Source organism: Bradyrhizobium sp. USDA 4532, assembly GCF_024171315.1.
Classification (GTDB): domain Bacteria; phylum Pseudomonadota; class Alphaproteobacteria; order Rhizobiales; family Xanthobacteraceae; genus Bradyrhizobium; species Bradyrhizobium australafricanum.
In genome coordinates, this window is the sequence record NZ_JALJZN010000001.1 from 2,419,378 (window position 1) to 2,880,750 (window position 461,373).

405 protein-coding genes, 2 pseudogenes and 1 riboswitch (1 of these 408 only partly in view) are annotated in these 461,373 nt (G+C 63.7%); of the genes and pseudogenes, 147 read left to right on the plus strand and 260 right to left on the minus strand.

Annotation, left to right across the window (positions count from 1 at the left end; translation table 11 throughout):
* Nucleotides 1-65: 65 nt before the first annotated feature.
* From J2R76_RS11800 to J2R76_RS11850, 11 genes are all read right to left on the minus strand, one after another.
* A complete protein-coding gene (locus tag J2R76_RS11800) occupies nucleotides 66-296 on the minus strand; it encodes a hypothetical protein (RefSeq protein ID WP_168856871.1) in 231 nt (76 codons plus the stop codon).
* A gap of 233 nt (nucleotides 297-529) precedes the next feature.
* The gene (locus J2R76_RS11805; RefSeq protein WP_076826336.1) at nucleotides 530-823 is read right to left on the minus strand and encodes an HdeA/HdeB family chaperone; all 294 of its coding nucleotides are present in this window, start codon (nucleotides 821-823) and stop codon (nucleotides 530-532) included.
* 23 nt (nucleotides 824-846) lie between these two features.
* The gene (locus tag J2R76_RS11810) at nucleotides 847-1,143 is read right to left on the minus strand and encodes an HdeA/HdeB family chaperone (RefSeq protein WP_168856810.1); all 297 of its coding nucleotides are present in this window, start codon (nucleotides 1,141-1,143) and stop codon (nucleotides 847-849) included.
* 53 nt (nucleotides 1,144-1,196) lie between these two features.
* Nucleotides 1,197-1,625, minus strand: coding sequence for a universal stress protein (locus J2R76_RS11815; RefSeq protein ID WP_168856811.1), 429 nt, complete (start codon nucleotides 1,623-1,625; stop codon nucleotides 1,197-1,199).
* A 187-nt stretch (nucleotides 1,626-1,812) separates the two neighbouring features.
* Nucleotides 1,813-2,235: a hypothetical protein gene (locus J2R76_RS11820; RefSeq protein ID WP_233475530.1), complete on the minus strand. Its 423-nt coding sequence runs from the start codon at nucleotides 2,233-2,235 to the stop codon at nucleotides 1,813-1,815.
* Nucleotides 2,236-2,264: 29 nt separating this feature from the next.
* On the minus strand, nucleotides 2,265-3,197 hold the full coding sequence (locus J2R76_RS11825) for a DUF2950 domain-containing protein (protein WP_375166490.1): 933 nt from the start codon (nucleotides 3,195-3,197) through the stop codon (nucleotides 2,265-2,267).
* Complete coding sequence (locus J2R76_RS11830; protein WP_168856812.1) at nucleotides 3,194-4,924, minus strand: DUF3300 domain-containing protein; 1,731 nt, start codon at nucleotides 4,922-4,924, stop codon at nucleotides 3,194-3,196. Before J2R76_RS11830 ends, J2R76_RS11825 begins: the two co-directional genes overlap by 4 nt.
* A 99-nt stretch (nucleotides 4,925-5,023) precedes the next feature.
* The gene (locus J2R76_RS11835; protein ID WP_210262741.1) at nucleotides 5,024-6,334 is read right to left on the minus strand and encodes a TAXI family TRAP transporter solute-binding subunit; all 1,311 of its coding nucleotides are present in this window, start codon (nucleotides 6,332-6,334) and stop codon (nucleotides 5,024-5,026) included.
* Nucleotides 6,335-6,437: 103 nt separating this feature from the next.
* Nucleotides 6,438-6,851, minus strand: coding sequence for a hypothetical protein (locus tag J2R76_RS11840; RefSeq protein WP_253623986.1), 414 nt, complete (start codon nucleotides 6,849-6,851; stop codon nucleotides 6,438-6,440).
* 24 nt (nucleotides 6,852-6,875) lie between these two features.
* A complete protein-coding gene (locus J2R76_RS11845; protein WP_253623987.1) occupies nucleotides 6,876-8,108 on the minus strand; it encodes an HlyD family secretion protein in 1,233 nt (410 codons plus the stop codon).
* Complete coding sequence (locus J2R76_RS11850) at nucleotides 8,101-8,538, minus strand: hypothetical protein (protein WP_194295332.1); 438 nt, start codon at nucleotides 8,536-8,538, stop codon at nucleotides 8,101-8,103. The genes J2R76_RS11845 and J2R76_RS11850 overlap by 8 nt, the downstream gene beginning before the upstream one ends.
* A gap of 155 nt (nucleotides 8,539-8,693) precedes the next feature.
* Between J2R76_RS11850 and J2R76_RS11855 the strand changes: the two genes are divergently transcribed.
* Nucleotides 8,694-9,149 carry a hypothetical protein gene (locus tag J2R76_RS11855; protein WP_057017151.1) on the plus strand — a complete coding sequence of 152 codons (456 nt, stop codon included), beginning with the start codon at nucleotides 8,694-8,696 and terminating at the stop codon, nucleotides 9,147-9,149.
* A gap of 22 nt (nucleotides 9,150-9,171) precedes the next feature.
* On the plus strand, nucleotides 9,172-9,972 hold the full coding sequence (gene ppk2, locus J2R76_RS11860) for a polyphosphate kinase 2 (protein ID WP_057017150.1): 801 nt from the start codon (nucleotides 9,172-9,174) through the stop codon (nucleotides 9,970-9,972).
* A 42-nt stretch (nucleotides 9,973-10,014) separates the two neighbouring features.
* Here the strand turns inward: ppk2 and J2R76_RS11865 are convergent, their stop codons facing one another.
* The 3 genes from J2R76_RS11865 to J2R76_RS11875 all read right to left on the minus strand — a co-directional run bounded on the left by J2R76_RS11865 (nucleotide 10,015) and on the right by J2R76_RS11875 (nucleotide 15,171).
* On the minus strand, nucleotides 10,015-10,449 hold the full coding sequence (locus J2R76_RS11865; RefSeq protein WP_057017289.1) for a hypothetical protein: 435 nt from the start codon (nucleotides 10,447-10,449) through the stop codon (nucleotides 10,015-10,017).
* A gap of 91 nt (nucleotides 10,450-10,540) precedes the next feature.
* On the minus strand, nucleotides 10,541-13,291 hold the full coding sequence (locus J2R76_RS11870; protein ID WP_253623988.1) for a decarboxylase: 2,751 nt from the start codon (nucleotides 13,289-13,291) through the stop codon (nucleotides 10,541-10,543).
* A 185-nt stretch (nucleotides 13,292-13,476) separates the two neighbouring features.
* The gene (locus tag J2R76_RS11875; protein WP_168856814.1) at nucleotides 13,477-15,171 is read right to left on the minus strand and encodes a SulP family inorganic anion transporter; all 1,695 of its coding nucleotides are present in this window, start codon (nucleotides 15,169-15,171) and stop codon (nucleotides 13,477-13,479) included.
* Nucleotides 15,172-15,333: 162 nt separating this feature from the next.
* Here J2R76_RS11875 and J2R76_RS11880 point away from each other — a divergent pair, with 162 nt between their 5' ends.
* The gene (locus J2R76_RS11880) at nucleotides 15,334-16,221 is read left to right on the plus strand and encodes a S9 family peptidase (RefSeq protein WP_168856815.1); all 888 of its coding nucleotides are present in this window, start codon (nucleotides 15,334-15,336) and stop codon (nucleotides 16,219-16,221) included.
* A gap of 165 nt (nucleotides 16,222-16,386) precedes the next feature.
* Nucleotides 16,387-16,830, plus strand: a complete 444-nt coding sequence (locus J2R76_RS11885) for an invasion associated locus B family protein (RefSeq protein WP_309143534.1) — start codon at nucleotides 16,387-16,389, stop codon at nucleotides 16,828-16,830.
* A 16-nt stretch (nucleotides 16,831-16,846) separates the two neighbouring features.
* Here J2R76_RS11885 and J2R76_RS11890 read toward each other — a convergent pair whose 3' ends face one another.
* The 3 genes from J2R76_RS11890 to J2R76_RS11900 all read right to left on the minus strand — a co-directional run bounded on the left by J2R76_RS11890 (nucleotide 16,847) and on the right by J2R76_RS11900 (nucleotide 19,935).
* Complete coding sequence (locus J2R76_RS11890) at nucleotides 16,847-17,266, minus strand: response regulator (protein ID WP_309143535.1); 420 nt, start codon at nucleotides 17,264-17,266, stop codon at nucleotides 16,847-16,849.
* A gap of 124 nt (nucleotides 17,267-17,390) precedes the next feature.
* Entirely contained in the window at nucleotides 17,391-18,023 is a 633-nt protein-coding gene (locus J2R76_RS11895; RefSeq protein ID WP_168856818.1) for a response regulator transcription factor, read from the minus strand.
* 118 nt (nucleotides 18,024-18,141) lie between these two features.
* The gene (locus J2R76_RS11900) at nucleotides 18,142-19,935 is read right to left on the minus strand and encodes an ABC transporter substrate binding protein (RefSeq protein WP_253623989.1); all 1,794 of its coding nucleotides are present in this window, start codon (nucleotides 19,933-19,935) and stop codon (nucleotides 18,142-18,144) included.
* Between the two features lie 302 nt (nucleotides 19,936-20,237).
* Here J2R76_RS11900 and J2R76_RS11905 point away from each other — a divergent pair, with 302 nt between their 5' ends.
* Complete coding sequence (locus J2R76_RS11905; RefSeq protein ID WP_057017143.1) at nucleotides 20,238-20,906, plus strand: helix-turn-helix domain-containing protein; 669 nt, start codon at nucleotides 20,238-20,240, stop codon at nucleotides 20,904-20,906.
* A gap of 6 nt (nucleotides 20,907-20,912) precedes the next feature.
* On the opposite strand, the gene J2R76_RS11910 is transcribed toward J2R76_RS11905, so the two are convergent.
* Nucleotides 20,913-21,350 (minus strand): potassium channel family protein, encoded by a 438-nt coding sequence (locus J2R76_RS11910; protein ID WP_038385267.1) that lies wholly within the window; start codon nucleotides 21,348-21,350, stop codon nucleotides 20,913-20,915.
* The gene (locus J2R76_RS11915) at nucleotides 21,350-22,429 is read right to left on the minus strand and encodes an AI-2E family transporter (RefSeq protein WP_076826310.1); all 1,080 of its coding nucleotides are present in this window, start codon (nucleotides 22,427-22,429) and stop codon (nucleotides 21,350-21,352) included. The genes J2R76_RS11910 and J2R76_RS11915 overlap by 1 nt, the downstream gene beginning before the upstream one ends.
* Nucleotides 22,430-22,832: 403 nt before the next feature.
* Here J2R76_RS11915 and J2R76_RS11920 point away from each other — a divergent pair, with 403 nt between their 5' ends.
* Entirely contained in the window at nucleotides 22,833-23,252 is a 420-nt protein-coding gene (locus J2R76_RS11920; protein ID WP_057017141.1) for a hypothetical protein, read from the plus strand.
* Nucleotides 23,253-23,288: 36 nt separating this feature from the next.
* On the opposite strand, the gene J2R76_RS11925 is transcribed toward J2R76_RS11920, so the two are convergent.
* Nucleotides 23,289-23,606 carry a hypothetical protein gene (locus J2R76_RS11925; RefSeq protein WP_253623990.1) on the minus strand — a complete coding sequence of 106 codons (318 nt, stop codon included), beginning with the start codon at nucleotides 23,604-23,606 and terminating at the stop codon, nucleotides 23,289-23,291.
* 440 nt (nucleotides 23,607-24,046) lie between these two features.
* On the minus strand, nucleotides 24,047-24,691 hold the full coding sequence (locus J2R76_RS11930) for an ATP-dependent Clp protease proteolytic subunit (RefSeq protein WP_168856823.1): 645 nt from the start codon (nucleotides 24,689-24,691) through the stop codon (nucleotides 24,047-24,049).
* Nucleotides 24,692-25,308: 617 nt separating this feature from the next.
* On the opposite strand from J2R76_RS11930, the gene J2R76_RS40610 reads away from it, so the two are divergent.
* Entirely contained in the window at nucleotides 25,309-25,431 is a 123-nt protein-coding gene (locus tag J2R76_RS40610; RefSeq protein ID WP_256520575.1) for a hypothetical protein, read from the plus strand.
* 29 nt (nucleotides 25,432-25,460) lie between these two features.
* Here the strand turns inward: J2R76_RS40610 and J2R76_RS11935 are convergent, their stop codons facing one another.
* From J2R76_RS11935 to J2R76_RS11980, 10 genes are all read right to left on the minus strand, one after another.
* Entirely contained in the window at nucleotides 25,461-26,453 is a 993-nt protein-coding gene (locus tag J2R76_RS11935; RefSeq protein WP_253623991.1) for a formate dehydrogenase subunit gamma, read from the minus strand.
* A 41-nt stretch (nucleotides 26,454-26,494) separates the two neighbouring features.
* Nucleotides 26,495-27,091, minus strand: coding sequence for a formate dehydrogenase FDH3 subunit beta (gene fdh3B, locus J2R76_RS11940; protein ID WP_011088224.1), 597 nt, complete (start codon nucleotides 27,089-27,091; stop codon nucleotides 26,495-26,497).
* A gap of 13 nt (nucleotides 27,092-27,104) precedes the next feature.
* On the minus strand, nucleotides 27,105-30,047 hold the full coding sequence (locus tag J2R76_RS11945) for a formate dehydrogenase subunit alpha (RefSeq protein WP_253623992.1): 2,943 nt from the start codon (nucleotides 30,045-30,047) through the stop codon (nucleotides 27,105-27,107).
* A 2-nt stretch (nucleotides 30,048-30,049) separates the two neighbouring features.
* Nucleotides 30,050-30,268: a twin-arginine translocation signal domain-containing protein gene (locus tag J2R76_RS11950; protein WP_028345027.1), complete on the minus strand. Its 219-nt coding sequence runs from the start codon at nucleotides 30,266-30,268 to the stop codon at nucleotides 30,050-30,052.
* A gap of 29 nt (nucleotides 30,269-30,297) precedes the next feature.
* Nucleotides 30,298-31,077: a Cro/CI family transcriptional regulator gene (locus J2R76_RS11955; protein WP_253623993.1), complete on the minus strand. Its 780-nt coding sequence runs from the start codon at nucleotides 31,075-31,077 to the stop codon at nucleotides 30,298-30,300.
* Nucleotides 31,078-31,206: 129 nt separating this feature from the next.
* Nucleotides 31,207-31,824 (minus strand): DUF3306 domain-containing protein, encoded by a 618-nt coding sequence (locus tag J2R76_RS11960; protein WP_253623994.1) that lies wholly within the window; start codon nucleotides 31,822-31,824, stop codon nucleotides 31,207-31,209.
* A complete protein-coding gene (locus J2R76_RS11965) occupies nucleotides 31,821-32,336 on the minus strand; it encodes a DUF3305 domain-containing protein (RefSeq protein WP_253623995.1) in 516 nt (171 codons plus the stop codon). Before J2R76_RS11965 ends, J2R76_RS11960 begins: the two co-directional genes overlap by 4 nt.
* Nucleotides 32,333-33,340 carry a DUF6352 family protein gene (locus tag J2R76_RS11970; protein ID WP_253623996.1) on the minus strand — a complete coding sequence of 336 codons (1,008 nt, stop codon included), beginning with the start codon at nucleotides 33,338-33,340 and terminating at the stop codon, nucleotides 32,333-32,335. The genes J2R76_RS11965 and J2R76_RS11970 overlap by 4 nt, the downstream gene beginning before the upstream one ends.
* Nucleotides 33,337-33,876: a DUF6505 family protein gene (locus J2R76_RS11975; RefSeq protein ID WP_253623997.1), complete on the minus strand. Its 540-nt coding sequence runs from the start codon at nucleotides 33,874-33,876 to the stop codon at nucleotides 33,337-33,339. The genes J2R76_RS11970 and J2R76_RS11975 overlap by 4 nt, the downstream gene beginning before the upstream one ends.
* Nucleotides 33,873-34,628, minus strand: a complete 756-nt coding sequence (locus tag J2R76_RS11980) for a biotin/lipoate--protein ligase family protein (protein WP_229189510.1) — start codon at nucleotides 34,626-34,628, stop codon at nucleotides 33,873-33,875. Before J2R76_RS11980 ends, J2R76_RS11975 begins: the two co-directional genes overlap by 4 nt.
* A gap of 152 nt (nucleotides 34,629-34,780) precedes the next feature.
* Here J2R76_RS11980 and J2R76_RS11985 point away from each other — a divergent pair, with 152 nt between their 5' ends.
* Nucleotides 34,781-36,751, plus strand: coding sequence for a 4Fe-4S binding protein (locus tag J2R76_RS11985; protein ID WP_253626000.1), 1,971 nt, complete (start codon nucleotides 34,781-34,783; stop codon nucleotides 36,749-36,751).
* Between the two features lie 16 nt (nucleotides 36,752-36,767).
* Nucleotides 36,768-37,049 carry a hypothetical protein gene (locus tag J2R76_RS11990; RefSeq protein ID WP_057017130.1) on the plus strand — a complete coding sequence of 94 codons (282 nt, stop codon included), beginning with the start codon at nucleotides 36,768-36,770 and terminating at the stop codon, nucleotides 37,047-37,049.
* A 64-nt stretch (nucleotides 37,050-37,113) separates the two neighbouring features.
* On the opposite strand, the gene J2R76_RS11995 is transcribed toward J2R76_RS11990, so the two are convergent.
* Entirely contained in the window at nucleotides 37,114-38,406 is a 1,293-nt protein-coding gene (locus J2R76_RS11995; protein ID WP_057017129.1) for a c-type cytochrome, read from the minus strand.
* Nucleotides 38,407-38,523: 117 nt separating this feature from the next.
* Here J2R76_RS11995 and J2R76_RS12000 point away from each other — a divergent pair, with 117 nt between their 5' ends.
* Nucleotides 38,524-38,925: a hypothetical protein gene (locus J2R76_RS12000; RefSeq protein WP_225646077.1), complete on the plus strand. Its 402-nt coding sequence runs from the start codon at nucleotides 38,524-38,526 to the stop codon at nucleotides 38,923-38,925.
* Between the two features lie 128 nt (nucleotides 38,926-39,053).
* Here J2R76_RS12000 and J2R76_RS12005 read toward each other — a convergent pair whose 3' ends face one another.
* From J2R76_RS12005 to J2R76_RS12045, 9 genes are all read right to left on the minus strand, one after another.
* Nucleotides 39,054-39,248 carry a hypothetical protein gene (locus J2R76_RS12005; protein ID WP_057017127.1) on the minus strand — a complete coding sequence of 65 codons (195 nt, stop codon included), beginning with the start codon at nucleotides 39,246-39,248 and terminating at the stop codon, nucleotides 39,054-39,056.
* Between the two features lie 137 nt (nucleotides 39,249-39,385).
* A complete protein-coding gene (locus J2R76_RS12010; protein WP_057017126.1) occupies nucleotides 39,386-40,690 on the minus strand; it encodes an acyl-CoA dehydrogenase family protein in 1,305 nt (434 codons plus the stop codon).
* Nucleotides 40,691-40,701: 11 nt separating this feature from the next.
* The gene (locus J2R76_RS12015) at nucleotides 40,702-42,378 is read right to left on the minus strand and encodes an AMP-binding protein (protein WP_168856833.1); all 1,677 of its coding nucleotides are present in this window, start codon (nucleotides 42,376-42,378) and stop codon (nucleotides 40,702-40,704) included.
* A 111-nt stretch (nucleotides 42,379-42,489) separates the two neighbouring features.
* Complete coding sequence (locus J2R76_RS12020) at nucleotides 42,490-43,245, minus strand: GntR family transcriptional regulator (RefSeq protein WP_028345041.1); 756 nt, start codon at nucleotides 43,243-43,245, stop codon at nucleotides 42,490-42,492.
* A 49-nt stretch (nucleotides 43,246-43,294) separates the two neighbouring features.
* Nucleotides 43,295-44,836: a sugar ABC transporter ATP-binding protein gene (locus J2R76_RS12025; protein WP_253626001.1), complete on the minus strand. Its 1,542-nt coding sequence runs from the start codon at nucleotides 44,834-44,836 to the stop codon at nucleotides 43,295-43,297.
* Nucleotides 44,833-45,951, minus strand: a complete 1,119-nt coding sequence (locus J2R76_RS12030) for an SMP-30/gluconolactonase/LRE family protein (protein WP_057017124.1) — start codon at nucleotides 45,949-45,951, stop codon at nucleotides 44,833-44,835. The genes J2R76_RS12025 and J2R76_RS12030 overlap by 4 nt, the downstream gene beginning before the upstream one ends.
* A 3-nt stretch (nucleotides 45,952-45,954) precedes the next feature.
* Entirely contained in the window at nucleotides 45,955-48,066 is a 2,112-nt protein-coding gene (locus J2R76_RS12035) for an SMP-30/gluconolactonase/LRE family protein (RefSeq protein WP_253623998.1), read from the minus strand.
* A 115-nt stretch (nucleotides 48,067-48,181) separates the two neighbouring features.
* Complete coding sequence (locus J2R76_RS12040; RefSeq protein ID WP_028334112.1) at nucleotides 48,182-49,204, minus strand: sugar ABC transporter substrate-binding protein; 1,023 nt, start codon at nucleotides 49,202-49,204, stop codon at nucleotides 48,182-48,184.
* Nucleotides 49,205-49,263: 59 nt separating this feature from the next.
* A complete protein-coding gene (locus tag J2R76_RS12045; RefSeq protein ID WP_057017121.1) occupies nucleotides 49,264-50,250 on the minus strand; it encodes an ABC transporter permease in 987 nt (328 codons plus the stop codon).
* Between the two features lie 473 nt (nucleotides 50,251-50,723).
* Between J2R76_RS12045 and J2R76_RS12050 the strand changes: the two genes are divergently transcribed.
* The gene (locus tag J2R76_RS12050; protein WP_253623999.1) at nucleotides 50,724-51,353 is read left to right on the plus strand and encodes an alpha-ketoglutarate-dependent dioxygenase AlkB; all 630 of its coding nucleotides are present in this window, start codon (nucleotides 50,724-50,726) and stop codon (nucleotides 51,351-51,353) included.
* A 216-nt stretch (nucleotides 51,354-51,569) separates the two neighbouring features.
* Here the strand turns inward: J2R76_RS12050 and J2R76_RS12055 are convergent, their stop codons facing one another.
* Nucleotides 51,570-51,842 carry a DUF2312 domain-containing protein gene (locus tag J2R76_RS12055; protein ID WP_016842183.1) on the minus strand — a complete coding sequence of 91 codons (273 nt, stop codon included), beginning with the start codon at nucleotides 51,840-51,842 and terminating at the stop codon, nucleotides 51,570-51,572.
* Nucleotides 51,843-51,951: 109 nt separating this feature from the next.
* The gene (locus J2R76_RS12060; protein ID WP_225646071.1) at nucleotides 51,952-52,563 is read right to left on the minus strand and encodes an exopolysaccharide biosynthesis protein; all 612 of its coding nucleotides are present in this window, start codon (nucleotides 52,561-52,563) and stop codon (nucleotides 51,952-51,954) included.
* Between the two features lie 66 nt (nucleotides 52,564-52,629).
* Here J2R76_RS12060 and J2R76_RS12065 point away from each other — a divergent pair, with 66 nt between their 5' ends.
* Together J2R76_RS12065 and J2R76_RS12070 are read left to right on the plus strand one after the other, a co-directional pair.
* Nucleotides 52,630-53,160 carry a hypothetical protein gene (locus J2R76_RS12065; RefSeq protein WP_253624000.1) on the plus strand — a complete coding sequence of 177 codons (531 nt, stop codon included), beginning with the start codon at nucleotides 52,630-52,632 and terminating at the stop codon, nucleotides 53,158-53,160.
* Nucleotides 53,161-53,168: 8 nt separating this feature from the next.
* On the plus strand, nucleotides 53,169-53,531 hold the full coding sequence (locus J2R76_RS12070) for a hypothetical protein (protein WP_253624001.1): 363 nt from the start codon (nucleotides 53,169-53,171) through the stop codon (nucleotides 53,529-53,531).
* A 103-nt stretch (nucleotides 53,532-53,634) separates the two neighbouring features.
* Here the strand turns inward: J2R76_RS12070 and J2R76_RS12075 are convergent, their stop codons facing one another.
* Entirely contained in the window at nucleotides 53,635-54,555 is a 921-nt protein-coding gene (locus J2R76_RS12075) for a LysR substrate-binding domain-containing protein (RefSeq protein ID WP_092084505.1), read from the minus strand.
* A gap of 100 nt (nucleotides 54,556-54,655) precedes the next feature.
* On the opposite strand from J2R76_RS12075, the gene J2R76_RS12080 reads away from it, so the two are divergent.
* The 21 genes from J2R76_RS12080 (at nucleotide 54,656) to J2R76_RS12180 (ending at nucleotide 78,739) form a co-directional block, all read left to right on the plus strand.
* Nucleotides 54,656-55,426: an ABC transporter ATP-binding protein gene (locus tag J2R76_RS12080; RefSeq protein ID WP_253624002.1), complete on the plus strand. Its 771-nt coding sequence runs from the start codon at nucleotides 54,656-54,658 to the stop codon at nucleotides 55,424-55,426.
* The gene (locus tag J2R76_RS12085; protein WP_253624003.1) at nucleotides 55,423-56,145 is read left to right on the plus strand and encodes an ABC transporter ATP-binding protein; all 723 of its coding nucleotides are present in this window, start codon (nucleotides 55,423-55,425) and stop codon (nucleotides 56,143-56,145) included. Before J2R76_RS12080 ends, J2R76_RS12085 begins: the two co-directional genes overlap by 4 nt.
* Nucleotide 56,146: 1 nt before the next feature.
* A complete protein-coding gene (locus J2R76_RS12090) occupies nucleotides 56,147-57,061 on the plus strand; it encodes a branched-chain amino acid ABC transporter permease (RefSeq protein WP_057017115.1) in 915 nt (304 codons plus the stop codon).
* 3 nt (nucleotides 57,062-57,064) lie between these two features.
* Nucleotides 57,065-58,138, plus strand: coding sequence for a branched-chain amino acid ABC transporter permease (locus J2R76_RS12095; RefSeq protein WP_253624004.1), 1,074 nt, complete (start codon nucleotides 57,065-57,067; stop codon nucleotides 58,136-58,138).
* A gap of 31 nt (nucleotides 58,139-58,169) precedes the next feature.
* The gene (locus tag J2R76_RS12100) at nucleotides 58,170-59,357 is read left to right on the plus strand and encodes an ABC transporter substrate-binding protein (RefSeq protein WP_253624005.1); all 1,188 of its coding nucleotides are present in this window, start codon (nucleotides 58,170-58,172) and stop codon (nucleotides 59,355-59,357) included.
* 89 nt (nucleotides 59,358-59,446) lie between these two features.
* Nucleotides 59,447-60,175: a 5-oxoprolinase subunit PxpA gene (gene pxpA / locus J2R76_RS12105; RefSeq protein ID WP_028345053.1), complete on the plus strand. Its 729-nt coding sequence runs from the start codon at nucleotides 59,447-59,449 to the stop codon at nucleotides 60,173-60,175.
* 40 nt (nucleotides 60,176-60,215) lie between these two features.
* The gene (locus J2R76_RS12110; protein ID WP_018270951.1) at nucleotides 60,216-60,458 is read left to right on the plus strand and encodes an acetyl-CoA carboxylase; all 243 of its coding nucleotides are present in this window, start codon (nucleotides 60,216-60,218) and stop codon (nucleotides 60,456-60,458) included.
* A gap of 16 nt (nucleotides 60,459-60,474) precedes the next feature.
* Entirely contained in the window at nucleotides 60,475-61,875 is a 1,401-nt protein-coding gene (locus J2R76_RS12115) for an acetyl-CoA carboxylase biotin carboxylase subunit (protein WP_253624006.1), read from the plus strand.
* A gap of 42 nt (nucleotides 61,876-61,917) precedes the next feature.
* Nucleotides 61,918-62,793, plus strand: coding sequence for an allophanate hydrolase subunit 1 (locus tag J2R76_RS12120; protein WP_225646064.1), 876 nt, complete (start codon nucleotides 61,918-61,920; stop codon nucleotides 62,791-62,793).
* On the plus strand, nucleotides 62,783-63,760 hold the full coding sequence (locus J2R76_RS12125) for a biotin-dependent carboxyltransferase family protein (RefSeq protein WP_229189496.1): 978 nt from the start codon (nucleotides 62,783-62,785) through the stop codon (nucleotides 63,758-63,760). Before J2R76_RS12120 ends, J2R76_RS12125 begins: the two co-directional genes overlap by 11 nt.
* A gap of 218 nt (nucleotides 63,761-63,978) precedes the next feature.
* Nucleotides 63,979-64,944 carry a LysR family transcriptional regulator gene (locus J2R76_RS12130; protein WP_076826275.1) on the plus strand — a complete coding sequence of 322 codons (966 nt, stop codon included), beginning with the start codon at nucleotides 63,979-63,981 and terminating at the stop codon, nucleotides 64,942-64,944.
* A 105-nt stretch (nucleotides 64,945-65,049) separates the two neighbouring features.
* Nucleotides 65,050-66,009: a helix-turn-helix domain-containing protein gene (locus J2R76_RS12135; protein WP_057017110.1), complete on the plus strand. Its 960-nt coding sequence runs from the start codon at nucleotides 65,050-65,052 to the stop codon at nucleotides 66,007-66,009.
* A gap of 165 nt (nucleotides 66,010-66,174) precedes the next feature.
* Nucleotides 66,175-68,202: a hydantoinase/oxoprolinase family protein gene (locus tag J2R76_RS12140; RefSeq protein ID WP_253587231.1), complete on the plus strand. Its 2,028-nt coding sequence runs from the start codon at nucleotides 66,175-66,177 to the stop codon at nucleotides 68,200-68,202.
* A gap of 3 nt (nucleotides 68,203-68,205) precedes the next feature.
* Nucleotides 68,206-70,167 carry a hydantoinase B/oxoprolinase family protein gene (locus J2R76_RS12145; protein ID WP_253624007.1) on the plus strand — a complete coding sequence of 654 codons (1,962 nt, stop codon included), beginning with the start codon at nucleotides 68,206-68,208 and terminating at the stop codon, nucleotides 70,165-70,167.
* Nucleotides 70,168-70,270: 103 nt separating this feature from the next.
* Nucleotides 70,271-71,371: a TMAO reductase system periplasmic protein TorT gene (gene torT, locus J2R76_RS12150; RefSeq protein ID WP_253624008.1), complete on the plus strand. Its 1,101-nt coding sequence runs from the start codon at nucleotides 70,271-70,273 to the stop codon at nucleotides 71,369-71,371.
* A gap of 72 nt (nucleotides 71,372-71,443) precedes the next feature.
* Entirely contained in the window at nucleotides 71,444-72,982 is a 1,539-nt protein-coding gene (locus tag J2R76_RS12155; protein WP_076826268.1) for a sugar ABC transporter ATP-binding protein, read from the plus strand.
* A complete protein-coding gene (locus tag J2R76_RS12160) occupies nucleotides 72,979-73,995 on the plus strand; it encodes an ABC transporter permease (protein ID WP_057017105.1) in 1,017 nt (338 codons plus the stop codon). The genes J2R76_RS12155 and J2R76_RS12160 overlap by 4 nt, the downstream gene beginning before the upstream one ends.
* Complete coding sequence (locus tag J2R76_RS12165) at nucleotides 73,988-75,001, plus strand: ABC transporter permease (protein ID WP_253624009.1); 1,014 nt, start codon at nucleotides 73,988-73,990, stop codon at nucleotides 74,999-75,001. The genes J2R76_RS12160 and J2R76_RS12165 overlap by 8 nt, the downstream gene beginning before the upstream one ends.
* Nucleotides 74,998-75,888, plus strand: a complete 891-nt coding sequence (locus J2R76_RS12170) for a xanthine dehydrogenase family protein subunit M (protein ID WP_253624010.1) — start codon at nucleotides 74,998-75,000, stop codon at nucleotides 75,886-75,888. Before J2R76_RS12165 ends, J2R76_RS12170 begins: the two co-directional genes overlap by 4 nt.
* A gap of 16 nt (nucleotides 75,889-75,904) precedes the next feature.
* A complete protein-coding gene (locus tag J2R76_RS12175; protein WP_253626002.1) occupies nucleotides 75,905-76,363 on the plus strand; it encodes a (2Fe-2S)-binding protein in 459 nt (152 codons plus the stop codon).
* A gap of 15 nt (nucleotides 76,364-76,378) precedes the next feature.
* Entirely contained in the window at nucleotides 76,379-78,739 is a 2,361-nt protein-coding gene (locus J2R76_RS12180) for a xanthine dehydrogenase family protein molybdopterin-binding subunit (RefSeq protein WP_253624011.1), read from the plus strand.
* Between the two features lie 142 nt (nucleotides 78,740-78,881).
* Here J2R76_RS12180 and J2R76_RS12185 read toward each other — a convergent pair whose 3' ends face one another.
* The 4 genes from J2R76_RS12185 to J2R76_RS12200 form a co-directional block, all read right to left on the minus strand.
* Nucleotides 78,882-79,769 (minus strand): 2-hydroxy-3-oxopropionate reductase, encoded by an 888-nt coding sequence (locus J2R76_RS12185; RefSeq protein ID WP_253624012.1) that lies wholly within the window; start codon nucleotides 79,767-79,769, stop codon nucleotides 78,882-78,884.
* A gap of 125 nt (nucleotides 79,770-79,894) precedes the next feature.
* Entirely contained in the window at nucleotides 79,895-80,680 is a 786-nt protein-coding gene (hyi, locus tag J2R76_RS12190) for a hydroxypyruvate isomerase (RefSeq protein ID WP_141341031.1), read from the minus strand.
* Nucleotides 80,681-80,716: 36 nt separating this feature from the next.
* Complete coding sequence (gcl, locus tag J2R76_RS12195; RefSeq protein ID WP_168856846.1) at nucleotides 80,717-82,504, minus strand: glyoxylate carboligase; 1,788 nt, start codon at nucleotides 82,502-82,504, stop codon at nucleotides 80,717-80,719.
* Nucleotides 82,505-82,685: 181 nt separating this feature from the next.
* Nucleotides 82,686-83,534 (minus strand): IclR family transcriptional regulator, encoded by an 849-nt coding sequence (locus J2R76_RS12200; protein WP_168856847.1) that lies wholly within the window; start codon nucleotides 83,532-83,534, stop codon nucleotides 82,686-82,688.
* Between the two features lie 238 nt (nucleotides 83,535-83,772).
* On the opposite strand from J2R76_RS12200, the gene J2R76_RS12205 reads away from it, so the two are divergent.
* The 6 genes from J2R76_RS12205 to pyk all read left to right on the plus strand — a co-directional run bounded on the left by J2R76_RS12205 (nucleotide 83,773) and on the right by pyk (nucleotide 90,248).
* Nucleotides 83,773-84,186, plus strand: coding sequence for a CBS domain-containing protein (locus tag J2R76_RS12205; protein WP_057017285.1), 414 nt, complete (start codon nucleotides 83,773-83,775; stop codon nucleotides 84,184-84,186).
* An 85-nt stretch (nucleotides 84,187-84,271) separates the two neighbouring features.
* Nucleotides 84,272-85,291, plus strand: coding sequence for a 2-dehydropantoate 2-reductase (locus J2R76_RS12210; RefSeq protein WP_253624013.1), 1,020 nt, complete (start codon nucleotides 84,272-84,274; stop codon nucleotides 85,289-85,291).
* 5 nt (nucleotides 85,292-85,296) lie between these two features.
* A complete protein-coding gene (locus tag J2R76_RS12215; protein WP_253624014.1) occupies nucleotides 85,297-86,079 on the plus strand; it encodes a fumarylacetoacetate hydrolase family protein in 783 nt (260 codons plus the stop codon).
* Between the two features lie 65 nt (nucleotides 86,080-86,144).
* Nucleotides 86,145-87,503 (plus strand): oxalate/formate MFS antiporter, encoded by a 1,359-nt coding sequence (gene oxlT / locus J2R76_RS12220; RefSeq protein WP_229190205.1) that lies wholly within the window; start codon nucleotides 86,145-86,147, stop codon nucleotides 87,501-87,503.
* 30 nt (nucleotides 87,504-87,533) lie between these two features.
* A complete protein-coding gene (locus tag J2R76_RS12225; RefSeq protein ID WP_253624015.1) occupies nucleotides 87,534-88,829 on the plus strand; it encodes a glycerate kinase in 1,296 nt (431 codons plus the stop codon).
* 3 nt (nucleotides 88,830-88,832) lie between these two features.
* Nucleotides 88,833-90,248, plus strand: coding sequence for a pyruvate kinase (gene pyk / locus J2R76_RS12230; RefSeq protein ID WP_253624016.1), 1,416 nt, complete (start codon nucleotides 88,833-88,835; stop codon nucleotides 90,246-90,248).
* Nucleotides 90,249-90,329: 81 nt separating this feature from the next.
* Here the strand turns inward: pyk and J2R76_RS12235 are convergent, their stop codons facing one another.
* The gene (locus J2R76_RS12235) at nucleotides 90,330-90,539 is read right to left on the minus strand and encodes a hypothetical protein (RefSeq protein ID WP_057017092.1); all 210 of its coding nucleotides are present in this window, start codon (nucleotides 90,537-90,539) and stop codon (nucleotides 90,330-90,332) included.
* Between the two features lie 114 nt (nucleotides 90,540-90,653).
* On the minus strand, nucleotides 90,654-91,901 hold the full coding sequence (gene dinB, locus J2R76_RS12240; protein WP_057017284.1) for a DNA polymerase IV: 1,248 nt from the start codon (nucleotides 91,899-91,901) through the stop codon (nucleotides 90,654-90,656).
* 255 nt (nucleotides 91,902-92,156) lie between these two features.
* Between dinB and J2R76_RS12245 the strand changes: the two genes are divergently transcribed.
* From J2R76_RS12245 to J2R76_RS12275, 7 genes are all read left to right on the plus strand, one after another.
* Nucleotides 92,157-92,576 (plus strand): hypothetical protein, encoded by a 420-nt coding sequence (locus J2R76_RS12245; protein ID WP_253624017.1) that lies wholly within the window; start codon nucleotides 92,157-92,159, stop codon nucleotides 92,574-92,576.
* Nucleotides 92,577-92,901: 325 nt separating this feature from the next.
* A complete protein-coding gene (locus J2R76_RS12250; protein WP_253624018.1) occupies nucleotides 92,902-93,942 on the plus strand; it encodes a hypothetical protein in 1,041 nt (346 codons plus the stop codon).
* Between the two features lie 426 nt (nucleotides 93,943-94,368).
* Nucleotides 94,369-94,935 (plus strand): hypothetical protein, encoded by a 567-nt coding sequence (locus tag J2R76_RS12255; RefSeq protein WP_253624019.1) that lies wholly within the window; start codon nucleotides 94,369-94,371, stop codon nucleotides 94,933-94,935.
* A complete protein-coding gene (locus tag J2R76_RS12260; protein WP_253624020.1) occupies nucleotides 94,919-95,203 on the plus strand; it encodes a DUF5681 domain-containing protein in 285 nt (94 codons plus the stop codon). Before J2R76_RS12255 ends, J2R76_RS12260 begins: the two co-directional genes overlap by 17 nt.
* A gap of 19 nt (nucleotides 95,204-95,222) precedes the next feature.
* The gene (locus J2R76_RS12265; RefSeq protein WP_253624021.1) at nucleotides 95,223-95,405 is read left to right on the plus strand and encodes a hypothetical protein; all 183 of its coding nucleotides are present in this window, start codon (nucleotides 95,223-95,225) and stop codon (nucleotides 95,403-95,405) included.
* A gap of 23 nt (nucleotides 95,406-95,428) precedes the next feature.
* Nucleotides 95,429-95,878, plus strand: coding sequence for a hypothetical protein (locus tag J2R76_RS12270; RefSeq protein WP_253624022.1), 450 nt, complete (start codon nucleotides 95,429-95,431; stop codon nucleotides 95,876-95,878).
* Nucleotides 95,879-95,953: 75 nt separating this feature from the next.
* Complete coding sequence (locus J2R76_RS12275; RefSeq protein ID WP_253624023.1) at nucleotides 95,954-97,282, plus strand: DNA methyltransferase; 1,329 nt, start codon at nucleotides 95,954-95,956, stop codon at nucleotides 97,280-97,282.
* A 156-nt stretch (nucleotides 97,283-97,438) separates the two neighbouring features.
* Here the strand turns inward: J2R76_RS12275 and J2R76_RS12280 are convergent, their stop codons facing one another.
* Both J2R76_RS12280 and J2R76_RS12285 read right to left on the minus strand, forming a co-directional pair.
* Nucleotides 97,439-98,515 (minus strand): hypothetical protein, encoded by a 1,077-nt coding sequence (locus tag J2R76_RS12280; RefSeq protein WP_253624024.1) that lies wholly within the window; start codon nucleotides 98,513-98,515, stop codon nucleotides 97,439-97,441.
* Nucleotides 98,516-98,749: 234 nt separating this feature from the next.
* Nucleotides 98,750-99,811 carry a restriction endonuclease gene (locus J2R76_RS12285; RefSeq protein ID WP_253624025.1) on the minus strand — a complete coding sequence of 354 codons (1,062 nt, stop codon included), beginning with the start codon at nucleotides 99,809-99,811 and terminating at the stop codon, nucleotides 98,750-98,752.
* Nucleotides 99,812-99,959: 148 nt separating this feature from the next.
* Between J2R76_RS12285 and J2R76_RS12290 the strand changes: the two genes are divergently transcribed.
* On the plus strand, nucleotides 99,960-100,205 hold the full coding sequence (locus J2R76_RS12290) for a helix-turn-helix domain-containing protein (protein ID WP_253624026.1): 246 nt from the start codon (nucleotides 99,960-99,962) through the stop codon (nucleotides 100,203-100,205).
* Nucleotides 100,206-100,385: 180 nt separating this feature from the next.
* Here J2R76_RS12290 and J2R76_RS12295 read toward each other — a convergent pair whose 3' ends face one another.
* Nucleotides 100,386-100,766, minus strand: coding sequence for a hypothetical protein (locus J2R76_RS12295; RefSeq protein WP_253624027.1), 381 nt, complete (start codon nucleotides 100,764-100,766; stop codon nucleotides 100,386-100,388).
* Nucleotides 100,767-101,819: 1,053 nt separating this feature from the next.
* Here J2R76_RS12295 and J2R76_RS12300 point away from each other — a divergent pair.
* From J2R76_RS12300 to J2R76_RS12325, 6 genes are all read left to right on the plus strand, one after another.
* Nucleotides 101,820-102,086 carry a hypothetical protein gene (locus J2R76_RS12300; RefSeq protein ID WP_253624028.1) on the plus strand — a complete coding sequence of 89 codons (267 nt, stop codon included), beginning with the start codon at nucleotides 101,820-101,822 and terminating at the stop codon, nucleotides 102,084-102,086.
* Between the two features lie 391 nt (nucleotides 102,087-102,477).
* Nucleotides 102,478-102,876, plus strand: a complete 399-nt coding sequence (locus J2R76_RS12305) for a hypothetical protein (protein ID WP_253624029.1) — start codon at nucleotides 102,478-102,480, stop codon at nucleotides 102,874-102,876.
* Between the two features lie 33 nt (nucleotides 102,877-102,909).
* Nucleotides 102,910-103,404, plus strand: a complete 495-nt coding sequence (locus J2R76_RS12310; RefSeq protein WP_253624030.1) for a hypothetical protein — start codon at nucleotides 102,910-102,912, stop codon at nucleotides 103,402-103,404.
* Between the two features lie 567 nt (nucleotides 103,405-103,971).
* Nucleotides 103,972-104,379 (plus strand): MAPEG family protein, encoded by a 408-nt coding sequence (locus tag J2R76_RS12315; RefSeq protein ID WP_253624031.1) that lies wholly within the window; start codon nucleotides 103,972-103,974, stop codon nucleotides 104,377-104,379.
* Nucleotides 104,380-105,637: 1,258 nt separating this feature from the next.
* Nucleotides 105,638-106,045, plus strand: coding sequence for a septal ring lytic transglycosylase RlpA family protein (locus J2R76_RS40615; RefSeq protein ID WP_256520592.1), 408 nt, complete (start codon nucleotides 105,638-105,640; stop codon nucleotides 106,043-106,045).
* A gap of 168 nt (nucleotides 106,046-106,213) precedes the next feature.
* Complete coding sequence (locus J2R76_RS12325; RefSeq protein ID WP_253624032.1) at nucleotides 106,214-106,471, plus strand: hypothetical protein; 258 nt, start codon at nucleotides 106,214-106,216, stop codon at nucleotides 106,469-106,471.
* Between the two features lie 381 nt (nucleotides 106,472-106,852).
* On the opposite strand, the gene J2R76_RS12330 is transcribed toward J2R76_RS12325, so the two are convergent.
* Nucleotides 106,853-107,074 carry a DUF3480 domain-containing protein gene (locus J2R76_RS12330; protein ID WP_253624033.1) on the minus strand — a complete coding sequence of 74 codons (222 nt, stop codon included), beginning with the start codon at nucleotides 107,072-107,074 and terminating at the stop codon, nucleotides 106,853-106,855.
* A gap of 855 nt (nucleotides 107,075-107,929) precedes the next feature.
* Between J2R76_RS12330 and J2R76_RS12335 the strand changes: the two genes are divergently transcribed.
* The 4 genes from J2R76_RS12335 (at nucleotide 107,930) to J2R76_RS12350 (ending at nucleotide 111,128) form a co-directional block, all read left to right on the plus strand.
* Nucleotides 107,930-108,784, plus strand: coding sequence for a YqaJ viral recombinase family protein (locus J2R76_RS12335; protein ID WP_253626004.1), 855 nt, complete (start codon nucleotides 107,930-107,932; stop codon nucleotides 108,782-108,784).
* Nucleotides 108,768-109,958, plus strand: coding sequence for an ERF family protein (locus J2R76_RS12340; protein WP_253624034.1), 1,191 nt, complete (start codon nucleotides 108,768-108,770; stop codon nucleotides 109,956-109,958). The genes J2R76_RS12335 and J2R76_RS12340 overlap by 17 nt, the downstream gene beginning before the upstream one ends.
* Nucleotides 109,955-110,509 (plus strand): hypothetical protein, encoded by a 555-nt coding sequence (locus J2R76_RS12345; protein ID WP_253624035.1) that lies wholly within the window; start codon nucleotides 109,955-109,957, stop codon nucleotides 110,507-110,509. Before J2R76_RS12340 ends, J2R76_RS12345 begins: the two co-directional genes overlap by 4 nt.
* Before the next feature lie 283 nt (nucleotides 110,510-110,792).
* Nucleotides 110,793-111,128 (plus strand): DUF5658 family protein, encoded by a 336-nt coding sequence (locus tag J2R76_RS12350; protein WP_253624036.1) that lies wholly within the window; start codon nucleotides 110,793-110,795, stop codon nucleotides 111,126-111,128.
* 272 nt (nucleotides 111,129-111,400) lie between these two features.
* Here J2R76_RS12350 and J2R76_RS12355 read toward each other — a convergent pair whose 3' ends face one another.
* From J2R76_RS12355 to J2R76_RS12470, 24 genes and pseudogenes are all read right to left on the minus strand, one after another.
* The gene (locus J2R76_RS12355; RefSeq protein ID WP_253624037.1) at nucleotides 111,401-112,585 is read right to left on the minus strand and encodes a glycosyltransferase family 87 protein; all 1,185 of its coding nucleotides are present in this window, start codon (nucleotides 112,583-112,585) and stop codon (nucleotides 111,401-111,403) included.
* A gap of 941 nt (nucleotides 112,586-113,526) precedes the next feature.
* A complete protein-coding gene (locus tag J2R76_RS12360; protein ID WP_253624038.1) occupies nucleotides 113,527-113,682 on the minus strand; it encodes a hypothetical protein in 156 nt (51 codons plus the stop codon).
* Nucleotides 113,679-114,902, minus strand: coding sequence for an IS701 family transposase (locus tag J2R76_RS12365; protein WP_253624039.1), 1,224 nt, complete (start codon nucleotides 114,900-114,902; stop codon nucleotides 113,679-113,681). The genes J2R76_RS12360 and J2R76_RS12365 overlap by 4 nt, the downstream gene beginning before the upstream one ends.
* 62 nt (nucleotides 114,903-114,964) lie before the next feature.
* Nucleotides 114,965-115,626, minus strand: a pseudogene (locus J2R76_RS12370) (IS5 family transposase).
* A gap of 19 nt (nucleotides 115,627-115,645) precedes the next feature.
* Nucleotides 115,646-117,217 (minus strand): IS66 family transposase, encoded by a 1,572-nt coding sequence (locus J2R76_RS12375; protein WP_141343446.1) that lies wholly within the window; start codon nucleotides 117,215-117,217, stop codon nucleotides 115,646-115,648.
* Nucleotides 117,218-117,269: 52 nt separating this feature from the next.
* A complete protein-coding gene (gene tnpB / locus J2R76_RS12380; RefSeq protein ID WP_076834308.1) occupies nucleotides 117,270-117,623 on the minus strand; it encodes an IS66 family insertion sequence element accessory protein TnpB in 354 nt (117 codons plus the stop codon).
* Entirely contained in the window at nucleotides 117,604-118,077 is a 474-nt protein-coding gene (locus tag J2R76_RS12385; protein ID WP_253625971.1) for a transposase, read from the minus strand. Before J2R76_RS12385 ends, tnpB begins: the two co-directional genes overlap by 20 nt.
* 81 nt (nucleotides 118,078-118,158) lie before the next feature.
* Nucleotides 118,159-118,317, minus strand: a pseudogene (locus J2R76_RS12390) (transposase); the annotation flags it as partial.
* Between the two features lie 61 nt (nucleotides 118,318-118,378).
* A complete protein-coding gene (locus tag J2R76_RS12395) occupies nucleotides 118,379-118,918 on the minus strand; it encodes a hypothetical protein (RefSeq protein ID WP_253624040.1) in 540 nt (179 codons plus the stop codon).
* Nucleotides 118,919-119,054: 136 nt separating this feature from the next.
* A complete protein-coding gene (locus J2R76_RS12400; protein ID WP_253624041.1) occupies nucleotides 119,055-119,495 on the minus strand; it encodes a tetratricopeptide repeat protein in 441 nt (146 codons plus the stop codon).
* A 267-nt stretch (nucleotides 119,496-119,762) separates the two neighbouring features.
* Entirely contained in the window at nucleotides 119,763-120,164 is a 402-nt protein-coding gene (locus J2R76_RS12405; protein ID WP_253624042.1) for a hypothetical protein, read from the minus strand.
* A 12-nt stretch (nucleotides 120,165-120,176) separates the two neighbouring features.
* On the minus strand, nucleotides 120,177-121,814 hold the full coding sequence (locus J2R76_RS12410; protein ID WP_253624043.1) for a type II and III secretion system protein family protein: 1,638 nt from the start codon (nucleotides 121,812-121,814) through the stop codon (nucleotides 120,177-120,179).
* A 391-nt stretch (nucleotides 121,815-122,205) separates the two neighbouring features.
* Complete coding sequence (locus J2R76_RS12415) at nucleotides 122,206-122,361, minus strand: hypothetical protein (protein WP_253624038.1); 156 nt, start codon at nucleotides 122,359-122,361, stop codon at nucleotides 122,206-122,208.
* Entirely contained in the window at nucleotides 122,358-123,581 is a 1,224-nt protein-coding gene (locus tag J2R76_RS12420; protein WP_253624039.1) for an IS701 family transposase, read from the minus strand. The genes J2R76_RS12415 and J2R76_RS12420 overlap by 4 nt, the downstream gene beginning before the upstream one ends.
* A gap of 334 nt (nucleotides 123,582-123,915) precedes the next feature.
* Nucleotides 123,916-124,338, minus strand: coding sequence for a TadE/TadG family type IV pilus assembly protein (locus J2R76_RS12425; RefSeq protein WP_253624044.1), 423 nt, complete (start codon nucleotides 124,336-124,338; stop codon nucleotides 123,916-123,918).
* Complete coding sequence (locus J2R76_RS12430) at nucleotides 124,335-125,657, minus strand: pilus assembly protein TadG-related protein (RefSeq protein WP_253624045.1); 1,323 nt, start codon at nucleotides 125,655-125,657, stop codon at nucleotides 124,335-124,337. Before J2R76_RS12430 ends, J2R76_RS12425 begins: the two co-directional genes overlap by 4 nt.
* Before the next feature lie 8 nt (nucleotides 125,658-125,665).
* Nucleotides 125,666-126,097: a hypothetical protein gene (locus tag J2R76_RS12435; RefSeq protein WP_253624046.1), complete on the minus strand. Its 432-nt coding sequence runs from the start codon at nucleotides 126,095-126,097 to the stop codon at nucleotides 125,666-125,668.
* A gap of 69 nt (nucleotides 126,098-126,166) precedes the next feature.
* Entirely contained in the window at nucleotides 126,167-127,063 is an 897-nt protein-coding gene (locus tag J2R76_RS12440; RefSeq protein WP_253624047.1) for a type II secretion system F family protein, read from the minus strand.
* Nucleotides 127,060-127,902, minus strand: a complete 843-nt coding sequence (locus J2R76_RS12445; protein ID WP_253624048.1) for a type II secretion system F family protein — start codon at nucleotides 127,900-127,902, stop codon at nucleotides 127,060-127,062. The genes J2R76_RS12440 and J2R76_RS12445 overlap by 4 nt, the downstream gene beginning before the upstream one ends.
* A gap of 86 nt (nucleotides 127,903-127,988) precedes the next feature.
* Nucleotides 127,989-129,398 (minus strand): CpaF family protein, encoded by a 1,410-nt coding sequence (locus tag J2R76_RS12450; protein WP_253624049.1) that lies wholly within the window; start codon nucleotides 129,396-129,398, stop codon nucleotides 127,989-127,991.
* Nucleotides 129,395-130,597: an AAA family ATPase gene (locus J2R76_RS12455; RefSeq protein ID WP_253624050.1), complete on the minus strand. Its 1,203-nt coding sequence runs from the start codon at nucleotides 130,595-130,597 to the stop codon at nucleotides 129,395-129,397. The genes J2R76_RS12450 and J2R76_RS12455 overlap by 4 nt, the downstream gene beginning before the upstream one ends.
* Nucleotides 130,597-131,526: a Flp pilus assembly protein CpaB gene (gene cpaB, locus J2R76_RS12460; protein WP_253624051.1), complete on the minus strand. Its 930-nt coding sequence runs from the start codon at nucleotides 131,524-131,526 to the stop codon at nucleotides 130,597-130,599. Before cpaB ends, J2R76_RS12455 begins: the two co-directional genes overlap by 1 nt.
* A gap of 31 nt (nucleotides 131,527-131,557) precedes the next feature.
* Nucleotides 131,558-132,064 carry a prepilin peptidase gene (locus J2R76_RS12465; RefSeq protein WP_253624052.1) on the minus strand — a complete coding sequence of 169 codons (507 nt, stop codon included), beginning with the start codon at nucleotides 132,062-132,064 and terminating at the stop codon, nucleotides 131,558-131,560.
* A gap of 408 nt (nucleotides 132,065-132,472) precedes the next feature.
* On the minus strand, nucleotides 132,473-132,679 hold the full coding sequence (locus J2R76_RS12470; protein ID WP_253624053.1) for a hypothetical protein: 207 nt from the start codon (nucleotides 132,677-132,679) through the stop codon (nucleotides 132,473-132,475).
* A gap of 496 nt (nucleotides 132,680-133,175) precedes the next feature.
* Here J2R76_RS12470 and J2R76_RS12475 point away from each other — a divergent pair, with 496 nt between their 5' ends.
* On the plus strand, nucleotides 133,176-134,474 hold the full coding sequence (locus J2R76_RS12475; protein ID WP_253624054.1) for an acyltransferase: 1,299 nt from the start codon (nucleotides 133,176-133,178) through the stop codon (nucleotides 134,472-134,474).
* A gap of 222 nt (nucleotides 134,475-134,696) precedes the next feature.
* The gene (locus J2R76_RS12480; protein WP_253624055.1) at nucleotides 134,697-136,151 is read left to right on the plus strand and encodes a glycosyltransferase family 87 protein; all 1,455 of its coding nucleotides are present in this window, start codon (nucleotides 134,697-134,699) and stop codon (nucleotides 136,149-136,151) included.
* Between the two features lie 17 nt (nucleotides 136,152-136,168).
* On the opposite strand, the gene J2R76_RS12485 is transcribed toward J2R76_RS12480, so the two are convergent.
* A complete protein-coding gene (locus tag J2R76_RS12485) occupies nucleotides 136,169-137,662 on the minus strand; it encodes a hypothetical protein (protein ID WP_253624056.1) in 1,494 nt (497 codons plus the stop codon).
* A gap of 356 nt (nucleotides 137,663-138,018) precedes the next feature.
* On the opposite strand from J2R76_RS12485, the gene J2R76_RS12490 reads away from it, so the two are divergent.
* Nucleotides 138,019-139,095, plus strand: a complete 1,077-nt coding sequence (locus J2R76_RS12490; protein WP_253624057.1) for a hypothetical protein — start codon at nucleotides 138,019-138,021, stop codon at nucleotides 139,093-139,095.
* 685 nt (nucleotides 139,096-139,780) lie between these two features.
* Here the strand turns inward: J2R76_RS12490 and J2R76_RS12495 are convergent.
* The 10 genes from J2R76_RS12495 to J2R76_RS12540 form a co-directional block, all read right to left on the minus strand.
* Nucleotides 139,781-141,151, minus strand: coding sequence for an HlyD family type I secretion periplasmic adaptor subunit (locus J2R76_RS12495; protein ID WP_253624058.1), 1,371 nt, complete (start codon nucleotides 141,149-141,151; stop codon nucleotides 139,781-139,783).
* Nucleotides 141,152-141,159: 8 nt separating this feature from the next.
* Nucleotides 141,160-142,872 carry a type I secretion system permease/ATPase gene (locus tag J2R76_RS12500; RefSeq protein ID WP_253624059.1) on the minus strand — a complete coding sequence of 571 codons (1,713 nt, stop codon included), beginning with the start codon at nucleotides 142,870-142,872 and terminating at the stop codon, nucleotides 141,160-141,162.
* Nucleotides 142,873-143,084: 212 nt separating this feature from the next.
* Complete coding sequence (locus J2R76_RS12505; protein WP_309143536.1) at nucleotides 143,085-150,365, minus strand: VCBS domain-containing protein; 7,281 nt, start codon at nucleotides 150,363-150,365, stop codon at nucleotides 143,085-143,087.
* Between the two features lie 96 nt (nucleotides 150,366-150,461).
* Entirely contained in the window at nucleotides 150,462-150,701 is a 240-nt protein-coding gene (locus J2R76_RS12510; protein WP_253624061.1) for a hypothetical protein, read from the minus strand.
* Nucleotides 150,702-151,757: 1,056 nt separating this feature from the next.
* Complete coding sequence (locus J2R76_RS12515; protein WP_253624062.1) at nucleotides 151,758-154,544, minus strand: DUF11 domain-containing protein; 2,787 nt, start codon at nucleotides 154,542-154,544, stop codon at nucleotides 151,758-151,760.
* 1,483 nt (nucleotides 154,545-156,027) lie between these two features.
* On the minus strand, nucleotides 156,028-156,492 hold the full coding sequence (locus tag J2R76_RS12520) for a nuclear transport factor 2 family protein (protein WP_141343335.1): 465 nt from the start codon (nucleotides 156,490-156,492) through the stop codon (nucleotides 156,028-156,030).
* Between the two features lie 242 nt (nucleotides 156,493-156,734).
* Nucleotides 156,735-157,079: a hypothetical protein gene (locus tag J2R76_RS12525; RefSeq protein WP_141343480.1), complete on the minus strand. Its 345-nt coding sequence runs from the start codon at nucleotides 157,077-157,079 to the stop codon at nucleotides 156,735-156,737.
* On the minus strand, nucleotides 157,079-158,170 hold the full coding sequence (locus J2R76_RS12530) for an IS5 family transposase (RefSeq protein WP_069276043.1): 1,092 nt from the start codon (nucleotides 158,168-158,170) through the stop codon (nucleotides 157,079-157,081). Before J2R76_RS12530 ends, J2R76_RS12525 begins: the two co-directional genes overlap by 1 nt.
* Before the next feature lie 260 nt (nucleotides 158,171-158,430).
* Nucleotides 158,431-158,922 (minus strand): hypothetical protein, encoded by a 492-nt coding sequence (locus J2R76_RS12535; protein ID WP_141343128.1) that lies wholly within the window; start codon nucleotides 158,920-158,922, stop codon nucleotides 158,431-158,433.
* Nucleotides 158,923-159,197: 275 nt separating this feature from the next.
* On the minus strand, nucleotides 159,198-159,851 hold the full coding sequence (locus J2R76_RS12540; RefSeq protein ID WP_141343129.1) for a hypothetical protein: 654 nt from the start codon (nucleotides 159,849-159,851) through the stop codon (nucleotides 159,198-159,200).
* A gap of 756 nt (nucleotides 159,852-160,607) precedes the next feature.
* On the opposite strand from J2R76_RS12540, the gene J2R76_RS12545 reads away from it, so the two are divergent.
* The 6 genes from J2R76_RS12545 to J2R76_RS12570 all read left to right on the plus strand — a co-directional run bounded on the left by J2R76_RS12545 (nucleotide 160,608) and on the right by J2R76_RS12570 (nucleotide 168,628).
* Nucleotides 160,608-161,144: an NYN domain-containing protein gene (locus J2R76_RS12545; RefSeq protein ID WP_141343130.1), complete on the plus strand. Its 537-nt coding sequence runs from the start codon at nucleotides 160,608-160,610 to the stop codon at nucleotides 161,142-161,144.
* Nucleotides 161,145-161,289: 145 nt separating this feature from the next.
* The gene (locus J2R76_RS12550; protein WP_253624063.1) at nucleotides 161,290-161,661 is read left to right on the plus strand and encodes a hypothetical protein; all 372 of its coding nucleotides are present in this window, start codon (nucleotides 161,290-161,292) and stop codon (nucleotides 161,659-161,661) included.
* Between the two features lie 348 nt (nucleotides 161,662-162,009).
* Entirely contained in the window at nucleotides 162,010-163,710 is a 1,701-nt protein-coding gene (locus J2R76_RS12555; RefSeq protein ID WP_141343132.1) for a TolC family outer membrane protein, read from the plus strand.
* A gap of 297 nt (nucleotides 163,711-164,007) precedes the next feature.
* A complete protein-coding gene (locus J2R76_RS12560) occupies nucleotides 164,008-166,134 on the plus strand; it encodes a type I secretion system permease/ATPase (protein WP_375166492.1) in 2,127 nt (708 codons plus the stop codon).
* 12 nt (nucleotides 166,135-166,146) lie between these two features.
* Entirely contained in the window at nucleotides 166,147-167,397 is a 1,251-nt protein-coding gene (locus tag J2R76_RS12565; protein WP_253624064.1) for an HlyD family type I secretion periplasmic adaptor subunit, read from the plus strand.
* Nucleotides 167,398-167,617: 220 nt separating this feature from the next.
* A complete protein-coding gene (locus J2R76_RS12570; RefSeq protein WP_141343133.1) occupies nucleotides 167,618-168,628 on the plus strand; it encodes a transglutaminase-like cysteine peptidase in 1,011 nt (336 codons plus the stop codon).
* Nucleotides 168,629-168,731: 103 nt separating this feature from the next.
* On the opposite strand, the gene J2R76_RS12575 is transcribed toward J2R76_RS12570, so the two are convergent.
* On the minus strand, nucleotides 168,732-179,075 hold the full coding sequence (locus J2R76_RS12575) for a DUF5801 repeats-in-toxin domain-containing protein (protein ID WP_253624065.1): 10,344 nt from the start codon (nucleotides 179,073-179,075) through the stop codon (nucleotides 168,732-168,734).
* Nucleotides 179,076-179,249: 174 nt separating this feature from the next.
* On the opposite strand from J2R76_RS12575, the gene J2R76_RS12580 reads away from it, so the two are divergent.
* On the plus strand, nucleotides 179,250-179,753 hold the full coding sequence (locus J2R76_RS12580; protein ID WP_253609349.1) for a hypothetical protein: 504 nt from the start codon (nucleotides 179,250-179,252) through the stop codon (nucleotides 179,751-179,753).
* Between the two features lie 44 nt (nucleotides 179,754-179,797).
* Here the strand turns inward: J2R76_RS12580 and J2R76_RS12585 are convergent, their stop codons facing one another.
* The gene (locus J2R76_RS12585; protein ID WP_253624066.1) at nucleotides 179,798-180,352 is read right to left on the minus strand and encodes a DUF3617 family protein; all 555 of its coding nucleotides are present in this window, start codon (nucleotides 180,350-180,352) and stop codon (nucleotides 179,798-179,800) included.
* A 265-nt stretch (nucleotides 180,353-180,617) separates the two neighbouring features.
* Nucleotides 180,618-181,202, minus strand: coding sequence for a DUF3617 family protein (locus J2R76_RS12590; protein WP_158074169.1), 585 nt, complete (start codon nucleotides 181,200-181,202; stop codon nucleotides 180,618-180,620).
* 329 nt (nucleotides 181,203-181,531) lie between these two features.
* Between J2R76_RS12590 and J2R76_RS12595 the strand changes: the two genes are divergently transcribed.
* The gene (locus tag J2R76_RS12595; protein ID WP_016845748.1) at nucleotides 181,532-181,906 is read left to right on the plus strand and encodes a hypothetical protein; all 375 of its coding nucleotides are present in this window, start codon (nucleotides 181,532-181,534) and stop codon (nucleotides 181,904-181,906) included.
* Between the two features lie 62 nt (nucleotides 181,907-181,968).
* On the opposite strand, the gene J2R76_RS12600 is transcribed toward J2R76_RS12595, so the two are convergent.
* A complete protein-coding gene (locus tag J2R76_RS12600) occupies nucleotides 181,969-182,232 on the minus strand; it encodes a hypothetical protein (protein ID WP_076826182.1) in 264 nt (87 codons plus the stop codon).
* A gap of 193 nt (nucleotides 182,233-182,425) precedes the next feature.
* On the opposite strand from J2R76_RS12600, the gene J2R76_RS12605 reads away from it, so the two are divergent.
* Entirely contained in the window at nucleotides 182,426-183,742 is a 1,317-nt protein-coding gene (locus tag J2R76_RS12605; RefSeq protein ID WP_253624067.1) for an ISNCY family transposase, read from the plus strand.
* Nucleotides 183,743-183,883: 141 nt separating this feature from the next.
* Here the strand turns inward: J2R76_RS12605 and J2R76_RS12610 are convergent, their stop codons facing one another.
* Genes J2R76_RS12610 through J2R76_RS12625 form a run of 4 tightly spaced genes read right to left on the minus strand, consistent with a single transcriptional unit; the run spans nucleotide 183,884 to nucleotide 188,374 of the window.
* A complete protein-coding gene (locus J2R76_RS12610; protein WP_253624068.1) occupies nucleotides 183,884-184,654 on the minus strand; it encodes an SDR family NAD(P)-dependent oxidoreductase in 771 nt (256 codons plus the stop codon).
* A 53-nt stretch (nucleotides 184,655-184,707) separates the two neighbouring features.
* Complete coding sequence (locus tag J2R76_RS12615) at nucleotides 184,708-185,505, minus strand: SDR family oxidoreductase (RefSeq protein WP_253624069.1); 798 nt, start codon at nucleotides 185,503-185,505, stop codon at nucleotides 184,708-184,710.
* Nucleotides 185,505-186,893, minus strand: a complete 1,389-nt coding sequence (locus J2R76_RS12620; protein ID WP_253624070.1) for a transaminase — start codon at nucleotides 186,891-186,893, stop codon at nucleotides 185,505-185,507. The genes J2R76_RS12615 and J2R76_RS12620 overlap by 1 nt, the downstream gene beginning before the upstream one ends.
* Nucleotides 186,890-188,374 carry an aldehyde dehydrogenase gene (locus tag J2R76_RS12625; protein WP_253624071.1) on the minus strand — a complete coding sequence of 495 codons (1,485 nt, stop codon included), beginning with the start codon at nucleotides 188,372-188,374 and terminating at the stop codon, nucleotides 186,890-186,892. Before J2R76_RS12625 ends, J2R76_RS12620 begins: the two co-directional genes overlap by 4 nt.
* Before the next feature lie 217 nt (nucleotides 188,375-188,591).
* Between J2R76_RS12625 and J2R76_RS12630 the strand changes: the two genes are divergently transcribed.
* The 3 genes from J2R76_RS12630 (at nucleotide 188,592) to J2R76_RS12640 (ending at nucleotide 191,988) form a co-directional block, all read left to right on the plus strand.
* Nucleotides 188,592-189,854 carry a Tm-1-like ATP-binding domain-containing protein gene (locus J2R76_RS12630; protein WP_253624072.1) on the plus strand — a complete coding sequence of 421 codons (1,263 nt, stop codon included), beginning with the start codon at nucleotides 188,592-188,594 and terminating at the stop codon, nucleotides 189,852-189,854.
* Nucleotides 189,851-190,516 carry an HAD family hydrolase gene (locus J2R76_RS12635; protein ID WP_253624073.1) on the plus strand — a complete coding sequence of 222 codons (666 nt, stop codon included), beginning with the start codon at nucleotides 189,851-189,853 and terminating at the stop codon, nucleotides 190,514-190,516. The genes J2R76_RS12630 and J2R76_RS12635 overlap by 4 nt, the downstream gene beginning before the upstream one ends.
* Before the next feature lie 119 nt (nucleotides 190,517-190,635).
* Nucleotides 190,636-191,988: an aminotransferase class III-fold pyridoxal phosphate-dependent enzyme gene (locus J2R76_RS12640; protein WP_141339925.1), complete on the plus strand. Its 1,353-nt coding sequence runs from the start codon at nucleotides 190,636-190,638 to the stop codon at nucleotides 191,986-191,988.
* On the opposite strand, the gene J2R76_RS12645 is transcribed toward J2R76_RS12640, so the two are convergent.
* From J2R76_RS12645 to J2R76_RS12690, 10 genes are all read right to left on the minus strand, one after another.
* The gene (locus J2R76_RS12645) at nucleotides 191,974-192,291 is read right to left on the minus strand and encodes a hypothetical protein (protein ID WP_141339924.1); all 318 of its coding nucleotides are present in this window, start codon (nucleotides 192,289-192,291) and stop codon (nucleotides 191,974-191,976) included. The two genes, J2R76_RS12640 and J2R76_RS12645, sit on opposite strands and share 15 nt — an antisense overlap.
* Entirely contained in the window at nucleotides 192,288-194,300 is a 2,013-nt protein-coding gene (locus J2R76_RS12650) for a tyramine oxidase (RefSeq protein ID WP_253624074.1), read from the minus strand. Before J2R76_RS12650 ends, J2R76_RS12645 begins: the two co-directional genes overlap by 4 nt.
* A gap of 68 nt (nucleotides 194,301-194,368) precedes the next feature.
* Nucleotides 194,369-195,367, minus strand: a complete 999-nt coding sequence (locus J2R76_RS12655) for a branched-chain amino acid ABC transporter permease (RefSeq protein WP_253624075.1) — start codon at nucleotides 195,365-195,367, stop codon at nucleotides 194,369-194,371.
* A gap of 26 nt (nucleotides 195,368-195,393) precedes the next feature.
* On the minus strand, nucleotides 195,394-196,260 hold the full coding sequence (locus tag J2R76_RS12660) for a branched-chain amino acid ABC transporter permease (protein WP_057017060.1): 867 nt from the start codon (nucleotides 196,258-196,260) through the stop codon (nucleotides 195,394-195,396).
* A gap of 16 nt (nucleotides 196,261-196,276) precedes the next feature.
* Complete coding sequence (locus J2R76_RS12665; protein ID WP_028331396.1) at nucleotides 196,277-196,975, minus strand: ABC transporter ATP-binding protein; 699 nt, start codon at nucleotides 196,973-196,975, stop codon at nucleotides 196,277-196,279.
* On the minus strand, nucleotides 196,962-197,693 hold the full coding sequence (locus J2R76_RS12670) for an ABC transporter ATP-binding protein (protein WP_253624076.1): 732 nt from the start codon (nucleotides 197,691-197,693) through the stop codon (nucleotides 196,962-196,964). The genes J2R76_RS12665 and J2R76_RS12670 overlap by 14 nt, the downstream gene beginning before the upstream one ends.
* A gap of 1 nt (nucleotide 197,694) precedes the next feature.
* Complete coding sequence (locus J2R76_RS12675) at nucleotides 197,695-199,008, minus strand: ABC transporter substrate-binding protein (protein WP_253624077.1); 1,314 nt, start codon at nucleotides 199,006-199,008, stop codon at nucleotides 197,695-197,697.
* A 42-nt stretch (nucleotides 199,009-199,050) separates the two neighbouring features.
* Complete coding sequence (locus J2R76_RS12680) at nucleotides 199,051-200,139, minus strand: GTP-binding protein (RefSeq protein ID WP_168858932.1); 1,089 nt, start codon at nucleotides 200,137-200,139, stop codon at nucleotides 199,051-199,053.
* The gene (locus tag J2R76_RS12685) at nucleotides 200,139-201,806 is read right to left on the minus strand and encodes an amidohydrolase (protein WP_253624078.1); all 1,668 of its coding nucleotides are present in this window, start codon (nucleotides 201,804-201,806) and stop codon (nucleotides 200,139-200,141) included. Before J2R76_RS12685 ends, J2R76_RS12680 begins: the two co-directional genes overlap by 1 nt.
* A 330-nt stretch (nucleotides 201,807-202,136) precedes the next feature.
* Nucleotides 202,137-203,714 carry a gamma-glutamyltransferase family protein gene (locus J2R76_RS12690; RefSeq protein WP_253624079.1) on the minus strand — a complete coding sequence of 526 codons (1,578 nt, stop codon included), beginning with the start codon at nucleotides 203,712-203,714 and terminating at the stop codon, nucleotides 202,137-202,139.
* Nucleotides 203,715-204,209: 495 nt separating this feature from the next.
* On the opposite strand from J2R76_RS12690, the gene J2R76_RS12695 reads away from it, so the two are divergent.
* The gene (locus J2R76_RS12695) at nucleotides 204,210-205,136 is read left to right on the plus strand and encodes a D-alanyl-D-alanine carboxypeptidase family protein (protein WP_253624080.1); all 927 of its coding nucleotides are present in this window, start codon (nucleotides 204,210-204,212) and stop codon (nucleotides 205,134-205,136) included.
* A 994-nt stretch (nucleotides 205,137-206,130) separates the two neighbouring features.
* Here J2R76_RS12695 and J2R76_RS12700 read toward each other — a convergent pair.
* Nucleotides 206,131-206,823: a LuxR C-terminal-related transcriptional regulator gene (locus tag J2R76_RS12700; protein WP_253624081.1), complete on the minus strand. Its 693-nt coding sequence runs from the start codon at nucleotides 206,821-206,823 to the stop codon at nucleotides 206,131-206,133.
* Nucleotides 206,824-207,057: 234 nt separating this feature from the next.
* On the opposite strand from J2R76_RS12700, the gene J2R76_RS12705 reads away from it, so the two are divergent.
* Entirely contained in the window at nucleotides 207,058-208,260 is a 1,203-nt protein-coding gene (locus J2R76_RS12705; RefSeq protein ID WP_253624082.1) for a serine hydrolase, read from the plus strand.
* Between the two features lie 22 nt (nucleotides 208,261-208,282).
* Complete coding sequence (locus J2R76_RS12710; protein WP_253624083.1) at nucleotides 208,283-209,872, plus strand: ABC transporter substrate-binding protein; 1,590 nt, start codon at nucleotides 208,283-208,285, stop codon at nucleotides 209,870-209,872.
* 6 nt (nucleotides 209,873-209,878) lie between these two features.
* On the opposite strand, the gene J2R76_RS12715 is transcribed toward J2R76_RS12710, so the two are convergent.
* The 9 genes from J2R76_RS12715 to J2R76_RS12755 form a co-directional block, all read right to left on the minus strand.
* Complete coding sequence (locus J2R76_RS12715; protein WP_253624084.1) at nucleotides 209,879-211,282, minus strand: amidase; 1,404 nt, start codon at nucleotides 211,280-211,282, stop codon at nucleotides 209,879-209,881.
* Between the two features lie 86 nt (nucleotides 211,283-211,368).
* Nucleotides 211,369-212,130: an SDR family NAD(P)-dependent oxidoreductase gene (locus tag J2R76_RS12720; protein WP_253624085.1), complete on the minus strand. Its 762-nt coding sequence runs from the start codon at nucleotides 212,128-212,130 to the stop codon at nucleotides 211,369-211,371.
* Nucleotides 212,131-212,193: 63 nt separating this feature from the next.
* Complete coding sequence (locus J2R76_RS12725; RefSeq protein ID WP_016845725.1) at nucleotides 212,194-212,904, minus strand: ABC transporter ATP-binding protein; 711 nt, start codon at nucleotides 212,902-212,904, stop codon at nucleotides 212,194-212,196.
* Complete coding sequence (locus J2R76_RS12730) at nucleotides 212,894-213,613, minus strand: ATP-binding cassette domain-containing protein (RefSeq protein ID WP_018270850.1); 720 nt, start codon at nucleotides 213,611-213,613, stop codon at nucleotides 212,894-212,896. Before J2R76_RS12730 ends, J2R76_RS12725 begins: the two co-directional genes overlap by 11 nt.
* A 3-nt stretch (nucleotides 213,614-213,616) precedes the next feature.
* Nucleotides 213,617-214,690 carry a branched-chain amino acid ABC transporter permease gene (locus J2R76_RS12735; RefSeq protein WP_057015931.1) on the minus strand — a complete coding sequence of 358 codons (1,074 nt, stop codon included), beginning with the start codon at nucleotides 214,688-214,690 and terminating at the stop codon, nucleotides 213,617-213,619.
* 13 nt (nucleotides 214,691-214,703) lie between these two features.
* On the minus strand, nucleotides 214,704-215,570 hold the full coding sequence (locus J2R76_RS12740) for a branched-chain amino acid ABC transporter permease (protein WP_016845722.1): 867 nt from the start codon (nucleotides 215,568-215,570) through the stop codon (nucleotides 214,704-214,706).
* A gap of 93 nt (nucleotides 215,571-215,663) precedes the next feature.
* A complete protein-coding gene (locus J2R76_RS12745; protein WP_253624086.1) occupies nucleotides 215,664-216,878 on the minus strand; it encodes an urea ABC transporter substrate-binding protein in 1,215 nt (404 codons plus the stop codon).
* 59 nt (nucleotides 216,879-216,937) lie between these two features.
* Nucleotides 216,938-217,933, minus strand: coding sequence for an acetamidase/formamidase family protein (locus tag J2R76_RS12750; protein WP_253624087.1), 996 nt, complete (start codon nucleotides 217,931-217,933; stop codon nucleotides 216,938-216,940).
* 17 nt (nucleotides 217,934-217,950) lie between these two features.
* The gene (locus tag J2R76_RS12755) at nucleotides 217,951-219,351 is read right to left on the minus strand and encodes an amidase (RefSeq protein WP_253624088.1); all 1,401 of its coding nucleotides are present in this window, start codon (nucleotides 219,349-219,351) and stop codon (nucleotides 217,951-217,953) included.
* A gap of 423 nt (nucleotides 219,352-219,774) precedes the next feature.
* Here J2R76_RS12755 and J2R76_RS12760 point away from each other — a divergent pair, with 423 nt between their 5' ends.
* Nucleotides 219,775-220,938, plus strand: a complete 1,164-nt coding sequence (locus J2R76_RS12760) for a transporter substrate-binding domain-containing protein (protein ID WP_057015928.1) — start codon at nucleotides 219,775-219,777, stop codon at nucleotides 220,936-220,938.
* Nucleotides 220,935-221,522, plus strand: coding sequence for an ANTAR domain-containing response regulator (locus J2R76_RS12765; RefSeq protein ID WP_057015927.1), 588 nt, complete (start codon nucleotides 220,935-220,937; stop codon nucleotides 221,520-221,522). Before J2R76_RS12760 ends, J2R76_RS12765 begins: the two co-directional genes overlap by 4 nt.
* A gap of 10 nt (nucleotides 221,523-221,532) precedes the next feature.
* Here the strand turns inward: J2R76_RS12765 and J2R76_RS40795 are convergent, their stop codons facing one another.
* From J2R76_RS40795 to hutI, 15 genes are all read right to left on the minus strand, one after another.
* Nucleotides 221,533-223,821: a VWA domain-containing protein gene (locus tag J2R76_RS40795; protein WP_253624089.1), complete on the minus strand. Its 2,289-nt coding sequence runs from the start codon at nucleotides 223,819-223,821 to the stop codon at nucleotides 221,533-221,535.
* 14 nt (nucleotides 223,822-223,835) lie between these two features.
* A complete protein-coding gene (locus J2R76_RS12775) occupies nucleotides 223,836-224,663 on the minus strand; it encodes a CbbQ/NirQ/NorQ/GpvN family protein (RefSeq protein WP_051002629.1) in 828 nt (275 codons plus the stop codon).
* Between the two features lie 34 nt (nucleotides 224,664-224,697).
* Nucleotides 224,698-225,717, minus strand: coding sequence for an alpha/beta fold hydrolase (locus tag J2R76_RS12780; protein ID WP_057015925.1), 1,020 nt, complete (start codon nucleotides 225,715-225,717; stop codon nucleotides 224,698-224,700).
* Between the two features lie 34 nt (nucleotides 225,718-225,751).
* Nucleotides 225,752-227,086, minus strand: a complete 1,335-nt coding sequence (locus J2R76_RS12785) for a cytosine permease (protein ID WP_225647403.1) — start codon at nucleotides 227,084-227,086, stop codon at nucleotides 225,752-225,754.
* Nucleotides 227,087-227,180: 94 nt separating this feature from the next.
* Nucleotides 227,181-228,218, minus strand: a complete 1,038-nt coding sequence (locus J2R76_RS12790) for an aliphatic amidase (RefSeq protein ID WP_028331418.1) — start codon at nucleotides 228,216-228,218, stop codon at nucleotides 227,181-227,183.
* A gap of 33 nt (nucleotides 228,219-228,251) precedes the next feature.
* Complete coding sequence (urtE, locus tag J2R76_RS12795; protein WP_057015923.1) at nucleotides 228,252-228,944, minus strand: urea ABC transporter ATP-binding subunit UrtE; 693 nt, start codon at nucleotides 228,942-228,944, stop codon at nucleotides 228,252-228,254.
* A complete protein-coding gene (urtD, locus tag J2R76_RS12800) occupies nucleotides 228,937-229,689 on the minus strand; it encodes an urea ABC transporter ATP-binding protein UrtD (RefSeq protein ID WP_253624090.1) in 753 nt (250 codons plus the stop codon). The genes urtE (J2R76_RS12795) and urtD (J2R76_RS12800) overlap by 8 nt, the downstream gene beginning before the upstream one ends.
* Nucleotides 229,686-230,825, minus strand: a complete 1,140-nt coding sequence (gene urtC / locus J2R76_RS12805) for an urea ABC transporter permease subunit UrtC (RefSeq protein WP_253624091.1) — start codon at nucleotides 230,823-230,825, stop codon at nucleotides 229,686-229,688. Before urtC (J2R76_RS12805) ends, urtD (J2R76_RS12800) begins: the two co-directional genes overlap by 4 nt.
* Nucleotides 230,826-230,841: 16 nt before the next feature.
* Nucleotides 230,842-231,711 (minus strand): urea ABC transporter permease subunit UrtB, encoded by an 870-nt coding sequence (gene urtB, locus J2R76_RS12810; protein ID WP_057015920.1) that lies wholly within the window; start codon nucleotides 231,709-231,711, stop codon nucleotides 230,842-230,844.
* 129 nt (nucleotides 231,712-231,840) lie between these two features.
* Nucleotides 231,841-233,091, minus strand: a complete 1,251-nt coding sequence (locus J2R76_RS12815; protein WP_057015919.1) for a transporter substrate-binding domain-containing protein — start codon at nucleotides 233,089-233,091, stop codon at nucleotides 231,841-231,843.
* Nucleotides 233,092-233,218: 127 nt separating this feature from the next.
* Entirely contained in the window at nucleotides 233,219-233,860 is a 642-nt protein-coding gene (locus tag J2R76_RS12820) for an ANTAR domain-containing response regulator (RefSeq protein ID WP_253624092.1), read from the minus strand.
* The gene (locus J2R76_RS12825; protein WP_028331424.1) at nucleotides 233,857-235,011 is read right to left on the minus strand and encodes a transporter substrate-binding domain-containing protein; all 1,155 of its coding nucleotides are present in this window, start codon (nucleotides 235,009-235,011) and stop codon (nucleotides 233,857-233,859) included. The genes J2R76_RS12820 and J2R76_RS12825 overlap by 4 nt, the downstream gene beginning before the upstream one ends.
* 363 nt (nucleotides 235,012-235,374) lie before the next feature.
* Nucleotides 235,375-237,042, minus strand: coding sequence for a urocanate hydratase (hutU, locus tag J2R76_RS12830; RefSeq protein ID WP_253624093.1), 1,668 nt, complete (start codon nucleotides 237,040-237,042; stop codon nucleotides 235,375-235,377).
* Between the two features lie 27 nt (nucleotides 237,043-237,069).
* Nucleotides 237,070-238,629, minus strand: a complete 1,560-nt coding sequence (gene hutH / locus J2R76_RS12835) for a histidine ammonia-lyase (RefSeq protein WP_253624094.1) — start codon at nucleotides 238,627-238,629, stop codon at nucleotides 237,070-237,072.
* The gene (gene hutI / locus J2R76_RS12840; protein ID WP_253624095.1) at nucleotides 238,626-239,840 is read right to left on the minus strand and encodes an imidazolonepropionase; all 1,215 of its coding nucleotides are present in this window, start codon (nucleotides 239,838-239,840) and stop codon (nucleotides 238,626-238,628) included. The genes hutH and hutI overlap by 4 nt, the downstream gene beginning before the upstream one ends.
* Nucleotides 239,841-239,925: 85 nt before the next feature.
* Here hutI and J2R76_RS12845 point away from each other — a divergent pair, with 85 nt between their 5' ends.
* The 5 genes from J2R76_RS12845 to J2R76_RS12865 all read left to right on the plus strand — a co-directional run bounded on the left by J2R76_RS12845 (nucleotide 239,926) and on the right by J2R76_RS12865 (nucleotide 244,730).
* Nucleotides 239,926-241,284, plus strand: coding sequence for a formimidoylglutamate deiminase (locus J2R76_RS12845; RefSeq protein ID WP_253624096.1), 1,359 nt, complete (start codon nucleotides 239,926-239,928; stop codon nucleotides 241,282-241,284).
* Complete coding sequence (gene hutC, locus J2R76_RS12850; protein ID WP_253624097.1) at nucleotides 241,281-242,024, plus strand: histidine utilization repressor; 744 nt, start codon at nucleotides 241,281-241,283, stop codon at nucleotides 242,022-242,024. Before J2R76_RS12845 ends, hutC begins: the two co-directional genes overlap by 4 nt.
* A 127-nt stretch (nucleotides 242,025-242,151) precedes the next feature.
* Entirely contained in the window at nucleotides 242,152-243,096 is a 945-nt protein-coding gene (locus J2R76_RS12855; protein ID WP_253624098.1) for an ABC transporter substrate-binding protein, read from the plus strand.
* 78 nt (nucleotides 243,097-243,174) lie between these two features.
* Nucleotides 243,175-243,948 carry an ABC transporter permease gene (locus J2R76_RS12860; RefSeq protein WP_057015911.1) on the plus strand — a complete coding sequence of 258 codons (774 nt, stop codon included), beginning with the start codon at nucleotides 243,175-243,177 and terminating at the stop codon, nucleotides 243,946-243,948.
* Nucleotides 243,945-244,730, plus strand: coding sequence for an ABC transporter ATP-binding protein (locus tag J2R76_RS12865; protein WP_168857084.1), 786 nt, complete (start codon nucleotides 243,945-243,947; stop codon nucleotides 244,728-244,730). Before J2R76_RS12860 ends, J2R76_RS12865 begins: the two co-directional genes overlap by 4 nt.
* Before the next feature lie 144 nt (nucleotides 244,731-244,874).
* Here the strand turns inward: J2R76_RS12865 and J2R76_RS12870 are convergent, their stop codons facing one another.
* The 7 genes from J2R76_RS12870 to urtA form a co-directional block, all read right to left on the minus strand.
* Nucleotides 244,875-245,222 carry a zinc ribbon domain-containing protein gene (locus J2R76_RS12870; RefSeq protein WP_225161589.1) on the minus strand — a complete coding sequence of 116 codons (348 nt, stop codon included), beginning with the start codon at nucleotides 245,220-245,222 and terminating at the stop codon, nucleotides 244,875-244,877.
* Nucleotides 245,223-245,323: 101 nt separating this feature from the next.
* Nucleotides 245,324-246,553: a formamidase gene (gene fmdA, locus J2R76_RS12875; RefSeq protein ID WP_050386953.1), complete on the minus strand. Its 1,230-nt coding sequence runs from the start codon at nucleotides 246,551-246,553 to the stop codon at nucleotides 245,324-245,326.
* 28 nt (nucleotides 246,554-246,581) lie between these two features.
* Entirely contained in the window at nucleotides 246,582-247,271 is a 690-nt protein-coding gene (gene urtE, locus J2R76_RS12880; RefSeq protein ID WP_050400072.1) for an urea ABC transporter ATP-binding subunit UrtE, read from the minus strand.
* A 12-nt stretch (nucleotides 247,272-247,283) separates the two neighbouring features.
* The gene (urtD, locus tag J2R76_RS12885; protein ID WP_057015909.1) at nucleotides 247,284-248,039 is read right to left on the minus strand and encodes an urea ABC transporter ATP-binding protein UrtD; all 756 of its coding nucleotides are present in this window, start codon (nucleotides 248,037-248,039) and stop codon (nucleotides 247,284-247,286) included.
* 12 nt (nucleotides 248,040-248,051) lie between these two features.
* Nucleotides 248,052-249,188, minus strand: a complete 1,137-nt coding sequence (urtC, locus tag J2R76_RS12890; protein ID WP_253624099.1) for an urea ABC transporter permease subunit UrtC — start codon at nucleotides 249,186-249,188, stop codon at nucleotides 248,052-248,054.
* Between the two features lie 17 nt (nucleotides 249,189-249,205).
* Nucleotides 249,206-250,132 carry an urea ABC transporter permease subunit UrtB gene (urtB, locus tag J2R76_RS12895; RefSeq protein ID WP_057015942.1) on the minus strand — a complete coding sequence of 309 codons (927 nt, stop codon included), beginning with the start codon at nucleotides 250,130-250,132 and terminating at the stop codon, nucleotides 249,206-249,208.
* Nucleotides 250,133-250,303: 171 nt separating this feature from the next.
* The gene (gene urtA / locus J2R76_RS12900; RefSeq protein ID WP_057015907.1) at nucleotides 250,304-251,566 is read right to left on the minus strand and encodes an urea ABC transporter substrate-binding protein; all 1,263 of its coding nucleotides are present in this window, start codon (nucleotides 251,564-251,566) and stop codon (nucleotides 250,304-250,306) included.
* A gap of 169 nt (nucleotides 251,567-251,735) precedes the next feature.
* On the opposite strand from urtA, the gene J2R76_RS12905 reads away from it, so the two are divergent.
* Nucleotides 251,736-255,104, plus strand: coding sequence for a hybrid sensor histidine kinase/response regulator (locus J2R76_RS12905; RefSeq protein ID WP_076833515.1), 3,369 nt, complete (start codon nucleotides 251,736-251,738; stop codon nucleotides 255,102-255,104).
* On the plus strand, nucleotides 255,094-256,020 hold the full coding sequence (locus J2R76_RS12910; protein ID WP_076833513.1) for a response regulator transcription factor: 927 nt from the start codon (nucleotides 255,094-255,096) through the stop codon (nucleotides 256,018-256,020). Before J2R76_RS12905 ends, J2R76_RS12910 begins: the two co-directional genes overlap by 11 nt.
* 52 nt (nucleotides 256,021-256,072) lie before the next feature.
* Here the strand turns inward: J2R76_RS12910 and J2R76_RS12915 are convergent, their stop codons facing one another.
* Complete coding sequence (locus J2R76_RS12915) at nucleotides 256,073-257,068, minus strand: AraC family transcriptional regulator (protein WP_253624100.1); 996 nt, start codon at nucleotides 257,066-257,068, stop codon at nucleotides 256,073-256,075.
* 130 nt (nucleotides 257,069-257,198) lie between these two features.
* On the opposite strand from J2R76_RS12915, the gene J2R76_RS12920 reads away from it, so the two are divergent.
* Both J2R76_RS12920 and J2R76_RS12925 read left to right on the plus strand, forming a co-directional pair.
* Nucleotides 257,199-257,735 (plus strand): carboxymuconolactone decarboxylase family protein, encoded by a 537-nt coding sequence (locus tag J2R76_RS12920; protein ID WP_253624101.1) that lies wholly within the window; start codon nucleotides 257,199-257,201, stop codon nucleotides 257,733-257,735.
* A gap of 37 nt (nucleotides 257,736-257,772) precedes the next feature.
* Nucleotides 257,773-258,279: a YkgB family protein gene (locus tag J2R76_RS12925; RefSeq protein WP_076833509.1), complete on the plus strand. Its 507-nt coding sequence runs from the start codon at nucleotides 257,773-257,775 to the stop codon at nucleotides 258,277-258,279.
* Between the two features lie 569 nt (nucleotides 258,280-258,848).
* Here the strand turns inward: J2R76_RS12925 and cobF are convergent.
* From cobF to cbiE, 6 genes are read right to left on the minus strand one after another with little or no spacing between them, the layout of a single operon-like run.
* Entirely contained in the window at nucleotides 258,849-259,598 is a 750-nt protein-coding gene (gene cobF, locus J2R76_RS12930) for a precorrin-6A synthase (deacetylating) (protein WP_076833507.1), read from the minus strand.
* A 7-nt stretch (nucleotides 259,599-259,605) separates the two neighbouring features.
* Entirely contained in the window at nucleotides 259,606-260,334 is a 729-nt protein-coding gene (gene cobA / locus J2R76_RS12935) for a uroporphyrinogen-III C-methyltransferase (RefSeq protein ID WP_076833505.1), read from the minus strand.
* Complete coding sequence (locus tag J2R76_RS12940) at nucleotides 260,331-261,641, minus strand: cobyrinate a,c-diamide synthase (protein WP_076833503.1); 1,311 nt, start codon at nucleotides 261,639-261,641, stop codon at nucleotides 260,331-260,333. Before J2R76_RS12940 ends, cobA begins: the two co-directional genes overlap by 4 nt.
* Nucleotides 261,638-262,435: a precorrin-4 C(11)-methyltransferase gene (cobM, locus tag J2R76_RS12945; protein WP_076833501.1), complete on the minus strand. Its 798-nt coding sequence runs from the start codon at nucleotides 262,433-262,435 to the stop codon at nucleotides 261,638-261,640. Before cobM ends, J2R76_RS12940 begins: the two co-directional genes overlap by 4 nt.
* Nucleotides 262,432-262,800 (minus strand): cobalamin biosynthesis protein, encoded by a 369-nt coding sequence (locus J2R76_RS12950; RefSeq protein ID WP_253624102.1) that lies wholly within the window; start codon nucleotides 262,798-262,800, stop codon nucleotides 262,432-262,434. The genes cobM and J2R76_RS12950 overlap by 4 nt, the downstream gene beginning before the upstream one ends.
* Nucleotides 262,797-263,978, minus strand: a complete 1,182-nt coding sequence (gene cbiE / locus J2R76_RS12955; RefSeq protein WP_076833500.1) for a precorrin-6y C5,15-methyltransferase (decarboxylating) subunit CbiE — start codon at nucleotides 263,976-263,978, stop codon at nucleotides 262,797-262,799. The genes J2R76_RS12950 and cbiE overlap by 4 nt, the downstream gene beginning before the upstream one ends.
* On the opposite strand from cbiE, the gene J2R76_RS12960 reads away from it, so the two are divergent.
* Nucleotides 263,977-264,726, plus strand: a complete 750-nt coding sequence (locus tag J2R76_RS12960) for a cobalt-precorrin-6A reductase (RefSeq protein ID WP_076833498.1) — start codon at nucleotides 263,977-263,979, stop codon at nucleotides 264,724-264,726. The two genes, cbiE and J2R76_RS12960, sit on opposite strands and share 2 nt — an antisense overlap.
* Here J2R76_RS12960 and cobJ read toward each other — a convergent pair.
* The 7 genes from cobJ to J2R76_RS12995 are packed head-to-tail and all read right to left on the minus strand — an operon-like array spanning nucleotide 264,702 to nucleotide 272,609.
* The gene (cobJ, locus tag J2R76_RS12965; protein WP_076833496.1) at nucleotides 264,702-265,436 is read right to left on the minus strand and encodes a precorrin-3B C(17)-methyltransferase; all 735 of its coding nucleotides are present in this window, start codon (nucleotides 265,434-265,436) and stop codon (nucleotides 264,702-264,704) included. The two genes, J2R76_RS12960 and cobJ, sit on opposite strands and share 25 nt — an antisense overlap.
* On the minus strand, nucleotides 265,433-266,164 hold the full coding sequence (locus J2R76_RS12970; protein ID WP_076833495.1) for a precorrin-2 C(20)-methyltransferase: 732 nt from the start codon (nucleotides 266,162-266,164) through the stop codon (nucleotides 265,433-265,435). The genes cobJ and J2R76_RS12970 overlap by 4 nt, the downstream gene beginning before the upstream one ends.
* A gap of 2 nt (nucleotides 266,165-266,166) precedes the next feature.
* Nucleotides 266,167-266,796 (minus strand): precorrin-8X methylmutase, encoded by a 630-nt coding sequence (locus J2R76_RS12975; RefSeq protein ID WP_076833493.1) that lies wholly within the window; start codon nucleotides 266,794-266,796, stop codon nucleotides 266,167-266,169.
* Entirely contained in the window at nucleotides 266,796-267,959 is a 1,164-nt protein-coding gene (gene cobG / locus J2R76_RS12980) for a precorrin-3B synthase (RefSeq protein WP_076833492.1), read from the minus strand. The genes J2R76_RS12975 and cobG overlap by 1 nt, the downstream gene beginning before the upstream one ends.
* Nucleotides 267,956-271,204, minus strand: a complete 3,249-nt coding sequence (cobN, locus tag J2R76_RS12985) for a cobaltochelatase subunit CobN (protein WP_076833490.1) — start codon at nucleotides 271,202-271,204, stop codon at nucleotides 267,956-267,958. Before cobN ends, cobG begins: the two co-directional genes overlap by 4 nt.
* Nucleotides 271,204-272,238 (minus strand): cobalamin biosynthesis protein CobW, encoded by a 1,035-nt coding sequence (cobW, locus tag J2R76_RS12990; protein WP_076833488.1) that lies wholly within the window; start codon nucleotides 272,236-272,238, stop codon nucleotides 271,204-271,206. The genes cobN and cobW overlap by 1 nt, the downstream gene beginning before the upstream one ends.
* Nucleotides 272,235-272,609 carry a DUF1636 domain-containing protein gene (locus tag J2R76_RS12995; RefSeq protein ID WP_076833487.1) on the minus strand — a complete coding sequence of 125 codons (375 nt, stop codon included), beginning with the start codon at nucleotides 272,607-272,609 and terminating at the stop codon, nucleotides 272,235-272,237. Before J2R76_RS12995 ends, cobW begins: the two co-directional genes overlap by 4 nt.
* Nucleotides 272,610-272,702: 93 nt before the next feature.
* A riboswitch (cobalamin riboswitch) is annotated at nucleotides 272,703-272,915 on the minus strand.
* A gap of 36 nt (nucleotides 272,916-272,951) precedes the next feature.
* Between J2R76_RS12995 and cobO the strand changes: the two genes are divergently transcribed.
* Together cobO and J2R76_RS13005 are read left to right on the plus strand one after the other, a co-directional pair.
* On the plus strand, nucleotides 272,952-273,605 hold the full coding sequence (cobO, locus tag J2R76_RS13000) for a cob(I)yrinic acid a,c-diamide adenosyltransferase (RefSeq protein WP_076833485.1): 654 nt from the start codon (nucleotides 272,952-272,954) through the stop codon (nucleotides 273,603-273,605).
* A gap of 11 nt (nucleotides 273,606-273,616) precedes the next feature.
* Complete coding sequence (locus tag J2R76_RS13005; protein WP_076833483.1) at nucleotides 273,617-275,065, plus strand: cobyric acid synthase; 1,449 nt, start codon at nucleotides 273,617-273,619, stop codon at nucleotides 275,063-275,065.
* Here J2R76_RS13005 and cobD read toward each other — a convergent pair.
* Together cobD and cbiB are read right to left on the minus strand one after the other, a co-directional pair.
* Complete coding sequence (cobD, locus tag J2R76_RS13010) at nucleotides 275,062-276,027, minus strand: threonine-phosphate decarboxylase CobD (protein ID WP_076833481.1); 966 nt, start codon at nucleotides 276,025-276,027, stop codon at nucleotides 275,062-275,064. The genes J2R76_RS13005 and cobD overlap by 4 nt on opposite strands.
* Nucleotides 276,028-276,038: 11 nt before the next feature.
* Complete coding sequence (gene cbiB / locus J2R76_RS13015) at nucleotides 276,039-276,980, minus strand: adenosylcobinamide-phosphate synthase CbiB (protein WP_076833479.1); 942 nt, start codon at nucleotides 276,978-276,980, stop codon at nucleotides 276,039-276,041.
* Nucleotides 276,981-277,129: 149 nt separating this feature from the next.
* Between cbiB and cobU the strand changes: the two genes are divergently transcribed.
* From cobU to J2R76_RS13040, 5 genes are read left to right on the plus strand one after another with little or no spacing between them, the layout of a single operon-like run.
* Nucleotides 277,130-277,633 (plus strand): bifunctional adenosylcobinamide kinase/adenosylcobinamide-phosphate guanylyltransferase, encoded by a 504-nt coding sequence (gene cobU, locus J2R76_RS13020; RefSeq protein WP_076833478.1) that lies wholly within the window; start codon nucleotides 277,130-277,132, stop codon nucleotides 277,631-277,633.
* A 32-nt stretch (nucleotides 277,634-277,665) separates the two neighbouring features.
* Complete coding sequence (gene bluB / locus J2R76_RS13025; RefSeq protein WP_057015939.1) at nucleotides 277,666-278,298, plus strand: 5,6-dimethylbenzimidazole synthase; 633 nt, start codon at nucleotides 277,666-277,668, stop codon at nucleotides 278,296-278,298.
* Nucleotides 278,276-278,620, plus strand: a complete 345-nt coding sequence (locus J2R76_RS13030; protein ID WP_076833476.1) for a hypothetical protein — start codon at nucleotides 278,276-278,278, stop codon at nucleotides 278,618-278,620. Before bluB ends, J2R76_RS13030 begins: the two co-directional genes overlap by 23 nt.
* Nucleotides 278,617-278,829: a CbtB domain-containing protein gene (locus J2R76_RS13035; RefSeq protein WP_057015885.1), complete on the plus strand. Its 213-nt coding sequence runs from the start codon at nucleotides 278,617-278,619 to the stop codon at nucleotides 278,827-278,829. The genes J2R76_RS13030 and J2R76_RS13035 overlap by 4 nt, the downstream gene beginning before the upstream one ends.
* A gap of 10 nt (nucleotides 278,830-278,839) precedes the next feature.
* Nucleotides 278,840-279,586 (plus strand): CbtA family protein, encoded by a 747-nt coding sequence (locus J2R76_RS13040; protein ID WP_076833475.1) that lies wholly within the window; start codon nucleotides 278,840-278,842, stop codon nucleotides 279,584-279,586.
* On the opposite strand, the gene J2R76_RS13045 is transcribed toward J2R76_RS13040, so the two are convergent.
* Nucleotides 279,569-280,396 (minus strand): dienelactone hydrolase family protein, encoded by an 828-nt coding sequence (locus J2R76_RS13045; protein ID WP_076833473.1) that lies wholly within the window; start codon nucleotides 280,394-280,396, stop codon nucleotides 279,569-279,571. The genes J2R76_RS13040 and J2R76_RS13045 overlap by 18 nt on opposite strands.
* 104 nt (nucleotides 280,397-280,500) lie before the next feature.
* Here J2R76_RS13045 and J2R76_RS13050 point away from each other — a divergent pair, with 104 nt between their 5' ends.
* Entirely contained in the window at nucleotides 280,501-281,427 is a 927-nt protein-coding gene (locus J2R76_RS13050; protein WP_076833471.1) for a GlxA family transcriptional regulator, read from the plus strand.
* Here the strand turns inward: J2R76_RS13050 and J2R76_RS40800 are convergent.
* Nucleotides 281,416-281,760: a DUF4336 domain-containing protein gene (locus tag J2R76_RS40800; protein WP_076833469.1), complete on the minus strand. Its 345-nt coding sequence runs from the start codon at nucleotides 281,758-281,760 to the stop codon at nucleotides 281,416-281,418. The two genes, J2R76_RS13050 and J2R76_RS40800, sit on opposite strands and share 12 nt — an antisense overlap.
* A gap of 223 nt (nucleotides 281,761-281,983) precedes the next feature.
* Between J2R76_RS40800 and J2R76_RS13060 the strand changes: the two genes are divergently transcribed.
* Nucleotides 281,984-283,351, plus strand: coding sequence for a glycosyltransferase family 87 protein (locus tag J2R76_RS13060; protein ID WP_158074235.1), 1,368 nt, complete (start codon nucleotides 281,984-281,986; stop codon nucleotides 283,349-283,351).
* A gap of 314 nt (nucleotides 283,352-283,665) precedes the next feature.
* Here the strand turns inward: J2R76_RS13060 and J2R76_RS13065 are convergent, their stop codons facing one another.
* The 12 genes from J2R76_RS13065 to J2R76_RS13120 all read right to left on the minus strand — a co-directional run bounded on the left by J2R76_RS13065 (nucleotide 283,666) and on the right by J2R76_RS13120 (nucleotide 297,912).
* Nucleotides 283,666-284,499: an inositol monophosphatase gene (locus J2R76_RS13065; RefSeq protein WP_309143537.1), complete on the minus strand. Its 834-nt coding sequence runs from the start codon at nucleotides 284,497-284,499 to the stop codon at nucleotides 283,666-283,668.
* 57 nt (nucleotides 284,500-284,556) lie between these two features.
* Nucleotides 284,557-285,747 (minus strand): multiple monosaccharide ABC transporter permease, encoded by a 1,191-nt coding sequence (gene mmsB / locus J2R76_RS13070; RefSeq protein ID WP_076833463.1) that lies wholly within the window; start codon nucleotides 285,745-285,747, stop codon nucleotides 284,557-284,559.
* Nucleotides 285,744-287,324, minus strand: a complete 1,581-nt coding sequence (mmsA, locus tag J2R76_RS13075) for a multiple monosaccharide ABC transporter ATP-binding protein (RefSeq protein WP_076833461.1) — start codon at nucleotides 287,322-287,324, stop codon at nucleotides 285,744-285,746. The genes mmsB and mmsA overlap by 4 nt, the downstream gene beginning before the upstream one ends.
* A gap of 169 nt (nucleotides 287,325-287,493) precedes the next feature.
* Nucleotides 287,494-288,567, minus strand: a complete 1,074-nt coding sequence (gene chvE / locus J2R76_RS13080; RefSeq protein ID WP_057015877.1) for a multiple monosaccharide ABC transporter substrate-binding protein — start codon at nucleotides 288,565-288,567, stop codon at nucleotides 287,494-287,496.
* A gap of 615 nt (nucleotides 288,568-289,182) precedes the next feature.
* Entirely contained in the window at nucleotides 289,183-289,899 is a 717-nt protein-coding gene (locus J2R76_RS13085) for an HAD family hydrolase (RefSeq protein WP_076833459.1), read from the minus strand.
* A complete protein-coding gene (cbbX, locus tag J2R76_RS13090; protein ID WP_143271192.1) occupies nucleotides 289,896-290,837 on the minus strand; it encodes a CbbX protein in 942 nt (313 codons plus the stop codon). The genes J2R76_RS13085 and cbbX overlap by 4 nt, the downstream gene beginning before the upstream one ends.
* Before the next feature lie 109 nt (nucleotides 290,838-290,946).
* A complete protein-coding gene (locus J2R76_RS13095; RefSeq protein ID WP_076833455.1) occupies nucleotides 290,947-291,372 on the minus strand; it encodes a ribulose bisphosphate carboxylase small subunit in 426 nt (141 codons plus the stop codon).
* Nucleotides 291,373-291,384: 12 nt separating this feature from the next.
* Nucleotides 291,385-292,842 (minus strand): form I ribulose bisphosphate carboxylase large subunit, encoded by a 1,458-nt coding sequence (locus J2R76_RS13100; RefSeq protein WP_038377118.1) that lies wholly within the window; start codon nucleotides 292,840-292,842, stop codon nucleotides 291,385-291,387.
* A 36-nt stretch (nucleotides 292,843-292,878) separates the two neighbouring features.
* Nucleotides 292,879-293,961: a class II fructose-bisphosphate aldolase gene (fba, locus tag J2R76_RS13105; protein WP_076833454.1), complete on the minus strand. Its 1,083-nt coding sequence runs from the start codon at nucleotides 293,959-293,961 to the stop codon at nucleotides 292,879-292,881.
* Between the two features lie 15 nt (nucleotides 293,962-293,976).
* A complete protein-coding gene (gene tkt / locus J2R76_RS13110; protein WP_076833452.1) occupies nucleotides 293,977-295,998 on the minus strand; it encodes a transketolase in 2,022 nt (673 codons plus the stop codon).
* Complete coding sequence (locus tag J2R76_RS13115) at nucleotides 295,995-296,870, minus strand: phosphoribulokinase (protein ID WP_028331481.1); 876 nt, start codon at nucleotides 296,868-296,870, stop codon at nucleotides 295,995-295,997. The genes tkt and J2R76_RS13115 overlap by 4 nt, the downstream gene beginning before the upstream one ends.
* 10 nt (nucleotides 296,871-296,880) lie before the next feature.
* Nucleotides 296,881-297,912 (minus strand): class 1 fructose-bisphosphatase, encoded by a 1,032-nt coding sequence (locus tag J2R76_RS13120; RefSeq protein WP_371852179.1) that lies wholly within the window; start codon nucleotides 297,910-297,912, stop codon nucleotides 296,881-296,883.
* 155 nt (nucleotides 297,913-298,067) lie between these two features.
* Here J2R76_RS13120 and J2R76_RS13125 point away from each other — a divergent pair, with 155 nt between their 5' ends.
* Together J2R76_RS13125 and J2R76_RS13130 are read left to right on the plus strand one after the other, a co-directional pair.
* Nucleotides 298,068-298,994, plus strand: a complete 927-nt coding sequence (locus tag J2R76_RS13125; protein WP_076833602.1) for a LysR family transcriptional regulator — start codon at nucleotides 298,068-298,070, stop codon at nucleotides 298,992-298,994.
* Nucleotides 298,995-299,133: 139 nt separating this feature from the next.
* Nucleotides 299,134-300,849: an ATP-binding protein gene (locus J2R76_RS13130; protein WP_256521540.1), complete on the plus strand. Its 1,716-nt coding sequence runs from the start codon at nucleotides 299,134-299,136 to the stop codon at nucleotides 300,847-300,849.
* 13 nt (nucleotides 300,850-300,862) lie between these two features.
* Here J2R76_RS13130 and J2R76_RS13135 read toward each other — a convergent pair whose 3' ends face one another.
* Entirely contained in the window at nucleotides 300,863-301,567 is a 705-nt protein-coding gene (locus tag J2R76_RS13135) for a TetR/AcrR family transcriptional regulator (protein WP_076833446.1), read from the minus strand.
* Between the two features lie 157 nt (nucleotides 301,568-301,724).
* Between J2R76_RS13135 and J2R76_RS13140 the strand changes: the two genes are divergently transcribed.
* Both J2R76_RS13140 and J2R76_RS13145 read left to right on the plus strand, forming a co-directional pair.
* A complete protein-coding gene (locus J2R76_RS13140; RefSeq protein WP_076833445.1) occupies nucleotides 301,725-302,909 on the plus strand; it encodes an HlyD family secretion protein in 1,185 nt (394 codons plus the stop codon).
* An 8-nt stretch (nucleotides 302,910-302,917) separates the two neighbouring features.
* On the plus strand, nucleotides 302,918-304,531 hold the full coding sequence (locus tag J2R76_RS13145; protein WP_083715182.1) for a DHA2 family efflux MFS transporter permease subunit: 1,614 nt from the start codon (nucleotides 302,918-302,920) through the stop codon (nucleotides 304,529-304,531).
* 45 nt (nucleotides 304,532-304,576) lie between these two features.
* Here the strand turns inward: J2R76_RS13145 and J2R76_RS13150 are convergent, their stop codons facing one another.
* The 3 genes from J2R76_RS13150 to J2R76_RS13160 all read right to left on the minus strand — a co-directional run bounded on the left by J2R76_RS13150 (nucleotide 304,577) and on the right by J2R76_RS13160 (nucleotide 307,691).
* The gene (locus J2R76_RS13150) at nucleotides 304,577-306,220 is read right to left on the minus strand and encodes a benzoate-CoA ligase family protein (protein ID WP_057015865.1); all 1,644 of its coding nucleotides are present in this window, start codon (nucleotides 306,218-306,220) and stop codon (nucleotides 304,577-304,579) included.
* A gap of 157 nt (nucleotides 306,221-306,377) precedes the next feature.
* A complete protein-coding gene (locus J2R76_RS13155; protein ID WP_076833443.1) occupies nucleotides 306,378-307,193 on the minus strand; it encodes an alpha/beta hydrolase in 816 nt (271 codons plus the stop codon).
* Between the two features lie 3 nt (nucleotides 307,194-307,196).
* Nucleotides 307,197-307,691, minus strand: a complete 495-nt coding sequence (locus tag J2R76_RS13160) for a MarR family winged helix-turn-helix transcriptional regulator (protein WP_016845834.1) — start codon at nucleotides 307,689-307,691, stop codon at nucleotides 307,197-307,199.
* Nucleotides 307,692-307,981: 290 nt separating this feature from the next.
* Here J2R76_RS13160 and J2R76_RS13165 point away from each other — a divergent pair, with 290 nt between their 5' ends.
* Together J2R76_RS13165 and J2R76_RS13170 are read left to right on the plus strand one after the other, a co-directional pair.
* Nucleotides 307,982-309,148 (plus strand): ABC transporter substrate-binding protein, encoded by a 1,167-nt coding sequence (locus J2R76_RS13165; RefSeq protein WP_076833441.1) that lies wholly within the window; start codon nucleotides 307,982-307,984, stop codon nucleotides 309,146-309,148.
* 21 nt (nucleotides 309,149-309,169) lie between these two features.
* Nucleotides 309,170-309,622: a cupin domain-containing protein gene (locus J2R76_RS13170; RefSeq protein WP_057015936.1), complete on the plus strand. Its 453-nt coding sequence runs from the start codon at nucleotides 309,170-309,172 to the stop codon at nucleotides 309,620-309,622.
* Nucleotides 309,623-309,756: 134 nt separating this feature from the next.
* On the opposite strand, the gene J2R76_RS13175 is transcribed toward J2R76_RS13170, so the two are convergent.
* The 10 genes from J2R76_RS13175 to J2R76_RS13220 form a co-directional block, all read right to left on the minus strand.
* Nucleotides 309,757-310,998, minus strand: a complete 1,242-nt coding sequence (locus tag J2R76_RS13175; protein ID WP_076833439.1) for a flavin-dependent oxidoreductase — start codon at nucleotides 310,996-310,998, stop codon at nucleotides 309,757-309,759.
* Between the two features lie 286 nt (nucleotides 310,999-311,284).
* Nucleotides 311,285-311,680, minus strand: a complete 396-nt coding sequence (locus J2R76_RS13180) for a RidA family protein (RefSeq protein WP_038382134.1) — start codon at nucleotides 311,678-311,680, stop codon at nucleotides 311,285-311,287.
* 1 nt (nucleotide 311,681) lies between these two features.
* The gene (locus tag J2R76_RS13185; RefSeq protein WP_194295415.1) at nucleotides 311,682-312,521 is read right to left on the minus strand and encodes an enoyl-CoA hydratase family protein; all 840 of its coding nucleotides are present in this window, start codon (nucleotides 312,519-312,521) and stop codon (nucleotides 311,682-311,684) included.
* Nucleotides 312,522-312,532: 11 nt separating this feature from the next.
* The gene (locus tag J2R76_RS13190; RefSeq protein ID WP_076833432.1) at nucleotides 312,533-313,312 is read right to left on the minus strand and encodes an SDR family NAD(P)-dependent oxidoreductase; all 780 of its coding nucleotides are present in this window, start codon (nucleotides 313,310-313,312) and stop codon (nucleotides 312,533-312,535) included.
* A complete protein-coding gene (locus J2R76_RS13195) occupies nucleotides 313,309-315,624 on the minus strand; it encodes a bifunctional salicylyl-CoA 5-hydroxylase/oxidoreductase (protein ID WP_076833430.1) in 2,316 nt (771 codons plus the stop codon). Before J2R76_RS13195 ends, J2R76_RS13190 begins: the two co-directional genes overlap by 4 nt.
* A gap of 347 nt (nucleotides 315,625-315,971) precedes the next feature.
* Entirely contained in the window at nucleotides 315,972-317,507 is a 1,536-nt protein-coding gene (locus tag J2R76_RS13200; RefSeq protein WP_076833429.1) for a sugar ABC transporter ATP-binding protein, read from the minus strand.
* Between the two features lie 11 nt (nucleotides 317,508-317,518).
* Entirely contained in the window at nucleotides 317,519-318,640 is a 1,122-nt protein-coding gene (locus J2R76_RS13205) for an SMP-30/gluconolactonase/LRE family protein (RefSeq protein ID WP_083715181.1), read from the minus strand.
* Nucleotides 318,640-320,772 carry an SMP-30/gluconolactonase/LRE family protein gene (locus tag J2R76_RS13210; protein WP_307720408.1) on the minus strand — a complete coding sequence of 711 codons (2,133 nt, stop codon included), beginning with the start codon at nucleotides 320,770-320,772 and terminating at the stop codon, nucleotides 318,640-318,642. Before J2R76_RS13210 ends, J2R76_RS13205 begins: the two co-directional genes overlap by 1 nt.
* Before the next feature lie 106 nt (nucleotides 320,773-320,878).
* Nucleotides 320,879-321,904, minus strand: coding sequence for a sugar ABC transporter substrate-binding protein (locus J2R76_RS13215; RefSeq protein ID WP_076833596.1), 1,026 nt, complete (start codon nucleotides 321,902-321,904; stop codon nucleotides 320,879-320,881).
* A gap of 79 nt (nucleotides 321,905-321,983) precedes the next feature.
* Complete coding sequence (locus J2R76_RS13220) at nucleotides 321,984-322,916, minus strand: ABC transporter permease (RefSeq protein WP_229191388.1); 933 nt, start codon at nucleotides 322,914-322,916, stop codon at nucleotides 321,984-321,986.
* Between the two features lie 184 nt (nucleotides 322,917-323,100).
* Between J2R76_RS13220 and J2R76_RS13225 the strand changes: the two genes are divergently transcribed.
* Nucleotides 323,101-324,096: a LysR family transcriptional regulator gene (locus J2R76_RS13225; RefSeq protein ID WP_076833425.1), complete on the plus strand. Its 996-nt coding sequence runs from the start codon at nucleotides 323,101-323,103 to the stop codon at nucleotides 324,094-324,096.
* Nucleotides 324,097-324,224: 128 nt separating this feature from the next.
* Here J2R76_RS13225 and J2R76_RS13230 read toward each other — a convergent pair whose 3' ends face one another.
* Nucleotides 324,225-324,440, minus strand: a complete 216-nt coding sequence (locus tag J2R76_RS13230; RefSeq protein ID WP_076833423.1) for a hypothetical protein — start codon at nucleotides 324,438-324,440, stop codon at nucleotides 324,225-324,227.
* 41 nt (nucleotides 324,441-324,481) lie between these two features.
* On the opposite strand from J2R76_RS13230, the gene J2R76_RS13235 reads away from it, so the two are divergent.
* Nucleotides 324,482-324,574 (plus strand): DUF6471 domain-containing protein, encoded by a 93-nt coding sequence (locus J2R76_RS13235; RefSeq protein ID WP_229159983.1) that lies wholly within the window; start codon nucleotides 324,482-324,484, stop codon nucleotides 324,572-324,574.
* 289 nt (nucleotides 324,575-324,863) lie between these two features.
* Here the strand turns inward: J2R76_RS13235 and J2R76_RS13240 are convergent, their stop codons facing one another.
* The 3 genes from J2R76_RS13240 to J2R76_RS13250 are packed head-to-tail and all read right to left on the minus strand — an operon-like array spanning nucleotide 324,864 to nucleotide 326,869.
* Entirely contained in the window at nucleotides 324,864-325,427 is a 564-nt protein-coding gene (locus J2R76_RS13240) for a VOC family protein (RefSeq protein ID WP_076833421.1), read from the minus strand.
* 16 nt (nucleotides 325,428-325,443) lie between these two features.
* Nucleotides 325,444-326,307 carry an SDR family NAD(P)-dependent oxidoreductase gene (locus J2R76_RS13245; protein ID WP_076833419.1) on the minus strand — a complete coding sequence of 288 codons (864 nt, stop codon included), beginning with the start codon at nucleotides 326,305-326,307 and terminating at the stop codon, nucleotides 325,444-325,446.
* A 4-nt stretch (nucleotides 326,308-326,311) separates the two neighbouring features.
* Nucleotides 326,312-326,869, minus strand: a complete 558-nt coding sequence (locus tag J2R76_RS13250) for a carboxymuconolactone decarboxylase family protein (protein ID WP_076833418.1) — start codon at nucleotides 326,867-326,869, stop codon at nucleotides 326,312-326,314.
* A 217-nt stretch (nucleotides 326,870-327,086) separates the two neighbouring features.
* On the opposite strand from J2R76_RS13250, the gene ilvD reads away from it, so the two are divergent.
* Nucleotides 327,087-328,931, plus strand: coding sequence for a dihydroxy-acid dehydratase (ilvD, locus tag J2R76_RS13255; RefSeq protein ID WP_076833416.1), 1,845 nt, complete (start codon nucleotides 327,087-327,089; stop codon nucleotides 328,929-328,931).
* 436 nt (nucleotides 328,932-329,367) lie between these two features.
* Here ilvD and J2R76_RS13260 read toward each other — a convergent pair whose 3' ends face one another.
* The 4 genes from J2R76_RS13260 to J2R76_RS13275 form a co-directional block, all read right to left on the minus strand.
* Nucleotides 329,368-329,583 carry a hypothetical protein gene (locus J2R76_RS13260; protein ID WP_028331505.1) on the minus strand — a complete coding sequence of 72 codons (216 nt, stop codon included), beginning with the start codon at nucleotides 329,581-329,583 and terminating at the stop codon, nucleotides 329,368-329,370.
* 657 nt (nucleotides 329,584-330,240) lie between these two features.
* Nucleotides 330,241-331,290, minus strand: a complete 1,050-nt coding sequence (locus J2R76_RS13265) for a hydroxyacid dehydrogenase (RefSeq protein ID WP_057020283.1) — start codon at nucleotides 331,288-331,290, stop codon at nucleotides 330,241-330,243.
* Between the two features lie 15 nt (nucleotides 331,291-331,305).
* Nucleotides 331,306-332,202 (minus strand): amidohydrolase, encoded by an 897-nt coding sequence (locus J2R76_RS13270; protein ID WP_076833414.1) that lies wholly within the window; start codon nucleotides 332,200-332,202, stop codon nucleotides 331,306-331,308.
* Nucleotides 332,203-332,205: 3 nt separating this feature from the next.
* Nucleotides 332,206-333,171, minus strand: a complete 966-nt coding sequence (locus tag J2R76_RS13275) for a tripartite tricarboxylate transporter substrate binding protein (RefSeq protein WP_076833412.1) — start codon at nucleotides 333,169-333,171, stop codon at nucleotides 332,206-332,208.
* Nucleotides 333,172-333,341: 170 nt separating this feature from the next.
* Between J2R76_RS13275 and J2R76_RS13280 the strand changes: the two genes are divergently transcribed.
* Nucleotides 333,342-333,893: a thiamine pyrophosphate-binding protein gene (locus tag J2R76_RS13280; RefSeq protein ID WP_050405122.1), complete on the plus strand. Its 552-nt coding sequence runs from the start codon at nucleotides 333,342-333,344 to the stop codon at nucleotides 333,891-333,893.
* An 8-nt stretch (nucleotides 333,894-333,901) separates the two neighbouring features.
* Complete coding sequence (locus J2R76_RS13285) at nucleotides 333,902-334,504, plus strand: thiamine pyrophosphate-dependent enzyme (protein ID WP_076833370.1); 603 nt, start codon at nucleotides 333,902-333,904, stop codon at nucleotides 334,502-334,504.
* A 151-nt stretch (nucleotides 334,505-334,655) separates the two neighbouring features.
* On the opposite strand, the gene J2R76_RS13290 is transcribed toward J2R76_RS13285, so the two are convergent.
* The 4 genes from J2R76_RS13290 to J2R76_RS13305 form a co-directional block, all read right to left on the minus strand.
* Nucleotides 334,656-335,717, minus strand: coding sequence for a ketopantoate reductase family protein (locus J2R76_RS13290; RefSeq protein WP_076833368.1), 1,062 nt, complete (start codon nucleotides 335,715-335,717; stop codon nucleotides 334,656-334,658).
* 202 nt (nucleotides 335,718-335,919) lie between these two features.
* Nucleotides 335,920-336,309 (minus strand): DUF1236 domain-containing protein, encoded by a 390-nt coding sequence (locus J2R76_RS13295; protein WP_016842369.1) that lies wholly within the window; start codon nucleotides 336,307-336,309, stop codon nucleotides 335,920-335,922.
* A gap of 214 nt (nucleotides 336,310-336,523) precedes the next feature.
* Entirely contained in the window at nucleotides 336,524-337,303 is a 780-nt protein-coding gene (locus J2R76_RS13300) for an NYN domain-containing protein (protein WP_057020277.1), read from the minus strand.
* Nucleotides 337,304-337,451: 148 nt separating this feature from the next.
* A complete protein-coding gene (locus tag J2R76_RS13305) occupies nucleotides 337,452-337,859 on the minus strand; it encodes a hypothetical protein (RefSeq protein WP_076833366.1) in 408 nt (135 codons plus the stop codon).
* Between the two features lie 365 nt (nucleotides 337,860-338,224).
* Here J2R76_RS13305 and J2R76_RS13310 point away from each other — a divergent pair, with 365 nt between their 5' ends.
* Both J2R76_RS13310 and J2R76_RS13315 read left to right on the plus strand, forming a co-directional pair.
* The gene (locus J2R76_RS13310) at nucleotides 338,225-339,637 is read left to right on the plus strand and encodes an MFS transporter (protein ID WP_057020275.1); all 1,413 of its coding nucleotides are present in this window, start codon (nucleotides 338,225-338,227) and stop codon (nucleotides 339,635-339,637) included.
* Between the two features lie 106 nt (nucleotides 339,638-339,743).
* Nucleotides 339,744-340,502: a GntR family transcriptional regulator gene (locus tag J2R76_RS13315; RefSeq protein WP_076833364.1), complete on the plus strand. Its 759-nt coding sequence runs from the start codon at nucleotides 339,744-339,746 to the stop codon at nucleotides 340,500-340,502.
* A gap of 6 nt (nucleotides 340,503-340,508) precedes the next feature.
* On the opposite strand, the gene J2R76_RS13320 is transcribed toward J2R76_RS13315, so the two are convergent.
* The 6 genes from J2R76_RS13320 to J2R76_RS13345 all read right to left on the minus strand — a co-directional run bounded on the left by J2R76_RS13320 (nucleotide 340,509) and on the right by J2R76_RS13345 (nucleotide 345,771).
* A complete protein-coding gene (locus J2R76_RS13320; protein ID WP_076833361.1) occupies nucleotides 340,509-341,618 on the minus strand; it encodes a Zn-dependent alcohol dehydrogenase in 1,110 nt (369 codons plus the stop codon).
* Nucleotides 341,619-341,653: 35 nt separating this feature from the next.
* Nucleotides 341,654-341,962, minus strand: a complete 309-nt coding sequence (locus J2R76_RS13325; protein ID WP_076833594.1) for a DUF6166 domain-containing protein — start codon at nucleotides 341,960-341,962, stop codon at nucleotides 341,654-341,656.
* Nucleotides 341,963-342,002: 40 nt separating this feature from the next.
* Complete coding sequence (locus J2R76_RS13330; RefSeq protein WP_024579640.1) at nucleotides 342,003-342,200, minus strand: hypothetical protein; 198 nt, start codon at nucleotides 342,198-342,200, stop codon at nucleotides 342,003-342,005.
* 12 nt (nucleotides 342,201-342,212) lie between these two features.
* A complete protein-coding gene (locus tag J2R76_RS13335; protein WP_057020272.1) occupies nucleotides 342,213-342,590 on the minus strand; it encodes a hypothetical protein in 378 nt (125 codons plus the stop codon).
* On the minus strand, nucleotides 342,577-343,374 hold the full coding sequence (locus tag J2R76_RS13340) for a sterol desaturase family protein (protein ID WP_076833360.1): 798 nt from the start codon (nucleotides 343,372-343,374) through the stop codon (nucleotides 342,577-342,579). The genes J2R76_RS13335 and J2R76_RS13340 overlap by 14 nt, the downstream gene beginning before the upstream one ends.
* A 267-nt stretch (nucleotides 343,375-343,641) precedes the next feature.
* Nucleotides 343,642-345,771 carry an acetate--CoA ligase family protein gene (locus tag J2R76_RS13345; protein WP_057020270.1) on the minus strand — a complete coding sequence of 710 codons (2,130 nt, stop codon included), beginning with the start codon at nucleotides 345,769-345,771 and terminating at the stop codon, nucleotides 343,642-343,644.
* Nucleotides 345,772-345,988: 217 nt separating this feature from the next.
* Here J2R76_RS13345 and J2R76_RS13350 point away from each other — a divergent pair, with 217 nt between their 5' ends.
* The 3 genes from J2R76_RS13350 (at nucleotide 345,989) to frc (ending at nucleotide 349,843) form a co-directional block, all read left to right on the plus strand.
* The gene (locus J2R76_RS13350; RefSeq protein ID WP_050387017.1) at nucleotides 345,989-346,684 is read left to right on the plus strand and encodes a GntR family transcriptional regulator; all 696 of its coding nucleotides are present in this window, start codon (nucleotides 345,989-345,991) and stop codon (nucleotides 346,682-346,684) included.
* A gap of 89 nt (nucleotides 346,685-346,773) precedes the next feature.
* Nucleotides 346,774-348,507, plus strand: a complete 1,734-nt coding sequence (gene oxc, locus J2R76_RS13355; protein WP_057020305.1) for an oxalyl-CoA decarboxylase — start codon at nucleotides 346,774-346,776, stop codon at nucleotides 348,505-348,507.
* Between the two features lie 58 nt (nucleotides 348,508-348,565).
* Nucleotides 348,566-349,843: a formyl-CoA transferase gene (frc, locus tag J2R76_RS13360; RefSeq protein WP_076833358.1), complete on the plus strand. Its 1,278-nt coding sequence runs from the start codon at nucleotides 348,566-348,568 to the stop codon at nucleotides 349,841-349,843.
* Between the two features lie 101 nt (nucleotides 349,844-349,944).
* On the opposite strand, the gene J2R76_RS13365 is transcribed toward frc, so the two are convergent.
* Both J2R76_RS13365 and J2R76_RS13370 read right to left on the minus strand, forming a co-directional pair.
* Nucleotides 349,945-350,193, minus strand: a complete 249-nt coding sequence (locus tag J2R76_RS13365) for a helix-turn-helix transcriptional regulator (protein ID WP_082654019.1) — start codon at nucleotides 350,191-350,193, stop codon at nucleotides 349,945-349,947.
* Nucleotides 350,194-350,198: 5 nt separating this feature from the next.
* Nucleotides 350,199-350,756: a DUF2975 domain-containing protein gene (locus J2R76_RS13370; RefSeq protein WP_253624103.1), complete on the minus strand. Its 558-nt coding sequence runs from the start codon at nucleotides 350,754-350,756 to the stop codon at nucleotides 350,199-350,201.
* A 133-nt stretch (nucleotides 350,757-350,889) separates the two neighbouring features.
* On the opposite strand from J2R76_RS13370, the gene J2R76_RS13375 reads away from it, so the two are divergent.
* Nucleotides 350,890-351,396, plus strand: coding sequence for a DUF2147 domain-containing protein (locus J2R76_RS13375; RefSeq protein WP_076833353.1), 507 nt, complete (start codon nucleotides 350,890-350,892; stop codon nucleotides 351,394-351,396).
* A gap of 116 nt (nucleotides 351,397-351,512) precedes the next feature.
* On the opposite strand, the gene J2R76_RS40805 is transcribed toward J2R76_RS13375, so the two are convergent.
* Entirely contained in the window at nucleotides 351,513-351,716 is a 204-nt protein-coding gene (locus J2R76_RS40805; RefSeq protein ID WP_194295414.1) for a helix-turn-helix transcriptional regulator, read from the minus strand.
* A 56-nt stretch (nucleotides 351,717-351,772) separates the two neighbouring features.
* The gene (locus J2R76_RS40810; protein ID WP_253624104.1) at nucleotides 351,773-352,189 is read right to left on the minus strand and encodes a hypothetical protein; all 417 of its coding nucleotides are present in this window, start codon (nucleotides 352,187-352,189) and stop codon (nucleotides 351,773-351,775) included.
* Here J2R76_RS40810 and J2R76_RS40750 point away from each other — a divergent pair.
* The 7 genes from J2R76_RS40750 to J2R76_RS13420 all read left to right on the plus strand — a co-directional run bounded on the left by J2R76_RS40750 (nucleotide 352,169) and on the right by J2R76_RS13420 (nucleotide 359,015).
* Nucleotides 352,169-352,468 carry an autotransporter domain-containing protein gene (locus tag J2R76_RS40750; protein ID WP_143271215.1) on the plus strand — a complete coding sequence of 100 codons (300 nt, stop codon included), beginning with the start codon at nucleotides 352,169-352,171 and terminating at the stop codon, nucleotides 352,466-352,468. The genes J2R76_RS40810 and J2R76_RS40750 overlap by 21 nt on opposite strands.
* 187 nt (nucleotides 352,469-352,655) lie before the next feature.
* Complete coding sequence (locus tag J2R76_RS13395; protein WP_167350443.1) at nucleotides 352,656-352,793, plus strand: hypothetical protein; 138 nt, start codon at nucleotides 352,656-352,658, stop codon at nucleotides 352,791-352,793.
* A 258-nt stretch (nucleotides 352,794-353,051) separates the two neighbouring features.
* A complete protein-coding gene (oxlT, locus tag J2R76_RS13400; protein ID WP_076833351.1) occupies nucleotides 353,052-354,344 on the plus strand; it encodes an oxalate/formate MFS antiporter in 1,293 nt (430 codons plus the stop codon).
* Between the two features lie 237 nt (nucleotides 354,345-354,581).
* The gene (gene oxlT / locus J2R76_RS13405; protein ID WP_028331533.1) at nucleotides 354,582-355,898 is read left to right on the plus strand and encodes an oxalate/formate MFS antiporter; all 1,317 of its coding nucleotides are present in this window, start codon (nucleotides 354,582-354,584) and stop codon (nucleotides 355,896-355,898) included.
* A gap of 300 nt (nucleotides 355,899-356,198) precedes the next feature.
* Entirely contained in the window at nucleotides 356,199-356,633 is a 435-nt protein-coding gene (locus J2R76_RS13410) for a CBS domain-containing protein (RefSeq protein ID WP_028331534.1), read from the plus strand.
* Nucleotides 356,634-356,879: 246 nt separating this feature from the next.
* A complete protein-coding gene (locus J2R76_RS13415; RefSeq protein WP_018270747.1) occupies nucleotides 356,880-357,875 on the plus strand; it encodes a nitronate monooxygenase family protein in 996 nt (331 codons plus the stop codon).
* A 171-nt stretch (nucleotides 357,876-358,046) separates the two neighbouring features.
* Nucleotides 358,047-359,015, plus strand: coding sequence for a zinc-binding dehydrogenase (locus J2R76_RS13420; RefSeq protein WP_076833348.1), 969 nt, complete (start codon nucleotides 358,047-358,049; stop codon nucleotides 359,013-359,015).
* Nucleotides 359,016-359,061: 46 nt separating this feature from the next.
* On the opposite strand, the gene J2R76_RS13425 is transcribed toward J2R76_RS13420, so the two are convergent.
* The 4 genes from J2R76_RS13425 to J2R76_RS13440 all read right to left on the minus strand — a co-directional run bounded on the left by J2R76_RS13425 (nucleotide 359,062) and on the right by J2R76_RS13440 (nucleotide 363,922).
* Nucleotides 359,062-359,556, minus strand: a complete 495-nt coding sequence (locus J2R76_RS13425) for a septal ring lytic transglycosylase RlpA family protein (RefSeq protein WP_194295413.1) — start codon at nucleotides 359,554-359,556, stop codon at nucleotides 359,062-359,064.
* Nucleotides 359,557-359,919: 363 nt separating this feature from the next.
* Complete coding sequence (locus J2R76_RS13430) at nucleotides 359,920-361,941, minus strand: alkyl/aryl-sulfatase (protein ID WP_076833345.1); 2,022 nt, start codon at nucleotides 361,939-361,941, stop codon at nucleotides 359,920-359,922.
* Nucleotides 361,942-362,366: 425 nt separating this feature from the next.
* Complete coding sequence (locus tag J2R76_RS13435; protein ID WP_076833340.1) at nucleotides 362,367-363,233, minus strand: DMT family transporter; 867 nt, start codon at nucleotides 363,231-363,233, stop codon at nucleotides 362,367-362,369.
* Between the two features lie 92 nt (nucleotides 363,234-363,325).
* Nucleotides 363,326-363,922, minus strand: a complete 597-nt coding sequence (locus tag J2R76_RS13440; protein WP_076833590.1) for a TetR/AcrR family transcriptional regulator — start codon at nucleotides 363,920-363,922, stop codon at nucleotides 363,326-363,328.
* Nucleotides 363,923-364,443: 521 nt separating this feature from the next.
* Between J2R76_RS13440 and J2R76_RS13445 the strand changes: the two genes are divergently transcribed.
* Entirely contained in the window at nucleotides 364,444-365,832 is a 1,389-nt protein-coding gene (locus J2R76_RS13445; protein WP_076833338.1) for a cation-efflux pump, read from the plus strand.
* Between the two features lie 193 nt (nucleotides 365,833-366,025).
* Nucleotides 366,026-368,347, plus strand: coding sequence for a PAS domain-containing sensor histidine kinase (locus J2R76_RS13450; protein ID WP_076833335.1), 2,322 nt, complete (start codon nucleotides 366,026-366,028; stop codon nucleotides 368,345-368,347).
* A 9-nt stretch (nucleotides 368,348-368,356) separates the two neighbouring features.
* Here the strand turns inward: J2R76_RS13450 and mdoH are convergent, their stop codons facing one another.
* The 3 genes from mdoH to J2R76_RS13465 form a co-directional block, all read right to left on the minus strand.
* Nucleotides 368,357-370,477 carry a glucans biosynthesis glucosyltransferase MdoH gene (mdoH, locus tag J2R76_RS13455; protein WP_076833332.1) on the minus strand — a complete coding sequence of 707 codons (2,121 nt, stop codon included), beginning with the start codon at nucleotides 370,475-370,477 and terminating at the stop codon, nucleotides 368,357-368,359.
* Nucleotides 370,465-371,931, minus strand: a complete 1,467-nt coding sequence (locus J2R76_RS13460; protein ID WP_076833329.1) for a glucan biosynthesis protein G — start codon at nucleotides 371,929-371,931, stop codon at nucleotides 370,465-370,467. Before J2R76_RS13460 ends, mdoH begins: the two co-directional genes overlap by 13 nt.
* Nucleotides 371,932-372,173: 242 nt before the next feature.
* Complete coding sequence (locus J2R76_RS13465; protein ID WP_076833326.1) at nucleotides 372,174-373,070, minus strand: LysR family transcriptional regulator; 897 nt, start codon at nucleotides 373,068-373,070, stop codon at nucleotides 372,174-372,176.
* A 256-nt stretch (nucleotides 373,071-373,326) separates the two neighbouring features.
* Here J2R76_RS13465 and J2R76_RS13470 point away from each other — a divergent pair, with 256 nt between their 5' ends.
* Genes J2R76_RS13470 through J2R76_RS13490 form a run of 5 tightly spaced genes read left to right on the plus strand, consistent with a single transcriptional unit; the run spans nucleotide 373,327 to nucleotide 379,305 of the window.
* Nucleotides 373,327-373,803, plus strand: coding sequence for a formate dehydrogenase subunit gamma (locus J2R76_RS13470; RefSeq protein ID WP_076833323.1), 477 nt, complete (start codon nucleotides 373,327-373,329; stop codon nucleotides 373,801-373,803).
* The gene (locus J2R76_RS13475) at nucleotides 373,800-375,368 is read left to right on the plus strand and encodes an NADH-quinone oxidoreductase subunit NuoF (RefSeq protein ID WP_076833321.1); all 1,569 of its coding nucleotides are present in this window, start codon (nucleotides 373,800-373,802) and stop codon (nucleotides 375,366-375,368) included. The genes J2R76_RS13470 and J2R76_RS13475 overlap by 4 nt, the downstream gene beginning before the upstream one ends.
* Before the next feature lie 13 nt (nucleotides 375,369-375,381).
* Entirely contained in the window at nucleotides 375,382-378,261 is a 2,880-nt protein-coding gene (fdhF, locus tag J2R76_RS13480) for a formate dehydrogenase subunit alpha (RefSeq protein WP_076833318.1), read from the plus strand.
* 2 nt (nucleotides 378,262-378,263) lie between these two features.
* A complete protein-coding gene (fdhD, locus tag J2R76_RS13485; protein ID WP_076833315.1) occupies nucleotides 378,264-379,100 on the plus strand; it encodes a formate dehydrogenase accessory sulfurtransferase FdhD in 837 nt (278 codons plus the stop codon).
* Entirely contained in the window at nucleotides 379,084-379,305 is a 222-nt protein-coding gene (locus tag J2R76_RS13490; protein WP_076833312.1) for a formate dehydrogenase subunit delta, read from the plus strand. The genes fdhD and J2R76_RS13490 overlap by 17 nt, the downstream gene beginning before the upstream one ends.
* Nucleotides 379,306-379,468: 163 nt before the next feature.
* Here the strand turns inward: J2R76_RS13490 and J2R76_RS13495 are convergent, their stop codons facing one another.
* From J2R76_RS13495 to J2R76_RS13545, 11 genes are all read right to left on the minus strand, one after another.
* Nucleotides 379,469-382,426 (minus strand): bifunctional [glutamine synthetase] adenylyltransferase/[glutamine synthetase]-adenylyl-L-tyrosine phosphorylase, encoded by a 2,958-nt coding sequence (locus J2R76_RS13495; RefSeq protein WP_076833309.1) that lies wholly within the window; start codon nucleotides 382,424-382,426, stop codon nucleotides 379,469-379,471.
* On the minus strand, nucleotides 382,423-383,877 hold the full coding sequence (locus J2R76_RS13500; RefSeq protein WP_076833305.1) for an ATP-binding protein: 1,455 nt from the start codon (nucleotides 383,875-383,877) through the stop codon (nucleotides 382,423-382,425). Before J2R76_RS13500 ends, J2R76_RS13495 begins: the two co-directional genes overlap by 4 nt.
* Nucleotides 383,861-384,541 carry a response regulator transcription factor gene (locus tag J2R76_RS13505; protein ID WP_016842329.1) on the minus strand — a complete coding sequence of 227 codons (681 nt, stop codon included), beginning with the start codon at nucleotides 384,539-384,541 and terminating at the stop codon, nucleotides 383,861-383,863. Before J2R76_RS13505 ends, J2R76_RS13500 begins: the two co-directional genes overlap by 17 nt.
* Nucleotides 384,542-384,806: 265 nt before the next feature.
* A complete protein-coding gene (locus J2R76_RS13510) occupies nucleotides 384,807-386,393 on the minus strand; it encodes a Do family serine endopeptidase (protein WP_057020253.1) in 1,587 nt (528 codons plus the stop codon).
* A gap of 172 nt (nucleotides 386,394-386,565) precedes the next feature.
* Nucleotides 386,566-387,072, minus strand: a complete 507-nt coding sequence (locus J2R76_RS13515; protein WP_076833302.1) for a cytochrome c-type biogenesis protein — start codon at nucleotides 387,070-387,072, stop codon at nucleotides 386,566-386,568.
* Complete coding sequence (locus J2R76_RS13520; RefSeq protein ID WP_076833299.1) at nucleotides 387,072-389,054, minus strand: heme lyase CcmF/NrfE family subunit; 1,983 nt, start codon at nucleotides 389,052-389,054, stop codon at nucleotides 387,072-387,074. Before J2R76_RS13520 ends, J2R76_RS13515 begins: the two co-directional genes overlap by 1 nt.
* Nucleotides 389,051-389,548 (minus strand): cytochrome c maturation protein CcmE, encoded by a 498-nt coding sequence (gene ccmE, locus J2R76_RS13525; RefSeq protein WP_076833296.1) that lies wholly within the window; start codon nucleotides 389,546-389,548, stop codon nucleotides 389,051-389,053. Before ccmE ends, J2R76_RS13520 begins: the two co-directional genes overlap by 4 nt.
* A gap of 47 nt (nucleotides 389,549-389,595) precedes the next feature.
* A complete protein-coding gene (gene ccmI / locus J2R76_RS13530) occupies nucleotides 389,596-390,717 on the minus strand; it encodes a c-type cytochrome biogenesis protein CcmI (RefSeq protein ID WP_076833293.1) in 1,122 nt (373 codons plus the stop codon).
* Nucleotides 390,718-391,084: 367 nt separating this feature from the next.
* Nucleotides 391,085-392,479, minus strand: coding sequence for a hypothetical protein (locus tag J2R76_RS13535; RefSeq protein WP_057020248.1), 1,395 nt, complete (start codon nucleotides 392,477-392,479; stop codon nucleotides 391,085-391,087).
* A gap of 357 nt (nucleotides 392,480-392,836) precedes the next feature.
* A complete protein-coding gene (locus J2R76_RS13540) occupies nucleotides 392,837-394,213 on the minus strand; it encodes a sensor histidine kinase (RefSeq protein ID WP_076833290.1) in 1,377 nt (458 codons plus the stop codon).
* A 292-nt stretch (nucleotides 394,214-394,505) separates the two neighbouring features.
* Nucleotides 394,506-395,168, minus strand: a complete 663-nt coding sequence (locus tag J2R76_RS13545) for a response regulator transcription factor (protein ID WP_016841655.1) — start codon at nucleotides 395,166-395,168, stop codon at nucleotides 394,506-394,508.
* 172 nt (nucleotides 395,169-395,340) lie between these two features.
* On the opposite strand from J2R76_RS13545, the gene J2R76_RS13550 reads away from it, so the two are divergent.
* Nucleotides 395,341-395,940: a VanZ family protein gene (locus tag J2R76_RS13550; protein ID WP_194295411.1), complete on the plus strand. Its 600-nt coding sequence runs from the start codon at nucleotides 395,341-395,343 to the stop codon at nucleotides 395,938-395,940.
* A gap of 18 nt (nucleotides 395,941-395,958) precedes the next feature.
* On the opposite strand, the gene J2R76_RS13555 is transcribed toward J2R76_RS13550, so the two are convergent.
* Both J2R76_RS13555 and J2R76_RS13560 read right to left on the minus strand, forming a co-directional pair.
* On the minus strand, nucleotides 395,959-396,192 hold the full coding sequence (locus tag J2R76_RS13555; protein WP_244558974.1) for a hypothetical protein: 234 nt from the start codon (nucleotides 396,190-396,192) through the stop codon (nucleotides 395,959-395,961).
* Complete coding sequence (locus J2R76_RS13560) at nucleotides 396,189-397,346, minus strand: hypothetical protein (protein ID WP_244558973.1); 1,158 nt, start codon at nucleotides 397,344-397,346, stop codon at nucleotides 396,189-396,191. Before J2R76_RS13560 ends, J2R76_RS13555 begins: the two co-directional genes overlap by 4 nt.
* A 126-nt stretch (nucleotides 397,347-397,472) precedes the next feature.
* Between J2R76_RS13560 and J2R76_RS13565 the strand changes: the two genes are divergently transcribed.
* Both J2R76_RS13565 and J2R76_RS13570 read left to right on the plus strand, forming a co-directional pair.
* Nucleotides 397,473-399,050 (plus strand): hypothetical protein, encoded by a 1,578-nt coding sequence (locus tag J2R76_RS13565; protein ID WP_253624105.1) that lies wholly within the window; start codon nucleotides 397,473-397,475, stop codon nucleotides 399,048-399,050.
* A 36-nt stretch (nucleotides 399,051-399,086) separates the two neighbouring features.
* Nucleotides 399,087-400,073 (plus strand): UbiA family prenyltransferase, encoded by a 987-nt coding sequence (locus tag J2R76_RS13570; RefSeq protein ID WP_076833287.1) that lies wholly within the window; start codon nucleotides 399,087-399,089, stop codon nucleotides 400,071-400,073.
* 73 nt (nucleotides 400,074-400,146) lie between these two features.
* Here J2R76_RS13570 and galE read toward each other — a convergent pair whose 3' ends face one another.
* From galE to J2R76_RS13595, 5 genes are all read right to left on the minus strand, one after another.
* A complete protein-coding gene (galE, locus tag J2R76_RS13575; RefSeq protein ID WP_076833284.1) occupies nucleotides 400,147-401,142 on the minus strand; it encodes a UDP-glucose 4-epimerase GalE in 996 nt (331 codons plus the stop codon).
* 139 nt (nucleotides 401,143-401,281) lie between these two features.
* Nucleotides 401,282-401,539: a hypothetical protein gene (locus J2R76_RS13580; protein ID WP_143271190.1), complete on the minus strand. Its 258-nt coding sequence runs from the start codon at nucleotides 401,537-401,539 to the stop codon at nucleotides 401,282-401,284.
* A gap of 158 nt (nucleotides 401,540-401,697) precedes the next feature.
* Entirely contained in the window at nucleotides 401,698-402,327 is a 630-nt protein-coding gene (locus J2R76_RS13585) for a transglutaminase-like cysteine peptidase (protein WP_076833281.1), read from the minus strand.
* Nucleotides 402,328-402,546: 219 nt separating this feature from the next.
* Nucleotides 402,547-403,209 carry a ParA family protein gene (locus tag J2R76_RS13590; protein ID WP_076833278.1) on the minus strand — a complete coding sequence of 221 codons (663 nt, stop codon included), beginning with the start codon at nucleotides 403,207-403,209 and terminating at the stop codon, nucleotides 402,547-402,549.
* 15 nt (nucleotides 403,210-403,224) lie between these two features.
* The gene (locus J2R76_RS13595) at nucleotides 403,225-404,460 is read right to left on the minus strand and encodes a glycosyltransferase family 4 protein (protein WP_057020241.1); all 1,236 of its coding nucleotides are present in this window, start codon (nucleotides 404,458-404,460) and stop codon (nucleotides 403,225-403,227) included.
* A 194-nt stretch (nucleotides 404,461-404,654) separates the two neighbouring features.
* On the opposite strand from J2R76_RS13595, the gene J2R76_RS13600 reads away from it, so the two are divergent.
* Entirely contained in the window at nucleotides 404,655-405,581 is a 927-nt protein-coding gene (locus J2R76_RS13600) for a hypothetical protein (RefSeq protein ID WP_229190047.1), read from the plus strand.
* Nucleotides 405,582-405,606: 25 nt separating this feature from the next.
* Nucleotides 405,607-408,162 carry a glycosyltransferase family 2 protein gene (locus J2R76_RS13605; RefSeq protein ID WP_076833272.1) on the plus strand — a complete coding sequence of 852 codons (2,556 nt, stop codon included), beginning with the start codon at nucleotides 405,607-405,609 and terminating at the stop codon, nucleotides 408,160-408,162.
* On the opposite strand, the gene J2R76_RS13610 is transcribed toward J2R76_RS13605, so the two are convergent.
* A complete protein-coding gene (locus J2R76_RS13610; protein ID WP_244558970.1) occupies nucleotides 408,103-410,679 on the minus strand; it encodes a glycosyltransferase family 2 protein in 2,577 nt (858 codons plus the stop codon). The two genes, J2R76_RS13605 and J2R76_RS13610, sit on opposite strands and share 60 nt — an antisense overlap.
* On the opposite strand from J2R76_RS13610, the gene J2R76_RS13615 reads away from it, so the two are divergent.
* Nucleotides 410,678-411,985, plus strand: coding sequence for a UDP-glucose/GDP-mannose dehydrogenase family protein (locus J2R76_RS13615; RefSeq protein ID WP_057020237.1), 1,308 nt, complete (start codon nucleotides 410,678-410,680; stop codon nucleotides 411,983-411,985). The two genes, J2R76_RS13610 and J2R76_RS13615, sit on opposite strands and share 2 nt — an antisense overlap.
* A gap of 135 nt (nucleotides 411,986-412,120) precedes the next feature.
* On the opposite strand, the gene rfbD is transcribed toward J2R76_RS13615, so the two are convergent.
* The gene (gene rfbD, locus J2R76_RS13620; RefSeq protein ID WP_076833270.1) at nucleotides 412,121-413,032 is read right to left on the minus strand and encodes a dTDP-4-dehydrorhamnose reductase; all 912 of its coding nucleotides are present in this window, start codon (nucleotides 413,030-413,032) and stop codon (nucleotides 412,121-412,123) included.
* On the minus strand, nucleotides 413,032-413,586 hold the full coding sequence (gene rfbC / locus J2R76_RS13625) for a dTDP-4-dehydrorhamnose 3,5-epimerase (protein WP_028331576.1): 555 nt from the start codon (nucleotides 413,584-413,586) through the stop codon (nucleotides 413,032-413,034). The genes rfbD and rfbC overlap by 1 nt, the downstream gene beginning before the upstream one ends.
* Before the next feature lie 109 nt (nucleotides 413,587-413,695).
* Here rfbC and rfbA point away from each other — a divergent pair, with 109 nt between their 5' ends.
* From rfbA to J2R76_RS13640, 3 genes are all read left to right on the plus strand, one after another.
* Nucleotides 413,696-414,607: a glucose-1-phosphate thymidylyltransferase RfbA gene (gene rfbA / locus J2R76_RS13630; protein WP_018270712.1), complete on the plus strand. Its 912-nt coding sequence runs from the start codon at nucleotides 413,696-413,698 to the stop codon at nucleotides 414,605-414,607.
* Entirely contained in the window at nucleotides 414,597-415,664 is a 1,068-nt protein-coding gene (gene rfbB, locus J2R76_RS13635; protein ID WP_057020236.1) for a dTDP-glucose 4,6-dehydratase, read from the plus strand. Before rfbA ends, rfbB begins: the two co-directional genes overlap by 11 nt.
* Before the next feature lie 168 nt (nucleotides 415,665-415,832).
* Complete coding sequence (locus tag J2R76_RS13640; RefSeq protein ID WP_225161215.1) at nucleotides 415,833-416,399, plus strand: hypothetical protein; 567 nt, start codon at nucleotides 415,833-415,835, stop codon at nucleotides 416,397-416,399.
* Between the two features lie 116 nt (nucleotides 416,400-416,515).
* Here the strand turns inward: J2R76_RS13640 and J2R76_RS13645 are convergent, their stop codons facing one another.
* From J2R76_RS13645 to J2R76_RS13700, 12 genes are all read right to left on the minus strand, one after another.
* Nucleotides 416,516-417,760 (minus strand): glycosyltransferase family 92 protein, encoded by a 1,245-nt coding sequence (locus tag J2R76_RS13645; RefSeq protein ID WP_057020235.1) that lies wholly within the window; start codon nucleotides 417,758-417,760, stop codon nucleotides 416,516-416,518.
* A 503-nt stretch (nucleotides 417,761-418,263) separates the two neighbouring features.
* Nucleotides 418,264-419,187, minus strand: a complete 924-nt coding sequence (locus J2R76_RS13650) for a glycosyltransferase family 2 protein (protein ID WP_076833264.1) — start codon at nucleotides 419,185-419,187, stop codon at nucleotides 418,264-418,266.
* A gap of 11 nt (nucleotides 419,188-419,198) precedes the next feature.
* Nucleotides 419,199-421,403 (minus strand): glycoside hydrolase family 99-like domain-containing protein, encoded by a 2,205-nt coding sequence (locus tag J2R76_RS13655; RefSeq protein WP_076833261.1) that lies wholly within the window; start codon nucleotides 421,401-421,403, stop codon nucleotides 419,199-419,201.
* 334 nt (nucleotides 421,404-421,737) lie between these two features.
* Nucleotides 421,738-423,774, minus strand: a complete 2,037-nt coding sequence (locus J2R76_RS13660) for a tetratricopeptide repeat protein (RefSeq protein WP_076833258.1) — start codon at nucleotides 423,772-423,774, stop codon at nucleotides 421,738-421,740.
* A complete protein-coding gene (locus J2R76_RS13665) occupies nucleotides 423,771-425,117 on the minus strand; it encodes an HlyD family type I secretion periplasmic adaptor subunit (protein WP_076833256.1) in 1,347 nt (448 codons plus the stop codon). The genes J2R76_RS13660 and J2R76_RS13665 overlap by 4 nt, the downstream gene beginning before the upstream one ends.
* Nucleotides 425,107-427,341, minus strand: a complete 2,235-nt coding sequence (locus tag J2R76_RS13670) for a peptidase domain-containing ABC transporter (protein ID WP_057020230.1) — start codon at nucleotides 427,339-427,341, stop codon at nucleotides 425,107-425,109. The genes J2R76_RS13665 and J2R76_RS13670 overlap by 11 nt, the downstream gene beginning before the upstream one ends.
* Before the next feature lie 195 nt (nucleotides 427,342-427,536).
* Nucleotides 427,537-428,151 (minus strand): methyltransferase domain-containing protein, encoded by a 615-nt coding sequence (locus J2R76_RS13675; RefSeq protein WP_057020229.1) that lies wholly within the window; start codon nucleotides 428,149-428,151, stop codon nucleotides 427,537-427,539.
* Between the two features lie 461 nt (nucleotides 428,152-428,612).
* Nucleotides 428,613-429,884 carry a calcium-binding protein gene (locus tag J2R76_RS13680; RefSeq protein WP_076833253.1) on the minus strand — a complete coding sequence of 424 codons (1,272 nt, stop codon included), beginning with the start codon at nucleotides 429,882-429,884 and terminating at the stop codon, nucleotides 428,613-428,615.
* Nucleotides 429,885-430,551: 667 nt separating this feature from the next.
* On the minus strand, nucleotides 430,552-431,706 hold the full coding sequence (locus J2R76_RS13685; RefSeq protein ID WP_076833251.1) for a glycosyltransferase: 1,155 nt from the start codon (nucleotides 431,704-431,706) through the stop codon (nucleotides 430,552-430,554).
* Nucleotides 431,703-433,691, minus strand: coding sequence for an alginate lyase family protein (locus J2R76_RS13690; protein WP_076833248.1), 1,989 nt, complete (start codon nucleotides 433,689-433,691; stop codon nucleotides 431,703-431,705). The genes J2R76_RS13685 and J2R76_RS13690 overlap by 4 nt, the downstream gene beginning before the upstream one ends.
* A 1-nt stretch (nucleotide 433,692) precedes the next feature.
* Nucleotides 433,693-435,873, minus strand: a complete 2,181-nt coding sequence (locus J2R76_RS13695) for a bi-domain-containing oxidoreductase (protein ID WP_076833246.1) — start codon at nucleotides 435,871-435,873, stop codon at nucleotides 433,693-433,695.
* Between the two features lie 111 nt (nucleotides 435,874-435,984).
* A complete protein-coding gene (locus J2R76_RS13700) occupies nucleotides 435,985-437,235 on the minus strand; it encodes a glycosyl hydrolase (protein WP_244558969.1) in 1,251 nt (416 codons plus the stop codon).
* A 117-nt stretch (nucleotides 437,236-437,352) separates the two neighbouring features.
* Between J2R76_RS13700 and J2R76_RS13705 the strand changes: the two genes are divergently transcribed.
* The 3 genes from J2R76_RS13705 (at nucleotide 437,353) to J2R76_RS13715 (ending at nucleotide 440,774) form a co-directional block, all read left to right on the plus strand.
* Nucleotides 437,353-438,657 carry a glycosyltransferase family 4 protein gene (locus J2R76_RS13705; RefSeq protein WP_076833240.1) on the plus strand — a complete coding sequence of 435 codons (1,305 nt, stop codon included), beginning with the start codon at nucleotides 437,353-437,355 and terminating at the stop codon, nucleotides 438,655-438,657.
* 78 nt (nucleotides 438,658-438,735) lie between these two features.
* Nucleotides 438,736-440,046, plus strand: a complete 1,311-nt coding sequence (locus J2R76_RS13710; protein ID WP_076833238.1) for a nucleotide sugar dehydrogenase — start codon at nucleotides 438,736-438,738, stop codon at nucleotides 440,044-440,046.
* Between the two features lie 8 nt (nucleotides 440,047-440,054).
* The gene (locus J2R76_RS13715) at nucleotides 440,055-440,774 is read left to right on the plus strand and encodes a bifunctional 2-polyprenyl-6-hydroxyphenol methylase/3-demethylubiquinol 3-O-methyltransferase UbiG (protein WP_076833235.1); all 720 of its coding nucleotides are present in this window, start codon (nucleotides 440,055-440,057) and stop codon (nucleotides 440,772-440,774) included.
* A 21-nt stretch (nucleotides 440,775-440,795) separates the two neighbouring features.
* On the opposite strand, the gene J2R76_RS13720 is transcribed toward J2R76_RS13715, so the two are convergent.
* From J2R76_RS13720 to J2R76_RS13770, 11 genes are all read right to left on the minus strand, one after another.
* On the minus strand, nucleotides 440,796-441,467 hold the full coding sequence (locus J2R76_RS13720) for a class I SAM-dependent methyltransferase (RefSeq protein WP_076833232.1): 672 nt from the start codon (nucleotides 441,465-441,467) through the stop codon (nucleotides 440,796-440,798).
* A gap of 85 nt (nucleotides 441,468-441,552) precedes the next feature.
* The gene (locus J2R76_RS13725) at nucleotides 441,553-442,179 is read right to left on the minus strand and encodes a class I SAM-dependent methyltransferase (protein WP_057020219.1); all 627 of its coding nucleotides are present in this window, start codon (nucleotides 442,177-442,179) and stop codon (nucleotides 441,553-441,555) included.
* Complete coding sequence (locus tag J2R76_RS13730) at nucleotides 442,176-443,495, minus strand: polysaccharide transporter (protein ID WP_076833229.1); 1,320 nt, start codon at nucleotides 443,493-443,495, stop codon at nucleotides 442,176-442,178. Before J2R76_RS13730 ends, J2R76_RS13725 begins: the two co-directional genes overlap by 4 nt.
* Nucleotides 443,492-444,784 carry an O-antigen ligase gene (locus tag J2R76_RS13735; RefSeq protein ID WP_076833226.1) on the minus strand — a complete coding sequence of 431 codons (1,293 nt, stop codon included), beginning with the start codon at nucleotides 444,782-444,784 and terminating at the stop codon, nucleotides 443,492-443,494. The genes J2R76_RS13730 and J2R76_RS13735 overlap by 4 nt, the downstream gene beginning before the upstream one ends.
* The gene (locus J2R76_RS13740; protein ID WP_253624106.1) at nucleotides 444,781-445,896 is read right to left on the minus strand and encodes a glycosyltransferase family 4 protein; all 1,116 of its coding nucleotides are present in this window, start codon (nucleotides 445,894-445,896) and stop codon (nucleotides 444,781-444,783) included. The genes J2R76_RS13735 and J2R76_RS13740 overlap by 4 nt, the downstream gene beginning before the upstream one ends.
* A gap of 3 nt (nucleotides 445,897-445,899) precedes the next feature.
* Nucleotides 445,900-446,658 carry a bifunctional 2-polyprenyl-6-hydroxyphenol methylase/3-demethylubiquinol 3-O-methyltransferase UbiG gene (locus J2R76_RS13745; protein ID WP_076833222.1) on the minus strand — a complete coding sequence of 253 codons (759 nt, stop codon included), beginning with the start codon at nucleotides 446,656-446,658 and terminating at the stop codon, nucleotides 445,900-445,902.
* The gene (locus tag J2R76_RS13750; protein ID WP_244558967.1) at nucleotides 446,655-447,497 is read right to left on the minus strand and encodes a hypothetical protein; all 843 of its coding nucleotides are present in this window, start codon (nucleotides 447,495-447,497) and stop codon (nucleotides 446,655-446,657) included. The genes J2R76_RS13745 and J2R76_RS13750 overlap by 4 nt, the downstream gene beginning before the upstream one ends.
* The gene (locus tag J2R76_RS13755) at nucleotides 447,481-449,754 is read right to left on the minus strand and encodes a polysaccharide biosynthesis tyrosine autokinase (RefSeq protein WP_076833217.1); all 2,274 of its coding nucleotides are present in this window, start codon (nucleotides 449,752-449,754) and stop codon (nucleotides 447,481-447,483) included. The genes J2R76_RS13750 and J2R76_RS13755 overlap by 17 nt, the downstream gene beginning before the upstream one ends.
* A 129-nt stretch (nucleotides 449,755-449,883) precedes the next feature.
* Entirely contained in the window at nucleotides 449,884-450,546 is a 663-nt protein-coding gene (locus J2R76_RS13760) for a hypothetical protein (protein ID WP_244558966.1), read from the minus strand.
* Nucleotides 450,547-450,604: 58 nt separating this feature from the next.
* On the minus strand, nucleotides 450,605-452,119 hold the full coding sequence (locus J2R76_RS13765) for an O-antigen ligase (RefSeq protein ID WP_244558965.1): 1,515 nt from the start codon (nucleotides 452,117-452,119) through the stop codon (nucleotides 450,605-450,607).
* 31 nt (nucleotides 452,120-452,150) lie between these two features.
* Nucleotides 452,151-453,335, minus strand: coding sequence for a polysaccharide biosynthesis/export family protein (locus tag J2R76_RS13770; protein WP_194295410.1), 1,185 nt, complete (start codon nucleotides 453,333-453,335; stop codon nucleotides 452,151-452,153).
* A gap of 221 nt (nucleotides 453,336-453,556) precedes the next feature.
* Here J2R76_RS13770 and J2R76_RS13775 point away from each other — a divergent pair, with 221 nt between their 5' ends.
* From J2R76_RS13775 to J2R76_RS13795, 5 genes are all read left to right on the plus strand, one after another.
* Nucleotides 453,557-453,865: a hypothetical protein gene (locus J2R76_RS13775; RefSeq protein WP_143271189.1), complete on the plus strand. Its 309-nt coding sequence runs from the start codon at nucleotides 453,557-453,559 to the stop codon at nucleotides 453,863-453,865.
* Between the two features lie 104 nt (nucleotides 453,866-453,969).
* The gene (locus tag J2R76_RS13780) at nucleotides 453,970-454,254 is read left to right on the plus strand and encodes a hypothetical protein (RefSeq protein ID WP_143271187.1); all 285 of its coding nucleotides are present in this window, start codon (nucleotides 453,970-453,972) and stop codon (nucleotides 454,252-454,254) included.
* A gap of 109 nt (nucleotides 454,255-454,363) precedes the next feature.
* On the plus strand, nucleotides 454,364-455,647 hold the full coding sequence (locus tag J2R76_RS13785) for a hypothetical protein (protein ID WP_076833209.1): 1,284 nt from the start codon (nucleotides 454,364-454,366) through the stop codon (nucleotides 455,645-455,647).
* A gap of 7 nt (nucleotides 455,648-455,654) precedes the next feature.
* The gene (locus J2R76_RS13790) at nucleotides 455,655-456,431 is read left to right on the plus strand and encodes a metallophosphoesterase family protein (RefSeq protein WP_083715177.1); all 777 of its coding nucleotides are present in this window, start codon (nucleotides 455,655-455,657) and stop codon (nucleotides 456,429-456,431) included.
* Between the two features lie 4 nt (nucleotides 456,432-456,435).
* On the plus strand, nucleotides 456,436-457,020 hold the full coding sequence (locus J2R76_RS13795; protein WP_057020211.1) for a hypothetical protein: 585 nt from the start codon (nucleotides 456,436-456,438) through the stop codon (nucleotides 457,018-457,020).
* 29 nt (nucleotides 457,021-457,049) lie between these two features.
* Here the strand turns inward: J2R76_RS13795 and J2R76_RS13800 are convergent, their stop codons facing one another.
* Nucleotides 457,050-458,468 (minus strand): undecaprenyl-phosphate glucose phosphotransferase, encoded by a 1,419-nt coding sequence (locus tag J2R76_RS13800; RefSeq protein ID WP_244558964.1) that lies wholly within the window; start codon nucleotides 458,466-458,468, stop codon nucleotides 457,050-457,052.
* 119 nt (nucleotides 458,469-458,587) lie between these two features.
* Between J2R76_RS13800 and J2R76_RS13805 the strand changes: the two genes are divergently transcribed.
* Entirely contained in the window at nucleotides 458,588-458,893 is a 306-nt protein-coding gene (locus J2R76_RS13805; RefSeq protein ID WP_016841787.1) for a hypothetical protein, read from the plus strand.
* Between the two features lie 13 nt (nucleotides 458,894-458,906).
* Here the strand turns inward: J2R76_RS13805 and J2R76_RS13810 are convergent, their stop codons facing one another.
* Nucleotides 458,907-459,281, minus strand: coding sequence for a helix-turn-helix domain-containing protein (locus J2R76_RS13810; RefSeq protein ID WP_018270679.1), 375 nt, complete (start codon nucleotides 459,279-459,281; stop codon nucleotides 458,907-458,909).
* Between the two features lie 667 nt (nucleotides 459,282-459,948).
* On the opposite strand from J2R76_RS13810, the gene J2R76_RS13815 reads away from it, so the two are divergent.
* A complete protein-coding gene (locus J2R76_RS13815; RefSeq protein WP_028331611.1) occupies nucleotides 459,949-460,137 on the plus strand; it encodes a hypothetical protein in 189 nt (62 codons plus the stop codon).
* A 186-nt stretch (nucleotides 460,138-460,323) separates the two neighbouring features.
* On the opposite strand, the gene J2R76_RS13820 is transcribed toward J2R76_RS13815, so the two are convergent.
* Both J2R76_RS13820 and J2R76_RS13825 read right to left on the minus strand, forming a co-directional pair.
* Nucleotides 460,324-460,533, minus strand: coding sequence for a hypothetical protein (locus J2R76_RS13820; protein WP_016841790.1), 210 nt, complete (start codon nucleotides 460,531-460,533; stop codon nucleotides 460,324-460,326).
* Nucleotides 460,534-461,298: 765 nt separating this feature from the next.
* Nucleotides 461,299-461,373, minus strand: partial view of a hypothetical protein gene (locus J2R76_RS13825; protein WP_225641843.1) — the 3' end only. Its footprint extends 183 nt past the window's final position; only the last 75 of its 258 coding nucleotides appear in the window; its start codon lies off the right edge, out of view; its stop codon occupies nucleotides 461,299-461,301.

The following is a 461,373-nucleotide window of genomic DNA, read 5'->3' on the forward strand; positions in this document are numbered from 1 at the left end:
CTGTGCTTTCAACATTCGGTGCAGCACGAAGCTCGTGCTGCCGGAGAGGAAGCGCCGGAGCCGACTCACTGTTCGACGAGCCAATCGGCGATGTTCTGCGAGGGGATCAATTGCCTGGGGAGGTGCGGATTGATGGTGCCGGCAAACACGACCAGCCCTTCGTCCAGTTTTGATCGCGCGAATGCCTTGGCTTCCGATTCAGTAGCAAATGTTCTGGTCTCGCGAGGACTGCGCGCCCTTCGAGCCAGCAGACCACGTCGGCGAATTTCATAAGTGACATACCAGATGGCCGACACCGCGACACCGGAGAGAGCGAACAGCCCTAGCGACACACCATCTTGCCAGTGGCCGCGCCTTGACCTCGGTCAAGCGCCCGGACCGTAAAAATACGGGAGCCGCGGCCCGCATTGAGGGACAGCCGGTTCGATCGGAAGCGCCAGCGAACCGCGACGAGCCTGCCGACCGTCGGCATTGCCGACGCGAAGGACAAGAATGCCCTCCAAGGCTCGCGCGATCGCAGCGACGATGATCAGCGCCAGTTCTTTTGCATCGCATTCATTACGGTGTCCGCCTTGTGCGACTTGCAGTACTTGCCGATAACCTTGCCGTTCCGCTCGACGTAGCGAAAATCGACGACGGTCAGGTTCTTCGATGCGCTGAAATAGCCTGACATCCAGGAGCTGATCAGCGTTTGTCGTTCCTGATCCGCCTCCAGCAATTGCTTGCAGGTAATGAGGGACAGATCGACGACGACTTGCGCTTTGGCCACGACGCTGGTGGCGAGGAGTGCAACGGTCGCAACGGCAAGGATCGATGGTTTCATTGTTATCTTCCAACCCTGTTTGATCACTGGCCGGCCGTAGAGCGCTCAAGGCCAGCCATCACGGTCTGAGTGGGATTAATCGCGCACCACGCCTTCACGCTTGCGACATTTCGCGCATACGCGTTGAGATCGACAAAGACGTATCCCTTCTTTTGATTGAACCAGCCGCTCATCCAGGCAGAAAATACGGAAGAATCGCCCGGGGACATGGCGAGGTACTGCGAGCAGGTTATCCGCGCCATATCGATGCTGGTCTGCGCTTGCAGCGGACCCGACAACGCCGCGCCGGCAAGAGCCAGGCACACAGTGATTTTGTTCATTCGATTTCTCCCAAGCTCCGTGCACAGTGATTTCTATCCGGCGATCTGCGCCCTCACTGACAGACAAGGACCGGAGTCCTTGCTTGCGTCAGCACCTTGTTTGTCACACTGCCGATGAGAAGCTTGGAGAGCCCGCTGCGCCCGTGCGATGACATAACGATGAGATCGCAGCCCTTATCCTCGGCTGCCGCGATGATGGCTTGATGGGGTTGCCCGCTCTCGGCCTGGCTTGTCTCGCAGGGAACGCCGGCCTCCCTGGCCGCGTGTGCGGCACGATCCAGCGCGCTCGTGGCCTCTTCCTTGCGTATCTCGGCAAATCTCGCGAGCAGCTCACGGTACCGTCCTCCGATTTCAGAGAGCGGCTCAACGACGAAGATGACCGATACCTTGGCTCCGAGGGATTTCGCCAGCGCCAACCCGTGCTTCACCCCATGCTCCGCCAGTTCCGACCCATCTGTCGGAATGAGAATGTGCCGGTACATGCTTAGACCTCCCGGTTATCTGGATGACGTATCGCCCCCCGTCAGGTGCAAGCTGCACCTGCGCCTCGGACCCGGCCTTGAGATAGATCAATCCATCGCTCGGCGCCGCACCCCGGACGCCGGTCGTCGCTCGGCGGAGGCAGCTTCCACCTGCGGCCATCTGAGGCAGGGCGAATCGAGCCCGAGCTCAGCGCAGCGAAATCGTGAGCCCGCCCAGATTGGCGGCAAATTCCAGCCCTGCCTTCGGCCCTTTGAGCATCAGAACCACGCCGTGTTCATTTCGCAGGCTCACCCCGCCTACGCCACCAGCCCATGCGCCACCTGCTCCGACCAGCGCGTAGCTGCCGGCGAAATCGTTGACGTCCCTGATGCCTGAGGCGGTGCCCTCCAGCCAGGTCACCGACGCACCGGCACTCACGCCGAGGCTGAAGCCGGACGCGATGAACCGATAGTGCCGCCCGCGGTAGGTCAACGTGCCGCTGCCGCCGCCGCCGCCCACGACGAGCGCCGCCTTCACGAACTTGACCTGGACGTGGCCGACGGCCTGCGCGAAGCATGGCGCGACCAAGAGGTCCATCGCGACAAGCGCCAGTACGACGGAACGGATCATGGACCGCGTCAACACAGCCCCCTCCTCGCTCAGGGATTTGTCGGATCCACTTTCTTCCAGGTCTGATCCGGATCGAAAACGATCATGCGCTTGGCGAGGAAATCGGTGCGTGAGCCGAGATCCTTCTGATAGACCGTGCCTGCGTGGTTGACCAGGAAGGTCATGACGCCGGAATTGCCGTACTCGGCGGGATAGGCGACCAGCGCGAATCCACCGATCATCTTGCCCTTCACGACATAGTTCAGCGCGCCGCCCGGGGCGTCGGAGCCCTGTGCCTTCAGGATCCGATAGTAGTAGCCGTGGTACGGCATGCTCTGCTCGCCGACCTTGTAGCCTTCCGCGGCGGCCTGGGCCGCCAGCTCGCCGAGCGGGCTTGGATCCTTGTCGTCGCGCCAGAACAACCCGTCCGTCTTGCCCGGCCTGCTGACGATGCGCTGGGCATAGGCGCCCACACCCTCGCCGCGATCCTTCTCTGCGTATTCGTTCTGTGCGTCGACATAGGCAAGACTGGTCTGGATCGCGGCCAGCTCATTGCGGCCGATCCTGCGGTAGAGGATTTCGCGCCGCCCCGCGGCGGCGTCGAAACTCCAGCCGTCATTGTTGTTGACGAGCGGGATCGGGAACGGGAAATCGTCCCTCCCCAGAATCAAGGTGGCCTTCTTGTTGCCGTCAGCCTTGATCGAATGCTTGGCGTCGTAGGCAGAAAGAAAGCTCTCTCGCGCATTGGCGTCGGCGACATCGTCGCCCGACTCGATGATATCGGCGGCATCGCGGCCCAGCACCTTCAGCATCGCCCGGCTGGTGCCGGCCTTGACGGCGGTTGCCAAGGCGGACGCCGCGTCTTCCGGATTGGGGAAGCCTTGCTGGGCGCGCGCCGGAGACAGCAGCAAGGCGAGTGCTGTTGCCGCGGCCATGCCGATGGAGGCAATACGATCCAGTCGCGAGGATGAGGGGCCTGTCATCGTGATGCCTCCGACGGGGATGGAATCTTCGCGCCGGCGGCAAGCCAGTCGTTGTAGCTGCGGAACTTGAGCCCAAGCTTGTCGTAATAGACCCTGAGATAGCCGTCGGCGCCGCGCGTCACCGCCGCCGGCATGACCTGCTCGACCTCCTGCGCCATCACACCGACATAGGCTTTGCTGCTGCCGAGATAGCTGAAGCGATAGTAGCCGAGGCCGTTGGCGAGATGTCCGAGCAGCTCGATATCGTGCTTGAGCGCGATGTCGGAGCGTCGTCCACCGCCGCCGCCGCGGAAGCCGCCACCTCCGCCACCACCGCGGAAGCCGCCTCCGCCGCCCCCGCCACGGCCGGCAAAACTTGCGCCGCCGCCGCCGCGTGGCATGCTGGCCATACTCGATCGCCCGCGCGCCGATGCCGCCGCAGCTGCCCGTCCGGACGATACGTTCATGGCGCCGCCACGACTGCCACCGCCGCGATTCGCCGCAGCTGCGCGGTTACCGGCATTGCCGCGGTTGGCGGCCTTGGCGCGATCGCCGCCGCCCTTGGCCTTGTTGCCGGCACCGGCGCGGTCGCCGCCCTTGGCGCGATCGGCGGCACCGGCACGGTCACCGCCTTTGCCGCGATCGCCCGCACGGTCTCCGGCGCGGTCGCCTCCACGGTCTCCAGCGCGATCTCCCGCACGATCTCCGGCGCGATCACCCGCACGGTCGCCGCCGCGGTCTCCTGCCCGGTCACCTGCGCGATCTGCACCCTGGCGATCGCCCGGATTGAGAACCTGCTGACCGTCACGGCCGCGAAAGTTCATCCGATCGCTGGCACCGGCCCGATTGGCGTTGCCGCCGAAGCGCTGCTGGACATTGCTGTTGTTGTAGCGAACGCCCTGGCGATGCGCCGGATTGTGCTGCCAGCCATTTGCGATGTTGGTGGTCCGATGATTGACATAGACGTTGCGATTGCCCCAGTTGAAGCCGCCACCCCAATAATTGCCCCAGCGCCCGATCGCCCAGCCGGCGCCGAAAGCAAGACCTGCCGCGACAACACCGGCGCCGATATAGGACGGATAGCCGAAATAGTACGGCGGGTACGCGGCATACGGCCACGCGCCGTAGACCGTGGCGGGATCGTAATAGGGCACATAGACGGTGTTCGGATCGGTCTGCTCGATGACGATGACCTGCTTGTTCTCCTGGGTCTGGACGCTGACCTTCTGCTGCTTGGTCGTCACCAGCTTGTTGTTGGCCTGCGCCTTGCTGCGCAGCCGCTGGATCGCATCCATGACGTCGGGCTGCTGCGCCAGCACGGCATCGCCCAGATTCTTCGTCCAATCGATCTTGTCGCTCATCATCGCGAGCACGTCGGCGGTGCTGGTGAGCGCCTTCACGCTGTCATCCCAGGCCTGCTTGTCGACCTCGGCCTTCAGCGCATCCCCTTTCAGGCTCTTGCGCTCCTTGAGCCAGCGATCGGCCTGCACGACCTCGAGCGGATAGGTCGACGCCGCCAGCACGTTGGCGAGCAGCGAGTCCGGGTAGAGCGCGATCGGCGCCACCAGGGCTTCCAGCTGTTCCGGCTTCAGGAGCTGATCGGTCGGCTGGGTTGCCGCAGCCGGCTGGCTAGCCTGGGCGGGCGGGCTGGTCTGGGCGGGCGGCTTGTCAGCCGTTTGCGCGAATGCGGCAACGGACGTCACCGACACCAGCACAACCGCGAGCAGAATCTTGCCCCAACGGAACATCGCGACCTCCATCGACACCAACAGTCGACAGCATCGGCCACGATCCCCTCTCCTCCTTGATCGAGATCAAGGAAACTGTCCTTCGGCTCAGCTTTCGACTCAGCTTTCGACCTGGCTTCCGGCCTGGCCCGGCTGTCGCGACGCAAGGTGGATGCGGCGGTCGTGAATCAGGTTCTCGAGCCGATGGGCCGCAACGTTCACCGCCGTGACAGCGCGCTCGGCCTTGTCGTCCGCGACCGGCTGCTCGCGCTGCGTACGCAGCACCTGATCGATTTCGCGCTCGATCTCTTCGAGATCCGACACACGCCTGGCCATCCGAATTCGCCCTGCCAGTGCATAAAGCGTGTCGAGCGCCTCCTTCCGGCTCGGTGCCTCGCTCGAGCGGAGAAATTTCCACGCCGCCGCGAGCACCGACGCAAGCCCGCCTGCGATCATCGGCGCCAGGAAGATCGCATTGCCCCATTGATCGAGAAAGCTCTCCCTGGTCCCCTCATAGACCGCAGCCGCCCCGGGATGCACGGGAATGTAGGCGCCCGCGTCGGTATCAGGCGTAGCGATCTGGGAGAGCGCCGGCAGTTCGGCGAGCAACTCTCGCCGCGCGTTCATGATCGACTGCGTCAGGTCGCTGATCACGTCATTCCCAAGCTTCTTCTGTGCTACCAAATAAAACGACGTCTGGAGCGTCGTCAGGTCATCGGCAGGAACAGGCGGCGAGCCGCGCAGGGTTCCCTTGGGTACGTCGAAGCTTTCGTAGGCGCGCTCTTTCTCGGCGATCGCTCCGGCGGACTCGATGGCGATCATCACCGGGCCGGCTCGCGTGGTGCGCGCGAAGACATTGCGCAGCAGCGAAAGATATTTTTCAGTCAAAGGCATGACGAGCAGGATCGCCCGTACCTCCTTGGTGTCGAGCGCCCGGCGCGCATCCGCGGGGGCGAGCGGCTTGAACGTCACGCCCGCGCGCGTCAGATCGTATTCGTCGGTCAGCACCTTGATCAGCTTCTGATTGGCTTCGGCGCCGATCACACCGATCGCGACGCGTTTCAACTCCGCCACGTCAGATATCGCAGCGCCGGGCGGCGCGACCAACAGGACGGTGGCGTGGGCCAACACGATCACGGCCTGGGCCTGCGATAGATCGCCGACGTCTCCACGGACGACCGCGAGGTCCACCTTTCCGGACGCGAATGCCTTGGCGGACTCAAGCGGTCCCGGCGTCTGGACCAGGCTGAGCCGGACTGGTGCTTTCGATTGGGCGAACTTTCCTGCGATCGCCGAGACCAGCCTCCCGGCCTCGCCGTCCAGCGACCCAACCGCGATCGTCAGGGTCGTCGGCCGCTCGTACCAGCGATAGGCGAACAGGCTTGCACCCCCCGCCAAAAGCACAAGGCCGGCCACCAGGGCGATGCGCAATGACCTCGGCAACCTGCTGGGATCCACGGCGCATCACTCGATCGGTTCGGCGCCAGCCGACAACGGTCCGGCGGCGCTGAGCCAGCGCGGGGAGCGGATGCCTCTAGATCTTGCAACGATGATAGTTGACCTCCATCCCCTCGATGCCCGGGAATTGGCGCGTAATGGTATCGTCGTCGACGGCCTTAAGGAAGAACTGCACATTCGATACCATGATTCCGGACGCACAACCGACGATGATGTTCATGGTCTGGCCGTCGTCCTTGCGCGATTTGATCTTGCAGTTCTCGAACTTGCTCCGGAGGCGATCGGGCTCGGCGATGAATCCGCCGCCATAGACGCCTGAGAAGTTCGTGAAGGTCAGCTGGTTCGCCCTGCCCTTGTGGGCGAACACTTTGCGGCATTGCTCGGCGCTCGTGGCCCAGGCACCCGTGAGATCGAAAGCCTGCGCGTAACCCGGCAATCCGAAGATCACGCCCGTCGCCACGATTGCGCGAAGCTTACGGACCGGTTTCATCTGCTGTCTCCCTGTTCGCACCCGTCAGTGGCCACTAAGCACCAGCGTCTTGATCGGCAGCAGCAGAGCCTGGATCCGAAGCAGCAAGGCATGAACGAGTGCAGTCGCGTCGACGGCGTGCAGGGCAAAGCCTTTCAACGCCCCGGTTTTCGGATCGGAAATCTCGTCATGGTTGCTGGTGTAGGCATTGACGATGCAAGTGCTGCCCGGCGTCACGCCGTCAAGGCCGCCCTTGTAGAGCGGCTCGAGGAACACGAGGATCGAACCAGGCTGTTGCAGATTCTGCGGGTCGATCAACAGCTCGCTGGCCCGAAACTGGCCGGCGGCGATGAAATCCTGCACGCTGGTGACGACCAGTGGAATGATCACCCAGGGTTTCGACATGCAGGTGGCTTCCGCGACCATGCCGGGCTTCATCACCTGGGCCTCGATCTGCCCGAATCCCGCCTGCAACCTGTTGCGGCCCGCTTCGTCCGGTATCAGGATTCCGGCCGGCCGCATGATCTGGGCGACGAGGTCCCCGGGGCGAACGAGGAATTGCTCGACGCGGCCATCGACGCCGGCACGGACGAAGGTCTTGTCGAGATCCACTTGCGCCTGCGCCCGCGCAGCCTCGGCGCTCGCCTTCTCGGCCGGCAACAGCGTGGAGACGCGCAACGTCGCCGACTCCCTGGCGGCGCTGGCGGCATCGACGCCGGACTGCCGCTGATCAACCAGCACCTGCAGCTTCTCGATGTCACGTTGCGGCACGATGCCGGGATTGCGGCGCTGCAACTCGCTCTTCACCTCCAGCTCGTCCTTGGCCTGCTGCAAGGAGGCCTTCGCCTCCCCGATCTGAGCGTCCGCCTTTACGACGTCGGCCTGCGCCGCGATCAACGACGCATCCACCTCGGCGATCTTTCGCTTGGCGGTCTCGAGCGCGGCCTCCTGCTTCGAACTGTCGAGCCGGAACAGAACGTCCCCCTTCTTCACCGGCGCGGTGAAGCCGACATTGACCTCGACGACACGTCCGGAGCCTTCGGGCAGGATCGGCACGGTCCTGAAGTAGATCGCCGCCGAGGTTGTCGAGGGATGAAAGTAGAAGATCATCGTGATCAGCGAGATCGTGAGCATCAGGCAGCCGGTGATCCCCCATCTCAGTTCATACCAGACAGAGAAGAACGTGATCTCCTTGCCGAACCGCTTGCCTTGCCGATAGCGGCGGTAGAGGTAATCCGGCAGGATCGTCACCAGCGAGCAGATCATCAGCTCAAGCATGGTTGTGCACCTCTTGCTTCGCGGGCGTCCGGACATCGGGACCGCCGCCAGGTCCGGATTCGGCTACCGGTTCGGCAGCGCCCGGCGTGGCGTCGGCTATGCGCTCGACGGAATCTGCGATGCTGCGCATCGGCGTGCCGAAATCCGGCAGGTCGATGAGTGCCAGCAACAGGCCGGCGACCCAGAAGATATGCATGTGGGTGAAAAGCGATATCAAGCCGAGAACGGCGACGATCTCAAACTGAAGTTTCTGGCTCTTGTGCGCCATGCGCTCCGGCAGGCTGTGCAGCTTCCAGTACAGAGTGCCAACCCACAAGACGGTGGCTACGAGGAAAATGCCCATCACCACCATCAGGGTGTCCGACCCGTCGGCGCCGGGAATGAAAAACGGCAGATGATGGGGGGCCGCCGGATGCATCTGTTCGCTCAAGCCAAGTCTCCCGGTCGCAATGACACCGCAGGCGAATCCTGATCGACACTGCTGACGATCCTATCGCGCTTGCTTGATCTGGATCAAGGAAGCCGGTCGGCTCATCCCTACCGTTCCGGGGGCAAGGTGGAAGATCGGGTTAGGAGTCCCCAGCCATGCGAAACAAGATCGATGACCTGATCCCGAAGGCGCACGAGATCCAGAAGCAGGCAGCGCTCAAGGAAGCGGAGAAGGCCGAGGAGCATGCCAAGCGTGCGGCTGCTATCGAAGCCGAGAAGCGCGCGTTGATCGAGCGGCTGAGCAAGCCCTCCGGGCTTACCGAGGACGAGAAGGTCAAGCTGGCGTCGACGGTGATTCAGCGGGCGGTGCGCAATGGTTTGAGCGAGGTCCAGGTCTATCGCTTCCCGAACTCGCTGTGCTCCGACAAGGGGCGAGCCATCAATCAGATGGAGGCCGGCTGGGAGAAGACGCTGACGGGTATCCCTAAGGAAATATACCAGCTCTGGGCTGACTACCTGCAGCCGCGCGGCTACCGCATCCGCTATCAGATCGTTGATTACCCCGGCGGCATGCCCGGCGACATCGGCATTGTCATTGCCTGGGGTGATTAGTTGAAACGATGGACGGATATCCATGGCGAAAGACAAGCCGACCGAGAAGATGAAGCGCAAGGACTATGAGGAAGAGCTGCAGAAGCTGCAGGCCCAGCTCTGCCAGCTCCAGGATTGGGTACAGGCGAACAAGCTCAGGGTCATCATCCTGTTCGAGGGACGCGATGCGGCCGGCAAGGGCGGAACGATCAAGGCCCTGACCGAGAAGGTCAGCCCGCGCGTGTTTCGCGTGGTCGCCCTGCCCGCGCCCTCGGATCGTGAGAAGTCGCAGCTCTTCATCCAGCGCTACATGCAGCAGTTTCCGGCGGCCGGCGAGATCGTGATCTTCGATCGCAGCTGGTACAATCGCGCGGGCGTCGAATATGTGATGGGGTTTTGCACGCCGGCGGAACACAAGCGATTCCTTTCCCTCTGCCCGCAGATGGAGCAATACATCATCGAGGGCGGCATCATCCTGATCAAGCTGTGGCTCGAGGTCGGGATGGAGGAGCAGGAGCGCCGCTTCAGGGCGCGGATCGACGATCCGATGCGGCAATGGAAGCTGAGCCCGATGGACACGGAATCCTATCGCCGCTGGTATGATTACTCCCGCGCGCGCGACCTGATGTTCAAGGCGACGAGCTCGAAGCACGCGCCCTGGAACGTCATCCGTTCCGACGACAAGCGGCGGGCGCGGCTGAATTGCATCTCGTTCCTGCTGAAGACAATTCCTCACGGACGGGTCAAGCGCGACAAGGTCAAGCTCCCCAAGCGCTCCAACAAGGGTCGCTACAACGATCAGGCCGGACTGCGCGGAATGAAGTTCGTCGAGGAACGCTACTGAGAGGACAGGCCGCGCAGGGCGCGCGGCCGGCCTCCCTTGGACCTACTTCAAGCGGATGGAAACCCCGCCCACGGCGGCCGAGACTTCGGCGCCGACCTTCGGGCCGCTGAGCTGCAGGATCACGCCATTGGCGTTCTGAAGCTGCACGCCGCCGGCGCCCGCGGCGATCGCCCCACCGGCGCCTGCCGCGCTGTAGGAGCCTTCGATCGAGGCAGGCCCTCTGAGATTGAGGGCGCGCCCGACCAGCTTGGTGGTCGAGGCGCCGATCGTGAAGCCGACGCTCATGCCCGACACCGTGAACGGATAGTGCTTGCCGCGCAGCGTCAAGACGCCCTCGCCGCCTCCGACACCAACGATGAATCCACCCTTGGTGAAGATGACGGCGACCGAGCCGGTTTCAGCCAGCGACGGCGTGCTGAAGCCGGCCAATCCAATGGCCAGCATTGCGAGAGCTCCGATCAAACTCACTTTCCTCATCATGTCCCTCCAGGAACCGGTTGCGTTACGCCTCGTTGCGCAAGACTCATCGCCGCAAGAATGCGAAGACGCCTTGCGGAATCTCCTTCGTCTATGATGCAGCCTTGAACTTCGGCGCGGCCGCTCGCGGCTTGCCCATCCTGCCCAATGCCTCGGTCGTCACCAGCTTCAAGCCCTCGGCCGCGTCGTAGCCATGGATCTCCTTCACATCCAGCTTGCGCATGAAATCGATGGTCTCCTGCGTGATAACCTGGCCAGGGACCATGATCGGGAAGCCCGGCGGATAGGGAATCACGAAGTTGGCGGAGACGAGAGCGGGCCCGTTCTTCAGACGCCTTTCGATCTCGGGATCGTGCAGGCGAATATATTCGCATCCTGCCGCGTCATAGGCCGAATAGAATCCGCCGCGGATGTCGCCCTCATTCGTCTTCGCGCCGGCATCGCCGCGATAGGCGTCGTGGAAATGCGAGAAGTTCGGCAAGTCGGGGACATCCTTCATCAGGCTGTTGACCCGCATGTCGAAGTCGACCCTGGCGTTCGCGCCGCCCTTGGTCAGGCCGCGATCGATTTCACCGGAGATTTCGGCCAGCACCCGGACGAGATGCGCGACGTCGCTCCGCGTATTGTTGATGTTGGACTGGATCAGGACCGAGTTGCGCGAGGTCTTGTTGACCTGGATGTTGTAGCGGCTGGCGAGCAGCCCCTTGAACGACGTTCCGTCGTACCCGGCGGTGCCGCAGACCAGCGTCATGCGGGTCGGATCGAGGCAGAACTCGTCGTCGTTCAGGCTCTTCAGGGCGCTAGCCCAGTTGGTCCCGGCCGCCAGATAGTCGGTGAATCCGCTCTCGCGGTATTGCTTCGGCACCATGGCATCCGCGCCAAGAACGCGGAAATATCTCGAAATCAACGGATTGGTGTTGACCGCGTTGCGGATGGCGAACGCGATCTCCATGGCATTGGCCACCAGTCCATAGCCCTCGAGCTCCATCTGCCGGCGCGAGACGTCGAGGCTCGCGATCAGCTGCTGGTTCGGGCTGGTCGAGGCGTGCGTGAATACGGCCTCCTTGAACTGCGCTTCGACGGTGTGGAATTCGATGTCCTTGACCGCCAGCATCGAGCCCTGGCGGATCGCCGACATCGACTTGTGCGTCGAGTTGGTCTGGTAGACGCGCAGCCGGATCTGGCGCGGATCGGGGATCAGCCTGGTCTTGAGCAGAACCTCGTCGGACGGATTCTTGCCGAGCTCGGCCTGCTGTTTCTCATAGGCGGCGACCGATTTGGGATCACGCATCCAGGCTTCGATCTCGTTCGCCGCGCCCATCGCGGTTCGCCGCCGCAGGAACGGTGAAAACCGCGCGAAGCCGAACCATGCCTCGTCCCAGAGGAAGATCAGGTCAGGCTTGATCGCGAGGCATTCCTCCATCACCCGCCGCGTGTTGTAGATGTGGCCGTCGAAGGTGCAATTGGTCAGGTCGATCATCTTGACCCGATCGAGCCGGCCATCCGCCTTCGCGTTCAGAAGTGCCTGCTTGATCGTCTGCAACGGCACCGCGCCATACATCGAGTATTCCGTCATCGGGAATGCCTCGACGTAGAGCGGCTGCGCGCCGGCCAGCACCATGCCGTAGTGGTGCGACTTGTGGCAATTGCGGTCGACGATTGCGATGTCGCCGGGACCCAGCAGCGCCTGCACCGCCATCTTGTTGGATGTCGAGGTGCCGTTGGTCACGAAGTAGACGCGGTCGGCGCCGAGCGCGCGCGCGGCCTTCTCCTGTGCCTTCTTGATGTTGCCGGTCGGCTCCAGCATGCTGTCGAGGCCGCCGGTGGTCGCGCTGCTCTCGGCAAGGAACAGGTTTAGCCCGTAGAATTCGCCCATGTCGCGGATCCAGTCCGACTTGAACACGGACTTGCCGCGCGCGATCGGCAGCGCGTGGAAGGTGCCGATCGGCCGCTGCGCATATTTCTTCAAATTGTCGAAGAACGGCGTGTCGAAGCGATCCTGCACGCCCTCCAGCATTGAAAGGTGCAATTCGAGGATATCCTCGACCGAGTAGAACACGCGGCGCACCACATCGGCCTCGGGATTGCCGGCCAACTCCTCGACGTCGCGGTTGGACATCAGGTAGAGGTCAAGCTCGGGACGCACCCGCTTCAGGATATGGGCCAACCGGAGCGCGGACGCATCGGACTCCTCGCTGAGCCCCATGGCGCCGGTCATGGCACGAAGCACCGGCGCATCGTGGCGCGAGCGCAGCCCGAAGCCTTCATTGATCACCACCGCCGCAATATTGGGGTTCAGCATGGCCGCACAGAAGGCGTCCTCGAGGTTGCCCACGACCACGGGCTCATAGATGAAGGCGTCGACCGGACGCCGCAGCTTGCGCCACTCCGCCAGGAGTCCCGGCCAGTTGCTGGCTGGCACTCCGGTCACGATCAGCGTCTCGAAATACGGCCGTCTCGCCGCCGATTGCCCCAGAGTTGGCGGAAGCAGATCGGGAACGTCGCCATTGCCCTCGTCCTGCGTGCTCCAGTCACCTGCATGCTGGCGGAAGGATTTTGTCTGAAGCGCCTGCGCAATCCGCGTCGCAAGCATATGCGAGGTGGCGGCGTCGCCCGCCGCCGCAGCTTCCTTCAGCGCCGCCATCAAACGAAGGCCCGGATAGCCGTGAAACTCCTCCGTCACCGCAAGCGCCGACAGCGCCGCGTCATACGCCGCACGGTTGCCGCCCCTGCTCCACACCTTCGCGGCCTCGACCAGATCGCGCCAATTGTCGGCTCGTCCGCCGGGCCCAGAGAAGAACTGATCGATGCGCTGCTGTGCGGGCTTCGCGTCGTTGGCCATGAGTGTCTCCCGATCTCGTGATCTCAGCGCTGGTTCTGTCCAATCGTACAAACCGGGCCCGTTGCGCCCTTTGATCCAAGTCAAGCTGCAAGCTGGATTGAGACAGCTCCCCAAGCGCGCATGGTCGCGACGTCTTGCGACGCAACAAGGCTGGAATGTCGCGGCAGTCCGTGCGGCCGCGCACGCTAGATTCCTGCCTGCGGCTTCCTGTTGCTCAATACGCTGTCGAGCGTACGCATCCAGTCGCCGCTATCGGTCTTGTCGGCAAGACCATCCGCCCGAAGCAGATCCCGCAACTGCGCGTGCGCGCCGACGATGCAGAATGTGATCTGGCGCGATGCGAGCTCCTGGTGAAGGTCGTGCAGCATGCGCGACCCCGCAAGGTCGATGAACGGCGAGGCCGACAGGTCACAGGCCACCAGCTTGACGTCGGGCGACATCCGAAGCGCCGCCAGCACCGTTTCGAAGATCGTCTCGGCATTGACATAAAGCAGCGAGGTTTCCGGGCGGAACGCGATGATCCCGGTCAAGGGCTCGACATCATCGTGTCGCGCCCGGTCGGAATAGCGCCCGCTGCCGGCTTGACGGCCCAGAAACGCGATATTGGGTTGCGACGCCCGCAACAGCAGCAGGAAGATCGAAGCGACGGCCGCCAGCAGCACGCCCTGCAATATCCCGAGGAACAGGACGGACACCAGCGCGATGATAGCGGCATAGAAATCGATCCGGCTGATCCGCCACATTCTGGCGAGCGCCGCAATATCGACCAGTTTGTAGACGGCTGAGAAAACGATCGCGGCGAGCACGGTCTTCGGCAGATTGGTCAGGAGGCCCGTGAAGAACAGCAGGCAGAGCGCGAGGGTTGCCGAACAGAACACCAGCGCCAGCGGCGTGCGTGCGCCGGCAGCGTCATTCACGGCCGACTGCGACAACCCGCCGGCAACGGGATAGCCATGCCCGAAGGCCGCGGCGAGATTGGCCGCGCCGAGTCCCAGAAACTCCTGTCTGACATCCAGCGGGTAGCCATGCTTTGCCGCAAAGCTGCGCGCGGCAGACACCCCTTCCACATAGGCCAGCACCAGGCATCCGGCAGCGATCGGAAAGAGATCGTCAAATTCGAGCAGACCAAATGTCGGTAACGACATCGTCGGCAACCCGGTCGGGATCGGCCCGGTCACCGGCAGTCCCAATTCTGCGAGCCCGAATGCAGTGGCCGCGAGGATGGACAGCGCGACCACTGCCAGCCCAATGGGTTTTCCGGGCAGTCTCTTCTCACCGAGCAGGAGCAGCACGATCGCAGCCACACCGAAGCCGAGTACCAGCGGCCTGGTATCGCCGAGTTGGCCGGCAAGCTTGGTCACGCGGTCGAAGAAGTTGTGGCCGCCTCCAGCTACGCCGAACAGGCTCGGCAGCTGGCTCATGATGATGGTGAGCCCCGCTCCGGCCTTGAAGCCCACCAGAATACTGTCGCTGATCAGCCGCACCAGCAGGCTGAGCTTGAACAGCCAGGCAATCAGGCAGAGCACTGCGACGCTGAAGGCCACGAGACTGGCAATCTGCCCGTAACGCGCGGCGTCGCCGCCGGCCAATATGCCGACAGCGCCGGCGATCATCAGCGAGATCGCCGACGTGGGTCCGACCGCGAGCTGCCGGGACGAGCCCAGCAGCGCGTAGCCCACGCCGCCGAGCAGATAGCCATAGACGCCGATCTGCGGTGGCAGACCCGCAAGCCCAGCATAGGCCAGCGACACCGGAATAGCGTAGGCCGCCAGCGTGACCCCGGCGATTGCGTCCGCCCCGAGCCAGGATGCGCGGTAGTCGGCGAGCCAGTTCGCCGGCGGAAACCAGCGCATCCAACTCGTCTCTGCCTGGATCGACATCAAGCCCGCCGTATGACGCACAATGGTCGCATGTGGTTGCGCCGGCGGGCCCGATGCGCGTTGATTCAGATCAAGCCTTGCAGTCCTCAATGTGCTTCTGATCTTGCGCGGCTCGATCGCCGTGACCTGCACATTTGCCAGATGACTGCCGGAGCGCATGGCATGCGTCAGCACCGCTTACGGACCCTCGCAACCGCAGCGCTGCTGTTGCTTGGCCTGATCGCTCCGGCGCGCGCGGAGGACCAAGCCACATCCCAGCGCATCCAGGAAGAGATCTGGGCGTTGCCAACCCCGCTGCCAATGTTCGCTTATCTGGTCCGTCCGCTCGGCGATGGCCCTTTCCCGCTGGTCATCATGAACCACGGCGTGTCATTGAACGCCAGGGATCGCAGCTTCTTCCCGCTGGTCGAATTTCGCGATGCCGCAATGTGGTTCGCACGGCGCGGCTATCTCGTGGTGGCACCGGTCGGGACCGGCTATGGCGCGGCGGCCATCGATATTCCCGAACGCGGTCTTTATGGCCCGTTCTTCTCCAAGATCGGCAAATGCACCAATCCGAATTTCCTCGATGCGGGCCTCGCCGTCGCGCAGGTCGATCTCTGGATCATCGATTACATGGCCGCCGAAAAGCGCACCTTGCCGAAGGATGTCATCGTCGTCGGACAGTCGGCCGGCGGCTGGGCTGCGATCGCGCTGTCGAGCCTCAACCCGCCGCAGATCAAGGCCATCATCACCTTCGCCGCAGGCCGCGGCGGCCGCGTCGATGGCAAACCCAACAACAATTGCGGCCCCGACAGACTGGTCGAGGCCACCGGCATGTTCGGCCATACGTCGCGGGTGCCGATGCTTTGGTTCTATATCGAGAACGACACATTCTTCGGCCCGGCCCTGTCGAAGCGAATGCACGAGGCCTTCACGCGCGCCGGCGGTCGTGCCGAGTACCATCTTTTGCCGCCGTTCGGCGACGAAGGGCATTTCCTGATCGGCTCTCCCGATTCCATTCCCATATGGTCGCCTTTGGTCGAACGATTTCTAGACAAGGTTCGCTAGGCGGCCGTTCGCGCTGGAGGAGCATCCATGGTCCGATATTGTGCCTTGGCGAAGTTGGCGCTGTTTGCGGCCGGCATCAGTGCTGCCCACGCTCAACAGACGTCCTCACCGCCTGCTACGGTGAAGGACGGCGGCGAAGTAGCCCCGCGGGGGGCACGTCAGCCGGTGCGAGACATCAAGTATGGCGAGTGGCGAAAGGTCTGCTTCAACGCCGCCGGCGCCAAGACGTTGTGCCGAACGACGATCACCGGCACCTTCCCCACCGGGCAGACGGCCGTTCGCCTCGATCTGATCGAGCGAGAGGACGGCAGCAGCCGCGTCCAGCTCTTCCTGCCGGTCGGGATGTATCTGCAAGCCGGCGTCAAGCTATCGGTCGACCAGAAGGCGGTTCATCGGTTGCCCTACACCTGGTGCGCGACCAACATGTGCATCGCGGCCGATGTCGCCGATCCCAAGCTTCTCGAGGACATGGATGGCGGAAAGACGCTCTCGATCGAGGTCGTCGACACCAGCATTTTGACGATGACGACATCGGTGCCGCTCGACCGCTTTGCAAGCGTGCGCAAGGGCGCGCCTGCGCTGACGCTCGATCAAGTCATCGATGAATGATTGAGACCGGCTGCCGCTAGACCACGCCGGCCAACAGCCGTTCAATCGGCTGGATCAGCGAGTTGGCGGTGAATGGCTTGGTCAGATAGGCAACGCATCCCGATGCCGTTGCCGCCATGCGCGTCGCCGGATTGTCATTTCCGGTGATGTAGATGACGGGGATTTCGATGCCCTGATCCGCCAGGCGGTACCGCAGTTCGATCCCGGACCCATCGCTGAGATTGATGTCCAATATCAGACAGACTGCGCTGTCAAAGCTGCCATGTCTCAGTAACGCACCGCCGGTCTCGAATAGCCTGGATGCAAATCCGCACGCCCGCAGCAGACGTCCGATTCCACGAAGCATGGAAGGATTATCATCCACAACGAAAACGAGTTTCGCGGTCGGCAAATCCTGAAGCCTCACCCTATCGCTGAATGACCTTCGCCCACGCATGGATAATGGACACGTCAAGCGGCTACCGGCGCGCAATATTCCCGCGGCCAATATCGGAGATACGCCGCGTCACAGAGCTTTCATATTGTACCATGGGACAGGAGGGGCAGAGCTGCCCGGCCGATCAAGCCTTGACCTCGCCACCGGACGCGCGCGTGCCGAGCTGCTCGGCGATCGAAACCAGCTCGGCAAGCGACTGCACCTGCATCTTCTCCATGACCTGGTGACGATGCGCCTTGATCGTGCGTTCGGTCGTGCCAAGCTCGTGGGCAATCTGCTTGTTGATCCGGCCGCACACAATCAGATCGAACACCTGCCGCTCGCGCGGGGTCAACTTCGCCAGCAGCGCGCGCAGCGAATCGAGCCTGGTTCGCCGGCCGCGGGCCAGTTCGTGCCGCGCAAGGGCGCGATTGATCGCCTCGATCAGCTGTTCCGACGCGATCGGCTTGGTCAAAAAATCTTCGGCACCTGCCTTGATCGCCTGGACGGTCGTCGCCGTGTCGGCATGTCCGGTCAGGAATACGATCGGGAGCGTCGACCCCAGCTCGTTGAGGCGACGCTGCAGCTCCGGACCACTCATTCCGGGAATGCGGACGTCCAGCAGGATACAGCCGGCCCCTTCGTCGTCAGGCAATTGGTCGAGCAATTCCCGGGCCGATGCGTAGGTGACGACGCGATAGCCTGCGAGCTTGAGCCGACGCTCCAGCGCTGCGCGAAACGAGGCGTCGTCGTCGACTATGTGCACGTAAGCGTGCATTGCTGCTCCATCGCCGGGTGATCGCCGTTACCTGTAGAATGTCCTTCAGCGGCGATCTGAAAATGCTGCGTTCGTCGTAAATCGAACCTTGCACTCCGGCAAACAAGACCCAAACGCGCTACGCGGCCAGCGGCAGCGAAAGGTGGAATACCGCCCCTCCTCCGGACTGATTCTCGGCCCAGAGCTGGCCGCTATGCGCCAGAACGATCGTCCGTGCGATGGACAGGCCGATGCCCATGCCCTGCTCCTTTGTGGTGAAGAACGGATCGAAGATATCGTTCAGCCTGTCCTGCGGAATTCCCGGCCCGGAATCGCTGATGGAAATCACCGCCGACGCGTCCCCATTGACCTCCGTACGACCGATGATGGTGCGCCCGTAGGGCATTTTGGCCATCGCGTCCATGCTATTGACCACGAGGTTGAGAATGACCTGCTGCAACTGCACCGGATCGCCCTTCACCCGCAGGGTCTGCGGCGAGGTCTGCAGGTAGATCGCGACGTTGCGCGCCGAGGCCTGCAGCTTGAGGAAATCGAATGCTTCCCGCATGGTCTGGTTGAGGTCGATCTCCTTCTTCTCAAATGGCGCACGCTTGAGCAGGCTGCGCATCCTGCGGATCACCTCGCTTGCGCGCAGATCATCACGCTTGATGTCGGAAATGATTTCCCGCACCTCCTGAAGGTCGGGCGTCGGCGAAGCGAGGATCAGCTCCGCGCTCTCGGCATTGGTCAGGATCGAGCCCAGCGGCTGGTTGAGCTCATGGGCGATCGAGGACGAGAGTTCTCCGGCAGTCGCCTGCCGATTGATATGGGCGAGCTCGGACAGGCGACTGCGGGCTTCGACCTCGGCACTGCGCCGCATGTGACGCTCGTGGAGCAGGAACGCAATCAGCGCGGTTTGAACCAGCAGCGCCACTGCCAGCGCAACGGCCCGCCAACGATATTTTTCCAGGAAGGATGGCTCACGGAAGCGAATTTCGCTACCTTTTGGCAGACTGGCTTCGCTGACGTCCCAATGCTGCATCTGCCGCCAGTTGAAGATCGGCTTCACCGCATCGATGACCGACGGTGGCAGGCCTTCGGGCGCCTCGCCATCCAGAATGCGCAGCGCCCTTCCCGCAGCCTCGGCACCGATCAGCGACGGAACTATGACGAATCCGCCGATGCCGCCCGCCCCGAGGAAGGTCTCCGCGGCGACGACAATCGGACGATTGGCTCTTGCCGCGACAAATGTGAGGGCATCCGACGGCGGATAATAGTTGCCTTTGCCGTCGCTATAGAGGCCCGTGTAGATGATCGCGCTATGATCGGGGAGCGCCGCGACCCGCTCAACGATCTCGGGCATCGGACGTCCGATGATCTCGATGATGTCGAGGCCCGGAATGCCGGCCGCTGCCTGGTCTTTCCAATTGCGAAACAGAACTTGCCGGTCCCAGTCCGCGCCAACCAGCACGACGGTCTTGAGGCCCGGCAACACGGCGCGGGCAGCCGTGACGGCATCCTTGAGTTTCAAGTTCACGATGCCGCCGGTAACATGGGCCGGCGGCTGCAATCGCTTGAAATCAGCCTCTTCGACCAGCGAAAACACGATCGGCGTGTCGGGCCAGAGCTGAGGGCGCCAGCGGAGCGCAAGCTCAAGCGCAGCCGCGCCAATGGTGACCACCACGCCGATCGGCCGATCGCGATATTTCGCCTCGAGGAATCGCCGGAAATCCTCCTGATAGGCCTCGCCCCCGAAGCGATTGAGATCGAGGCTTTCGGTGTAGACGGTGGTCGGCGCGTGCCCGTGAGCGCTCACCCCATCCCTTAGGCCAACGAACACCTGGTAGTAGAAGGGGCCACGTCGATCGGATTGGTCCAGCACCAGCATGGAATGCGGGCGCATCTGTTGCGCCTGGAGGCCGACCGGCGCCAATAACGCAGCCAGGAAGATGACCAGGCCAGAGAGCCGAATTGCCTTGCCCATAGCGTTCGGAGCCGGAGACCAACGAGTTAGAAAGCTAGCACCCGGTTATCATCGTGAAAATTGAAAAGTGATCTAAGACGGTGCGCATCAATTTACGAACAAATTGTCGCATTTCGCGCACCCTGTCCTTTAGGACAATGACCTCAAGACCAATAGAGACCGGCCGGACTCCGTCGTAGTCATTGCGCGCGGGACAAGCATTTCGAGCCGCCGCGGACGCTGCACCAGTCGTTACCCGAGAGAGTTAGTCCATGTTCGCTCGCGTCAATGTCAGACCGGCCAATGTGCCGAGCATCCTCGGTGGGTTGACCGTCCGGCACGCCAACTGCATCACCAGCGAATTCCACTACAGGAAAGGCACCGAGATCTACGGGGAGAAGGAGCCGGCAGAGTACGTCTACCAGGTGGTTTCGGGGGCGGTCCGCAGCTACAAGCTGCTTTCCGACGGACGCCGCCAGATCGGTGCCTTTCACCTCGTCGGGGATATTTTCGGCCTCGAGAATGCCGAAACCCATCGCTTTACCGCGGAAGCCATCGTCGACACGAACGTGCACCTGATCAGGCGGATCAGCCTCGAACGCGTGGCCGACTCCGATTTCGCCCTGGCTCGCAACCTGCTGGTCATGACGACCAGCAACCTGCGGCATGCCGAGGAGCACATGCTGCTACTCGGCCGCAAGACCGCATTGGAGCGGGTTGCGGCTTTTCTGCTCGAAATGGATCGCCGGCTGACCGGAGTCGGCGTCGTCGCCTTGCCGATGTGCCGGCGTGATATTGCCGACTATCTCGGATTGACGCTCGAAACCGTGTCACGTGCGCTATCCAAGCTGCACGCGTACGGCGCGCTCAACTTCCTTGGCTCGAACCAGCGCGAGATCATGCTGGTCGACCGCGACCAGCTGTCCAGGCTGGACAACTAGCCGACGTCAGGGGGATTTCGTCAGCGCCGTCTGGCGCTCGATGGTCTTTTGCAACACCTCGAACAACACCGCGGTCGACCACCCGAACATGAGAATGCCGTTCATGGCCGCCATCGGTCCGATCAATAGCCATTGCTTGACCGGGATGACGTCGCCATAGCCGAGCGTGGTGTAGTTCACAAAGGCGAAATACAGCAGATTGCTGCCGGCGGGCGCGGCGCCGAGCACCCAATAGGCCAGGCTCCACACCACGATCTCAAGCGTGTGAGCCAGCATCAGCGCAAGCGCGGTTGCGACCATCACGCCGCTGAGCTGTAGCCCCGCCCGGCCGGCCGCGCTCAAGGCAACGTTGCGAAGCAACCCGATGGCCGCGACCGTCCATAGCGAATGGATCGCGATGTTGATCGCGCTCACCGCCGATCCCACGAGGAGCTGAAACAGCATTATCGCTCTCCCGCCAGCCGGGCGCGGTCGTCCCGGATCCATGCCGTGAGCAATTCCCAGGCGACCGCGAGAATGATTGGACCGATGAACAGGCCCACGATCCCGTGGGCAAGCGTGCCGCCGATCACGCCGACAAAGATGACGAGCGCCGGCGTGGTCAGGCCCCGCCCCATCACCAGCGGCTTCAGCACATTGTCGAGGACGCCGACGACCAGGAAGAAGAACGTGAGGGCGAGCGCGGTCGTGAAATCCTTGGCCGACCATAGCCAGATGATGACCGGAAACAGCACGATTGCCGCCCCGATCTGCACGATCGCCAGCAGCATCACGACAAACGCCAGCAGCCCCGCGCTCGGGATCCCCGCCAGCTTGAAGCCAATGCCGGCCAGCAGCGATTGCAGGACGGCGACGCCAATGACGCCGCGGGAAACCGCCCGGATGGTCGCACCTGCAAGGTCGAGGAAGTGCTCGCTCTGCTCCGGCACGATGCGGGACAGAAAGCTCCGGCACGCCGCCGCAAGCTGCAAGCCATAGGGAAACAGAAACCCTGCCACGACGACCGCCAGCAGAAACTTCAGCATCCCGATCCCGGCATCGCTGGCAAATGCAAACAGGGTCCCGGCCAACGGCTTCAGTTGCGGCACGACCTCGCGCAGCACTGCACGCAGATTGGTCGACGCCCGATCCCAGATCTCATGGAGTGGGCCGCCGATCAGCGGCCAATCCTTGATCTCGGGCGGCGGCGACGGCACGACCACGTGGCCAGCGCCGAGTTGTTCGGCGAGTTCCCTCACCCCCTCTACCGCTCCGATTCCGAGCCAGGTCGCCGGCCCGATGACGACTCCCAGAGAGATCAAGGTCAGCACGAGCGCCGCGACGCCGGTATGGCCGCCGAGCATTGCTGCGAGCCAGGTGAAGACGGGGTAGAGCGCGACCGCGAGCACCACGCTCCAGGCCAGGATCGGCACGAACGGGCTGACCAGAACGAACGACCAGTAGATCAACAGTGCCAGCAATCCGAGGCGAATTGCGAGCTGGACGAACTCGTCTCCGGTCACGAGCTGGCGAAGGGTTTTCAAGAGCGTGCTTTCGATCGAGCATCAGCAGCTACGCGGGAAGCGATGCCATCGCCTTGCTGCGCACGGCTTGATTCAGATCAAGCGTGACGCGTCCGGACTTTCACCGAGGAAGCGGCCCGGTTCGGGCGCAGGAATCGGGGGCCGCTCCGACTTCGCCGGGATGCATTCGCGGTCGGGATCACGAGCGCGAGCGCGCCCCATCAGGCGGCGTCCTGCCTATCCGCGGCAATTGTCCCAGGCGCAGGATCAATCGTCCGCACCGCCCTCTTGCCACTTTGATTCAAATCAAGCTTCGGGCCGGCCGCGGCTGACAGGCTCGGCGTCCTCATGGATCGGAAAGCCGCTCTCGATTTGGCTGCCTTTCGGTCGCGACTGCCTGTGTCACCCCGATGTGGAGGACGTCATGAAGAACACCAAGACCCTGCCGGCCTTGATCCTGCTTGCGAGCATGGTCGGCATTGGCGCGAGCCAGGCGGCCCCGTTGCCGACCAACGTCGCGGCCATGAAGGGCATGGTCGAGAGCAACACCGCCCTTCAGGTGCGCTGGGGCGGCTGGGGCGGCTGGCGCGGCGGCGGCTGGGGCTATCGCGGTTGGCGCGGCACCGGCGGCTGGGGAGGCTATCGTGGATGGGGCTATCGAGGCTGGGGCGCTGCAGCCGCCGGTGCGATCGTTGGCGGAGCCATCGCGAGCTCGGCCTACTATGGCGGGTATCCCTACTATGGCGGTGGATACGGCTATGGCGGCGGCTATGGCTACGACTATTGCCCACCGGGCGGAGGCTACGGCTATTACGCTCGGCCACGCTACTATGACGGATGGTAGTGCCGGCTTTACGTGACAGGCCGGCCTTCGGTGATGTCACCGAAGGACGAGCAGCGAACGCCGATAGCCGCTCTCGCGCGCTTCATTCCTGCACACGAAGCCGCCATCGAAGCCCCTGGCATAGCGGCTTTGCCCTTTGAGGTAGTAGCGTCCGCGCCGAAAATCGAGCCAGACCACGCTATCGCCGGGGCAATGCCGCTGAGCCTGGGCTTCATAGCGGAAAGGCGTCAGCGGCAGCGCGGCCGTCTGTTGCGCGCAACAAAACAGGAAGGTCGCGGCGCAGGTCCCGACGCCCAACCTGGCCGCCAGACGGTCTCGACGTCCGCTCGATTTTTCAGCTAATTCGAAGTGCATTCATTGCCGCCGGGAATGATCCGTGTCGTACTGAAGACGATATCTCATCTTGTCAGAGCTTCACGGGCGGAGCACCTCAGAACGACAATTCCAGCATCACGCGCGGCAAACAAGAGGCGCGCTCAGGACGATAGCAATCCAAAGGCGACCGCCGCGGTCGACAGCATCCCGGCCGTCACGACCACGACCTTGAAGGCAATATCGCCGTCGGCCTCTTCAAGCCAGCGACGCAGCCAATTGCGAGCGCCAGCCGGCTGGCTTGCGCCACGCACTCGCCGAAATCTGTCGCTGGTATACCCCATGGCTGCGATTGTAGATCGCGGTGGAATGGAGAGACCAGTGCAGCTTGTGCCAAGCAGTCGGGGTCACGTGCGACGGCTTGACTGACCCAATTGGGCTATACGAGCCGGTTCGGCGCCAAGGCCCGCTCAACCAGCGCCCTAGCTTCCCTTCGAGCCGGCGGCGTTCAGCATCGGACGTTGCTCCTCCGACGCGCTCTTCGAGGGCGCCGCGCCGCACATGGAGCCACTCCTTGATTCCGCGGTCGCCGTGCGATCAAACGGATTCCGCTCCATGACCTTCAGCGAAGCGAGTTCCTCCTTGTTCAAATAGGAGATCTTTCCCGGCGGAGTCATGACCATCCTGCCGATGGCCGACGGAGGAATACGGAGCTTGGCCGACAACCTCGCAAGCTTGATCGTGTCACGAATCGTTCGACTGTCCTCGTTGCCGTGTAAATTGGAAACCGAATGGACGCCAATCTTGGCATTTGGCGCCACATAACGCTTCCTGCTCGCCAGGAAAATGAAAGCGCATGCCGAGTCGCATTCTCCGGAAACGTAACTGGCGATTTGCCTCTGGTGCGCGAGCATGGCGATTCGGAAGCCTTCGTAGAGGGACCCACCTCGGGAATCGAGATCGAGGCCAACGACCCGACGCTCAGTCGCCAGATATCCGCGAAAGCGGACAAAGTCCCCATCCCTGATATCTCCACTGAGCTTCAAGACATCTCCAAAGCACCCCTGGACACGGGAAAACTCCATCGCGAGACAGTTCGTCGAGGTCAGCACGACCGCGATGCTCAAAACGCATCCTGCAATCCGCATCGACCCATGCGTGGCGCTCCGGCTGTTTGCGTCGCCATCGATAAATGTCGCGCGGAGGACCCTCAAAGCGTGCTTCCAGGCTGCCACGGCGCTCCCCATTGGACCCGGTACCTCACACCATAGACAGAGCATCGACGCGCATCGTGGGTTGATCTGAATCAAACCCAATTCAGCAAGCGCGCAGGCGGGAGCGCCATTTTGACGTCTAGAAGCGCACGCTCTGTGCCGAGAGCAAACATCATCTACCGTGACCCTGGGATCAGCCAGTCCAATCCAGCATCGGGGTCACCGACAATCTCTACCTTAAGTCATTCATTTCATTTATTTCTTTTTGCCCCCGATCCTTGAGGGGACCGGACCGCCTGAGGAATCCCATTAAGGCTCGACATACGCGATCAATCCACGCTCCACGCGACCTGCTGGTCGAAGGCAACCCAACGCGGGATGCGGCGTCTCGATGGTGCAGCGTCCCGAAAGCCGCCGCTTGCGCCCCATGGCTTGAGCGATGGCCGCCCACACGCGCCGGACAACGCTGTCCGCGTCGCGTCATCTTGTGTAAACTCCCACTGCATCCCGATCGATTTGGGAGAACGACAATGAAAGTCTTCTTGCTCGCCTGCGTGGCCGCCGTCGTCGTGTCGGCATTCGGGGCCCTGGCGCTGAACCGGGTGCAAGAACCGGTCGCACAGGCCTTTGCAACGACGGGCGTACGGCTGTAGCAATTTCGCGTTCAACGGCTGCGCGCCCCCTACTCCGCCGCGGTGACGGAGGGCTGGGGTCGCGCACCGCGCGCATTCTCCTCTTCCAGCCAGAGGCTGTGGTGCTCCCTGGCCCAATTGACATCGACGGTGCCGCTTCCCATCGCCTCGAACGCGCCTTCCATGCCGATCGTGCCGATATAGATGTGCGCCAGCATCACTGCCGTGAAGAGCATCGCGACGATGGAGTGGACGATCTGCGCGAGCTGCATTCCTTCGATGCCTGACAGGTAGAACGGGAACATCAGCGCATATCCCGTCGCCGCCACCAGACCTCCGCCGATGACCACGATCCAGTAGATCGCCTTCTGGCCGGCGTTGAAACGATAGGCCGGCGGATGATCGTGCCCGACGATGCCGCCGCCGCGCTTGATCCAGTCGACATCCGCCTTGTTCGGGATATTGCCGGCGATCCACATCAGGAAGATCAGCACGACGCCGATGGTGAACGGGAAGCTGAGATAGTTGTGAACATATTTCGCCCATTGCGACCATTCGGAAAATGCCTCGTGGCCGATCAGCGGCAGCAGCAATGGACGTCCAAAAGTGACGTTCAACCCCGAGATCGCCAGAATGATGAAGCAAGTCGCCGTCATCCAGTGCACGAAGCGCTCGAATGCGGAAAAGCGGACGATGGTCCGGCCGGAACGACCGCTCTGCAGCCGCACCATCCCGCGGCTGAGATAGAAGATGACCAGCGCCGCGAGCATGCCAAGAATGGCGATGCCGCCGATCCAGCGCAGCGTCACGTTCCGGAACTCGCGCCATTCACGGCCAGCCGGCTGTTCGAGAACGCCCGAGCGCTGGTCGGGAATGCTGACGCGTCCCTGCACCCGGTTCAGTTCCTGCAGCAGCTGCTGCTCCTTGACCGCGCTTGCGGTCGGGTTGACCTGCTGGGCTACGGACGGGGAAGCCGCGGAGACGAGCAGCAGGAGTCCAGCCACGCCAATGACGAGCCGAACACATCGTGCAAAACACGCCATAAGGTCCTCCCGATATCGACGCGACCCGCGCCAGGTCGTCGTCAGGACTCGATCGTCTCGCGATAGGCGGTCTTCCAGCCCCATGCGCCTGAGCCGTAGCCGCGCTTCAGCACGCGCTCTTTATAGATCTGGGCAATGATCTCGCCGTCGCCGGCGAGTAGCGACTTGGTCGAGCACATCTCCGCGCACAGCGGCAGCTTGCCTTCGGCAAGCCGGTTCGCGCCGTATTTCTCGTACTCTTCCTTGCTGCCATCGGCCTCGGGACCGCCGGCACAATAGGTGCATTTGTCCATTTTTCCGCGCGAGCCGAAATTGCCGACCTTCGGATATTGCGGCGCGCCGAACGGACAGGCGTAGAAGCAGTAGCCGCAGCCGATGCAGAGATCCTTGGAGTGCAGAACCACGCCGTCGGCGGTGGTATAGAAACAATTCACCGGGCACACCGCCGCACAGGGCGCGTCGGTGCAGTGCATGCAGGCCATCGAGACCGAGCGTTCGCCCGGCTTGCCGTCGGCGATGGTGACGACCCGGCGGCGGTTGATGCCCCAGGGCACCTCGTGCTCGTTCTTGCAAGCCGTGACGCAGGCGTTGCACTCGATGCAACGGTCGGCGTCGCAGAGAAATTTCATACGTGCCATCGTCGTTGCTCCCTTATGCCGCCGCGATCTGGCAGAGAGTGACCTTGGGCTCCTGCATGCCCGTCGCGGGATCGTATCCGTAGGTGGTTATCGTGTTCGCGCTTTCGCCGAGCACGATCGGATCGGTGCCCTTCGGGTAGTTGCCGCGAAGATCCTTGCCCGCAAGCCAGCCGCCGAAATGGAAGGGCATCCATGCAACGCCCTTGCCGACCCGCTCGGTGACGAGCGCCTTCATCCTTGCTCTGGAATTGTTCTCGGCGCCGGTGACCCAGACCCAGCCGCCGTCCTTGACACCGCGGTCGGCGGCATCGGCAGGATTGATCTCGATGAACATGTCCTGCTGCAACTCGGCGAGCCACGGGTTCGTGCGCGTCTCCTCGCCGCCGCCCTCATATTCGACCAGACGGCCGGACGACAGGATGAGCGGAAACTGCTTTGCAATGCCCTTCTCCACCGCGGCCTTCTGCACCGAGAATCCGATATTGGGCATCCGGAACTGCTTGGCGTCGGGCAGCGTCGGGTATTTGGCGACGAGATCGACGCGTGGCGTATAGATCGGCTCGCGGTGAACCGGGATCGGATCCGGCAAGCCGAAGGCATTCATGCGCGCCTTGCCGTTGCCGTAGGGTACGCAGCCGTGCGCCAGCGCGACGCGCTGAATGCCGCCCGACAGATCGAGCGACCACGACACCGTGTCCGGATTGGCCGGATTGATCTTGTTGATCACGGCCATTTCCGCTTCGGTGAGCTCGCTGTCCCAGCCGAGCTTCTTCAGGCTCGCCAGCGTGAATTCCGGATAGCCATCCTGGATTCCCGACCCCAACGAATACGAGCCGTCCGCGAGCAGGCTTACCTTCCGCGTCGTGCCGTCCGGCAGCTTCTCCTCACGCTCGACGCCGAACCGCGGCCGGAACGTGCCGCCGCCGTCCATCACGTGCAGATTGGTGTTGTAGAGCAGTGGCGTGCCGGGGTGCCTGACCTCGGGTGATCCCCAGCACGGCCAAGGCAGCCCGTAATAGTCGCCGCCAACCTCGGGATCATCCTTTGGCGCCCGCATCGTCAGCATGTCGAACTTCGCCTGGTTCTTCATGTGCGCCTTGAGGCGCTCGGGCGATTGTCCGCAATAGCCGGTCGACCAGCTACCGCGGTTCATCTCGCGCAGCACGTCCTCGGCCTCGGGCAGGTTGTTCTCGACCTTGATCTTCTTGAACATCTGATCGGCGAAGCCGAGCTTCTTCGCCATCAGATAGATGATTTCGAGATCGTCCTTCGACTCGAAGATCGGCTTCACGATCTGCTCGCCCCATTGCAGCGAGCGGTTGGAAGCGACGCGCGACCCCTTGCACTCGAACTGGGTGGCGACCGGGAGAATGTAGACGCCTTCCGTGCGTCCCGCCTCGACCGCGAGCGAGGCCCAGGTCGTCGGATGCGGATCGGCGATGACGAGCAGCTCGAGCGCCTTCAGGCCGTTGAGGGATTCAGGGATACGGGTGATGCTGTTGGAGGCGTGTCCCTGCACGAACACCGCCTTCACGTTGTCCTTCTGCGCAACCTGCTCCTTCGGCAACGTCACCGCCTCGAACCAGCGGGTCAGCGGAATGCCGGGGGTTTCCATGATCTGCTTGGAATCGAACCGCGCCTTCAGGAAGTCATAGTCGACCTCCCAGACCCGCGACCAGTGCTTCCAGGCGCCTTCGGCAAGGCCGTAGTAGAACGGCAGCGTGACGATATCGAGCCCGACATCGGTCGCGCCCTGCACGTTGTCGTGGCCTCGGAAGATGTTGGCGCCGGCGCCGGCCTTGCCGACATTGCCGGTCATCAGCAGCGCGATGCAGCTCGCCCGCACATTGGCGGTGCCGACGGTCTTCTGCGTCTGGCCCATGGCCCAGATCAGCGTTGCCGGCTTCTCGGTGGCGAACATCTTGGCGACGCGCTTGAGCTGCTCGCCGGGAATGCCGGTGACGCGCTCGACTTCCTCAGGAGGCCATTTCTCGACCTCCTTCTTGAGGTCGTCGAAACCGTAGACGCGCTGCCGGATGAACTCCTTGTCCTCCCAGCCGTTCTGCAGGATGTGCCACATCATGCCGTAGAGCACCGGAATGTCGGTACCCGGCCGCATCCGCACATATTCGGTCGCGTGCGCGGCGGTGCGCGTCAGCCGCGGGTCGATGACGATGAAGTTGGCCCTTTGCAGCTCCTTGCCCTCGAGCAGATGCTGCAGCGAGACGGGATGCGCCTCGGCCGGATTGCCGCCCAGGATGACCTGCGTCTTCGCATTGCGGATGTCATTGTAGCTGTTGGTCATCGCGCCGTAGCCCCAGGTGTTGGCGACGCCGGTGACGGTGGTTGAATGGCAGATGCGGGCCTGGTGATCGGTATTGTTGGTGCCCCAGAACGCACCGAGCTTGCGGAACAGGTAGGCGCCTTCGTTGGTCATCTTGGCCGAGCCGAGCCAATAGACGGAATCGGGACCCGACTTCTCACGGACCGCCTGAATCTTGTCGCCGATCTCATTGATCGCGGTGTCCCAGGAGACGCGGGTCCACTGCCCGCCCACCAGCTTCATCGGATAGCGCAGCCGCCGCTCGCTGTGCACGAGCTCACGCACGGAGGCGCCCTTGGCGCAATGCGAGCCGCGATTGATCGGAGAATCCCAGCTCGGCTCCTGGCCGATCCATACCCCGTTCAAGACCTCGGCCGTCACCGTGCACCCAACCGAGCAATGCGTGCAGATGCTCTTGCGCACGGTCGCTCCCGCCGTGAGCGGACCGGCCGCCGCGGCTTCCGCCTTGCGCACGCTGCCGAGCGGCAAGGTGCCGAATGCGGCAAGCGCGCCGCCGGCAAGACCGGATTTGCGCAGGAAGCTGCGGCGGTCGAGGCCACCGGCCTGATCTGCAAGGGAGCTGGCGGCGGAGCCTTGGCGCAGGGAACGCTGGTTTGTTCGCTTGATCAGCACGGTCAACCTCCCTTGGCCGGATAACGATTGACGCGGTAGAACGCCTTGACGTGATCGGTTTCCTTGTAGCGCGCCTTGCGCTTCTCATCGTTGGTTTCGCTGTCAGCCTGCGCAGCCCCGACCAGCGGCGTTGCGAGGGTCGCGCCGGCGCCCACCGTGCCGACGCCGACCTTGCGCAGGAAATCGCGGCGCCCGACTGTGGTTGTCCTGTCTTCACTCATCGCATCTCTCCTGGACCTGCGGATGCAGGTCAGTTCGCGAACGTGAATGCTTCTGTCTCGATCTCGACAAAGGCGCGACCAAGCGCACCGACCGCACGATAGAAGACGGCGCTCTCCGCGCGCTCGATGTCGACGAACAGCCGCCCCATCCAGGGCGCGACGTGTTTGCCGAAGAAGGCACGCTGCGTGTCGAACGGCGCCGGGAAACGCCCTCCCGCGAAACCTGCCATGATCTCGCACAGGATAGCCGCGTGATCTTCCGGCTCGGAATTGTTCGCTATGCGCTCGATCCCGGACGCAGCGAGGTCGGCGCGCAGCCTCGACAGCGGCCGCTCGTTGAGAAAGCCGGTCAGATAGTAGGAGGCGTAGGGCAAGAGTTCGCCGCGGCCGAGACCTGTGAACAGATCGAAATATTCGCGTTCGACCGTCGCCGCGACTGCATTGGCGGCGGATTCGGCCAGCGCGGCATGCGCGCGCCCAAGCGGCGTGGCATCGGCGGTCAACGCAGCCAGTTGATCGAGCAGTTTCTTCGATGGTGCGGCGGACAACAGCGTCGCGAGCAGCAGATATTCCTGCGCGCGCGCGACATCGACAGAATCGATCGGCGCTTCGGCGTGAAGCGGCTCGCTGTACAGATCAGGCCGCAAATTATCGCGCGAGATGCCTGTGGCGGCTTCGACGGCGATCACCCGTTGCGCGGGCACCTTGTTCCAGTTCGAAACAGAGGGCTGGCTGATGCCGATTTTGCGCGCAAGCTCTGCAACGCCGCCGGCAGCGTCAATGGCTCGCTCAAGGCCAGCATCGCGCACGTGGACCTCCATCCAAGTCCCGGGTGCTGATTTTGCTTTTCTTACAAAGCGCTAGCGAAGCCTAGTCCCGGCCCAACGGGGGGTCAATCAGCTCGCATAGTCTGAGGCTATGGCCTTTCGTCGCGGTCCCTAGCGGGGCAGCGCACTGCCGTGCGTGCGGCGCTCAACCGGCACCTGTTCGCCATCGGAGCTTTCGGCGAGCGTTCGTTGCGTTGCAGCAGGATCAGGTGCGGATCCCGTGGTCGCGGCTTCTTCGGCGGCGATGCCCGGCAACTCGACCTCGCGCAATTCCTGCGAAGAATCCGCAACTTCAACCGAACGCTCAGGCGGCGCCTCGGCCAACTTGCCGAGGCCGCCGACGATCCTGTCGATGAGCGCGGTGAGCTCAGCCTCGGAGCAATCCAGCGGGCCAAAACCCGGCATCGCAGTCGGGTCGTTGAAGTCCCAGGCGTTCTCTGCAAGCCCGACAAAGTCGCGGATGGCGGGATCGGCGCTCCAGGCGCGACGAAGCGCCGCACGCGTCAGCTCCTGCGGGATTCCCTTGCGCAGGAACGCGGTGATGTCGGTCGCCGAGGTAATCGTGTCAATCGAAGGCAGGCTCGCAACGTCGAACTCCGCGTCGTCGTCTTTGACGGCTGGCGGCGGCGACTGCATGTCGTCGCGCATTGCCGGATCCGGTGGCGTGGCATTCGCCTTTGCCTCCTGCTTGCGACGGGACCAGCGTGTCAGGAACTTGTCCTCACTCATTCGTGTCCGCCTTCATGCTGCCGGCGCGCGAGCGCCTCCGGATCGGCCTGCCGTCGCTTGCGCTTGAAGAACTCACGTTCGACGTGGTGCTCGGCCACGAAGCTTTCAATCTGCTCACGCAGCATCTCCGGCATGTGGACAGCCTCGACCAGATTCGCACCGGCCTCCGTGAACGCCTCGCCCTCCGAAGGATCGGCGGTCGCGGCAGCCACCGAGTAGGGCCAGGCGCCTTCGGCCGGCGACAAGACGGTCCAGATGGCCGGACTGCCCGAGGCGAGATTGTCGCGATAGCGCGCCGTCTCGGAACCATAGAGATCGACCATGGCGCTGCCGGCATAAAACAGCGTCGTCCCATTCTCGTCGCGAAGCACCGTCCAGGGTTTGGTGTCCGGCTCGTCGGGCAGCACGGCGACCGCGCGCCAGACAAAGTCGGTCCACGGCGAATCCGCCTGGTGCCGCTCCACCACGACGCCGACGGGAACGCGCACAAGCGGCAGCGCGGCCGGACTCATGTCGCCATCTCCAGATGTTTGACCGGCAGCCCCGTCAGCAAATTCTGCGGCTTCATCCGCAGCTTCTGATCGGCGTTCATCGACAGAATGAGATAAACCGGCTCGCCCCGCATCTCGTCTGCGGCCGCGCTCGTGTCCGCAAACGTCAGGCGGAACAAGGAGAGCACGCGTCCGGCGCTGCGGTCGTCGAGCTGCTCGCCATGCCAGAGACGGTCGCCGAGTCTGGTCGCGTCGGCGTCGAGCCCGACATACCAGGTGAGACGTGCATCACGCAGCTCGCGCAGCGGCTCAATGCTGACGTCGATCCCGAGCAGATGGGAGATCCAGCGCACCATCGCCTGCGCCAGCGCTGCCGGCCCGCGGCCGCCTGCGGTGAGGTCGAATGCCATGTCGAATTGATCGCTCCGGCGCCAGTAGTCGTCGGCATTGTCCTCACGCAAGACGTCGAGCTCGGCATCGGTCACCGCCCCCAGCATCGACATCAGCGAGAGCACCGGGGTCGGACTCTGTCCCCCGACGACCTCTTCATCGCCGAGCAGCAGGGCCTGCTCCTGCGGCAGGATGCGCTGCGGGCGGAAGAACAGTTCGGCTGCGCGCAGCACGAACGGATCATCGCAGCCATCGAGCGCATTGCGCAGGATCACGTGCACGAGCTGATTGACGAACAGCGGCGGCAAATCGCTCGTCCCGGACCGGACGGTTGCAAGATAGGCCTGCTCCAGCGTCGGATGCCGCAGGAGGAGATCGCGGAAGGCAAGCACGAGCCGCCAGTTCTCCCGGGCATCCGCATCGACGATCGCGTCAATCTCTTCGGCGCCGACCGGCCTGCGGGGAGCCGCGAGCAGCGCGCGGTGCAGCCGCCGCTCGACCGGGCATGCTTCGTCCGGCGGAACCAGCTCCGGACGAGCAAAATAGGCCTTCAGGAACTCGTCGGTGACGCAAAGCCCCCCGCTCCCGTCGCGATCGAGCAGATGGTGGCCGCACGCGATCCAGAAATCATTCATCGGTGCCGCGACTCCCCACTCATATCGGCAAGCCTGAGATCACCGTCAGGCTCGACATCGTCTTCGACTTCCATGAACGAGAACGCCTTGCTGTGTCCCTGACCCTGGCGCAGTTGCAGCCTGCGGAACGACTCCCGGACTTCGCCGTCGCTCACCGAACGGTGAACGGCAATGAGCGAGCTGACCGGATGGTTGCAGAGCGACTGCGCGAAGGCGACCTCCTCTTCCGCCGCCGTCCGCGCGGTCGCCAGATCCGGCGCACCGAAGCGATCGACGAGCTGCCTGGCGAGGCGGTCGATCAGCGCGCTGCAATCATTCTCGGTCGCAGGCACAATCTGCACCAGCGTCGACCAGCCCCAGGACTGCACCCCAAGGAAGCCACTGCGGAACGCGACGCGGGCCTTGCCGGTCAGCTTCATCGGATCCTGATCGCAGAAGCGGAAGGCACCGGAGACGGCCCATTCGCCCGGCTCGGCCGCCACATCGAATACGAAGGTGTCGGAGGGATCGAGCGCGATGCTGCGGAGCAGTTTCATAGCCGCGGCCCTCCGAGCTTCGGATCGAACCAGGACGGCGTTCCGAGTGCCTTGACGAGTACGCTGCGTTCAATCCTGTCGGCACCGACGCGGCGCGTGAGGAGATCGCCGCCGTCATCGATCCGCAGCACGGTTCGCCGCTCGCGGGGGATCCGGCTGAGATAGTCGCGCGCGAGGCTGCCAAAGCCGTCGGTCTGCCAGCTATCGATCGCCCGCATCAGGTGCCGCGCAAAGCTCTCGGTCACCTGCACGGCTCCCGCTTCGCCAAACCCCTCCTCATCCAGCGCGGACGCGAGCGGATGGACGCCCGGTCCCTGATCGGCCATCGCGACCGTCCGGATCATGGCGCCGAACACCAGCCAGGCAGGCGGCTCGTCCTCGCGCGCTGACGTCGGCCATCCCATCCGTCCGCCGCCGACCAGCCCACCGTCGATCGCGACGGTGTCGGGCCAGCCGATCGCGACCGTCTTGTGCGGCGGCGCATAGGCGCGCAGGGCGTCGGTGAGCGCGACCATGCCGGCATAGAAGGCGCGCCGTGCGGTGGCCAAGGGCTCGCCCGGCTCGAGCACCACGGCGAATTCGGCAAGATCGAACCGCCCGACATACACCAGCGTGCCGGCACCGCTTTTGGGTGCAATGCGGCAAGCGTGAGCAAAGGCGTCTCCGCTCTCACGCAACCGGACGAGCGTGAATGGCGGCGGCAGATGGATCGCTTCCGTCACGGAGACGCGGCTGGTCGGGGTCGACCGCAAGGGCCGTCCTCCACTTTCCTTTTCCTTCCGATAGTGAATATCTATACGAGGTGAAGGAATGGCGCGAGTCCGCAAGACGGCGCCGCACCCGCGGAGGGATCGACCTGGAGCAGCCAGCGAAGACCGTCCTGATCTGCTCGTGTGAAGACACGATGCGCCTTGACGTGGCCGCGATCCAGCGTGGATGTCCCAACTGCGAGATCAGGAGCCATCGTCATCTCTGCGGCGCCGACCTCGAAGATTTCCGCAACGCCGCGAAAGCCGACGGCCCGCTGACCGTCGCCTGCACGCAGCAGGCCGGCCAGTTCACCAATGAGATGGGCGAACGCGCCGGCCCGATCAGCTTCGTCAACATCCGCGAGACGGCGGGCTGGTCGCGCGACGGCGCGAAGGCGGGCCCGAAGATGGCGGCGCTGCTTGCAGCGGCGGCGGTTCCCGCGCCGGACTATCCGCTGGTCACATTGTCGAGCGATGGCATCATCCTGATCTATGGGCGCGACGAGACCGCGATCGAGGCTGGCCAGCTGCTGGCGGACCATCTCGACGTCACGGTCATGCTCAGGAAGCCGGCGGACGTCGTGCCGCCTGCCGCGGCCGTGTTCCCGATCGTGCAGGGCACGATCCGCAGTGCGCGGGGGCACTTTGGCGGCTTCGAGCTCGCGATCGACGACTACGCGCAGCCACGCCCGTCCTCACGCGCCCGCTTCGAGTTCGAAGCCCCGCGCAACGGCGCGATCTCGCGCTGCGATCTCGTGCTCGACCTCTCCGGTGAGCCGCCTCTGTTTCCCGCACACGATCTGCGAGACGGCTATCTCCGCGCGGATCCGAGAGATCCCGCGGCCATGCTGCGTGCGGTGCTCGCCGCCCGCGATCTCGTCGGAAGCTTCGACAAGCCGAGATATGTCGACTTCACACCCAGCCTCTGCGCGCATTCCCGCTCGAAGCTGATCGGATGCCATCGCTGCCTCGATTTGTGCCCGACCGGCGCGATCACGCCGGACGGCGACCATGTCGCAGTCAACGCGGAGGTGTGCGCAGGCTGCGGGCAATGTGCGGCCGCCTGCCCCACCGGAGCGGCATCCTACGCGCTGCCACCCGCCGATACCCAGTTGCAGATCCTCCGCGCCATGTTGCGCGCCTATCGCGAGGCCGGCGGCACACATCCGGTCCTGCTGCTGCATGACAGCCAGCACGGCACGCCGCTGATCGATGCGCTCGCCCGCCATGGCGACGGATTGCCGGCCATTGTGCTTCCCCTCGCCGTCAACGAGCTGACGCAGGTCGGCCTGGAAGCCATCATCGGCGCCTTCGCCTATGGCGCGGCTGCCGTGCGGCTCCTGCTGCGCGCCAAGCCACGACACGACGTGACCGGATCGTTGCTGACGATCCGGATGGCCGAGACCATTCTCGCCGGACTCGGATTTGACGGCCGCCGCGTGAGCACGATCGAAACCGACGATCCCGACACTCTGGCCGAGCAACTGACGGGGATTGGCCCCCTCGCCGGCCTCGAAAATCCCGCGACTTTCCTGACGGTCGGCAAACGCGGCGATCTGCTTCGCTTCGGCTTGAGCGAACTGCATCGCCTCGCCCCCAAGCCGGTTGACGTGATCGCCTTGCCTGAGGGTGCACCTATCGGTGCGATCACCGTCGACGTCGCCGGTTGCACGCTGTGCCTGTCCTGTGTTTCGGCCTGCCCAACCGGCGCGCTCCGCGCCGATCCCGACCGCCCTGTCCTCAAATTCGTAGAGGACGCCTGCGTGCAGTGCGGTTTGTGTCAGAGCACCTGTCCTGAAAAAGTCATCAGGCTCACCCCGCAGATCGATTTCCGGGCAAGACGCGCGCCGGCGCGGGTGATCAAGGAAGAAGAACCTGCCCTGTGTATTCGCTGTGGCACACCGTTCGGCGTCAAGAGCACGATCGATCGGATCGCGACCAAACTCGAGGGACGGCATTGGATGTACCCTGCCGGGGACCGTCGGACCGAGGCCTTGCGGATGTGCGCCGATTGCCGGGTCATTGTCATGAGCGAACAGCAGTTCGATCCGATCCAGGACGTGCCGGAACGCGCGCCGCCACGAACGACGGATGACTACCTGCGTCAACGCGAGAACAAGGACTAGCCGCATGCCTCGATTCATGAAGGTTCTGTCGACGTGCCTTGTCACCACGGTCCTTGGCGGCACAGCCGTCGAGGCCGCCGCCCTTACCAAAGCGGAAAAGGTTGCACTCAAGCAGGCGGTCGTCGCCTGCAAGGCCGAGGCGAAGGGCAAGAAGATCAAGTGGCTGTCCCGCCGCAAATACGTCAACCAGTGCGTCGTGGCGGCGCTCAAGGAACATCCCAGCATTAGTATCGCCCGCATGCTCAAGGAGAACCCTGAGCTGACGAAAATTCCGGTGGAGCAATGGCCGGGGTATTAAAGTCTCATATCGCGGCTTGACGCCTTCGCTTGAGTATGCGCAAGGCGGCTAGCGCCAACTCGGGCTATTTCGACGTCGCACGCGCCAGGAAGTCCGTGAGCGCGCGGCGATCTTCGGCCGAGCCGATCTGCTGCTCCGGCATCTTCGTGCCGGGCGTATAGGCGTTCGGCCCGATCTCGAACAATTTTGAGACGGTCTCCGGCGTCCAGACGATGTCCATCGTCTTGAGTGCGTCGGAGAAGCGATAGCCCGGCAGCGAGGCGATCCTCCGACCGAACAGTCCGGCAAGGGTGGGACCGGCGCGCTGCACCTCCGTCTCCGACAATGTGTGGCAGGCGACGCAGGCCCTGAAGATTTCGGCACCGTGGTCGTCGGCATAGGCGGCGAGCGGGTCCCTCGGCGTGCCCACCACGTTCGATCCGGCCGCCGCGCCAGTCAGTGCATTCCAGCGCCTGATCTTGCCGTCGGCGCCGCCGGTCAGGAGCGTCACGCCATCGGGCAGGAATGCCACCGACCAAACCGGCCCGCCCAGCCCGGCGAGCGTGCGCAGCACGCTGCGCGCCTTGCGATCGACGATCGCCACCGTGCCGTCAATTGCCGCTGCGGCGATCAAGGCGCCGTCATGCGAGACTGCCAAGGCGACGATTGGAGTGGCGCCGGCCGTGACCTCGCCGCTTGCCTTGCCGTCGGCCGTCATCATGCGCAGCTTGCCGTCCGCTGCGCCGGTGACGATTTCGCCGTCAGGCGAGATGGCCACGGCATTCAGCGGCAACGGCACCGTGACGACCTCGGCGCTGCCGTCCGGCAGGCGCCAGATCCGCACCGTCAGATCGTAGCCCACGCTCACCAGCGACTGTCCGTCGGGGGCAAAGGCCACGCCATTCACGTTTTGCGAGTGACCTTGCAGCACGCGCGAGCCCCCGTCGGACAACGACGAGAGCCGCACGGTATGGTCCCACGAGGCGGATGCGAGCTTGGATGCATCGGGCGAAACGGCGAGCCCGACGATGGGTCCCGTATGGTCCGCGAAAACCCGGTCCGGCTGCGGCCGGCCCGACGTCCAGATGGCAATCCGGCCATCCGCACCCGCCGTTGCCATTCTTCCATCGCCGAGGAAGGCGACCGCGTTCACCGCACCCGAATGGAAGCGAAGGACCTGATCCGCGGACTCGGTTGCCAGCGACCATCGGATTGCCGCAGTGTCGAAGCTGCCCGACAGAATCGTCCTGCCATCGCCTGAAACGGCGATCGCGCGGACAGGTCCGCCGTGTCCGGCCAATTGCGCTTGCGCGGGTTGCAGCGCAAGAAGCAGCGATGCTGTTACAAGGAACGTGGCGAGACGCAAAATCAAATCCATGGCCGTCGGAGACACTCGCAGCGCAGCCCCCAAGCCATTCTGCCCGTTTTTGCTGCCCGGCCAAAGTGCTCCCCTGGCGTCCATCGGCCCCGCCGGCGATCATTCTGGAAATCTGGCGTGTCCATGGGCGACGGGCTTGGCCCTTGGCAACAACGTGCCCATTTCACCAGTAATCAACAAGGGAGCTCGTATTCGGTTTGGGGTGCGACAAGCGGCGCCTTGAAGAGCGGCCCACGCGGTCGCAGTCTTGGTAAAGGCGCCTCACAATCGAGGTCGAACATGCAAATACATCCGAAAGCATATCTGCAGTTCATCTCGCGCATTTGGCATTCTCGCGTGTTGCCGCCGCGGGATCGCAATCCCACCAGCCGGGACGCGTCGCCACTGCTCATCTACATCGCTGCGGTGTTGGCGCTGCTACTGGCAATTCTGATAGTCGATCGCCACGGTGCGCCGTTTCAATTCCCAGAACATGTCGGCGATCCCGCTGAGATCAACCCGATCTTCATGAGTTTTTGAAACACAGCGCGCGACGGGGGCTGCGCAAGCGAACAACCCGTCCGACGCGTCGCGCTGTTCAACGCCAGACGATTTCCAGCCCGCTCATCCCGAACCGAATGCGTTCGGATGCGACGGCACCATTCTCTCTATTGCTGAGTTCCCCTCGGAAACACCAGCGATCGATCGTCGAAATCTTCAACCGGCAGCTTGTCTTGTTCTTGCACAGCGGGCATCCCTGCCACCGATGTGTGGCTCACGGACGATGGATGCGATCTCGGGACATTCGTCGCAGCCAGAAAAAGCGCGAGGGCGGTCAGGCCGGCGATCATCAGGAGCTTCATGCGGAACCTCCGTTGGTTCTGGGAGAGTCCTGACTAGTGCAGGATTCGACGTCCCCCTGTGAGATCGCTCACAACTCTCCTTTTGTTGATCAGCGCTGGAGCCGATGCGCTCCGGCTCCAGCCCCTTCCCAACCCGCCTATGGCAAATCTTTCGGGCGCGGCCACAAGCCGCCTTCGGACCAGGATTCGGATTCATCGGGCGACAACGGATCCGCGCCACCGCCGGTCCGTGCGGGATCGACGTTGAGCCATCGGCGCAATTCGAGCTTGCCGATCTGGTTGCGGTGGACCTCGTCGGGGCCGTCGGCCAGTCGCAACAAGCGAGTCGTCGCGAGCGCTGCCGAAAGGAAATGGTCGTTGTTGGTGCCGCCTCCCCCGAACGCCTGGATCGCCCAGTCAACAATGGTCTGCGCCATGTTCGGCGCGACGACCTTGATCATCGCGATTTCCTGCCGCGCTGCCTTGTTGCCGACCGTGTCCATCATGTAGGCCGCTCTGAGCGTCAGCAGCCGCGCCTGGTCGATCTTCATGCGCGCTTCGGCCACGCGCTCGAGCGTCACGGTTTGCTCGGCGAGAGGCTTGCCGAAGGCGACGCGTTTCAGCGCGCGTCGGCACATGCGCTCGAGCACGCGCTCGGAGAGGCCGATCAGCCGCATGCAATGATGAATGCGTCCGGGCCCGAGCCGACCCTGCGCGATCTCGAACCCACGCCCCTCGCCGAGCAGCATGTTGGCGGCCGGCACGCGTACATTGGTGAATATCACCTCGGATGCACGATCCGGGACGCCGTAGAAGCCGAGCACGGGCAGCGAACGGACGACATGCACGCCGGGCGTCTCCTTCGGCACGAGGATCATCGACTGACGCTTGTGACGATCCGGATTCTGCGGATCGGTCTGCCCCATGAAGATGATGATCTTGCATCGCGGATCGGTGGCGCCGGTGGTGTACCATTTGCGACCGTTGATCACGTAATCGTCGCCATCACGGACGATCGAGCTGGCCACATTGGTCGCGTCGGACGAGGCAACGTCGGGCTCCGTCATCGCAAAGGAAGAACGGATCTCGCCGGCCAGCAAGGGCTTCAGCCAGCGTTCCTTCTGCGCCTCCGTTCCGTAGCGCAGGATGGTCTCCATGTTGCCCGTGTCAGGGGCGCTGCAATTGAAGACCTCGGGAGCAAGATGCGAACGTCCCATGATCTCGCACAGCGGGGCATATTCGAGATTGGTCAGCCCGTCCTCGTGAGCGGGTAGAAACAGGTTCCACAGGCCGGCCTGTTGTGCGAGCGGCTTCAGTTCCTCGACAACCGGGTGCACAGCCCAGGGCCCGAGCCGCTCGGCCTCCTGATAGTATCGGCGCTCATTCGGATAGATGTGCTCCATCATGAAGCGCTGGAGACGCGCGGCCAGTTGCTGGCTGCGCTCGCTTTGGGTGATATCCATGTAGATTCTCCTTACCGGCCGCGTAGGCCGTCCCTGAGCGTGTTTCGGGTGATTTTTCCGGATTCCGTCTTCGGCAGATCGTCCAGCACGCGAATGTCGACCGGGCACTTGTAGGCCGCCAGTCGCTCGCGGCAGAAGCGCGAGAGCGCGGCAACATCGATCACGGTGCCGGGTTGAGCGGAGACGAAGGCGACCACCGTCTCGCCGCGATAGGGATCGGCGGCGCCGACGACGGCTGCTTCGCGCACGCCCGGAAAGCCATAGATCACGTCTTCGACTTCGCGCGGCCAGACCTTGAAGCCGGAGGCGGAGATCATGTCCTTCTTGCGGTCCACGAGGTAGAACCAGCCGCTCTCGTCAAAGAAGCCGACGTCGCCGCTATGCAGCCAGCCGTTGGTCAGCACCTCGTCGGTTTCCGCCGGCTTCCTCCAGTAGCCGGCCATCACACCTGAGCCACGCACAACCACCTCGCCATGCGCGCCGGGTCCGAGCGGGCGGCGCTCGTCGTCGACGACGATCGCATCGACGCCCGAAGTCGGCCTGCCGATCGACAGCGCGCCTGAGTCGGGATCGACCGGAATCCGACCTTCGTTGGGCGCAAGATGGCTTGCAGAGGTCAGTTCGGTCATTCCATAGGAACTGCGGATCGCCCGTCCAAACCGTTTCGCAAAGGCATCGATGACCGAGGGCGCGATCGGCGCGCCGCCGGAATAGATATGTACGAAGCTCTCGAAATGCCGGCTCGTTGCGTCAGCCTGGTTCATCAGCGCGATGTACGCGGTGATGGCACCGACGATGAATGTCGGCCGCCATTCAAGGAAGGCATCGAGCGCGACCTGGGGCTGGAAGCGATAGGTCAGCACCATCGCTGCACGCGCGGCAAACGCCGCGACCATCTGGATCTCAAAGCCGGTGATGTGGAACAGCGGCGCGACCCCAAAGATGCACGACGTGCCGTTCAATTCGAAATGATCGCAACAGATCAACGCGGTCGCCACCAGATTGCGATGCGTGAGCATGGCGCCCTTTGGAACGCCCGTGGTTCCGGAGGTATACAAGAGAAGGGCGATGTCGTCGGACGTCAGAACCGGTGCCGGTGGTGCGGCTGCATTTTCGGCGAAAACCGTCGCCAGCGCCCGGGCCTGCGGAGCTGCGCCCGGCACCGGCAGCACCCGGACATCGTTTCGCAGCTGGAATTCCCGAGCGCCGGTCCAGAACACCAGCTCGGAATCGACCGAACCGGCGGCCAGGAAAACGTTCTCCCATTGATCGTCGTGGCAGATCACCGCCTTCGGCTCGCAATCCCCGAACAGCTTGCGAAGCTCTGGCGTGCGGTACATCGGGTTGAGGCTGACGACGATGGCCCCGACCTTCCAGGCCGCTACGCTGACGATGACGAACTGCGGCACATTCTGAAGAATGACGGCGACCCTATCGCCGCGCCCGACTCCTTTTTGCGCGAAGCGGGCGGCGAGCCGGTCGCTGAGCCGATCGATATCGGCATAGGTCTGCGTCGCATCGAAATAGAACACGGCCGGCGCCTCGCGCGGCGCGGCTCGAAACAGATCAAGCGCCGTCCGCCTTCCGGGATCGGGCGGAGCGACCGATTCCCCGAGCCGCGCGCGCAGCCGGCCCGCGGCTTCCTCGTAAGCGCGTGCACGCGACACGGAATCCAGGTCGACAGTCATCGCCGCTTGCCACCACTGTCGCAACGATGGCAGCCCCGTCCGGGCCGGCGGCCGCTATAGCCCGCCGCCACCTGGCGCAGCAGGAACCGTGGCAAAAGGCGTTCGCCGCCACTACTCATTGGCACTTTTTCCTCGATAGACCGAGCCGAGACGCGCATGCGGAAGCGCGGCACGGCTTGCAAGGGGCGGCTGGGCCGCCCCACTCTCTTTTGCTTGAATGACAACGCGCGTGCGCCGGATGTGGAGACGCACCAACACCTGTGCAGCTTCGACATCGCGCGCCCGGATCGCGTCCATGATCAGGACATGCTGGGGATCGGAGAACGGAAACCCGTCCTTGGCATAGGTCTCGCTCACAAACTGTCGCCGGAAATGCTGCGTGCTGTTCCAGAAGCGTTCGACCATCGCGAGCAGTTGCGGCATCCGCGCCCGCGAATAGGTCCGTAGATGAAACTCCCGATCAAGCTGGATGTACTCCTCGAGCGTGGTGACCTGCTCAAGTTCGCGCACAATGCGGTCAAGCGTCTCGATATCCTCGTCGGTCAGATTTGGAACGCTTTCGCCGATGGCAAGCGGCTCGACCGCTTCACGGATCTTGTAGATCTCGATCGATTCTTCCGAATTGACGTCCGCAATCCAGGCGCCACGGTTCGGCGCCATCACGACGAGCCCCTCGTTCTCGAGCTGCTTCAGCGCCTCGCGCACGGGAATGCGGCTGGCTCCGAAATGGGCCGCAAGAAGCTCCTGCCGAATCCGCGTGCCTGGCCGCATCTCGCCGCTCAGCACCGCGCTGCGAATCTCGCTTGCGATCCTCTCGCTCATCAGGCGACGGGACTCCGGATCGTCCTCATTGCCGTCCCGCGTCATGTCCTTCCAATGGGGAGGCCGCTGATAAGGACTCATGAAAGGCCCTCCTTCAATGAATGGCCGCGTACATGATCTTGTCCTCGGTCGCATCAGCCCGTGCCATTTCCTCGACGATACGTCCGCCGCGAGCGACCAGGATCCGATCCGAGATAGCCAGAATCTCCGGCAGATAGGAAGAAATAACGACAACCGCCTTGTTCTCGCGCGCCAGCCTGCGAATCGCCTCGTGAATTTGTGGAATGGCGCTCACATCGACACCACGCGTCGGTTCGTCGAAGATGACCACCGTAGGCTCCTGGGCCAGAGATTTTCCCACCACGACTTTCTGTTGGTTGCCGCCGGAATATTCGACAATCTTCAGCGTCCGCTTCAATGCAGAGATCGAGAGCGCCGAGATCCATTGATCGGCGATCCGTTTCATCTCGCGCGCGGAGTAAAGGAACCGCTTGACGCGCGGCGACGACAGATAGCCAAGATAGATATTCTGATCCACCGTCATCGTCTCGAAGAAACCGTCGACCTTGCGATCCTCGGTGATGTAGGCGATTCCGTCGCGCACCGCCTGCCGCGGCACCCGGTAGCGGATCGGCTTGTCCCGCAGATAGATCATCCCGCCGCGCAGGAAGTTGCGCTTGCGGGCGCCGCTGACGATCTGCGCGATCTCGGAGCGTCCTGCCCCGACCAGCCCGAAGATGCCGACGACTTCTCCATTGAACACCGAGAACGACATGTTCTTGACGATGCTGCCCATCGTCACGTTCTCGACCGAAAGCACCTTCTCACCGCGGGAGGCATGCGGCTTCGGCGCATCCGGATCAGCCCCGTGGGTCGCGTACTGCGCTGCGGTTTCCTCACGGCCAACCATCATCCGCACCAGGGCGTCACGCGTGACGTCCTTCGCCGGTACAGTGGCGACCAGCTTGCCATCGCGCAGCACGGTGATGCGATCCGCGATGTTCAATGCCTCTTCCAGAGCATGCGAGATGAAGATGATCCCGGCGCCCTTCTCTTTCAGGGTGTTGAGAAGATGGAACAGGTGCTGGGTCTCTTCAGGGGTCAGCGATGCGGTCGGCTCATCGAAGATGAAGACCTGGGCGTTGTGGCGAACCGCACGCACGATTTCGACCATCTGCCGCTTGGCGGTTCCGAGATTCTCCACCAGCACCAGCGGGTCGACGTTGAAGTTCATCGATTGCAGCGACTGGGTCGCGGCGATGTTGATCTTGCTGTAGACCGTGACCCATTTCTCCATGCCGAGTTCAAGGTTCTGCGCCACCGTCATCGACGGGACCAGGCTGGATTCCTGGTAGACCATCGCGACCCCACCCTCGAGCGCTTCCTTCGGCGACGCGAACGAAACCTTGCGTCCCTGGATCAGGTAGTCGCCGGAGGTCAGCACGATCGCACCGGCAATCGCCTTGCACAGCGTCGATTTCCCCGCGCCGTTTTCTCCTAGCAGCGCGTGGATTTCGCCCGGCCGCAGATCGAAATTGACACCATCGATGGCGTTCAGACCGCCATAGACCTTGCTGCCATTGACGATCCGCAGCAGCGGGGTCCCTGCCTGTTGTTCCGCCGGCATGGCGTTCATCCTTCCTGCATGCCGCGACCAGGCGGCAGTTCGACGAGGCAATCGCGTCCCTTGGACACCGCCAGCACGCGCGAGCCGATCGGGCGGACGGCGGTGATTCCATGAACCCGACCATCGACGCGGCTGTGCAGCGTCTCGGTCGCCGCGCCCTTGTCGTCGAGCCGGGCGACGAGACCATAGGAACGCGGCGGCGCCCACGGCTTCTGGATACCGAGTTTCTTGATGCGGCCGATCTGGGTCGGTTCGCGCGGATTGAGGCGGCCATCCAGCGCCGGCCCGATCCAAAGCTCAGGTGGCACCGTCCGCATCATCTCTTCGCAGAATGCCCGCTCGCGCAGGACGAATTCGGTCAATTGCGTGCGCAGCGCGAGGAAGGCCATCCAGACCTCACCGTTCGCGCCTCGGGCAAGACGCGCCGGGTAGCCGGTATGATTCTTGACGATCACGCGCCTGTCGTCACCCGTGCGTGAAAAAGCGGTCAGGCGGTGGGTCCAGGATTCGGCGACCCAGACCTCCTTGCCGTCGCCGGATACGACCAAGCCGAGCGGCCATGCGAGCTTGTCCGCACGCACGCTCGCACTGCCGAGCGAGGAATTGCAGGCGATGAGCCGGCCCGAGGGGGCGCGGTTCTGCATCAGGTCGGTCAGCCAATGCTCTGGCCGATTGTTTCGCGAGCCGTCGGTCAGGTAGATCGCCCCGTCCGGCGCGACCGTCACCGACAGCGGACAGGCAATCTTTTCACCGCCGACGCTTTCGAGCTTGCCGATGATCTCGCCAGCCGGCGAAAGCGCCACCAGCCCCACGCCGGAGACGCAGGCGAGCAGCCGGCCGTCCGGCGTGCAGGCAAGCCCGCCGACCGGGCCGTCGAGCGTCGCGAACTCCGTGCGCGTGTTGAAGTCGTCTCCCGTGCAACGCAGGACGTGGTTGCCGGTCGAGACGTAGAGCGCACCGTCCTGCCCGAGCGCAATGTCGTCCGGTCGCTCGATCTCGTCGCCGAGCTGGCGCGCCTGATCGAGCCGCTGGTTCGGGGAGAAGGCGCCGTCGAGCACCGGAATGCCGTGAATTTCCCGGTTCGGGGACAGCACGCGATCGATGATATCGCCAAGCAGAGACATGGCTCAGGCCCTTCCCCAATAGGACTTGTGCGCTTCCCAGGTCGGGTCGGCGTCCTGCAGGCGGATGCGGCCGATGCGGTTGTTCTCCAGACCCCCGATATAGAGATAGCCCTTGTGTTCACGGACCGACGTGATGGTCGGATGCGAAAGCCCGCCTGGATCCCAGAGCGATTCCGTCACCACGCCGTTGTCGTCGAACTTGACCACGCAGCCGTAGTTGATGCCCGGACACAGCCATTCGTCCGGCGGGATCTGCTTGACCATGCGGGTGCGGAAAACAGGGTTGCGCATCGCAAGGTCGTAGACCGGCGTGCGCAGGCCGACGAAGGCGAGCCAGTACTTGCCGTCGGATGCGCGGTTGATGTTGTCGCAATAGCCCGGAAGGTTGTCGATCAGGATTTCGCTGGTGCCCGCCTTCGGGCCGGCGATCCAGAAGCGATTGATCTGGCATAGCCAGGTGCTGGCCCACAGCACCGACTGACCGTCATGCGAAATGCAGATGCCGTTCGGGAACGTCAAGTTCTTGAGGACCGTCCTGGTGGTGCCGGTCTTCGGATCGTGGCAGATCAGCCGGCCGTTGCCGCGCCCCTCAAAGCCGTCGAGCGCCCAGTCGGTCAGTTCATAGCGGGTCGAGGCCTCGCTGAAATAGATCTTGCCGTCGGGCGCGACGTCGAGGTCGTCAGCGAGATAGAGCCGCGAATCGTCCTTGAGGCGCGTACGCGTGCGCGTGGTGCGGTCGGTGACCTTGAAGACCGAGCGATCGGGCTTCACGCCGTAAACGCCCATGCCCGCGATGCAGACGAGGAGGTTCTGATCCCGATCGAACGCCAACCCGAGGGGCCGGCCGCCGATGCGTGCGAATTCCTCGCGCACGGTATAGTCAGGCGCGAGAAAGCGGATGATCGAACCGTTGCGGTTGACGGTGTAGAGGTTGTCCTTGCGGTCAAGGATGATGTCTTCCGGGCCTTCGATCATGTTGAGCGCGATCGCTTCCGCGTTCTTCAGGCGATCGTTCTCCGCGAACGGCGTGCCGCTGCCCCGCTCGACCGACGGCGGCGGCTCGAAATCAACCCAGCTTGGGGTGACGTAGACCTTTTGCAGCACCTTGCCCTTGTTCTTGACCCACTTCACGTTGAAGCCGACTGCAAGCAGCAGGATGATGCCGATGATGGCGGTGGTCAGGTTGCCGGAGATGCCGAGCCGAACCATGCCGCTGGTGAGCATGAAGATGATCGCCGCGCCCATGACGGCGCGCGCGATGGTACCGCGGCCGCCGGCCAGGCTGATGCCGCCGAGCACCACCGCGGCCAGCGCGTTGATCTCCCAGCCGACGCCGGTGTCGGTGCCCGAGCTGCTCTGCCGCGCGGCATAGAGGATCCCCGCCAGCGCCGCGATCGCGCCCGACATCACATAGGCGGAGAACAGCACGCGCTTGACGTTGACGCCGGCGTGGCGGGCCGCCTTGCGGCTCGACCCGACCGCCATGATGTGGACGCCGGGCTTGATGCGGGTGAGGAAGAAGTGGGTTCCGACCGCAAGCAGGATCAGCACCAGCATGTTGAAGGGAATGCCGAGAACCCTCCCCGAGCCCATGAAGTCCCACGTACTGGACCCGCTGTCGATGCTCGCGAGTTCGTTCGTGAACGCAACCGTCACCTTGTTGTAGGCCGCGCGGACGATGATGAGGACGACGAGCGTCGTCAGGAACGGCCGGGTCTTGCCGTAGGCAATCAGGCCGCCGTTGATCGCGCCCATCGCCGCACCGAACAGGACCACAAGCACGATGGTCACGGGCAGCGGCAGCCCGAGGATGAGATACAGATAGAGCGCGAGGAAGTTCGACATCGCGAACACCGCGCCGACCGACAGGTCGATGCCGCCCGACAGCACGGAGAAGGCCATCGCGACCGCGACCATGCCCTGCTCCGCGAAATTCCGCATCAATTCCTGCAGGCTGCCCGCCGTCAGGTAGCGCGGGATCATGATCGCGAAGGCCAGGAAAACCGCGATCGTCAGCGTGAATGGAATGATCGGCTCCATCCAGCGCTTCTCAAGCAGTTCGCCCAGGAACAACTGGGGCGAATGGCGGTGCCAGGCTCGTTGCAAGCTCTTCATCAACAGACTCCGGCGGGCTCGGCGCAGCAGCGGCCGAACGGCGGGACGACACGGGGGATTTGGATCGGCAGCTCCGGCCTGCCCGCGCCGCGGTGGGCGCGGGCGACGGAACGACTTACTTCGCGCCCTTCGGGATGCTGAAGCAGTACATGCGATCGTCCTTCGACTTCACCCAGGCGGGGGTCGTGTAATAGGCGATGTTCTTCGCGCCCGGCTTGTCGCCGCTCTGCAACAGCGCAATCACCGCGTCGGCGATGGTCTGGCCCTGCACGTCGGCGCGATACGACAGGTTCGCGGAGAACGCGCCTTGCTCGAGCAGATCGCAATCCGCAGGCTGGCCGTCGCTGGCGACGAACACCTTCACCTTGTCGCCCATGTTGGCCGCCTTGATCGCCTGCGCCGCGCCCGCGGTTTGCGGTCCCCAGACGCTGAGGATCCCGCACAGCTTGGGATGCTGCTGCAACACGGTTGTCGTGATGTCGCCGGCCTTGTTGGCGTCCCAGCTGGTCGGCTGCGACGACACGACCTTGATCGACGGGTCGGTCTTGAACACCTCCATCGCGCCATTCTTCATGTCGAGCGAATAGGCTGCGGTCGCCTCGCCTTCAAGGATCGCAACCTCGCCGGAGCCCTTGCCGCCGCCACACTGATTGATGACCTCGCGCGCGATCTTGGTGCCGAGATCCTTGGCATCGACGCCGACATAGGCATCGGTCAGGGTATTCGACGCCATGTTGACCTGCACGACATAGATGCCGGCGTCCATCGCACGCTTGAGCTCCTTGGCGAGCAGCGTGACGTTCGGATTTTGCACCACGATCACGTCGGGCTTGTCGTTGATATAGTCGCTGACGGTCTGAAGCTGGATGTCGGACTTCATGTTGGCGTCGCGGGTGACGAGCTTGATGCCGTAATCGTCGAAACGATCCTTCATCACGCGCGTCCATTCGGATTCCAGAACGCCCATCCAGACCGGCGACCAGGCCACCGTCTTGCCCTTGAGCGACTTGTCGAATTTCTCGCGCAGCTGGTCGCGCGGCCCGGCCGCCTGCGATGGCGCCGCCACCAGTGCGGCGGTTGCCACCATCGCCGCCAGCCCGATGCCGGCAAACGCCCTCCTGTGCACAGCTTTCGTCATGTCAATTCCTCCCCTGTTATGTCGGCCGACTGTTGCGGCCCGTTGGTTGATGCAGAGCTTTAATCGCCCTGCTTCGACGTCTCCTCGTCGCGCGGATGCAGCCGGGAATCGAGCAGGATCGCGATCAGCAGCACGACACCCTTGACGATGTTCTGGGTCTGCACGTCCATGTCCATGATGGTCATGCCGTTCAGCAGCACGCCGATCAGCAGCGTTCCGGCGATGACGCTCATCACGTTGCCGCGGCCGCCGACGAGGCTGACGCCACCGAGCACCACAACCATGATGACGTCGAAAATGATCGTCGATTCCGCGACCTGGAGATGCATCAGCGCCGTCTGCGCGACCATCACGACACCGCCGACATACCCGATCGCGGCGCACAGCGCGTACTCGATCATGGTCAGCGGGCGGGTCGGCAGACCGGTCTGACGCGCGGCGTCGGGATTGTCGCCATGGGCATAGACGAAGCGCCCGATCACGGTGCGCGACAGGAAAAGATGCACCACGACCGCGGTGGCCGCGAAGATCAGGATCGAGATCGGAACGCCGCCCCAGATGTTTCCGCCGAGCCGCAGGAATTCGTCATGCCCCTTGGAAAGATAGACGACATAGTGCTGCACCGCTGTGGTGCGCACGATCCCCAGCACCGCAAGGCTCGACGCCAGCGTCGTCAACAGCGGCGGCATCTCGATCACCGAGATCAGAAACCCGTTCAGGATGCCGATGGCGATCGCCATCACGAAGCCGATCAGCAGCGCGACCGGCGTCGCGTAGCCCGAATTCATCAGGATGATCGCGATCGCGGTGGACGCGGCAAAGGAGGCGACTTGCGACAGATCCAGTCCACGCCCGATCACGACCACGGCCATGCCGAGCGCGAGAATGCCGAGTATCGAAATGTTGCGCGCCAGCGCGAACAGATTGCCCAGCGTCAGGAAGCCCTTCAGGAAGATCGAAAAAATGACGATCAGGACCGCGCACATCACCAGCACGGCCGTCGTCTGCGTCAATTTCGCCCCGCGCGCTCCCGAACTGCCGGTCACCGGGTCCTCCCAGGATTGATTTTATTGTGAGCGGAAATTGAACAGAATGTATCCAGAAGTCAATCTCCGTATCCAAATTTTGGACAGCAGCTGGTTTGACCGGAGGATATATTCACACCTGAAGCCCTCCATAACTATCTATATCTAAATGGATATATGTATGTTCTGGCGTCCGCGATCGAAGCGCATTTTCCGAGTTCGATCGGTCCTTTTGAAGCCGACATTGCTATATTGGATACATTCGGCTTGAGAGCCTGTCCCTAAGGCCAACTGGTCCTCATAGCGCCGTCACCCGCGGCGACGGAACGAAGCCGACGACGTTGCGGCAATCGCTCCTGGCCAAGGCCTGAAGATCGTGGCGAAAGAGAATGCCGAGACCGAGGTTTGACGCTGCCTTTCGCCCATCGAAGCCGCGCCAGATGGAAGCCCGAGCGACCTGACGGCCGGTTTAAATTCAGTCTCGACGCGCCCATATGGGTGGCAGGTTCGCAATCACTGACGGCACCAGATTGTCCGAGCAACTGTCGATGTTCGATGCGCCAGCCGCAGGACCGGCGGGTCTGCGCTACGCGCCGGATTTCATCTCCAAAGCAACCGAGGGCGAGCTCATCCGCCACATCCGGGCACTTCCGCTTGCCCCCTTCCAGTTCGGACAGTTCGAAGGCAAGCGCCGCGTGGCTTCGTTCGGTTACCGGTACGACTATGCGTCGCGCCGACTGGAATGTGCCGAACCGATCCCCTCCTGGTTAAACGGCATCGTCGCCGCGATCCAATCCTTCGGCGGCGTGTCGACCGAGATCGGGCAGATCCTGTGCACCGAGTATGATTGCGGCGTCGGTATCGGCTGGCACCGCGACAAGCCGCATTTCGACAGGATTTTCGGACTGTCCCTGGGATCCGCATGCAAGTTCCGCTTTCGTCGTCGGACGGAAAACGGATGGGAGCGGTTCACGCTCGATGCGGCGCCCCGATCACTCTACCTGATGGCCGGTGATGCACGGCAGATATGGGAGCACAGCATTCCGCCGGTCGAGGCCCCCAGATACTCGATCACCTTCCGAACCATGGTCGAAACGGTGCGGGGCGCCAAAGCGTCGCGATAACCTTGGATTGCCGGTTCCAGCGCTCCGTTGCGCATCGCCGCATCAACCCTGATCGAGCGCTACTTCGATCCGATCGGAAGACGCAATCATGAGCGGAAGGTGCGACCAACGCCGCGCGAATGGTTGATGAGACGGGGGCGGACGAACTTGGGAAGTTCGTCCGCCGAGAGATCGCGCGCCCCCGGAGTGTCGATCGCGGGGAACGCAGCGGGCGTCTCACGCCGCTTTCGCAGCAGCCTTGTCGGCCGGTGCCGTTTCCATGGCGCGCATATAGAGATCGAGCAGCGATTCGCGCTCGTCGCGCTCATCCTGATCCTGCTTTCGCAGTTTGACGATCTCCTTGAGGATCTTCACGTCGAAACCCTCACCCTTGGCTTCCGAAAAAACTTCCTTCTTCTGCTCGTTCAGTTCCTGCAGTTCAGCGTCCAGATTCTCGATCCGCTCGATGAAAGAACGAATTTTTCCGCCGGGAATGGTGATGTCAGACATGGTGCCTCTTTGTTGAATGAGGCGGTGAAAATGAAAGCAAAGTGATAACCAATGTCTTAAGCTTCATCGGTTCCTGTAGCGCATCTATCCCGCGGCTTGCCGCGGTATTTCAGACCGCGATCCAGCTGATCACGGCCGCGGCCGACGTCCAGAGCGTCCATCCAAGGCCAAGCAGGGACATCACCGCGGCCGCCATTGCTACGGCCAGCAGCAGACCATCTTCCTGCAGGTAAGCGATCGCGATCAGGACGACCACAATCCCGGGAATGACATTGACCAGAGGCAGGGGCCAGCCCGCCAACAGACCCAACAGGAACACGACCAACCCAACAAGCCGGTCAGTCACGTCATGGCGCGCATTCCAGCGCGGCCGGCTGATGTTCTCGATCGCGCGCAGCAGCGGACCCGCCCTGACGGTGAACCGCTTGAATCGCTTGAAGTCGAACGGCCGCTTCGACAGGAAGCGGGGAAAAGATGGAGCACTGTGCCCCAACATCATCTCGACCGCCGGAAACAGGAGGGCCAGCGTCGCAATTGTGGCCACGCCGGGGACGATCACGAGCAGCCCCAGCAACAGCAGGAGCAATCCGAACGAGCGCCTGTCCAGATGGCTGAGGAGCCATTCGAGGTCGACGGGGCCGTCAGGTGCTTGCGCGACGAGTTCTTCGAGGAGCTGGGAAGTACGGGTAGGCGCTGAGAGGGGAGCGGGCAAATGAAGCATTACCCGGTAACATGGTCGAACTCCGTATCGATTGCAACGAATGCCAGAGGCGCCTAGGAAGCATTGATGGACAACGATTCCGACCAGGCGTGGCACGGCCATGCGCCGAACAGCCCCCTGCCCGCCGGTCGCCGCCGCTGGCCATGGTTTCTTCTGATCGTCGTCGTCGCCCTTGTCGGCGCCGGCGGCGTCTACGCTTGGCCCGAAGTCGCGGCATTGGTCCCCGCCATAAGCCACGAATCGTCCGGCGGAGCGATGACGACGAGCGACAAGGAGGCGTTGCCAACTCTCCTCGCGGCCCAACAGAAGCTCGAGGAAGACCTCGCCGCACTCGATCGGTCAGTAGCCGACGGGCAGGCGCAGTTGAAGGCCATTACCGACCAGTTGGCGGTCCTGACCTCGAAGGTCGAAGAGTTGCAGCATCTGCCCCCGCCGACAGCGCGACCGCCACCTGTTACGGCCGAGGCGCCGCGTGCCCCGATCCCGCCAACTACCCCGCAGCCGAGAAAGCCGCCGCCTCGGGCCGTCAGGCCTTCAGGTCCCGTTTCGACTGGCGGCGCACCGCTCAATGTCGCGCCCGGCGGCATGGCCCGTTGAGTTCAGAAATGCCCCAAACCGCATTCCGATTTTTGGCTTGGGGTTTGATCCTCGGCCTCTTCATCGTCACCGATACGACGATGGCATTTCGTCCCCACACGTTGATATCGCCAAACGCCGATCGTTTTGTCGCCCTATTCGTTGTCGGAGCCGTCTTTTCCCTCGCCTATCCGAAGCATGTCCTGCCAATCTTGCTGGCACTGCTCGCCGTCATTGTCGGCTTCGAACTTATTCAAAAGCTGCTCGCCGGCAGGCATGGCTACATAAAAGACATATTCGTCAAAGGTGCCGGCTGCTGCGCAGGCGTTGTCGCCGCCACTGCCCTGAGACGCGCGCTTTCAGCGATGTCCAAGCCGACAGGTACCTCCTGACGTCCTGCGCCGCCTTTGCTCTGTTCGACGTTGGCGCAGAGGCACGTGTCGGCAACCTTCGGTCCAATCCATCATCAAACCTGCCTTGGCACGGGCAAGTCCGCTATTCAAATTGGACCGGCTCGGATCCGGGATAGGAATGAGCGACGAACTCGCAGAACGCGCGAGCCGCCGGAGAAAGCTTCGCCTTGTCCTTCCAGGCAAGCCCGACATCCATGGTGTGGACATCGTCATCGAGCGTCTTGAGATCGATGCGATGTCCTTCCAGCGACCAGGGACGGTAGACCATGTCGGACAGGATCGTAATTCCCATGCCGGTTGCGACCATGCTGCGAACCGCTTCGACCGACAGGGTCCGGAAGATGACGTTCGGTACGTACGCGGTATGCTGCCAGTAACGCATCGCGGAGCGTTCGGCTTCATCGACGGTCAACATCAGATAGGGCTCGCTCACCAGGTCCGCCAGCTTGATGCTGTCCTTGCGAAGCAGCGGATGATTGACGCAGGTCCACAAGCGACGCGGCGAGCGCAACAAGAGCCGCGAGCGAATGGAGTGCCGGTCATGCAAGTTTGCAACCAGCATGATGGCCGCATCGACGCTGCCGCTGATCAAGCTCTGCTCGATCGCGTCGCGCGGAAACTCGTGGAGACGCACCGTGATACCCGGGAATGATCGCCAGAAACGCGACAACAAGGGCGGCAGGAAATATCCGGCGATGGTGTAGCTGACGGCGACATCGACGGTGCCGTCCACCTGCATTCCCCAGCGATGCGGCCCGCGTATCGCATCCGATACGCTGGCCTCGATGGCGCGGGCACGTTGCAAGAACTCCCGTCCGTCAAAGGTCAGCGTCACGCCGTTCGAGTGACGGTCGAACAGCTTGTGGCCGAGCTCGGCCTCGAGCGCCTTGATGGACGCGGTGACCGCAGACTGCGTCACGCTGAGCGCCGCCGCGGCAGCCGAAACGCGCCCGGTCTCGGCGGTTGCGATGAAATGCCGAACCTGACGGAACGTCAGAGACATAAAAATTTCCGATATCAGCGAACGATATTTCGAATTTTACAATCCCCCGGCGGACCGGAAAAATCAATCCATCGGTTCGCGAGTGAGAGGCATTGAGGTCATGTCCGATGGTTTGGAGTTGGTCGCTCGCGATATCAGCGTCCAATTCGAAGGCCTGAAGGCGCTGTCCAACGTGACCTTGACCGTACCGCGGGGACGTATCGCCGGACTGATTGGTCCGAACGGAGCCGGCAAGACCACCCTTATTAATGTGCTGACGGGTTTCCAGCCGGTTGGCGCCGGAACCGTGGAACTGGAAGGCGAGACGCTGAGTGGCATTGCAGCGCACAAGTTGCGTCGCAAAGGCGTGGCGCGAACCTTCCAGTCGGGCCGACTTTTCCGCGACCTGCCGGTGATGGACAACCTTGAGGTCACCGGCGTCGGCCTGGGCCAATCCCGTCCGGAGGCGATCGGTGAAGCCGAGCGCGTCATGGCTTGGCTCGGCATTTCGCATCTGTCCAACACCATCGCCGGCGCCCTGCCCTATACCGACGAGCGCCGCGTCGCGATCGGCCGCGCCATCATGTGCACACCGCGCTATCTGCTGCTCGACGAACCGGCGGCAGGAATGTCGGAGCATGAGAGCCACGAACTTGCCGCCATCATCCGGCGGATCGCGGGCGAGCTCAATGTCGGGGTGCTGCTGATCGAGCACAATATCGGCCTCGTGCTCGAGCTCTGCGAGCGCATCTACGTCCTCGATTCCGGCGAGGTCATCGAAGCCGGCCCGCCCGCTCAGATCCGTGACAGCGACGCGGTCAGGCACGCCTATATGGGCACGCAGCGCGACGAGCTGCTTCCGGTCGCCGCCGAAGAGGCCGTCGCGTCATGACGCTGCTTGCCGTCGACGACATCACCGTCAGCTATGGCCGCCTGACGGCTCTCCGCGGCCTGACGCTGAAGATCGATGAAGGCGAAATCCTGTTCGTGACCGGCCCGAACGGCGCCGGCAAGTCGACCTTGCTCAACGCCATCGCAGGCGTCGTGCCACCGGGCTCCGGGTCCATCATGATCGATCGCGCAAAGATCACGGGTGCCGCCCCCGAAGAAATCGCCCGGCGCGGATTCTCCCTGGTTCCCGAGGGACGCAATGTCTTTGGCGCGCTGACGATCGAGGAGAATCTGAAGGTCGGAACCGGCATGCGCACCGACCGCAAGAAGATCGCCGACGACCTGGATCAGGTCTACGAGGAATTCCCGATGCTGGCCGAGCGCCGCCACACCCCGGCGGGCATGCTCTCCGGCGGCCAGCAGCAGATGCTCGTCATTGGCCGCGCCTTGATGGCCGCGCCCCGCATCATGGCGATCGACGAGCCGTCGCTCGGCCTTGCGCCAAAGATCATCGACCAGATCTACGAGATCCTGGTGCGGCTGCGGACGCAGCGCAAGCTCACCCTCCTGATCGTCGAGCAGAGCTCGACACGCGCCATGATGACGGGCGGACGGATGGTCCTGATCCGCGGCGGCCGCATCGTGCTCGAGGGCCCAGCGGCCGATATGGTCAGGGATGATCGTCTGAAGCAGTCCTATTTCGGCTTCGGAGATCATTGAGATGCGCGAGTTGCTCCAGATCATCTTCGATGCCCTCAGCCTCGGCAGCCTCTACGCCCTTGGCGCGCTCGGTATCGCCCTGATCTTCGGCGTGATGCGGCTCGTCAACTTCGCGCACGGCGATTTCATCGCGTTTTGCGTCTTCGCCATGCTGTGGCCGTCGATCGATGCGGCGGCGATCGTCTTTGCCGGGCAGCTACCGTTCTATCTGCTGATCCCGCTGCTGCTCTTGATCGGCGCCGCGCTGTCGATCCTGTCGGAGATCGTCGTCTTCCGCCGCTTCCGCAATGCCAATCCGGCGACGATGATGATCGCATCCTTCGCACTCGGCTTCGTGATCCGGCATCTCCTGCTGATGCTGTTTTCCAGCCGGCCGAAGTCGATCACGCTGTGGCCGAGCCTCGGCCTGCCGGTCGAATTCCTCGGCGCTCACATCCCGATGCTCCAGGTCGTGACCATCATCATCACGCTGGCCGTGCTGGTGGTCCTCGTCCTGTTCCTCAAGCGCACGCGCTACGGGCTCGAGATGCGCGCGGCCGCCGACAATTTCACCATGGCGCGCATGCTCGGGGTCCGCGCCAACGGCGTGATCCTGCTGGCCTTCGCCATCAGCGGCATGCTGGCGGCGGCGATCGGCCTGATTCTGGCGACCAATTCCGGCACCGCCGACATCGGCATGGGCGCCAACGTGATGCTGATCGCGTTCATCGCGACCGTGATCGGCGGCCTCGGCAGCATTCCCGGCGCCGTTGCCGCCGGCTTCCTGATCGGTGCGGCCAGCGTCGTGTTCCAGGCGACCCTGCCGCATGACGCCAGGGTATTCCGCGACGCCTTCGTCTACGGCGCCGTCATCGTCGTCCTTCTGGTGCGGCCGCAGGGCCTGTTCGCACCGAAATCCGCCAAGCAGAGGGTCTGATCGATGTCGCAGCGGCCGTCCGTCATCCGGCAAACGATCATCACGCCGATCGTGCTGATCGTGGCGCTGCTCATCATGGCGGCCCTCTCCTATCAATTCGGTAGCCGGGCCTTCAACCGCACCGTGGTCGAGATGTTCATCAACATCATGGTGGTGGTCGGGCTCTACGTCTTCGTCGGCAATTCGGGCCTGCTGTCGTTCGGCCATATCAGCTTCATGTGCCTCGGCGCCTACATGACCGCCTGGCTCACGATTCCGCCGGTGATGAAGTCGATCACGCTCAAGGGCCTGCCGGCATGGCTGCTCCACGCGCAACTGCCGATGTGGGTAGCGACGCCGATATCCGGACTGTTTGCGGCACTGTTCGCGCTGATCGTCGGGCGCGTCATCATGCGCCTTTCGGGCATCGCCGCCTCGATCGCGACCTTCGGCCTGCTCGGCGTCATCAACAATGTCTATTCGAACTGGGATTCGGTGACGGGCGGACAGGGTTCGATCGTCGGCATTCCGCCCACCATGAATGTCTGGACCGGATGGATCGGCGGCGCCGTGGCCATCGCGATCGCCTATCTCTCCTCGATTTCGCGCTCCGGACTGGCACTTCGCGCCACGCGAGACGAAGCGGTCGCGGCCAGCGCCTCCGGCATCGACATCGTCCGCGAACGGCTGATCGCCTTCGTCGTCAGCGCCTTCATCATCGGGCTCGCCGGCGCGCTCTACGCGCATTTCCTGAGCATCGTCAATCCCGGCGCATTCTATCTGCGGACGACGTTCATCACGCTGTCGATGCTGGTGGTCGGCGGCATGTACAGCCTCAGCGGAGCCGTCTCGGGCGTGGTTGCGATCTCCGTGTTGATCGAGCTGTTCCGCAATCTCGAGAAGGGCATCAGCCTCGGCGGTCACACCGTCGGCCTGCCGAACGGTGTCCAGGAAATCGCGATCGGCATCATCACCATCGCGATCCTGATGTACTTGCCGACGGGACTGACCCGCAACCAGGAATTCTCCTGGCGTCGATGGCCGTTGCAGCGCCGCCTGACGCCACCGGTCCAGACCGCGCTGAAGGAACTGCACTGACGCTTGTTTGTACAATTGGAGGAGTGGGGATATGCGCTTTACGACATTACTCAGCATCTTGGCCGGAGCATCCGCGCTCTGGATCACGCCTGCCCGGGCAGCCAACGAGATCGTTGTTGGGTTTGCGACCGCGGCATCCGGATTCATGCAAGCCTACGACAAGCCGGCGCAGGACGCGGCACTGATCCGGATCGAGGAGATCAACAAGGCCGGCGGCCTGCTCGGCAAGAAGATCAAGCCCGTCTTTGCCGACACCAAGACCGATCAGGCCGAGGGTGCCAAAGCCGGCCTTGCGGTGCTCGACCAGGGTGCCGACCTCGTCATCGTCTCCTGCGACTACGATTTCGGCGCGCCCGCGGCGCTGCAGGCGCAGGCTGCCGGCAAGGTTTCCTTCTTCCTCTGCGCCGAATCGATCAAGGCCGGCATCCCCGGCGTCGGCCCGTTCTCGTTCTCGGCCTCGGTGCTGGCACCGGTGCAGGGAGCGACCATGTCGGAATGGGCTTACACCAAGAAGAACGCACGCAGCTTCTATCGGCTGCTCGACAGCTGGACCGTCTACAACAAGGGCATCTGCGACGGCTTCGACTGGATGCTGCCGCGCCTCAAGGAGGCCAAGCTGGTCGGCAGCGACACCTTCAAGAACGACGATGCCTCGATCGCCTCGCAGATCACGCGCATCAAGAGCCTGCCGAAGGAGCCCGACGCCATCATGCTCTGCACGATGATGCCGGGCGCTGTCTCCGCCATCAAGCAGATCCGCGCCGCCGGCATCAAGTCGATGATCCTCAACGGGTCGGGTGTCGACGGCAGCTACTGGATGAACGCCGTTCCTGACCTCTCGAACTTCTACGTCCCGGTGCAGGGCTCGGTCTATGGCGACGATCCGAACCCGAAGGTCAACGAGTTCAACAAGAAGTACAAGGAGGTCACCGGCGGTGACCCCTCCAGCCAGTACGTCTATCCGGGTTACGTCCTGATCGACGTCTGGGCCAAGGCGGTCGAACGCGCCAAATCGACCGATGCGGCAGCCGTCGTGGCCGAGCTCGAGAAGATGAACAACGAGTCCACGCTGTTCGGGCCGCGCACCTTCACCAAGGACATCCACCACCAGAACCAGGGTCGCTACCTGATCGTCGACACCGAGGCCGGCAAGCCGCAGGTGATCGACCAGTGGACGATCTCGGAAAAGATCCCGCTCGCCTATCTGGTGTCCAAGTAACCCGGCAATGCGCCGCCCTGGGTGCGCCAGTCATACCCGGGGCGGCCTTCGCCGGTCATATGCAAAGCCAGTTGGAAGGAAATCAGGAGATGGTCGTGATCAACTGCGACATGGGCGAGGCCTACGGCCTCTACAAGATGGGCGACGACAAGGCATTGATGCCTCATATCGACGTCGCGAACGTCGCCTGCGGCTTTCATGCCTCCGACTTCAATCACATGCGCAAGACCGTGCAGCTCGCCAAGCAATTTGGCGTCAAGGTCGGGGCGCACCCGTCGCTGCCCGATCTGCAGGGATTTGGTCGCCGGGAGATGAAGATCGACCGCGAGGAGCTGGCCAATTGCCTGCTCTATCAGATCGGCGCACTCAAGGCCTTCCTGGATGCCGAAGGCATGGCGCTCAATCACATCAAGCCGCACGGCGCACTTTACGGCATGGCATCGCGCAACGAGGAGATCGCCGAAGCCGTGGCTGATGCCGCTGACGTCTACAAGGTGCCGTTGCTCGGCATGAAGGGAACGTTGCACCAGAAGGTCTACGAGCGGCGCGGTCATGCCTTCGTCGCCGAATACTATGCCGACCTCGACTACAATGCCGACGGCAGCCTGATCATCACCCGCGAGCACGAGGCGAAGGATCCGGCCGACGCCGCAACCCGATGCGCAAGGGCGGTCAATGAAGGCAAGACGCGCACGGTGGCCGGAAACGACATCGTGGTCGGCTCCGACTCGATCTGCATCCACTCCGACACGCCGAACGCCGTCGCCATCGCCGAAGCCGTCCGCGAGGCGGTGCGCCCCTATCTCACCGCGCGCTGAACCGTCGCGGCAACGAACCAAAGACTCTCAAGAGGAAACAATGGCAACGCAGCAGATCTTCTCGCCGCTCCCAGGCATCTTTTATCGCAAGCCCGCACCCGACAAGCCGGTCTACAAGAACGACGGCGACGCCGTCGCCGAGAGCGACACGATCGGGCTTATCGAGGTGATGAAATCGTTCAACGAGGTGAAAGCCGGCATCGCCGGCAAGATCGTCCGCTTCCTGGCCGAGAATGAAGATGCCGTGATGGCCGGCCAGCCGATCGCCGAAATCGACGTTTAGGGCTCTTCGACCAGCCATGGCGATCAAGAAGCTCCTCATAGCCAACCGCGGCGAGATCGCGGTGCGCATCATCCGCGCAGCGCGCGATCTCGGCATTGCAACCGTGCAGGTCTACAGCAAGGCCGACCAGGCCTCACTTGCGGTCAGGCTCGCCGACGAAGCGGTCGATATCGGTCCGCCGCAGGCGTCGAAATCCTATCTCAACCAGGCCGCCATCCTCGCCGCGGCGCGGAGCACTGGTGCCGACGCTATCCATCCCGGCTACGGCTTCCTCGCCGAGAACGCCGAGTTCGCCGCCGCAGTCGAAGCGGCGGAATTGATCTTTGTCGGCCCGACCGCGCAATCGATCCGGCTGATGGGCGACAAGGTCGCGGCACGCGAGGCCGCCGCCGCGGCCGGCGTGCCGACCGTCCCTGGCAGCCAGGGGCGGCTGGAATCGGCCGAAGCGGCCTTCGCGCTGGTCGAGAAGACCGGCTTCCCAGTGATGATCAAGGCCGCCGCCGGGGGTGGCGGACGCGGCATCCGCATCGCGCGGTCCCCCGGGGAGTTTCAGCATCTGATGCCGCAGGCACAGGCCGAGGCACTCGCGGCCTTTGGCGACGGCGGGCTTTACGTCGAAAAGCTGATCGAAGGCGCGCGGCATATCGAGGTGCAGGTGCTCGGCGACGGACACGACGTGATCCATTGCTTCGAACGCGAATGCTCATTGCAGCGCCGCCGCCAGAAGGTCTGGGAAGAAGCTCCCTCGCCCTCGCTCAGCCAGGCTGTGCGGGAGAGGCTCTGCACCTCGGCCGTGGCACTCGCCAGAGCGGTCAATTATCGCGGCGCCGGGACGCTCGAATACCTCTACGACGACGCCACCGGCGAATTCTACTTCCTGGAGATGAACACCCGCATCCAGGTCGAGCATCCGGTGACGGAAATGATCACGGGCATCGACCTCGTCCGCGAGATGATCCGGATCGCCGGCGGCGAATGCTTGCGCATCAGCCAGAACGAGATGCGCGTCAGCGGCCATTCGATCGAGGTCCGTATCAACGCCGAGGATCCTGCCAGAAACTTCCTGCCGAACCCGGGCACGGTGAGCGCGCTCAGCCTGCCCGTCGGCGACGGCGTTCGCTTCGACAGCATGCTCTATCAGGGCTACACGGTGCCTCCCTTCTACGACAGCCTGCTCGGCAAGCTGATCGTGCACGACAAGGATCGGCCGAGCGCCATGAAGAAACTCGAGCGCGCGCTCGCCGAGCTCAGCGTCGAAGGCATTTTCACGACCAAGCCCCTACACCAGGCGCTGGCGCGCGACGCCGACGTCCAGGCTGGGCGCTTCCATACGGCATGGCTCGAATCCTGGCTTGAGTCCCATGCCGCCGCCCTTGCCACCGCTCAGCCGCCATCAGCCGCGAAGGTCGCCTCATGATGGCGAGAGAATCCGCCCCGTCAGCAACAGGAGGCCGCTAGCATGCAAACTCGATTTTCCTTCGGCGGCGATGAGCACATTTTCGCCGAGGTCGGCGAAGCGATGTCCCTCGAGGCCTTTTTCAAGAGCCTGTTCATCACCAATGCGGTGCGCGATGCCAGGATCAAGGGTGTCACCGAGATCTGCCCGGCGAACGCGTCCTATCAGGTCAAGTTCGATCCAGAGCGGATCAAGCCCGACGATCTCCTCGCCGAGCTGAAGCGGCTGGATTCCGCATCCGAGAAATCGGAACCGGTGATCAAGACGCGGATCATCGAGATTCCCGTGCTCTACAACGACCCCTGGACCCGTGAGACCTTGATGCGCTTCCGCGAGCGTCACCAGGATCCTGACGGCACCGACCTCGAATACGCCGCGCGGATCAACGGCCTCGACAGCGTCGATGCCTTCATCAAGGCGCATTCCAGCGCGCCCTGGTTCGTCTCGATGGTCGGCTTCGTCGCCGGCCTGCCCTTCCTCTACCAGATGGTCGAGCGCAAGCGGCAGCTTCAGGCCCCGAAATATCTGCGCCCGCGCACGGATACGCCGAAGCTCACCGTCGGACATGGCGGCTGTTTCAGCTGCATCTATTCGGTGCGCGGCGCCGGCGGTTACCAGATGTTCGGCATCACGCCGATGCCGATCTATGATCCCAACCAGACCATCAGCTATTTGCGCGACTTCATGTGCCTGTTCAAACCGGGCGACATCGTGAAATGGAAACCGATCGACCGGGCAGCCTATGACGCCGCGGTCGCCGACGTCGACGCCGGCCGGTTTGCGCCCGTGATCCGCGACGTCTCGTTCTCGTTGACCGAGTTCAACCGCGACATTGATGGCTACAACAGCAAGCTCGATGGAGTTCTCCATGGCCGTTAGGGTTTTGAAGCCGGGTCTTGCGACCACCGTCCAGGACCTCGGACGTCCCGGCTATTATCACATCGGCATCCCGCTCTCCGGCGGCATGGACCGTCACGCGCTGGTCGCCGCAAATCTGCTCGTCGGCAATGATGCAGGCGCAGCCGTGCTTGAGGCGGTGTTCATGGGGCCCGAGCTCGAATTCACCGAAGACGCCACGGTCGCCGTCACCGGCGCGGAGCTGCCGCCGAAACTCGACGGCGAGCCGCGCGAGACCTGGACCAGCTTCAAGGTGAAGCGTGGCCAGATTCTCTCCTTCGACTTCCTCAAGCGAGGCGCACGCGGCTACATCGCGGTCGCCGGCGGCATCGATGTGCCCGTGGTGCTCGGCTCGCGATCGACCTACGCACTCGGCGCGCTCGGCGGCTTCAAGGGCCGCAAGCTCGAGGCCGGCGACGAATTGCCGGTCGGCCATGCCAGCGTGACGGTCAAGGACGGCCGCACCGTCGCCAACGATTTACGCGGACAACCGGCGGGAATGCCGACAGAGCTGCGCGCCATGCCCGGCCTCTATTGGCACCGCATTACCGAGGCCGCCGGCAACGGCTTCTTCTCCGACACCTGGAAGGTCGCGCCGGAAGCCGACCGGATCGGCTACCGCTTCAAGGGTGGCAAGGCGCTCGAATTCGTTCCGCGCGAACCGCCGTTCGGCGCCGGCTCTGACCCGTCCAACATCACCGATGCCTGCTATCCCTACGGCTCGATCCAGGTTCCCGGCGGCACCGAGCCGATCGTGCTGCATCGCGACGCCGTATCCGGCGGCGGCTACTTCATGGTCGGCACCGTGATCGCCGCCGACATGGATCTGATCGGTCAGCTCCAGCCCAACACGCCGGTGAAGTTCGTCAAGGTCGACATGGATCAGGCGCTTGCGGCACGCAAGAGCCGGACCGAGCTGCTGGGCAAGCTTCGCAGCGCCATGGCGTAATCGCGAGGGGGCCCACCGCATCTGCCAACGGACCTCGGCCGCGGGCGCCGGAGCGATCGCGCATGGTCACGTCTAAACCTGTGGCTGTCGATTGCGCGCTCGCACATCTGAGGTCTGTGCCACGGTGTGCTGTCCGCCGGACGGCACGAGAGTTGCAGCGGACACATTCGAGCTGAGAAACACTGCTCATGAGTTGTGCAAACATCGGAACAACCGCGATGTCCGTTTCTCTGAAACAGATCCGCTACTTCGTCGCCGCCGCCGAGACCGGGCGGATCAGCCAGGCGGCCATCGATCTCAACGTCTCGCAATCAGCGGTCACCGCGGCGATCCAGCAGCTCGAGGCCACCGTCTGCGCCCGCTTGCTGGAGCGCACGCCGAACGGCGTAACCGTCACCATGGAGGGCAGCCGCTTCCTCTCCCAGGGCCGTCATATCCTCGCCGCCGTCGCCGAGGCGGTGCGCGACACGCAGATGTCCGCCGGCCCCCTGTTCGGGACGATCCGTGTCGGCGTCACCTACACCGTGTCGGGCTACTTCCTGCCGCGTCATCAGATGCGCTTCAAGGCGAGTTTCCCCGGGATCACGATCGAGCTGTTCGAGGCGCCGCGCGACGTGCTCGAGCGCGCACTCGTCGATGGTGCCCTCGACCTCGCGGTGATGCTGGTCTCGAACCTGCGCGACAACGCCATGCTCACCAGCGAGACCTTGCTGCGATCGCCGCGCCGGCTGTGGCTTGCGCCCGAGCATCCCCTGACCCGTGCCGAGCGGGTCCACCTCGCTGACGTCGCGACCTATCCCTACGTCATGCTCACGGTCGACGAGGCCAAGCACACCTCGATGCGCTATTGGAACAACGCCTCACTCGAACCGAAGACCGTGTTCCGCACCTCCTCGGTCGAAGCTGTCCGCTCCATGGTCGCCGGCGGCATGGGAATCGCCATTCTGTCCGACCTGATCTACCGGCCCTGGTCGCTGGAGGGGCAGCGGATCGAGACCCGCGTCATCGAGGACGAGGTGCCCAGCATGGACATCGGTCTTGCCTGGCGTCGCGACACCAAGCCATCGGGGGCTGCGATGGCTTTTCGCGATTTCATGCGCTTTGCGGTTGCCGGCGTCGGGCCGGCCCGGCCGCCGGTCAGCATGGACCACCGACATCAGGCCGAGGAGGCCATCGAAATCTAGAATATCAGTTTCCGTTTTATTCGACTTGACGCCGTCCGGCTGTCCTCGCCAAACTTTGCCCGGGGACACGACGACCGGAGGCACAGCCGGCGGCGGGAGTGAGACATGCAAGTCACCTACACGACCAACGACATCCCGTTGCAGACGCGCCGCCAGTACTGGCAGGAGGTCGTCTCGAAGACCTATTACTCGCTCGACCTGCGCTTCCCGAGCACGCGCGACTTCAATGCGCGCCTTGGCGCCTGGTCGATGGGCCCTGTCTCGGTGTCCCGCAACATCGCCAATGGCCTGCTGTACAAGCGGCATGAGCGGCATCTCCTGAGCGAGCGGGAGGAATCCTTCCTGATCACGGTGCCCGAACTCGCCGAAATCCGTTTCGAGCAGGACGGCAAGGTGGTGCATTGCCGCCCGGGCGCGTTCCTGATCGAGCGCAGCCACCTACCCTACGAGTTCAGCCATCAGGATCCGACGGCGCTGTGGTGTCTGAAGATCCCGAGCGCGGTGCTGCGCGCCCGCATTTCCCGGCCCGAGCGCCTCGCGACGCTGCAATTCGACGCCAGCCGCAGCGTCGGCGCGCTGTTCGTCGACACGCTGCGCCTGTCCGGTGAACGGATCGAGGAAATGGACGAGACGGCGCGCACGATGATGGGCAAGCACCTGATCGAGCTGCTTGCGATGGCCATTGAATCCGACGACCGTGTGTTGACCGGTCACTCGTCCTCCGTGCGCAACGGCCATTTGCTGCGTTGCGAGCAATTCATCCGGGCCCGTCTCGACGACATGCGGCTCACGCCGCAGATGATTGCCGACGGCTGCGGCATCTCGCTGCGCTATTTGCACCAGATCTTCGAGGGCGAAGGTCTGACCGTCTGCGCCTACATCCGCAACCAGCGCCTTTCAATGTGCGACGCCCTGCTGCGCGATGCGAACTGCCGCAAGAGCATTTCGGAAATCGCCTATCAATGGGGCTTTGCCGACCAGGCGCAGTTCAGCCGCAATTATCGCGGCCGGTTCGGATGCACCCCGAGCGAGGCCCGCGCCATTTCGCGCACAGCCAACTCCTGAAGACTGGCCTGCTGATCGATTCTTAGGCACACCGCCGCCGGCCTGGGCATGTATGGGCACCGGCACGGTTCGCTCTCTCGCACAAATCTTCCTGCGCTCAGCGTCAAGAACGAAGGCCGCCGCTCTGCCTAAGATCGGCGAAACGCTCGTTCGAAAGGAAGAGGCATGGCGCAGAACCTTCGTGTGGCCGTCGATGTCGGTGGCACCTTCACCGACATCTGCATCATGGACGAGACGACCGGTCTCGTGCGCATCGAGAAGACCTCCTCCACGCGCGATCCGATCGAAGGGATCATGGGCGGCGTATCCAAGGCCGGCATCGACCTGTCCAAGGTGGCGCTGTTCTCGCACGGCACCACGATTGCCACGAACGCGCTGATCACCCGCCGCCTGCCGCGCACCGCGGTGGTCACGACCAAGGGGTTCCGCGACGTCATCGAGATCCGGCGCGCCAACAAGGAAGACCTCTGGGACACCTACAAGGACGTGGTCCGGCCCTATGTGCCACGGCGCGACCGCCTCACCGTGCCCGAACGCGTCGATGCTGCCGGCACGGTGATCGAGCCGCTCGACGTCGAAGCTGCGCGCAGCGTCGCACGCATCCTCAAGCGTCGCGGCGTCGCCGCGGTCGCGGTGTGCTTCATGAACGCCTATCTCAACGGCACCAATGAGCGCGCCATGCGCGATATTCTGCTGGCCGAGATGCCCGATATTCCGGTCTCGATCTCCTCGCAGGTGCTTCCCGAAATCTTCGAGCACGAGCGGTTCTCGACGACGGTCGCCAATGCCGTGGTGAGCCCGGTCGTCGTCAACTACACCAGCCGGCTCGGCGAACGACTCTCAGACGAGGGCTACACCCGTGATCTTTTGCTGCTGCACACCGGCGGCGGCGTGATGACGCCGGCGAGCGTGAAGGATTTCGCGGCGCGCCTTGCCGGCTCCGGCATCGCCGCCGGGGCCATAGCCAGCCGCCATATCGCCGGTCTTTGCGGTTTCCCCAATTCGATCGGCCTCGACATGGGCGGCACGTCGACCGACGTGTCGCTCGCCTATGAGGGCCAGTCGCGGATCACCAAGGACTGGCACATCGAGTTCGGCTATCCGATCCGCTTCGCATCGATCGAGGTGCTCACCATCGGTGCCGGCGGCGGCTCGCTGGCCTGGACCGATCCGGCCGGCTCGCTGCGCAACGGCCCGCAATCGGCCGGCGCCTATCCGGGACCGGCCTGCTACGGCAACGGCAATACGCAGCCGACCAACACCGATGCCAATGTGACGCTCGGCCGGCTTGGCACCGATCTCGCCGGCGGCAAGGTCAAGCTCGACCCCGAGCTGGCGCGGCAAGCGGTCGAGGGCGGCGTCGCCAAGCCGTTCGGCCTCGGCCTGCACGAAGCCGCAGATGCAATCGTCAAGGTCGCCAATGCCAACATGTCGGATGCGGTGCGCCTGATCTCGATCAGTCGCGGCTACGATCCGCGCGACTTTGCGCTGGTGGCGTTCGGCGGCGCCGGTGCCCTGCATGGGGTCGACGTCGCACGTGAGCTGGCGATTCCCGTCGTGATCGTTCCGCTCAATCCCGGCGTGACCTCAGCGCTCGGTTGCCTGCTCGTCGACATGCAGCACGATTTTTCGCAGAGCTGCATGGTCGACGCCGCCGAGGCCGACGCCACCGAGATCGAGGCACAGTTCGCCGAGCTCGAGAAGGCTGCGCTCGCACGGTTGATCCATGAGGGCGTCGCGCAGCAGGACATCGTGCTGCAGCGCTCGATCGACATGATGTATCGCGGCCAGTGGCGTTCGCTTGCCGTCAACGCGCCGCGGCCGATCGGCGCGATCGCCGATCTGGTGCAGAGCTTCCATGCCGAGCATCAGCGCGAATACAATTTCCGCCGCGACAGCGCGCCGGTCAGCTTCTTCCGTCTCAATCTGAAGGCAGTGGGCGTGGTCCCCAAGGCCGAGTTTGCCGTCCACGAGCCGACCGGCGCTAGCCCCGAGCCGGTCAGCCGCCGCAGGGTCTGGTTCGAGGGCAGCGGGCTCGATACACCCGTCTATCGGCGCGACAACCTGCCCTGCGGCTTCTCCTTTCAAGGCCCCGCGATCATCGAGCAGGTCGATGCCACCACCGTCGTTCCGCCCGGCGCCGCCGCCGAGGTCGACAGATATCTCAACATCATCATCCGCGTGAAGGAGTGAACCATGGCCGAAGCTCTCCCGCTCGACCCCGTGACCTTCGAGGTTTTGAAGAACTCCTTCATCACCAGCGTCGACCAGATGGGCGAGCAGGTCCTGAGGACCTGCTACTCCTTCGTCATCTACAATCGCGACTTCTCGAGCGCGCTGCACGACGCCAACGGTGAATGCGCGGCGCAGGGCAACCAGGATATTGCCGTCCACGTCGGCACGCTGCATTTCACCTGCAAGGATGTCATGCGCCATTTCGAAGGCGACATGCATGAGGGCGACGTTTTCGCCATCAACGATCCCTATGCCGGCGGCACGCACTTCTCCGATGTCCGCCTGATCCGTCCGATCTTCGCCGACGGCAAGATCATCGCTTTCAGCCAGTCCAACGGACACTGGTCCGACGTCGGCGGCAGCGTGCCGGGATCGTTCGACGTCGCCGCCCGCGAGATGTTCCGCGAGGGCCTGCGCATCACGCCAGTCCGGCTGTTCGACAAGAACGGCCTGCGCAAGGACGTCGCGCATCTGATCGCGTCGAATACGCGCGATCCGGCCTCGATCATCGGCGACATCCAGGCACAGGCCGAAGCCACCGCCGTCTGCGAACGGGAGATCCTGCGCCTGGTCGGCAAATATGGCCGTGATACCGTCGAGACCGGGCTTGCCGCCGTCCAGGACTATGTGGAGCGTTCGGCGCGCCAGCGCATCGCGGCGCTGCCTGACGGCGAATGGGAAACCGTCGACTTCATCGACCGCGATCCGGCCGGTGGCGAAGGCATGATCCCGATCCGCATCAAGATGACGATCAAGGGCGATCGCGCAATCTACGACTTCACCGGCAGCCATCCAACCATCGGCTCGATCTACAATTCGGCGTTCGGTGCAACCTTCTCTGCCGTTGCCGCCGGCATGAAGACTTTCTTCCCCGACCTGCCGCTCAATTCCGGTTTCTACCGCTGCTTCGAGATCATCGCTCCCGAAGGATCGATCGTCGACGCCAAATGGCCGATCGCGGTCACCGGCTTTCTGATGCCGTTCGAGAAGATCATGAACTCGATCTACGAAATGTGGTCGAAGCTGATGCCGGAGCGCGCGCTCGCTTGCGCGTTCAATCTCGAATATCTGCTCACCGGCGGGCTCGATGCCCGCAGCTCCGACAAGCCGATCTTCATGTTCTATGACTGGCTGCCCGGCGGCTGGGGCGGGCGCAACGGCAAGGATGGCAGCAATGTCACAACCGCCTGCTTCGGCACCGGCTTGATGTCGCAGCCGGTCGAAGGCCAGGAGCGCGCCAACCCGATCCTGACCACCGAATGCGAGATCCTCAAGGACTCGCCCGGCCCCGGCAAGTGGCGCGGCGGCGCCGGCGTGGTGAAGACGTCGCGGATGCTGCAGGCCGAGAAAACCGTGATCTCCTATATCTGCGACCGCGAGCGCGCGATCGTGTGGGGCATCGAGGGCGGCCTGCCGTCGATGCCGCACGGCCTGACCCTGAAGCGCGCCGGCAGCACGGCCGCGGAGCGGCTCGGCTCGATCTTCTCGGACGTCCCGATCGGCGAAGGCGACACTTTCTCGCGTCCGACCGCCGGCGGCGGCGGATTTGGCGATCCGCTGGAGCGCGATCCGAACCTCGTCGTCGAGGATATCAAGGACGACTATGTCTCGGTCGAGCGTGCCGCCAAGGACTATGGCGTCGTGGTGCACACCATCGACGCCGAGCTCTGTAACTACGAGGTCGACAAGGTCGCGACCGAGGCGCTCCGTGCGAAGATCCGCTCCGAGCGTGTCGCCAATGTCCGGCTCGATCCGGAGCTGGTGGCGCAACGCTATCGCAGCGGGGCAATCGACGCGCTCGACGCGATCCGCAAGCACGCGGTGATCCTCGATTGGGGCACCGGTGCCTTGCTTCCCGAATCCACGCGCCAGTTCCGCGAGGTGTTTGAGCGGCGCTCGGTCGCAACGTGGAAAGCAGGCTGAATGCCATCGCCGGCCGCGACGTCGGCAGACCGCACAGAGCGTTCACGAAAAACTGGATCCGACACCGCCCCTCCACTTTCATTCGAGCCATGAGGATTGTGCTATGACGAGTACGACGTGCCTTTCCCCCAATCGAGTTTGGCCGATCCGCCCCGCGCTCGGCCTTGCCGCCGGCCTCGCCCTTGCCGCTGCGGTCGCGCCGGCTGCGGCCGAGACGCCGTGGTTTCCGATGAAGGTCTACGACGCGTCGTCCGGCACACCGAAGCCGGCCGAGTACACGCCGCTCCCCAAGGCCGAGAAGCCTTACAGGCTCTGCGTGCTGTTTCCGCACATGAAGGACAGTTTCTGGGTCGCCGTCGCCTATGGCATCGTCAAACAGGCCGAGGCGATGAACGTCAACATGAACCTCTACGAGGCCGGAGGTTACGAGAACCTGCCGAAACAGCTGTCGCAATTCGATGACTGCATGGCGAGCGGGCCGGACGCCATCATCGTCGGCGCCATCTCCGGCGCAGGCCTCAGCAAGAAGTTCGAGGAAGCCAAGGCCAAGGGCGTTCCGGTCGTCGGCGTCACCAACCCGCTGCCGCCGAACGCGCTGCCCGCGGCCAACTACGTCGACTTCGTCGCCATGGGCGAAGTCACCGGCGCCGGCCTGCTGGCGCAATCCAAGCCTGGCGACAAGCTCAACATCGTGACGTTCCCCGGTCCGGCCGGCTCTGGCTGGGCGGAGTCGTTCAACGAAGGCTTCAAGAAGGCCGTTGCCAAGAACGCGAACGCCAAGATTTTGGCCGAGAAGTTCGGCGACTCCGGCGTCGCCGTGCAGCTTCAGCTCATTCAGGACGCCTTGCAGGCCTATCCCGGCATGAACGTGATCTGGGGCACCGCCCCCACCGCTGAAGCCGCCATCGGCGCCGTTGCCGAGGCCGGCCGAAGCGACCTGAAGATCGTATCGTCTTACGAAAACCAGGCCATGCTTGACGCGCTCAACCGCGGCGACATCCTCGCCTTCGCAACCCAATATCCGGTCGGAGAAGGCGCCGTCGCGATCGATCAGGCAGTGCGTCTCATCGAGAAGAAGCCGGTCATGAGCCTTGTCCAGCCGATCGCCGCTGTCATCGACAAGATCACCGTACCGAAATTGCAGATGGACCTCGTGCTGGCTCCGGCGAGTTGGACACCGGTCTATTCGGTCAAGGCCAAGTAAGCCGCTCGCGAATGATGCCGGGTGGGAGCACCTGCTCCCACCCGTCTTGCTCACGGCCCAACGGAGACGCGGATGGATGTCGAGATTGACCCGAAGCCCGCCGAGCCTCTGCTTCGATTGCGGGGGATATCAAAGCGCTTCACCGGCGTTCGCGCGCTCGACCGGGTCGACCTCGACGTTCGTGCCGGCGAGCTTCATGTCCTGTTCGGCGAGAACGGCGCCGGCAAATCGACCCTGATCAATGTCATCTCGGGAACGTTTCCGCCGGACGAAGGCACGTTCCATTTTGGCGACGAGGAGATCCATCATCTCACGCCGCAGCGGGCCCGCACGATCGGCATCAGCCCGGTCTTTCAGGAGTTCTCGCTGATCCCGAGCCTCACGGTGGAAGAGAACCTGTTCCTCGGCCGCGAGGTCACCCATGGCGGCGTGCTGCGCTCGCGCGAGATGCGCAAGCGCGCCAGGGCGCTGATCGACGAGCTCGGCTTCGATCTCGATCCGGCGCAGCGGATCGACGACCTTTCCCGCGCGCACCAGCAGATGGCCGAAATCGCCAAGGCCCTGCTCGGCCGCGTCCGCCTTTTGATCCTTGACGAGCCGACTGCCTCGTTGACCGAGCGCGAGACCGGACGGCTGTTCGAGCTGATCGCGCGCCTGAAGAGCCAGAATGTCGGGCTGATCTATGTCTCGCATCGCATGCGCGAAATCCGCGCCCTTGCCGACCGTGTGACGGTGCTGCGCGACGGCCGCCACATCCAGACCCTCGACGCCCCCGGCTCGACCGACGGCGAGCTGGTGGAGCTGATGACCGGCCGCAGGATCGACCTGCTGTTCCCGGCCATCGCCCACCGGCCTGACAAGGTGATGGTCGACATCGAAAACCTGACGCTCGCGGACGGCAGCGTTCAGGAGGCGAATTTCCATGCCCGCGCCGGCGAGATCACCGGCATCGCCGGTCTCGTCGGCTGCGGCAAATCGGAGCTGATCCGCGCGGTCTACGGCATCGAGGCCGCGGCATCAGGCGTGATCCGGATCGACGGTCTGCCTTACGAATTCCCGACCCCGAGGCAAAGCCTCAAGCGCGGCATCGCCTATTTTCCTGCCAATCGGGTTGCCGAAGGGCTCGCGCTGTCCCGTCCGATCCGCGAGAACGCATCGATGACGGTGCTCGACCTGCCCGCGTTCGCGCGCTTCGGCGTGCTGCGGCAGGCCGCCGAACGCGCCACGATCGCGGACATCATGGAGCGGTTGCAGCTGAGGCCGCCGAACATCGAACGGAGCGCCGGCGCGCTGTCCGGCGGCAACCGTCAAAAAGTGATGCTGGCACGCGCGCTCACGCGTGAGCTGACCGTGTTCCTGTTCGACGAGCCGAGCGTCGGGATCGACGTCGGCGCCAAGCTCGAGGTCTACCAGTTCATGAAGCGGCTGGTCGAGGCCGGCGCCGCCGTGATCGTGGTGTCGTCGGAATTGCCGGAGGTTCTGGCGCTGTCGAACCGGCTCTACGTCATGCATCACGGCCGCATCGCCGCCGAACTGACGGACTCCGAGAAGACCGAGCAGAACGTGCTGTCCAGCTTCTTCCGCGACCATCTCGCCGCGGAGGTCGCGTGAACACCGCGCTGGTCAGCGCAAACCCGCAAGGCGCGATCGGCCTGCGATCGATCGCAGGCCGTGTCGGGTTCCTGCCGGCCCTGCTGGTCTTGCTCGTCGCCGGCATGTCGGCGATCGATCCGCAGTTTTACGGCATCATCAACATCCTCAACATCCTGCGCAACGCGTCGCTGCTCGCGATCGTCGCCTGCGGTCAGGCGCTGGTCATCATCGCGGGTGGCTTCGATCTCTCAGTCGGCGCCGTCGTGGCGCTCGCGAGCGTCGTCACCGCCAAGACCATGGCCGCCGCAGCCACCGCGTTTCCCGGCAACAACGCCCTCATCATTGCCAGCGGGATGGCGGCCGGACTCGGCTCCGGAGCCGTGGTCGGGCTCGTCAACGGATTCTGCGTGGCGAAGCTCAAGGTATCCGGCTTCGTGGTGACCCTGGGCACGATGTCGGCGACTGCGGGCGTCGGCCTGATGATCACTAACGGAATCCCGGTTTACGGCATGCCCGATATCTTCGTGAAGGGCTTTGGGCGCGCCCAGGCGCTCGGCCTGCCGACCGCCGTCCACGTCGCGCTGGTCATCATCATCGTGATGGTGTTTGCGCAGCGGCGCACGCTGTTCGGCCGTTACGTCTACGCGATCGGCGGCAATGTCGATGCGGCCATCGTGTCGGGCGTATCGATCCAGCGCCACGTCGTCGGCACCTACGTTGTCTCGAGCATGCTCGCGGCGTTGACGGGCATCCTGCTGACCGCGCAGGTCGGCTCCGGCCAGGCCAGCTTCGGCGGCGACCGGATGATGCTGCAATCGATCGCAGCCGCCGTGATCGGCGGGGTGAGCTTGCGCGGCGGCGTCGGGCGCATCGAAATCGTCGCCATCAGCGCCCTGTTCCTGACCATCCTGGGCAATGCGCTCAACCTCCTGCACGTCGACTCCCGGCTGCAGCCGGTCTTTCTCGGCGTCATCATGGTCGCGGCCGTGGCGCTGGACGAACTCAGCCGACGGAGCAAAGCTCGTGTCTGACCTCGAATTGTCCGTCGCCGCCAAGAACGCGGATCGCCCGAAATTGGCGCCGGGTCGCTGGCTCTGGAGCGCAGTGCTGCCGGTCGCATTGGTGGCCCTGTTGCTCGGCTTCGCCACGGTCGACCGCGGCGTGTTGTCGCCGGCCAACCTGCTCAACATCGCGCAGCAGACCAGCTATCTGGCCCTGTTCGCGATGGCCCAGACCGTGGTGATCCTGACGCGCGGCTTCGACCTCGCACTCGGCCCGACCGTATCGATGGTGAGCGTCGGCACCGCGCTGGCGATGGCCGGCGCGACGGCGTCGGGCCATGGTACAGGCGCCGTGCTGCTCGCCGGGCTCGCTGCCGGCTTCGTACTCGGCACCGCGTGCGGCCTCTTCAACGGCGTGGTTATTGCGCTGCTCGGGGTCAACCCCTTCGTCGCAACGCTCGGCAGCTACAATATCGCGATCGGGATTGCCACCACGCTGTCATCGGGAAGGCCCGTTCAAGGCGTGCCGGCGCCGTTCTCGCAGATCTTCTACGGCGGCAGCGTCTTCGGTATTCCGGCGGCCATCGCGATCACGATCGGGGTCGGCGCCGTGCTCCATTGGACCCTGACGCGGACGGTGTTCGGCCGTTCGCTTTACCTCATCGGCACCAACCCGCGCGCAGCGGCGGTCGCCGGCCTGCCGGTCAAGCGCACTTTGATCGCGACCTATGTGCTGTGCTCCGGGCTTGCGGCGCTCGGCGCGATCATGATGACGGCGCGGACCGGATCGGGCGAGCCGAACCTCGGCGGGGCGCTTTCACTGCAGGCGATTGCCGGCGCCGTAGTCGGCGGAACAAGCCTGGCGGGCGGGCGCGGTGGGGTCGGCACCGCGGTGCTCGGCGCCCTGTTCATCACCATTCTGTCCAACGGCATGAACCTCACCCGGATCGACGGATACGTCCAGATGGTCGTGCTCGGCGCGATCGTCATCGTCGGCGTTCTGCTCGATCGCCTGCGACTGGAGCGGCGCCAATGACGACGGGTTCCATGCAGAGCGTCGCGGGCGAGACGCACGAGGCACCTGCGTCGATCTACGTCGCGCCCTCGCTCGCTTCCGCACTCGACGCACTGAGCGAATTCGGCGCGGCCGGCGCTGCCTTTGCCGGCGGCACATGGATCATGCGATCACCGATCCGCCACGAGCGGTTGAAGCCGCACTATGTCGCGATCGGCAAGATCGCCGAGCTGACCGCGGTTCGTATCGGCAGCGATGCAATCGAGATCGGCGCGGCGGTTACGCATGCGGCACTCGCGGCGGCCCTGGCCGATCTTGCGGAATTCGCGGTCCTGGTCGACGCCGCCGGCCGCTCCGCCAATCCTGCGATCCGCGCGATGGCAACGATCGGCGGCAACCTCGCGACGTCGGAATTCGCCGCCGCGGATTGCGTACCGGCGCTGCTCTGCCTCGATGCCCAAGTGGAAATGTCGGACCGCGACGGCCGCGAGCGCATCGGCCTGTCGCATTTCCTGAAGATCCGATCGTCCCTTCCGCGCGGTCATCTGGTGACGCGGATCATCTTGCCGCGGGCGGCGCGCAGAAGCGCCCATGCCCGCCTGCCGCTGCGCAAATCGGGTGACTACCCGGTCGCCATCGTCAGCCTGTCGGTCAGCATCGATGCAGCGGGCCGTGTCCAGGCGGCGCGCGTCGCGGTCGGTTCAGTCGAGCCGGTGGCCCGCCGCTGGGATCGGCTCGAGGCAGCGCTGATCGGACGCCCGCTCGATGCGGCGGGGGCGGCGCAGACTGCGGCCGCGTTGGCGGACGACTTCGTCGGCCGCGACAGCGTCGATGCCCCGGCCTGGTATCGGGTCAGCGTGCTACCCGGTCTCGTCCGCCGCGCTGCGATCGCAGCGCTTGGCTCCTGAACCGGTGGGGACCGACATGGGATTCAACTTGACAGTGAACGGTGATCGCCTCCCTTCCGTGGCCGACCCCGCCACGCCGCTGATCGACATTCTGCGTGAGGAGATGCATCTGACCGGCGCGAAACCGGTCTGTCGCGAAGGCTTTTGCGGTGCCTGCATGGTGCTGGTCGACGGCGAGCCGACGCCATCGTGCCTGTTGCCCGCCGCGCTCGCCGATGGCCGCGAGATCCGCACCGTCGAAGGCCTTGCGCCTCACGGCGAACTGAACCGCATCCAGGCGGCCCTCGAGGCCAGCGATGCGGTCCAATGCGGCATGTGCTTTCCCGGCATGGTGGTGAGCCTGACGCATCTCTTGACGACCCGGCCTGACGCCACCCGTGACGATATCCGGGCCGCACTCACCGGGAACATCTGCCGCTGCACGGGATACGAACGCATCGTCGAGGCGACGCTGCTCGCCTTGGCCAACGCATAATCGGGAGGCGCAAGCATGTCCGACGTTTCCGCGACGATGGATTTGAGCCGGCGGGACGCCGCCGACAAGCTGCGTGGCCGTACGCGCTACACCATCGATCGATATCTGCCCGGCATGCTGCACGCCGCGGTGCTGCGTGCCGGCCTGCCTTCGGGCCGGATCATTCGCCTCGACACGTCGAGGGCTGCCCGCATGCCGGGGGTACGTGCGATCGTGACGGCGTCGGATGCGCCCGGCATGATCGGCATCGGCATCGCCGATCACCCGCTGTTCGCCCGCGATGTCATTCGCTACGACGGCGAACCGCTTGCCGCGGTCGCTGCCGTCACGTTGGCGCAGGCGCAGGCCGCGCTCGCGGCGATCGACGTGGAAATCGAGCAACTCCCCGCAATATTGACCATGGCGGAGGCGCTGGCACCAGATGCGCGGCTGGTTCATCCGGACTGGCGCGGCTATGAGGTCCTGGTCGAAGGCGGCGCGCGTGCGGGCAATGTCGCCTGGGAGGCGACCGTCGTTCGCGGCGACGTCGACGCCGCCTTTGCGCGGCCTGACGTCGAGATCGTCGAAAGTTTCTATCGCGTCGGCCGGCAGAACCACGTGGCCTTCGAGCCGCGTGCGGTCGTCGCAAGCTACGAGGACGGCCGCTTCCATATCGAGACGTCGACGCAGGTTCCCTGGAGTGTCCGCAATGCAACCGCGCGCGCGTTGGGCGTGCCGGCATCGCAAGTGCGCGTCACTGTGCCGCCGGTCGGCGGCGGCTTCGGTCTCAAATTCGATCTGGCGGTTGAGCCCTTCGCCGCCCTCCTCGCCCGCGCCAGCGGCCGGCCGGTTCGCCTCGTCAATTCCCGCGAGGACGAGATGCTGACCTGCCTGTTCCGCGAGAACGCCGATATTCGCATCCGCTCGGCGGTGACGCGCGACGGAGAAATCGTGGGCCGCGAGGCGGTCGTGCTGATGGACTGCGGCGCCTATGGCGGCGAACAGATCTTCCTGACCACCATGACCGCACACACGCTCGGCGGAAACTACAGGCTTGGCAGCGTGCGCATGGTCTCGCGCGCGGTCTATACCAACACGGCGCCGAACGGCGCGTTCCGCTGCTGCAATGGCGTCTACAACACCTTCGCGCTCGAGCGGCACACCGACGAGATCGCAGCGCGGATCGGAATGAATCCGCTTGCTTTCCGGCGCCGCAACGTGCTCGGCGACAAGGATCTCGGCGCCACCGGCCAGGTATTCGAAGGCGATGTGCTCGGCCCGATGCTCGACCGGATGGATACATTGCGCGACGCGGCAGCGCCGCTGCCGGCGCGCACCGACGGCAAGCTCCTTGGACGCGCGACCACCGTCGGCACCTGGTTCGTCTTCGTCGGCCCATCGGCCGCGACGGTGAACATGAATGCCGACGGCACGGCGACCCTGGTCACGTCGGGTGTCGAGATCGGATCCGGCTCGATGATGCAGAGCCTGCCGCAGATCGTTGCCAGCACGCTCGGCATCGCGCCCGAGCAAGTGATCGTCCGCGCCGCCGATACCGATGCGGCCGGTTATGATGTCGGCGTCGGTGGCGGCCGCACCACCGTCTCGCTCGGCGCCGCCAGCCTGTCGGCGGCACAGGAGGTCCGCACGAAGCTTTTGAGGATCGCCTCCGAGATGATCGAAGCCGCGCCCGGCGATCTCGTCATGCGCGATGGTCGGATCGAGATCGCGGGCGCGCCGGGCTCCGGCCGCACCGTCGCGGAGGTCGCGACCCGCGCTCAAGCGCTGGGCGGACCGGTCGCCGGCACCGGCGCCTTCACCGGCGCCGGCGTGCCGGCGATGCCCGGTTGCGTTGCCGGTCATTTCATCGACGCGATCGACATCCCCGTCTTCGCCGTCCACGACTGCGAGGTCGCCGTCGATCCGGAGACCGGGCATGTCGAGGTGCTAAGCTATCGCGTGGTCCAGGACGTCGGCCGTGCGCTGAATCCACGCGCAATCCACGGCCAGATCCAGGGCGGCGTCGTGCAGGGCCTGGGCTACGCCCTGCACGAGGAGGTGACGATCGGCAGCAATGGCCGTGTCAGTCAAAGCGGCTTTGAGACTTACCGCGTACCGCTTGCGCTCGACGTCGTACCGGTGGAGATCAGCCTCTATGAGGGTGCGGCGTCGGTGGGGCCGCTCGGCACCAAGGGCGCCGGCGAGGTGCCGATCCTCAATGTCGGCGCCACCGTCGCCTGCGCCGTTGCCAACGCGACAGGAAAGCGGGTGCAGGAATTACCCCTAACGCCGCCGCGCGTGCTCGAGCTTCTGCTCGAGCGCAAGCCGGGTCTGGCACTGTCTCACATTGCCGAGGTGTGGGCGGACAACCTTGTTCGTCCTCACCAGTGGCCCTAGGGACATCAGAGAATGCCCAGCAAACAATCCGAACGCTGAGCGACCGACTTGGGCGCCAGGCGCCTGATCCGTGGCAGCTAGGCGCTACCGTCCCCGCACCGACCAGGCCCACGATATTTTCGTCCATTCCCCTCCGCGGCGCTCAGGCAGCCGCGACCTCGTGGCCCGCCATGACCTCCAGCGCTCTCAGAATGCCGGAATGGTCCCAGCTTTTGCCGCCGAGGGCGGTACAGGCGTTGAACAGCTGCTGGGCTGCGGCAGTGCCTGGCAGCGACAAGCCAAGCGCGCGCGCCCCTTCCAGCGCGAGGTTGAGGTCCTTCTGATGCAGCTCAATGCGGAAGCCCGGATCAAAATTGCGCTTCAGCATGCGATCGCCGTGCACTTCGAGGATCCGGGACGACGCGAAGCCGCCCATCAACGCCTGGCGCACCAATGCGGGGTCGGCCCCGGCCTTGGAGGCGAACAGCAACGCCTCGCTCACCGCCTCGATGGTCAGCGCCACGATGATCTGGTTCGCAACCTTGGTGGTCTGGCCGTCGCCGTTGCCGCCGACATGCGTGACATTCTTCCCCATCGTTTCAAACAGGGGCTTCATCGCATTGAACGCCCGCTCCCGCCCGCCAACCATGATGGTCAGGCTGGCCGCCTTTGCACCAACTTCGCCGCCGGAGACCGGCGCGTCGAGATAATCGGCCCCGAGCGCATCGATCCAGCGTGCAAACTCCTTCGTCGCCAGCGGAGAGATCGAGCTCATATCCGTCACGATCATGCCTTTGGAGATGCCCTCCGCGACGCCGCCTTGACCGAACAGCACGGCTTCGACATGCGGAGTGTCCGGTACCATGATGATCACGGCGTCCGACTCCTGCGCCACCTGCTTGGCGGACTCGCAAGCGATGCCGCCGGCCGCGATCAACTCAGGCGCAACAGGTACGACGTCGTGCAGGAACAGGCGATAGCCGGCAGCCAGGAGGTGGCCGGCCATCGGACGTCCCATGGTGCCAAGTCCGATGAATCCGATGTCTTTCATTGTCGTTGCTCCCTGTCAGCCGGATGAAGGCGTTTTTCCGGCGAGCGACTCTCGGCTCGCGTGAAGAAACCGCGTTAAATAAAATTCCAGAGCTCCGTCCCGATTCAATCGGAACGGAACAGGCTCTAGGTCACGAAAGTCTGTGCGGCGTGCCAGCCCAGGCTCTCGAGCGTGGTCGTCCGCGGCTTGTATTCGCACCCGATCCAGCCCCGATACCCGATGCTGTCGAGATGCTTGAACAGATAGCAGTAGTTGATTTCGCCGGTTCCCGGTTCATAACGGCCCGGATTGTCGGCGAGCTGGACATGCGCGATCCGGCCCAGATGCTTCTGCAGGGTCCGCGCGATATCACCTTCCATGATCTGCATGTGATAGATGTCGTACTGGATGAACAGATTGGATGAGCCAACCTCGGAAATGAGCTGCACCGCCTGTTCCGTACGGCTCAGGAAGAAGCCGGGAATATCGAGCGTGTTGATCGGTTCGACGAGGAGCCTGATGCCATGCTGGGCGAGCGCGCCTGCGGCGAAGCGCAGGTTGGACACGAGGACTTCCTGCAGGTCCGCCCTATCCGTATCGGCTGGAGCGATGCCGACCAGGCAGTTCAGCTGCCGGCAATCCAGCGCCTTTGCGTAGTCGATCGCGCGCACCACGCCGTCGCGAAATTCATCGACCCGATTGCGCAGGATCGCAATGCCACGCTCACCGGCGGCCCAGTTACCGGCTGGAAGATTGTGCAGCACCTGGGTCAGCCCACAGCGCGCCAATTCCTCCCGCAACGCGCCCTTTTCGAAGTCATAAGGAAAAAGATACTCGACTGCGTTGAAGCCGGCCGCCTTGGCGGCCGCGAACCGATCGAGGAACGGCAGCTCGTTGAAGAGCATGGTGAGATTGGCGGCAAATTGAGGCACGAGTCGTATCTCCGCTTGAAGCGATGAATGATGTGGTCAGGCCGGCAACAGCGTGCCGGATCGCGACGCGCTCGGCACGTCATCGAGCGGGAGATCGAGCACCTCTTCGAACTCGACGATGTTGTCGATCTCCGTTCCCATCGCGATATTGGTGACTCGCTCGAGAATGAACTCCACGACCACGGGCACGCGATGCTTCGCCATCAGCTCGCGTGCGGTCGCGAACGCCGCCTGCGCGTCGTTCGGATCGGTGACCCGGATCGCCTTGCAGCCCAAACCCTCTGCGACGGCCACATGGTCGACGCCGTAACCGCCGATCTCGGGCGCGTTGATGTTCTCGAACGAGAGCTGGACGTGATAGTCCATGTCGAAGCCGCGCTGCGCCTGCCGGATCAGGCCGAGATATGAATTGTTCACGACGACGTGGATGTAGGGCAGATTGAACTGCGCCCCGACCGCGAGCTCCTCGATCAGGAACTGGAAGTCGTAGTCACCCGACAGCGCGACGATGTCGCGGTCGGGATCGGCGGCACGCACGCCAAGCGCGGCCGGCAGTGTCCAGCCGAGAGGACCGGCCTGCCCGGCGTTGATCCAGTTGCGCGCATTGTAGACGTTGAGGAACTGGGCCCCAGCGATCTGCGACAATCCGATCACGGTCACGTAGCAGGTGTCGCGGCCAAAGGCCTTGTTCATTTCCTCGTAGACGCGCTGGGGCTTGATCGGGATGTTTTCGAAGTGGCTCTTGCGCAGCATCGAACGCTTGCGGTCGCGACAGGCGGCGGGCCAGGCCTGCCGATCGCGCAGCCTCCCGGACTTCCGCCACTCCCTGGCGACGCTCACGAACATTTCCAGCGCGGCCTTGGCGTCGGAGACGATACCGAGGTCCGGATTGAAGACCCGCCCGATCTGCGTCGGCTCGATGTCGACATGCACGAATTTGCGGCCCTTCGTGTAGGTCTCGATCGAGCCGGTATGCCGGTTGGCCCAGCGATTTCCGATGCCGAGCACGAAATCGGATTCGAGCATCGTGGCGTTGGCGTAGCGATGGCTGGTCTGCAAGCCGACCATGCCTGCCATCAGCGCATGATCGTCAGGAATAGCGCCCCAGGCCATCAGCGTCGGAACGACCGGAACGTTGACCGCTTCGGCAAAGGCGACCAGCAGCTCGGATGCATCGGCGTTGATCACGCCGCCGCCGGCCACAATCAGCGGCCGCTCCGCGGCGTTCAGCATCTCGAGTGCCTTCTCGATCTGCTTGCGCGTCGCCGTCGGCTTGTAGACCGACAACGGTGAATAGGTCTCGTCGTCGAACTCGATCTCGGCCAGTTGCACATCGAGCGGAAGGTCGATCAGCACCGGTCCCGGCCGCCCCGACCGCATGACATGGAAAGCCTGGCTGAACACGCGCGGCACCAGCGCCGGCTCGCGCACGGTGACGGCCCATTTCGTCACTGGTTTTGCGATCGACTCGATGTCGACGGCCTGGAAATCCTCCTTGTAGAGCCGCGCCCGCGGCGCCTGACCGGTGATGCAGAGGATCGGAATGGAATCAGCGATCGCCGAATAGAGGCCGGTGATCATGTCGGTGCCGGCCGGACCCGATGTGCCGATGCAGACGCCGATATTGCCCGCTTTCGCCCTGGTATAGCCTTCCGCCATATGCGAGGCGCCTTCGACGTGCCGCGCCAGAATATGCTGGATCGAGCCGTTGCGCTTCAGTGCGGAGTAAAGCGGATTGATCGCTGCGCCGGGAACGCCGAATGCGCACGTGATCCCTTCGCGTTGGAGAATGCGCACTGCTGCATCGACTGCTCGCATCTTCATGTGATGATCCCGCCTCGCTATGAGTTGGCCTGAGCAGGATCATCAGGCCCGCGAGCATCGATCTCAACGCAATCGATTGGAATTTCCGCGCTGTGGCAACGCTCGCGATTTCTTGCGCGTCTTCAAACGATTAGCGTCAGCGTAGAAATGGAAATTGTTGCGGACGGAATTGCAGCCCGCCCTACGCCTGCGCTTGCAGCGTGCGGTTCCCGCGAAGTTCGGCCGTGAGTTCGGCTGCGATCCGATGCACGATCGTACCGATCTCGGGCAAGCGTTCGTTCGTCAGCCTGTCCGCCATGCCGGATACCGAGATTGCGGCATATGGCTCGTTGCAATCGTTGAAGACGACCGCGGCCACGCAGCGCAGGCCGAGGCGCGCCTCTTCATCATCCACCGCATAACCCTGACGCCGCACGCTCTCCAATTCCTTGAACAACTCGCCGGGCCGCACGATCGATTTTTCCGTCAGCCGCGGCATGCCCTGACGGCGAATGATCGCGTTGACGTCTGCATCGGAATAGGTAGCCAGCACCGCCTTGCCCACTCCCGAGGCGATCATCGCGACGCGTCCGCCGACCTTGGTCAGCGAGCGCATGATCTCACGGCTTTCAATGCGGGACACGACGATGATGGATTCATCGTCGACCACAGCAAGATTGGCCGTTTCCCGGGTCTGGTCGCGCAGCTTGCGCAGATAAGGCAGTGCCTGCGCGGCAAAATTCCGCCGGCGCACGAAGGTCGAGCCGACCACGAAGCTTTGCGCGCCGATGTGCCACTTGGATTCGTCGCGGTCGAATTGAACGAACCTGCGGTTCTCGAGCGTGGTCAGCAGCCGATGTACGGTCGAGGGAGACAGGCCGGTGCGGATCGCCAGATCGGTCAGCCGATAGCCTTCATCATCCTCTGCAAGTGTCTCCAGGATTTGCATGGCGCGATCAACGGACTGAACACCGCCGTCGCGCGCGTCCAGCTCCGGCTGCGCGCGAAGATCGGGATCGGACGGCTTGCGCCGGATCGGCTCTCTTTTCATCACGACCTGCCCCTAACCGGTTGCGGTTCAGAACGAAATTGCTCGTCGAGAGCGAGCTTCAGAATTGGCATATGGCATACCAAAAGGCCATGGAGTCAAGGCGACAATGCTCGCGAATAGGTCAGTATTTTTGCCATTCTTCTTGGCAAATGGCTCGATTCTTTTGTTTGACTTCTGGGATAATGTATACCACGATCGCCTCACAACGACCAAATCAAGCAACCGGGAGGACGATGCCATGTACGTCGGGGACATCCTTCGCGCCAACAATGCGCACGTGGTGACGATCGGCTCGAACGAAACCGTGAGCATTGCGGCGAACCTGATGTACGCGAGCAATGTCGGCGCCCTCGTGGTCAGGAACGCCTCGCGCAGCAAGGACGCCGCCGTGATCGGGATGTTCAGCGAGCGCGACGTCGTCGCGGTGATCGCCGAGCGCGGCACTAATGGTCTTGCGATGAAAGTCGCGCAATTCATCTCGCCGCGGCCGCTGCTGTCCTGCAATTCGCAAGATGCGCTCACGGATGTCGAGCGCCTCATGGCCCGTCATGGAATCCGCCATGTCCCCGTCATCGACAACGGCCGGCTCGTCGGCGTCGTGAGCATGCGGGACATCACCCTTGCTTTCGAGGAAGCCGCCTGCGCGGCCTGACAGACTTGCCCAAGGCCATTGCCACGCTACTCGGTTCGAGCCGCTGCGGCTCCTGCTGTGTCCCCACTCTGCTTGCGAGGATCGAATGAGAATCTGCATCTACGGCGCCGGCGCGATCGGCGGCTATCTCGGTGTCGAATTTATGCGTGCTGGTGCCGATGTCAGCCTGGTCGCGCGGGGTGCGCATCTCGCCGCAATGCGGCAGAACGGCCTGAAACTCCTGATCGGCGACGAGGAGCGCGTCGTGCATCCTCGCTGCACCGATAACCCCGCCGAACTCGGCGAGCAGGATTACGTCATCATTTGCCTCAAGGCGCATTCGATCACCGGTGTCATCGAGCCCATGCGGCCGCTGCTGGGCGATCGGACCCGCATCGTCACCGCCGTCAACGGCATTCCCTATTGGTATTTCCACAAGCACGGTGGTCGGCACGAAGGATCGACGCTCGAGAGCATCGATCCTGGCGGTCAGCAGTGGAACGAGCTCGGCCCCGAGCGCGCGATCGGCTGCGTGGTGTACCCCGCCACCGAGATCGAGGCGCCCGGCGTGATCCGCCATGTCTACGGCAACAACTTTCCGCTGGGCGAGCCCTCCGGCGAGATCACATCCGACGTCCAGAAACTTTCCGAGCTGTTCGTGGCCGCGAGCATGAAAGCTCCGGTCCTCGACCGTATCCGTGACGAGATCTGGCTCAAGCTGTGGGGCAACGTCTGTTTCAACCCGATCAGCGCCCTCACCCACGCGACGCTCGACGTGATCTGCAGCAATCCGGGCACGCGCGCGCTGTCCCGGGCGATCATGCTGGAGGCCCAGGCGATCGCGGAAAGCCTCGGCGTCAAGTTTCGGGTCGATGTCGAACGCCGCATCGAAGGTGCGCGCAAGGTCGGCGCGCACAAGACCTCGATGCTGCAGGATCTCGAGCGCGGACGTCCGGTCGAGATCGATCCGTTGATCACCGTGGTGCAGGAGATGGGCCGGATGACAGGAATCGCGACGCCCGCCCTCGATGCGGTGCTGGCCCTGGTCGCGCAGCGCACCAGGCTGGCCGGCCTCTATGACGGGGCGGCCGGCGCCGCAGCAGCAGAAACGCTGGCGGTGGCGTGATCCCGATGGCCAATGTTACGCGCTGGGTCCGCTTCCGCCACCATGCCGAAATCGGCTTCGGGCAACTCATTCCATCCGGCATCTCCGTGCACGAAGGGGACATGTTCGGCGACATGCGACCGACTGGACAAACGCTGGCGCTGGACAACGTCGAGCTGCTCGCCCCGACGCAGCCGAGCAAGGTCATCGCGCTCTGGAACAATTTTCACGCGCTTGCGGAGAAGCTGAAATCACCTGAGCCTGCCGAACCGCTGTACCTGTTGAAGGCGCCGACCAGCGTCACCGCGCCTGGTGCCGTCATCAGGCGTCCCTTGGGCTATGATGGCAAGACGACCTACGAAGGTGAACTCGGCATCGTCATCGGCAGGAGCTGCGCGGCGGTCGCGCCCGAGCAGGCCGACGCCTTCATCTTCGGCTACACCTGCACCAACGACGTCACCGCTGCGGACATCCTCAATCGCGACCCGACCTTCCCGCAATGGGCGCGGGCCAAGGGCTTCGATGGATACGGCCCGTTCGGCCCCGTGATTGCCTCAGGCCTCGACCCCGCAAGCCTTGTGGTGCGCACCATTCTGAACGGCGTCGAGCGCCAGAACTACCCGATCGCGGACATGATCTTCAGCGCACAGACGCTGGTCAGCAAGATCTCGCACGACATGACGCTGTTGCCGGGCGACCTGATCTGCTGCGGGACATCGATTGGCGTCGGGGTGATGAAGGAGCCCGTCAACACGGTCACCGTCGCGATCGACGGAATCGGCGAGTTGACCAACGAATTCCGTCAGTAGGCTGCGGCGGGACGACAACCCGACGCAGCCGGCCCAAACGACGATTATCTGCCTTAGGAGCGTACATGATCTCCACCAACCCGGCATCATCGCCCGGCGGCTTCCGCTGGCTGCAACTGGCGATCGGCATCGTCTGCATGGCGATGATCGCCAACCTGCAATATGGCTGGACGCTGTTCGTTGATCCGATCGACGCGAAGTTTCACTGGGGCCGTCCGGCCATCCAGCTCGCCTTCACGATTTTCGTGATGACGGAGACATGGCTTGTGCCGGTGGAGGCCTGGTTCGTGGACAAATACGGCCCCCGCATCGTCATCATGTTCGGCGGGCTGATGATCGGGTTGGCCTGGATCATGAACTCATACGCCTCCTCTCTCGTCACGCTTTATGCGGCAGCTGTCGTCGCGGGCATCGGTGCCGGCGCCGTCTACGGCACTTGCGTCGGCAATGCCCTGAAATGGTTTCCGGACCGGCGCGGCCTGGCCGCAGGAGCAACCGCCGCCGGGTTTGGCGCCGGTGCGGCCCTCACCGTCGTACCGATTGCCAACATGATTGCCGCCAGCGGCTACCAGAGCACCTTCCTGACCTTCGGGATCGGACAAGGCCTCATCGTCATCCTGCTGGCCTGGTTCGTCCGGCCACCGCATGGCGTCGAAGCACCCAGGAAAAAGCGTCTCAATCTGCCGCAGAGTGCGATCGACTACACTCCGCCCCAGGTGTTGCGCACCCCGGTCTTCTGGGTCATGTACGTGGTGTTCGTCATGGTGGCTTCCGGCGGCTTGATGACCGCCGCGCAAATCGGGCCGATCGCCCATGACTTCAAGATCGCGGACACGCCGGTCACCCTGGCGGGCTTCCAGATGGCGGCACTGACGTTTGCCATCTCGCTCGATCGCGTCTTCGACGGTTTCGGCCGTCCGCTCTTTGGCTGGGTCTCCGACAATATCGGGCGCGAGCACACGATGTTCATCGCGTTCGCGACAGCGGCGCTGATGTTGCTGACGCTGTCCACCTACGGTCACATTCCGGTTGTCTTCGTGCTGGCCACGGCGATCTATTTCGGCGTCTTCGGCGAAATCTACAGCCTGTTTCCCGCGACGTCGGGCGACACGTTCGGCGCCAAATATGCAACCACCAACAACGGCATGCTCTACACGGCGAAGGGCACGGCGGCGCTGCTCGTGCCGCTCGCGAGCATCATCTCTTCCCAGCTCGGCTGGCAGGCCGTGTTCATCGTCGCGGTTGCACTCAATGCGACCGCTGCCCTCACCGCGTTGTTCCTGATCAAGCCGATGCGGCGCGCGTTCATTCTCGGCAGTGAAGCGACGGCAAGTGCCGCAATCGCTCGCGCAAAGGTCTTTCCCGGTGAAGGCGGTCGACTTGAGGCACCCATGTCTTACGACCGTCTCGAGAAGGCGCCATAACAAGAGACCTATCGGCCGGAGCGCAAGCGATTGAACGACAGATGGACGGATGTGCGGGCTCGGACCGCCCTGCGGCGAATCTTCGACGCCGCCATCGCGAGCGCCGATCCGAGGATCACGATTGCCGACGCCCTGCCGGCAAAGCCGAGGGGCAGATGCATCGTCGTCGGCGCGGGTAAGGCGTCGGCGGCAATGGCTGCGGGCCTCGACGCGGCATGGCCTGACGTCGCGCTTTCCGGCGTCGTCGTCACGCGCCACGGCCATTCGGTTCCAGCCGGCCGTATCGAAGTGCTCGAAGCGTCTCACCCCGTGCCGGATGACACGAGCAGGACCGCGGCCCTTCGCATGCTGCGCGCCGTCGAGGGGCTTTCTGCAGACGATCTCGTCATCGCCCTGATGTCCGGCGGTGGCTCGGCGCTGATGACCCTGCCGGCATCTCCGATGACTCTCGCCGACAAGCAGGCGGTCAACCGGGCACTCCTTGCAAGCGGCGCGACGATTGCCGAGATGAACGTCGTCCGCAAACATCTGTCCGCGATCAAGGGCGGTCGGCTGGCGCTGGCCGCCCGTCCCGCCCGCGTCACGACCCTTGTGATCTCAGACATTCCCGGCGACGATCCCGCGGCGATTGCCTCCGGTCCCTCGCTGCCGGACAGCAGCACGAAAGCCGCTGCGCTGGAGATCGTTGGCCGCTTTGCAATCGACCTGCCGGAAGCGGCGCGGCTTGTGCTCGAACAAGCGGACGAGACACCCAAGCCCGGCGAGATCGATGCTGATGTCCGCATCCTTGCCGCTCCATTCCATGCACTTGACGCTGCGGCCAGCGCCGCCCGGGACGAAGGCCTGACGCCGATCATCCTTGGAGACGCGATCGAGGGCGAGGCACGGGAACTCGGAACCGTGATGGCCGGCATCGCCCGGTCGGTCGCGAGATATGCGCAGCCGGGCCCTGCCCCCGCGGTGCTGCTGTCCGGAGGCGAGACGACGGTGACGATCGGGCGCGGACCGGCGGGACACGGCGGCCGCAACACCGAATTCCTGCTGGGGCTTGCCGTCGCCCTGTCCGGCGCATCCGATATCTGGGCCGTTGCGGGCGACAGCGATGGAATTGATGGAACGGAAGATGCGGCTGGCGCTTTGATCGGTCCGGATACGCTGCGGCGCGCCGCCGCGAATCTGCTTGACGCACGAGCGTACCTGGCTGCTCATGACAGCTACACGTTCTTCGACCGCCTTGGAGACCTCGTGCGCACCGGGCCGACGCTTACGAACGTCAATGATATCCGTGCCGTGCTGATCGCAGCCGGCCAGCCACCGACGGGGTGATTCATGCGTCGTCATCGACGAGCCAAGATCGTTGCAACCGTTGGTCCAGCAAGCAGTTCCCCCGAGATGCTCGAGGCACTGCTGCTGGCGGGCGTCGATACGTTCCGCCTGAACTTCAGTCACGGAACACAGAGCGATCACGCACGCATTCACGCGGCGATCCGAAAGCTGGAACAGGACGTCGGCCGGCCGATCGGCATCCTGATGGACCTCCAGGGCCCGAAGATCCGCGTCGGCACCTTGCGCGATGGAAAGATCGCCGCAGTGGCCGGAGAGACCATTCGGTTCGTCTTGTCCGGATCGGAAGGCGACCGAACCGCAATTCCCCTCCCGCATCGGGAGATCTTTGCCGCCGTTGCCCCCGGCCATGACCTTCTGATCGACGACGGCAGGGTCCGCGTTCGCGTTACCGGGCTCGGTGACGATTTCATCGAAGCCAAGGTGATCGTCGGCGGCACGATCTCGAATCACAAGGGCGTCAATCTGCCGGGTACGGTCCTCGATCTTTCACCGCTGACCGCGAAGGATCGCCTCGATCTGGAGTTCGGCCTGAAACTTGGCGTGGATTGGGTTGCGCTGTCGTTCGTGCAGAAGCCCTCGGATATCATCGAGGCGAGAGGCCTCGTCGGGGACCGCGCTGGCCTGATGGCCAAGATCGAGAAGCCGGCAGCGCTCGAACGGATCGACGATATCATCCAGCTGTGCGACGCCATCATGGTTGCGCGGGGAGATCTCGGCGTCGAAATCCCGCATGAGGACGTGCCGGGGCGCCAGAAGGAGCTGGTGCGGGCCTGCCGTCTCGCGGTGAAGCCCGTGATCGTCGCCACGCAAATGCTGGACTCGATGGTCGCGGCCCCGACGCCGACACGTGCGGAAGTCTCCGATGTTGCGACCGCCATCTATGACGGCGCAGACGCCGTGATGCTGTCGGCGGAGTCCGCGACAGGCCGATATCCGCGCGAGGCGGTCGAGATGATGGACCGCATTATCCGCAGCACCGAACAACACAAGATGTACCGCTCGATCGTCGAGGCGACCCAGCCCGGCGAAGAGCAAACGCCACCGCATGCCGTGGCAACGGCGGCGGCCGATCTCGCCTCCGTGGTTCACGCCGCAGCCATTGTGGCCTATACGTCGAGCGGCACCACGGCCGCACGCGTCGCGCGGAAGCGGCCGAGCCGCCCGATCCTCGCCATCACCCCAAGCCGCGAAGTGTCCCGCCGCCTGTGCCTGCTTTGGGGGGCTCACAGCGTGCTTTCCGACGACGTTCAGAGCTATGAGGAGATGGTCGAGCGCGCAACAACATTCGCGCATGCAGAGCAGTTTGCATCGAGTCGCGATCTGCTGGTCGTGGTCGCCGGCATTCCCTTTGGACAAGCGGGAACAACCAACAATCTACGGGTCGTATCGCTGCCCTGAGAGAACCGTCGGCCCGAGCGATTGCATCATCAGCGCACCGCGCGGCGAGGTGAACGCGGCGGTCGCGCGCATCCCGATCGCCTAGGTCAGCATCGAGATGATCGACTGAAGCTGATCGGATGCCGACGTCACGAGCCCGTCGAACGATGTCTGGCCGTGAGCTGCGGCTCGCAGAATGCATTCCGCAACAGCGGCCTTGAGACCGAACACGGATTGATCCGCCGGCACGCTTGCCATGACCGCATCCAACGCTTCGCGCATCGTCTGGATCAGTTCGGCGCTGTACTTCATGGCTGTCCCTCCGCCGCCTCAAAATAAGCCGGTCGTACGGGGTCGCCACTCACAAGCGCGCGATTCCAAATTGCCTTTTCTTAATGCAGTGACGGATACGTGAACCGGCGAACGCTAGAGATCTCTCTCGGCAAGCTTGCGAAACGCGTCGGGCACCGAATGAACCGCCTCCAGCGCCGCTGAACCATATCCGATCGCCTCCCAGCCAAAGCGATCGCGGATCTTGTCGATCGCACGGTCCGCCGCCCAGCGGGCCATCCCTGTCGGACTTCCAGGCCGAAGCGCTTCGTCCTCCAGTCCGAGTGGAAGCTCCAGTGCAAGATCCCAATGCTCCTCGAGATGCGAAACCGAGATCGCCAGCAGCGAGATGATCTTCTCGCCGGGATGGTCGGCAAGAGCAGCGCGCACGAGATTCTCGGCGAGCCGGGCCAGGACGATGGTCGTGCACACCGGCGCATCGATCGTCATCGAGCGCGTCACCGACTTCAGGTCGGCGAAACGGACGCGCACCGTCACGGTTCGTCCAGGCCGTGATTTCGCCCGAAGCCGCGTGGCGACGCGGTCGGCGAGATGAAGCAGCGTGGGCCGGATGACTTGCTCGATCGCAGGCTTTCGGCCAAGCGCCGATTGTGCCCCCGCCGATCGCGCGCGCCGGTGTGGCTTGAGCTGTCGCGGATCGCGATTCCAGGCCAGCGCGGCGAGTTTCTCGCCCGCTGCCGGACCGAGCAAGTGCGTCAGCGACCGTTCCGACAATTTGGCGAGCTGACCGATCGTCGCGACGCCGATCGCATCCAACCGCATCCTGGTGACTGGCCCTACTCCCCACATCAACTCAACCGGCAATTCGTGAAGGAAGCTCAGCTCGGCGTCGGGATCAACGACGACAAGTCCGTCGGGCTTTGCGACCTGCGAGGCGATCTTCGCCAGATGCTTGGTGCGGGCGACGCCGACCGAGATCGGAAGGCCGAGCTCGCTGCGTACGCGCCACCGGATCGACGCGGCTATTTCGGCAGGCGTTCCGAACAGGTGAGTGCAGCCGGCAACGTCCGCAAACGCCTCGTCGATCGAAATTCGCTCGACCAGCGGCGTGAAGTCGCCGATCACCTTGATGGCCGCGTCACCCAGCCGCTGGTAATCGCTGAAATGGCCGCCGACGAAAACCAGTTGCGGGCACAGTTGGCGCGCTTCCCGCCCCGACATGCCGCCATGCACTCCGAAGGCCTTGGCCTCATACGACGCCGCCAGCACAACCCCGCCCCCGACGGCGATCGGCTTGCCGCGCAGCGACGGCTCGAGCAGCTGCTCGACCGATGCGTAAAATGCATCCAGGTCCGCATGAAGGATGGTGGCTGCGGCTGCCATCTCGACCCGTTCATCCCTGACCTGACCGAAGCCGCCCGTCTCCGGACGTGGAAATTGACAATAGAACAAAATAGGAACATTTTGGAATCGAGTCAATCCAGCACGCGTCGTCACGGCCGCTGGCGCAGCGAACGAGCTAGGTTCGTCAACGCGCGCTGCCACTGCGCGCGCCGCGCGAGGGGCCTGCCGGCGCTCCCTTCAGCCGGCTTCGCCCGATCGCCCCCGATCTCGGTCCGCGGGAGATCGAAGCGGGAGTTGCTGCGAGGCATCAACGCGAGGCACATCGGCGGATCGTTCGAGTGCATGACGGCGGCCTCTGCCGCACGCAGCTTGCGCGTATTGCCGCACCAGCTCACTCATCAGCCGGCTGACTTTGCCGCGCAGGGCTTTTCGGGTAGATATTTTGCAATGACCGACCAATCCCATCAGGTGGACTTCCAAGCTGCGGCCCACCTTTACAAATGGCCTTCTCTCAACAACTCGAGGCGAGAGGATCGCGCGCCCTATATGGTCGTCAATGGAACGCTCGACCAATGCATTCGGGATTTCATGGGCAAGCCCGAGAAGACGCGACATCTTTACGAGATCCGGACCAAGTCGCAGCCTCCCCTCGTTCCCGACGTGCTGTCACCCGAGCATGTGATCGAGCTTTCCAGGCTTCGCGAGTTTCTCTGAGACGCGCAACGAAGGCGATCCCGACGCGTGTCTTTTGCGGGCCGACTTATCCCTCTCGTAGGTCTGGTGCCGGATTGTTTGCCCCTTGGCGAGCCGGTACACTTGCCTGACTCCCTGACCGACCGACGTCCGCGCCGACATGATTGATCCGCTTCGACCCCGCTGAGGCTCGCACGTCGCCTGCAGGGGAGCGGAACGGCGGCACGGCCGGTTGAGGAGCATCGCGAGGCGCCGCATGAGGTTCAATCTGGCGATCCTGAGTGTGCTGGCCGCAAGGCCCGGGCAGCGGATCGCGATCGACGAGGTAAGCCGCGAGGTCAAGCGCATGATCGCGGCCGGCGATGAAGCCACACAGTCGAAGCGGCCGTCCGAGCTTGGCGACGCCGACGTCTTCCAATCGGGATGGGCATCGATCAACGACGCGGGCCTGCAGATCACCGATTCGGGACTCTCGCTGTGGCGCTCGCTTGAAGCCGTCCGCATCGAACACGGACCCGATCGACAGGAAACGGAACGATTGGACGCCGCTGTGGCCGACACGCGCCATTACGTTGCGGATACTGCGATCGACCGTCCCGACGACGTTGATCTCGAGCTCCCCGGCATGACGCGCGAGGACCACGATGGCCGCCAGCCATCCGGCGCGGGCCGTTCGACTACTGCTCCCGGCATCCCCTCGGCGCACTCTCCGGTCGTCCCGGCGCCTGCACTCGGCGCCTTTCAAGAGGCGAACCGGGTGGTGGCTGCGCGGCTGTCCGGTCTGGTCAGCTTGCTCGGCACGATCAAGCCGAAATTCGCCGCCGCGCGGCGACGGCGACCCGCGGAGGATGTCGGGGATCGTCGTGCCGATCGTCGAGGCGGATTGACGGGGCTCGCGGTGGCATGCCTCAGCCTGATCTCGGTCGTCGCCTGCGTTGCCGCCGCGATTGCACTTGGTCAGCTCTCTTCGCTGAAGTCGGACATTACCGCGTTGCGACGCGAGATCGCGCCGCTGAGGGAACGCCTCACCAGACTCGAACAGGTCGAAGTCGCAAGACGCGATGCCGCCCAGCAGCAAGATGCGCAAGACAGGGCCGAGGCGGAAAAGAAGCTGGCTGACGGCGCGGGCGAACAGGCCGCGCTCAGCCTCTCGCGTGAAGAGATTCAGTTGATCAGGGAGTACATCAAGGCAGCGCCTTCGGCCGGCGCAGCCGTCGCGCCGATCAACGTCGGCGATCCCGTCACCGGCGGAATGATTCCGCTGCCTTCGTCGCTGACGGAAAAAGTGCCGCGGCTTGTCGGTGCGAGATTTGCGACCCGCAACGGCGCCATCGTCATCAGCACGCGAAACAGCCGCCGCATCGATGCCGTGCTGATGCCGAACTAGCGGACTTACGGGAATTAACAGGGCAAATACGAAAATGTGCCCCCATTTACACGCTACCTCTCGTGCCAAGCCACTGGGAGATTTGGATTTTTTCGGGCAATTCCCGACAAACGCGTCACGGGAAAATTGGCGTTCGCGGCACGGGAAATTTCGCTGCGGGCGCGGCAAACCTCCTGCCCCAAGGTGCCTGCAGCAGAGCGCCGCCGCCTTGCATGTTAACCTCATCGCCAAATATGTTTGACGATCAAAAATCCGGGCCTATATCTGGTTTTGAGCCGCCCGGCCGATCCTAACCGGCAGCCCCCCAGAAACCAAATCGATGATGATCACAACTGAACGCGGTTAACCGCGCTTCGGCCTGCGTTGGTTTTTGGGCTGTGCCCCAAGGCCCGCTCGCGTCCGCGGTGCGAAAGATGGAGCGGCGCAATGAGCAAAGACGGCGATGAGGCACCCGGCGGCGAGGACGAGCCGCGCAACGAGACCTACGAGGTCGGTTACGGCAAACCACCCAAGGCGACCCGCTTTGGGGTACGGGCGCAGCCTTTACGGACCAGTCGGCGCCGAGACAAACAGCACGCCCCTGATATTGCCGCGCTGCTGGAGCGGCCGATCGAAGCCCGCATCGGTGGCAAACTTACCAAACTGCATCCGCATGAGGCGATGCTGCACGGGCTGTTCAAGCGCGCGGTCGGGGGCGAAATCCGCGCGATCAAGCGGTTTCTGGAAGAATGCAAGCGCGCCAAATTGCTCGATCCGCCGCCGCAAATTGTAAATCGCTCCGTCGTCGTGGTACCCGATGGCACCCCGATGTCGCTCGCTGCACGGCTTTTCAAATGCGTCGGTCCGCCGCCTTGGGATCCCGATCTCTACGAGCAAGTCAGGTGCGAATATGAGCGCGATCTCGCACATATCGAACAACTAAAAGAACAGGCCGAGGCGACCTATCAGAGCGTAATGGATCGAGGAGGTGTGCGTGATGGCCGAGACGCCTAGAAGAAGATCGCCGCCGGTTGCGACGCAATTCCGTCAAGGGACCTCCGGCAACCCGAAGGGCCGCCCCAAAGGTGCGGTCAGCATCGAGCGGCTCACGCGCCTATTCGCGCTCAAAACCCAACGCGTCGGGATCTCCGGCAAGACCGAATCGATGAGCCGGCTTGAGATCGCGATCCTCAAGCTCAAGGCGGTCGCAGCAACCGGACACCCCGCGGCCGCCGTCCTAATCGATCAATTGCGCGACCTTAACCGCCACGGAACAGCCTGAAAATAAAGGTCCCGTACTCTTGTCGCCGGAAGCCCTAACAGAGGACGAGTGGATAAAACGGGAGGAGGAAGCCAATAGGCACAAGATCGAGCCGGGTACCGAAATCAATGTGGAGGCCGACGAATTTCTCAAGGCCGTTCGCGGCGAACCATCCCCGTTGGGCGAGGCGTTGCTGGCTTTTCATGAGAAGTATTCGATCTAACCGATCTGCCACTTGGTGATCCGATGGACGATGTATCCAAAGCCACGCTCTACGACCTGTTCGAGGCGACCAGCCTGCAAAACTGCAAGCGCCTCCTCGATGCCGGCGAAATTCCAACCCCGCAGCAGCTCGCCGATATCCTGTCGGCCAACGCGCATCAAGCCTTGCCCGCCTGGTTTTTGGATCTGGTCGCAAAGGGCCTCCGCGGCGAGTTGAAGCGAAGGGCCGGTCGGCCAAAAGAGCGTCTGATCCAGCAAATTCGATTTGCCGCGGCCAGCGCGGATTACGGGGCTCACCTCAGCTGGTTGATCAAGCGGGACCGAAGCTCGGGCCTTGGCGGCTGGTCGATCCTGCGCGACCAAGATTGGTGGTCCGGACCGCCGCATGAGCGGGCTGCAAAAATCGTCATCAGAAAGTGGCGCCTCCCCATCAGTTGGCGGTCGTTTCTCAATCGGATCTCTTCAGACAAATAGCCCGCGCGTTATCCTGAATGATCCAGCCGTCCTGAATCTGTAGGTCTCCCGCATGAACCACAACGGGAGACCACCATGTTAGATAATCCACGCTGGACCAGAAAACTCGACCTAACCTACCAAAGCACCTGCGATCTTAACCCGCGTAAGAACAATCCCCGCACCCATTCAAAGCAGCAGATCGCCCAAATCGCCAAGGCGATCCAACGATTCGGATTCACCAACCCGGTTCTGGTCGATGACAACCATGGTGTCATCGCAGGGCACGGCCGCCTCGAGGCCGCAAAGACCATCGGCCTTGCCGAGGTGCCGACCGTCCGCCTCTCGCAAATGAGCGAGGCCGAGATCCGCGCCTATGTCATTGCCGACAACAAGCTTGCTGAGAATGCCGGCTGGGATCGGAAATTGCTCGGCCTTGAGCTTCAATACCTCTCGGACCTTGAGATCGATCTGGACGTTACGATCACCGGCTTTGAGCTCCCGGAAATCGACATCTTAATCGGCGAGGCGACAAACACCCAGCAGGATGCCGCGGACCTGCCGATCCCGCCGCCCGCGGGACCTCCGATCAGCCGAGTGGGCGATATCTGGTGCATCGGGCCGCACCGGCTGATCTGCGGCGATGCGACGAAAGTCGAGACCTACCAGGCTCTGCTCGGCGATGCGCGCGCCCAAATGGTTTTCTCCGATCCGCCCTACAATGTCCCGATCGCAGGCCATGTCGGGGGGCTTGGCCAGATCCAGCATCGGGAGTTTGCCATGGCCTCGGGCGAAATGTCGGATGGCGAATTCACAAACTTTCTGTCCGAGGTCTTCGCCCACCTCGTCGCCTACTCCGATGATGGCGCCATCCATTTTCAATGCATCGATTGGCGCCATATCGTGCATATGATGAGCGCCGGCCAGGCGGCTTATACCGAGCTCAAAAATATCTGCGTCTGGGTCAAGAGCAACGCCGGTATGGGCTCGCTCTACCGCTCACAGCATGAGCTCGTTTTGGTCTTCAAGGCAGGAACGGCGCCGCACCTCAACAACATCGGGCTTGGCAAGTATGGCCGCAACCGCAGCAATGTCTGGACCTACGCCGGCGCAAGCGGCTTCGGCGATGGCCGCGAGGACCTTGTGCTGCATCCAACCGTCAAGCCCGTTGCCTTGGTCGCCGACGCGATCCGTGATTGCTCCCATCGCAACGGCATCATTCTCGATCCCTTTGTCGGTTCAGGAACCACCCTGATCGCAGCCGAGCGAACCGGACGGGTCGGCTATGGCATCGAGCTTGACCCGCAATATTGCGACATCGCCGTGCGGCGCATGCAAACCGCCTGCGGCCTCGACGCCGTCCTTAAGGCAACGGGCGAGCCGTTCCAAGCACGCACCGTCGCTGTTGAAAACGAGCGCGATTGATGAATGGTTCTCTCAAAAGCAAAGTGCAATGGCCGGGACAAAACCGCGTCCATCAACGTGATATTTTGCTGTAAGTTAGGCCGAAGCCGTCATCGGGCCGCGCTTTTGCGCGGACCCGGTGGGCTAACCCCACCATACGGGCTATCGTAATCCCGCTCAGATCGTTCGCACCTTTGATGACTTCGCGGTCTTTGCCCGTTTCACCGCGGCGTGATTATCGTGCGCCGCGCGGCGCGTCTTGGCGTCCAGCGTCACGTGGCGCGTTTTGACACCGCCGCGGTGGGCAGCATATTCTCGGCCATCGATTGGCGCCAGATGAGCCGGGTCAAAATCGAGATAGGGGCGCGCGACGCCAAACTCCCGGCCGTGCGCGTCGACCCATTTCCAGAGCTTTTCCGATGATCTAAAGCGGTCGTCGCGTGTCGCGCCGTCGATGCTGACGATGTCGGCCGCGAGCCCATGGCCGTAGCCGCCACGAAGGCTGCCGCCGTGATACGACCTGTTGCTGGCGGCCTTCAGCCCGCTTGCAATCGACTGGCGGTAGTCATCGCGGAAAGCGCTGGTGATGCCGGGCGACAGGCCGGCCTGCTCCGCCGCGAGAAGCGCATGAAAGAGCTTCAGCCTGAAGCTCCGATCGACGCCTCCCATGACGTAGTCCATCATGGGCATGCCGGCTCTTTCGGCCGACTTGGTGTCCTTCCAGGCGAAATCCTCATCGACGAGTCTAGTGAAGGTTCTGGTGACCGTCACCATCTTCTTCTTTCTCTTGACCGTCACCTGCCTCTGCTCCGGCACCTTGATAGTGCCTTCCTTGGGTGTCCTTTGATAGAGCGCCCACAGATAGCGGTCGATGCAGGCGTTGACGTCCCAGCACTCGTCGAGGATTTCGACGGAGTCCACCGCCGCCTTGACCAACCGAGGTTCCGGATCCGGCGTATTCGCGGCCGCGACGACAGGTTCCGTCTCGTGCACGGTCGGCGCAGCATTGGTGATCGCCGCCGTTTCCTGTTGGCTCATGGTCGCGGCATTGGGATCATCGACGGCACCGTTCGACGCGGCAGATGTCGCGGATACGGCATCGGCGACAACAGCAGGTGCGTAGGAATCATCAACTGACGCGCCGATCCTTTCGATGCCAGCCGAACCGAACGCCGCACACCACGAGACAATACAGCCCGACAGAACGACCGTCCCGCCCAACGCCGCCGCCCGCACCTGCCGCGAGTCCATCATCCCAGCCTCCACGGGCTCCGCGGGAGCCAGATTGCAGCATGTGACGAGGCGGATTGTCGGCACAGCGCGCGGTCGCGCAATGGCCAAAGAAGGTTAACGACGCACCTTTCCGAACGATGTTGCTAGAATACAACTCGTTGCCCCGATGGCACTTTTTCGACACCGTAAAATTGGTACGGCGCAAAAGGTTATTTCTGCCGGCGAGAGAGGATTAGACGCCAAGAGTTGACCACGTTACGTCGAGCGTTCGGACAGCCAGCGCACCAGACCGGCGTCGATCGCCGCGCTCGCTATTTGGTCGGCCGACCAAAGACGGACCCTCGTGTGGGCAGGCCCATCAATCGGGCGAGGCGCGCTGTGATAGAAAAAGAAGAAGAAATCGCAGTTCGCCTCGCGTTCGAACCGGCCAAGGTAATCCTCGAATTCAGCCTGCGAGGTTCGTGATTTGACCTGCACCCAGGCGGTCTCGCCGATGAGCGGCTGCCTTAAGATCAAATCGACGTCGGCCTGGTTGCCACCGAGCGGGCTTGTTCGCTGCCAACCGCCGCGGGAGAAGATCAAATCGATCAGCGTCTCGAAATCCCGCCAGTCAAGGCGGCGCACCATGGCGGCGACCGTTGTGGTCATTTCCGCTAGCAGGAGATCAGCCTTGGCGCGTAGCGGTTCGCGTTCGCCGCGAATCCGTCGCAGCAAATAATCCTGGTGGCGGACCGCGCAGATCGTCATCTGGTAGTTCGCGGTGCTGGTCAACACTGAGCTTAAGCTACGCGAGGTCAGTGGCTCCCCGCTCAGGCTGGTACACCGCCAGCCGCCGCGCGTGCGACGAAACCGAGCCGGCGCCGCAGCATCATCGTCACCGGCCGCAATCACGGCCGCGTCCGCGAACGTCCACCAAAGATGTCCGTCCGCGATGGTCACCCATAGGGTATCTTCACCCAACGAATAAAACGCCTGAAGCTCGCGCAAGCCCTGCCCTACTCCGGCTTTCGTTCGGCCCATCGCAGCGAGTTCATGGCGCACCCTGTCCCAATCGCCCTGCACGCATGTCGAATGTGTTACGGCGCGATATCCAAACGGCAGAATGCCTTCCCTTATCGCCTCGCTGGCCCATTTGCCGCGCTCACCCAGCTTAATGTAGCGCACCGCGCCAACATTGAACGGGAACGGTTTATCCGCGCTGCTCTCGCATCGGCGCGCGCTCGGTATGGCCAAGGAACGACTACCGTTCTGTTCCTCGATAGGCCCTCCTGCACCGCTGCTCTGTATCGCCATCTCCGCCAATCCCAACAGCATCATCGCGGACCGATCAGTTCGCTCGTTCCGGTCCTAAAGTCGAGCGAGTGTCCCGAACCCTAAGAGGTTACGGTTAACAATATCCGATTTTGGGATAATCCGAATCTAGGATCAGATTGTCTGTCGCCCGAATCCTCACTGCCCGGCGGCGATGCAAAAATCCCTCCAGTCTGCCGAATATCAACGCCTTATCGCGCTCCTCGTCGCGGAACGACAGAAGGCCGGCATTCGCCAGCACGCGCTGGCCAAGAAACTTGGTAAGCCGCAATCTTTTGTTGCCAAATATGAGGGCGCCGAACGGCGGCTCGATGTCATCGAGTTCATCGCAATCGCCGAAGCCCTTGGTGCCGATCCCGGAAAGCTGTTCAGGCAATTTCTGCGTGGCAAGGGCCGCTAGGCACACGGCAAGCCCGCCGCCTACCTCGCGCAATCGGCGTCGAACCGGCGTATCCCCAACCCACCGCAAAGCCGACCGCGTGCTACGGCGCCATTTACCGCCGCGCTGGCTAAGCTCTCCCGGGCCAAACCGGCGATCTGCCTGGCACAGGCACGATCATCCGATATCGGCGTAAAATGATCAGTGCAGGCTGATATCCGAGGGCCAGCATCGATGTTCGTCGGCCGTTTCGTGGCGCCATTGGTTTTTCGCCATGGCCTCAGCATTTTCGAGGATTCTAAATCGGGCGGCACGGTCGCGGATCGAGCGAAAGGCCCGCAGCAGCCTGAACGCCTGCGCTGCATCGACAGCTTCGCTTTGCCTCAAGATCACCCCCCGATCTCTGATCGCGTTGCGGGCCGGGACAAAACCTCCTCCAGCGGGTGTAGTTGAATTGGCCTTCCCATGAATGGACTGGCGCGTTGCACTCTGCGCAATTGAAGCTCCGCGGCGGTGCCGGGGCACGCCTTTGCTCTTGCACTGCAAAATAAAGCGCACCGCAATCGGTGCAGGTGAAAACAACTTGGGTCATCAAAATCGATCTCGTGCTGCAAAGTTGGTCTCGTGCTCCAATCAACCGACCATGAGCTCAACGATCGGAGCGGGTCATGGTTAAGGCACCACGATCCAATGTCGCGTTGCGCCAAACGTTGTCTCTATCCCGACCGTTGTCAATGCAGACATCCAACGGCCGGACGAAATGCGAAGATGTCGCTGTCCTCGAGGTTGCGCGCGACCTGAAGACTACCCCAGAGTGCTCGGCTGGCGCGCATAGCCGACGCGCCGAATGGCGTCATGGAGCGCATCTTTTTTGACTGGATTGCCTGTGACCCAAATGGGCCAAGACGCGTCGGCATGGAGGCCCTACGATGCATCTCCTCGCCGTCTGCGATTCTATTAAAAGTGCTTTCCGTGGTGTGGGGTGGATTGCAGCCAATCCGCATTGCGCTGATCGCAATTGTCGTCTCAGTGGGTTTTGGGGCCTTATTGCATTTTTCTTACTCGCCTCGTGATCGATTGCGAGTATTTTGGGTTTGACTTGGCCGTGCCCTTCAACCAGCGCCATCGGCAGTTTCTAGAGTATCTTCGGAACGGGGCATGGATGCGCTCGTCCGACCTACCCGATCAGCCAAAACTGAAACTGACCTTGCTTCACAATCAATGGATCGAGGTTCAACAGATCGGCGGCGAAATCCGTTACCGGATTACGCCAAACGGACTCGCTGAGATGAGCAAACCTAAAAGGCTTCGCTAACGGGCAGCCTCGGATTTGGTTTCGCTGGAGACCGCGATACATCGTCATGGGAAGGCAGATGCCCTTCGCTAACCTGACCCACAACGGTCAATCCAGAGGAGTGCCGTATGCCGGCGTTGAGGTCCACCGGTGACACGCTCAAGCTGCTCAGCTTCACGTCGTGGACGAACGAACGCCGATTGACCGAGCTCGTAAAGGAAATAGCTCGATCACCCCAAGGTGCGCGGCGCAAATGACCTTGTTAAGGCGGTGGAATCGGTCCGCTCGATAGGCGCTTCGGTCGCCCGCGCAGCCCTTCTGGTGGATGGTGGAACCTCTAAATGCTTGAAGAATTCGACCACAACACGATCGCAAACATGACCGCGGCGATGGACTATGTGTGCAAAAAGATCCCGCCTGGCCGCGACAGCTCTGCTCTTAGAAAGCGGATTGCAGATGAGATCCGGCGGCGTGCGCGCAGCAACGTCCGCTCGCTCGTAGACTTGCAGCAAGCAGGATTGACCGCACTCGCCGTAGAGTCCGCTGCGCCGACGCTGTTCGAGCGCCTGTCCCCCTTCCTCGGTCGCCGTAAGAGGCCCCATCCCTGAGCCTGTCGCGCAGGCAAAAAATCATTCAGCGCAACGACGCGCCTCATTGCGGATCACGCGATCGAGCCATTGTTCCGCACGAACTCGGTCAACCACTCGCCGCGCATGCAGCAGAAGCGCGCGGTGCTCGATGGCGTCGCGGCCGAGTTGCGGCGGATTATCGGCGAGCCTCCTGCGAAGGCCGTTCGTCGGAACTTGCGTTTGGCCGCTTGATCAACGCCAATCCCCGGCATTTGCGGGATTTGGGCAGCCCGGTCAGCGTCAAGCTGGTCGGGCTTTCTTTAACCAAATCTACAGCGTCACATCGAACATTGCGTTCTTGAAGCTGCGGGGAAGTTCCTTCCTTGCTCACGAACCTGATACGTTTGACGGTAGCAGCGAGGATTGCGAGATGCCAGTAGCGGCCAACCCTTTAAAGCGGGACTATTTTGTTTATACCTTCCACGTTGACGGATATCCGTTCTACGTCGGGATCGGCCGTGACCGACGCGCCTCGGATCGGCTTCGATATGTAAGGTCGCTGACGCCGGAAAAGTTAAAGAAGAAGAGCCTCAGTGTCCGGGTAATGGCCGCCTTAGATGGGCGCGCGTGCATTGAATATTCATGCACCAAAATGCCGCTAAATAGGACTCAAGCGCTTGCTTTGGAGAAGATGACAATCGAGGAGTTTATTCGGGAGGGATACCTGTTGACCAACTGGCAACATAACCCATTCCGTCATAATGACACCGATAAGGCAGTAAGAGCAATTCGGCGCAAGATGCTGACCGATCGCACTTGCGCTGCGTAAGCTTCCGCACGACGACACGGAAGGAGCACGGACTTGACGTTATTGCCAAAATACGTCGGCCCGCTCGCCGACGGTACCGCTCACCAATTTAGCCAATGGCCCAATCAGGAAGTACCCAAATTCGGAGCAGGCGTTTATACGATCTGGCACCGCGATGGTCGGTTCGTCTACGTTGGGATGTCTGGGCGAGGAATATCTGAGGCCACGGCGCCGAGAGGCACACCGCACGGCATCTACACGCGGTTGCATAGCCATGCTTCCGGCCGTCGGAGTGGTGATCAGTTCTGCGTCTACGTGGCCGATCGCTTTGTTTTACCAATCCTCACTCAAGACGACATCGCCGCGATTGCGTCTGGGCGGCATCAGATGGACGCATACGTCCGGCGTCACATCCACGAGAGTCTGCTTTATCGATATGTCATCGTGCAGGACGGAAAAACCGCTCTCGCGATCGAAGCAGCAATCAAATCCGGAAGCTGGAAGGCCGGACGTCCAATTCTTAACCCCACGATAGATCGGGGATCGTGAAAGAGGTAATGTCTACAATCACTCAAAGAGGAATGCGCGGTGCCGGACGCCGATCCGCATCGGAAGATAGCTCGCCGCGAAACTTTGGACGATTGGACATCGAACAATAGGGCTGCGGTCGATCACATTCCATTGGAGAACCTCGCGCCAAAAGTCGTCCAACTGCTCCAAGGGGTCACCGTAATCCTCAAAGTTCGAGTAACAATATTGCTATTCAAAGTAGAGCAGCATGGTCCGCCGCGCCACAAAGTCAAGCGATCCAAAATGGCCGTGTCGCCGTCGAGAGGATGGGACGACGTTTGCCCAGATAAGCGCCTCGATTACATGCGGCCGGTAAGCGCAATCCAAGCGACGACGATAGGCTTCTGAAGAGAGTTTATATCTCACCGAACCGACGCATCTGGTTCGAGCATGATGTGGTCAATGGGCCGAAGGCGATTGATGAGTGCGATCCGCACTGCAATCCGAACCGTGACGGGGGCAAAGGACGTCGGCAGCGTGCCTCGCTGGGTCTAAGCTAATCTGCTACAAATCAACGAAACGGCAGCTATGACTTGGGAGGGCGACATGTCGAGCACGGGCTACGCATTGATAGGCTTCGTCTCGTGGGCGCTCCTTCTGCTGATAGTTATGGAAACCATCAGAACTTATCTCGTCGTCACTGGAAAGGTCCCGGCTAACGGCTTCACGCCGGACAATTCCGGACTATCGCCTTTCATGCAGCGCCTCGCCCGCGCTCACGTCAACTGCATCGAAGGGTTGCCGATTTTCGGCGGCTTGTTGGCGATTGCAATCATGACATCAAGAACGGGAATTACGGACCCTTTGGCGTCTTGGTTCCTTGGCGCACGGATCGTACAGTCGATTATCCATCTCGTTTCGACCAGTTCGATAGCCGTGAGTTTCCGCTTCACCGCGTTCGCCATCCAAATAGCGATAGGCGTCTATTGGTCATGCAAGCTGATGGCCTACTAAGGGACGGGCATTGGTGCCGCCGATTTAGAAGCACCTTGCTAAACTAGGGCCCGCGCGGGCCCGCCGAAATCGGGCGGGCTCTCTCTTCTTCGCCGAAGGACCGAAAATCACCCTTGCACGGCTTGCGGCCTATTTCAGCGGGCCGTAAATAGCGCTTGAAGTCAGGCCGTGTCAGGTGCCGACACGGCGCGATGTGCTATGGATGTCCGCCTCCGCCGCTTGGGGTTTGCGAGAGACAACAATCAAAAGGCCGCAGCATTCGCCGCGGGCCTGACTTGCCGGTCGGATATTCCGCCTAGCGGTGCCCGTGATGACCGCCGCCGCCGGGATGACCGCCTGTCGGACGGCCACCCATTGCGTGACCTATGGCACCAGGGCCGCCCACGGGTCGACCCGGCCGACCCACACCGGGGCCATGTCCCGGTCGAACGACCACCGGGCCGCGCCCACCGTGGCCCCAACCATGCCAACCTGCCGCGCCACCCCAGCCGAAGCCACGGCGCCAAGCGTAACCGCACCAGTAATATCCAGGACCGCGCCAAGCATCGTCGTACCAGCAATAATTGCGGCCGCCGAAAATGAACTGAGTCTGTTCGACATTGGTTGGGACAACCGCGGGCGTCATATGGCCGATGGGGATTGCGCTAGCCGGCCCCGCTGCGACGAGGGCGGTAAGCGCGGCTGCCGCGACATAGATAGGTGGTCGCATCAAAGTCTCCACTTCAACTTATGAGTTTATGAGTTGCCCCGAGAGCGCGGGTTTAACCCAACCGCGCCCAAACCCAGCGCCGTCTTCTTGCATCGCAGAACCTCAATTCCGCCGCCTTCCGCTTCAGAGTCACAGAAGCGACGTTGTTGCGGCGCTCGCGCATGGTCCCGGTGCTGTACCAACTTCTCGATTAGCCAGCCCCAGTGCAGCATCGGGACCGGCCGGCTCTTAGCCGAGCAGCATCGAACTGTTCGAGCGGAAACGATCGTGCGCCGATCGCGGGAGCTGATGGTCCTTCGCTCCGAGCAGAAATATGACTTTCGACACTTCCAACCGATCCGGTCCGACATAGCATCCGACGCGCCAGCGCGAGGCAAGCGCGGTCTTGGCCACCCCAGGGATACTCCAGGTCAAGACCGCGCCCTTTATGGTCGCGACCTTTAGCAGCCGTTGTTTGGAAGCAAGCTCGTCGTCAGCTCGAGGAGGTCACGACCACGACGAATGATCCGCGGTATGGAAGCTTGCGCGCCTCTCCGGTGAGGGTTCGGTATGAGCAATCGGTTAGGTCAATCCTTCTATCTTCTTTGTGCCTTTGGAGCGGCGCTAGCTTGGCTGGTCACGCCGGTCACGCCCGCCCATAGTCGGGGCTTTGCTTGGTTTTTTGCGCACTCCAAGCCGCACGGCGCCTGTTCGGGGCAACACGTCATTGCAACCTTCTATACCTCCGGGCGGCGGACGGCGAATGGAGAGATATTCGACTCGAACGGCCTTACGGCCGCACATCGCACGCTGCCGTTTGGCTCGCGGGTCACGATAATGAATCTGCAGAATGGAAAATCCGTCACCGTGGTGATAAATGATCGAGGCCCGTTTACGCGCGGCGTAACCATTGACCTGGCGCGCGGTGCCGCTCGCGCGACTGGCATGAACCGAACGCAACGGGTTTGTATGCCGTGACACGCTGAGCGAACCTCAGCACGACGGGAACACCTACAGCAATCGGAGGAGGATATACGTCTGGCCCCCGATTATCATGCCCCTCATCCATAGAAAGCCCGCCCCTTGATGCGGTAAGGTGTATCCGTCCAATGAATCGGACTGTAAACGCGAATAGAATATAGCAGAATGGCGGCAGGCTTTTTGATCTTGGTTGCGACATTCGATGACGAAGGCAACTTCGGGCACGTCACGTACGCGGTCGCCGTTGCGGATGCAACGGAAGCCATCCGCATAGCGATGGAGGAGAGCACCGGCTCGGCAGCTGTGGTGAGTTCCGAGCTAAGCGAGGCTCAAGTGCGCGACCTCCATCTCAATGCCGGCGAGGTGCTCGCGCTCTATGACAACAAGTCGGACCCGATTACGTCGGGCGCTTTCCGCCACTAGCGTTGCGCACGCCCGGGCGGACGTTCGGTCCAGCAGGACGCCACTTCGGCGACTCGCCCGCTGAGCCCGAGTGTATTCAGTAGGTGTAGAATGCAGTAGGACAAGGAACCGAGCGGTTGCCCCTGAACCGCTGGCGCGAACAACAACGAATCCAGATTTATTCTAATCAGCGTGGCTTTGAGCGCGTCTCTATTTTCTTTTTGGGAGAGGCAGAACGCAATGCCTGCTCGTATGATGGATGGTCCTTTGCGGATGGCGCCGTTGCGGCGGGCCCCGATTTCGATGAAGGGCCGAGATAGATAAATAAAAGGATGATACTCCCGCTCGCGTTCGAGCTGACCAGAAAAGTCTTCGAATTCGCCCCTGCGAGGTCACGCGGTCTCAGGCTCGCAGCAATGTCCGCAACAAAGACGCCGCGTCCTGGAGCCGCCCGGCGTCATAGATTAATTGCTCGATGTCCATGGAGACGCGCACGCCCTCGCTGACGCTACCCGTCTCGGCGCAGACGGCTGCGGCCCTGGCAATCTGCTCGGCCTCCTTGAGCTTGGCGTGAACGTTCTTAAGGCAGGCCGTAATGGCCGGCTCAATCCACTCGGCGTTCATCGCAAGCGCTCCTTCCTGCTCTTCGCATTGCAGGAACGCTCCGTTTGCGCCGCAAGTCCAGTCGGTTCTGCCGCGAGGCTATATCGCCCGTTCGAGGGGATACGCGAGAGGCTCCCGGTCCTTGGGGCACGGTGCGCGGCGGCGCCAGCAATGTGCGCCATCGGTAGGATTCGCCAACGCGTAGCATTTCGATTGGCTTTATTTTGTTCGATGCCGAATCGAGGCGCTAGCCGCTGCGCCGCATCGCCCGCGTCTGCCGTGCAAAGGCCGCGCGGTCATAGCGCTCCAGCCCCCGCAGCCGTTTTCGCAGTTTTGCGTTAGGAGCCTTTAGGAAAGCAGCCAGTAATTCGTGACGGACTGCGCGCAAACGAGCAAGCTCGAGCTTTGTACGTACGACGTCGGTTGGTTCAATGGAGGGCACCTCGCGCGCCATCCAATCCAGAAGACCCCGTGTCAGGTCCTCGCACCCCGCATCGTCATGCGGCGCCGGCCGCGATAGACCGTGACGGAGCGCATTCCGGCTTGATCGAAGCTTCCCTTGGCCTGTCTTCGGGCCCGTGCTGCGCTTGGCATTTCTCCGATTGGCTTCGATTTGTCGATCTGACGCCATGCCCAATTCTCCGCTTAGCGGTCGCGTCCACCACCTCGCTCTGATCCGCTGTCCGCATCAAGCTTTGAGGCGCAAAAGAGCAAGAATGTTGCTGCAGAAAGGACTGGCATTCCCATGCCATTGGAGCGTTACTGAGTCGGCCGGGCACAAAAACGGCCCCGGTTTCTCACCTCGCATCACGCGGGGTTTGGGCAGTGCGGCAACCATCGCCGCGTTGTTCACATCAGGAGAGACCGGTGAGTACCATTGAGGCCGGTGGCGCAACGGAGCCACATTTCCAACTCATCAAGTTCAGCCCTTCCGATCGTCGCCATTTCATCGGCGGCTCGGATGCCCGCATCATCATGGGCAACGATGAGGCGGACCTCATCCGCCTGTGGCGGGAAAAGCGCGGCGAGAGCGAGCCCGAGGACTTGTCCGGCAATCTGATCGTCCAGCTCGGCACCGCCACCGAAGAGCTCAATCGCAGCTGGTACCAGCGCAACAGCGGCCAGACCGTCAGAGACATCCAGAGGCGCGTACGTCACCCGGTCCATTCATGGATGGTGGCAACGCTCGACGGCATCGTCGAACAGACCGGCGCGGTGTTCGAGGCCAAGTTCATGCTGCCCTGGGCCTTCACCGAGGAAGGTGCCGCCGAAAAGCACATGGCGCAATTGCAGCACAACATGTGGGTGGTTGCGGCACGCTCGGCGGTCCTATCGGTCATCACCGGCGGCGGCAAATGGGTCGAGATCAACATCCATGCCGATCCGCTCTACCAGCATCTTCTGCTTACCGCCGAGAAGAAGTTCTGGCGTTGCGTCAAGACCGGCGAGCCGCCGGCCCTGTTCGACGCGGAGCCGCCGCGGCCGCGGCTGGAAGCGGTCAAAATCGTCGACATGAGCGGATCCAATCTCTGGGCCGAGCTGGCCGCAACTTATCTGCTCACCCGCCTCGCCCATGGCGATCACGAAGCGGCGAAAGCGGAGCTCAAGACGCTCGTGCCCGAGGATGCCAAGGAGGCGGCCGGCCATGGCGTGCGTGCGAAGCGGTCCAAATCCGGCGCGATCAGCTTCGATGCCGTCGAGGTGGAGAACGCCGATGCTGCAGTCCAGTGAGAGCATCGGCACCATCGCGGCCGCCCTGGCGCGCGCCCAGGCCGATCTCGTCAATCCCGAAAAGACCCTGATCGCTACCATCCGCTCGCCCTTCCCCCGGGAGGATGACCGGACCTTCCGCTACGCCTCGCTTGCCTCTGGCCTCGACATCGTCCGCAAGAGCCTGAGCCAGCAAGAGATCGCCACCATCCAGACCACCCGCCTGGAGGCGGCGAGCGGGCAGATTCATCTGACCACCCTGCTCGCTCATTCCTCCGGGGAATGGATCTCCTCCGATCTTCCGGTCTGCGCCGCCAAGGACACTGAGGCGCCGCACCGAATGGGCGCGGCCTTGACCTATGCCCGGCGCTACGCGCTGTTCGCCCTGGTCGGCATCGCCGGCGAGGACGATCTCGACGCGCCAGACGCGGTGGCCGGCCCGACAGCCTTGGCGACGCAAGCGCCCCCTGGCGCGAGAGCTAAGCCTGCCAACGGCCGCCTCAACCGCGCAGCGGTGCTGGGTCCCCCGCAGTCGGCGGCGCTCCGGGAGCGGCTATTGAGCCAGCTCGCCACCCTACCTCGTGGCGATGACCTGCTCGTCTGGGCCAAGGCCAGCCTTCCACTCAAGAACACCCTTTTGGAGCCGGACGCCAAACTCGTCGAGGCCGCCTATCTGGCCAACCTTCAGGAGGCCGGCCGGGTCAGCATGGTCGAGCCGGCGCCACCTGCCTTAGATCAAGGGCCAGGCCTGCCGCCGGAGCCGCTCGCGAAGGGCCCATCGGGTACCGAGTCCGCGTTGCGGGCCGCTTTCCTACCAGCTGCGTCCAAGACCGCGCTGGCCAACCCAAAAGAGCTTCCCCGCAAGCGCAGCAAGGGCCACCTGCTCTTTGTCCGAGAACAGCCCTGCCTAGTTTGCCGGCAAAGCCCGTGCGATGCTCACCATTTGAAGTTTGCCCAACCTAGGGCTCTCGGCCGCAAAGTCAGTGACGAGTTCACCGTCCCATTGTGCCGCGCCCATCACCACGAGCTGCATCGGCACGGCAATGAAAGGGCTTGGTGGGCGAATCTGCAGATCACGCCGCTTCAGGTGGCGCATGACTTGTGGGCGGCAAGTCCGATCCACAGCCCACTGGACGCCGCCGTCGTCAACGGGGCCGCTCCATCACGCCGGGAGTCGGAGGCTTCCCCACGATGAACGGACCATTCCAAACCGCGCGAGAGCTGACCGCGACGACGCTGCCGGTCGAGTTTGAGGCGTTGGCGCCCCCTCCCCTGCTGCTTCCTGGTGAACGCCTTGAACACTACCACGCGCTACGCCGCGCGATCTTCGGTGATTTGGCGCCGCGGTCTGCCATCGAATGGCTACTCGCGATCGATGTCGCCGAGCTCTCTTGGGAGATCCAGCGCTACCGCCTCTTGCGCCACCGGCTGCTTGCGACCTATCGGCAAAAGGCGATTGAGGCCGCATTACGCTGTATCGACATGGCCGGGATCGCGCCGGAGCTTGAAGAGGAGGCTGAGCACCATACACGACAAAACGCACTGAGTTGGCGACTTGATCCTGTTGCCACGACCGAAATCGAGGAGCGTCTGGCGTCGTACGGTTTCGATCAGCATTGCCTCAACACGGACGTCTACGTCCAGGCGCGCGAGCTCTTCGTCTTGTTCGAAGGCTTGCTCAATACCGCGCAAGCCAGACGCCTCCTGCTCATCAGGGAGATCAAAAAGCATCGCTTCCTAGCCTAGCGCGGGTCGGCGCCACGGTTCTGGCTAAACCGGTTCGTCAGGCTGCTCGCAATCTCTTCGCCGAACTCTCCTGGGAAATTCAGCGCTACCGCGTGCTTCGCCATCGCTATCCCGAACTAGATCAGCGCTCAGGAATCTATTGCTTTTTGGTCTACGTTCAGCGCTATACTTCCCGCCAAGCCCGTCGTGTTTCTGAGTGTAACCACCTCCACGACCCGACTTGGGATAGCTATCTCCTAGGGAACATATCAAGCTGGTGCCCGTTGGTTGGAACGAACCCTTAATGAATAGGCAGCAATTGTTGATCATTGCCAGCTTGAGCGAGGCTGAAATGAATTGGGTCAAGATATTTCTCGTGCTCTCTGTTCTGTTAGTTGGTTGCGCCGACATCGCAACTACCAATAAGATTCTGGAGCTCGGATTCCGCGAGGCGAACCCGTTCATGCAAGCAGTTCAGACATGGTTCGGAGTTTGGTGGATGATCCCCAAACTTGTGGCTACCCTTATCGTCATGGCCTTGCTTTGGCACAGCAAGAACGTCTTTAACATTGCTCTTGTGGCCGCATTCCTCTCCACTCCTGTAATCAATAACCTGCTCCTCATCGCAGGCGCGAACTAAACCGTGTTTACGACACAGGCGTCGAACTTTTGCGCCACGAGTCTGCTGCAGCATATCACCGCCTTCGTGTTGATTTTTCCGACGCAGCAGCGAAACGTGAATTCGGGCCGTGCCTGCATCCTATCGAGCACGCAAGGACAACGGAGAGATAATTCGCCAATTGCCGCCGGCTCTGCTTGAGCCATTCACCCCCGCAATTCTCCAGGCATGACCGAGATCTAAAGGTACGCGTGCTGCGGCAGCTGCGGTTAAGACTATTGAGGCGGATGTGATCAGCGCTCCCCGCCGTAATTTCGAAGAACAGGATTCTTAGTAGCGCCTCGCACCAATACCCAGCCGAATAGAAGTACAAAGGGAGGTCCGAACGTCATAGGTCCTAAAAACGACGATAGGTTATAGACGATTGGCAGGTAGAAGAGCATCGGCGCAAAAAACACTGCACAAAGAACAAGCTTCGACCAAGGCGGAAAGCCACCATCTTGCCATTCCCGTAACATCCAAGCCAGCGGGAGAGCCATGATCAACATATCATAGAAGAGCAAGAATGGAGTAATCAGGAGACATGCAAGCAAAATGATCGATCTTTCGGCGGCCGCATTGATTGGCTTACGCAACGTCCAAACTAACGCGCACACCGCGCAAAGAGCAAAAATACCGTGCAGGACGTACGCTGTCGTGACGCTCGTGCCAAAAGTACGTACCATAACGAAAATACTCTGAAACTTCCAAAAATTCACATGACCGTTCTCGAGCGTCGCGCGTGCAGAGTGCGAAATATCGAAAAAGTTTCGCCAGGTGTCCGACCCAAAAAGAACGTAAGACGAAATGGCGAGACCGACAGCAGCTATTCCGGCCCAAGCTAGGGTTAGCCAACGTCGCGTGACGATCAACGCGATAGGTAGCCCCAACGCTAGGTGCGGCTTGATCGCCATCAGCCCAAGAACCGCACCCGCCAAGCGAGGCTGCTGATTGAGAATGGTCAAACCAAATCCTAATATCGATGTCGTGAGAAATCCGTTCTGACCCGCCGCAAGGTTAAAATAGAACGGCGGGTAAGCGAGAATTGCAATCAAACTCCAAGGCGAACGAGTAATGCGTAAAATAGAGGCGATGAACAGCGCTCCTGTCGTCCCCATAAAGGCAAAAAACGAAACGAAATAGGGTGCGAGCGCAAGCGGCAAACACACGACCAAATAAGTTGGTGGGTAGAAAAACGCCTCATACTCGCCTTGAGAATAGGTCGCCTCTGCGATTTGGTGAAGTTCTGGCAGATAGACTTCGGCTGGATGCCCAGCGAGAGCCTGACTGGAAGCAGCCCAAAAACTTAAGAAGTCGCCGCCTGCGAAATACAAAAGCAACGTCCACCGAGTAAATATCAGTGCTAGCGCGATTGAGATGCAGCAACCGTACAACCGAGCCCGTTGCGAGGTGAGCCAAGGCATGTCGCGCAGCATCATCTCCTTTTTCCTTTCCTGAAGAAGCTACGCCATTGAGCTCGAAATATCCTGGTCCCGGCGTCACGTGTCACTGGCCCCTGAAATGCTACACGCTACGATCTAGCAGCCACGGCGCCGCCGCACTTGCGAATTGGCTTATAGTGCACAAGCGTAAATTACGGAGCGTTTGGCGTCGACTTCTTTGCCTGCCGGTTTAGGAAGCAGCCAACCAGGGTCGTTGCGGGGTATCGGTCACCTATCGCTGTCGACCCTCTTCTTGCCGACGACCCATCTCACGATTGGCCACCCCACAACGAAAGCCGACGCGACGACTCCCCCCATTTTAGCGAATGCAGGGCCCAAATCCTGATCAAAGAAAAAAGGCCTTCGGTCATAGAAGATGAACACGAGTATGACGCTGAGTGCACAGCAAAGGGCCGTCAGCAGCCGAGAGACTTGTCCCTCTAGATGTGCGACTCGCTCACCGAGTTGGTCTTTCTCCACCAGTCAACTCCCTGGTCGGGCCCCACCGCTCGTGGAGGAGCACTCATCACAAAGCCATGGCGCTCGTCATAGAAGCTGCAAACTTCAGACACGAGTATCTCGCTCGGCATTCATTTCAGCAAGAGACTCATTGGGCCGATCTTTTACGGTTCAGTTGTTTAAACTAGCGGCGGACGCCGACCGCTCGCGAGTGAAACAGAACAAGGACACAAAGTCAGCGCCGAAATCACGATCCCACTCCGTCGAGCTCAACCCCGCAGACTTGCTTCGCTATGGCAATGAGAAAGCTTGGTGGTCCAACATGCAGGTTCTGCCCTTCCTGGTGGCCAAACAACTTTGGAGGCGAGCCCCTCCATCACGGCGCGAAGCAGTACGCTGATGCGGAAATTTTCAACAACGTCCCGAGTATAAGCTCGGTGCTGGTATGAGCCAGTTGTCGCCGCCGTCCAGCTCTAGCATTACAGTTGTAGTTTTTTCTTGAGATGGGCTTTGCGCGCATTGGCCTGATGAGCCCTGCGCCAGGACGACCATGCGAGGATGCGGGCGTGCGGGATGCGCCGCTGGGCGAGCTTCATGGCGATGCGCCGGATTTCTTGGATCGACCAGCGGATCAAGAACGATGCGTCGGTCGCGGCCGCTGTCGCGTTTTTTTGAGCGATGGCCCGGTGTTGGCCCGATGACGGATGACGGCCATCATGGCGAAGGCAAGCATGACGAGTGAGACATGGCGATGCCAGCCATGCCAGGAGCGGGTTTCGTTGTGATCAAGGCCGAGCTCGTTCTTGGCGGTTTCAAAGCTGTCCTCGATGGCCCAGCGATGGCCTTCCACCGACACCAGCTTCTGCATGGAGGTGCCCTTGGGGCACCATGTGGAGAAAAAGGCCAAGCTGCCGTCGGCGATGTTGCGGCGGATCAGAAGACCCCGCGTCCATTCCCCGGCAAGGTCGTCGTTGTATTCACTGGCTTCGAGATCGGCCAACTCGAGATAGGCCCAGTCGTGCCAGCGCGGACCTTTGGTCCCTCCGCCGGACGACAGGCGGCGCCAGGCCTTTTTGGGAAGGCTCTGCGCGATCGCGGCGGCGGTGCCGGCGACAGGCTGCTGCTTGCCCCAGGAGCGGAACACATGATTGGACGCAACACCCAGGACATAGCCTTTGCCCGCCTTGCGCAGCAGGGTTTCGATCTCTCCAGTGCCATACACGCTGTCCGCCGCCACGAACGAGAACGGCACGTTGGCCGCGGTCGCGCGAGTGATCATCTGACGCGCGATCTTGGGTTTCGTCGCAAAGCTCACATCGCTCGGTACATGCGCTGCCTTCAGGCGAGCGGAGTCGTCCGTCCATTCTTTTGGCAGGTAGAGCGCCCGGTCGATGAAGGCATGGCCATGCCGTGACACATAGGAGGCGAACACTCCGATCTGGCAATTGGTGATCTTGCCCGCCGAGCCAGTGTACTGACGTGCGACCCCGCACGAGGCCTTGCCCTGTTTCAAAAAGCCAGTCTCATCGATGACCAGGACCGCGTCCTCATCGCCAAGCGTCTCCAGTGCGTACTCACGCACAATGTCGCGCAGCGCGTCGGCATCCCAATGCCCTCGGCCCAGAATCGCCTGCTGGCGCCACGGGCCTGGATCGCCAGCCGCCTCCGCCCGCATCCAACCCGTCTTGCGCGGCTCGTTACCCAACAGTCCGTCGAGAAACTGCCACGCCGAGGCCGCGACCCGCTCCTGCGTAAACAGCGGACGGATGCGTTGCTTGGCATCTCGCAACGAGGAAGCCCACAGCGTCAGCGTATCTTCAACCGACGCACCACCAATCATCAGATCCCGAATCATGGTCACCCATGGATTCAGAACCCTCAATCAATTGCAACTGTAATGCTAGGCGGTGTGGACAGTTATCGCAGCCATAGGACGATGGCTGCGAGAGTGATGACGGCAAGGTAATTTCGGGCGGTCTTTTCGAAGCGGGTTGCGACGCGGCGGAATTGCTTGAGCTTTGAGAAGCAGCATTCGACGAGATGGCGCTGGGCATAGAGATGCTTGTCGAGCGGATACTTGAGCGCGCGTGACGGGTTGTTGGGGATGACGGCGAGCGCGCCCTTGGCTGCAATGTCCTGGCGCAGGTGATCGGCGTCATAAGCCGTATCGGCCATGAAAACCTCGGCAGGCAATCCCTCGATCAATGTGGCGGCTTGCGGTGCATCGCCCTTCTGGCCTGCGGTGATCGTGAACCGTACCGGACATCCCAAGCCGCGAACGGCCATATGTATCTTGGTGCTCAGGCCGCCGCGCGAACGGCCAAGCGCCTGATCTTCAGACCCCCTTTTTTGGCCCCGGCAGCATGCTGATGGGCTCGAACAATGGTGGAATCGACAATCAGATATTCGAAGTCCGGATCGTCGGACATTGCCTCGAAGATCCGCCACCAGACGCCTTTGGCACTCCATCGGCTGAAGCGCCGGAACGCGCTGTTCCAATCCCCGAACGCTTCCGGAAGATCGTAAGCGCGATTTTCCGCGCACGTTGTCGGCCGCGATTTGACGGATGGCCTTCGTATCGGGGCGATGCTGAGCCGTTCAGGCAGTGGCCGCTTTGGGGAAGTTGAAGGGCAACAGGTCAGCGATATCGGCGTTGTCCACGCGCTGAGGCAACTCGGTGAGCACATGGCGCAGCCATGTTAACGGCTCGACACGTGAGGCGCGGCAGGTCAGCATTAGGCTGTAGACGACGGCGCTGGCCCTGGCTCCGTCGACGGTGTCGCTGAACAGCCAGCTTTTTCGGCCGGTGGCAAAAACCCTGATGTCGCGCTCCAGAAGATTGTTGTCGATCGGCATCCTGCCATCTTCGGTGTAACGCGTCAGATAGTCCCATTGGTTCCGGGTGTAAGATACGGCGTCGCCAAGCTTGCTGTCCGGCAGGACCTTCGGGGCGATTTGATCGAGCCACTCCTTGAGGGCGTTCAGGACAGGAATGCTGTGTTGCTGGCGGAAGCGACGGATGCATTGATCCGGCGTTTCGTCTCTGTCCGGTTTCTCGTCCCGCGCCTGCCTTTCAACCCGGTAGAGCTGCTCGAAGAACCGCAGCGCCTGCTCGGGCGGCCCGCCGCCCTTCTTTCTCGCTTTGAGGGCGTCGACAAAACGCCGCCGGGAGTGGGCCATGCATCCAATGTGGGTGGCCCCTTCCAGCGTGCGCCATGCGCTATAGCCGTCACTCATCACGATGCCACGGTAATCGCCGAGGAAGACCTGCGGGTGGATTTGGCCGCGGCCCGGCTGATAATCCAGAAGAACGATCGGCTCGTGACTATCCTTGCCGCTGCGATACGCCCACATGTACGATGTGCTGGTGGCCGCTTTGTCCTTCTCCTTGAGGACCTGAACCGTCGTCTCGTCGCCATGGATGAGAGGCTGCGATCTGAGCCGCAGCTTCAGGGCGTCATAAATGCGATGCAGATGCTTCTCGCTCGAGCCGATCACCCAGTGGCCCAAAGCGCCGCGGCTGACAGGAACGCCTGCGCGTTCGAAGGCCTGCGCCAAGCGGTAGAGCGGCGTGCCGTCGACATATTTGTGAACCAGCGCGAACGCCAGCGTCGAGGCCGTGGCAACGCTGCCCGGCAACGGCTGCGTCGGCATCGGCGCGGTCACGACAGGGGCGTTGATCCCGGTGCGATCGCAATGGCGGCAGGCATATTTGAAGCGCACATTCTGTAAAACCTTCGCCTTCACCTCGATATGAAGTTGCTCGGTGACAGCCTCGCCCATGCGATGCATCTGGCCACGGCAGCAAGGACACGCCTTCTGATCGTCGGGCAGGTCATACTCGACGCGCTCGCGCGGCAGGTTTGCCGGCAGCGGCCTGCGGCCGCGCTTCTTTCCCGTCGTGCTTTCGACCGATGGCAGACCCGTGTCCGGAAGTTCGGCGGTATCGTTCGTTTCGCTGCCGGCGTCATCCTCATCGGCGGCCTGCTCGGCTTCATTGAAGAGACGGTCGACGTGCTTTTCGCTGCGCGGCGCAAAACGATGCAGGCGTGCCAGCGCCAGTTCTTCCTCCAGCTTGACGACGCGCTCCGTGAGCTGACGATTCTCCGCCTCCAGCGCGGCAATGCGCGCCAACAGCACCTCGACACTCGGATTGCCGGTTCGATTCATCGGATTCTTGAATCTGAACCGTTCCGACGCGTCAACCGCTCAACTCAAGAGCTCAGCCGGCAACCTGATATTGCCGCACCGGATGACGGACCATCGCATCGATATCGATGCCGTCGAGGATCCAGTGCAACTGCTCGGTCGTAAGCCGGACGACCGCCTCCTGGCGGCGCGGCCATCGGAACTTGTCCTCGGTCAGCCGCTTCAGGACCAGCACAAAGCCGGACCGGTCGAAGAACAGCAACTTCATCCGGTCGCAACGGCGATTGCAGAACGCAAAAACCGCCGGCACAAACGGATCGAGCGCCATCGTCTCCTGAACCAGAACCGCAAGGCTGTTGATGCCAGCTCGGAAGTCGATCGGCTCACGGTGCAGATAGACCTGCAGGTCACCGCCCAGTCTGAACATGGCCCAGGGCTCCAATGATCGCCGTCAATGCATCCACATCCCCGCATTCCAGCGCGAGCTTCACGCCATTCGGCAGCGACGCGCTCACCTTGGCCGGAGAACAAAAAGCTGGAGACCCCTTGGATTCCGACCCACCCACTTCATCGCAGGTCGCCGGCAAATCCACCGCCTCCACACTGCCTTGCCGCGACAAACCCCGCTCGGCGGCCCCCTCAGGGTGAACCGGGATGAACGCCGAGGGTGACGACGACGGCGCCGACCTGGCCGCGGCGTCCTTCTTGATCCACTTCCGAAGCAGGTTCGCGTTGACCCCATGTTCGAGTGCAAGTCTCGAGACCGAAACGCCAGGCTCAAGGCAGGCCGCCACAAGACGCTCCTTCGATGTCGTCTCAAAGCGCCGGCGACCGTTCCGACCAACAAGCCTGACACGCAGTTTCTGACCATCGTCGCTCATCATGAGGTGTCCACCTATTTAAGTGGACACCTCATGCATCAGAGCACTCAAAACCAAAAGGTGCGGGGAAATTCGCGCTTACGGAAGATCACGCCAGGGAGAGCCCGTGCGAACGATCCACAGCACACCTTCCACGAACATCCGATTGTCGCGCCCGGTCGAGCCCTTCTGGTCAGGCCGGCCTATGATCAGCGGCGCCATCCGCTCCCAAGCCGCATCGCTCAACACCAGACGATCCATCACACCCAAGACTGCCTCCCAAAAGCAGCCTTGAATCTGATTTGCTCCTAAAAGGGAATCCTTAGAGTCCACACCGCCTAGGGCAAAGGGCGGACATACCGAGCCTGCCTGCAGCCTCCGCAATTTCCTTTCCAACATCCCGAAAATAGAGCAGGTGCGTGATTGCAAATGACAGAAGGCAAGCTCCCAAGATCGTCGCCATCACGTAGAGACCCGCGCCGGGCGGAATTGCGATCGATCCGAGCGTTGCCTGTGCCGCGGTCGGCACGCCCGCCTGCCACGCATAGACAAGAAAGCCCGCATAGCCCGCGCTCAGGTGAGTTGCGACGGTAAACGCGAGTCTCGCCCTGGCTGCGAGCCCAAGGCACGCCAGCACAAAGAGCGGCAGCGCGACCCCGAACAGCTGAAAGGCGTCGATCGAAACGTACCCGCTCAACAATGCGTGGCTGCGCTGAAAGATGCTGAAGATCCTGAGATTGATGAACCAGAGCAGTTCGGAACTCGGCGAATATTGCAAGGCTTGCGCAGCGATTTCAGCGCAGAGCGTGGCTGCGAAGAGCACGCATGGACCAAGAAATTGCAGCTTGAAAAGCCGATTCATGAAACAAGCCATACAAAAAGACGTCTGGCTCGTCTTAGTTCCAATGCATTTAACTTGCCTTAACGCGCCCCCGCAATGGATCGGATGAAACAAAAAATATGAACTATACCAATTTATTACGAGGGGATTATCATGCTTACGGCTGGTTGTTCGGCGGCCGTTCGATGAACTTCCGGCTGCCATTGAGAAGCTCGAGATTGTTGGCAATGACTGGATTGCCCGGATCGATCGAATACGCCTTCTCGAACTTCCGCCGCGCGCCGCTTAGGTTGCCGCGCAGCATGAGGGAATAGCCCTGATCGTTAAGGATCTGGACGGTCTCGCCGCCGAGCCGGATCGCCTGCGCGTAGGCCTGATCGGCAAGATCGAAGCGACGCAACTTGTCATAGCTTGCCGCGAGCCCGACCCAGGCCGTCACGTCCTTCGGCGCCTTCTCGACCGCATCCCTGAAATAGCGCTGCGAGATTCCGTAATTGCCGCGGTTGTATTGCTCGAGCCCCATCCGCACCGGTTCGTCGGAGGGATAGTATTTGACGTCGGTCGGCTCCTGCACGGGATCGCCGCCCGGAGGATCCACGGGCGCGACGATCGCAGCTTCCCGCGTCGTGTAGTCACAAGCCCCAAGGCCGGTCGCCAAGCCGCAGCAAATCAACGCTGGTGCGAGGCGATGCAATCCTCGCCCCGTTCCCCAAGTCCAGCGCATCCCCCGCACCATTCGAAGATCCATCGCAAAACTACCCTACGAAAACAGACGGCACGACCGAAACACCGAGGTCCGCCAAAACCTAACGTCGCATTCCCCTTCCGAATCCCTGCCCGGCACCTGGCCGACCCTGCCAGGATATTACCTGCCGCCGCCTCCGACCCCGACTGCCACCGAACCTCCGGTCCCCGCTCCCAATCCGGTTGTGTTGACATTCTGAATCGTGGTGACGGGCGGCGCCTGCCCCATCGCCCTGGTCGGCTCGCCCATGTCGGGGAGCTGATCCAGCGGGCGTTGCTGATTGCCATAGCGTGTCACTGCACCACTCGTTCGCCGCGCGTCGTACGCGATCCTGCGATCGCCGACATAGGACGGCCATGGGTGAATGGTGTGGGTGACGGCGTTGACCTCCTTGGCGTTGCCGGCACTCATCGTGATGGTGTCGGAACGCTGGACGTAGCGGTCCATCTCGTCATGGCCGTAGACGCCGTAGCAGCCGCCGAGCAGGACGGGTGCGAGCAGAGCCAGATACCTGATGGTCATCTCTCGCCTCCTCTAGTTCAGGGTCTTCACGACCGGCTGGTTTGCACCCACGGCCGCCGGAGGCGGAGCTGGCACAATCGCATTCGGCGCAATGATGTGGCCGTAAGGCCCTTTCACGTCGCCGCCGGAATTGACGTAGTCGTCGTAACGCTTGCGCACTTCCATCTGGCCATTGAGGAAGAAATCGACGTCGTTGGCCGGAAGACGAGAGTCGAGCGGCGATGCCAGTTGTTGGCCGGGCGCCGCCGGCGCGACCAGGCGCGGCGTCACGATAATAACCAGATCGGTTTCCTGCTGCTGATAGGACTTGCTGCTGAATAACGATCCAAGCACGGGCACCGAACCGATCCAGGGCAATTGCGAAACGTCCTGCTGGTTGCGGGTCTGCAGTAGGCCTGCAATAGCAAAGCTCTGGCCGTCGCGTAGCTCGACGGTGGTGCGCGCGTCACGGCGGGTCAGTGACGGAACACTGGTGCCCTGGATCGTGATCGAGTTGGCGAAGTCGAGTTCGCTGACCGAGGGCTCAACGCGGAGATTGATCAAGCCGCGCGAAAGCACTGTCGGCACGAAAGCTAGTTCGACGCCGAACTTCTTGTACTCGATCGACACGGTCGGGAATCCGGATGTCGACTGGCTTGGTACCGGCACCGGAAATTCGCCGCCGGCTAGGAAGCGCGCGGCGTCACCGGAGAGCGTGGTCAGATTCGGCTCTGCCAGCCTGCGGGCTAAGCCCTTCGTTTCAAGTGCGGTAATTAGCAGGTCTACGGAGCCGCCGTTACCTGTTCTCAAGATACTGGTCAGCAGGCTTCCGAACGGGGCCGGCGATACGCCACCGGCGGAGCCGACGAGCGTTCCTAGCGTTCCGAGCAGTGGGAGGCTGCCGGTTGGGGGAGCGCCGACATCGCCATTGACACCGCCAATCGGTGCCCGCCCTACCGCCCCTGGCACTGCGCCACCAACGCCCGACCTTCCGACATTGGTACCATTTGCGTTCGCCGCATAAAGATTTACGCCGAGATCGCGTCCCGCTGCCCGATTCACCTCGAGGAAGCGCACCTCGAGCATCACCTGCTGCGGCGCTGCGACGCTCATCGCATTAACGACGATCCCGCCCTCGGGAACGCTGCCCTTGGCAATCGTCAGCGCCCGCTCTGCGGCGACCGCATCGGCGGCCATTCCGCTCAGCACAACCTGACCTTCGGACGCAGACACGCGAATGCCTCGGGTGCCGGTGCCGTTCTGAATATTTTGCTGCAGATTGCCGATATCGACAGTCACCTCGACGTCGAGAATGCCGATCTGCTTCATCGAGCTGTCGAACAGGATGACGTTGGTGGTGCCGGTCTTCTTGCCCTGGACGTAGATCAAGTGGTCGCTCAGCGACTTGACGTCGGCGACCTCAGGCGATCCTGCGACAATGGTCGAAAAAGCCGTATCCACTCGGAAAGTACGTGACTTGTTGACGGTCACCTTGACGCGCTGGACGTCGCTCATCTCGCTGACGAAGACCCCGCCGGACGACTGAGCCCGCCGGTCCGCGGCCGCCGCGGGATCGGTGGAATGAAACAGAATGGACGCAGCGCCAAGCGCCACCGCGCTCAAGGCGACCAGCCTACGCCCCGCATCAGTCGAAACGCGCCTTCCCATCATGCCAATCCCCCTCGCCGCGTTTCCACGACGATCTCCGTAAATCTACGGCCTCGGCGTCCCGATCACTCCCATTCGTGCACCACGCCGTAGAGCTTACAGTCTGTCCGACTACAAATAGTTACTCGCGAATTCCGATTCCCCGACGCGCTGAGCTGAGCCAGAAACGGACGCAGCCCCGCCCGCCAGGCCGCAAAATGGCGGCCCGAGGATCATCCCCCGCCACCCGCCTTGATTGCAAGGAAAGAGCCGGCCGAGCGGCAGTAATCGCTGAGAAAACTCCTCGATGTTGCGAGCGCGCACCACTTCCCTGCCCCGCTTGGGCTATTCGCCGGCCGGCTCGATGGGCAGAGCCCGTTCTGCTGGCTACCCGGCCAGAATAGCGACCCTAGCATTACAGTTGTAGTTTTTTCTTGAGATGGGCTTTGCGCGCATTGGCCTGATGAGCCCTGCGCCAGGACGACCATGCGAGGATGCGGGCGTGCGGGATGCGCCGCTGGGCGAGCTTCATGGCGATGCGCCGGATTTCTTGGATCGACCAGCGGATCAAGAACGATGCGTCGGTCGCGGCCGCTGTCGCGTTTTTTTGAGCGATGGCCCGGTGTTGGCCCGATGACGGATGACGGCCATCATGGCGAAGGCAAGCATGACGAGTGAGACATGGCGATGCCAGCCATGCCAGGAGCGGGTTTCGTTGTGATCAAGGCCGAGCTCGTTCTTGGCGGTTTCAAAGCTGTCCTCGATGGCCCAGCGATGGCCTTCCACCGACACCAGCTTCTGCATGGAGGTGCCCTTGGGGCACCATGTGGAGAAAAAGGCCAAGCTGCCGTCGGCGATGTTGCGGCGGATCAGAAGACCCCGCGTCCATTCCCCGGCAAGGTCGTCGTTGTATTCACTGGCTTCGAGATCGGCCAACTCGAGATAGGCCCAGTCGTGCCAGCGCGGACCTTTGGTCCCTCCGCCGGACGACAGGCGGCGCCAGGCCTTTTTGGGAAGGCTCTGCGCGATCGCGGCGGCGGTGCCGGCGACAGGCTGCTGCTTGCCCCAGGAGCGGAACACATGATTGGACGCAACACCCAGGACATAGCCTTTGCCCGCCTTGCGCAGCAGGGTTTCGATCTCTCCAGTGCCATACACGCTGTCCGCCGCCACGAACGAGAACGGCACGTTGGCCGCGGTCGCGCGAGTGATCATCTGACGCGCGATCTTGGGTTTCGTCGCAAAGCTCACATCGCTCGGTACATGCGCTGCCTTCAGGCGAGCGGAGTCGTCCGTCCATTCTTTTGGCAGGTAGAGCGCCCGGTCGATGAAGGCATGGCCATGCCGTGACACATAGGAGGCGAACACTCCGATCTGGCAATTGGTGATCTTGCCCGCCGAGCCAGTGTACTGACGTGCGACCCCGCACGAGGCCTTGCCCTGTTTCAAAAAGCCAGTCTCATCGATGACCAGGACCGCGTCCTCATCGCCAAGCGTCTCCAGTGCGTACTCACGCACAATGTCGCGCAGCGCGTCGGCATCCCAATGCCCTCGGCCCAGAATCGCCTGCTGGCGCCACGGGCCTGGATCGCCAGCCGCCTCCGCCCGCATCCAACCCGTCTTGCGCGGCTCGTTACCCAACAGTCCGTCGAGAAACTGCCACGCCGAGGCCGCGACCCGCTCCTGCGTAAACAGCGGACGGATGCGTTGCTTGGCATCTCGCAACGAGGAAGCCCACAGCGTCAGCGTATCTTCAACCGACGCACCACCAATCATCAGATCCCGAATCATGGTCACCCATGGATTCAGAACCCTCAATCAATTGCAACTGTAATGCTAGGCGAATCGGTCCCTCGGAAAGGAATCATAGCGAACGCGCTTTCTGTGCGGCCAGCATTCAGCTAGTCACCAGTGCACCCGGAAGGCGATGTGACCCTCGCCAGCGCGGGCCTGCAGCAGCAGATCATTGCCCACACTCAACCACTCAACGTCACCGAAACGCGGAGCGTTCTCATGCTTGCGCTAAACGCTCGTTTGAATGTTAGGCGTCACAGCCGGCGTCGCGCGCGATCCACCGCCCTCATCTAAGCAAGGATGCCACACGATAACCTGCGCGGAATCTACGCTAAAGAGGCGACGGAATCTGAGTGGAGACGCTTGGCGATTTGAATGTTGCACCCCAGATCGGCATGATCATCGTAAAGCCCGGTTGAGACGCCGTAACGATAATCGGCGCACTTCCGGCGACACTCAGCGTCGGCGTGAGGCCGCCCAGAAACAGGAATGGGGCAGCCGCCTGCTTGTCAGCAGGCGATGATAGTGGGTCGCCACTGCAGGTAGGAGGTGAATTCTTGCCGATCGCGGCACTCATGTAGCAGTCGTTGATCATGGTCGCGCGAGCTCCCGCATCCGCGAGCGCCCGCAACGATTGTACGGTGATGGCATAGCGCCCAAGATCGAAAGCGGTGAACATGACGGCGAAGAGCGCCGCTGCGACAAGAGAGAACTCCAACGCCGCGACGCCACGTTGATCAAGCCTGCACATCATTGCACCAATCGAACGTACTGACTTACGATCTTAGAGCTTGCCGAACATCCTGAATTGTCAAAATTGGAGTTACCTGACAGGGTGACACCTTTCGCGATGACCTCGACACAAGTCGAACTCACGGTACTGCCTTGATACACGATGTCGGCGTTTGGCGCGTATGTGATGCCGCTGAAAAAGCTGTCAGAGCTTCCCGAAATTTTCACGCTCTGATTGCCTGTCGTTTTTTCTGGATCATAGATCAGCAAGTTGCTCATCAAGCCGACAACCGAGGCCAGCGCAGCCGGGACCTGCGCGGTCGTCACAGTGCTTAGCGCCGTAAGCTGGATGACGGGATTGCCATTGATCGTCAATGACGATCCGGGCATCAAGATGAGAGTGGCCGTTCCTTTGATGACAGTACTGCCGCCGATTGTGACGCTGCCGTTGAGAAAGTAGACACCATTCAGATCGTACGTTGTGTTGCCAAAATTGAATTTGTTGGCACCATTACCCATGTTGTTGTAACATTTGTGGGTCGCATCGTACGCGGTCAGCTGCGCGGTCGTATTACACGACGACCCGGTGAAACTGCTCGTTTTCAGCGTTGACATCGCTGAATTGAGCCCGCTGAGAGGATCGGGAACGGGTGGTGCAAAGGTGATTGCCTTGCTGCATTGCCCGCCACCATTGTCCTTACAATCCCCTTGCCCCGAAATTGCTCCAGCCTTGCTGACGTCAAGACCATTGCCGGTGAAATTGAGGGAGTTGGACTGCGTGCTGTTCGAGGACAGGCCGCACTTCTGCGCCTGTACGGTTGTACTCCCTTGAAAAGCGAGCGGGTCGGAAAGAGTGAGGACGCAAGGGTTCGCGAGGATCTTCACCTGAGCGACAGCTGTTGCGCCGATAGTCACCGTTGTCAGACCGAGCACTTTTGCCAGGTACGCCGGCTGGGTCTGGGTGACAGTCGCCCGGACAGAGTCCGATCCAACAGGCGTAATGGTGACAGTCTGCGAAGTGTTACTCGCAAGAGTGACACAACGTTGACCGGGATAAGAGGTGCCGTCGCCGGAGTTGCAAAAGGCGTTCTGCGCTGCGAATTCCTTGCCGCGATAATCCATCGACCGAGAATCGGCGGTGCAGGTTGACGGCGCGAGCGAGCAGGCCAACCACAAGCCGGCCGAATAGGCCGCCGAATCGGCGGCATTCTGGGCCCGCTGCTTCGTTACGTACCATGACCCGCCCTCCGCACCGAGCGCAACGAAGCCGATCAACGGAACCAAAGCGACCACGGTAGCGAATGCGGCTGAACCTCGACGGCAACGAAGCATGTTACGCATGGCACACCCTATTGAAACCGTTGGGAATAAGACAGCGTGAACGTGCACGGATCAGCCGCGCCGCTCGTACACAACACCGACCTCAAAATGATTGGCGACAACGTGACCGTCGTTGTGTACGAATAGTACTTTGGTGAGATCGTATTGGCAGCAGAACAAACAGCTCCGCTATCACCGCAGATGAGTTGAATGCTCGTCTTCGGGATGGGGTAGGCGGGGTCAGCCTTGTTGCTCGTTTTCGATACCCAGCTTGAGGTGTCTGTGAAGTCAGAAGGCGGCGAGTATTGAACCGCCTGACCGACCGCACGCAACGCCTCCCACGCCGATATGTACCGGAATCCTGCGACAGCCAGATCAGCGAGCGGAAGCAGCATGATGAAGATCACAACCGCGTAGACGAAAGGCATCTCAAGGGCGACGGCACCACTTTGATCAGCCATCAAAGTCGCTTTGCTACGCTTAGGCCGGTCTCTAGAATCGTGAACCACGGTCATGCCCATCAACCTAATTCACTTGAATGCACGAATAAGGTGCAGAAACGGACTTGCACCCAATACGATGAACATCGCTGGAAGCAGGAACAGCACCATCGGAATAATCAGTTTGGCACCGAGCTTGTGCGCTCTTTCTTCCAGCTTGGTGATACGTTCTCGGCGCAAGTCGACGGCGATCGAGCGCAAAGCCTGACTCAATGGCGTTCCATACTGCAAACTTTGGCTGACGACGGTGCCGAAGCGACGCAGGCCGTCCGACATCGCTCCCAGTTTTTCAAAGGCGGCTGCGCGATCCGGCAAGATCCGAAGATCATCAAGAAGACCAGACAAGACCTGCGTCATCGCCGGGTTTGTCTCTCTCATCTCGCTGGCTACGCGCTCTACCGCGCTTTCGAGGCCCATTCCCGCTTCGCTGCACACAACAAGCAGGTCAATCGTATCGGGCGTCCCAAGCCGAATGGCCGCATCGAACCGTCGTCTTAGCAGCAACAATATCAATCGCGGCCCAATGATCCCGATCACCAAGCCGATCAGCGTAAACGTCAGCACACTAGTCAGAGACTTCCCGGAAACCTGCGCAGCGAGAAAAGCGATTGCGGGGAATGAGACCATGCTGACAATCTTGATACCAATCCAGACCGGCAGGGTCCGATAATGATTAAAGCCGGCTGATTGGAGGACCACTCGCAACTGTTCGAGATTTTCGTCAGCATAAAAGCGTCGGAAGCGCGTGCCCACCGTCGAAAACCAATCGCCCAAGCCGCGAGAGCGTGACGAATTATCCGGGATACCCAGCACAGCGTTCGACACGCGCGTGTTCAACGTACGAATGTGCAACTCGCGAATGATGAGAACCAGGGTCGCGGTCGCGGCCGCGATGCTCAAGAACGCAAAGCTGAGACCCGCAATCATATTGCAGTCTCCCTTTTGATCATCCAACGAATGACGACGTGCCCGAATAGCACCGAACCAATCGCATAACCCAAGAGCTTGTTTCCCAGGGGATCATAAAACAGCATGTCGAGCGAGGCCGGAGCCGCCAGATAAAGCAGCCCACCTATGATGAAAGGTGCGCATGTAAGCGCACGCGATGAAAAGATCACCTCTCCTGCCAGAGCTTTCGCGCGAGCAGCCAGCGCAACACGCTGAGATACCGTATCTCCCAGAATTTGCAACGTCTCGGCCAGACTTCCGCCCGACTTCAACTGCACCGCCAACGTCACCGCAAACATCGCGAACTCAGCCACTTGCGTTCGATGATAGACCGCTTCCACCGCCTCGTCTGCGGGACGTCCTAGATTCAGTTCGCTACATACAATGGCAAACTGCCCCGCTATAGGCTGAGGCATCTCCCGAGCGACCGCCCGCAATGCCTCATTCACGGGGAGGCCAGATCGAACAGTGCTTGTCACCAATTGAAGCGCGTCGGGAAGCTGACGAAAAAGCTGATTGATAAAGCGACGCTGCTGCCATCCGAACACGCCTCTCACAACAATCAGAGCAACCAGTCCGGCTACGATCGAAGCGGTAAAGCTCGAATATCCAAACAGCTGATTGGCATAAAGAACAGCCATTCCCGCGACGAAACCGGCGAGCAGAACGTAGGCCGGATGCAGCGCATAAACGATCCCAGGATTGTAATTCGCCAAGCGATTGAGAAGCAAGGTGCGCGATCCGGCCTCAAGACGACGTATGGAGATCAAGCTCGCCGGGTGTGACGCCGGCAGGGCTGTCGCTAGCTGACGATCCATGCGCCTTTCACGAGCATCGAGCCACAATGTGATCGCTGTCGCGCACAACAGAAGAAGCAAAGTAGTCACGATCACAGACGAGGGTATCATATGTGCCTCATAGCCTCGGCCCACGCTCGATCAAGCCCGTAATAGATCAGGCGGCTCTTGAATTTTGGCACCGCATTAGTCGACCTGTACGTGCCTGATACTCGGCCCTGAACATCCTCATCCTTGTACTCGAAGGCCGCGATGTCGTTGGTGGTGATTACGTCGCCCTCCAGCCCGATCACCTCGCTCAACTGGACAATGCGCCGCTGTCCATCCCGCATGCGCTCGACTTGCACGATGATGTCCAAGGCCGCGACGATCTGGGCGCGAATCGCACGCGATGGTAGATTGACCTGGCCCATCTGCACCATGTTTTCGATACGGGTCAGAGCATCGCGAGTACTATTCGCATGCACCGTGGAAATCGAGCCATCGTGCCCAGTGTTCATCGCTTGCAGCATGTCAAACGCTTCTGCGCTGCGCACCTCGCCTACGACGATCCGGTCTGGACGCATACGCAGCGCGTTCCACAAGAGATCCCGCTGCGTCACCTGGCCCGTGCCTTCGAGGCTCGCGGGTCGGGTCTCCAGGCTGATCACGTGCGGCTGCTGGAGCTGCAGCTCTGCTGCATCCTCGATGGTGACAATGCGTTCGCTGTGATCAATGAACTGGCTAAGTGCGTTCAAAAGCGTCGTCTTACCGGAACCGGTGCCGCCGGAGACCAGAATATTGAGGCGAGATCGGGCGGCAATCTCCAGTAATTGTCCAATAGCCGGGGTCATCGAGCCGTTTTCGATCAGACCCGCCATATTCAGTCGACGGGTCGGGAATTTACGGATGGAAACACAGGGACTGTGGATCGCCAACGGTGGGAAGATAATGTTGACGCGGCTGCCATCTGGCAGGCGGCAATCCACCATCGGACTGGATTCATCGACGCGCCGGCCAACTTGCGCTGCAATTTTTTGCGCAATCGATGCGATATGGTCATTGTCTCGGAATCGGACCGCGACGCGCTCGAGCTTGCCGCTCCGCTCGACATAAACGTTGCTCGGTCCGTTGATCATGATGTCGTTGATCGTCTCATCGAGCAAAAGTGACCGAAGCGGGCCGTAGCCGGTCATGTCGTCCGCAATTTCGTCGGCTAGCAGTATCTGCTCGCGACCAGACAGTTCGAGCCGCTCCTCGTTAGCAATGCCGTGTATAATCTCCTCGATCTGTCTCCGGAGAACCTCGCGAGAAACAGTTGCGGCGACTGACGGGTCGATTTGCTCCATCACGCGTTCGCGTAGCGACGCTGGCATCACCGGATGATGCGTCGATTCTTCGATCTTCCGTGTGAACGCCGCTGGGTTTGGTCCCGATGCCCCTACAGGCGGCACTTCCGGCGCCACGCTCGCCACCGTTGGCATCAACGAAGGCAAACGTATTGGCGATTCGTCTGCGCGCCTGCCGAACTTTTTCATAACCCGAGCCACCTCTTCCACCGAGCCTTCTGGTTGGCGCCGACGCCAGTGATTTCCCGTACGATCGGAGCAAGGTGACGCCGTAACCCAGATACATGCTTGAGTGCCGGAATTCCGAGATTGACCGCCTGGGTCATTCCCTTGCCGAGATCGGGGATTACCATGTCTGGCTCGGCGCCCAGCGCCTTGACGATCGTCGCCCTGGGCAAGCCGCCGGCACGATCTGCGCGATTGAGCAAGGTAAAGACCCGATCTTTGCCAGCGATGTTGGTGACCGCGTTGCGTAGCGCATGGGCATTGCGCAGGCCGGTTACCTCGGCTTCCAGCAATACCAATACATGCCGGGACATCTGGACGACAGGGTAGATCGATGCCGGAAATGGCACGGGCACGTCGACGACGACATAATTGAACCTCTGACGGAGCAAACCCAGCACGTGCCGCACGCCCGCCTCGGTGATCTCTAGCTTGGCGTCTAGTTCTTCGTCGCCGGAAATCAAGCAAACCCGATCGTTCACCTCTATTGCCGCGCGCTCCAAAAACAAAGTGTCGGCCCGCATGGGGTTTTCAAGTGCAATCCGGAGGCCGGGCCCTGGGCGCACACCCAGCATCACTGCCGTTTCGCCGCCCTGCAGATGCAAGTCGAGCAAGGCGACCTTGGCCTTGGTGGTCTCAGCAAGTTGCAAAGCGAGATTGATAGCAACGCTCGTGGCGCCGGCGCCACCTTGCGCACCGCAGATCGAGACCACATGCCCGCCCCGATCATTGTGGACAGGCGCAACGCCGCCGATCAATTTAGGACGTAGCTGGTCGAGCACCATGTCCCGGGTGATTGGTGTAGGAAGATACTCGGTAAGGCCGATCTCCATTAGTTCGCGGTAGAAGATGATCTCCCTGTTGTCGCCAATCAGCGCCACCTTTACATCGGGCGGACAGACACTGGCCAAACGTTCCAATTCGGCAAAAGGATCATCCATCCCACTGATGTCGGTCACCAGCGCGAACAGGTCGGTGTCCGTCTCGAGCATGCGGGTCGCGTGACGAATGGTGCCCCGCCTGATCACCAGGTTGCTGCCCTCGAGGCCCTTACGTAGCGCTGCAGCGCTCAGCTCGTCGTTCACGAAGCAGACAATACGATTACGCGCGACAAGGGATGCCGTCCCTTCGGGTGGTTCGACCACTGCCATGTTCACACTCATCAACGTTTCTCCGGCCCCTTCACGATGTCACTGGCCGCCGCCGTCGTCTGAGGTTCGCCCCCTGACGGCACGTCGCAGCCCACACGGGCGTCATCGTCCAAATCCTGCCTCCTGACCGAGTATTGCTTGACCTCGCTGCCGGTGTAGATCGCCACCGTCGTGCTCTGGCCGGCGACAGCACTCTGGCGCGCCAGCTCGGGCGACACATCGCAGCTGGATGTCGCGCTTGTGTCGGCCTTGTCCCACTGCTCGGCCGCAGCGCGGACGACGAGCGAGAGTGTTCCAAGCTGCTTTGCAACGGCAACCTTCTTGACCTGCTCCGGCTTGAGCTCCAGCGACACGGTTTGCGCCATCTTGGCCGGGACAGCATTGGTAAGCGGACGCCCGCCTTGCGCAATTTCCTGGTCGATCGCGATCACGCGCACATTGGACAGAACGGTCTCGCTGACCGCGCGACGCACCGGAGCCGCCTTCTCGAACACTTGTGTCAGCACCACGTCGACATTGTCGCCCGGCCTGATCAGCCCGGAAACGCCGGTCTCCTCGTCGACCTTGATGCTGATGGCGCGGCTGTCCGGCGCCAGGACGCTGGCGAGAAAACCGCGATCCTTCGGACGCAGTATGTCTTGCAGTGTAACCGGACTACCGGCGTCGACGAACTTGCGAACCAGCGAACCTGGAAGTCCGGCCTTCGTGTCCGGCGTCTCAAGGATCGCTCCAGCAGGAATGCGATCGGGCGGCGCCTGGCGCACGGTGAAATCCTCGTCGCGCGCCAACGTCCCTTTCGAAAGCGGACGTGTCGCAACGAAATATCCGACCGTGGACGGCGCCGCCGGGCCCGGCTCCACTACCGCGACCGGAGTCTGCTTTGGCTGGCTTATATTATAGCCAATGAGCCCAAGGGCCACGGCCGCGAGCAACAGCACCATGATAATCGAGAGACGAAGAGGAGATGACATATCAAAATCCCTGATTTAAAATGGTCCAAATCCCGCCACACGCGATGGCAACTCCGTAGGGAAGTGGCGCATGTCGTAAATGGCGCCAGCGCTCCACCGCGTACACTCGGCGTATGAGCGACGATCCCGCAGGCGCTAGCCTGGGAGATGGCAACAGGCGCATCATCAGATGCAAGAACGCCAGAACGCCACCGGCTAGCGCAGTTACCGCCAATAGCTGAACTACACCCATCAGCGGCAAACCAGCCGCCAAAGCAACCAGCAGCTTCACGTCGCCGCCGCCTATCCCGCCCCGCGTGTAAACGACGAGCAGCAACAGCAGCAACATCGCGGCGACGATCAGCGATTGCGCAACCTGCATCGGACTGGACAGTTGACCAACTATCCCGAGTAGTGCGAGCGTCAGGCAGATCTCGTTTCGGATCAATCGTGTCGCAATATCGATTGTCGCGACATAAACGAGCAACAGGATTTCCAAAGCCGACGTTGTGGAACCAATCCAACTCATCAATACACGCCTTAATAAATAGACGCTTTAAATAATCAGGCCGCAGTATAGGCTCGGCTTAGGCGATCGCATTACCCTCCGACCACCGTACCAACCCTGGTGACTATCGCGTTCAGCGCGGTCGTCAGAGCATCCTTGATAGGGCCGGTGCCAGCAGAGCTACCGAAGACAGCCACTGCACCGACAATGGCAGCTGCAACAACCACATATTCGAACGACACCACGCCGTCCCTGCTTACGATCAGACGCCTCAACGCGTCGCCGGCCTTGCAATAATAGTTGCACACGGGGCAAATCCCTTCGACTGGCACGTAGCAGGCGAAACCAGGCTTTGGGAGGAAATCAATGGTCCAACGAATTTGTATTTAGAAATACCAGGGAGCGCGAGCGCCCCCTGGCTTGGAAGGCTTAGCCGGTAATCTTGGTAGTGATAGCGTCAATTCCGCTCTTCAGCGCGGAGCTGATCGGACCGCTGCCACCGGCTGCTCCGAAGGCAAGAACCACGGCCCCGACGACAGCAGCCGCAACGATCACGTACTCGAACGACACGACGCCATTCGCATCCGACCGCAGACGCTTCAGGGCTTCGGTCGCCTGAATATAGAACTTCAACATGGACAAATTCCTTCTGTACAAGAAAAAATACGCAATTTTCAGCAGCAGTTGAGGGATACCGACTGCCTAATAAATGTATAAAGCCGCACTTCAAAATTGTCGACTGCTAATCATTCCTTAACCTTACCCGCGCCGGCCTCACCGTATTTGCCCGGAGAGGTTGTGGCCTAGCAAACAGTCCATAGTGATAGGCCGGAAACTAGGCGGCCCAGCTTTCAAGCGAGCAAACACTCAGTTCATCGAAGCAAGGCGTGTGGAGGCCCCGGCTAATTGTTGAGCGAGCGGTTCATAAGTTCACATTCAAAAAGGACAGTATTGCTGACATACCCTTGCGAACTTCGAGCCGCGGATTGTCAAGGACGGCGATCCATTCTCCGCAAACAATTGCAGGACCGCCAATTCCGACTGCCGCCAATCGTCAACCGAGCTCGGCTAGGGAAAACACGGTCATCGCGGTCGCCCTGCGGCAAATCGGCAAGCTGAGCCGATTCCACTGGTGGGCATTGGCGATATCAAGACGGCGGATGCATCCAATCACGCAGAAGCACGCCCTCACCGAAAGAAAAACGCCTGTGAAAACACTGAATCGATTCCGCTACCACAAACTAAAATTGTGAATCGGCTAGTATCAGATGTGCGATCAATCGTCATGGCGACTCCATCGAAACCCATGGGAAGAATCGTGGATACTCAAGTCGGCCAGGGCGATGTTGATCGTCACTCGCATCCGGAATTAAGAGCCCTCACTGGTCTGCGCGGCGTGGCCGCAACGACTGTTGCCATTGCGCATTTTCAACAGACCTTCGCCAACGACGATGGCGTCTTGATGTGGCATAACGCCGTTGATTTGTTCTTTTGCCTCAGCGGCATCACGCTGTCTTATGTCTACAACCGAGGAACGTTTCGATTCTCGAGCTATCTGATGGCCCGAATTGCTCGAATCTACCCCCTGTACTTTCTCACACTCATCATTGCGGGAGCAGCATGGGTGATCCCGGGCATGGTCAATCCAACAACCTATCCTGCCAGATCAGCGCTCACTGATTTCCTGCTCCAGACTCTCATGGTCAATTGCTGGCCTGTTGTCGGCTCAGGCGTGCATTGGAATCCTGTAGCGTGGTCCATCTCGATTGAATGGTTTTGCTACATCTTGCTGTTCCCCTTCCTACTGTTCCGAGAGACACCGCAATCGGCCGCGATTAGGCTGGCCTGCATGATCATCCTGACGTCCATTTCCTATTATCTTTTCGTCAAATATTTTGACCCCAATCTTTTCAACCCTGAGCTGCACTTTCCAGCGAGCCAACTAAGTTACTGGGTTAACCTGTGCCGCGGAATTTGCGGTTTCACCGTCGGATGGATCGTGTTCGCGAGCTTCGAGAAGCGGGACGGGATCTATTCGTTCTGCACAAACCATTCTCCATTGATTTGGTTTGGCGTCGCTTTCACTCTCTTCCTCAGATACTGCGGAATCGTCAACCAACAGGCGCTCGTTTTCTTCTTCCCATTTGTCGTGCTTGCGGCGACGAGTTCAGATTCGATTGTATCGCACTTGCTGGGATCGAAGTTGCTGCACTTTCTCGGTGTTATTTCGTATTCGATCTACATGATGCACATCATCGTTATTGTCTTGTTCGTCGGCGCGCTTCACACTCTTGATTCTTGGCAAACCTCTATTCTTGCTCTCGGATCAATATTTTTCGTTTCGACCGGTACTTATTTTGCAATTGAGCTTCCCGCCCGCAATGTCTTACGGGGCGTTCGGAAGATCTCCCGAGCTCCGATCATCTCGTGAACCTTGCGTCAGGACGCGCCCTGGCCGACATTGGTGCCATGCAACTTGGCTCGTCTAGGCGTTTTTCAGAACCAGCCTCTGGCACTTCGAGGCTTCGAAGTAGGGGCGTTCTGGCTTCTCAGGACACGTGGAGCTTGTCTTATGCTCGGCCGCCTTTAAAGCGGATGCGACGGCACCGTCTGGAAATGGTCACAAACACAGGCTGCAAGGACGAAGGTCCGATTGCTGCGGACGCCGGCGCGAGGCGCAGTTAATTTCGAGATTGTCGGTCAACCGAGTTTGGCTCACATTCAGATTGCAATACTAACCTTGCTCAATTTCTGGAGCTTGCCTTTGCCAATATCAATCATCAGCTCAGGATTGTGGCTAACTGCGAAGCGGGTACGGTGGTATCCAAGAATATTTTTTGCAATTAGCATGGTGTTGGGGACGGCTTACATTCTAGCCGGACGCAATGGTCTAGATCTCCACGGACATCCGATCGGAACAGATTTTTCGAGCTTTTGGGCCGCCTCCAGCTTGGTGCTGTCCGGTCACGCTAGCGATGCGTATGATCCCGCCAAGCACTACGTAGCGCAAGAAGCTGTATTCGGTAACGGCGTACAATACTACGCTTGGCTCTATCCGCCTCCTGCACTCTTGATCGTCGCCCCTCTCGGCCTTTTGCCATACCTGACTTCCCTGTTTATCTGGCTTGCAATAACCGGCGCCGCCTACATTGCAACCGTCTGGAGAGTCATCCAACGATCCGACGCCATAGTGCCGATACTTTGTTTTCCCGCAGTTCTGATAAACATGATTCACGGACAGAACGCTTTTCTATCGACGGCGATTGTCGGGACCGGCTTACTGATATCAGATCGATATCCATTTACCGCCGGCGTGCTCCTTGGAATGTTGTGCTTCAAGCCGCAACTTGCAATGATGCTTGCAGTTGTTGTTGTCGCGCGGACAAACTGGAAAATGGCGCTAGGCGCAGCGCTTTCAATCTGCTTTTTGGCGACGTCTGCTACGCTGATCTTCGGTGTGGAGATTTGGCAGCATTTTGTTTCGATCGTGCCGCTGTCCAAGATGTGGCTAGAACAGGGTACAATTGGCTTTGCCAAGATGCAGAGCGCATTCTCGTCTGTTCGACTTGTGGGTGGCGAAATTTATCTAGCCTACTCAATACAGACCGTCGTTACGATTTGTGCCGGCATACTGCTCTTCATGATTTGGCGTAGCCCCGCATCGCTACGTCTGCGCGCAGGAGCAACAGGTGCAGCGATCTTGCTAGGTACACCATTTATACTTGATTACGACTTCGTTCTTTTGTCTCTGCCAATAGCGGCATTGGCGGCCGAGGGTCTCGCGAACGACTTTAGGCCGTACGAGAAGACCGCCCTGGCTATCGCATGGATTCTGCCACTGATATCAAGGCAGGCCAGTTTTGCATTCGTGCCACTGAGTCCAGAAGTCGTCATGTTCTTGCTAGTTCTGATCTGGAGGCGCACGGCCATAGCCGCACGAACAAAAAAGGCCAGCGGCCTTGAGGCGTCCGACTTAAGCGTATGGTCAAGCATAGACACAAGCCGATCCCTTCAAAGAGATCGTAAAACTCGCCTATCCCATGAGCCGCAATCAATCGCTTTAAGCCGTGGTCAGGGAAACGACGGTGCAGTTCGGCACAAGGATTGACGCGCGCCCACTAAGGCTCAGTCAGAACCTTGATTTGCTGGATACATGCGCCGAACATGGACGACTGCCACGTCGCCGGCGTAGATCCGCTCCCATCCTGGCAATCGATCGAGCAGACCTACGGCTGGAGTCGCTTGAAACAGCAGCGTTGAGTCAATCTTGTATTCGTCGAGCAACTTTACGAAATCAGCCAAATCCTCAAGTGAAATGGCCCGCATGTAGCGTTTCATAAAAGTCCTACCATACAGCTCGGCACGTGAATCAATGAATGTCGGAATGCGTTGAAAAATCAGATATCCGCCGAAATAGTAATCATTGAAGACACGATCTGCCTTTATCTCCTTGAGCTTTTCTACCGCTGCGCGCGGGACGAGTGGTGGCGCGAAGTCCCTCTTCGCGATGATCGGGCCACTCACGATGATGAGAGCCAAGATCGCTTCGGTAAGGTACCTTTTTGGCGCTACTATCCGGCTATGCTGCAATGGGGGCCAGGAGAGATGCTGTGCCAACGGCCCGGCAACGAAGAATGGCGAGACCAGCGCGAAGACATCGACGTAACGGACATGGATGAGCGTTTGGTAGATTACCGCGAGGACCGCAGCGATCCGGATCGGAGGCAGCCTGAGCCCGCTGTACAGGACGTAGGCAAGGCCAGCCATAAGACACGGTGTGACGGGATTGAGCTCGCCGAAGTTGAGCGGCTGCCACTCGCCGATCTTCGAAAGTGCCGCTCCAAGATGCAATATGCGTAACGTGACTAGAAGCGACTCCGGTCCATATGGGGTGATACAGGCGGCCCCAAGTGCCAGGACGGCAAATCGAAACCATTGTAGCGCGACCCTCACGCGAACGGATTTGTCTGCTGTCCAGAGCGCCTCCAGACCGCACACCGCAATCAGCGCCAGACCAAGTGTGAAACTCCCGTGGAGGTTCGCCCAGAGCGTGATGAGTGGCAGGTACCAGAACGAAGGTGCTCGTCGTTGTTCGCTCGCATCTACCAGAACGTTGGCCCACACTACCATCACAGGGAAGATAAGCACATGTGGCCGAGTGAATACATGGTACGATGCCATACCGATTCCAGCCGCCACCAAGATCACGACCGGTATGTTGGGGAGTCTTTCCAGAAGCAAGAGCGCAAGCAAGTAGAATGCGATCGATACCGACAACGCCGCCAGCATCACTGGTCCCGTCCATCCGGCCAGCTTGTACGCAGCGAAATATAGGACTTCTGATAGCCACCCACTGGTTATCCAAGGTGCGCCGCGCATCGTGAAGGAAAATAGATCCGTTTGAGGCACGGCACGATGATCAACAATCCACTGGCCGATCACGATGTGCCAGTAGATGTCCGCATCCTTCAAAAGGTATGCGCCCCTCGTGATGAGGATCAGATAGGTAGTGACTGCGAATATAAGCGGCAACCAAGGCCGCAGATGATCGTTGTCCGCAGGCTCCGCGACCGGCCCGGTTTCCGTGTCGACCTGAAGCGAATGACTACCCGATCCCATGTTTTCTGTCCCGCGCGGCCGATCATAGTCGACTTGCCGCTGTACCCAAGTATTTCCTAATCGTCTGTCTCGCAGTTTGTGAGCAACCGCCGATCCGACCAGACCCTTCCGGTTGGATTGTCGCCATTGCGTAGCCGAAGCGAGCCGAATCCGGTTAGGTTCCGAGCAAGGGTACACTGGCCTTGGGTTTCGTCTCGTGTCGCGAAGCGCAAATGTCCGCTTCCGGAATAATACGGGCCAGGCTCCGAGCCGTTGTGATCCAACTGTGCGAAGAGGAAACGTTTTACTCTTGGTTGCGACAAGTAAAGATTTCTCATCAGTATCTTCTCCTCACAACAAATTGGATGGGTTTGGCGATGACCCGATTCGCGACTGCGCCGCAAAGAGTTGCCGTGGCTATCGTTTTAGTTGCGTTCATCGCAGCATTGGGTCTCGTCCTCGTTGCCGCGGCCGCGCCGCCGCTGGTTGATTCAATAAGGTCAGCCACGCCTGGAAATGGCGATGCCAAGGCCTATTCCGACATCTTGGGTCTCATGCGCCGTGGCGCCGGCTACTATTACGCCGCGCATGAGGTCCTTTTAGCGGAAGGCTATGGCACCGCATCGCTATTCAACTGGCGTACCCCCGCGTGGCCTGTATTGCTTGCGCTATTCCCATCTGTTGCATGGGCGCAATGCTTGCTGATGGCACTAACATCAGCCGCTCTGTACCTTGCCTATCGAATGATACGTAAACAAGACGACAACTTCCTACTTGCTACGGCCGCGCCGCTGAGCATTCTCGCGAGCCTTGCTCTGCTTAAGGCAGATTCTAGCATATTCATGACAGAAATCGTGGCCGGTCTACTGATACTGCTTTCGGCTGTAAGCTACGGCAATGGCAGATGGATGGTAGGGCTCGTGACCGCAATGGCGGCGTTGTTCATACGCGAACTGGCTGCACCTTACATCTTGCTCTGCATTGCCTTTGCGATCTGTCAAAGGAATTTGCGCGAAGTAGTTGGGTGGGCCGTCGGTCTATTTGCTTATTCTGTATATTTTGCATGGCACTGTATCGAGGTCGTGCAGCAATTGGGGCCTGCCGATCGGGCCTATCCCGGAGGCTGGATAAGATTTGGCGGGATCAGGTTCGGTCTAGAGACTGCGCACTTCAACGGCATTCTCTTTGTCTTGCCACTTTGGCTGACCGCCGCGCTTTTGCCCGCTGCGCTGACCGGTCTCTTCGCGTGGCGTCAAGGTCTAAGAGCGGCACTCACGGTAGCAGCCTATCTTTGCATTTTTGCTGTGGTCGGTAAGCCTTACAACTATTATTGGGGAGCGCTCTATACCCCACTGCTGATGCTTGGGCTCCCGTGGGCGATTCCTGCCGCGTATGATGCGTTTAGGCCGCGGCCCCCCTCAGTTCCGCCTCGATTGCCAGGCGCCTCCGTATAACATTCCGTCGATCGCCCATCGACCCATCTCAATAACACGTCCCTGAATCCCCTCCGAGCCGGCCGCAACTGTCCCCATTGGATTGCCGCCACTGTGTGACCGCCAGCTGCTGCTTGCTCGCGTCGGCCGGCGCGGCCGATAGCCTGCCGCGCTATTCGTCGAGGAGCTGCGAATTGAGCTTCTGGAGCTGTATATATCTATATATCGCTCGAGCAGGGACATTGTTCTTGCTTGACCTGCTCTGCCAACGCCTTGCGCAGGGCGTTCTCCCGATCCAGCAGCTCTGGAGACGGCAACAGCGGCCGGCACGAGCTCCGTCGCCTTGATCACGCAGGCCGCCCGCTCCACTGCCTGCGCGATCTGACCCGGCAAGGCGCTGCGGCATTCCGCGAGCGCGCCGTTCGGGTTACCGCTACCGGCTCCGCCTCCTCCTCGATGGCCTGGCAAGCGGCCCCGCAACAGGCCGTCCCGATCCCTGATCGGGTGTCCGGTTGCTCCCGCCCCACAAGGCGCTGCGGTGTCGCCATCGCGCGCCGGCTCGGCTTCTCCGGCAGTCAAGCCGCCCGCCCGGCATAAATGGCGCGGCGTCGAGCCCGGTTGCGGCCGCTCGCTCAAAACCAAACGATCAGGCGATTCCGGCCGCGTTGTTTCCGCAGTCCGTGAGCGGAACGCCAATTGGAGGCGGTCACTTCTGCCTAAACGCGTGATTGAACGACATCACCAGCGGCCCAACGATGTAGTCGAAAGCGGTTCGCTGAACGGTCGGGATCATGACAGTGGCCGGCATACCCGGATAGAGGTGGATACTGGGCAAGGCCGCCAGTTCATTCTGGTCGATCCGCACGAAGGCCGTATAATAGGGATTGTTGGTCTTGGGATCTGTCAAGCGGTCCGCCGAGACCTGAATGACGTCGCCATGGATGATCGGAACGATCCGCTGCTTGTAGGCGGTTAGGTGAACTTCCGCGCGCGTGTTCGGATGCACGTCGCTGATATCCTCGACCGCCACCTGCGCTTCGATGGTCAGCGAATCCTCGTCCGGCACGATGTCCAGGATCTTGTCGCCGCGCTGGATGACGCCTCCGACCGAAAACACGCTGAGGCCAACCACGCGGCCGGTATAGGGGGCGCGGATTTCCATCCGGCCCAGCACAGCCTTGGCGTTCATCGCTTTCGGGATGACCTCCAGGAGCTTGGCTTGCGTGTCGCGCAAGTCCTTTGTGACGTCGGTCATCCGATCGTTGTCGAACTGGGCGATCTGCTGCTCCTGCTCGGCGATCGCCTGGCGTGCCTTGGCGATGTTGGCGTTTGCATCGGCAATCTGGCCTTCGAGACCGTACGCGGTCCGCTCCAGCTGCAGGATGCGGGGACGGGCGATCAGCCCTCGGTCGACAAGCGGAGCGATGTCTTTGGCTTCCTTGCGCACTGAGTCGATCTGGTTGGTGAACGATTTCACCTGCGCTTCCGAGCCAACGATCTGGGACCCCAGCTGGTTGATCTTCTCACGGACGACACTTCTTTGGCCTTCGAGCGACGCCCGGCGGGTGTCAAACTGACTGAGTTGCCCGTTCCAGACGCTCTTGAAATAGGGATCGTCAGAGCGCACCTTCAGATCCGGCGGCATGACAAGTTGGGAGCCATGGTCAAGCTCGGTCAGCAGCCGGACTTCCGTTGCGCGCAGCACGGCATATTGCTGCGTCAGCACCTCATGTTCCGCGCGAGCCTGGGTCTCGTCCAGGACGATCAGCAGATCGCCCGCGCGCACTTTGTCGCCTTCCCTGACGTGCAATTCCTTGACGATGCCGCCATCGAGGTGCTGAAGGCTCTTGCGGTTGCCATCGACCTTCACGACGGCGTTGGCGACCACGGCCCCGTTGAGAGGTGCGGTAACCGCCCAGGTGCCGAGACCGAAGAAAAAGATCGCGATGATCAGCCAGCCCGCCAGCGCGATGTTGCGAATGGAATCGTTTGGCGTCCCATCTTTGTTGGCAAGTCCTCCACGGCCTGGAACAGCGCCGGGGCGCATCGATAGGTCGGCAAGATCAAGCAACGACATGACGTCTCCTAGCCCGCCGCCCCTCGAACGGCCGGTACCGGCACGGGACGTGTTAGACGTGACAGGACTTCATGGCGTGCGCCAAACATCTCGACAACACCGTCACGCAACACGAGAAGTTTATCGGCCACCCCGATCGTTGCCGGTCGATGCGAAATGATGACTACCGTCGTTCCGCGCTTCTTCAGCTCCATGATGCACTCTGCGAGTGCGGCGTCACCTTCCGAGTCGAGGTTCGAGCTCGGCTCGTCAAGCACGACCAGGCTCGGATTGCCGTAGACCGCGCGTGCGAGACCGATGCGCTGGCGGTAGCCGCCGGACAGGGTCGCTCCGCCCTCCCCGACCTGGGTGTCGTAGCCCTCGGCGAGCCGCAGGATCATCTCGTGCACGTCGGCCATTCGCGCCGCCAGAATGATGTCCTTGTCGTCTCCGTCCTTGAATCTGCAAATATTGGCTGCCACCGTATCAGCAAATAGCTCGATATCCTGGGGCAAATAGCCAAGATGCTCGCCGAGCGACGACCTGATCCAGCTCGAAACGTCCGACCCGTCGAGGCGGACGGCACCTGCGGATGGCGGCTGAACGCCAACGATATGGCGCGCCAGCGTCGATTTGCCGGCACCCGAGGGGCCTATAATCCCCAGCACTTCGCCCGGCTCGATCTGGAAGGTGACACCGCGCAGAATGGGCCTCGATGTTCCAGGCACAGCAAAGGACAGCGCTTCCACGGAAAGACGGCCTTCGGGCCGCGGCAGCGTCAATCCTGATTGGCGCGGCGGATTGACGGCCAACAGCTCGCGCACCCGCAGGAATGCGCCGCGGGCCGCGACGAGACTGCGCCAGGATCCGACGATCTGTTCGATCGGCTGCAAGGCGCGGCCGAGCAGGATGCTGGCGGCAAACATGGCACCGGCGGTGGTCATCCGCTCGATCACCAGATAGGCACCAAGACCCAGGATCAGGGATTGCATCGAAAGCCGCAGGAAACGAATCAGGCTCTGCATGGTCGCCGCGCGATCGCTAGCGGCAACTTGGCGCTCGAGCATGCGGTCACGGTCGCGGTTCCAGCGCTTCAACAGACCAGCGGTCATCCCCATTGCGCGCACCACCTCAGTGTTGCGCAGGCTCATCTCCGTGAAACTGTAGTTTCGATTTGCCGCCTCACCTGATTCGGAGAGCGGAGGCTTGACGATCCATTCATTGAGAAAGGCCATCAGCACCAGAACGATCGAAGATCCCAGTGCAAAGGCGCCCAGGAACGGGTGCAGGCAGAAGATCACGGCGATGTAGATCGGCGACCACGGCAGGTCGAAGATCGCGTGAATTCCGGACCCGGTGATGAACTGGCGGAACGTATCAAAATCGCGCAACAGCTGGCTGCGGGCGCCGCCGATTTTCGCCGAATGGTCGACGATTGCGGTCATCACCCGCGGCGCGATCTTGCGATCAAGGCGAATGCTGGTGCGTGTCAGCACGCGTGCGCGCACCGCGTCGAGACCCGCAAGTGCCATGAACGCCAGCAAAAGCGCGAGGGTTAGCATCAGCAGCGTGGTCTCGCTGGCACTCGAGATCACGCGGTCATAGACCTGCAGCATGTACAGCGGGCCGGCCAAATAGAGCAGGTTGATGGCCAGGCTGAAGATAGCCGCAGTCACAAAATAGCCTTGGCAGGCCTGCAGCGCCTGCCGGAATTCGTCCGCTCTTTTACGAAGGGTACTCACGCGGAACCTGGCCGGAGCCATCCCCCTAAATGATGAGCGGCAGCCAATAGGCGGCAGCCAAAAGGTCCAAGTAAATCAATCATCCAATCTGTTCTACTTAACATGGCCGGCGCCTGCGCCAAAGCGGCTGCCGGCGCAAAAGAGGCAGGAGGGTAAACTTACCGAGTTTGGCTTCTCCCACGAGTAGTCTTCCCCCGTGAAGTTCACGCCCCTCAGGCGATGTGGTGCGGGTCATAGGTGATCACCGTACCGTTCGCTGCGTCAGCCTTCTCGGCAAAGCCGGCCGGATCGTATTGACCGAGCAGGACGATGTTCGCGGTGTGAGCGCCGTCCGAAACCGTCAGGGTGCCGCCGGTCCCCACCTGGTTTTCCGAGAAGCTCACCGTGGTGTTGGCGCCGAAGCTGATGCCCTTGAGGTCGATGTCGTCATTGCCATCGAGGCCGGTCACCGTGCCGGAGAAGTGGAACGCATCATCCAGAATCAGGTGGCCAGCGGCGGTCGCGTCGAAGGTGACACCTGCTGCCGAAGCTGACCCGAACTCGATGGTGCCGGCCCCGCTGATCAAGGCGTTGCCGTTGCCGGTAACGTCGCCTTCTGCTGTGACCGTGCCGCCGTTGGCCCAGATCAGACCGCTGTTGGCCACCGCACTGGCGAGCACCAGCCCACCCTTGCCGGTTGCCTCCAGCGTGCCAGCGTTGGCGATCACGTTGGCTCCGGTGTCGATCACAAGGGCATGGGTTCCGGTGGCATCGATAGTGCCCTCGTTGCTCAGCGTCAGGCTGCCCTGCCCGATCTGGCCGGCACCCGAGATGACGTTGTCAACGTTGTCGAGTGTGACGTTCGAGGCCGTACCGGCGATGATGTTGTGATCGTCGTCGGACAGGAGCACGTGACCGCCGCCGTTGAGCGTAATGCCAGTCTGGATGATCTGGAGAAGCGTGTCGTCGCCGGAGGCCTGCAGGTCGATCTCGCCGGTGTTGTGGATGACGCCCGACAGCGGCAGCATCGCGCCGTCGCCGATTGTCATCTGGCCGGGATTTTCGACCGTCGGCGTCACGTCGAATTCGAAGTTCGCGGCGGTGAGATCCGATGCATGAACGCCATCGAGCGTGATCGTTTGGCCATCAGCCAACGTGATCACAGCATTGCCATGCGCGTCGTCCGCGGTGTGGGCTTGAACGTCCGCGAAACTTTGCCAGCCATAGCTGATCAGGTCGATGACGTCGGAGGACACCTCGAAACTGTGCACGACGTCGTTGCCAATCGGCTGCGAAAACACAAAGGTATCGTGGCCGCTTGAACCGGTCAGATGGTCATCGCCCGACCAGGCGAAAATTGGAGATCCCGGGGCGTACGCTTCGACATTGTCGCGAACCAGAATTGTGTCAAAGCTACCATCGGGATTGGCCCAGGTGGCGGAAATGGTGATAACCGCGGCTCCGACAAATTCAAGGGGCGTCGTAACGGTGAGCGCGCCTAAGTCGACGCCCGTTACGGCAAATGAACCGTCGCTAAGCTTGGTGCCGTTTGGTACGGTCCACCCCGTTGGCAGGCTTGTGATCGTCACTGAGACAGCGGCGTCGTTTGCTTCGGGTTGTTCCAGACCGAGATTAATCGGCTGCCCCGAAATACCCGCAGGAGCTTTTTTCGAGATAGTCAAAGATCCGCCACCTGTCCCGGGATTTCCCGAAAGGTCGGTCCAATACGGATCCGTGGCAGCCGTAGTGCCACTGTTGAAAACGCTGATTGTTGTACTATTGGAGCTGCCCTTGGTGAACGTCGCTGTCCAAGTGAGCCCGCCATCCGTGGACTGAAGGTTGCTCAAACTGGTGCCGTTTGAGCTATCGGCTAGCGATATATCTCCAAGCGTAAGATTGGTCACTTTTTCGCTGAATGTAAACGTGATCGTCTCGCTGTTGCCCGCAGGCAACGAGGTGCCACCCGTAATCGATATCACCGTCGGCGGAGTTGTGTCGGTCGCATTGATAGTGATGTTCGCAGTATCAATGGCTGTCGAAAATGCCGTCGTACCGCCATTGGATGACGTGTCCACCTTAACTCCGTTCGAGCCGCTGGTCTGATCCCAAGCACGGAAGGTGATGGCATTCGTATCTGTTCCAGCAAAGCCCGCGCTTGGCTGGAAGTAGAGCCGCGTGTTGGCGTCCGCCGAGAGGAGTAGGGCCGTGGTGTTCGAAACTGCTCCTACAGCCGTCCATGTTGCGCCGTTATTTGTGGAAAAGAACCAGGTGCCGTGGCTCGTATCGGTACCCGTCAGTGCGATTCCGGTCACGGCCCCTGAATCGACGTCAGTAACATTGTCCAAGCCACCACTGGGTGGATTAAGATCCACCAAGCTAGAGACCAACGTACCGACAGCTCCTGCCGGCGCACCGCTGCCTTGGTTCTCGGCCGTGAGCACTGGCGTTTTGGACGGATCGAGAACTGGGGCGTCATTGGTGCCGGTCACCGTGATCTTCAATGTCGTGCTGTTGGACACTAGCCCGCCCGGGTCCTTGGCCGTGTAGGTGAAGGTGTCCACCGCCGTGACACCCGTGGCGAGACTGTTAGCGGTGTCGGCCACATAGCTGTACGAGCCGTTCGCATTCAGCGTCAGATGACCGTAGGTGCCCGCGATCGAGGTCGCCACCCCAACACCCTGCGTCACCGACCCCGTTCCGGCAACCACGCCTGAGACCACCAGCGTGCTGGTTGCATTGTCGACGTCGGTATCAGCCACCGATCCGCCCGTGGTGCCCTGAATCACGCCATTCGCGGCAGGCATGGTGAGGGTCGCGTCCTCATTGACTGTCCCAGTGTCGGCGTTGGCAACCGGCGCGTCGTTGGTGCCGGTGATCGTGATCGTCTCGGTCTGCGCCACCGTCGCACCCTGCGCGTCCTTCACATTGTAGGACACCACGATCGTCATATGCTCGCCGACCGCCAGGCTGTTGGACGCCGGGTCGGTCGGATCAACCGTCAGCGTCGAGCCCGACAGGCTCACCCCGGCCGGCGCCGTCGAAGACGAGGCTCCGCCGTCGACCGCATAGCTCACATCGGCAACGCTCAGCGTCGCCGTCTCGCCATGGTCGGGATCGCTCGCCCCGCTCAGCAGGTTCAGCGGGTACGACGCAGCACCTTCCGCCGCCGTCGAGGTCAGCGCCGCCGCAACCACCGGCGCGTCGTTGGTGCCGGTAATCGTGATCGTCTCGGTCTGCGCCACCGTCGCACCCTGCGCGTCCTTCACATTGTAGGACACCACGATCGTCATGTGCTCGCCGACCGCCAGGCTGTTGAACGCCGGGTCGGTCGGATCAACCGTCAGCGTCGAGCCCGACAGGCTCACCCCGGCCGGCGCCGTCGAAGACGAGGCTCCGCCGTCGACCGCATAGCTCACATCGGCAACGCTCAGCGTCGCCGTCTCGCCATGGTCGGGATCGCTCGCCCCGCTCAGCAGGTTCAGCGGGTACGACGCAGCACCTTCCGCCGCCGTCGAGGTCAGCGCCGCCGCAACCACCGGCGCGTCGTTGGTGCCGGTAATCGTGATCGTCTCGGTCTGCGCCACCGTCGCACCCTGCGCGTCCTTCACATTGTAGGACACCACGATCGTCATATGCTCGCCGACCGCCAGGCTGTTGAACGCCGGGTCGGTCGGATCAACCGTCAGCGTCGAGCCCGACAGGCTCACCCCGGCCGGCGCCGTCGAAGACGAGGCTCCGCCGTCGACCGCATAGCTCACATCGGCAACGCTCAGCGTCGCCGTCTCGCCATGGTCGGGATCGCTCGCCCCGCTCAGCAGGTTCAGCGGGTACGACGCAGCACCTTCCGCCGCCGTCGAGGTCAGCGCCGCCGCAACCACCGGCGCGTCGTTGGTGCCGGTAATCGTGATCGTCTCGGTCTGCGCCACCGTCGCACCCTGCGCGTCCTTCACATTGTAGGACACCACGATCGTCATGTGCTCGCCGACCGCCAGGCTGTTGAACGCCGGGTCGGTCGGATCAACCGTCAGCGTCGAGCCCGACAGGCTCACCCCGGCCGGCGCCGTCGAAGACGAGGCTCCGCCGTCGACCGCATAGCTCACATCGGCAACGCTCAGCGTCGCCGTCTCGCCATGGTCGGGATCGCTCGCCCCGCTCAGCAGGTTCAGCGGGTACGACGCAGCACCTTCCGCCGCCGTCGAGGTCAGCGCCGCCGCAACCACCGGCGCGTCGTTGGTGCCGGTAATCGTGATCGTCTCGGTCTGCGCCACCGTCGCACCCTGCGCGTCCTTCACATTGTAGGACACCACGATCGTCATATGCTCGCCGACCGCCAGGCTGTTGAACGCCGGGTCGGTCGGATCGACCGTCAGCGTCGAGCCCGACAGGCTCACCCCGGCCGGCGCCGTCGAAGACGAGGCTCCGCCGTCGACCGCATAGCTCACATCGGCAACGCTCAGCGTCGCCGTCTCGCCATGGTCGGGATCGCTCGCCCCGCTCAGCAGGTTCAGCGGGTACGACGCAGCACCTTCCGCCGCCGTCGAGGTCAGCGCCGCCGCAACCACCGGCGCGTCGTTGGTGCCGGTAATCGTGATCGTCTCGGTCTGCGCCACCGTCGCACCCTGCGCGTCCTTCACATTGTAGGACACCACGATCGTCATATGCTCGCCGACCGCCAGGCTGTTGAACGCCGGGTCGGTCGGATCAACCGTCAGCGTCGAGCCCGACAGGCTCACCCCGGCCGGCGCCGTCGAAGACGAGGCTCCGCCGTCGACCGCATAGCTCACATCGGCAACGCTCAGCGTCGCCGTCTCGCCGTGGTCGGGATCGCTCGCCCCGCTCAGCAGGTTCAGCGGGTACGACGCAGCACCTTCCGCCGCCGTCGAGGTCAGCGCCGCCGCAACCACCGGCGCGTCGTTGGTGCCGGTAATCGTGATCGTCTCGGTCTGCGCCACCGTCGCACCCTGCGCGTCCTTCACATTGTAGGACACCACGATCGTCATGTGCTCGCCGACCGCCAGGCTGTTGAACGCCGGGTCGGTCGGATCAACCGTCAGCGTCGAGCCCGACAGGCTCACCCCGGCCGGCGCCGTCGAAGACGAGGCTCCGCCGTCGACCGCATAGCTCACATCGGCAACGCTCAGCGTCGCCGTCTCGCCGTGGTCGGGATCGCTCGCCCCGCTCAGCAGGTTCAGCGGGTACGACGCAGCACCTTCCGCCGCCGTCGAGGTCAGCGCCGCCGCAACCACCGGCGCGTCGTTGGTGCCGGTAATCGTGATCGTCTCGGTCTGCGCCACCGTCGCACCCTGCGCGTCCTTCACATTGTAGGACACCACGATCGTCATGTGCTCGCCGACCGCCAGGCTGTTGAACGCCGGGTCGGTCGGATCGACCGTCAGCGTCGAGCCCGACAGGCTCACCCCGGCCGGCGCCGTCGAAGACGAGGCTCCGCCGTCGACCGCATAGCTCACATCGGCAACGCTCAGCGTCGCCGTCTCGCCATGGTCGGGATCGCTCGCCCCGCTCAGCAGGTTCAGCGGGTACGACGCAGCACCTTCCGCCGCCGTCGAGGTCAGCGCCGCCGCAACCACCGGCGCGTCGTTGGTGCCGGTGATCGTGATCGTCTCGGTCTGCGCCACCGTCGCACCCTGCGCGTCCTTCACATTGTAGGACACCACGATCGTCATATGCTCGCCGACCGCCAGGCTGTTGAACGCCGGGTCGGTCGGATCGACCGTCAGCGTCGAGCCCGACAGGCTCACCCCGGCCGGCGCCGTCGAAGACGAGGCTCCGCCGTCGACCGCATAGCTCACATCGGCAACGCTCAGCGTCGCCGTCTCGCCGTGGTCGGGATCGCTCGCCCCGCTCAGCAGGTTCAGCGGGTACGACGCAGCACCTTCCGCCGCCGTCGAGGTCAGCGCCGCCGCAACCACCGGCGCGTCGTTGGTGCCGGTGATCGTGATCGTCTCGGTCTGCGCCACCGTCGCACCCTGCGCGTCCTTCACATTGTAGGACACCACGATCGTCATATGCTCGCCGACCGCCAGGCTGTTGAACGCCGGGTCGGTCGGATCGACCGTCAGCGTCGAGCCCGACAGGCTCACCCCGGCCGGCGCCGTCGAAGACGAGGCTCCGCCGTCGACCGCATAGCTCACATCGGCAACGCTCAGCGTCGCCGTCTCGCCGTGGTCGGGATCGCTCGCCCCGCTCAGCAGGTTCAGCGGATAGGACGCAGCACCTTCCGCCGCCGTCGAGGTCAGCGCCGCCGCAACCACCGGCGCGTCGTTGGTGCCGGTAATCGTGATCGTCTCGGTCTGCGCCACCGTCGCACCCTGCGCGTCCTTCACATTGTAGGACACCACGATCGTCATATGCTCGCCGACCGCCAGGCTGTTGAACGCCGGGTCGGTCGGATCAACCGTCAGCGTCGAGCCCGACAGGCTCACCCCGGCCGGCGCCGTCGAAGACGAGGCTCCGCCGTCGACCGCATAGCTCACATCGGCAACGCTCAGCGTCGCCGTCTCGCCGTGGTCGGGATCGCTCGCCCCGCTCAGCAGGTTCAGCGGATAGGACGCAGCACCTTCCGCCGCCGTCGAGGTCAGCGCCGCCGCAACCACTGGCGCGTCGTTGGTGCCGGTGATCGTGATCGTGATGGGTTTGGTCGAGCTTGCGCCGTGGTTGTCCGTGACCGTCAGATTGTAGGTGACCGTCAGGGTCTCGCCCTGAGCCAGGAAATCGAAGGTCTGGTCGATTGCGCTGTAGCTGAAGCTGACCGAACCCGAGCCCGATCCCGTGCTGTCGGTCTCAGTCACTGTCAACGAACTTGCCGTGGTTAACGCCGATACCTGAGCCGCGGTGAGCGGGCCGCCCGACCACGCAAAGTTGGGATCACTTTTGCTCACCACGTGCGTGTCGCTAAGATCAGCGTCGGTGAACGCTAGCGTCCCTGTCGTCGTGTCGTGATCGATCGTATCGCCGGTGTGGCCGGCGAGCTCGGTGATATTGTGCGGCCCGGAGGCGTCGGCGGAGAGCACCGGACCGTCGTTCACCCCCGTAAATGTCAACGTAGTCGTCGCCCAGCTCAGCGTTCCATTGCCCAGCCGAATGGCGTAGGTGAACTTGTCAACAAGAGTCTCGCCTGCCGCTTTCGCCTGAAGTTGCGCTGAGATGCTCGATGCGTCGTATCCAATTGTCCCGTCCGAATTGATCCAGATTTTAGCACCGAGCAGGCTCGTATCGGAGGTCCCTGCGTCGCCCGCAAGAGTGGTTGAATAGACCGTGTCTTTCGTCAGGAGATCGGCTGGAGCGTATTTACCGTTCGACGATGTAACGCTGACGCTAAGATCGTTGTCGACGGACCACAGCGACTTGGCGGCGCCACCAAGATCGTTGGCCATCACATTCAAGATGAGTATTCCCGACACGCTCGCTGAATAATTGTAACTATCGTCAACCGCCTGGGGCGTATTGCTGAACGACGTTGTCGTACCGCCTGAGGTGTTCTGAGTGGTGGCCATAGCTGCAATGCCTTTATGCGTTCAATATTCTGGTCGTACAATTCGCGTGTAAGTAATGGTTCAGCGATTCAATGAGAGCGATGAACGGCCTCGAATTTAGTGATGGGATTGATAGGTGACAGCGAAATAGCGCCTCGGCGACAAGGAGCGCATGTCGGACGGATCGTGTTCGGCTTCCATCGGCGCATCAGTTGCTACCGACGGGCTCGAAGCCAGCGGATCATTGGCCGGGGTGAGCGAGGTCTCGATCGAAAAATCGGCTGACCATGAAGGAGATGTAGACGCAGAATTTAAAGTTCCTTGGGAACGCGATTCGACTTCGGACCAGTTGATCATTGGTCGGACCTTCGGGATGAAACAATGCGACTCAATACACACTCCTTGAACTCTGCCGACGCAGAGCAGGCGTGATCGCACCCGAAAATCAATTCACAACAACACGCACACGATGCCCATCAGCAATATTCGTGGGGCGCGCGGCCAAAAGGCCGCCCATGTGCCATTAGACGCCTACCGTGAAAAGACTCCGACCGCCATTACCCTGCCCGTTTCGCGTGCGGCCCTGCACTCCGCATGCTCGCAATTTTTCTTGTCTTTCAATATTCAGCTTCGAGAGGCTTCGGCGCCTGGTCCGCAAGACTGCGGGCGGCCAAACCTCTAAACCTAATTGAATGCAATTTGCCGCAAATTTGCGCAGCCGTCTAGAGCCGTGGGATTTGCTCTACTTTAACGATTAACGCCGTGCCGCCATGTGGTTCCCTCCTGTCGTCAACAATGCCCCGTTGATTTACGGGGTCGCCTCAAACGTCGTATCCACGCGTAGCGCCGGTTTGGGCGCCGCGGGCTCCGACGCCATCCCGACCATGCCTTGTTTCGTCAGGGAACAGTCCGCGCGCCGGCGCGGCCGATAGCCTGCTGCGCTCCTCTTCGAGCAGCTGCGAATGAAGCTTCTGGATCTGGATGTTGCGCTCGAGCAGGGAAATGGCTCGTGCTTGCACCTACTCTGCCAACGCTTTGCGCGTTATACTCTCGGAAACGCCAGCGACCGAACGGGTTCGGCCGCCTTGATTACGCAGGACGCGCGCTGCACCGCCTGTGCGATCTGGTCGGGGAAGGCGCTGCGGCATTCCGTGAGCGCGCCTTCAGGTTGACCGCTGCCGGCTCAGGCTCGGCCGCCTGCTCGATGGCATGGCGAGCGACCCCGCAACAGGCCAGCACGATACAGAGCGAAACGACGCGCGCGCCGGACATTGTCCCTCAGATCCTGCTGCGCGATTGACCGGGTCACCGGGCGTCTCATGAGTACGGCTGACGGCAATGCCGGTATCCCGTGGGCAAGCAGAGGATCCCGAACGAGAATACTCTCGTCCGAGCCCCTCCTCTGTCGTGCGGTCAGACGAAGCCTAAGTTGTTGTAGTGATCTAGATCGGTGTGGAGATGGCTTGCCGAGAGATCGATGGCTTGACCGAGCAGCGGCACATTTACCACCGGGCCGCTCCATATCGCAGATGACGTCTTGACGGCCGAGCTCGACGTAAGGTCGTCCGCCACCGACAAGGTATGGAAATCCGCACTGTTTTCGATGGCACCCGGTTTGGCTTGCGTGTATTCGAGCCACTTGATTGCATCATCAATGTCGTGCCTTGCAGTGCCGGCCGAACCATTTCCGATTGCATTACCTTCAAGATAATTGAGCCAAGTGGCTACGACGTCCCTGCCCAACATATAGCGGCCATCCTGGACCTGCTTGTCGGACGCATTCAGCAGCGTAAGTGCATCGGCCGTCGAGATGAACAGCACGTTTTCGCCGATGTCCTGGACTCCGTTGAGATTGTAATCACCGATCAAGAGACCCGCTTTGTCAGCAGAGGTAACATGTGTGTCGTGATTTGAATCTACGGCATAGGTGATTTCGCCGCTCGCAAAGCCATCTGTTCCGGCCTGCTTAGGTTGATTATTTGCGTTACCGTCCCAGAATGTTTGCCAGGTCTTTTGTGCCCAGAAGCCGGGCGTCCGCACGCCAGGTCCCAGTAGGACGTGAGCCGTGTCGTAGTCCGTTACGTTTTGATTGTCAGTGACCGTGGCGGTATTATCGAATACGCCATCGCCACCATTGAGCCAGTTGTTGTCCAAGTCCGCTTGGGTCAATGTGTGGGTCGTTGTGTAGGTCCAGGTTTCACCCACATCGAGGACGTGGTTTCCGTTGTCTCCGGTCACGGTCGAATTGTCCAACGTGGCAAGGGAATAGCCTTCCAGCGCATCCGTTACTTTGACCCCGGTTAGCGTCACGTCGCCGGTGTTCTCCACGGTGATCTGATAGGTGATGACATCGCCAACATGATCAGCATGCCCTCCCGTGACGGAAAGGACCGTCTTGGTCAGATCGACCGACGGCTTGTAGTCGATCGGTTGATCCACCGAGTCGCTGACCGGGGTGGTCTGGTCGCTATCCGCGGTCGCTGTATTGGTGATCTTGTCGTCTTGGGTAAGATCAACCAGGTTCGAGCCGTGATTGTCGATGTCAGCCTGCGTCAGCGTGTAGGTCGCCGCCAGATCCTCGCTGCTCCCAACAGCCAGGGTCGATAGGCCACCCGTCGGATCGCCCGTCAGCGGGTCGGTCACCGTCACGCCGGTCAACGTCACGTCACCCGTGTTCGCGACATGGATATTGTAGTGAATGATGTCGCCCGCGTCGGTCAGCCCGTCACCATTGACGTCATCTACCGACACCACTGTCTTCACGATCGACATCGACGGCTTGTAGTCGATCGGCTGATCAACCGAGTCGCTGACGGGGGAGGTCTGGTCGCTGTCCGCGGTCGCCGTATTGGTGATCTTGTCGTCCTGGATGAGATCAACCAGGTTCGAGCCGTGGTTGTCGATGTCGGCCTGCGTCAGCGTGTAGGTCGCCACCAGATCCTCGCTGCTCCCGACGTTAAGCGTCGACAAACCGCCCGCCGGATCGCCCGTCAGCGGGTCGGTCACTGTCACGCCGGTCAGCGTCACATTACCCGTGTTCGCGACATGGATGTTGTAGTGAATGATGTCGCCCGCGTCGGTCAGCCCGTCGCCGTTGACGTCGTCGACGGAAACCACCGTCTTATCGACCGACATCGACGGCTTGTAGTCGATTGCGACAGACGCTGTATCTGTAGCATCGGGAACACCCGTTGCTGATGCTGTAGCCAGATTGTCGATGAAGCCATCACCTGGCGCGCCACCTGCGCCGGTGCCGTAGCCATCATGGTCTATATCAGCCTGCTGAACGGTGTACGTCGCTGTGTACTGCCAGTGTTCGCCGGGATCGAGCAGGTTATTATGGTTCGTATCACCCAGATTGTACGTCGCATTATTAAAAGTCGTTGTCACGGCAACAGCAGCCGTGGCGCCTAAGCTTTCGATTTGGTCGGTAACTGACGTCAGGGCGAGCACGCCCGTTCCGGTATTCCCAACCTCAATGCTGTAATCAATCTGCTGGCCGGCATGGTCGACCACCAAATTTTGAGTATTGCCATCGATATCGTGAACCTGTTTGACGACGCTCAGCGCGCCGAGCCCGCTCCCTCCACTTCCGATGACACCCCATTCTTCAAAACCGCTGTTTGCAGCATAGTCACCGCCAACAGCGCCAAACTGCGAATAGAGATAAACGTAAGGGTCGGCTCCGGACGTATCGAAATTGGAAAGTGGGACAAGGATCACATAATCACCCTTGCCGCTGCCGGCATCCCACTGCGCGTTAAGCAAAACCGTATTGTCGCCAAGGTCGAATTTCGGCGTTTCGCCGGCGAAGTCGGTCAGGAGATTACCGCTGCTTTCCTGATAGATCTTCAATTGATCCAACGAGATCAATTGGGGTTGGTTGGCCGACCCGTTTTGATTGATGTCGAGTCTGAACTCGAGGTACTGAGTTCCTGCAACGGTGCCGTTCTGACCATCTCCGGTGACCACCGGAATCGACGAAAGCAGGATTGCGTTGGTATGCGATGCTTGTTTGTCGTCAAGCGGCAGAGGCGAGCCATCCGTATTGTAGCCCTGCTCGGTGCCGTTGTTCTGGATAACCAGAAAGCTGTCGAATACGCCTGTGCCGGTCGAAGCAACCGACGCTACGTTCGTGAAAACTGCTCCGGTATCGGTGGTGGCTGTTGAGCTCTGAGCTGTAACGTCGATGGTAGCCATGAAGCATTAACCCCCTAAAATATGAGCATTCGCGGCAATGACCCGGCGCTGTATCCGGATCACCTGACCGCGCATTGCACGCGGTCGCTAAGCGCACGCAGCAAAAAAACCGCACCGCTAACGCGCTGCGGGGACACACAAATTCATACCGGCATGTAATCCGCTTTTTCAAATTAACGCAATATCAACCTATCCGGGAAGAGATCGATCTCCCCTGCGCATCCGATCTCCGCTTTTCCGAGCTTTCGCCAGCGCGCCGACCTTAAAAATGCAAATGATTCCTGCTGGATGACCATTGAAATTTCAAATCCGGTCGAACCGTTGCTCGGCGCTCGCTTCGGACGCAAGCCCTCCGGCCAACGATGCAGGTAATTGTGGACCTCTCCGCGCAGACCAAGCTTCTGCGCCGAAAGAGCAGGTATCGCAGCTCCTCTCGAGACGGCTCCCAAATTCCCTGATCGCGGGAGCGCCTGGCAGACCTTCCGCGGCACGAACGCGCAGAATATCAAAATAATGGCATGGCCGCTTGCAAGCCGCCCGCGACCGCCATCTTATCAGAAAGCGCACGATTCGTACGCTACCCGCGATCGCAAGAACTTCCGCTTCTTCCCTGCCGAGTCCTTGCTCCAGGATTAATCATTTCGGCTAGGGTGCTCACCCTGGATACGCCCGTGGAATTTTAGAACCACGCACGCCACCTGAGCAGACGCAAACAGAGGCGAACGAGGACTCAAATGGTGTTCAACGTCACGAGAACCGAATTCCTCCTCTATGTCATCGCCGCGTTGACCATTGCAGTGCTTATCGCTTGGGACGAACCGTGGATCATGGGGCGAATTTGAATGTGTCCTTGAGAGACCGGCACGCGATGCAATCCGCAGGCTTTGACGAGAAAAACCTGGAGCGCCGGGCATGCCGACGCAGCCTCGCAGGTACGCGGTACACTAATTGGGCCTGATCGCGGATCTCCGAGATGACGCCCCACACGTCGACACCTGCGCGCCAGGCCAGATCCTGCGCTGGCTCTTCCATTTGCCAGCGACGTAAGACGCGAGGTGCGCCTTGGTGTTGCCGAGCACTTGGTTTGCGCCCAGGTGAAGGCCGGAGGCGCGCCAAGCTCGCTCTCGATCCGCCAGACGCGTTCTGGGCTCGCGCATGATCAAGTTGATGGGCGCCTCGGCGGTTCTTCACCAGATCCCCATATTCCTCGCATCAGGGTTGCGTATTCAAGGCCGAGCAATAGGATCAGACGATAAAGGCCGTAGCCGGTCGGACAGGCTTCGTAACAGAGCTGCACACCGACAAAACGGCTGGCGATCCGTTCAACGACCCGGGCGCATTCTGGTCTCCGACGCGCCGCATGGTGGCGCATCCCGGGATCAAGCCCGCCGAGACCCAAGCCGCGGGCCACAAGGATCCCCGGAGTTGTAGCGCGGAATGTGGGGCGGCAGTTTGCCGCCCCGAAGTTCGCCGACGCCTCAGGTTATTTAGCTGCTTCCTCTTGCGGCTGCGGCGGTGCCTTGGGCATCGACGTCAGCATACGAATTTTCCACTGGCCATTCTCACGAACATCGAGACTGGTCCAGAAAGCGTTCAATTCCAGAGGATCACCTTTCTCACTCTTGCCGGTTACGCGGGCCTCGCCGGTTCGCATAGCCATGTTCTCCGACAAGAGCTGAATGTCGGTTGTTCTTATTTCCAAGTGATTCATCCCGGCCTTGAACGCTCCTTCATAGTATTTCGTGTTGTCAACAATCCCCATTGGCGTAACGCGCAGGTAATTCTTCGCAAAAAGTGAAGTAATGCCTGCAGCATCCTGCTTGTTGAAATACTGCTCATAGGCGGTGCTAATCTTCCCGAGTTCGTCCTTCTGACTTTGATCGAATGCATTTGCAGGAACTGCAGAAAGTAACAGTGAGAAACATACTGCTCCGAATAATTTGCGCATAATGTTCTTCCCTCTGTTGAAGCCTCAGGGATGGAGGCGGAGGCCCGCCTCCATCGCTTGCTTAGTCCGTGACCGCCAGCCTAGACCTTGATGCAGATCAAAGTGCGTCGGCCTGTGGGCGCTTCGCGCAGCACGCGCAGCGCTCTAACAGCCCAAGCGTGCGACCACCCGGCATCTATGTCGCAGTTGGGTCCACAACCCGACCACGGTAGCCCGCTTGACCTAGCAGGCCGTTGAAGAACTCAGCCGCGTTCGCAAACGAAGGCTGAATCGTCGCCATTGTGGATGTAGAAGTGGCCAACGAGCCTGCCCGCAGTGCCGATCATGGCCCATCCGCGACCACAGGACGGATCATTCTCGTCGTGCCCCTCCCATGAGAACTCGGCGCAGGCCGATCCGTCGCGGGTGCCGTAGCGAGCATCCAGGAAGCCCTTGAGAGCCCCAAACGCTATTTCGCCATCGGACTTGCCACGGAAGGTGAGATGCGCCTCTCCGACAAGATCGAGGAAGTCGCTGTCCCAGTTGTCCATTTCGACGATGCGCCAGCGGCCGGCAAAGGCCGTGGCAAAGCCAGGCACCTTGGCCATCAACCGGTCTCCGCGATCAGCTTGGGCAGCCGCACCAGATTGTAGGCGGCCGCAGCGAAGGTAAAGGCCCATCCGACCCGATCACGGCCACGGAATCTGGTCTTCTCTTGCCCGGCGACCGTCTTGATCCAGCCGAATGCCTCCTCAATCCGCTTGCGGATGCGCTGGCTGACAGCATAACCGCCGTGCCGGGTCGTACGCCCGTCGATCGCAGAGCTACGGCCGCCGGTGTTCTGCGCAACATGCGGCGTCACGTTCATCGAGCGCAGCTCGTTGACGAAGTCTTCTGCATCGTAGGCTTTGTCGGCACCAAGCGTGATCGCTGTCGGTCGATCGGCACGAGGCTCGATCATGTGCAGCGCGGCCACCCGTTCGGCATGCCCACCGGCCTGCGTCAGGCAGGCGTCGACCAGCAAGCCGTGGCGGTTCTCCATCAGCCCGTGCCCGATGAAGCACAGCTTCGTCTCCTTGCCTTTCCCCTTGCGGTAGAGCCTGGCCTCCGGATCGGTGGTCGAAGCATGGGTGTCGTTGGAGCGCTTCTGGCCATGGAAGTTCGCTTCAGCATTGCGCCCGCCGCCTTGGGCCGGCGGCTCGCCGGAGCTATCCTTCGGTTTGACGCTCTTCATCGAGGCCCAGGCCTCGATCAGCGTGCCGTCGACCGAGAAGTGATCGCTCGACAGAAGCTTCTTCACCCTGGGCTGCGCCAGCACCGCCGCCAGGAACTTCGCCGCGATGTCGCCTTCCAGCAGCCGGTCGCGGTTCTTCGAGAATACCGAATGGTCCCAGGCTGCATCGTCGACTCCGATTCCGACGAACCAGCGGAACAGCAAATCATATTCCAACCGCTCCATCAGAAGTCGCTCCGAGCGGATCGAATAAAACGCCTGCAACAGCATCGCCCGCAGCAGCTTCTCCGGCGGGATCGACGGCCGTCCAATCGGCGAATAAAGGGCGGCGAACTCGTGCTCCAGCGCCGCCAGCGCCTCGTTCACGATCGTCCGGATCCCTCGCAGCGGATGATCACGCCGCACCCTTGCTTCCAGGTCGACGTAGCTGAACAGCTCGCCCGTTCGATTGTCGCCGCCGCGCACGCACCATCTCCGAATCTCGTCGGAGCCAATGAATCATGATCCTCGGTCGGCGGCGACCGCCTTTTTTCAACAGCCTGCTAGGTCGGCTTGGTGCATCACAGGTTGATCAGTATCTTACGTACGGTCGGTACACCACGGTCGGCACACCAACGCCGTCATGACGATGCTGAGCCGGATGAGGCACTCGTTCGGTATTTGAGCCGCTTCGGTTCTCGGCGTTTGGCTCGCTATGGGCTGCCGCCGAAGAAGTGGGCGTTCCCTTAGTCGGCTCCGTTCCGTGGAAGCAGTGGGATGATCTGGACCATCTCATTGTGGAAGCGTGCTTGCTGGCCCATGCCGGGGAATGGCACGCCAAACAGCCGCGCGTCGCTTCCGGCTGCTCTTGCCGCTGCTTCAACGATGCTCCTGATGCTGACAAGAACAGAGACGATTGCTAGGGGACGATAGGCTGCAATTCGATTGCTAAGGCTATCCGCTGCGCCGTGACATGTGCTCCGGCGTTCGGAAGGAGGCAATTTGTCCACCGGCGTGAGTACGAGATCATCGAGAAACCAGCCGTAGCTTTTGAAGCGGTCCAAAAAATCCTCGTCGCTCTGGCCGAGTACCGCCTCTGTAGCGCGTTGCATGTGCCGCAGCATGGCATTGTCGCCGTAGTAAAAGAAATCGCCACTGGCGGGAGCGCTCTCGCCGACGAACAGCGTGGTAATTTGGTTCGGACGATAGCTCGCTCGGGTCATCTCCACGTCGATCATTGCCGCTCCCTTTTAAGATGCCCGTTCGCGTCATCCGAACAGCCAGCCGACTCTTCCGTCTGCTTGAATACGCGTACGATACAGCCACGTCTCTTACGATACAGCCACGACTCTAAGACGGCCAATCCAATGCGAGCCCGTGGCGCGCAAGCCAGTCGCCAAGATCGGCGCCGTGCAACCCTAGACTTTCGCCTCTACGCAACGGCCCGCATATTCAGTGTGGGCTCCGATAGGCGAGCCGCCTCTCGGGAAGAGGCGGACATATGACCTTCCACTCAATAACATGTCCCGGAATCCCCTCCGAGCCGGCCGCAACTCTCCCCATTGGATTGCCGCCATTGCGTGACCGCCAGCGGCGGCTTGCTCCCGTCCGCCGGCGCGGCCGATAGCCTACTGCGCTCTTCTTCGAGGAGCTGCGAATGCAGCTTCTGAATCTGGATGTTGCGCTCAAGCAGGGACATTGTTCTTGCTTGAACCTGCTCGGCCAGCGCTTTGCGCAGCGCATTCTCCCGATCGAGCAGATCGGGAAACGGCAATAGCGGTCGGACGAGCTCGGTCGCCTTGATCACACACGACGCTCTCGCGACCGCCTGCGCGATCTGATCCGGAAACGCGTTCCGGCATTCCGCGAGTGCGCCGTTCAGGTTGACCGGTTCCGCCGCCGGTGCCGGCGTCCCTGTCGCCTCCGGCGTCGGCGTCGGTGTCGTTGTCGCCGCTGGTGTCGGCTCTGTGGCCGCTGTTGCCGTCTCCGTTATTGGATCCGGTGCCGGTCCCACCTCCTTCTCGATGGCCTGGCGAGCGGCCCCGCAACAGGACAGCATGATGCAGAACGAGAGAACGACCAGGCATCTCGCGCGCCTTGCCCAACACTCCCTGGTGCCCGCCTCGATCGGACGCCCGATTGCCACATCGATCACGGCAAGCCCCATCGCGAGCGCCCCACCCTGCCTCCTGCTGATCCGAACATCGAGCAATGGGTCGATCGCGACGGCTCGTTAGCGATGCATGCGAGAGACTGGTCGAGGCGGCGCGACAGACACGCCGCCGCGCATCCACACCCGCCCGCTAGAATAACCATCTGCGTAATGTGGGGACGCAAGGCCGTCCTTCCTGCGGCGAAATTGGTATCGACCAAAACCTGCATCTGCAAAAAAGTGGTATCTCGAAATATCGCGCCGGCACGAAATGATGCCGCTACACTAGATTGATTTTAGATGTAGTTTTGTCGGTGACGCAACAATCGCCTTGTGAGTAGCGGCGCGGCGGCACGGCCGCGCTGCACCTTTGCTCGGCATCCACGGCGGGCGTTCGTTTCTGACGCTGCAAAGATCAGAATCGGCGTTGCGCAAGCGCTCGAACCGCCGATGCCATCGAATCGCCATGGCGGCCAATTTTTCTGCGCTGGCGAATGCGCCTCCGTGCTTCGTCGGCGCGAACGGCCGCATCGTTGTTCAACGACAATCGTTTTGTTTGCGTGGGCGGCCAGCCGCGCGCTTTCGACCGTTATGTTATCAACAGGCGCACGATTCGTATGGCATCCGGGTTGGCGAAAATTTTCACTTTTTCCAAGCCGAGTCCTTGCTCTAGGATCAGTCATTTCAATTTGGCGCTCACCCACGATGCGCTCGAGGAATTTTCAAAACCAAAGCGTACAGCGACTGATCTGGGCGTCATGGGGACTTGAGATGACCGATCGCATTGCACTTTTCATCGATGGCGCGAATCTTCACACCACGGTCAAGAACCTCGGTTTTGAAATCGATTTCCGTCGACTGCTCTCGGAGTTCGGCAAGTATGGACAGATCGTCCGCGCCTACTTCTACACGGTCGTGAGAGACGACGACGAGTTCAGCAGCCTTCGGCCGCTGGTGGATTGGCTCGATTACAACGGATATGCGGTCAGGAGAAAGTTAGCCAAAACCCACGATGACGGCGAAGGGAGGCGGCGAATGAAGCGCAGCATCGGCATCGAGCTCGCGGTCGACGCATTGGAAATCGCGCACCGCATCGACCACGCGTACCTGTTCTCTGGCGACGGTGATTTGCGCGCCGTTGTCGAGGCGGTCAGGCGGGCTGGTGTCCGCGTGACCGTCGTTTCCAGCATCCGAACAAAGCCTCCCATGATCGCCGACGAGCTTCGCAGGCAAGCTGACGTCTTCCTCGAACTCGAAAGCATCAGGGCATCGATCGAACGTCCGCCGCATCCGATCGCGCCAGAGTGAAGCCAGGACGACGCCGACGTTGCCGCTGAGATCGGCCGGATACCGAAGCGGCCGTGTCAGCCACATCCGTACATCACCGAGTTGCGTAGGCCGTTCGGAGACATCAGTATGATTCCAACCAACGCAACTGCAGAGGGGAGAATCAATGCGGAGGTCGGTCGGCTGCCTGTTGTTGTTCTTGGCGGCGACGAGCGCAGCGGTAGCTGAACCTTCAAAGTTCACCTGCGACACGCCGCGCGGCAAGCGGATCGAGCCTGGCACCTCAGGCAAAGGCAGTGACGTTCGATGGATCGATGACGATCTGGACGCGGTCCGGCCCGCTGTTGTGATCGATGGTCAGACCTTCACGGTCACGTGGGGAACGTCGGTCGCGATTGAAGGCAGGGGAACCAAGGTCATGACCTATGTTTTCGCCGCCGCCCAACGCACCGCTGCGTCGATCGTTGCAACCCGCGTGGACGAGTCCACTGCAGAGATCTTCCGGTTCTATTTGCCAGCAGGTCGCTTTACAAACTGACCAGCCGGCTGGACGGCCCCTCGTCAGACCCAAAGGCCCCGCCCCTCGTCGCGACCTACCTCGCGACCTGCCACGAACAGTAGCCTCGCTGGCCGGCCATTAGGACAAACTTAACTGACCTGCTGTTCCGGGCTTTCGGTGTTGCTCCTTGGCAACCATCCCGCGCCCAAGCAAATACAACTAAAATATTGAAATTTAACCAAAATCTTGAGATTCTGCTCACTCGCCCGCCATGACATGCCCCCACTTAGAGCCACTGTGTGGCTCAAATGTCATAGGTCGCGGAACTGTCCTTTGTTACCCTTCGGGGGATTCTACAGAATATTTTTGTGAGTAGGGGCTGAGATTATGAAGTCGGCATACACGGTCATTGCGTGCCTATGCTTGGCGGCAACGCCAGCATGTGCCGAGGTTTTTTCTATTAATGATGCACTACGGCAGGCCATGCAGACCAACCCGGGTGTTGGCGAGGCTTCCGCGAACCGGCGGGCGACGGAAAGCGAGCTGCGGCAAACCCAGAGCACGCTGCTGCCGCAGGTGCGCATTGACGCCAGCTATGGCCCAGAAAAATTCGATCAATCGCCGGGCTTCATCTCCCCGAACATTCAGGCGGCGCCGACCGTGGGGTCAGGCCCATGGCGCAATGGCAGCCAGGAATCGGTGGTGGTGCGCCAGCTGCTGTGGGACGGTTTTTCGTCGATCTATGACGTCTGGCGCCAGACCGCACGGGTCAATGCCGCCGCCTCCCGCGTCAAGGAGAGAACCGAGCTCTTGGCCCTCGACGCCGCCGAAGGCTACATCGACGTCACGCGCTACATGCGGCTGGTCAGCCTTGCCCAGCAAAACGTCGCCAATCACGAAAAGATCTTTTCAAACGTGAACTCCCGCTTCTCGGGCGGCCGGGCCGGCGAAGGCGACCTGGAGCAGGCCCGCGAGCGCGTCGAGGCCGCCCGTGCGGCACTCGCCGAATTCCAGCGCAGCCTGGATGACGCCAGGGCGAAATACCGCAAGACGGTTGGCCTTGAGCCGATCAACGTTCGCTTCCCCGCCCCGCTCGCGGGCTTGCCGCACAGCCGCGACGAAGCGCTGGCGACCACCCTCCGGTTCAATTCGACGATCGCGGCGGCACAGTCCGACGCCGACGCCGCTAAGCACGCGTTCAAGGCCACCGACGGCACGTTCGGTCCGAAATTCTATCTCGAGGGACGGGCAACCCATTACGACAACTCCTACCCTTACGTGGCGGCCCCAGGAACTCCCTCCATCACGCATGAGGACTATAGCGGCAAGGTCGTCATGTCGTGGGACATCTTCCGCGGCGGCCAGGATGCGTGGAATCGGTCGGAGAAGGCCGAGCGCTACACGGAAGCCACCATGCGCCACGCCCGCCTGCAGCGCGACGCCTATGAGTCGATCGACAAGGCGTGGAATGCCCGTACTATTACGGCGACGCGCATCGGTGCTCTGACCCGTGAGCTGGAAGCAGCCAGGAAGACCATCACGGCCTACCAGAAGGAATACGAGCTCGGCCAGCGCTCCCTGATCGATCTCCTGAACGCGCAAAACCAGTTCTTCAACACGTCCGTCTCGCTCACGTCCGCCCGCGGCGTGGTCGTGTTCGCCGACTATCAGCTGCTGGCCGCGATGGGGACGTTGATCGAGTATCTGAAGGCTCCGCCGCCGGTCGATGCCGCGCCGACGGACATGCTTTCGATTGGCCTGCCCCGCTACTCGTTCCCGACCCTTCGCGTGAACCTCCCGCAAACCGGGTCAGAGCCGCTGCACGTCGCCGTTCCGGCGCCTGTCGCCCGTCCTGCCAAGACCTATGCGGCAGCCCAGCCGAAGGACGTTGGCTTTGCGGACCGCTTCACCGGCGCGACGACGACCGCAGCGGTGCCCGGTTCAGCGGAATGGATGCAGCAGCAAAAGACCGCTGCGGACGGCCCGAACGTCATTTACGCGGATCCGTCGGTCACGGCGAACGCGAGCTCCTATGCGTCGACCAAGCCCCACTGGCTGCTGTCGGCCTTCCCGAGTTCCGCTCGGTAGCGACCGCCAACAAGCTCAGGACAGGACTGCCGGAAGGGCCCCAAGTCGGGGCCCTTTCGATTCCTTGTTAATCGTTAAGATAAGTTTCGCTGAATTTGTTCGCTATTTGTTGTAGTCTGCCCGAAATCTTCAAATGCGATTGCTGCATTTCCATTTTGCTTGTCGAGGTTTCAGTTGTTGTTTCGCACCCCCAGCGCGGCGGCCGACGCCGTCCGCCCCTCGCCGGATGACTCAATTTCAAAGCCTGCCGCGACAAACAGGCCACGTGCATTAGGCGACGATCCCCTCACCGCGTCGTTGACTTATCTCGCCGCCCATCACGGCCGCGCGGTAAGCCGCGAAGCCCTCCTCGGCGGACTTCCGATCACGGACGGACGCTTATCCGTTTCGCTCTACGACCGCGCGGCGAGACGCGCCGGTCTGGAGACCGAGGCCGTCAAGCGCGACATTTCAGACATTCCCGCGCTGGTCCTGCCGGCCGTCCTCGTTATGAAGAACGGCTCCGCGCTGATCCTTCTGGGTGTGGACCCGGCAAACAAGACGATCAAGGTCGTTGATCCGGCGACGCCGAACAGCCCGCGCGTCGCCGACATCGCCTCGCTCGCCGCGGACTATACCGGCTATGCGTTCATGGTAAGAAGCGCGCCGCAGGCCGATGCGCGCGTTGTCGCCGCAGGCGACATTCCCAAGAACCACTGGTTCTGGTCGGTGGTGAAGACGCATTGGCGGAGCTACGGGCACATCGCGATCGCGGCCTTTCTGACCAACATCCTCGCGCTGGCGACGCCGCTGTTCACGATGAGCGTCTATGACCGCGTCATCCCCAACGGGGCGATCCCCTCCCTGATCGCACTCTCGATCGGCATGGGGCTCGGCATCGTGTTCGATTTCATCTTCCGCATGGTTCGCAGCCGCATGATCGACGTGACCGGCAAGACCATCGACGTCGTGCTGGCCGCAAACATCTTCGAGCATGTGATGTCGGTGAAGATGGCGCAGCGGCCGACTTCGGTTGGCATCCTGGCCAATCAGCTCCGCGACTTCGACTCGGTGCGCGAGTTCTTCACCTCCGGAAGCGTGGTTTCGGCGACTGACCTGCTGTTCGCCATCCTCTTCGTTGGGGTGCTGTTCCTCATCGCCGGACCGCTGGCCTGGATCCCGCTGATCATGCTGCCGCTGGTGATGCTGATCGGCTTCTTGCTGCAGCGCCCGCTCGATCGCGCCATCAAGCGCCTGCAGGCCGAGTCGGCCGCCCGGCACGGCGTGCTGGTCGAGTCGCTGTCCGGTCTCGAAACCGTTCGTGCGACCGGCGCCGAGGCCCGCATGCAGACCCTGTGGGAACGCTCGGTTGCCGCGACCGCCCGATCGGGCGAGGACGTCCACTTCTGGTCGTCGATGTCGCTGACGAGCGCGAGCACGGCCCAGCAGATCACGAGCCTGCTTCTCGTCATCGTCGGCATTTTCCTGATCCTCGACGGCAAGCTGAGCGTCGGCGCGCTGGTCGCCGCAAACATGCTCGCCGGGCGCATTCTGGCGCCGATCGCCGGGATCGCCTCCGTCATCACCAAGGGAACGCAGACGCTATCGGCCCTCAAGGCGATCGACCGCATCATGTCGATCGAGCGAGAACGCTCGCCGACCCGGTCCTATGTCGCAAGACGGATCGATGACGGCAAGGTCGCCTTCGAGAACGTGTCGTTCGCCTACCCCAACGCAGCGGGTAACGCGCTCGAAAAGGTCAGCTTCAAGATCGAGGGCGGAGAAAGGGTCGGCATCATCGGCAGGGTGGGATCGGGCAAGACCACGGTCGGCAGGCTGCTGCTCGGATTTTACGAGCCGAAGGAAGGCCGCATCCTGGTCGATGGCGTCGACTCGCGCCAATACGATCCCTCGGACCTGCGCGCCGGCATCGGCTTTGCGATGCAGGATACCGACCTGTTCTTCGGCAAGCTGCGCGACAACATCGCCCTTGGCAAACCGGAAGCGACCGACGAGGAGATCCTGCTTGCCGCGCGAATCTCCGGCGTCGAAAGCTTCATCGCCGGCCACCCGATGGGCTATGACATGCCCATCTCGGAAGGCGGCCGCAGCCTGTCGGGCGGCCAGAAGCAGGCCATCGGGCTCGCGCGCGTTCTGATCCGCAAGCCTCGCGTGCTGTTTCTCGACGAGCCGACCGCGCACTTCGATATTCGCAGCGAGCAGGAATTCCTTGAACGTCTCAAGGGACTGCGTGACGAACGCATGACCATCATCATTTCGACCCACCGTCTGTCATTGCTGAACATGGTCGATCGGCTGCTGCTGTTCGACAACGGCCGCCTGGTCGCCGACGGCCCGCGCGACAAGGTGCTCGCCCTGCTTCAGGGCAAGCCCGCGTCCACGGCGCCGGCACCCGAGAATACGATCCAGCCGAAATCTGCATAACGAGCGAATATTATGGCGTCTTCCGATTTTGCATTTGCAAATGACATCCGGTCCGCGGCGCTGCTGCGCACGCCGCGCACCTCCCGCATGCTGCTGTGGACCTCCTGCGCGCTGCTTGCGACGTTCTTGATCTGGGCTCATTTTGCCGTGCTGGACGAGGTCAAGCGCGGCAGCGGCCGCGTCGTGCCGTCGCGGCAAATGCAGGTGGTTCAATCGCTCGAGGGCGGGATCGTCGGTGACATCCTGATCCGGGAAGGCGACATCGTTCAGCAGGGCCAGTCCCTGATGCGCATCGATGATACGAAATTCGCTTCCGAGTTCGGCGAAATCCGCGAGCGCCGCGCGGCGATGGCGGCGCGGGTGGCCCGCCTCGACGCCGAGGCGCGCGGCCGAGCCGAGATCACCTTCCCGGACGACCTCGACAAGATGGTTCCCGCCGCCGTCGCGACCGAGACCAGCGTGTTCAAGATGCGGGGGCAGAAGGTCGCGCAGGACATCGACGTGCTCAACCAGCAGGTCACGCGCCTCTCCGGCTCCCTTAAGCTCCTCGAGCGCGAGCAGACCCTGACGCGCAGGCTATATGAGCAGAAGGTCGTGCCCGAGATCGAGATGCTGCGGCTTGACCGGCAGGCAACCGAGATGAAGGGACAGCTGGCCGAAGCGCAATCGAAGATCGCGAACATCACCGCGTCGTTCCGCTCACAGGCCGACGAGGATCTGGCCAAATCGCGGGCCGACCTCGCCGTGCTTGACGAGAATATCAAGTCCGCCCAGGACCGCGTGCGCCGCACGGATCTGAAGGCGCCGGTCCACGGCATCGTCAACAAGCTGAACATCAGCACCATCGGTGCCGTCGTACAGCCGGGCGCCAACCTGATGGACATCGTGCCGCTGGACGACACGCTCTTGGTGGAAGGCCGGATTCGTCCGCAGGACATCGCGTTTATCCGTCCCGACCAGGACGCGGTGGTGAAAATCAGCGCCTATGATTCCTCGGTCTACGGATCGCTGAAGGGCAAGGTCGAACGCATCAGCGCCGACACCATCGTCGACGACAAGGCGGAAAAGAACGAGCGCCAGGAGACCTTCTACCGGGTCATGGTGCGTACCGATAAGAACCATCTCGGCACCGAGCAGCATCCGCTGCCGATCATTCCGGGCATGGTGACCACGGTCGAGGTCCTGACCGGCGAGAAATCCGTGCTGGACTACATCGTGAAGCCCGCCCGCCTGCTGCGTGACGAGGCCCTGCGCGAACGCTGACCGGGACCACGGTTTCCGTGGTTAACCGATCGTAACCTCGGTTCGTTCAATTTCGAACGAACCGGCAAACCCCGGATTGACCGCCTTTTTGACATTCGAGGTGGCGGCCCCCTCCACTTAACTCCGCTTAAGCGGCCAAGGCGCCAGTTTGCGTCCCGATAACAGCGGGGACGCAGATCGACGCACAGACGTTGACGGTCCCCGACATTGGGGACGTCATATGAAGTCGCTGAAGTTTGCTTCGTCGGCGGTCATGGCCGCGGCTGCACTGACAATAGGTCTTTGCGCAGCGCCATCAGCGTTTGCCGCGGACGAGCTCTCTTTCGGAAAATCCGCCGGCGAGCTCGCGCCCGCTGCGGACGCCGCGTCGAACCGCCCGCCTGCCACCTTCTTCACCATCGCCGACGTCCTGGCCAAGCTCGACCGGCAGCGCGGCCGGGGTCCGAACGCCATTCGCACCGCCTCGCTCACGCCAAATACCGCGACCGACGCGGTGCCCGCGGCAAAGCCGCTTCCGCCTGTCGGGGCCGAGCCGTTTGGCCTGTTCACCTTCCGCGCACCGGAAAACGGCCTGTGGCGCAAATGGCGCGGCCTCGAATCCGATCTCGCAAAGGAGGCGAGCGTTCTCGAGCAATGCCGCGAGAACGCGACCGCCTGCCCGTCGCAGGCCGCGCAATTCCTTCGCCTGATCAACGCGGTCAAGTCCAAAGCCGGACGCGACCGGCTGGATGAGGCCAACCGCGCTGTAAACCAGGCGATCCGCTATGTCAGCGACTTCGCCCAGCACGGCGAGGCCGACCGCTGGACTGCGCCGCTCGCCACCTTCGCGACCGGCAAGGGCGACTGCGAGGACTATGCGATCGCAAAATACATCGCGCTCAGCGAAGCCGGCTTCCCGCGCGAGGATCTGCGCCTGGTGCTGGGCCGCGATCGCGCCATCCGCCAGGATCATGCCGTGCTGGCGGCGCGCCTGGACGGCCATTGGCTGATCCTGGACAGCCGCCGCTCCGAACTGATTAATGACGGCGAGCTCGGCAACTTCACACCGATGTTCGCGATCAACGACCGCGGCGTGCAGCTGTTTGCGGCCCCCTATGCCAAGCGCCTCCCGCTCGGCGACGAGCTCGACGCGGCGCCGGCGGCCGCCAATGCCGCGGAGACGGAATGGACCGGGTTGGATTCACCGGACGCGGCAAGCCCTCTATTAGGCTTCCTGCCAGTGCTGATGTAACCGCTCTTCGGCAAGAGCAAACCCCGTCGAAAATTCGACGGGGTTCGGAGGGCTTATTGGCGCGATCGGTATGCGCGAGTCAGCGGCTTTGCAGTTCCGCGACCTACATGACGTGAACTGCGTTCGCGGCCGGAACACCGGTGCTGATGTGAGCAAGGTCAACCGCGGCCGCCGCCGTGCCGTTGGCCGAGTACCAGAGCTCGTTGTGAGTCGTATTGAACAGGAACTGATTGGTACTGCCGTTCCATGACGCTGCCTGGTTGGCATCGGTCACAGTCGTGAACGACGCCAATGTCGCAGTGTTTATCGTCAAGTTCAGGTTCGCTACATCGACAATAATGCTGTCGCTGGCATCCAGATCAGTAATCGTATCATGACCGTTAGCCGCGGCCGTTGATGCGAGAACGAACTTGTCGGCACCGGTTCCGCCGGACAGCGTATCGTCGCCCGGTCCACCGATGATTATGTCGTTGCCTGGTCCAGCGTTGATTGTGTCGTTGCCTGGTCCACCTGACACATGATCATCCGCAGAGCCCGTCGTAATGGTGTCATTCCCGGCGGTTCCCGCCAGAACGTTGACATCAAACGAAGCGGTCGCACTATCGCCGTCGCCATCCTTGCCGGTCAGCGCGAACTGCAGATCATTGTCAGCCGGGTTGACCGTGGTCGTATACTCGACCGAGACGCCATCGACCTTGAAGTTGAAGTTGTTCGCCGTCTGTACAGTAAAATAGTCCACCGTCCGATTTTGGTCGAAACCGTCAATGACGAGCGAACCACTCCCGTTATAAGTCTCTTGATAGACTGTATCTAGTCCGGTCGTATAATGGATCGTAATGTTGAGCTTGTCGTTGACCGCGATGCTCCCAGTGGCGGCTATTCCTAACGTAATCGATTCCAACGAGCTCGACTCGTAACCTGGCTGCTGTTGAACGTCCAGCTTCAGGACCTCACCCTGCTGAATGGTATTGCCGTTGATTCCGAGCTCAGTGGAGGAAATCGTAAGCGTCGCGGCACTGCCGCCATCTGTAGCAGTCAACGTCAGGGCAAACGCTCCATCGAACAAGTTCGGATCAAAGGTATATGATGGGAGCTTGGATCCGCCCGTTACACCACTGAGCAACTCACCGCTATCAACCGAGGTTGATGGCATTGGATCGACCAGATTGAAACTGTAGGTGCCATCATTGTTGATGGTGATCTCGAAATAGGTCTTGGTAACTCCGTTCTCGACGAACTGAGCGTCATAGGTAGCCGTCGTTCCAGCCTTCAAGGTGAAGGTGTAATCGCTCGACATGTTCGTCCAGACGAGCGATTGGGGCGGGAATGACTGACTGAAAGTGGCACTATCTGCACCGACATCGAAATGATAGTCGCCGATGGTCACGCCGGCTGTGCGATAGACTGACAGATCGTCGACCGTGATCGCCGGACCGTCGTCGGCGAACTGCACGTTGCCGCCGAGGTCGATGGTCTGGCTCGACGTCGCCTTGTCGCCGTCGAAGTCGGTGATCGTCGCCGATCCCGTCAGCGTCACCAGGTTGTTGGCGAGCACCGCAAACTGGTCGTCATATGGCGCAGAGGTGTCGTTGTTGTTGACGTGGTCGATCTGCTGGTACTGCGTCAGCGTCACCACGCCGTTGGCATCGACCGAGATCGCGAAGATCGCTCCATGGCTCGCGGTCGAGCCGATGATGTCGTTGCCGACCTTGGCCAGCGTGATGTCCTCGCCCTGGCTCTTCAGCCCCGACAGCTCGTTCTGCGTCGTCACCGACAGCGTGTAGCTCAGCGCCGTGGTGCTGCCCGCACCATCCGCCCCGTACGACGAGCTCGCAATGGTGAACACGCCGCCAAAATTGGCGGTCGAGGTCGCCACGTCGCTCTGCGGCCCGATCGTCAGCGCGTCATGCGTGATCAGGGTGATGCCCGCCTCGCCGGTCGCCGCCACCGTGATCGCCGGACCGTCGTCGGCGAACTGCACGTTGCCGCCGAGGTCGATGGTCTGGCTCGACGTCGCCTTGTCGCCGTCGAAGTCGGTGATCGTCGCCGATCCCGTCAGCGTCACCAGGTTGTTGGCGAGCACCGCAAACTGGTCGTCATACGGTGCAGAGGTGTCGTTGTTGTTGACGTGGTCGATCTGCTGGTACTGCGTCAGCGTCACCACGCCGTTGGCATCGACCGAGATCGCGAAGATCGCTCCATGGCTCGCGGTCGAGCCGATGATGTCGTTGCCGACCTTGGCCAGCGTGATGTCCTCGCCCTGGCTCTTCAGCCCCGACAGCTCGTTCTGCGCCGTCACCGCCAGCGTGTAGCTCAGCGCCGTGGTGCTGCCGGCGCCGTCCGCCCCGTACGACGAGCTCGCAATGGTGAACACGCCGCCAAAATTGGCGGTCGAGGTCGCCACGTCGCTCTGCGGCCCGATCGTCAGCGCGTCATGCGTGATCAGGGTGATGCCCGCCTCGCCGGTCGCCGCCACCGTGATCGCCGGACCGTCGTCGGCGAACTGCACGTTGCCGCCGAGATCGATGGTCTGGCTCGACGTCGCCTTGTCGCCGTCGAAGTCGGTGATCGTCGCCGATCCCGTCAGCGTCACCAGCCCGGTGCCCAGCACCGCGAACTGGTCGTCATACGGCGCAGAGGTGTCGTTGTTGTTGACGTGGTCGATCTGCTGGTACTGCGTCAGCGTCACCACGCCGTTGGCATCGACCGAGATCGCGAAGATCGCTCCATGGCTCGCGGTCGAGCCGATGATGTCGTTGCCGACCTTGGCCAGCGTGATGTCCTCGCCCTGGCTCTTCAGCCCCGACAGCTCGTTCTGCGCCGTCACCGCCAGCGTGTAGCTCAGCGCCGTGGTGCTGCCCGCACCATCCGCCCCGTACGACGAGCTCGCAATCGTGAACACGCCGCCAAAATTGGCGGTCGAGGTCGCCACGTCGCTCTGCGGCCCGATCGTCAGCGCGTCATGCGTGATCAGGGTGATGCCCGCCTCGCCGGTCGCCGCCACCGTGATCGCCGGACCGTCGTCGGCGAACTGCACGTTGCCGCCGAGGTCGATGGTCTGGCTCGACGTCGCCTTGTCGCCGTCGAAGTCGGTGATCGTCGCCGATCCCGTCAGCGTCACCAGGCCGCTGCCCAGCACCGCGAACTGGTCGTCATACGGCGCGGAGGTGTCGTTGTTGTTGACGTGGTCGATCTGCTGGTACTGCGTCAGCGTCACCACGCCGTTGGCATCGACCGAGATCGCGAAGATCGCTCCATGGCTCGCGGTCGAGCCGATGATGTCGTTGCCGACCTTGGCCAGCGTGATGTCCTCGCCCTGGCTCTTCAGCCCCGACAGCTCGTTCTGCGCCGTCACCGCCAGCGTGTAGCTCAGCGCCGTGGTGCTGCCCGCACCATCCGCCCCGTACGACGAGCTCGCAATGGTGAACACGCCGCCAAAATTGGCGGTCGAGGTCGCCACATCGCTCTGCGGCCCGATCGTCAGCGCGTCATGCGTGATCAGGGTGATGCCCGCCTCGCCGGTCGCCGCCACCGTGATCGCCGGACCGTCGTCGGCGAACTGCACGTTGCCGCCGAGGTCGATGGTCTGGCTCGACGTCGCCTTGTCGCCGTCGAAGTCGGTGATCGTCGCCGATCCCGTCAGCGTCACCAGGCCGCTGCCCAGCACCGCGAACTGGTCGTCATACGGCGCGGAGGTGTCGTTGTTGTTGACGTGGTCGATCTGCTGGTACTGCGTCAGCGTCACCACGCCGTTGGCATCGACCGAGATCGCGAAGATCGCTCCATGGCTCGCGGTCGAGCCGATGATGTCGTTGCCGACCTTGGCCAGCGTGATGTCCTCGCCCTGGCTCTTCAGCCCCGACAGCTCGTTCTGCGTCGTCACCGCCAGCGTGTAGCTCAGCGCCGTGGTGCTGCCGGCGCCGTCCGCCCCGTACGACGAGCTCGCAATGGTGAACACGCCGCCAAAATTGGCGGTCGAGGTCGCCACGTCGCTCTGCGGCCCGATCGTCAGCGCGTCATGCGTGATCAGGGTGATGCCCGCCTCGCCGGTCGCCGCCACCGTGATCGCCGGACCGTCGTCGGCGAACTGCACGTTGCCGCCGAGGTCGATGGTCTGGCTCGACGTCGCCTTGTCGCCGTCGAAGTCGGTGATCGTCGCCGATCCCGTCAGCGTCACCAGCCCGGTGCCCAGCACCGCGAACTGGTCGTCATACGGCGCAGAGGTGTCGTTGTTGTTGACGTGGTCGATCTGCTGGTACTGCGTCAGCGTCACCACGCCGTTGGCATCGACCGAGATCGCGAAGATCGCTCCATGGCTCGCGGTCGAGCCGATGATGTCGTTGCCGACCTTGGCCAGCGTGATGTCCTCGCCCTGGCTCTTCAGCCCCGACAGCTCGTTCTGCGCCGTCACCGCCAGCGTGTAGCTCAGCGCCGTGGTGCTGCCGGCGCCGTCCGCCCCGTACGACGAGCTCGCAATGGTGAACACGCCGCCAAAATTGGCGGTCGAGGTCGCCACGTCGCTCTGCGGCCCGATCGTCAGCGCGTCGTGCGTCGTCAGGGTGATGCCCGCCTCGCCGGTCGCCGCCACCGTGATCGCCGGACCGTCGTCGGCGAACTGCACGTTGCCGCCGAGATCGATGGTCTGGCTCGACGTCGCCTTGTCGCCGTCGAAGTCGGTGATCGTCGCCGATCCCGTCAGCGTCACCAGCCCGGTGCCCAGCACCGCGAACTGGTCGTCATACGGCGCAGAGGTGTCGTTGTTGTTGACGTGGTCGATCTGCTGGTACTGCGTCAGCGTCACCACGCCGTTGGCATCGACCGAGATCGCGAAGATCGCTCCATGGCTCGCGGTCGAGCCGATGATGTCGTTGCCGACCTTGGCCAGCGTGATGTCCTCGCCCTGGCTCTTCAGCCCCGACAGCTCGTTCTGCGTCGTCACCGACAGCGTGTAGCTCAGCGCCGTGGTGCTGCCCGCACCATCCGCCCCGTACGACGAGCTCGCAATGGTGAACACGCCGCCAAAATTGGCGGTCGAGGTCGCCACGTCGCTCTGCGGCCCGATCGTCAGCGCGTCGTGCGTCGTCAGGGTGATGCCCGCCTCGCCGGTCGCCGCCACCGTGATCGCCGGACCGTCGTCGGCGAACTGCACGTTGCCGCCGAGGTCGATGGTCTGGCTCGACGTCGCCTTGTCGCCGTCGAAGTCGGTGATCGTCGCCGATCCCGTCAGCGTCACCAGGCCGCTGCCCAGCACCGCGAACTGGTCGTCATACGGCGCAGAGGTGTCGTTGTTGTTGACGTGGTCGATCTGCTGGTACTGCGTCAGCGTCACCACGCCGTTGGCATCGACCGAGATCGCGAAGATCGCTCCATGGCTCGCGGTCGAGCCGATGATGTCGTTGCCGACCTTGGCCAGCGTGATGTCCTCGCCCTGGCTCTTCAGCCCCGACAGCTCGTTCTGCGTCGTCACCGCCAGCGTGTAGCTCAGCGCCGTGGTGCTGCCCGCACCATCCGCCCCGTACGATGAGCTCGCAATGGTGAACACGCCGCCAAAATTGGCGGTCGAGGTCGCCACGTCGCTCTGCGGCCCGATCGTCAGCGCGTCATGCGTGATCAGGGTGATGCCCGCCTCGCCGGTCGCCGCCACCGTGATCGCCGGACCGTCGTCGGCGAACTGCACGTTGCCGCCGAGGTCGATGGTCTGGCTCGACGTCGCCTTGTCGCCGTCGAAGTCGGTGATCGTCGCCGATCCCGTCAGCGTCACCAGGTTGTTGGCGAGCACCGCAAACTGGTCGTCATACGGCGCAGAGGTGTCGTTGTTGTTGACGTGGTCGATCTGCTGGTACTGCGTCAGCGTCACCACGCCGTTGGCATCGACCGAGATCGCGAAGATCGCTCCATGGCTCGCGGTCGAGCCGATGATGTCGTTGCCGACCTTGGCCAGCGTGATGTCCTCGCCCTGGCTCTTCAGCCCCGACAGCTCGTTCTGCGCCGTCACCGCCAGCGTGTAGCTCAGCGCCGTGGTGCTGCCCGCACCATCCGCCCCGTACGACGAGCTCGCAATCGTGAACACGCCGCCAAAATTGGCGGTCGAGGTCGCCACGTCGCTCTGCGGCCCGATCGTCAGCGCGTCATGCGTGATCAGGGTGATGCCCGCCTCGCCGGTCGCCGCCACCGTGATCGCCGGACCGTCGTCGGCGAACTGCACGTTGCCGCCGAGGTCGATGGTCTGGCTCGACGTCGCCTTGTCGCCGTCGAAGTCGGTGATCGTCGCCGATCCCGTCAGCGTCACCAGGTTGTTGGCGAGCACCGCAAACTGGTCGTCATATGGCGCAGAGGTGTCGTTGTTGTTGACGTGGTCGATCTGCTGGTACTGCGTCAGCGTCACCACGCCGTTGGCATCGACCGAGATCGCGAAGATCGCTCCATGGCTCGCGGTCGAGCCGATGATGTCGTTGCCGACCTTGGCCAGCGTGATGTCCTCGCCCTGGCTCTTCAGCCCCGACAGCTCGTTCTGCGCCGTCACCGACAGCGTGTAGCTCAGCGCCGTGGTGCTGCCGGCGCCGTCCGCCCCGTACGACGAGCTCGCAATGGTGAACACGCCGCCAAAATTGGCGGTCGAGGTCGCCACGTCGCTCTGCGGCCCGATCGTCAGCGCGTCATGCGTGATCAGGGTGATGCCCGCCTCGCCGGTCGCCGCCACCGTGATCGCCGGACCGTCGTCGGCGAACTGCACGTTGCCGCCGAGGTCGATGGTCTGGCTCGACGTCGCCTTGTCGCCGTCGAAGTCGGTGATCGTCGCCGATCCCGTCAGCGTCACCAGGTTGTTGGCGAGCACCGCAAACTGGTCGTCATATGGCGCAGAGGTGTCGTTGTTGTTGACGTGGTCGATCTGCTGGTACTGCGTCAGCGTCACCACGCCGTTGGCATCGACCGAGATCGCGAAGATCGCTCCATGGCTCGCGGTCGAGCCGATGATGTCGTTGCCGACCTTGGCCAGCGTGATGTCCTCGCCCTGGCTCTTCAGCCCCGACAGCTCGTTCTGCGTCGTCACCGACAGCGTGTAGCTCAGCGCCGTGGTGCTGCCCGCACCATCCGCCCCGTACGACGAGCTCGCAATGGTGAACACGCCGCCAAAATTGGCGGTCGAGGTCGCCACGTCGCTCTGCGGCCCGATCGTCAGCGCGTCGTGCGTCGTCAGGGTGATGCCCGCCTCGCCGGTCGCCGCCACCGTGATCGCCGGACCGTCGTCGGCGAACTGCACGTTGCCGCCGAGGTCGATGGTCTGGCTCGACGTCGCCTTGTCGCCGTCGAAGTCGGTGATCGTCGCCGATCCCGTCAGCGTCACCAGGTTGTTGGCGAGCACCGCGAACTGGTCGTCATACGGTGCAGAGGTGTCGTTGTTGTTGACGTGGTCGATCTGCTGGTACTGCGTCAGCGTCACCACGCCGTTGGCATCGACCGAGATCGCGAAGATCGCTCCATGGCTCGCGGTCGAGCCGATGATGTCGTTGCCGACCTTGGCCAGCGTGATGTCCTCGCCCTGGCTCTTCAGCCCCGACAGCTCGTTCTGCGCCGTCACCGCCAGCGTGTAGCTCAGCGCCGTGGTGCTGCCCGCACCATCCGCCCCGTACGACGAGCTCGCAATCGTGAACACGCCGCCAAAATTGGCGGTCGAGGTCGCCACATCGCTCTGCGGCCCGATCGTCAGCGCGTCATGCGTGATCAGGGTGATGCCCGCCTCGCCGGTCGCCGCCACCGTGATCGCCGGACCGTCGTCGGCGAACTGCACGTTGCCGCCGAGGTCGATGGTCTGGCTCGACGTCGCCTTGTCGCCGTCGAAGTCGGTGATCGTCGCCGATCCCGTCAGCGTCACCAGGTTGTTGGCGAGCACCGCAAACTGGTCGTCATATGGCGCAGAGGTGTCGTTGTTGTTGACGTGGTCGATCTGCTGGTACTGCGTCAGCGTCACCACGCCGTTGGCATCGACCGAGATCGCGAAGATCGCTCCATGGCTCGCGGTCGAGCCGATGATGTCGTTGCCGACCTTGGCCAGCGTGATGTCCTCGCCCTGGCTCTTCAGCCCCGACAGCTCGTTCTGCGCCGTCACCGCCAGCGTGTAGCTCAGCGCCGTGGTGCTGCCCGCACCATCCGCCCCGTACGACGAGCTCGCAATCGTGAACACGCCGCCAAAATTGGCGGTCGAGGTCGCCACGTCGCTCTGCGGCCCGATCGTCAGCGCGTCATGCGTGATCAGGGTGATGCCCGCCTCGCCGGTCGCCGCCACCGTGATCGCCGGACCGTCGTCGGCGAACTGCACGTTGCCGCCGAGGTCGATGGTCTGGCTCGACGTCGCCTTGTCGCCGTCGAAGTCGGTGATCGTCGCCGATCCCGTCAGCGTCACCAGGTTGTTGGCGAGCACCGCAAACTGGTCGTCATACGGTGCAGAGGTGTCGTTGTTGTTGACGTGGTCGATCTGCTGGTACTGCGTCAGCGTCACCACGCCGTTGGCATCGACCGAGATCGCGAAGATCGCTCCATGGCTCGCGGTCGAGCCGATGATGTCGTTGCCGACCTTGGCCAGCGTGATGTCCTCGCCCTGGCTCTTCAGCCCCGACAGCTCGTTCTGCGTCGTCACCGACAGCGTGTAGCTCAGCGCCGTGGTGCTGCCCGCACCATCCGCCCCGTACGACGAGCTCGCAATGGTGAACACGCCGCCAAAATTGGCCGTCGAGGTCGCCACGTCGCTCTGCGGCCCGATCGTCAGCGCGTCGTGCGTCGTCAGGGTGATGCCCGCCTCGCCGGTCGCCGCCACCGTGATCGCCGGACCGTCGTCGGCGAACTGCACGTTGCCGCCGAGGTCGATGGTCTGGCTCGACGTCGCCTTGTCGCCGTCGAAGTCGGTGATCGTCGCCGATCCCGTCAGCGTCACCAGGCCGCTGCCCAGCACCGCGAACTGGTCGTCATACGGTGCAGAGGTGTCGTTGTTGTTGACGTGGTCGATCTGCTGGTACTGCGTCAGCGTCACCACGCCGGAGCCGTTCACCGATAGCGTAAAGATCGTGTTGCTGGCACCCACCGCCCCGGCCGTCAGCGCCGTCGAGCCGGTGATGACCCCGCCGATGTTGTAGAGGAAGATGCTCGCGCCGTGGCTATCCAGCGTCGAATCAACGCCAGTCGACGCTACGCCCAGCGTATAGCTCAGCGCCGTTGATCCCGCTCCGTCCGCTCCATAGGACGAGCTGCCGATCGAGAACACGCCGCCGAAGTTCGCCGTCGAAACATCCGCGTCAGACGCAACGCCGACCGTCAGCGCGTCATGCGTCGTCAGCACGACGCCAGTGTCGGCGCTCTTGACCACGTCGATCGCCGGACCGTCGTCGTGGATCGTTAGATGCGGACCGACGTCGACGCTGGCGCTTGCGGTCTGGCCGACATTGTCCGTCACCGTTGCGTTCAGCGTGATGAGGCCGGGTGCCAGCGAAATCCCCTCGTTGAAGTCGCCAGGCGTTGCCTCATGGACGGCACGCAGATCCGTCAGCGTCACATGGCCCGCACCATCGACCGCGACCGTGAAGACGAGATCGCCACCCGCGGCGGTGCGGCCTTCCACGACGCCGGCGGCGTTGACCGTCAGCAGCACGTGCTGGCCGGTCGCCGAATCGATCAGACCGGTATCGACGTTCGGTGCGCTGATGGAGAGCGCATAGGTCAGCGATTGCTGGCCGCCCGGCGCGTTGATGTTGAAGGAGACCTGCACGGACGCGACCGTTGCCCCCGCGGGGCCCAGGCCCGAGCCGGCAACGCCGTTGGTCGCAGCGGTCAGGAAGCTCTCGTCGACGACCAGTTCCGGCAGCAGGCCGCCGGAAATGGTGGGAGCCGGCGTAGTTTGCGTTGGAACAAAGCCGGTCGGCAGCTGGATGTTGAAGCCCGGCAACTCTTCCTGCGGCGCCAGTTGATTGGTGGGCACGGGGCCGAGCGGATCGACCGCGAACGGGCGGAAATCCGCGCCGCTCGCCTGCGCGTTGGCGTTCGAGTTGCCGCCATTGTCGGCGGCCGGCAACACGGAGGTGTCGGTGCTGATCGGAAACAGGCCTGCGAATTCTTGGACCGAGACGTCGCGCCCCGGCGCCATCTCGATCGTGATGTTGTTCCGAGCGCTGCCATCTTGTGATTGGCCCTGCGAATCGGCACGGGAGTCGAAGAACGGCTCAACCGTGACGGTCGACTGGTTGTCGAACAGGATGATCAGCTTTTCGCCGACGTGAACCAGCGTGATCTTTTCATTGGCGATCGACGAAAAGTCGACCTTCGCCTTCTGGTCGTATCCAAGATTGATCACGACCGCCTGATCGGTCAGCGGCTTGGTCAGCTTGTAAATTCGTACGGGAGCCGAATTGGTGGAATTGCCGGTGCCGGTTGCCTGAGCGACCTGAAACGAACCCTGCATTATCAACTCCGCAAAATGCGATTAGAGGAAAAGTTGTAGAAAAATTTAGTTTTAGGCTATTGTTAACCCTCCCCGCGGTCAAGAAATGTATTTGGTTAATCAATGCTTTCCGTGGAAGTGTGGTAAAGATCGGACAGGTCGAAGCTGAAAGAACAAGGGCTTAGCCGGATTAACTTGGCCAAAGGCAGTATTTCCCCGGCCCCGTTCGTCCTTCCCGGCGATTTGGAGCAGCAGTCGATGCGGGTGATTCTTCAGGCGTGTGCCGCTGTCCTGATTTGGGGATGTTTCGGCGCGGCGGCCGCGCAAGCCCCCGCACAACCTGTCCCCCAGGAGACCACGGTCGAGCGCCAGGTTCGCGCCCTGGCCAACCGGGACACCCAGATTGGCCTCTATCTCAACGTGTTACCTGATTGCACGTCGGGGCCGCTGCCGACCATCCGCCTGGTCACTGCGCCGGCTGCCGGAAAGGTTGTGGTGAAGTCGGCGAAGGCGAAGGCCACCAATTACAAGGCCTGCCTGGCGCTCGAGGTGCCGGCCTATGTCGCCTTCTACAAGGCGCCGCCGGAATTTCTCGGCGATGACGCGCTGACCATCGAGGTCAAGTACCAGGGCGGGCGAACCGAAATTCAGAAGATCACCGTCAAGGTGAGTGCACCAGGCGGGCAGCAGAAGATCTGATGGGTGTTGCCGGCGATCTGAGGCCCGCGCGCCGACCAATCGCCTTACAGCGGCTCGCCCTCGGCTTCGTCCAGCTGCAACGACACCTCGCTCGGTGCGGAGGCCGGCTGCCTGAGCGAAGCTCTATCCTCGTGGCAATCGCTGATTCGGCGGGCAACCACCCGGTCGGTCCGCGGTGCCTGACCAACATTGGTTTTGTTGACCTCGGTATAGGCCTCGTCGCTGAGAACCGTGATGACGGTGCTGACCGGTCCGAGATAGTCGCAGCGGTTGGAGAAGACGTATTTGTTGTTGATCTTCTCCGGCCGCGAAGAGTGGCAATTTCCAACGGACGGAGATGAGAAGGTCGCCTTCATCGCCTGGGTTGGATCGACACAGCGCGTCATTTCGCGTTCGAGCAGCGTTTGCCGGATGTTCGAGGACGTGGCGATTTCCAGCGTCCGCACGAAGCGCCACATTCCCTTTCGGAAGGTCGGCCCGCTGAATCCCTCCTCCGCCATGGCGCTCGGGGAGGCGAGCACGAACACCGAAAGCGCGGTCACGACGCCAAGCGCGGATGCGAAGATCTTCGACGGGGCGAAGCCCTCACGCGATGTCATTATTGAATCCCTAACCGGCCGATTGACGCGGATCGCGTGACTTCGCTTGAAGCACGTCCAACCTCACATCATTCAGGAGCATTTCGTGTTAAGACCCCGTAAATGCTTGGCCTTTCCTCGACGCTCTCACGAGCTCTTGCGCCAAACACGGTGAATGCCCGGTTGCTTCAGGCCGGGGCAGCTTCGGCGCGAAAGGAAGCGCAGCGTCTGCGTCGTCGGGGACAAATGGACGCCTCGTCCGCCGCCACTGCCGTTTGATTGCCAGCTAGTGCTGCAAAGCCGCCGCAGCGGACTTGTCAGTCTTGGCCTCGGACTTGGCCTCAATCTTGGCCGCGCTACCGTCGTCGCAGTCGCCGATCCTTGTCGCGACGACCGTGTCGGTCCGGGGATGCTCTCCGGTGCTGATCTCGTTCAGCTCGGTATAGGCCTCGTCGCTGCGCACGGTGATGACGGTGCTGACCGTCCCCATGTAATCGCAGCGGTGTCCGAAGGTGTATTGATTACCGACCTTCTCCGGCTTGTCCGAGACGCAGCTTCCGATCGATCCCGAGGCAAAGGTCGCCTTCATGGCGTGGGTCGGGTCGACGCAGCGCGTCGTCTCCGCGTTGACCATCCGATACTTGAAGTTCTTGTTGGCCGTCCTGACCACATCGAGCGTTCGCACGAAGCGCCACAGACCTTTGCGGAAGCTCGGGCCAGAAAAGGCTTGATCGCCCTGAGCCGGCTGCGCCGCCGCTGCCCGGCCGTTCGCCGGTTGAGGAGCCTGAGTCTGTGCATGAGCTGCCAGCGCAGGCAATGAGACAATCATCAGGGTCAGTAGCGAACGTGCAATGCCACCACGGAAGTCCATTCCCACCCCCGATGTCCGTCCGAATGCGTTCGTGATGCGATCCGGTCAGCGCATTGAAGCAATCTCCGGAACACGACTCAATACATCACACCACTTGCAGGGCGAATTGTGGCCAGTAAAGGCGCATTAACGCTACCGGGCAGCTTGCAGCCGAATTCAGACTTACTGCAGCAAACTTGCAACACCTGACACGCCATTCGCGATGGCGCCGGCCGATCTCCCCCGCACCGCATTGGGCAGAGAGGTTTGACCTCAGAGGTTTTTTTTGCTCATTTAGCGCGAGATATTTTCTTCAATTACTTAGCCTATCGCTGGACGAGGGGGCACTGATGCGTATTCGGTTTGGCTACACGGTCGCAGGCATTTTGGCGTTGGGTGCAACGTTGTTCGGCAACTCCGGGCCGGCGGCGGCAGCGGACCTTGGCCTGGTCACAAAAGCACCGGTCGGCACCTGCACCGAGATCGTCTTCACCTGCGAGAACGGCCATCAATATCCGCTGTGCCCGCGCGCTGTGTCGGTCGAGGGCGAAGTGGTCACGGCCTCCCTGCTCACCGGCCGTGGCGGCATCCATGTGCGGCACGTTCCGATGGGCGTCGGCTATCGCTATGCGGGCCGCGGCGTCTGGCTGGACGGCTTCCGGGAAAACGCGCTGCTCAACTTCGGCAAGCGCCACCAGGTGGCGTGCACCATCGCGCATTCATGAGGGCGCGCTCTGCGTCGCTGCAATGGGCGTGACGCAGAGCACCTCAAGCAGCCGAACTCTCCTCACCCCTTGGTGCGGAGCACGACGCGCGACGAGCGCGAGAACATATACGCCTTCGGATTGACGTAGACCGGGCAGTAGTCCTGCCACTGGTACAGCTGCCAATTCCATTTCCAGCAGCCCGATACGATCTGGGGCTCTTGCACGTAGTCCAGCCGATACGGCGGATCGCCAAACGGATAGTAGTCGCCGCATCGCGCCGCCGTCGAAGACAGAACGACGATTGAAGCGGCCGCGGCAATGATCACGGAAAATGACTTGTTCATAACGCCCCTCGATCGAATGACGTGACCGCACGAGAGTGCCAAATCCGCCGGTCGTTATCAAGGTGCCGGCCGCCTGCTGTCAGTAGCTCGTGATCTGTCGCCTGTTTGTAGCTCGTGAAGTGTCGTGTTTTCGGTGCTCCGGAACAAGGGGGGCACGATGGGCACGGCATCCATTCACGAGGGTGTACGACGGATGCGGTTTTCAGATTTGCTGGATCGGACGGAGGCGAAGGAACTGACGCAGGAGGCAGCATCGGAGGTTCTTGGGATCAGTGTTCGGACGTTTCAACGCTGGGCGGAGCGCTATGAGGCGGAGGGCGACGACGGGCTTGTCGACCGCCGGCTGGGGCGTCGTTCGCCACGGCGGGCGCAGGAGGAGGCGCTGGAACGGATGCTTGCGCTGTACCGGGACAAGTACGCGGACTTCACGGTGAAGCACTTCCACGAGCAGATGCAAAAGCGGCACGACTATGTGCTGGGCTATACGGTGACGAAGCTGGCGCTGCACGCGGCGGGGCTGGTGCGGAAGGCTCCGAAGCGTTCGGCGCACCGCAAGAAGCGGCCGCGGCGGCCGCTTCGGGGCATGCTGCTGCACCAGGACGGATCGCGCCACGTTTGGATCGAAGGCCTGCCCGCGAGGGACCTGATCGTCACGATGGACGATGCGACCAGCGAGATCTACTCGATGGTGCTGGTCGAGGAAGAAGGAACGGCCTCGACCTTCCAGGCCTTGCGCGAAGTGATTGGCGAGCATGGCCTGTTCTGCGCGCTCTACACCGACCGCGGCAGCCATTATTTCCTGACCCCAAAAGCTGGCGAGAAGGTCTCGAAGACGCAACAAACCCAGGTGGGACGGGCTTTGTCGCATCTTGGGATCGAGCATATCGCAGCCTATTCGCCGCAGGCGCGCGGGCGTTCCGAGCGGGTGTTCGGCACCTTGCAGGATCGGCTGCCGAAGGAGCTGCGGCTTGCCGGGATCACGACGGTTGAGGCTGCCAACGCGTGGCTGAAGGCGCATTACATCCCCGGGCACAACGCCGCGTTTGCGATCAAGCCCGAACAGGAAGGCACGGCATTCGTGGCCGACCGGCATGAGGCCTGGCGCGAGGCGCTGTGCGTGATCGAGGAGCGAACCGTCGCCAACGACAATACCATCGCATGGAACGGTCGGCGGCTGCAGCTGCCGCAGAGCCGGCTCAGGCCTCACTTCGTCAAGGCTGTGGTGCGCCTCCATGAGTATCCCGATGGCACCGTCAGCGTGTTCCTTGGACCGCATCGATTGGCGAGGTTTGCGCCTGACGGACAGCAGATCAGCCCCGACGCGCTTCAGCCTGGCGGCGTGCTCGGAGCCGTCAAGGACAAGCCCTGGCGGGCGCGCAAGCGCGCGTCCTTGACCGCTCCTGCGCGCGCCGCCGTCGAGAAAGCGCGGGTCGGGACGGAGAAACGGGCTTCAAGTCGAACAAAGAAACTCACCCACAGGGCTAAAACCGCCACAACAGCCGTGGCATGATCAATCAGGGAAAGCCGTCCCCGCCTTCCGGCTCCCCTGCAAATCAGAAACGAAGGCGACAGATCACGAGCTACAAAAACACGACATCTTCACCCGCTACGGACAGGTGCCGGCCGCCTGCCCGAGACGCCAACCGGCCGCCTACACCGCGCAATTCTGCGTCGGCGCGCGGCCGCCGCCGTCGGCGACCAGCACCGCGCCGGTCACGAAGGACGCCTCGTCGGAGGCCAGAAACAGGCAGCACGCGGCGATCTCGGCGGGCTCGGCCATCCGTCCCAGGGCAATGCGTCGTTCGACGCCGCGAATCTCGGCATTGACCGTGGTGCCGTTCTGGTCCGCGAGCAGCTGCATTTCATGGGCGCTCATCGGCGTGCGCACCCAGCCCGGCGCCACCGCATTGGCGCGGATGCCGTCGGCGCCGTGCGCATAGGCCAGCGAGCGCGTATAGGCGACGACGGCCGCCTTGCTGGCGGCGTAGCTTGCGCTGTCCGGGCTCGCATTGAACGCGGCAACCGAGGCGACGTTCACGATCGCGCCGCCGCGCTGCCGGAGCAGCGGCAGGGACGCGCGACAGACACGCATCGTGCCCGTGAGGTTGACGTCAAGCGTTTTGGCCCAGACCTCGTCGGAGACGCTGGCGGGCTGATCCGGCACGATCAGGCCGGCGGCGTTGACCACGATGTCGAGCCACGCCCCGCAGGCGGCGACGGCGTTGGCGATGTCGTCCGGACGCGTGACGTCGCCATGGATTGCCTGCCCGCCGCACTCCGCTGCTGCGGCCTGAAGCTCGGCGTTACCGAGGCCGAACAGCACGACGCGCGCACCGCTCAACGCCAGCAGCGCCGCCGTGGCCCGGCCGATTCCCGTGGCCGCGCCGGTCACCAGCGCCGTCTTTCCGTCGAGCCGCGGCATCAGAGCATGATCCGGAAAAGTGGAAACCGGTTTTCCGAGAAGATCATGCTCATCTAGACTCCCCACTGCCGCTCGACGGCGAATCCGGTCTCCGGCAGCGTCGAGCCGCCGTCGACGACGATGGTCTGCCCGGTGACGTATTTGGCCTCGGTGGAGGCGAGATAGAGCATCGCGCAGGCGATGTCGTCGGCGCTACCCATGTGCCCCATCGGAATGAAGCGCTCGAGCTTCGCCTTGTTCTCCGGCGCGCTCATGGTGCCGCGGCCCGGCTTTTCGATGAAGCCGGCCTCGACGCCGTTGACCGTGATGCCGTCGCGCGCGAGCTCAAAGGCGGCGCCGCGGATGAATGCGTTGACGCCGGCCTTCGCCGCCGAGTAATGCGCGCCGCCGCCCATCGCGACGCGCGCGGAGACCGAGGATGTCACGAGGATGCGCCCGAACCTGACGGCACGCATGTGCGGAATTGCGGCCTGCACGAGCCAGATACTGGCGTTGAGGTTCAGCGCCAGCGTATCCTCGAGCTTCGCTTCATCGAGCTCCTCAAGCGAGGACCACGGGCAACCGCCGGCATTGTGCACGACGATATCGAGCCGGCCGTATTTGGCGACGACACCGTCGATCATCGCCCGCAAGCTGCCGCGATCGAGCCTGTCGAACGGAACGCAATGCGCCGCCTGTCCATCGGCCACGAGTTCGCGCGCCAACGCCTCGGCCACATCAAGCGTCCGGTTGGCGATCACCACGGTCGCGCCGGCCTCCGCGAGCCGTCTCACGATGGCGGCGCCGATCCCCCTGCCCCCGCCGGTGACGATGGCGATGCGACCGTCAAGATTGAACTGAGACACCTGCATCAGATCGCTCCGGCGCCGCGCAGCAAGGCGATGAACTGCGCCAACACCGCCGTGTGCTTGTCGACGTCGCGCGCGGACGTCGCCGGACACATCAGCAGCATGGTGTGGAACGGGGTCACCAGAATGCCCTCGTTGATGTAGAACGCATGCAGTAGGGTCTCGAGATCGGGTTGCCGGCCGGCAATGACGTCGGCGCCGCTGCGTGGCGGCTGCGGCATGAACATGATCTCGGCGCGCGCGCCGATCTGCGTGACGTGCCAGGGCAGACCGGCCGCTGCGATCAGCCGGCGCGCTTCCTGCGCGAGCCAGGTCGCGGTTCCGATCATCCGCTCGTAATTCGCAGAGGTCAGCACCTTCTCCAGCACCGCGCGCATGGTCGCGACTGTCAGCGCGTTGCCGGCGAGCGTGCCGCCGAAGCCGAGATGCGCCGATTGCCGCTCGCGCGGATTGACGTGGGGAACGAGTTTCCAGAGCCGCTCGGCGATCTCCTGGCTGAGCCCGAACACGCCGGCAGGGATGCCGCCCGCGATCGCCTTGCCCGCGACGAAGATGTCGGGCTCGAGTCCATGGCTCCTCGTGTAGCCGCCCGGTCCGCAGGACAGTGTGTGGGTCTCGTCGATGATGAGGACGGTGCCGGCGCGGCGGGTCAGGTCCCGCAACGCATGGTGAAAACCGGGATCGACCGGGATCATGCCGAAATTTGTCATCAGCGGCTCGGTCAGCACGCAGGCGACGTCGCCATGCGCAAGCGCCGCCTCGAGGCCCGCAACATCGTTGAATTCAACGACCCGGCTCACCGCATCATGATCGATGCCGTTGGGATGAATCATGTTGCGCAGGCCGACGCGGCCGTCGCGAATCTCGACATGCGCCTCCTCGACGCCGCCATGGTAGCAGCCGGAGAACACCAGCACCTTGCGCCGGCCGGTGATCATGCGCGAGATGCGGATCGCGGCGCGGTTGGCATCGGTCGCCGACGTCGTCAGCGTCCAGTATTTCGGGCCAAAGCGGCGAGACAGTTCGGCGCCGACCCAGATACTGTCTTCCGTCGGCAGCATCATGGTTGCGCCACGCTTGAGCTGAGCGAGCGCCGCCTCGGTCACCGCCTCGGGCGCGTGGCCACACATGCCGCCGGTGTCGCCAAGGCAGAAATCGATGTAGTCGCGGCCGTCGATGTCCCGGATATGCGCACCCTGCGCCTCCTCGGCATAAACCGGGAAGCCGCCGGCCCAGCGCCGCATCCAGTGCGACGGGCCGCCGTAAAGGTAGTGCTGCCTTCCCTCCTGCCAGGCTGCGGCCGATCGCGGGTGCAGCGCGCGAAAGCGCTCCTGCTCGGCATCGAGCAATCGGTTCAAAACGCCGGTGCGTTCGGCAGTTGCAGCTGTCATAGCGCGATCCAGGCGGTCTTGAGGTCGGTATAGGCGTCGAGGGCGTGCAGCGACTTGTCGCGTCCGAAGCCGGATTGCTTGAAGCCGCCGAGCGGCACCGTGATGTCAGCGCCGCCATAGGCGTTGACGTGCACGACGCCGGCCTTGATGGCGCGCACCATGCGATGCGCCATCGACAGACTTGCGGTCCATACCGCCGACGCCAATCCATAGGGGGTCGCATTGGCGAGCGCTGTGGCATCTTCCTCGCCCTCGAACCGCGTGACTGCGAGCACCGGGCCGAACACTTCCTCGCACCAGACCTGCATCGACGGCGTCACCTCGGTGAGGATCGTAGGCGCCATGAAGTTGCCGCCGCTCTCGACGCGGATCCGCTCGCCGCCGATCAGCCGCTTCGCGCCCTCCGCTTCCGCATGGGCAACGGCATCCAGATTCTTGCCCAGCTGCGGTTTGCTCGCGATGGCGCCGATATCCGAGGTCAATTCGAGGGGATCGCCGACGCGGAGCTTCGCGGTGGTGTCAAGCAGCTCGGCCATGAAGCGATCATAGATCGAGGACTGCACCAGGAGCCGCGATCCGGCGACGCAGACCTGGCCGGAGTTTCGGAAGATCCCGCTCGCAGACACCTTGGCCGCATGCTTGATGTCGGGCACATCGGCGAACACGATGTTGGGCGACTTGCCGCCAAGCTCCAGATGGACGCGCTTCAAGTTCGATCGCGCCGAGCATTCCAGGAGACGCCGGCCCACCGCACCCGAGCCGGTGAAGGCAAGCACATCGACATCCATGTGCAGCGCAAGCGCCTCGCCGGCCGATGCGCCGCGGCCGGTGACGACGTTGAGCACGCCGTCGGGCAACCCCGCCTCGGTCGCGAGCTCGGCAAGCCGCAACAGCGTCAGCGAGGCAAGCTCCGGCGGCTTGACCACGACCGAATTTCCGGCGGCGAGCGCCGGGCCGATCTTCCACGCTCCGATCATCAGCGGGAAATTCCACGGCACGATCACGCCGACGACACCAAGCGGCTCGCGATGCACGAGCCCGAGCACATCGCCTGAGGTCGGCGCGATCTCGCCATAGACCTTGTCGATCGCCTCGGCGTAGTACCGGATGGTGCCGGCGGCCGAGAGCGGCTCGGCCTTGTAGGCCATGCTGATCTCGGTGCCGTTGTCGCGCACGCCGAGCACCGCAATCTCGAGCGCGTGCCGCTCGATGAGATCGGCGAACCGCAGCAACACCTTCTTGCGCTGCGCCGGCGCCGCACGCGACCAGCTGCCCTGCTCGAAGGCCTGCCGCGCATGTCTGACCGCGGCGTCGACATCGGCCACGTCGCCGTCAGCTATGCTGGTCAATACCTTGCCGTCGATCGGCGACACGACATCAAGCCGCGCCTCGCTGATCGCCGGCGCCGGCCGGCCGCCGATGAAGAGCTGCTGAGCCGGAATGACGGCCGCGCGTAGTCGATCGATCTGGGCTTGCTGCATGCGAGACAATTATGACGATGACAAAGGCGGCTTCCGAGCGAGACCGCTGGCACCGCGCAATCCTCGCCAAATCAAGGCTTTGGCAGCAATCAACCGATAGGTGGATGTCACGGCAAGGCGCGCCCCCATAGCGTGATCGCACGATGGCCGAGCGCTCCGCCTGCGTTATCCAAACCGGTTGTCACCATCCCTTACGCTTGCCGGCGAGCCGAAGGTCATGCCTGAGATGACGCAGCCCCGCATTCTCCTGATCGGAACGGGAGACACCAAGGCCGACGAACTGCTGTTCATGAGCGAGTGCATCGCGCGCGCCGGTGGCCGAACCGTCATGATGGACATCAGCGTGCTCGGCGATCCGCCGTACCAGGCGGCACATGACAAGCACGCGGTGGCGGCCGCCGCACAGACCACGATCGAGGCGATCACATCGAGCGGCGACGAGAATTCCGCGATGTCACTGATGGCGGTCGGCGCCGCCAATCTGGCGCGCGCGCTCGCGGAGCGCGATGCCATCGACGGCGTGATCGCGATCGGCGGCACGATGGGCACCGACCTTGCGCTCGACGTCGCGCAGGCGCTGCCGCTCGGCCTGCCGAAGCTGATCGTCTCAACCGTCGCCTTCTCGCATCTGATCCCGCCCGAGCGCGTCGCCGCCGATCTGATGATGATCCTATGGGCCGGCGGTCTCTACGGCCTCAACGGCACCTGCACCGCCGTGCTGTCGCAAGCCTGCGGCGCGATCGTCGGCGCCGCCAGAAGCGCAATCAGGCCGCGCAAAGACCGGCCGGTCGTTGCGATCACCTCGCTCGGCAAGAGCTGCCTACGCTATATGGTCGAGCTCAAGCCGCAGCTCGAGCGGCGCGGCTACGAGGTGGTCGTCTTCCACACCACCGGCATGGGCGGCCGCGCGATGGAATCGATCGCCGCGCAAGGCGGCTTTGCCGCGGTGCTGGACCTCAGCCTGCAGGAGGTCGCCAACCAGCTCACTGGCTCGGTGGTCAATTCCGGCGCTGACAGGCTTGAGAATGCAGGCAGAGCCGGCATTCCACAGATCGTCGCGCCGGGGGCGATCGACATGGTCGACTTCCCGGCATGGCTTGGGGTTCCGAGCGAGCTGTCGGATCGTCCATTCCACGCGCATAACCGGCTGCTTGCGTCGGCAACGTCGGGATCCACCGATCGCCAACGGATTGCCCGCGCGATTGCCGGGAAACTGTCCCAGGCCAACGCTCCCGTTGCCTTCGTGCTGCCCGCCGGCGGCATCCAGCAATGGGATCGCGAAGGCGAAGCGTTGCACGATCCCGACGCCCTCGCCGCCTTCGTCGACGCCATGCGATCGGCGATCCAGGCGCCGGTCGAGCTGCACGAGATCAAGGATCACATCAACAGCGCCGCATTCAACGAAACGGTGCTCGGCATCTTCGACCGATGGGTCGCTGCCGGCATTGTCCCTCGCGGCCGCACCACGGCTGCCGCATGAGGAGGCCGCTTGCCCAGGCGCTGGTGCTCGACTTCGGCGGGGTAATCTCGAAGACATTGTTCGAGACCCACGACCTGACCGAGCGCACGCTCGGACTCGCCCCCTGCACACTGAAATGGCTCGGACCGTTCGCGCCCGACAGCGATCCGCTCTGGACGAGCATGCAGCTCGGCGAGATTTCGGAACGCGACTACTGGCTGACCCGCAGCCGCGAGGTCGGGCGCCTGGTCGGCGAGGACTGGCGCGACATGGAGACCTTCGTGAAACGCGCGCGCGGCGCCGATCCCGACACCGTGATCCGCCCCGAGGCAGCGCGCGCAATCACCCTCGCCGCCGATGCCGGGTACCGGCTCGCCATCCTCTCGAACGAGCTCGACCTGTTCTACGGCGCCGATTTCCGCAGCCGCCTCTCCATCCTCAAGCGCTTCGACACCATCGTCGATGCCACGCATACCGGAATCCTGAAACCCGACCCTCGCGCCTATCAAAGCGTGCTGGACGAACTGGCGCTGGAGGCAGACAATTGCGTCTTCGTCGACGACCAGCGCCGCAACATCGCAGGCGCCGCCGCATGCAACATGCGCACGGTGCTGTTCGATGTGCGCAATCCTGCCACGTCCTACAGCGAGGCGCTGCGGCATTTCGGGCTGCAGTTCGACTAAAGCGCTTTCGAGCGAAGCGGGTACCGGTTCGCGTGAAGAAAACGCGTCAAGACCAGAATCTGGAGCTCGGTCCCGATTCCATCGGAACGAAAAAGGCTCCAACCGGACAGGGAACGATCATGCGCGACAGAAACTTCCTGGTTGAGAACAACGCCAAGCCGATCTGGCACCCGATGGCTCATCCCGCCGAGATGCGGGCGCAGCCGCCGCGGATCGTGATGAAGGGCGAAGGCGTCGAAGTCACCGATATCGACGGCAAGACCGTGATCGATGCGGTCGGTGGATTGTGGAATGTCAATCTCGGCTACAGCTGCGATCCGATCAAGCAGGCGATCGCGGACCAGCTCAGCGCGCTGCCGTATTATTCGGGCTTCCGCGGCACCTCATCCGGCCCCTCGATCGAGCTCGCCTACGAGCTCACCGAATGGTTCAAGCCGGAAGGCATGGTGCGCGCTTTCTTCACCTCGGGCGGATCGGACTCGGTCGAGACCGCGCTACGGCTCGCGCGGCAATACTGGAAGATCAAGGGCCAGGCCGACCGCACCAAGTTCCTGGCGCTGAAGAAGGGCTACCACGGCACCCATTTCGGCGGCGCCTCCGTCAACGGCAACGCCAATTTCCGCCGCAACTACGAGCCGATGCTGCCCGGCGTGTTCCATATCCCCGCACCGTCGACCTATCGCAATCCCTTCAACGAGACCGATCCCGCAAAACTCGCGCAGCTGTGCGCGTCGGCGATGGAAGAGGAGATCGCGTTCCAGGGCGCCGACACCATCGCGGCCTTCATCATGGAACCGGTGCTCGGGGCCGGCGGCGTGATCGTGCCGCCGGACAGCTTCATGAAGCTGGCGCGCGAGATCTGCAACCGTCACGGCATCCTGATGATCGCGGACGAGGTCGTCACCGGTTTCGGGCGCACCGGCGCATGGTCGGGTTCGCGGCTCTGGGGCGTGAAACCCGACATGATGACGATGGCCAAGGCGATCACCTCGGGCTATTTCCCACTCGGCGCGACGCTGATCGGCGAGCAGGTTGCGGAAGCTTTCGAGGCCGACACGACCACGTTCGGCTCGATCGGCCACGGCTACACCTATTCCGGCCATCCGGTCGGCTGCGCCGCGGGCCTTGCGGCGCTCGCCGAGACCCGCCGCCTCAAGCTGGACGAGAATGCCGCCGCACGCGGCGAGGACCTTGCGCGGGCACTTGCCGCGCTCAAGGCGAAGCACACGCTGGTCGGCGACGTCAGAGGCAAGGGTTTGATGGCCGCACTCGAGCTGGTCGCCGATCGCGACAGCAAGAAGGCCGCCGACAAGAAGACGATGGCGAAGGTCGCCGATGCGGCCTACGAGGCCGGGGTGATGCTGCGCGTCTCCGGCAACAACCTGATCCTGTCCCCGCCCCTGATCCTGACGTCGGCCGACGTTCGGCGGATCGCCGAAGGAATCGACGCCGGCCTCTCAGCGGCCGGTTGACAGCACGCTGACGCAAGCCATGGCGCGCTCGAACAGCGCGCCATCCGCCTTGTCGCGGTCGAGGCAATCGGCCAGCGACGCGGCCGACATACTCTGGTCGGTGCAGAAGATGCGCATGAAATCGGCCGCCAGCGCGACCTTGCGCGGCGCGGATTGGCGCTCCCAGTCGCGGCTGCTCAGATAGAGCAAGGACGCATCGTCAATGCTGATTTCAGCCGCTGCGCCAGCAGCGGCCGGCCCTGTCGCGAGCAAAGCCAGCAGCGCGCCGGCCACCGCTCCGATGCAACGCGCGCGGCCGCTCATTTCGTCTCCCTGGCATTCACCATCGGCGGCACGTCGAGCGCGGGATTGCGATCGAAGAAGTTGAACGGACGCAGCCGGAAGCCATGCCACAGGCCGGGCATAACCGGCCAATCCTCGGCGCGCGGCACGTGGCGGAAGCCGACCGTGTACCACAGCACGAGGTCGCGGTCCTCGATCGGCCGCTTCGCCGCCGTCCATTTCGGCAGGCCGTCGACCTCGGGGTTTCCGTTCGGATACATGCCCGCGGCGTAGCGCTCGTTCTTGGCGTAGGCCGAGGTCCATAGCGTGTAGGCGCTGAAACCCGCGCGCAGCTGGATCGGATCGTCCTTGGCGAGCAGCGAGACGTCGGAGTGACCGGGCATCAGCTGATAGCTCGTGCGATAGCCGCGGCTGTTGGTCTTGCCTGTGCTCTCGATCCTGAACTGTGCCGCGTTCAGCGGCATGGTGATCGGCCCTTCGGTCGCAACCGGCCTGGTGTCGACCTGCCAGAGGCTCTTGCGCTGACCCTGCTCCAGCCGGCGGACATTGAAGCGATCCTCGACCAGCCGGTTCGAGGTGCCGTCGACGTCCATGTCGATCCGGAACGTCATGTAGTGATCGTGATTGACCGCGAGCAGCCGTTCGTCGACCAGCGTCCCAAAGGCGGTATCTTGCGCCGCCGTCGGGTCGCTCAGTGTCTTGCTCGCGACGCCCTTGGTCGCATCGATGCCGTAGGCGCCGAGCCGCACATCGATATTGCCGGCACGGTCGAACACGTAGTCCACCAGATAGTCGTAATTGCCGACCACCGGCGCCATCCGCACCACCAGCTCGTTGTTCGGCCGCACCTCGGCGGTGTTGTTGATCAGCTCGCTGTGGCGCCAGATCGGATCGCCGGTCGGGCGCTCGAAGATGCAGACCGCGCCCTTGGAAACGACCGGCGCACCCTTGGTATCCGAGATCGTCAGGTCGAGATAATGCGCGCCTTCGGGACAATCCGCGCCGCGCTGCAATTCGCTGGAGAGCACGCCAAAGCCATACTCACCGATGTCCATATAGGCGCGGAACGACCAGGTCGGCGCCGGATCCATATAGGGCACGAACATCTCGCTCGCCGAAATCTGGTAGGCGATGTCGCGAAGCGTGCCGTGGTCGTCGTAGCGGATCAGCGACAGCACGGCGCCGACACGCGGCTCGAGACGGACATGGAACGACCAGTTGTCCCAGTGGACCTGGCCGCCCTCCACCTTCACGTTGCTGCCTTCAGGCGCGGTGATTTCGATCGGCTTCGGTGGCTTGCGATATGTTCCGGAGTCGGCATAGGCGTGCGAGGGCGTCTGCGGCGGTGGCGGCACCACGCCGAGATCAGTCACCGACAGCACCGTTTTGCTCTTGAGATCGACCTGGGCGAACAGGTTCTCGATCGGCTTGCCCCAGAGATTGTTGGCGGCGCCCGTGGTGTCGACACAGGGAACGTTGAGCAGGCGGCGGCCTTTCAGGGCCGGGTCGCTCACCGGACCGACCGTCAGCGGCAGACACATGACGTTGCGGAAATCGGTGATGCCGCGCTTGGCCATCGCGGCGATCCAGCGCGGGTCCTGCTTCGGCAGATCGCCGGCGGAGATCAGCTCGTCGATGGTCAGCGCAGCCTCGTGATCCCTGACTTCCTGCCAGCCGAGCAGGCTGCGCGCGGCGAGATCGACATGGGCCTCGTAGAGATGTGCGCCGCTCAGCAGCGTCGCGCTGGCCCGCCGCGTGAAGGGCTGTCCGGGCTTCCACGCCCGTACCTCGTCCTTGGGATCCTCCTCGACCGACATCGAGACGACCCGCGCCGAATCGTCGAGCTTGCCGGCGCCGCGCAGGATATCGGAGACCGAGCGGATTTCGTCGGTGGTGAGCCCGTCCATCGGGTGCGTTGCGGCCGCTTGCGGCCACATCCGCCGCTCGGCCTGCGCCGGCAGCGGCGCCGCCAATGTCGCGACCATCAGACCGGCCACTGCCCACACGCCATGCCTGAAAATCAGAGCCATTCCGCCCTCCACTCAAAGCCAGAACTGTCAGAATACAAGCAACGGTGGCGACGTGAAGGCTCGCTTCTTCATCCGGTAACCTGTTCCGACGCCGCCGGCAGGATCGCGGCGGCGGCCGGGCGTGGCGCGGCGCGGTGTACATCGAGCAGCCGCACGCCGAAGCGATCGCGCAAGGCCGGCCAGAGGCCGCGCGGCGCCACGATCATCACCACGACGGCGATGATGCCGAGCCCCACCAGATACCAGGCGCCGGATAGGCCGAGCGGTCCGGTCATCAGCTCGCGCAGGCCGAAGAAGATGATGACGCCGAGGATCGGGCCTTCCAGGGTTCCAATACCGCCGATGATCACGATAAACATCATGTAGACGGACCAGTTGACGTCGAAGGCCGCCAGCGGCGCGATGAACAGATTGCCCATGAAGCTGAGCGCGCCGGCAAGCCCACATCCCGCCGCCGAGAGCACGAAGGCGACGAAACGATTGTGCCGGACGTCAACGCCGACGCTCATCGCGGCAAGATCATTGTCGCGCACGCTCATCAGCCCGAGCCCGAAGCTCGACGTCATCATCCTGTACAGCGCCGCGATGGTCACGAGCGTCAGGCCGCCGGCGAGCCAGAACATCGTCGGCTCGAACCAGTCGAAATCGATCAGCTTGCTGGTCGCGAGCGGCACGCCCGACGTGCCGCCGACGGCCTGCGACTTCATCGTAAACGCGCCGATGATCTCGGCGAACACCCACATCGCGATCGAGAAATAGGCGTCGCGAAGCCGAAACAGCGGAAAGGCGATGATCGCCGCAACGGCGCCCGCCACCAGCGGCGCGACCGGCAGCACCCAGATCGGCGTGACCTCGAGCCAGCCCGAGGTCAGGAACAGCGCATAGGCGCCGAAGGCGATGAAGACCTGGTGGCCAAGCGAGACCAGCCCGGCATAGCCCGCCAGCAGGTTCCACATCTGCGCCATCGTCAGCAAGAGCAGGCACTCGGTCGCCAGCCGCAGAAAACCCTCGTTCAGCACGAAGGGCGCGCCGGCAATTGCGGCGACAAGCACGATGGCAGAGGCCATGAGAATTGTCCGTGTCGGCATCGGCATCACACCCTGCTCGACACGAGACCCGACGGGCGGATCAGCAGCATGATGAAGAACAGGAGGTGCGCATAGAGCAGCCCGGCATTCGGATCGATTTTCAGCCCGATCAATTGCGCCATGCCGAGCGCGATGCCGCCGAGCAGCGCGCCCCAGAACGAGCCGAGCCCGCCCAGCACCACGACCTCGAACGCGATCAGCAGCCGCTCGGCGCCCGAGAACGGCGTGAAGCTCGAACGCACCGCCAGCAGCACGCCGCCGATCGCGCCGAGCGCGAGCGACAGGCCCATGACATAGTTATAGACCCGGTCCGGCTTGACGCCGGACAGCCGGACGATATCGCGGCGGTCGGCGGTGGCGCGCACGATCCGGCCGAACTCGGTATGACGCAACACGAGCTGCAGCGCCATGAACAGCAGCGCGGCCAGCACCAGTGTCAGCAGCGGCATGATGCCGATATTGAGGCCCGCGATCTCGAGGCTGGCGCGCGAGAGCTCGCCGACCTGGAGGCTGCGCACGTCGGCGCCGAACACCTCGACCATCACGTTGCGCAGAATGACAGAAACGCCGAAGGTCAGCAGCAGCGGCGATAGCGGATCGGGCGAGGTCACCACCCGGTTGACGATGGCGGCCTGGTAGAGCCATCCGACCGCAAAGGACAGCGCGATCACTGGGATCAGCATCAAGAGGGGCGAGACCTGCGGAAACAGGTTGGCCAGCAGCACGGCGCAGAACGCGCTCAGCACCATGAACTCGCCATGGGCGATATTGACGACGCGCATCACGCCGAACACCAGCGCGAGCCCGATGCCGAGCAGCCCATAGAGCCCGCCGAGCAGAGCCCCGTTGATCAATGTCTCAACCCAGATCATGTCGTGCCAATCCTGGCTAGTTACCGAAATAGGCGTGCGTTAGCTGCTCCGGCTGCAACCCTTGCGCCGGGCCGGTCAGCGACACCCGCCCCTTCAACAGGCAATAGATCCGCTCCGAGGTCGCGAGCGCACGCTTGACGTCCTGCTCGACCAGCACGACCGCGGTGCCCTCGCGGCGGATGTCGGCAAAGGAGCGGTAGATCTGCTCGACCACGACCGGCGCGAGCCCGAGCGAGATCTCGTCGCACAGCAGGAGCCGCGGGTTCGACATCAGCGCGCGGCCGATCGCCGCCATTTGCTGCTGGCCGCCGGAGAGCTGGCCGGGAAACATCCGCCGCCGCTCCTCGAGGATCGGGAACAGGTCGAACACCCGCCGCAGGGTCCAGCTGCCTTTGCGTCGGTTGACGCTGCCCATCAAGAGGTTCTCCTCGATCGTCAGCGAGTCGAACAGCAGGCGGCCCTCGGGCACCATGATGAGGCCGAGCCGCGACACCTCTTCCGCCGGCATCTGCGAGATATCGATGCCGTCGAACTGCACGGCCCCGCGCCGCTCCTCGTTGAGACCGACCAGCGCCTTCAGGAACGTCGACTTGCCGGCGCCGTTGGCGCCGACCAGCGCCACCGCCTCGCCGTCCGCGACGGTGAAGTTCATGTCGAACACGGCTTGCAGATCGCCGTAGAAGATTTGCAGGCCGTTCACATCAAGCAACGCCATCGGCCTTCAATCCCATGTAGATCTCGCGCACCACGGCGCTGTCCATGACCTCGGCCGGCGGTCCCTCCAGCACCTTGCGGCCGAAATCGAGCACCAGGATGCGATCCGATACCGCGCGCAGCGCGTGAGGAATGTGCTCGATCCAGATCGTGGCATGGTCGGCCTTCACCGACTGGATGATGGCAACGAGGCGCTCGACCTCGGGCTCCGTGAGACCGGCCGCGATCTCGTCGAGCAGGATCAGTTTCGGCTTCGAGGCCAGCGCCTTGGCGAATTCCAGCCGCTTGCGGTCGATCAGCGGCAAGGCGCCCGCGAGCTTGTCCGCCTTGGCGTCGAGCCCGGTGCGCTGCAACACCTCCATGGTCCAGCTCGACGCCGCCTCGCCGGTGAGGCCGGCGCCGTAGGATGCCGCGACCAGCGCATTCTCATAGACCGACAGATGCGGGAACGGCTGCGGAATCTGGAACGCTCGCCCGAGCCCCATCCGCGCCCGGCGGTGCGGGGGCAGGCCTGATATCTCCCTGTCGTCGAGCATGATCGAGCCGCCGTCGGCGGTGAGCAGGCCGACGATCAGGTTGAGCAGCGAGCTCTTGCCGGCGCCGTTCGGGCCGATCACGCCGAGGCACTCGCCGCGCGCCAGCGCGAAGCTGACATTGTCGGCGACCACGATCTCGCCAAAGCGCTTCGACAGCCCGCTGACGAGCAGAAGCCGTGCCATCTCAGGCCAGCTTGGAGAGCAGCTGGAGATCGGCCTGCTTCGGGATGAACGGTGCCGTTCCGTTGTGCACGATCAGGAGCTCGTATTTCGACTTGCCGCCCCTGGCCTTGCGCCATTGCCCGCCCGACAGCGAGGTCACCGCGACGTTCTTGATCGGGCTGTCCTTGAATTTGACCCGGCCGACCACGGTCTCCATGTCGAGGCCGGCGATCGCATCGCGCAATGAGTTCTTGTCCTTGGGATCGCTGTTCTGCAACGCCGCGAGCCCGACCTCCCACAGCGCATGGGCGTAGCCGATCGGCTGGGTCCACTGCTTGCCGGTGGTCTTCTCCCATTCCGCGGCGAGCTCGGCAGCGCTCTGCCCGGTCAGCGAGGACTTGAACGGATAGGCCGGCGTCCACCACACCTCGGTCGACATGCCGTCGCCGCGATCGCCGAGCGCATTAACCGCGGCCGGGAACAGGAAGGCCGCCGCCACCGTGCAGATCTGCGGCTTGAAACCGGCCTGCGCCGCCTGATTCCACAGCGTCACCCAGTGATTGCTGAAGGTGAAGCCGGAGACGATGTCGACGCCGTTGTTCTTGAACAGCGCGATCTGGTTGGTGAAGTCGTCGGTCGCGATCTGGAATTTGCCGGCCGAGAATTCCCGATAGCCGGCCGCCGAGATGCCCGCCGGCAGGCCGAGCTTCGGATCGGAGAACGCCTGGCCCGGCGGGTTGTCGATGTAAAGCGTGCCGACCTTCTTGTTGGTGTCGACCGACTGCCACATGCCCAAGAAATTTTTGGCGACGTCGTCGGCGCCCCAGAAGAAATGGTAGCTGTAGGGAAAACCCTTGTCCGGCGTCGACTTGCGCGGGAACATCCAGCCCTGCCACGGCACCATGGTCGAGATGGTGGGAATGCCGCGGGCGTCGGCGAGCTCCTGCACCGGCGGCTGGGCGTCGCCGTCCTCGATCAGGATCAGGTCGCACTTCTCACGCAGCACCAGCTCGCTCGCGATCACCGACGAGCGGTTCGGATCGGATTGATTGTCCTTGAACACCAGCTCGACCTGATAGGTCTTGCCGCCGATCTTCAGGCCGTCCTTCAGCCGTGCCTTGATGCGCTCATGGATCCAGGGATCGGGCTCGGCGAACTGCGCGCGGACGCCGGAGAGGCAGCCGACCCAGCCGATCTTGATGGTGTTGCCTGTGGCCCGCGCGACATTGACCAGCGGCACGTTCATCGCCGATGCGAGGCCGGTGGCACCGGCCGCTTTCAAGAGCGTGCGCCGATTGAGCCGGCCGGATGCCGTATTGTTCTTTGTCTCAGTCATGTCCCTCTCCCTCCACAACCAATGAAAATGCCTGACCGCGGCTCACGCAGCCGGTCGCTGGATCGCCGCACGGCTCACCGCGGCGAATTTGCACAAGGTGTTTTCGATGATCTGGCGCGGGATGCCGCGCACGATGAAGACGAGCCGCGAGCGCCGGTCCGCCGACGGCCAGCCCTGCAGCGCGATCGGCGGATGGAACACGTGCTGCACGCCGTGCACCACCATGGGCGCATCGGGCTGCTCGGCGACATGCACGATCGCCTTGAAGCGCAGCAGGTCCTCGCCTCTAAGCGCCGCGACATAATCGAGCCAGCGCGCGAACGCCTCCCGCTGGATCGGCTCGTCGATGATCAGGCTGTAGGACGATACGCCGGTGTCGTGCGCGTGGTGACTGTGGTGGCTGCACGCCTCGCCGTCGCAATGGTGATCCCCGTGATGGTGCGGCGTGTTCGCCGCCTGCGCTGCCAGATCGAACCAGCGCACCACATCAGCGGAGCGCGCCGCCGGATCGAACAGCCCGGCATCGAGGACTTTTGCCGGATCGACGATCCCGTTCCGCACGTGTGAGCGCGTTGCGACCGGATTGATCGCCGCAAGCTGCGCATCGAGCCGCGCCAGTGCATCATCGGCGGCAAGGTCGGTCTTGGTCACGAGCAGCCGGTCGGCGACGGCGATCTGCCTGACGGCTTCGCTGTGCGCCGCAAGAGTGTGCGTACCATTAACCGCATCGACGGTCGCGACCACGCCGTCGATCCGGTAGCGGCCGACGATATCGGACGCCGTCATCAGCGTGTGCAGCACGGGCACGGGATCGGCGAGCCCGGTGGTCTCGACCAGCACCCGGTGGAATGGCGGGATCGTGCCGTCAGCGCGGCGCGATGCGAGGTCGGCCAGCGTCTCGATCAGGTCCTCGCGCACCGAGCAGCAGATGCAGCCATTGTCGAGCAGCGCCAGGCGGTCCTCGCTGCTCTCGACCAAAAGGTGATCCAACGCCACCTCGCCGAACTCGTTGATGATGGCGACGACGCCATTGAGCTCTGGCTGGCGCAGCAAATGGTTCAGCACCGTGGTCTTGCCGCTGCCGAGGAAACCGGTCAGCACCGTGACCGGGATCTGATCCGCCGTGCCCATCACGCGCCCCGCTCGTAAACCTTGCGGCCCTCGAAGAAGGTCAGCTCGACCCGCGTATCGGCCAGTTGATCCGGCGGGATGTCGAAGATCATCTGGTCGAGCACGATGAGGTCGGCGGATTTGCCGACCTCGATCGAGCCGATCGACTGGCCGAGGCCGGCCGCGCGCGCGGCGTCGATGGTGTAGATGTCGATCACGGTTTTGAGGTCGAGCGCCTGCTCCGCCCACAGCGACTTGCCCGGAAAATCTCCGGTCGGATTCTGCCGCGTCACCATGCCCTCGATGCCCTGCCAGGGGTCGGGGATCGGGATCACCGGCCAGTCCGAGCCGCCGGCCATCAGTGCGCCGGCTTCCTTCAAATCCTTGTTCGGCCAGAAGCGCTGCGCGCGCTCCTCGCCCATCGCGGCCTTATGCGCCTCGAGGAAGATGGTCGGATACCAGATGATCGGCGACAGGTCGGCGGCGACGCCGAGCTCGGCGAAGCGCTTGACATCGTCGGGCGCGATATAGCTCGCATGCGCGATCTGATGGATCAGATGGGTCGGGCCGTTGAAGCTGCGCACGACATCGATGGCGTCGAGCGCCTGCGTCACTGCGGCGTCGCCCGCGCAATGGATCTTCGCGGCAAGGCCGAGCTTCTCGCAGCGCCCGAGCCAACGGATCAGGTCCGGCACGGTCAGCATGGTGGAGCCGCGGAAGCAGCAGCCGCGCACCGGGTCGGCCACATACGGCTCGTGGAAGGCCGCGGTCTTGGCGCCCGGCACGCCGTCGAGGAACACCTTGACATAATCGGGCTTCACATGCGCACCGCGGTAATCCTCGCGCAGCGCGAACAGCTCCTCGCCAGCCTTGCCGAACATGAAGCCCGGCTCGACCACCGGCATCGCGCACACCGCCCAGGCGGTCAGCTCGCCGCGGTCGTCGAGCCCCTTCAGCGCCGCCATGATCGGCTGCATGCTGGCAGCGTCGATGAAGGCGGTGACGCCATAGGCGTTCAGCACCGAGATCGAGCGCGCCACCGCCGCGCGGTCCATCTCGGCCGTGTAGTGGCCGGAGGCCGCGAGCGCCCGCTCGACCAGGCCGGAGGCGGCCTCGATCATTATGCCGGTCAGCGTTCCGGTCTTGAGGTCGCGGCCGATTTCGCCGTCGGTCGGATCAGCCGTGTCGGCCGCAACGCCGGCCAGCCGCAGCGCCGCCGAGCTCGCCCAGCGATTATGATAGGTGTCGTCGCGCAATACGACGGGATGCCCGAGGCAGGCAGCGTCCAGCAGCGCGCAGGACTCCGCGGTGTTCATCTCGTTCAGGAGATTATTGCCGAACTGCCCGCCGACGATCCAGGCGCCCGGCGCAGCCGCTGACGCGGCCTTGTGCAGGGTTTCGGCGATCCTTGGAATGCTGTCGGCGTTGGAGAAGCGCAGCTCGTAAAGATCGGCCTGTCCACCCATCATGATGTGATTGTGGATGTCGACGATCCCCGGCATCGCCATGCGGCCGCCGAGATCGACGGTCGCCGTTTCCTCGCCGATGAGCGCCGCGACGTCGCGTTCCTCGCCCACCGCGATGAACCGGCCGGCCTTGACGGCTGCGCAGCTTGCCCAGGGTTGCCCGCGGTTCGACGTGTAGATCCGGCCGTTGCGGAAGACCGTGTCGGCGAATGTCCTGTTCATACGGATCAAACTTCTCGATTGGGAAAGCCTGGAGCGATCAGCCTCTCACCGTGCGGTGCACAAGGCTGAACCGCGCACGACGCCGGCATGATGGCCAAACGTTCGGCATGTCGGCATTTGGAACAATCCACCGTCCGGTGGATGCTCCGCCGCTTCCCCGCAAGCGCAGGGCTATTGCGTATTGCCTGCCTCCGCAGGGGCGCACTGCCAAAACATCGAAGACAACCCCATGCACAGTAGCCGGCGGCGTGCCGGCACTCGACATGGCGACTTGACATGTCGGGCAAATCAGCGTTACTATTCTATTATTCCGAAACCGCGCGACGCGCCTCAGAACCCTAGCGCCAGTCCGTCCTTGCGGTGGTCCGAAGCGCCGAACAGGACGCCGCGGGCGTGGTCGATGCGGATCGCCTGGCAGCCGCCGATCGGCTCCTCCGAGAACCGCGCATCGTGGCCGCGGGCGCGAAGGTCGTCGCGTATCCCGGGAGAAATGGTCGTCTCCAGCGACAGCGCGCCGTCGAAGGCAAAGGAGCGCGGCGCCTCGGCCGCGGCCTGGATGTTCATCTTCATGTCGAAGATGTTCGACAGCAGATTGGCGTGGCCCGCGGCCTGGTAGTGCCCGCCCATCACGCCGAACGACATCACGGTCTTGCCGTCCTTGCGCAGAAGGCCCGGAATGATCGTATGCATCGGCCGCTTGCGCGGCCCGAGCGAATTGGGATGTCCCGGTTTGGCGCGAAAGCTCCAGCCGCGGTTGTGCAGCAGGATGCCCGATTTCGGCGCGTAGATGCCGCTGCCGAACGGATAGAACAGCGAGTTGATCAGCGAGACGGCGTTGAGATCGCGGTCGACCACCGTGACATAGACGGTGTCGCGATGCTCGATATCGTCCCAGGTCGCGGGCGCGGATGCGCGGCGCATGTCGATTTTTCCACGGATTCTCTCGATATAGTCGTCGGCAAGGAATGCGGCCGGATCGACCTTGCTGGTGGCGGGATCGCAAAAGAAGGCGTCGCGCGCGCGGTAGGCCGCCTTGGTGGCTTCAGCCAGCAGATGGATGCGATCGGCCTCTCCGAGCTTGCCGACATCGAAGCCTGCAAGCGTCCGCAGGATCATCAGTGCGGCCAGGCCCTGCCCGTTCGGCGGGCACTCGACCACGTCGTGGTCGTGGTAGCGCGCCGAGATCGGGTGCACATAGTCGGAGGCTTGGGCGGCGAAATCGTCGGTGCTGTGGGCGCCGCCCAGGGCACGCAAGATAGCCACCATCTCGTCGGCAGCCTCGCCCGTGTAGAACGCGTTGCGTCCGTGCTGCGCGATCCGGCGAAGGGTGCGGCCGAGCGCGGGTTGCGTACGGACGTCGCCGACCTCAGGCGCCTTGCCGCCGGGCAGGAACTGCGCCGCCGCATTGCCGTCGATCTCGATCCGGGCCCGGAAGCGGCGCCAGTCCTCCGCGACGCGGGGCGTCACGCAAAAGCCCCGCTCGGCAGCCGCGATCGCCGGTCGGAAGATCTCCTCCAGGGACCTGCTGCCATGATCGGCGACCAGCCGGCACCACGCATCGATTGCGCCGGGCACGGTGACGGCCTCGGGCGCGGTCGGCGGAATGTCGCGCGCGCCGCTCGCGGCAAATTTCTCGGCATCGGTTGCGGCAGGCGTGCGGCCCGAGCCGTTCAGCGCGATCGGCTCGCCGGCGTCAGGCGAATACAGCGCGAAGCAGTCGCCGCCGATCCCGGTCATCTGCGGCTCGACGACGCCCTGCACCGCGACCGCCGCCACCGCGGCATCGACGGCATTGCCGCCGGCCTTCAGCATCTCGACCGCGGCCAGCGTCGCCTGCGGGTGCGAGGTCGCGGCCATGCCACGCTCCGCAACCGCCACCGAACGGCCGACGGCCATGAAATCGCGCATGTCGTTTCCTTCAATGTTGTGAGCGGCCGCCGCTCGCCAACATTGTCGAAAACGACACCGGTCCTCGCGGAGGACTCTCGTTTGGCCACCGGGCAGGCAGCAATCCACCCAACGGTGGATCGGTGAATACGGACGAGGGTTGTCACGCCTCTCGGACGCGGCGAATTGATCCGGCGGCAACCGGGCAAAACCTGTCAAACCTGCGCGTGAGGAATTCTTCGGCCTATCTGAATAGTTGCGTGCTCGGCGGCAATTCTGTGGTGGGTAACTGGTTGCCAAGCCCGGAGCGCGATGGCACGCTGCCACGATCAATTTAGCTCATGTCGATTGCCAATGCCGATGTCATCTCTCAGAGAGCTTCATGGCGCCAGGCGAAGTCGGTTCGGTTGGGGGGCTGGTTGGTTACGCATTGCCTCGTCTCTGGTCTCACTGTCATGCTGCGCCGTCGTTCACGACGTGCGTGCGGCGTCGCCCAATGAGGAGTCGAGCCGACCCGTGACGGCATCCGAACCGTCGGCTCAATCCGATGCCGACGGAGGTGAATTGCCGGACGCGGACCGAGCGTCGCCCGAGGCTCCGTCGACGACGCCAGGCGAGAAGCAACCTGAGCAGGTATCCACGGCCAACGTTGCCGGCTCGTTCAAGGTCGCCCCGGACAATATTGATACAGTTCTGGTCCTGGACGAATGCTTCGTTGCCGAGGCGTGCATCGACCGGTTCCTTGGCGCGCTCTACACGCGAGCGCCGAAGACCGACTGGATCGTCGTGTACGAAAAAAAGGACGTGATCATCAAACGGAAGCGCAAGCTGATCACGGTCACGCGCAGCATCCCGAAGCGGGTCGAAAATGACTTCGGATGGAAGGACCCCAAGGCGGCAGAAAGAGCCCGCATGCCTCTGATGGATTACGTGATCGGAGGGATGGATCGAGCCTTCAAGCAAAAGCTGTTCTATATGCTCCACGCAGCGGAGCAGGCCGGACTGGCACCCGGGATCACAAGCGGATTTCGCGACGACTACCGCCAATCGATTGCAAGCGGGCTGAAGGCCGCAAATGACAAGTCCTATCACGGCGGCAGCTCGCGTGGAGGCTATGGTCACGGGCTCGCCGCAGACGTCGTCAGCATGAATGGCGGGAGCAAGGAGGAGCGTGCAACCGAGACCAAGCGATTATGGAAATGGATCGACGAGCACGAAAAGCAGTTCGGAGTCGGACGTCCATACTTGAATGGAGACCCAGCGCATCTCGCACCGGTCGATGGTCGGGAGTATGCTGCTCATCGTACGGTATCAAGGCACACAAAGCTGGCCGGCAAGCGACATACCCGAATCGCAGCATCTTCCAGACATGGCGTGACGACGCGCGCAAAGTCAAAGGCAGCGTCGAGGGCCGCGACGACGAAACTCAGCTCGCGCCTCTGATTGGCCTACCCCTCCTGCGCTTCGTGCGCTCCGGCGCGCCCCAGCTCAGGGGGTGAGCTGGGGCTGACGGCGGCTTCGGAGGCCGTAGCGGCCAGCCTCCGTCCATGACGTTACGCCTCTCCCCGGACTCTCATCTACCAGGAACCGCGATTGCTGCGCCGCGCTACTACTTCTGCGCTGTGGAGCTTGCTTGCCGCTGAATCTGTTACTCGGGGCTAGTCCAGAATGGCAATTGCCGCGTGCGCTTGTCGATCTATCATGTCCCCAGTCGTGCGGATTGGCCGACATTTTGCCCACACCCGACCATGCACCTCGCGCGATCAGGGATCGCCGCTTCGGCCCACGGAGCGACGGTCCCGCCCAATTCCGGAAACGACAGATCAGTTCGACGGGCAACTCAGCAAATCCTGTCAATCCTTCACGCGAAGAATATTTCGCTTTGTCAGAAGCGCCACTCGATCACCCGCATGCGCATGCGCGGGTGATGACACCGAAGAAGGGTGCGCAGTAGCGGTGCGTTGTCTCGCGCGAGAAGCATCCTCATCGTCGTCCTGGCGCAGGCCGGGACCCATAACCACTGAAGATGATTGTTGTGCGACGCTGGGGCCACGGCTTTCCTCACCAACCCAGTCCTGTGGTTATGGGTCCCGGCCTTCGCCGGGACGACACGTGGAGGGAGCTGTGTGCTGGCATATTCTTCGGTGTCATCGCCCGGCTCGACCTGGCGATTCAGTGTGCCGCGGCCTCTCGATTCAAGCACAGGCATCTCTGGAATACTGGATCCCCGCATGCGCGCATTCGCGGGTGATGACACCGCGCCGCTTGACATCTTGAATTGCGATTCATCCTCATCGACGTCCCTGCGAAAGCAGGGACCCATAACCACCGATGTTTATCGTTTCACGACGCTGGAGTAACGAATCCCGTTCACAATCCGCCGCAGCGTATGAGTCCCTGCTTTCGCAGAGACGACGTGCTGGAAGAGCCGCGGGCTCTAATCGACAGCCCGCGCCTCATGCGGCCGCGACATCATCGCCACGACGGCGGAGCGGGTCTCGACGCCGAGCTTTTCGAAGATATGGATCAGATGCGTCTTCACCGTCGCGAGGCCGATGTTCAGGCACTCGCCGATCTCGCGGTTGGTTCGGCCGCAGCACAACAGCTCGACGACTTCCATCTCGCGCGAGGTCAGGCCAAAGCGCGCCGGCTCGTCGGCATTCGACGACAGGCGACTGGTCAGGTTGAACTCGAGATAGTCGTGGATCTTCTCCGCAATGTGCATGCTGCCGTCGGGGATCGCGCAGCCCGGCGCCCACAGCACGCTCATTCCGGCGACGATGCGGTCGTTGCGGCGGAAGAAGAACTCGATCATGTCGGCGACGCCGCATTGGCCGGCGAAGGCGCGGTAGGTCGCCGCCTCCTGGGTCGCGCATTGGTCGAGCGCCGTGCTCAGCCGCGCAATCGGCCGGTTGCTCGCCGAGCGCGGATGCAACGGATCGAGCCGGTTCATGCCGGCAAGATACTGGTCGTGGAAACTCGGCGGCACGTTGCTAGAGAGCACGAAGCGGTTGAGGGTCAAATTGCCGTCGACCTCGTAGAACGCGGTCGCCGACCCCTCGAGAATGCCGCGCGCGAACTGAATGGCCTGCGTGGTTGCCGGATCCGGTCGGCCCAGAAGCGCGATCATGACCTACCTCCCGATGTTTCCCGATGGCGAACGTCTGCGCGTCGCGTAACCGTCACGCTGAGGCACGCGCGAGCCATAGTCAAGCAAATTGCGGGCCAAACGCACGAAGCGCACATCCGGGGAAACGGTTACGCCGAAGTAACCCAACGGCCCCCTCCACCATCCGGTTGATTGCGAGCGACGCGAGCCATGCGGAACTTTCGCGCATCATCCGATGTCATTGCTGGATCAAGAATGAATTCGCGTCGCATCATGGCCGCCTTCCCGTCGGCGGCCGACGAACAGGTCACGCTCGCCAACTGGCGCCAACATCCCTTCAACGAGTGGGCATTCCGCAATGTCCGCGAATTGCTGCCCACCGCGAACATCGCGCGCGCCGCAGCGCCGGCGCCACTGTCCTTTGCGCCGCGCTATCTCGACGACTTCAGCTTCGCCAACCCGCGCGGCGAGACGGTCGGCGTCGGCGAGGCGCTGCGCGCCAGCCACACCGACGGCATCGTGGTGTCGCATCGCGGACAGGTCGCGTTCGAATGGTATGCCCATGGCCTGACGCCCGATACCCCGCACCTGATCTTCTCCGTCAGCAAGTCGGTCGCCGGAACGCTCGGCGGCATCCTCGCCGATCACGGCAAGCTCGATCCCGACGCGCCGGTCACGCGCTACATCCCGGAGATGGAGGGCTCGGTCTATGGCGGCGACTGCAGGGTGCGGCATCTGCTCGACATGAGCGTCGGCATCCGCTTCGACGAGGATTACATGGCGCGCGACGGCGACGTCATGAACTACCGGCGCTCGACCGGCTGGGAGCTGCCCGATCCGGCGATTCCGCCGAGCAATCTGCGCGACTATCTGCGCACGCTGCGACCGAACGGCGCACCGCATGGAGAGACCTTCCACTACGTATCGACCAACACCGATGTGCTCGGCTGGGTTTATGAGCGCGCCTGCGGCATGTCCTACGCAAAGATCCTCTCCCACTATCTGTGGCAGCCGATGGGCGCCGAGCACGACGCTTACATCACGGTCGATTCACGCGGTGCCGGCCGCGTCGCCGGCGGCATCTGCGCGACACTGCGGGATCTCACCCGGTTCGGCGAGATGATGCGCAATCACGGCATCAGCAACGGACGACAGGTCGTCCCCGGCTGGTGGATCGACGACATCAGGCAGAACGGCAATGCCGAGGCCTGGTCGCGCGGCGACCTGACGAAAGTGTTTCCAAACGGCAACTACCGCAACAAGTGGTACACGCTCGATCGACGCGAAACGCCGTTTGCCGCGGTCGGCATCCATGGCCAGTGGATCTACATCGATCCGGCCAATGAGACCGTGATCGCACGCGTCTCCTCGCAGCCGCTGCCGATGGATCTCGATCTCGATCACATGTGGATGCGCGGCTATCGCGCGATCGCGGCCAGGCTTGCCGGCAAGAGCTGACCGATTGCGACAGGGGGACACCATGGGACCACCGATCAACCGCCGCCGTCTGTTGCAGATCAGTGCGGGAGCAAGCCTCGGCATTGCGATGCCGCGCATCGTGCGGGCCAGTTCGAAGACGATCACGGCCGTCATGCACGCGCCGCTGCGCGTCACCGATCCGATCATGACGACGGCGTGGACCGCGCGCAACCACGGCTACATGATCTACGACACGCTGTTCTCGACCAATTCGAAATTCGAGATCAAGCCGCAGATGGTCGAGGCCTGGGAGGTCTCCGCCGACGGCCTGACCTACACCTTCCGCCTGCGGCCCGGCCTCAAATTCCATGACCGCAGCGCGGTGACGTCGGCCGACGTCATCCCCTCGCTGCAGCGCTGGGCCAAGCGCGACACGATGGGCCAGAAACTGTTCGAATTCATTGCCGAACTGAAGGCGGTCGACGAGCGCAGCTTCCGCATGGTGCTGAAGGAGCCCTGCGGCTTCGTGCTGGCGGCGCTCGGCAAGCCGACCGCCAACGTGCCCTTCATCGTGCCGGCGCGGATCGCCGCGACGCCCGCCGACCAGGCCATATCAGATCATCTCGGCTCCGGACCATTCCGCTTCGTGACGGCGGAATTCCAGCCCGGCGTCAAGGCCGCCTATGAGAAAAACCCGGACTACGTTTCCCGCGACGAGCCGTCCGACGGCACCGGCGGCGGCAAGGTCGTCAAGATCGGCCGCTATGAATGGATCAGCGTGCCGGACTTCCAGATCGCGACCAACGCGCTTGTCAACAACGAGATCGACTATTTCGAGGTGCCGCCGCACGACCATCATCCGATGCTTGCGCGCGCCTCCAATGTCGAGCTGACCGATTACAACACGCTCGGCTTCTCTGGCATGTGCCGGATGAACTGGCTGGTGCCGCCGTTCGACCGGCCGGAGATCCGCCAGGCCGTGCTGCACGCGGTGAACCAGAACGACTGGCTCGACACCCAGATCGGCAATCCCGATTACTACAAGATCACGCCGGCAATCTTCGTCGCCGGCACGCCGTTCGAAAGCGCGGTCGGATGGTCGACCAAGGCGGACACCGCGAAAGCCAGGGAGTTGCTCAAGCAGGGCGGCTACAAGGGCGAGCAGATCACGATCCTGCACGCGACCGACGCCCCGATCATCACCGCGCTCGGCACGGTCACCGCCGAGGCGCTGCGTTCGATCGGCATGAACGTCAACCTGCTCGCGATGGATTGGGGTTCGGTGGTGGCGCGGCGCGCCAAGCAGTCGATGCCGGCCGAGGGCGGCTGGTCGCTCTACCATTCGACCTGGGCCAGCGCCGACCTTGTCAATCCGATCGGCAACGCCTGCGTCAACGGCAAGGGCAAGAACGGCGGCTTCTTCGGCTGGGTCGAGAACGCCGAGCTCGAGCGGCTGCGCGACAGCTTTGCCCGCACCGCGGCGCCGCCGGACCAGAAGGCGCTGGCCGACAAGATCCAGGCACGCGCCTACGAGGTGGTCACCCACGTCCCGACCGGGCAGTACAATCAACCGGCCGCGACGCGCAAGGCGCTGAAGGACATCGTCCGGGCGCCGGTGCCGCTGTTCTGGAATGTCGACAAGACAGGCTAGCGGTGCCTATTCGATCGGCGGCCGCCGCGCATGCCAGTCCGTCACCGACTGTAACGCGGCGCCAGCGCGGACCAGCACGTCTTCGGACAGATGCGGGCCGACCAATTGCATGCTGAGCGGCATCTGGTCCGAGGCCATGCCCATCGGCAAGGTAATAGTCGGGCTGCCCGAGAAATCGAACACCGCCGTGAAGCGCAGAATGCTCAGGAGGATATTGGGGTCGGCACCGTATTCGCTCATCTTGGTGAGCGTCGGGATCGGTACCGGCATCGTCGGGATCAGCAGCAGGTCGATATCTTCGAACATGGCGGCGAGGCTGCCGCTGAACTTCAACCGTTCATGATGGATCGCGGCAATATCGACGCCGCTCGTCGCCCGGCCCTGCTCGATCAGCTGCGCGAGATCGGGTCCGTATTCCGACTTGCGCGACGGGTAGGTGTCCAGATGCGCCTCAGCCGTCTCGACCGAGCACATCGCAATCCATTGGCTGACGAGCTTCTGGTAAGGCGGGAAATGCACCTCGCGGATGTCGGCGCCGAGATCGGCGAGCGTGCGCTCGGCTTGCACCAGCGCAGCGACGACCTGCCGGTCGATGCCCTCCTGGGTGTACCTGCGGTCAACACCGATCCTGAGGCCCCTGATGCTGTCGCCCGCTCCAGCCAGATAGTTCGGCACTGGAGCCCGCAAGGCGGTCGGGTCGTTGATATCAGCGCCCGCGATGACGCCGAGCATCGCCGCGGCATCCGCAGCGCTCCGGCACATCGGCCCGACGTGATCGAGCGAGTCGGCCAGCGGGAAGACGCCGTAGCGGCTGACCCGCCCCCAGGTCGGCTTGATCCCGGTCAACCCGCAGGTCGCCGACGGAAAGCGGATCGAGCCGCCGGTGTCGCTGCCGATCGAGCCGTAGCAGAGCCCCGCCGCGGTCGCGGCGCCCGATCCGGTCGATGAGGAGCCGACCCAGTAGTTCACATTCCACGGGTTGAGCGGGGCCTGGATTGCAGGATGGTGGCTGGTATAGGCCCCCTCCGTCATCTTCAGCTTGCCGAGCGTCACCGCGCCGGCGACTTCGAGCCGGTCCACGATCGTGGCATTGAAGGACGGTACGAATTTGGCGTGAATCGTGGTGCCGCCCGCGGTCGGTGCAAACGAGGTGTAGCAGAGGTCCTTCAGCCCGATCGGAACGCCATGCAGCGGGCCACGCCAGAAACCCTTGGCGATCTCCGCGTCGTACTGCTTGGCCTGGGCCATCGCTCGCTCCGCTAGGACCAGCGCATAACCGTGAAACTGTCCATCCAGCTTCGCAATCCGGCCCAGCATTGCCTCGGTGATCTCCGACGGCTTCGCCTCCTTGCGGCGAATGAGCTCGGAGACTTCGATGATGGATTTGTAGTGCAATGAATCCGCTGACATCTGACGCCCTGCTGTTATCGGAATATGCCTGTCCGGACCGCCGCCGCGGGCGGCGATCACGCGGCTTTGCTGACGGCGCGCCCCGCCTAGAACTGGACGCCGCGCGTCAACGCGCCGTCCACCACGAGGTTGGTCCCGGTGATGAAGCTCGCCGCTTTGCTCGCCAGGAACACAGCGGCGTTCGCCATCTCCTGCGGCGTGCCCATGCGGCCGGTCGGGTTGAGCGCCAGTGCGGTCTTGTACAGTTCGGGATTGCCGTCCTTGATCATGTTCCAGACGCCACCCTCGAAGTAGGTGTTGCCCGGTGATACCGAATTGGCCCGGATGCCCTTGGCCGCGAGCTGGTAGGCAAGGCCCTGCGTGTAGTGGATGATCGCCGCCTTGAACGTACCGTAGGGACCGCTGGCAAAATCGACCTCGCGTCCCGACACGCTCGAGATGGTGACGATCGCGGCGGCGCCGCTCTTCTCCAGATACGGCATCGCCGCGTTGACGAGGCGCACCGTCCCCATCATGTCGGTGGAGAATTCCTTCTCCCAGCTCTCCTCGTCCTGCCCGATCGACAACGCGCTGACATTGGCGACCACGACATCGATGCCGCCGAGCTTGGACGCCATGTCGGCGACCCAGGCCTTCAGGGCCGGCCCGTTTGAGACGTCGACGGCACTACCGAACGCCGAAACGCCCTTGGCCTTGAGCGCTGTGACCGCAGCGTCGACGTCGCCCTGGTTGCGCGCACAGATGCCGACATTGGCGCCCTCGGCGGCGAACGTGTCGGCGATCGCCCTGCCGATGCCCTTGGTGCTGCCGGTAACGAGAGCCTTTGCTCCCTTGAGTCCGAGATCCATGTCCATTCCCTCCATTATTATCAATTATGCAACGCACTGATCTTCACCGCATCGCGCGGTCGATCACAGCAACAGCTGCGCGCGAACGTTGTCCGCGTTGACCTCCTCACCGGCCAGCGATCGCGTGATCTTGCCCTTCTCCATGATGTAGCAGCGCTGCGCGATCTCCAGGATGGTGTCGAGGTTCTGCTCCACGAACACGATCGTGGTCCCGAGCTCCGCTCGGAACGATTTCAGCGCCTCGCAAATATGCTGCACGATCGACGGCTGGATGCCCTCCGACGGCTCGTCGAGGATCATCAGCGCCGGATTGCCGATCAGCGCGCGGCCGATCGCAAGCTGCTGCTGCTCGCCGCCCGACATGGTGCCCGCGATCTGGCGCCGGCGCTCCCTCAGGCGTGGAAAATACTCGTAGACGAGCTCGGGCAGCTTCTTGCCTTCGGGCCCGCCGATCAACTCGCCGACCTGCAAATTCTCCTCGACGCTCATTTGTGGAAACACGTCGCGGCCCTGCGGGATGTAGCCGAAGCCGGCGCGCGCCCGCGCATCGGCCTCGAGCTGCGTGACATCCTGATCCATGAAGCTGATGGTGCCGCGCCAGGTCTGCAGCAGGCCGATCAGGCACCGCATCAGGGTCGACTTGCCGACGCCGTTGCGGCCGATCACGCCGACGATCTCGCCGCGCGAAACCGACATGCTGACGCCTTGCAGGATCGGCGTCGCGCCGTAGCCCGCCCAAAGCCCCGACACCTCCAGAATGCGATCAGTGGGCATGAGTCTTACCCAGATAGATTTCCGCGACCTTCTCGTCTTCCAAAATCGCCTCCAAGCTGCCGCGCGCGAAGATCTTGCCAAGATGCAGAACGGTAACGCGCTGGGCGACCTGACGCACGAACGCCATGTCGTGCTCGACGACCAGGACGGTCATGCCCTCGGCATTGAACGACTTGATCAGCTCGCCGGTCTTGAAAGTCTCTTCCGGCGACATGCCGGCGGTCGGCTCGTCCAGCAGCAGCAGCTGCGGCTGCAGCGCCAGCGCCATCCCGATCTCCAGCCATTGCTGCTGGCCGTGCGACAGCGCACCGGCGAGCTTGCCGCTATCGTCAGCCAGATTGAGCAACGCGAGCAGCCGCTCCTCTTCAGCACGGCATTCCGCGCCCGAAATGCGTTCCTGCAGCGCGATCTGGATGTTCTGCCGCACCGGCAGCTCCTTGAACACGCTCGGCGCCTGCATCTTGATGCTCATGCCGCGCTGCACCCGCGCGTAGGGCCGCTCGGCGGTGATATCGATCGAGTCGAAGAAGATGCTGCCCGTGGTCGGCGGATAGAGCCCGACGATCAATTTGAACAGCGTGCTCTTCCCGGCCCCGTTGGGCCCGATCAGGCAGTGCACCTCGCCGGCATTGACCGTCAGGTCGACGTCGGAGACGGCGGTCAATCCACCGAAACGCTTGGAGACACCTTTCACATCGACCAGCGCCATGATTCAGGTCTCATCGGATTGCAGGCGGGCGGTGTCGGCCAGCGCGGGGGCTTCGTCGCGGCGCCGACGCCTGGTCCACCAATCGACGACGAGCTTGCCAATGCCGAGCACGAAGCCCTGCGGCGCCAGCATCACGGTGGCGAGCAGCAGAACGCCCATCAGCACCAGCGCCGCTTGCTGGCTGTAGACCGTGATGGTCTGAAAGCCGAACAGCAGCAGGAACGATCCGACCAGGGTCGCGGTCAGATCGTTGCGTCCGGAGAACGCCACCCACACGATCGGCATCGCCGCCGCCGGCAGGCCGATGCTGGATGGCGTGATGAACTGCCCCCACGACGTGTACAGTGCGCCGCTCAACCCTGCGAGGCCGCTGCCGATCACGAAGGTCAGAAGCTGATACTTGCGGACGTCATAGCCGAGCATCTCGGCGCGCTGCGGATTTTCCCGCGTCGCCACGATCACGTTGCCTACGCTCGAGTTCACCAGCATGCGCAGCGCGATGTAGACGATCACGATCAGCGCGATCATGACGTAATAGAGCGCCGAGCCCTCGATGTCGAAGTCGCCGACCGTGAGCGGGTCCATTCCCTTCATGCCGTTGAAGCCGTTCAGCCGAGCCGGACCGATATGCCATTCGGGCCCCGCGGTCTGCCCGAGGAAGAAGGCAAGCACTAGCGTCGCCGACAACGTCACGATGCCGAAGAAAATCCCGCTGATGCCGCCCCAGATCATGAAGTAACCGAGGATCCCGGCCGCGATCATCGCGATGACCACGGAGAGAACCAGCGCGGCGATCGTGGTCGTTCCCCCGCCCATATTGATGGCGAGCACGCCATAGCCGTAGCCGGCGATGCCGAAGAAGAAGGTCTGGCCGAACGACAGCATGCCGCCGTATCCCCACATCAGGCAGAGGCCGAGCGCCATGAAGATCCAGATCAGGAAGTAGGCGAAATTGCCGACATCATAGGAATCGGCGAACAGCGGATAGATCAGCGCCCCGGCCAGCACGGCGAGGAAGCAGGACCAGAAGATCTTCCCGCGTCCGAGCGTCTGCGGGCCCTCGAGCAGCTTCAACATCAGAAATTCCCGTCTAGCGCCCACGACGAACCAGCACGCTGGATAGTCCCTCGGGCAGCACACGTATGATCAGGATGACAGCAAACAGCATGCCGATCTGGCCGATGATCTGCCCGTAGCTGGCATTCAATGCCATTCGGATCATCGCCAGGAACACCGCGGCCGGCGCGGTTCCGAGCAGGACATTGGCGCCGCCGATCACCACGGTGACGAAGCTCTCGACCACAAAGGTCGCGCCCATGGTCGGGATCAGCGTCATGGTCGGCGCGTAGAGCGCGCCGCAGAGCCCCGCGAGCGCGGTGCCGATGCCGAAGCTGATGGAATAGATCCGCCCGGTGCGCGCGCCGAGCGCCTTGGCCATCGCCGCGTTCTGCATCGTGGCGCGCGCGATCACGCCAAAGCGCGTCTTCATGAAGATGATGTAGAGGCCCGCAAGGACCGCTACCGCACAGGCAAACAGCACCAGCCGGTAGGTCGAAAACGTGTAGCCCCCGATCGCGAAGCTTCCTTCCGGCGTGCCAATACCGCGCACCGCGGAGCCGACGATCAGCAGCATCGACTGCGTCACGATCAGACTGAGGCCCCAGGTCGCGAGCAGCGAGTCGAGCGGTCGCTTGTAGAAGCGCCGCACGACGAGGTACTCGACGATCATGCCGATGATCCCCGCCGTCAGCGCGGCCAGGATCTGCGCGATCGGAAGCGGCACGCCGAGATTCACGAGCCCCACGGTGACGTAGGCGCCGCACATGATGAACTCGCCATGCGCCATGTTGATGACGCCCATCATGCCGAACACGATGGCCAGGCCCGCCGCCGACAGGATGAGGAACGCGAAGACATCGGCGAACTGATAGAATACCGAGAAAAGTTCAGCCGACATTCCGGTCTCCCTGATCGCGGCGCCGCATCATTGCGGCGCCGGCTCGCCTCAAAGCCGCGGTGCAAACACGAGCAAGATTCGTGCCTGCGCGCATCACGACTTGCTGGGAAGATGACTCGGCGTGTACTGATCCTTGTCGTTCTTCTTGGTGAGGTCGCAGCCGATCTCGCCAAGCCAGTAAGGCTGGATGGTGCCGTAGTCCTTCTCCACCGTCACCTCATGCTTGGGCCCGACCGAGATCAGGCGCATGCGGTGCGACGTATGCTGGCTCTTCGGGTCGATGCAGACCTTGCCCTCGGGAGCCTCGATGCAGGCATCCCCCGTTGCGATCACCTTGCGCATGTCCTCGAGCTTGGTCGACTTGGCCTTCTCGACCAGCGCCTTGTACATGTAGAGCGCGTTATAGGCGTTGTAGCCCATGTCGTTGATGTAAAGCTCGTCGGGGAATTTTGCGTGCCAGCGCTTCTTGAAGTCGTTGGCTTCGGGGGTATCGATCTCCTCGAACCAGTTCGCGGTCGCATGCATGTTGTTGAGCGCCGGCGGCTTGAACCGCTTGTGCTCGAAGCCGAGCATGATCTTGATCGAAGAGCCCATCGGCAGGTTGAGGTTGGCCGCGGCCGCCTGCTCGAAGAACGAGTCCTGCGCCGCGCCGACATTGATCGTCAGCAGCCAGTCCGGCTTGGCCTTCTGGATGTTCTGGATCGTCTGCGCGAACTGCGACACGCCGAGCGGGATGAATTCCTCGCCCACGACCTCGCCGCCGAGGTCCTTCATGATCTTGCGGTTCCACTCCGCGGAGATCTGGCCGAAATTGTAGTCGGCTGCGATGACGTAGACCTTCTTGCCGAACTTCTGGACCATCCAGGGGATCAGGGTTGAGAACTGCTGCTCCGGCACCGCACCCATGCTGATCATGCTGGCGTCGCAGACACCGCCTTCATACTGGTTCGTATAGAAGTACGGCGTGGTGGTGCGATCGACGATCGGGCGCAATGCCTCGCGCGATGCCGAGGTGATGCCACCGATCAGCACGTCGACCTTGTCGCGATTGAGCAGCCGTCGGCCGAACTCCTGATAGCGGGCATTGTCACCCTGGGGATCGAGATGAATCAGTTCGATCTGCCGGCCGAGAATGCCGCCGCTCTTGTTGATCTCCTCGACCGCCAGCTGCGAGCCGTGCAGCTTCGGCATGCCCATGAAGGCGAGATCGCCGGAGACGTCCTCCAGCAAGCCGACCTTCAGCGGCGGCTCCGCCGCCTGGGCGGCACCTATTGCCGCGGTCCCGAGCATTGTACCAAGCAAAGCCATTCCGACTATACGCCCCGAATACATCGCGATGTCCTCTGTCGTTGAAGGATGTTTTGAAGTCACGCCTTGAGGTAATTCTTCAGGATCGACGCCCCCATCGTGTATTTAGGATCGACCATGTTGCCGAGCCGCATGCGGCCGGCCTGGCTGAGCAGCATGTAGGCGTCGATCTCGTCGAAGCCGTAATCGGCGCTCATCCAGCGCACGAGCTCGCGATAGGCGATGCGCGCCGCGTCCTCGAGCGGGCGCGCGCTGCCGATCGTCATGATGAAGTCGCGCGTCTCGAGCCGCGGCCAGGCGAAGCTCCAGTTCTTGATCAGATCGATCTGCAGCGTCACCGTCGCGCGCTGCTCCAGCGCGACGCCCGAGAGCTCGCCATCGCCCTGTGTGGCGTGGCAGTCGCCGACATAGAGTAGCCCGCCTTCGGCATGCACCGGCAGATAGATGATCGCGCCCGGTGCAACGTCGGGCAGGTCCATGTTGCCGCCGTGATAATCGGGCTGCAGCGAGGAGATCGCCTCGATCTCTGGCGAGACGCCGATCGTGCCGATGAACGGTTCATAGGGCAGCGTGATCTTGTCGTTCCAACGCACGCCGTTGCGGTCGACATGCAGCTTCCTGACGCGTTCCGGCAGCGGCGGGTTGAGCAGCGCCGTGGATGCGGTCCCGACCAGGCCGCCGAACTCCGGAATGATGCAGGTCGTTCCGGCCGGCTGCGCGCCGCGGGTCTCGACGTCGCGGATATGGACGGCGAGGCAATCACCCTTCTTGGCGCCCTTGACCGCGATCGGCCCGCATTGCGGGTTCAGATAGGGGAAGTTCAGCTTCGCCGTAGGACTGTCGCTTTCGCTGGTGAGCACGCCGCCGAAGGCGTCTTCGGTTTCGACAACGACGACCCCACCCGGGTCGATCGACAGGGTCGGCTTGGCATAGGGCCCATAGACGTAATGGAAGCCACCCTGCTGCTCGATCGTCAGGCTATGGGTCGTACCGATCGCGCCCTTGGCAAGGGCGCGCTTGGCCATGATGGAACTCTTCAACCAATCTTCGGTCATGCGGTCGGCTCCTCAATTCAGATCGCGGGATGGCGCTTGTGCCAGTCGGTGACGCGCTGGAAGGCATCGCCCGCGCGAACGAGGCTTGCTTCGTCGAAGTGGCGGCCGACGAACTGGAAGGCGATCGGCCCGCCGTTCGGCGCGAAGCCGCCGGGAAGCGTCACGGTCGGGCTGCCGGTCATGTCGAACGGACAGGTGAAGCGCAGCAGCCCGGTAATCAGCGACGGATCCTCACCCAGCGCCGCCATCTTGGCCAATGTCGGCGCAGCGAACGCCTGGGCCGGAACGGCGATCAGATCGACCGTCTCGAACAACAGCCGCACCGCGCCGCGGAACGCTTCGCGCCGCAGCACGATCTTCTGGTAATTCATGCCGGATTGCGCCCGGCCGAGATCGAGCAGGCCGGCGAGCGCCGGACCATATTCGTCCTTGCGTGCGGGATAGGTCTCTTCGTGCGCGACCGCCACTTCGATGCCGCACAAGGGGAACCAGTCCTCGATGACGGCCTTGGGATCAGGAAACGTGATGTCCTTGATCTTCGCGCCCAGATCGGCAGCAACGCGCAGCCCTTCGCTGAGCACCTTGCCGGCAGCCTCGTCGGTGCCTTCGATGGTCCAGCGCCGATCAACCCCGATCGTCACGCCGCGCAAATCGCCGGACAGGCCGGCGAGATAGTTCGGCACAGGCAGCGGCACGGAGGTGGTGTCCTTGGGATCCTGGCCGGCAATCACGGCGAGGATCGCGCCGCAATCGGCCGCGCTGCGCGCCATCGGCCCGATGTGATCGAGCGTTGCCGCGAGTTCGAACGCGCCATAACGGCTCACGCGTCCCCAGGTCGGCTTCAGCCCGGTGATGCCGTTGGCGGCCGATGGAAAACGGATCGAGCCGCCCGTATCGGTGCCAAGCGAGCCGAAGCAAAGCCCCGCGGCGGTGGCGACGCCGGAACCGCTCGACGATGCGCCCGACCACAAATCCGCATTCCACGGATTCTTCGGCGGATCGATCTTCGGGTGATGGTCGGCATAGGCGCCCTCGGTCTGCTGCAGCTTGCCGAGGATGACAGCGCCGGCATCCTTCAATCTCGCGACGACCGTGGCATCCTCGCTCGGCCGGAAGTCCCGGTGAATGGTCATGCCATGCGCGGCCGGAGCGCCCTTGGCCCAGCACAAATCCTTGACGGCGATCGGCACGCCGTGGAGCGGTCCCTTGATCTTGCCGGACGCGATGTCCTTCTCGGCTGCCGCCGCTTCGGCCAGCGCCGCCTCGCCCATCACATAGGCGTAGCTCTTGAGCTTGCCGTCGAGCTGCTCGATCCGCCCGAGCATCGCCTTGGTCACCTCGACCGGCGAGAGCTTTTTGGCCTGGATTTGCTGCCCGATCTCAATGAGCCCGAGATAGTGAAGATCCGTCGTCGGCATCGTTTCTCATCCCCGCACTTGACATGACGCAAGCGCAGGCACTGCCCATCACCGCGCATGCGCCTCCGGCTTGGCGGCACGGACGTGTCGCCAATTTGTTTAGCGGCAAAAGCAAAAAACCACCCGCCCCTCCGAAACGAAGGTGACGAATGGCCCAAATGCCGCGGCTATGAACTATCGCATGGGTCCGGAGTCGAACGGAGCACTCTGCGCGGCGATCGGGACGTCATCGGCCAGATCGACGCACGCAAGGTTCGACAGGAAGCCCTGTAGGAGAAAATTCTAAGGAGGTGTGCAGCGCGTTGTCAACGAGGCTGGCTGCACAAATTTCGCGAGGTGCATGCGCAGCAAATCGGCATGACCTCTTGCACCGACCTCTGCGAAGATGATTTCCTTGATGCGTTGCGCGGCCGAAAGTACTCAATGACCAAGCCCTCCATTCCAGTCGGCATCATCTGCTCGCAGCACGGGCCCTATCAGGCCATGGGACGCGAGATCCTGAAGAGCGCCATGATGGCGGTCGACGAAATCAACAATCAGGACGAATTCGACTTCGCGATATCGGCGCATGTCCGCGATCCCCGCGGAATCATTTCGGAGTACCACACGGTCTGCGACGACCTCATTCGCAACGTCGGCGTCGAGCATATCATCGGCTGCTACACCTCGGCCTCGCGCAAGCAGGTGCTGCCGATCGTCGAGCGTACCGACCGCCTGCTCTGGTATCCGGCGCGCTACGAGGGGTTCGAATGCTCCGACAATGTCATCTATGTAGGCGCCTCACCCAATCACAATGTACTGCCGCTGGTGCGTTACGTGCTCGATAATCTGTCGCGCGAGATCTTCTGTGTCGGCTCCAACTACGTCTGGACCTGGGAAACCAATCGCGTCACCCGCGAGCTGGTGACGGCGGCCAAAGGACGCATTCTCGCCGAACGCCTGCTCGAACTTGGTGAAAGCGCGGTCACGCACATCGTGGACGAGATCGTGCGGCGCCGGCCGCCGGTCGTCTTCAACACCTTGGTCGGCAGTTCGAGTTACGACTTCATCCGCGCCTTTCATGCGGCGACCGCCGCGGCTGGCCTCGAGATCCCGATGCTGAGCTGCAGCCTGTGCGAGCCCGAGCTCAAGATCGCGGGTCCTGCATCGGCCGGATGCATCACATCGTCGGCCTATTTCGAGAGCATTCGCCTGCCCGAGAACCGGGCCTTCGTGGCGCGCTGGAAGGCGCGCCACGGCGAGCACAGCAGCCCGTCCGTCGACGGGCAATCCGCCTATGTCGCGGTCTATCTGCTGGCCCGGGCGCTGCAGCGCGCGGGCACATCCGATATCGGCGAGGTGCGGCGCGCGGCGGCCGGCCATCGCTACAATTCGCCGCAAGGTCCGGTCTGGATCGACGGCAGCAACAACCACTGCGTCCTGACGCCGCGGCTGGCCGTCTCGAACGCCGAAGGACAGTTTGACATCTTCTGGGAAGCTGAAGCGCCGGTTAGACCGGATCCCTATCTGACGCAGCTCGACATCGCCGCCAGCCCGGCAAGGGATGGAACGTTGCCGAATGCGCCGCATTTGCGGGTTGTGAAATGAGCAAACCGTCTTCATTTTCGCTGCGGGGCCGCAAGGCGCTCGTCGCCATCAAGGATGAGCGCGATGCCTCGATCGTCAGGCGGCAGTTCGAGCGCCTCGGGATCGAGATCGTCATATGGGAGCCCGGTGCCAGTATCGACTGCCGTCCCGACGTGACGCTGATCGATGACGAGTTCCTGCCGCTCACCTCGCCGGCACAGCGGACGTCGCTTGGACGAAGCCCGGTCATCGCCCTGCTCGGCACCGAGACGCCAAGCCGTCTGAAGCTGGTGCTCGACCTCGATCCGGCGTCATTCCTGGTGAAGCCACTGCGATCGGCCGGCATCTATGCCGCGCTCGTCCTGGCTTTCGAGCGAAGCGAGCGCACCAGCGAGCTCAAGCAGCAGGTGCTCAAGCTGGAGCAGCGGCTGCGATCCCGCCGCGTCGTGCTTGCCGCGGTCCTTCAGGTCATGCACAGCCATGCGCTGGCCGAGCCGGCTGCGTTTGCGCTGATCCGCCGCGCCGCCATGGAGCAGCGCAAGACGATCGAGGAACTTTCGGCGGAGATCACCGCGAAGGGCTCCCTGCCCCGGGCAACGGGCTAGAGCCGGTCGTCTATTTCTTCAGTTCCGCGTAGAGCTGCATCACCCGTTGCGGCAACACCTCGATGCGCGGCACCCGGAGCGCATAGCGCTCGCCGAAAATCCGATCGAGCTGGGGAAATCTTTGCTCACCGATGCCGAAGGCAAAGATATCGGTGCCGCGCCGCCGCAGCTGCTGCGCGGCCCGGCGGGCGTCCTCGACGAGATATTGCCTGTCCGGCACGTCGACGTCGGACGGCTCGCCGTCAGTCAGAACCAGCAGCACTTTCCGGAACGCGCGTCGTTCCGCGAGGTAGCCCCCGGCATGGCGCAATGCCGCGCCCAGCCGCGTGGAATGGCTGCTGCCAAGACCCGCGAGACGTGAACGAACCACGGCATCCATCGGCTCCGCAAAGCCTTTGATGCGCAGATAGCGCACGCGCTCGCGGCCGTCGGAGCTGAAACCATGCACCGCGATCGCATCATTGGCGGCCTCGACCGCCGCCGCCATGATCGCAGCCGCCTTGCGTTCGACGTCGAGGACCGTCCGGCCGCGGCGGTCACGGTCGGCGGTCGATTGCGACAGGTCCAAGAGCAGCAGGATGGCGAGATCGCGCGGTCCCGGCGCATCGCGCTGGTAAACCCTGGGCTCGCTGATATTGCCGGTGCGCCGCTCGATCGTCAGGGCGATCGCCGCGTCAATGTCGAGCGCGTCGCCGTCGCGCTGGCCCTTGTGTCTGATCCGGCGGCCGATCGACGCGTCGCGGGTCAACTCCGTGATCCAGCGCATCGCGTCGGCGTCCGTCGAGGAATCGAAGGGCTGTGCGGAAACGGCGGCATCGGCTTCCAGAATCGTGGTCCAGTCCGGCCGCTCGGTACGCGCCGCATAGTCCCATTCCGGGTAGGTCGCGACCGGAAACCCGTCCAGCAGCGTTACCGCGCTGGCCTTCGCGCGCAGCGTCTCGTCCGGCCTGGCGTTGTCGTCGGCCGGCTGACCACCCGCATCGTCGCGCCGCTCGATCCGGACGGAATCGACGGCAAGTTCGATCGTCTCGGCCGGACTGTCCCGCTGGTCGCCGAAATCCCACAGCGCCAGATTGTCGTCGCGATAGGCAGGTTCGACGACGTAGCTCTTGGCGTTGAACTGCAGCCGCATCTGACCGATGTCGTTGCCGAGCAAACCACCGATCTCGCGGCTGATGGCGGGATCGGTCCAGCGGCCGGCGGCAGCGGCAAACAGCGTCCGCCCCTTGGTCACCCACGCATCCGGATCCTGATAATCGGGATCGATCAGCGCCCGCGCCAGCCGCATCATCAGTCCGGCTGCGGTTGCCTGGCCGGCTGGCGTCGCGCTGTGAAATGGCAGCCACAGCCGGCGCAGCCCCGGCATCTGGTAGAGCGCCAGCGCCTCGACCCGGGCATCCTCGATCAGCGAGACCAGCGCGATCTGCAGCGCCTTCAGTCGTCGCACCGGAAAGCGGACGGTGGAATGCACCAGATGCGCGCCGGCATGCGAGACCGCCGCGAGATAGACGGCGTCGGCCGCCTCGCCCTCGAAGCCGGGAAAGGTCTGCGGAAGACCGACGAGGCCGGCGGCGAGCGAGGTCCGCCGCGGCACCGGCGTCGGTGCAACGGCAAGTTTGCGGAAACGCGGCTTTCTGTTCCACAACGCGATCGTGGTTGCAGCGAGGCGCTTCTCCAGCCGCGCGAAATCATCCCCGCTCCGACCGGCTGCGAACAGCTGCGCCGAAAGCTGATCGTCGAGCGCGAAATAGGCGCGGCGGCGCGATGCGCGACTGCCACTGGCGCGCAAGCCAGCGGAGACCCACGCCGCAAACTCCTCGCCGCCGGCATGCGTCAGAAACTGCCCCAGCCGGCCGATCGCGAGCCCCGCCGACTCCGGCCCGGTGGCTGCGAGTTCGTCGAGCGCGGCGAGAACCGCGGTGAGTTCTCCTGCACCCGCAAGCCGGGGCAGCACCTTGGACAATTCGGTCAGCAAGGCATGGGCGACGCGGCTTCCGGCACCGCAGCCGATGTCCCTGACCGCGCGGCCGATCGCGATCAGATCATCGGCCGATCGCTGCGCCGGCCATTGCTCCGATAGACGCAGAAAACCCTGCACCACGGCTTGACCGAGATTGGCCTCGAACAGGGCGTGCACGGCCTCGTCCCAGACCGCCAGGTGATCGAACCAACCAGTTCGCTGCAGAGCGGTACGCGCTGTCTGCACCGCCGCAGCTACATCGTCATGGCCGCGCAAGAGTGCCGCAAGCCGACGTCCGGACCGGAAGCTATCGAGCGAACTGATTTGCGCGACCGCCACCTGCAATCTTCCACTTACCCACAGGCCGAGATCACGTCGCGCAACGTGTTCCTGGTGTCCGCATCATCGGTCAGGGGAACGACGATCGTGGTCTCGCAGGCCTTTTCGAGGCTGATGCCGCATCCGATCAGTCGGCCGGCATTGACCAGCATCCGGGTCGAGGCACCTTCGTCGAGCCCCTGGCCTTTCAGGTTGCGGCTGTGCTGGGCGATCTTCACCAGGAGATCGGCGAGGTTCGGCTCGATACCGGCTTCGCGCGACACCACCTCGGTTTCGGCCGGCCGATCAGGATAGCCGAAATCCAGCGCCGCGAAGCGCTGCTTGGTGGATTCCTTGAGGTCCTTGATCGCGCTCTGGTAGCCCGGATTGTAGGAAATCACGAGCTGGAAGTCGGAATGGGCGTGGATCAATTCACCGCGCTTTTCCAGCGGCAGCACACGACGATCGTCGGTCAAGGGATGGATCACGACCGTCGTGTCCTGGCGCGCCTCGACGATCTCGTCGAGGTAACAGATCGCGCCAAGGCGCACCGCTGTGGTGAGCGGCCCGTCGCTCCACACCGTGCCCTCTGCGTCGAGCAGCCAGCGCCCCACGAGATCCGCCGCCGTCATGTCCTCGTGGCAGGCGACCGTAATCAGCGGGCGGCCGAGCCGCCATGCCATATATTCGATGAAGCGGGTCTTGCCGCAGCCGGTGGGCCCTTTCAGCATCACCGGCATGCGGTTGGCATAGGCCGCACCGAACAGTTCGACCTCATCCTTGAGCGGCCGGTAATACGGCTCTTCCCGGATGCGGTACTGATCAAGCAGCAAAGCGGGATTGGACAAGCTCACGCCTCCCATGATCGCGCAGGCAGCCGTTCGCAACCGGTCGATATCACGATGCGAGCAGCTCCTTGAGCTTGCTGTCGATGAAGTCGACATCGACCGGATTGGTCCCCGGCCCGCCGGCGAAGTGGCCCCAGATCGACGGTACCGGCACGAACTTGGCGTTCGGCATGTTCTCGACCTCGAACTCGCTATCCTCCGGCGGGAAATAGAGATCGGTCTGACCCGGCATGACATAGGCCTTGGCCTTGATCGCCCGCAGCGCGGCCTTGAAGTCGCCGTTGTAGATTTCGTTGTCGCTGATGTCGCCGTGCTGCCAGGTCCACAGCATGGTCAGCAGGTTGTTGGGATCCTTGGGCAGGAAGAAGCCTTCCCAGAACGCCACCAGGAAATCCTCCAGCGACGAATAGCCCAGCGTCTTGATGTCGAGTTGCTCGCGATAGAAGGCCTGTGAAAAGCCCCAGCCGGCATAGACACGCGCGGCGGCGCGCAGGCCGCGGGCCGGCTTGTCGGTGTACCAGCCCTCCTTCCACGCAGCATCCGCGGTGAGTGCCGCCTTGACGCCTTCGAGAAACACGAAGTTGTGCCGCGAGCATTTGGCCGAGCCGCAGAACGGCGCCAGGAGATCCATCATATCGGGATAGAGCGCGCCCCAATGGAACGTCTGCAGCGCGCCCATCGACCAGCCGACCACCAGACGGATGTGCTTGATGCCGAATTTCTCGGTCACCAGCCGGTGCTGGGCGCGCACATTGTCATAGGCCGTCACCTGCGGAAAACGCGGTCCATTATACGGTTCCGGCGTGTTGCTCGGCGACGACGACAGCCCGTTGCCGAGCATGTTCGGGATGATGATGAAGTACTTTGCCGGGTCGAGCGCCCTGCCCGGTCCGATCAGCCATTCATTGTCGTAGTGCTGGCCGGAGTACCAGGTCGGATAGACGATGACGTTGTCCTTGGCTGCGTTGAGCTGGCCATAGGTCTTGTAGGCGAGCTTGCAGTCGCGAATGGTCGCGCCGCGCTGCAAGGTCAAATTGCCGAGATCATGGATCTGATAGTCGACGCTCATTGATGTACCCTTCTTGCTTGATCGAGCTGATCGCTTACGCCGGACGCGCCACCTTTTCAGTCGGAGACTCCACCCGTGCGATCGCACCGTACACGATGCCTGCGACCACCGCGGCGGAGATCGCAGTGGACAGTCCCGGCATCAGGTTTTCAACCGCAAAGGCAAACAGCGACCCGATGCCCCAGGCGATGAACGGCTTCGCACGCCAGTCGACGTCCGCACGCGCCTCGGCCCGTAGCAGATACTGATCGACCAGAATGATCGCACCGATCGGCGGCACGAGGATGCCGAGCAGCGACAGCCACTGTATGAAGAACGCCCAGACATTGCCGGCAGCAACCAGGATGCCAAGCGCGCCGAGCACCACCGCCATCAGCCGCATATTGGTCCCGAGGATGCGCGACCAGCCGGTGGCCGCGTTGTACAGGCAATGCGAGCAGACCGAGCCGAGATTGGCATAGAGGAAGATGAATGCGAGGATGCTGAGCCAGGTGAGCTGCTTGCCGTTCATGTAGCCGAACATGTTGTCGACACCGAACGGGTTGGCGTTCGGCACGGCGAGCGCCGCCGTCATCACGCCGCCGACCAGCATCGCGACCAGATTGGCGAACGGAAACGCGCTGAACGTGGCAAACAGCGAGGACCGCGTGCTCGGCGCCCAGCGATTGAAGTCCGCCGTCACCGTGCCTGCGTCGATGAACAGCGCGAGCACCACGGTAAGCCCGACGCCCATCGACATGCTGGCGACGCCATTGTTGCCGGCATAGCCGAAGATCGCCGCCGACGTCGTGGTCGAGGCGGCATCGGCCGCGACCCAGAGGCCAAGCACGACAAACAGCGGCACCGACGCCAGCCCGATCCAGTGCAATCCCTTCACGCCGACGAAGGTGATCCCGATATAGAGCACGCCGGCGACGATGGTCATCGCCACATAATTGAGGCCGTAGGTCGAGGAGATCAATGCGCCGGTGATGCCGGTCTGCACCGCATACCAGCCGAGCAGCAGGGTCGACAGCAGGCCCGACGCCAGCACGTAGCCCTTCTTTCCGAACACGATGCTGGCGATCAGCGCGAAGTTCATGCCGCGCCGGGTGCCGATCAGGCCGAGCGCGCCCACATAGGCGAACATGATCAAATTGCCGACGATCATCGCCACCAGTGCATTCTTGAACCCCATGCCCAGCACCAACAGCGATCCGGTCATCGCGCCGGTGATGATCATCGGAAAGCCCAGCCACACCATCGTGACCGAGAAGGCGCTGCGCCGGGCGCTCATCGGCACCGGCTCGTGCTCGAATTCATGGCCGAGAAGGTCGTCGATCTGCCCTTCGGTCTGCTGAACCAGCCCGCTATTCGATTGACCGCTCATGATGTCCCCCTGTTTCCTCCGCGAGGAAGTGTCCGCCGTTGCATCGAACCACGCCGGCGCGAAACATCGCGCCGGCGCCGATCATCGATGTCACTCAACGATGTGCGACTTTCTGGTTCGGAATGCCCTCGATCGGGCATTCGTCGGTTCCGACGGTCGGACGGGTCATGGCCTCGACCATTTCCCGGGTGCCCTCGGGGTCCGTGATCCAGTTCTTGTAGAAGGTGTAGGGGCAGACCGCGTGCCCCCGATCGCCGTCGCCGGAGTTGATCAGGCCGGTATAGCCGCGGTGCATCAGCTTGAAGAGATGGTTCTGCGACTGCATGTTGCGGCGGGCGTCGCGGATCAGCGACACCGAGAGCTGCGCGTACTGGATGCCGTTCTCCTCCGTGCCGCACTCGCCGAGCGTCCTTCCGTCGAAACCGATGAGCGCGGAATGGCCGAAGTAGGAATAGACGCCGTCGAAGCCAGAGGCGTTGGCGACCGCGACGTAGCAGTTGTTGGCCCAGGCCATCGACTTCGATATCTGGATCTGCTGCTCCTTGGCCGGATACATGTAGCCCTGGCAGCGCACGATCAGCTCGGCACCGCGCATCGCGCAGTCACGCCAGATCTCCGGATAGTTGCCGTCGTCGCAGATGATCAGGCTGATCTTCAGCCCCTTCGGCCCGTCCGAGACGTAGGTGCAATCGCCGGGATACCAGCCCTCGATCGGTACCCACGGCATGATCTTGCGGTACTTCTGGACGATCTCGCCCTTGTCGTTCATCAGGATCAGGGTGTTGTACGGCGCCTTGTTGGGATGCTCCTCGTGGCGCTCGCCGGTCAGCGAGAACACACCCCAGACCTTCGCTTTGCGGCAGGCGTCCGCGAAGATGCGGGTCTCCTCGCCCGGCACGGACGACGCCGTCTCGTACATCTCCTTGGAGTCGTACATGATGCCGTGGGTCGAGTATTCCGGGAAGATCACGAGGTCCATGCCCGGAAGGCCGAGTTTCATGCCCTCGACCATCTTGGCGATGTTGCGCGCGTTATCCAGCACCTCGGCCTTGGTGTGCAGGCGCGGCATCTTGTAGTTCACCACGGCAACGCCGACCGTGTCCTTGCTGCTCGATATGTCTCCATGCAACATGTCTCGACTCCCTTTCCTGAGCGATAATTCCCGCTACACGGCCATGTGCAGCTGGATGAGATCATCGGTGAGCTCACCGATCGCGCCCTTGGCGACGACGCGTCCCTTTTCGAGCAGCGCGAAGCGGTGAGACGCGCGCCGCGCGAACGCGACATTCTGTTCGACCAGCACGACCGTGATGCCGCGCTCGCGATTGAGACTGACGATCACGTCCTCGATCTGCTCGACGATGTTCGGCTGGATGCCCTCGGTCGGCTCGTCCAGCAGGATGACCTTGGGCTTGGCCAGCAGCGCCCGCGCGATCGCAAGCTGCTGCTGCTGGCCGCCGGAGAGATTGCCGCCATAGCGATTGAGAAAGTCCTTGAGTACCGGAAACAGCTCGAGCACCCACTCCTCGATGCCGTTGGCAGATCTCGCGGCAAAGGTCCCGAGCGTCAGGTTTTCCCGCACAGTGAACTTCGGCAAAATCCCGCGGCCCTGCGGCACGTAGGCAATACCGGCCTTGGCGCGCTGATAGGTCCGCAGCGGCGAGATGTCGGCACCGTCGAGCGATAGCCGTCCGGTGCACCGGTCCATCAGGCCGAGGATGCTTCGCATCAGCGTGGTCTTGCCGACGCCGTTGCGGCCGAGCACCGAGAGGAATTCGCCATTGCCAACCATCAGGTTGATGCCCTGCAGGGCGCGGCTGTTGCCGTAGAAGGCGTCGACGTCGGTCAGCTCAAGCATGGCTGATGCCTCCCGATCCGAGATAGGCGCGGCGCACTTCCGGATGCGCCTCGACTTCTGCCGCGGTGCCCTCGGCCAGCATCTGGCCCATATGCATCACGGAGATGATGTCGCCGATCGCCTTGACGAAGCCCATGTCGTGCTCGACCACGATCAGCGTGTGCTTGCCCTTCAGCCGTGCGAACAGTTCGGCGGTCTTGCGGGTTTCCTGCGCCGTCATGCCCGCGGTAGGCTCGTCCATCAGGATCAGCTCGGCGTCCTGGGCGACCAGCATGCCGATCTCCAGCCACTGGGTCTGACCGTGCGACAGATAGGCGGCCGGCCGGTCGAGCTGCTCGGTGAGCCCGACCAGCTCGGCCAGACGCTCGACCTGCTCGCGTCCTGAATTGCCGATGTTCCAGCGCAAATTGCCAAGCACGGAGGTGCGACGCGCCCGCGCCACTTCGAGGTTCTCGGAGACCGACAGCTCGCGGAACACGCTCGGCACCTGGAATTTGCGGCCGACGCCGGCGCGGGCGATTTCGTATTCCTCAAGATCCTGCAGCGCGGTGCCATCGAAGCTCACCGTGCCGGCGCTCGGCTTGACCTTGCCGCAGATGATGTCCAGCGCGGTGGTCTTGCCCGCGCCGTTCGGCCCGATCAGGCACCGCAGCTCGCCCTTGCGCACGCTCATGTTGAGTGAATTGAGCGCCTTGAAACCGTTGAAGCTGACCGACACGTCGCGGAGATCGAGATGGGAGCTCATGTGCTGCCCTCCGTCTGGCCGACGCCTTGCGCCACCCCGCCCGCGGCCGCATGGCGGCGCTGCACGATCCAGCGCAGCACGACCTGCGCAAGGCCGGCGAGCCCCTTCGGCAAAAACAGCACCACGAGCACGAACAGCGCGCCCATCACCAGCGTCCAGGTTTCCAGGAACGCCGCTGACTCCGACAGCGCGCCCTGCATGCCCGCCACCAGCACTGCGCCAAGGAACGCACCGACCAGGCTCTGCCGGCCGCCGACAGCGCACCACACCACCACCGAAAGAGAGAGCTGCACGCCGAGGAAGGTCGGCGAGGCAAACTCCATCACCACCGTGTAGAGCATGCCGGCAAGGCCCGCGATCGCCGCCGACAGCGCGAACACGAAGATCTGGTAGAGCGCGACGTCGTAGCCGAAGTAGCGCACCCTGCTCTCATGGTCGCGGATCGCCTGCACGATCAGTCCGGCCTTGGTTCTCGTGAAGGCAAAGGCGACAAGCAGGCTGAGCAGGACACAGCTGGCAACGAGATAATAGGTAGCCCGGCCATAGGCATCGAACGCGACGCCGAAGATCTCGAGCTGGGCGAGATCGGTGATGCCGTTGAAGCCGCCGGTGTAGCTCTGCTGGTCGATGATCACGAGATTGATCACCACCATGGTGGCGAGCGTGATGATCGAGACATAGACGCCGGTGACGCGGCCCCGGAACATGAACCAGCCGAGCGCCGCCGCAACCAGCGCCGGCACGATCAGGCCCGCGGCGATCGCGAAGGTCAGCGAGCGGAACGGCTCCCAGAACCACGGCAAATGCTGGACATTATTCCAGACCATGAAGTCCGGCAGTCCGCTCGCTCCGGTATGCACCGGCACGGTCTTGAGCTTGAGCGCCATTGCCATGGCGTAGGAGCCGAGCCCGAAGCTCATCGCCTGGCCGAGATTCAGGATGCCGCCGAATCCCCAGGACAGCCCGAGCGACACCGTGAGGATGCCCAGCACCAGATAACGCGCGACCTTGTTGAGCAGGAAGTCGTTGTTGAGCAGCACCGGCAGCGCGAACACCACGGCGCAGACGATCAGCAGAGGCGCAAGCTGCGCGATCAGGCGCTGCAATCCGCTGGAGTTAGAAACATGCGACGGCATAGATGAGCGATCTGTCTCAGGCCCGCACGCGTGCGGTGAAAAGCCCCTCGGGGCGGAAACGGATGAGCACGACGATGGCGAGCAGCACGATTGCCTTGGCCACCGTGTCGTTCTGCAGGAAGGCAATGCCGCCGGAGAGCTCGCCGAGGATGAAGGCGCTCGCCACGGTGCCGGCGAGGCTCTGCACGCCGCCGAGCACCACCACCATGAAGGCATCGACCACATAGCCGGTGCCCATATCGGGCGACACGCTCTTCAGCGGCGACACCAGCGCGCCAGCCAGTCCCGCAAGGCCCGCACCGTAGGCGAAGGTCAGCGCATAGACCCGTTTGGCGTTGATTCCGAACGAGGCAGCGACGGAACGGTCCTGGATGATCGCGCGTAGCTTCATTCCGACCGTGGTGCGGTTCATCAGCAACCAAGTCGCCACGAACAGTGCGATCGACACCACGAACAGGAACACCCGATAGGACGATACCGAGATGCCGAACACGTCCATGCTGTCGGACAGCGCCGGCGGCAGCTGCACGTAGCGCAGTTCGCTGCCGACCATCAGCCGCACCGCCTGCTGCAGCATGATGCCGACGCCCCAGGTCGCAAGGATCGTGTCCAGCGGCCGGTTGTTGAGCAGGCTCAGGACGTAACGCTCAATGACCCAGCCGAACGCGGCGACCACGAAGAAGATCGGCACCAGGCTCGCGAGCAGGCCGAGCCCGAGATAGGTATGGAACACCCAGGCCGCGTAAGCGCCCAGCATCACGAACTCGCCATGGGCGAGATTGATGATGCCCATCGAGCCGTAGATGATCGACAGGCCCAGCGCGACCAGCAGCAGGATCGATCCGATGCTGAGGCCGGTGACGATTTGTTCGATGAATTGGTCCACGTCGGGATCCGCTTTCGATGTTCGCGTTGTGCGCCCTGCCCCTCGCCCCCGTTCGTGCGAGAGGCAGCATTCGTTTCGGGACGCTGGCCGCCGGCGCCGCACGCCGACGGCCTTCGTCAGCCCCCGTCGTCAGCTCTTCTCGACCAAGCCCTTCTCGGTGCATGACTGTCCGGGATAGGCCGCGTAAGGCACCGGCTTCAGCCACTCCTTGGCCTCGACGAGAATCTCGAACTGTCCGTTCGACTTCGCCTGCGCGATCTTGGGCCACAGCCAGGTGTGCAGGTTCTCCGGCTCGATCCGGACCTTGCCCTGCGGTGCAATCACTTCCTGGCCCTTGACCGCGTCGCGGATGTTCGGCGGCGTGAGATCGCTGGTCGCGAGCTTCTCGACCGCCTGCTTGAACAGGTAGGTCTGGAAGTAGCAGGCCTCCGACACGAAATGCGTCACCTTGTCGGCGCCCCAACGCTTCTTGTAAGCCTCGACGAACTTCTCGTTCTCCGGCGACTTGTGCACCATGAAGTAAGGCGCCGAGGTGAAGTGACCGGCGGCCGCCTCGCCGCCCATCGCAGCGACTTCGTTCTCGGAGGTCGTGAGACTCGCCATCGGCATCTTCTCGGGATCGAGGCCGGCCGCCTTGTACTGACGATGCAGCGCGACCACGGAATCGCCGACCACGGTGGAAAAGATCACGTTCGGCTGAGTCGAGCGGATCTTGTTGATGACGGAAGAGAATTCGGAATGGCCGAGCGGCACATATTCTTCCGCCACGACCTCGCCGCCGAGTTTCTCAAGCAGCTTCTTGCAGTAGTTGTTCTCTTCCTTCGGATAGATGTAGTTGGAGCCGATCAGGTAGAACTTCTTGCCGAACTTCTTGACCAGCCAGGGCACGAACTCGTCCTGCTGCTGGTTCGGCACCGCGCCGGTGTAGATGACGTTCTTCGAGCACTCGCGGCCTTCATAGAGCGTCGGATACCAATAGAGATTGTTCTGCCGCTCGAACACCGGGAGCACCGCCTTGCGGCTTGCCGAGGTGTAGGAACCGAACACACTGACGCATTTGTCGCCGACGACGAGCTTGCGAGCCTTCTCCGAGAAGGTCGCCGGATCGGACGCGGGGTCCTCGACGATCGGCACGATCTTGCTGCCCTTGATGCCGCCTGCGGCGTTGATCTCCTCGATGGCGAGCAGCGTCGCCTTGTTGAGCGATTCCTCGATGATCGCGGTCGTTCCCGTCAGCGAGAACAGCACGCCGACCTTGATCTCGCCGCCGGCGGCGTAAGCGAGGTCGGCGTTCTTGATCCAGATGTGCGGCAGTCCGGCGCCGGCAAACGCGCCCAGCGCCGCGGTATTCCTCAGCAAAGTCCGCCGTGAAATGCTCATCCCTAGCTCCCTTCAGGACTGAAAAAACAAAAAGCCCTCCCGATGCGCGCTTACGCGAGCATTGGGAGGGCTTTGTTGCCGGTTGTGTCGAAGGCGGCGCTGTCGCCGCCGGCCCCGCTATTGGGGCTTACTGTTGATGATCGTAGCCAAGCAGTTCGAACGAGTCAACAATCGCCGCGGCGACTGCACTTGCCGACACGCGACGATCCATCGCCTGTCGTCTGATGAAGCCATAGGCTTCGGTTTCCGGCATCTGCCGCGTCGCCATCAGGATCGCCTTGGCGCGCTCCACCGTGCGCATCGAGCGCAGATTGTCATCCAGCTTCTCGATCTTGCTGCGAAGCCGCCGTTCATAACCAAATTGACTGCGCGCCAGCACGAGACTGGACAGCACGGCATTCTGCGTGAACGGCCGCGGCAGCACGGCGTTCGGCGTCGCATGACACAGCGCATCGGCGTGAACGGTTTCCGTCGCCGGCAGGATCACAACCAGCGCCGAGCGCGCGTCGCCGGGAATCCATGGCAGGCGCCGCGCCAGGTCAGGGGAATATTCGCAGTACACCACGTCGGCATCGGCGGGCACGCTCTCCGGCATCGGCCAGACCTGCCGCGCCCGCATCCGGAACCGCTGCAACTCGCGCAGCAACATGCCGACCTGATCGTCGACCGGCGCGACCACCACCGCCGACAGATCGGCAAGTTCCTGAACCATGGTCTTGCGTCCGCCGACGTCTCGGCTCAGCGACGGCTTACGCGACATTTCGTTCATTGGACGCTTCCTGTTTGCGTTGCACGACCATATCCGATCAGGAACGGATCCGCATGCACCGGCTCCTTCGACTGGCTGACGACATCGAACTGCCCCTGGCGGTTGGCGCGCCCGATGCGGGTCCAGAGGTCGGTATGACCCGACATCGGGTTGACGGTGACGGCACCTTGCGGTGCATCAAAGCTGGTGCCGAACACCATCGAGCGGAGCACTTCGGTGTCGAGTGAATTGACCTGCTCAAGCGCCTTCGCGAACAGATGCAGCTGGAAATAGGATGCTTCGGCGCACATGTTGGTTGAGATATCGGCGCCGAACCGCTTCTTGAAGCGCTGCACAAACGCATTATTAGCGCTGCCCTCGACGCCCTGGAAATACGATGCGGCCGTGACGTGTCCCTCGCCGACGTCGAAGCCCATGGCGGCAATTTCCGCTTCCGTCGTGGTCAGGCTGGCGATCGGCACCTGCTTTGGATCGAGCCCGACATTCGCATAGGCCTGATAAAGGAACACCGTGCCCTCGCCAACGACGGTCGAGAAGATCACGTCGGGCCTGACACGCTTGATATCCTGGATGATCGGCACAAAATCCTGCCAGCGCGCGTAAACATTGACATAGCGCTCGCCGACCACCGAGCCGCCGTTGCTCTTGAGCAGCTCCCGCATCACCCGGTTGGACTCGCGCGGATAGATGTAGTCGGACCCCACGAAATAGAACCGCGTTCCGAACGTATCCATCAAATAGCGGCACAGCGCGAGGCTGTTCTGGTTCGGCGAGGCGCCGGTGTAGATGACGTTGGGCGACGCCTCGAACCCTTCGTAAAGCGTCGGATACCAGAGCAGACCGTTCAGCCGTTCGACTACCGGCAGCACCGCCTTGCGGCTCGACGAGGTGTAGCAGCCGAAGATCGTGCTGACCTGATCCTCGATCATCAGCCGCTTGGCGTAATGACCATAGGCGGCCGAGTCCGATCCGGGGTCATAGGCAACGGGAACCAGCTCGCGGCCGCAGACGCCGCCCGCTTCATTCACCTCTTCGATCGCGAGTTGCGTGCCCTGATACTGGGTCTCCTCGATGACCGACATGAAGCCGGTTCGCGAGAACAGCACTCCTATCCGCCACGGAGCGGATGTCGTTTGGGTAAGGTTCGACATGATCAGGCCCTCGACAGAATTGGAGGGACGAGAGGGATTATTGTTCTTGTTGCTCTCGAACAGCATTGCCGGCTGCGGAAGATTGCATGCCATCTGCCGCGAGACAAGGACCCTGGCCGCTCATCCTGTCAGCGAAGCTGACGCGAAAGCAGGCAGACTAATGTGTCACCCGCGACGGGTCACAGGCGCAGCGCTCCACGGACCACCTATCTCCGGTAGCTGCACCGCCGATTTCCCGTATCAAGGCATGTCCGGCCGGTCACCTCACGTACATCAACCGGAAGGTTGAGAGCTGCAACGGGATTGCTCGTTAAGCTGCGCCCCGGTCGGGAGATGCCGCAACTCCCGATCGAGGAGGTCCCATCAGCGCAGGCTAGGCAGATCGAGCCGGTTGGCGCGCGCGCATTCGACCGCCGTGTCATAGCCGGCGTCGGCGTGGCGCATCACGCCTGTCGCCGGGTCGTTCCATAGCACACGCTCGAGCCGGCGCACGGCCTCCGGCGTGCCGTCAGCGACGATCACCATGCCGGCGTGCTGCGAATAGCCGATGCCGACGCCGCCGCCGTGATGCAGCGACACCCAGGTGGCGCCGCTCGCGCAGTTGAGCAGTGCATTGAGCAGCGGCCAGTCGGACACCGCGTCGGAGCCGTCGCGCATCGCCTCGGTCTCGCGGTTCGGGCTCGCCACCGAGCCGCTGTCGAGATGATCGCGGCCGATCACGATCGGCGCCTTGAGCTCGCCGCGCGCCACCATCTCGTTGAAGGCAAGGCCAAGCCGATGGCGGTCGCCGAGCCCGACCCAGCAAATTCGCGCAGGCAGTCCCTGAAACTTGATGCGCGCCTTGGCCATGTCGAGCCAGTTGTGCAGGTGGCTGTCGTTGGGCATCAGCTCCTTGACCTTGGCATCGGTCTTGAAGATGTCCTCGGGATCGCCCGACAGCGCCGCCCAGCGGAACGGCCCGACGCCGCGGCAGAACAGCGGACGGATATAGGCCGGAACGAAGCCTGGAAAATCGAACGCCTGCTTCAGGCCCATGTCCTTGGCCATCTGGCGGATGTTGTTGCCGTAATCGAGCGTCGGGATTCCCTGCGCGTGAAAATCCAGCATGGCCTGGACGTGATCGACCATCGAGGTCTTGGCTGCCGTCTCAACGGCCTTCGGGTCGCCCGCGCGTTTGGTTTCCCAATCGGCGAGTGTCCATCCCTTCGGCAAATAACCGTTGATCGGATCATGCGCGCTGGTCTGGTCGGTGACGATGTCCGGGCGCACGCCGCGGTGCACCAGTTCGGGAAAGATCTCGGCCGCATTGCCGAGCAGGCCGACCGACACCGGCTTCTGGCTCTTGACCGCCTCAGCAATGATCGCGAGCGCGTCATCGAGCGTCGCCGCCTGGCGGTCGAGGTAGCCCGTCCGCAGCCGCATCTCGATGCGGCTCGGCTGGCATTCGACCGCGAGCATCGAGGCGCCGGCCATCGTCGCGGCCAGCGGCTGGGCACCGCCCATGCCGCCGAGGCCCGCCGTCAGGATCCATTTGCCGGCGAGACTGCCGCCATAATGCCGGCGGCCGACCTCGACGAACGTCTCATAGGTCCCCTGCACGATACCCTGGCTGCCGATATAGATCCATGAGCCTGCCGTCATCTGGCCGAACATCATCAGGCCCTGCCGGTCGAGCTCGTTGAAATGATCGAGCGTTGCCCAATGCGGCACCAGGTTGGAATTCGCGATCAGTACGCGCGGCGCGTCGGCATGGGTCCGGAAAATGCCGACCGGCTTGCCGGACTGCACCAGCAGGGTCTGGTCGCCTTCGAGCTTGCGCAAGGACGCGGCAATCCGATCAAAGCTCTCCCAGTCGCGCGCCGCACGGCCGATGCCGCCATAAACCACGAGCTCGCTCGGGCGCTCGGCGACATCAGGGTCCAGATTGTTCATCAGCATGCGCAGCGGTGCTTCCGTCAGCCAGCTCTTGGCGCTGATTTCGGTGCCGCGGGGAGCACGGATGATGCGTTCGTTATCCAGTCGGCGGTTCATGACGGATGTTCCTGCTAAGCAAGTCTTCTAAGTCAGTCTTGGAAATGGATCGGTCGGAAGCACCGCGATCGCAGCGGCGGGCAGCGCGTCGGCTTCGATCAGAACGGCCGCCCTGGCGAGATCGTCAGCCATGTAGCGGTCGGCGGCGAGCGCCGGAACCTGCTCTCGGAGCGCGGCAATGACCGCAGCGAGCGGCGCGCTCGTTGAATGCGGCGCGCGCAGCGTGATGCCCTGCGCGGCGACCAGCAGTTCGATGCCGAGGATGGCGGCGAGATTGTCGGCCATATCGGACAGCCGGCGCGCAGCATGCGCGGCCATCGAGACGTGATCTTCCTGGTTGGCGCTGGTCGGCGTCGAATCGATCGAGCACGGCATCGCACGCTGCTTGTTCTCGGCATAGAGCGCCGCCGCCGTCACCTCGGCGATCATGAAGCCGGAATTGATGCCGGGTTCGGGCGTCAGGAACGGCGGCAGGCCGAAGTTCAGGGCGGGATCGACGAGGGTCGCGATCCGGCGCTCGCTGGTCGCCCCGATCTCCGAAAGCGAGAGCGCAATCTGGTCGGCGGCGAACGCCACCGGCTCGGCGTGGAAATTGCCGCCTGACACGATCTCGCCGGTCTCGACCAGGACCAGCGGGTTATCCGTCACGGCATTGGCCTCGATGGTCAGCCCGCGCGCGGCCTGCGCGAGCAGGTCGAGCACAGCACCCGCGACCTGAGGCTGGCAGCGCAGGCAATAGGGATCCTGCACGCGCTCGTCGCCCTCGAGATGCGATTGCCTGATATCGCTGCCGTCAAGCAGCGCGGTCAGGGCGGCGGCCGCAGCGATCTGCCCGTCATGGCCACGCAAAGATTGAATCTCGGGACGAAACGGCACCGTCGACGCCATCGCCGCATCGACCGACAGCGCACCGGTCACCAGCGCGGCGCACGCCAGGCGATGCGCACGCAGCAGACCGGAGATGGCGTAAGCGGAGGAAAACTGCGTGCCGTTGATCAGCGCGAGCCCCTCCTTCGGGCCGAGCGTCAACGGCGCGAGGCCGGCAACCGCAAGCGCTTCGCGGCCCGGCACGACTTTGCCATCAAGGATTGCCTGTCCCTCCCCGATCATGACCGCGGTCATGTGAGCGAGCGGCGCGAGATCGCCGGAGGCACCGACCGAGCCCTGCTGCGGCACCAGCGGATAAACGCCGCGCGCCAGCATGCCCTGCAACTGCTCGATCACCTCGCGGCGCACGCCGGATGCGCCGCGACCGAGCGAAATCACTTTCAACGCCATCATCAAACGCACGATCGGCTCGGGCGTGTTCGGACCGACTCCACAGCAGTGCGACAAGATGAGGTTGCGCTGAAGCAGCGCGGTTTGATCGGGCGCAATGCGCGTCGATGCCAGCTTCCCGAAACCGGTATTGATGCCGTAGACGGGAACGTCGATATGCGCCGCCTTCGCCACGATCTCCGCGGCCGCCTCGACGCGCGGCCAGCACGATAGATCGAGCATGATGGGCGCGCCCGCGAGCACGCGCACCAGGACGTCGAGGCCGACGGTTCCGGGCGTCACGACGACAGGCGCATCCCGATCGCTCATTGCGCCCTCCACACCCGGCTGTGCAGCGGGTTGAAGCCGATGCGGTAGACCAGTTCGGCCGGACGCTCGATGTCCCAGATCGCCAGATCGCACCACTTGCCGGCCTCCAACGTGCCGGTCTCGGCGAGCATGCCGAGCGCGCGCGCCCCTTCCCGCGTCACCCCTGTGAGGCATTCGGCGACCGTCATCCGGAACAGCGTTGCGCCCATGTTCATCGCCAGCAGGAGCGAGGTGAGCGGCGAGCTGCCAGGATTGCAATCGGTCGCCAGCGCCATGTTCACACCGTGGCTACGGAACAGCTCGACCGGCGGCTTGTGCGTTTCACGAATGAAATAGAACGCGCCGGGCAGCAGGACCGCGACGGTGCTGGCCTTCGCCATCGCCACCGCGCCGGCTTCGTCGGTGTGCTCGAGATGATCGGCCGAGAGCGCCGAGAATTTCGCGGCCAGCGCCGCGCCGCCGAGATTGGACAGCTGATCCGCATGCAGCCTGACCGGCAGTCCGAGCGCACGCGCCGCCTCGAACACCCGCGCCGTCTGCTCTCCGGAAAACGCGATTCCCTCCATGAAGCCGTCGACGGCATCGGCGAGGCCGGCCTTGGCCACGGCCGGCAGCATCTCGTTGCAGACCAGATCGATGTAACCGTCCTTGTCGCCATTGGCCTCCAGCGGCAGCGCATGCGCTCCGAGGAAAGAGGTGCGGATCGCGACCTGCCGCAGGCGGGCGAGGCTGCGTGCCGCCGCAAGCTGTCGCATCTCGGTCTCGGCATTGAGGCCATAGCCGGACTTGATCTCGACGGTGGTTGCGCCCTCGCCGATCAGCGCGTCGAGCCGCGGCAGCGCGCCGGCGACGAGCTCCGCCTCGGTCGCCTTGCGCGTCGCCGCAACGGTCGAGACGATGCCGCCGCCGGCGCGCGCGATCTCCTCATAGCTCGCGCCCTTCAGGCGCAGCTCGAACTCGTGCGCGCGGTTGCCGCCGAAGACGAGATGGGTGTGGCAATCGACGAGCCCAGGCGTGATCCAGCGGCCGGCACAATCGATCCGATCAACGGCGTCCGCACCCACAGGAAAGTCCGACTGCACGCCGGCATAGACGATGCGGCCGTCGCGCGCCGCGATCAGGCCCCGCTCGATCTCGCCGAGATCAGTGCGGTCGCTGCGCATCGTGGCGAGCCGGGCGTTGTGCCAGATGCGGTCGAAGCGCTCTGCCATGCGATCGTCCCCTCGAGGTGGGATGCTTGACTTATATGTCTAGACATATAATCGTGTCCGGGTTCTGTCCAGCCGGCGTGGAAAAATGACACGACTGCATTTCGCATTCGCGCTGCTGCCTTCGGGCTGGGCCAATGACGTGCAAGTCGTCGTTGTCGATGGCGCGATCGCCTCGGTGACGGCGGGCGTTGCGCCTGGCGCCGGCGACGAACGTCACCAAATGGCGGTTCCGGGATTGGCGAGCCTGCACAGCCACGCCTTTCAGCGCGGCATGGCCGGCCTTGCCGAACTGCGCGGCGACACGACCGATACGTTCTGGACCTGGCGTGAGACGATGTATCGCTTCACGCTGACCATGACGCCGGACGACGTCACAGCCGTCGCGACCCTGCTCTATGTCGAGATGCTCGAGCGCGGCTTTACCCGTGTCGGCGAGTTTCACTATCTGCATCATGATCGAGACGGCGCGCCCTACGCCAATCTCGCCGAGATGGCCATACGCATCGCAGAGGCCGCCGACGCCTCCGGCATCGGGCTCACGCTGCTGCCAAGTTTCTATGCTCACAGCACGTTCGGCGGCGCCGCACCGCATGCCGGGCAACGTCGCTTCATCTGCTCGGTCGATCAGTTCGCCGCGCTGATGGCCGCCTCGCGCGAGGCAATCCGAAAACTTCCCGGCGCCAACATCGGCATCGCTCCGCATAGCCTGCGCGCCGTGGCGCCGGATGAGCTGGCGGCGATCATCCCGCTTGCCGGGGCGGACCCGATCCACATCCACGCCGCCGAACAGGTGCGCGAGGTGGAGGATTGCCTTGCCTGGTCAGGACAGCGGCCGGTGCAATGGCTGCTCGAACATGCGCCCGTCGATCAGCGCTGGTGCCTCATTCACGCGACCCACATGACGGAGCAGGAAGTCAATGCACTCGCCGGCAGCGGCGCGGTTGCCGGCCTTTGCCCCGTCACCGAAGCAAGTCTCGGCGACGGCATCTTTTCGGCGCGCGAATTCCTCGCCGCGGGCGGCCGGTTCGGCATCGGCACCGATTCCAATGTGCTGGTCGGCGTCGCCGACGAGCTGCGCCAGCTCGAATACGGTCAGCGGCTGAAACACCGCGAGCGCAATGTACTCTCGGGGCGTCCCGGCACATCCACCGGCCGCGCCCTGTTCGACCAGGCGCTCGCTGGCGGCGCGCAGGCTCTGGCACAGACCAAGGCCGGGCTTGCGCCCGGCGCGCGCGCCGACATCGTCAGCCTCGACACCGCGCATCCGTCCCTCGCTGGACGGTCGGGCGATGCGGTTCTCGACGGCTGGCTGTTTGCAACCGGCAGCGACGCGATCGATTGCGTCTGGGCCGCCGGCGACAAGGTGGTGGCGGGCGGACGGCATCGGCTGCGCGACAAGGCGCGCGAGCAGTTCAATGCAAGCGTGCGGAGGCTCGTCGCATGAGCCTCGCCTCCGACCAGGCCGAGCCCGGCGCGGCGAACAAGCCGACACTCTACAAGCGCATCCGGCTCGACATCGAGACGCGGATCCTGACCGGCGAATGGCCGCCCGGGCATCGCATCCCGTTCGAGCACCAGCTGATGGCGCGCTATCGCTGCTCGCGCATGACGGTGAACAAGGCGTTGTCGGAACTGGCGCAGGCCGACCTGATCGAGCGGCGGCGCCGTGCCGGCACCTTCGTGCGCCGTCCGCAGCATCTGTCGGCGGTGCTCAAGATCGCCGACATCCGCGCCGAGATCACCGCGCTCGGCCGCAGCTACGGCTATCAGCTGATCGAATGCCGGCGCCGTACCGCGACATCGGCCGATCGCGCCCGGCTCGGCGTCAGCACGGCCGGCAAGATAGTCGCGATCGCCTGCCGGCACAGCGCCGACAATGTGCCGTTCGCCGTCGAGGACAGGCTGATCGATCTCTCCACGGTCCCGGAAGCTGCAACCGCGGACTTCGCCCGCGAACCGCCGGGGTCATGGCTGCTGCACCATGTGCCGTGGACCGAAGCCGAGCATACGATCAGCGCCGTCATCGCCGACGACCGCACGGCAAAGGCGCTCGACATCGCGGTCGGGGCGCCCTGCCTCGTGATCGACCGCTACACCTGGCGCAGCGCGCGCACGCTGACGGCGGTGCGGCTGCATTATCCAGGCGAGACGCATCGCCTGGTGGCCCGCTTCAAGGGAGGCTGAGGACAGCTTGCGCGGCATATTTCATGCAATGCATCATGGGCCATCGTCCGCCGACATGCTTCATGCGGCAATCCGCCGCGACTGAAGAGATCAGTGACGCAATCCATCGTTCAAGGGGTCGACAATCATGCGTTCCTTCAAGCTATTGCCCGCAATCGCAGTGTTGCTCGCGTCCACGGGCGCGTTCGCGGATGACGTCAAGGTCGGCGTCGGCATCTCCGGATGGACCGGCTTCGCGCCGCTGACGCTCGCCAAGGAGGCCGGCATCTTCAAGAAGAACGGCCTCGACGTGACCCTGAAGAAGATTCCGCAGAAGGACCGCCATCTCGCGATCGCCTCGGGCGACATCCAGTGCGCGGCCACCACGGTCGAGACCTGGATCTCCTGGAACGCCAATGGCGTCGCGACCAAGCAAATCTTCCAACTCGACAAGAGCTATGGCGCCGACGGCATGGCCGTGCGCAACGACATCGCCGCGATCAAGGACCTCAAGGGCAAGACCGTCGCGGCGTCGGCGCCCGGCACCTCTCCGTATTTCGCGCTGGCCTGGATGCTGAAGAAGAACGGCCTCACGGTGAAAGACGTCACCGTGGTGAATCTGGAGCCGGCCGCCGCAGCGCAGGCCTTCGTCTCCGGCCAGAACGATGCCGCGATGACCTACGAGCCTTATCTGTCGACGGTGCGCGCCGCTCCCGACAAGGGCAAGATCATCGCGACCACGCTCGACTACCCGATCGTGATGGATACGTTCGGCTGCACGCCGAAATTCCTGACCGACAATCCGAAGGCGGCGCAGGCGCTTGCCAACAGCTATTTCGAGGCGCTCGACATGATCGCCAAGGACCAGGCCAAGTCCTACGAGATCATGGGCGCTGACGTGAAGCAGACCGGCGAGCAGTTCGGCAACTCGGCAGAGTACCTGCGCTGGCAGGACAAGGCCGCCAACCAGAAATTCTTCGCCGGCGACTTCCTGACCTTCAATAAGGACGCTGCCGAGCTCCTGCTCGAGGTCGGCATCATCAAGGCCGCGCCGAAGGTCGAAGACATCTACGACGCAAGCTTCATCAAGTAACGCAGCAACCATTTGGACCGGTCCCACCTCGCGACACCGCGGGCGGGACCGGCGCATAAGCTACTTCCGGATCATCTGATGCGTCCTCTCGAGCCCACGACATCGAAGCAGCGCGTGGCCTATGGCCTCGCCTTCTTCGTGCTGTTCGTCGCCCTCTGGTCCTGGGCAACGTTCGGCGGCCATGTGTCGAGGACCTTCCTCGCCAACCCGCTGACCATGGTGCAGGAGGGCTATGAGCTGCTCGCAAAGCAGGGCTTTCTGTTCGACATCGGGATGACGATCTGGCGCGTGATCGGCGGGTTTGTGCTTGCTGCCGTCATCGCGGTGCCGCTCGGCGTTCTGATGGGCGCCTACAAGCCGATCGAGGCCTTTCTCGAGCCCTTTGTGTCCTTTGCGCGCTATCTGCCGGCATCCGCCTTCATCCCGCTGCTGATCCTGTGGGCGGGCATCGGTGAGTTGCAGAAGCTGCTTGTGATCTTCATCGGCGCAGTATTTCAGATCATCCTGATGGTCGCCGTCACCGTCGGTGCCACACGGCGCGACCTGGTGGAGGCCGCCTACACGCTCGGCGCCCGCGACCGCGGCATCATCCGCCGCGTGCTGCTGCCCTCCGCCGCGCCCGAGATTGCCGAAATCCTTCGGCTGGTGCTGGGCTGGGCCTGGACCTACGTCATCGTGGCCGAATTGATCGGCTCATCATCCGGCATCGGACACATGATCACCGACAGCCAGGCGCTGCTCAACACGGGCCAGATCATCTTCGGCATCATCGTGATCGGGCTGATCGGCCTGATCTCCGATTTCCTGTTCAAGGCCTTCAACGCCTGGCTGTTCCCGTGGAAGCTCGCATGACCGCGCTCAGGATCGATCAGGTCTCGCGAACCTTCCCCGCCCGCGCCGGCAACGCGCCGACGAGAGCGCTCGAGCCGACCACGCTCGACGTCGGCAACAACGACTTCGTCACCATCCTCGGCCCCTCCGGATGCGGAAAGTCCACTTTGCTCCGGATCATCGCCGGGCTCGACCGGCCGACCAGCGGACGGGTCACGCTAGACGGGCGCGAAATCACCGGCCCCGGCGCCGATCGCGGCATGGTGTTTCAGTCCTACACATTGTTTCCGTGGCTGACGGTGCGGGAGAATATCGCCTTCGGCCTGCGCGAGCGCGGCGTGTCGCAAGCGGAGCGCCACGAGATCGCCGATGCGTTCATTCGCCGGGTCGGGCTATCGGGCTTCGAAAATCACTGGCCCAAGCAGCTGTCGGGCGGCATGCAGCAGCGCACCGCGATTGCCCGTGCGCTGGCCAACGATCCGAAGATTCTGCTGCTCGACGAGCCGTTCGGCGCGCTGGACAACCAGACGCGCGCGCTGATGCAGGAGATGCTGCTGGGGATCTGGGAGCGCGACCAGAAAACGGTGCTGTTCGTCACCCACGACATCGAGGAAGCGATCTTCCTCGGCAGCCGCGTCATCGTCATGAGCGCGCGTCCGGGCCGCATCAAGGCCGAGATCGCAGTCGACCTGCCGCATCCCCGGTCCTACAAGATCAAGACCACGCCCGAATTCGTCGCCCTGAAGGAGCGGCTGGTGGAAGAGATCCGCACCGAGGCCCTGAAGGTCGCCGAACAGGCCTGAGAGCCTGTTTCTCCGTCATGCCCGGCCTTGTGCCGGGCATCCACGTCTTTGCTTCAATCGGACAAGAAAGACGTGGATGGCCGGGACAAGCCCGGCCATGACGAAGCAGCGCCAGTTGAGGAAAGCCGACGATTGGCTGCGCTGTCAGTGGCTGATCATCCAGGGACGCGCGGTGGGAAACCCCTTGGCGCCGCTCTTGGTCTTGGTCATCAGCCGTGCCGGCTTCTTCCTTCCCGTCGAGCAGCAGCCGCAGCCCGGGCCGTGCGCAGCCTTATATTGATCGAGCGTCTTCGGCGCGTGCCGGCTCTGCTCATTGGTGGCGTGCGCCTTGCGCTTGTCGGAGGGCATGCAGAAGAACGCCGGCGCGGTGAGGATCACGCGCGGCGACGTCGCCTCGCATTGCGGGCAGTCCTGCGGCAGGTCGCATTCCGCCATCGGCCGCATGTCGGTGAACGGGCCGCAGTCGTTGCAGAGATATTCGTAGATCGGCATTTCCTTAATCCTTGCGCAGTCGTGCGTGACATTCGGCGATGGATGCGGGGCGGCCGATACGCAGCCGTCCCGCCCCCTTCGCGCAGGGATCACCTAAAGGATCACTTGTCCGGTGAGATCGGCATCTGCACGTCGCCCTTGATGTGCTTGATCGGTCCCGCCGACGACGGCATGACGTCGAAGTCGAAGATCTCCGTCGGCAGCCACAGCGTGGCGCAGGCATTCGGCACGTCGACGACGCCGGAGATGTGACCCTGGCACGGCGCGGTGCCGAGGATCGAATAGGCCTGGGCGCCGGAGTAGCCGAACTTCTTCAGATACTCGATCGCGTTCAGGCAGGCCTGGCGATAGGCGATGTGGACGTCGAGATAATGCTGCTTGCCGGCCTCGTCGACCGAGATGCCCTCGAAAATCAGGTAATCCTTGTAGTTCGGCGTGATCGGCGACGGCTTGAACACAGGGTTCTTGATGCCGTATTTCGAGACGCCGTCCTTGATGACGTCGACCTTGATATGCAGCCAGCCGGCCATTTCGATCGCGCCGCAGAAGGTGATCTCGCCGTCGCCCTGGCTGAAATGCAGATCGCCCATCGAGAGGCCGCCGCCCGGCACATAGACCGGGAAGTAGATCTTCGAGCCGCGCGACAGATCCTTGATGTCGCAATTGCCGCCGTGCTCGCGCGGCGGCACGGTGCGGGCGCCCTCGAGGCCGATCTTGGCCTTGACGTCACCCTTGGCCTGGCCGGCATGCGCGGTCGGCGCGAACGGCGGATTGGCAAGGCCCGGCACCCGGGTCGGGTTGGTCGCGATCAGCTCGGCCTCGCGCTTGTTCCAGGCCGCCAGCATCTTGGCATCGGGCAGACAGCCGATCAGGCCGGGATGGATCAGGCCGGCGAAGTTGACGCCGGGCACGTGGCGCGACGAGGTGTAGAGGCCCTTGATGTCCCAGATCGACTTCTGCGCCAGCGGGAAATGGTCGGTAAGGAAGCCGCCGCCATTCTGCTTGGAGAAGAAGCCGTTGAAGCCCCACAGGCTCTCCTTCAACGGACCAACGTCGAGCAGGTCGACGACGAGGAGATCGCCGGGCTCGGCTCCCTTGACGCCGATCGGGCCGGACAGGAAGTGCACGATCGACAGATCGATATCGCGCACGTCGTCGGCCGAATCGTTGTTCTTGATGAAGCCACCAGTCCAGTCGACGGTCTCGATGATGAAGTCGTCGCCGGGGCTGACCCACTCGACGATCGGAACCTCGGGATGCCAGCGATTGTGAATCTTGTCGTTTTCATAGGCCGATTTGCTGAGGTCGACCTTGATCAGTGTATCTGGCATCGCATTGCTCCCCTTGGGTTACTGATAGTTAGACGGACAAGTACTTGGAAATCTGCGCGGCATCGACGCTGGCGCGCGGATCGTCGCGGACGATCTCGCCATTCTCGATGACGAGCACCCGGTCGGCGATGTCGAGCGCGAAGCTCAGGACCTGTTCGGAGACCACAATCGACAGCCCGCGCTCGTCGCGGATCCGCTTCAGGGTGCGCGCCATGTCCTTGATGATCGACGGCTGGATGCCTTCGGTCGGCTCGTCCAGCAGCAGCACCTTCGGCTTGGTCGCCAGAGCGCGGGCGATCGCGAGCTGCTGCTGCTGTCCACCCGAGAGATTGCCGCCGCGGCGGCCCTTCATCTCGAGCAGCACCGGAAACAGCTCATAGATGTCGCCCGGTACCTCGGAGCCGCCTGACACCACGAGCCCGGTCTCGATGTTCTCCTTCACCGTCATCGTGGAGAAGATCATGCGACCCTGCGGCACATAGGCGAGCCCCTTCGCGACCCGCTCGTAGCTCTTCATCGCGCCGAGCTCGGTGCCGTCCATGGTCACCTTGCCGCTCTTGGCCGGCAGGATGCCCATCAGCGACTTCATCAGCGTGGTCTTGCCCATGCCGTTGCGGCCCATGATCGCCACGATCTCGTTGGGCGCGACCGAGACGTTGAGGCCGTGCAACACTTCGCTCTGGCCGTAGGCGACGTGAAGATCATTGATTGCCAGCATCGTCCCGGTTCCTCAGTGGCCCAAATACACTTCGATGACTTTCGGATCGTTTTTGACGTGCTCCATCGTTCCCTCGGACAGGATCTGTCCCTGGTGCAGCACGGTGACCTTGTGCGCGATGTCCTCGACGAACTTCATGTCGTGCTCGATCACCAGCACCGAACGGTCCTTGATGATGCGGTTGAGCAGCTCGGCCGTCTTGGCGCGCTCGGACACGCTCATGCCGGCGACCGGCTCGTCGAGCATCAAGAGGTCCGGATCCTGGATCAGCAGCATGCCGATCTCGAGCCACTGCTTCTGGCCATGGCTCAACTGGTCGGCATAGGTGTTGAGCTTGTCCTTCAGGAAGATCATCTCGGCGACCTCCTCGACCCGCTGCCTGACGGTGTCGTCGCGCTGGAAGGTCAACGAGCCGAACACCGTGCGGCCGCGCGGGAAGGAAATCTCGAGGTTCTCGAACACGGTGAGATCCTCGAACACCGACGGCGTCTGGAACTTGCGGCCCACCCCGGCCTGCACGATCTCGTTCTCGCGCAATCTGGTCAGCTCCTGGCCGCGGAACTGGATCGAGCCTGACGTCGCCCTGGTCTTGCCGCAGATCAGGTCGAGCACTGTGGTCTTGCCGGCGCCGTTCGGGCCGATGATGACGCGGATCTCGTTCTCCTCAACATAGAAGGAGAGATCGTTCACGGCCTTGAAGCCATCGAACGACACAGTGAGACCGGAGACCGCGAGCAGGAAGTCCTTGGGCTGATGGCCGACGAGCATGATGATCCCTCCTCACTCGGCCGGTGCGCCGTCGGCGATCAGGCCGGCCGCCGATTTCGATTTGCGTGATGCCAGCAGGCGATCGATGCGCGGCTGGACGTGGTCCGCCCAGATGCCGGAGAGCCCGTTCGGGAAGGCGAGCACGACCGCGATGAACAGCGCGCCGAGGCCGAACAGCCAGAGCTGCGGGAAGGACTCCGAGAGGCTGGTCTTGGCGAAATTGACCAGGAGCGCGCCCCAGACTGCGCCGAAGATCGACATCCGGCCGCCGACCGCGGTGTAGATCACCATCTCGATCGACGGCACGATGCCGACGAAGGACGGCGACATGAAGCCGACCTCGAGCGTGAACATGGCGCCGCCGATCGCAGCGAACACCGCCGCGGCGCAGAACGCGAAGATCTTGAAGTTGGCGACGCTGTAACCGGAGAAGCGCACGCGATCCTCCTGCTCCCGCATTGCTACCAGGATGCGCCCGAGTTTTGTCAGGCGGATGAACTGCGCGACGCAGATGCAGCCGAACAGCAGCACAACCTCGACGAAATACAGAATGAACTTGGCGTGATCGCTGCGGATGTCCCAGCCGTGCAGCGTGCGTAAGTCGGTAATGCCGTTGATGCCACCGGTGTAGCCTTGCTGCCCGACAATCAGAATAGTGAGGATCGCGGCGATCGCTTGCGTGATGATGGCAAAGTACACGCCGCCGACCCGACGCTTGAACATCGCGGCACCGACGATCAGCGCGAAGACCGCGGGAACCAGCAAGATCGCAAGCAGCGTGACCGGGAAGCTGTGGAACGGCTTCCAGAAGAAAGGCAGCGAGGTGAGCTGGTTCCAGTCCATGAAGTCGGGGATGCCCGGTGTCGACTGGATCTTGGTGTTCGCGACCGACGACGCCTCGAGCTTGAGGTACATCGCCATGCAGTAGCCGCCGAGGCCGAAGAACACGCCCTGCCCCAGGCTCAGGATGCCGCCATAGCCCCAGCACAGCACGAGGCCGATCCCGACGAAGGCGTAGGTCAAATATTTGGCGACGAGGTTGAGGCGGAAGATATCGAGCGACAGCGGCAGGACGAGAAACAACAGCACCGCGAGCGCAAGGAAGCCGAGCAGTTCGGAGCGATTGAAAAAGCGCGAGTTGATGATCATGACCAGCCTGCTTGTTCTTATTTGCGGACCTTGAGCGCGAAGAGCCCCTGCGGACGCACCATCAGGATCGCGACGATCGTCAGCAGCGTGATCACCTTGGCCATCGATCCCGACAGGAAGAATTCCAGCGTCGATTGGGTCTGCGAGATCGAGAAGGCGGAGGCGATGGTGCCGAACAGCGAGGCGGCGCCGCCGAACACAACCACCAGGAAGGTGTCGACGATGTAAAGCTGGCCGGCGGTCGGCCCGGTCGAGCCGATCATGGTGAAGGCCGAGCCGGCGATCCCGGCGATGCCGCAACCCAGGCCAAAGGTGTAACGATCGACCTTCTCGGTGTTGATGCCGACGGCGCCCGCCATCACGCGGTTCTGCACCACGGCGCGCACCTGCTTGCCCCAGCTTGACCAGAACAGCACATAGGCGACCGCGATCGTGATCAGGATGGTCAGCGCCATCACGAACATGCCGTTGATCGGTATCTGGATGGAGTCGGTCGCTTGCCAGGAGCCCATCATCCATTCCGGCAGTTCGACGCCGACCTCGCGCGCGCCGAAGACCGAACGATAGGCCTGTTGCAGGATCAGGCTGAGGCCCCAGGTCGCCAGCAGCGTGTCGAGCGGACGCTTGTAGAGATGGCGTATCAGCGCCCACTCGACCAGCATGCCGAGCGCGCCTGACGCAGTGAACGCGAGGATCATTGCGATGAAGAAGTAACCGGGGAACAGCCAGGGCGCGACGTGCTGCACGGCGTTCGACGTCATCCAGGTGACGTACGCCCCCAAGATCATGAACTCGCCGTGGGCCATGTTGATGACGCCCATCTGGCCGAAGATGATGGCAAGGCCCAGCGCCATCAGCACATAGACGGAGAACAGGATGAGCCCGGCAAATCCCTGCATCGCAAGGATGGCGCCGAGATCGCTGATCGAATAGTCGCCGAACATCTGGTCCTCCGTCATTCCAAGGGGCACGCGCCGCCGGTCAAGCGACGCTCGTTCCGTAGCGTGGACGATGACGTCCACGCCACGATGCGTTGGGGAGCTTCGTAGCCCGGGTGAGCGGGTGCGATACCCGGGACGGTCCCGCATATCGCCCCGCTCATGCGGGCTACTGGCTCACTGGTAGCCCTTGGGGAACGGATCCGGCTCGACGAGATCGGCGGTCTCGTAGATCAGCTCGTACTGGCCGTCGGCCTTGGCGCGTCCGACGCGGGTCTTCGACCAGAGGTGATGATTCTCGTGGATCCGGACGTAACCTTCCGGCGCGCCCTTGAACTCGACGCCGGGCGACGCGGCCGCCACCTTGTCGATGTCGAAGGAGCCGGCCTTCTCCACCGTCAACTTCCACAGCCACGGACCGAGATAGGCAGCCTGGGTGACGTCTCCGATCACGGTCTTCTCGCCCCACATCTTCTTGAAGGCGGGCACGAAGGCCTTGTTGTTCGGATTGTCGAGCGACTGGAAGTATTTCATGCAGGCATAGGCGCCGGCGATGTTCTCGCCGCCGATGCCGTCGATCTCGTCCTCGGTGACCGAGATCGTGAGCAGCGTCTGCTTGGACAAGTCGATGCCGGCCGCCTTGAGCTGCTTGTAGAATGCGACGTTGGAGCCGCCGACGATGATCGCGTAGATCACGTCCGGCTTGGTTAGCTTGATCTTGTTGATGACCGAGTTGAACTGGGTCGAGCCGAGCGGGAAGTATTCCTCGCCGACCACCTTGCAGCCCTGCAGATGGTTCTCGATGTGCTTGCGCGCGATCTTGTTCGAGGTGCGTGGCCAGATGTAGTCCGAGCCGAGCAGGTAGAAGCTCTTGGCGCCCTTGGTCTTGTTGACCCAGTCGAGGCCGGCGATGATCTGCTGGGTCGCCTCCTGCCCGGTGTAGATCACGTTCTTGGACTGCTCGAGGCCTTCATAGAAGGTCGGGTAGTACAGCATGCCGTTGTACTGCTCGAACACCGGCAGCACCGCCTTGCGCGAGGCCGAGGTCCAGCAGCCCATTACGGCCGCGCATTTGTCGTTGACCAGCAGCTTCTTGGCCTTTTCCGCGAAGGTCGGCCAGTCGCTGGCGCCGTCTTCCTGGATGAACTTGATCTTGCGGCCGAGCACGCCGCCGGCGGCATTGATCTGCTCGATCGCGAGCTTCTCGGCCTCGACCGACCCGGTCTCGGAGATCGCCATGGTGCCGGTGACGGAATGCAGGATGCCGACCGTGACTTCGCTATCGGTGACTGCAAGACCCGTGGTATTGACCGCAGAGGTTGCAGGAACGTCGGCAAATGCCGGACGGCCCAGCATCGAAACGGCCGGCAATGCCGCCATTCCCATCAAGAGCTTGCGTCGGAGCGGAGACTTCAGGCCTGGTTTTGGTTCGTCTGACATGAGCACCCCATCTGGTTCGAGAACGCTTATTGATCAGGCGAGGATTGCTCACTTTTGTGCAGCGCACTGATACGTGAGATCGCGTATACTGCACCGCAAAATAGCGACGTAGGTTTTTGGTACGGGATTTGCCCGCGATCAGCGCATCGTGGACCAGGAGTTCAAACGAGTGGCAGGGCGGCAGCGGATAGACCGCGTCAGGCGCCAGTACAATCAATGGGTCGCCAACCAGACGCTGGAAGACTACGCGCTGCGCTTCACCGCCAAGAGCGCGCGGCGCTGGTCCGCCGCCCGCGTCGCCAACACCGCGCTCGGCGCGATCTCCTTCCTTGCGCTGGAGGCGATCGGCGGCACCATCACCCTGAACTATGGCGCGATGAACGCCTCCGCCGCGATCCTGGTCGTCAGCGTCATCATCTTCCTCTGCGGACTGCCGATCGCCTACCATGCCGCGAAAAGCGGCATCGACATCGACCTGCTGACCCGCGGCGCCGGCTTCGGCTATATTGGCTCGACCATCACCTCGCTGATCTACGCCTCCTTCACCTTCATTTTCTTCGCGATCGAGGCGGTGATCCTGGCCAGCGCGCTCGACATGTGCTTCGGCATCCCGCGACCGATCGGCTATTTGATCAGCGCAGTCGTGATCATTCCGCTGGTCATCTACGGCATCACGCTGATCAGCCGCTTCCAGCTCTGGACCCAGCCGCTGTGGATCATCCTCCACATCATGCCGTTCGCGGCGATCGCCTGGGCCAATCCGCATTCCTTCACCGAGTGGCGCAAATTCGCCGGCGATCACGGCGATCCCGCAGGGACTCTCGACCTGCTGCTGTTCGGCACCGCCGCCTCCGTCGTGTTCGCGCTGGTGGCGCAGATCGGCGAGCAGGTCGACTTCCTGCGCTTTCTGCCGCGCGACCGCCGCACCTCGCGCAAGGCCTGGTGGATCGCGCTGCTAAGCGCCGGTCCCGGCTGGATCGTGCTCGGCGCGCTCAAACTGCTGGCCGGTTCGTTCCTGGCCTTCTTCGCGCTCAGCCACGGCGTCTCGGCCGAGCACGCGGCCGAGCCGGCCAACATGTATCTCGAAGCCTTCCGCTACGTGCTGTCGCAGCCGGATCTGGCAATGGCGCTGACCGGGACATTTGTGATCCTGTCGCAGGTCAAGATCAACGTCACCAACGCCTATGCCGGCTCGATCGCCTGGTCGAACTTCTTCTCCCGCCTCACCCACTCGCATCCGGGCCGCGTGGTGTGGCTGGTGTTCAATGTCGTCGTCGCGCTGCTGCTGATGGAGATCGGTGTCTACAAGGCGCTGGAGCAGACGCTCGCGCTCTACTCCAACGTCGCGATCGCCTGGGTCGGCGCGCTGGTGGCCGATCTCGTCGTCAACAAGCCGCTCGGCCTGCGGCCGCAGCACATCGAGTTCAAGCGCGCCCATCTCTGCGATATCAATCCGGTCGGCGTCGGCGCGATGACGATCGCCACCGTGGTCTCGATCAGCGCGTTCTACGGCCTGTTCGGCCCGACCGCGAAGGCGCTGTCGGCCTTCGTTGCGCTTGCGGTCGCGTTCGTCACGGCTCCCCTGATCGCCTGGGCCACCGACGGCAAGTACTACATCGCCCGCAAGCCGAAGCGGAGCTGGCAGAACATTGAATCGATCCAGTGCTGCATCTGCGAGCATGCGTTCGAGCCCGAGGACATGGCTTCCTGCCCGGCCTATGCAGGCCCGATCTGCTCACTGTGCTGCTCGCTCGACGCACGCTGCCATGACCTCTGCAAGCCGCATGGCCGGATCGGCGCACAGGTCTCGGACGCGCTGGGCAAGGTGATGCCGCAGCCGATCTACGCCCGCATCAATTCACAGCTCGGGCATTACCTCGGCGTGTTCGCCGTCTCAGCCGGCCTCGTGGCGCTGGTGCTCGGCCTGATCTACCTGCAGACCACGGCGGCCGTGCATGCCAATGAATTGCTGGCCGACGTGCTCTGGAAGGTGTTCTTTGCGCTGACCCTCATCATCGGCGTGGTCGCCTGGCTGTTCGTACTGGCGCAACAAAGCCGGCGCGCCGCGGAAGCGGAAACACGCCGCCAGACCACGCTGCTGATCCAGGAGATCGACGCCCACAAGCGCACCGACGCCGAACTGCAGCGCGCCAAGGAAGTCGCCGAGTCAGCCAATCTCGCCAAAAGCCGCTACGTCGTGGGCCTCAGCCACGAGCTTCGCTCGCCGCTGAATGCGATCTCCGGCTACGCGCAATTGCTGGAGCAGGACGACAGCCTGCAGGTGCGGCCGCGCGAGCAGGTGCGCGTCGTCCGCCGCAGCGCCGATCATCTGTCTGGGCTGATCGACGGCATCCTCGATATCTCCAAGATCGAGGCCGGCCGGCTCTACCTGTCGCGCGACGAAGTGCGGCTGAACGATTTCCTCGAGCAGCTGGTCGGCATGTTCCGCCTGCAAGCCGCAGCAAAAGGCATCGACTTCGTGTTCAAACGGCCGGCCGTGCTGCCCGTCGTGGTCTATGCCGACGAGAAGCGGCTGCGTCAGATCCTGATCAACCTGCTGTCGAACGCGATCAAGTTCACGCAATCCGGCCAGGTCCAGTTCGTGGTGCATTACCGCAGCCCGGTCGCAGAGTTCGAGGTGATCGATACCGGGCCGGGCATCCAGCCCGACGACCTCGAGCGGATCTTCGCGCCGTTCGAGCGCGGTGCGCTCGGCGTCACCCAGCCGCAGACCGGCACCGGGCTTGGCCTGACCATCAGCCGCCTGCTCGCGGGCGTGATGGGCGGCGACATCAAGGTCCTGAGCACGGTCGGCACCGGCAGCACCTTCCGCGTCAAGCTGCTGCTGTCGGAGGTCACCAATCCGCGGCGCGATGCACCGGTCGATGCTCCCGTGTACGGCTATCACGGTCCGCGCAAGACCATCCTGATCACCGACGACGACCCGACCCACCGCGACCTGTTGCGCGAGATCCTGACGCCGCTCGGCTTCATCCTGCTCAGCGCGCCGGACGGACCGGGCTGCCTTGCCCTCGCACAGCATTGCCGGCCGGACTTATTTCTGCTCGACATCTCGATGGCGGGCATGGACGGCTGGACGGTCGCCGAAACCCTGCGCTCCGAAGGCCATCACCAGGCGCGGATCCTGATGATCTCGGCCAGCGCGCTCGAGGCTCATGGCGCGCCGCTGGCGCAGCCATTCCATGACGGCTACCTGATGAAGCCGATCGACATCCCGCGGCTGCTCGAGACCATCCGCCAGTTGCTCAAGATCGAGTGGCAGTATGAGGCCGAGCCGGCCCCGCCTCCGCAATGGAAGCCCGAGAGTGGTTCGCGGCCGCCGGTGAAATATGTCGAAGAGCTGATCAGCCTCGGCCAGCTCGGCTATGTCAGGGCGATCCAGCTCAAGCTCGACGAGATCGGCAATGAGTGTCCCGAACATGCCGATTTCGTCGGCCAGATGCGCACGCTGATCGACCGGTTCGATCTCGATCAATATATGGCGACGTTGAAGACATTGCACAGCTATGACCATTGAACAGAAGAAGCGCGACGTCGCGCTCGTCGTCGACGACTCACCCGAGACGTTGCGTCTCTTGACCGATGCGCTCGACGGCGCTGGCATGACCGTGATGGTCGCGCTCGACGGCGCCTCGGCGATGCGCATCGTCGAACAGATCACGCCCGATATCGTGTTGCTCGATGCCGTGATGCCCGGCATGGACGGTTTCGAGACCTGCCGGCGGCTGAAGCGCGACGCAGGGCTCGACGGCGTGCCGATCATCTTCATGACGGGCCTCGCCGAGACCGAGCATATCGTGCGCGGGCTGGAGGCCGGCGGCGTCGACTATGTCACGAAGCCGATCGTGGTCGAGGAGATGCTCGCGCGCATCCGGGTCCATCTCGCCAATGCGCGGATGACGCAAAGCGCCCGCGCGGCGCTCGACGTCTCCGGCCGCTATCTGCTCGCCGTGAACAGCGCCGGCGCGCTGCTGTGGGCGACGCCGCAGGCACAGCGACTGCTGTCGGATACGCTCGCCGACGCCGCCGACAATTTCGCGCTGCCGGACCCGATGCCGCAATGGCTCGAGCAGGCGCAGAAGGGCGGCACGGGAAAGAAGACAGCGACCGTGGCGTCGTTCCCCGGCAACGAACAGCTTCGGCTGCAATATATGGGCAAGCTCGGGCCCAACGAATTCCTGCTGCGGCTCGCCAAGGACACCAGCGGCGACATGCCAGCCGAGTTCTCCAGCGAGCTCGGCCTGACCACCCGCGAGGGCGAGGTGCTGTCCTGGCTCTCCAAGGGCAAGACCAACCGCGACATCGCGCAGATCCTCGGCCTCAGCCCGCGTACCGTCGACAAGCACCTCGAGCAGATCTACGCCAAGCTCGGCGTCGAGAACCGCACCGCCGCCGCCGCGATCGCGGTCAACGCGAGGCATCGCAAGTCTTGATCAAGCGCACTCTGCGCCTCGCGCATCGAAACGTACGCGAGGCACGGGGACGCTACGCATCCACAGTCGGCGAACTGCCTTTCCGATCAGCTGGCACCGCAGATTCCAACGACACGTCGTGTTCCGGCGGCTGCGTCTTTCGCCACTGCGCCGGCGTCACGCCCATGTGGCTCTTGAAGGCGCGCTGAAAGGCAGCCTCCGATTGATACCCGACCATCTCTGCCACGGCGCCCGTCGAAAGCGATGATCCCTTCAACTCGTTCGCCGCAAGTGTCATCCTGATATCGGTGAGCAGATCGCTGGCCGATCGCCCGAGCTTGTCCTGGAACTGCCGCGCCAGCGTCGCGCGCGACATGTTGCAAAGCCGTGCGAGCTCCGGCAGCGACCACGCATGCGCGGGCTCCTTGAACATGGCGGCCACGGCCGGTGCGAGCCTGGGATCGCCGACCAGGGCGAGAAGTCCCCGTGACGTTGCATCGGTCTCGCTGGCAAGCCGCAGCACAAGCGCGAACATTGCCGTGGACAGCGCATTCAGCATGGCGTGGCCGCCCAGATGATCGTCGGCCGTTTCGCTGCGCATCAGCGACACGAGCCCGGCGAGCTGCGCAGCCGTTCCCTTTCCCGCACGCGTGCCGGCGTGCACGACAAGGCGCGGCGGAAGATAACCGCGCAACAGACGGTCGTGTAGCGGTGCAATCGCGAAGTGCCCGCACAACAGGTCAAGCCGTTCGTCCGATCCGAGGTTTTCGCTGATCGTGAAATTCTCCGCCGCCCGGTTGCGCGCCGGCAGCGGTGTCGCCCCGCTGCCATCGTGCATCACGTGTCGCGGGTTGCCGGGAAGCAGGAGGATGTCGCCGGCCTTCAGCAGCAACGGCCGTCCGCCCGCGGCGTCGTCCAGGATCGCCGAGCCGGCAAGCACCGCATGATAGGGGATCTCGCTGGTTACACCCGGGCCCTGCTCGATACGCCAGGGCACGCTGTAGCTGCAGCGCAGGTCGAGCCGCCCGCGCACCGGCATCATCTCGAACAGCCGGCTCAGCCAATCCATAGCCATTCCCCCCGAAGCAGTTCATGAGACGATGGAGCATATAAACGAGCAATATGAATATTCAATGTCTCAAATCTCGATCCTATTGTCACTCCGCAATCGTTCACCACCCCAAACAAGGAGTGCCACCATGTCTCGTCTCTCAACCCCCAATCTCGAAACCGATACCGGCCCGTCCGGCCAGATCTACGCCCAGATCAAGAAGGCGATCGGCGCCGTCCCGAACACCTACGCGGCGATTGCCGCCCACGGTCCGGCCGCGCTCAAATCGATCCTCGCGGCCGATGCCGTCCTGACTGGCGGCAGCCTGCCCCGGCGCGACCTGGAGATCGTCAAGCTCGTGATCAGCGCTGCCAGCGGCTGCGATTATTGTGTCGCCGCGCACTCGCATCTCGCCAGGCTCGCCGGCGTGAATGCCGATGCGCTCAAGCAGATCCGCGACGGCGCGCCGACCGGTGACACCAAGCGCGATGCACTCGTGCATTTCGTGCGCAAGCTCGCGCAGTCGAGCGGCACCGTCAGCGATCAGGATTTCGCCGCGATCAAGTCCGCCGGCTACAGCGACGGGCAGCTGGTCGAGATCAGCCTGGCGTTTGCGACCACGGTCTTCACCAACGTCTTCAACCGCATCAACGACACCGACATCGACTTCCCGGCAGTCGCGTGAAGCGACCGGGCGATGTCATGCGAAAAGGATCACGACCATGACCACGCTTGCCAACACCACACAAAATCCGCTTGTCCGCGCGCTTCATAGGTCCGGCCTGCTCGCGGAAGATCTCGACTATCACGTCGTCCGGGCCGCGATGGTGATCATGTTCCTGTTCTTCGGTTACCAGAAGTGGTTTCCGTACGAGTTCGAACGGCTGGTCCCGTTCATCAGCAACGGGCCGCTGATCTGGTGGCTGTATCCAGCGTTCGGCCACGCCGGCGCCAGCTACTTCCTTGGCGCCTCTGAGTGGACGTTCGGTTCGCTGCTGCTCGCGGGCTTCTGGGACAAGCGGCTCGGCGTGCTCGGCGCCCTCGGCTCGACCGGAACCTTCATCGCGACGGTCACCATCATTCCGTTCATGCCTGATGGCTGGGACGTTGCCGCCGGTGGCTTCCCCGCGATGACCGGCAACGTGCCGTTCCTGGTGAAGGACGTCGTTCTGCTCGCCGTCTCGTTCTACCTGCTGCGACAGGACGTGGTTCGTCTGATCAGGCAATAGCTGATCGCGATTGATCGCCGGTGGGCCTCGGGCGTGCCGGCGATCGCGCGTGGTATTGAGCAGACGCAGCATTTCTCTCGAACACAACGACATGGCAGTCACTATTGCTGCACGGTCCAGCGGCCCATGCTCTTTAAGAGCCGAGCCATAACCCATTGCCGAACTTGCATAACGCGTTGAAAATCGGCTCCGCGCGATCGGCTGCGCTGTCGCCCGCTCGACGACGCACCGCCGCTTCCATGCACGAATGATCCGGTAGCTCTCCGGCCATGAACATAGTTCCGCCGCGCGGTCTGGGCTAAAAGGAGCGCCGGTGTTGTTCTGGGGTGAGTTGATGAAGAAGGACGACGTCACATGCCCGCGTTGCGGGGCTGGATTCCGACGCCTTGAGCTGGCATCCAGGTCAGCAGGAAGCGAGGGCGAGTATCGCTGCCCGGTTTGCGAGACGACCCTCGAGCAGTTCGATGGCGACAAGCTTGTCGCTTACCGCCTGACCATCCAGCCCTCGATTCGCGGGTTGAAGACCTAGCGGCCCCGCTGGATGGAATGCCGCCGGAGCAAAATCTGGATCACGATCTCCGCTTCAGGACATAGCTGTCCATGATCCAGCCGTGCCGCTCACGTGCCTCTCGTCGCGCGGCGACGATGCGAGGGCCCACCTCTGCCAGTTCCCCCGCCATGATGATCTGATCGGGCATGCCGAGATAGGCGCCCCACCAGATTTGCAGCCCCGCAGGATCCAGCGTCTGGAAAGCGGCGCCGCCGTCGAGCATCACGACCACGGTGTCGACGCCGGGCGGCCAGCCGCCATCGCGCAGCCGCCGGCCGGTCGTCACAAGAAACGGCTCGCCGATCTCATTGAGCGGCAGCGCATGCGCCGCGCACAGCGCCTGGATCGACGTGATGCCGGGGATCACCTCGATCGATGGCAACGGATCGAGCCGTCGCGCAATCCGCAGGCTCGAATCGTAGAGCGAGGGATCGCCCCAGATCAGCAGGGCGACGCGTCCCTCCCCGCCGAGATGGCGCGCGATTTCCTTCGACCACGTCGCGGCGATCGCATCGTGCCAATCGTCCACGCCCTTGCGATAGTCCTCCTCACCGGCGTCACGCACCGGCAGGTCGAACTCGGCAATGCGTGTGCGGTCGTTGCTCAACGCTTCCGCGCAGATGGTGCGACGCAACTCGGCGAGATCCGACTTCGCCGTCCCCTTGCGCGGGATCAGGATCAGGTCGGCGGCATTGATCGCGGCGGTCGCAGCGAAAGTGAGCTGCCGGGGATCACCACAACCGATGCCGATCAGAGACAGCGTCAACATAGCCGCGTCACCCTCGTTCCGGCGCCAGCGCACCGAACAGGATAACGGCAGCCGCCGTGGCCGCGCCAGCCTGCGTGAGCTGTTCGGCCAGCGCTGCGATCGTGGTGCGAAGCAGCCGCTCGTCGGCGTGGCCGAGCGATTCCGCCAGCAGTGCGGGAGTGTCGGGCGCGAGGCCGTGCGCGATCAGCCTTGCGGCCAATGCCGGGAAGGTCCGCCGCCCCATATAGACGACGGTGGTCGCTTCCGGATCGGCCAGCGCCGCCCAGTTCAGGTCCGCAGGCAATTCGCCCGTCACATCGGCGCCGGTGACGAACTGGACCCGGCGCGAGGTCAACCGGCGCGTCAGCGGAATGCCGGCCTGCGCGGCGGCAACCGACGCCGAGGTCACGCCGGGAATGATCTCGTAGCCGATGCCGGCCACGCGCAGCGCTTCGATCTCCTCCTCGAGCCGTCCAAAAATACCGGCGTCGCCGGATTTCAGCCGCACGACCCGCACGCCGGCGGTGGCATAATCGACCAGCAGCCGGCTGACATGGTGCTGCTTCGCCGACAGGCGGCCGGCGCGCTTGCCGACCGCGACGAGATTGGCGCCGGAGCGCGCGAGATCGAGGATCGCGCCCGAAGCAAGATCGTCATAGAGCACCACATCGGCCTCGCGCAGCCGCGCCGCTCCCTTCATGGTCAGGAGTTCGGGATCGCCGGGACCGGCCGAGATGAAGGAAACGAATCCGCTCACCGGTCCTCCGCAATCAGATGGAAGAATGTACCCGTCGCACAGCCGCGCCGCGATCCGGTCTCCGCAACGATCGTACCAGTCGCATCACGCACCACCGCGAGCGGCGTGTCGGGCTGCGCGATGATCGTCGAATAATGAAACTCGTGGCCGCGCAGGCGTGCGCCTGGGCCATGGCCGGGCATCGGTGCGGCGAGCTCGGCGAGCCGGTAGCCCAGATGCATGCGGCGCTTGGCATAGCTCGTCTCAAGGCCGAGCAGGCCCGCCATCTCGTGGCGCACGCCGTCGGCGTCGGTCAATGCGGCGCCCAGCACCATGTAGCCCCCGCATTCGCCATGCACCGGCCGCGTCTCGGCGAAGGCGCGGAGCCGCCCGAGAAATTGCCTGTTGGCCGCAAGCCGGCCGGCATGCAGTTCGGGATAGCCGCCGGGCAGCCAGCACACATCGGCGTCCGCGTCGGGGCCTTCGTCCGCAAGCGGCGAGAACGTTACGATCTCAGCGCCGGCCGCTCGCCAGGCTTCCAGCATGTGCGGATAGACGAACGAGAATGCGGTATCGCGCGCCAGCGCAATGCGCTGGCCGGGCGGCGTGATGTCCAGGCTGGGCACGGCGGATTGCGGCGACCAGACCTCGGCCGATTTCAGCACGGCGTCGAGATCGACATGCTCGGCGACGAAGCGTGCGGCTTCGTCGATCAGACCGTCGATTTGAGCCTGCTCTTCGGCCTGTACCAGGCCGAGGTGACGCTTCGGCAAGGCGATCTCGGCGTGGCGCGGCAGCGATCCCAATACCGGAATGCCCGCGCCCGCCATGGCGTTGCGCACCAGCGCTTCATGCCGCGCGCTCGCGACGCGATTGAGGACGACGCCCGCAAGCCGAACGCCGGCGCGAAAATCACGCAATCCCGCCGCGACCGCCGCCGCGGTCTGCGCCTGACCGGAGGGATCGATCACCAGCAACACCGGCCACTCCATCATCTCGGCGATGTCGGCGGTGGCGCCGGTCCCCGAGACGCCCCGCGCGGCGACGCCGTCGAACAGTCCCATCGAGCCTTCCGCCAGCACGAGATCGGCATCCGCGCCGCGGCCTGCCAAATGCGCGATCGCTTCGCGCGCCATCGCCCAGCTATCGATGTTGACCGACGGGTGTCCCGTGGCGACCGCGTGAAAGGCGGGATCGATGTAATCAGGCCCGCTCTTGAGGCATTGTACCTTGAGACCACGATTGCGATAGGCGCGCGCCAACGCCAGGGTCAGCGTCGTCTTGCCGACACCGGATGCCGGCGCAGAGATGACGAGCGCCGCGGTCATTGCGATGATTCCGGCGACGATTCCGGAAAACGCGGCGCCGCCCCGACCGGACGGTAGCGACGGTCATAGTCAGCTGCATAGAGACGGCTCTCGGCGAATTCGTCCGCGCCGAGCGTCTTGCCGACCAGAATGAGCGCAGTGCGTTCGAGCTCGGGGCCGACGGCGGTATCGAGCGTCGCGAGCGTGCCGCGCACGATGCGCTGGTCCGGCCAGCTCGCGCGCCAGACGATCGCAACCGGGCAATCCGCGCCGTAGTGCGGCGTGAGCTCGGCCATGACCTTGTCGAGCAGATGGATCGAAAGATGGATCGCCAGCACCGCGCCGGTCGCGGCAAAGGCTGCGAGCGTCTCGCCATCCGGCATCGCGCTCGCTCGGCCCGGCGTGCGCGTCAGCACCACCGATTGCGCAAGGCCCGGCAGCGTCAGCTCGGCCTCCAGCGCCGCCGCAGCCGCCGAGAAGGCTGGCACCCCGGGCGTGACCGAATACGGAATCTGCAACGCGCGCAGCCGGCGCAGCTGCTCGCCCATCGCCGACCAGACCGAGAGATCGCCCGAATGCAGCCGCGCAACGTCCTTGCCCTCCGCATCCGCGGCAGCGATCTCGGCAATGATTTGGTCGAGCGACAGCGACGCGGTGTTGACGATGCGCGCATCCGGCGGACAATGCGCCAGAACATCCGGTGGCACCAGCGATCCGGCATAGAGACAAACCGGGCACGAGGCGATGAGATCGCGCCCGCGCAGGGTCAGCAAATCGGCAGCGCCAGGCCCTGCGCCGATGAAATGCACCGTCATTCGCCGTCTCCTTCCGCGATCGCCGCGATGGCCATCCGATCCCGTGACGCGGCCCTGACCGAGATCAGGCGCGCACCGCGCCCTGCTGCAGCGATCGCCGCAGCCTCGGCGACCGAGCCCGTTCCGAACCTCGCTTTGATAAGCTCAGATTGCGTTGCAGTCTTTATTTCAGCCAGGACCCCGGCGGGAATACTCCGGACCGGCAGCCCCAATTCCCGCGCCAAGTCCCTCAATGCCGCCGCATCGGCCTTGTCACTCACCGTTGCAATTGCCGCAAGGCCTTTGGGCCCGCCGGCCGCGTCGAGGGCGCCGCGCAAGGACGCGACACTGGCATTGCGCCTGAATCCGAGACCAGCGACCTTCATCGGAGCGCGCTCCATTGCACGATCGGCCGCGCGGCCTTCCAGCCGCGATAGCGGCCCAATGGCTCGGCCTGCGCGATCTCGAGGCGCATCAACTCGCCGCCATGACGCCGGTGCAGATCGCAGAGCAGCGCCTCTGTCTCCAGGGTCACCGCATGCGCGACCAGCCGCGTGCACGGCGCGATCTGCGACCAGATCGCATCGAACATATCAGCGTCGAGGCCGCCGCCGATGAACACCGCATCGGGCGCCGCGAGGTCCGATAAAGCGCCGGGCGCCTCGCCCTCGATGACGGTGATCCGATGCGTCAAGCCGAAGCTCGCCGCATTGCTGCGGATGTTGGCGGCGCGTTCGGTGCGGGCTTCGACGGCGATCGCCGTCCCTCCACACAGCGCCCATTCGATCGAGATCGAGCCCGAGCCCGCGCCGACATCCCACAGCCGCTCAACGGGCCGCGGCGCAAGCGCCGACAGCGCAAGCGCGCGGACCGGCCGCTTTGTCAGTTGCCCGTCATGCACAAAGAGCGCATCGGCAAGACCTGAGCTGCGTGCGATTCCCTGCGCTCCCCGCGCCTCCAGCGCGATCGCGACCAGGCTCTCGCCTGAATCACCCGCATACGAGTCGGCGCGATGCTGCGTGATGCATTCACGCGGTCCGCCAAGCGCCGCAAGCGTCCATATTGCCGACGCCCCCCAACCACGCTCCGTCAGCCAGCGCGCAAGGTCGGAAGCTGCCTTGCCGTCACGCAGCAGGCAGATGATCCGCGCATCGCGCACGAGATGCGGCAACAGCCGCTCGAACGGCGCGGCATGAAGACCGAGACAGACAGCATTCTCGATACGCCAGCCCAAACGAGCCGCCGCCAGTGAGAACGTCGACGGCGCGGAGTGCGCGACCCACTCACCGGCCTGCAGCTTCTCGACAAGGCTTCCGCCGACGCCATGCCAGAACGGATCGCCCGACGCGAGCACCGCCGTCGGACGGCCGCGACAGCTCAGCACGATGTTCGCATCGAACGGCACCGGCCAGGCACGGCCGCGGTCGGTGATGCCGACGAGCGCGAGGTGCCGTTGGGCGCCGAAAACTGTTTCGGCTTCACGGAGCGCCTTTCGACTTGCATCGGAGAGGCCGGCAAGGCCATCTTCGCCAATGCCGATGATGGTCAACCAGGGATTATCCATGATGCGCGCCCTGATCCTGGGCGGAACGGCCGATGCCAATCTGCTCGCCGCTGCGATCGCACGCGCGGGGATCGATGCGGTCTATTCCTATGGCGGCCGCACCCGCACGCCAGCCGACCAGCCGCTGCCGACCAGGATCGGCGGCTTCGGCGGCGTCGACGGTCTTGCCGACTATCTCCACCGCGAAGCCATCACGCATGTGGTCGATGCGACGCATCCCTTCGCCGCCGAGATGAGCCGCAACGCCATCGCGGCCTGCGCGCAAACCGCAACGCCCCTGCTCGCGCTTGAGCGCGCGCCTTGGGACAAAGCCGCGGGCGATCGCTGGATCGAAGTCGCGGACGTCGTCTCCGCGGCCGCGGCCTTGCCGGACAGCCGCGCCAGCGTGTTCCTCGCGATCGGCCGCCAGCACGTCGCGCCGTTCGGCGCCCGGCCGCAGCATGCCTATACGTTGCGGTTCGTCGACCCGCCCGAGCAAGCGCTTCCATTGCCCGATGCCGACGTCATTATGTCGCGCGGCCCCTTCACGCTCGAGGGTGAGCTCGCGATGATGCGCACGCGTCGCATCGAGTGGATCGTCGCCCGCAACTCCGGCGGAACCGGCGCGCGCGCCAAGATCGACGCCGCCCGCGTGCTCGGCCTTCCCGTCATCATGATCACGCGGCCACTGCTGCCCGAGAGGCCGCGGGTGGAAAGCGTGAGCGAGGCGATGCAATGGCTCGGTCATCGGACCTGCCTCGGCGCATAGACCCAGCGGCCGACCCGCCGTGTCGCCGAATTGCCGACGATCACGAGCGTCCGCATGTCGGCCATGTCTGGCCTTGCGTCGCGCAGTTCGACCGTCTCGATCCGCTGCTCGGGCGTGCTGACGGAGCGCGCGAACACCACGATCCGCTCGTCACAGCCGGCCTCGCGCAAGATCTCGAGCGCGCGCCCAAAACCTTCCGGCCGGCTGGCCGAGCGCGGATTGTACATCGCGATCGCGAAATCCGCTTCGGCCGCAAGCCGCAGGCGTTTCTCGATCAGCGGCCAGGGCTTGAGATTGTCGGAGAGATTGATCGCGCAGAAATCATGACCGAGCGGCGCGCCGGCGCTTGCCGCCGCCGCCAGCATCGCCGTCACGCCGGGCAGAACGCGAATCGGCAGGTCGTGCCATTGCGGCGCGTCCTCCAGCGCTTCGAACACGGCCGATGCCATCGCAAACACGCCGGGATCGCCTGAGGAAACCACGACGACGTGGCCTCCTTCCGACGCGAGCCGCAGCGCGTCAGCGGCGCGCTGCGACTCCACGCGATTGTCCGAGGGATGCAGCGTGAGCCCGGCGCGCGGCGGCACGCGGGTCACATAGGGCGCATAGCCGACGATGTCGGTCGCGGCCGCGAGCGCAGCAGCGACCTCCGGCGTGATCAGCGCCTCGGCGCCCGGTCCGAGCCCCGCGATGGTCAGCGTGCCGGTCATTGCGCGACCTCCCTGCGCCGCCCCTGCCCGTGCACCAGCACGATCGCAAAATACGGACAATCGGCCTCGCCGACATCTGCAAGCCGTGCGACGCGCTGATCCGGCATGGTGCCGCGTTCGACCAGCCACGCATCATCGAGGCGCCCCGCGGACGCCAGCGCGCGGCGAATCTTCGGAAGATTGCGACCGGTCTTCATGACGACCAGCGCGTCGGAGCTGCGCATCCGCTCGGCGAGCTCCGCCTCCGGCAGCGTCCCCATCAGAACGGTCGTCACATCGTCGGCCAGCGCAATCGGCTGACCCACCGAATTCCAGCAGCCGACCATGCCGGGAATGCCGGCGATCACCTCGATCTCGACACGCCCCTGCAGCCGTGCATGCAGATGCATAAATGAACCATAGAAATAGGGATCGCCCTCGCAGAGCACGACGATGTCGACCGCGCGCGCAAATCGCGCCAGGCGCTCGGCCCATTCGTCATAGAAGTCGGCAAGCAGCCGCGCATAGTCCGGACTGTCGAACGCGATCTCCGTGGTGACCGGATATTCCATCGGATATTCGCTGACGTCTGCGGCGAGCAAGCCTTCGACAATGCGGCGCGCCTGCCCCGGCTGGCCCTTTTTGCGAAAATAGGCGACGTGCTTCGCGGCACGCACAACGCGGTCGGCGCGCACGCTCATCAGGTCCGGATCGCCTGGGCCGAGGCCGCAGCAGATGATGCGTCCCATCGCTATTCGCTCCGGCTCGCCAGCGCATTGACGGCGGCAACCGTGATCGCCGAACCACCGAACCGTCCCTCGACCGTCAGCGCCGGCACGGGCGGCTCAGCCATCAATGCCGCCTTGGATTCCGCCGCGCCGACAAAGCCGACCGGACAGCCGATGATCGCCGCCGGCCGTGGGCAATCACCATCCTCCAGCATGTTGAGCAGATGAAACAGCGCCGTTGGCGCGTTGCCGATCGCGACGATGGCGCCGGCCAGATGCGGCCGCCACAGCTCGAGCGCCGCCGCGGAGCGCGTGTTGCGCATCGATTGCGCGAGCGCAGGTACCTTGACATCACCGAGCGTGCAGATCACGGCATTGCCGGCCGGCAGCCGCGCGCGCGTGATTCCCTCCGACACCATGCGCGCGTCGCAGAGGATTGGCGCGCCCTCCTGCAAGGCGGCTCGCGCGCGCGCAGCCATGCCTGATGTGAAGCGCACATGCGCTTCCAAGCCCACCATACCGGCGGCATGGATCATGCGCACGACCACCGGCTCTTCGTCTGGCGTGAAGCGGGCAAGATCGGCCTCGGAGCGGATGGTGGCAAAGGACTGGCGATAGATCGCCGCGCCATCGGTCTCGTAGACGTGCGGCATCAATGGCCTCCCGTCAGCACGGTAGGATTTGCAACGAGGTACGTACTGCTCAATCCTCGGAGGACCGGCGCATCCCGCGTCGTGCCGCGGCGGATCAGATCAAAGCCCTCGTCTGTCGCAACGAGGGTAACATCCGCAGAACCGGAATGGGCGCAGCCCTTGGCGCAGCCGGAGACGTGAAGCCGCGCATCGGATGGAATTTGCCGCGCGAGCGCCGATGCCAGCATACGCGTGTCCGCATGCGCATCGCCGCAGCGCGGTGCGCCGCTGCAGGCGACCACACGAAGCCTCGGATCGCCGGCATCAGTCACGAGGTCCGCCCCACCGGGCATCTCGCGCATCCCCTCCACCAGCATCATCCGCCACGGCGTCATGCGGAGAGCCCGCGCGCAGCCGGCGAGATCGTTGAGCGTCTGGTGCGGCATTTGCCCGAAGGCGACGCCAACCATCGCGCCCATTGGATAGATGCCCGGCACGGGACTCGACGATTGGCCGACTGGTTCGGCATCACCGCGAAGCGACTGCGGCAGGCTCGCGCCGCCGGCGAGATGAGCCGCCATCCGTCGCCGCTCACCCCTGGTTCCGCCGGAGGTGACAAACCATTCGGCCAGCGCCAACGCGACCTGAACGGCCTCGCTCCGCATGACCGAAAGCCCGCGCTGCGCGCCATCGGCCCGCACCAGCAGTCCCCGGCCGCGATCGCGCTCGATCCTGATATCGGCGGACGCATCCGCCAGCATCCGCGCATTGCCATCATCGATTGCGAAGCCGAACTTGGTTGGAAGATCAAACGAGGCACCGGCAAGCCCCTGCTCAAGCTCGGTCGCAAGCGAGCGCGTCTCGTCGGCGACAGTCCAGAACGGCGTCACCAGAATGTTTCGCTGCGCCTCGGTATTCGAGTCCGTGTCCAGCAACCCGAGTTCAGCGAGCCCATCGACCAGGGGCGGATAACCTTCATCGCTGACGCCGCGAATCTGGAGATTGGCGCGGCTGGTCAGGTCGATCAGGCCGTTGCCGTATCGCGCCGCCAGCCTGGCGATTCCCGCTGCCTGCGCCGCGTCCAGCCGTCCGCCGCGCGGGCGAATGCGCACCACGAGGCCATCGCCTGACTGCATCGGCCGCAGCGCGCCTGGACACCAGCCCTTGACCGCAACCGCGCTCATGAGGCCTCCTGCAGCGCAGCCGCGATCGAATTGCGCCGCGTCTGCCAGAGCGAGGCTTCATGCAATCTCGCGAAGCAGGTTTCGATCGCAGCCAGCGCCGCCGGGTTCTCGCGCGCCATGAAGCCGCGAACCTCGTCATTGCCGAGCGTCGCATCATAGTAGAGATCGAACAGATGCGGCGGCACCGCGCCGGCAAGATGGGCGAACGCCGCCATGTGCTCCAACGTCGCTGTGATTTCGGCGGCACCACGGAAGCCATGGCGCATCATGCCCGCGATCCAGGCAGGGTTGGCCGCGCGCACTCGCACCACCCGTGAGATTTCCTCGGTCAACGCCCGGGCATGCGGCTGATCCGGCCGCGTCGCATCGAGGTGATAGAGCGATGGGGCTTTCGTGCCAAGGCGCCTCGCCGCCGCCGCGATGCCCGCCTCGTGCGCGGCGTAGTCGGCCGCCAGCAGCAGATCAGTCTCCGGCAGATCCTGGGTGTGAACAAAACTGTCCGCAGCCGCGAGCCGCGCCTCGATGCCGGCGCGATCGGGCCGCATCTCGCCGTCGGATGCGAGAGCCCACGACGATGCCGACAACCAGGCTTCGCCGGCCGCCTCGCGCGCCTCCGGTGTGAAGACGTCGGGGACCGACGAAATGCCAACGCCATAATGTCCGGGGCGAGGACCGAACACGCGCGCGATGCGCTGCCGGTAAGGATTCTCGTCCGCCTCGTCGCTGCGTTCGGACAACGCCTCCGCCGCGGCTTCGAATAACTGGGCCAGCCCTGAGAAGACGTCGCGGAACAGCCCCGACACGCGCAGCGTGACGTCGATGCGCGGCCGGCCGAGCTCTGCCGGCGCGATGATGTCGTAGCCCGACACCCGCCCCGAGCCGTGATCCCAGCGCGGCGCGATGCCCGCGAGATGCAGGGCCATCGCAAAGTCCTCGCCGGCGGTGCGCATCGTCGAGGAGCCCCAGAGGTCGACCACGAGTCCCTTCGGCCAGTCGCCGTGATCCTGCAAATGACGGCGCAGCAGCTCTTCAGCAAGCTTCACGCCTTGCGCATGCGCCGACGGCGTCGGCACCGCGCGCGGATCGACCGCAAACAGATTGCGCCCGGTCGGGAGCACGTCGCTGCGCCCGCGATAGGGCGAGCCCGACGGCCCCGGCGCAACACGCCGGCCGGCGAGCGCACCCAGCAACGCCTCCTTCTCCGCCTCACCGCAAGCGCCCTGCCCGAACACATGCAGGCCGTCGCCGAACTGGCTTTCCTTGAGGTCGCAGACGAAACGATCGATCTGCGGAATGGCCTCGGCCGCGGAGACCGACGCGGCGAGACCGAGATCGTCCTCCAGCCCGGCGATGCGCGCTTCGTCGCGGATCGCGGCGATCAGGCGCTGCCGCCGCGCCGGATCGAGACCATCGGCGGTCGAATACTCATCGAGCAAGCGCTCAAGATTGCGCAAGCCTTTGGGGACCGCGGCCTGTGCCAGTGGCGGCGGCAGATGACCGATCGTCACGGCACCGATCCGGCGCTTGGCCTGCGCCGCCTCGCCGGGATCGTTGACGATGAAGGGATAGACAACAGGCAGATCGCCGATCAGCGCCTCCGGCCAGCATGCGGGCGACAGCGCAACCGACTTGCCGGGCAGCCATTCCAGCGTTCCGTGCGCGCCGATGTGGACGACGGCATCGATGGCCTGCCGCCTGAGCCACAGATAGAACGCGACATAGGCATGGCGCGGCGTGCGCGCCAGATCGTGATAGTCGGCGTCGCGCTGTCCCACCTCACCGCGCTCCGGCTGAACGGCGATGACCGATTTGCCGCAGCAGATCGCCGCGAAATGAAATGCGCCGTCACGGCAATCGGGATCATCTTCCGGCGCGCCCCATGCGCGGCTGAGATCGCCCTGCAGCAGCTCGGGAAGGCCGGAAAGCGCCGCACGATAGTCGGCGATGTTCCACGTCAAATTCCTGCGCAAAAGAATGTCGCCCAGTGACTCCACCGGCTCAAGGTCAAATCCCGCGCCCGCGAGATCAGCCAGCATCGCCCCGACCGAGGCAAGCGCATCGAGGCCGACGGCATGCGCGATCTGATGCGGGCGGCCGGGATAGTTCGAGAGCACCAGCGCGAGCCGCTTCTCCTGTGCCGGCTTGCTGGCAAGCCGATGCCAGGCGGCCACGCGTGCGGCAACTGCAGCGACGCGCTCGGCATCCGGTCGATGCGCAAGATGCGCGAATTGCAGCTCAAGATCGCGCTCACCAGGCGATTTGAAGCTCACGACCCCTGTGAACAGGCGGCCGTCGACCTCCGGCAGCACCACATGCATCGCGAGATCGCCGGGCGAGAGCCCGCGGAGCGACAAGGCCCAATCCTCGCGCCGCGCGGTCGACAGCGCGACCTGGAACACCGGGCATGATGCAGCGTCGAACGGCGTCGTGCCGTCGTCACCGGCCGCGGAAAACGCGGTCGCATTGACGATCGCCGCTGGAGCGCATTGCGCAAACTGAGCGCGCAGCCAATCCGCCACGCCCGCCGCCTTCAGCGAGGTGACGAACACACCGTGGGCATCAAAGCCCCTCTCACGCAATGCATCGATCAATGCATCGACCGGCGCCGTATCGCCTGCCGCGAGGTAGGAACGATAGAACGTCACCAGCACGCGCGGCCGGCCGTCCGGTGCCGGCAACGCCGCGATGGCACCGCGCTGGGAATCGTAGACGCCGATCTCGGGAAGATCGATCTCGCCGACCACGGGTCCGGCATAAAGTCCGGACGCCAGCGCCAGTTGCGCGATCACGGCCTGCGCCGCAACGGGGCCGCCCTTGTCGCACAGCACCTTCAGACGGCGCAGCGTCGAGACCGGCAAGGTCGAGAACTCATCCAGCCGCAGATCGTCGCGGCCATCGGCCGGCAGCACGACCAGGGCGATGCCGCGCTCCTTCGCCAGCCGATGCACCGCGGCCAGCCCGTATGACCAATAGGGCTCGCCGCCGATCAGCCGCACCAGAATGCCGCGGGCGTGCGAGAGCGTCCGCTCGATATAGGTATCGACCGACAGCGGATGGCGCAGCTCCGCGAGATTGGCGAGCCGCAGCGACGGCAGCGCAGCACGGCCCCGCCGCCAGCCGGCCGCGAAGGCAGCAAGATCGCTGTCGGAAAACGACAACACCACGAGATCGGCCGGATCCTGGCCGAGGTCCCTTGGCGTCGCGGTCTCCTCAAGGCCGCGGCTCTCGCGGAAGACGACGTGCATCAGACACCAAGCCGTGCCCTGATCGCGGCTTCATCGATGTCGGCATGTTCGCCGATCACGACGAGCTTCGACCGCCGCGCCCGGGCACCCCAGGGCATGTCGAACTGATGCCGCACCCGCTCGCCGACCGATTGCACCAACAGCCGCATCGGCTTGCCTTCGACCGCGATGTAGCCCTTGGCGCGCAGCACGTTCTGCTCGCGCGCCAGCCCCTTGATCGAGGCGACCAGCGCGTCGACATCCGAAACTTCCGGAAGATCGATCACGACGGAATTGAAATCGTCGTGCTCGTGTTCCTCCTCGCCATCGTGATGCGACGGCCGCGCCGCGAGATCGCTTTCCGCCGCCGCCCCGAGCCCGAGGATCACGCGCGCGTCGATCGTGCCGTCGACGACGGGCAACATCGGCACCTCGCGCGGCATCTCGGCCGCGATCACCTCTTTCGCTGCCTTGATCCCCTCCGCCCCCGCGAGGTCCGCCTTGGTCAGCAGCACGATATCGGCACATGCGATCTGGTCCTCGAACACTTCCGACAGCGGCGTCTCGTGGTCGAGATTGTCGTCCGCCGCACGCTGCGCATCCACCGCGGCCGGATCAGGCGCAAAACGGCCGGCGGCGACGGCCTCGGCGTCGGCGAGCGCGATCACGCCGTCGACCGTGATCCGCGAACGGATCTCCGGCCAGTCGAACGCTTTCAGCAGCGGCTTCGGCAGCGCGAGCCCGGAAGTTTCGATCACGATGTGATCGGGCTTCACGTTCCGCGCCAGCAACTGCTCCATCGCCGGGATGAAATCATCGGCGACGGTGCAGCAGATACAGCCATTGGCGAGTTCGACGATGTTCTCGGCCGGACAATTGGCGTCGGCGCACGACTTCAGGATGTCGCCGTCGACGCCTTCGCTGCCGAATTCGTTGACCAGCACCGCGAGCTTCTTGCCGTTGGCATTGCGGATCAGATGCTGGATCAGCGTCGTCTTGCCGGAGCCGAGAAAGCCGGTCACGACGGTGACCGGAATTTTGGCGAGCGTGGTCATTCTGCGGCCTCCGGCACGACGGGAAGAGGTGGAATGCGGGCGAGCGATTGCTTGCGGAAGATTTCCGGACGGCTGCGCCACGGCACGATGCCGTCGGGCGCCGCCGCATAGGCGGAGGCACCGGCGATCACATCCGCGGCATTATCAGCGGACAGGCCGCCGTAGACATAGGACCACCGCCCCGGCGCGCTGAGCGCGACCGAGCAACCCTGGCTGCAGGCCGACAGGCATGCGACGGGAACCAGATTGACGTCATCAGGCACGCCGGCCTCGACAAGCGCGGCATGCAGGCGTGCACCGGGCGCGAGCTCACCTTCCGCCGGCGTCTGGCCGGCGCGGCAGGTGATGCAGACATGAAGTGTAACGCTCATCGCCCTTCCTGGATTGACAGCGGGAAGCGATGAGGCACACGAACCGATTTTGGACAGGTTCGTTCCCCGTCGCGGAACACCCCGTCCGCCGGTTTCACAACATGCTGCGTTGGCAGGTCTCCCGGCTTGCGGAGCAGGTTTTACCCTTCGATGCCCACCTTCCCGACTCCGTATGGAATCAGTGGCTTGGGCATCTCTCCGGTCACGGTCGCGGGGGCGGCTGCGCTTCGGGCCCGATTCAGCGGAGCCCTATCGCATTCCCTCTTCGCCTGTCGTAGGACAGGAACCGACGCGGGACCACCATTCGTCCAAGCCTCGCACTTGTCAAGCCGAAGGAATGTGATGACTTCTGATGGAAAGGGCGCTGAAGACGGCGCCGTCGGCACCGATCTTTCGCCGGATGCGCGCCACGCGGACAAGATGGCGAAAAAGAAGGCCGCCCGCGACCGCATCATGGCGACCAAGAGCGGTGAAAAGGGCCTGATCATCGTCCATACCGGCGCCGGCAAAGGAAAATCGTCCTCCGCGTTCGGCATGATTGTGCGCTGTGTGGCGCACGGCTTTCCCTGCGCCGTGGTGCAGTTCATCAAGGGCGCCTGGGATACCGGCGAGCGCCGCCTGCTCACCGGGCATTTCGGCGATCTCTGTCAATTCCACGCAATGGGCGAAGGCTTTACCTGGGAGACGCAGGATCGCGCCCGCGACATCGCGGCAGCGCAAGCCGGCTGGGAAAAGGCCAAGCAGCTGATCGCAGACCCGAGCCTGCGCATGGTCGTGCTCGACGAGATCAACATCGCGCTACGCTACGATTACCTTGCGATCGCCGATGTCGTCGACTTCCTGACCACGTCGAAGCCGCCGATGACCCATGTCGTGCTCACCGGGCGCAACGCCAAGGAGGAGCTAATCGAGATTGCCGATCTCGTCACCGAGATGACGCTGGTAAAGCATCCGTTCCGCTCCGGCATCAAGGCCCAGCCGGGCGTCGAGTTCTGACGGGCATCACGATGGCGCGCGCATTGATGATCCAGGGAGCCGGCTCGGACGTGGGCAAATCGCTCATCGTCGCCGGCCTCGCCCGCGCCGCGAGACGGCGCGGCCTGCGCGTGCTGCCGTTCAAGCCGCAGAACATGTCGAACAACGCCGCCGTGACCGTCGATGGCGGCGAGATCGGCCGCGCACAGGCGTTGCAGGCGCTCGCCGCCGGCGTCGAGCCGCACACCGACATGAACCCGGTGCTGCTGAAGCCCGAGACCGATGTCGGCGCCCAGGTCATCGTGCACGGCAAACGGATCGCCACCGCACGCGCGCGCGAATATGCCGGCATGAAACCATCGCTGACGGGCGCGGTGCTGGAGAGTTTTGCGCGCCTGAAGCAGCGCGCCGATCTGGTGCTGGTCGAGGGCGCCGGCAGTCCCGCCGAGGTCAACTTACGCAAAGCCGATATCGCCAATATGGGATTTGCGCGCAAAGCAGACGTGCCCGTGGTGCTGGTCGGCGACATCGACCGCGGCGGCGTGATCGCGCAGCTCGTCGGCATCAAGATGGTGATCGACCCTGATGATGCCGCGATGATCCAAGGCTTTGTCATCAACAAATTCCGCGGCGATCCGACATTGTTCGACGACGGCTATCGCCTGATCGAAGAACGCACGGCGTGGCGCGGCTTTGGCGTGCTGCCCTGGTTCGTCCGCGCCGGCGAACTTCCGGCCGAAGATGCGCTCGGGCTCGGCGAGGCGCGCAAGCCCGGCCAGTGCAAGATCGCGTTCCTTGCGCTGTCGCGGATTGCCAATTTCGACGACCTCGATCCGCTGAAGCTCGAGCCCGGCGTCGATCTCGTGATGGTACGTCCGGGCGAAGCCATCCCGGGTGATGCGAAGCTCGTCATCCTGCCCGGCTCGAAATCGACCCGCGGCGATCTCGCCTTCCTGCGCGCGCAGGGCTGGGACATCGACCTCCTCGCGCATCATCGCCGCGGCGGCCATGTCCTCGGCCTGTGCGGCGGATACCAGATGCTTGGACACAGCGTCGCCGACCCCGATGGGATCGAAGGTCCTGCCGGCGAAACGCGCGGGCTCGGGCTGCTCGATGTCGCAACCACCATGACCGAACAGAAGACGCTGACGCGCTCCAGCGCGGTGCATGCCGCGACCAGCCAGCCGATCAGCGCCTATGAAATCCATATCGGGCGCACCGACGGGCCGGATCGCGCGCGGCCCTTTGCATCACTCGACGGTACGGCTGAGGGCGCGGTCTCCGCAGACGGGCGCGTTCACGGCAGCTATCTGCACGGCCTGTTCGCCTCGGACGAATTTCGCAAGGCGTTCCTTGCACAGCTCGACATCCCCGCGGCGGATCAGACTTACGGCGCCAGGGTCGAGAGCGCGCTCGACGCGCTCGCCGGGCACATCGAGACCCATCTCGATGTCGAAGGCTTGCTCGCGCTGGCGCGCTAAACGGGCAGCACGGCGGAAAGGCGCGACCACTCGGGCTCACTGCCCGGCAAGCCGAGGCGCAGCCATCCCGGTTTCTGCTGGAAGACCCGCGACCAGATCTGCGCACGGGCAAGTTTCTCCTGCGCAGCCAATGCATCGCCCGTCTGGTAGAGCCGGAACAGCAACGTGCCACCGAGCAGCGTCCAACCCTGCGATCGCGCTATTGCATCGAGCCTGACGCAGTCGTCCGCGAGCCGCGCGGCCGTGGCCTTGGCCCAGTCGTGATCGAGCAACGCGCGCCGCCCGATCGCGATTGCTGCTCCCGAAACCGGCCATGGGCCCGCCCTCGCCGCAAGCGCGGCGACGTCCGCCTCGCTGCCGATCGCGAAGCCGAGCCGCAAGCCGGCAAGTCCGTAGAACTTGCCGAAGGAGCGCAGGATCAGGAGCCCCGCGCGTCCTGCTTCCGGTGCAAGGGACAGGTCAGGAACGGCGTCCGCAAAACTCTCGTCGATGACGAGCCGGCCAACGCGCGGCAGCAGTGCCAGCAACTCGCGCCGATCATGGCGTCGTCCGTCGGGATTGTTCGGATTGACGACGACGGCGATGTCCGCTCCCGCCAGCGCGGCGAGATCGGACACCTCGGCGACGTCCCAGCCGGCGGCCGACAACACCGCGGCATATTCATTGTAGGTCGGCGCCAGAATCCGCGCCCGCCCCTTGAGCGCCAGATGCGGCAGCAACTGAATCGCGGCCTGCGCACCACCCATCGCCACGATCGGCGCCTTGGTGACATAGGCCTGCCGCGCAGCGTCGTGCAGCGATTCAAGATCGGATCGCGACGGCAACGCGCTCCATTGCCTCGGCTCGACATCGACCAAGGGATACGGCACCCGATTGATCCCGGTCGACAGGTCGATCCAGTCGTCCGCGGCGCCGCCGAAGCGCTGCCGGGCGACATCAAGGTTCCCGCCGTGCTCACGCATGCGCCGCTCCTTCACGCCAGCGCCAGGACCAGCAGCGCCCCGGCCAACAGAATCATGGCGTAACGATAGAGTTTCAGCCCGGTGAGGACGTCAGCGGCAGCCGGATCGCGCGCGCCCTCGTTCAGCCAGGGCTCATCGGCGATGTGCCCGTGATAGATGCGAGGACCGCTGAGCCGCACGCCGAGCGCGCCGGCCATCGCAGCTTCCGGCCAGCCGGCATTCGGCGAGCGATGCCGGCGCGCATCGCGCAACATGCATGACCACGCCTGCGAACGGTTCGGCGCGAGCAGCACGAACAGAACACCCGTCAACCGCGCCGGAATGAGATTGGCGAGATCGTCGATCCGGGCGGCTGCCCAGCCAAAGGCTTCGTGCCGCTCGGTGCGGTGGCCGATCATCGAGTCCAGCGTGTTGATCGCCTTGTAGCCAAGGATTCCCGGCAGGCCGAACAGCGCGCCCCAGAACACCGGCGCCACGATGCCGTCGGATGCATTCTCGGCAAGGCTCTCGATGGTGGCGCGCGCGATGCCGGCGTCGTCGAGCGTTGCCGGATCTCGCCCGACAATCTGCGCGACCGCCGAACGTGCGGCCGTGATGTCGCCGGATACCAAGGGACTTGCCACCGCGGCGACATGGTCATGCAGCGAGCGCACGGCAACCAGCGGCCACGCTAGGACGCCGACAAGGACAATGCGAACCCATCCGGATGCGAGCGCGGACTGAACGGCCCAACCGAGCGCAATCACCAGCGCGATCACCAGGATCGCAGCCGCAATGCCAGCCACGCGACGAAACGCCGGCGGGTCGGAGGCGCGGTTCCAGGCGCTATCGACAAGATTGATCAGCCGGCCGAGCCAGGTCACGGGATGGCCGATGCGGGCAAACAGCCACGCCGGCCAGCCGATCAGGGCATCCACCGCCATCGCCACCGCCATCGCTCCCGCAAAACCCACGATAATCCTCTCCGCGCCGCGGTCCCCCTGATGCGCAAGACATCGGCCGAGTGCAAGCCCTCCGTGACGGATTTCGGCTTTGTCTTTCTCCGCGATTGGTGGTTAGAGCGTTTGTGAACGACGTGCGTACCGGTCGCACAGGAGATGATATGGCCGTCATTCTGATCACGGGGGGAGCGCGGTCCGGCAAAAGCCGGCGCGCCGAACTTCGTGCGCGCAGCTTTCCGGGACAGCCGGTCTATATCGCGACCGCCGAGGCGCTCGATGCGGAAATGGATGAGCGGATCGCCAAACATCGCGCGCGGCGCGGCAGCGACTGGATCGAGCGCGAGGTGCCGCTCGATCTGGTTGAAGTGCTGTCCGGGACCGATGGCGCTGGTGCAAGGCTGGTCGATTGCCTGACGCTCTGGCTATCCAATCTGCTGCATGCCGGGCGCGACTGGTCGCAGGAAGTGACGCGGCTGGCGGATGCGCTGTCGCGCCAGCACGGCCCGGTCGTGCTGGTCACCAACGAGGTCGGCCTCGGCATCGTGCCAGACAATGCATTGGCGCGGACGTTCCGCGACGCCGCAGGAATCATGAACCAGACTATCGCCGGCATCGCAGAAGAGGTCGAGTTCGTCGTTGCGGGCCTGCCGATGAAGCTTAAATGAAATCCGAGATCGATCCTGCCAAAGGCCCCGCAATGGTCTCATTCGACGATACGTTTCGCCGGCAGCTGCACGATCTGTTCGTGTGGCGGCGCGACGTGCGGCGGTTCCGAACCGATCCGCTGCCGGATGGCACGATCGAGCGGCTGATCGAGATCGCCTGCCTGTCGCCTTCGGTCGGCCTGAGCCAGCCCTGGCGGTTCGTCATTGTCGACGACAAGACACGACGCCGCGCTGTCATCGACGACTTCAAGGCCTGCAACGCCGATGCGCTGCGGTCCTATTCGGGCGAGCGCGCCACAAAATACGCCGCGTTGAAATTATCGGGCCTCGAGGAGGCGCCGGGACATCTCGCCGTGTTTGCCGAGAAGACCGACCGGATCGGCGCCGGTCTCGGCCGCGCGACGATGCCGGAGACGTCGGAATATTCCGTGGTGGCCGGGATCTGCTCGATGTGGCTTGCCGCGCGCGCCGAAGGCATCGGCATCGGCTGGGTATCGATCCTCAATCCAGAACGCATTCATGGCGTTCTGGAAATCCCGGCCTCCTGGAAATTCATCGGCTATCTCTGCATCGGTTACCCCCAGACCGAGTGCGACCGTCCGGAGCTCGAACAGGCCAAGTGGGAATCGCGGCGAGGTCCGGATGAATTCACCATCCGACGCTGACCGCCCCCCTGCTGGCGACGGCACCTTGAGCTGTGACGCGCACTGGCGCGCCGACATCGCCTCGCTGGTCTTTCCCGTGCCGGAGCACCGCGCTATCTGCGCGGTGCATCGGGGCGCCTTTCGCACGCTGCTGGGCACCGATCCGACGGTGGACGCATGTCTCGCCCATTTCAGGCGGTTTGAACCAGCCTTCAAGGCAGCCGCACGCGCCAAGATCGAGCGCAAGCGCATTCCCCTTGGAACAAATTTGCATCTTACCAGTCGCGACATCACCCGAAAGCTGCTAGAAGCCGATCAAATCGAATGTGGAGAACGACCATGAGCCAGTCCCAGACCGCGCAAACCCAGGTTACTCAAGCTCAGGTCACGCATCTGCCGATCGCCACCCGACAGGTCGGACGGCTTGCACAGTCGTTGATGGCCATGACGCTCGGCCTGTTCATCGTCGGCGTGGTCGGCTTCTCGCACATCGACGTAATCCACAACGCCGCGCATGACGTGCGCCATTCCAACGCCTTCCCCTGCCACTGATCTCCTTGGCATGAGCACGTTTCGCTCGATCGTCTTCTCGTCGGTCATTGCCGGATTCATCGTCGGCCTGATCGTCACGGCGGTCCAGCAGTTCGGCACCGTTCCCCTGATCCTCAGGGCCGAGGTCTACGAGAAGGCGGCCGCGCACAAGCACGAAGCCGCCGCGCCACCGCAGGCGATCCTCGTCCATGATCATGCGGATCATGATCATGGCGCGGAGGCCTGGGAGCCGCGCGACGGTTTGGAACGCAACGTCTATACCGCGGGGGCGAACATCCTGACCGCGATCGGCTTTGCGCTTCTGCTCTGCGGCTTCCTCGCGGTTCGCAGCGGCGCGACCGGCGAGCAAATCTCGTGGCATGAAGGCTTGATGTGGGGCCTCGCCGGTTTCGCCGTCTTCACCATCGCTCCGGGCCTCGGACTGCCGCCTGAATTGCCGGGGGTCCCCACCGCTCCATTGCTCTCGCGCCAGATCTGGTGGGTGACGGCGGTGCTGGCGACCGCAGCCGGCCTCGGCCTGATCGTGTTCCGGCGCTCGATGCCGGCCGCCATTGCCGGCGTGGTCCTGATCATGCTGCCGCATCTGATCGGCGCGCCCGAGCTGGAGCACGTCGAGACCAACGTGCCTTCATCCTTGTCGCATCAGTTCATGGTCGCCGTCACGCTGACCAGTCTGGTGTTCTGGTCGCTGCTGGGCAGCCTGACGAGCGCCGCATTCGCCTATTTCGACCAGCCAAGCTCACCCGCTCGCGGGTGACAGCCGCTGCCGGAAAAACGCCAGGATCTCATCGCGGGCCGCGATGGTCGGCTGGCCGGCCTCGTCGATCAGATGCACGGTCACGACGCTGTGCGGTGTCGTGACGAAATTCCGGAAGAACGGCGGCACATCGCGGTTCGCCGCGCTGTCGGGAAGCACCCGCCCGATGAAGCGGTCGCCGAGCGCCTCGCGATAGGCCGCAAAGCGCTGCGCCATGCAGAACTTGTCGCCCTCAAATCGATACGCCAGCACGGTCAGGTCTTCGCGTTCCAACCGCTCGCGGACCGCCTTGACCTCCTCCGGCGCGATCTCGATGCCCGCCGGATCGTTCAATGGCAATGACGGCTGCGAAAGCACCGGCGCCAGCATCGACGGCTCCAGCATCATGGTGAGCGCGAAATTGCCGGTAAAGCACATCCCGATGGCCCCGACACCGGGACCGCCGCATTCACCATGGGCAAATCGCGCCAGCGCGCGCAGCCATTGCGTCACGGGACTGGACTGGTTTGCGGCCATCGCGCGAAACTCGGCGCTGACGCAGGCGCGCTGAAACACCGCGGCGCCCTCCTCTGCGCTCGCAATAGCGCCGTCACGGCCGAACAGCGATGGCATATAGACGGTGAATCCGGCATCGCGAACCCAGCGGGCGAAGCGCGCCACATGCGGGCTGATACCCGGCATCTCCGCCATCACGATCACCGCAGGACCGCCGCCGCCAACATGGACGGTCTTGCCGGCACCATCGAGGGTGATCTGGCGGCGCTCGAAATCCTCGAGCGGATCGTCCTGGGTCATCGGCCGGTTCGGCATCGGCGGTCCTCCTGATCGAGATCGGCAGCGTCTCGGCGTCAGAGTTGCGATTTTCCGGCCCGGCAGCTAGTGTCAAAAATGACATTGATCGCGGATTTTATGACATGACCAGGATTGCGGTTGTCGAGATCGACGGCTGCCTCGCGTCAGCGGCCGCCATCACCCACGACGTGCTGGCCACCGCCAACCGGATCAGTACGTCGAAGCGCGCGCCCTTCGAGGTGACGACGCTGCGTTATGGGCCGAGGCGGCGCGCCGCCCGATTGCGCGGCGCCGACCTTGTCATCGTTCCGGGGCTCGGCTCGGCGTCGGCCGATGCACTGGAGCGGAAGCTGGCGACACCGGCATGTCGGCACGCCCGCGACATGCTGGTCACGGCGTTCGCGAGCGGCGCGATGCTCGCCGCGTCCTGCGCCAGCAGTTTCCTGCTCGCGGAGACCGGCCTGCTCGACGGCAAGCGAGCGACCACGACATGGTGGTTCGCGCCGCTGTTTCGGCAACGCTATCCGAATGTCGAGCTGATGACGGAGCGGATGGTGGTGGCCGACTGGCCGATCGCAACCGCCGGCGCGGCGATGGCGCAGATGGACCTGATGCTTGCGGTGATCACGCGTTTCGGCAGCCCGGCGCTGGCCAAGGGCTGCGCCAATTACCTGCTGCTTGGCGAGCGGCATTCGCAGGCGCCGTTCATGGCAATCAATTATCTTGCCAGCCAGGACCTCAAAATCGCCCGGGCCGAGAAATGGGTGCGCAGCAACATCGCGCGCGACTTCACGATCGGGGACGTCGCCGCCGCCGTCGCGCTGGCGCCGCGGACATTTGCCAGACGGCTCGAGTCGATCTGCGGCGTGTCGCCCATTCAATTCGTGCAACGCATCAGGATCGAGACGGCGCGGTCGTTGCTCGAGACCACGCGCCTGTCGGTCGAAGAGATCGCGGGTAAGGTCGGATACGCCGAGCCATCGACCCTCCGCCGGCTGATCCGGCGCGAAACGCGGCATTCGCCGCGGCATTTCCGCTCAGGCGGTTGATCCGCAACGACGCCACATCCGCGATGAAATCATCACGCCGACAGCCACGCGAAGGCGCGGCGCAAGAATGCCGGCGCATCCTTTTCGACTGGCGTGCCATGTGCTTCCACTCGCGAGGAACAAATGATGCAGCGAGTTGGGCGCCACGATGTGCCTGACCTGGCCGAGTGCGTCGACGCCGGCCTGCATTTGCTCGGTCAACCGGACCGGCGACCAGATGAAAAGGGCACCGTCCGCCAGCCTGACGATGGCCATCCGGGTCGGATAATGAAACCCGGCGACCGCAAGGTTCGGTCCCCCGGCAATCCAGATGTCGTGGCCGAACTGCTGCAATACGCCATTCGCGATGAACCTTGACCGTCGGGCTCCGCATCCAACCCCGCACGCTGCCGCCGGGTTCATTTACCATGCCCGGCGTGACAGGCCGCGGACAAGGGCAATGTCGATCATCGGTTCCGATTGCGCCGCGGCCAATTGCAACGATCGGGTTTACGCAACCTTAGACGATTTGATCCAAATGTTGCGCGTGCACGACGCGATTGGGATGAAGCGGCCGATGTCGCAAAAGTCGGACCTCGAGGGACACAGGCTGCCCTTCGCTGATGACGCCGCGCGTCACCTCGCAGCGGATGACGCAGGTCGTGACGCTGTGATGCCGCGCGTGACCATCAGCCGAACCTCGAATGCGTCCGCAAGTCAGCCGCAGGCGGCAATCGCGCATTCACCGCAGTCCGGCGCGGGCGTACTGGTCTCCGCGCTGCGTGAGGCCGACTGGCTCACGGCTGACCGTGTCACCGCCTTCACCCGCGTATTTCTCGTCCTGTTCATCGCCTGCATCGCGATCATCCCATGGGCCGCGCCGACGATGGAAGTCGGCCATGATTTCGCGGCGTTCTGGACCGCGGCGAAGCTCGCGCTCCAAGGCCGCGCCGGCGACGCCTATGGCGACGCGGGCCGCGCCGCTGTAGCCGCCGTGCTCGGTCAGAACACCTACGCACCGTTCTTCTACCCGCCGACGTCGCTGCTGTTCTGGCTGCCCTTTGCACTGGTTCCCTTTGCAACGGCGGCCGTCGTCTGGATCTTCGCGACCGGCGCCGCCTATGCAGCCGCGGTGAGAGCCATGCTCGAGCGCGGCTCCGTCGTTCCAGCGCTCGCCTTTCCCGCCGTGTGGGTGTGCGCGCTATTCGGACAGAATTCGCTGTTCTCGGCGGCTCTGCTCGGCGGATCGGCCGTCACGCTGGACCGCTACCCGGTGATCGCCGGCGCGCTGCTCGGGTGCTTCAGCTACAAGCCGCAGATCGCCCTGCTTGCGCCGCTGGTGCTGATCCTGACGCGGCGCTGGCGCGCGCTGGCTGCTGCGGCCGCAACGACGCTCGTGCTTGTGCTGGCGGCCACCGCCTTCTTCGGGATCGACCCGTGGATCAAGTTTGTTGCCGTTCTGCCGGAGGCAAGCGCCTGGAGCCTCGGCGGCGGACCCGGTTTCGAGAAGTTCGCCAGCCCCTATGCCGCGGTCAGGCTGGCCGGCGGATCCAGCAGCACGGCCTGGCTCGTCCAGGTGACCGCGGCCGCGATCGCGATCGCCGTCCTGATCCTGGTGCTGCGAAAACGTCCCGGCGGCGCCGCCGAGATCGCGCTGATGGTGGCGATGACCGGCCTGTGCGTACCATCGCTCGGCAACTATGAGGTCGTGATCCTGGCGATCCCGGGCGCGTGGCTGATCGCGCAGGCGCTTGCGCAGGGTTGGCTGCCCTATGAACGCATCGCCGTCGCGGCGCTTTATTTGACGCCATTCGCCATGGTGCCTGCGGGCGCCAACGGCCTGCAACTGGCACCGATCGCCGCTGCGGCAGTTGCCATCCTTGTCGTGCGCCGCATCAGGCATCTGCCACTCCCGGATGCTCCGGCCGAAATCGCCAATCACTGATTTGCCCGACGTGGCAAGTCCCTTTGCGAAGACGCGAGGCGGACGGCGAAATCGTGCAGGCCTGACGCCCTAAGCGAAGGTATGACCCACAAACGACGACCCATATTGGGTGTCGTCCCTGCGAAAGCAGGGACCCATAACCACAAATGCTGATTGTTGAACGATGTTGGGACAACGAGTCCCACTCACAACACCTGCCGCGGCGTATGGGTCCCTGCTTTCGCACGGACGACACCGAACAAGCTGTTTGACAGTTGAATCCGAAAACCAATGTGGCTCATAACCGCCGCAACGCGACGAACCGGCGTCCGCTGCTATCCAGCCGGCATCAGGATCGCCTCTCGCGCCGCGTGCCAGCTCGCCTCGTCGGGTGCGCACAGCAAGCCGCCGGTCAGATTGACCGGCCGGTAGGATGATCCGTCGAAATGCGCGCTGTAGCCGCCGGCCTCGCGATGCAGCAGCCAGCCCGCGGCATGATCCCACGGCATCAGCTTGTTGTAGAACAGCAGGTGGCAATGTCCGGAGGCCGCCATGCGATACTCGTGCGCGGCGCATCTGAGCCAGGCGCTGCCGCCGAGCCTGGAAAGATTGCCGGCGACAATTGTGCGTAGCGGCTCGGGCAGGAAGTTGACGCCGACGATCGTATCCATCTGCTTGACCGGCACGGCGGGAGCCACTTTCAGGTCATGCCGCCGGCCGTCCGGCATCGCGAGCCACGCGCCCTCGCCGCGCAGCGCGAATGCGGTGTCGTTGCTGACCGGATCATGGATCGCGCCGAGCACGATCTCGCCGCGCATGGTGGCCGCCACCATGGTGCCGAACAGCGGCAAGCTCGAGGTGAAGTTCCGCGTGCCGTCGATCGGATCGATGATGAAGGCAAGCTCCGCGGTTCCGACCTGATCGAGCGCGGCCGGATCACGCGCGGTGCCCTCCTCGCCGATCACAACCGCATTCGGAAACGCCCGCAGCATCGCCGCCGATATCGCCTGCTCGGCAAGCTCATCGGCTTCGGTGACGACGTCGAATGCCGATGTCTTGGTGCGGACCTCGATCTCCCGCACGCGGCGGAACCGCGGCATGATCTCGCTGCGGCCGACTTCGGCAAGGATGGCTCCGATATCAAGCGCGTCGGCGTGGGACAGTTTCACGCGGCATTCTCCTGCGTTGCGCCGGCATCCTATCGTGGAATTGCGACTGCGTGGCGGTCAGCGGCGCTGGTTGTAGACATCGATGCAGACGGCGCCCAGCAGGACGAGGCCCTTGATCACTTGCTGATAATCGATGCCGATACCGAGGATCGACATGCCGTTGTTCATCACGCCCATGATCATGGCACCGACCACCGCGCCACCGACCCAGCCGACGCCGCCATAGGCCGACGCACCGCCGATGAAGCAGGCGGCGATCACATCGAGCTCGAAGCCGAGGCCGGCCTTCGGCGTCGCGGTGTTGAGCCGGGCTGCGAACACCAGCCCGGCGAGCGCGGCCAGCACGCCCATGTTGACGAAGGTGAAGAAGGTGAGCCGTTCGGTCTTGACGCCCGACAGTTTCGCCGCCTTGGCGTTGCCGCCCACCGCGTAGATCTGCCGCCCGATCACCGTCCGCCGCGTGACGAAGCCATAGAGCGCGATCAGGACGGTCATGATGACGAGCACGTTGGGCAGGCCGCGATGCGAGGCGATCAGGTAGGTGAAGTAGAGCACCGCGCCCGCCAGCGCGATGCTCTTGACGACGAAGAACGCATAGGGCTCGACGGCGATGCCGTGCGCCTGCTCGCGCGCCCGGCTCCTGGCGGTCGCCAGCACCAGCACAAACGCCAGGACGATGCCGATCGCGAGCGACGTCGGATAGAGCGTGCCGGCGCTCGGGAACAGCTCGGGGATGAAGCCCGACGACAGCTTCTGGAAGGTCGGCGGGAACGGCCCGACCGACTGGCCCTGCAGGACCGCAAGCGCGAGGCCCTTGAACACCAGCATGCCCGCCAGCGTCACGATGAAGGACGGAATGCCGAAATAGGCCACCCAGTAGCCCTGGGCCGCGCCGATCGCGGCGCCGACCAAGAGGCAGGCGACGAAGGCGATCGGGTAGCTGACATGGTAGCGCACCATCAGCACCGCCGCGACGGCGCCGACGAAGCCCGCGACCGAGCCGACCGAAAGATCGATATGCCCGGTGACGATCACCAGCAGCATGCCGAGCGCCATGATGACGATGTAGCTGTTCTGCAGCACGAGATTGGTGAGGTTGAGCGGCTGCAACAGCGTGCCGTCGGTCACGATCTCGAAGAACAGCATGATCGCGAGCAGCGACAGCAGCATGCCGTAGTTGCGCAGATTGTTCTTGATGAAGCCGGAATGCCTGGGGGCCTCGGGAAGTGATACCGTCTTGTCGGTCATGGTGCCCCTCCTCCGGCGCGTGCCACCCTTTCGTCGGCGCGGCGTCCGGACATTCTGTCATTGCGCATGATGGCGCGCATGATCTTCTCCTGCGTCGCATCGTGGCCTGCGAACTCGCCGACGAAGGCGCCGTCATTCATCACGCAGATCCGGTCGCAGATGCCGAGCAGCTCGGGCATCTCCGAGGAGATCACCACGACGCCCCTGCCGGCCTCCGCCAGCTCGTTGATAATGGAGTAGATCTCGTATTTCGCGCCGACGTCGATCCCGCGCGTCGGCTCGTCCAGCAGCAGCACCCTCGGATCGGTCATCAGCCATTTCGACAGCACGACCTTCTGCTGGTTGCCGCCCGAGAGGTCGCCGGTCGCCTGGTAGACGTCGGAGCAGCGGATCCGCATCCGGGTGCGGTAGTCGCTCGCGGCCTTCAGCTCGGCGACATCGTCGATCACGCCGCGATCCGACACCTGGCGCAGGCTCGCCACCGTCACGTTCTTGCGGACGTCGGCGGCAAGGATCAGCCCGAGCTGCTTGCGGTCTTCGGTGACATAGGCGATGCCGGCATCGATCGCGGCCGGCACGCTGGACAGATCGGCCTCGCGTCCATCGAGGCGGACCTTGCCGGAGACGTTGGTGCCCCAGGCGCGGCCGAACAGGCTCATGGCGAACTCGGTGCGGCCGGCGCCCATCAGGCCGGCGATACCGACTACCTCGCCGCGCCGCAGTGTGAAGTCGACGTTCTTGATCACCTGCCGCTCGGTATGCAGCGGGTGATACACTGACCAGTTCTCCACCGTCATCACGGGTTCGCCGATCTCCGCCTTCCGCTCGGGAAAACGATGCGCCAGATCGCGGTCGACCATGCTGCGGATGATGCGGTCCTCCTCGATGCGCTCGGTCCGGCAGTCGATGCTGTCGACGGTGCGGCCGTCGCGCAGCACCGTGATGCGGTCGGCGACCCGCGCAACCTCGTTCAGCTTGTGCGAGATCAGGATCGAGGCGATGCCCTGCTCGCGGAAGGCCAGGAGACGCTCGAGCAAGGCGGCGCTGTCGGCCTCGTTGAGACTGGCGGTCGGCTCGTCGAGGATCAGGATGCGCACCCGCTTGGACAGGGCCTTGGCGATCTCCACGAGCTGCTGCTTGCCGACGCCGAGGTCGGTGATCAGCGTGTCCGGCGGCTCCCGCAAGCCGACCTGCGCCAACAGTTCGGCGGTCCGCCGATGCACCGCGTTGCGGTCGATGACGCCGAACCGCGACGGCGGATGCGACAGAAAGATGTTCTCGGCAATCGACATCAGCGGGATCAGCGCCAGCTCCTGATGGATGATGATGATCCCGAGCGCCTCGCTGTCGTTGATGTCGCGGAAGCGCCGCTCCTCGCCGTCGAACACGATCGATCCATCGTAGCTGCCGGCCGGATAGACTCCGCTCAAGACCTTCATCAAGGTCGACTTGCCGGCGCCGTTTTCGCCGACCAGCGCATGGATCTGCCCAGCCTCGACGGTAAAGCTGACGTCGCGCAACGCCTGCACGCCGGCAAAGCTCTTGCTGACGCCGCGCATCTCAAGCATTGCCGTCATCGGATCATGTCCTGCAGCGTCAATCGCCCCCCGGCCCGGCTCGCCGCCGCTTGCCCGGCGATCCGCCCCGAAGCCTATTCCGTTCCGATTAAATCGGAACGGGGCTCCAGATTCTAGTTTTGACGCGTTTTCCTCACGCGAACCGGTACCCGCTTCGCTCGAAAACGCTCTAGTCGAATTGCGAGCGCTTGTAATAGCCGCTGTCAATCAGGACTTTCTCCCAATTGGTCTTATCCACCACGACCGGCTTGAGGAGATAGGACGGAACCACCTTGACCCCGTTGTTGTAGGTCTTGGTGTCGTTGACGCTGACCTCCTTCTTGCTCAGCACAGCGTCGACCATGTCGGCGGTGACCTTGGCGAGGTCGCGGGTGTCCTTGAAGATGGTCGAATATTGCTCGCCGCGCAGCATCGCCTTGATCGAGGGGACTTCGGCATCCTGCCCGCTGATGTACGGCATCGGCTGGTCCTTGCTGCCGTAGCCGACGCTCTTCAGCGAGGAGATGATGCCGATCGACAGGCCGTCATAGGGCGACAGCACCGCGTCGACGCGCTTCTTGCCGTAGAACGCACTGAGCAGGTTGTCCATCCGCGCCTGCGCGGTCGCACCGTCCCAGCGCAGCGTCGCAACCTTGTTCATGCCCGTCTGGCCGCTGCCGACCACGAGCTTGCCGCTGTCGATATAGGGCTTCAACACCGACATCGCGCCGTCGTAGAAGAAGTACGCGTTGTTGTCGTCGGGCGAGCCGCCGAACAGCTCGATGTTGAAGGGCCCCTTGCCCTCCTTGAGCCCGAGCGCGTTCTCGATCGACTGGGCCTGCAGCACACCGACCTGGAAATTGTCGAAGGTCGCGTAATAGTCGACGTTGGGGGTGCCGCGGATCAGGCGGTCATAGGCGATCACCGTGATGCCCTGGGCCTTGGCCTGCTTCAGGACATCGGACAAGGTGGTGCCGTCGATGGCCGCGATGACCAGCACCTTGGCGCCCTTGGTCACCATGTTCTCGACCTGGGAGAGCTGGTTCGGAATGTCGTCTTCGGCATATTGCAGATCGGTGCCGTAGCCGCGCTCCTTCAGCACCTTGACCATGTTGTTGCCGTCGTCGATCCAGCGTGCCGAGGACTTGGTCGGCATCGCGATGCCGATGGTCGGCTTGCTCTGGGCCATGGCGTCGCGATCCGACACCGTCGCGGCAAGGCCGGCCAGCGCAAGCGCGAACAAGGTGGTCTTCAATTTGAACATGCTTCACTCCCTTGCTTTTTTGAGTTGGGATTCCAGTTGCCGTGGACAGCATCAATCGACGGCGATCGCTCGTGGGCCGGCCTCAGATTCTACGGCGATGTCGGATCGGCGCCGGGACCGTCACGAACCGAAATTGCGGAATGTCGATCGTACCCGTCAACAGCGCCAATGCTCGCTACGCATGGTCGGTCATGTCGATCCCGCAATGCCGGGTTCAGCCGCGAGCCATGTCGTTGGACGAACGAGGCGCAGGAATGACGTGGAGGATCATGAGGCGCCGGTCTCCCGGAATCGTTGGCGAGCGCCAGCGTCCGACAGGACGTCTGGCGGTGCGCTGCCGTTTTCTGCACCCTTTGGTTGATGTTGCCGCTGCAATGTGGACGCAAGCGCCGACTGGCCATTTATTTAATTATCCGAAGAAATTGATCGGAGACGCGGAGGGTCGCAGGGGTACTGTCCGGAATCGCTGGCAAGTCCCATCGCCTCCCAGGTGGTGCAGCACCGCTTCTGGTAACCTTTGGCCGGATTGTGCCTTCACCCTGCTATGGATGCAAGCGCCATTTATTTCATCATCTGAATAAATTGGCCTGAGCTGCCGGCCGGCGGCAGCGATCTTCAGGCGTCGATGTCAGAGAGATCGTCAACAACCAGCAATGCCTCGGTGAAATCGTCGTCGCTGAAATAGGTGCTGCGGGTGATGACCACGGGGATGCCGGCGCGCGCCGCGGCGGCGAGGCCGTTGCCGGAATCCTCGATTGCGACGCAATCTCCCGGCCCGAGCCCGAGCCGGGTCAGGACCTCGGTGTAGACGTCAGGCGCCGGCTTCTTCCGCGGCACGTCGTCGCCGGCAACGATCGCCTCGAACTGATCGGCCCAGTCCAGCCCCAGCGAAACCGAAAGCAGCGCATCGATATTGCCGTGCGAGGTGGTCGTTGCGATCGCCAGGCGCTGGCCGCGGCTGCGCGCGCCGGCGAGCCAGGCCCTGACACCCGGCCGCAATGGGCAGCCGCCCGAGGCAATCAGCGCGGCGTAGCGCGCGGTCTTGATCCTGTGCAGGTCGGCGATCTCGGCGAATGTCAGCATTGGGACCGCGTTGCGCTGGTCGAAGGCGCGGATGCGCTCCTTGCCTCCGGCCACCCGAAGCAGCCGCGCATAAGTGACCTGGTCCCAGAACCAATCGAGGCCGGCTTCGGCAAAGGCTTCATTGAAGGCGCGGCGGTGCACTTCCTCGGTTTCGGCGAGCGTGCCGTCGACATCGAAGATCAGGGCGCGGGCGCTCACGATGATGTCGCGCATCCCGGCGGACCGGATCACGGCGAGCGCCTCGTTCATCGTCCCTCGCCCGGCGCACCGGCGCCTTTGACGAACACCCGGCTAGCGAGCACGTCGCCGGCCTCGATCGACATCACGTCGTCGGCGGTGAGCGTGCGGTCGAGCTTCGCCACGATCCGGTTGGCCTGGCGCAGCCGGATGCGATCGAGCGCATTGCGGATCGAGCGTGCATTGGAGAACAGCGGCTGTTCTTTGCGCACGGCGATGTAACGGATGAAGGCCTCGCGGGCTTCCGGAGAGAACCGATAATTCTGCTGCTGCAACATCAGCTCGGCGATCCAGAGCAACTCGCCGTCCGAATAGTCCGGGAAATCGATATGATGCGCGATGCGGGAGCGGAAGCCTGGATTGCTCTGGAAGAATTTCTCCATGCGGTTGCCATAGCCGGCCAGGATCACCACCAGATCCTCGCGCTGCTGCTCCATCACCTGCAGCAGGATCTCGATCGCCTCCTGCCCGTAGTCGCGCTCATTTTCCGGGCGATAGAGGTAATAGGCCTCGTCGATGAACAGCACGCCGCCCATCGCCTTCTTCAATATCTCTTTCGTCTTCGGCGCGGTGTGGCCGATATATTGGCCGACGAGGTCGTCGCGCGTGACGCTGATGACGTGGCCGCGGCGCACGAAGCCGAGCTTGTGCAGGATGCCGGCCATCCGCAGCGCGACCGTGGTCTTGCCGGTGCCGGGGTTGCCGGTGAACGACATGTGCAGGGTCGGAAACGTCGTCGCCAGCGCCATCTTCTGCCTGATGCGTTCGACCAGCAGCAGCGAGGCGATCTCGCGGATGCGGGTCTTCACCGGCTTCAGGCCGATCAATTCGGTATCGAGCTGGTCGAGCACGTCGCCGATGCCGAGGTCGGCGAATTCATGGCGAAGGTCGATGGTCTCGAGCGGGGTCTCGCGGATTTGTTCGCTGATCTGTTCTTGCGCCTGCGTCATTATCATCTCGCCTGGAAAAGCTCCGTCGCCGCGGCGGCGACGACGGAGAAGTGCATCCGGACCAGGACGGTCGAGGGAGCAACCCGCCTGGTTTGCAAGCCGGACGCGGTCAATGATCGGTGTAGCGTTCGCCTTCGGGGCGGCCCGCTGCATAGGAATGGGTCGCATAACGCAGATTGCGTCCGGCCGCCTCCTGGCGGTCGAGCCGGAAGCCTGGCTCCTCCTGCGGCCGGTTGACGATGAAGGAGATGCGAACCGACTCCCAGCCCGGGCTGGAATCAAAGCCGGAGATCCGGATATAGCGGTCGCCATAGACCCGTCGGCAGTCGGCGAGCTCCTTCATGATGCCCGCCGCATCGCGCAGGTCGAACATCGGCAGGCCCCACATGTCCCAATAGGTGTTGCGGGGATGCGGATCGTCGGTGAACTCGATGTTCACCGCCCAACCCTTGTCGAGGCAGTATTGCACCTGCGCAGCGATCTGCTCGTCGGTGAGATCGGGCAGGAACGAGAAGCAGCCTTGGGTAACGCGCATGAGTATCTCCTCTCAGACCGCCATGCTCGGCGTGGGAACGAAATCGGGGGCGTCGGTCGACTCGTAGTTGAAGGTGACGTCCTTCCAGACGTCGAGCGCCTCGCGCAGCGGCGTGCAGGTCTGCGCCGCCTTGGCCAGGATCTCCGGCCCCTCATGGACGTAGTCGCGCCCCTCGTTGCGGGCGAGGATCATGGCCTCCAGCGCGACGCGGTTGGCGGTGGCGCCGGCCTGGATGCCGCGGGGATGGCCGATGGTGCCGCCGCCGAACTGCAGCACGACGTCCTCGCCGAGCAGATCGAGCAGCTGGTGCATCTGGCCGGCATGAATGCCGCCAGAGGCCACCGGCATCAGCTTGTTGAGGCTCGCCCAGTTCTGGTCGAAGAACACGCCGTGCTCCAGGTGCAACGGATTGAAGTCCTCGCGGCAGATGTCGTAATAGCCGCGGGTGGTGTTCGGATCGCCCTCGAGCTTGCCGACCACCGTGCCGGCATGGATGTGATCGACGCCGGCGAGCCGCATCCATTTCGCGATCACGCGGAACGAGACACCGTGGCTGCGCTGCCGCGTGTAGGTCGAGTGGCCGGCGCGATGCAGATGCAGGATCATGTTGTTCCTGCGCGCCCACTTCGCCATCGACTGGATCGCGGTGTAGCCGATCACAAGGTCGATCATGACGATGTTGGAGCCGAGCTCATGGGCAAACTCCGCGCGCTCGTACATGTCCTCCATGGTCGCCGCGGTGACGTTGAGATAGGTCCCCTTGATCTCGCCGGTCGCGGCCTGCGCGCGGTTGACCGCCTCCATGCAGTAGAGGAAGCGCTCGCGCCAGTGCATGAAGGGCTGCGAGTTGATGTTCTCGTCGTCCTTGGTGAAATCGAGCCCGCCTTTCAAGGCTTCATAAACAACGCGGCCGTAGTTGCGGCCGGACAGGCCGAGCTTCGGCTTCACGGTGGCGCCGAGCAACGGACGGCCGAACTTGTCGAGCCGCTCGCGCTCCACCACGATGCCGGTCGCGGGGCCCTGGAATGTCTTCACGTAGGCGGTCGGCAGCCTCATGTCCTCGAGCCGCAGCGCCTTCAGCGGCTTGAAGCCGAACACATTGCCGATGATCGAGGCCGTCAGGTTCGAGATCGAGCCCGGCTCGAACAGGTCGAGGTCATAGGCGATGTAGGCGAAGTAGCTGCCCGGCGAATTCGGCACCGGATCGACGCGGTAGCACTTCGCCCGGTATTTCTCCGCGGCCGTCAGCCGGTCGGTCCACACCACGGTCCAGGTCGCGGTCGAGGATTCGCCCGCCACCGCCGCGCAGGCTTCGGTCGGATCGACGCCATCCTGCGGCGTGACGCGGAACAAGGCGATGACGTCGGTGTCCTTGGGCTCGTAGTTCGGCTCCCAATAGCCCATCCGCTTGTATTCCATCACGCCGGACTTGTAGCGATCCTTGCCGCGCACTGTGATCGACTGCTGCATGTTCATCGAAATCTCCTGTGGTTCGTCGCCATTTGCTCAGGCGGCCTGGGTCATCTTTCCAATTTGCGGATCGAGCGCGCCGGCGCGATAGCGGCGGGCCATCTCCGGCAGTGCAACCACCTTGATCCGGGCGGCATTGCCGGCCGTGCCGAACTGCTCGAAGCGATCACGGCAGAGTTCGCGCAGCGCATCCATCGCAGGCTTCAGGAATTTGCGCGGATCGAACTCGCTCTTCGATTGGACGGCGACCTTGCGGAAGGCCGCCGCCATCGCCAGGCGGCAATCGGTGTCAATATTGACCTTGCGCACCCCGTGCTTGATGCCGCGGACGATCTCCTCGACCGGGACGCCCCAGGTCTGCGGCATCTCGCCGCCGAACTGGTTGAACATGTCCTGCAGCGGCTGCGGCACCGAGGACGAGCCGTGCATCACCAGATGCGTGTTCGGCAGCCGCGTGTGGATCTCCTCGACCACGCGCATCGCCAGGATCTCGCCGTCGGGCCGCCGCGTGAACTTGTAGGCGCCGTGCGAGGTGCCCATCGCGATCGCGAGCGCATCGACCTTGGTGGCGCGGACGAAATCGACCGCCTGGTCCGGATCGGTGAGCAGCTGATCATGACTCAGCTTGCCCTCGACGCCATGGCCGTCCTCCTGCTCGCCGCCGCCATGCTCGAGCGAGCCGAGCACGCCGAGCTCGCCTTCGACCGACGCGCCGACCCAGTGCGCCATGTCGACCACCCGGCGGGTGATATCGACATTGTAGTCATAGTCGGCTGCGGTCTTGGCGTCGGCCTTGAGCGAGCCGTCCATCATGACGGAAGTGAAGCCGTAGCGGATCGCGGTGGCGCAGGTCGCCTCTTCATTGCCGTGATCGAGATGCAGGCAGAGCGGAATCTGCGGATGCATCTCCTCGAGCGCGTCGATCATCTTCGCCAGCATGATGTCGTTGGCATAGGAGCGCGCGCCGCGCGAGGCCTGGATGATGACAGGCGCATCGCAGGAAGCCGCCGCCTCCATGATGGCGAGGCCCTGCTCCATATTGTTGATGTTGAAGGCCGGAACGCCGTAGCCGCGTTCGGCGGCGTGGTCCAGCAACTGCCTCAGGGTTATCCGCGCCATGGTGGCGTCCTCCTTTCAATTCGCTCGTTGAATGAGCTGTTTTGCTGCAGCAGCGATTGCCGCGGGCGTGATGCCGAATTCGCGGTAGAGCACGTCGGCCGGCGCGGAAGCGCCGAAGCCGGCCATGCCGACGAACGCACCGTTGTCGCCGAGCCAGCGGGCCCAGTCGCCCTCGACCGCAGCCTCCACGCCGACGCGCGGGGCGCTGCCAAGCACCTGGGCGCGATAGTCGCTCGGCTGCTGGCGGAACAGGTCGAAGCACGGGCCCGAGACGACCGCGGCCTGTACCCCGTCTTCCGCCAGCAGCTTTGCGGCTTCGAGCGCAATCGCCACCTCCGAACCCGTTGCAATCAGGGTGACGTCACGCGCGAAGGCCGGCTCGACGAGAACGTAGGCGCCGAGCGCGACCTGGTTGTCCTTGCTGCCGTCGCGAACCGTCGGCAGCGCCTGCCGCGACAGGCAGAGGATCGACGGCGAGGTCTCTGCCTTCAGCGCGCAGTCCCACGCTTCCGCGGTCTCGACCGCATCGGCCGGACGGAACACCAGGACGTTTGGGATCGCGCGCAGCGCCGCCAGATGCTCGACCGGCTGATGGGTCGGCCCGTCCTCGCCGAGCCCGATGGAATCGTGGGTCATCACATGGATGACGCGGATCCCCATCAGCGCCGCAAGGCGGATCGCCGGCCGGCTGTAATCGGCAAAGCTGAGGAAGGTGCCGCCATAAGGAATGAACCCGCCGTGCAGGGCGATGCCGTTCATCGCCGCGGCCATGCCGTGTTCGCGGATGCCATAGTGGATGTAGCTGCCGTCGAGCGTTTCCGGCCGCACCGAAACCTGCGACTTCGCCAGCGTCAGATTGGAGTGCGTGAGGTCGGCCGAGCCGCCCAGCAAATTGGGCAACGCCTCCGCGATCACGTCGATGACCTGCTGCGAAGCCTGTCGCGTGGCGAGCTTCGGCCGCTCGGTCGCGAACCGCTCCACCAACTTTGCCATCGCCTCGGCATAGGCGCAGGGCAATTTCCGGTTCAGCGCATCGTGGAACGGAGACCGCTCGGCCCTGTCGCCCTTGCAGGCGCTGCGCGAACGGTCGATCCAGGCCCGCCGCGCGTCGCGGCCGCGGCCGCCGAGCTCGCGCCACTCCGCCAGCACCGCATCGGGAATCTCGAATGCCGGATACGGCCAGCGCAGCGCGGCACGGGTCTTCGCCATCTCATCGGCACCGAGCGGCGCGCCATGCACCTTTTCGCTGCCCTGCCGGTTCGGCGCGCCGAACCCGATCACCGTCCGGCAGGCGATCAACGACGGACGATCGCTCGATCGCGCCTGCCTGATCGCCGCGGTAATCGCCTGCGGATCGTGGCCGTCGATGCGGTTGACGTTCCAGCCGCTGGCCTTGAACCGCGCTGCCTGGTCGTCCGAACAGGACAGCGAGGTGGCGCCGTCGATCGAGATATGATTGTCGTCGAACAGCACGATCAAGCGGTTCAGCCGCAAATGGCCGGCCAGCGAGATCGCCTCATGGCTGATGCCTTCCATCAGGCAGCCATCGCCGGCGATCACATAGGTGTAGTGGTCGACGAGGTCGTCGCCGAAGCGGGCGTTCATCAGCCGCTCGGCAAGCGCCATGCCGACCGCGGTCGCAACCCCCTGCCCGAGCGGCCCGGTCGTGGTCTCGACACCCGGGGTGTGGCCGTACTCGGGATGGCCCGGGGTCTTCGATCCCCACTGCCGGAACGCCTTGAGCTGGTCGAGCGTCATGCTCTCGTAGCCTGTGAGGTAAAGCAGCGCGTAGAGCAGCATCGAGCCGTGACCGGCCGACAGCACGAAGCGGTCGCGGTCGGGCCACGCCGGATCGGCCGGGTCGAACTTCAGGAAGTCCGTGAACAGCACGGTCGCGACATCGGCCATGCCCATCGGCATGCCGGGGTGGCCGGATTTCGCCTGCTCGACCGCGTCGACGGCCAGGAAGCGGATGGCGTTCGCCATCTCGTCGTGGCTGATTTCGGGGCGGCTGGCAACGGACGCAAGTGCGGTCATATCGTTCGCCTCTTTCGTTCGATCAGTTGCAGGATCAGCGGGGTCAGGATGAGCTGCATCGCGAGGTCGAGCTTGGCGCCGTGCACCACGATCGAATTGGCGCGCGACATGAAGCTGTTCGGGATCATCGAGAGCAGATAGGGGAAGTCGATGCCGCGCGGGTTCTTCAAGCGGATCACGACCATCGATTCATCCGGCGTCGGGATCCAGCGCGCGATGAAAGGGTTCGACGTATCGACGGTCGGCACGCGCTGGAAGTTGATGTCGGTCTCGGTGAATTGCGGACAGATGTAGTTCACGTAGTCCGGCATGCGGCGCAGGATGGTGTCGGTCACCGCCTCGGTGGAGTAGCCGCGATGGCTGCGGTCGCGATGCAGCTTCTGGATCCATTCGAGGTTGATGACCGGCACGACGCCGATCTTGAGGTCGGCATGCTGCGCGACATTCACCTTGTCGGTGACCACGGCGCCGTGCAGGCCCTCGTAGAACAAGAGGTCGGAATTCTCCGGCAGCGCCTCCCAGGCGGTGAAGGTGCCGGGCTTGGCGCCGTAGAGCCGCGCTTCCTCCTCGTCGTGCACATAGTGCCGCGTGGTTCCGGTGCCGGTCTCGGCATAGTCGCTGAACAGCTTCTCCAGCTCCTCGAACAAATTGGTCTCGGGGCTGAAATGGCTGAAGTGCTTGTTGCCGCGCTCGGCTCTCTCCGCCATCAGGCTGCGCATCTCGGCGCGGTCGTAGCGGTGGAACGCGTCGCCCTCGATATAGGCGGCGACCACGTTCTCGCGGCGGAAGATGTTCTCGAACGTCTTCTTCACCGAGGTGGTGCCGGCCCCGGAGGAGCCGGTGATCGAGATGATGGGATGCCGACGTGACATGCGGTCCTCCTCAGCGGAACAGGCCGCGCCGCGCGAACAGCGGGGCATCGCTGCTTTCGAACAACGGCTCGACGGTCAGGTGGATCGCATCGACGTCGCGCACGGCGCGCGCCGATCCCATGATCAGGGGCACACGCTGATGCGGCGTGCGTGCCGACAGTTCGAGAATGCGCGACCGGCCGTTCGACGCCGCACCGCCCGCCCATTCCATGATCAATGCGATGGGATGCGCCTCGTACAGCAGACGCAACCGGCCTTCGCGATAGCCCTGGCGCGCATCCGCCGGATACAGAAACACGCCGCCGCGCATCAGGATGCGGTAGGCTTCAGCGACCAGCGAGCCGATCCAGCGCATGTTGAAGTCCTGCCCGCGCTCGCCGTTCACTCCGGCGAGGCAATCGTCGATGTAGCTGCGCACCGGGCCGCTCCAGTGCCGCCGGTTCGAGGCATTGATGGCGAATTCCGACGCATCCTGCGGCACGCGCAGATCGCGCGCGGTCAGAACGAACTCGCCACTTCGGGGGTCCAGCGTGAAACAGTCGACGCACTGGTCGAGCGCCAGCACCAGCACGGTCTGCGGACCATAGATGAAGCAGCCGGCGGCACATTGCGCCGTGCCGGGCTCGAAGAAGGTCGAGATGACGTCGTTTCCTTTCGGCCGGATCGAGAAGATCGTGCCGATCGAGATGTTGTTTTCGAGATTGGCGGATCCATCGAGCGGATCGATCGCGACACAGAGCGGCGCGTCGGGATCGAGCGTCTCAGGCAGTTCGACCTCCTCCGACAGCACTGCGGCGGCCGGCGCGGTGCGCAGCGCGTTCCGCATCAGATCGTCGGCGACGATGTCGATGGTCTTCTGGCGGTCGCCGTCGGGATTGACGCCGCCGCTCTCGCCGCCGACTCCGGCGAGCGGCCCGGCGGCAATGATGCGCGAGAGCTCGATCGCCGCACGCGCAAGGGCTTCGATCACCACAACGGTCGCGGCGCGCAACGGGTTGTGCTGCGCGGGCCACTCCAGATGGGCATGCAATGCTGGACGAATCTCCACCGGCCTCTCCCTATGATCGCGCCCTCTGTCCCGAGGCTTCGAGAGGCGACCTCAGGGGAGTCGCCTTCGCCCCATCAACGCGCGAATTGCCCAATTAGGGAAATTTTATTATCTTTGGTCCGGGCAAAGTATTTCTTATGGAGCTTGTCATGGCCGGCAACTTCTCGCGGGATCTCACCATCCGCCAGCTGCGCGCACTGTCGACCTTGCACGAGGCCGGTTCGATCACGTCGGCCGCCAACCGGTTGAACCTGACGCAGCCCGCGGTGACGTTGCAGCTCCGCAACCTGCAGGCGCTCGCAGGGTTGCCGCTGATCCAGCGCACCGGCGACGGCATGGCGCTGACGGATGCCGGCGCGCATGTGCTGACGCTGGTCGAGCGGATCGAGGCGGCGCTGAAGGATTGCGAGCAGTCGCTCGACATGATCGCCGGCCGCAGCGGCGGCCGCGTCGCGATGGGCGCGGTCTCCACCGCGAAATACTTCGTGCCGTTCGCGATCGCGGCGTTCTCGCGCCGCTTTCCCAAGATCGAGGTCACGCTCAGGATCGGCAACCGCGAGGAGATTCGCGACGCGCTGCGCGGCTATGATCTCGACATCGCGGTAATGGGCCGGCCGCCGGCCGACATCGAGGTCGAGATGAAGCCGCTCGGCCGGCATCCGCACTTCATCGTCGCCGCGCCCGATCATCGGCTGGCGCGGCGGCGGCACGTCGCCCCATCGGAGCTCGCCAACGAAACCTTCATTACTCGCGAGCAAGGATCGGGCACGCGGATGTTGATGCAGCAGTATTTCGAACGGGTCGGGCTGGAGCCGAAACTCGGCATGGCGATGGACAGCAACGAGACCATCAAGCAGGCTGTGATGGCCGGGCTCGGCATCGCCTTCATCTCCCAGCACACGGTGTTCCATGAGCTGGAGGACGGCCGGCTGGTGGTGCTCAAGGTGAAGGGCCTGCCGATCGTCCGGCAGTGGCACGCGATCAGGCGCGCCGACAAGATCCTGCTGCCGCCCGCGCAGGCCATGCTGGATTTCCTCGGCAAGGAGGGCTGGCGCTATCTGCCGAATTCAAACTAGCGCCCGGGCGACGTCGCAACGCCCGATCGAGCCAGAAAATAGAGGTGGCGCCGTATGTTAGGCATTGAAGTTCCGCGAAACGCATGTCACATCTTGACTGCGGTCACCCGGCGGACCGCACCCTGCGAGGGAGGTTGAACTGCAGAACCAGTCCCCGCCGACGCCCGACTTCAAGGCGTTATTCGAGGCGGCGCCCGGCCTTTATCTGGTGCTGACGCAGCCCGACTTCCGCATCGTGGCGGTGAGCGACGCTTATCTGCGCGCCACCAAGACCGAGCGCGCCGCGATCCTCGGGCGCGGGCTGTTTGAGGTGTTTCCCGACAATCCGGACGATCCGACCGCCGACGGCGTGCGGAACCTGCGCGCCTCGCTCGAGCGCGTGGTTCAGTTCCGCCGCCCCGACACCATGACGGTGCAGAAATACGATATCCGCAAGCCCGAGTCGGAGGGCGGCGGCTTCGAGGAACGCTACTGGAGCCCGCGCAATACGCCGGTGTTGGGGCCGAACGGGCAGTTCACCTACATCATCCATCGGGTCGAAGACGTCACCAGCTTCATCCAGCTGAAGCAGCGCGGTGCCGAGCAGGACCAGCTGACCGACCGGTTGCGCGAGCGCACCGAGCAGATGGAAGCGGAAATCTTCATGCGCGCCCGCGAAGTCGAGGCCGCCCGCGAACAGCTCGAAGCCGAGCAAAAGCTCCGCCAGGTGCAGAAAATGGAGGCCGTCGGGCACCTCTCCGGCGGCATCGCCCACGACTTCAACAATATCCTGACCGTCATCACGGGCCTGATCGACATCCTCGCGGAAGCCGTTGAACATGATCCCGCGCTGTCATCTGTCGCCAAGATGATCACCGACGCCGCATTTCGCGGTGCAGAAGTGACCAAGCACCTGCTGGCCTTCTCGCGGCTGCAGCCGCTGCAACCGCGTGAAGCGAATCTCAACACCCTGGTGCAGGACACCGCGCGGCTGCTGCGCCCCTCGCTCGGCGAGCAGATCGAGATCGATACCGCGCTCGAGCCCGATGCCTGGTCGGCCTTCATCGATCCGAACCACATGGCGACCGCGCTGCTCAATCTCGCGGTCAATGCCCGCGATGCGATGCCCGATGGCGGCAAGCTGATGCTGGAGACCAGCAACGTCATCCTCGACGAGGTTTATGCCGTCGCCAACCCCGACGTGCGGGCGGGTGAATATGTGATGGTCGCGGTCAGCGACACCGGCGGGGGCATCCCGGCGGGGATCCGCGACAAGGTGTTCGAGCCGTTCTTCACCACCAAGGACACCGGCAAGGGCACCGGCCTCGGGCTCAGCATGGTGTACGGCTTCATCAAGCAGTCCAACGGACACCTCAAGATCTATTCCGAAGAGGGCCACGGCACCTCGATCAAGCTCTATCTGCCGCGCAGCAGCGGCGACATGATCGACGTCGAGCCGCCTCCTCCGGTCGACACCCGCGGCGGCAATGAATCCATCCTGGTCGTCGAGGACGATCCGCTGGTGCGCAATTACGTCAGCGCCCAGCTCGAGCAGCTTGGCTATCACACCATGGTCACCGCCAACGGCCCGGAAGCACTGGCTGCGGTCGACAACGGGTTCGTCTGCGACGTGCTGTTCACCGACGTCATCATGTCCGGCGGCATGAACGGCCGGCAGGTCGCCGACGCCGTGATCGCCAAACTGCCCTCGGTGCGCGTGCTCTTCACCTCCGGCTACACCGAGGACGCGATCATCCACCACGGCCGTCTCGACCCGGATGTGACGCTGCTGCCGAAGCCCTATCGCAAGTCCGATCTCGCGCGGATGATCCGGCAGGTGCTGGCCCAGCCGCCGGCGGCGGCAATGGGCAAGTGACGCAGGGCCGGCGTCACGCCTCTCCGTTCTGCTTCTTGATCTGGTCGGCCGGCACGGCGCATCCGGACAAGAACAGTGCCGCGCAGGCCTTGGCGCGGGCCTCGATCTGCGCCCGCGACGGCGGCGGCCTGTGGCCGTACATCACGTCGCGTTGCGGCTGGAACACGAGCATGCCGAGCAGCATGCCCGCAGCGGCCTGCGCGTCGTCCACGGCGATCCGTCCCCTCCGCTGCTGCACGCCGAGCCACGCAGCGAGCGCGCCAAGCGTCCGCTGCATCGCCTTCTCGTAGAACATCTCGGCGATGTCGGGAAATTTGTCGCTGTCGGCCAGGATGATGCGCTGAAGCGCGATGACCTCGGCATCGAGGATCAGCTCGCCACAGGTCGAGAGTGCGGCCTCCAGTGCCGCCGCGATATCGCGGCCGTCGCAGGCGCCGAGATTTACGGCCGATATGAATCGGTCCATCCGGTCCGTCACCGTGCCCTCGAACAGCGCCAGCTTGGTCGGGATCAGCCGATAGAGGGTCTTGGTGGAGACGCCGGCGCGGCAGGCCACGTCGGCGATGTTGGCCGCAGCAAAGCCGCGCTCGGAGAACTCGCGCCGCGCGGCGTCATAGATCAGCGCGCGCGTCTCGTCGTCGGAACGCAGCTGCGGCCGCCCCCGGCCGCGCCGCGCCGGCGCGCCTTGCTCAGTCTGATCCTTGGCATTCCGGTTCATCCGCGAGCCATGCTTTTAAATGATGCCTGTCATTCTATTGACACTCCCAATATGGGCTCTATTTTGGAAAACATCAAGTTTCCTAATTAACCCTGCCGGCATCGGCCGAAATTAGCAAGATTTTCCAGCAGGATAGAACGGATGAGGGAGCACTGCCATGAGCCAGCATGAGACATCATTCAAGGCCGAGAGCCAGGTTCCGGCCGAGACCGCCAGGCAATTGATCGCACATCCGGAGGCCGCCAGGCCGCCCGCCGCCAAGGGCAGGCTTCGCCGCCTCCTGCTGACCGGCGCGGCGCTCGCCGTCCTTTCGGGCGGCGCCTGGTACGGCTGGGATTACTGGACGGTCGGCCGCTTCCAGGTCTCGACCGACGACGCCTATGTGAAGGCCGATAACACGACGATCGCACCAAAAGTCTCCGGCTATCTCAGCGCGGTGCTGGTCGGTGACAATGAGCATGTGCGCGCCGGCCAGATGCTGGCGCGGATCGACGATCGCGATTTCAGGGTCGCGCTGGATCAGGCCAAGGCTGACGTCGCGGCCGCCGAAGCCGCGATCGCCAGCAAGCATGCGCAGCTCGATGTGCAGCAGTCGGTGATCGAAGCGGCACGTGCGACCCTCGCCGTCGACACCGCGACGCAGACCTTCGCCGAGCAGGAGAACAAGCGCTACACCGACCTCGCCGGCACCGGCTTCGGCAGCGTGCAGAACGCGCAGCAGGCGCAGTCGCGCTACGCCAGCGCACAGGCCGCCGTCGCCCGCGATACCGCGAACCTCGCCTCCGCGCTCCGCCAGGTGGAGCTGCTCAAGGCCGACATTGCCCAGGCGGTCGCGTCGCAGGCGCGCGCAACCGCGCTCCAGCATCAGGCCGAGTTGAACCTCGGCTACACCACCATATCAGCCCCGATCGACGGCGTGGTCGGCAACCGCACCCTGCGCACCGGCCAGTTCGTCCAGGCCGGCACGCAGCTGATGTCGCTGGTGCCCGCCACCGGCGCCTATGTGATCGCGAACTACAAGGAGACGCAGCTCACCAATGTCCGCAAGGGTCAGCCGGTCGAGATCGCCGTCGACATGTTCCCCGGACAGGTGGTGCGCGGCCATGTCGACAGTCTCGCGCCCGCCAGCGGCCAGGAATTCGCACTGCTGCCGCCCGACAATGCGACCGGCAACTTCACCAAGGTGGTGCAGCGCATCCCGGTGAAGATCGCGCTCGACGCGACGGCGGTCGAATTGCGGCCCGGCATGTCGGTCATCCCGACCATCGCAACCTTGTCGCAACCTGGCGAGGCGCCGCGCTCCGGCGCCTCTCCCAAGCTCGCTGTCGCCTCCTTCAAATAGGTGATGTCATGTCCGATCTCGCGCTCTCCTCCCCGGCTGCTGCGCCCCGCGCGGCACCCGCAGTGGTCGATCCCAACCGCGCCAGCATGGCCGTCTGGATCTCCATCGTCGCTGCCATGATCGGCGCGTTCATGGCGATCCTCAACATCCAAATCACCAACGCCTCGCTGCTCAACATTGAGGGCGGCATCGGAACCGGCGTCGACAACGGCTCCTGGATCTCGACCTCCTATCTGATCGGCGAGATCGTGGTGATCCCGCTGACCGACTATCTCAGCCGGGTGTTTTCCTTCCGCAAGATCATCATCGGCTTCGCCACCCTGTTTGCGATCTTCTCGGTCGCCTGTGCCTTCACCCACGACCTGCCCTCGATGATCGCGATGCGCGGCTTGCAGGGTTTCTTCGGCGGCGTGCTGATCCCGATGGCCTTCACGCTGGTTTTCACCAAGCTGCCGAAGGCCCAGCAGCCGGTCGGCCTTGCCATGTTCGCGCTCGCCGTGACCTTCGCCCCGGCGATCGGACCGACCATCGGCGGCTACCTCACCGAGAATTACGGCTGGCAGACCATCTTCTTCGTCAACGTGATCCCGACCGCGGTGATGGTCATCACCCTCTACTTCACGCTGGAACGCCAGCCGATGCAGCTGCATCTGCTGCGCGAGGGCGACTGGCTCGGCATCGCCACGATGGCGATCGGCCTGTCGTCGCTGCAGGCCGTGCTCGAGGAAGGCAACAAGAACGACTGGTTCGGCTCGCCCTTCATCGTCAAGCTCGCGGTGATCGCCGCCGTCAGCCTCACTCTGTTCGTCTGGATCGAGCTCGTCGTGGAAAAGCCGCTGATCCGGCTGCGCCTCCTGACCCAGCGCAGCTTCGGCTTCGGCACCATCTCGGCGGTGTTCGTCGGCTTCGCACTGTTCGGCTCGGTCTACCTGCTGCCGGCCTATCTCGGCCAGGTGCAGCGCTACAACGCCGAGCAGATCGGCCAGGTGCTGGCCTGGACCGGCCTGCCGCAGCTGATCCTGATCCCGCTGGTGCCGAAGCTGATGCAACGTTTCGATCCGCGATTCATCGCCTTCACCGGCATGATCCTGTTCGCGGTCTCCTCCTTCATGAACATCGCGATGTCGCTCGATTACTCCGGTGACCAGTTCTTCGTCCCGAACATCGTCCGTGCAATCGGCCAGGCGATCATGCTGGCCCCGCTGTCGGCGGTCAGCCTCGGCAGCGTCGCCCCGCAGGATGCCGCGGCGGCCTCCGGCATCTCCAACATGATGCGTAATCTCGGCGGCGCGATCGGCACGGCGCTGCTCGCCACCATCGTCACCAAGCGCGAGCAGTTCCACTCCAACATCATCGGCCAGTCGGTCGACCTCGGCCGCGAGGAAGTGCGCACCCGGATCGCCGAGGTGACCAATTACTTCCTCAGCCACGGCATCTCCGATCCGGCGACCGCGCATCATCAGGCGATCGTGGCGCTCGGCAATATCGTGAAGCGCCAGGCCCTGGTGCTTGGTTTCAGCGACACCTTTGCCGTGATCGGCATCGTGCTGGTGTTCGCCGCGATTGCGATCCTCTTGACCGGCAAGCCGAAGAACGCCGCCGGCGGCGGCGCGGCGCATTGATCTGTCGGGCGGCGGCCGCGGGCCGTCGCCCTCCCCTTTTACTTGTCAGCTTGCCTCGCGCAGCTTGAAGCGCTGGATCTTCCCGGTCTGGGTCTTCGGCAGCGCCTCGACGAAGGCGATCGCGCGGGGATATTTGTACGGCGCGATCGTCGCCTTGACGTGATCCTGTAGCAGCTTGACCTCGACCTCGTCGCAGCGCGCGCCCTGCTTCAGCACGATGAACGCCGAGACGATCTGCCCCCGCTCCTCGTCAGGTGCGCCGATCACGGCGCACTCCGCGACATCGGGATGGCCGAGCAGCGCGGCCTCCACCTCGGGACCGGCGATGTTGTAGCCCGCCGAGATGATCATGTCGTCGGCCCGTGCCACGAAGGACAACCGGCCGTTCTCGTCCCTGACGAAGGCATCGCCGGTGATGTTCCAGCCGTCGCGGACATATTTGGTCTGCCGGGAGTCGGCGAGATAGCGGCAGCCGGTCGGACCGCGAACCGCCAGCTTGCCGACCTGGCCCGCCGGCAGCTCGTTCATGTCTTCGTCGACGATCTTCGCCTCGTAGCCGGTGACAGGCGTGCCCGTGGTGCCGCCGACGGCGCTGCCGGTGCGGTTGGTGATGAAGATGTGCAGCAGTTCAGTGCTGCCGATGCCGTCGAGGATCGGCTTGCCGGTCTTCCTGGTCCAGCTCTCGAACACCGGCGCCGGCAGCGTCTCGCCGGCCGAGACGGCGAGCCGCAGCGACGACAGATCGGCGCCCTTGTCCATCGCGGCCATCATCGCCCGATAGGCGGTCGGCGCGGTGAAGCAGATCGTCGCCTTGTAGGTTTCGATGATCCGGATCATCTCGCTCGGCGCCGCATTCTCCAGCAGCGTCGCGGTGGCGCCGAAGCGCAGCGGGAAGATCGCGAGCCCGCCGAGGCCGAATGTAAACGCAAGCGGCGGCGAGCCGACGAACACGTCGTCGGGCGTCACCTTGAGCACCTCGTTCGCATAACCGTCGGCGACGATCAGGAGATCGCGGTGGAAGTGCATGGTCGCCTTGGGCTCGCCCGTCGTGCCCGACGTGAAGCCCAGCAACGCGACGTCGTCGCGGCCGGTCTTCACCGCATCGAACTTGACCGGCTTGTTCAGCGCGATCCGGTCGAGCTCGGCGTCGTGGTTCTGCGTGCCGTCGAAATTGACGACCTGCTTGAGGAATTTGCTGGTCTTGGCGCAGGCCACCAGTTCATCCGCGATGCGGCTGTCGGTCAGTGCCAGCGAGATCTCGGCCTTGTCGACGATCTTGGCCAGTTCGCCGGCGCGCAGCATCGGCATGGTGTTGACGACGACGGCACCGGCCTTGGTCGCCGCGAGCCAGGCCGCGACCAGCGCCGGGTTGTTGCCCGAGCGGATCAGGACGCGATTGCCGGGCTTTACGCCATAGTTCTCCACCAGCGCGTGCGCCAGGCGGTTCGACCAATCGGTCAATTCCTTGTAGGTGCGCTGACGGCCATTGCCGATCAACGCGATGCGATCGCCCATCCCCTGCTCGACGATGCGGTCGGTCAGCTCGACCGCGGCGTTGAGATAATCCGGATATTGAAACTCCGGCCGGTCGAGCAGCAGCTGCGGCCATTGCGCTGATGGCGGCAGGTTGCGCCGCGCGAAATCGTCGACATGCCCGGATGGGCCGAGCCCGGGAAATTCACCTGACATTCGATTGCCCCTCGCTTTCCATCCAGAAAGGCCAAGACCAACGTCGAGAAGAACAAGGACGCCCGGCAGCGTTCCAATCGCCAATCATTTTATACTTAAAATAATTCGGCGCAAGCCTGGAAATCGCGCGGCAATCGCCGGCCGATCCTTCAGAACCTCAGGTTTGCGTAAGCTGCTTCAGCCGCGCGACCATCGCCGAGCCCGGGTCGGCGAGCGGCGCGATCGCGGTGAAATGATTGGCGTCCGGCACAACGCCGAACCGCGTTGCGACGCCCGCTTTGCCCCAGACATCGACGATGGTCCGGCTCTGCCGGTGATATTCCGCGCTCTCGGCGCCGCCGACGACGGCATCGAGCGTCGCGCCCGCAGGCGGCGTCCAGGACAGCGGGCTCGCCGCACGTGCTGCGGCGCGGTCGAAACCAAGCGCCTTGTTGATGGAGGTGCCGACCAACGGCTCAAGCTCGAACAGGCCGGAGATCGCGTAAGCAGCCCTGACCAGGTCCTTCGGCAACGACGCATCATAGGCCGGCCAATCGGTCGCGAGCATGCATGCGGCAAGATGTCCGCCTGCGGAGTGTCCCGACACGACCAGCGACCGGCCGAGCCTGGCCAGTTCGCGGCACGCCGCACGCATCTCGCCGATGATGTCGCCGACCGTGACATTGGGACAGAGATCGTAGCTCGGCACCGCGACGCTGATGCCGTGGCCGTTGAGCCCTCGCGCGCAGTGGCTCGATGACGAGCCGTCGAGCGCCTGCCAGTAGCCGCCATGGATGAAGACCACGAGCGGGCCGTCACGATCGCCTTCGAACAGGTCGATGACGTTGCGGCTGCCCGGACCATAGGTCAGCCCCCGCGGCGGATGCTGCTCGCGATAGGCCGCGGAGTCCCTCGCCCAGCCGGCCATCAGCGCCGGATTTTCCGGCACCCGCGCCCGGTTGTTGTATTCGACCTCGTAATCGACCTCGCTCACGGCTTAAGCGCTCCTCGCCTTGGCGGAGCGCTGCGCCGAGCCCTTGGCCTTGGCGAGGAGCCGCATCAGTTCGCGGATATCCTTCGGCGAGAGATCGCCGAAGATATCGGCGATCCACTTCTCGTGCTCGGCGGCCATCTTGCGGAATTCGGCGCGACCGAGTTTTGTGAGCCGGATGAACTGCACGCGGCGGTCCGTCTCCGAGGTGCGGCGATCGAGATGGCCCGATTCAACCAGGCGCTCGACCAGCCCGGTGACGTTGCCGTTGGATACCATCATCCGCTTCGACAGGTCCGACAGCGTCATGCCGTCGGACACCTTGTCGAGCTGGGCCATCAGGTCGAAGCGCGGCAGCGTGACGTCGAACTTCTCGCGCAGCCGGCTGCGCACCTCGCCTTCGATCAGCGTGGTGCAGGTCAGGAGGCGCAGCCACAGCCGCAGTTCGGTGCCGTGGTCGTCGGGCAGTTCGACGGCTTTGGTTTCGGAATCGAGGATCATGCGGCGATCGTGCCTCCGCGGCGGGTTCCGGTCGGACCAATTGCTTTGAGCTTCAAGCAATTCGCGGCGCCCCGCAAGGACAATTGCGAATCGTGCCTGATCCGTCTGGGCAATCCTCAATTTCTTTAAACTTCAAGCAATTGGCGCGGCGCTTGCATGGGCTGCGCCTGCATGATGCGCGACGATCGCCCTGACGCGATGCCACATCGCTTGCGGCGATTGCACGCGTCAGACTAAGCTGCGGCCAAATAAAGCGGCCGAGGCATCGAGCCAGTGGTTAGGGGAGAGACATGAAACAATTGACGAAGCTCGTGGGATTGGCGGCGCTGCTCGGTGTCGCGGTCACCCCGGCGACCGCCCAGGAGAAGATCAAGATCGGCGTGCTGGTGACGACCTCGGGCCCGGCCGCGGCGCTTGGCCAGCAGGTCCGCGACGGCTTTGCGCTCGCGATCAAGGACCTCGGCGGCAAGATGGCCGGCCGCGATGTCGAGATCGTCAACGCCGACGACGAACTGAAGCCCGACGGCGCGGTGGTCAAGGTGCGCGGCCTGCTCGAGCGCGACAAGGTCGATTTCGTGGTCGGCCCGATCTTCTCCAACATCCTGCAGGCGATCCACCGCCCGGTCACCGACAGCAAGACCTTCCTGATCAGCCCGAACGCAGGCCCCTCCAGCTATGCCGGCAAGGAGTGCAACCCGTTCTTCTATGTGACGTCGTACCAGAACGACCAGGTGCACGAGATCCTCGGCAAGGTGGCGCAGGACCGCGGCTACAAGCGCGTCTATCTGCTGGTGCCGAACTATCAGGCCGGCCGCGACTCCGTCGCCGGCTTCAAGCTCGACTACAAGGGCGAAATCGTCGAGGAATCCTACACGCCGCTGAACACGCTGGATTTCCAGCCCGAATTGTCCAAGATTGCCGCGCTGAAGCCGGACGCGCTGTTCACCTTCATGCCGGGCGGCATGGGCGTTAATCTCGTGAAGCAGTACAAGCAGGCCGGCGCCACCGTGCCGGTGCTCTCCGCCTTCACCGTCGACGAATCCACCCTGCCCGCGCAGCAGGACGCAGCGGTCGGCATGTTCGGCGGGGCGAACTGGGCCCCGAACCTCGACAATCCCCAAAGCAAGAAGTTCGTCGCGGCTTATGAAGCCGCCTACAACGGCGTGCCCGGCACCTATGCCATGCAGGCCTATGACGCAGCGTTGTTGATCGACAGCGCGGTGAAAGCCGTGAAGGGCGATCTCTCCAACAAGGACGCCGTCGCGGCTGCGCTGAAGAAGGCCGACTTCACCTCGCTGCGCGGTAACTTCAAGTTCAGCAACAACGGCTATCCGATCCAGGATTTCTACCTCACCAAGGTCGCGAAGCGGCCGGACGGCAAATTCCAGACCGAGATCGTCGAGAAGGTGTTTTCGAATTATGGCGATCGCTACGCCAAGGACTGCGCGGCAAAGTAGATCATAGGAGCAAGCATGAGCATGAAAGACGAGATTGCGGGCATCACCCGCGCCAACGAAGGCATGCAGGGCATTTCCTGGAGCATCCTTGGCCAGACCTACGTGCCGAAGAGCCGCACCGAGCATTCATTCTCCTGGCACGCCACCTTCCCGCCGGGCACCTTCGTTCCTCCGCATATCCACCCCGACCAGGACGAGTACCTCTATATCCTCGAGGGCAAGCTCGACTTCATGCTCGACGGTGCGGACGAATCCGCAACTCCTGGCGATCTGGTTCGGCTGCCGATGGGCAAGCCGCACGGCATCTTCAACAAGTCGCAGCAGCCCGCTAAGACGCTGTTCTGGGTGTCGCCGACGCGGAGGCTCTACGACCTGTTCTGGGCGATCCACAACATGAAGGAACAGAACCCGGACGACGTGGTGCGGCTCGCCGCCGAGCACAACATCCACTTCCTGCCGCCGCCGCCGGCGTAGCTTATTCCGTCATTGCGAGCGAAGCGAAGCAATCCATATTTCCGCGATCGCGGAACGATGGATTGCTTCGTCGCTTTGCTCCTCGCAATGACGGTGTGGAGATGGCCTGCCGGACGTCTCCTCCTGCAAAGGACCTACTGCCGCGCCACCACGCGCGCGGCAAAGCCGGCCTTGGCCGCATAGCCGCGGACGATCGCCTCGCGCGCCTCGTAATTGAGGATGGTGTCGACGTCGGTAAAGCCCTGCGGCGCGAGCTGCTCGACGGCGTCGATCACGCCCTCCGGCCCGCCGCGGCGGTTGGAGGCGACGATGTCGGCGGTCATCGGCAGCCGCTGCCGCTCATAGGCCGCCAGCGCCTGGCGCGGGTGCTCCGATCGCGCCAGCAGGTCGGCCAGGCTGCGCGCATCGAGAATGGCTTGAGAGGCGCCGTTCGAGCCGACCGGATACATCGGATGCGCGGCGTCGCCGAGCAGCGTGACCCGGCCACTCGACCAATACGGCAAGGGATCGCGGTCGCAGCACGGATACTCCCAGAATTCCGGCGTCGCGTTGATCAGTCCGGTAAAGTCGACCTGCGGGATCGTGAAACCAGTGACATAGGGCATCATCTCGTCGCGCCGGCCGAGATTGGACCAGCCCTCGCGGCGCGGCGGCGGCGAGGTGCCGTCGCCGATCCTCACCAGCACCGCCCAGTTGGTGAGGCGGCTTGCCGGGCTCGAGCCCGGCGCGATCGGATAGATCACGGCCTTGGCGTTCAGGCCGCCGGCGATGATCATCGAGCGCCCGGTCAGGAACGCTGGCCAGTCGGTCGCGCCGCGCCACAGCATCAGGCCGTTCCAGCACGGCCCGCCCTCGTCCGGAAACAGCGTCTGCCGCACTTTCGAATGGATGCCGTCGGCGCCAATCAGGATGTCGCCGCGCGCGGTATGCACATGGGCGCCGCTGCGATCGAAGAAATAGGCCGAGACGCCGCCCTCATCCTGGGTGAAGGAGCCGAGCCGGCAGCCGGTGTGGATCGCATCCGCGCCGAGCCGATCGATCACGGCCTGATGGATCACGCCTTGCAGGCGGCCGCGATGGATCGAGAATTGCGGCACGTCGTGGCCGGCATCGAGCCCGCGCTTCTCGTGCCAGACCTGCTGGCCATGTCGCGTCAGATAGAACAGCTCATAGGTGCGGATCGCCACCTCGTCGAGCTTGTCGAGCAAACCAAGCCCCGCCAGCTCGCGGATCGCATGCGGCAATGTGTTGATGCCGACGCCGAGCTCGCGGATCGTCTCGGACTGCTCGTACAGCTCGCAACTGATGCCGCGCGAGCGCAGCATCAGCGCAGTGGTGAGGCCCCCGATTCCGCCTCCGACGATAATCGCCTTCATCGTCCTCACCTCCACTCACAACAGGACGCTTTTACGCTTTGGGCTAAGGTCGCATGCCCCGTTGTCCGGCCGCAAGCGGGTTTGCGGCCCGGGACGAGGACTGGCCCACGACGATTGGGCTTAGCCTTAACATTGCTTCAGCGTACCCCGATCTATCCCCGTCACCCTGAGGAGGCCGCAACGCGGCCGTCTCGAAGGGTCGACGGCCACCAGCCGGGACGTGCATCCTTCGAAGCTCGCTCCGCTCGCACCTCAGTATGACGGGATTGGCGGAACTGCGTCACCCTCAATCCGGCACCACCGCAATTGCCTGGATTTCCACCTTGGCGCGGTCCTCGATCAGGCCGGCAACCTGGATCGCGGTCATCGCCGGAAAGCGCCGGCCGATGATGTCGCGATAGACCGTGCCGATCTCCTTCAGCCGCGCGGAATATTCCTTGCGGTCGAGCAAGTACCAGGTCATCGACACGATGTGCTCGGGGCCGGCGCCGCCGGCGGCGGCGACTGCGACGATGTTGCGCAGGGTTTGGCCGATCTGCGCCACGAGATCGTCGGTCTCGAACACGCATTGTCCGTTCCAGCCGATCTGGCCCGCGATGAAGAGCTGTTTGCCGCGCGCGGCCATGCCGTTGGCGTAGCCGATCGGCTTGGCCCATCCTTGGGGTTGCAGGATCTCGATCATCTCAATTGCCCTCGAAGGCCGGTTTCTGCTTGGCGGCGAACGCCTCGAAGGCGCGGCGGAAATCGCCGGTGACCATGCAGATCGCCTGCGCCTGCGCTTCCGACTCGATCATCTCGTCGACGCCCATCGCCCATTCCTGGTTGAACATCGTTTTCGTCACGCCATGCGCGAACCACGGCCCATCCGCGAGCGAGCGCGCCAATTCATGCGCAGCACCGGCGAGTTCCGCCGGCGGCACCAGACGGTTGTGGAAGCCCCACGCAAACCCTTCCTCGGCGCTCATCGCACGCCCGGTGTAGAGCAGGTCGGCCGCATGGCCCTGCCCGATCACGCGGGGCAGCAACCCGCATGCGCCCATATCGGCGCCGGCAAGGCCGACGCGGGTGAACAGGAACGCGGTCTTGGCTTGCGGCGTCGCCAGCCGCAAATCGGACGCCAGCGCCAGCATCGCCCCGGCCCCGGCGCAAATGCCGTCGATCGCTGCGACGATGATCTGCGGGCATTTGCGCATCGCCCGCACGACCTCGCCGGTCATCCGCGTGAAGGCCAGCAGGTCCGGCATCGCCATCCGCGTCAACGGCTCGATGATCTCGAACACATCGCCGCCGGAGCAGAAATTACCCTCGGCGCCGGTCAGCACGATGGCGCGGACATCGGCGGCGTATTTGAGATTGGTGAAGAGATCGCGCAGCTCCTCATAGGACTCGAAAGTCAGCGGGTTCTTCTTGTCCGGCCGGTTCAGCGTGATGGTCGCGACACGGCCGCTCGCATCGACCTGCCAGCGGAAGTGCTTGGCGGGATAATCCTTGAACGGCCGGAGCTTTGCTTTCATCTCGGACATGACGTGTTCCTTCACCCGGTAAAGACTTCGCCGCCGGCGACCGCGACGGCTTGTCCGTTGATTGACGATGCAGTCTCGGAGGCAAGCCAGAGGATGGCGTCGGCGACCTCCTCCGGCGTCACCAGCCGCTGCATCGGATTGACTTTTGCCAACGCTGCGCGCGCTTCCTGTTCGCTGCGGCCGGTCTTGGCGACGATGTTCGCGGCGGCATCCGCCACCAGCGGTGTATCGGTGTAGCCGGGACAGACCGCATTCACGGTGACGCCGCGCCGTGCATATTCCAGCGCCAGCGAGCGCGTCAGGCCGATGACGCCGTGCTTGGCCGCGACATAGGCGGAGACGTAGGCGTAGCCGGTGAGACCCGCGGTCGAGGCGACGTTGATCACGCGCCCGCGGCCGCGTTGCGCCATGCCGGGCAACACGGCATGGGTCACCAGGAACACGCTGGAGAGGTTGCTCGCCAGCATGTCGGCCCACAACGCCGCGCCGGTCTTGTCGAACGGCGCGCTCGCGGCCTTGCCGGCATTGTTGACGAGAATATCGATCGGCCCTGCCTCAGCCTCGATCTGCGCGACACCCTTGGTCACCGCAGCTTCATCCGTCACGTCGATCGAAACCACGGCGCCGGCCTGCTTGTCGAGCGATGCCGCCGTCGCCTTCAGCGCGTCGATCCGCCGTCCGGCGATGCTGACGCGCACGCCGGCATTTGCCAGCGCGATCGCCGTCGCGGCGCCGATGCCGGAACCGGCACCGGTCACCAGCGCATGTGCGTTGGGCCAGAACCTCATCATGCCTTCACTCCCGCAGCCGCGCGTTCGAGATTGGCCTCGTATTGCGACTTGCCCGACAGATACTGCTTCGGCCACGCGACCTGCTTGACGCCGATCTTCGCAGCCTCATGCAGCGTCCAGGCCGGATCGGCGAGATGCGGCCGCGCGATGGCACAGAGATCGGCGCGGCCGGCGGCGATGATCGAGTTGGCGTGATCCGCCTCCGAGATCGCGCCGACCGCGATGGTCGCGATGCCGACCTCGTTGCGGATCTTGTCGGCGAACGGCGTCTGGTAGAGCCGGCCATAGATCGGATGGTCGTCGGCCCAGACCTGCCCCGAGGAGCAGTCGATCAGGTCGGCTCCCGCCTCCTTGAACAGCTTTGCGAAGACCAGCGCATCCTCGGGCGTGTTGCCGCCCTCGGCCCAGTCGTGACACGACAGGCGGACCGACATCGGCTTGTCCTCCGGCCACACCGCGCGGACGGCGCGGAACACCTCCAGCGGATAACGCGCGCGGTTCTCGATCGATCCGCCGTAGTCGTCGGTGCGGCGGTTAGTCAGCGGCGAGAGGAAGCTCGACAGCAGATAGCCGTGCGCGCAGTGCAGCTCCAGGATATCGAAGCCGGCGGCCGCAGCGCGCCTGGCTGCGGCGACGAACTGCTCGCGCACCTCGTCCACCTCGGCGCGGCTCATCGGCTCCGGAATCTGGCCGTCGGGCAGATAAGGCACTGACGAAGCCGACACCAGCGGCCAGTTGTGGTCCGGCAGCGCTTCGTCCATGCCTTCCCAGGCGACGCGCGTTGAGCCCTTGCGGCCGGCATGGCCGAGCTGGATGCCGATCCTGGCTTGCGAATTCTGATGCACGAAGTCGACGATGCGCTTGTAGGCCGCCGCCTGCGCGTCGTTCCAGAGGCCGCAGCAGCCGGGCGTGATCCGCGCTTCCGGCGACACGCAGGTCATCTCCGTAAACAGAAGGCCGGCACCGCCGAGCGCGCGGGAGCCGAAATGTACCAGATGGAAGTCGGTCGGCACGCCCTCCTCCGCCGAATACATCGCCATCGGCGAGACGATGATGCGGTTATGCAGCGACAGGCCGCGGATCTGGAATGGCGTCAGCATCGGCGGCGTGACGCGGTCGTTGGTCGCGGCCACGCCGCTGCGCTCCGCGAACCAGCGCTCATAGCCCTCGAGCCAGGTCTTGTCGCGCAGCCGCAGGTTCTCGTGGCTGATGCGCTGCGAGCGGGTCAGCAGCGAATACATGAACTGCTCCGGCTCCAGCGTGTCGGCATAGCGCGAGCCGACCACTTCGAACCATTCCATCGCGTTGCGCGCGGCGTTCTGGATCCGTGCCACGTCGACCCGGCGCAGCTCCTCGTAAGCCTTGAGCACCGCGGGAATGCTGTCGCGCGTCGCGCCGTGGATCTTGAACTGGTTGGTCAGCTCGATCGCATCCTCCAGCGCGAGCTTGGTTCCCGAACCGATCGCGAAATGCGCGGTGTGGGCGGCATCGCCCATCAGCACGACATGGCTGTTGCCGTTGAACGCGGTCCATTTGCCGCAGATCAGCCTGGGAAACGACAGCCAGGCCGAGCCGCGCAGGTGCCGCGCATTCGAGACCAGATGATGCCCCTCGAGGATTTCCGCGAACACATTCTCGCAGAACGCGATGGAGTCGCCCTGCTCCATCTTGTCGAGACCGTGGGCGAGATAGGCCTCCTCGGTGGTCTCGACGATGAAGGTCGCCGCGCCCTCCTCGAACTTGTAGATGTGCGCCTGGAACCAGCCATGCTCGGTCTTGCGGAAGTCGAAGGTGAAGGCGTCGAACGGACGGTTGGTGCCGAGCCAGATGTAGCGGTTCGGCCGCATCAGCATGTCGGGTTGGAACGTCTCGGCATATTTGACGCGCACCTTCGAATTGACGCCGTCGCATGCCACGACGAGATCGGCGTCGGGGAATTCGAGATCGGAATTCACCTCGCGCTCGAAGATCAGCTCGACGCCGAGTTCCTCGGCGCGCGCCTGCAGGATGTTGAGCAGCCGCTTGCGACCAATGCCGACGAAGCCGTGGCCGGTGGTGCGCATGCGCCGGCCCTTGATCAGGACCTCGATGTCGTCCCAATGGTTGAAGGCCTGCTCGATCGTGTCAGCGGTGACCGGATCCCATTTGCGCATGTTGTCCATGGTCGCATCCGAGAACACCACGCCGAAGCCGAAGGTGTCGTAGGGCCGGTTGCGCTCGACCACCGAAATGACGTGCGCGGGATCCAGCATCTTCATCAGGATGCCGAAATAAAGCCCGGCCGGCCCGCCTCCAATGCAAACGATACGCATGGCGTTCTCCCGTTGGCTTCGGCGGCGCGGGCACGGACGAGGCGCGTTCCCCTGGAGCCGATACGGGATATTATTTTATACTTAAAATAATTGTCAAGGGAGTTGGCACCCCACCCAACGCTGTCGTGCCGGCGCAGGCCGGGACCCATACGCCGCAGCAGATATTGTCGGCGGGACTCGTCGTTCCAGCGACGTACAACAATGACGATCTGTGGTTATGGGTCCCGGCCTGCGCCGGGACGACACTGAACTTGTTGCCGCTGATTTGCCCGTCGAAGGCGTGGCAAGACGGCGGATTGCGCTGCGCTAATCCGCCCTACGCCGACGACAGGCCGCGCCGCGCGCCCTCAATGCACCGCGGCGTACAGGATCTTGTCCTGCGTCGCGTCCGCCGCGTCGAACTCGGCGACGATGCGGCCGGTGCGGGCGACCAGGATGCGGTCGGACACCGCGAGGATCTCCGGCAGGTAGGACGAGATCACCACCACCGCCTTGCCCTCGTCGGCGAGGCGGCGGATTTCGCCGTGGATGTGCGGGATGGTGCCGACGTCGACGCCGCGCGTCGGCTCGTCGAAGATGATGATCGAGGGGTCCTGCACCAGCGTCTTGGCCAGCACCACCTTCTGCTGGTTGCCGCCGGACAGCTCGATGATCCTGGCCTTGCGCTGCAATGCGCTGATCTTCAGCCGATCGACCCAGTAGCTGGCGAGCTTGCTGCGCCGGGCGCGCGACAGCAGGAAGCTCCAGCCCTTTCCGGTGGCGAGGCTGCCGATATAGACGTTGTCGTCGACCACCATGGTCTCGAAGAAGCCGTTGGCCTTGCGGTCCTCGGTGATGTAGGCGATGCCGTCATTGATCGCCTGCCGCGGCACGCGGTAGCGGATCGGCTTGCCGCGCAGCCGGATGGTGCCGCCATTGACCAGATTGCGCTTCAGTGCGCCGTAGATGATCTTGGCGATCTCGGTGCGGCCGGAGCCGATCAGGCCGGCGATGCCGACCACCTCGCCGGCATAGACCGAGAACGACATGTTCTTGACCGCCATGCCCATGGTGACGTTCTCGACCGTCAGCACCTTCTCGCGGCGTTGATGGGTTTTCGCCTTGCCGCCATAGACCGCCTGCGCCACCTCGCGGCCGACCATGTGCTGCACCAGCGCATCGCGCGTCAGCTGCCTGGCCGGCGCCGTGATCACCAGCTTGCCGTCGCGCAGCACGGTGATGCGGTCGGCGATCTGCAGCGACTCCTCCAGCGCATGCGAGATGTAGATGATCGAGACGCCGCGGGCGCGCAGGTCGCGCACCAGATGGAAGAAGTGGACGATCTCCTCCGGCGTCAGCGATGCGGTCGGTTCGTCGAAGATGATGATGCGCGCCTTGTTGTAGATCGCGCGCGCGATCTCCACCATCTGCTTCTTGGCGGTGCCGAGCAGCGCCACCGGCGTCGCCGGATCGACGTGGAAGTTGAGCGACTGCAACAGCTGCTGGGCCTGGATGTTCAGGGTGCGGAACCGGGTCAGCAGCTTTTCGTTGCCGAGCTCGATGTTCTGCGCGGCGGTCATGGTCGGCACCAGGCTGGTCTCCTGATAGACCATGCAGATGCCGGCATTGAGCGCGTCGCGCGGCTGCTCGAAACCGGTCGGCTTGCCGTCGAGCAGATAGTCGCCGGAGGTGAGCTGGATCGCGCCCGCGATCGCCTTGCACAGCGTCGATTTGCCGGCGCCGTTCTCGCCGACCAGCGCATGCACCTCACCGGGATAGAGGTCGAAATTGACGCCCTCGATGGCGTGGACGCCGCCATAGATCTTCGAGCCGTTGGTGATCCGCAGCACCGGCTCGCGGACTGCGGAGGTCTCTGCCGTCTTGGCGCCGGGGGTCGCCTGCATCACACCGTCATTCATCGCAGCTCTCCCGTATGGCGCAGCAGGCGTCCGGCGCCGCGCGCCGCGATCACGACGCCCGATGGCGTGGCGCAGGCGGCGGTGACGCCGTGGAAGCGGCCGCCGGCGCGGCTGTGCAGGCCGTCGGTCGCATCGCCCTCGGCATCGAGATGCACCAGCAGACCATAGGAGCGCGGCGGCGCCCACGGCTTCTGGATGCCGAGCGCCTTGACGCTGCCGATCTGCATCGGCTCGAGGCAATCGCTGCCGCCGGCGAGCGCCGGCGCGACCCAGTAATCCGGCGGCATCGTCGCCATCATCTCCTCGCGGAAATCGTCTTCCTTGAGCACGAACTCGATCAGGTGGGTGCGGCGGGCGAAGATGCCGAGCAGCATGCCGCCGTGGCCGTCCGGATGCAGCCGCGCCGGATAGCCCGGCATGTTGCCGGCGACGGTCTCGCGCGGACCAAGCCCGTTGCCGCCGAGCGCGAACCGGCTGAGGCGATGGGCCCAGCTTTCGGTGAGCCACAGGCTGCTGCCGTCGGCCGAAACACTCACGCCATAGGGATAGGGCAGATCGCGCAGCAGCAGCTGCGGATTGTCGAGCCCGGCGCCGCAGCTGACGAGCCGGCCATTGGCGCGCTTCTCCATCAAATCATGCCGCCATTCGCCCGGGCGTCGGCCGGTGCTGCCTTCGACGGCATAGATGCGGCCATCGGGCGCCGCCGTCACCGACAGCAGCCCTGTGAGCGCGCTGCCGCCGGCAGCCTCCAGCCAGCGCGGATCGGGCTTTGCCGGATCGATCGCGGCAAGGCCCCTGCCCGCGACGCAGACCAGCAGGCGGCCGTCCGGATGCAACGCGAGCCCGCCGGCATCATCCTCGAACTCGGCGACGACCGTACGTGTCGACAAGTCATTGCCGCCGAGCTTCAGCACCCGGCGTCCGGCCGAGACATAGACCGCGCCGTCGCCGGCGGCGATCACGTCGTCGACGCCGGGCAACGGCTCGCCGATCGGGGTGGCGCTGTCGAGCCGGTCGTTCGGGCTCAGCGCACCGTCGAGCGGCGGGATCGCGTTCTGGCCGCCGTCGCGGTCGATGACGCTGCGGATGTCGCGCAGCAGATGATCGAAAAATCCCATTACGTCGTCACCCTGCTCTTTGCGCCCCAATAGGCATCGTAGCCGGTCCAGCTGTCGTCGACGCCGCCGAGCTTGATGCGGCCGATCCGGTTGTTCTCGAGCCCGCCGAGATAGAGATAGCCCTGGTGCTCGCGCATCGAGGTCAACGTCGAATGCGAAATGCCGGTCGGATCCCACCAGGATTCCAGCGCCTCGCCCTGCTCGTTGAATTTCAGCACGCAGCCATGGTTGAGCGCCGGCGCCAGCCACTCGTCGGTCGGCACCTGCTTCACCATGCGCAGGCGGAAGCCGGGCTTTCGCGCGGCAAGGTCGAAAGTCGGCGTGCGGATGCCGACCAGCGCCAGCCAGTAGGTGCCGTCGGACGCGCGGTTGATATTGTCGGGGTTGCCCGGCAGCTCGTCCATCAGCACCTCCGTCTTGCCCTTGTTCGGCCCGTCGATCCAGTGCCGGAACACCTTGCACAGCGAGGTCGACGCGATCAGGATCGACTTGCCGTCATGCGAGACGCAGATCCCGTTCGGGAAATAGAAGTGGTTGATCACCGTGCGCGTGGTCCTTGTCGCCGGGTCGTAGCAGACCACGCGGCCGTTCGGCCGGCCCTCGAGGATGTCGAGGGTGTTGGTGGTCATCTCGTAGCGCGTGGTGCAGTCGCTGAAATAGATCTTGCCGTCGGGTGCGATGTCGAGGTCGTCGGCCATGCGCAGGCGGCTGTCGTCGTTCAGCTTGTACCAGGTGCGGTTGGTCTCGTCGGTGACCTTGAAGATGCGGCCGTCGGGCGCGACGCCGTAGACGCCCATGCCGGCGACGGCGACGATCAAATTCTCATCGCGATCGAACTGCATGCCGAGCGGCCGGCCGCCGATATGGGCGAACACCTCGCGGGTCTCGAAGTTCGGCCCGGAAAAACGGATCACATTGCCGTCGCGGGTCGAGCCGTAGAGCCGGCCCTGGCGGTCGAGGATGACATCCTCGGGCCCCTCGACCTGATCGACGCCGATCGCCTGCGCATTGATTAGCCGGTCGTTCTGCGCATAGGGCGACGCCGCGCCGGGCTGCACCGCGGGCGCCGAGGCGAGCGGCACGAAGGCCGGATTGACATAGATCTTCTGGATCGCCTTGCCGCGGTTCTTCGACCATTTGACGTCGATGCCGACGGCCGCGAGCAGGATCATGCCGGTCACCGCCGAAGTGACATAGCCCGGGATGCCCATCCGCACGAGGCCGTTGATCAAAAGAAAGATGATCAGCGCGCCGATCATCGCCCGCCACACCGTGCCCTTGCCGCCGGCCAGCGACACGCCGCCGAGCACCACGGCGGTGAGCGCCTGGAATTCCCATCCCACGCCCGTGGTGGAATCCGTCGAGGCTTGGCGCGCGGCGTAGAAGATGCCGCTCGCCGCACACAGCGTGCCCGACAGCACATAGGTCATGAACAGCATCAGGCGGACGCGGATGCCGGCATGACGCGCCGCCTTGCGGCTGGCGCCGATCGCGGTGAGATGCCAGCCATAGCGCGAGCGCGACAGGAAGATGTGGCAGATCAGCAGCACCACGAACAGCGTCGCCGCATTGACGGGAATGCCGAGCACGCTGCCGCCGCCGATGAAATCCCAGGCATCGCTCTCGACCGAATTGGTCGCGAATACCTGGGCGTAGCTGGTGTTAAGCAGATTGACCGAAGCGCGCAGGATGATCAGCGTCACCAGCGTGGTCAGGAACGGCCGCGTCTTCAGGAAGCCGATCAGAAAGCCGTTGATGCTGCCGAGCAGCGCACCGACCAGCAGCGTCGCCGGCACCGCGAGGCCGACCGGCCATTCGCGCACCAGCAGGAAATACAGCGCCGCGAAATTGCACAGCGCGAAGATCGCGCCGACCGACAGGTCGATGCCGCCGGTGACGAGGCAGAAACCCATCGCGAGCGCGACGAAACCGAATTCGGCAAACAACCGCAGCAGCGACACCGAGTTCTGCACCGAGGCGTAGTCGGGAATGGTGAGCGCGAAATAGGCCCACAGCCCGATCATCACGGTGAACGGAACGACCGGCTCGAACCACTGTTTCAGCAACAGCTCCGACAGCAGGAGCCGGGGTGAGAACCGCCGCACCGATGCGGAAAAGGAATCAACTGCCATCGACATCGCCAAAGCACTCCCTGATCCGGTTTCAACGTTTCCGGATTCTGACCCGTGATACAGCCGGCGCGGGAATGCCCCCCCGCGCCGGCTGTCTCGCGCCTTGTTAGTTTTTCTTGGGTAGCGCGAAGCAGGTGCCGCCGAGCGAGGCGTTGGTCTTATCGATCCAGATCGGCCGCGTGTAATAGGACAGGTTTTTGGTGCCGGGCTTGTCGCCGGACATCAGCAGCGTCTCGGCTGCGAACATCAGATCGTGACCCTGCTCGGTCGCCTTGTAGCTGAGGAATTTGCTGAAATTCCCGGAGTTGACCTGGTCGCAATCGAGCTGCGAGCCCTCGCCCGAGGCGAACACCTTTACATCGTCGATCTTGCCGGCATTGCGGATCGCCTGCGCGGCACCCGACTCCATGATGCCCCAGAAGCCGATCGAGGCGCAGAGATCGGGGTGCTGCTGGATCACGGTGGCGGTGATGTTGAGCGCGGTGTTGGCGTCCCAGTTCGCGGCCTGGTTCGACACCACCTTGATGTTGGGATCCTTGTTCAGGACCTCCATGATGGCGCCGACCTGGTCGACGCTGGCCGCCGCGGTCAGTTCGCCCTGCACGATCTGCACCTTGCCCGACTTGCCGGAGCCGGTGCCGCAGGCCTTCACGGCTTCGTTCGCCAGCATCCTGCCGATCTCGCGCCAGTCGACGCCGACAAAGGCGCCGGACTTGTAGTTCGAGGCCATGTTGACCTGGATCACATGCGTACCCTGGCTTTCGGCGCGCTTCAGGTCCTTCATCAACAGCGTCACGCTCGGATTCTGCACGATCAGGACGTCGGGCTTCTGGTCGACCAGCGCGGTCAGCGCCTGCTGCATGGCCGACGGGTTGTTGTTGGGGTCGCGCACGATGTATTTCATGCCGCGCCACTCCGCCTCTTCCTGCACGACGCGGCCCCATTCGTCGGACAGCGGCACGCCGAGTGCGATCGGCAGATAGGCGACGGTCTTGCCCTGCAGCGACTTGTCGTACGCTGCGCGCAGCTCGCGCCCGGCCTTGGTACCTTCATCCTGCGCCGACGCCGCGAACGGCATCGCGGCAAGCGCCACCCCGGCGAGCAGGATCGTCCAGAACTTGGTCGTCTTCATCGTCTCCTCCACACAAAATTCTTTTGATTGATTTGGAATCGCTTTGATTGGCGCGAGGGACGCGCCCAGTCTTCATGTCCTAGTCGCCTTGCCGCGCGGTCTCCTCGTCGCGGGGGTGCAGCCAGTTGTCGAGCACGATGGCGGCCAGCAGCACCACGCCCTTGATGATGTTCTGCACCTCGCTGTTGACGTCCATGATGGTGAAGGCGTTGAGCAGCGTGCCGATCAGGATGCAGCCGACCACGACGCTGAACACGCTGCCGCGGCCGCCGATTAGGCTGATGCCGCCGATCACGACGACGAGCACGACGTCGAAGATCATGGTGCCCTGGGTGATCGCCATCTGCATGCTGCCCGTGGTGCCGACCCAGACTAGGCCCGCAATCCAGGCGAGCAGTGCAACCAGCACGTGCTCGAGCACGATCAGCGGCCGCAGCGCGACGCCGGTCAGCCGCGCGGCCTCCGGATTGTCGCCCTGCGAATAGATGAAGCGGCCGATCGAGGTGCGCGACAGGAACAAATGCATTGCGATTGCACAGGCCGCGAACACCAGGATCGGAACCGGGATGCCGAACAGCCGTCCGGCGCCGAGATACATCAGGCCCGGCGCATCCTTCGGCGCATAGACCACCCAGGCCGGCGCGATCCAGAAGGCGAGGCCATAGATCACGAAACCGGCAGCCAGCGTCACGAACAGCGCCGGCGCCTCGACGAAGGCGACCATCACGCCGTTGACGACGCCGATCAGCACCGCGACCGCCAGCGCCAGCAGCACTGCCGTGAAAACAGGCATGCCGTTCTGCATGTAGATCAGCGCGATCGCCCAGGAACCCGCCATGATCGCGACCTCGGAGAGGTCGATGCCGCGGCTGATCACGATCAGACCCATGCCGAGGCCGAGCACGCCGAGGATGGAAATACTCCGCAACAAATTCAGGAGATTGGAGACGGTGGCGAAGCCGTTCAGCGTCAGGCCGAACACGATCAGGAGCGCGATGGTGATCAGGAGCACGATCTGCTCCTGGCTCGGTTTCGCAAACATTGCGCCCAGGCGAGATGATGCCGCAGGGACAGCAACGCCGCGCGATGGCGATTGCACGCTCATCGTTTCCTCCAGGTATTGATTTGCTTGAGACTTTAAGAGTGCCGATTAGTATTCGTCAAATGCATTCGGCGGATACGGATTGATCATTTCCATGCATGTACGCGACGTCGATCTGAACCTGTTCGTCGTGTTCGACGCGATCTATTCCGAGGGCGGCGTCAGCCGCGCCTGCTTCCGCCTCAACCTGACGCAGCCCGCGGTAAGCCATGCGCTCAGCCGGCTGCGCGCGATGTTCAACGATCCGCTGTTCGTGCGCCGCAACCACGTGATGACGCCGACCCCGCTGGCCCGGCAGATCATCACCACGGTGCGCCAGGCGCTCAACGGCCTCGAGACGACGCTGACCCACACCCACCGGTTCGATCCGGCGCAGACGCCGAAGCGGTTCGTGATCGGGCTGCGCAACAATCTCGAGGCACCGATGCTGAGCGCGCTGATCAACCGCATCAGCACGGTGGCGCCGCTGGTCGAGATCGCCACCGTGCGCAGCGAGCGCAACAATCTCGAGCGCGAGCTTGCCGCCGGCACCCTCGACGTCGCGATCGATACGCTGTTGCCTCTGTCGGCGGAGGTGCGGCGCGAGCAGATCCTGACGGAGCATATCGCGGTGTTCGCGCGGCGCGGCCATCCCGAGCTCGGCACCCGGCTCGACAAGAAGGCTTATTTGCGCATGGAGCATGTCTGCGTGACGTCGCGGCGCAGCGGCCTGTCATTCGAGGATTTTCAGCTCCAGCGCCTCGGCCTGACCCGCACTGTTCGCCTGACCTGTCAGAATTTCGCAACCGCCTGCCACGTCGTGAGCCGCAGCAACATGCTGCTGACCGCCTCGGAGAGCGCCGCCTCCGTGCTGGAAGATCCCGGGCTGCTGCAGTGCTTCCCCTGCCCGTTTCCGATCAGTCCGCACGTCAATTATCTCTACTGGCACGCCACCGCCGAGGACGACACCACCAATCAATGGCTGCGCGAGCAGTTGCGCGCCGCCGCGGCGCTGCTGGCCGGCAGCCGCTTCAGCAAGAAGAATCGCCGCGCAGTGAAAGCGCGCCCCAGGGTCGGCATCCCGCTTCCGGCCAGCCTCGCCGCCGAATAGCCGCGTCCGCCCGGTATTATGGCGCAAACGCCACAAGCCTACCGAAACTCCGGTTCCTAGATTCCGGGAGGGTACCGTGAGCTAGGAGAAGCGCCGTGTGGCGGCGCGCGGCTTGGGCCGCAACGCTCTTAAGTCTTTTGATTGTATGCCGGAGCGGCGTCGGCGACAAAGTAGCCGTGCGTATTGGGATTATCGACCCTCCGCCAGCAAAAGCCGCTTTCACGGCGGACCTGTATGAACTCGAGATAGACCAAATTGCAATAGAACCAGAGGGTTTTGCCGCCTTTGCGCAATGGATCCGAAAACTCGCCGCTGGCGATGAATTCAAATTCGTTAACTTGCATTCCGTTTGGCCGCCGAGGCTGTTCAGATACCGGGTGGAACCATGAAGCTGAAACGTGGATCGTTTACGGCGATCTTCTTCCTTGCATGCGTCGCGGCACTAGAGCTTGAGCAGGTAGTGCTGGAGGAGATTTGACCGCAATAACCGGCAACTTAGTGCCTTGAGGCGTTTTCAGATCGTTCCGTGATCGGGGAGAAACATATTGCTGGCGCTCGCACGAAATAGAGCGCAGCTTTGTCTCTATCACCGCACGGCCTTTCGGCATCTATCGGTGACGAGATCGCTGTCAGTCACCGCGCTCCCGCCTCGCCCCAAGCAACGCAAGTGGAGCGCGCAATGCCTGAACTGCCACGTTTCGAATCCCATTCTGTCCCGGCACGCATTTGCCTTGGCATTGCAGCTTTCAGTACTGCCGTGCTCGTCCTCATAACCCTTGTGGCGTTTGCGCCATAATACCGCGTCGGCCCACCACGCGGATCGGGTCCGAGCCGTCCCAGGTCGCGGCCACGGTCCTGATCGTCTCGAAAAACCGCCCCTTCGATCCCGAGATGTCTGAGATCTCGATCACGGTGCCGGCATGGCCGGCGGTGTCGAAATAGGCGAAGCGTCCCCTGGGGCCGCCGATCTGGCCTTCATGACCGACCGTGAAGCCTGCCGCGACGGCGCGGTCATAGAGCAACTGGTAGTCCGTGCTCCAGTACGACATGTGCTGCAGGCCCTCGCCGTGGCGCGCCAGAAAATCCAGATACATCGACGGCGCGTCGTTGCGCTGTTGGATCAGCTCGATCTGCAGATCGCCGGAATTGGCCAGCGCGATCGACATCTCGACCGCGGAGTCCACGCCGCGATAGCGGAACCAATCGACCTTGACCGAGGGGATCAGGAAGAATGGCCCGACCCGCAGTGTCTCGGTCCAGAACTTCAGCGCCGCATCGATGTCGCGAACGACGTAGCCGTTCTGACAGACCTTGCCGAACAATGCGCTCATGCGCCCTCCCCGCCGCTCACAAACCGCTGAGCCCGCTGTCGACCGCGAGCGTCTGCGCGGTGACATAGACGCTTTCATCCGACATGAAGAACAGCACGGCATAGGCGATCTCCCACGCCGTCGCCTGACGGCCGAACGGGATATGCCCCTTGCCGCGCGACGGCCGGCCCGCGCCGGCCTCGCGGCCGTTCGGGGTGTCGACCAGCCCGGGATAGACCAGATTGGCGCGGATGCCGCGCCGCGCGCCCGTGTGTGCGATGTTGCGCATCAGGCCGCCGAGCGCGGCCTTGGAGGAATCATAGACCGCCATCTGCGATCCCGCCTTCAGCGCCGCGATCGAGGAAATGAACACGATCGAGCCGCCGTCTTCGAATTTCGGCAAGGCCGCGCGGCAGCACAGCATCGGGCCGCGGACATTGACGTCGTAGATCCTGTTCCATTCCTCCGCGCTGACATTGTCGAGCCCGGTCTTGCCGAAGGTACCGATGTTCAGCACCATGCCGTCGAGCCCGCCCATCGTGCGATGCGCCTCGTCGATCATCCTGATGACGTTGGCTTCCTTGGTGACATCGGCGGCGATCGCGAAAGCGCGGCCGCCGTCAGCAGCGATGCGCGCAACCGTGTCCTCGGCCGAGGCGCGGTTGAGGTCGGCGACCGCGACATGCGCGCCCTCGCGTGCGAACAGCAGGCTCATGGCGCGGCCGTTGCCGATCGGATCGGTGGCGGCATCGAACACCCGCTGGCCGCCGCCGACCACGAGGATGCGGCGGCCGTTGAGGCGTCCCCTGCCCGGCGCGGTACCCGAGGATTCCGCGCTCAGCGGACGGACATAGCGCTCCGGCTCGGGGTCTTGCTTGGCCTCTTGCGAAGTCTCCGACATCTCGTCAACCCTGCTTCTTGCCGCCTTCGAACACGGCCATGCCGGCGGCCGGATCGAGATCGGTCTCGGTCGCCTCGGTCAGCCGCGCCATCATCATGTAGAAGCCGAGCGCGACGATCGCCTCGACGATCTCCTGATCGCTGAAATGCTCGCGCACCGTGGCAAAGGCCGCATCGCCGACGCGGACCTTCTCGACCACCTCGCGGCCGAAGCGAAGCAGCGCACGCTCGGCTGCGTTGAGTGCAGCATCGTCGTATTCGCCGCGCTCGACGGCATCGATCTGCGCCTGGGTGACGCCGACACCGAGCGCGATCGGCACATGTTGCCGCCATTCATAGGCGCCGCCCTCGAGCTGCGCGGCCTGCAGGATCAAGAGCTCGCGGTTGACCGCCGACAGCTTCTGCTTGTGCAGGATCGAATTGGCGAGCCGCATCGCCGGGATCATATTGGCCTCGGCATGGGCCATCATGCGGAAGATGTTGAGCTTGACCGGCATGCGGTCGAATGAGGCGCGGATCTCTCCGCTCGTCGTCTCCGGATCAATCAGGGGCAGCCTTGCCACGCGTGTCTCTCCCTTTTTGCTTGTTCGTTGTTCTTGCTGTCGGTACTCCCAGCTAATGCGCCGGGCCGACCGAGATCAAGCCGCCCGCGCGACATTGACCGAATTGCGGGGTTCTGCCATGCGGTTCCGCGCTTGAATCCGCATCCACGGGCAGGCATAAGGAGCGCCAACTCCCCTAAAAAATCGCCTTAGCCCAAGGATTTGAGAAGGATTTACGATGCCCGCCTATCGCTCCCGCACCACCACCCACGGCCGCAACATGGCGGGTGCACGCGGCCTCTGGCGCGCCACCGGCATGAAGAACGAGGACTTCGGCAAGCCGATCATCGCGGTGGTCAATTCCTTCACCCAGTTCGTGCCCGGCCACGTCCATTTGCAGAATCTCGGCCAACTGGTCGCGCGCGAGATCGAGAAGGCCGGCGGGGTGGCAAAAGAGTTCAACACCATTGCGGTCGATGACGGCATCGCGATGGGGCATGACGGCATGCTGTACAGCCTGCCCTCGCGCGAATTGATCGCCGACAGCGTCGAATACATGGTCAACGCGCATTGCGCCGACGCGATGGTCTGCATCTCCAACTGCGACAAGATCACGCCCGGCATGCTGATGGCGACGCTGCGGCTCAACATCCCGACCGTGTTCGTCTCGGGCGGACCGATGGAGTCGGGCAAGATCGTGCTCAAGGGCAAGAAGCGCGCGGTCGATCTGATCGACGCGATGGTCGCGGCCGCCGACTCCAACGTGTCGGACGAGGACGTCGCGGTGATCGAGCGCTCGGCCTGCCCGACCTGCGGCTCCTGCTCCGGCATGTTCACCGCGAACTCGATGAACTGCCTGACCGAGGCGCTCGGCCTCGCGCTGCCCGGCAACGGCTCGGTGCTGGCGACCCACGCCGACCGCAAGAGCCTGTTCGTCGAGGCCGGCCATCTGATCGTCGACCTCGCCCGCCGCTACTACGAGCAGGACGACGCCAGGGTGCTGCCGCGCAACATCGCGAACTTCAAGTCGTTCGAGAACGCGATGACGCTCGATATCGCGATGGGCGGCTCGACCAACACCGTGCTGCATCTGCTCGCCGCCGCGCGCGAGGGCGAAGTGCCGTTCACGATGACCGATATCGACCGCCTGTCACGCAAGGTGCCGGTGCTCTGCAAGGTCGCGCCCTCGGTGCAGGACGTCCACATGGAGGACGTGCATCACGCCGGCGGCATCATGGCGATCCTGGGCGAGCTCGACCGCGCCAAGCTGCTCACGACCGACGGGCCGACCGTGCATGCAGCAACGCTGGACGATGCGCTGAACCGCTGGGACGTGGTGCGGACCACAAGCGACAAGGTACGCAACTTCTATTGCGCCGCGCCGGGCGGCGTGCCGACCCAGGAGGCGTTCAGCCAGGACCGCCGCTTCGACGAGGTCGATCTCGACCGCGCCAAGGGCTGCATCCGCGACGCCGCGCACGCCTATTCCAAGGACGGCGGCCTCGCCGTGCTGTTCGGCAATCTTGCGGAAGACGGCTGCATCGTGAAGACCGCCGGCGTCGACGAGAGCATTCTGAAGTTCTCAGGTCCCGCCCGCATCTTCGAGAGCCAGGACGCATCGGTCGAAGCCATCCTTGGCAACAAGGTGAAGGCCGGCGACGTCGTGCTGATCCGCTATGAGGGACCGCGCGGCGGCCCGGGCATGCAGGAGATGCTGTACCCGACCAGCTATCTGAAGTCGAAAGGCCTCGGAAAGGCCTGTGCGCTGATCACCGACGGCCGCTTCTCGGGCGGATCGTCGGGCCTGTCGATCGGCCACGTCTCGCCGGAAGCCGCCGAAGGCGGCCTGATCGGCCTCGTCGAGGAAGGCGATATCATCGAGTTCGACATCCCGAACCGCAAGGTCAACCTCAAGGTCGACGATGCCGAGCTGAAGCGCCGTCGCGCAGCGATGGAAGCCAGGGGCAACGCGGCCTGGAAGCCGGCAGCGCCACGCAAGCGCGCCGTCTCGACCGCGCTGAAGGCCTATGCGGCGTTCGCCAGCAGCGCGGCCAAGGGCGCGGTTCGCATCCTGCCGGAGTGATCGGCAACCGTTCGGCCGCTTTTGGCTTCTCGTGGCGGAGTTGCTGCACCTCTCCCGCTTGCGGGGTCGAGACGAGCGAAGCTCGCTCTTAGGTCGACGCGCGACGAGCGACGCGAAGCGTCGTCCGCAGCGCGGCGGGGGTGGGGGCTCTTTCCACAATACGACTCGCGGAGCGAGCCCCCACCCCGGCCCTCCCCGCAAGCGTAGGGCAATCGCATATGGCCGTTTGAGGTAATCGGAGTTCCCACAAACTCGTCATGCCCGGGCTTGTCCCGGGCATCCACGTCTTCGTTTCCACGCGGAGAAAAGACGTGGATGGCCGGGACAAGCCCGGCCATGACGGCGCGGAGGAATCGGTTCATTCATATGCGATTCCCCTGCCCGCAAGCGGGAGAGGGAGCGCATTGCGGATGTAGCTGGTAGTCGACCTGTGACGTCAGCTCACGTGCAAGTCGGCCGCCTCGATCCGGATGCGGTCGGCATGCAGTGACCAGTCGCACAGCGATTGCTCCTGGCAAAACTTGACCTTGGCCATCTCGGTGGCCTGGCCCTCGCTCGAGGCGTCGATCTCAAGCGCACCCTGGCAAACCTCGCGCTCGCGGCCATTGCCGCCGAGCACGTCTTTCATGAAATGAACGACGAAGCGTGACATGGAACCCTCCCTGCTGCACCGGCAGAGCCCGGGGGTACCACGCTAGCACTAACACGAAAGGGTAGTGAGTTAATTCGGCTGATACGCGTGTGACTGTTCGCAGCGGGAAAAGCTACGCGCCGGCCTGGGGCAGGCTGGCGGCGGCGATCGCGACGATCTGCGCAAGACGGCGGCCGATCCTGGCGGGCGCGTTGCGGAGCAATGACTGGACCTGTCGCATGAACGTCTTCCTTCCGTGCCTGGAATGGTCGGGCACAGACGGAAAATGGCGATTTCGGGCTAAGCCGTCGATATCTCAGGGAAAATAACAACGGACGTGTTGCGAGGCGGTCGTTCGGCAGTGGGTTTATTGCCTCGATCGAGGCTGCAACGAAGGAGATTTTCTCCGGTATTTTTGCCCGCGCAACAACGCTCGCACGGCTGGCCGCTTGTGCGAGGGAAGCACCGGCGGAAGAGTTCCCTTCCGCCCTTGCGGGTATTCTCCCCCCGCAAAGCCCAGCGCTTGCACGATTTCTGAATATTGGAAATCTACCCCTGAGTTGCCCGACGCGTCAAGATGCCCGCTCGAACGCCGACAGCCGCCAGCTCCTTTGCATGGGGTTGTTTTCGATATTTTTGACCGCGCGCAGCCGCGGCCCCGCAGGGGCACTGCCGACCCTACCCCGGCATGAACCCGAACGCCTTCTCGAACCGTCTTGCGTAGACCGGCCAGACCTCGGGATTGATGATGCGCGGCGGGCGCTTGCCGTCGAGGGCATCGAGGATCTGCTCGGCGGCGATCCGGCCCATGTTGATGCGCGCCTCGCGGGTGACGCCGGCGGTATGCGGGCTCGCCAGCACATTGTCGAACTGCAAGAGCGGATGATCCGGCGGCGGCGGCTCCTTGTCCCAGACGTCGAGGCCCGCACCCGCGATTCGCTTTTCACGCAGCGCTTCCTCCAGCGCCTTCTCGTCGTGGATGAAGCCGCGCGCGGTGGTGACGAAATAGGCGTGCGGCTGCATCAGCGCGAACTGGCGCGCGCCGATCATGCCGCGGCTGTTCTTGTCCAGCGGACACGAGATCGAAACAAAGTCCGCGCGACGCAGGAGATCGTCGAGCTCGACCTTCTCCCCGCCCCGCTTTGCCATCTCATCCGCCGTGAGATAGGGATCGTAGGCGATCACCTTCATGTGCAGGAGGCCCCTGCACAGCTCGGCGATGCGGCGGCCGACATTGCCGAGACCGACGATGCCGACGGTCTTCTCCTTCAGCTCGTTGCCGATCAGGTCGTTGCGGTTGACATTGGCCTCGCGCCGCAGCCTGCGGTCGGATTGGATGATCCGCTTCGACAGCGTCAGCATCATGCCGAGCGCGTGTTCGGCGACCGAATTGGCGTTGCCGCCGGACTGGTTGACGACCAGCACGCCCGCCGCGGTGCAGGCATCGACATCGACGGGATCGAAGCCGGCACCATTCGACGACACGATCAGAAGATTCGGCGCACGCTTCAAAAGCTCGGCATGGGCATGGAAATGCGGCGCCAGCTCATCGCGCGCCGCGCCGATCTGATAGGCGTGCGCGTCGGCGAGAACAGGCGCGAACGTCGCCTCCGGCGTCTCGTTCTCGAGACGATCAAGCCTGACGTCCGGCCGCTTCTTCAGGATATCGACGTAGATCTCGTGGGCGAGGTATTTGACGTAGAACACGCGCTTGTTGTTAACGGTCATGTCTTCGAGCAGCTTTCAGTTTGGGAAGCCATAGAGTCTTGCGGGATTGTCGACCAGGATGCGGTGCCGGGTCGCCGCATCCGGCGTCCAGTCCTGGAACAGCGTCAGCAGATGGCCAGCGTCGGGCATTTCGCCTTCGACCCGCGGATGCGGCCAGTCGCCGCCCCACACCAGCCTTTCAGGATTGGTCGACACCAGCGCCTCGTGGAACGGCCGCGCATCGGGATAATCAGGGGCCCGCCGGCTCAGGCGATGCGCGCCCGAGAGCTTGGCCCAGCACCAGCCTTCGTCCACCGCACGCAGCAGGCTCTGAAAGCCCGCGGTGTTGATGCCGGCGGCAGCATCGGTGCGGCCCATGTGATCGACCACGACCGGCAAGCCGAGCGTCTTCAGCGTCGGGATCGTGTCAGGCAAATCCTTCACGTCGATCCAGAGCTGCAGATGCCAGCCGAGTTCGGCCATCACGCCCGCATGCGTCTCGGCAACGTTCAAGGGAATGCCGCCGCGATAGTGCAACTGCCCGCCGCGGAAGAAATGGTTGAAGCGCAGGCCGCGGACGCCGAGCACATGCCATTGCCGCAGCGTGCCTGCCGCCACATCGGCATCGGCCACCGCGACGCCGCGCAGCCGCGCGGGCTCACGCTGCAACGCATCCAGCATCGCCGAATTGTCGTGGCCGTGCGCGCTGCCCTGCACCAGCACGCCGCGGGCGAAACCGAGTGCATCAAGCATGCCGAGATAGGTCGCGAGCGGCGCGTCCGGCGGCGTGTAGCTGCGATCGCCGGCATAGGGGAAGCGGTCGGCCGGGCCGAACACATGCGCATGCGTATCGCAGGCCTTCGGCGGCAGCTTGTCTCTGGGCGGCGTCACCGGACGCGGCGGCAGGCAGGCGGGAATTTTTGACGCGGCCATCGTCTACTCCGCCTTCATGCCGGCGGCCTTGATGATCGGCCCCCATTTGTCGTAGTCGGCCTTGATCTTGGCGGCGAACTTGTCCGGCGTGGAGCCGATCGGGATCGCACCGAGCTTGCCGAGCCGCTCCTTCACGGCATCGGTGTTCACGGCCGCGACGAAATCATGCGAGATCTTGGCGACGAGGTCGGCCGGCATGTTGCCGGGCCCGAGCAGCCCCCACCACACTTCTGTGTCGTAGCCGGGCACGGTTTCCGACATGCTGGGCACGTCAGGCAGGAACGGCGCACGCGAGCCGGTCGTCACCGCCAGCGCGCGAACCGTGCCGGCCTGCAGCTGCCCGACCGATTCCGGTCCGTTGTTGAACGACATCGGAATTTGCGCGCCGAGCAGATCGTTGATCGCCGGCGCGCCGCCCTTGTAGGGGATCGCGTCGAGATCGATCTTGGCGAGGCTCTTGAGCAGCTCGCCGGCCAGATGGGTCGAGGTGCCGTTGCCGGCATGGGCGAAGGACAGGCTGCCCGGCTTCGCCTTCGCCGCGGCGATGACGTCGGCGACCGATTTGAACGGCGAATCCGCGCGCACCAGCAGCACGTTCGGCGACGACGCCAAGAGCGAGATCGGCGAGAAATCCTTGAAGGTGTCGTAGGGCAGCTTTGGATAAAGGAACGGATTGGTGGCGTGGCCGCTCGCCACCATGATCAGATTGTAACCGTCGGGCGCGGAGGTCGCGATCGCCTGCGAGGCGATCACCCCGCCGGCGCCGGGCCGGTTCTCGACCACGATCGACTGCGTCCAGGTCTTCGACACTGCTTCGGCGAGCGTGCGCGTCAGCACATCGACGCCGCCGCCGGGTGGATAGGGAACGAGAATATGAACGGCCTTGGCCGGGAACGGCTGCGCGGACGCAAGCCCGGCCACAAAGATGGCCGCTGCCGCAATGGCGGTCCGCCAGACCCATCCGGCCATCGACGCCTCCCGTCCCTTTTTCGTTACGCCTGTATCCCACGTTGGTCCGGCGCTGCGATGGCCAAATTCCGCAGATCGCGTTGCGGCCGCGACATGTTGACAATCGCAGGCACCGCGTCAAGTTTCGTGCGGCAAGCGGCCACCAGCGTCGCACGAGCAGGGAGAACAGGATGGCGGCCGCGGAACAAGCCTCGTCCCAGAAGACGGCGACCACCTGGCACGGCATCGTGCTGCAGACGCTGAAGCGGAACGAGATCAAGCTCGTGCCCTACGTGCCCGACCGGGTGCTGACCACGCTGATCAAGGACCTGCACGCCGATCCCTACTTCACGACATTTCCGACCGCGCGCGAGGAAGAAGCGGTCGGCATCGTTTCCGGTGCCTGGATGGCGGGCACGCGCGGCGCGGTGCTGATGCAGACCTCGGGCTTTGCCACGCTGGCCAATGTGCTGGCCTCGCTCGCGGTGCCCTACCAGATCCCGTTGATCATGTTCGTCTCCGAGCGCGGCACACTCGGCGAGTTCAACTACGGCCAGGCGCTGGTCTGCCGCACCATGCGCCCGGTGCTGGATTCGCTGGCCATGGAGCATCACACCATCACCCGGCTCGACGAGCTCGAATTCATTGCCGACCGCTCGATCAAGCAGGCCGTCACCACCCAGGCGCCGGTGGCACTGATACTCTCGCCGCTGCTGACCGGCGGCAAGACCTTCGACAAGTGAGATCAGCCATGACCAGCACCCCCGCGCGCAACACCAAGGTGATGAACCGCTTCGAGCTCACCCAGCGCCTCGTCGCCGGGCTGAAGGACGAGGCCGTGGTCGGCGGCATCGGCAACACCAATTTCGACCTCTGGGCCGCCGGCCACCGCCCGCAGAATTTCTACATGCTGGGCAGCATGGGCCTCGCCTTCCCGATCGCGCTCGGCGTCGCGCTGGCGCAGCCGAAGCGGCGCGTATTCGCACTCGAAGGCGACGGCTCGCTGCTGATGCAGCTCGGCTGCCTCTCGACCATCGCGACACTGGCGCCGAAGAATCTCACCATGGTGGTGATGGACAACGGTATCTACCAGATCACGGGCGCGCAGCCGACGCCGGCCGCCGGCCATACCGATATCGTTCAGGTCGCAATCGCCAGCGGCATCGCGAGCAGCTCATGGGCCGCCGACGAGGACGATTTCGAGCGACTGATCGAGCAGTCGAAACAGGCCTCCGGCCCAACCTTGATCGGCGTCCGCATCGACGACAAGCCCGGCACCGGCACCACCCGCCGCGACCCCGTGCAGATCCGCGAGCGGTTCATGAACGGGATGGGGGTACGGCAGCTGCTGTAGGCAAGACCCGCCGGCCGCGCATCCGTCATTGCGAGGAGCTCGCGACAAAACTGCAGAGCAATCTTGCGCTGAAGTGACGAGGCAATCCATCATTCCACAGATGCGGAGAGATGGATTGCTTCGCTGCGCTCGCAATGACGGCCGTGGCCACTCAATTCATCCTCAACTCCGTGATGTGCCGCGGATCCGGCGCGAGCTCGCCGCGTTCGACGCGCTTGACGATGTCGGTCAGCGCGGCATTGGCGTTGCACGCGATGCCGAGCTTCTCGCCTTCGCGAACCACGAGCCCGTTGAGGAATTCGATCTCGGTGCGGCGGCCCTTCTGCATGTCCTGGCCCATCGAGGGACGCTGCGCCGATGAGGTGCGCTTGGCATCCTTGAAGCGCTGCTCGTCGCAGGCACGCGTTGCGGCCTCGTCGCCCTCGCCGGCGCGGGCGATGGTCTCGGGCGGCAGATGCAGGATCTCCTCCAGCTGATAACCCTGCGCCTGGCCGACGCGGATCGCCTCGCTGCCGAGCCGGGTCGAGAAGCGGCGCAGCGGTTCGCTTTGCAGCACCTCGCCGCCCGCCAGACCCGTGCAGGCCGAGAGCCCGTTGCCCATCACGTTGGCGACGAGCTTGGACCAGCGCTCGCCCCAGAGATTGGAGGTGACCTTGGCGCTGTCGGAATAACCGACCAGGCGGCAGACTTCCTCCGCCCGCGCGGTGATCCGGCCATGCACCTCGCCGGCGCGAAACACGGTGTGGGCGGCCCCGCCCTTGCCGGCGCCGCGGTGGATATGGCCCGGCTCCGGCAAATTGACGGTGATGCTGCTCGCGATGCAGCCGAGCGTCTTGCCCCAGCCGACGATGCCGGCGATGGTCTCCTCGTTCATACAGTTCTGCAGCGAGACGACGTAACCGTCCGCCGCCAGATATTGCCGGATCAGCATGGTGGCCCAGGCGGTGTCGTAGGACTTCATGCAGACGAAGGCGATGTCGACCGGTTTCTCTTTCGCCAGCTGCTGCGCGTCGGTGACATCAAGCGCGCGCACCGGCACCGAGAATTCCGCGACGTCCATCGCGTGCGTGACGCGCAGGCCGTGCTTGCGCATGTGCTCGACATGCGCGGGCCAGGGATCGATGAAGGTGACGTCCTCCCCCGCCTGCACCATATGCGCACCGGCGTAGCCGCCGACAGCGCCCGCGCCGACGATCGCGATCTTCCGAGCCATGCTTCCATCCCCTGTTCTTGATTGAGACGAACGCTGGCTGCGTCCATCCGTTGCGGATCAGTCTAGGGGATCGCGGCGTCAGGCCAACCGGTCGCTTCATGAAAAAAGCGGGCCTGTGCCATACCAGTATTCATGGGACTCAGGAAAATCCCCGCGGGCGATGGGCCCGCGAGGATCTTCGTAGTCAGACGTCTCGACGCGATCAGTCGATGATCTTGACGATCCGGCGGGTGCGCGGCTCCACGATCACGCGGCGATCATTGACGACCGCATAGCGATACTCGGTGTAGCGCGGCACCGGGCGCAGCACGACGGTGTCGGGCAGCGGCTCGCCGACGACGACGCGTTCACGCACCACCACCGACGGCTCGTTGCGCGGGATCGACGTGATCACCGCATTCGGAATCTCGAGGCCGGCGCCGACCGCGGCACCCACCGTGCCGCCGACGATCTCGCCGACAGGCCCCGCGATTTCGCCGCCAGCCCGCGCGCCGTTCGCGGCACCCGCCGCAGTCGTGGACTGCGCGAAGGCCGAGCCGGACGCGAGCAGCGACGCAGCAGCGACAAGGGACACAGCAAAACGCTTGTTCATGATTCTCCTCCTCCGAATTGATCGATGCCCCCTCAACATCGCAAGCAACGAGAACGTTCCAGTTCCAACGCTGCAACCCGCGCAACGCCAGTTCCGCGCGCAATTCGCTTGATTCCGGCACGAACGAAAATGCTGCTCCGAACAACCTTCGAAGCAGCATTCATCCTGGGTTCAGATTCAGAGATCGTGCAGAACAGACCGCACTGCGCGCCGTTCATTCCGGCGATTTTTGATCGGCTCGCCGTCTCGGAGCTCGCCGTCTTGGCGGCGGTGCAGCCGCTGGCTTGATGCGAATTCGCATCGTCCCGCCTTTCGACTCGATCTCGAAAGCGTTGGTCCTGCGCACCAGTTCGCCGAGGGTGCGGAAGCCGTAGGTCCTCTGATCGAAATCCGACGCGAAATTAGCCAGCTGCCGTCCGACCTCGCCAAGCGTGACCCAGCCGTCTTCGCTCGCCATCTGGCTGATGACCTTCTTGATGATCGGCGTGGCAGCCTCCGGCGGCTGCAACGGCTGCGCCCGCACGGCGGCATCCTGATTGCTCGGCGCGCCGCCGCGCAGATTCTCGGTATAGACGAACCGGCGGCAGGCCTGCCGAAAACTCTCCGGCGTCTTCTGCTCGCCGAACCCGAACACGTCGATGCCGTGCTCGCGGATGCGGGCGGCAAGCCGGGTGAAATCGCTGTCCGACGACACCAGGCAAAAGCCATCGAACCGTCCGCTGTGCAGCAGGTCCATGGCGTCGATCACCAAGGTGATGTCGGATGCATTCTTCCCGGTCGTATAGGCGAATTGCTGCTGCGGGATGATGGCGTGCTTCGACAGGATGTCGGCCCAGCCCTTGGACCTGGGATTGGAGAAGTCGCCGTAGATCCGGCGCACGCTGGCCTCGCCGATCTTGGCGATCTCCTCGAACAGCCCATCGGCGATCTTCGCAGATGCGTTGTCGGCGTCGATCAGGACGGCCAGACGAGGCGAACGGAGTTCGGAAGGCATGGCATTTCTCGGCTGGGACAGGATGAATGGACAATTCCGCAGACAGCTGCGGAACCGGCGCAGCTGCCGTATCGGAGCACATCGCGCGTCCCAAGCATAGGCGGCATCGCCAAGACGTCGCGGCGATGCCAGCCTTGAGGCGGCGAGGTCAGATCACCTCGCCCAAGTCGATCGCCCGCCTGGCGAACTCGATGGCCTTCTCGGCGGTGATCGCGTCCGCTGTGGTCGTCGCCTCGTCGCGCACTGACGGCGGCGAAGCGATCCGGATCTTCTTGCCGTTCGAACGGCGGATGGTCGCGCGCCAGCGATCCACATCGCGCCGGTAGGCATCGATGACAAAATCCCGATAGGCGACACCGCTCATCAGCGGCTGAATCGATGCCGCTTCGACAGTGAGCGGCCGGCTTGCGATGTCGCGCACCATCTCGACAATGGTCTCGACGGCATGCTCACGCGCGACGCCGGTCGCGTCCCTGAGCAGATAGTTCACCGCCGCGCCGATCTGCGCCCTCGCGCGATCGTCGCTCGCAAAATCCAGATCGGCCTGAACTGACATATGGGGAAAACGCCTCCGCCCGACGCAACATCGGATACCTCCAGGCATCCGGCACCTTGCAACTACGTGACGTTTAGTCGGCTCCCCATTAAAGCCGGATTATCCGTTAGCCCCCGATTTCTCGGATGCCGTTAACCGGCTCTTGATGCCGCTTCACAGGATGCTCGACGCGACAAGGATGGTCGGCCGGATCACGGGAGGACCGCGCTACGCGCCGATGTGTCCGCGGCCCCGCCCGGTGCCGCAGCCCGGTCCCCGCCGCCAATTCGCGCGTGATCAGCAATTGACATATCACTGCTATCCGTGTGACATTTTATTAAAAGGGGCCGACAAGAGCCCATCAATCTCTACTTGGGGAGGCAGCAATGACCATTTCCGATGTCACCGCGGCAGCGGGAAGCCGGGCTCCGGCCGCCGTTGCGCGAACCGCGCAGGCGCAGCAGGTCGCCGATATCGCGGCGCGGCTCGAACGCCTGCCGCTCACCTCCTATCAGCGCTGGATCTTCGGAATCATCGCGACCGCGTGGTTCTTCGACAGCATGGATCTGGCCGCGCTCACCTTCGTGCTTGGTTCGATCCGCCAGACCTTCGGCCTGTCGACGGCGGAAACCGGGCTGCTGTCCAGCATGAGCTTCCTCGGCATGTTCGCGGGCGCCGCGTCCGCCGGCCTGCTCGCCGACCGTTTCGGCCGCGCCCGCGTCTTCCAGGTCAGCATGATCTTCTGGGGACTGGGCAGCCTGTGCTGCGGTCTGTCCACCACGGCGACCGCGCTCGGTGCATCCCGCCTGCTGCTCGGCTTCGGCATGGGCATGGAGTTTCCGGTCGCGCAGTCGATGGTCTCGGAGATCATGCCGGCGCGCAACCGCGGCCGCTACATCGCGTTCCTCGAAGGATTCTGGCCGCTCGGCTTCATCGCGTCGGGCTTGTTGACCTACTTCGTGCTGCAGGTCGCCGACTGGCGCTGGGTCTTCATCCTGCAGGCAATCCCGGCCGTGTTCGTGCTGGTGGTGCGCCGCTTCGTTCCGGAATCGCCGCGCTGGCTTGCGTCCCACGGTTATTCGGAGCGGGCCGAAGCGACCGTGCGCGACATCGAATCCAGGGTCCGCGACCGTCTCGGCGGCAAGGAGCTGCCGCCGGTGGTGCGCCAGGTGGCCGCCCCCGCGTCCGAAGTGACCGGCCTGAGAACGCTGTTTTCGGGCATCTATGCCAAGCGGACCACGATGTTGTGGACCCTGTGGTTCTTCGCGCTGCTCGGCTTCTACGGCCTGACCACGTGGCTCGGCGCGCTGCTGCAGGCCAAGGGCTTCCCGATCACCAAATCGGTGTTCTACACCATCCTGATCTCGCTCGCGGGGATCCCCGGCTTCCTGGTCTCGGCGTGGCTCGTCGAATCCTGGGGCCGCAAGGCGACGCTGGTGATGAACCTGCTCTGCGGCGCGATCGCCTGCCATTTCTACGGCTCGGCGGCGGACCAGACCCAGCTCATCATTGCCGGCCTCTGCATGCAATTCTTCCTGTTCGGCATGTGGTCGGCGCTCTACGCCTATACGCCCGAACTGTACCCGACCCATGTCCGCGCCACCGGAACGGGCTTTGCCTCCGCGGTCGGCCGAATCGGTTCGCTGATCGGCCCCTATGTGATCGGCGTGATCCTGCCGGCGGCCGGACAAGGCGGCGTGTTTGCGCTCGGCGCCGGCGCGTTCGTGGTGGCGGCGCTTGCGGTGCTGTTGCTCGGCGAGGAAACCCGCGGCCGGACGCTGGAAAGCATTTCGCACTGATGGGCGCGCGGCGCGCCGTCCGGTTCAGCGCGGCGCCGATCGACCGGCCTTGTCATTGCCATCGGGCGTGTGAGATATCTGCTGTACAGCAGCACTCACGATCCTGATGGTAAATTCGAGCAAACGATCCAGCACGGTGCGCGTGCGCACAGCAGGAAGCCGCCGGCCGGCACGGCAATCGTCCGCCGCCGGCGACAAGCCGCGCGGTTCCGCGCCGGCCCCGCTCCCGCAAAGCGACGTCACGCTCACCGATCGCGCCTATGCCGAGCTGGAAGAGCTGATCGTGACGCTGCAACTGCCGCCGGGCACCGCGCTCTCCGAGCTCGTGCTCGCCAAACGGCTCAACATCGGCCGAACCCCGATCCGCGAGGCCTTGCAGCGCCTGTCGCGCGACGGCCTCGTCAACATCCTGGCCCGCCGCGGCGTGCTGGTGTCCGAGATCGACCTCAGGGCCCAGCTGCGCCTGCTCGAAGTCCGGCGCGAGCTGGAACGGCTGATGGCGCGCGGCGCCGCCGAGCGCGCCACCAGCGAGCAGCGCATGCAGTTCTCGGAGATCGCCGCCGGCATGCGGCGCGCGGCGGAGAAATCCGACGACCTGCTGTTCATGCGGCTCGATCACCAGTTCAACACCCTGATCTCCGCGGCGTCGCGCAACGAGTTCGCCTCCCGCGCCATGGGCCTGATGCATGGCCTGTCGCGCCGGTTCTGGTACCAGCATTACAAGGAAGCGGCCGATCTGCCGCTGGCGGCGCGGCTGCATGCCGACGTCGCTGAAGCCATCGCCGAGCGCCGCGTCGACGCCGCGGGCGCGGCGTCCGACAGCCTGATCGACTACATCGAGAGTTTTGCACGTTCGACGCTGTAACGGCTCTCAGAGCTCGACGACCGTGCGGATCGAACGTCCGCGCCGCAGCGCCTCGAAGCCGTCATTGATGCTGTCGAGGCTGCAGCGGCCTGTGATCAGTTCGTCGAGCTTGAGCCGGCCGTCCAGATAGGCCTGCGCCAGAAAGGGAAAGTCGCGCCGTGGCCGCGCGCCGCCATAGCTCGAGCGGCGAAATCGCTTCTCGCCCATCAACGCGCCCCAGCGAAAACTCACGTCCTGCGTGACGTCGATCTTGCCGAGCCAGATCACCTCGCCGCCCGGCCGTACCGCCTCCGCGGTCTGCCGAAACGCGTTGGGATGGCCCGCCGCTTCAAGGATGACGTCGGCGCCGCGGCCGCCCGTCGCCTGCTTTGCGAACTGGACCGGGTCCTCGCGGGCCGCGTTGACGACGTGCGTGGCGCCGAGCTGCCGCGCCAGCGCCAGCTTTGCATCATCGAGGTCGACCGCGATGACAGCACCTGCGCCGGCAAGCCGGGCGCCCTGCACCGCTGCCAGCCCGACCGCGCCGCAGCCGGTGACCATCACGGTATCGCCGTGACCGATGGCGGCGACGTTGAGCGCGGCGCCGACGCCGGTCATGACGCCGCAGCCGATCAGGCACGCGCGGTCGAACGGGATGTCGTTCGGCACGACGATCGCCTGCTGGGCCGGCAGCACGACATATTCCGAGAACGCGCCGAGGAACATCAGCTGCGTCAGCTTGCGTCCGTCCGCGAGCTGCGCCTTCGATGCGCCGTCGAAATGCACGCCTTCCGCACCCCGCGCGAGGTAGGTCTCGCACAGGATCGGCTGCGCGCGGTCGCAGTGAAAGCAGTGCCCGCAATGCGGATTCCAGGACAAGATGACGTGATCGCCGACGCTGATGTCCCGCACCGCGCTGCCGATTTCCTCGACGATGCCTGCCGCCTCGTGCCCGAGGATCATCGGCAAGGGATAGCGCAACGATCCGTCGATGACTTCGAGATCGGTGTGGCAGAGCCCCGCGGCACGCACCTTCACCACGACGTCGGTCGGCATGGGCGGCGCAAGCGATACGCGCTCGACGGAAAGCGGCGTTCCGCTTTGATGCAGCACCGCCGCGCGACAGGTCAGGGTCATCTCAGGAATTCTCTGCCGGGGGCATCAGCACGGGCTCAGGCCGTCTGTCCGGAGCGCAGCGCCGCGACCGCTTCGTCGAGATCGGCCGAAGAGAGCTCCCATTCATTGTCGAAATTGGCGACGACGCGCCGCATGAACGGCTCGTGCAGCGCTTTCGCGGCAGCGGCATCGTGCAGATGGTCATAGAGCAGCGCGAAGGCCAGTTGTGCCGGCTCGGGCCCCTCGTAGCTCCATTCAAACCCGTGCTCGGTGAGACGAAGCTGGTCGTAATGCGGTGACAGCGGCTTGCCGTCGACCAGCACCGAAATGCCGTCGATGGTGCGGTCCCCGGTATAGCTCGCCATCGGATCCTCCCTGTGCTGCAGCATCATATCAGGAGCTCGGTCAGGATCCCGGCGGACGCATCTTGAGGTCCTTCTTGACGACCTCGGGGAAGATCCACATCGCGACCGTGGCGAACACGCCGAGGAAGGCGACCGCATAGCTCGGTCCCTGCTGGCCCAGATAGACCATGAAAAAGTATCCGCAGGCTGCCGTGGCGAGGCAGGCCAGCGACAGCATGAGCTTGATGTGGCTTGGCATCGAGACCTCCCTTCAGGTTATCCACGTGGAAAAGGACGGCGCGGCGACGCGGACCAGCAGCGCGAGCGCGGCGATCATGGCGCAACAGGACAGCCGCAATCCCGCGCGTCCGTCGCGCCACCATTCCGGCAGCGCCTGAAACAGCCCGGGTAGAAACAAGAACAGCACGCCGCCGACGACAACGATTGTGGTCCAGCGCAATTCGGCCAGCGCGAATGCCAGCGTGCCGGCGAGCAGCATCACCCACAATGCGGTGGTCATCGTCACCGGCAGGACGGCGCGCCCGCGCAGCGGGTACATCCCGGCCAGTTGCAGGAAGCCGATGCAGCACACGCTCCACAGCAGGCCGAACCAGGCGAGACCGGCGAGATTGGGCTCAAGCTGCGGCATGCGGCACCGATTGCTCCTTCGCCATGACCCGCGGCGTCCGCGCCGTCCGGCGCATGTCGGTCTTCACATGGCGCGTGCTGTAGCCGTTGAAGATGTGGCCAAGCAGGCCGCGATTGAGATCGGAGGTGCCGAACACATAGTCCATCACCGGGAAGGTCAGGTTCATGTTCCGCTCCATCATGATCGACTGGTTGTGATGGGCGGTATGATGCCGGCGGATGGTGTTGACGAACGGCATGTTGCGCACGAAGGCATTTTCCTCGACGTGGCAGCAGAAATGCATGAACTCGTAGATCAGGTACATCGAGGTCGTCGTGGTGATCAGCAGCCAGCCGGTGTTGGCCGAGATCACAAGGCCCGCGACGATCGCCGGCGGGATCGACATCAGAGTAAACACCACGAGCGCATAGGGCGGGAAGAAGGTGACGCGCCAGTCGTGATGATCGGCGAAGCGCATCTCCTCCTCGGTGAAGAACTGATGGTGCATCAGCGTGTGGCGGCTGTAGATCGCGCGCAGCAAGGGCACATTCGAGGGCCGGTGCATGACGAAGCGATGCACCGCCCATTCGAAGAAGTTTGCGATCAGGAAGACCACGGGAATGGTGAGGTATTCCCACCATTTCACGTCGTGCACATTGGCCAGATAGACGTACAGCGCCGTGAAGCCGATCGTGTAGATCAGCACGACATGCAGCCAGCCATTGTACCAGCCCACCACGCGCTCGCGGTAGGTCGCGCGATATTTGCGCTGGCGGTCGGTCATCCCTGTTGCAGCCAACTCCATCGCGGGTCCCTCCGTCATTGATCTGATATATCAGTAGCACATCAGATGCGGAAGGCAAGCTTCGTCAGCCGCGCGCGGGTCCGGAAAAGAAGATGGTGCGGAACCCGCGCTGGAAGATCAGGAAGGCCTGGCTTGGTTTCGCGCGATCGGGCTGGTCGCGCCCTTCCCGTTCATCTCGGCGGCCCATTGCAGATGGGGGCAGCCCAATGAAAAGGCCGCCCCGGACGGTGTCCGGGGCGGCCTGTGGTATTCGACAGATTCAGAAGATCAGAGCAGGCCCGCGCCGCGCGCCCACTTGTACTTGGCGCCGAGCACCTCGACCGGGAGTTCGGTCGAATAGGCGTAGGCCGGGATGCCGTTCTGGTAGAGATACTCGGCGGCTTCCTCGACCTCGACGTCGCCGGCGAGCGAGGCGACGATCGGCTTGACGAAGCCCTTGGCCTCCATCTCCTTCTTCACCTCGACCATGTTGCGCGCGAACACCATCGGCGGCGTCACGATGGTGTGCCAGTAGCCGAGGATCAGCGCGTGGATGCGCTCATCCGACAGGCCGAGCTTGACCGTGTTGACGTAGGTGATCGGCGGCTCGCCGCCGGTGATATCCACAGGATTTCCGGCCGCGCCGAACGGCGGGATGAACTTGCGGAACGCCGCATCGAGGTCCGGCGGCATCTGCATCAGCGACAGGCCATTGTCGACCACGGAGTCGGAGAGCAGCACGCCGGAGCCGCCGGCGCCGGTGATGATCAGCACGTTCTCGCCCTTCGGCGTCGGCAGCACCGGCACGCCGCGGGCGAATTCGAGCAGCTGCCGCAGGCTGCGGGCGCGGATCACGCCCGACTGCTTGAACACGTCCTCGTAGATCTTGTCGTTGCCGGCGAGCGCGCCGGTATGCGACGAGGCCGCCTTCGCGCCCGCAGACGTGCGCCCGGCCTTGAGCACGACCACCGGCTTCTTCTTGGAAACGCGCTTGGCGGCTTCGGCAAATGCGCGGCCGTCCTTCAGGTCCTCGCAGTGCTGCGCGATCAGGTTGGTGTTGGGATCCTGCTCGAAGAAGGCGAGCAGATCGTCCTCGTCGATGTCGGACTTGTTGCCGAGGCCGACGATCGCCGACACGCCCATCTTGGCCGAGCGCGAGAAGCCGATGATCGCCATGCCGATGCCGCCCGACTGCGACGACAGCGCGGCGTGGCCCTTGACGTCATAGGCGGTGCAGAACGTGGCGCAGAGATTGGCCGGGGTATAATAGAAGCCGTAGATGTTCGGCCCCATCAGGCGGATATTGTACTTCTTGCCGACCTCGACGATCTCGGCCTGCAATTCCGGCGCGCCGGCCTCGGCAAAGCCCGAGGGAATCAGCACCGCGCCGGGGATTTTCTTCTCGCCGCATTCGGCGAGCGCGCCGGCGACGAATTTCGCCGGGATCGCGAACACCGCCGTGTCGATCACGCCGGGCACGTCCTTGACGCTCTTGTAGGCCTTGTAGCCGAGGATCTCGTCGGCCTTGGGGTGGATCGGATAGATCTCGCCCTTGTAGCCGCCGTTGATGAGGTTCTTCATCACGGAGTTGCCGATCTTGCCGTCCTCGGCGGAGGCGCCGATCACAGCAACGCCCTTCGGCTGCATGATTCGGTTCATCGCGGCGACGATCTCTTCGGTCGGACGCGGCGCCGGGCGCGGCTTGTAGTTGAAGTCGACGACGATGCGGACGTCGGCCGCGATCGCGTTCTTGCTGGTGGCGAACACCGGGTTGAGGTCGAGCTCGACGATCTCGGGGAAATCGCTGACCAGCTGCGACACCTTGACGATGACGTCGGCGAGCGCCTCGCGATTGACCGCCTCGCCGCCGCGCACGCCCTTCAGCATCTCATGCGCCTGGATGCCGTCGAGCATCGACAGCGCATCATCCTTGGTCGCGGGCGCGAGGCGGAAGGTGATGTCCTTGAGGATTTCGACCAGCACACCGCCGAGGCCGAAGGCAACCAGCTTGCCGAACGAGCCGTCGGTGATCGAGCCGACGATCACCTCGGTGCCGCCGCCCAGCATCTGCTGGACCTGGATGCCCTCGATCTTGGCGTCGGCCTTGTACTTCCTGGCGTTGGCGAGAATCGTCTCGTAGCTCTTCTCGGCCTCGGCGGCGCTCTTGACGCCGACCACCACGCCGCCGGCCTCGGTCTTGTGGAGGATGTCGGGCGAGACGATCTTCATCACGACCGGGAAGCCCATGTCGGAGGCGATGCGGGCGGCCTCGGCCGCCGACTTGGCGACCCCCTCTTTCGGCACCGGAATGCCGTAGGCATCGCACACCACCTTGCCTTCAGGCGCGGTGAGGCTCGTGCGCTTGTCGGCCCTGACCGCATCGAGAATTTTGCGGACCGCATCCTTCGAATTTGACATTGGCTTCCTCCTGGGACAGATTTCGTGGCATTTGGTATGCCAAAAACGCAATTGTCAAGGTCGGTCGAGGTCCAAAAAGATCGAAAAATATAGGCGGCTTGACATTCTGGTATTTGGCATGCCAAAAATCTAAGGTAATTTCTTCTGCTAAGAAGACGTCTCCAAGAGGAGGAGACGAGTCGTGCCAGAACCGAAACAGACCAAGGCGTCGCCCACCATGGCTGACACAGATATCGCCATCGTCCGGATCGCGCCGGAGACGAGCTTCAAGAACAAGGCCTATGAGGCCTTGAAGGAAGCGATCCTGAAGATGGACATCTACGCGACGCCGGAGCCGGTGATGCTCGACGAGCGCGCACTGTCCGAGCGCCTCGGCGTCAGTCGCACGCCGATCCGCGAAGCGATCGCGATGCTCGAGCAGGACGGATTCGTGAAAACCGTGCCGCGCCGCGGCATCGTCGTGGTCCGCCGTACCAAGGCGGAGATCGTCGACATGATCCGCGCCTGGGCGGCGCTGGAGAGCATGGCGGCGCGCCTGATCACGACCACCGCGCGCAAGAAGGACATCTCGGCGCTGCGCGACTTCTTCAAGGACTTCAGCGACGATCGCCTGCCGCAGGATCACGTCGAGGAATATTCCAAGGCCAACATCGCCTTCCACCAGGCGCTGATCTCGCTGTCGGAATCGCCTGTTCTGGTCGACCTCACCAATGACCTACTGCTGCATGTGCGCGGCTATCGCCAGCTCACGATCGGCCGCAAGGACCGCACCGCGACCTCGCTGCCCGAGCATCTCGGGATCATCGAGGCGCTGGAAGCGCGCGACACCGAGCTCGCCGAGAAGCGCGCACGCGACCACACGCTTGGGCTTGCGGCCTATGTCGAGGCGCACGGCCAAGAATTATTCACGTAGAGAACCGTTCACTTAAGTTTGAGAGTCCACACCCGCTTCAGACGACAATCAGATCGTCCGAACAAAGAACGATCAGGGAGACGATGCCGATGCTGAATACCGCTACGAAGTCCGAGGCACCGGGCACCGAGCAAGAACTGACCGATGGCTTCCATCTCGTCATCGATGCGCTCAAGCTCAACGGCATCGACACCATCTATGGTGTGCCGGGTATCCCGATCACGGACCTGGGCCGCATGGCCCAGGCGGCGGGCATTCGCGTGCTCTCGTTCCGCCACGAGCAGAATGCCGGCTACGCGGCTTCGATCGCCGGCTTCCTGACCAAGCGGCCCGGCGTCTGCCTCACGGTGTCCGCGCCCGGCTTCCTCAACGGCCTCACCGCGCTCGCCCACGCCACCACCAACTGCTTCCCGATGATCTTGGTCTCGGGCTCGTCCGAGCGCGAGATCGTCGATTTGCAGCAGGGCGACTATGAAGAGATGGACCAGCTCGCGATCGCCAAGCCGCTGTGCAAGGCCGCGTTCCGCGTGCTGCACGCCCAGGACATCGGCATCGGCCTCGCGCGCGCGATCCGCGCCGCGGTGTCGGGCCGTCCGGGCGGCGTCTATCTCGACCTGCCCGCAAAGCTGTTCTCGCAGGTGATGAACGCCGACGCCGGCCAGAAGTCGCTGGTCAAGGTGATCGACGCCGCGCCCGAGCAGATCCCCTCCCCGTCTTCGGTCAAGCGCGCGCTGGACGTCCTGAAGAGCGCAAAACGCCCGCTCATCATCCTCGGCAAGGGCGCGGCCTACGCGCAGGCCGACGAGGCGATCAAGAATTTCGTCGAGAAGAGCGGCGTGCCGTTCCTGCCGATGAGCATGGCCAAGGGCCTGCTGCCCGATCTGCATCCGCAATGCGCGGGTGCGGCGCGCTCGACGGTGCTGAAGGAAGCTGACGTCGTGATGCTGATCGGCGCCCGCCTCAACTGGCTGCTCTCGCATGGCAAGGGCAAGACCTGGGGTGAAGCCCCGAAGAAGTTCATCCAGGTCGACATCGAGCCGAAGGAAATGGATTCCAACGTCGAGATCGTCGCCCCCGTGGTCGGCGATATCGGCTCCTGCGTGTCGGCGTTCCTCGACGCCATGGGCGCGAACTGGACCGCGGCGCCCACGGACTGGCTCTCGACCATCGCCAAGAAGCGCGACGACAACGTCGCCAAGATGGCGCCGAAGCTGATGAGCAACGCTTCGCCGATGGATTACCATGGCGCGCTCGGCGCGCTGCGCGCCATCATCGCGGAACGTCCGGACACCATCTTCGTCAACGAGGGCGCCAACACGCTCGACCTCGCCCGCGGCGTCGTCGACATGCACAAGCCGCGCAAGCGGCTCGACGTCGGCACCTGGGGCGTGATGGGCATCGGCATGGGCTATTCGATCGCCGCTGCGGTCGAGACCGGCCTGCCCGTGCTCGCGGTCGAAGGCGACAGCGCGTTCGGGTTCTCGGGCATGGAGATCGAGACCATCTGCCGCTATAGGCTGCCGATCTGCGTCGTGATCTTCAACAATGACGGCATCTATCGCGGCACCGACGTCAACAGCGCCGGCGACGATCCGGCGACCACCGTGTTCGTCAAGGGCTCGCGCTACGACAAGATGATGGAAGCCTTCGGCGGCGTCGGCGTCAACGCCACCTCGCCGGACGAGTTGAAGCGCGCGGTCAATGCAGCGCTGGATTCCGGCAAGCCGACGCTGATCAACGCGGTGATCGATCCGGCGGCGGGCTCGGAGAGCGGCCGCATCGGCAACCTCAATCCGCAGAGCGTTCTGCAGAAGAAGAAGTAACCCCTAACCCCATCACTCCCTGCGGGTGCAGGGGCATATAGAGTACGGAGCAAACATTATGACCAAGGCGCTGAAGGGCGTTCGCATTCTCGATTTCACCCACGTCCAGTCGGGTCCGACCTGCACGCAATTGCTGGCCTGGTTCGGCGCCGACGTGATCAAGGTCGAGCGTCCCGGCGTCGGCGACATCACGCGCGGCCAGCTGCAGGACATCCCGAACGTGGACAGCCTGTATTTCACCATGCTGAATCACAACAAGCGCTCGATCACGCTCGACACCAAGAACCCGAAGGGCAAGGAAGTGTTGACCGCGCTGATCAAGCAGTGCGACGTGCTGGTCGAGAATTTCGGCCCCGGCGTGCTCGATCGCATGGGCTTCCCCTGGGAGAAGATCCAGGCCATCAACCCGAAGATGATCGTCGCCTCGATCAAGGGTTTTGGCCCCGGCCCGTATGAGGACTGCAAGGTCTACGAGAACGTCGCGCAGTGCACCGGCGGCGCTGCCTCGACCACCGGCTTCCGCGACGGCCTGCCGCTGGTCACCGGCGCGCAGATCGGCGACAGCGGCACCGGGTTGCATCTCGCGCTCGGCATCGTCACTGCGCTGTACCAGCGCACCCACTCCGGCAAGGGCCAGCGCGTCACCGCCGCGATGCAGGACGGCGTGCTCAACCTCGCCCGCGTCAAGCTGCGCGACCAGCAGCGGCTCGCCCACGGTCCGCTGAAGGAATACAGCCAGTTCGGCGAAGGCATTCCGTTCGGCGATGCCGTGCCGCGCGCCGGCAACGATTCCGGCGGCGGCCAGCCCGGCCGCATCCTGAAGTGCAAGGGCTGGGAGACCGACCCGAACGCCTACATCTACTTCATCACCCAGGCCCCGGTCTGGGAGAAGATCTGCGACGTGATCGGCGAGCCGACCTGGAAGACCGATCCGAACTACGCCAAGCCGCCGGCCCGCCTGCCGCGCCTCAACGAGATCTTCGCCCGCATCGAGCAGTGGACGATGACCAAGACCAAGTTCGAGGCGATGGAGATCCTCAACAAGGACGATATCCCCTGCGGTCCGATCCTCTCGATGAAGGAGATCGCCGAAGACCAGTCGCTGCGCGCGACCGGCACCGTGGTCGAGGTCGACCACCCGACCCGCGGCAAGTACGTCTCGGTCGGCAACCCGATCAAGCTCTCGGATTCGCCGAGCGACGTTCAGCGCTCGCCGCTGCTCGGCGAGCACACCGACGAGATCCTGCGCGAGGTGCTCGGCTTCAGCGATCACCAGGTCGCCGAGATCCACGACTCCGGCGCGCTCGACCCGCCGCGCAAGCAGGCGGCCGAGTAAAGGCAGCGCTCAAGCAGAAACACGAATGGCCGCGGGCAACCGCGGCCATTTTGTTTTGGGAGGAACTTGCGGTCCCGCGCCGCTGTCGACCGCACGCCGGATCAACCACCCTCGCCACTCTCGCCTTCGCCGCCCTCATCGCCCGGCACATATTCCAGGATATCGCCCGGCCGGCAGTCCAGCTCGCGGCAGATTGCCGACAGCGTCGAGAAGCGCATCGCTTTCGCCTTGCCGGTCTTCAGGATCGACAGGTTCTGGATCGAAATGCCGATCGCGTCCGCGAGGTCTCCGAGGCGGCGCTTGCGCTTTGCGAGCATGACATCGAGGTTCACCACGATGGGCACAAGCATCACCCTCAGATCGTCAGATCGTTTTCGGACTGCAACAGGATGGCCTGCTCGATCACGAATTTCAGCGCCATCAGGAACACGCCGCCTGCGACCGTGCCGACGTCGACGCCGTAGCTCGGCAGGAAGAACTTGATGTCGCCAAGCTGATACAGCGCATAGGTCACCGCGATGGTCGTGATCGTATCCACAAACGGCCAGACCACCAGGAATATCGCCATCCACCAGACACCCTGCAGCGTTTCGGACACGAAGATCCGTCCGTTGGCGAATCGGTTCACCATGCGATGCAGGATGCCGATCAGCACGGCGTAAAACGATACCCCAAGCGCGAACAGCGACCAGAACAGCACCTGGCCCTTGGCCGACATGGTGAGCGGGTTGGCGACGATGCTGGCGCACTTCGCCTGCTCGCCGATCAGGCTCTCGGCGATCGTCGCCGACGCCGTGGCGGTGCGGTAATAGGCCAGCCACAACACCACCGGCAACGCCGCCCAGATCAACCAGAACGCCCGATCGAGCCTGCGAAACCAGAGCTGGCGCTGCTCACGAACCGATTTCCCCATCGCACCCATCCGAAAAATTCTTTGCCAAAAAGCCGGTACGGCCGGATTGCATCATGCCCAGGCAATGTCATTGACTCAACCCTAAACGTGATTTATTTCATGTTTATCATGAAGTTTTTCATGAAGAAGGTGGATGATGACGGTAATCCCAGACCAAAACGGCCTGCGCAAGGCCCTGAAGCAATTGATCCACGCTCACCTCACGCGCCGCCTGATCGTGGCCGCGTTCCACATCCCGCTGCTCGGCAGCCCCGCCGATGCCGCCAAGGCGAGCGACAAGGCCAACGATCCGGCCGGCGTCTGGCTGACCCAATCCGGCGACGCCAGGATCAAGGTCCACCGCTGCGGCAGCGCGCTGTGCGGCCGCGTCGTCTGGTTGAAGGAGCCGACAGACAGGGCCACCGGCAAGCCGCAGCTCGACGACAAGAATGCCGATCGCGCGCAGCGCACCCGACCGGTCATAGGCATGTCGCTGTTCATCAACATGCAGCCCGCCGGCCCGAACAAATGGGCCGGCCGGATCTACAACGCCGACGACGGCAAGACCTATGAGAGCTCGGTGACGCTGGTGTCGCCGGGCACGCTGAACGTTCGCGGCTGCATGGGAACGCTGTGCGCCGGCGAAGACTGGACGCGGTGAAGCGAATGCGGTGAAGGGACTTGGCCCCGACCCTTCATCGGCCAAGAAGAAAAGCAAACCCGCTCACTCGAGGCCGCCGCATTTGGGCGACCTTCTTTATGAACGCGCCGCCCGCCTCAATCTTCGAGGCCGAGCTTCCACAGCGGCGGCAGATCGGCGAAGGGCGGCGTGGTGTGGGCGATGACGATCGCGGCGCGCCGGCTGTCGGAATCGATCTTGCTGTTGATCGCCTTGACGTGCGCCTTCACGGAATCGAGCCCGACGCCGAGGATGCCCGCGATCTCTTCGTTCGACTTGCCCTGCGCGATCCACGACGCCACCTCGATCTGGCGCGGCGTCAGCGCGGGAAATGCCAGACGCAGGCGGTCGCTCGGTGTCAGCGCCGCAGCGTTCGCTCCTGCGCCTGGCGGTAGCCGCGTAGGATGTGCGGACGAAAACCCTGCATCCGGTCGCGCTCCTCGTCGCTGAACGCCGGCCGTCCCACCACGCGATGCCCGACAACCGTGACCACATAACCGGCGTGCTCGAACGCGATCCCCATGATCCGCCGCGCCCCCGACGGCAGGAACACCCCCTTGGCAATCGGCAGCTCGACGAATTCCTCGTCGCTGAAGAAATCCGACTCGCGCAGCGCGCGTTCGCCATAGAACGCCGGATCGTGTTGCCAGAACGGATGCGAGTGCATGTGCTTCGCAAACGCCTGCATGCCGCGGGCACGAACCTCCGGATCGTCGCCGACCGAAATCAACGACCGGAAATCCCAGCTCGGACGATGGAACTCGGTGAAGCTCACCACCTCCGCATCGACCAGGCGGCCGACGCCGGCGAACAGGCGGTGGCCTGGCAGTACGCCTTCGGCGACGTGACCCCGACATCGGCGCTCGCGTTCCAGGGCCTGGGAACCGGATTCACCGTGGCCGGCGTGCCGCTGGCGCGGAACGCGGCACTGGTCGAAGGCGGCCTCGACCTGCGGGTCACACCGCAGGCCAGCATCGGCATCGCCTATGTCGGCCAGCTTGCCGACCGGGTCCAGGACCACTCGGTAAAGGCCAGTTTTAGCTGGAAATTCTGACCCGGCGTCGCCGCCGGGCTCCGCCCCATCCACGCCGATCCGGAATCCGATCAGCCGATTTTGCTGCATTGCACAGTCGTGCATGCTGCTATGCAAACAAGTCCGTTGTATCTGGCATCTGGTATACATAATTTGGCTGCAGATGATGAGCCGGCCCATTGCTGGCCTCCAAGGAAAGGGGACACCAATGTCCAAGACCACTGTACTGACGCTCGCGCCCTCCTCCACCCTGTTCGGCCGCCTGCTGGCCTCGATCGACCGCCTGCTGATGAAGAGCGCGGAGATCTCGAATCGCAACGGCGACCTGCCGCGCTTCGGCCTTTAAGCCAAGGGATTTCCGGCGCTCTCCGCCGGATGCAGCTTTCGTCGCAAGATGCGACCTGACATTGAACCTTCGACCAATGGCCCCGATTTTCGGGGCCATTTCCTTGCGCGCTGAACTACTCTCCCGGGGTGCCCGGGCTGAGTCCTGTGCGGCATAAGCGCGCGCTGCCCCTGCGACAGCTTGAACCTTGGCATATCGGATACCAAGATGGCCATCGCGCGCTCATAAGCAACGACAAGGGGCGCACTGGGAGGATCTATGTCGGACATGGTTCAGGCAACTGCGGCCCCCGCGGCCGCGCGTGTCAGCGACACCTATCGCTGGATGCAACTCGCGATCGGCGTCGCCGCGATGGTGATGATCGCAAATTATCAATACGGGTGGACATTCTTCGTCCCCGACATCCAGAAGAAATTCGGATGGGATCGCGCATCGATCCAATGGGCCTTCACGCTGTTCGTGCTGTTCGAGACCTGGCTGGTGCCGGTCGAAGGCTGGTTCGTCGACAAATACGGTCCGCGCATCGTCGTGCTGGTCGGCGGCATCCTCTGCGCACTCGGCTGGGCGATCAACGCCCAGGCGACGTCGCTGAACGGCTACTATCTCGGCATGATCATCGCCGGCATCGGCGCCGGCGGCGTCTACGGCACCTGCGTCGGCAACGCGCTGAAATGGTTTCCGGATAAGCGCGGACTTGCCGCGGGCATCACCGCTGCCGGCTTCGGCGCAGGCTCGGCGCTCACGGTCGCGCCGATCCAGGCGATGATCAAGGACTCCGGCTTCCAGACCACCTTCCTGTACTTCGGTCTCGGCCAGGGCATCATCATCGTGCTGCTCTCCTTCTTCCTGCTGGCGCCGAAGGCCGGACAGGTGCCGGCCGTCGTGGCGAACGCCAACATCATCCAGACCCGGCGCAACTATCAGCCGACCGAAGTGCTGCGGCAGCCGATCTTCTGGCTGATGTACTTCATGTTCGTGATCGTCGGCGCCGGCGGCCTGATGGTGACGGCGAACCTGAAGCCGATCGCGGTCGACTGGAAGGTCGACAGCGTGCCGGTCACGCTGATGGCGGTGACGATGACGGCAGTCACCTTCGCGGCAACCATCGACCGCGTCCTCAACGGCCTGACGCGTCCGTTCTTCGGCTGGATCTCCGACATGATCGGCCGCGAGAACACGATGTTCATCGCCTTCGGCATGGAAGGCATCGGCATCTGGATGCTCTACCTCTGGGGACACGACCCGGTTTGGTTCGTGCTGCTCTCGGGCTTCGTGTTCTTTGCCTGGGGCGAGATCTACTCGCTGTTCCCCTCGACCTGCACCGATACGTTCGGCGCCAAGTTCGCCACCACGAATGCGGGCCTGCTCTACACCGCGAAGGGCACCGCGGCGCTCTTGGTGCCGATCGCCAACTACATGCAGCAATCGTCGGGCAACTGGGACAAGGTGTTCATCATCGCGGCAGGTGCCAACATCCTCGCCTCGCTGCTCGCGATCATGCTGCTCAAGCCCTGGCGAAAAATCGTGGTCGCGAAATCGGCTACGGCTTGAGCAACCGCCTCACCACAGCCTGCGAAGCGCCTGGCCAAAAGCCGGGCGCTTTTCATTTTGGCTGGCCACGAGATGCCGTCTGGACCGGCGCGTCGAATGTCAGATTTGCTGCGTTGCAGCGGAATGAAGGGCTTGCTTTCTGGAATATAGTATACCAACTTCCGCCGGGCGCTTGCGACGATACGCCACAATAATTGCGACACTCGGTCACAAGACCAGCGCGCTCGGGAGGACTTGATGGTTTCCAGCAATACTGCCGTCACACAAGCTCAACCTTCGTCCAGCGGCTTCCGCTGGCTGCAGCTCGTCATGGGCATCGTCTGCATGGCGATGATCGCGAACCTGCAATATGGCTGGACGCTGTTCGTCGATCCGATCGACGGCGCGCATCACTGGGGCCGCGCGGCGATCCAGTTCGCCTTCACGATCTTCGTGGTGACCGAGACCTGGCTGGTGCCGGTCGAGGCCTGGTTCGTCGACAAATACGGCCCGCGGCTCGTCATCATGTTCGGCGGCATCATGATCGCGCTCGCCTGGGTGTTGAACTCCTATGCCGACTCGCTCGCCCTGCTCTACACCGCCGCCGTGTTCGGCGGCATCGGCGCCGGCGCGGTGTACGGCACCTGCGTCGGCAACGCGCTGAAGTGGTTTCCCGATCGCCGCGGCCTCGCCGCCGGCGCAACCGCGGCCGGCTTCGGCGCCGGCGCCGCGCTCACGGTGGTGCCGATTGCAAAGATGATCGCCGCGAGCGGCTATCAGACCGCGTTCTTCGATTTCGGCATCGGACAGGGATTGATCGTCTTCCTGCTCGCCTTCTTCATCCAGCCGCCCGCGGTCTCGATCCCGCCGAAGAAGAAGCAGCTCAATCTGCCGCAGACCAAGGTCGACTTCACGCCGCCGCAGGTGCTGCGCAGCCCGATCTTCTGGGTGATGTATCTGGTGTTCGTGATGGTCGCCGCCGGCGGCCTGATGGCGGCGGCGCAGATCGCGCCGATCGCGCACGACTACAAGATCGCGAACACGCCGGTCACGCTCGCCGGCTTCCAGATGGCCGCGCTGACCTTTGCGATCTCGCTCGACCGCATCTTCGACGGTTTCGGACGGCCGTTCTTCGGTTGGGTGTCCGACAATATCGGCCGCGAGCACACCATGTTCATTGCGTTCGGCACCGGCGCTCTGATGCTGCTCACGCTATCCACCTGGGGTCACAACCCGGTGGTGTTCGTGCTGGCGACCGCGGTCTATTTCGGCGTGTTCGGGGAGATCTACTCGCTGTTCCCGGCGACCTGCGGCGACACCTTCGGCTCGAAGTTCGCGACCACCAACAACGGCATGCTCTACACCGCGAAGGGCACCGCAGCGCTCTTGGTGCCTGCCGCCAGCATCGTTGCCGCCAGCTATGGCTGGCAGGCGGTGTTCGTGATCGCGGTCGCCCTCAACGCCACCGCGGCGCTGATGGCGCTGTTCGTGATCAAGCCGATGCGCCGCGCCTTCATCAACGGCAACGAGGCTGCCGCCGCGGAAGAGACCGCGACGAGCGCCAAGACGGCTTAACAAGACGGCTTGGCTAAAGACCACCCGATCAGGACCGCTTGGTCCCGACATTTCCCCGGAGACTGATGGAGGCGCATTTCGGTGCGCCTCTTCTCTTTTTTGCCAGCTCAGGGATGCCAGATACCACCACGCTTAGTGCGGCAGATCGCCCGCGCCGCCCACGGCCGCTCAAAATCGTCGGAAATGTCAGCAAACCTGCCTATTTAAGCATTTTGCTGATGGTAGATTTCTGTGACAGCCACGTTGACAATTGGCATTTTGTATACCAGACTCCAGTCAACGATAACCCAGGAGGTTGCCATGCAAGTCGGAGATATCCTGCGCAAGAAGACCCCCCGCGTCGCCACGGTGCGCATGAACGAGACGGTGGCGATCGCCGCGCAACTGATGCGCGCCAGCAATATCAGCGCGCTCGTGGTCAAGGATGTCGTTCGCACCGAGGGTAACACCGCCGTCGGCATGTTCACCGAGCGCGACGTGGTGCGCGCGATCGCCGAGCACGGTGCGGCGGGCGCAAGCATGAAGGTGTCGCAGTTCGTGTCGGTGCAGCAGCTGGTGTCGTGCACATCGAGCGACACGCTCGAGCACATCCGTCATCTCATGACCAAGCACCACATTCGCCACGTGCCCGTCATCGACAATTACAGCCTGATCGGCGTCGTCAGCATGCGCGACATCGCCGCCGCATTCGACGAGGAGACCGCCGCGTCGAAGAAGGACGCCGTGCCGGCGTAACAAGCGCCTGCTTTGCCTTGCTCTCAGCCAGGCGCTGCGTGTTCGATCACCAGCGCCTGAACAGATGACGAAAGATTTCCGTCCCGCCCTCGCCCGACCGCCGCGGCCTGTCATTTCCGCATGGGCGCGCCGCAGGTCGCCGGTAGACAATTGCCGGACAGGACTGCATCCTTCCCCTCGACATCCATAACAACACCGTGCGCCGCCGTCCGCGACACGGAAAATCCTGATGGAAACGAGGGCAGAATGATCAAGACACGTTTCACCGAAATGTTCGGCGTCGACCACCCGATCGTGCAGGGCGGCATGCAATGGGTCGGGCGCGCCGAGCTGGTTGCCGCCGTGGCCAATGCCGGCGCGCTCGGCATGATCACCGCGCTGACACAGCCGACGCCGGACGATCTGCGCAAGGAAATCGCGCGCTGCCGCGAGCTGACCGACAAGCCGTTCGGCGTCAACCTGACCATCCTGCCCGCGATCAAGCCGCCGCCCTACGCCGAATACCGCCAGGCCATCATCGAGAGCGGCATCAAGATCGTCGAGACCGCCGGCAACAAGCCGCAGGAGCATGTCGACGAGTTCAAGAAGCACGGCATCAAGGTGCTGCACAAATGCACCAGCGTTCGCCACGCGCTGTCCGCCGAGCGGATGGGCGCCGACGCGATCTCGATCGACGGCTTTGAATGCGCCGGCCATCCCGGCGAGGACGACACCCCCGGCCTGATCCTGATCCCCGCCGCCGCCGACAAGGTGAAGATCCCGATGATCGCCTCCGGCGGCTTCGGCGATGCCCGCGGCCTGGTCGCAGCGCTCGCGCTCGGCGCCGAAGGCATCAACATGGGCACGCGCTTCATGTGCACCAAGGAGAGCCCGATCCATCAGCTGGTGAAGGAACGCATCGTCGCCAATGACGAGCGCGAGACCGAGCTGATCTTCCGCACCATGCGCAACACCTCGCGCGTCGCCAAGAACGCGATCTCGACCAAGGTCGTGCAGATGGAGAAGGAAGGCGCCAAGTTCGAGGACGTGCGCGAGCTGGTCGCCGGCGCGCGCGGCAAGATGGTCTACGCGTCAGGTGATGCCGACGAAGGCATCTGGTCGGCCGGCCAGGTGCAGGGCCTGATCCATGACATTCCGTCCTGCGCCGAGCTGGTGTCGCGCATCGTCCACGAAGCGGAAGCGATCATTCGCGAGCGGCTGGAAGCGATGATGTCCGGCGCCAAGCGCCAGGCCGCGGAATAGGCCGGAGCGGAGCACGAGTGTTATCCGTCACCCTGAGGAGCGCGAAGCGCGTCTCGAAGGGTCGACGGCCACCAGCCGGGCCGTCCATCCTCCGAGGGCCGCTGAAAAAGCGGCCACCTCAGGATGACGGAATTCAAGTCATCTCGCGTTAGACACAACGAGAAGAAGCCCATGAAAGCCTATGTCTACGGCCCTAACGGCCCTGAAATCACCGACGTTGCGAAGCCCGTGCCGAAGGGCACCCAGGTGCTGGTCAAGGTCCATGCCTGCGGGCTGAACCGCGCCGATCTCGGCATGACCAAGGGCCATGTCCACGGCGCGGCCGGCGGCGTCGGCACCGTGCTCGGCATGGAATGGGCCGGCGAGGTCGCTGAGCTCGGCCCCGATGCCAAAGGCGTCAAGGTCGGCGACAAGATCATGGGCTCCGGCGGCGCGGCATTCGCAGAATACACGCTGGCCGATCACGGCCGGCTGTTCCGCGCGCCCTCGAACATGAATTTCGACGAGGCCGCAACCCTGCCCGTTGCGCTCGCCACCATGCACAACGCCGTCGTCACCAATGGCGCGCTGCAGCCGGGCCAGAGCGTGCTGATCCAGGGCGCAAGCTCCGGCGTTGGGCTGATGGCGATGCAGATCGCCAAGCTGAAGGGCGCCAAGCTCGTGGTGGGCTCATCGACCGACGCGACGCGTCGCGGCCGACTGAAGGAGTTCGGCGCCGATCTCGCGGTCGACTCGAAGGATCCCGGCTGGGTCGATCAGGTGCTGCAGGCGACATCAGGCGAAGGCGTCGACCTGATCGTCGACCAGGTTTCCGGACCGGTCGCGAACCAGAACCTCAAGGCGACCAAGGTCAAGGGCCGCATCGTCAATGTCGGCCGGCTTGGCGGCACCCACGGCGACTTCAACTTCGACCTGCACGCGGCGCGCCGCATCCAGTATATCGGCGTCACCTTCCGCACCCGCTCGATCGAGGAGATCCGCGCGATCTTCGACGAGGTGCGCAAGGACATCTGGCCCGCGGTCGAGGCACGCAAGCTGCAGCTGCCGATCGACCAGGTCTACAAATTCGCCGACATCGGCAAGGCGTTCGAACACATGGAAGCCAACAAGCACCTCGGCAAGATCGTGGTGACGCTGTAGCAGCAGCCTCCGGCGATTGTCATCGTCACCGCGAGCAAAGGGCGGATCAGCCAACGGGCCCGGGAATCCAATAGTCCCCCGCAAGCGGGCTGACCTTGACGCCACTGATGACTCCGAGCTCCAGGCTTGGATCGAAATAGCGCATCGTCCGCTCATTGAGGTCAATGATGCGGCCAGGCTTGAGTGGCCCCACGTCATTTATCTTCACGATGACCTTCTTGCCGACGGCCTCGACGAGGGCATATTTCGGCCTCGCGCCAAATTGGACGCCACCAAACTTCCGGCGCAGACTCGTCTTGATGGCAGCCGCCCAGACCGAGTGATCATAGCGCTCGCCGGAGGCTGTGCTCGGACCGCCCTCCTCCTTGCCGGGCTTGAACGGATTGTACATGGATGCCGCGCCAACGATTGCATCCCCACACGCGGCATTGACGACGGCGCTTGAATGAACCGCAGCGATTTCACTTCGAGCAGCGGTGCCAGAAAAGGCGAGCGCAACCAGGGCGCCGCAAATCGCGGCGCTCGAGCCGAACAGCATCATAACTCCTTGATTGATTTTCTTCGATCGTCCGGTTCCCGATGCCGCAAAACATGGTCAAGCGAACGCGGAGGCGTTTACGCGTGCCAATTCCTTCGGATTCGTGCCAGTTCCGGCGGTGGAACCATCGTGAGAACCTGGGCGGCCCTCACACCGTGTTTTTCAGTTTCTCGCTCGACTAAAACAGAGATTGCGTCAGCAAAATGACTGAATGGAGCTGTCTTCGACAGCGCGTGAAGAGGGTCGGCGTCACCTTCCGCACCCGCTCGATCGCGGAAATCCGCGCGATCTTCGGCGAAGGTGCGCATAGCGAAGCGGCGCGAAGCAAATGCTCCGCGCCGCTTGACCGTATGATTAACGTTATGATTATCGCGACGTTCCCCCTCGCCCCGTCGTGGCGGATTGAGCCGTCTGGTTCGGCGTCACGATATTGAACCAGAAGTCGAACGTGTCGAGATACGACACGAGATCGCGCAGCTTGGTCTGGTCTCCGCTGACCTTCACCGCGCCGGCCGAGATGGCATCATCAAACCTGGTTTGCTGCAGGATGATGCTGTTCAGCGTATCGCGCGACAACGCGACGGTCGCATCGGCATTGTTGGACTTCATGTTCGCCGTGTGGTTCAGCACTCCGTTCTTCAGTTCGACGAAGTAGTTGCCGTCCTTGCCGAACTCGAAGTTGAGCTTCGCATGCGCGTTGCCGGCCTTCTCCGCGTTGAGGCGAACCCCGAGATAGTCGAAGAACAAATCCGCGGACATCGCGCGCACCGTATCGGGGCTCGCGGTGTTCGGCGTCGGCAGCTTGGCGACACCGTTGCGCAGCTCCTGGGCGCCGGTCAGGTAGAAGTTGCGCCACGGTCCGGACTCGGCCTGATAGCCGAGCTGCTCGAGCGCGTCGGCTTCGAGATCCTTGGCGGCCTGATTGTCGGGATCGGCGAACACGACGTGGTGGACGGCTTGAGCCACCCAGCGATATTCGCCCTTGTCGTAGGAAGCCTTGGCCTTCTTCAGAACCTCGTCGCTGCCGCCCATGAACTCGACGTACTTCTTGCTCGCCTCGACCGGCGGCAGTTCGTGCAGGGTGGCCGGGTTGCCGTCGAACCAGCCAAGATAAAGAACATAGGTGGCGGCCACGTCATGATAGATCGAGCCGTAGTAACCACGGTTTGCCCAGACGTTGGCGAGGCTGTCAGGCATTTTGAATCCGTCGGCGATCTCGCGCATCGTCATGCCGTGGTTGACCATGCGCAAGGTCTGGTCGTTGATGAAGCGGTAAAGGTCGCGCTGGCTCTCCAGAAGTGAAACCACCTTGTCATTGCCCCATGTCGGCCAGTGATGCTGCGCAAACACCACGTCGACCTTGTCGCCCCACATCACCAGCGCCTGGTTGAGGTACTTCGACCAGGGGAGCGGCTCGCGAATTTTGGCGCCGCGAAGCGAATATGTATTGTGCAGCGTGTGGGTCGCGTCCTCGGCGGATTCCATCGCCTTCTTTTCCTCGATGAACCACATCATCTCCGAAGGCGCTTCCGAACCGGGCGCCATCAGAAATTCGTAGGTCAAGCCGTCGATCTTCTCTTTCTGTCCGGTTTCCTTGATGATGTTGGTCGGCGCGATGAGCGTGACCGTGCCTGCCGAGGTCGTGGTGCCGAGACCCGCGCCGACCTGACCTTTCGGATCCGCCTTGAGCAGGTTGCCGTACATGTAGCTGGCGCGCCGGCTCATCGCGGTGCCGGCCATGACGTTCTCGGCGACCGCAGCCTCCAGGAATCCATCCGGCGCGTAGATCTTGACCTTGCCGAACTGGACGTCGTCCTCGCTGGTGACGCCCCGCACACCACCATAGTGATCGACGTGGCTGTGGGTGTAGATCACGGCCTTGACGGGTTTGTTTCCGCGCTTCGAGCGGTACAGGTCGAGCGCCACCTTTGCCGTCTCTGCCGACACGAGCGGATCGACGATTGTAATGCCCTCGCTGCCCTCGATGATCGTCATGTTCGACAGGTCCTGATTGCGGACCTGATAGATGCCGTCGGTCACCTCGAACAAGCCGGAGATGTTGATCAGCCGGGATTGTCGCCACAGGCTTGGGTTGACCGTATCGGGGGCCGTCGCGTCGCTGATGAAGCCGTACTGCTGCGGGTTCCAGATCGCGTTGCCCGTGCTTCCCTTGATTGCCTCGGAAGGCAGCGCGGCCATGAAGCCTTTGTTCGCGGCGTCGAAATCGGAGGTGTCGTTAAACGGCAGCTGTTTCAGCAAGACCGAATTTGCCTGCTTGGTCGCATCGGCCGCGCCATTGCGCAAATCTTGAGTCTGTGCCGCAGCCGTACCGATCAGCCCCGCGCTGACAACCCCGAGGATTGACGCCTTCGCGAAAACGCTCCTCATGTGGCCTCTCCCTTCTGCATTGGATATTGGTCCACTCCCTGAGCAACCGAGAGCATCGCCGCCAAACACGCCCAGAGGGCAATCGTTCCACCCGAAGTTGCGACGTGAAACATGTCCGGCAGCATCCGTCCGCATGGCTGCGCGCTCTGGCACAAGCTGCACACCAACGCTGCGGGCTGAGCGGTCAAAAAAGATGTCTGGCGCGCGAAATCACGCGCCGAGCAGCCCTGCATGCCGCGATGGCCGGCTCTGAGGCGAGGCGCCGCGCACCGGCCATGCCGAGAGAGTGCTGTTTTGCCGCACACGCTCGCGTCCTGGCGGCGGCGAACCGTTCGCATTTTACGCAAACGGACGACCGACCGAAGGGGGTTCCCTGTTACGGAAGCGAAGCATCGGCTACGGCCGAAATGCCGTCCCTGCGAGCGCTACGACTGGTCCGACTTCGCACCCGGTCTGACCTGTGTGATGGCGACGCCGGAGATCGCGAGCAGTCCGCCGACAACCAGTTTCGGCGTCACCTGGTCGCCAAGGAACAGCACGCTCGAGATCAAAGCGAACACCGGAAGCAGCAGACCGAAGGGGGCGACGCGGGCCATGGAGCAGCGGGCGATCAGCCAGAACCACAGGCCGAACCCGACAATGCCGCCGATGAAGACGGTGTAGGCGAGCGCCAGCCAGCCCCGTTGATCCGCCGTGCCAAGGCTCGCCAGCTGTCCATATTCCAGCAGCAACGACATCAACATGACCTGCGGCACGGTGAGCAGCGACGACCACCCCATCAGCATCAGGGGATCGAAAGGGCCGTAGCGTTTCGTCAGGACGGTGGACACCGCGAATGCGAACGCCGCGGCAACCACGAGCAGCAGCGGCAGCACGTTTGCCGACAGCCCCGGCCCCGCCGCCAGCACCACCACGCCGACGAACGCCAGCACCACGCCAGCGGATGTGACGAGCGACGGCCGCTCCGCGAGCAGCGGCCAGGCGAGCAGCACGGTGAACGGCGGGGCGAGTTGATAGGCGACCGCCGACATGCTCCCCGAGCCGAGCCCAAGGCCGACATAGAACAGCCCGAAGTTCAGTCCGCCGAGGAAAACCGAAATAGCTGAGACAGGGCCGAGTTGTTGGCGTGTCGGCCTTCTGACGAACGGAACAAGCAGCAGCGCGATGGCCAGGAAACGCAGTCCGAGGAAGAACAGCGGCGGAAACTCGGTGACGCCGACCTTGATGACCACGAACTGATAACCCCAGAGCAAGGGAACGGCCACCGCGCAAATGATCTGGATGGCAGACATCGCATCCTTCCTTTCAAGACCGATCGGTCCATATATGGGCGTACCGATCGCGCAGACGTCCAGAGGACATCAAGGGTCATTCCAACAGTTGCTTATTTGATGAAGCGATCGAGCAGCGCGTCAGCGGTGGCCTGCGACGTGGTACGTGCCGGAGCCGTCTTTGCGACCACGCGCAGCCCCCAAAGGAAACAGATCAGGATTCGGGCGGCACTCGAAGGCTCGACGCCATCGGCCAATCTGCCCGCGGTCTCCGCACGGGAAAATGCGTCCGCCACCCTGGTCTCCATGGTTTTGAAGAAGCTCGCGAAGCGACGACCAACCTCGGCATCCTGGCCGGCCAGCTCCATCGCCGTCGCCACCAACAGGCAGCCACGCCGGCCATTGGCACCGCACGTGCGCTCAACGTAACCGGCAAGGTAGGCCCGCAGGCCATCGACCGGATCTCTGCGGGGATCGAGTTCGTCATCCATCCGGGTCAGGGCATCGGCAATGTAGCGATCGAGTGCGCGCAGGAACAGCGAGTGCTTGTCGCCGAACGCGGCGTAAAGGCTGCCGCGCGAGAGTTTTGTCGCACGCAGCAGGTCCGGGAGTGCCGTGGCGTGATAGCCGCGCGACCAGAACACATTCATCGCGCGTTCGATGGCGGCGTCCACGTCGAAACTTCGCGGGCGGCCACGGGGCGCCTGCATGGTGGTTTGGCGGTTCATTGCCGATATATAGACCAATCGGTCCTTAAATGGCAAGGGCCGCTTTGGATCATTAGCTCGTAGGATGGGTAGAGCGAAGCGAAACCCATCGATTGCATCCGCACGCCGAGATGATGGGTTTCGTGCGCTCTACCCATCCTACGTTACGCGTCGAGATGGCGGCATGAGTTACCCATTCGACACGACGGGCGGTGCAGCGCGCACCCGGCATTCCCTGCGCCCTCTTGTGTCGTGGCGAAACGATTTTGCAAAGCTCGGGCGAAACGCGCCGCGAGAACGCAGATGTTCGGTTGACACGTCGCGCAACACATACCCCGAATGCGAGTCATGATGCGATGCGGTTGCCACAGCTCACTTCAACCACACAACCCTGTGGTTGTGGATTCTGGCTTCCGCCGGGACGACCGCGTGATTTTGGCAAAATCCTGCAATTGCAACTGAGTGGCGATTGCGTTTCATCAACGACACTTGATGTTCACCAACTCCCTGCTAAACCGCCGCCCATGAGCTCTTCCAGCACCAGCGCACCCTCCACCAAGACATCGGTCGCCGCGATCTCGATCCTCGCCAGCGGCAGCATGGCGGTGGCGAAGTTCGTGGTCGGCATCGCGATCGGATCGCTGGCGCTGATCTCGGAGGCGCTGCACTCGTCGATCGACCTGGTCGCCACCATCATCACCTGGGCGGTGGTGCGGGTGTCGGACCAGCCGGCCGACGCCGAGCATCATTACGGACACGGCAAGTTCGAGAGCGTCTCGGCGCTCGGCATCATCGCCCTGCTCTATGTGCTGGCCGGCGGCATCCTGGTGCAGGCCTACAGCCATCTGCGCGAGGGCGCGCCGCCGCCGTCGATCTCGGCCATTCCCTTTGTCGTTCTGGTCATCGATATCGGCGTCAATCTGTGGCGGGCCCGCGCGCTGCACCGCGCCGCGCGCGACACCAAGAGCCAGGCGCTGGCCGCCGATGCGCTGCATTTCGCCTCCGACGTGATGGGCTCGACCGCCGTCATCGTCGGCCTGGTGCTCGCCGGCTTCGGCTTCTGGTGGGGCGATGCCGCAGCGGCGATCGCGGTCGCGTTGATGATCGCCCTGCTCGGCCTGCGCATGGCGCGGGAGACGGTCGAGACCCTGCTCGACCGCGCGCCCGAAGGCGCGCTGGAGAAGGCCACCGCCGCCATCAAGGCCGTGCCGGGGGTGGTCGATGTCGACCGGTTGCGCGTCCGCATGGTCGGCGCGACGCATTTCATCGATGCCATCGCCAAGGTGCCGCGCACCTACCCGATCGACCGCGTCGAGGACATCAAGCGCCGGGCGCAGGCGGCGCTGACCAAGACGTTCGGCGACGCCGACCTCACCTTCACCGCGGTGCCGGTGGCGCGCGACAATGAGAGCGTGCGCGAGCGCATCATGGTGATCGCGCGCAATTCCGGCCTCGCCATCCACCACGTCACGGTGCACGACATCGGCGGCAAGCTGATCGTCGGCATCGACCTCGAGGTCGACAGCGACATGGCGCTCGACGCAGCGCACGACATCGCCCACGGGCTCGAGCGCGCGATCCGCGAGGATTTCGGCGAGGACGTCGAGGTCGACACCCATATCGAGCCGCTCGAGCCGGAACTGCCGTGGGGAACCGACGCCGCGCCGGACCGCGTCGAAGCCATCAAGGCGGCGCTGACCGGCTTTGCCGATGGCGGCGCGATCCATGACATCCACAATGTGCGGGTCCGCAACACCGACGCCGGCGAGGTCGTCAACTTCCATTGCCGCGCGCAGCCTTCGATGAGTGTGATCAAGGTGCACGAAAGCGTCGACGAGATCGAACGCAAACTGCGTCGTGCGTTCCCCACCGTGAAGCGTGTGATCAGTCACGCAGAGCCGACGCGCGCGTAATTCTACGGAGCCGTTCCCGTTTCGGACTCGCTTTGCGCCGCATGATTCTTCCCGGGACAAGAATTTTTTCGCATTAACGAATCGTTGACTCTCGACAGTCCCGGAAATCTGGATTCAAATGATCATGATTCGGATGCATCGTGGGGAGCATCCGAACCGGGTAAAAAATCAGCTTAGAGCGGGGGTCTCAGGCATGGCGCGCGCGCATGCAGCGAACGCGTGCGTCCAATCCGATTCGATCAAGGGATTGGCGCAGTCGATCGCGAAACCGGCCTATCACAGGCTCCTGACGGCCGAGCCTGCACTGCGCCGCGCTGTCCCTACGCTCATCATCGCCTTCCTCATCACGATCTGCCTCGGCGCCTTCGTCCAGGTGATCGACCAGAACCGGCAGAAGCGCGGCGCGATGAAGCGCGACCTTGCTGCACTGTCCGACATCCTCGCCGAACGTCTCGATCGCCTGACCTCGGTGCGGCACGACCGGCTCGCCAGCATCGAGCGGATGCAGGAACTGCTGCCGGACCTGATCCCGTCCTGGGGCATCGCCTACGGCCGCCACGTCATCATCACCAGCGCCGATCACCGCGTGCTGGCGCGCGTGCCGGTCGACGGCGCCGGCGAGAACGACCGCATCCTCGACATCGTCTCCACCGCGCAGCTGCTCGTCGCGCCCGGCCAGCAGGGCACGGTCAGCGACATGACACTGCCCGGCGGCACCGGCGCACTGGCGATCTCGCAGCTCGTCAAGTCGCTGCCCGGCCAGGTCGTCGTCATCCAGGAGATGAACGAGCCAATCTGGGGATCGGACGCGGCGCTCTCGGTGACGCTGTCGGCGACCACGAGCTTCGTCGTGCTGATCCTCGGCTTCGCGTTCCACTGGCAATCGACCCGCGCCCGCGAGGGCGACCTGATCAACGACGCCGTGCGCGGCCGGATCGACACCGCGCTCAACCGCGGCCGCTGCGGATTGTGGGACTGGGACCTGTCGCGCGGCCGGATCTTCTGGTCGCAGTCGATGTTCACCCTGCTCGGCCTCGACACCCGCAACGACCTCCTCACCTTCGGCGAGGTCAACGCGCTGGTGAATTCGGACGACATCAACCTGTTCGACATCGCCGACCAGCTGATCTCGGGCAAGATCGATCACATCGACCAGAGCTTCCGCATGCGCCATGTCGGCGGCCACTGGATCTGGCTGCGGGTGCGCTGCGAGCTCAGCCATGCTGCCGCCGACGGCGGCCTGCATCTGATCGGCATCGCGGTCGACATCACCGAGCAGAAAAGCCTCGCCGAGAAGTCTGTGGAAGCCGATCTCAGGCTGCGCGACGCGATCGAGACCATTCCCGAGGCTTTCGTGCTCTGGGATGCCGACGACCGCCTCGTGCTCTGCAACTCGCACTTCCAGCGGCTGCACAAGCTGCCCGATTCCGCCGTCAGCCCCGGCACCTCCTACGAGACCGTGATCGAGGTCGGCAGCATGCCGGAAGTGCGCACCCGCCTGCACGAGAGCGGCGTCCCGGCGCCCGGCGCCCGCACCTTCGAGGCCCAGCTTGACGACGGCAGCTGGCTGCACATCAGCGAGCGCCGCACCAAGGACGGCGGCTACGTCTCGGTCGGCACCGACATCACCCGCATCAAGGCGCACGAGCAGAAGCTGGTCGACAACGACCTGCGCCTGCGCGCCACCGTGATCGACCTGCAGCGCTCGCAAGCCGAGCTGGAACGGCAGGCCGTCGAGCTCGCCGACCTCGCCGAAAAATACTCGCAGGAAAAAACCCGCGCCGAGGACGCCAACGCCGCGAAGTCGAAATTCCTCGCCAATATGAGCCATGAGCTGCGCACCCCGCTCAACGCCATCATCGGCTTCTCCGAGATCATGGGCAGCGGCCTGTTCGGCACGCTCGGCTCGGACAAATACGCGGAGTACTGCCACGACATCCTGACGTCGGGGAAATACCTGCTCGAGGTCATCAACGACATCCTCGATATGTCGAAGATCGAGGCCGGCCGCATGAAGTTCGACATGGAGCCGCTCGATCTCTCCGGCATCCTCGCGGAGTCGCTGCGCGTGGTCTCTGGCCGCGCCGAGCACAAGGGACTGTCGCTGGAGTCGGATATCGAAAGCACGATCTCGGTCGTCGCCGACCGCCGCGCGGTCAAGCAGATCATCGTCAACCTGCTCTCCAATGCAGTGAAATTCACGCCCGACCACGGCCGCGTGCTGGTGCGCGGCCAGATGCTGGATGACTCGATCGTACTGTTGATCGCCGACAGCGGCATTGGCATCGCGCCGGAATCGCTGCGCCGGCTCGGCAAGCCGTTCGAGCAGGTCGAGAGCCAGCTCACCAAGAGCTACCAGGGCTCCGGTCTCGGACTTGCGATCGCGCGCTCGCTCACCAATCTGCACGGCGGCTCGATGCGGCTGCGCTCCAAGCTCGGCGTCGGCACCGTCGTCCGCGTCACGCTGCCGCGCGATCCGCGGTCCCTGCAGACGAAGCTGCCGGAAGCGGCCTGACGCCCCCCACTACTTCGCAAGCACCCCTTCCAGCAGCGCGGAATCACCGAGCACGGCCAACGTCTCGCGAGGCGTGAGATGGCGGACCGCTTGGTCGAAGCTGTCGCTTGCCTCGATCCGCGCACGCGCCACCGCGAGATGAAGATCGATCTCGCCCGGACCGCCGCGCCGCGCCGGCGGCAGCGACGAGAGATGGCGCTGCAACAGCCCGGAATCCTGCCGCAACGTCGCGAGCGCAGGGGCCGATGCGTGTGCCGGCGACGCCGCCAGCTCATTGGCGCGGACCAGCACGCGTGGCGGCTTAGCTTCCTCCGGCGTCACGAACAGCGCGTGCATCGCCGGCCGGGCGGTCCAGGCGCCGATCGGAATCGCAAACAGCAGGCCAACGATCACCGGCGACATCCACAGCAACAGCGGCAGCGACACCGCCCAGGCGCTTATCGCCATCGCGACACCGCAGGCGGTGGGAACGCCATACTTCCGATACAACTCCCGCCGCTCGACCGCGCCGTCGTCGCGCCGCTGCGTCTGCCAGCCGGCGTCCCGGCCGAGCAGGATCTCGACGACGGCGATCGACTGGAACACCATCATGACCGGCGCGATCATCGCCGAGATCAGCACCTCGGCGAGCACGCCCGTCAGCACCCGGAACCCGCCGCCGAATTGCCGGCGCGTATCCGAGCGCGTCAGCAACAGGATGAAGCCGAGCAGCTTCGGCACGATCAGCAGCGCCATGGTGAGGCCAAATACCCAGGCGGCGAGCACCGGGTCCTGCGCCGGCCAGTTCGGGAACAGCGAAAAACCCTTCGGAAAATATTCGGGCCGAATGAAGCGCGCCTGCAACGAGATCAGGATTCCGAGCAGCAAGAACGACAGCCAGAGTGGCGCGGTGATGTAGGAGCCGATCCCGGTCATGAAATGCAGCCGCGAGATCCAATGCAACCGGCGCGTCCTCAGCACGGCGAGATGCTGCAGATTGCCCTGGCACCAGCGGCGGTCGCGCGCGGCAAAATCCAATAGCGACGGCGGCACCTCCTCAAAACTGCCGCCGAGCATCGGGGCCATGTAGATGCCCCAGCCGGCGCGCCGCATCAGCGCCGCCTCGACGAAGTCGTGGCTCAGGATATGTCCGCCGAACGGCTTGCGTCCGGAGAGCTCGGGCAGCCCCGCCTGCTCCGCAAATGCCTCGATCCTGATGATGGCATTGTGCCCCCAGTAATTGCCCTCGGAGCCGTGCCACCACGCGACACCGGCCGCGACCATCGGCCCGTAGAGCCGGCCGGCGAACTGTTGCAGGCGGCTGAACAGGCTGCGCGCATTGACGATGACCGGCAGCGTCTGCAGCAGCGCCGCCTGCGGGTTGGTCTCCATCGCGTGCGCCATCCGCACCATGGTGTCGCCCGACATCAGGCTGTCGGCGTCGAGCACGATCATGAACCGGTAGGCGCCGCCGAACCGCGTGATCCACTCGCCGACATTGCCGGACTTCCGCGCCGTGTTGTCGGCGCGATGCCGGTAGAACAGCCGTTGCGCGCCGCAGGCCTCGCACAGTTCGAGAAACGCCCTCTCCTCGGCGATCCAGGTATCGGGATCGCGGGTGTCGCTGAGCATGAACCAGTCGAAGCTGTCGCCCCGCCCGGTCGCCTCGACGGACTCGTAGATGGCGCGCAGGCGCGCCATCAATTGATGCGGATTCTCGTTGTAGGTCGGGAGCAGGACCGCGGTCCGGCTCGCGAGCTGCGGCAAGGGACCGTCGTCGCGGATCGGCAAGGCGTTGCCGTTGCGGCGAAGCAGAGCGAAGAAGCCGGCGAGCGCCGAAGCGAACGAAAACGCGATCCAGGCGAGCAGCGCGACGAACAGCACCAGCACCATGCCTTCCATGATCGTCACGCCGCCGACCTGGACCACCATGTACATCTCGTAGGCGCCGGCGCCGGTCAGCGCCGCCGTCAGCATCAGGACGAACGCGCGGCGCATCAACATGCCCGCGCCGACCGACACCGGCGTGCTCACCGCATGCGGCGGCCGGCCGAGATCGGCCGCCGACATCGCAAGCGGGCTCTCTTGTGGCAGGAAGCCGTCGGCCGCCGCGGCGACGTCGGACTGAGGCGACGTGACTATGGCGCCCATCGATAGACCCAGATCTCGGAGAGCGGCTTGTCATCCTGCGCCAGATGCGCACGCAGCTCGACCGGGTCCTTCTTGACGGCGCATTGGAAGCTGAGCCGCCATCCGCCGGTATTCGGATTTGGCTGCGTGACGACATTCGTGATCTCGGACTTCTCGGCCGTCACGACGCCCTTGACGCTGCCGGGATCGATCCCCTTCAGATTGCCCCCGAACAGGTCGAGCACGAACAGCTTGCTGTTCTCGCCATGCGCGCCGATGCCGCTGCGCGTGAAGCGCGCGAGCGAATGCGGCTTCGGCGCGTCCGGCCCCCAATGCAGGCGATAGGTGAAATTGGTCTCGCTCTTGGCCTTGAGCGGCGCCTTCGGCCGCCAGAACGCGGCGATGTTGTCGTGGATCTCTTCCTTGGTCGGGATCTCGAACAGGATGACCGCGCCCTCGCCCCAGTCGCCGATCGGCTCGACCCACAAGCTCGGACGCTTCTCGAAGCGCGATTCGATGTCCTGATAGGCGAAGAAATTCTTCTCGCGCTGCATCAGACCGAAGCCATGCGGATTGACGTCCTGGAACGTGCTGATCTGGAGGTCGCGCGGATTGCTCAGCGGGCGCCACAGGCTCTCGCCCTTGCCGTTGTAGATCGCAAGCCCGTCCGAATCGTGCACCGACGGCCTAAAGTCGTCGACCTCGTTGCGATCGTTGGGCCCGAAGAAGAACATGCTCGTCATCGGCGCAAGGCCCACGTGCTCGAGATCGGCACGCGGATAGAGCGATGCCTCGACATCGAACACCGTGGTCGCTCCAGGCCTGATCGTGAAGCGGTAGCTTGCCGCGCAGCTCTTGCTGTCGAGCAAGGCGTGAATGACCAGCGAGGTCGCGTTGGGCACGGGACGCTCGAGCCAGAACGCCTTGAAGAACGGAAACTCCTCGCCCTTGGCCTCGCCTGTATCGATCGACAGGCCGCGCGCCGACAGGCCGTAGGTCTCGTCCTTCGCGACGGCGCGGAAATAGCTCGCGCCGAGGAAGACGCAGACCTCGTCATAGTAGTCCGGCTTGTTGATCGGCGCGTGGATGCGAAATCCGGCAAAGCCGAGATCGGTCTCGGTGAAGTCAGGTACGGTCTCGCCGAACGAAAACATGTCCTTGCTGTACTTGACTTCGCTGACCTTGCCGTCGGCGACCTCGAAGATCTTGACCTTGTTCTTGTAGAAGAAACCGCGGTGGAAGAACTGCGCTTCGAACGGCAGCTTCGCGCCGCGCCACAGCGCGCGCTCGGACGTGAAGCGGATCGAGCGGTACTGGTCGTAGTTGAGGTCCGTCAGGCCGTTCGGCAATTTCTCGTCCGGCGCCTCGAACGACTTGCCGGCGAGATTGCGCGCAAGCTCCCTGACCATGCCTGGGTTGAAGGGTGCGTCCGTCGCGCTCGCTGCGGCGGCGGCCTGGCGCTGTGGCAAGAACATGAGTGTCGGCAATACGGCCGATCCGTGGAGTAACTGGCGACGATTCAAAGCAGCTCCTGCTCGCTGACCGGGACGCCGCAATGCAACCGCCGAACCGGCGCTGAGTTCCATCTTTGCTGCGAGCAAGCGAAGATTGTCCGCCGGCTGAACACCAGGACTTGCTTCAACGCAACCACACAACGCGTGGTCGGTTGCTGCTGTGCCGGAACCGTGGCGGAAAGGCTACGAAGGAATGCCGAGAGCTACGCGCTCTCGAGCGTCGGCGCCACCTCGCGTGCGACCTGCACCAGGGCTGCGATCAACGGCGTCATCGGATCGCGCTGCGGGATCACGAGGCCAATGCTGTAGTCCACGACCGGATCGACGATCGGAATGCTGCGCACCGTATCCGCAAGGCCGAGCGTCTCGGCGAGCTTGGCCGGCATCACGCTGGCCCAGCGGCCGGTCTTCACGTGGGTGTAGAGCACGAGCAGTGAGTTCGACGTCAGCGTCGGCGTCGCCTCCGCGCCGACCGAGGTCAGCGCGCGATCGATGATGCGGCGGTTCTGCATGTCGGGCGTGAGCAGACAGAGCGGCACGGTGCCGACTTCCTTCCACGTCACCTGCTTGCGGTCGCCGAACATCGCATCCGGCGCCGTCAGCAAGCGATAGCTCTCGTTATAGAGCGGGATGGTGCGGACCTTGCCGATCGGCTCGTTCTCGATATAGGTCAGCCCGGCATCGACCTCGAGATTCTCGAGCAGACCGAGCACATCGGCCGACGTGCACGACTGGATGCGGAACCGCACGTCGGGATGGCGCGCCCGGAACGGCGTGGTCAGCGAGGCCACCATGCCGAGCGCGGTCGGGATCGCCGCGATCCGGATCTCGCCCGACAGCTTGTCCTTGAGGCTGTTGATCTCCTGCTTCATCGCGCGCGCATCGCCGACGATGCGCCGCGCCCAGTCCAGCGTCCGCTCCCCTTCGGGCGTGAAGCCCTGGAAGCGGGATCCGCGCTGCACCAGCATGACGCCGAGGATTTCCTCGAGCTGCTTGAGACTGGTCGACATCGTCGGCTGGGTGACGCCGCACGCCTCCGCAGCCCGGCCGAAGTGCCGTTCCTTGGCCAGCGCCAGCAGAAGTTCCAGCTTGTCGATCAAGGTTCAAATCCCTTCGGAAAACGGCTCCCCAAGCGGCAGCCCAACACGTCCATAGGTAGCACGATCGGGGTGCGATCCCGAAATCCAAAGCGCCCCGGAAGTGCGCGATTCCAGAACATTATTACGATCCCGCATCGATCCATTCGACAGCGCTATTAATCGCGTTTCGCAATCGCCGCATGAGACAGCTTTATTGATGTTTCGAAGGATTCCAACTCTCATGTGCGAAGCAAAAAACTGATCGTGAGAAGCGCTGATGACGGTGGGATACGAAGCTTGGGACAAGGCGCGCGGCGCTGAAATCATCGCCGAGCATGCCGGGCTCGAAGGCGCCACGCTGGTGATCCTGCACGCGCTGCAGGAGGCCTTCGGCTACGTGCCGGAGCCTGCGATCCCGATGGTGGCGGAGGCGCTCAACCTGTCGCGCGCCGAGGTGCACGGCGTCTTCACCTTCTACCATGATTTCCGGAAGCAACCTGCGGGCCGCCACGTCCTCAAGCTGTGCCGCGCCGAGGCCTGCCAGGCCGCCGGCGGCGATGCGCTCGCGGCGCACGCGGAAGCCAAGCTCGGCGTTGCCCTCGGCAATACCACGGCGGATGACCGCGTGACGCTGGAGCCGATCTACTGCCTCGGGCTGTGCGCCACCGCGCCCTCGGCGATGCTGGATGGCCGCGTGGTCGGCCGGCTCGACGAAGCGCGGATCGACGCGCTGGTCGCGGAGGCACAGCGATGACAATGCGGATCTTCATTCCCCGCGACGCCGGCGCGGTCGCCGTCGGCGCCGACGATGTCGCCCTCGCCTTCGAGCAGGCCGCAGCAGCGCGCGGCATGCCGCTCGAAATCGTCAGGACCGGCTCGCGCGGGCTGTACTGGCTGGAGCCGATGGTCGAGCTGGCGACCGCCCAGGGTCGCGTCGCGTTCGGCCCGGTGACGCCGGCGGACGTTCCACCCCTGCTCGACGCGATGGCCGGCAGCGGCCAGCACGCGCTGCGGCTTGGTGTCACGGACGAGATTCCCTGGCTGAAGCGCCAGACCCGGCTGACCTTCGTCCGCTGCGGCGTGCTCGATCCGCGCTCGGTCGACGACTACCGCGCCCATGGCGGCTACAAGGGCCTGGAGCGGGCGCTGACGCTGACCTCCGACCAGATCCTCGCCGACGTCACGACGTCCGGTCTGCGCGGCCGCGGCGGCGCCGGCTTCCCCACCGGCATCAAGTGGAAGACCGTGGCGCAGGCCAGCGCCGACCGCAAATACATCGTCTGCAACGCAGACGAAGGCGACAGCGGCACCTTCGCCGACCGCATGATCATGGAAGGCGACCCCTTCGTCGTGATCGAGGGCATGACGATCGCAGGTATCACGGTAGGCGCCACCAAGGGCTACATCTACATCCGCTCGGAATATCCGCACGCGGTCGAAGCGATGAACGCGGCGATCGTGGCCGCCCGCCGCGCCGGCTTGCTCGGCAAGCGCATCGGCGGCTCCGCCCATGAGTTCGATCTCGAGGTGCGGGTCGGCGCCGGCGCTTATGTCTGCGGCGAAGAGACCTCGTTGCTGGAAAGCCTCGAGGGCCGCCGCGGCATCGTGCGGGCCAAGCCGCCGCTGCCGGCGCATAAGGGCCTGTTCGGCCGCCCGAGCGTGATCAACAACGTGCTGTCGTTCGCGGCGATTCCCTTCATCCTCGACAACGGCGCCAAGGCCTACGCCGATTTCGGCATGGGCCGCTCGCGCGGCACGATGCCGATCCAGCTCGCCGGCAACATCAGATATGGCGGGCTGTTCGAGACCGCCTTCGGCGTCACGCTCGGCGAACTCGTCGACGAGATCGGCGGCGGCACCTTCACCGGGCGCGAGGTGCGCGCGGTTCAAGTCGGCGGCCCGCTCGGGGCCTACTTCCCGCGCGCGCTGTTCGACACGCCGTTCGACTATGAAGCGTTCGCCGCGCGCGACGGCCTGATCGGCCATGGCGGGATCGTGGTGTTCGACGACAGCGTCGACATGGCGAAGCAGGCCCGCTTTGCGATGGAATTCTGCGCGGTCGAATCCTGCGGCAAGTGCACGCCGTGCCGGATCGGCTCGACCCGCGGCGTCGAGACCATCAACAAGATCATCAATGGCGAGCGCGTGGCGGAAAACCTCGCTGTTGTCGAAGACCTCTGCAACACCATGAAATTCGGCTCGCTGTGCGCACTCGGCGGCTTCACGCCCTACCCCGTGATGAGCGCACTGAAACACTTCCGGGAAGATTTCGGCGGAGATCTAGGTCCCGCACCGGCCCGGCTGCAGGCCGCGGAATAGCAAGGAAATCACGATGTCGCTGATCCAGGAAACCGATTTCGGCACGCCCAAATCCAAATCCGAGACGATGGTCACGCTGACCATCGACGGCAATCAGATCACGGTGCCCGAGGGCACCTCGATCATGCGCGCGGCGATGGAAGCCGGCACCCAGATTCCAAAGCTCTGCGCGACCGACATGGTCGACGCCTTCGGCTCCTGCCGGCTCTGCCTCGTCGAGATCGAGGGCCGCGCCGGCACGCCGGCCTCCTGCACGACGCCGGTCATGCCCGGCCTCGTCGTGCACACCCAGAGCGAGCGGCTGAAGAAGCTGCGCAAGGGCGTGATGGAGCTCTACATCTCCGACCACCCGCTGGACTGCCTGACCTGCGCCGCGAACGGCGACTGCGAATTGCAGGACATGGCGGGTGCCGTCGGCCTGCGCGACGTGCGCTACGGCTATGAAGGTCAGAACCACGTCTTCGCCGAATCGCACGGCTGCGAAAACGACAACTGGATGCCGAAGGACGAGTCCAATCCGTACTTCACCTACGATCCCTCGAAGTGCATCGTCTGCTCGCGCTGCGTCCGCGCCTGCGAGGAAGTACAAGGCACCTTCGCGCTGACGATCTCCGGCCGCGGCTTCGACAGCCGCGTCTCGCCCGGCATGAACGAGAGCTTCCTCGGCTCCGAATGCGTATCCTGCGGCGCCTGCGTGCAGGCCTGCCCGACCGCGACGCTGACCGAGAAATCCGTGATCGAGATCGGCCAGCCCGAACACTCGGTCGTCACCACTTGTGCCTATTGCGGCGTGGGCTGCGCCTTCAAGGCCGAGATGCGCGGCGAGGAAGTGGTACGCATGGTGCCGTGGAAGGACGGCAAGGCCAATCGCGGCCATTCCTGCGTCAAGGGCCGCTTCGCCTGGGGTTACACCACCCACAAGGAGCGCATCCTGAAGCCGATGATCCGCGAGCGGATCGAGGATCCCTGGCAGGAAGTATCGTGGGACGAAGCCTTGAATTTCGCCGCCGCGAAGTTCAAGGGCATCCAGCAGAAATACGGCCGCGACGCGGTCGGCGGCATCACCTCGTCACGCTGCACCAATGAAGAAACCTATCTGGTGCAGAAGCTGATCCGCGCCGGCTTCGGCAACAACAATGTCGACACCTGCGCCCGCGTCTGCCATTCGCCGACCGGCTACGGCCTGTCGCAAACCTTCGGGACTTCGGCCGGCACGCAGGATTTCGACTCGGTGGAGGACACCGACGTCGTGCTGATCATCGGCGCCAATCCGGCTTCCGCCCATCCGGTGTTCGCCTCGCGGCTGAAGAAGCGGCTGCGCCAGGGCGCCAGGCTGATCGTGATCGATCCGCGCCGCACCGAGATGGTGGAATCTCCGCACGTGAAGGCGCTGCATCTGCCCCTGATGCCCGGCACCAACGTCGCCGTGCTCACCGCGCTCGCCCATGTCATCGTCACCGAAGGGCTCGTCGATGAGGCCTTCGTGCGCGAGCGCTGCGACTGGAGCGAGTTCCAGGACTGGGCGGCTTTCGTCGCCGATTCCAAGCACAGCCCGGAAGCCACCGCGATCATGACCGGCGTCGATCCGAAGGTGCTGCGCGAGGCGGCCCGAATCTATGCCACCGGCGGCAACGGCGCGATCTATTACGGGCTCGGCGTCACCGAGCACAGCCAGGGCTCGACCACGGTGATCGCGATCGCCAACCTCGCGATGGCGACCGGTAATATCGGCCGGCCCGGCGTCGGCGTGAATCCGCTGCGCGGCCAGAACAACGTGCAGGGCTCCTGCGACATGGGCTCGTTCCCGCACGAGCTGCCGGGCTACCGCCACATCGCCGGCGATGCGGTGCGCGAGCAGTTCGAAGCGATGTGGAACGTCAAGCTCAACAACGAGCCGGGCCTGCGCATCCCGAACATGTTCGACGCCGCCATCGAGGGCAGCTTCATGGGGCTTTACGTGCAGGGCGAGGACATCCTGCAGTCCGATCCGAACACCAAGCACGTGGTGGCGGCGCTGTCGGCGATGGAATGCGTCATCGTCCACGATCTCTTCCTGAACGAGACCGCGAACTACGCCCATGTCTTCCTGCCCGGCTCGACCTTCCTCGAGAAGGACGGCACCTTCACCAATGCCGAACGCCGCATCCAGCGCGTCCGCAAGGTGATGACGCCGCTCAACGGCTACGCCGACTGGGAAGTGACGATCATGCTCGGCAAGGCGATGGGCTTTGAGATGAACTACACCCATCCATCCGAGATCATGGACGAGATCGCCGCGCTGACGCCGACCTTCGCGGGCGTCTCCTATGCCAGGCTCGACGAGCTCGGCTCGGTGCAGTGGCCCTGCAACGAAAAGGCGCCGGAAGGCACCCCGGTGATGCATATCGGCGGCTTCGTGCGCGGCAAGGGCAAGTTCATCCTCACCGAATATATCGCGACCGACGAACGCACCGGCCCGCGCTACCCGCTGCTGCTCACCACCGGCCGCATCCTCAGCCAGTACAATGTCGGCGCGCAGACCCGCCGCACCGAGAACGTGGTGTGGCACGCCGAGGACCGGCTGGAGATCCATCCGCACGACGCCGAGCAGCGCGGCGTGCGCGACGGCGACTGGGTGCGGCTGGCGAGCCGCGCCGGCGAGACCACGCTGCGCGCCGAGATCACCGACCGCGTGGCGCCGGGCGTTGTCTACACCACGTTCCACCACCCTGACACCCAGGCCAACGTCATCACGACTGATTTCTCGGACTGGGCCACCAACTGTCCCGAGTACAAGGTCACCGCAGTGCAGATCTCGCCGTCGAACGGTCCGTCCGACTGGCAGAAGGCCTATGACGAGCAGGCTCGCCACTCCCGCCGCATCGCCGCGCCGGTGGTGGAAGCCGCGGAATAGCGATGCGCGAGCACGTCTATCAGGCGAACCGGAAGGTCTGGCGCAACGGCGTCTTCAGCGACGGCGCGCGCCTGATCCCGGAGGAGACGCCGCTCGCGCTGACCTATAATGGCGGCACCTACGCCGTGATGATGGGCTCGCCCGAGGACCTCGGCGATTTCGCCGTGGGCTTCAGCCTGAGCGAAGGCATCGTGCAAGCGGCCGACGAGATCGAGACCCTCGACATCGTCGAGCTCGATGACGGCATCGAGCTTCGGATGTGGCTCAGGCCTGACAGGGCCGAGCGGATCGCCGAGCGACGGCGCAACATCGCCGGACCGACCGGCTGCGGCCTGTGCGGACTCGATTCCATCAGCGAGGCAGTCCGGCCGGCCGCGGTGGTACGCGCCGGCCGCGCCTTCTCGCCGCGCGAGATCATGGCGGCGATGGCGGCGGTGGCGCCGCTGCAGGAGATCAACCACCAGACCCGCGCCGTGCACGCCGCGGCGTTCTGGACGGGCGCGCGCGGCATCGTGGCGCTGCGCGAGGATGTCGGCCGCCACAATGCGCTCGACAAGCTCACCGGCGCGCTGGCCCGCGACAAGGTCATGGCCAGCGAAGGCATGGTGCTGCTCACCAGCCGCGTTTCGGTCGAAATGGTTCAGAAGACCGCCGCGATCGGCGCGCCGCTGATCGCTGCGGTGTCGGCGCCGACCGCGCTTGCGGTGCGGATGGCGGATGCCGCCGGCATCACGCTCGCCGCGATCGCTCGCGCCGATGGATTTGAAATCTTTACGCATCCGGAACGCGTCACAGGCGCGATGGCCGGCAAGGAGCCCGCTTATGTCGTCGTCGCCTGACAAACTGGTCTATATGGCGAACCAGATCGGAAAATTCTTCCAGAGCCAGGGGCGCGAGCGTGCCGTGCAGGGCATTTCCGAGCACATCTGGAAGTTCTGGGACCCGCGGATGCGCAAGCAGATCTTCGCCCATCTCGACGCCGGCGGCACCGGCCTCGATCCCGACGTCCGCGATGCCTTGCAGAAGCTGAAGCAGCAGGCGTAGCTTTCTGGACTATCATTCCTAGAGGCTGTGAGCGCTCCGCACCGCCGTCATTGCGAGGAGCGATAGCGACGAAGCAATCCACCTCTCCGCTTGCGGAACCGTGGATTGCTTCGCTTCGCTCGCAATGACGTGGATCGAGCGGTGATTGTAGGCGCTACCGCCTCTACCCCACGATCGTGTTGAAGACGCGGCGCACCTCGCTCTGGGTTTCGCGCAGGCGCGCTTCCAGCGCGGAGAAGTCCGGCGTGTCCCCGGCCCGCGCCATTACGCGCAGCAGGTCTTCGCCCGCGGTCTCCGGATTGAACTTGCCGGTGACGCAGAGCCGCAGGATCTGCGTCAGGTCATGATAGAGCCGCGCCGCCGAGCGCAGGATCTCCGCCTCGGACTGGCCGAGCAGGCCGAGCTTGGCGGCATTGTCGAGCACCTGCAGCGTGGAGACGCTGAGGATTTCCGGCTTCACCGCGGCATGCGCGAGCTGGAGATATTGCGCGATGAAATCGATGTCGACGAGCCCGCCGGCGGCGAGCTTGAGATCCCAGACGTCGTCCTCGCCCTTCTCCAGCGCGATCGCGCGCCGCATGTCGGCAACGTCGGCCGCGGTCGACGCCGCATCGCGCGGCCGGGTCAGCACGCTGCGGATGATCGCTTCGATCTTCTCGCGGAATTCAGGCGACGACGAGATCACGCGGGCGCGCGTCAGCGCCATGTGCTCCCAGGTCCACGCCTCGCGCTCCTGGTAGTCGGAGAACGAATCGATCCGCGAGGCGACCGGGCCGGCGCGCCCCGACGGGCGCAGCCGCATGTCGACCTCATAGAGCACGCCGTAATTGGTCCGGGTCGTGAAGGCGCTGATCAGGCGCTGGGTGAAGCGGGCAAAATACTGCGCGCCATGCAGCGAGCGCTCGCCGTCGGAGTCCGGCGCCTCGCTGTCGAAATCGTACAGCAGGATCAAATCGAGGTCGGAGGACGCCGTCATCTCGCGGCTGCCGAGCCGCCCCATCGCGACGATCGCGGTCTCCTGCCCGTTGATCCGACCATATTGCGCGGCGAACTGGTCGGTGACGAGGCCGTGCACGGTGTGGACGATCCCCTCGGCCACATCGGCAAAGGCGGTGCTGGCGTGCTGCGCCGATACCGTGCCGGACAGGATCCGCGTGCCGATCAGGAACAGGCTCTCCTGGCCGAACAATCTCAGACGATCGAGAAAATCCTCGTAGGACGACGCATCCTGCAGCGTGGCGGCCAGCCGCTCCGACAGTTCCTTCTTGTCCGGCATCGCGCCGAAGAAGCGCGGATCGACCAGGCCGTCCATGATCTGCGGCTGCCGCGCCAGCATGTCGCCGAGCCGCGGTGCCGCGCCGAGGATCAGCGCCACCAGCGCGACGAAGTCGCGGTTCTGGCTGAGCAGCGAGATCAGCCGGCCGCCCCGCTGCAGCGCGCCGAGGAAACGGTCGAACGCCGCCACCGCATCGTCCGGCTCCTCGGCATGCGCGAGGCCGTCGATCAGGCCGGGAATGAATTCCAGGAACGCGGCGCGCGTCGCCTCGACGCGCAGCGCGCGATAGTCGCCCTCGATCCATTGCTGCACGGTGCCGGCAACCGCAATGGGCTTCTTGAAGCCGAGATTGGCGAGATGTTCGATCAGGCGAGCATCCTCAGGCCCGGCGCCGTAGTCGATATCCGGCAGCTTTGCGGTGCCGGTCGGATCGTCGCCCTCGAACAGCTTGCCATAGTGGTTCTGCACGATCTTGAGCTGGCCGAGCAGGTCTCTGGCGAAGGCCTTGCGATTTTCGTAGCCGAAGAAATGCGCAAAGCGCTCGACATCCTCAGGCGCTTCGGGCAGCGAATGGGTCTGCTCGTCGGCGATCATCTGCAGCCGGTGCTCGACCCGGCGCAGGAATTCATAGGCCGTCGTCAATTCGTCGCGCGCTTCAAAGGTGATCCAGTTGCTGTTGGCGAGCACGTTGAGCGCCTCCAGCGTCGGCCGCACCCGCAACTCCGGATGGCGGCCGCCAGCGATCAGCTGCTGGGTCTGGGCGAAGAACTCGATCTCGCGGATGCCGCCGCGGCCGACCTTGACGTTATGGCCCTCGACCGAGATCTCGCTCTGGCCGCGATAGGTCTGCATCTGCCGCTTCATGTCGTGGACATCGGCAAGCGCGGCAAAATCCAGATGCTTGCGCCAGACGAACGGCGCGAGCTCGGCGATCAGGGCCTCGCCGGCCTTCGGATCGCCGGCACAGGGCCGCGCCTTGATCATCGCGGCGCGCTCCCAGGTGCGTCCCTCGCGCTCGTAATAATGCAAAGCCGCGTCGGTCGAGATCGCGACCTGGGTCGAGGCCGGGTCCGGACGCAGCCTGAGATCGACCCGGAACACATAGCCGTCGCCGGAGCGCTGCTGCAGCATCCGCGCCATCGCCTGGGTGACGCGCACGAAGAACGGCTGCGGCTCGATGTCCTCGGCGAGCGAGGTGGCCGCGCGATCGAAGAACACGATCAGGTCGATGTCGCTGGAATAGTTCAGCTCGCCGGCCCCCATCTTGCCCATCGCGAGCACGATCAGGCCCGAGCCTGCTTCGGGGTGATCGGGATCGGCGGCGGTCATCCGGCCGCGGGCCACTTCCTGCCGGAACAAATATCGCAGCGCCGATTGCACCGAATTCACCGCGATGTCGGTCAGCGCCGCCGTCACCCGCATCACCGGCCAGACGCCGCCGATGTCGCACAGCGCGATCATCAGCGCGGCCTCCGCCTTCATGCGGCGAAGCGGAACCATCACGTCGGCCTCGCTGCCGGCGGCGAGCACCTCGCGCGACGTCGTCTCGATCAGGTTGGCCAGATGCGACTCCGGGTCGCATGACAGGATCCGGATCAGCCGCGCGGCGTCGGCACGCGCGAGCTCGAACAAATAGGGCGAGAACTCGGCGATGCCGCGCAGGATGTCGCGTGCGAACGGATGTTCAAGCAGCGCATTGAGCGCGGCCGATTGCGCCGGCTCGAGCTCGGCGAACCAGTCGGTCAGGCGCTGATCGGCGGATGTGGGCGCGGCGACACGCGGTCCGTCCGCGAACCGCGCGGCCAGACGATGTCGATCCGCGTTTCCCGGCGCGGCGGCATTCATGCCGCCTTCTGTGGCACATCCTGCGTTTGAGCCGCAAGCCTGTCACTGCCGCCCGCCCGCGCGGGCAGCACCAGGGTGGCGACCAGCCCCGGATGGGCATCGCCGAGCCTGAGCTCGCCGCCATGAAGCGTGGCGACCGCCGAGGCCAGACTGAGGCCGAGACCGGAACCGGGTAAGGTCCGGCTCGCCTCGAGCCGGACGAAGCGCTCGACCGCGTGCTTGCGGTCGGCCTCGGGAATGCCCGGACCGTGGTCGGTGACGCTGAGCAGGACCTGGTCGCCCTCGCGCCGCGCCTCGATCAGGATCTCCCGCGCATCCGCATTGAGCGGCTGCCCGCTGACGTCGGGCTTGCCGTATTTGATGGCATTCTCGACCAGGTTGGCGACGGCCTGGCTGATCAATTCGCGGTTGCCGTGAATCGGCGCCGGCACGGTCTTCACCTGCAGCGTCATGCCGTCGTCCTCGGCCAGCGGCTCGTACAGCTCGTGGATGCCGTTGGCGACATCGGCGCCGTCGAAATCGTCCATGTTGCCGCGCGCCTGGCCGGACTCGGCACGCGCAATCATCAACAGGGCGTTGAAGGTGCGGATCAGCCCGTCGGATTCCTCGATGGTCCGCTCCAGCGCCGCGCGATAGTCGGCCTCGCAGCCCGACCGCGCCAGCGCCTCCTCGGCGCGGTTGCGCAGCCGCGTCAGCGGCGTCTTGAGGTCATGGGCGATGTTGTCGGAGACCTCCTTCAGCCCCGTCATCAGCGCCTCGATGCGCTCGAGCATGGCATTGAGATTTTCCGCCAGGCGATCGAGCTCGTCGCCGCTGCGGCCGACCGGCAGCCGGCCGGACAGATCGCCCGCCATGATGCGCTTGGTGGTGCCGGTCATGGCGTCGATCCGGTGCAGCACGCGGCGGGCGACGAAGATGCCGCCGCCGATGCCGAGCACGACGACGACGAGGATCGACCATTGCGCGGCCTTGGCGACGATGCCGAACAGCCGCCGCCGCTCCTCGAGGTCGCGCCCGACCAGCAGGCGGAAGCCGTTCTCCATCTCGGTGACCTTCACGAGCGCGCGGTGATCGGTCTTGTCCTGGTCGTCGAGCCGGCGATAGGCGGTCTCGGTCCAGCCCTGCACGCTCATCACGCCCGGTGCCAGCGCGCCGACATTGCCGGCAAGCATCTGCCCGTTCGGCGCCGTCACCAGATAGAGGTTGGCGCCCGGCCGCAGCGCACGATTGCCCATGGTGCCCAGCAGGCCGCGCAGTCCACGGCGGTTGTAGATGTCGGTGATCTCGCTGATCTCGACGTTGACCGTCGTCGTGATCTGCTCGGTGATCAGCCGCCGCGTGTTCCAGGCGAAGTAAGCCAGCAGCGAGGCGGCGAACAGCGCGAACAGGAACAGGTAGACCAGCGTCAGCCGAAACGCCGTGGTCCGGATCAGTTTACCGAATGCCGTCACGGATCATATACCCCGCACCGCGGATGGTATGCAGCAGCGGCCGTTCAAAACCCTTGTCGATCTTGGAGCGCAGCCGCGAGATGTGGACGTCGATGACGTTGGTCTGCGGATCGAAATGATAATCCCAGACATTCTCGAGCAGCATGGTGCGTGTCACCACCTGCCCGGCATGCTTCATGAGATATTCGAGCAGGCGGAACTCGCGCGGCTGCAAGGTCAGCTCGTCCTTGCCGCGGGCGACGCGATGGGACAGCCGATCGAGCTCGAGGTCGCCGACCCGGTAGGTCGTCTCCTCGGCCGGGCCGACATTGCGCCGCGACAGCACCTCGACGCGCGCGAGCAGCTCGGCGAAGGAATAGGGTTTCGGCAGGTAGTCGTCGCCGCCGGCGCGCAGGCCCTTGATGCGGTCATCGACCTGGCCGAGCGCCGAGAGGATGAGTACCGGCGTCCGGTTGCCCTTGTCGCGCAGGCTGCCGATCAGCGACAGGCCGTCACGCTTCGGCAGCATGCGATCCACAACCAGCACGTCGTAGTCGCCGGTCTCGGCCATCGACAGCCCTTCCTCGCCATCGGAGGCGAGATCGGCGATATAGCCGACTTCGCGGAATGCCTTGACCAGATAGTCGGCTGACTCACGGTCGTCTTCGATGATCAGGATGCGCATTTGCGGAGCGATTGCGGTCACGGGAATTGGCCCTCTGTCAGCATGACGCGGCCGGCCTGCACATGCAAGACGACCGCGCATATTCTCGATTGCTTGAAAAAAGTGGGCGGTGAAGCTGGGGGACCTCACCGCCCTGAGACCTTCCGACAGAGGGGGGCATATTCCATCGAAAGGCAACGTAGGGAGCGAGCAAGGGGCCCGCCCCCCGGAAAGCGCCGTCGGCGGGGGCGACTGATGCCGGCGACGCCTTCCAACTCATAGATAGTTATCCCTTCGCCAGCGGCACTGCCACAAAGCGCGACGAACCGCCGCTCTTCACGCGCATGAGAACGCTGTTCTTGCTGTCATTGCGCGCCGCGGTGATCGCATCCCGCACTTCACCGGCGGTGCCGACGGACTTGCCGGCGACCTCGAGGATCACGTCGCCTTCCTTGAAGCCCCGCTCAGCGGCAGCACTCTTGGGATCGACTTCGGTCACGACCACGCCATCCTTGCCGGCGCCGGCCACGCTGTTGGCGGGCGCGACGGTGAGGCCGAGCTTCGGCACGTCGGTGCCGCGGGACGAGTTGCCCTTGTCGCTCTTGTCGGTGTCCGCCTTGGCTTCCAGGTTGTTCGGCAGCTGGCCGAGCGTGAGGTTGACGGTCTTGTCCTGACCCTTGTGCAGTACGTTCAGCTTCACGGCGTTGCCGGGCGCGAGGCCACCGATGGTGCGGGCGAGTTCGCGCGCATCCTTCACCGGCTCGCCATTGACGGCGGTGATGACGTCACCGGATTCGATGCCGGCCTTGGCCGCGGGGCCGTTGGCCTGCGGTTCGGCAACCAGCGCGCCTTCGGCCTTCTTCATGCCGAGGCTGTCGGCGATGTCGGAGGTCACCGGCTGGATCTGGACGCCGATCCAGCCACGGCTGACCGCGCCCTTGTCCTTCAACTGGGCGACGACGCTCTTGACGGTCTGGGCCGGGATCGAGAACGCGATGCCGACGCTGCCGCCGGACGGCGAGTAGATCGCCGTGTTGACGCCCATCACCTCACCGGACACGTCGAACGCCGGGCCACCCGAATTGCCCTTATTCACGGGCGCATCGATCTGGATGAAATCGTCATACGGGCCGTTGCCGATGTCGCGGCCGGAGGCCGAGACGATGCCCGCGGTCACGGTGCCGCCGAGGCCGAACGGATTGCCGACCGCCAGCACCCAGTCGCCGATGCGTGGCTTGGTTTCGGAAAGCTTGGCAAACTGGAAGTTGGAGCCGCCCTCGACCTTGATCAGCGCGAGGTCGGTGCGCGGATCGGTGCCGATCACCTTGGCGGAATAGGTCTTGCCGTCGTCGGTGGTGACTTCGACCTTGTCGGCGCCGTCGACGACGTGATTGTTGGTCACGGCAAAGCCGTCAGCCGAGATGAAGAAGCCGGAACCCTGGCCCGTCACCACGCCACCGCCGCGCGGTCCACCGCGCAGGCCCGGGGGCAAGCCATCCGGACCGCCGAAGCGGCGGAAGAAGCGCTCCATCGGCGAACCCGGCTGGAACGGCGAATCGTCATTGTTGTTGCTGTCATCCTTCGCGACCTTCTCGCGAATGTTGACCTTGACCGAGATCACCGACGGTTTCACGCGCTCGACGATGTCGGCAAATCCGACCGGCTGCTGAACCTTCTTGACCTCGTTATTGACCTGCGCATGCGCGGGCGTCGTGAACAGGTCGGCGGGGTTGTGCGAGGGGCTGAAGCCGTAGGTGGCGGCACCGAGGCCGGCCACGACCGACGCCATCAGCGCGAGTTTGCGGGCAGAGAACAGCGAGCGCTTCGGCGCCTTGTAGGACGGAAGGGTCGAGAGGTCGGGGCGGTCGGTCATGTCTTGAAATCTCCAGGGGCCAGAATCATTGGTGCCGGGGGCGAGCACCTGATGGGTCTGAACATGGGGTCATCAGCCTTACGGCGCGCTGGCGGCGGAATTAAACTTTTGTAATCGAGGCGGCCGCCGCTGCGGCAGAATAGCGCAGGTAAATAAAGGACTTAAAAGGGAACTAAAGCGGCTTGTCCGGCGCGGATTCCGCCGCCAGCAGCCGTTCCAAGCGCGCCTGCTCGTCGGACGTCAGTCCGGCGGCGGAATCGCCCCCGCCCGCGGCCGGATTTGCCTTGCGCCGGCCGAGGCGCCAGAGCGCAAAGCCGCCCAGCAGCAGCGCCAGCGGCGGGGTCAGCCACAGCAGCAGCGTGTGCTCGTTGAGGCGCGGCTGCAGCAGCACGAATTCGCCGTAGCGCGCCACCAGGAAATCGATCACCTGGCCGTCGCTGTCGCCGGCCGAGATGCGTTCACGCACCAAGAGACGCAGGTCGCGCGCCAGCGGCGCCTCCGAATCGTCGATCGACTGGTTCTGGCAGACCATGCAGCGCAGCTCCTTGGAGAGCTCGCGCGCCCTCGCCTCCTTGGCCGGATCCGCCATGACCTCGTCGGGCAGCACCGCCCGTGCGGGCATCGCACCGAGCATCAGGACCGCGGCAAGCACGGCGGCTGCAAGCGCGCGCGACCGCATCACTCGGCCGCCTGCAATGCACGCGCCGCTTTCGCCGGCTTCGGCGCGCCGACCCGCAAGCGGCGGTCGGACAGCGACAGCAGACCACCGAACGCCATCAGCACCGGGCCCCACCAGATCATCAGCACCAGCGGCTTGTGATAGATGCGCACCGCGATCGCGCCGTCGGCCGAGGTATCGCCGAGCGAGATGTAGAGCTGGCTGGCGCCGCGCGTCATCAGGGCGGCCTCGGTCGTCGAGGCGCCGCGCGTCGTGAAGTTGCGCTTCGACGGCGTCATCACGCTGACCTTCTCGCCGTCACGCGTCACGGTGAATTGCGCGACCATCTCGCGGAAATTCGGACCCTGCCGCGGGTTCAGGCCGTCGAGCCGCAACTGGTAGCCGGCGACGCGGGCGACGTCGTCGGGCTTCATCGCGCCGATATATTCGCTGTTCCAGGTGGTCTCGCAGACGATCCCGATCAGCGCGACGCCGAGACCGGCATGCGCGAAGGCGGTGCCCCAGGTCGCGCGCGGCAACCCGCGCGCGCGGCGCAGCGAGAGCGACAGCGGAATTCGGAACAGCGCGATGCGCTCGGCGAGATCGCACAGCGCGCCCATGATCACGAACACCGCCAGTCCGATCGCGAGCGGCGCCAAGGTCGCGCCGCCATAGGTCCACGCCAGCACCAGCGCCATCGCAACCAGCGCGACGATGCCGGCCACCATCAGCCGCTGCGCCGCGCCGAGCAGATCGCCGCGCTTCCAGGCCAGCAGCGGCCCGAACGGCACCGCGAGCAGCAGCGGCACGAACAGCGGCGCGAAGGTGAAATTGAAGAACGGCGCTCCGACCGAGATCTTCTCGCCGGTCAGCACCTCTAGCGCCAGCGGATACAGCGTGCCGATGAACACGGTCGCGCAGGCGGTGGTGAGCAGCAGATTGTTGAGCACCAGCGCGCCTTCGCGCGAGATCGGTGCGAACAGCCCGCCCTGCTTCAGCGCCGGCGCACGCCAGGCATACAGCGACAGGCTGCCGCCGATGAAGACGAACAGGATCAGCAGGATGAACACGCCGCGTGTCGGATCGGTGGCGAAGGCGTGGACCGAGGTCAGCACGCCGGAGCGCACCAGGAAGGTGCCGAGCAACGACAGCGAGAAAGTCAGGATCGACAGCAGGACGGTCCAGACCTTCAGCGCGTTGCGCTTCTCCATCACCAGCGCCGAATGCAGCAGCGCGGTGCCGGCAAGCCACGGCATCAGCGAGGCGTTCTCGACCGGATCCCAGAACCACCAGCCGCCCCAGCCGAGTTCGTAATAGGCCCAATAGGAGCCCATGGCGATGCCGAGCGTCAGGAAAATCCACGCCATCAGCGTCCACGGCCGCACCCAGCGCGCCCAGGCGGCGTCGATCCGTCCCTCGAGCAGCGCCGCCACCGCGAACGAGAACGAGATCGAGAAGCCGACATAACCGAGATAGAGCATCGGCGGATGCACCGCGAGGCCGATATCCTGCAGCACCGGATTGAGGTCGCGTCCCTCCAGCGGCGGATTGGCGATGCGCAGGAACGGGTTCGAGGTGATCAGGATGAACAGATAGAACGCGCTGGCGACCCACGCCTGCACCGCCAGCACATGCGCACGCAGCGACAGCGGCAGATTGTTGCCGAAGGCCGCGACGAGGCCGCCGAACAGCGCCAGGATCGACACCCACAGCAGCATCGATCCTTCATGGTTTCCCCACACGCCGGTGATCTTGTAGAGCAGCGGCTTCAGCGAGTGCGAATTCTCGTAGACATTGGCGACCGAGAAATCCGAGGTGACGTGCAGCGTCACCAGCGCCGCGAACGACGCCGCGACGAACAGCAACTGGGCGAGCGCGGTCGAACGCGCGACGTTCATCAGCGCCGCATCGCGCCAGCGCGCGCCGACGATCGGCACGATGGACTGGATCAGCGCCAGCCCGAGCGCGAGCACCACGGCGTAATGTCCACTTTCGGCAATCACCGCACGGCTCCCTGGGTCGGCGCCGCGGAGGCGCTCGGCGTATTGCCCGGCTTGGCACCGTAATCGTCCTTCCAGTGCCCCTGCTTCTTCAGGGCGTCGGCGACATCCTTCGGCATGTAGGTCTCGTCATGCTTGGCGAGCACGGTGTCGGCGCGGAACACGCCATCAGCGTCGAGCGCGCCTTCGGCAACCACGCCCTGCCCCTCGCGGAACAGATCCGGCAGGATGCCCTTGTAGGCGACCGGCAGCGTCGCGCCACCATCGCCAACGGTGAAGGTCACGGCGAGATTGTCGCCGCGCTTGAGCGAGCCCTGCTCCACCAGGCCGCCGAGGCGGAAACGCTTGCCCGGACCAAGATGCTTTTCGGCGACCATCGACGGCGTCGAGAAGAACACGATGGAATCGCGCAGCGCGTTCAGCACCAGGCCCGCGGCGATCGCGAGCACGACGAGCGCGCAGCCGATCAGTGTCAAACGCCGTTGCTTCCTGGTCATGTTCCATCCTTGCGCATGACGTTCTCCGCACTTTTCGGCGTCATGCGTTATCCATCCAGCCCGAGATTCTTCAGCCCCTCATTGAGCTGACGCAACCGGTCCGCATCGTTGCCGACCGCCTGACGGGCATCCGCGAGCGCGCTCATCGCCTTGTCGCGCTCGCCCATCACGAGATAGGCGCGGACCAGCCGCAGCCAGCCCTCGACGTCGTCGCCATTGGTCTTCAGCCGCGTCGCCAGCCGATCGACCATGCCTTTGATCATGGTGCCGCGATCGGCCTCGCTCATGTCCCTGGCCGCAGCCACCGCACTGTCCGGCAGCGCCGGTGCGCTCACGCCACCGGGCACGCTGCCGCCAACCCGCACGAGCGCGGCCTGCACCAGCGGCCGCCACGGCGCGTCGGCCGGCGCCTTCGCCAGCATCTTCTGCCAGAGCGCCGCGGCATCGGCCTTGCGCCCGTCCTGCTCGGCGGCAAGGCCGAGGAAATAGTTCGCCTTGGCATCGTCGCCATTCAGCGCGACCGCGCGCTCGAACTCCGCCTTGGCGTCCGCGGTGACGACGCCGCCGGCAGTCCCCATCAGCGCCTCGCCGAGATCAGCGCGGCGATCGGCGCTGTCGCCGGCATAGGTGATGGCGCTGCGATAGGCGCGGACGGCGTCATCGTAGCGGCCGAGGCGCGACAGCACCGGCGCCAGCACCGTCCAGCCGCGGCCGTCGGTCGGGTTCTTCTCCAGATGCGCCTCGACCTGTGCGACCAGGTTGGCGAGCGGCTGGTTGGCATCGGCCACCCGGCCGCGCTCGGCGAGCGGAAAGTCGCCAAGCCGCGGCGAGCCGAGCGCGAGATAGAAGCTCGAGGCAATCACCGGCAATCCGACCAGGCCGACGATCGCGGCCGTGCGCCGCAGATTGAGGCTGCCCTGCACCGGGGTCTCACGTCCGATCTGATCGGCGGCGGCCAGCAGCCGGCGGCTGATCTCGACCCGCGCGGCGTCGGCCTCGGCGGCGCCGATGATGCCGGCGGCCATGTCGCGGTCGATTTCAGCGAGCTGGTCGCGGTAGACCACGACCTCGCTGCCACCGGTATCCGCGCGCCCGCGGCGGCTGAGCGGCCACAGCACGGCAAAGATCGCCGCGACCGTCATCAGCGCGAACACAAACCACAGCGTCATCAAGCGGTTCCCGGATGGAACGGCGGCTTCCGGCAAGCCGCCTTAGAATCGCTTTACACTACCGGCGGCGAGCCCGGCAATTGACAATTGCTGGATCGGAGGAAGGTCGAAATCAGGCGGTTTCCGGTGCCGTTCCGGCGGTATTGCGCCGGTGTCTCCGGGCGAAGGCGCGCACGACCAAAATATCGAAAACAACCCCATGCAAAGTAGCCGGCGGGCGGCCGTCGGCGCTCGAATGACGGCTTGACACGTCGGGCAAATCAGGGCCACACTTCCATTATTCCGAAATAGCGCGAATGCCTATCATCCCGCCGTGGCGGGGCTCGTCGGCTTGCCGTCGAACCTGCCCGCGAAATGCGCGGTCTCGCTACCCCGCGCGCGACGACTTGCGCTCGCCGGTCACGGCGTTTTCGGCGGCCCGGTTCATCAGGGAGGCGTAGTCGTGGCCGAACAGCACCTCGCAGAAGCGGATCGCGGCCTTGACCTGCTGCTGGCGGAACGCCCGGACCCGGGCGTCGCCGCCGCGCAGCGACTGCACCAGCCCTTCGGTCGACTGCTCGACATAATGTTGCAGGTCGGAGAAAGTCCGCAGCGTCACCTCGTTGATGGCGAGCTCGCTGGCATAGGTGCGGCACACCGCGACGAAATCGATCAGCGCCGCGGCATCCTCGACCTCGGTCGCATCGATCTTGGCCCCTGCCGTAATGTCCTTGTCGGCGCGCTGGCGCAGGATGCGGCGGACCCGGCCCGGCACGCTATCGATCTCCGATTGCAGCGCGTTGGAAGTATCGGCGCGGACCGAGGTGAGCTGGCGGCCCCAGGTGGAATCGTTGCGCAGATCGAGCTCGGTGCGCAGGCCGCGGACGCCGTCATGCAGGGTCTTGAGCTGCTCGCCGACATAATCGAAATGCCCGCGCCTGATGTCGGTGCGCAGGCAGGCCGCGACGAACGACAAATCATGCAGCGCGATGGTGACCGCGATGCCGTAAGGCGTCGCCGCAACCCGCAGTTCGTCGTCGGACGCCGCCATCTTGATGGCGAGACGGATGATCTGCCATGGCGCGGCGAGCCGCTGCGCAATCAATGACAGCGCAAACGGCAGCAGTTGCGGCGTCTGCAGCGACGGCAGCTTGAGCGCCTCCATCGCGGAGGCGATCTGGGAATCGGCAAATACCCGGATCTGGCTCGGCAGCCGGCTTCCCAGGGTTTCCAGCGCCTCGCGGGCCTGCAGAACGAGGCCGATCGGCAGCAGGTCCTCGACCACGTTTGGCGGGCCGACCCGCGACAGCGCGCGCTGGCGGTCGTCCTGGCTCGGCGCCGCGATCTTGAGGATGGCGTCCGCGGCGGCAAGCTGGAACTTGCGCGCGGCGGCCTCCATCGGACCGCTCTCCGTGGCCGCGGCCAACGCCGCCTCGAACGCGCGAGCCGCTTCGGGCGCGCCTTCGCGGGCCAGCCATTGCCAGATCGGCAGCAGCGAGGCGCGCCGGATCTGGCCCGCTCGCGTCGGGAAATTGGTCTCGGCGAGGAACGGCTCGAGCGGCCGGAACAGGAGCCGTGCCGGGTCGTCGCTGCGCGGCTGGATCTGCTCGTCCTCCTCGGCCCCGCGCACGATCTTGCGCAGCTGCTCGAGGACCAGATTGGCGACGGCGACGTCATCGCCGCGTTCGACGGCGCGCTCCAGCTCCCGCATCAGCAGCGCCTGCGATTGCGGCGGAAGCTGCGCGAGATAATCCCTCAGCCGCTCGGTCGATTTCTGGCTCATGCCCGGTCGTGAAAGCTTGGTGCCCGGCAAGCGCCGCAGCCCGTCCGCCCGCAATGATAGCGGCGGGCGCGTTAAGAAGCCGTTTAGGAAGAATGACGGCGTCGAGCCTCCCAAGGCAGACTAGAGCGAGATGGGTTTAGGTCGGATGGCGACCGCGGCGGCGCTGCGCTCCCTCGCCCCGTTCTTACGGGGAGAGGGCTGGGGTGAGGGGCCGCCTCCGCGTATCGGGTGATAGCTGCGTTTACGGAGACTCCCCCTCACCCGGAACGCATCTAACGATGCGTTCCGACCTCTCCCCGCGCGCGGGGCGAGGTGAAGCGGAATCCGCCGCTCGATTCAGAGTAAAGTCATCTTGTGCTACACCGCCGGCAACACGAGCTCGGCACGCAGGCCGCCGATCGGCGCGTCGTTCAGGGTGAGATTGCCGCCATAGAGGCCGGCGAGATCGGTCACGATCGACAGGCCGAGACCGGAGCCTGGTTTTGACTCGTCGAGCCGCTGGCCGCGCCGCGACACCTGGGCACGCTCGGCTTCCGACAGGCCGCGCCCGTCGTCGTCGACCACAATGCGCAGCCTCGGCCCGGCGCCCGAGGCCTCGGGCGGGACCACGGTCACCTCGACGAATACCTGCGAAGCCGCCCATTTGCAGGCGTTGTCGACGAGATTGCCGACCATCTCCTCCAGATCCTGCCGCTCGCCGCGAAACCGTGCCGCCGGATCGGCCTTCGCCTCGATCGAGAGGTCGCGATCGCGATGGATCTTCTCCATGGTCCGGCGCAGCGCCTCGATCACAGGTGCGACGTCGGTGATGGTGCTGACGATGGTGGCACGGGCGGCGATCCGCGCGCGCTCGAGATGGTGCGCGACCTGGTCCCGCATCAGATCGGCCTGCTCCAGCACCTTGCTGGCGAAAGGATCGGCGGTATGCGCGGCCGCCTCGTTCACGATCACCGAGAGCGGCGTCTTGATCGCATGGGCGAGATTGCCGACATGGGTGCGCGAGCGCTCGACGATCTCCCGGTTGGCATCGATCAGCGCATTGGTCTCGCGCGCCAGCGGTGCGATCTCGACCGGAAATCGGCCCTCCAGCCGCTCGGCGCGGCCGGAGCGGATGTCGGCGATCGCATCCGAAATGCGCTTGAGCGGCGCGAGGCCGTAGCGCACCTGGAAGACCGTGGTCAGCAGCAGCACGACGCCGAGCGCGGCGAAGGTGCCGCCGAGATAATAGTCGAAGCTGCGGGTCTCATCGAAGATCTCGGTGGCATCGCCGGCGACGCTGACCAGGAACTTGCCGTCGGCGCCGAGATCGACCGGCCGCTCCACCACGCGCAGGCTCTGGCCTTCGGGCCCGTCGACATAGCCGAGCCGGACCCCGGCAGCGGTCAGCTCGGCGCCGTGCTCCTCGAGCTTGGGCAATTTCTTGTCCCACAGCGAGCGCGAGGCGCGGGTCTCGCCCTTTTCGGTATCGGTCCGGGTGATCTGCCAGTACCAGCCCGACAATGGCAGGTCGAACAGCGGCTCGCCCAGCGACTGGAACTGGCGGTCCGCCGGCTCGTCCGGCGTCGCCACCTCGGCGATCAGGGTGCGCAGATAGAGATTGAGCCGGCGGTCGAAGGCGCGCTCGGTCGCGTCGCGATAGACCGACGACAGGATGACGCCCGTGATCGCCAGGATCACCACCACCCAGGCGGTCGCCGAGACGAACAGGCGTGTCGCGAGCGAGCTGCCGCCCATCAGGGCACGAGCTCGAACATCGCGTCAGCGGGCCGCGACAAGGCGAGTTCAGACATGGCGAATCCAGTCCTCCTGGCGCGGATCATGCCAATGCCCGCATCGCGATCAAGCACCTTAAGAGCATGATCCGATTGAATAGGACATGTTCTTATCCCATTGTTTGGTCCGCGCTTTCTTCACGCGAACGAACCGGCATCCACTTCGCTCGAAAATGCTTCAAGAGCATGATCTCCGCGCAAACGCTTCGCGTTTGTCGCAGGGAAAACCGCTGCGCACTTTTCCGGATCATGCTCTAGGTCGGCGGCGACAGCATGTAGCCGAGGCCGCGAACGGTCTGGATGATATCGACTTCCAGCTTCTTGCGAATGCGCCCGACGAACACCTCGATCGTGTTGGAGTCGCGGTCGAAGTCCTGGTCGTAGAGATGCTCGACCAGTTCGGTGCGCGAGACCACCCGCCCGGTGTGGTGCATCAGATAGTCGAGCAGATTGTACTCGTGCGAGGTCAGCTTGATCGGATTGCCGTTGACGGTGACCCGCTTGGTGCGGGTATTCAACGCCACCGGCCCGCAGTTCAGTTCGACCTGGGCATGCCCGGTCGCGCGGCGCAGTAGCGCGCGGATCCGCGCCAGCACCTCCTCGAGGTGGAAGGGCTTGGCGACATAGTCGTCGGCGCCGGCGTCGAAGCCCTGAACCTTGTCGCTCCAGCGATCGCGTGCGGTGAGGATCAGCACCGGCATCACCCGCTTGTTCCGCCGCCAGGCCTCGAGCACCGAGATACCGTCCATCTTCGGCAGCCCGATATCCAGCACGACCGCGTCATAGGGCTCGCTGTCGCCAAGGAAATGCCCCTCCTCGCCGTCGAACGCGCGATCGACCACATAGCCGGCGTCCGTCAGCGCGGTGGTGAGCTGGCGGTTCAGATCCGGGTCATCCTCAACGACGAGCAGACGCACTTTGGCCTCCGAGAGTGAGCATTACGACATTCCGGCACCAAATGAGGCTTCCGGCGGTGAACGGCTTATGAATGGACCCGCAAGGCGTCGCTAATTTTTTCGTCGGGTGCACCATCCCGGGAACCCGCGCAAGCGCCCCTGGTTCCCTCCATGAGATGCGCGCGAAGTGAGATTGGGTTTCAGTATAAGGTATTTTGATACCTTAAACTCAAAGACAGTTGTTGCTGGCAACCGTCCGGCGGACCGGAGCGCGGACAACATGTCGGGTCATTTGCAGTGGACCGGCAAGTTAACCTTGGACGACCATTTTCATGTCGCTGACACCGGCGATGCGCTAATTCAACGGCGGCGCGCCCAGCGCATATGGACCGGGAAGAACGCGTTGCTTGTTTCAAAGATACGGAGGTTCGGCGTGATTGCAGGCTGGCTTGCGCTTGCGCTCATCGCCTTCGTGACACTGTCCCCGATCCAGGACCGTCCCTCGCTATTCCATCCGCAGATCGAGCATTTCGCGGCGTTCGCCGTGATGGCGCTGGCCTTCGTGCTGGGCTACCCGCGACGCACTGCGCTGATCGTGCTCCTTGTCATCTTCAGCGCGTTCACGCTCGAAGCAATGCAATTCCTGACACCGGACCGTCACGGCCGCCTGATCGACGCGATCGTCAAGGTGGCGGGAGGTCTGGTCGGCATCGGCGTCGGTCGCTTCATGCTGCTCGTGCTGCGCAACCAGCTCGGCCGGCTGAGGTCGGACCTGGAACAGTCCGCGAACTGAGCATTCGGCGCATTGCGCTCAATCGCGCTTCGGCGCTTCCGCCGATTTCGTGTCGTCGTGCGCCATGCATTGCTGAAAGAAATGCAGCCGATCGCCATTCATCGGCACGGCCCCCGGTCGCTTGTAGGGGTAGACCATGTAGGCCGCGCGCAGGCAGCGCTTTGCGGTCTCGGCGGCGGGTGCGGCGACGGCGGCACGCGATGCCAGCAGGAGCGCAAGCACGACGCTGAACCGGACGGACACCCCGCTCACGGTTTCTCGCATTCCGAGTAGAACACGCCATTCGCAGCCGCCAGCCGCTGCAGACAATGCCGCTTGTCGGTGACCACGCCCTCGACCGTGAAATCGTAGGCCTGCGCCTTCAGAATCAACGCGTAGCGTCCCGGCGGCAGCGGCACGTCGTCGCGCGGCAGGACCTCGAACATCTGCGGATCGTCCTTGAGCGGCGCCGCGCGGAACGGGATCGAGATGTTGCGGATCACCCAGCTGTCGTCGCCCGGCGAGACCACCGGCTTGCCGGTCGCGTCGAACGTGGTCTGCTGGCTCACATGCGCGATCAGACGCACATCGATCGGGTCGGAGGCGCCGCCAGCACCCTCGCGCCGGAACACGATGAAGCGGAGATGTCCGTCAGGCAGCGTGGTCTCGCTCGGCCTGGTGATCGCCGCCGAGATCGCCACCCGCGGATCCGGCGCACGCCCCTGGATCAGTTTCAGCTCGTAAAGCTTGCCGCCGCTCTCGGCGTAGACGCCGTAGGCGGTCGGCAATGGCCGTCTCGGCACCGGCGGCTCGGCCGCAGCGGCCGGCGCCGGGACGGCCGCGACCACCGCCGGCCTTTGGGCTTCGGGCGGCGCCGATGCCAGCGTGCCGGCAATCATCGCGCGGGCCGCGGCCAATGACACGCCGCGTTGCTGCAGCAGGACAACGGCCGCGATCAGCCCGAAGAACGCCAGCATGACAACGTAACGCAGCGGCGCCGACGACGACCATCGCGGACCACGCGTCACCGCGGCAGGCTCGACGCGATCGAGGGTCGTGACAAAGGCCGCCTCGGCATCGATCCGGGGCGGCGCCTCGATCCGTCGCGCCGCGCCCGCCGCCTCGAGGAATGCGGGCAGCGCCCGCGCCGGCGGCACCTCCAATTTCTGGATCACGTTGTTCTTCGTGTGCGCTTCGACGCCTTCGATCGCCACTTCCAGCGCCTGCATCAGACGCTGCTTTTCCGCCGGATCCTCGTGCGCGAGCTGCTGCAGCTTCTGCCGCGCGAGCTCGTAGACCGCGCTGCGCAGCTGCTGCGGGTCGGCACTCACGGAATCGATGGTTCGCGCCAGCACCAGCGCGAACTCCACCTCGGGGTGCGCAGGACCGATGTCCCTGACCGTTCTCTGGGCCGGCGTCGGCGTCATAAATGTTAGTCTGGTTTGCCCATAATGTTACAACATTCTATGTGGATTTTACTGTTAACACAAACCACCAGGCCGGCAGATGACGTCCCGGTTTGACCGTCCCGATCCGAGCAGCAGCAGGATTCATTGACCCGTTCTCTGCCCATCCTGGACCAGTGGTTGTTCGCGCCCAAGCGGGACCGCCGATCCTGGCCGGACGTCCTGCTCCTCGCGGGATGGGTCGCGCTGGTCGGCTTCCAGATCGGCCGTCACGTGATGTGGCGCGACGAGGTCCGGGCGCTCACCATTGCCCTGAACGGCGACGATCCGGTCGCCATGCTCAGAGGGTTGCATGGCGAGGGCCACCCTGCCCTCTGGTACCTTCTGCTGCGCGGCGCGCATGCCGTATTCGATCGGGTCGAGGTGCTGCCCGCCGTCGCCTTCGTGGTCGGGCTCATCACGGTCGCACTGCTGATCTTCCGGTCACCATTCCCGCGGCCGTTGGTCCTGCTGCTGATCACGAGCCATGCGCTGTTGTTTGAATATGTCGTGATGGCGAGGAATTACGGCATCTCGGCCCTGTTCCTGTTCGCGATCGCGGCCTGCTATCGGGCCCACCGCGACTGTGGTCTGCTGCTCGGCGCACTGCTGTTCCTGCTCGCCAACACCAACGTCGTCGGCGCGATCATGGCCGGCGCATTCCTGCTGTTCTGGCTGCTCGACCTGCTCGAGATCCGAGAGAGCCGTGACTGGCGCTGGTCGCCGCAACTCACCAATTTCGCGATCAATGCAACGATCGCAACGATTGGCGTCGTGATCTGCGCGGCGACGATGTTGCCGACCTATAATGACGCCGCGGCCCGGGACTGGTCGCACGAGTCACCACTCGCGGCGGCAATCCTTGCGCTGGTGAACCCCGGCGCGACGTCGCTGGGCGCGCTGTTTGCCAATCTGCTGCCGGGGATCGCGGGATCGGTGCTGCTGTTCGGCGCGACGCTCGGGCTCTTGCCGCGGCGACCGGCCTTTCTCGCCGCCATCGCCGCCCTGTTGCTGACGTCGTTGTTCTTCGCCATCGCCGCCAACGGTGCCTACCGACATGCCGCGGTCTGGCTGAGCTTCCTGATCGCGCTTTACTGGATCGGCTGGAGCCGGCTCACCGCGCCATCCGGCTCTCGCGCATGGCTCGACCGGCGCCTGCCGGCGATCGGACGCGGGTCGCTGCTGCTGGTGCTCGCGATCCAGACCGCCGCCGGCATCAACGATCTGCGCAACGCAGTGACCGGCGTGGTCGCGAGCCGCAGCGCCGATCTCGGCCGCCTGATCGCCTCGCGCGCTGATCTCACCGATGCAGTGATCCTCGCCGAGCCGGAATGGCTGGTCGAGGCGCTGCCCTACTACGTCAAGAACCGGACCTATCTCGCGCGCGACCATAAATTCGGCAGCGTCGTGATCTTCTCGCGCAAGGGCAAGATGGACAGCGATCTCGGCGAGACCCTGCGCCTTGGCCGCGAGCTTCGCGACACGACCCGCGCGCCCGTCATCATCCTGCTGGCCTGCCGGCTCGACGAGATCACGCCCGACCGGACCTACGACGAAGGCAAGGACTGGCGGACGTTCCGTGCCTCAGCGGCGCAGATCCGCGATTTCCGCGAAGCGACCACGATGCTCCGCCGCTTCGGCCCCGCCAAGACCGACGAGAGTTTCGACGTCTACCTCCTCAACTAGGCGATCGATCAACGACGACAGAAAAAGGACCGCGCGATGGCGCTGATGGACAGCAAGGTCGAAGCCGGCAAGCCGCCGGCCGCAAGCATCCGGCAGTATCTTTCCATCCTGCGGCTCGATCACAGCACCAAGCACATCTTCATCGTTCCCGGGATTGTCCTCGCCTGGCTGTTGCGTGGCCCGAGAGGCGAGCATATCGCAAGCGCGATCGTCCTCGGCCTCGTGGCCGCGATCTGCATCGCGTCGGCCAATTATGTGATCAATGAATGGTTCGACCGCGACTTCGACCGGCATCACCCGACCAAATCGCGGCGCTCCGCGGTGCAGAGCGCGATGGACGGCAAGATCATCGGAATCGAGTGGCTGCTGCTGGTCGCGCTCGGCCTCGTCTGCGCATCTGCGAGCAGCCGCCTGATGCTGTTCGCAACCGGCATCTTCGCCGTGCAGGGCATCGTCTACAATGTCCCGCCGCTCCGGAGCAAGGACAAGGCCTATTTCGACGTCATCTCGGAATCCGTCAACAATCCGCTGCGGCTGTTGATCGGCTGGGCGATGATCGATCCGACCTCCCTGCCGCCGGGCTCGGTGATCCTGTGCTACTGGTTTGGCGGCGCGTTCCTGATGGCGGCCAAGCGGCTATCCGAATATCGCGAGATTGCCGCGTCCCATGGCAAGGAGCTTCTGGCGCGCTACCGCGCTAGCTTCGCGCACTATACCGAGGTGTCGCTGACGGCCTCGTGCCTCAGCTATTCGCTGTTCTCGGTGTTCTTCCTCTCGGTGTTCCTGGTGAAGTACCGTATCGAGTATGTCCTGGCGATGCCGCTGGTGGTGATGCTGTTCACCACCTACTTCTCGATGTCGACGTCGCCGGGCTCGTCGGCGCAGAAGCCCGAGAAGCTCTATGGCGAGCGCGGCCTGATGCTGCTCGTGCTGGCGCTGGTCGCCGTCTTCCTGGTGGCAAGCCTTGTCGACATGCCGTTCCTCTCGCGGCTGGCCGAACAGCACTACATCACATTGAACTGAGCCTCTCGCGGCTTGATCGTTATTTGAGCATGATCTTGTCGGAAAACCGCTTCGCACTTTTCCGGATCATGCTCTACCGCCGGCGCGGATGCGCCTTCTGATGCCAGGCCCAGGCCGAGCGAATGATGTAGCCGAGATCGGACCGGCTGGCCTTGAAGCCGAGGCCGCGCTCCGACCTGGAGGGATCGGCCACCAGGATCGGCGGATCGCCGGCCCGGCGCTCGCGCACCACGCTCGGCACCGCTTCACCGGTCTCGGCGCGGATCGCGTCGAGCACCTGGCGCACCGAATAGCCGGTGCCGGTGCCGAGATTGAACACGCCGCCGGCGTCGCCACTCAGCAGCAGCTCGAGCGCCGCGATATGGGCGCTCGCGAGGTCATCGACATGGATGTAGTCGCGCACCGCGGTGCCGTCAGGCGTGTCATAGTCTTCGCCGAAGATGGCAAAGTCCGGCACGTGCCCCAGCAGCGCCATCAGCGCGCGCGGAATCAGATGCGTCTCGGTATCGCGGAGTTCGCCGATGGTGACGGAGGCGTCGGCGCCGCAGGCATTGAAATAGCGCAGACAGACCGAGTTGAACCGATAGGCCGCGCGGTAGTCGGCCAGGATCTGCTCGATCATGAATTTGGAGCGGCCGTAGGGATTGACGGTCGGACCTGCGGCACTCTCGGGAATTGGATCGCGGCCGGCGTTGCCGTAGACCGCGCCGGTGCTGGAGAACACCAGGCGGTCGCAACCCGCCTCCCGCATGCCGCGCAGCAGGCCGAGCGTGCCGGCAACGTTATTGGTGAAGTATTTCTGCGGATCCGCCACGGACTCGCCGACCGCACTGAACGCGGCGAAATGCATCGCGGCGAGCGCATTGTGCTCTCGGATGGTAGCGGCGATCTTGTCGTGGTCGGCGACGTCGCCGATCACGAGCGGCCCCCATCGCACGAAATCACGGTGACCGGTGGACAAATTGTCGTAGACGACCGGCAGAAATCCGGCCTCGGCAACCGCCTTGGCGCAATGGGATCCGATGTATCCCGCGCCACCGGTGATCAGGATTGAACCCCTGCTCGCCATCTGAAAATTTCGCCCTGCGCGAACCAATCCCGCGCCTCAACAGGCGCAGTGATCGCATCGGTACGACATTCCGTCCGAGGCGGCAAAATGACGATGGGAATAGCGTTAAGACTGAACGGATTTGCAGCCGAAGCGACGGTCAGCGCGACCCCAGCGGCACGTTGGTCCGTTGACCGACCGGCGGCCCGTGCCGCGACGCTCTGCCATAGGGGTAAGCCGGTGTTGCCGGCGGGACCGGCTGGGTCGCCTGCGGCCGCGATGTCGGAACACCACCGCCTGGTCCATCGATCGAATAGCGCGTTGTGCCCTGCGTGGTCTGCCCGGTGCCCTGTGCAAGCACCGGCGTGGCTAGGGCGACGACCAGCGCCGCTGTTGTGACAAGGCCGGCCAGCTTCATGTCGATGCCTCGATGGGTTGAACCGGGGTCAACCGTCGATGCCTCCAATCGTTCCGGAAATGTCGCCGCGGCGCGCTGGCGATCGTCGCTGCTACGAAAAATGGCGCGGCGAAATGTCTCGCTGCGCCATTTTCGAACGATGGGGCTCGTTCAGAAATTCAGGCGCCGGCCTGCGCGACGCCAGCCCAGTGGTCGGGGTTCGCCGGGGTCTGCATCCTGACCCAACGATAACGCGCCTGCGACCAGCTGCGGATCTGCGCATTCAAATTGTCGAGCACCATGTCTCCACCCTTGGCGCGGACCACCAGCACGAGATGATGCTCGCCGGAGGAGGTCACAACCTCGCTCAGCAGAAGGTCGCGCATCGGCCAGCCGCGCGCCAGGAGCTCGTGGCGCTTGCTGACCGCGTAGTCGTTGCAATCGCCGCGCGCCGGATTGATCAACCATTCCTCGCCGGCAAGGCCGCGTTCGTTGCGCTGTGGCACGATGCTGCGATTGACCGATGCGTTGACCTCGATCAGGTCGGCGATGCGTTGCTTGGTCAGGCGTGTGGCGCCGCCGCGGAACACCATCCGGGCGCGGGCTTTCGGCTTGCACTCGTCGGCATAGCGCATGCAGAACATGGTGTAGGCCATCGGGGCCAGCGTCGGCTCGCTGAAGCGGATCTTCTCGATCACGCCGCGCAGCGGCAGCGGGAAGCCGACCATTCCAGCCTGGGTGTTCTGTGCGCTTGTCCCGAGCGCAAGGACGGCCAGAACCAGGGCCATCACTCTCTTGACGTTGTACATTCATCACTCCCCACAGTGACGGGAAGCATGTACGGGAAATGTCTTGAGCTTGGGCTCAAGCGCGCGGCGGCATTTGTTTCAAATGCGAGGGTGTGCGCGAGCAATCCGTTAACCAAGCCTGCGGGGCGCCGCCGTCAGGTCAAGGGCCGGTTGCGGCCCGAACTCTTTCGTTCCCATGCCGGCATGGTTGGCCTGTCGTGAAGCCGCCGGCGCGCTCTGTTAAATCGCCACCCGCTGGCTGGGCGCGATCCCGCACCAGCTCATCACGAGATCGGCGAGCATCTTGATCTCGAGATCCGCGGGCGTCCCGCCGGCGAAATCGGCGACCGATTGCCCCAAGGCGACGGCGCGCACATAGGCCGAGCGGCTGCCGATCATCGGCCCGATCTCCTCGTCGAGCGTATCAAGCTCCTCGATCAGCTGCTGGCCTTCGAGCGTGCGCTGGTCGACGCGGTTCGGCACGATCATAGCACGGAGCGCCGTTCGCCGCGTGGCGCGCACTTCCCGCACGATGTCGAGCGTCCGCGCGGTGGCCTCGATGTCAAGGCCGGACGGCGTGCACGGCATCAGCACGATATTGGCGACCGCGAGCACCGCGCCCAGCACCCGATCGTTCGGCGCGGAGTCCACCACGATGATCTGATGCGGAATCTGGCGCATCAGCTTGGCCCATTCGGCGACCGGCCGGGTTTCCGGATCAAGCTGGTAGACGGGGAACGACAGATTGCCGGGCTCGGCCCAGTGACACGCGGACGCCTGCGAGTCGGCGTCGACCAGTCCGACCACGCCCGTGCGCCGATCCAGTTCTGCGGCGAGCAAGACCGCAAGGGTCGTCTTTCCGACTCCGCCCTTGCGCTGGGCAACCGAGATGACAAGCGGCATCGCAAACTCCTGGCGTTATCCCCCGTACGTGCGCGGGAGGACACCTTCATCAACGAGCGTCAGCATCCGGGGCAGACAGACCCGCTTTGCGTCGTAATTGTCCCGCACGAAGCTGCGCGCCTTCATCCGCATCTTCTTGAAGGCCTTGGGCCGTGACAGCACCGACAGTACCTGATCCGACAGCGCATCAATATCAAAAAACGGCACCAGCAGGCCGTTGCCGTCCGAGATGATATCGCGAAGCGGGGCGGTGTCGGATGCCACCACCGCACATCCCGCGCTCATCGCCTCCAGCAGCGACCAGGACAGCACGAAGGGATAGGTCAGATAGACGTGCACCGAGGAAATCTGCAGCAGCTCGAGATACGGTTCCCGAGGAATCCGGCCGAGGAAATGCACCCGGCGCAGGTCGATATCCGACTTGATCTCGTCCAGGAACATCGACTTCCAGCTCGAACCCTTGGGCGGGTTCGCCCCGTAGGATGTCCCGCTGCCGCCGACGATCACAACCTGCGCATTCGGCCGCGCGGCGAGTATCCTCGGCAGGGACCGCATGAAGATATGGAATCCGCGCACCGGCTCGAGGTTGCGCGAGACGTAGGTGATCACTTCGTCGTCCGCCGACAGCGTCGCGCCGTTCGGAAGCTGAAACCGCGCGACGGGATTGGGCTTCACCTCGTCGGTGTCGACGCCCTCGTGGATCACCTCGATCTTGCTTTGAAACTCGGCGGGAAAGGTCGACCTCTGCCAGGGCGTCGGCGAGACGCCCGTATCGCATTCCGTGAGCGCCAGCAGCGTGGTCGCATTCTTCAGATGGAGTGCGACGTTGCCATCAAGGCCCGTCATGGGAAACTCGGGATCGAAGCCGACGTCCCTGCCCTCGGCACCGTAGTAGAATTCGCAATAAAGGATGATCCGCGCGCGCGGAAACATCGTGCGCAGCGGCAGCGTCTCGCCCCAACCGGGATGCGCGAAGATCAGGTCGGGCACGAAGCCCTGCCCCGACAGCGACGACAGCGCATACAGAACCTCTTCGGCACGCCGCGATTCGACATCGAAGCGCCGGGCAAACGGATGGACGACCGCGGAATCCGTCTTGGTCGTCGAATATTTGAGCAGCCGGATATCCGGCGTCGTGCTGGCGGTCGATGAACCGACGGCAACGACCCTGTTGCCGGGCTGCTCTGCGAGCGCGCGCGCAATGTGGCGGTACTGGGCCGGAAAGTTATTGTGGACGAACAGGACGTTCATTGGCGGGCGAGCGCGCCCCCCGGCCGCGCGGTCTTCGATTGGGGTCAGGGTCTGCATCATCACCGGCGGTATGTCATCGATTGGCGAGTAAAACTATCTTACCGGATTAACATTAAGCCCCCTTCTATCACACAGATTTTTGGGGCACACTGCAGGAGACTTACCAATCCATTCCGTTAGGCTCGCAGGCGACAATGAACGAACAGATTCAGCAGAAAACCATTGATCTGGCACGGGGTCTCTTCCTGGTTCGATACAATGGCGCAGATGATAAGGTGTCACCTCCGGTGGTGCGCGTATACGCGGATCGCGCCAGTCTTAACAATTGTAATATCATTACCGGACCGGACGTGGTCAATGGAACCCTGTTCGCGCCCGAGACCGCGCTGGTCGTGTCGGTCGCCCGGCCGAGCCGCCTGATCGTCGAGGTCACGGCAGGGCGCGTCGGCGGGTCGACCGCCGCCAATATCAAGATCGAGCCGCTGACCCAGGGACAGGCGGCTGAGCAGCAGCCGGCCAGCCAGCCATTCGACATGTTCGAGCCGGAGGCCGGCCCCGGCGAGTTGAGCGATCTCAAGCTGCTCGCGCATGTCGCGGGCCTGGGCGACGTGACCGTCGGCTCGAATGTCTGGATTGCCGGACCGTCCGCGCCGGCCCGGATCGAGGGAATTTCCCTCGAATGGCCCAACAAGCCGCGGGATCTCCAGCTGCAATATGCCGTCAAGTTCGCTAGGCCGCAGCGCGGCGACAACCAGTTCGTTCCTCTCGGAACTTTTGCCGGAACCCGGGGACGCGCATTGGCCATCACGGGGTTCTCGCTGGAAGCCTCGGGTCCCGGCGCGGATCGCTTCTCCATCGCGGCTGAAACCATCTTCCTGGGGGCTCCGACCCTGCGGGTCACCGGGAACCGGATTGTGGTGTCGGGTCCCTCAGGACGAGAACCGCTGGTGGGCCTCAAGCTCAACCTCGAGGAGCGCCGGGTGCAGGCAGCCCCTCTCGCGCCCCAGCAGCCGAGGCGCGTCGAACCCGCCACTCCAATGCCGCACCAGGACGGACCCCGCCTCGAGGGACGGGTGCGCGTGTTCCGGAGCCGGCAGGGCGCCGTCAAGACGGCAGGCTGACCATGCGGGCAGATAAGGGCGCCACTTGACCGCCGCCGCGCGCAGGATCGCCTTTACGTCCAAAACGCTCCACCACGTCGATCTCGAGCGGGCCGCTGTCGGGGCGCTCGAGGCGCGTGATTTCCGCCTGGCGTTCGCGCTCGCCGACCGCCGCTGCCGGATCCTGCCGCATCCGGGCGCTCGCGCCCATCTGCTGCGCGCGGAAGCGCTGTTTCATCTCGATCTCAGGGATGCGGCCATCGCCAGCGTGGCGAGGGCGCTCGAGCTCGAGCCGGACGATCTGGTCGCTGCCCGGCGAATGATGGCTCGGGGCGACGACCTTCAGCAGATCGAGGCGGCGCGAAGCGTCACGCGGCGTGATGACGATCCGGATTCGGTCAGGGCCGCCCTGCTGCTACTCGAACAGAGCGGCCAGGACAGCTGCGCCCGCATCGACTTTCTCGATGAAGAGGTGAAGGGATGGGTCACTTGGCGCGGGCCGGACGACCCGCACCTTTCGCTGGCGCAGGCGGATCAATCCAGCACGATCCAGCTTCCCGCCGATCCACGCCACAGATTCGCGCGTGACGGGCGACAGGCTGCGAGCTTCCGTCTGATCCGGCCCGCATCCGCGACCTCGCAGCGCCTGCAGATCACGCAGGCGGACCGGGTGATCGCAAGTGTTCAACTCCCGGCCAACCGCGTTCCGGATCATCGGACCGCACCACGCCGGCCGGCTCGCCTTCGAAACGGCGAACCTCCTCCACTCACCATCATCATCCCGGTATACCGGGATCTGGCCGCAACGCGAGCCTGCATCGACAGCGCGTTGAATGCGCTCGCCTGCACGCCGGGCTCGACCATCGTCGTCGTGGATGATGCGTCGCCCGAGCCCGACATCAAGCGCCTACTCAACGAGCTCGCCGCCGAGTTCCGCATCCGCCTCCTGACCAACGAGCACAATCTTGGCTTTGTCGGCGCGGTCAACCGGGCGCTCGGCGAGACCGGCGCCGGCGACGTCGTGCTGCTGAACTCGGACACGATCGTGCCGAAATACGCGCTGCAACGCCTGCGCAGCGCCGTGCAATCGACGCCGAGGGTGGGCACGGCGACCCCGCTGTCGAACAACGGCGAATACACCAGCTTTCCAATCCCGAACCGGTCAAATCCCCTGCCCGCGGTCGGCGAAATCGAATTGCTGGATGAACTTGCAGGCAGGGCAAATTCCGGGATTGCGATCGACATCCCCAACGGCATCGGGTTCTGCCTCTACATTACCCGCGAATGCCTCGACGCCGTGTGCGAGCTCTCCGACGACTTCTATCGCGGCTATCTCGAAGACGTCGACTTCTGCCTGCGCGCAGCGGAGGCCGGCTTCCGCAATGTGTGCATTCCTTCGGTTTTCGTCGGGCACGAGGGCTCGCGCTCGTTTCTGGGCGAGAAGCGTTCGCTCGTGATGCGAAATCTTCGCGTTCTCGAACACCGTTACCGGCGCTATGCGACGGACTGCGCCGCATTCCTGCTTGCCGATCCACTCCGCGATTGCCGCGCCGCGCTTGAGCTCAAGCTGCTCACGAACCAGCAGGTCGCCGCCGGCCCATCCGTCATCCTCTGCGGCTCGTTCGCCGGCCGCGCAATTGCCATCAGGCGCTGCCGGCAGTTGGCGGCAGAGGATCAGCACGGTGTGGTCGTGCAGATCCGCTCCGAGGGACAACGCCAGCTGGCTGCGATGTTCGATCCGGATGGCGGAGCGCCGCAGTCGATCGTACTCGACGTTGCGACGCCTGAGGGCCGCGAAGCTCTTCTGAAGTCTCTCGCCGATCTCGGAATCCGATCGCTCGAGATCGCAGAGCCGAACCGCATTCCCGGCGCATGTCTGGCGCAGCTCACGCAACACTTTGCCTACGACCTCCTGATCACCGACACCGCGCTTGCAACGCGCGCGGCGGTTGGATCAGGCGTTCATCCGGACTGGGCAAGCCTGGTCGCCGGGGCGCGGCGCGTGACTGCGATCGATGACCACGGCGCGGCCTTTTCGGAAGGGGTTCTCGGCCTGCAAGCCGTGAGGCTGAGCGACCCGCCCGCGCCGCCGGCGCTGTATCCCGCCGCGAGCGGCCCCGCGCGTCTCGGCCTGCTGGTCCTGCACGCCAACGCCGCGGAATTTCGCTTCATACGAGCGTTGAGCGATCAACTGGCCGACGCCGACCAAGACGTCGAGATCATCGTGCTGGGAAGTACCCTCGACGATCTCAAGCTGATGCAGCGCACCAATGTCATCGTCACCGGCGATATTGTCGTCGACGACGTCGCCACGCTCATCCAAGGTCACGGCATCACGAAATTGGTTCTCGACATCGGCAAACCGGCGTTTGGCCATCCGTTGGTGGACGCGCTGCTGGCAACCGGCCTGCCGATCGCCGTGACGGAATGGAGTCCAACTCGTCCGGGACGTGGCCGAAGCACGGACCTGCAGCTGCAGCCAGGCTTTGATGCCGATGCAACGATTGCTGCCGTACGCGACTGGGCGGTCGATGACGTCCTGCTACAACCCGATCGGAGGAGCGGTCGACACCGGCGGCAGGTTGGCACGCGGCTTCCATGATCGCGGCGGCCATGCAAGCGAGGAGAACGGCGTCGAATCCAGCCCCAGCAGTGGGCTGTAATAGGGATCGTCGAGCAGCACCTCGCCCCATTTCGCGCGCAGGATCGACAGCTCGCGCCTGAAGCGTGCCCTGCGATCCGGCGCGGAATCGCGACCGCGGCTTGCCGATTCCAGATGAACGAGTTTCGCGTCCGGCGTGAACACGATCCGCTTTCCGAGCTGGCGCAGCTTCAGGCACAAATCGATATCGTTGAAGCTGATCGGAAAGCGGATCTCGTCCATGCCGCCGACGGCCACGAAATCGCGCTTGCGCATCAGGAGGCACGCCCCCGTCACCGCCGAACATTCGTGCGCCACCTGAAGCAAATCGCCATAGCCGGGATCACCATCCATCCGGTCGTTGAAGGCGTGCGCGGCCGAGAAATTGGCTCCCAGCACCACTCCGCCGTGCTGCACGACGCTGCTCGGCCAGAGCAGCTTTGCACCGACGGCTCCGACGTCGGGAGCCGCGAGCCGCCACAGCATCTCCGCCAACCAACTGTCGTCGAGCGCCTCGACGTCATTGTTGAGAAAGCAGATGTTCTCCGTGTCGACGCAAGCGACGGCGGCGTTGTTGATGAATGCGAAGTTGAAGGGCCCCTCGACCGAGATGACGTCGATTTCCTGCGCCGACAGGCTGTCCAGATAGTCCAGCGTTTCCGGCTCGGTCGAGCTGTTGTCGACGACAAGGATCCGGGCGTTCGTCTCATTTGCCGCCGGCATGACCGTCTCGATGCATCGCTTGAGCAGCTCGGCGCGATTTCTGGTCGGGATGATGATGGTGGTGCGCTCGCTCCAATCGACGGCGCGCTTGACCTGAACAGCCGGAAGAAGACCCGCTTTCCGAGGCTCGACATTGGCCTCGATGCCGGCTCTGGCAAAATACGCCTTGCTCGCGGCGACCAGTTCGGAGGTTGCGGCCGATGCATCAATCCGCGGCAATGCCGCAATCGATCCCGGAAGATGATAGGTTCGATCCGGCTCCGCGCAGCAAAGGAAGATGTCGTAGAGCGACGTCGCCGATCGCAGCGCTTCCACGGCAGGCTCCCGACGCACCGCAAAACAATACGCCCCATAGCCCTGCTCGAGCGCGCGTTCGAGATCGAATGCGGAGAACGCCAGCGGCCAGACAGCGCCGGCGCCTGCAGCGACCTCGACATCGCCATAGACCATATCGCAGCCAGGTTCGGACGCGAATAGATCGGCGAAGCGCTGCAAGGCGTCTTCCGCGAGGATCGTTCCGCTCAGACAAAACACAAAGAACGCACTGCCAGCGGCATCGCCGTCGACAAACTCGCGCGCTGCCATCGGATCGAATTGACTGAACGCTCGCGCCGGCAGGGACACCGCCGACCAAGCGGAGTGCCGTTGGGCTTCGAGGCTTTCGATGCTCTCGTCCACCCTGACATCGCCGATCAGGACGACTGCCGCCTCGGATACAACATCAGACTGTTCAGATTGTGTCGTCGGCGAGAAGCGCTCTTTCCAGCCGCGATAGGCGTGAAACGGCATCGAGGCCGGCAACACTCGGTCGAACAGCTCTCCACGAAGCCGCTCGCTATCCCAGCGCCCGAGATCCGCGAGCGTTTGCTCCAATCCGCGATCGAAAGCGACGAAGGAAATCGGCTCCGAGATCAGGCTCCGTCCCGAAATCGTCCGCGCGGATAGTCCGCGCATGCGACCGTCCGCAAAATGCTCGGGCAGATGAAAATCGATCCGGCGGCCTACGCCGAACTCGCCGCCCCGCGCAACGTTGGTCCACCCGGTCGGCTTCACGGTCATCACCGGGCGTTGCGCGATCAGGATTTCGATGTCCTCGTCGATGTCCTGAGCAAGCCAGCCTTCGAAGCGCAGACCTCCGACCCACTCGATATCGCCGATCCGGTGCCATCGCGCTTCCGGCGCAGCGACATCGCAGCGAATCGGAGCACCGACGGGAGTGCCGATATTTGCCAGCCTTGCCTCAATGATCCCGGCGTTCGCGCTGACCTGATCCTGCACGTTGAACGTAAAGCCAAATCGAGCGTCGCCGATCCCGACGTCGGCAAGCTCTGTTACGAACTCGTCACACAATGATGACATGTATGGCTCGCCGTCGACGAGCAGGTCGACAGTGTAACGCCGGCCGAGATCGGCGCGATCATAGACAAACCCGGAGAACGTCGTGCGATCGGATCTGGAGAACCGCGTTTGCAACGACGCGTATTCAGCTCCTGAGGGCTTCTGCTTGCTAATCGTCTTCATGCTCATGTCCACCCTCAAACGGCAGCTCGAATGTCGGTCGATTTCAAGTTGAGAATGTGTCCATGGTGCGCCCGAGGTGACTAGCGGGCGCTCAGCTGCACTGGGGCGATCACCGTTTGCACAAAAAGCCGCCGACCTCCAACACAAACTATGCGTTATAAAACTTGGCGTTGTCGGCGCCAATTGTGCTAGTGCTAACTCCTCCTCTCCACACTGATCGACGAGCGGATTCATGAAGATTGCAATGGTTGGAACGGGATATGTAGGTCTCGTGTCCGGAGCGTGTTTTGCCGATTTCGGCCATCAGGTCGTTTGCGTCGACAAGGACGCCGGCAAGATCGAAGCCCTGAAGCGCGGCAAGATCCCGATCTACGAAACTGACCTCGATAAGCTCGTCGACACCAACGCCGCGGCTGGACGGCTGACCTTCACGACGGAGCTCGCGGGCGCCGTCGCGGACGCCGATGCCGTGTTCATCGCTGTCGGAACGCCCTCGCGGCGCGGCGACGGCCATGCGGACCTGAGCTACGTCTATGCTGCTGCCAAGGAGATCGGCGCGGCGCTCAAGAAGTTCACCGTGGTGGTGACCAAGTCGACCGTGCCCGTGGGCACCGGCGACGAGGTTGAACGCCTGATCCGCGAAACCAATCCCGACGCCGATTTCGCCGTTGCGTCGAACCCCGAATTCCTCCGCGAAGGCGCCGCAATCCAGGATTTCCGCCATCCCGACCGCATCGTCGTCGGCACCGAGGACGACCGGGCCAAGAGGGTGATGGGCGAAGTCTATCGTCCGCTCTATCTGAACCAGGCGCCGATCCTCTATACCGCGCGACGCACGGCGGAATTGATCAAATACGCCGCGAATGCCTTCCTTGCCACCAAGATCACCTTCATCAACGAGATCGCCGATCTCTCCGAGAGGGTCGGGGCGAACGTGCAGGAGGTCGCGCGCGGCATCGGGCTCGACAACCGGATTGGAACCAAGTTCCTGCATGCCGGCGCCGGCTATGGCGGTTCCTGCTTCCCGAAGGACACCCGTGCGCTGTTCAAGACCGCGCTCGACCACGACGTCCAGCTGAAAATCGTCGAGGCCACGCTGACCGCGAACGACAACCGCAAGCGCGCGATGGCGCGCAAGGTCGCCAACGTGCTCGGCGGCGAGCTGCGCGGCAAGACCATCGGCGTGCTCGGCCTGACCTTCAAGCCCGACACGGACGACATGCGCGAGGCGCCCTCGATCCCGCTGATCAACGGCCTGATCGACTTCGGCGCCAAGGTTCGTGCCTACGATCCCATTGGCATGGAGCAGGCGCGCAAGGAATTGCCTGAGATCGAGTACTGCAAGGATGCCTATGAATGCGCGCGCCAGGCCGATGCGCTGGTGATCGTGACCGAGTGGCGCCAGTTCCGCGCGCTCGATCTCAAGCGCATCAAGCAGGAGATGAAGCATCCGGTCGTCGTCGACCTGCGCAACATCTACCGTCCGGACGAGATGGCCGCGCACGGCTTCACCTACGACAGCATCGGTCGGCCGCGCTGAGCGCTCGCGCCTGGCAACGATAGCCGCCGGCCCGTTCAATCCTGGAGCCTTGGTTCTGATCAAATCAGAACCAAGGCTCTTTTCTTGTCTGACGCGTTTTCTTCACGCGCACCGGCATCCGCTTCCGAAGCGGCCCTAAGCGTGGGCGGGCGCGCCGAGCTGGACAAACGCATCCAGTTCGCGCGCCAGCGCTTCCTGCCAGGTCGGCATCGCCACGCCGAACTGCGCCTTCAGCCGCGACAGATCCAGCCGCGAATTGCCCGGACGCATCGCCTTGGTCGGGAATTCGGCCGCTGCGATCGGAGCGATGTTCTCGACCGCCAGCGTGACCCCGCGGGACCTCAGCCCGCCGACAATGGCGGTTGCGAAGCCGTGCCAGCTGGTTTCGCCGGCGCAGACGAGATTGACGACACCGCCCCGGCGCGCGAGCTGATCGTGCAACGTGGTGAGGTTCGGCAGGACGATGCCGGCGACCGCACCGGCGATCGCTGATGCCGTGGTCGGCGCACCGATCTGATCGGCCACGATCCGCAGCTCCTTACGCTCGCCGGCGAGCCGCGCGATGGTGCGCAGGAAATTCGTACCCTTTGCGGCATAAACCCATGAGGTGCGCGCGATCAGATGCGCCCCGCCCGCCGCCTGGATCGCGACATCGCCGGCAAGCTTGCTGGCGCCGTAGACCGACAGCGGTTCGGTCGGGCTGTCCTCGCGCCACGGCCTGTCGCCCGAACCATTGAAGACGTAGTCCGTGGAGAAATGCACCAGCGGCACGCCGTTCGCTGCAGCCCATTTGGCGATCGCTTCAGGTCCCTTCGCGTTGACCAGGAACGCCAGCTCACGCTCGTCCTCGGCGCGATCGACGGCGGTATAGGCCGCCGGATTGATGATGAGATCGGGCTTCAGACTCTCAAGCTGGCTCGTCAGCATCTCCGGCTTCGACAGATCGAACTCCGCGGTGGGCGGCGCGATGATCGTGCCGTGGCTTTCCAGCAGAGGCTTGAGCGCACTGCCAACCTGGCCGCGTGTTCCCGTCAACAAGATCCGCATCAGATTTGTCCATAGGTCGGAAGGTTGCTGGCGTCGGCGAGGAGCGGCGCGTCCGCATCCTTGGCCGACAGCTGTGGCTTGTCGACGCCCCACTTGATCCCGATCGCGGGATCATTCCACCGGATCGAGAGCTCGTCCTTGGGGCTGTAGAAATCGTCGCACTTGTAGAAGAAGTCGGCGGTCTCCGAGAGCACCACGAAGCCGTGGGCGAAGCCGCGCGGCACCCATAATTGCCGGCGGTTCTCCTCGCTCAATTCGACCGCGACATGCTTGCCGAAATTCGGACTGCCGACGCGCACGTCGACGGCAACGTCCAGCACCTTGCCGCGCAGCACGGAGACGAGTTTGCCCTGGGTGACCGGGTTTTGCAGATGCAGCCCGCGCAGCACGCCATAGGCCGAGCGGGACATGTTGTCCTGCACGAACGGACGCGTGATGCCGTGCTCGACATAACGCGGAGACTGGTAGGTCTCGAGGAAGAAGCCGCGCTGGTCGCCGAACAGCTTCGGCTCGACGATCAGGACTTCAGGAAGCTCGGTCTTGATGACGTTCATCTAACATTTGTTCCAGTTTGACGCGCTTGAAATGTTAATTTCCTTCTCATAACAAACTTGTGCAGCGCACGCTATATGTTATGTTCTGATAGTCAAATTGTGAGGGACCATGAAAGGCATTATCCTTGCCGGTGGCACCGGCTCGCGCCTCTATCCGGTGACGACAGTCGTCTCCAAGCAACTGCTGCCCGTGTTCGACAAGCCGATGATCTACTATCCGCTGTCGACGCTGATGCTGGGCGGAATCCGCGATATCCTGATCATTTCCACGCCGCAGGACAAGCCGCTCTTCCAGCGCTTGCTTGGCGATGGCAGCGAGATGGGTGTCCGGTTCGCCTATGCCACGCAGGAGACCCCGCGGGGTCTTGCCGACGCCTTCATCGTCGGACGCGACTTCATCGGTGATGACTCCGTTGCCCTTGTGTTAGGGGATAACATTTTCTATGGCCACGGCCTGCCGAGCATGCTGTCGTCCGCCTCGATCCGCAAGAAAGGCGCCACCGTGTTCGGCTATGTCGTGAACGCGCCTGAACAGTACGGCGTGATCGAGCTGGACGGCACCGGCCGGGCGCTCTCGATCGAGGAGAAGCCGAAGCGGCCGAAATCCAACGTCGCGGTCACCGGCCTCTACTTCTACGACAATGATGTGGTCGACATAGCGGCCGGTATCAGGCCATCCCCGCGCGGCGAGATCGAGATCACCGACGTCAACAAGGCCTATCTCGAACGCGGCGACCTCTATGTCGAGGTGCTCGGCCGCGGCTTTGCCTGGCTCGACACCGGCACCCATTCCTCGCTGGTCGAGGCCAGCCATTTCGTCCAGATCCTGGAGCAGCGCCAGGGCCTGCGCATCGCCTGCCCCGAGGAGATCGCGCTGCGCCAGGGCTACATCTCGCTCGAGGCGTTCGCGAGGGTCGCACAGAAGACCGCCAAGAGCAGCTACGGCGAGTACCTGCTGTCGGTCTACCGCTCATTCCACGGCGAGCCGCGCGCGGCGGAGGTATTCAAACATGCGGTTTAAGGGATCGACGATCTTCGTCACCGGCGGCGCCGGCTTCATCGGCTCCGCCGTGGTCCGCCACCTGCTGCGCGACACCCACGCCCGCGTCGTCAACATCGACAAGCTGACCTATGCGGCAAACCTGGCCTCGCTGCCCCGTGCCGCCGAAAGCCTGAACTACACCTTCGAGAAGGCCTGCATCTGCGAGGCGCAGAACCTGCGCCGGCTGTTCGAGAAATATCAGCCCGATGCGGTGATGAACCTTGCCGCGGAAAGCCATGTCGACCGCTCGATCGACGGCCCCGGCGAATTCATCCAGACCAACATCGTCGGCACCTTCACGATCCTGCAGGAGACGCTGCGCCACTGGCGTTCGCTCTCGCCCGAGAAGCGCGACCGGTTTCGCTTCCTGCATATCTCGACCGACGAGGTGTTCGGTTCGCTCGGCGACGAAGGGCTGTTCACCGAGACCACGGCATATGCGCCGAACTCGCCCTATTCGGCCAGCAAGGCATCGTCCGATCACCTGGTGCGGGCCTGGCGCGAGACCTACGAGCTGCCGACCCTGGTGACCAACTGCTCCAACAATTACGGCCCCTATCACTTCCCCGAAAAGCTGATCCCGCACATGATCATCAAGGGGCTCGCCGGCGAGCCGCTGCCGGTCTATGGCGACGGCAAGAACATCCGCGACTGGCTGTTCGTCGAGGATCACGCCAAGGCGCTGACGCTGGTGCTGGAGCGCGGCGAGGTCGGCGAGACCTACAATGTCGGCGGCCGCAACGAGCGCACCAACCTGCACGTGGTCGAGAGCATCTGCGACCTGCTCGACGAGGTCGTGCCGGCCGCGGCAGGCCCGCGCCGCCAGCTGATCAATTTCGTCGCCGACCGGCCCGGCCACGACCGCCGCTATGCCATCGACGCCACCAAGCTCGAAACCGAGCTCGGCTGGCGCGCCGAGGAGAATTTCGAGACCGGCATCGCCAAGACCGTGCGCTGGTATGTCGACGAGCAACCTTGGTGGCGCGCCATCCTGGAGGGCGGCTACAAGGTGGAGCGCGTCGGCCTGAACCAGTAGTCGCCGGTCTTTCCAATCACCGGCGTGGATGGCCGCCAACAGGACGTCGAGAAGCGCGATGACGACTCAACCAGATATCATCGCTGCTTGACGAGCCGCGACCGCCTTCCGACGGTGGATTGGCAGCCACCCGCCAGACAACAACTCGAGAAACCACGGAATCCCGTCATGAACATCGCAATGGACGGTCAGGAACTGACACTGTTCAAAAGTTTCGTGGACCTCTCGACGCGGTATCTGGAATTTGGCTCGGGAGGAAGCACTTGGCTGGCCTGTCAAACCAAGAAGGAGTGGGTCATTTCCATCGATTCCTCCGCGGAATGGCTCGCCAACGTTGCCGACGCCACGGGCGACGCGAGCACCAAGCCTTTGCTGCTGCACGTCGATATCGGCAAGCTGCGCGAGTGGGGTTATCCCGTGGAAAAGGACAAGGAGCGCTCGTGGCCCGAGTATCACGAACGTGTCTGGGAGCGTCCGGAAAGCAAGACCGCCGACCTGTATTTCGTTGACGGCCGGTTTCGCGTGGCTTGCTTCGTACAGTGCGTGCTTCACGCCGCACCGGGAGCCTTCATCGCAATTCACGACTTCGAGAATCGTCCCCACTACCATTCGGTGCGGACGGTCGCTCGCGAAATCGCGCGCGCCAACAACATGTCGATCTTCCAAAGGCCGGCAGAGATTGATCTCGTCGCCGCACAGCAGTTGCTTGCGAAATACCGGCTGGAACCGCTGTAGCCGATCGCTGCGGCCAGAGTAGCCGATCGCGGCGATCAAGAATCACTTCAAGCACACGATCGGGCGCGCCGCCTGGCGCGCCCTCCTCCAGCGAGGACATCGCTGTTCCCTTGAATTCAGCCCTGAACCAGTTTCTTCAGCTCCGGAAGAAACCTCTGGATCGTGGCGTCTTCGACATCGTTGCGATCGCGCAACGTGAAGAATTCCATTGCGCGGATCTTTTCAGGATCTCCATCGCCGAGCGGCCTGCCCCGCTCACGCTTCTTCAGCAATTGCTGCCGCGACTTCGTGTAGTAGTGATTGATCACGAGCTTGTTCCGCTTCGGAGCAGTGCAGCGCCCGCCGATCGGGAAGACAGGCGCGCCGTCCTCGTGAACGTAGCAACCCAAGACAAGCGATTGATGGGGATGCAGATAGGACACGATGGTGTCAGGCCGCACGATTGACTTCATGATGAAATGATCCGGGAAATCGTCCGGAGCACGACGCGTGAAAGATTCGATGCACAGACCGGCCGGCCTCGCGTCGTGACCGTTCGACCCGAAGTTCAACCAATGCACCGCCACCGCCGGCGCCGGCCCGAGCTCGGTCAAGACGTCCTTGATGTTGCCGGCCTGCGTCGGAAACAGATACTCATCGGCATCGATGAAGGCGCACCATTCGGCACAATTGCGGTAGCTGTCGATCGCATGCGAGAACGCGCGCATCTGGCCGAATTCCCCTTCCACGAAATGATAGGTGATCATTTCCGGCCACGGGAAGGACTCGATCACGGCACGAGTATCATCAGTGCTGCCGTTGTCGTAGAGGTAGAAGTGATCAACGCCGACCAGTTTGTGGAAGTGTAGCCATTCCAGCAGATCGTCGCCTTCGTTCTTGATGGCGCACACCACCGCCAAGCCGTGCTTCTTCCGATCGACCCCGGCGTAGAGCTTCTTGGCCTCCATCACGCGCAGGAGGCCGGCAAACTCTCGCCGCAGATTTTCACTTTTCGGGGCCGCAATGAGCGCGGCAAGATAGACATCCTGCGCTTCATGGGCGGACCCCATATTGAGGGCCGCGATTGCCAGGCGATGCAACACCCGCGAGTCGGACGGCATCTGCTTGACGAGGTCGAGAAGGATTCCACGCGCTCCGGCGAAATCGCATGCCTGCACAAGCGCCGCCGCCTTTGCAAACTGGAATTCCTTGTAATCACCGAATTGCTGCTCCAACTGCTTGACCGATTGGATCAGCTCGTCGGGCTTCGGATTTGCGATCCGCCCGGAAAAGAAATCTCTAAGCCTTGTCTCGATCTCACTTGCTGGAAGCGTATCGAGATTCACGCCTGAGCTGAAACTAGACAATGCTGGAATTTCCATGTCCAACCTGAGCCGCTCCACGAGATCAACAAGCTATTAACATTGGTTCGCACCACGAATTCCCTATTAGCGCACATATCCTACAAGAATAAGGCTATAACACGCAGTGCTCACAATTAACTCTTGTAAGGTTATTTCGAGGAAAATCAATACAATAGAGCAAGGGGCTCGACGTCATTTGCACGAAAACCGTGTCACGGGACCGGAACGATCGGAGATCGCCGATGGACGACGGGAATGAAGCAGTCCGCCAGTCGTTCGGGCTTACAAGAACGATGCTTTTGACATCGTTATCCGCAAGCCTCCCGCCCGGCGCGTTCAGCTTTTTGAGTTCCGGCACCCTGCTGCGGCTGCGGCACGCTCCAGACCTCTCGTCGGCGCAATTCGATCGGACGCCAGGCTCCCAGCCGACGAAGCGATGAAGCAATCGCTCGGTCTCCATCCCAATCAAGGCCCCGTTCCGATTGCGTCGGAACGGACAAGGCTGGCCTTGCATTGCTCGATCAGCGCCAGCGAACCGGCCGGGTCCGATCGTTCGACTCCACCGTCCGGTGTTCTACATGATAGGGCGCGTAGATCTGCTTCACCCAATAGTTGAAGTTCGGGTGCAGCTTCACGAAGTCATAGAATGAATCGCCGAAATTCGACGGACTGAGGCAGGTCTTGTTCTGAGGCCGTGACGCGATTGCATTCAGGCAATACGACATCATGCAAGCCTTTGTCTCGCTCTCTGCCACCTTGCTCAGACTTCGGAAACTGTTGGTTGAATGAAGTCGGTACAGATAGCGGTCGGTCTCGAGATAGGTCGGCTCGACCTTGGTTACCGCGCGCAACGCAAAGTCCCAGTCATGGCAGTATTTGAGATCGGCAAGCCAACCCACCTGCCGCAGCAGTTCACGGCTGAAGACAAAGTTTCCGGTCGATGCCGCGATCTGAGAATCCAGAAATGTCCATGACAACGGCGCACCTGCGATCTGGGCCCGATCGATCGCATAGCGCAGGCGCGTTGGAAACTGGAAGTTGCTGATCGACTTTCCATGTTCGTCGATTGGCTCAACCGCCGAGAAGCCGAAGAACAGCCGATCATTGGCATGCTTATCCGCGAACAGCCGAACCCGTTCCTTGGAAAAGGCATCGTCCGAATTCAAAAGGAAAATCATGTCGCCGTTCGTCAGCGATAATGCCCTGTTCCAGGTGTAGTGGGCGCCAAGATTTTGAGGGTTCTTGAGCAGCTTGCAGGAAACAAAGCGCTTTCCGAACGACCTCTTCTTGAGGACCCTCTGCGCCACTTCAAAACTCTTGTCCGGCGAATTGTCGTCTACGATGACGAGCTCGATGTCGGCAAACGTCTGTTGATAGACGGTCTCAAGGCATTCCTCAAGATACTGCTCATGCTTGTAGCACGCGATGACAACACTTGCGAGCATTGGTGGCGACCTCAACGTCTCACGATGATCGAGTGGCGAGACCGCACGAGTGCACTAGTCCCGTCGCCGACCTCCAGAACCGCGAGTTGATATTCACCATCCGGCAAATCTCGAATCGAGAAGGACAGCTGGAAACCGAAATAGCAGTCCTTGCTCTCGGCCTTCATATACTCCTTCACGTCCACGCGCTCGTGCCAATCTACGATCAGGCAATAGCCGCCGTTTGCTGCGCCATCCGGAGTAAGCCCCGACAGGACCAGGAATCCCGTTCTCTGTCGGCTGGCCTCAAAGGCGTTGCCCGCGCAAATCCATCCCCGCACCAATATCTCATAGCGCGGATCGACAATCACCCGTTCGCCGGTTTGAGAATTGATGTTCTCGATCACCAGCAACGAACCTGCCGGATTACCGGACGCGCCTTCTGCCTCCACTGGCGTGCCGCTTCTTACGCGCTGCACCCCCGAATGGGTGAGGCCCGACCGGTGCAGGCTTGCGAGCACTTCGACATGCGTCGAGGCTTCTTTTACCGCCCACTCAAGCTCCTGCCTGCTCAGGCAATCCAGCAAATCCGGGCTATTTCGAATCTGGGCCGAAATGGGCTCAGCCGAAGCGACCCTTCGCACGACCTCGAGAAACGCCCGTCCATGGCGCGAATCCGGCTCGAGATGCGCACCTTCCGCCCACTCGTTCCAGGAATTGATAAACACCAATGATTCGGAAAAGCTGTTGCCCTTGGCACGCAGGGTTGCATCGCGAAGCCAAACCTCAAACGCTTCCGGACTGGACCTGGTAAAGACGTGACCGCGCGGCCCCTTGCGAGGCGTATTGTCCCAACGCGGCATCACCGCAGGAAAGAACGGGAAGTCGTAGATCTTGCCGATCGACGATCGCATGGCGTCGACATAGTCGTACACCTTTCCAGCGAAGGCCGGCGGTGCATCGACTTCGGTCGGCGGCACCTCCCTTGTCGAGACCGTGTGCGGAGGAAACTCGATTGCCGCGTCGCAATTGACGTCGCGCGGATCGAACTCTCCGAACGTCATCGCATTGCAAATGAGAAGCTCGCCGATTCCGAGTTCTCTGGCTCGCTCGCGCCAAATCTCGAACAAGCGCTGCTTGTCCGGCAACAATGACGGCCTGTAGATGACGACGACCTTTCGACCGTCGACAGTTATGTAGCGCTCATCGAGCAGCAGGTCGGCCATGTCGTCGATAAAGCGGACATCGTCGTCCAGGGAGTGGTTTTGTCCCAACAGAAGCTCAGCGTCCGAGCCGTCCCACCGACGAGACCAATTCTCGTTTGCCCAGCAAATGCAGAAAGGCAGGTTCGGCTCGCCGTCCTCGAGCAGCAGCTGAAGCGGCTTTTCCAATAACCTTCGGCCCTGGAACCAATAGACGTAGTAGCAAAATCCATCGATGCCGTACTGGCGCGCAAGCTCGCCCTGCTGACGACGCGTTTCCGGCAGCCGGACGTCATAGAATCCAAGATCGGCCGGCAACCATGGGGACTCGTGTGCCGGAAACTGGGCACGCATGCGCGCGACGTTGGTCCACTCGGTAAACCCTGGCCCCCACCACCTGTCATTTTCATCAAATGAATGGAATTGCGGGAGGTAGAAGCAAATGTAGCGCACCTCCTTGGGAGGCGCGTCCGCCAGTCCAGCAACGATCCTGTTGTTGCTCGGAAACAACAGGTCGTCGTAGTCCGCGGTCGAGAACCCCAGCGCGACGATCAATTCGCCTGGCGTATAGTTCTCGAACAGGGGTATTTCGTAGTACTCGCCATCATTCAGGCTGATACGCAAATAGATCTGCGCACGCTTAGGCTCCACAAGCGCGTTTCTCAGGGCGCGCGCCAAGCGACGGCGCACTCCCGGCGCGGATAGATCGATACGAAATCCGGGACGTCCGATCACGCTCCGCGGACCTACGCGGGCCGGCATAGATCGGCCTGTCCGTCCCTCCTCGACACAGTGGGAACCGACAAAAAGCGCGATCGAAACGGTTGAAGCGGGCGACTGGGCATCGACAATCCAACCCGAAATCCCACGCCCCGAATACTCCAGTATCGCGCCGCGCAGACGCGATCCTGACTGGAGATCGCCTACGTCGGGATCCAGGAACAGGCTCTGCGGATGGTCGTCCTGCTGAACCGGACTGGCAACGGGCAACATATCCTTTGTATCCCTGACGCTCCGTTCGACCATCTTGTTCATTGCCACTCAATCTCCTGCCAACGCTCAGCGCCGGGTCCAGTTTCTCTTTCCCGGTCGCGCGGAAGTTCGATCCCGAGATCACGCTGCCTGACATGCCCGGATCGTGACCTCTTGATCCTTATCGATCATCTCCACACAACCAGAGGTACAATGAACATTTCTTCCGCGAACGCAACATTAGCGCAATCTCTCTGTCGTCGATGTGAAAACCATTGTTAGTTCTGCCTAGATTGTCACGCGGACTTGCCCGCTTCCGTGCCTTCGCGCTCAAAAACAAAGCTGTCCATCATCTCTGCCGTTGCCTGCGCGCGACGCGATGCCGCCTCCAACAATCTCAGCCAACGCTCTCGCCCATTGCCTGCAGACGACGTCGCGCGCCTTCGTTGTTCTGCTGCGCCGCTTGTCGATACCAGTACAGCGCCTGATCGCGATCCTGTGCGACGCCGTTGCCGGCGCGCAGCGCATCGCCAATTGCGAGTTGGGCTTCGATCATGCCCTGCTTCGCAGCGGCCTCGAACCATTCGGCCGCCTTCGCCGGATCGGCATCGCGGCCCTGTCCCCGGCCCAGCATCACGGCAAGGTTGTATTGCGCCGTCGTATGCCCCTGGCGCGCCGCCGCCTCGTACCACGTGACGCCGTTGGCGAGGTCCTGCTCGACGCCTTGTCCGGTGCAATACATCACCGCAAGCTTGAACTGCGCCGCAGCGTTGCCGCCGTCCGCGGCCTTGACGATCCAGCCGGCGGCGGCCTGCGGATCCTTGAGGCCGCTCTTGGGATCGGAATACAGTAGCGCCAATGTGTGCTGGGCTTCGACGTGACCGGCGCTTGCCGCACGTTTGAACCATTGGGCTGCGGCCGGAAGGTCGACGGCGCCGCCGGATCTTCCCATGTGAAGCCCGCCCAGCTGAAATGCCGCGGCCGGATGGCCGGCCTCGGCAGCGTCGGTCAGCAGCGCACGTGCCTGCGCAAGACGCTCCGCGGACGGTTCATCCTGGATAAGAAACATCGCATAGGCCGTCTTCGCATCGGCATCGCCGCCGTCGGCCGCCTTGCTGAGCCACTCCGCCGCGCGCACTTGATCGCGCGGCACGCCGTTGCCCGCCGAGTAGAGCCGGCCGAGCTGTACGCCTGCGGCGCTAATGCCTCCCTCGGACGCGCGCTCGAACCACTTGATCGCAGTGGCGACGTCGCGCGCCACGCCCCTGCCATTGAGATAGAACACCGCAATGTTGTGGGCCGCCGTGGCATGGCCGCCCTCCGCCGCACGCTCGAACCATTTCGCAGCCTGGCGGATGCTGGGCGGAACGCCGGTGCCGGTGGCATAGAAGCGTCCGGTCAGGAACTGCGCCTGCGTATCGCCGCGCTCGGCCGCCTTCTCGTACCAATATGCCGCCTCGCGCAGATCCGGCTCGGCGGCAGTTCCGAGCGCATAGAACTCAGCCAGCGCCTGGATCGCCGGCAGGTAGTCCTTCCGCGCCGCCTTGCGCAATGCGGTCTCGGCCCTGTCGAGATCCTTGACAGCCCCTTTGCCGCTCAACCGCAGCAGTGCAATGTTGTAGAGCGCGATCGTATCGTCATGGACAGCGGCGCTCTGGAACAGTCGCGCGGCTTCCTCGACATTTTGGGGAAGCCCGGTGCCCTTGAGGCACATGAAAGCGAGCGCAACCTGTGCGCGCACATGTCCCTGTTCCGCGGCCTTGTGATACCAGATCGCGGCCTGCGCGAAATCGACGGGAACGCCCCGCCCCTGATAATACACATCGCCAAGCGCGAACTCACCGGCCGCCGCCTTCTGCTCGGCCGCGGCCTCGTACCAGCGCAGGGCGGCAGCGTGATCTTTCGTGCAGCCTTGCCCGTTGGCGTACATATCGCCAAGGATCGCTTGCGCCTCCGCTTTGCCGGCCTCCGCCGCCACCGATAACCAGAGGAACGCGCCGTCGATATCCCTGGGCACGCCGATTCCGTTCGGGAAAACCAGATCGTGGAGGTTGACTGCCTTGTCGCCCAGACGCGCCGCAGTGGATTGCCGCCACATCTCTGGCCTGTTCGGTCCAACCGTGGCGTTGACGCCGTTGAAGTAGATCAAGCCAAGCTGGAATTGGGCTTCGGTATGTCCCTTCAGGGCGGCGCGTTCGTACCACGCGACCGCATCCGGAAGGCTGCCGATAACGCCCTCGTTCCGCGCATAGAGCAACCCGATCCGGTAATCCGCCTCCGGATCGCCGGCTTGCGAGGCGAGCCGCCAAAACCGCAACGCCTCGAGATATTGCTGGTTCTCGTACGCCTCCAGCCCCCGTTCAAACGGCTTCGAGTCTGAACGGGACGAGCCGGGGCGCAGCAAGTCGAGAAGGGAACGCGTCGATACCGTCATGGCTCGCGCATTGCTTCTTTTGCGCTGCGCAGCATGCCGCCGAGCAGATACATCGCCACCGAGCGGGTGCCGACATTGACATCACCCTGCAGCGTCATGCCGGGGATGAGGCGAAAGGTCTTCGGAACATCCTTGAAGTTGGTCTGGTCGACCGAACACCGCGCCTTATAGAAGGCGTCGACAGGCTTTCCATCATCGTCGTTCGTGAAGGCGCCTTCGCTGATCCAGCGAATCTTGCCTTCGGCCGTACCGTGCTCCGCCGCGTTGAACGCATCGACCTTCATCGTGCAGGGGTCGTTGGGCCGGACGAAGCCGACGTCGCGCGACAGGATCTGGATCTCCGCCTCGAGCCGCGTCTTGAGCGGCATCAGCGTGATGAAGGGATCACCCGGCTTCAGCACGGACCCGACCGAGAGCTTGGCGAGGGTCAAGACGACCGATGGCTCGGCAGCCGTCCACCGCACGAGGTCCTGATGCTTGATCGCCTTGTCATACTGTGAGCGGGCCGTATCAAGGTTGTTGCGCGTCGTGACCAGATCCTGGCTCAGCTGCGCGTTCCACTGCTCGGTGAAGGCGTTGCGATCCGCCTTCAAGGAATCCAGCTGGTGCTGCGCTTCAAGCAAAGTGTTGTGCGTGTTGTCGATCTGACGCAACAGCTCCAGGCGCGTGTCCTGCGACAGATACAGGTTCAGCTTGGACCCGCTGCCGCTTTCGGCGAGCGTCGAGCGCATGTCCTCGATCTTGCCGGCGATCTCGGCACGCTGACTGTACCGCTCGTCGTCCTTCTTCGACTTCTGGATCGTCGCTTCGGTTTGGCTGATCTTGGAATCGTAGCTGTTCACCTGTGCGTGGTACTGCGCGACGCGCTGGTCGTAGAGCGCCTTTTGCAAGGAGTTGTATCTGGTGACATCAGGATCGTTGGATTGGCCGTACGACAACGGCTTTCCGGACAATTCGGCCTCGTCCCGGGCGACCTGCGCCTCAAGGCTCGCAACCTGCAGCTTGTACTGCGTGACATCGGCAGCCGTGAACGTCGAGTCCAGAGTCGCGAGCAATTGTCCCGTCTCAACCTGCTGACCTTCCCGAACATCGATCGTCTTGATGATGGACGCGTCCAAAGCCTGCAGGACGTTGATCTGATCGACGGGAACGATCTTGCCGCCCACGCTCGTGATCACGCGATCGACGCGCGTGAAGCACATGATCGCCACGACGGCGGCGAGGAACCCCACCAGGACGAACAGCGTTGCGCGGGCCAGCAACGGCTCGGCGGCCTCGCGGATCGCATCGGTCTCGGACTGGAACTGGCGAACGGTCGCGAGCGAAGCTTGATTAGGAGACAAGGGTCGGACTCCTGAAATTCTTTTCATTGCGGCCCGCCGGCGCAAGGTGAGTGTTCTGCTGGTACCAGAGCGAGCTGTAGATGTCGTTCCGTTCAAGAAGTTCCTCATGACGACCGATATCGTCGACGACGCCGCGGTTGAGAACGAGGATCGCGTCGGCCTTCGTCAGCGACGACAGACGGTGCGAGATGATGATCAGCGTGCGGCCATGGGCAATCCGCGAAATATTCGCGTTCACGATCGTCTCGCTCTCCGCATCGAGCGCGCTGGTCGCTTCGTCCAGGATCAGAATCGGCGGATTGACGATCAGCGCTCGCGCGATCGCGAGGCGCTGGCGCTGGCCGCCGGAAAGATTCGTGGATCCCTCGTAGATATAGGTCTCATAGCCTCGCGGCAGCTTGTCGATGAATTCCTCGGCACCGGCCAATCGCGCCGCCCTGACGATGTCATCGAAGGTCGCATCGGGCTTTGCGGCCGCAATATTCTCGCGGATCGTGCCGCTGAACAGGAAGTTCTCCTGCAGCACGACGCCGACGTTGCGCCGGAGATGGTCGACGTCGTATTCGCGGACATCGATACCGTCGACCTTGATCAGTCCGCCATAGTCGGAGTGCAGGCGTTGCAATAGCCGCGTGATCGTGGTCTTGCCCGAGCCGCTCTTGCCCATCACGCCCAGCGTCGTACCGAGCGGAATCTCGAAGGAAATATTGTTGAGCGCCGGCGACACCGCGCCCTTGTACTTGAACGTGACGCCGGAGAATTCGACCAGCCCCTTCAGCGGGACCCTCACACCATGGCCGGAGCGTCCCTCCTCGGCCGGCTGATTCACCAGCCTGCCGACGATCGTGACCGCGGTGCGCGCCTCGTCATATTGGTTGATGAGCTGGGCCATCTGCATCAGCGGGCCGGCAACGCGCTGCGACAGCATCAGAAAGGCAAACAGCGCGCCAACATAGACCGGATCGCCACTCGACACGGCCATGTAGACGCCGAACGCATAGGGAGCACTCACCGCCAGCCGCTCCAACGGCTTCACCAGCGTCTGGATGGCGGTTCCGGTCATGCCTTCCGCAAGCCGCGCCTTGGCGACGCGCGCCACCAGCACGTCCCACATGTGGCGCTGGCGCGCATCGAGCGCCAGCGATTTGATGGTCCGCATGCCGTTCAGGCTCTGGATCAGAAACGCTCCCTGTGCCCCTTCGGCCGCCAGGGTTGCCGAGGACTTCTTCCGATAGGCGGGCAGCATCACGATCAGCCAGGTCACGATCATCGCAGCAAAGGCAAGAACCATCAGCGTCATGAGCGGGCTGAAGAAGAACATGACGGGCAGGAAGAAGAACAGCGTCGTCGAATCGAGAATGGTCCCGAACAACTGCCCGGTCAGAAAGCCGCGAATTCGAAATACTTCGCGGATATCCCGGGAAATCAGGCCGACGGGATTCTGCTCGAAGTAGTCGATCGGCAGATTGAGCACCTTCTCGAACACGTAGGTCGACAGTTTGACGTCGAGGCGTGCCGTCAAACGCTGAACCAGATACTGCCGCAGGAACGAGAATGCCGCCTCGAACACGATGACCACGAGCATCGCAGTACACAGCACATAGAACGTGTTGTAGGCCTTGTAGAAGATAACCTTGTCCGAGAGCAGCCGCCAGAACATGATCGGTGCCAGGCCCATGAAGCCCAGGATCAGCGCCGCAATCGCGACGTCGCGCAGGATGCGCCGTTCGCGGAACAACAATGCGGTGACAAAGCCGAAGCTGAACGGCTGCGTCTCGTCGGAAATCTCATAGTCGCGCTTGGCCATGACGACGTCGCCCGACCAGATGTCCTCAAAGCGCGGCTGATCGATGACGAGCAGCGCGTCCTCGCTCGCGTTCGGATCCTGCAGGACCACCCGGGAGCTGTTCTCGTCGCCTTCGAGGCGCAGCAGCACCATGTGGCTGCCGTCGCGCAGCCGAACGATGGCCGGCAGCGCCCTCTTGAGATGGCTCAGACCCTTCCAGTCCAGCGTGACGGCCTTTGCCGTCATGCCCGAGGAATTCGCACACTTCAAAAGCTCGGCCAGCGTGACTTCCTGATCGCCCAGGAGGTTGTCGTGGATCAGCTGGGACGGGGTCAGATGCAAGCCATGCTGCCTTGCCACGATGACGAGACAAGCGAGGCCCGAAGGTGGCAGCGCCTCCACCGAAGGTGCGCCGACGAGCGAGAGGTGTTTGGTCATGGATGCCTCGAAGTTTCGACTGCGCAAGGTCCGGTCCCAGCGAGATATAACGTATCACTGTTAGTTCGCTAACGCAGCATTTTCAGCGCGTCACCCGAAAAAGATATGTTTCACGGCAGGCCGCGAAGCCACTTTCGAGCACGTTCTCGCGCGATTTAACCAGGGAACCTTATAACATTGTTTAACATCGACAAATCACGAGTCGGCGGTCACCGTCTCCTGGAAGTCGAATCCGCAGGCCTCCAGCTGCGGCCTGATCCGCTCATCCCTGGCCTCCGGCATGAGTGCCAATGCACAGATCTCAAAATTCCCGCTCCGAACGGAAACCGTCGGAAAGCCGGCGCTGAGCAGCAGGTTTCCCATCCGCTCGGTCGAAAAGCCGGTCTTGTGCGCCATGTGATAGCGCCCCTGTTCGATCGCGCCGGAATGCCCGTAGATCATGTCCAATGGCCGGATCGGACCGGCCGGCGAGACGTAAGCGATCGCGCCGAGGCCGCGCGTCAACATGTGCTGCGCGACCGCCTCGAGGTCGGGAGACATGATCAACGCGAATCCGTCCGGCTTGAGGACTTGGCGGAACTGGACGAATGTGGGGTGAACCTCATGGGCGTAGAGATGCTCCATAACATGAGAACACCAGATCGCGTCGAACGAGGCCGCCGGGAACAACCGGGCAAGATCGGTAATCGACCCGACGACGTCGGGGCTCACGCCGCCGTCGACGTCCAATCGAATCTCGTCCCATTCATGCGATGTCAGGAGCGGCTGGATGCGCTTGGTAACCGTCGATCCAGCGCCGGCATTCAGCATTTTTTTCTTGGCCAATTCGAGAGCTCCGCGAGTTCGTTAAGCGGCTGGGTTCTGCAGCGATCGTTCGTCTTGAACAAAGGTGCCAGGGCCGCAGATAGCCATCGGGCGCAGCTCCGTTGTGTCAAGCGAGCGGCAAGGCTTTACAAAAGCTACGTGGTCCGAATGTGACGAACTAACTTATAACATCCATTGGCGGAAATGCCCCGGGCGGAACTTGTGATTGATTCGATGCATCCGACGCGAATCGGCCGACAAAGTTCCAATCGGAATGCGCGCATGCGCTTCCCCTTGAGGCGAGCCGTCGAACTCATCGCAGGTGCGTCATGATCATCAACGGCAGCGTATTCGATTGTTCAATTTCAATTACCCATTCCTGACGGCCATGCCGGCGATCAAAGAAAAAAAAGCGCCGCCTCAACCTCGGTTGGGGCGGCGCTTTCGCTTAGTGCAGACCTAGGATCTTACAGCTTGGTCGAGTTACCATCGTTGAAGATCAGGTATTCGATGTTGCTGATCTGGGTCACCTGACCATTGCTGAAGGTGATGTCCATAGAACCGTTCGATCCAGAGCTGATGTTGCTCACGTCGGTCGAAGCGTGATCCAGGAAGGTCAGGGAGTCCTTGTTGCCGCCACCGCCATCGATGGTGTCGCTGCTGGTGGCGTTGTTCAGGTAGAAGTAGTCCTGACCGGAGCCGCCGACCATCGAAGCCGTACCGGTGTCGGAGCCGACGAACGAGTCCTTGCCGTCGCCGCCGATCAGCGTCTGCGTGCCGGAGCCGGCGACCAGCGTATCGTTGCCGGAACCGCCATGCAGCGTGTCGTTGCCGGCACCGCCATAGAGCGAGTCGTTGCCGGCACCGCCATCGAGCGAGGTCGCGTGCGACGCATCGCTGCCCGAGTAGAGCACGTCCTTGCCGTTGCCGCCGAACTCAGCAGCAGTCTGAGCACCGCCGACAAGGAGGTCATTGCCGTTGCCGCCATGCAGCGTGTCGACCCCGGAGCCGCCATACAGCGAGTCGTTGCCGGCGCCGCCATCCAGGCTGTCGTTGCCCGCACCACCGTACAGCGCATCGTTGCCCTTGCCGCCATCCAGCGTGCTGGAATTGCCGGCGGTGCTGCCGGACACCAGCACGTCCTTGCCGTCACCGCCACTCAACTGCGACGAGCTGCCGCCGTAGAGCGTGTCGTTGCCGGAGCCACCGTTCAGGGTGTCGGCACCGGAGCCGAACAGCAGATCGTTGCCCTTGCCGCCATCCAGCGTGCTGTGACCGGAGACGTTGTCGACCAGCACGTCGTTGCCGGAGCCGGCATCGATCGAGTCGTGACCGGCACCGCCGAAGATCGTGTCGTTGCCGGAGCCGGTGAGAACCGTCGTGTCGCCGGTATTGTTGATGAACACCTGATCGTTGCCGTGGCCGGTCGCGACCAGCACCGGGGTGCTGCCGTTCACCGTCAGCGTGACGTCCTTGTTGGTGTCCTCGATGATCGCCTTCAGGTTGGCGTCGGTGTTAACGGTGTTAATCGGGTTGGTTTCGATCAGAACATTGGCGTTCGGATCCGGGTTGGTGATCCCAGCCCCTTCCTGCACCGGAATCGTCGCGCCGTTATCCGGGCTGGTGTATCCGATCCCCGCGTTGATCAGATAGTCAAGAATCTGTTGCTGGGTCGAGTGATCGATCGTTCCGTTGATCGCGTGTTTGAGGTCCGTCTGGTCTAGATTGTAAGTCGCCATCGATGTAGCCCCTGCTTGGGATACGAGGATTCAAGCCGCTCGCCCACACATAAGCTGTTGATTCACAACTGGTTTGTTGCGACGCAACTCAAATGTGGACCCAGGTTACGAACTTGTTAAGTCCATTGTTAAGACCGTTAGCCCGGAGTGTCAATCAGCAATGCGCTGTTAACACCTGGTTCCCTGAGATTTATGCGGGACTTAGCACTACTTCGAATGCACCATAACATTCAACGCGCGCCCATCGCCAATGTTAGCCGCGACGCAAAAAAGGGTAGCGATTATACGGGGTTTCACGCCCCCCCGGATACCGCGGGAGCGCAGAATTTCGCTGATGCCGTGAGCGCTTCGACGCGATTTTCTGACCTGAAAAAAATATTTCTGCATCGCATGAGACGTTTTGCAAAAAAGCGTCAAACTTCGCAGCCGGCGCCCCACCGGCCAGTGTTATAGCGCCCCTTGGCAGCAGTTTGCGGGCTCGATCAAGCGAGATCCACGGAATCACCCGCAGAATCAGCGCCGTTCGACCGCAAGATCAAAAACCTGGCGCGATGCCGCTCAGACACCCTGCTGTAACAAATTAACACCAGATTTGCCGCAATATGTTAGCAACGCCGGCATGGAACCGGCGATGCCCGATCGCGGGCAGAGCGCCGACCTGCGGCGATCATCCCCCGGCGGCCCGCGCGTAGATGGCCTCGAGCAGCCGGCGGTTCTCGTCCGGCGCGTAGCGCTCGAGATAGGCCGCTCGTGCGGCCCGTCCCCATGCGGCGGTCAGTTCGGCGGCGCCGAGAACCTCACTGATCCGATTTCGGAGCGTGGCCGCGTCGCCCGGCGGCACCAGCGCGCCGGTCTTGCCGGCGCTCACCACCTCGGCAAGTCCGCCGATCTCGGAGGCGATGACCGGCGTGCCGCACGCGAAGGCCTCGACCACGACAATCGGAAATCCTTCGTACCATAGCGACGGCACCACCAATGCCCGGGCATTCGCCATTTCCCGCAGCACCTCATCGCGCGAGAGCCCGCCCAGGAAGGTGACATGATCGGAAGCCCGAGCCTCCAACGCAGCACGCTCCGGCCCCTCGCCCACGACGCGCAAGGGCACGCCGGTCCCCGCAACGGCCTCGAGCAGCACGCCGACGCCCTTCTCGCGGCTCAGCCGTCCAACATAGAGTAGCCCGCTGCGCGGCGTGGCTGCATCGGGCGCCCCCGGATCGACCATGAAATTCGGTTTCACGTCGATCCGATCGGCGTCGAAGCCGGCCTGCGTGAACAGGGTTTTGGCGAACTGCGTCAGCGCGATCAGGCGCAGGCCGGGACGCGTCCAGGTGCCGCGGCGCTGGTGCTGCGCGATCATGTAGGCCGAGGCGATCGAGCCCGGAAGCGATCCGCGGTAGCAGCGGTGCACGACGCCCCAGAGGTGTCCGCGATCGAGGCACTTGTGGCAGATGCGGCCGTCGCGCAGCAGCATGCCGCCGGTGCAGATGCTGCGATAATTGTGCAGGGTCGCCACCGCGGGCACGCACTTTTGCCGGCAGAGATCGAACACGGCGGGCGACAGCAGCGGGAAGAAATTGTGGACGTGCACAACGTCGGGGCGAAAGCGGTCGATCGCTTCCGCCACGACCCGCTTTCCCTCCGCATTATCGGCGATCGACAGCGTGGTCGTGATGCGCGCGGGGAGCGAATTGATCGCCGCGTTGCTGACCGTGAGCGTTTCAACGCTGTGTCCTGCGGCGCGCAGCAGGTCGACTTCCGCTTCAAACACGACATCCTCGCCGCCGCGTCCCTGATACCTGTTGTGAGCGACCAGGATCTTCATGATCCGGCCGGGTCTGAAAACCAGCGCAGCTCGGTCACCAGGTTTTGCCCGCCCGCGAGCGTACCGCAGCCGATCAAGGTCGTCGCCGGCACCTTGAGATCGAAGGACGGCGAATGCCAGCCGGCCGGCATGATCTCGTCACCCCGATACGGCACCCAGCTGAGGGCCGCCGGCAGATCGAGCTCGCCGCGCCCGCCGGGCCATGCGAGCTGCGCCCTGTGCCCTTCGAGCCTGCATTCGACCTCGGGACCGAGATGCCAGCTGAGGCTCGCCGGCACCGCAAGCGCTTCATCAGCAAGCACGGTATCGGTGACGACGAGCCGCGCCGCCTGACGCTGCAATTGCGCCGAGCGGCGATGCACGACACCTGCTTCGTCGCGATATCCCGAATGCTCCGCGACCCAGTTCGCATCCGCATCGCGATCGTCCAGGCCGCTGGCGGCGACAAGCCGGCTCTGCGCATGCCTTGTCCAGAGAAAAGGCCCGCCCGACCCCGACTGGTCGCGCGCGAACAGGCACAGCGTGTTGTGCGCCAGCGTGGAGCGGAAGTAGGCCCGCCATCGCGGATCGCCATGGTAGCAATAGGTGCCGGGATCGGCGAAGATCTCCGCACCGCCGATCCTGCATTCGAGCGACAACGCGTCCGCATGGGCGTGGGCGGCAATGCGGCCGAAGCCATGCGGGCCATGGTCACAGCGGCACCACACCGCGCGGTCGGAATCGATCAGAAAGGTCTGTCCCGCCCCCTCGAGCAGATGCGGGCGGCGCTTGGGCCGCCCGGCGATCGCTCGGGCCTCGATGCCGTCGGTGAGCACAAAGCTGCGCAGATCGGGCTCCGGCGATGTGGGCCACCATGGCAGAGCGCCGAACAGGCGCGCGCCGCTGGCGAGCAAGCCGAGCCAGCGATTGCCGGCGTGATCGTCGAGCAACAGGCCGATGCCGTCGTCGCCATCGCCCTGCCGCGGCGGATGACCGCGATCGTCCAGCATCGCAGCAATGACGTCGCTCATGCGGCACATCGTGGTCCACACCGCATCGCCAAGCGGATGTCCGGAGGACTCGCCCTGCACTGCCGCCGCCAGCAGCAGTTCGAGAACAAAGCCATGATAATCGGTCGCGAGCTCGCTGTTGCTGCCGCAGGCAAGCGTCTGCGCAACGGCTTCGTGCGCCAGTGTGGCGGCCGATTGCTCGCGCCATCGCGCACTGTCCTGGAAGAACGGAAACACGCAAGCCGCCACGAACTGCCCGGCAGCCTCCGCGATGAGGTGGTTGTTGGCCGAGGAGCCACGGCTTGGGAACTGCGACAGCCAGTATTGATGCGCATAGAGCTGCGTCAGGAACAGTTCGTTGTCCTCGAACAGCGCGGCAGCGCCGGGCCAGTTCTGCAGCAGCTGACGTACCCAGGCCCATGAGATCAGCCGCACGCCAAGCTCGATGCCGCTGATCCAGTGCGGGCCGCGCGGGAACGGATTTTCGCGCCACCAGCTCACCAGATGCTCGGCCGCGCGCACGGCGTAGCGCTCGTCGGAGGTCAGGTAATACGCGGCCGCGAGCACCGTGAGATGGTGGTGACGCGACGGCTCCCAGATGTATTTGATGTTTCCGACCGCGGTTTCGTCACGATAGGGAACCGCGAATGCGTGCACGCCGGCCGGCGCCCGCTTGCCGCTTCTGATATCGACGAACCAGTCGGGCCATTCGCCGAGGGCCCCATGATCCCTGGCGAAAATCCGCCAGTGCCCGGCGAGAATCCGATCGGCGATCTGGATCAGCCGTTCGGCGGCCTGTTGCGGGGCGCTCGCCCGCGAAGGCAGCGGCTTCAGGCGCGGCTGCCGCGGGCCGGCAGCGAGCCTGGCGCCGGCACGCCGCGCGATATCCGGCGGAGTGATCCGCCAGAGCAAATGCAGCACCTGGTCGTTCACCCGCCCCGCAAGCTCGGACGGCTCCATGCGCTGCAGCCTGCGCAGATACCAGGCCGGATTCATCTCACGCCGTCGAGGCGTGCGCGACGCCCTGCTCTGCCGCGCCGGCCGTCAGATCGATCGGCATCCCGGCGGCCGCGCTTTCCTGCACGGCAAGCGTTGCGCGCGTGGTCGCCAGCAGCGAGTCGAGCGCGATCGGCATCGCGGCTCCCGATGCGACCGCTGCGATGAAGGCATCCAGCATCGGCCGCTGGCCCTTGTCGAGCCGCGCTGTCTTCGCCGTGCGCTGTCCGGCGTGCCAGACCTCGAAGCCCGAGAAATTGTCGAAGGCGGCAAAACCCGTGCTTGCCGATATCTCGAGCGCTTCCTTCGGCACCCGCGGATCGCCGCCGGTGAGATAGCTGAGACTCGCGACCGAACCGTCGGCAAAATCGAAGGTGGCGACGAGATTGTCGACGTCCTTCCCCGCCGTGCTCGCGGAGACACGCACCGGCTCGGCGCCGAGCCACCAGCACAACACGTCGATGAAATGGCCGCCCTCGCCGACGAAGCGGCTGCCTTCGCTCTCGGCCTGCAGATACCAGGACGATTTCTCCAGCGGCCCGGCGATGACGCGATATTGCAGGGTCTGCGGTCCTGCCGGCGCGAATGCCGCGCGCATGCCCTGCAGCAGCGGCGAAAAGCGGCGGTTGAAGCCGACCATCAGCCGGCTGTTGCCGGTTTCCCGGATCACCTGCTCCAATCGATCGAGCGAGCTTGTATCGATCGCCAAGGGCTTCTCGACAAACACCGCCTTGCCGGCGCGCAGCGCCTGCGTCGCGAGGTCGGCATGGGAGGCATGGCGCGTTGCGATCAGCACGGCATCGATGTCGTCGGCGCCGAGCACCGAGGCCGCATCCGTCGAGGCACGCGCGAAGCCGAACTTGCGGACTGCCGTGGCGCCGCTCAGGCCGGTATTGGTGGCGACCTCGACGAGATCGACGCGCTGGTTGCTCGCAAGCTGCGGCAACAGCATGCTGGAGGCATAATTGCCGGCGCCGATGACGCCGAGCCGCACCCGGCCGCTGCGCAGGGCAACCGCCGGACGATAGGTCATCTGCATCGCGCGGGGAGCGGCGTCCGGATAGGCGAACACCATGCCGAGACCGACCTCGCCACGGCTCATGCGCTCGAACGCCGACGTCGCCTGCTCCAGCGGCACCGTTTCGGAAATCAGCGAGGAAAAATCGAGCCGCCCGTCGGCGAGCAGCGCGACGATCGCCTCCATATTGCGCTTCTCGGTCCAGCGCACATGACCGATCGGATAATCGATGCCGCCCTCCTCATAGAGCGGATCGTAGCGGCCGGGGCCGTAGGAGCGCGAGAAGCGCACGTCGAGCTCCTTGTCGTAGAATTCGCTCCACGGCAGGTTCAGCGTGCATTTGCCGATATCGACAATGCGGCCGCGGTCGCGCAGCAGCGCCGCCGAACGCGACGCGAGATCGGGATCGTCGCTGCCTGCGGTGATGAACACGCAATCGACGCCGTTGCCTGCGGTCAGCTGGTCGATCCGTGCGCGGAATTCGGCCGCGGCATCATCCGATGCGACGGCACAGACCGCGGCGCCAGCAGCCTCCGCCTGCCGGCATCGCGCCTCCAGCCTGTCGAGCCCGACGACCACGACACCGGCGCTGCGCAGCAGCCGCACCATGATCTGCCCGATCAGGCCAAGGCCGATCACGCAGGCGGTCTCGCCGAAACGGATCTCCGACTGGCGCATCGCCTGCAGCGCGATCGAGGCGATCGTGGTGAATGCGGCCTGGTCCAGCGCAGCGCTGTCCGGCAGCGGCACGCAGAGGTTCACCGGCACCCAATTATATTCGGCGTGGGTTGCATATTGATTGCCGCCGCAGCAGACACGCTGTCCGACCGAGAAGCCGCCGACGCCCTCGCCCACCTCCACGACGGTGCCCGACAGCGAGTAGCCGAGCGGCGTGTAGGAATCGAGGCGGTTCATCACCTTCTGATAGGTCGCAGCCAACCCCTGCTGACGGACCGAACGCACCACCTTGGCAACCTGGTCAGGTCGCGCGCGCGCCTTGCCGAGCAGCGACAGGCGGCCTTCGGTGAACTTCATCATCTCGGTGCCGGTCGACACCGCCGAGAACGCCGTGCGCACCAAAACCCCGCCGGGGCGGCAGCGCGGCGCCGGCACATCGATCAGCTTGAGCTCGCCGCTCTTATAGTTCTGCGCGATCTGCTTCACGGTCGGTCAATCGCCTCAAGTTAACAGCGCTCCTTGTATCGCGCCTGCCGCCCGCAATGAAGCCAGGATCATCGTCATAATTATCTCATTGCCGGAGACTTAACATTGTTATCATTCCAGCAACAGGACCGGTTTTGGCGAGATCTCGACCTCGCCGTTGGCGACAGGCCCTTCGCCGCCGTCGAGGCCCTGGTAAAGGCTGAAGCGCGGGTCGACCCGATAAACGGACCGGCCTTTGGTGGTCCAGAGGATCAAGCCGTTGCGGCCATCCGGCATGCGAAGCTCGACGCGCCAGGTCGACGGCGACGTCCTGCCTGCCGCCACGACGCTTGCACCGACCAACCAGGACTGGATCGTGCGGTAGGCAATTCCGCTCGGAAGCAGCCCGCGCGCCGGGTCCCATAATTTTCCAAAGTCGCTGCCGCCTCCGGCAAACTCGTACCAATAGAACCGGTCGACGCCGCTGATCCATTTCAGGATGTAGGCGCGCGCCAGACACCCGTCCGGATTGTCCTCATAGGACGACCAGCCGGCCTCGGTGTCCCAGATTGGCCTCGCGGACAGGTCGTGTGCGGCGAGGATTTTCTTGAAGCGCGCAATGATTCCAATCACCGCTTCGGGTTCGCTCGTGTAGCCGTGGAAGGCGAACACATCGGCATATTGTCCGCCGCCTTGCGCCATGAAGGCCTGTTGCCAGCGATATCCGTCCGGCGTGCCGTTGGACGGCGGTGTCAGCACGGTCAAGGTGGGATCGCTGGCTTTAATGATCTCGTAGGCCCGCTTCTGCAGCTGGACCATGGTCGCGATATCGCCCGAGTAATATTTGGGATCCTCGGGCTCGTTCCAGATTTCCCAGTATTTGATGCGGCCGGCGGCGCGCGCCACGGCCGCGCGCACCCAGTCGTCCCATGACGCGAGATCGGCCGGCGGTGAGCTGGCGCCGGGCGTGAACGCCGGCGGCGCATCCTTCACCGACGCGGCCCAGCGCGGCGTATAGGCGAGATTGAGAACGATCTCGACGTGTTCTCGCTCGGCCGCCGCCAGGATGGCATCGAAGCGCGCCCAATTGTAGATGCCGGGCGCCGGATTAATCTGTGCCCAGTAGATCGCGCCCCATAGCCGAACGCCGTCGAATTTGAGCTCCGGCCAGGGCTGCGACTTTGGCTGCGACTGTCCGATCGCATTGATGGCCATGCCGAAAAGCGTCGGCGGGATCACCGCGTTCACGCGGCTCGCATTCAGCGCATCGCTTGACGTCGAACCATTCCACTGCAGCGGCCATTTGTAGGCCAGCGGCAGCACCGCGCTCAAAACCAGCGCAATCAATGCCCTTTGGCCCCAATCCCTCACTCTGCCTGCCATGTCCCTGTCTCGTCGCCGTCACATCGGTGCCGGGATTGCATAGTGGAAGCCGCACATGTTAATGCCGATGTTAGTCGGATTGTGATGTTGTTAGGTCAATGGTATAGATCATCTCAGATGTCGAGAGCTGAACCATCACCGCGGCGGATCCTGTTCATCGTCGAGAACCTTCCGGTTCCTTTCGATCGCAGGGTGTGGTGCGAAGCAACGTCGCTGCGCAAGGCGGGCTATGAAGTTTCTGTGATCTGCCCGAAGGGCCGCGGCCATGACGAATCCTACGAATGCCTCGAAGGCATTCACATTTATCGCCATCCGATGCCCGTGGAAGCGCGCGGGATCGCCGCCTACCTGATCGAATATCCGGTCGCGCTGTTCTGGGAAACGCTGCTCGCGATCAAGGTGGCGTGGAAGCACGGCTTCGACGTGATCCAGGGCTGCAATCCGCCCGACCTGATCTTCCTGATCGGCCTGTTGTTCAAACTCGGCGGCAAGCGCTTCGTGTTCGATCATCACGACGTCAATCCCGAGCTCTACGAGGCGAAATTCGGCCGCAGGGACTTCTTCTGGCAGCTGCTGCGGCTGGTCGAATATCTCACCTTCAAGACGGCGAGCATCTCGATCGCGACTAACGAATCCTATCGCGAGATCGCGATCACGCGCGGCGGTATGCCGGCCAGCCGGGTTTTCGTGGTGCGATCCGGCCCCAATCTCGACCGGGTGCGCTCGCGGCCGGCCGATCCGGCCTGGCGCCGTGGCCGGCGCTACAGCGTCGGCTATGTCGGCGTGATCGGCCAATCGGAAGGCATCGATCTTCTGCTGCAGTCGATCGGCCACATCGTGCACGATCTCGGCCGCACCGACATCCAGTTCAACATCGCTGGCACCGGGCCAGAGTGGAATGCCGTGGTCAAGCTCTGCGAGGAGATGCAGCTCTCCGACTACGTGAACTTCACCGGCGCCATCGCGGATGACGCGCTGTTCACGATGCTCTCGACCGCTGACGTCTGCGTCAATCCGGACCGCGTCACGCTGATGAACGACATCTCCACCATGAACAAGATCATGGAATACATGGCGCTCGGACGGCCGATCGTTCAGTTCGACGTTCGCGAAGGCCGCCGCTCGGCGCTCGACGCCTCGCTCTATGCCGCGAAGAACGATCCAAAGGATTTTGCCAGCAAGATCATCACGTTGATCGACGATCCGTCGTTGCGACAGACGATGGGGGCGTTTGGCCGCAATCGCGTCGAGCGCGCGCTCTCGTGGACACATGAGGAGCCGAAGCTGCTCGCGGCCTATGAGGCGTTGTTCGCCGGGAAGGTCCCCGCGCAGAACCGCGCACCGCGCGCGCATGTCCCCGCCGAGCGGCCGACCTCGCAACCTTCCAGCGCGAACGCAGCCGCCGGGCGGGCATCGTCTTGAACGCGCAGCCGCCTCACTCACGTCAAACGCGACGCGGCTGCGGCCACGCGCACGTCCTGGATTGTTGAAGGTCGAAGCATGAACGTCAGCATTTTCGGCCTCGGCTATGTCGGAACGGTGTGCGCCGCCTGCTTCACCGAGCTCGGCCACCAGATCATCGGCGTCGACAAGAGCGTTGCGAAGGTCGACCTGATCCGCGGAGGCAGGTCGCCGGTCGTCGAGCCGGGCATCTCGGACAAGGTGGCGCGCGCGGTGGCAACCGGTCAGCTGACCGCGACCACCGACGCCACCGAAGCGATCGTCAACAGCGACATATCGATGGTCTGCGTCGGCACACCCTCGTCCGGCAACGGCAACCTCGACCTGACCGCGATCCGACAGGTCGCGATCGAGATCGGCCGCGGACTGCGCGCCAAGAACGCGCCGCACACCGTGACGATCCGCTCCACCGTGCTGCCTGGCACCACCCGCGGCACCGTCGGGCCGCTGATCGAGGAAGCCTCCGGCAACAGGATCGGACGCGATTTCGACCTTGCGTTCAATCCCGAGTTCCTGCGCGAGGGCAGCGCGATTGCGGATTTCAACGCGCCGTCCAAGACCGTGGTCGGCGCTTTCAATCAGGAAACCGCCGACCGCGTCATGGCGCTCTACAAGGACCTGCCGGGCGCCAAGATGACGCCGCCGGTCGAGACCGCGGAACTGGTGAAATATGTCGACAACAGCTGGCATGCGCTCAAGGTCAGCTTTGCCAACGAGATCGGCACGATCGCGAAGACGCTCGGCATCGACGGGCGCGACGTCATGAACATCTTCATGCAGGACACAAGGCTCAACATCTCGCCGGCCTATTTGCGGCCAGGCTTTGCGTTCGGCGGCTCCTGCCTGCCCAAGGACGTCAAGGCGCTGAAACACCTTGCGCACAGCCGCGGACTGTCGACGCCGGTGCTCGAGAGCATCCTGCCGAGCAATGACATGATCATGTCGCGCGGCGCCGAGTGGATCCTGTCGCATGAGGGCCGCCGCATCGCGTTCCTCGGCATCAGCTTCAAGGCCGGCACCGACGACGTCCGAGACAGTCCGTTCGTGAGGCTGGTGAAGAGCCTGCGCGGCGAACGGCGCGACATCCGGATCTACGACCCCAATGTGCAGCTGTCGCAACTGATCGGCGCCAACCGGGAATTCCTGATGCGCAATCCGGAGCTGGTCGGCCTGTTGAACGACGACGTGACGGCAACCATCGAGTGGGCCGACATTATCGTGCTGACGACGGCGGATCCGCGCTTCGTTGCGGCGCTGACGGCGACCCGTCCCGACCAGGTCGTGCTCGAACTGTCGGAGATCGGATTGCCCGAGCAGGTGCGCGCCAAAGTGAGCGGCTTCCACTGGTAGGGAATATCATGGCCACCATGGGCCGGACCCGCGAGCGACCCGAAATCCGCTTTCACGACGAGATTTCGTCGGGGTGGGAGACGCTGCATCAGAGCCGCACCTTCAGGGCGCGGACGGCCGCGATGTTCGGCCTGCTCGGGAACGCAGACCTCAATGGGCAGCGCTGGCTCGACGCCGGTTGCGGCACTGGAACGCTGTCCCGCCTGCTCGCCGGGCGCGGCTGCGACGTCACCGGCGTCGACGCCTCATCGGAGATGATTGCGGCGGCTCGCGGCCGCGGCGCCGACGGCACGCTCGCCGGGCGGCTCAAATTCCAGCAGATTCCGACCATCGCAAGTCTGCCGTTTCCCGATCGATCCTTCGACGGCGCGCTGTGCGCGAGCGTGCTGGAATATGTTCCCGACGTGGCGCAGTGCCTCGCCGAGATGCATCGCGTGCTCATGCCCGGCGGGCTGTTGCTGCTCTCGATCCCAAACCGCGGATCGCTGCTGCGCCGGAGCTACAAGCTCGCGCATGCGGCCTCTTCACGCGTATCGGCGCGGCCGCTGTTTCGCTATCTCGCGTTCTCCAAATTCGACACCTCGCCGGCGGCCATGCAGGGTCTGCTTCGGCAACATGGCCTCACGATGCTGGGGAGCAGCTTTGCCGGCTCCCCGCTGCCGCCGGCGCTCGATCGCCAGCCCGCAGTGGGCACGCTGATCAACATCCTGGCCCGGCGCGACGATTGACGTGGCAGGCGGATAGCTGCCTCAGACCTTGATCGCCATCAGCGATTTGGTCATGCCGAGATAGCGTTCGCGATAGATCTTCGCGTCCGGAAACGTTTCGGTCATCTCGCGCCAGTCGAACAGATGCCAGTCGGGCGCGGTGCGCTTGAACCAGAAGCGATTGAATCGCTCGATCAGCGCGATCTGCAGCCGCCTCGGCAGCAAGACGATGATGCCCGGCAGCCAGGTATGGCTTTCGATCGGAAAGTACCGGTACGGCGTCTGCACGTAGAAGGACTTTGCGACCCGCGAGATCTCGCCCGCAAAACGGTTCTGATGCGCGCGCGCGATGCTCTGAAACGCCGCTTCGTCCTCGATCGTCACGACATCCTGCTTCGGCCCGGTGACATGTTCGATCACCGACGAGCAGAAGCAGAAGTCGAACGCCTGATCGTCGAACGGCAGGCGCTCGGTCTCCCGGAGCAGGACCGTCTTGAATCCAAAGCGCTCGCGCGCGGCCTTCAAATCATCGGCAGATATGTCGCAGACCGTGATGTCGGTATGGCGCGGCAGGATCGTGCGAATGTGGCGGCCGGTGCCGCCGCCAAGATCGAGGATTTTCGCATCAAGCGGCAGGTTCACGGTGCGAACGAGGAATTCGCCGCGCCGCTGGCGCGCTGCATTGGAAAATCGGGCTTGAATCGCACCCAGCAAGGTCAGTCTCCTGCTACCGGTCGGTCCGGTCTAGCACGGCATGCGCGATCCCTCACGCTACGATGCATCGATTTTCCTGTCGCGCTCACTTGATGGCCTCGAAGAAGATCGACTCGTCCGGCCGGTTGTCGAGCCGGTCGATGTCGGGACAGACCCCCTCGCGATAGGCACGGGTGTAGGTTTCCGAACAGCCGGCGTTGCGGAATAGCGCGGCGAGCGAGGCGCGGGTAAAGCCCCAGTGATGCGCGAAGGCGGCCTCCTTGCGGCGATCGATCTCGAAAACGCCCTTGAGGAAAGCCAGCGGCGCCGCCGGATCGTAGAGCGCGACGATCCGCTCCATGTCGGGGACGACGATGCGACATACCCCGCCAGGCGCCAGCACCCGCGCGATCTCGCGCGCCAGCCGCTCGACCTCGTCGGGAAACAGGTGCTCGAAGACGTGCGCGCTGAACACCGCCGAGAGGCTGCGATCCGCGAACGGCAGCGGCTTGGTCAGGTTCATGTGGCGCAGTCCGGCAAACTTGCCTTGGCGATGCTCGGCATAGCGGGCATCGCTCAGCATGCCGGCGAGATGTAGCGCTTTCGCCGCGAACGGCACCCGCGCGATCCACAGGTGCATCGTGATGTCGGTATTGATCCAGCCGTCGATGCCGCAATTGAAGGCGCCGATATGCAGCTTTTCGAGCGAGCCGCCGCGCGCGTCGTCGGTCATGTCCGCTCCCGCGCCGAATTGGTCAGCACAACCGTGATCACCGACGCCGCGCTGGAGGCCACCATCGCCGCAACCGCGCCCATCACCTGCCAGGCCTCGGCTGCGAACGGCAGGACGCAGCACAGCGCGACGAGGCCGGCAATCCGGCTCAGCATGAACCGCTGCGGCTTGCCGGTCGCAAACAGCGGCAGAGCGAGGCCGAGCCACACCGCGTCGAGCGCCATCGCAGCGCCCATCAAGGCGAGGCTGCCGGTACCGATCTCATAGCTCTGTCCGTGGATGACAAGCGCCAGAATGCGCTGGCCGAGCAGCACGACCGCCGCCCCATAGGCCGCGGCGATCGATCCGAGCAACAGGGCATTTTCGCGCGCGGCAGCGGCGACCGCGCTGCGCCGGCCGGCGCGCAGTTCGGCCGCGATTTCCGGCAGGCGAACCGAGAACATCGTCGCGCAAAATTGGCTGAGCGGTGCGAACACCAACAGCAGGATTCGCAGCGACGCGCTCGCGTCCAGCCCGATCAGGAAGCCGCAGACCGGGATCAGCCCGATGCTGCCGATCCAGTAGGTGAGCGAGGTCGCGACGAACCAGCGCCCGTTCCGAAACAGCCGCCGCAGCGAGCCGCGGAAGATTCTGGCTTGCGGCCAGGCCAGCTCGCGGGTGTGGGCCAGCAGCAGGCTGCCGGCGAGCGCGGCCGAGATCGCGATACACGCCATCGCCGCGGCGGCGCCGGCGAGCTTGAGCGCGATCATCAGCCCGGCCGAGACGACCAGCGCCACGCAATAGGTCAGCGAGGACGCCAGCGCGCGCGGCAGTCGCCCGTCGAGATAGCAGATCCGGCGGAACATGCTCTGCAGCCGAACCGCCGGGATCGCGAGCCCGGTTGCGATCACGAGCCCGCCGGCGTCCCCGCCGACGGCTGCGATCACAAGCCCCGCACCCACCAGCAGCAGGCCGAGCGCACCCGAGACGAGCAGCGACGACAGATAGAGGCCGAGCCGCAGCTGCGGCCATAGCGACTTCGGGATGCGATGCGCGGTCGCCGGCAGCCCGTCGTCGAACAGGCCGCGCAGAAACACCGCCTCGATCAGGATCGAGAATGCCCAGGCGACGCTGAACCTGCCGAATGAATTGATGTCGAGCACGTTGGCGAGCACGATCGTCAGCACGAAGGCAGACCCGCTCAGCAGCGCCTGATCGATCAGGCCAAGCGCGACATTGCCCCCGGCATGCCGCAGCCGGCGAAGCAATCCGCTCATGGCACCGGCGACCCGGGTCTGAGCCGCCGCCCGGTCCAGCCTGTTGGTCAACGCACTCACGCCTCACTCACCCGCAATCTGTTGAATGTCCGCCGCGGCGCCATCTGCAGCCTGGCCTCCGGGCCGAAATAGCACCAGAACACCAGCACGCAGCCGAAATAATTGTGCAGCAGCTGGCTGGAGTCATTGGCCGACGCGATCACGACGAACAGCAGCATCGCGAATGGTGCCATGCAGTACATCCCTCTCCGCTCGAACGCGAAGACGATGCTGTTCCACAATGCGCGCGCCAGCAGCAGTATATAGAGCGCACCGCCGAGCAGGCCGAACTGGAGAAAGGCGTCAAGATAGGAATTCTCGAACGAGCCGAACTCGGTATTCCACGGCGCCATGCTCGTCAGCTCGTTCACCGGCGAATTCGGCAGTTCGTTGAAGAATCCCGAAAACCCGTAGCCGAGCCAGGGGTGCTGCCAGAAGAAGTGCGGCCAGACCGACCAGAGGAACGAGCGGCCGGTCAGGTTTCCGCTGCGGCCCACCAGCCCGTACAACTCGTCGCTCGGCAGGGCGAACACGACAAGCGCAACAAGAGCGAGGCCAAGCCAATAGATCGAGGCAGCGCCCCTGTGCCCGAGCACCACGAGCACGAGCCCGAAGGTCACGGCAAGCGCCGTCAACATGCTGATCAGCGGACCTGCGGCGCCGGCCGCGGCGAGCGCAAAAAGATGACATCCCATCAGCAGCAGCGTCCAGCCGAACTGGCGGCGCGGTCCTGCCAGCATGCGCACGAAGCAGATCAGCACCATGAGACCGAAGAATGCGCCCGCGAGGTTCTTGTGACCGAACACGCCGGCATAGGCCTGGGTTCCGAGCACCGTCGGCCGATGCAGCGGGTCGTAATCCCATTGCGAGCCGATCACCGGAAACAGCAGGACGTGAACGATCAGCACCACGATCCCGATCCGGAACAGCGCATCGACGAGACGATCGACCGGGCAGCTGATCACGACCCACGCCGAGAACATCGTGGTCAACAGATACATCGCGAACTTGATCGACGAGCCGGCGGGGTCGGCGCTCAGCGCCAGTGATACCAGGGCGAAGGCGATGAACGTCAGATAGAGATGCGACTGCAGCATCAGTAGGCCGAAGCGCTTCGGATCGATTGCAATGTGCAGCACCAGGAGGATGTAGAGCAGCAGCCAGGCGCCGCGGAACAGCGTGGATTCCCCGGCCCTTTCCGAGAACGAGATGCCCTCGATGAAATTGAACAGGAAATAGATGCAGCCGAGCACCATCACCAGATAGGCGTGCAGAAAGACATCGGTTCGCAGCCACCATCTGCCGATCATTGCACGGCCTCCTGCCGGGCCGGAGCCCTCAAGAGATGATCGACCGCGGCCGCAAAACGCGCCGCGGCGTCGGCAAGCGCATCGCGTCGCACGCTCTGCCGGGCCTGCCGCGACATCGCCTCCCAGTGCGCGGGATGTTCGAGCAAGCCGCGCGCCGCGTCGACCCAAACCTGTTCATCGAGCGCGCAAACATAGCCGTTGTCATGGTCACGGACCAACTCGCCGCCTGCCCCGACATGGGGCGACACCAGGCACGGAACCCCGCACTGCAGGGCCTCGTTGCACACCAGGCCCCACGGTTCCAGCAGTGAAGGCAGCAGCAGCAGCCGCGACTGCAGAAAAACGTCCGATATCGCCTGCCACGGCAGGTAGCGGTCGTGGCTGACATCGATGCCGGCACCGCCGAACCGCGCCAGCATGCGCCGTTCGGCGGCGCCGGACCCGACCACACGCACCTTCAGCCCGGGCACGATCCGGCCAAGCGCGATCGCGACGTTCTCGAAGAAGATCGCATTCTTGGCGCCGTCATTGAGGCGGGCGCACCACAGCAGATGAAATGGACGGTCGTCGAATGCCGGCACAACCGCCGGCGGATCCCATGCCGGCACCAACGGCACCACGAACAGGTCGTCGGCGCGAACACCCTCGCCGCGGAAATACGCCCTACCCTTGTCGCTGCAACACACCACTGCGTCGCACTGGCGCAGCAGCCAGGGCCGCGCCAGACGGTGATAGGCGGTGTTGGGCATCGTCTCGCGCCAGCCGTCGATCGTCAGCGCGAGCGCCTTGCCGTTGGCGCGCGCCCATGCCGCGCCGGCCAGCATCGAGGGATAAAGACCGTTCACGAACAGCAGGTCGGGCGCGAGCGCATGCAAGGCGCGCCCGACCCCGATATTGACATGGGTGTGACGCGACCGCGACAGCGGGATCGATACACCCGGCACCGTGCGCGTGATGTAACGCGGCGTGAACGAGCCGGCCCAGGAGCGATCGGCCTCCTGTGGCGTGCAGGACAGCACGGCGAGATCCAGCCCGCGGCTGGCCAGCTCGTTGTAGAGACGGTTGGTGTAAGGTGTGATCATGTTATTGAAGACGACCACGCGCGGCGCCATGGCTTACCGGTCCCGCGGCAGCGCCTGCGCCTCGTCACGCCGGCAGAGCGCCCCGCAATGATAGGTCGCAAGCCTGGTCGCGAACGCCGGGCCGACCGACAACAGCGACTTCCGCACAATGCTTTTGGCGAGCCCCTTCACCCGCGACGAATGGAACGCATGAACCGGCAGGCTGTGATCATAGGTGCCGAAGCCGGTGACGCGGAGCCCGGCCGTCTCCAGCACCAGGCGGAACGTGTCGGGCGTGTAGAAATTGATATGGCCGATGTCGAGCGTCGATTGCAACGCCCGGCGATTGGTCCGCGCATGCAGCTCGCACGGCACCTCGACATAGACAAAGGTCCGCGCGACCCGGGCGAGCTCGTGCAGGAATGCGCGCGGTTCGGGCACGTGCTCCAGGACGTGGCTGGCATAGACGAGGTCGAACGATCCGTCGGCGAACGGGATCGTCACGCCGTCATAGCTGGACCAGCGGAACGGAGCCGAAGCGGCGTCGTCGATCTCCAGATTGGTCGCGGGATCGATCACGTCGATGCCGGTGAAGTCGCGGCCAACGCCGATCGCCGACAGCCGCGCCAGCACGGCGCCGGTGCCGCAGCCGACCTCGAGCACATTGCCGACCTTCGCGACGGCTGCGCCAAGCAAGCCGGCGATATGGTCGGCCTTGTCGACCGCACAGACGCGGCGCCAGTCGCGCTCCTGCGCCGAATAGACGCCCTCATAATGCGCGTTGTGCTGTCCGATGCAAAATTCCATCGTCATGGCCTAGCGCTCGCCTCCGGCGGCATTCGGGCAGGCTCGTCGAGGCGGTCGTTCGATTTGTGCTCCCAATTGCGGCGTTCCGCCGGCGAGCGGCGGTCGAGATCGTATCCAATGTCGGCCATGGTGCGGGTCAGGATGTCGACGTTCCGTTGCGGGACAGCTGCAAGGCCGGCCAGCAGCGTGTCGCGGTGCGCCCAGCCCGGTCCCTTCAGGAGATCGATTGCCTCGGTGTACAGTTCGGTCTTCACCAGACGCGCGAACTCGGCAATCACGTCGGACGAAAGGTCAGGCGGCAGCGCGTCGAACATTGCGAGCGCCATCGCGCTGCGCTTGGCCACGATCCAGCCCTCGTTGGGTCCGAGCCGGTACGACATCCGCAGCAGGTCGAAATTGGCGTCGCTCAAGCCCTGCCGTATATTGCGAAGCCAGAACAGCACGAGCCAGAGATAGGGATCGGCCGGCGCGCAGCCGAGCGATTTGCGGACGGCTTCGTCAAGCTCGCCCATCCGGGCGTCGACCTGCGCGCCGGATGCGAGCGCGTTCTCGGCGAGCCGCAGCCGGATCACCGCCGCGCTGCGATCGATGGCCGGCATGCAATCCTTCTCCGCCACGGCGCGCGACAGCAGCGGACCGAGGTTGTCGAGCTCGGCGTCGCTGACCGGTACGTTGCGAAGGATCAGGTCCTTTGCGCCGTCGAGTCGGGTCTGGTCGACAAAGTCCGGAAAGGTGGTCGTGCCCCAGGCGACGGACGAGCACGCGACCGCGGCCAGCAAGCCGCGCGCAAGCCAGGCGGCTGCGCGCCCGGGCAACCCGCCGTGCGTCTCACTCGGTGTAGCCATATCGCCCATAGTGCGAGTTGTAATAGTAGTTCTTGCCGCCATAGCCGCTATAGCGGCTCATCGCGGCGATATCGGCCTTGTTGAGCACGACGCCGAGCAGGTTCTCGTTGACCGCTCGCGCACTGCGCAGCGCACGCTCGACCACCTGCACCTGGGTCTTGCCCCATTCCACGATGAAGACGAAGGAATCGACGAAGTGCGCGGTGATGCGGACATCGACCACCGGCGTGAGCGGCGGGAAATCGACGATCACGTAGTCGTAGTGGCTGCGGGCCCCGTCGATGAAATCCCTCATCTGGTCGGAGGCCAGCACGTCGTGCGAATGGGCGATGCGCGATCGCGTAGCGCCAGGCAGGAAGGCGAGGCCGGTCTCGGGATCGCGCCATAGCGTGTCCTGCAAGGTCGCATTGTTCGACAGCACGTCGAGGATGCCGCGCTCGGCAGTCGCCGCGACCTTGCGGCTGAGCGAGGGATTGCGCAGATCGCAATCGATCAGGAGCACGCGGGCCCCGCTCTGGGCAACCAGTTGCGCAAACACGAAGGCCAGCGTCGACTTGCCCTCGTTGGGCAATGCCGAGGTCAGCCCGAGGATCTTTGACGGCTTGGTGACGTTGAGGTCGGCATTGACCTTGATCGAGCGGATCGCTTCCGAGAACCGCGAGAATGGCGAATCGATCGCCGCCCACAGCACCGGCTCGTCGCCGCGCCGGATCGTGCGCGGACCGATCGGCAGACTGGGACGACCGGCGACCGGCGCCTTGATCTGGCCCGGCGAGACGCGGGGAACGATGGCGACGCAGTCGGCCTCGAGGATCGTCTCGACCATTTCAGCGGTGCGGAACACCCGGTCATAGAGGTCGCGCAACACGCCGAGCCCGAGCCCGGCGATCAGGCCGCCGAGCGCCGAGAGCGCGAGCACGACCAAGGTTTGCGGATGGCTCTTGCTGAGCGGACGCGACGCACGGGTGATCACCCGCGCCTCGCTGACCGGGAACGACTGCTGCTGCACGTTTTCCATGTAGCGCTGCAGGAAATTGTCGTAGAGCGAGCGATAGGTCTGCGCCGAGCTCTCGAGCTCGCGCAGCGTGACCTGCGCCTGGTTGGTCGACTGCGACTGCGACACCGAGTCGTTCACGGCGCGCTCGATCTCGTTCTGGCGCTGCTGGGCGATCGCATAGTCGCTCTTGTAGCTTTCGGCGAGCCGCTTCAGTTCATCGATGATCGACGACTGGATCTCGCGCATCTGGTTGCGCAGGTTGACGGCGGCCAAATGATTGTAGCCGTAGCGCGACGACCAGTCGGCCTCGCGGTTGGCAAGCTCGAGATATTGCGAGCGCAGCTTGGTGATGACCTGGTTGTTCAGCGTATCGGCCACCGTCGCATCGGGGACGCCTCCCTTCACCACCGCCTCGATGCGGTCGAGCTTGGCCTTGGCGTCGGTGACCTGCGACTTCACCTGGAGCAGCTGGGTGTTGAGCTCGCCGAGCTGCTGCTCGTTGAGCAGCTTGCCGCTGGAGGTGACGATGTTGTTGGTCTTCTTGTAGTCGAGCACCGCGCGCTCGGCGTTGGATGCCTGCGTGCGCAGCTCCTGGATGCGGTCCTGCAGCCAGACACTGGCGCGGCGCGTCGCCTGATATTTGGAATCGAGCTGATCGACGATATAGGCGTCGGCGACGGCGTTCGCGATCTGCGCCGCACGCTCGGGATCGAGCGAGCGGAAGCTGACCTCGATCACATAGGTCATGCCGCGGCGGCGGACGTCGAGCTGCTTCTGGAACGTGCGGACCGCGCGCCGGGTCCGGTCGAATTCGGTGGGCGGCGCCCCGCCGGCGAGCAGGCCGGACACGAAATCGAGCACGGCTCCTACCGCGCCGGCCCTGGAGCCGACGAATTCCGGATCCTCGTTGAGCTTGAGGTCGCGGATCACCGCGAGCGCCACATTCTCCGACTTCAGGATTTCGACCTGGCTCTCGACCGCGGCGGAATCGACGGGGGCCTCGCTCACCGGCGATTGCTGCTGGAAGGCCTGGAATTTGCGCGTGTCGATGATCATCGTGGCAAGCGCCGTATAGCTCGGCGCCGCCGTCGCCAGATAGCAGATGCCGCCGAACAGGCAGAGCGCGGCGGTCCCGAGGATGACCCAATATTGCCGGAGCAGATAGGTGACGAAGGCGTCAAAGGTTTCCGCCAGCGACGGCAATTCAGCCGGACGATTTCTCAGATCGACAGACGGCGAAATCTGGTTGCGCTGAAGCATCTCGTCCTATCGCCGCGCCGGCAGGATGGATCCTGCCCTCGCGCCCTCCAATGATCCTGGGAAGCGTCCCGCCGCCGACACCGAAGCGCGTTGCTGCAGAAAGTTCTCCATTGGCGATCGGACGTCCGCTCAGGGGGTAACTGTTGAAATGAGTGTGGTGCCGGTGCCCGTGGCGGTACCGGTCGTCGTGCTGCCCGAACTGCTGACCGACGAGGTGAAGCTGAAGATGCCGGTGTTCACGCTGTTGCCGTCGATGGCCTCGAGCGTTCCGCCGCCGGCGCCGCTGGCGCCCAGCGCGCTGGTCTGGCCGCCGGATGCACCGGCGCTGCCCGCGCCGCCGGCGCCGGTCGCCGCGGTGCCGCTGTCACCCGACGCAGCGGCAAACGCCATCACGGTGTCGAGATCCTTGGTGTCGGCAATCGCCTGCTGGATGCGCGTCGCGTAGGGCTGGTTGCTGCGCACCACGATGCGCGCGGCCTGGGCGAGACCGGCGGCGATCGCCGTCTTCTGGTCCTTGCTTGCCTTGGCGAGCAGCGCGATCAGCGGATCGAGCGATGTCGGATCGTTGAGGGCGAAATCGCGCGCCCGCGAGGTCAATTCCACGCCCGCATTCGGATACTGGGTCAGCAACTGCTCGGGATTGGCCTTGAAATTGGTGACCGCCTGGGACGGCTGTATCAGCCCGCCAGGTGTCTCCGCCAGCGCCGCGCCACCGGGTGTCGCGAGCACCAGCATCACCAACATCGCAAGGCGCGGGGCGGAAAAGCCGCAGGATCGCTCAAATGTGAACACAGCTATCTCCCTAACGAATACTAACAGTTCGTTAGCATAGTCAGAGTTATCGCGCCAATTAAATAGCCGCGCCGGCCGCGGCCGGGCCGTGGCGCGCGAAATCAGCGTTAACCGGCAGCCCGACCGTAACACTGGCGTCACGGTCGGAGCCGCCACCGCCGGCGCCCCGGCCGGAGCGGAAGGATTGCGACAGGCCTGCCCCGAGCAAGGCCGCGATAACAACGGCATAGCCGGTGATCTGGAGCGAGAAATCGATCATCGAATGGAGTGCGCCGGCGACCGACGCGCAGAGCGCCGCGAGCGGCACGATCACGTCGCGGCGACGGGTCCGCACGCCATGCGCGAGCACGACGAACGCCGCGAGCAGCGCGATCATGGCGGCGCCGGCCATTAACATTCCGCCGTCGGACGCCAGTTCGAGCCAGCTGTTGTGTGCCCGGTTCCAAGTCCCGCGCAGCGAGATGTCGTCGGTGCGATAGGCCGGATAAACCCATTCGAAGGTCCCGAAACCATCGCCGAGCCACGGGTGATCCCAGATCATCCGCAACGTTGCGCGATAGGTCGAGAACCGTCCCTCATCGGACAGGCCCATCGTGCTGAAGCGCGCGCCGACACCGCCGCCGAGAAGCTGCAGCAGTGCCAGCGCGACCAGGCTGCCGACCCCGAGCGCCACGATCATGCCGTAGCGGCGCGGCACCCGGTTGCGAAAAAAGATCGCGACAGCCGCGACCGCGGCGAGCAGCGAGACCCCGACGCCGCCGCGCGAGCCGGTCAGAAACATCGCCAGCAGGCAAGCGAGCCAGCCGAACGCATGGCCGGCGAGCCGGCGCCGCGCCGGCATATCGAGGCGCGCGAGCAGCCGTGACAGGCCGGCACGGCGCGGCGGCCAATGCCGCTCGATCAGCTCGCAGCCGAACAACAGCCAGATCAGCGCGCAGCAACCGTAATAGATGCCGGCAGTGTTGCGATTGACGAAGGGAGATGTCAGCCACGCCAGGTGCGCCTGCTTCTCGTGCAGCAGGTAGATCCGGGTGGGATCGATCACGAAAGTGATGATGCCGCAGATCGCATAGACCAGCCCCGCTGCGGCCACCGCCCGCAACAACCCGCGCGCCAGTCCGCGGTTGGCACCGAGCACGACGCCGATGGCGAAGCTGAGCAGGCAAACGATTCCGACGCCGATCGAATAGAACGGCTGACCGCGCGCGATCGACACGGCCGGCGGCAGCTCGGCAGGCAGCAATCTGCCGGCCTGCGCCCACAACGCGTTCGGCGCCGCACCCGACCAGGGCCGGACGACCGACTGCTCGTGCAGCACCAGCATGGCAAGCGCCGTCAACAGCACTGTCACGGCAAGGATCGCGAGCTGACTGCCGCGCAGGCGCATCGGCAATACTCCGAGCAGTGCAATCCCGAGCAGGATCGACCAGATCGCGGGCGCAACCGTACCGACCGAGCCGAGCGGCAGCGGCGCCAAAGCGACGACGGCGCAGAACAGCCACGATGACCAGCGCACCGGCCACGGCAATGCCGTCGCCTCGCTTGAGCCGGAAGGTAATCTTGAGCGTGTCATGAAGCCGGCCGTGCCGGCTCACGCCCCAATATCAGGGCGCAAGCTTGATCGAATTACGAAGTAAGGTTGCGTTGTAGGCGGCCACGATCGGATCATTCGCCGTTGCGGTCACGAGGCGGATCTGCTGCATCACCTTGGCGTCCTCGACGGATGCCGCGTTCGACGCATAGAGCACGTCCTTGTTGCGCAACTGGAAACGCGTGGCCAGGAAATAGCCGGCCGGATCGCGGAAATTGATGTTGTAGACGACCGGGATGATCGGCCCTGAATATTTGCTGACGTCGACGCCAAGCTTGGCGGCCACTTCCGGCAGTTCGCCGCGATAGACGAACACCGAGGCCGGATCGGCCGAGGAGTCGTTCAGGCCGCCCGCCTTGGCAACGGCTTCGGCGAGCGAGATGCGCCAGGCCTCGAAATTGAACTGGCCCTGCGCGCCCGACGCGCCGAAGGCGACGAAGGTTTGCGGCTCGCGGTAGACATAAATGGTGTCGCCGGGATGGGCGTAGATATTGCTCTTGGGCTCGTAGACCAGCTGGCCGAACGGCACCGTAGTACGTTTGCCGTCGCGCTCAAGCATGACCCATGTGTCAAAACCCTGCCCTTTCGGGCCGCCGGCGCGCGTGATCGCGTCAAGCACGTGCTCACCCGCGGCATTGGCGGGGAAGCGGTTCGGCGAATTGACCTCGCCGAGCACGGAGATCAGCGAGGTGCGCTGCTCGATCAGGGCGACCACGGCCTGCGGCTCGATCGCGCGATTCTTCAACGCATCGACGATCGAGCGCTGCACTTCGGTCGGTGTGCGGTTCTTGGCGCGGATCGCGCCGGCATAGGGCACCGAGATATTGCCGTCGGTATCGACGTTCTGGTTCGGCAGCGTGATGTAGTTGCCGGGACGCACGCCGGCCTCGACCGGAATGAACAGGCCGCCGGCGGCGGCCTCGAAGATCGTGACGCTGACGACGTCGCCGATGCCGAAGCGGATGTCCTTCGGCGGCGGGCCCTGGATGCCACCGGCGAGTTGCGGCGCGAACGACGCCAGCACGTTCTCGATCTGCGGTGTGATCTTGACCATCGCATAGGGCAGGCTTTCAGGATCGCGCTGCCCGGCCACGACATCGGAGCTCGTCGGACCGTTGGTCGGCATGTAATGGCAACCGCTGACCCAACAGGCGGCCGCAAGCAATAACATCACCCGAATGAAAATCGCACGCGACATCTAAATACTCCGGCCGTGCCGTAACACGCCGACTATCACAATCACAAGTTTCCGCGATATATTGCGATGCAATTGATAAATAATGTTAGCGAGGTGAGGCAATTCGGCGACACCGGCGCACCGCCGTGAGACAAAGCCCCGCGCGCCGTCACTCCGGCTTTGCTTTCGTCCGATCTCCCCGTTATCTGTGAATGAGATGGTTTGAGTTAACCGAGGGTTCGATGGCCCGCAGGAAGCTACCCGCGATCGCGTTGGGAATGGTCGCCTTGCCGCTGATAGGCGCCCTCGGCGGCTCCGGGGTTTTCGCCGCAGAACTAAGCGTTTCCCCGGCCCCGCGCGCCGTGCAACGGGTCAGCGGCAATTGTCAGCGGCTGCAATATTGTCATGGCGACGTCTGCCAGTGGAAACGGGTTTGCTGGCACGGCTGTCCCGATCGCTACTCCTGCGCGCCGCTCTACGGCGCCTATGGACCGTTTGGCGGCCGCGATTATTGGGCTGCCTATAGTTACGGCGATCTGCGCCCGTTCTGAATGTTAATCGACTAACAAAACCACAGGCCATCGAGCTCGGCCAGCACCGCGCCGGCCCGCTGGCGACGCGCGGGTTAACCCCGGCTTAGGCCCGGCCCGATACCATGCGGGCGCAGGGTTTGATTATGTTATTTGTTTTCCTTGGCAATTTGATCGGCGGCACCGTTCTCGGGCTGCGCCAGCACTGTCTGGTGCTGGCGCCGGTGGCGCTCGCGGAACTCGCGCTGTTGGCCGCCATCGGAGTCGGGCGCCTGTCGTGGTCGGAAACCGCGCTGCTCATGATCGCTGCGATCGTAGCGCTGCAAATCGGATATCTGGCAGGCGCCTTCGCGCCGCTGTTCTGGTCTCGCACCTCGACGCCACGTCTCGCCCTGCGCCGTTCGCAATAGCAGGGCATGACACTGCCCGCTTTGGCGTGGCCGATTTCCGTTGACCTCGCGGCAAGCCCGGGGCATCCCGCTGCCTTGCGTCTCATCCTCTGCAGGACCTCCCCCTCTCGTGTGGAACGTCACGGCCTTCATCTGCATCTTGATCGGGGCGTCGATTCCGCTCGGTCTCATCGACGCATCGCTCGCGACGGGTGCCGTCGGCGCGGCGACGTCGCTAGGGCTGCTCGCAAGCCTGCTGGCGATCCGTCCAGGTGAGCTGTCGTTCCTGAAGTCGGTCGCCGGTCCCGCTGTTGCGGCGGCGCTTCTGCCGGTGCTCTGGATCGTCCTGCAGATGTTTCCGCTGGCGGCCCTGGCGCATCCGGTGTGGAAGTTCGCCGGCGAAACGCTGGGAGCACAGCTCAGCGGCAGCATCACGATCGACACCGGCGCAAGCTTCGGCGCGCTGCTGATCTGGCTGTCACTCATGTCAGCCATGATCACCGCCGCCGCTGTCGCGATCGACGCCCGCCGCGCCGATATGGTGGCCCGCACCGTTGCAGCAACCGCGGCCGTCGCGGCCCTGATCCTGCTGCTATCAAGCGATCCGGTCAAAGTCTGGTCTGGCGCTGCACGCGATGAGACGGCAAACGGATTCCTGGTCGTCGTTCTCGTTGGCGTTCCGCTCGGCCTTGCGCGCGCGCTCGACGTCGGCGGACACGCCGATGGCCGCACCGCCGCCCAATTGAGACGGCTGCGCTGGCTGCTCGCTGCCGGCGCGCTGCTCTGCGCCGCCAGCGCCTGCTGGGTTGGGCGGCGCGGCGCCGCGATCGCGATCGCCGCGGGCATCGCCCTCGTCCTGATGACCTTCGCCGCGCGGAAACTTCATCTGCACCGCAGGAGCAGCGCTGCTGCGGCGACAGCGATCGCGCTGATCGCCCTGGCGACGGCGATCGGCAATCGTCATCCCGACGTGCCGCTTGCGGTCGCCTTTGTTCATGCACCGTCCGAGTTCGTGCAATCGACCCACAATCTGCTCGCCGACCTGCCCGCGCTCGGCAGCGGCGCCGGCACCACGGCAACGCTGGCGTCGACCTATATGGACTGGCAGGGCGCCACCACGCGCCCCGTGATTGCGACCAGCGCCGCGGCCTTGATCGCGCAATTCGGTTCCGCCATGTTCTGGACTTTAGTCGCGGCTATCATCGTCTGCATCGCAGCGTTCACGGCCGGTGCGCGCAATCGCGGCCGCGACTGGTCCTACCCTGCATCGGCCGCAGCCGTCCTGCTGACGCTGCTGCTTGCTGGCTTCACCTTGCCGGAATTGCCGGCGCTGCCCGGAGTGATCGTGTTGGGAGCCGTGATCGGAACAGGACTGGCACAGCGGATCAGCCGTTCACGGTCGCAGGCGGGCTAGACGCCAGATGCGCAGCTTCCTCCAGCGTCTTGTCGGCCAGACCGGCGATCTCGAACATGAGGGCGGCGAGACCTGCATCTACGCCGTCGGCGATATCCACGGTCATGCCGACCTGCTGCACGAGATCTGCGCCTGCATCGATGCCGACATCCGTCGGTTCCGGCCGGCGCGACCGATCCAAGTGTTCCTCGGCGACTATATCGATCGCGGACCGGATTCGCGCGATGTTATCGCCATGCTCGAACAACGCCGCCGCACCCGCAGCATGGTCTGCCTGCTCGGCAATCACGAGGCCTGCCTGCTGGAATTTCTCGTCAATCCCGACATGCTCGCGCAATGGCGGCAGTTTGGCGGCTTGCAAACGCTGATGTCCTACGGCCTGACGCCCTCGCCCAATCCCGACGCTTCCGAACGCAGGGCGCTCGCCCGGCAATTGATCCGCCAGATGCCGCCGGTCCATCTCGCCTTCCTGCGCTCGCTGCCGCTCTGTTATGTGCACAAACGCTATTTCTTCGTCCATGCCGGCGTCAGGCCCGGCATCGCGCTCAACCAGCAGCGCAAGGAGGATCTGCTCTGGATCCGCGACGACTTCCTGATCTCGGAAGATGATTTCGGCAAGGTCGTGGTCCACGGCCATACGCCGGTGCATGAGGCCGAGCTGCTGCGCAACCGCATCAATGTCGACACCGGTGCCTATGCGACCGGCCGCCTGACCTGCGTCAAACTCGAGGGAGCACGGCGAACCTTGCTGATGACCCGCAACCGGGCCGCGCGCCATGGCTAATGCGATGGCTGACGCGATCGGCCGGAATGCGAGGCGTCTCTCGCCGGCCTTCGTGCCGGCCGCCGCTGCGATCGGCGCGGCGACGCTGGCCTTGTCGGCTTGGTGGCTTGCCGCCGATGCATTGCGCGCCAAACCGGCGATCGCCGCAGAGGTCGGCATGGTCAGAGGCGAGCTGTGGCTGCGCGACGGCTGGAGCCAATTGCAGACGTCACCGGAGGCGGCCGAAGCCGCGTTCACGCGGGCGCTTCGCCTCTCGCCGATGGACGCCGGCGCCTGGTTCGGCCTCGCCTCGGCAACCGGACGGTTCGACTGGCTGAACCCGACCGCGTCGAAGGCGCTCAAGATGTCCTACTATACTGGCTTCAACCGCAGCGATCTGATCGCGCCGCGCCTGATCCTCCTGGCGCAAGTCGACACCACGCGCGATGTCGAATTGGTCGACCTGCTGCAGCGGCAGATCCGCCTGATCCTCACGCGGGCGCCGGAACTGAAGGGCGCGATCGGGCAGGCCTATCGCGTGGCTGGCGACGCCAACCGGCGCATCATCGAGGCGGAGTTCAAGGACGCCAACCAGAGCATTCCGCAGTAACGCGCGCCTGGCGCCCAGATGCCCAGCCGTCAGATACCCTTGTGACGCAACACCGCGCCGACCGTGCGCAGCAGGATGCGCAGGTCGAGCACGAAGCTCCAGCTCTTGATGTAGATGAGGTCATGCGCCACCCGCAGCTGCATGTCCTCGATCGCCGGCGTCGCGCCGCGCAGCCCTTGCACCTGCGCGAGACCGGTGATGCCGGGCTTGACGTGCTGGCGCTCTGCATAGCTCGCGATCAGCTTCGAATATTTGTCGTCATGCGCCAGCGCGTGCGGCCGCGGCCCGACCAGCGACATGTCGCCGCGCAGTACGTTCACCAGCTGCGGCAATTCGTCGATGCTGCGGCGGCGCAGGGTCGCGCCGATCCCGGTCAGCCGCGGATCGTTCGGGCGGGCCTGCGTGATGATAGCGCCATCCTCGAGCACGTGCATCGAGCGGAATTTGAGAATGGTGAATTGCTTGCCGTCGAAGCCGTTGCGGCGCTGCCGGAACAGGACCGGTCCCCTGGAGTCGAGCTTGATCGCAATCGCCGTTCCGATCAGCAGCGGCGCGAACAGCACCAGGAGGCCGCTGGACGCCACGATGTCGAACAGTCGCTTGCCGGCGCGCTCGAGCGAAGTAAGCGGCGAGCGCTGCATTTCCAGCGTCGGGATCGGGCCGGTCGCCACCATTCGCAGTGCCAGGAACCGCTCCGCGGTCCGGTCCGGCAGCAGCCGCACCGGCAGCGGCGATGCCCGCAGCTGATCGCACACGAACTGGATGCGCGGCTCCTGCTGCCAGGGCATGGCCAGGATGATCTCGTCGGCGCCGCACTCGCGGGCTGCAAGAATGGCCGACGCGACGGCGGTCCGGTCGCCGGCGTCGTCGGACGATCCGGAGAGCTGGACCCGTCGCACCTCGCTGAGGCCGAAATCGCGCAGCAGGCTCGCTTGCCGCACCCGGGACAATTCGTCCGCCATCCCGACCACGACCGCGCGCCGCGTTGCCAGCATGCCGCGGTCGATCGCGCGTTGCAGCGGCGCCTGCAGCAGCATCCGTCCGCCGACCAGCCCGAGGCCGCCGATCAGGCCAAATGACAGCACCGACCCGCGCGAGACGCCGGAACCCACCTTCAAAAGGAAGATGATCAGGGTCATCAGCAGAACGACCAGCAGCCATCCGCCGAGCAGGCTGCTCCAGCGCCGGTCGAGACCGGCCAGCACCTGCGCATTGTAAAGGCCCTGCGACTTCGCCACGAACATGTGAAGGATGGCGGCGAGGACCCCGATCCCTAGAAAACCCTCGAAGCTGTTGCTATAAACCGTGTGGTAGTAAAAGAGGTGATAGGCCGCGCCGCCGACGATGCTGGACAGCACGACGATTATCATCTCGAACGCGATGGCAAACGCCTCGAGGGAGGCGAAAGCGAACGAGAAGGCGCCGAAGTTAACCGGTACCTTCGCCAATCGAGCGTCCGAAAGGTCGGTCATCGGGAATTAACATTCGTGTTAACAATTCATATGTGTATTATCAGGCGGGTCGTGAGCTCGCAAGAGCTGCTGCGGATATCGGATAGAGAGCGCGCATGAGTTCATCGGCTGGCGAAACCGAGGCCGCGCTGGTGGCCCTCCTCCACCTCATCCGCCTGATGGGCGCCGAGCTCGTCGCGGGCCAGCACCGCGACGACGTCGAGGTGCTGGTCAAGGCGATCGAGACAAAGCTGCGCGCGGCCCGCTTCCCGGCCGACATGCCGAATCAGGACATCGTCAGGGGCCTGGACCTTGCGCAGGCCAGACTGCGTCCGATCTTCGAAGAGCTGCGCGCAAGGTCGGAGAAGGCACATCTGAGCGACCAGCTGCTGCTGGCTCCCAGGCCTTCACGCATCCACTAACGGATAGCTTACGTCAGCTTTGGGCTTCACCACGGCGGGGCAAGCCGCTCCCGCCGCCGGACCTGAGCGCAAGCTTTTCCTCGATCTTCATTTTCTCGAGCAGCAAGTCGGTCACGATCCGGCGCAGCCGTTCATTTTCCAGCCGTAATTCATCAATACGGTTATGGACAGGGGGGATCCCATCTCTATCATCGGTGCGAGCGGCGAATTCGGTAACAGTACCATTCGCCTGGTGGCCGCGTGCGGCCTCCTGCTTGCGCCAGCGATGAAACGTCATCACGCTAACGCCCAGCACCTTGCACGCTTGGGCCTGGGACTGCCCCCGCGCCATGAGTTCCTCGGCCTGTTTGACCTTGGAACTGATCTCCTCAGTAGAATGACGCCTCATTGGTCATCTCATTGCCCCCTAGATTAGCAATCATCGCATGGCCTATAAGCTATGTAAATGCAACAGGAAATTCAAATTGAGGGTTTCCCGGGGGCCTTTCGGGAGCCTCGAACTTGCCGGTCGGCAGCAACACATAGTGCGAAGAAACGCCGAAGCTGCAAGGTATTGAGCGGAATATACGGGGAATATTCCTCCGCTGAAAGGGCCCGATAAAAAAAGTTATACGACTTTCTGTGTATGAGAGTTTGATCGGGATAACTGGCGCACTGTTTGCATTCTCAAACGGGAAGCAAATGAGAATATTCAATCGGTCTCTCGACAGATTGTGAGTGCGCCATGCCTCGCCGCGATAATCGCCCCACCGGTCAAGCGCAACTTTCACAAATTTCTAACAAATTAATCCCGCGAGTTTCGCGTCCGGCCGCTTGCGGGCATACACGCCCAGCAGTAGTTACTAGGATGTTAGGTGTCACGAGGGTTTCAACATATTTGAGGATTATTTTCACGAAACCTAACGCTCATATCTCGATCCACGAATTATCAATTAAGCGCTTTCCCACCCGAGGCCATCAGGCGGAACCACGTCCGCCCGATAATCCGCGAACCATTCTGTGCTGACGCTTGTCAGAGCCAGCCTCTGATCAACATTTTTGCGAGGATCGACACCATGGCGCGTCTCAAGGTCTTCGAGGGGAACCAACCCGCGTCAAGCGAGGCGGCCGACATCCTGGAACGCCTCGTCGCGGAGAATTGCGAGCTCCGGCATACCGCGGTCGAACTGGTCTTGCAGAATTGGATCCTGCGCGAGCGTCTGTCCGATGTCGGGGCACGCAAGTCCGTGCCGCTGGAGCACTGACCGCCCCCACCCTCACGACCGCGATTATCCGCAGCAACGTCCGCCAGCTCGCCTAAACGAGCATCGGGCCAGCGCATCATTCAATTTAGAATTGAAATGTCCGCAACTGCAGGCGCGCGAGCATGCTCGCCGGATTGGCGAGGATGTGGCCGCATATTCTGCCGATGAGAAAGAGGCTGACGGACTTCAGCTGTGAACCCGGCGCAGCGCGACGCGCGGAGTGTTCTGCTCTCGAGACATGCCGAACGAACGCGACGAGCCCGGGCGTTCCTGGATTTCACGTAACTCAGCGATATCAAGCATCAGCGCAACGACTTCGTTGCGCAGCGATTGATTGGTCGCGAGCAACGCCTCTTCGATCGGCTGATGCAAATGTTGAACTTTGTGCTGCTTCATGGCGCGCCCTCGCTCTGCGGTTAAGGGTATGAGCGATGTGATTGAAGTTTCGATGACAGGGTTATTCCGCGCACATGGAAGGCGGTTAATGGGGCAGGTTTGCGACCAACATGGCTCCGAGTTAAATTTTCTCAATCAGGTTCCACAACCTGATCGCGAAGCGCCCGATCGGCGGCCTTTGATGTGTCGTACAGATGAGTTGGCAGCGGCAGCTATGAGGCGCGCGGCTGGACAACGCGGCTCAATGTGGGTCGGAAGCTCTACCAAGCGCATGATATTGCTTGGTGATCATTGATGGCTGCCAAGTCGTTCAACCGAACGTGCATTGTCCGGCTATCACAATGTCGCCGTGTTACAGCGATCGCGCTTCAAGGGACGCGCTCAGGTGCACACAAGATATTCCACCAAAGCTGCTCCGTAGACGCAAAATCTGCTGCTGCCACGTCCATCAAGGATCGCAGAGTGTTTCGACCGGTTGCGAATATTGAAGCGGCTGACGGTGTCCTGAAGCGCTCGAGCAATCCAGCGAAATGAATTCAACGCTGAACATCGGACCAACGCGATTTCGCCTCCGCCGGACCCAACCGCGCTAACGCTATTCTAATTAAAATGAGCGGGACCGAAGCGTCCGGCTTGAACAGTGGGAGTGAACGCCTTTCGCGCGCCTGTCGCTGCATTCGCACGCTTGCACAGTCCCCACGAACAGCAGCGACAGCGAAGATTCGCCATAAGCATCGCTAATTCGCCCCGCGTCGCGATCGCGCGCTATTTCGATTTAGGAGGCGTATCGTCGTCCATCTTGCCACCATTGGCGACGCACTTGTTGAAATAGTCCCGCTG

Bases quoted from the DNA above. Each gene is read 5' to 3' on its own strand.
- J2R76_RS13005 (WP_076833483.1), top strand. From the start codon at position 273,617: ATGGCGCGCGCATTGATGATCCAGGGAGCCGGCTCGGACGTGGGCAAA.
- J2R76_RS13330 (WP_024579640.1), bottom strand. From the start codon at position 342,200: ATGCCAAGCCACATCAAGCTCATGCTGTCGCTGGCCTGCCTCGCCACG.
- J2R76_RS12540 (WP_141343129.1), bottom strand. From the start codon at position 159,851: ATGGGGCTTGCCGTGATCGATGTGGCAATCGGGCGTCCGATCGAGGCG.
- cpaB (WP_253624051.1), bottom strand. From the start codon at position 131,526: ATGGTGCTGTTGCTCGCGGCCGTGGCCCTTGGGCTCATTGGCTATAAT.
- J2R76_RS13230 (WP_076833423.1), bottom strand. From the start codon at position 324,440: ATGCAAGTTAACGAATTTGAATTCATCGCCAGCGGCGAGTTTTCGGAT.
- J2R76_RS12820 (WP_253624092.1), bottom strand. From the start codon at position 233,860: ATGAACGAAATGTCGCGTAAGCCGTCGCTGAGCCGAGACGTCGGCGGA.
- J2R76_RS13690 (WP_076833248.1), bottom strand. From the start codon at position 433,691: ATGAATCCGGCCTGGTATCTGCGCAGGCTGCAGCGCATGGAGCCGTCC.
- J2R76_RS12315 (WP_253624031.1), top strand. From the start codon at position 103,972: ATGTCGAGCACGGGCTACGCATTGATAGGCTTCGTCTCGTGGGCGCTC.
- J2R76_RS13765 (WP_244558965.1), bottom strand. From the start codon at position 452,119: ATGACACGCTCAAGATTACCTTCCGGCTCAAGCGAGGCGACGGCATTG.
- J2R76_RS12760 (WP_057015928.1), top strand. From the start codon at position 219,775: ATGACCAAGCCCTCCATTCCAGTCGGCATCATCTGCTCGCAGCACGGG.
- J2R76_RS12060 (WP_225646071.1), bottom strand. From the start codon at position 52,563: ATGCTTCATTTGCCCGCTCCCCTCTCAGCGCCTACCCGTACTTCCCAG.
- oxlT (WP_076833351.1), top strand. From the start codon at position 353,052: ATGTCGGACATGGTTCAGGCAACTGCGGCCCCCGCGGCCGCGCGTGTC.
- J2R76_RS12275 (WP_253624023.1), top strand. From the start codon at position 95,954: ATGTTAGATAATCCACGCTGGACCAGAAAACTCGACCTAACCTACCAA.
- urtB (WP_057015942.1), bottom strand. From the start codon at position 250,132: ATGTTCGGCGACTATTCGATCAGCGATCTCGGCGCCATCCTTGCGATG.
- J2R76_RS12495 (WP_253624058.1), bottom strand. From the start codon at position 141,151: ATGTCGTTGCTTGATCTTGCCGACCTATCGATGCGCCCCGGCGCTGTT.
- J2R76_RS11845 (WP_253623987.1), bottom strand. From the start codon at position 8,108: ATGCTTGAGCTGATGATCTGCTCGCTGGTGACGATCCTGCCGGATTAC.
- J2R76_RS12640 (WP_141339925.1), top strand. From the start codon at position 190,636: ATGCGCGACAGAAACTTCCTGGTTGAGAACAACGCCAAGCCGATCTGG.
- J2R76_RS13165 (WP_076833441.1), top strand. From the start codon at position 307,982: ATGAAACAATTGACGAAGCTCGTGGGATTGGCGGCGCTGCTCGGTGTC.
- J2R76_RS11825 (WP_375166490.1), bottom strand. From the start codon at position 3,197: ATGACAGGCCCCTCATCCTCGCGACTGGATCGTATTGCCTCCATCGGC.
- J2R76_RS12435 (WP_253624046.1), bottom strand. From the start codon at position 126,097: ATGGCTGATCAAAGTGGTGCCGTCGCCCTTGAGATGCCTTTCGTCTAC.
- J2R76_RS13600 (WP_229190047.1), top strand. From the start codon at position 404,655: ATGAACGAACAGATTCAGCAGAAAACCATTGATCTGGCACGGGGTCTC.
- oxlT (WP_028331533.1), top strand. From the start codon at position 354,582: ATGGTTTCCAGCAATACTGCCGTCACACAAGCTCAACCTTCGTCCAGC.
- J2R76_RS12520 (WP_141343335.1), bottom strand. From the start codon at position 156,492: ATGCGCAAATTATTCGGAGCAGTATGTTTCTCACTGTTACTTTCTGCA.
- mmsB (WP_076833463.1), bottom strand. From the start codon at position 285,747: ATGACCGACAAGACGGTATCACTTCCCGAGGCCCCCAGGCATTCCGGC.
- J2R76_RS12020 (WP_028345041.1), bottom strand. From the start codon at position 43,245: ATGACGCGGGACGGCAATGAGGACGATCCGGAGTCCCGTCGCCTGATG.
- J2R76_RS12470 (WP_253624053.1), bottom strand. From the start codon at position 132,679: ATGTTGAAGTTCTATATTCAGGCGACCGAAGCCCTGAAGCGTCTGCGG.
- J2R76_RS13060 (WP_158074235.1), top strand. From the start codon at position 281,984: ATGTCGCAAAAGTCGGACCTCGAGGGACACAGGCTGCCCTTCGCTGAT.
- J2R76_RS13350 (WP_050387017.1), top strand. From the start codon at position 345,989: ATGGCTGACACAGATATCGCCATCGTCCGGATCGCGCCGGAGACGAGC.
- J2R76_RS13335 (WP_057020272.1), bottom strand. From the start codon at position 342,590: ATGCCGCAGCTTGAGCCCAATCTCGCCGGTCTCGCCTGGTTCGGCCTG.
- J2R76_RS13295 (WP_016842369.1), bottom strand. From the start codon at position 336,309: ATGAACAAGCGTTTTGCTGTGTCCCTTGTCGCTGCTGCGTCGCTGCTC.
- J2R76_RS12920 (WP_253624101.1), top strand. From the start codon at position 257,199: ATGTCTCGTCTCTCAACCCCCAATCTCGAAACCGATACCGGCCCGTCC.
- J2R76_RS13815 (WP_028331611.1), top strand. From the start codon at position 459,949: ATGGCGCGTCTCAAGGTCTTCGAGGGGAACCAACCCGCGTCAAGCGAG.
- J2R76_RS12005 (WP_057017127.1), bottom strand. From the start codon at position 39,248: ATGAAGCTCCTGATGATCGCCGGCCTGACCGCCCTCGCGCTTTTTCTG.
- J2R76_RS13805 (WP_016841787.1), top strand. From the start codon at position 458,588: ATGAGTTCATCGGCTGGCGAAACCGAGGCCGCGCTGGTGGCCCTCCTC.
- J2R76_RS13125 (WP_076833602.1), top strand. From the start codon at position 298,068: ATGGCCGGCAACTTCTCGCGGGATCTCACCATCCGCCAGCTGCGCGCA.
- J2R76_RS12605 (WP_253624067.1), top strand. From the start codon at position 182,426: ATGCGGTTTTCAGATTTGCTGGATCGGACGGAGGCGAAGGAACTGACG.
- J2R76_RS13370 (WP_253624103.1), bottom strand. From the start codon at position 350,756: ATGGGGAAATCGGTTCGTGAGCAGCGCCAGCTCTGGTTTCGCAGGCTC.
- J2R76_RS12085 (WP_253624003.1), top strand. From the start codon at position 55,423: ATGACGCTGCTTGCCGTCGACGACATCACCGTCAGCTATGGCCGCCTG.
- J2R76_RS13185 (WP_194295415.1), bottom strand. From the start codon at position 312,521: ATGTCCGAGATGAAAGCAAAGCTCCGGCCGTTCAAGGATTATCCCGCC.
- J2R76_RS12375 (WP_141343446.1), bottom strand. From the start codon at position 117,217: ATGAATCGAACCGGCAATCCGAGTGTCGAGGTGCTGTTGGCGCGCATT.
- J2R76_RS13680 (WP_076833253.1), bottom strand. From the start codon at position 429,884: ATGGCGACTTACAATCTAGACCAGACGGACCTCAAACACGCGATCAAC.
- J2R76_RS13660 (WP_076833258.1), bottom strand. From the start codon at position 423,774: ATGACGGTATCGACGCGTTCCCTTCTCGACTTGCTGCGCCCCGGCTCG.
- J2R76_RS13710 (WP_076833238.1), top strand. From the start codon at position 438,736: ATGAACGTCAGCATTTTCGGCCTCGGCTATGTCGGAACGGTGTGCGCC.
- J2R76_RS13725 (WP_057020219.1), bottom strand. From the start codon at position 442,179: ATGACCGACGACGCGCGCGGCGGCTCGCTCGAAAAGCTGCATATCGGC.
- urtA (WP_057015907.1), bottom strand. From the start codon at position 251,566: ATGTCAGACGAACCAAAACCAGGCCTGAAGTCTCCGCTCCGACGCAAG.
- chvE (WP_057015877.1), bottom strand. From the start codon at position 288,567: ATGTTCAAATTGAAGACCACCTTGTTCGCGCTTGCGCTGGCCGGCCTT.
- J2R76_RS11995 (WP_057017129.1), bottom strand. From the start codon at position 38,406: ATGGATTTGATTTTGCGTCTCGCCACGTTCCTTGTAACAGCATCGCTG.
- J2R76_RS12720 (WP_253624085.1), bottom strand. From the start codon at position 212,130: ATGGATCTCGGACTCAAGGGAGCAAAGGCTCTCGTTACCGGCAGCACC.
- J2R76_RS12440 (WP_253624047.1), bottom strand. From the start codon at position 127,063: ATGATTGCGGGTCTCAGCTTTGCGTTCTTGAGCATCGCGGCCGCGACC.
- J2R76_RS13460 (WP_076833329.1), bottom strand. From the start codon at position 371,931: ATGTTCTTGCCACAGCGCCAGGCCGCCGCCGCAGCGAGCGCGACGGAC.
- J2R76_RS13245 (WP_076833419.1), bottom strand. From the start codon at position 326,307: ATGTCGGAGACTTCGCAAGAGGCCAAGCAAGACCCCGAGCCGGAGCGC.
- J2R76_RS12030 (WP_057017124.1), bottom strand. From the start codon at position 45,951: ATGTCTCTGCTTGGCGATATCATCGATCGCGTGCTGTCCCCGAACCGG.
- J2R76_RS13640 (WP_225161215.1), top strand. From the start codon at position 415,833: ATGAACATCGCAATGGACGGTCAGGAACTGACACTGTTCAAAAGTTTC.
- J2R76_RS13275 (WP_076833412.1), bottom strand. From the start codon at position 333,171: ATGGCCGGATGGGTCTGGCGGACCGCCATTGCGGCAGCGGCCATCTTT.
- J2R76_RS12330 (WP_253624033.1), bottom strand. From the start codon at position 107,074: ATGAACGCCGAGTGGATTGAGCCGGCCATTACGGCCTGCCTTAAGAAC.
- J2R76_RS11910 (WP_038385267.1), bottom strand. From the start codon at position 21,350: ATGCTGTTTCAGCTCCTCGTGGGATCGGCGGTGAGCGCGATCAACATC.
- J2R76_RS13305 (WP_076833366.1), bottom strand. From the start codon at position 337,859: ATGTCAGTTCAGGCCGATCTGGATTTTGCGAGCGACGATCGCGCGAGG.
- J2R76_RS12600 (WP_076826182.1), bottom strand. From the start codon at position 182,232: ATGAACAAGTCATTTTCCGTGATCATTGCCGCGGCCGCTTCAATCGTC.
- cobN (WP_076833490.1), bottom strand. From the start codon at position 271,204: ATGCACGTCGTCTTCCGCGAGAGCCGCGGCCTTGAGGAGACCGCGACG.
- J2R76_RS12070 (WP_253624001.1), top strand. From the start codon at position 53,169: ATGCCCCAAACCGCATTCCGATTTTTGGCTTGGGGTTTGATCCTCGGC.
- J2R76_RS13270 (WP_076833414.1), bottom strand. From the start codon at position 332,202: ATGGCCGCGTCAAAAATTCCCGCCTGCCTGCCGCCGCGTCCGGTGACG.
- J2R76_RS12685 (WP_253624078.1), bottom strand. From the start codon at position 201,806: ATGAACAGGACATTCGCCGACACGGTCTTCCGCAACGGCCGGATCTAC.
- J2R76_RS12080 (WP_253624002.1), top strand. From the start codon at position 54,656: ATGTCCGATGGTTTGGAGTTGGTCGCTCGCGATATCAGCGTCCAATTC.
- J2R76_RS12625 (WP_253624071.1), bottom strand. From the start codon at position 188,374: ATGCAGCAAGCCCAGATCGATCGACTACGCGCGGCCGTCATTCCGGCT.
- J2R76_RS13820 (WP_016841790.1), bottom strand. From the start codon at position 460,533: ATGAAGCAGCACAAAGTTCAACATTTGCATCAGCCGATCGAAGAGGCG.
- J2R76_RS12630 (WP_253624072.1), top strand. From the start codon at position 188,592: ATGCCTGAGATGACGCAGCCCCGCATTCTCCTGATCGGAACGGGAGAC.
- J2R76_RS12590 (WP_158074169.1), bottom strand. From the start codon at position 181,202: ATGGACTTCCGTGGTGGCATTGCACGTTCGCTACTGACCCTGATGATT.
- J2R76_RS13670 (WP_057020230.1), bottom strand. From the start codon at position 427,341: ATGACCAAACACCTCTCGCTCGTCGGCGCACCTTCGGTGGAGGCGCTG.
- J2R76_RS12570 (WP_141343133.1), top strand. From the start codon at position 167,618: ATGAAGTCGCTGAAGTTTGCTTCGTCGGCGGTCATGGCCGCGGCTGCA.
- J2R76_RS12170 (WP_253624010.1), top strand. From the start codon at position 74,998: ATGACGACGGGTTCCATGCAGAGCGTCGCGGGCGAGACGCACGAGGCA.
- J2R76_RS12035 (WP_253623998.1), bottom strand. From the start codon at position 48,066: ATGAAGAGCTTGCAACGAGCCTGGCACCGCCATTCGCCCCAGTTGTTC.
- J2R76_RS13285 (WP_076833370.1), top strand. From the start codon at position 333,902: ATGACCAGCACCCCCGCGCGCAACACCAAGGTGATGAACCGCTTCGAG.
- J2R76_RS12455 (WP_253624050.1), bottom strand. From the start codon at position 130,597: ATGAGTGTGAACATGGCAGTGGTCGAACCACCCGAAGGGACGGCATCC.
- J2R76_RS12290 (WP_253624026.1), top strand. From the start codon at position 99,960: ATGCAAAAATCCCTCCAGTCTGCCGAATATCAACGCCTTATCGCGCTC.
- J2R76_RS12595 (WP_016845748.1), top strand. From the start codon at position 181,532: ATGCGTATTCGGTTTGGCTACACGGTCGCAGGCATTTTGGCGTTGGGT.
- J2R76_RS12205 (WP_057017285.1), top strand. From the start codon at position 83,773: ATGTACGTCGGGGACATCCTTCGCGCCAACAATGCGCACGTGGTGACG.
- J2R76_RS12200 (WP_168856847.1), bottom strand. From the start codon at position 83,534: ATGAAAAGAGAGCCGATCCGGCGCAAGCCGTCCGATCCCGATCTTCGC.
- J2R76_RS12325 (WP_253624032.1), top strand. From the start codon at position 106,214: ATGGCGGCAGGCTTTTTGATCTTGGTTGCGACATTCGATGACGAAGGC.
- hutU (WP_253624093.1), bottom strand. From the start codon at position 237,042: ATGAACCGCCGACTGGATAACGAACGCATCATCCGTGCTCCCCGCGGC.
- J2R76_RS13040 (WP_076833475.1), top strand. From the start codon at position 278,840: ATGAGCACGTTTCGCTCGATCGTCTTCTCGTCGGTCATTGCCGGATTC.
- J2R76_RS13180 (WP_038382134.1), bottom strand. From the start codon at position 311,680: ATGATCGAGATCCTGCAACCCCAAGGATGGGCCAAGCCGATCGGCTAC.
- J2R76_RS12775 (WP_051002629.1), bottom strand. From the start codon at position 224,663: ATGGGAGGCGTGAGCTTGTCCAATCCCGCTTTGCTGCTTGATCAGTAC.
- J2R76_RS12300 (WP_253624028.1), top strand. From the start codon at position 101,820: ATGCTTGAAGAATTCGACCACAACACGATCGCAAACATGACCGCGGCG.
- J2R76_RS13450 (WP_076833335.1), top strand. From the start codon at position 366,026: ATGGCGCGCGCGCATGCAGCGAACGCGTGCGTCCAATCCGATTCGATC.
- J2R76_RS13280 (WP_050405122.1), top strand. From the start codon at position 333,342: ATGGCGGCCGCGGAACAAGCCTCGTCCCAGAAGACGGCGACCACCTGG.
- J2R76_RS12660 (WP_057017060.1), bottom strand. From the start codon at position 196,260: ATGATCTGGGTTGAGACATTGATCAACGGGGCTCTGCTCGGCGGGCTC.
- torT (WP_253624008.1), top strand. From the start codon at position 70,271: ATGACGAGTACGACGTGCCTTTCCCCCAATCGAGTTTGGCCGATCCGC.
- J2R76_RS11935 (WP_253623991.1), bottom strand. From the start codon at position 26,453: ATGGCGTGTTTTGCACGATGTGTTCGGCTCGTCATTGGCGTGGCTGGA.
- tnpB (WP_076834308.1), bottom strand. From the start codon at position 117,623: ATGTTCAGACTGGGCGGTGACCTGCAGGTCTATCTGCACCGTGAGCCG.
- J2R76_RS12665 (WP_028331396.1), bottom strand. From the start codon at position 196,975: ATGGCGTTGCTTGATGTGAACGGCCTGCAAATCTTCTACGGCGATCTG.
- J2R76_RS13115 (WP_028331481.1), bottom strand. From the start codon at position 296,870: ATGTCACGTCGGCATCCCATCATCTCGATCACCGGCTCCTCCGGGGCC.
- J2R76_RS13375 (WP_076833353.1), top strand. From the start codon at position 350,890: ATGATGACGGTAATCCCAGACCAAAACGGCCTGCGCAAGGCCCTGAAG.
- J2R76_RS11875 (WP_168856814.1), bottom strand. From the start codon at position 15,171: ATGTCGATCCAGGCAGAGACGAGTTGGATGCGCTGGTTTCCGCCGGCG.
- J2R76_RS13195 (WP_076833430.1), bottom strand. From the start codon at position 315,624: ATGCGTATCGTTTGCATTGGAGGCGGGCCGGCCGGGCTTTATTTCGGC.
- J2R76_RS12780 (WP_057015925.1), bottom strand. From the start codon at position 225,717: ATGAGCGTCGACTATCAGATCCATGATCTCGGCAATTTGACCTTGCAG.
- bluB (WP_057015939.1), top strand. From the start codon at position 277,666: ATGGTCTCATTCGACGATACGTTTCGCCGGCAGCTGCACGATCTGTTC.
- J2R76_RS13790 (WP_083715177.1), top strand. From the start codon at position 455,655: ATGCGCAGCTTCCTCCAGCGTCTTGTCGGCCAGACCGGCGATCTCGAA.
- J2R76_RS13340 (WP_076833360.1), bottom strand. From the start codon at position 343,374: ATGGAGTTGGCTGCAACAGGGATGACCGACCGCCAGCGCAAATATCGC.
- J2R76_RS12610 (WP_253624068.1), bottom strand. From the start codon at position 184,654: ATGCCGCGGCTCGACGGAAAGACGGCGCTGGTGACCGGCGCGGCCACG.
- J2R76_RS13780 (WP_143271187.1), top strand. From the start codon at position 453,970: ATGCGGGCGCAGGGTTTGATTATGTTATTTGTTTTCCTTGGCAATTTG.
- J2R76_RS11905 (WP_057017143.1), top strand. From the start codon at position 20,238: ATGTTCGCTCGCGTCAATGTCAGACCGGCCAATGTGCCGAGCATCCTC.
- J2R76_RS12340 (WP_253624034.1), top strand. From the start codon at position 108,768: ATGCTGCAGTCCAGTGAGAGCATCGGCACCATCGCGGCCGCCCTGGCG.
- J2R76_RS12575 (WP_253624065.1), bottom strand. From the start codon at position 179,075: ATGCAGGGTTCGTTTCAGGTCGCTCAGGCAACCGGCACCGGCAATTCC.
- J2R76_RS11965 (WP_253623995.1), bottom strand. From the start codon at position 32,336: ATGAGTCCGGCCGCGCTGCCGCTTGTGCGCGTTCCCGTCGGCGTCGTG.
- J2R76_RS12115 (WP_253624006.1), top strand. From the start codon at position 60,475: ATGGCGATCAAGAAGCTCCTCATAGCCAACCGCGGCGAGATCGCGGTG.
- J2R76_RS12950 (WP_253624102.1), bottom strand. From the start codon at position 262,800: ATGAAGGTCGCTGGTCTCGGATTCAGGCGCAATGCCAGTGTCGCGTCC.
- ppk2 (WP_057017150.1), top strand. From the start codon at position 9,172: ATGGCGAAAGACAAGCCGACCGAGAAGATGAAGCGCAAGGACTATGAG.
- J2R76_RS12635 (WP_253624073.1), top strand. From the start codon at position 189,851: ATGAGGAGGCCGCTTGCCCAGGCGCTGGTGCTCGACTTCGGCGGGGTA.
- mdoH (WP_076833332.1), bottom strand. From the start codon at position 370,477: ATGGGCGCCATAGTCACGTCGCCTCAGTCCGACGTCGCCGCGGCGGCC.
- J2R76_RS13490 (WP_076833312.1), top strand. From the start codon at position 379,084: ATGTCGTCGTCGCCTGACAAACTGGTCTATATGGCGAACCAGATCGGA.
- J2R76_RS12655 (WP_253624075.1), bottom strand. From the start codon at position 195,367: ATGGCCTCTGCCATCGTGCTTGTCGCCGCAATTGCCGGCGCGCCCTTC.
- fdhF (WP_076833318.1), top strand. From the start codon at position 375,382: ATGTCGCTGATCCAGGAAACCGATTTCGGCACGCCCAAATCCAAATCC.
- J2R76_RS12210 (WP_253624013.1), top strand. From the start codon at position 84,272: ATGAGAATCTGCATCTACGGCGCCGGCGCGATCGGCGGCTATCTCGGT.
- J2R76_RS12790 (WP_028331418.1), bottom strand. From the start codon at position 228,218: ATGTTGCATGGAGACATATCGAGCAGCAAGGACACGGTCGGCGTTGCC.
- J2R76_RS12175 (WP_253626002.1), top strand. From the start codon at position 75,905: ATGGGATTCAACTTGACAGTGAACGGTGATCGCCTCCCTTCCGTGGCC.
- J2R76_RS13215 (WP_076833596.1), bottom strand. From the start codon at position 321,904: ATGAAGACGACCAAGTTCTGGACGATCCTGCTCGCCGGGGTGGCGCTT.
- pxpA (WP_028345053.1), top strand. From the start codon at position 59,447: ATGGTCGTGATCAACTGCGACATGGGCGAGGCCTACGGCCTCTACAAG.
- ccmE (WP_076833296.1), bottom strand. From the start codon at position 389,548: ATGACCAGGAAGCAACGGCGTTTGACACTGATCGGCTGCGCGCTCGTC.
- J2R76_RS12525 (WP_141343480.1), bottom strand. From the start codon at position 157,079: ATGGCCAAGGTGCCTGGCTTTGCCACGGCCTTTGCCGGCCGCTGGCGC.
- J2R76_RS13645 (WP_057020235.1), bottom strand. From the start codon at position 417,760: ATGGAAATTCCAGCATTGTCTAGTTTCAGCTCAGGCGTGAATCTCGAT.
- J2R76_RS12550 (WP_253624063.1), top strand. From the start codon at position 161,290: ATGCGGAGGTCGGTCGGCTGCCTGTTGTTGTTCTTGGCGGCGACGAGC.
- J2R76_RS12185 (WP_253624012.1), bottom strand. From the start codon at position 79,769: ATGAAAGACATCGGATTCATCGGACTTGGCACCATGGGACGTCCGATG.
- J2R76_RS13030 (WP_076833476.1), top strand. From the start codon at position 278,276: ATGAATTCACCATCCGACGCTGACCGCCCCCCTGCTGGCGACGGCACC.
- J2R76_RS12860 (WP_057015911.1), top strand. From the start codon at position 243,175: ATGCGTCCTCTCGAGCCCACGACATCGAAGCAGCGCGTGGCCTATGGC.
- J2R76_RS11810 (WP_168856810.1), bottom strand. From the start codon at position 1,143: ATGAACAAAATCACTGTGTGCCTGGCTCTTGCCGGCGCGGCGTTGTCG.
- J2R76_RS13430 (WP_076833345.1), bottom strand. From the start codon at position 361,941: ATGAGGAGCGTTTTCGCGAAGGCGTCAATCCTCGGGGTTGTCAGCGCG.
- J2R76_RS11950 (WP_028345027.1), bottom strand. From the start codon at position 30,268: ATGAGTGAAGACAGGACAACCACAGTCGGGCGCCGCGATTTCCTGCGC.
- J2R76_RS12465 (WP_253624052.1), bottom strand. From the start codon at position 132,064: ATGAGTTGGATTGGTTCCACAACGTCGGCTTTGGAAATCCTGTTGCTC.
- fmdA (WP_050386953.1), bottom strand. From the start codon at position 246,553: ATGCCAGATACACTGATCAAGGTCGACCTCAGCAAATCGGCCTATGAA.
- J2R76_RS12100 (WP_253624005.1), top strand. From the start codon at position 58,170: ATGCGCTTTACGACATTACTCAGCATCTTGGCCGGAGCATCCGCGCTC.
- J2R76_RS13240 (WP_076833421.1), bottom strand. From the start codon at position 325,427: ATGAGCGCATTGTTCGGCAAGGTCTGTCAGAACGGCTACGTCGTTCGC.
- J2R76_RS12425 (WP_253624044.1), bottom strand. From the start codon at position 124,338: ATGATGTGCAGGCTTGATCAACGTGGCGTCGCGGCGTTGGAGTTCTCT.
- J2R76_RS11870 (WP_253623988.1), bottom strand. From the start codon at position 13,291: ATGGCCAACGACGCGAAGCCCGCACAGCAGCGCATCGATCAGTTCTTC.
- J2R76_RS13260 (WP_028331505.1), bottom strand. From the start codon at position 329,583: ATGTCACGCTTCGTCGTTCATTTCATGAAAGACGTGCTCGGCGGCAAT.
- J2R76_RS12485 (WP_253624056.1), bottom strand. From the start codon at position 137,662: ATGGGATCGGGTAGTCATTCGCTTCAGGTCGACACGGAAACCGGGCCG.
- J2R76_RS13315 (WP_076833364.1), top strand. From the start codon at position 339,744: ATGGTAAATTCGAGCAAACGATCCAGCACGGTGCGCGTGCGCACAGCA.
- J2R76_RS11815 (WP_168856811.1), bottom strand. From the start codon at position 1,625: ATGTACCGGCACATTCTCATTCCGACAGATGGGTCGGAACTGGCGGAG.
- J2R76_RS13610 (WP_244558970.1), bottom strand. From the start codon at position 410,679: ATGAATCCGCTCGTCGATCAGTGTGGAGAGGAGGAGTTAGCACTAGCA.
- J2R76_RS13775 (WP_143271189.1), top strand. From the start codon at position 453,557: ATGGCCCGCAGGAAGCTACCCGCGATCGCGTTGGGAATGGTCGCCTTG.
- J2R76_RS13745 (WP_076833222.1), bottom strand. From the start codon at position 446,658: ATGACGATGGAATTTTGCATCGGACAGCACAACGCGCATTATGAGGGC.
- J2R76_RS12785 (WP_225647403.1), bottom strand. From the start codon at position 227,086: ATGAGCGGTCAATCGAATAGCGGGCTGGTTCAGCAGACCGAAGGGCAG.
- J2R76_RS13160 (WP_016845834.1), bottom strand. From the start codon at position 307,691: ATGATCCTCGATTCCGAAACCAAAGCCGTCGAACTGCCCGACGACCAC.
- J2R76_RS13470 (WP_076833323.1), top strand. From the start codon at position 373,327: ATGACGGTGGGATACGAAGCTTGGGACAAGGCGCGCGGCGCTGAAATC.
- J2R76_RS12750 (WP_253624087.1), bottom strand. From the start codon at position 217,933: ATGACCGAAGATTGGTTGAAGAGTTCCATCATGGCCAAGCGCGCCCTT.
- J2R76_RS13150 (WP_057015865.1), bottom strand. From the start codon at position 306,220: ATGTCAGGTGAATTTCCCGGGCTCGGCCCATCCGGGCATGTCGACGAT.
- J2R76_RS13510 (WP_057020253.1), bottom strand. From the start codon at position 386,393: ATGACCGACCGCCCCGACCTCTCGACCCTTCCGTCCTACAAGGCGCCG.
- J2R76_RS13755 (WP_076833217.1), bottom strand. From the start codon at position 449,754: ATGCTTCAGCGCAACCAGATTTCGCCGTCTGTCGATCTGAGAAATCGT.
- J2R76_RS12715 (WP_253624084.1), bottom strand. From the start codon at position 211,282: ATGTCAGCGGATTCATTGCACTACAAATCCATCATCGAAGTCTCCGAG.
- J2R76_RS12090 (WP_057017115.1), top strand. From the start codon at position 56,147: ATGCGCGAGTTGCTCCAGATCATCTTCGATGCCCTCAGCCTCGGCAGC.
- J2R76_RS12745 (WP_253624086.1), bottom strand. From the start codon at position 216,878: ATGGCTTTGCTTGGTACAATGCTCGGGACCGCGGCAATAGGTGCCGCC.
- J2R76_RS13190 (WP_076833432.1), bottom strand. From the start codon at position 313,312: ATGATGAGGTTCTGGCCCAACGCACATGCGCTGGTGACCGGTGCCGGT.
- J2R76_RS12680 (WP_168858932.1), bottom strand. From the start codon at position 200,139: ATGGGCACGGCGGATCAGATCCCGGTCACGGTGCTGACCGGTTTCCTC.
- J2R76_RS12405 (WP_253624042.1), bottom strand. From the start codon at position 120,164: ATGACCATCAGGTATCTGGCTCTGCTCGCACCCGTCCTGCTCGGCGGC.
- rfbD (WP_076833270.1), bottom strand. From the start codon at position 413,032: ATGCGGATCTTGTTGACGGGAACACGCGGCCAGGTTGGCAGTGCGCTC.
- J2R76_RS12385 (WP_253625971.1), bottom strand. From the start codon at position 118,077: ATGAGCGACGATGGTCAGAAACTGCGTGTCAGGCTTGTTGGTCGGAAC.
- J2R76_RS13365 (WP_082654019.1), bottom strand. From the start codon at position 350,193: ATGCTTGTGCCCATCGTGGTGAACCTCGATGTCATGCTCGCAAAGCGC.
- J2R76_RS13225 (WP_076833425.1), top strand. From the start codon at position 323,101: ATGCATGTACGCGACGTCGATCTGAACCTGTTCGTCGTGTTCGACGCG.
- J2R76_RS12040 (WP_028334112.1), bottom strand. From the start codon at position 49,204: ATGACGAAAGCTGTGCACAGGAGGGCGTTTGCCGGCATCGGGCTGGCG.
- J2R76_RS12740 (WP_016845722.1), bottom strand. From the start codon at position 215,570: ATGTCGGCTGAACTTTTCTCGGTATTCTATCAGTTCGCCGATGTCTTC.
- J2R76_RS12345 (WP_253624035.1), top strand. From the start codon at position 109,955: ATGAACGGACCATTCCAAACCGCGCGAGAGCTGACCGCGACGACGCTG.
- J2R76_RS12430 (WP_253624045.1), bottom strand. From the start codon at position 125,657: ATGCGTAACATGCTTCGTTGCCGTCGAGGTTCAGCCGCATTCGCTACC.
- J2R76_RS12870 (WP_225161589.1), bottom strand. From the start codon at position 245,222: ATGCCGATCTACGAATATCTCTGCAACGACTGCGGCCCGTTCACCGAC.
- J2R76_RS13085 (WP_076833459.1), bottom strand. From the start codon at position 289,899: ATGAACGAGGCGCTCGCCGTGATCCGGTCCGCCGGGATGCGCGACATC.
- J2R76_RS12490 (WP_253624057.1), top strand. From the start codon at position 138,019: ATGACCCGATTCGCGACTGCGCCGCAAAGAGTTGCCGTGGCTATCGTT.
- J2R76_RS13210 (WP_307720408.1), bottom strand. From the start codon at position 320,772: ATGGCAGTTGATTCCTTTTCCGCATCGGTGCGGCGGTTCTCACCCCGG.
- J2R76_RS12690 (WP_253624079.1), bottom strand. From the start codon at position 203,714: ATGCGCGATTTCATGGCCGTCGGCCGTTCGGTGGCGGTTGCGGAGCGT.
- J2R76_RS12135 (WP_057017110.1), top strand. From the start codon at position 65,050: ATGCAAGTCACCTACACGACCAACGACATCCCGTTGCAGACGCGCCGC.
- J2R76_RS13580 (WP_143271190.1), bottom strand. From the start codon at position 401,539: ATGAAGCTGGCCGGCCTTGTCACAACAGCGGCGCTGGTCGTCGCCCTA.
- J2R76_RS13700 (WP_244558969.1), bottom strand. From the start codon at position 437,235: ATGGCAGGCAGAGTGAGGGATTGGGGCCAAAGGGCATTGATTGCGCTG.
- J2R76_RS12250 (WP_253624018.1), top strand. From the start codon at position 92,902: ATGATCGCGGCCGGCGATGAAGCCACACAGTCGAAGCGGCCGTCCGAG.
- J2R76_RS13770 (WP_194295410.1), bottom strand. From the start codon at position 453,335: ATGTCGCGTGCGATTTTCATTCGGGTGATGTTATTGCTTGCGGCCGCC.
- ccmI (WP_076833293.1), bottom strand. From the start codon at position 390,717: ATGACGCTGTGGTTTGTGTTCGCGCTGATGACGGTCGCGGCGATCTTT.
- J2R76_RS12110 (WP_018270951.1), top strand. From the start codon at position 60,216: ATGGCAACGCAGCAGATCTTCTCGCCGCTCCCAGGCATCTTTTATCGC.
- galE (WP_076833284.1), bottom strand. From the start codon at position 401,142: ATGGCGAGCAGGGGTTCAATCCTGATCACCGGTGGCGCGGGATACATC.
- J2R76_RS12235 (WP_057017092.1), bottom strand. From the start codon at position 90,539: ATGAAGTACAGCGCCGAACTGATCCAGACGATGCGCGAAGCGTTGGAT.
- J2R76_RS12445 (WP_253624048.1), bottom strand. From the start codon at position 127,902: ATGGATCGTCAGCTAGCGACAGCCCTGCCGGCGTCACACCCGGCGAGC.
- fdhD (WP_076833315.1), top strand. From the start codon at position 378,264: ATGCGCGAGCACGTCTATCAGGCGAACCGGAAGGTCTGGCGCAACGGC.
- tkt (WP_076833452.1), bottom strand. From the start codon at position 295,998: ATGACCGCACTTGCGTCCGTTGCCAGCCGCCCCGAAATCAGCCACGAC.
- J2R76_RS12765 (WP_057015927.1), top strand. From the start codon at position 220,935: ATGAGCAAACCGTCTTCATTTTCGCTGCGGGGCCGCAAGGCGCTCGTC.
- J2R76_RS13175 (WP_076833439.1), bottom strand. From the start codon at position 310,998: ATGAAGGCGATTATCGTCGGAGGCGGAATCGGGGGCCTCACCACTGCG.
- J2R76_RS12410 (WP_253624043.1), bottom strand. From the start codon at position 121,814: ATGATGGGAAGGCGCGTTTCGACTGATGCGGGGCGTAGGCTGGTCGCC.
- J2R76_RS12995 (WP_076833487.1), bottom strand. From the start codon at position 272,609: ATGAGCGTTACACTTCATGTCTGCATCACCTGCCGCGCCGGCCAGACG.
- J2R76_RS12915 (WP_253624100.1), bottom strand. From the start codon at position 257,068: ATGGATTGGCTGAGCCGGCTGTTCGAGATGATGCCGGTGCGCGGGCGG.
- J2R76_RS12095 (WP_253624004.1), top strand. From the start codon at position 57,065: ATGTCGCAGCGGCCGTCCGTCATCCGGCAAACGATCATCACGCCGATC.
- J2R76_RS13515 (WP_076833302.1), bottom strand. From the start codon at position 387,072: ATGCGGTCGCGCGCGCTTGCAGCCGCCGTGCTTGCCGCGGTCCTGATG.
- J2R76_RS11925 (WP_253623990.1), bottom strand. From the start codon at position 23,606: ATGCACTTCGAATTAGCTGAAAAATCGAGCGGACGTCGAGACCGTCTG.
- J2R76_RS13310 (WP_057020275.1), top strand. From the start codon at position 338,225: ATGACCATTTCCGATGTCACCGCGGCAGCGGGAAGCCGGGCTCCGGCC.
- J2R76_RS11920 (WP_057017141.1), top strand. From the start codon at position 22,833: ATGAAGAACACCAAGACCCTGCCGGCCTTGATCCTGCTTGCGAGCATG.
- J2R76_RS12180 (WP_253624011.1), top strand. From the start codon at position 76,379: ATGTCCGACGTTTCCGCGACGATGGATTTGAGCCGGCGGGACGCCGCC.
- J2R76_RS13420 (WP_076833348.1), top strand. From the start codon at position 358,047: ATGAAAGCCTATGTCTACGGCCCTAACGGCCCTGAAATCACCGACGTT.
- J2R76_RS12505 (WP_309143536.1), bottom strand. From the start codon at position 150,365: ATGGCCACCACTCAGAACACCTCAGGCGGTACGACAACGTCGTTCAGC.
- J2R76_RS13585 (WP_076833281.1), bottom strand. From the start codon at position 402,327: ATGTACAACGTCAAGAGAGTGATGGCCCTGGTTCTGGCCGTCCTTGCG.
- J2R76_RS13325 (WP_076833594.1), bottom strand. From the start codon at position 341,962: ATGGCGAGCTATACCGGGGACCGCACCATCGACGGCATTTCGGTGCTG.
- J2R76_RS12815 (WP_057015919.1), bottom strand. From the start codon at position 233,091: ATGAGCATTTCACGGCGGACTTTGCTGAGGAATACCGCGGCGCTGGGC.
- J2R76_RS13590 (WP_076833278.1), bottom strand. From the start codon at position 403,209: ATGCCGCTTGTCATCTCGGTTGCCCAGCGCAAGGGCGGAGTCGGAAAG.
- J2R76_RS12025 (WP_253626001.1), bottom strand. From the start codon at position 44,836: ATGAACGCCATGCCGGCGGAACAACAGGCAGGGACCCCGCTGCTGCGG.
- J2R76_RS13290 (WP_076833368.1), bottom strand. From the start codon at position 335,717: ATGGCTCGGAAGATCGCGATCGTCGGCGCGGGCGCTGTCGGCGGCTAC.
- J2R76_RS12420 (WP_253624039.1), bottom strand. From the start codon at position 123,581: ATGATTCGGGATCTGATGATTGGTGGTGCGTCGGTTGAAGATACGCTG.
- J2R76_RS12155 (WP_076826268.1), top strand. From the start codon at position 71,444: ATGGATGTCGAGATTGACCCGAAGCCCGCCGAGCCTCTGCTTCGATTG.
- J2R76_RS12700 (WP_253624081.1), bottom strand. From the start codon at position 206,823: ATGATCGCGCTTCTGGGCCGACCGGATCCGGCAACCACGCAGGCCATT.
- J2R76_RS12650 (WP_253624074.1), bottom strand. From the start codon at position 194,300: ATGGCTCTGATTTTCAGGCATGGCGTGTGGGCAGTGGCCGGTCTGATG.
- gcl (WP_168856846.1), bottom strand. From the start codon at position 82,504: ATGAAGATGCGAGCAGTCGATGCAGCAGTGCGCATTCTCCAACGCGAA.
- J2R76_RS12925 (WP_076833509.1), top strand. From the start codon at position 257,773: ATGACCACGCTTGCCAACACCACACAAAATCCGCTTGTCCGCGCGCTT.
- J2R76_RS11830 (WP_168856812.1), bottom strand. From the start codon at position 4,924: ATGTTCCGTTGGGGCAAGATTCTGCTCGCGGTTGTGCTGGTGTCGGTG.
- J2R76_RS12215 (WP_253624014.1), top strand. From the start codon at position 85,297: ATGGCCAATGTTACGCGCTGGGTCCGCTTCCGCCACCATGCCGAAATC.
- J2R76_RS12055 (WP_016842183.1), bottom strand. From the start codon at position 51,842: ATGTCTGACATCACCATTCCCGGCGGAAAAATTCGTTCTTTCATCGAG.
- J2R76_RS12970 (WP_076833495.1), bottom strand. From the start codon at position 266,164: ATGGGACGCATCATCTGCTGCGGCCTCGGCCCAGGCGATCCGGACCTG.
- J2R76_RS13205 (WP_083715181.1), bottom strand. From the start codon at position 318,640: ATGGGATTTTTCGATCATCTGCTGCGCGACATCCGCAGCGTCATCGAC.
- J2R76_RS12075 (WP_092084505.1), bottom strand. From the start codon at position 54,555: ATGTCTCTGACGTTCCGTCAGGTTCGGCATTTCATCGCAACCGCCGAG.
- J2R76_RS13320 (WP_076833361.1), bottom strand. From the start codon at position 341,618: ATGACCCTGACCTGTCGCGCGGCGGTGCTGCATCAAAGCGGAACGCCG.
- J2R76_RS12545 (WP_141343130.1), top strand. From the start codon at position 160,608: ATGACCGATCGCATTGCACTTTTCATCGATGGCGCGAATCTTCACACC.
- oxc (WP_057020305.1), top strand. From the start codon at position 346,774: ATGCTGAATACCGCTACGAAGTCCGAGGCACCGGGCACCGAGCAAGAA.
- J2R76_RS12670 (WP_253624076.1), bottom strand. From the start codon at position 197,693: ATGGCACGGCTTCTGCTCGTCAGCGGGCTGTCGAAGCGCTTTGGCGAG.
- rfbB (WP_057020236.1), top strand. From the start codon at position 414,597: ATGCGGTTTAAGGGATCGACGATCTTCGTCACCGGCGGCGCCGGCTTC.
- J2R76_RS12865 (WP_168857084.1), top strand. From the start codon at position 243,945: ATGACCGCGCTCAGGATCGATCAGGTCTCGCGAACCTTCCCCGCCCGC.
- dinB (WP_057017284.1), bottom strand. From the start codon at position 91,901: ATGGCAGCCGCAGCCACCATCCTTCATGCGGACCTGGATGCATTTTAC.
- J2R76_RS12145 (WP_253624007.1), top strand. From the start codon at position 68,206: ATGGCCGAAGCTCTCCCGCTCGACCCCGTGACCTTCGAGGTTTTGAAG.
- J2R76_RS13395 (WP_167350443.1), top strand. From the start codon at position 352,656: ATGTCCAAGACCACTGTACTGACGCTCGCGCCCTCCTCCACCCTGTTC.
- cobJ (WP_076833496.1), bottom strand. From the start codon at position 265,436: ATGACCGGCACGCTGACCATCGCGGGGCTCGGACCGGGCGCCGAGGCG.
- J2R76_RS12010 (WP_057017126.1), bottom strand. From the start codon at position 40,690: ATGGATATCACCCAAAGCGAGCGCAGCCAGCAACTGGCCGCGCGTCTC.
- J2R76_RS13300 (WP_057020277.1), bottom strand. From the start codon at position 337,303: ATGCCTTCCGAACTCCGTTCGCCTCGTCTGGCCGTCCTGATCGACGCC.
- J2R76_RS12585 (WP_253624066.1), bottom strand. From the start codon at position 180,352: ATGACATCGCGTGAGGGCTTCGCCCCGTCGAAGATCTTCGCATCCGCG.
- J2R76_RS13235 (WP_229159983.1), top strand. From the start codon at position 324,482: ATGAAGCTGAAACGTGGATCGTTTACGGCGATCTTCTTCCTTGCATGC.
- J2R76_RS11865 (WP_057017289.1), bottom strand. From the start codon at position 10,449: ATGAGGAAAGTGAGTTTGATCGGAGCTCTCGCAATGCTGGCCATTGGA.
- J2R76_RS13345 (WP_057020270.1), bottom strand. From the start codon at position 345,771: ATGTCAAATTCGAAGGATGCGGTCCGCAAAATTCTCGATGCGGTCAGG.
- J2R76_RS12270 (WP_253624022.1), top strand. From the start codon at position 95,429: ATGGACGATGTATCCAAAGCCACGCTCTACGACCTGTTCGAGGCGACC.
- J2R76_RS13095 (WP_076833455.1), bottom strand. From the start codon at position 291,372: ATGCGCGTTACCCAAGGCTGCTTCTCGTTCCTGCCCGATCTCACCGAC.
- mmsA (WP_076833461.1), bottom strand. From the start codon at position 287,324: ATGACGGCAATGCTTGAGATGCGCGGCGTCAGCAAGAGCTTTGCCGGC.
- J2R76_RS13810 (WP_018270679.1), bottom strand. From the start codon at position 459,281: ATGAGGCGTCATTCTACTGAGGAGATCAGTTCCAAGGTCAAACAGGCC.
- J2R76_RS13445 (WP_076833338.1), top strand. From the start codon at position 364,444: ATGAGCTCTTCCAGCACCAGCGCACCCTCCACCAAGACATCGGTCGCC.
- J2R76_RS12960 (WP_076833498.1), top strand. From the start codon at position 263,977: ATGATGCGCGCCCTGATCCTGGGCGGAACGGCCGATGCCAATCTGCTC.
- J2R76_RS13540 (WP_076833290.1), bottom strand. From the start codon at position 394,213: ATGGGCGGCAGCTCGCTCGCGACACGCCTGTTCGTCTCGGCGACCGCC.
- J2R76_RS13495 (WP_076833309.1), bottom strand. From the start codon at position 382,426: ATGAATGCCGCCGCGCCGGGAAACGCGGATCGACATCGTCTGGCCGCG.
- J2R76_RS40610 (WP_256520575.1), top strand. From the start codon at position 25,309: ATGAAAGTCTTCTTGCTCGCCTGCGTGGCCGCCGTCGTCGTGTCGGCA.
- J2R76_RS12710 (WP_253624083.1), top strand. From the start codon at position 208,283: ATGGGACCACCGATCAACCGCCGCCGTCTGTTGCAGATCAGTGCGGGA.
- J2R76_RS40750 (WP_143271215.1), top strand. From the start codon at position 352,169: ATGGAACTCGGTGAAGCTCACCACCTCCGCATCGACCAGGCGGCCGAC.
- J2R76_RS12140 (WP_253587231.1), top strand. From the start codon at position 66,175: ATGGCGCAGAACCTTCGTGTGGCCGTCGATGTCGGTGGCACCTTCACC.
- J2R76_RS13145 (WP_083715182.1), top strand. From the start codon at position 302,918: ATGTCCGATCTCGCGCTCTCCTCCCCGGCTGCTGCGCCCCGCGCGGCA.
- J2R76_RS13595 (WP_057020241.1), bottom strand. From the start codon at position 404,460: ATGAACGTCCTGTTCGTCCACAATAACTTTCCGGCCCAGTACCGCCAC.
- J2R76_RS13135 (WP_076833446.1), bottom strand. From the start codon at position 301,567: ATGAACCGGAATGCCAAGGATCAGACTGAGCAAGGCGCGCCGGCGCGG.
- J2R76_RS12705 (WP_253624082.1), top strand. From the start codon at position 207,058: ATGAATTCGCGTCGCATCATGGCCGCCTTCCCGTCGGCGGCCGACGAA.
- J2R76_RS13795 (WP_057020211.1), top strand. From the start codon at position 456,436: ATGGCTGACGCGATCGGCCGGAATGCGAGGCGTCTCTCGCCGGCCTTC.
- J2R76_RS13705 (WP_076833240.1), top strand. From the start codon at position 437,353: ATGTCGAGAGCTGAACCATCACCGCGGCGGATCCTGTTCATCGTCGAG.
- J2R76_RS13535 (WP_057020248.1), bottom strand. From the start codon at position 392,479: ATGAGCCAGAAATCGACCGAGCGGCTGAGGGATTATCTCGCGCAGCTT.
- rfbC (WP_028331576.1), bottom strand. From the start codon at position 413,586: ATGAACGTCATCAAGACCGAGCTTCCTGAAGTCCTGATCGTCGAGCCG.
- J2R76_RS13200 (WP_076833429.1), bottom strand. From the start codon at position 317,507: ATGCAGGCGACCCCCGGCGCCAAGACGGCAGAGACCTCCGCAGTCCGC.
- J2R76_RS11985 (WP_253626000.1), top strand. From the start codon at position 34,781: ATGCGCCTTGACGTGGCCGCGATCCAGCGTGGATGTCCCAACTGCGAG.
- J2R76_RS12305 (WP_253624029.1), top strand. From the start codon at position 102,478: ATGCCAGTAGCGGCCAACCCTTTAAAGCGGGACTATTTTGTTTATACC.
- cobU (WP_076833478.1), top strand. From the start codon at position 277,130: ATGGCCGTCATTCTGATCACGGGGGGAGCGCGGTCCGGCAAAAGCCGG.
- J2R76_RS13570 (WP_076833287.1), top strand. From the start codon at position 399,087: ATGGCGCTGATGGACAGCAAGGTCGAAGCCGGCAAGCCGCCGGCCGCA.
- ilvD (WP_076833416.1), top strand. From the start codon at position 327,087: ATGCCCGCCTATCGCTCCCGCACCACCACCCACGGCCGCAACATGGCG.
- J2R76_RS12735 (WP_057015931.1), bottom strand. From the start codon at position 214,690: ATGTTGAAGCTGCTCGAGGGCCCGCAGACGCTCGGACGCGGGAAGATC.
- oxlT (WP_229190205.1), top strand. From the start codon at position 86,145: ATGATCTCCACCAACCCGGCATCATCGCCCGGCGGCTTCCGCTGGCTG.
- J2R76_RS12050 (WP_253623999.1), top strand. From the start codon at position 50,724: ATGGGTGGCAGGTTCGCAATCACTGACGGCACCAGATTGTCCGAGCAA.
- J2R76_RS12120 (WP_225646064.1), top strand. From the start codon at position 61,918: ATGCAAACTCGATTTTCCTTCGGCGGCGATGAGCACATTTTCGCCGAG.
- urtE (WP_050400072.1), bottom strand. From the start codon at position 247,271: ATGCTGGCAATCAATGATCTTCACGTCGCCTACGGCCAGAGCGAAGTG.
- J2R76_RS13265 (WP_057020283.1), bottom strand. From the start codon at position 331,290: ATGACCGTTAACAACAAGCGCGTGTTCTACGTCAAATACCTCGCCCAC.
- rfbA (WP_018270712.1), top strand. From the start codon at position 413,696: ATGAAAGGCATTATCCTTGCCGGTGGCACCGGCTCGCGCCTCTATCCG.
- cobF (WP_076833507.1), bottom strand. From the start codon at position 259,598: ATGTTGACGCTGTCTCTGATCGGCATCGGTTGTGGTGATCCCCGGCAG.
- J2R76_RS12730 (WP_018270850.1), bottom strand. From the start codon at position 213,613: ATGGCGCTGGTCGATGTGAAAGGTGTCTCCAAGCGTTTCGGTGGATTG.
- J2R76_RS12825 (WP_028331424.1), bottom strand. From the start codon at position 235,011: ATGTCGAACCTTACCCAAACGACATCCGCTCCGTGGCGGATAGGAGTG.
- J2R76_RS13750 (WP_244558967.1), bottom strand. From the start codon at position 447,497: ATGGCTACACCGAGTGAGACGCACGGCGGGTTGCCCGGGCGCGCAGCC.
- J2R76_RS12555 (WP_141343132.1), top strand. From the start codon at position 162,010: ATGAAGTCGGCATACACGGTCATTGCGTGCCTATGCTTGGCGGCAACG.
- J2R76_RS13735 (WP_076833226.1), bottom strand. From the start codon at position 444,784: ATGATCGGCAGATGGTGGCTGCGAACCGATGTCTTTCTGCACGCCTAT.
- J2R76_RS12130 (WP_076826275.1), top strand. From the start codon at position 63,979: ATGTCCGTTTCTCTGAAACAGATCCGCTACTTCGTCGCCGCCGCCGAG.
- J2R76_RS13560 (WP_244558973.1), bottom strand. From the start codon at position 397,346: ATGACGCCGACGCCGGCCCAGAGAACGGTCAGGGACATCGGTCCTGCG.
- J2R76_RS13650 (WP_076833264.1), bottom strand. From the start codon at position 419,187: ATGCTCGCAAGTGTTGTCATCGCGTGCTACAAGCATGAGCAGTATCTT.
- J2R76_RS40615 (WP_256520592.1), top strand. From the start codon at position 105,638: ATGAGCAATCGGTTAGGTCAATCCTTCTATCTTCTTTGTGCCTTTGGA.
- J2R76_RS13170 (WP_057015936.1), top strand. From the start codon at position 309,170: ATGAAAGACGAGATTGCGGGCATCACCCGCGCCAACGAAGGCATGCAG.
- cobW (WP_076833488.1), bottom strand. From the start codon at position 272,238: ATGACCACGCTCGCCAAAATTCCGGTCACCGTCGTGACCGGCTTTCTC.
- J2R76_RS11895 (WP_168856818.1), bottom strand. From the start codon at position 18,023: ATGCACGCTTACGTGCACATAGTCGACGACGACGCCTCGTTTCGCGCA.
- cbbX (WP_143271192.1), bottom strand. From the start codon at position 290,837: ATGACGCAGGCGCAAGAACAGATCAGCGAACAAATCCGCGAGACCCCG.
- J2R76_RS13100 (WP_038377118.1), bottom strand. From the start codon at position 292,842: ATGCAGCAGTCGATCACAGTGCGCGGCAAGGATCGCTACAAGTCCGGC.
- urtE (WP_057015923.1), bottom strand. From the start codon at position 228,944: ATGCTTGAGCTGACCGACGTCGACGCCTTCTACGGCAACAGCCGCGCC.
- frc (WP_076833358.1), top strand. From the start codon at position 348,566: ATGACCAAGGCGCTGAAGGGCGTTCGCATTCTCGATTTCACCCACGTC.
- J2R76_RS12755 (WP_253624088.1), bottom strand. From the start codon at position 219,351: ATGCCGACGACGGATCTTCACTATCTCGGGCTCATTGAGATCGGGCAG.
- J2R76_RS11970 (WP_253623996.1), bottom strand. From the start codon at position 33,340: ATGAATGATTTCTGGATCGCGTGCGGCCACCATCTGCTCGATCGCGAC.
- J2R76_RS13740 (WP_253624106.1), bottom strand. From the start codon at position 445,896: ATGGCGCCGCGCGTGGTCGTCTTCAATAACATGATCACACCTTACACC.
- J2R76_RS13675 (WP_057020229.1), bottom strand. From the start codon at position 428,151: ATGCTGAATGCCGGCGCTGGATCGACGGTTACCAAGCGCATCCAGCCG.
- J2R76_RS11990 (WP_057017130.1), top strand. From the start codon at position 36,768: ATGAAGGTTCTGTCGACGTGCCTTGTCACCACGGTCCTTGGCGGCACA.
- J2R76_RS12675 (WP_253624077.1), bottom strand. From the start codon at position 199,008: ATGACTGAGACAAAGAACAATACGGCATCCGGCCGGCTCAATCGGCGC.
- cbiE (WP_076833500.1), bottom strand. From the start codon at position 263,978: ATGGATAATCCCTGGTTGACCATCATCGGCATTGGCGAAGATGGCCTT.
- J2R76_RS12620 (WP_253624070.1), bottom strand. From the start codon at position 186,893: ATGACAGCTGCAACTGCCGAACGCACCGGCGTTTTGAACCGATTGCTC.
- J2R76_RS13655 (WP_076833261.1), bottom strand. From the start codon at position 421,403: ATGAACAAGATGGTCGAACGGAGCGTCAGGGATACAAAGGATATGTTG.
- cobO (WP_076833485.1), top strand. From the start codon at position 272,952: ATGACTTCTGATGGAAAGGGCGCTGAAGACGGCGCCGTCGGCACCGAT.
- hutH (WP_253624094.1), bottom strand. From the start codon at position 238,629: ATGAGCGATCGGGATGCGCCTGTCGTCGTGACGCCCGGAACCGTCGGC.
- J2R76_RS12845 (WP_253624096.1), top strand. From the start codon at position 239,926: ATGACACGACTGCATTTCGCATTCGCGCTGCTGCCTTCGGGCTGGGCC.
- J2R76_RS11840 (WP_253623986.1), bottom strand. From the start codon at position 6,851: ATGAAACCGGTCCGTAAGCTTCGCGCAATCGTGGCGACGGGCGTGATC.
- J2R76_RS13045 (WP_076833473.1), bottom strand. From the start codon at position 280,396: ATGCCGAACCGGCCGATGACCCAGGACGATCCGCTCGAGGATTTCGAG.
- J2R76_RS11820 (WP_233475530.1), bottom strand. From the start codon at position 2,235: ATGATCCGTTCCGTCGTACTGGCGCTTGTCGCGATGGACCTCTTGGTC.
- J2R76_RS12615 (WP_253624069.1), bottom strand. From the start codon at position 185,505: ATGCAGGTGTCTCAGTTCAATCTTGACGGTCGCATCGCCATCGTCACC.
- J2R76_RS12280 (WP_253624024.1), bottom strand. From the start codon at position 98,515: ATGATGGACTCGCGGCAGGTGCGGGCGGCGGCGTTGGGCGGGACGGTC.
- J2R76_RS13685 (WP_076833251.1), bottom strand. From the start codon at position 431,706: ATGAAGATCCTGGTCGCTCACAACAGGTATCAGGGACGCGGCGGCGAG.
- J2R76_RS12910 (WP_076833513.1), top strand. From the start codon at position 255,094: ATGACCATTGAACAGAAGAAGCGCGACGTCGCGCTCGTCGTCGACGAC.
- fdh3B (WP_011088224.1), bottom strand. From the start codon at position 27,091: ATGGCACGTATGAAATTTCTCTGCGACGCCGACCGTTGCATCGAGTGC.
- J2R76_RS13050 (WP_076833471.1), top strand. From the start codon at position 280,501: ATGACCAGGATTGCGGTTGTCGAGATCGACGGCTGCCTCGCGTCAGCG.
- J2R76_RS12260 (WP_253624020.1), top strand. From the start codon at position 94,919: ATGGCCGAGACGCCTAGAAGAAGATCGCCGCCGGTTGCGACGCAATTC.
- J2R76_RS13715 (WP_076833235.1), top strand. From the start codon at position 440,055: ATGGCCACCATGGGCCGGACCCGCGAGCGACCCGAAATCCGCTTTCAC.
- J2R76_RS11880 (WP_168856815.1), top strand. From the start codon at position 15,334: ATGCGTCAGCACCGCTTACGGACCCTCGCAACCGCAGCGCTGCTGTTG.
- J2R76_RS12515 (WP_253624062.1), bottom strand. From the start codon at position 154,544: ATGGCTACCATCGACGTTACAGCTCAGAGCTCAACAGCCACCACCGAT.
- J2R76_RS11975 (WP_253623997.1), bottom strand. From the start codon at position 33,876: ATGAAACTGCTCCGCAGCATCGCGCTCGATCCCTCCGACACCTTCGTA.
- J2R76_RS12125 (WP_229189496.1), top strand. From the start codon at position 62,783: ATGGCCGTTAGGGTTTTGAAGCCGGGTCTTGCGACCACCGTCCAGGAC.
- urtD (WP_253624090.1), bottom strand. From the start codon at position 229,689: ATGAGCTCCCATCTCGATCTCCGCGACGTGTCGGTCAGCTTCAACGGT.
- J2R76_RS13035 (WP_057015885.1), top strand. From the start codon at position 278,617: ATGAGCCAGTCCCAGACCGCGCAAACCCAGGTTACTCAAGCTCAGGTC.
- J2R76_RS13415 (WP_018270747.1), top strand. From the start codon at position 356,880: ATGATCAAGACACGTTTCACCGAAATGTTCGGCGTCGACCACCCGATC.
- urtC (WP_253624091.1), bottom strand. From the start codon at position 230,825: ATGCCGTCGCATGTTTCTAACTCCAGCGGATTGCAGCGCCTGATCGCG.
- urtC (WP_253624099.1), bottom strand. From the start codon at position 249,188: ATGATCATCAACTCGCGCTTTTTCAATCGCTCCGAACTGCTCGGCTTC.
- J2R76_RS11890 (WP_309143535.1), bottom strand. From the start codon at position 17,266: ATGCGTGGGCGAAGGTCATTCAGCGATAGGGTGAGGCTTCAGGATTTG.
- hutC (WP_253624097.1), top strand. From the start codon at position 241,281: ATGAGCCTCGCCTCCGACCAGGCCGAGCCCGGCGCGGCGAACAAGCCG.
- hutI (WP_253624095.1), bottom strand. From the start codon at position 239,840: ATGGCAGAGCGCTTCGACCGCATCTGGCACAACGCCCGGCTCGCCACG.
- J2R76_RS12975 (WP_076833493.1), bottom strand. From the start codon at position 266,796: ATGCCGCACGTCTACGAGACCGATGGCGCGGCGATCTATCGCCAGTCC.
- J2R76_RS12395 (WP_253624040.1), bottom strand. From the start codon at position 118,918: ATGAATCGGCTTTTCAAGCTGCAATTTCTTGGTCCATGCGTGCTCTTC.
- J2R76_RS12355 (WP_253624037.1), bottom strand. From the start codon at position 112,585: ATGATGCTGCGCGACATGCCTTGGCTCACCTCGCAACGGGCTCGGTTG.
- J2R76_RS11855 (WP_057017151.1), top strand. From the start codon at position 8,694: ATGCGAAACAAGATCGATGACCTGATCCCGAAGGCGCACGAGATCCAG.
- J2R76_RS13435 (WP_076833340.1), bottom strand. From the start codon at position 363,233: ATGTCTGCCATCCAGATCATTTGCGCGGTGGCCGTTCCCTTGCTCTGG.
- J2R76_RS12365 (WP_253624039.1), bottom strand. From the start codon at position 114,902: ATGATTCGGGATCTGATGATTGGTGGTGCGTCGGTTGAAGATACGCTG.
- J2R76_RS12510 (WP_253624061.1), bottom strand. From the start codon at position 150,701: ATGATCAACTGGTCCGAAGTCGAATCGCGTTCCCAAGGAACTTTAAAT.
- J2R76_RS12350 (WP_253624036.1), top strand. From the start codon at position 110,793: ATGAATAGGCAGCAATTGTTGATCATTGCCAGCTTGAGCGAGGCTGAA.
- J2R76_RS12565 (WP_253624064.1), top strand. From the start codon at position 166,147: ATGGCGTCTTCCGATTTTGCATTTGCAAATGACATCCGGTCCGCGGCG.
- J2R76_RS12535 (WP_141343128.1), bottom strand. From the start codon at position 158,922: ATGATCGACGTGGAGATGACCCGAGCGAGCTATCGTCCGAACCAAATT.
- urtD (WP_057015909.1), bottom strand. From the start codon at position 248,039: ATGCTCGTCGGCCATCAGCCCAAGGACTTCCTGCTCGCGGTCTCCGGT.
- J2R76_RS13140 (WP_076833445.1), top strand. From the start codon at position 301,725: ATGAGCCAGCATGAGACATCATTCAAGGCCGAGAGCCAGGTTCCGGCC.
- J2R76_RS13410 (WP_028331534.1), top strand. From the start codon at position 356,199: ATGCAAGTCGGAGATATCCTGCGCAAGAAGACCCCCCGCGTCGCCACG.
- J2R76_RS13425 (WP_194295413.1), bottom strand. From the start codon at position 359,556: ATGATGCTGTTCGGCTCGAGCGCCGCGATTTGCGGCGCCCTGGTTGCG.
- J2R76_RS12450 (WP_253624049.1), bottom strand. From the start codon at position 129,398: ATGAAAAAGTTCGGCAGGCGCGCAGACGAATCGCCAATACGTTTGCCT.
- J2R76_RS12255 (WP_253624019.1), top strand. From the start codon at position 94,369: ATGAGCAAAGACGGCGATGAGGCACCCGGCGGCGAGGACGAGCCGCGC.
- cobG (WP_076833492.1), bottom strand. From the start codon at position 267,959: ATGAGCGCGGTTGCGGTCAAGGGCTGGTGTCCAGGCGCGCTGCGGCCG.
- J2R76_RS12645 (WP_141339924.1), bottom strand. From the start codon at position 192,291: ATGAGCGGCCGCGCGCGTTGCATCGGAGCGGTGGCCGGCGCGCTGCTG.
- J2R76_RS12015 (WP_168856833.1), bottom strand. From the start codon at position 42,378: ATGACTGTCGACCTGGATTCCGTGTCGCGTGCACGCGCTTACGAGGAA.
- pyk (WP_253624016.1), top strand. From the start codon at position 88,833: ATGCGTCGTCATCGACGAGCCAAGATCGTTGCAACCGTTGGTCCAGCA.
- J2R76_RS13440 (WP_076833590.1), bottom strand. From the start codon at position 363,922: ATGCAGGCGCCCCGTGGCCGCCCGCGAAGTTTCGACGTGGACGCCGCC.
- cobD (WP_076833481.1), bottom strand. From the start codon at position 276,027: ATGCGTGAGCACGGCGGGAACCTTGATGTCGCCCGGCAGCGCTTCGGC.
- J2R76_RS13475 (WP_076833321.1), top strand. From the start codon at position 373,800: ATGACAATGCGGATCTTCATTCCCCGCGACGCCGGCGCGGTCGCCGTC.
- fba (WP_076833454.1), bottom strand. From the start codon at position 293,961: ATGGCGCGGATAACCCTGAGGCAGTTGCTGGACCACGCCGCCGAACGC.
- J2R76_RS11805 (WP_076826336.1), bottom strand. From the start codon at position 823: ATGAAACCATCGATCCTTGCCGTTGCGACCGTTGCACTCCTCGCCACC.
- J2R76_RS11960 (WP_253623994.1), bottom strand. From the start codon at position 31,824: ATGAGTGAGGACAAGTTCCTGACACGCTGGTCCCGTCGCAAGCAGGAG.
- J2R76_RS12065 (WP_253624000.1), top strand. From the start codon at position 52,630: ATGGACAACGATTCCGACCAGGCGTGGCACGGCCATGCGCCGAACAGC.
- J2R76_RS12855 (WP_253624098.1), top strand. From the start codon at position 242,152: ATGCGTTCCTTCAAGCTATTGCCCGCAATCGCAGTGTTGCTCGCGTCC.
- J2R76_RS12940 (WP_076833503.1), bottom strand. From the start codon at position 261,641: ATGACCGCGGCGCTCGTCATCTCTGCGCCGGCATCCGGTGTCGGCAAG.
- J2R76_RS12725 (WP_016845725.1), bottom strand. From the start codon at position 212,904: ATGCCCACTGATCGCATTCTGGAGGTGTCGGGGCTTTGGGCGGGCTAC.
- J2R76_RS13505 (WP_016842329.1), bottom strand. From the start codon at position 384,541: ATGCGCATCCTGATCATCGAAGACGACCGTGAGTCAGCCGACTATCTG.
- J2R76_RS12285 (WP_253624025.1), bottom strand. From the start codon at position 99,811: ATGATGCTGTTGGGATTGGCGGAGATGGCGATACAGAGCAGCGGTGCA.
- cobM (WP_076833501.1), bottom strand. From the start codon at position 262,435: ATGACGGTGCATTTCATCGGCGCAGGGCCTGGCGCTGCCGATTTGCTG.
- J2R76_RS13615 (WP_057020237.1), top strand. From the start codon at position 410,678: ATGAAGATTGCAATGGTTGGAACGGGATATGTAGGTCTCGTGTCCGGA.